Origin of the sequence: Caloramator sp. E03, from assembly GCF_006016075.1 — a bacterium.
Lineage (GTDB): Bacteria > Bacillota > Clostridia > Clostridiales > Caloramatoraceae > Caloramator_B.
Genome location: NZ_CP040093.1, coordinates 980,414 through 1,441,786 on the forward strand (window position 1 = coordinate 980,414; position 461,373 = coordinate 1,441,786).

Annotated in this window: 410 protein-coding genes, 5 tRNA genes, 1 other RNA gene, 7 pseudogenes, 8 riboswitches and 2 other annotated features (2 of these 433 only partly in view); of the genes and pseudogenes, 88 read left to right on the top strand and 335 right to left on the bottom strand. The window is 31.5% G+C overall.

The window, feature by feature from the left end:
• The 6 genes from FDN13_RS05050 to FDN13_RS14580 all read right to left on the bottom strand — a co-directional run.
• Positions 1 to 899, bottom strand: partial view of a S66 family peptidase gene (locus FDN13_RS05050; protein ID WP_138979198.1) — the 5' portion only. Its footprint begins 175 nt before the window's first position; only the first 899 of its 1,074 coding nucleotides appear in the window; the start codon lies at positions 897 to 899; the stop codon falls past the left edge of the window.
• Between the two features lie 519 nt (positions 900 to 1,418).
• Positions 1,419 to 2,066: a MutH/Sau3AI family endonuclease gene (locus FDN13_RS05055; RefSeq protein ID WP_138979199.1), complete on the bottom strand. Its 648-nt coding sequence runs from the start codon at positions 2,064 to 2,066 to the stop codon at positions 1,419 to 1,421.
• 61 nt (positions 2,067 to 2,127) lie between these two features.
• Positions 2,128 to 3,039 carry a DNA adenine methylase gene (locus FDN13_RS05060; protein ID WP_138981025.1) on the bottom strand — a complete coding sequence of 304 codons (912 nt, stop codon included), beginning with the start codon at positions 3,037 to 3,039 and terminating at the stop codon, positions 2,128 to 2,130.
• Positions 3,040 to 3,050: 11 nt separating this feature from the next.
• Positions 3,051 to 3,812 carry a DNA-methyltransferase gene (locus tag FDN13_RS05065; protein ID WP_138979200.1) on the bottom strand — a complete coding sequence of 254 codons (762 nt, stop codon included), beginning with the start codon at positions 3,810 to 3,812 and terminating at the stop codon, positions 3,051 to 3,053.
• A 63-nt stretch (positions 3,813 to 3,875) separates the two neighbouring features.
• Positions 3,876 to 4,592, bottom strand: coding sequence for a TRM11 family SAM-dependent methyltransferase (locus FDN13_RS05070; protein ID WP_138979201.1), 717 nt, complete (start codon positions 4,590 to 4,592; stop codon positions 3,876 to 3,878).
• Positions 4,593 to 4,731: 139 nt separating this feature from the next.
• Positions 4,732 to 4,878 (bottom strand): Ig-like domain-containing protein, encoded by a 147-nt coding sequence (locus FDN13_RS14580; RefSeq protein WP_138981026.1) that lies wholly within the window; start codon positions 4,876 to 4,878, stop codon positions 4,732 to 4,734.
• Positions 4,879 to 4,898: 20 nt separating this feature from the next.
• Between FDN13_RS14580 and FDN13_RS14360 the strand changes: the two are divergent.
• A pseudogene (locus tag FDN13_RS14360) lies at positions 4,899 to 5,624 on the top strand (IS6 family transposase); the annotation flags it as partial.
• Positions 5,625 to 6,055: 431 nt separating this feature from the next.
• Here FDN13_RS14360 and FDN13_RS05090 read toward each other — a convergent pair.
• From FDN13_RS05090 to FDN13_RS05100, 3 genes are all read right to left on the bottom strand, one after another.
• The gene (locus FDN13_RS05090; RefSeq protein WP_138979204.1) at positions 6,056 to 6,262 is read right to left on the bottom strand and encodes a hypothetical protein; all 207 of its coding nucleotides are present in this window, start codon (positions 6,260 to 6,262) and stop codon (positions 6,056 to 6,058) included.
• A complete protein-coding gene (locus FDN13_RS05095; RefSeq protein ID WP_138979205.1) occupies positions 6,255 to 7,430 on the bottom strand; it encodes an ArsA family ATPase in 1,176 nt (391 codons plus the stop codon). Before FDN13_RS05095 ends, FDN13_RS05090 begins: the two co-directional genes overlap by 8 nt.
• 99 nt (positions 7,431 to 7,529) lie before the next feature.
• Complete coding sequence (locus FDN13_RS05100; RefSeq protein ID WP_138979206.1) at positions 7,530 to 8,015, bottom strand: MarR family winged helix-turn-helix transcriptional regulator; 486 nt, start codon at positions 8,013 to 8,015, stop codon at positions 7,530 to 7,532.
• 257 nt (positions 8,016 to 8,272) lie between these two features.
• Here FDN13_RS05100 and FDN13_RS05105 point away from each other — a divergent pair, with 257 nt between their 5' ends.
• Positions 8,273 to 8,488 (top strand): hypothetical protein, encoded by a 216-nt coding sequence (locus tag FDN13_RS05105; protein WP_138979207.1) that lies wholly within the window; start codon positions 8,273 to 8,275, stop codon positions 8,486 to 8,488.
• Between the two features lie 96 nt (positions 8,489 to 8,584).
• On the opposite strand, the gene FDN13_RS05110 is transcribed toward FDN13_RS05105, so the two are convergent.
• Together FDN13_RS05110 and FDN13_RS05115 are read right to left on the bottom strand one after the other, a co-directional pair.
• A complete protein-coding gene (locus FDN13_RS05110; protein WP_168190077.1) occupies positions 8,585 to 10,168 on the bottom strand; it encodes a S41 family peptidase in 1,584 nt (527 codons plus the stop codon).
• A 218-nt stretch (positions 10,169 to 10,386) separates the two neighbouring features.
• A complete protein-coding gene (locus tag FDN13_RS05115; RefSeq protein ID WP_138979209.1) occupies positions 10,387 to 12,444 on the bottom strand; it encodes a methyl-accepting chemotaxis protein in 2,058 nt (685 codons plus the stop codon).
• 363 nt (positions 12,445 to 12,807) lie between these two features.
• On the opposite strand from FDN13_RS05115, the pseudogene FDN13_RS05120 reads away from it, so the two are divergent.
• The 4 genes and pseudogenes from FDN13_RS05120 to FDN13_RS05135 all read left to right on the top strand — a co-directional run bounded on the left by FDN13_RS05120 (position 12,808) and on the right by FDN13_RS05135 (position 16,496).
• A pseudogene (locus tag FDN13_RS05120) lies at positions 12,808 to 13,640 on the top strand (threonine aldolase family protein).
• A gap of 158 nt (positions 13,641 to 13,798) precedes the next feature.
• Positions 13,799 to 14,416 carry a ferritin family protein gene (locus FDN13_RS05125; protein WP_138979210.1) on the top strand — a complete coding sequence of 206 codons (618 nt, stop codon included), beginning with the start codon at positions 13,799 to 13,801 and terminating at the stop codon, positions 14,414 to 14,416.
• Between the two features lie 62 nt (positions 14,417 to 14,478).
• Entirely contained in the window at positions 14,479 to 14,661 is a 183-nt protein-coding gene (locus tag FDN13_RS05130; protein WP_138979211.1) for a small, acid-soluble spore protein, H family, read from the top strand.
• Between the two features lie 219 nt (positions 14,662 to 14,880).
• Positions 14,881 to 14,982: riboswitch (purine riboswitch) on the top strand.
• Between the two features lie 98 nt (positions 14,983 to 15,080).
• Positions 15,081 to 16,496, top strand: a complete 1,416-nt coding sequence (locus FDN13_RS05135; RefSeq protein WP_138979212.1) for an NCS2 family permease — start codon at positions 15,081 to 15,083, stop codon at positions 16,494 to 16,496.
• A gap of 45 nt (positions 16,497 to 16,541) precedes the next feature.
• Here the strand turns inward: FDN13_RS05135 and FDN13_RS05140 are convergent, their stop codons facing one another.
• The 9 genes from FDN13_RS05140 to FDN13_RS05180 all read right to left on the bottom strand — a co-directional run bounded on the left by FDN13_RS05140 (position 16,542) and on the right by FDN13_RS05180 (position 26,768).
• Positions 16,542 to 17,615, bottom strand: coding sequence for a PTS fructose transporter subunit EIIC (locus FDN13_RS05140; RefSeq protein ID WP_138979213.1), 1,074 nt, complete (start codon positions 17,613 to 17,615; stop codon positions 16,542 to 16,544).
• 232 nt (positions 17,616 to 17,847) lie between these two features.
• Positions 17,848 to 18,159: a PTS fructose-like transporter subunit IIB gene (locus FDN13_RS05145; protein ID WP_138979214.1), complete on the bottom strand. Its 312-nt coding sequence runs from the start codon at positions 18,157 to 18,159 to the stop codon at positions 17,848 to 17,850.
• A gap of 149 nt (positions 18,160 to 18,308) precedes the next feature.
• Positions 18,309 to 18,980 (bottom strand): fructose-6-phosphate aldolase, encoded by a 672-nt coding sequence (locus FDN13_RS05150; RefSeq protein WP_138979215.1) that lies wholly within the window; start codon positions 18,978 to 18,980, stop codon positions 18,309 to 18,311.
• A 15-nt stretch (positions 18,981 to 18,995) separates the two neighbouring features.
• Positions 18,996 to 19,448, bottom strand: coding sequence for a PTS sugar transporter subunit IIA (locus tag FDN13_RS05155; protein WP_138979216.1), 453 nt, complete (start codon positions 19,446 to 19,448; stop codon positions 18,996 to 18,998).
• Positions 19,449 to 19,468: 20 nt separating this feature from the next.
• Entirely contained in the window at positions 19,469 to 21,502 is a 2,034-nt protein-coding gene (locus FDN13_RS05160) for a BglG family transcription antiterminator (RefSeq protein ID WP_138979217.1), read from the bottom strand.
• A gap of 175 nt (positions 21,503 to 21,677) precedes the next feature.
• Entirely contained in the window at positions 21,678 to 22,520 is an 843-nt protein-coding gene (locus FDN13_RS05165; protein WP_138979218.1) for a [formate-C-acetyltransferase]-activating enzyme, read from the bottom strand.
• 11 nt (positions 22,521 to 22,531) lie between these two features.
• Complete coding sequence (locus tag FDN13_RS05170) at positions 22,532 to 24,823, bottom strand: formate C-acetyltransferase (RefSeq protein WP_138979219.1); 2,292 nt, start codon at positions 24,821 to 24,823, stop codon at positions 22,532 to 22,534.
• 14 nt (positions 24,824 to 24,837) lie between these two features.
• Positions 24,838 to 25,884, bottom strand: a complete 1,047-nt coding sequence (locus tag FDN13_RS05175) for a Gfo/Idh/MocA family protein (protein WP_138979220.1) — start codon at positions 25,882 to 25,884, stop codon at positions 24,838 to 24,840.
• A gap of 14 nt (positions 25,885 to 25,898) precedes the next feature.
• Positions 25,899 to 26,768 (bottom strand): SDR family oxidoreductase, encoded by an 870-nt coding sequence (locus FDN13_RS05180; protein ID WP_138979221.1) that lies wholly within the window; start codon positions 26,766 to 26,768, stop codon positions 25,899 to 25,901.
• 114 nt (positions 26,769 to 26,882) lie between these two features.
• Between FDN13_RS05180 and FDN13_RS05185 the strand changes: the two genes are divergently transcribed.
• Positions 26,883 to 27,371, top strand: a complete 489-nt coding sequence (locus tag FDN13_RS05185) for a heme-degrading domain-containing protein (RefSeq protein WP_138979222.1) — start codon at positions 26,883 to 26,885, stop codon at positions 27,369 to 27,371.
• A gap of 57 nt (positions 27,372 to 27,428) precedes the next feature.
• Positions 27,429 to 28,208 carry a DeoR/GlpR family DNA-binding transcription regulator gene (locus FDN13_RS05190; RefSeq protein WP_435369331.1) on the top strand — a complete coding sequence of 260 codons (780 nt, stop codon included), beginning with the start codon at positions 27,429 to 27,431 and terminating at the stop codon, positions 28,206 to 28,208.
• 419 nt (positions 28,209 to 28,627) lie between these two features.
• Here the strand turns inward: FDN13_RS05190 and FDN13_RS05195 are convergent, their stop codons facing one another.
• From FDN13_RS05195 to FDN13_RS05205, 3 genes are read right to left on the bottom strand one after another with little or no spacing between them, the layout of a single operon-like run.
• Positions 28,628 to 29,392, bottom strand: coding sequence for a hypothetical protein (locus FDN13_RS05195; RefSeq protein WP_138979223.1), 765 nt, complete (start codon positions 29,390 to 29,392; stop codon positions 28,628 to 28,630).
• 59 nt (positions 29,393 to 29,451) lie between these two features.
• Entirely contained in the window at positions 29,452 to 30,495 is a 1,044-nt protein-coding gene (locus FDN13_RS05200; protein WP_138979224.1) for a Gfo/Idh/MocA family protein, read from the bottom strand.
• Positions 30,496 to 30,524: 29 nt separating this feature from the next.
• Positions 30,525 to 31,394 (bottom strand): SDR family oxidoreductase, encoded by an 870-nt coding sequence (locus tag FDN13_RS05205; protein ID WP_138979225.1) that lies wholly within the window; start codon positions 31,392 to 31,394, stop codon positions 30,525 to 30,527.
• Between the two features lie 308 nt (positions 31,395 to 31,702).
• Between FDN13_RS05205 and FDN13_RS05210 the strand changes: the two genes are divergently transcribed.
• The 4 genes from FDN13_RS05210 to FDN13_RS05225 all read left to right on the top strand — a co-directional run bounded on the left by FDN13_RS05210 (position 31,703) and on the right by FDN13_RS05225 (position 35,998).
• Entirely contained in the window at positions 31,703 to 32,257 is a 555-nt protein-coding gene (locus tag FDN13_RS05210; RefSeq protein WP_138979226.1) for a hypothetical protein, read from the top strand.
• A gap of 103 nt (positions 32,258 to 32,360) precedes the next feature.
• Entirely contained in the window at positions 32,361 to 33,437 is a 1,077-nt protein-coding gene (locus FDN13_RS05215; protein ID WP_138979227.1) for a GerAB/ArcD/ProY family transporter, read from the top strand.
• Positions 33,434 to 34,525 carry a Ger(x)C family spore germination protein gene (locus FDN13_RS05220; protein WP_168190078.1) on the top strand — a complete coding sequence of 364 codons (1,092 nt, stop codon included), beginning with the start codon at positions 33,434 to 33,436 and terminating at the stop codon, positions 34,523 to 34,525. The genes FDN13_RS05215 and FDN13_RS05220 overlap by 4 nt, the downstream gene beginning before the upstream one ends.
• 9 nt (positions 34,526 to 34,534) lie before the next feature.
• A complete protein-coding gene (locus tag FDN13_RS05225; RefSeq protein WP_138979229.1) occupies positions 34,535 to 35,998 on the top strand; it encodes a spore germination protein in 1,464 nt (487 codons plus the stop codon).
• A gap of 981 nt (positions 35,999 to 36,979) precedes the next feature.
• On the opposite strand, the gene FDN13_RS05230 is transcribed toward FDN13_RS05225, so the two are convergent.
• Complete coding sequence (locus FDN13_RS05230) at positions 36,980 to 37,888, bottom strand: transposase (protein WP_138979230.1); 909 nt, start codon at positions 37,886 to 37,888, stop codon at positions 36,980 to 36,982.
• Positions 37,889 to 38,204: 316 nt separating this feature from the next.
• On the opposite strand from FDN13_RS05230, the gene FDN13_RS05235 reads away from it, so the two are divergent.
• On the top strand, positions 38,205 to 38,459 hold the full coding sequence (locus tag FDN13_RS05235) for an SHOCT domain-containing protein (RefSeq protein WP_207670909.1): 255 nt from the start codon (positions 38,205 to 38,207) through the stop codon (positions 38,457 to 38,459).
• A 104-nt stretch (positions 38,460 to 38,563) separates the two neighbouring features.
• On the opposite strand, the gene FDN13_RS05240 is transcribed toward FDN13_RS05235, so the two are convergent.
• Both FDN13_RS05240 and FDN13_RS05245 read right to left on the bottom strand, forming a co-directional pair.
• On the bottom strand, positions 38,564 to 39,334 hold the full coding sequence (locus FDN13_RS05240; protein WP_138979231.1) for an alpha/beta hydrolase: 771 nt from the start codon (positions 39,332 to 39,334) through the stop codon (positions 38,564 to 38,566).
• A gap of 87 nt (positions 39,335 to 39,421) precedes the next feature.
• Positions 39,422 to 41,092 (bottom strand): glycosyl hydrolase family 18 protein, encoded by a 1,671-nt coding sequence (locus FDN13_RS05245; RefSeq protein ID WP_168190079.1) that lies wholly within the window; start codon positions 41,090 to 41,092, stop codon positions 39,422 to 39,424.
• A gap of 307 nt (positions 41,093 to 41,399) precedes the next feature.
• On the opposite strand from FDN13_RS05245, the gene FDN13_RS05250 reads away from it, so the two are divergent.
• Together FDN13_RS05250 and FDN13_RS05255 are read left to right on the top strand one after the other, a co-directional pair.
• Positions 41,400 to 41,726: a hypothetical protein gene (locus FDN13_RS05250; RefSeq protein ID WP_138979233.1), complete on the top strand. Its 327-nt coding sequence runs from the start codon at positions 41,400 to 41,402 to the stop codon at positions 41,724 to 41,726.
• Positions 41,727 to 41,947: 221 nt separating this feature from the next.
• Entirely contained in the window at positions 41,948 to 42,748 is an 801-nt protein-coding gene (locus FDN13_RS05255; protein ID WP_138979234.1) for a ZIP family metal transporter, read from the top strand.
• A 188-nt stretch (positions 42,749 to 42,936) separates the two neighbouring features.
• Here the strand turns inward: FDN13_RS05255 and ribH are convergent, their stop codons facing one another.
• The 5 genes from ribH to FDN13_RS05280 form a co-directional block, all read right to left on the bottom strand.
• Positions 42,937 to 43,398: a 6,7-dimethyl-8-ribityllumazine synthase gene (gene ribH, locus FDN13_RS05260; protein ID WP_138979235.1), complete on the bottom strand. Its 462-nt coding sequence runs from the start codon at positions 43,396 to 43,398 to the stop codon at positions 42,937 to 42,939.
• Positions 43,385 to 44,602, bottom strand: coding sequence for a bifunctional 3,4-dihydroxy-2-butanone-4-phosphate synthase/GTP cyclohydrolase II (locus FDN13_RS05265; protein ID WP_138979236.1), 1,218 nt, complete (start codon positions 44,600 to 44,602; stop codon positions 43,385 to 43,387). Before FDN13_RS05265 ends, ribH begins: the two co-directional genes overlap by 14 nt.
• 12 nt (positions 44,603 to 44,614) lie before the next feature.
• Positions 44,615 to 45,256, bottom strand: coding sequence for a riboflavin synthase (locus FDN13_RS05270; protein ID WP_138979237.1), 642 nt, complete (start codon positions 45,254 to 45,256; stop codon positions 44,615 to 44,617).
• Between the two features lie 4 nt (positions 45,257 to 45,260).
• The gene (ribD, locus tag FDN13_RS05275; protein WP_138979238.1) at positions 45,261 to 46,352 is read right to left on the bottom strand and encodes a bifunctional diaminohydroxyphosphoribosylaminopyrimidine deaminase/5-amino-6-(5-phosphoribosylamino)uracil reductase RibD; all 1,092 of its coding nucleotides are present in this window, start codon (positions 46,350 to 46,352) and stop codon (positions 45,261 to 45,263) included.
• Positions 46,353 to 46,422: 70 nt separating this feature from the next.
• Positions 46,423 to 46,542: riboswitch (FMN riboswitch) on the bottom strand.
• Positions 46,543 to 46,584: 42 nt separating this feature from the next.
• Positions 46,585 to 46,914 (bottom strand): methyl-accepting chemotaxis protein, encoded by a 330-nt coding sequence (locus tag FDN13_RS05280; RefSeq protein ID WP_168190080.1) that lies wholly within the window; start codon positions 46,912 to 46,914, stop codon positions 46,585 to 46,587.
• Positions 46,915 to 47,079: 165 nt separating this feature from the next.
• Here FDN13_RS05280 and FDN13_RS05285 point away from each other — a divergent pair, with 165 nt between their 5' ends.
• On the top strand, positions 47,080 to 48,792 hold the full coding sequence (locus FDN13_RS05285; protein WP_138979184.1) for an IS1634 family transposase: 1,713 nt from the start codon (positions 47,080 to 47,082) through the stop codon (positions 48,790 to 48,792).
• A gap of 124 nt (positions 48,793 to 48,916) precedes the next feature.
• On the opposite strand, the gene FDN13_RS05290 is transcribed toward FDN13_RS05285, so the two are convergent.
• The 12 genes and pseudogenes from FDN13_RS05290 to thiD form a co-directional block, all read right to left on the bottom strand.
• On the bottom strand, positions 48,917 to 50,632 hold the full coding sequence (locus FDN13_RS05290; protein ID WP_138979240.1) for a methyl-accepting chemotaxis protein: 1,716 nt from the start codon (positions 50,630 to 50,632) through the stop codon (positions 48,917 to 48,919).
• A 95-nt stretch (positions 50,633 to 50,727) separates the two neighbouring features.
• Positions 50,728 to 51,003, bottom strand: a pseudogene (tnpA, locus tag FDN13_RS05295) (IS200/IS605 family transposase); the annotation flags it as partial.
• A gap of 100 nt (positions 51,004 to 51,103) precedes the next feature.
• Positions 51,104 to 52,267 (bottom strand): MFS transporter, encoded by a 1,164-nt coding sequence (locus tag FDN13_RS05300; RefSeq protein WP_138979241.1) that lies wholly within the window; start codon positions 52,265 to 52,267, stop codon positions 51,104 to 51,106.
• Positions 52,268 to 52,755: 488 nt separating this feature from the next.
• On the bottom strand, positions 52,756 to 53,382 hold the full coding sequence (locus tag FDN13_RS05305) for a response regulator transcription factor (RefSeq protein ID WP_138979242.1): 627 nt from the start codon (positions 53,380 to 53,382) through the stop codon (positions 52,756 to 52,758).
• Entirely contained in the window at positions 53,363 to 54,457 is a 1,095-nt protein-coding gene (locus FDN13_RS05310) for a sensor histidine kinase (RefSeq protein ID WP_138979243.1), read from the bottom strand. Before FDN13_RS05310 ends, FDN13_RS05305 begins: the two co-directional genes overlap by 20 nt.
• A 671-nt stretch (positions 54,458 to 55,128) precedes the next feature.
• Positions 55,129 to 56,226: an ABC transporter permease gene (locus FDN13_RS05315; protein WP_138979244.1), complete on the bottom strand. Its 1,098-nt coding sequence runs from the start codon at positions 56,224 to 56,226 to the stop codon at positions 55,129 to 55,131.
• Positions 56,223 to 57,359: an ABC transporter permease gene (locus tag FDN13_RS05320; RefSeq protein ID WP_138979245.1), complete on the bottom strand. Its 1,137-nt coding sequence runs from the start codon at positions 57,357 to 57,359 to the stop codon at positions 56,223 to 56,225. Before FDN13_RS05320 ends, FDN13_RS05315 begins: the two co-directional genes overlap by 4 nt.
• 9 nt (positions 57,360 to 57,368) lie before the next feature.
• The gene (locus tag FDN13_RS05325) at positions 57,369 to 58,301 is read right to left on the bottom strand and encodes an ABC transporter ATP-binding protein (protein WP_138979246.1); all 933 of its coding nucleotides are present in this window, start codon (positions 58,299 to 58,301) and stop codon (positions 57,369 to 57,371) included.
• 396 nt (positions 58,302 to 58,697) lie between these two features.
• On the bottom strand, positions 58,698 to 59,333 hold the full coding sequence (thiE, locus tag FDN13_RS05330; RefSeq protein WP_138979247.1) for a thiamine phosphate synthase: 636 nt from the start codon (positions 59,331 to 59,333) through the stop codon (positions 58,698 to 58,700).
• On the bottom strand, positions 59,323 to 60,159 hold the full coding sequence (gene thiM, locus FDN13_RS05335) for a hydroxyethylthiazole kinase (protein ID WP_138979248.1): 837 nt from the start codon (positions 60,157 to 60,159) through the stop codon (positions 59,323 to 59,325). The genes thiE and thiM overlap by 11 nt, the downstream gene beginning before the upstream one ends.
• Entirely contained in the window at positions 60,117 to 61,352 is a 1,236-nt protein-coding gene (gene cytX / locus FDN13_RS05340; RefSeq protein ID WP_138979249.1) for a putative hydroxymethylpyrimidine transporter CytX, read from the bottom strand. The genes thiM and cytX overlap by 43 nt, the downstream gene beginning before the upstream one ends.
• A pseudogene (thiD, locus tag FDN13_RS05345) lies at positions 61,345 to 62,169 on the bottom strand (bifunctional hydroxymethylpyrimidine kinase/phosphomethylpyrimidine kinase). The gene cytX and the pseudogene thiD overlap by 8 nt, the downstream one beginning before the upstream one ends.
• A gap of 56 nt (positions 62,170 to 62,225) precedes the next feature.
• Positions 62,226 to 62,337, bottom strand: a riboswitch (TPP riboswitch).
• 193 nt (positions 62,338 to 62,530) lie between these two features.
• Here thiD and FDN13_RS05350 point away from each other — a divergent pair.
• From FDN13_RS05350 to FDN13_RS05360, 3 genes are read left to right on the top strand one after another with little or no spacing between them, the layout of a single operon-like run.
• Complete coding sequence (locus FDN13_RS05350; RefSeq protein WP_138979250.1) at positions 62,531 to 62,755, top strand: FeoA family protein; 225 nt, start codon at positions 62,531 to 62,533, stop codon at positions 62,753 to 62,755.
• 1 nt (position 62,756) lies between these two features.
• Positions 62,757 to 64,520, top strand: coding sequence for a ferrous iron transport protein B (gene feoB, locus FDN13_RS05355; protein ID WP_138979251.1), 1,764 nt, complete (start codon positions 62,757 to 62,759; stop codon positions 64,518 to 64,520).
• Positions 64,521 to 64,533: 13 nt separating this feature from the next.
• Positions 64,534 to 64,680 (top strand): FeoB-associated Cys-rich membrane protein, encoded by a 147-nt coding sequence (locus FDN13_RS05360; RefSeq protein ID WP_138979252.1) that lies wholly within the window; start codon positions 64,534 to 64,536, stop codon positions 64,678 to 64,680.
• Between the two features lie 165 nt (positions 64,681 to 64,845).
• Here the strand turns inward: FDN13_RS05360 and FDN13_RS05365 are convergent, their stop codons facing one another.
• Entirely contained in the window at positions 64,846 to 66,558 is a 1,713-nt protein-coding gene (locus tag FDN13_RS05365; RefSeq protein ID WP_138978594.1) for an IS1634 family transposase, read from the bottom strand.
• Between the two features lie 331 nt (positions 66,559 to 66,889).
• On the opposite strand from FDN13_RS05365, the gene FDN13_RS05370 reads away from it, so the two are divergent.
• Entirely contained in the window at positions 66,890 to 67,261 is a 372-nt protein-coding gene (locus FDN13_RS05370) for a hypothetical protein (protein ID WP_138979253.1), read from the top strand.
• 101 nt (positions 67,262 to 67,362) lie between these two features.
• Here the strand turns inward: FDN13_RS05370 and FDN13_RS05375 are convergent, their stop codons facing one another.
• From FDN13_RS05375 to FDN13_RS05385, 3 genes are read right to left on the bottom strand one after another with little or no spacing between them, the layout of a single operon-like run.
• Positions 67,363 to 67,926: a UbiX family flavin prenyltransferase gene (locus tag FDN13_RS05375; protein WP_138979254.1), complete on the bottom strand. Its 564-nt coding sequence runs from the start codon at positions 67,924 to 67,926 to the stop codon at positions 67,363 to 67,365.
• Positions 67,923 to 68,276 carry a hypothetical protein gene (locus FDN13_RS05380; protein WP_138979255.1) on the bottom strand — a complete coding sequence of 118 codons (354 nt, stop codon included), beginning with the start codon at positions 68,274 to 68,276 and terminating at the stop codon, positions 67,923 to 67,925. The genes FDN13_RS05375 and FDN13_RS05380 overlap by 4 nt, the downstream gene beginning before the upstream one ends.
• Positions 68,277 to 68,295: 19 nt before the next feature.
• Positions 68,296 to 69,195: an alpha/beta hydrolase gene (locus FDN13_RS05385; RefSeq protein ID WP_207670910.1), complete on the bottom strand. Its 900-nt coding sequence runs from the start codon at positions 69,193 to 69,195 to the stop codon at positions 68,296 to 68,298.
• A gap of 178 nt (positions 69,196 to 69,373) precedes the next feature.
• Here FDN13_RS05385 and FDN13_RS05390 point away from each other — a divergent pair, with 178 nt between their 5' ends.
• Complete coding sequence (locus FDN13_RS05390; protein ID WP_168190081.1) at positions 69,374 to 70,267, top strand: LysR family transcriptional regulator; 894 nt, start codon at positions 69,374 to 69,376, stop codon at positions 70,265 to 70,267.
• A 29-nt stretch (positions 70,268 to 70,296) separates the two neighbouring features.
• Here FDN13_RS05390 and FDN13_RS05395 read toward each other — a convergent pair whose 3' ends face one another.
• The 13 genes from FDN13_RS05395 to FDN13_RS05455 all read right to left on the bottom strand — a co-directional run bounded on the left by FDN13_RS05395 (position 70,297) and on the right by FDN13_RS05455 (position 86,059).
• Positions 70,297 to 71,280 (bottom strand): ABC transporter permease, encoded by a 984-nt coding sequence (locus FDN13_RS05395; RefSeq protein WP_207670911.1) that lies wholly within the window; start codon positions 71,278 to 71,280, stop codon positions 70,297 to 70,299.
• Positions 71,281 to 71,294: 14 nt separating this feature from the next.
• On the bottom strand, positions 71,295 to 72,776 hold the full coding sequence (locus tag FDN13_RS05400; protein WP_138979258.1) for a sugar ABC transporter ATP-binding protein: 1,482 nt from the start codon (positions 72,774 to 72,776) through the stop codon (positions 71,295 to 71,297).
• Between the two features lie 68 nt (positions 72,777 to 72,844).
• Positions 72,845 to 73,849 carry a sugar ABC transporter substrate-binding protein gene (locus FDN13_RS05405; protein WP_138979259.1) on the bottom strand — a complete coding sequence of 335 codons (1,005 nt, stop codon included), beginning with the start codon at positions 73,847 to 73,849 and terminating at the stop codon, positions 72,845 to 72,847.
• Between the two features lie 91 nt (positions 73,850 to 73,940).
• Positions 73,941 to 75,413, bottom strand: a complete 1,473-nt coding sequence (locus FDN13_RS05410) for an ATP-binding cassette domain-containing protein (protein ID WP_138979260.1) — start codon at positions 75,411 to 75,413, stop codon at positions 73,941 to 73,943.
• 11 nt (positions 75,414 to 75,424) lie between these two features.
• The gene (locus FDN13_RS05415) at positions 75,425 to 76,405 is read right to left on the bottom strand and encodes a sensor histidine kinase (protein ID WP_138979261.1); all 981 of its coding nucleotides are present in this window, start codon (positions 76,403 to 76,405) and stop codon (positions 75,425 to 75,427) included.
• Between the two features lie 28 nt (positions 76,406 to 76,433).
• Entirely contained in the window at positions 76,434 to 76,781 is a 348-nt protein-coding gene (locus FDN13_RS05420) for a helix-turn-helix domain-containing protein (RefSeq protein ID WP_138979262.1), read from the bottom strand.
• Between the two features lie 65 nt (positions 76,782 to 76,846).
• On the bottom strand, positions 76,847 to 78,043 hold the full coding sequence (locus tag FDN13_RS05425; RefSeq protein ID WP_168190082.1) for a response regulator: 1,197 nt from the start codon (positions 78,041 to 78,043) through the stop codon (positions 76,847 to 76,849).
• 29 nt (positions 78,044 to 78,072) lie between these two features.
• The gene (locus tag FDN13_RS05430) at positions 78,073 to 79,557 is read right to left on the bottom strand and encodes a UbiD family decarboxylase (RefSeq protein ID WP_138979264.1); all 1,485 of its coding nucleotides are present in this window, start codon (positions 79,555 to 79,557) and stop codon (positions 78,073 to 78,075) included.
• 144 nt (positions 79,558 to 79,701) lie between these two features.
• Positions 79,702 to 82,887 (bottom strand): carbamoyl-phosphate synthase (glutamine-hydrolyzing) large subunit, encoded by a 3,186-nt coding sequence (carB, locus tag FDN13_RS05435; RefSeq protein WP_138979265.1) that lies wholly within the window; start codon positions 82,885 to 82,887, stop codon positions 79,702 to 79,704.
• Positions 82,871 to 83,983, bottom strand: a complete 1,113-nt coding sequence (gene carA, locus FDN13_RS05440) for a glutamine-hydrolyzing carbamoyl-phosphate synthase small subunit (RefSeq protein WP_138979266.1) — start codon at positions 83,981 to 83,983, stop codon at positions 82,871 to 82,873. The genes carB and carA overlap by 17 nt, the downstream gene beginning before the upstream one ends.
• Positions 83,984 to 84,366: 383 nt before the next feature.
• Positions 84,367 to 84,654 carry a putative quinol monooxygenase gene (locus tag FDN13_RS05445; protein WP_138979267.1) on the bottom strand — a complete coding sequence of 96 codons (288 nt, stop codon included), beginning with the start codon at positions 84,652 to 84,654 and terminating at the stop codon, positions 84,367 to 84,369.
• A gap of 24 nt (positions 84,655 to 84,678) precedes the next feature.
• Positions 84,679 to 85,299, bottom strand: coding sequence for a flavodoxin family protein (locus FDN13_RS05450; protein WP_138979268.1), 621 nt, complete (start codon positions 85,297 to 85,299; stop codon positions 84,679 to 84,681).
• Positions 85,300 to 85,558: 259 nt separating this feature from the next.
• On the bottom strand, positions 85,559 to 86,059 hold the full coding sequence (locus FDN13_RS05455) for a nitroreductase family protein (protein WP_138979269.1): 501 nt from the start codon (positions 86,057 to 86,059) through the stop codon (positions 85,559 to 85,561).
• A gap of 244 nt (positions 86,060 to 86,303) precedes the next feature.
• Between FDN13_RS05455 and FDN13_RS05460 the strand changes: the two genes are divergently transcribed.
• On the top strand, positions 86,304 to 86,654 hold the full coding sequence (locus tag FDN13_RS05460; protein WP_138979270.1) for a winged helix-turn-helix transcriptional regulator: 351 nt from the start codon (positions 86,304 to 86,306) through the stop codon (positions 86,652 to 86,654).
• Between the two features lie 99 nt (positions 86,655 to 86,753).
• Here FDN13_RS05460 and FDN13_RS05465 read toward each other — a convergent pair whose 3' ends face one another.
• The 17 genes from FDN13_RS05465 to FDN13_RS05545 all read right to left on the bottom strand — a co-directional run bounded on the left by FDN13_RS05465 (position 86,754) and on the right by FDN13_RS05545 (position 107,146).
• On the bottom strand, positions 86,754 to 87,752 hold the full coding sequence (locus FDN13_RS05465; protein ID WP_138979271.1) for a LacI family DNA-binding transcriptional regulator: 999 nt from the start codon (positions 87,750 to 87,752) through the stop codon (positions 86,754 to 86,756).
• 54 nt (positions 87,753 to 87,806) lie between these two features.
• Positions 87,807 to 88,724 (bottom strand): ribose ABC transporter substrate-binding protein RbsB, encoded by a 918-nt coding sequence (gene rbsB, locus FDN13_RS05470; RefSeq protein ID WP_138979272.1) that lies wholly within the window; start codon positions 88,722 to 88,724, stop codon positions 87,807 to 87,809.
• 22 nt (positions 88,725 to 88,746) lie between these two features.
• A complete protein-coding gene (gene rbsC / locus FDN13_RS05475) occupies positions 88,747 to 89,676 on the bottom strand; it encodes a ribose ABC transporter permease (RefSeq protein WP_138979273.1) in 930 nt (309 codons plus the stop codon).
• Between the two features lie 12 nt (positions 89,677 to 89,688).
• A complete protein-coding gene (locus FDN13_RS05480; protein ID WP_138979274.1) occupies positions 89,689 to 91,188 on the bottom strand; it encodes a sugar ABC transporter ATP-binding protein in 1,500 nt (499 codons plus the stop codon).
• 11 nt (positions 91,189 to 91,199) lie between these two features.
• On the bottom strand, positions 91,200 to 91,595 hold the full coding sequence (gene rbsD / locus FDN13_RS05485) for a D-ribose pyranase (RefSeq protein WP_138979275.1): 396 nt from the start codon (positions 91,593 to 91,595) through the stop codon (positions 91,200 to 91,202).
• Positions 91,595 to 92,527, bottom strand: a complete 933-nt coding sequence (gene rbsK / locus FDN13_RS05490) for a ribokinase (RefSeq protein WP_138979276.1) — start codon at positions 92,525 to 92,527, stop codon at positions 91,595 to 91,597. Before rbsK ends, rbsD begins: the two co-directional genes overlap by 1 nt.
• A 309-nt stretch (positions 92,528 to 92,836) precedes the next feature.
• Positions 92,837 to 93,298 carry a chemotaxis protein CheX gene (locus FDN13_RS05495; RefSeq protein WP_138979277.1) on the bottom strand — a complete coding sequence of 154 codons (462 nt, stop codon included), beginning with the start codon at positions 93,296 to 93,298 and terminating at the stop codon, positions 92,837 to 92,839.
• Positions 93,299 to 93,316: 18 nt separating this feature from the next.
• Positions 93,317 to 94,375 carry a protein-glutamate methylesterase/protein-glutamine glutaminase gene (locus FDN13_RS05500; protein ID WP_138979278.1) on the bottom strand — a complete coding sequence of 353 codons (1,059 nt, stop codon included), beginning with the start codon at positions 94,373 to 94,375 and terminating at the stop codon, positions 93,317 to 93,319.
• A gap of 4 nt (positions 94,376 to 94,379) precedes the next feature.
• Positions 94,380 to 95,186, bottom strand: a complete 807-nt coding sequence (locus tag FDN13_RS05505; protein WP_138981030.1) for a CheR family methyltransferase — start codon at positions 95,184 to 95,186, stop codon at positions 94,380 to 94,382.
• A 68-nt stretch (positions 95,187 to 95,254) separates the two neighbouring features.
• The gene (locus FDN13_RS05510) at positions 95,255 to 98,347 is read right to left on the bottom strand and encodes a methyl-accepting chemotaxis protein (protein ID WP_138979279.1); all 3,093 of its coding nucleotides are present in this window, start codon (positions 98,345 to 98,347) and stop codon (positions 95,255 to 95,257) included.
• Between the two features lie 32 nt (positions 98,348 to 98,379).
• Positions 98,380 to 100,455: a chemotaxis protein CheA gene (locus FDN13_RS05515; protein WP_138979280.1), complete on the bottom strand. Its 2,076-nt coding sequence runs from the start codon at positions 100,453 to 100,455 to the stop codon at positions 98,380 to 98,382.
• 14 nt (positions 100,456 to 100,469) lie between these two features.
• Entirely contained in the window at positions 100,470 to 100,895 is a 426-nt protein-coding gene (locus FDN13_RS05520) for a chemotaxis protein CheW (protein ID WP_138979281.1), read from the bottom strand.
• A 31-nt stretch (positions 100,896 to 100,926) separates the two neighbouring features.
• Positions 100,927 to 101,280: a response regulator gene (locus FDN13_RS05525; protein ID WP_138979282.1), complete on the bottom strand. Its 354-nt coding sequence runs from the start codon at positions 101,278 to 101,280 to the stop codon at positions 100,927 to 100,929.
• Positions 101,281 to 101,369: 89 nt separating this feature from the next.
• Positions 101,370 to 101,452, bottom strand: a riboswitch (cyclic di-GMP riboswitch).
• A 41-nt stretch (positions 101,453 to 101,493) separates the two neighbouring features.
• Positions 101,494 to 102,780: a putative bifunctional diguanylate cyclase/phosphodiesterase gene (locus tag FDN13_RS05530; RefSeq protein ID WP_168190083.1), complete on the bottom strand. Its 1,287-nt coding sequence runs from the start codon at positions 102,778 to 102,780 to the stop codon at positions 101,494 to 101,496.
• A 23-nt stretch (positions 102,781 to 102,803) separates the two neighbouring features.
• Positions 102,804 to 104,531, bottom strand: a complete 1,728-nt coding sequence (locus FDN13_RS05535) for a methyl-accepting chemotaxis protein (protein WP_138979284.1) — start codon at positions 104,529 to 104,531, stop codon at positions 102,804 to 102,806.
• Between the two features lie 399 nt (positions 104,532 to 104,930).
• Positions 104,931 to 106,043: a THUMP domain-containing class I SAM-dependent RNA methyltransferase gene (locus FDN13_RS05540; RefSeq protein WP_138979285.1), complete on the bottom strand. Its 1,113-nt coding sequence runs from the start codon at positions 106,041 to 106,043 to the stop codon at positions 104,931 to 104,933.
• Positions 106,044 to 106,141: 98 nt separating this feature from the next.
• Positions 106,142 to 107,146, bottom strand: coding sequence for a CapA family protein (locus FDN13_RS05545; protein WP_138979286.1), 1,005 nt, complete (start codon positions 107,144 to 107,146; stop codon positions 106,142 to 106,144).
• Between the two features lie 522 nt (positions 107,147 to 107,668).
• Here FDN13_RS05545 and FDN13_RS05550 point away from each other — a divergent pair.
• The 4 genes from FDN13_RS05550 to FDN13_RS05565 are packed head-to-tail and all read left to right on the top strand — an operon-like array spanning position 107,669 to position 113,171.
• A complete protein-coding gene (locus tag FDN13_RS05550) occupies positions 107,669 to 109,150 on the top strand; it encodes a methyl-accepting chemotaxis protein (protein WP_138979287.1) in 1,482 nt (493 codons plus the stop codon).
• Between the two features lie 54 nt (positions 109,151 to 109,204).
• On the top strand, positions 109,205 to 110,479 hold the full coding sequence (locus tag FDN13_RS05555; protein ID WP_243120270.1) for an aconitase X: 1,275 nt from the start codon (positions 109,205 to 109,207) through the stop codon (positions 110,477 to 110,479).
• Positions 110,480 to 110,515: 36 nt separating this feature from the next.
• A complete protein-coding gene (locus FDN13_RS05560) occupies positions 110,516 to 110,992 on the top strand; it encodes an aconitase X swivel domain-containing protein (RefSeq protein WP_371414837.1) in 477 nt (158 codons plus the stop codon).
• Between the two features lie 10 nt (positions 110,993 to 111,002).
• A complete protein-coding gene (locus tag FDN13_RS05565) occupies positions 111,003 to 113,171 on the top strand; it encodes an FAD-dependent oxidoreductase (protein ID WP_138979288.1) in 2,169 nt (722 codons plus the stop codon).
• A gap of 676 nt (positions 113,172 to 113,847) precedes the next feature.
• Here FDN13_RS05565 and FDN13_RS05570 read toward each other — a convergent pair.
• A complete protein-coding gene (locus FDN13_RS05570) occupies positions 113,848 to 114,816 on the bottom strand; it encodes a DUF5667 domain-containing protein (RefSeq protein ID WP_138979289.1) in 969 nt (322 codons plus the stop codon).
• 119 nt (positions 114,817 to 114,935) lie between these two features.
• Here FDN13_RS05570 and sigI point away from each other — a divergent pair, with 119 nt between their 5' ends.
• The 3 genes from sigI to FDN13_RS05585 all read left to right on the top strand — a co-directional run bounded on the left by sigI (position 114,936) and on the right by FDN13_RS05585 (position 117,501).
• Positions 114,936 to 115,592: an RNA polymerase sigma-I factor gene (sigI, locus tag FDN13_RS05575; RefSeq protein WP_138979290.1), complete on the top strand. Its 657-nt coding sequence runs from the start codon at positions 114,936 to 114,938 to the stop codon at positions 115,590 to 115,592.
• A 1-nt stretch (position 115,593) separates the two neighbouring features.
• Positions 115,594 to 116,316 (top strand): anti-sigma factor domain-containing protein, encoded by a 723-nt coding sequence (locus FDN13_RS05580; RefSeq protein WP_138979291.1) that lies wholly within the window; start codon positions 115,594 to 115,596, stop codon positions 116,314 to 116,316.
• 324 nt (positions 116,317 to 116,640) lie between these two features.
• Positions 116,641 to 117,501 carry a D-alanyl-D-alanine carboxypeptidase family protein gene (locus tag FDN13_RS05585; protein WP_138979292.1) on the top strand — a complete coding sequence of 287 codons (861 nt, stop codon included), beginning with the start codon at positions 116,641 to 116,643 and terminating at the stop codon, positions 117,499 to 117,501.
• Positions 117,502 to 117,601: 100 nt separating this feature from the next.
• Here FDN13_RS05585 and FDN13_RS05590 read toward each other — a convergent pair whose 3' ends face one another.
• Both FDN13_RS05590 and nagE read right to left on the bottom strand, forming a co-directional pair.
• A complete protein-coding gene (locus tag FDN13_RS05590; protein ID WP_138979293.1) occupies positions 117,602 to 118,504 on the bottom strand; it encodes a haloacid dehalogenase-like hydrolase in 903 nt (300 codons plus the stop codon).
• Between the two features lie 48 nt (positions 118,505 to 118,552).
• Complete coding sequence (nagE, locus tag FDN13_RS05595; protein ID WP_138979294.1) at positions 118,553 to 119,953, bottom strand: N-acetylglucosamine-specific PTS transporter subunit IIBC; 1,401 nt, start codon at positions 119,951 to 119,953, stop codon at positions 118,553 to 118,555.
• Positions 119,954 to 120,291: 338 nt separating this feature from the next.
• Here nagE and nadA point away from each other — a divergent pair, with 338 nt between their 5' ends.
• The 4 genes from nadA to FDN13_RS05615 all read left to right on the top strand — a co-directional run bounded on the left by nadA (position 120,292) and on the right by FDN13_RS05615 (position 125,247).
• On the top strand, positions 120,292 to 121,191 hold the full coding sequence (gene nadA / locus FDN13_RS05600; RefSeq protein WP_138979295.1) for a quinolinate synthase NadA: 900 nt from the start codon (positions 120,292 to 120,294) through the stop codon (positions 121,189 to 121,191).
• 4 nt (positions 121,192 to 121,195) lie between these two features.
• Complete coding sequence (locus FDN13_RS05605; RefSeq protein ID WP_138979296.1) at positions 121,196 to 122,491, top strand: L-aspartate oxidase; 1,296 nt, start codon at positions 121,196 to 121,198, stop codon at positions 122,489 to 122,491.
• On the top strand, positions 122,472 to 123,299 hold the full coding sequence (gene nadC, locus FDN13_RS05610; protein ID WP_138979297.1) for a carboxylating nicotinate-nucleotide diphosphorylase: 828 nt from the start codon (positions 122,472 to 122,474) through the stop codon (positions 123,297 to 123,299). Before FDN13_RS05605 ends, nadC begins: the two co-directional genes overlap by 20 nt.
• Positions 123,300 to 123,576: 277 nt before the next feature.
• Positions 123,577 to 125,247 carry a CgeB family protein gene (locus tag FDN13_RS05615; protein WP_168190084.1) on the top strand — a complete coding sequence of 557 codons (1,671 nt, stop codon included), beginning with the start codon at positions 123,577 to 123,579 and terminating at the stop codon, positions 125,245 to 125,247.
• A 201-nt stretch (positions 125,248 to 125,448) separates the two neighbouring features.
• On the opposite strand, the gene FDN13_RS05620 is transcribed toward FDN13_RS05615, so the two are convergent.
• The 23 genes from FDN13_RS05620 to FDN13_RS05730 all read right to left on the bottom strand — a co-directional run bounded on the left by FDN13_RS05620 (position 125,449) and on the right by FDN13_RS05730 (position 153,226).
• The gene (locus FDN13_RS05620) at positions 125,449 to 127,560 is read right to left on the bottom strand and encodes a heparinase II/III domain-containing protein (RefSeq protein ID WP_138979299.1); all 2,112 of its coding nucleotides are present in this window, start codon (positions 127,558 to 127,560) and stop codon (positions 125,449 to 125,451) included.
• A 5-nt stretch (positions 127,561 to 127,565) separates the two neighbouring features.
• Complete coding sequence (locus FDN13_RS05625; protein WP_168190085.1) at positions 127,566 to 129,158, bottom strand: glycosyltransferase family 4 protein; 1,593 nt, start codon at positions 129,156 to 129,158, stop codon at positions 127,566 to 127,568.
• Between the two features lie 775 nt (positions 129,159 to 129,933).
• Positions 129,934 to 130,314: an aspartate 1-decarboxylase gene (gene panD / locus FDN13_RS05630; RefSeq protein WP_138979301.1), complete on the bottom strand. Its 381-nt coding sequence runs from the start codon at positions 130,312 to 130,314 to the stop codon at positions 129,934 to 129,936.
• A gap of 17 nt (positions 130,315 to 130,331) precedes the next feature.
• A complete protein-coding gene (panC, locus tag FDN13_RS05635) occupies positions 130,332 to 131,183 on the bottom strand; it encodes a pantoate--beta-alanine ligase (RefSeq protein WP_138979302.1) in 852 nt (283 codons plus the stop codon).
• A 137-nt stretch (positions 131,184 to 131,320) separates the two neighbouring features.
• The gene (panB, locus tag FDN13_RS05640; protein ID WP_138979303.1) at positions 131,321 to 132,157 is read right to left on the bottom strand and encodes a 3-methyl-2-oxobutanoate hydroxymethyltransferase; all 837 of its coding nucleotides are present in this window, start codon (positions 132,155 to 132,157) and stop codon (positions 131,321 to 131,323) included.
• The gene (locus FDN13_RS05645; RefSeq protein ID WP_256372272.1) at positions 132,157 to 133,029 is read right to left on the bottom strand and encodes a Rossmann-like and DUF2520 domain-containing protein; all 873 of its coding nucleotides are present in this window, start codon (positions 133,027 to 133,029) and stop codon (positions 132,157 to 132,159) included. The genes panB and FDN13_RS05645 overlap by 1 nt, the downstream gene beginning before the upstream one ends.
• A 440-nt stretch (positions 133,030 to 133,469) precedes the next feature.
• Positions 133,470 to 134,504 carry a Gfo/Idh/MocA family protein gene (locus FDN13_RS05650; protein WP_138979305.1) on the bottom strand — a complete coding sequence of 345 codons (1,035 nt, stop codon included), beginning with the start codon at positions 134,502 to 134,504 and terminating at the stop codon, positions 133,470 to 133,472.
• A gap of 49 nt (positions 134,505 to 134,553) precedes the next feature.
• Positions 134,554 to 135,480, bottom strand: coding sequence for a sugar phosphate isomerase/epimerase family protein (locus FDN13_RS05655; protein ID WP_138979306.1), 927 nt, complete (start codon positions 135,478 to 135,480; stop codon positions 134,554 to 134,556).
• 29 nt (positions 135,481 to 135,509) lie between these two features.
• The gene (locus FDN13_RS05660; protein WP_138979307.1) at positions 135,510 to 136,481 is read right to left on the bottom strand and encodes an ABC transporter permease; all 972 of its coding nucleotides are present in this window, start codon (positions 136,479 to 136,481) and stop codon (positions 135,510 to 135,512) included.
• The gene (locus FDN13_RS05665; protein ID WP_243120271.1) at positions 136,478 to 137,980 is read right to left on the bottom strand and encodes a sugar ABC transporter ATP-binding protein; all 1,503 of its coding nucleotides are present in this window, start codon (positions 137,978 to 137,980) and stop codon (positions 136,478 to 136,480) included. The genes FDN13_RS05660 and FDN13_RS05665 overlap by 4 nt, the downstream gene beginning before the upstream one ends.
• Before the next feature lie 69 nt (positions 137,981 to 138,049).
• Entirely contained in the window at positions 138,050 to 139,042 is a 993-nt protein-coding gene (locus tag FDN13_RS05670; RefSeq protein WP_138979308.1) for an ABC transporter substrate-binding protein, read from the bottom strand.
• A gap of 58 nt (positions 139,043 to 139,100) precedes the next feature.
• Entirely contained in the window at positions 139,101 to 140,093 is a 993-nt protein-coding gene (locus tag FDN13_RS05675; RefSeq protein WP_138979309.1) for a LacI family DNA-binding transcriptional regulator, read from the bottom strand.
• Positions 140,094 to 140,503: 410 nt separating this feature from the next.
• Positions 140,504 to 141,844, bottom strand: a complete 1,341-nt coding sequence (locus tag FDN13_RS05680) for a hypothetical protein (protein ID WP_168190086.1) — start codon at positions 141,842 to 141,844, stop codon at positions 140,504 to 140,506.
• Positions 141,845 to 141,884: 40 nt separating this feature from the next.
• Positions 141,885 to 142,118, bottom strand: a complete 234-nt coding sequence (locus tag FDN13_RS05685) for a hypothetical protein (protein ID WP_138979311.1) — start codon at positions 142,116 to 142,118, stop codon at positions 141,885 to 141,887.
• 586 nt (positions 142,119 to 142,704) lie between these two features.
• Positions 142,705 to 143,163 (bottom strand): hypothetical protein, encoded by a 459-nt coding sequence (locus tag FDN13_RS05690; protein WP_138979312.1) that lies wholly within the window; start codon positions 143,161 to 143,163, stop codon positions 142,705 to 142,707.
• Positions 143,164 to 143,326: 163 nt separating this feature from the next.
• Entirely contained in the window at positions 143,327 to 144,094 is a 768-nt protein-coding gene (locus FDN13_RS05695) for a putative ABC transporter permease (protein ID WP_168190087.1), read from the bottom strand.
• A gap of 53 nt (positions 144,095 to 144,147) precedes the next feature.
• Positions 144,148 to 145,338: a trans-sulfuration enzyme family protein gene (locus FDN13_RS05700; RefSeq protein WP_138979314.1), complete on the bottom strand. Its 1,191-nt coding sequence runs from the start codon at positions 145,336 to 145,338 to the stop codon at positions 144,148 to 144,150.
• A 13-nt stretch (positions 145,339 to 145,351) separates the two neighbouring features.
• Positions 145,352 to 146,116: an S-methyl-5'-thioinosine phosphorylase gene (locus FDN13_RS05705; protein WP_138979315.1), complete on the bottom strand. Its 765-nt coding sequence runs from the start codon at positions 146,114 to 146,116 to the stop codon at positions 145,352 to 145,354.
• 820 nt (positions 146,117 to 146,936) lie between these two features.
• Positions 146,937 to 147,968: an S-methyl-5-thioribose-1-phosphate isomerase gene (gene mtnA / locus FDN13_RS05710; protein WP_207670942.1), complete on the bottom strand. Its 1,032-nt coding sequence runs from the start codon at positions 147,966 to 147,968 to the stop codon at positions 146,937 to 146,939.
• Between the two features lie 32 nt (positions 147,969 to 148,000).
• Positions 148,001 to 149,287, bottom strand: coding sequence for an amidohydrolase (locus tag FDN13_RS05715; protein ID WP_138979317.1), 1,287 nt, complete (start codon positions 149,285 to 149,287; stop codon positions 148,001 to 148,003).
• Between the two features lie 93 nt (positions 149,288 to 149,380).
• A complete protein-coding gene (locus FDN13_RS05720) occupies positions 149,381 to 150,424 on the bottom strand; it encodes a nitrilase-related carbon-nitrogen hydrolase (protein WP_207670912.1) in 1,044 nt (347 codons plus the stop codon).
• 8 nt (positions 150,425 to 150,432) lie between these two features.
• On the bottom strand, positions 150,433 to 151,224 hold the full coding sequence (locus FDN13_RS05725) for a carbon-nitrogen hydrolase family protein (protein WP_138979318.1): 792 nt from the start codon (positions 151,222 to 151,224) through the stop codon (positions 150,433 to 150,435).
• A 961-nt stretch (positions 151,225 to 152,185) separates the two neighbouring features.
• Positions 152,186 to 153,226 (bottom strand): IS6 family transposase, encoded by a 1,041-nt coding sequence (locus FDN13_RS05730; RefSeq protein WP_138979319.1) that lies wholly within the window; start codon positions 153,224 to 153,226, stop codon positions 152,186 to 152,188.
• 122 nt (positions 153,227 to 153,348) lie between these two features.
• Here FDN13_RS05730 and FDN13_RS05735 point away from each other — a divergent pair, with 122 nt between their 5' ends.
• Positions 153,349 to 153,714 (top strand): GNAT family N-acetyltransferase, encoded by a 366-nt coding sequence (locus FDN13_RS05735; protein WP_243120272.1) that lies wholly within the window; start codon positions 153,349 to 153,351, stop codon positions 153,712 to 153,714.
• Between the two features lie 343 nt (positions 153,715 to 154,057).
• Positions 154,058 to 155,092, top strand: a complete 1,035-nt coding sequence (locus FDN13_RS05740) for an IS30 family transposase (RefSeq protein WP_138979320.1) — start codon at positions 154,058 to 154,060, stop codon at positions 155,090 to 155,092.
• A gap of 318 nt (positions 155,093 to 155,410) precedes the next feature.
• On the opposite strand, the gene FDN13_RS05745 is transcribed toward FDN13_RS05740, so the two are convergent.
• The gene (locus tag FDN13_RS05745) at positions 155,411 to 156,319 is read right to left on the bottom strand and encodes a transposase (RefSeq protein WP_138979321.1); all 909 of its coding nucleotides are present in this window, start codon (positions 156,317 to 156,319) and stop codon (positions 155,411 to 155,413) included.
• 548 nt (positions 156,320 to 156,867) lie between these two features.
• Here FDN13_RS05745 and FDN13_RS05750 point away from each other — a divergent pair.
• Positions 156,868 to 158,355, top strand: a complete 1,488-nt coding sequence (locus tag FDN13_RS05750) for an MBOAT family O-acyltransferase (protein WP_138979322.1) — start codon at positions 156,868 to 156,870, stop codon at positions 158,353 to 158,355.
• An 11-nt stretch (positions 158,356 to 158,366) separates the two neighbouring features.
• Positions 158,367 to 159,800: a hypothetical protein gene (locus tag FDN13_RS05755; RefSeq protein ID WP_138979323.1), complete on the top strand. Its 1,434-nt coding sequence runs from the start codon at positions 158,367 to 158,369 to the stop codon at positions 159,798 to 159,800.
• Positions 159,801 to 160,139: 339 nt separating this feature from the next.
• Here the strand turns inward: FDN13_RS05755 and FDN13_RS05760 are convergent.
• Positions 160,140 to 161,082: pseudogene (locus tag FDN13_RS05760) on the bottom strand (flavodoxin family protein).
• A 238-nt stretch (positions 161,083 to 161,320) separates the two neighbouring features.
• Here FDN13_RS05760 and FDN13_RS05765 point away from each other — a divergent pair.
• A complete protein-coding gene (locus FDN13_RS05765) occupies positions 161,321 to 161,794 on the top strand; it encodes a hypothetical protein (RefSeq protein ID WP_168190088.1) in 474 nt (157 codons plus the stop codon).
• A 369-nt stretch (positions 161,795 to 162,163) separates the two neighbouring features.
• Here FDN13_RS05765 and FDN13_RS05770 read toward each other — a convergent pair whose 3' ends face one another.
• Complete coding sequence (locus FDN13_RS05770; RefSeq protein ID WP_138979325.1) at positions 162,164 to 162,802, bottom strand: PHP domain-containing protein; 639 nt, start codon at positions 162,800 to 162,802, stop codon at positions 162,164 to 162,166.
• 177 nt (positions 162,803 to 162,979) lie between these two features.
• Here FDN13_RS05770 and FDN13_RS05775 point away from each other — a divergent pair, with 177 nt between their 5' ends.
• The 3 genes from FDN13_RS05775 to FDN13_RS05785 are packed head-to-tail and all read left to right on the top strand — an operon-like array spanning position 162,980 to position 166,628.
• Complete coding sequence (locus FDN13_RS05775; RefSeq protein WP_168190089.1) at positions 162,980 to 164,011, top strand: ABC transporter substrate-binding protein; 1,032 nt, start codon at positions 162,980 to 162,982, stop codon at positions 164,009 to 164,011.
• 18 nt (positions 164,012 to 164,029) lie between these two features.
• Positions 164,030 to 165,697, top strand: coding sequence for an ABC transporter permease (locus FDN13_RS05780; protein WP_168190090.1), 1,668 nt, complete (start codon positions 164,030 to 164,032; stop codon positions 165,695 to 165,697).
• A gap of 4 nt (positions 165,698 to 165,701) precedes the next feature.
• A complete protein-coding gene (locus FDN13_RS05785) occupies positions 165,702 to 166,628 on the top strand; it encodes an ABC transporter ATP-binding protein (protein ID WP_138979328.1) in 927 nt (308 codons plus the stop codon).
• A 101-nt stretch (positions 166,629 to 166,729) separates the two neighbouring features.
• On the opposite strand, the gene FDN13_RS05790 is transcribed toward FDN13_RS05785, so the two are convergent.
• The 10 genes from FDN13_RS05790 to FDN13_RS05835 all read right to left on the bottom strand — a co-directional run bounded on the left by FDN13_RS05790 (position 166,730) and on the right by FDN13_RS05835 (position 176,072).
• Entirely contained in the window at positions 166,730 to 166,924 is a 195-nt protein-coding gene (locus FDN13_RS05790; RefSeq protein WP_138979329.1) for a 4Fe-4S binding protein, read from the bottom strand.
• Positions 166,925 to 167,042: 118 nt separating this feature from the next.
• Positions 167,043 to 167,294, bottom strand: coding sequence for an MFS transporter (locus tag FDN13_RS05795; protein WP_138979330.1), 252 nt, complete (start codon positions 167,292 to 167,294; stop codon positions 167,043 to 167,045).
• A 15-nt stretch (positions 167,295 to 167,309) separates the two neighbouring features.
• Positions 167,310 to 167,558 carry a hypothetical protein gene (locus FDN13_RS05800; RefSeq protein ID WP_138979331.1) on the bottom strand — a complete coding sequence of 83 codons (249 nt, stop codon included), beginning with the start codon at positions 167,556 to 167,558 and terminating at the stop codon, positions 167,310 to 167,312.
• A gap of 8 nt (positions 167,559 to 167,566) precedes the next feature.
• A complete protein-coding gene (locus FDN13_RS05805; protein ID WP_138979332.1) occupies positions 167,567 to 167,935 on the bottom strand; it encodes an SHOCT-like domain-containing protein in 369 nt (122 codons plus the stop codon).
• Between the two features lie 13 nt (positions 167,936 to 167,948).
• Entirely contained in the window at positions 167,949 to 168,311 is a 363-nt protein-coding gene (locus tag FDN13_RS05810) for a DUF2089 domain-containing protein (RefSeq protein WP_138979333.1), read from the bottom strand.
• A 346-nt stretch (positions 168,312 to 168,657) separates the two neighbouring features.
• Positions 168,658 to 171,372 carry a calcium-translocating P-type ATPase, SERCA-type gene (locus tag FDN13_RS05815; protein WP_138979334.1) on the bottom strand — a complete coding sequence of 905 codons (2,715 nt, stop codon included), beginning with the start codon at positions 171,370 to 171,372 and terminating at the stop codon, positions 168,658 to 168,660.
• Between the two features lie 897 nt (positions 171,373 to 172,269).
• The gene (locus FDN13_RS05820; RefSeq protein ID WP_138979335.1) at positions 172,270 to 172,449 is read right to left on the bottom strand and encodes an FmdB family zinc ribbon protein; all 180 of its coding nucleotides are present in this window, start codon (positions 172,447 to 172,449) and stop codon (positions 172,270 to 172,272) included.
• Positions 172,450 to 173,043: 594 nt separating this feature from the next.
• The gene (locus FDN13_RS05825) at positions 173,044 to 174,174 is read right to left on the bottom strand and encodes an ABC transporter permease (RefSeq protein WP_138979336.1); all 1,131 of its coding nucleotides are present in this window, start codon (positions 174,172 to 174,174) and stop codon (positions 173,044 to 173,046) included.
• Between the two features lies 1 nt (position 174,175).
• On the bottom strand, positions 174,176 to 174,961 hold the full coding sequence (locus FDN13_RS05830) for an ABC transporter ATP-binding protein (protein WP_138979337.1): 786 nt from the start codon (positions 174,959 to 174,961) through the stop codon (positions 174,176 to 174,178).
• Positions 174,962 to 174,971: 10 nt separating this feature from the next.
• Positions 174,972 to 176,072 carry an HlyD family secretion protein gene (locus FDN13_RS05835; protein ID WP_138979338.1) on the bottom strand — a complete coding sequence of 367 codons (1,101 nt, stop codon included), beginning with the start codon at positions 176,070 to 176,072 and terminating at the stop codon, positions 174,972 to 174,974.
• Between the two features lie 300 nt (positions 176,073 to 176,372).
• Here FDN13_RS05835 and FDN13_RS05840 point away from each other — a divergent pair, with 300 nt between their 5' ends.
• Together FDN13_RS05840 and FDN13_RS05845 are read left to right on the top strand one after the other, a co-directional pair.
• Complete coding sequence (locus FDN13_RS05840; RefSeq protein WP_138979339.1) at positions 176,373 to 177,197, top strand: 5'-methylthioadenosine/S-adenosylhomocysteine nucleosidase; 825 nt, start codon at positions 176,373 to 176,375, stop codon at positions 177,195 to 177,197.
• Positions 177,169 to 178,182, top strand: coding sequence for an SPL family radical SAM protein (locus FDN13_RS05845; protein ID WP_138979340.1), 1,014 nt, complete (start codon positions 177,169 to 177,171; stop codon positions 178,180 to 178,182). The genes FDN13_RS05840 and FDN13_RS05845 overlap by 29 nt, the downstream gene beginning before the upstream one ends.
• A 15-nt stretch (positions 178,183 to 178,197) precedes the next feature.
• Here FDN13_RS05845 and FDN13_RS05850 read toward each other — a convergent pair whose 3' ends face one another.
• On the bottom strand, positions 178,198 to 178,875 hold the full coding sequence (locus FDN13_RS05850) for a TVP38/TMEM64 family protein (RefSeq protein WP_138979341.1): 678 nt from the start codon (positions 178,873 to 178,875) through the stop codon (positions 178,198 to 178,200).
• Between the two features lie 16 nt (positions 178,876 to 178,891).
• On the bottom strand, positions 178,892 to 179,770 hold the full coding sequence (locus FDN13_RS05855; RefSeq protein WP_138979342.1) for a nucleoside hydrolase: 879 nt from the start codon (positions 179,768 to 179,770) through the stop codon (positions 178,892 to 178,894).
• Between the two features lie 183 nt (positions 179,771 to 179,953).
• Between FDN13_RS05855 and FDN13_RS05860 the strand changes: the two genes are divergently transcribed.
• From FDN13_RS05860 to FDN13_RS05870, 3 genes are read left to right on the top strand one after another with little or no spacing between them, the layout of a single operon-like run.
• Positions 179,954 to 180,628: a TIGR04283 family arsenosugar biosynthesis glycosyltransferase gene (locus tag FDN13_RS05860; protein WP_138979343.1), complete on the top strand. Its 675-nt coding sequence runs from the start codon at positions 179,954 to 179,956 to the stop codon at positions 180,626 to 180,628.
• Between the two features lie 10 nt (positions 180,629 to 180,638).
• On the top strand, positions 180,639 to 181,781 hold the full coding sequence (locus FDN13_RS05865; protein WP_138979344.1) for a (Fe-S)-binding protein: 1,143 nt from the start codon (positions 180,639 to 180,641) through the stop codon (positions 181,779 to 181,781).
• Between the two features lie 3 nt (positions 181,782 to 181,784).
• The gene (locus FDN13_RS05870) at positions 181,785 to 182,456 is read left to right on the top strand and encodes a TVP38/TMEM64 family protein (protein WP_138979345.1); all 672 of its coding nucleotides are present in this window, start codon (positions 181,785 to 181,787) and stop codon (positions 182,454 to 182,456) included.
• Here the strand turns inward: FDN13_RS05870 and FDN13_RS05875 are convergent.
• The 17 genes from FDN13_RS05875 to FDN13_RS05955 all read right to left on the bottom strand — a co-directional run bounded on the left by FDN13_RS05875 (position 182,453) and on the right by FDN13_RS05955 (position 204,699).
• Positions 182,453 to 182,908, bottom strand: a complete 456-nt coding sequence (locus tag FDN13_RS05875) for a hypothetical protein (protein WP_138979346.1) — start codon at positions 182,906 to 182,908, stop codon at positions 182,453 to 182,455. The two genes, FDN13_RS05870 and FDN13_RS05875, sit on opposite strands and share 4 nt — an antisense overlap.
• On the bottom strand, positions 182,877 to 184,274 hold the full coding sequence (locus tag FDN13_RS05880) for a rhodanese-like domain-containing protein (RefSeq protein ID WP_168190091.1): 1,398 nt from the start codon (positions 184,272 to 184,274) through the stop codon (positions 182,877 to 182,879). The genes FDN13_RS05875 and FDN13_RS05880 overlap by 32 nt, the downstream gene beginning before the upstream one ends.
• Before the next feature lie 108 nt (positions 184,275 to 184,382).
• A complete protein-coding gene (locus FDN13_RS05885; RefSeq protein ID WP_138979347.1) occupies positions 184,383 to 185,396 on the bottom strand; it encodes a phosphotransferase in 1,014 nt (337 codons plus the stop codon).
• The gene (locus tag FDN13_RS05890; RefSeq protein WP_168190092.1) at positions 185,397 to 186,074 is read right to left on the bottom strand and encodes a TIGR04282 family arsenosugar biosynthesis glycosyltransferase; all 678 of its coding nucleotides are present in this window, start codon (positions 186,072 to 186,074) and stop codon (positions 185,397 to 185,399) included.
• 304 nt (positions 186,075 to 186,378) lie between these two features.
• Positions 186,379 to 188,070: a flavin monoamine oxidase family protein gene (locus FDN13_RS05895; RefSeq protein WP_138979349.1), complete on the bottom strand. Its 1,692-nt coding sequence runs from the start codon at positions 188,068 to 188,070 to the stop codon at positions 186,379 to 186,381.
• Positions 188,071 to 188,616: 546 nt separating this feature from the next.
• Positions 188,617 to 189,612 (bottom strand): hypothetical protein, encoded by a 996-nt coding sequence (locus tag FDN13_RS05900; RefSeq protein WP_138979350.1) that lies wholly within the window; start codon positions 189,610 to 189,612, stop codon positions 188,617 to 188,619.
• 27 nt (positions 189,613 to 189,639) lie between these two features.
• Entirely contained in the window at positions 189,640 to 189,861 is a 222-nt protein-coding gene (locus FDN13_RS05905; protein ID WP_138979351.1) for a YdbC family protein, read from the bottom strand.
• Positions 189,862 to 190,388: 527 nt separating this feature from the next.
• Positions 190,389 to 193,106 carry a phospholipase D-like domain-containing anti-phage protein gene (locus FDN13_RS05910; protein WP_138979352.1) on the bottom strand — a complete coding sequence of 906 codons (2,718 nt, stop codon included), beginning with the start codon at positions 193,104 to 193,106 and terminating at the stop codon, positions 190,389 to 190,391.
• A gap of 12 nt (positions 193,107 to 193,118) precedes the next feature.
• Complete coding sequence (locus tag FDN13_RS05915) at positions 193,119 to 195,998, bottom strand: anti-phage-associated DUF1156 domain-containing protein (protein ID WP_138979353.1); 2,880 nt, start codon at positions 195,996 to 195,998, stop codon at positions 193,119 to 193,121.
• A gap of 10 nt (positions 195,999 to 196,008) precedes the next feature.
• Positions 196,009 to 196,572: a DUF3780 domain-containing protein gene (locus tag FDN13_RS05920; RefSeq protein WP_138979354.1), complete on the bottom strand. Its 564-nt coding sequence runs from the start codon at positions 196,570 to 196,572 to the stop codon at positions 196,009 to 196,011.
• On the bottom strand, positions 196,572 to 199,679 hold the full coding sequence (locus tag FDN13_RS05925; protein WP_138979355.1) for a DUF499 domain-containing protein: 3,108 nt from the start codon (positions 199,677 to 199,679) through the stop codon (positions 196,572 to 196,574). Before FDN13_RS05925 ends, FDN13_RS05920 begins: the two co-directional genes overlap by 1 nt.
• 128 nt (positions 199,680 to 199,807) lie before the next feature.
• Positions 199,808 to 200,323 carry a hypothetical protein gene (locus FDN13_RS05930; protein ID WP_138979356.1) on the bottom strand — a complete coding sequence of 172 codons (516 nt, stop codon included), beginning with the start codon at positions 200,321 to 200,323 and terminating at the stop codon, positions 199,808 to 199,810.
• A 260-nt stretch (positions 200,324 to 200,583) separates the two neighbouring features.
• Entirely contained in the window at positions 200,584 to 201,918 is a 1,335-nt protein-coding gene (locus FDN13_RS05935) for a DUF4179 domain-containing protein (RefSeq protein ID WP_138979357.1), read from the bottom strand.
• 3 nt (positions 201,919 to 201,921) lie between these two features.
• Positions 201,922 to 202,389 carry a sigma-70 family RNA polymerase sigma factor gene (locus FDN13_RS05940; protein WP_138979358.1) on the bottom strand — a complete coding sequence of 156 codons (468 nt, stop codon included), beginning with the start codon at positions 202,387 to 202,389 and terminating at the stop codon, positions 201,922 to 201,924.
• Between the two features lie 206 nt (positions 202,390 to 202,595).
• Positions 202,596 to 202,937, bottom strand: coding sequence for a hypothetical protein (locus tag FDN13_RS05945; RefSeq protein ID WP_138979359.1), 342 nt, complete (start codon positions 202,935 to 202,937; stop codon positions 202,596 to 202,598).
• Positions 202,915 to 203,565 carry a vWA domain-containing protein gene (locus tag FDN13_RS05950; RefSeq protein WP_138979360.1) on the bottom strand — a complete coding sequence of 217 codons (651 nt, stop codon included), beginning with the start codon at positions 203,563 to 203,565 and terminating at the stop codon, positions 202,915 to 202,917. Before FDN13_RS05950 ends, FDN13_RS05945 begins: the two co-directional genes overlap by 23 nt.
• 129 nt (positions 203,566 to 203,694) lie before the next feature.
• Positions 203,695 to 204,699 carry an O-acetyl-ADP-ribose deacetylase gene (locus FDN13_RS05955; RefSeq protein WP_138979361.1) on the bottom strand — a complete coding sequence of 335 codons (1,005 nt, stop codon included), beginning with the start codon at positions 204,697 to 204,699 and terminating at the stop codon, positions 203,695 to 203,697.
• 225 nt (positions 204,700 to 204,924) lie between these two features.
• Here FDN13_RS05955 and FDN13_RS05960 point away from each other — a divergent pair, with 225 nt between their 5' ends.
• Positions 204,925 to 205,506, top strand: a complete 582-nt coding sequence (locus FDN13_RS05960) for a YdcF family protein (RefSeq protein ID WP_138979362.1) — start codon at positions 204,925 to 204,927, stop codon at positions 205,504 to 205,506.
• A gap of 160 nt (positions 205,507 to 205,666) precedes the next feature.
• Here FDN13_RS05960 and FDN13_RS05965 read toward each other — a convergent pair whose 3' ends face one another.
• Positions 205,667 to 206,452 carry a hypothetical protein gene (locus FDN13_RS05965; protein ID WP_138979363.1) on the bottom strand — a complete coding sequence of 262 codons (786 nt, stop codon included), beginning with the start codon at positions 206,450 to 206,452 and terminating at the stop codon, positions 205,667 to 205,669.
• A 1,411-nt stretch (positions 206,453 to 207,863) separates the two neighbouring features.
• Between FDN13_RS05965 and FDN13_RS05970 the strand changes: the two genes are divergently transcribed.
• A complete protein-coding gene (locus tag FDN13_RS05970) occupies positions 207,864 to 209,000 on the top strand; it encodes an SLC13 family permease (protein ID WP_243120273.1) in 1,137 nt (378 codons plus the stop codon).
• Between the two features lie 446 nt (positions 209,001 to 209,446).
• Here the strand turns inward: FDN13_RS05970 and FDN13_RS05975 are convergent, their stop codons facing one another.
• Both FDN13_RS05975 and FDN13_RS05980 read right to left on the bottom strand, forming a co-directional pair.
• Complete coding sequence (locus FDN13_RS05975) at positions 209,447 to 210,802, bottom strand: sensor histidine kinase (RefSeq protein WP_138979364.1); 1,356 nt, start codon at positions 210,800 to 210,802, stop codon at positions 209,447 to 209,449.
• Complete coding sequence (locus FDN13_RS05980; protein WP_138979365.1) at positions 210,799 to 211,455, bottom strand: response regulator transcription factor; 657 nt, start codon at positions 211,453 to 211,455, stop codon at positions 210,799 to 210,801. The genes FDN13_RS05975 and FDN13_RS05980 overlap by 4 nt, the downstream gene beginning before the upstream one ends.
• A gap of 153 nt (positions 211,456 to 211,608) precedes the next feature.
• On the opposite strand from FDN13_RS05980, the gene FDN13_RS05985 reads away from it, so the two are divergent.
• Positions 211,609 to 212,046 (top strand): DUF2680 domain-containing protein, encoded by a 438-nt coding sequence (locus FDN13_RS05985; RefSeq protein WP_138979366.1) that lies wholly within the window; start codon positions 211,609 to 211,611, stop codon positions 212,044 to 212,046.
• Positions 212,047 to 212,545: 499 nt separating this feature from the next.
• Here the strand turns inward: FDN13_RS05985 and FDN13_RS05990 are convergent, their stop codons facing one another.
• From FDN13_RS05990 to FDN13_RS06110, 26 genes are all read right to left on the bottom strand, one after another.
• Positions 212,546 to 213,499 carry a hypothetical protein gene (locus FDN13_RS05990; protein ID WP_138979367.1) on the bottom strand — a complete coding sequence of 318 codons (954 nt, stop codon included), beginning with the start codon at positions 213,497 to 213,499 and terminating at the stop codon, positions 212,546 to 212,548.
• A gap of 59 nt (positions 213,500 to 213,558) precedes the next feature.
• Positions 213,559 to 213,714, bottom strand: coding sequence for a hypothetical protein (locus FDN13_RS14185; RefSeq protein ID WP_168190093.1), 156 nt, complete (start codon positions 213,712 to 213,714; stop codon positions 213,559 to 213,561).
• Positions 213,715 to 214,282: 568 nt separating this feature from the next.
• Complete coding sequence (locus tag FDN13_RS05995; RefSeq protein ID WP_138979368.1) at positions 214,283 to 215,200, bottom strand: transposase; 918 nt, start codon at positions 215,198 to 215,200, stop codon at positions 214,283 to 214,285.
• A 533-nt stretch (positions 215,201 to 215,733) separates the two neighbouring features.
• Positions 215,734 to 216,675, bottom strand: a complete 942-nt coding sequence (locus FDN13_RS06000; RefSeq protein WP_138979369.1) for an AEC family transporter — start codon at positions 216,673 to 216,675, stop codon at positions 215,734 to 215,736.
• 387 nt (positions 216,676 to 217,062) lie between these two features.
• Entirely contained in the window at positions 217,063 to 217,983 is a 921-nt protein-coding gene (locus FDN13_RS06005; RefSeq protein ID WP_138979370.1) for an ABC transporter permease, read from the bottom strand.
• Between the two features lie 65 nt (positions 217,984 to 218,048).
• On the bottom strand, positions 218,049 to 219,092 hold the full coding sequence (locus tag FDN13_RS06010; protein WP_371414838.1) for an ABC transporter permease: 1,044 nt from the start codon (positions 219,090 to 219,092) through the stop codon (positions 218,049 to 218,051).
• On the bottom strand, positions 219,079 to 220,608 hold the full coding sequence (locus tag FDN13_RS06015) for an ABC transporter ATP-binding protein (protein ID WP_138979371.1): 1,530 nt from the start codon (positions 220,606 to 220,608) through the stop codon (positions 219,079 to 219,081). The genes FDN13_RS06010 and FDN13_RS06015 overlap by 14 nt, the downstream gene beginning before the upstream one ends.
• Before the next feature lie 43 nt (positions 220,609 to 220,651).
• Positions 220,652 to 221,746: a BMP family ABC transporter substrate-binding protein gene (locus FDN13_RS06020; protein ID WP_138979372.1), complete on the bottom strand. Its 1,095-nt coding sequence runs from the start codon at positions 221,744 to 221,746 to the stop codon at positions 220,652 to 220,654.
• A gap of 15 nt (positions 221,747 to 221,761) precedes the next feature.
• Entirely contained in the window at positions 221,762 to 222,334 is a 573-nt protein-coding gene (locus tag FDN13_RS06025) for a xanthine phosphoribosyltransferase (RefSeq protein ID WP_138979373.1), read from the bottom strand.
• A 60-nt stretch (positions 222,335 to 222,394) separates the two neighbouring features.
• A riboswitch (purine riboswitch) is annotated at positions 222,395 to 222,496 on the bottom strand.
• 147 nt (positions 222,497 to 222,643) lie between these two features.
• Complete coding sequence (locus tag FDN13_RS06030) at positions 222,644 to 223,975, bottom strand: MFS transporter (protein WP_138979374.1); 1,332 nt, start codon at positions 223,973 to 223,975, stop codon at positions 222,644 to 222,646.
• Between the two features lie 414 nt (positions 223,976 to 224,389).
• Positions 224,390 to 225,319 (bottom strand): 3-hydroxyacyl-CoA dehydrogenase family protein, encoded by a 930-nt coding sequence (locus FDN13_RS06035; protein WP_138979375.1) that lies wholly within the window; start codon positions 225,317 to 225,319, stop codon positions 224,390 to 224,392.
• Positions 225,320 to 225,372: 53 nt separating this feature from the next.
• On the bottom strand, positions 225,373 to 226,935 hold the full coding sequence (locus tag FDN13_RS06040) for a sigma-54 interaction domain-containing protein (protein ID WP_138979376.1): 1,563 nt from the start codon (positions 226,933 to 226,935) through the stop codon (positions 225,373 to 225,375).
• 394 nt (positions 226,936 to 227,329) lie between these two features.
• Positions 227,330 to 229,330, bottom strand: a complete 2,001-nt coding sequence (locus FDN13_RS06045; RefSeq protein WP_138979377.1) for an FAD-dependent oxidoreductase — start codon at positions 229,328 to 229,330, stop codon at positions 227,330 to 227,332.
• A gap of 213 nt (positions 229,331 to 229,543) precedes the next feature.
• Positions 229,544 to 229,771 (bottom strand): hypothetical protein, encoded by a 228-nt coding sequence (locus tag FDN13_RS06050; protein WP_138979378.1) that lies wholly within the window; start codon positions 229,769 to 229,771, stop codon positions 229,544 to 229,546.
• A 27-nt stretch (positions 229,772 to 229,798) separates the two neighbouring features.
• Complete coding sequence (locus FDN13_RS06055) at positions 229,799 to 230,620, bottom strand: DAPG hydrolase family protein (protein ID WP_138979379.1); 822 nt, start codon at positions 230,618 to 230,620, stop codon at positions 229,799 to 229,801.
• Between the two features lie 26 nt (positions 230,621 to 230,646).
• Positions 230,647 to 231,546, bottom strand: coding sequence for a LysR substrate-binding domain-containing protein (locus FDN13_RS06060; RefSeq protein ID WP_138979380.1), 900 nt, complete (start codon positions 231,544 to 231,546; stop codon positions 230,647 to 230,649).
• A 170-nt stretch (positions 231,547 to 231,716) separates the two neighbouring features.
• Entirely contained in the window at positions 231,717 to 232,544 is an 828-nt protein-coding gene (locus FDN13_RS06065) for a 3-keto-5-aminohexanoate cleavage protein (protein WP_138979381.1), read from the bottom strand.
• Between the two features lie 23 nt (positions 232,545 to 232,567).
• Positions 232,568 to 233,749 carry an acetyl-CoA C-acetyltransferase gene (locus tag FDN13_RS06070; protein ID WP_138979382.1) on the bottom strand — a complete coding sequence of 394 codons (1,182 nt, stop codon included), beginning with the start codon at positions 233,747 to 233,749 and terminating at the stop codon, positions 232,568 to 232,570.
• 85 nt (positions 233,750 to 233,834) lie between these two features.
• Positions 233,835 to 234,773, bottom strand: a complete 939-nt coding sequence (locus tag FDN13_RS06075) for a cyclase family protein (protein ID WP_138979383.1) — start codon at positions 234,771 to 234,773, stop codon at positions 233,835 to 233,837.
• 47 nt (positions 234,774 to 234,820) lie between these two features.
• Positions 234,821 to 235,609 carry an SDR family NAD(P)-dependent oxidoreductase gene (locus FDN13_RS06080; RefSeq protein ID WP_138979384.1) on the bottom strand — a complete coding sequence of 263 codons (789 nt, stop codon included), beginning with the start codon at positions 235,607 to 235,609 and terminating at the stop codon, positions 234,821 to 234,823.
• 65 nt (positions 235,610 to 235,674) lie between these two features.
• Positions 235,675 to 236,013, bottom strand: coding sequence for a cupin domain-containing protein (locus FDN13_RS06085; RefSeq protein ID WP_138979385.1), 339 nt, complete (start codon positions 236,011 to 236,013; stop codon positions 235,675 to 235,677).
• Between the two features lie 53 nt (positions 236,014 to 236,066).
• Complete coding sequence (locus FDN13_RS06090; protein ID WP_138979386.1) at positions 236,067 to 236,717, bottom strand: 3-oxoacid CoA-transferase subunit B; 651 nt, start codon at positions 236,715 to 236,717, stop codon at positions 236,067 to 236,069.
• Positions 236,717 to 237,370 carry an acetate CoA-transferase subunit alpha gene (gene atoD / locus FDN13_RS06095; RefSeq protein WP_138979387.1) on the bottom strand — a complete coding sequence of 218 codons (654 nt, stop codon included), beginning with the start codon at positions 237,368 to 237,370 and terminating at the stop codon, positions 236,717 to 236,719. Before atoD ends, FDN13_RS06090 begins: the two co-directional genes overlap by 1 nt.
• Before the next feature lie 379 nt (positions 237,371 to 237,749).
• On the bottom strand, positions 237,750 to 239,699 hold the full coding sequence (locus FDN13_RS06100) for a hypothetical protein (protein ID WP_138979388.1): 1,950 nt from the start codon (positions 239,697 to 239,699) through the stop codon (positions 237,750 to 237,752).
• 239 nt (positions 239,700 to 239,938) lie between these two features.
• On the bottom strand, positions 239,939 to 241,891 hold the full coding sequence (locus tag FDN13_RS06105; protein ID WP_138979389.1) for an FAD-dependent oxidoreductase: 1,953 nt from the start codon (positions 241,889 to 241,891) through the stop codon (positions 239,939 to 239,941).
• Positions 241,892 to 241,911: 20 nt separating this feature from the next.
• Positions 241,912 to 243,165, bottom strand: coding sequence for an L-lactate MFS transporter (locus tag FDN13_RS06110; RefSeq protein ID WP_138979390.1), 1,254 nt, complete (start codon positions 243,163 to 243,165; stop codon positions 241,912 to 241,914).
• 168 nt (positions 243,166 to 243,333) lie between these two features.
• On the opposite strand from FDN13_RS06110, the gene FDN13_RS06115 reads away from it, so the two are divergent.
• From FDN13_RS06115 to FDN13_RS06130, 4 genes are all read left to right on the top strand, one after another.
• Positions 243,334 to 243,885, top strand: a complete 552-nt coding sequence (locus FDN13_RS06115; RefSeq protein ID WP_138979391.1) for a PadR family transcriptional regulator — start codon at positions 243,334 to 243,336, stop codon at positions 243,883 to 243,885.
• Positions 243,886 to 244,326: 441 nt separating this feature from the next.
• Positions 244,327 to 245,403: an ABC transporter ATP-binding protein gene (locus FDN13_RS06120; protein ID WP_138979392.1), complete on the top strand. Its 1,077-nt coding sequence runs from the start codon at positions 244,327 to 244,329 to the stop codon at positions 245,401 to 245,403.
• Entirely contained in the window at positions 245,400 to 246,248 is an 849-nt protein-coding gene (locus FDN13_RS06125; RefSeq protein WP_138979393.1) for an ABC transporter permease, read from the top strand. The genes FDN13_RS06120 and FDN13_RS06125 overlap by 4 nt, the downstream gene beginning before the upstream one ends.
• 1 nt (position 246,249) lies before the next feature.
• Entirely contained in the window at positions 246,250 to 248,079 is a 1,830-nt protein-coding gene (locus FDN13_RS06130) for an extracellular solute-binding protein (protein WP_138979394.1), read from the top strand.
• A gap of 594 nt (positions 248,080 to 248,673) precedes the next feature.
• Here FDN13_RS06130 and FDN13_RS06135 read toward each other — a convergent pair.
• The 3 genes from FDN13_RS06135 to FDN13_RS06145 form a co-directional block, all read right to left on the bottom strand.
• Positions 248,674 to 249,582 carry a transposase gene (locus tag FDN13_RS06135; protein WP_138979395.1) on the bottom strand — a complete coding sequence of 303 codons (909 nt, stop codon included), beginning with the start codon at positions 249,580 to 249,582 and terminating at the stop codon, positions 248,674 to 248,676.
• A 454-nt stretch (positions 249,583 to 250,036) separates the two neighbouring features.
• Positions 250,037 to 250,474: a threonine/serine exporter family protein gene (locus tag FDN13_RS06140; protein ID WP_138979396.1), complete on the bottom strand. Its 438-nt coding sequence runs from the start codon at positions 250,472 to 250,474 to the stop codon at positions 250,037 to 250,039.
• A 4-nt stretch (positions 250,475 to 250,478) separates the two neighbouring features.
• A complete protein-coding gene (locus FDN13_RS06145) occupies positions 250,479 to 251,234 on the bottom strand; it encodes a threonine/serine ThrE exporter family protein (protein ID WP_138979397.1) in 756 nt (251 codons plus the stop codon).
• A gap of 486 nt (positions 251,235 to 251,720) precedes the next feature.
• Here FDN13_RS06145 and FDN13_RS06150 point away from each other — a divergent pair, with 486 nt between their 5' ends.
• Entirely contained in the window at positions 251,721 to 253,256 is a 1,536-nt protein-coding gene (locus tag FDN13_RS06150; protein WP_138979398.1) for an FAD-dependent oxidoreductase, read from the top strand.
• A 781-nt stretch (positions 253,257 to 254,037) separates the two neighbouring features.
• Here the strand turns inward: FDN13_RS06150 and FDN13_RS06155 are convergent.
• The 7 genes from FDN13_RS06155 to FDN13_RS06185 all read right to left on the bottom strand — a co-directional run bounded on the left by FDN13_RS06155 (position 254,038) and on the right by FDN13_RS06185 (position 261,303).
• Positions 254,038 to 254,739, bottom strand: a complete 702-nt coding sequence (locus tag FDN13_RS06155; RefSeq protein ID WP_138979399.1) for an ABC transporter ATP-binding protein — start codon at positions 254,737 to 254,739, stop codon at positions 254,038 to 254,040.
• Positions 254,739 to 255,509 (bottom strand): ABC transporter ATP-binding protein, encoded by a 771-nt coding sequence (locus FDN13_RS06160; protein WP_138979400.1) that lies wholly within the window; start codon positions 255,507 to 255,509, stop codon positions 254,739 to 254,741. Before FDN13_RS06160 ends, FDN13_RS06155 begins: the two co-directional genes overlap by 1 nt.
• On the bottom strand, positions 255,490 to 256,467 hold the full coding sequence (locus tag FDN13_RS06165; RefSeq protein WP_138979401.1) for a branched-chain amino acid ABC transporter permease: 978 nt from the start codon (positions 256,465 to 256,467) through the stop codon (positions 255,490 to 255,492). The genes FDN13_RS06160 and FDN13_RS06165 overlap by 20 nt, the downstream gene beginning before the upstream one ends.
• 9 nt (positions 256,468 to 256,476) lie before the next feature.
• A complete protein-coding gene (locus FDN13_RS06170) occupies positions 256,477 to 257,352 on the bottom strand; it encodes a branched-chain amino acid ABC transporter permease (protein ID WP_138979402.1) in 876 nt (291 codons plus the stop codon).
• Positions 257,353 to 257,423: 71 nt separating this feature from the next.
• A complete protein-coding gene (locus tag FDN13_RS06175) occupies positions 257,424 to 258,605 on the bottom strand; it encodes an ABC transporter substrate-binding protein (RefSeq protein ID WP_138979403.1) in 1,182 nt (393 codons plus the stop codon).
• A 577-nt stretch (positions 258,606 to 259,182) separates the two neighbouring features.
• On the bottom strand, positions 259,183 to 260,520 hold the full coding sequence (locus FDN13_RS06180) for a Na+/H+ antiporter NhaC family protein (protein ID WP_138979404.1): 1,338 nt from the start codon (positions 260,518 to 260,520) through the stop codon (positions 259,183 to 259,185).
• 78 nt (positions 260,521 to 260,598) lie between these two features.
• Complete coding sequence (locus FDN13_RS06185) at positions 260,599 to 261,303, bottom strand: DUF975 family protein (protein ID WP_138979405.1); 705 nt, start codon at positions 261,301 to 261,303, stop codon at positions 260,599 to 260,601.
• Positions 261,304 to 261,552: 249 nt separating this feature from the next.
• On the opposite strand from FDN13_RS06185, the gene FDN13_RS06190 reads away from it, so the two are divergent.
• Positions 261,553 to 261,819 (top strand): metal-sensing transcriptional repressor, encoded by a 267-nt coding sequence (locus FDN13_RS06190; protein WP_138979406.1) that lies wholly within the window; start codon positions 261,553 to 261,555, stop codon positions 261,817 to 261,819.
• A 9-nt stretch (positions 261,820 to 261,828) separates the two neighbouring features.
• Positions 261,829 to 264,057: a heavy metal translocating P-type ATPase gene (locus FDN13_RS06195; RefSeq protein WP_138979407.1), complete on the top strand. Its 2,229-nt coding sequence runs from the start codon at positions 261,829 to 261,831 to the stop codon at positions 264,055 to 264,057.
• A gap of 198 nt (positions 264,058 to 264,255) precedes the next feature.
• Here FDN13_RS06195 and FDN13_RS06200 read toward each other — a convergent pair whose 3' ends face one another.
• A complete protein-coding gene (locus FDN13_RS06200) occupies positions 264,256 to 265,296 on the bottom strand; it encodes an IS6 family transposase (protein WP_138979408.1) in 1,041 nt (346 codons plus the stop codon).
• A gap of 121 nt (positions 265,297 to 265,417) precedes the next feature.
• On the opposite strand from FDN13_RS06200, the gene FDN13_RS06205 reads away from it, so the two are divergent.
• On the top strand, positions 265,418 to 265,627 hold the full coding sequence (locus tag FDN13_RS06205) for a heavy-metal-associated domain-containing protein (protein ID WP_207670914.1): 210 nt from the start codon (positions 265,418 to 265,420) through the stop codon (positions 265,625 to 265,627).
• 31 nt (positions 265,628 to 265,658) lie between these two features.
• Here the strand turns inward: FDN13_RS06205 and FDN13_RS06210 are convergent, their stop codons facing one another.
• From FDN13_RS06210 to helD, 10 genes are all read right to left on the bottom strand, one after another.
• Positions 265,659 to 266,939, bottom strand: coding sequence for a glycosyl hydrolase family 18 protein (locus tag FDN13_RS06210; RefSeq protein WP_138979410.1), 1,281 nt, complete (start codon positions 266,937 to 266,939; stop codon positions 265,659 to 265,661).
• A 114-nt stretch (positions 266,940 to 267,053) separates the two neighbouring features.
• Positions 267,054 to 267,434: a dihydroxyacetone kinase phosphoryl donor subunit DhaM gene (gene dhaM / locus FDN13_RS06215; protein ID WP_138979411.1), complete on the bottom strand. Its 381-nt coding sequence runs from the start codon at positions 267,432 to 267,434 to the stop codon at positions 267,054 to 267,056.
• A 4-nt stretch (positions 267,435 to 267,438) separates the two neighbouring features.
• Positions 267,439 to 268,080, bottom strand: a complete 642-nt coding sequence (dhaL, locus tag FDN13_RS06220) for a dihydroxyacetone kinase subunit DhaL (RefSeq protein WP_138979412.1) — start codon at positions 268,078 to 268,080, stop codon at positions 267,439 to 267,441.
• 12 nt (positions 268,081 to 268,092) lie between these two features.
• Positions 268,093 to 269,088: a dihydroxyacetone kinase subunit DhaK gene (dhaK, locus tag FDN13_RS06225; protein ID WP_138979413.1), complete on the bottom strand. Its 996-nt coding sequence runs from the start codon at positions 269,086 to 269,088 to the stop codon at positions 268,093 to 268,095.
• Positions 269,089 to 269,108: 20 nt separating this feature from the next.
• Positions 269,109 to 269,468 carry a DUF1667 domain-containing protein gene (locus FDN13_RS06230; RefSeq protein ID WP_138979414.1) on the bottom strand — a complete coding sequence of 120 codons (360 nt, stop codon included), beginning with the start codon at positions 269,466 to 269,468 and terminating at the stop codon, positions 269,109 to 269,111.
• The gene (locus tag FDN13_RS06235; protein ID WP_138979415.1) at positions 269,461 to 270,726 is read right to left on the bottom strand and encodes an NAD(P)/FAD-dependent oxidoreductase; all 1,266 of its coding nucleotides are present in this window, start codon (positions 270,724 to 270,726) and stop codon (positions 269,461 to 269,463) included. The genes FDN13_RS06230 and FDN13_RS06235 overlap by 8 nt, the downstream gene beginning before the upstream one ends.
• Before the next feature lie 10 nt (positions 270,727 to 270,736).
• Positions 270,737 to 272,161 (bottom strand): NAD(P)/FAD-dependent oxidoreductase, encoded by a 1,425-nt coding sequence (locus tag FDN13_RS06240; RefSeq protein WP_138979416.1) that lies wholly within the window; start codon positions 272,159 to 272,161, stop codon positions 270,737 to 270,739.
• Positions 272,162 to 272,245: 84 nt separating this feature from the next.
• Positions 272,246 to 273,742, bottom strand: a complete 1,497-nt coding sequence (gene glpK, locus FDN13_RS06245; RefSeq protein WP_138979417.1) for a glycerol kinase GlpK — start codon at positions 273,740 to 273,742, stop codon at positions 272,246 to 272,248.
• A 58-nt stretch (positions 273,743 to 273,800) separates the two neighbouring features.
• Positions 273,801 to 274,508 (bottom strand): MIP/aquaporin family protein, encoded by a 708-nt coding sequence (locus tag FDN13_RS06250; protein WP_138979418.1) that lies wholly within the window; start codon positions 274,506 to 274,508, stop codon positions 273,801 to 273,803.
• Positions 274,509 to 274,689: 181 nt separating this feature from the next.
• On the bottom strand, positions 274,690 to 276,981 hold the full coding sequence (helD, locus tag FDN13_RS06255; RefSeq protein ID WP_138979419.1) for an RNA polymerase recycling motor HelD: 2,292 nt from the start codon (positions 276,979 to 276,981) through the stop codon (positions 274,690 to 274,692).
• 404 nt (positions 276,982 to 277,385) lie between these two features.
• Positions 277,386 to 277,499, top strand: a riboswitch (TPP riboswitch).
• Between the two features lie 198 nt (positions 277,500 to 277,697).
• Here helD and thiC point away from each other — a divergent pair.
• Positions 277,698 to 278,948: a phosphomethylpyrimidine synthase ThiC gene (thiC, locus tag FDN13_RS06260; RefSeq protein ID WP_138979420.1), complete on the top strand. Its 1,251-nt coding sequence runs from the start codon at positions 277,698 to 277,700 to the stop codon at positions 278,946 to 278,948.
• Between the two features lie 53 nt (positions 278,949 to 279,001).
• Here thiC and FDN13_RS06265 read toward each other — a convergent pair whose 3' ends face one another.
• A complete protein-coding gene (locus FDN13_RS06265) occupies positions 279,002 to 279,868 on the bottom strand; it encodes a transposase (protein WP_168190094.1) in 867 nt (288 codons plus the stop codon).
• A 160-nt stretch (positions 279,869 to 280,028) separates the two neighbouring features.
• On the opposite strand from FDN13_RS06265, the gene FDN13_RS06270 reads away from it, so the two are divergent.
• The 5 genes from FDN13_RS06270 (at position 280,029) to FDN13_RS06290 (ending at position 285,646) form a co-directional block, all read left to right on the top strand.
• Entirely contained in the window at positions 280,029 to 281,411 is a 1,383-nt protein-coding gene (locus tag FDN13_RS06270) for a polysaccharide biosynthesis tyrosine autokinase (protein WP_138979422.1), read from the top strand.
• Positions 281,390 to 282,856 (top strand): hypothetical protein, encoded by a 1,467-nt coding sequence (locus FDN13_RS06275; RefSeq protein WP_138979423.1) that lies wholly within the window; start codon positions 281,390 to 281,392, stop codon positions 282,854 to 282,856. The genes FDN13_RS06270 and FDN13_RS06275 overlap by 22 nt, the downstream gene beginning before the upstream one ends.
• Positions 282,857 to 282,889: 33 nt before the next feature.
• Entirely contained in the window at positions 282,890 to 283,498 is a 609-nt protein-coding gene (locus FDN13_RS06280) for a hypothetical protein (RefSeq protein ID WP_138979424.1), read from the top strand.
• A 180-nt stretch (positions 283,499 to 283,678) separates the two neighbouring features.
• Positions 283,679 to 285,286 carry a sensor domain-containing diguanylate cyclase gene (locus FDN13_RS06285; protein WP_138979425.1) on the top strand — a complete coding sequence of 536 codons (1,608 nt, stop codon included), beginning with the start codon at positions 283,679 to 283,681 and terminating at the stop codon, positions 285,284 to 285,286.
• 126 nt (positions 285,287 to 285,412) lie between these two features.
• On the top strand, positions 285,413 to 285,646 hold the full coding sequence (locus FDN13_RS06290) for a GGDEF domain-containing protein (RefSeq protein ID WP_138979426.1): 234 nt from the start codon (positions 285,413 to 285,415) through the stop codon (positions 285,644 to 285,646).
• A gap of 140 nt (positions 285,647 to 285,786) precedes the next feature.
• On the opposite strand, the gene FDN13_RS06295 is transcribed toward FDN13_RS06290, so the two are convergent.
• The 3 genes from FDN13_RS06295 to FDN13_RS06305 are packed head-to-tail and all read right to left on the bottom strand — an operon-like array spanning position 285,787 to position 289,511.
• Positions 285,787 to 287,049: a PTS ascorbate transporter subunit IIC gene (locus tag FDN13_RS06295; RefSeq protein ID WP_138979427.1), complete on the bottom strand. Its 1,263-nt coding sequence runs from the start codon at positions 287,047 to 287,049 to the stop codon at positions 285,787 to 285,789.
• A gap of 24 nt (positions 287,050 to 287,073) precedes the next feature.
• Entirely contained in the window at positions 287,074 to 287,355 is a 282-nt protein-coding gene (locus FDN13_RS06300; RefSeq protein ID WP_138979428.1) for a PTS sugar transporter subunit IIB, read from the bottom strand.
• A gap of 17 nt (positions 287,356 to 287,372) precedes the next feature.
• Positions 287,373 to 289,511 carry a BglG family transcription antiterminator gene (locus FDN13_RS06305; RefSeq protein WP_138979429.1) on the bottom strand — a complete coding sequence of 713 codons (2,139 nt, stop codon included), beginning with the start codon at positions 289,509 to 289,511 and terminating at the stop codon, positions 287,373 to 287,375.
• Between the two features lie 246 nt (positions 289,512 to 289,757).
• Here FDN13_RS06305 and FDN13_RS06310 point away from each other — a divergent pair, with 246 nt between their 5' ends.
• From FDN13_RS06310 to hydE, 3 genes are all read left to right on the top strand, one after another.
• The gene (locus FDN13_RS06310) at positions 289,758 to 290,129 is read left to right on the top strand and encodes an NfeD family protein (protein ID WP_138979430.1); all 372 of its coding nucleotides are present in this window, start codon (positions 289,758 to 289,760) and stop codon (positions 290,127 to 290,129) included.
• Positions 290,130 to 290,184: 55 nt separating this feature from the next.
• Complete coding sequence (locus FDN13_RS06315) at positions 290,185 to 291,126, top strand: SPFH domain-containing protein (RefSeq protein WP_138979431.1); 942 nt, start codon at positions 290,185 to 290,187, stop codon at positions 291,124 to 291,126.
• A 189-nt stretch (positions 291,127 to 291,315) separates the two neighbouring features.
• Positions 291,316 to 292,365: a [FeFe] hydrogenase H-cluster radical SAM maturase HydE gene (gene hydE / locus FDN13_RS06320; protein ID WP_138979432.1), complete on the top strand. Its 1,050-nt coding sequence runs from the start codon at positions 291,316 to 291,318 to the stop codon at positions 292,363 to 292,365.
• Between the two features lies 1 nt (position 292,366).
• Here hydE and FDN13_RS06325 read toward each other — a convergent pair whose 3' ends face one another.
• The 12 genes from FDN13_RS06325 to FDN13_RS06380 all read right to left on the bottom strand — a co-directional run bounded on the left by FDN13_RS06325 (position 292,367) and on the right by FDN13_RS06380 (position 305,432).
• Positions 292,367 to 294,316, bottom strand: a complete 1,950-nt coding sequence (locus FDN13_RS06325; RefSeq protein ID WP_138979433.1) for a glycoside hydrolase family 13 protein — start codon at positions 294,314 to 294,316, stop codon at positions 292,367 to 292,369.
• A gap of 32 nt (positions 294,317 to 294,348) precedes the next feature.
• Positions 294,349 to 295,734, bottom strand: a complete 1,386-nt coding sequence (locus FDN13_RS06330) for a glycogen synthase (protein WP_138979434.1) — start codon at positions 295,732 to 295,734, stop codon at positions 294,349 to 294,351.
• A 34-nt stretch (positions 295,735 to 295,768) separates the two neighbouring features.
• Positions 295,769 to 297,190, bottom strand: coding sequence for a glycogen synthase GlgA (gene glgA, locus FDN13_RS06335; RefSeq protein ID WP_138979435.1), 1,422 nt, complete (start codon positions 297,188 to 297,190; stop codon positions 295,769 to 295,771).
• Between the two features lie 12 nt (positions 297,191 to 297,202).
• Positions 297,203 to 298,321, bottom strand: a complete 1,119-nt coding sequence (gene glgD / locus FDN13_RS06340) for a glucose-1-phosphate adenylyltransferase subunit GlgD (RefSeq protein ID WP_138979436.1) — start codon at positions 298,319 to 298,321, stop codon at positions 297,203 to 297,205.
• A 1-nt stretch (position 298,322) separates the two neighbouring features.
• Positions 298,323 to 299,585: a glucose-1-phosphate adenylyltransferase gene (locus FDN13_RS06345; RefSeq protein ID WP_138979437.1), complete on the bottom strand. Its 1,263-nt coding sequence runs from the start codon at positions 299,583 to 299,585 to the stop codon at positions 298,323 to 298,325.
• A complete protein-coding gene (glgB, locus tag FDN13_RS06350; protein WP_138979438.1) occupies positions 299,515 to 301,473 on the bottom strand; it encodes a 1,4-alpha-glucan branching protein GlgB in 1,959 nt (652 codons plus the stop codon). The genes FDN13_RS06345 and glgB overlap by 71 nt, the downstream gene beginning before the upstream one ends.
• Positions 301,474 to 301,681: 208 nt before the next feature.
• The gene (gene hydF / locus FDN13_RS06355) at positions 301,682 to 302,866 is read right to left on the bottom strand and encodes a [FeFe] hydrogenase H-cluster maturation GTPase HydF (protein WP_138979439.1); all 1,185 of its coding nucleotides are present in this window, start codon (positions 302,864 to 302,866) and stop codon (positions 301,682 to 301,684) included.
• A gap of 16 nt (positions 302,867 to 302,882) precedes the next feature.
• A complete protein-coding gene (gene hydG, locus FDN13_RS06360; protein WP_138979440.1) occupies positions 302,883 to 304,298 on the bottom strand; it encodes a [FeFe] hydrogenase H-cluster radical SAM maturase HydG in 1,416 nt (471 codons plus the stop codon).
• Positions 304,299 to 304,309: 11 nt separating this feature from the next.
• Complete coding sequence (locus FDN13_RS06365) at positions 304,310 to 304,555, bottom strand: TM1266 family iron-only hydrogenase system putative regulator (protein WP_138979441.1); 246 nt, start codon at positions 304,553 to 304,555, stop codon at positions 304,310 to 304,312.
• A 199-nt stretch (positions 304,556 to 304,754) separates the two neighbouring features.
• Positions 304,755 to 304,901 carry a YvrJ family protein gene (locus tag FDN13_RS06370; RefSeq protein ID WP_138979442.1) on the bottom strand — a complete coding sequence of 49 codons (147 nt, stop codon included), beginning with the start codon at positions 304,899 to 304,901 and terminating at the stop codon, positions 304,755 to 304,757.
• A gap of 50 nt (positions 304,902 to 304,951) precedes the next feature.
• A complete protein-coding gene (locus tag FDN13_RS06375) occupies positions 304,952 to 305,170 on the bottom strand; it encodes a DUF2922 domain-containing protein (protein WP_243120274.1) in 219 nt (72 codons plus the stop codon).
• Between the two features lie 37 nt (positions 305,171 to 305,207).
• Positions 305,208 to 305,432 carry a DUF1659 domain-containing protein gene (locus tag FDN13_RS06380; protein WP_138979443.1) on the bottom strand — a complete coding sequence of 75 codons (225 nt, stop codon included), beginning with the start codon at positions 305,430 to 305,432 and terminating at the stop codon, positions 305,208 to 305,210.
• A 95-nt stretch (positions 305,433 to 305,527) separates the two neighbouring features.
• On the opposite strand from FDN13_RS06380, the gene nagA reads away from it, so the two are divergent.
• The gene (nagA, locus tag FDN13_RS06385; protein WP_138979444.1) at positions 305,528 to 306,658 is read left to right on the top strand and encodes an N-acetylglucosamine-6-phosphate deacetylase; all 1,131 of its coding nucleotides are present in this window, start codon (positions 305,528 to 305,530) and stop codon (positions 306,656 to 306,658) included.
• A gap of 31 nt (positions 306,659 to 306,689) precedes the next feature.
• On the opposite strand, the gene metK is transcribed toward nagA, so the two are convergent.
• The 4 genes from metK to FDN13_RS06405 form a co-directional block, all read right to left on the bottom strand.
• Positions 306,690 to 307,880, bottom strand: a complete 1,191-nt coding sequence (gene metK, locus FDN13_RS06390; protein ID WP_138979445.1) for a methionine adenosyltransferase — start codon at positions 307,878 to 307,880, stop codon at positions 306,690 to 306,692.
• 64 nt (positions 307,881 to 307,944) lie between these two features.
• Positions 307,945 to 308,046: riboswitch (SAM riboswitch) on the bottom strand.
• Positions 308,047 to 308,534: 488 nt separating this feature from the next.
• Positions 308,535 to 308,619: transfer RNA gene (locus FDN13_RS06395), tRNA-Tyr, on the bottom strand.
• Positions 308,620 to 308,624: 5 nt separating this feature from the next.
• A tRNA-Thr gene (locus tag FDN13_RS06400) sits at positions 308,625 to 308,700 on the bottom strand.
• A 5-nt stretch (positions 308,701 to 308,705) separates the two neighbouring features.
• Positions 308,706 to 308,781, bottom strand: a tRNA-Val gene (locus FDN13_RS06405).
• A 310-nt stretch (positions 308,782 to 309,091) separates the two neighbouring features.
• On the opposite strand from FDN13_RS06405, the gene FDN13_RS06410 reads away from it, so the two are divergent.
• Positions 309,092 to 309,844, top strand: coding sequence for an ATP-binding protein (locus tag FDN13_RS06410; protein ID WP_138979446.1), 753 nt, complete (start codon positions 309,092 to 309,094; stop codon positions 309,842 to 309,844).
• On the opposite strand, the gene FDN13_RS06415 is transcribed toward FDN13_RS06410, so the two are convergent.
• Entirely contained in the window at positions 309,834 to 310,031 is a 198-nt protein-coding gene (locus tag FDN13_RS06415; RefSeq protein ID WP_138979447.1) for a hypothetical protein, read from the bottom strand. The two genes, FDN13_RS06410 and FDN13_RS06415, sit on opposite strands and share 11 nt — an antisense overlap.
• A 110-nt stretch (positions 310,032 to 310,141) precedes the next feature.
• Here FDN13_RS06415 and yyaC point away from each other — a divergent pair, with 110 nt between their 5' ends.
• Positions 310,142 to 310,687, top strand: coding sequence for a spore protease YyaC (yyaC, locus tag FDN13_RS06420; protein ID WP_243120275.1), 546 nt, complete (start codon positions 310,142 to 310,144; stop codon positions 310,685 to 310,687).
• Between the two features lie 5 nt (positions 310,688 to 310,692).
• Here the strand turns inward: yyaC and fabZ are convergent, their stop codons facing one another.
• The 31 genes and pseudogenes from fabZ to rpmE all read right to left on the bottom strand — a co-directional run bounded on the left by fabZ (position 310,693) and on the right by rpmE (position 336,600).
• Positions 310,693 to 311,118 carry a 3-hydroxyacyl-ACP dehydratase FabZ gene (fabZ, locus tag FDN13_RS06425; protein ID WP_138979449.1) on the bottom strand — a complete coding sequence of 142 codons (426 nt, stop codon included), beginning with the start codon at positions 311,116 to 311,118 and terminating at the stop codon, positions 310,693 to 310,695.
• A gap of 3 nt (positions 311,119 to 311,121) precedes the next feature.
• Positions 311,122 to 311,661, bottom strand: coding sequence for an ECF transporter S component (locus FDN13_RS06430; protein ID WP_138979450.1), 540 nt, complete (start codon positions 311,659 to 311,661; stop codon positions 311,122 to 311,124).
• 60 nt (positions 311,662 to 311,721) lie between these two features.
• Positions 311,722 to 312,741, bottom strand: a complete 1,020-nt coding sequence (locus FDN13_RS06435) for a rod shape-determining protein (RefSeq protein WP_138979451.1) — start codon at positions 312,739 to 312,741, stop codon at positions 311,722 to 311,724.
• A gap of 99 nt (positions 312,742 to 312,840) precedes the next feature.
• On the bottom strand, positions 312,841 to 313,095 hold the full coding sequence (gene spoIIID, locus FDN13_RS06440; protein WP_138979452.1) for a sporulation transcriptional regulator SpoIIID: 255 nt from the start codon (positions 313,093 to 313,095) through the stop codon (positions 312,841 to 312,843).
• A 149-nt stretch (positions 313,096 to 313,244) separates the two neighbouring features.
• Complete coding sequence (locus FDN13_RS06445; RefSeq protein ID WP_168190095.1) at positions 313,245 to 314,048, bottom strand: M23 family metallopeptidase; 804 nt, start codon at positions 314,046 to 314,048, stop codon at positions 313,245 to 313,247.
• Between the two features lie 126 nt (positions 314,049 to 314,174).
• Entirely contained in the window at positions 314,175 to 315,230 is a 1,056-nt protein-coding gene (spoIID, locus tag FDN13_RS06450; protein ID WP_138979454.1) for a stage II sporulation protein D, read from the bottom strand.
• Positions 315,231 to 315,370: 140 nt separating this feature from the next.
• Positions 315,371 to 316,633: a UDP-N-acetylglucosamine 1-carboxyvinyltransferase gene (gene murA / locus FDN13_RS06455; protein WP_138979455.1), complete on the bottom strand. Its 1,263-nt coding sequence runs from the start codon at positions 316,631 to 316,633 to the stop codon at positions 315,371 to 315,373.
• Between the two features lie 18 nt (positions 316,634 to 316,651).
• A complete protein-coding gene (locus tag FDN13_RS06460) occupies positions 316,652 to 317,347 on the bottom strand; it encodes a YwmB family TATA-box binding protein (RefSeq protein WP_138979456.1) in 696 nt (231 codons plus the stop codon).
• Positions 317,348 to 317,445: 98 nt separating this feature from the next.
• A complete protein-coding gene (gene wecB, locus FDN13_RS06465) occupies positions 317,446 to 318,606 on the bottom strand; it encodes a non-hydrolyzing UDP-N-acetylglucosamine 2-epimerase (protein WP_138979457.1) in 1,161 nt (386 codons plus the stop codon).
• A gap of 14 nt (positions 318,607 to 318,620) precedes the next feature.
• Positions 318,621 to 319,652 (bottom strand): glycosyltransferase family 4 protein, encoded by a 1,032-nt coding sequence (locus FDN13_RS06470; protein WP_138979458.1) that lies wholly within the window; start codon positions 319,650 to 319,652, stop codon positions 318,621 to 318,623.
• A gap of 90 nt (positions 319,653 to 319,742) precedes the next feature.
• The gene (locus FDN13_RS06475; RefSeq protein WP_138979459.1) at positions 319,743 to 320,180 is read right to left on the bottom strand and encodes a deoxycytidylate deaminase; all 438 of its coding nucleotides are present in this window, start codon (positions 320,178 to 320,180) and stop codon (positions 319,743 to 319,745) included.
• An 8-nt stretch (positions 320,181 to 320,188) separates the two neighbouring features.
• A complete protein-coding gene (upp, locus tag FDN13_RS06480; protein ID WP_243120294.1) occupies positions 320,189 to 320,821 on the bottom strand; it encodes a uracil phosphoribosyltransferase in 633 nt (210 codons plus the stop codon).
• A gap of 36 nt (positions 320,822 to 320,857) precedes the next feature.
• Positions 320,858 to 321,283, bottom strand: a pseudogene (gene rpiB, locus FDN13_RS14365) (ribose 5-phosphate isomerase B); the annotation flags it as partial.
• A gap of 99 nt (positions 321,284 to 321,382) precedes the next feature.
• Positions 321,383 to 321,838: a low molecular weight protein arginine phosphatase gene (locus FDN13_RS06485; protein ID WP_138979461.1), complete on the bottom strand. Its 456-nt coding sequence runs from the start codon at positions 321,836 to 321,838 to the stop codon at positions 321,383 to 321,385.
• Positions 321,839 to 321,847: 9 nt separating this feature from the next.
• A complete protein-coding gene (locus FDN13_RS06490) occupies positions 321,848 to 322,891 on the bottom strand; it encodes an L-threonylcarbamoyladenylate synthase (RefSeq protein ID WP_138979462.1) in 1,044 nt (347 codons plus the stop codon).
• A gap of 24 nt (positions 322,892 to 322,915) precedes the next feature.
• Positions 322,916 to 323,647, bottom strand: coding sequence for a ZIP family metal transporter (locus FDN13_RS06495; RefSeq protein ID WP_138979463.1), 732 nt, complete (start codon positions 323,645 to 323,647; stop codon positions 322,916 to 322,918).
• A 59-nt stretch (positions 323,648 to 323,706) separates the two neighbouring features.
• On the bottom strand, positions 323,707 to 324,321 hold the full coding sequence (locus FDN13_RS06500; RefSeq protein ID WP_138979464.1) for a hypothetical protein: 615 nt from the start codon (positions 324,319 to 324,321) through the stop codon (positions 323,707 to 323,709).
• 9 nt (positions 324,322 to 324,330) lie between these two features.
• Complete coding sequence (locus tag FDN13_RS06505) at positions 324,331 to 324,705, bottom strand: hypothetical protein (protein ID WP_138979465.1); 375 nt, start codon at positions 324,703 to 324,705, stop codon at positions 324,331 to 324,333.
• 34 nt (positions 324,706 to 324,739) lie between these two features.
• A complete protein-coding gene (prfA, locus tag FDN13_RS06510) occupies positions 324,740 to 325,801 on the bottom strand; it encodes a peptide chain release factor 1 (protein WP_138979466.1) in 1,062 nt (353 codons plus the stop codon).
• A gap of 84 nt (positions 325,802 to 325,885) precedes the next feature.
• Positions 325,886 to 326,404, bottom strand: coding sequence for a chromate transporter (locus tag FDN13_RS06515; protein WP_138979467.1), 519 nt, complete (start codon positions 326,402 to 326,404; stop codon positions 325,886 to 325,888).
• Positions 326,391 to 326,936, bottom strand: coding sequence for a chromate transporter (locus FDN13_RS06520; protein WP_138979468.1), 546 nt, complete (start codon positions 326,934 to 326,936; stop codon positions 326,391 to 326,393). The genes FDN13_RS06515 and FDN13_RS06520 overlap by 14 nt, the downstream gene beginning before the upstream one ends.
• A gap of 1 nt (position 326,937) precedes the next feature.
• Positions 326,938 to 327,786, bottom strand: coding sequence for a peptide chain release factor N(5)-glutamine methyltransferase (prmC, locus tag FDN13_RS06525; RefSeq protein WP_138979469.1), 849 nt, complete (start codon positions 327,784 to 327,786; stop codon positions 326,938 to 326,940).
• Positions 327,773 to 328,708 carry a DUF1385 domain-containing protein gene (locus FDN13_RS06530; protein ID WP_138979470.1) on the bottom strand — a complete coding sequence of 312 codons (936 nt, stop codon included), beginning with the start codon at positions 328,706 to 328,708 and terminating at the stop codon, positions 327,773 to 327,775. The genes prmC and FDN13_RS06530 overlap by 14 nt, the downstream gene beginning before the upstream one ends.
• Positions 328,709 to 328,740: 32 nt before the next feature.
• The gene (locus tag FDN13_RS06535; protein WP_138979471.1) at positions 328,741 to 328,950 is read right to left on the bottom strand and encodes a DUF3006 domain-containing protein; all 210 of its coding nucleotides are present in this window, start codon (positions 328,948 to 328,950) and stop codon (positions 328,741 to 328,743) included.
• A 4-nt stretch (positions 328,951 to 328,954) separates the two neighbouring features.
• The gene (locus tag FDN13_RS06540; protein ID WP_138979472.1) at positions 328,955 to 329,566 is read right to left on the bottom strand and encodes a thymidine kinase; all 612 of its coding nucleotides are present in this window, start codon (positions 329,564 to 329,566) and stop codon (positions 328,955 to 328,957) included.
• Between the two features lie 553 nt (positions 329,567 to 330,119).
• Positions 330,120 to 332,126, bottom strand: coding sequence for a methyl-accepting chemotaxis protein (locus FDN13_RS06545; protein ID WP_138979473.1), 2,007 nt, complete (start codon positions 332,124 to 332,126; stop codon positions 330,120 to 330,122).
• Positions 332,127 to 332,398: 272 nt separating this feature from the next.
• Complete coding sequence (locus tag FDN13_RS06550) at positions 332,399 to 333,307, bottom strand: transposase (RefSeq protein WP_138979474.1); 909 nt, start codon at positions 333,305 to 333,307, stop codon at positions 332,399 to 332,401.
• Positions 333,308 to 333,533: 226 nt separating this feature from the next.
• On the bottom strand, positions 333,534 to 334,280 hold the full coding sequence (gene nagB, locus FDN13_RS06555; RefSeq protein WP_138979475.1) for a glucosamine-6-phosphate deaminase: 747 nt from the start codon (positions 334,278 to 334,280) through the stop codon (positions 333,534 to 333,536).
• Positions 334,281 to 334,304: 24 nt separating this feature from the next.
• Positions 334,305 to 335,012: a GntR family transcriptional regulator gene (locus FDN13_RS06560; RefSeq protein WP_138979476.1), complete on the bottom strand. Its 708-nt coding sequence runs from the start codon at positions 335,010 to 335,012 to the stop codon at positions 334,305 to 334,307.
• 133 nt (positions 335,013 to 335,145) lie between these two features.
• Positions 335,146 to 336,309 (bottom strand): amidase domain-containing protein, encoded by a 1,164-nt coding sequence (locus FDN13_RS06565; protein WP_243120276.1) that lies wholly within the window; start codon positions 336,307 to 336,309, stop codon positions 335,146 to 335,148.
• A 78-nt stretch (positions 336,310 to 336,387) separates the two neighbouring features.
• Complete coding sequence (gene rpmE / locus FDN13_RS06570; RefSeq protein WP_138981040.1) at positions 336,388 to 336,600, bottom strand: 50S ribosomal protein L31; 213 nt, start codon at positions 336,598 to 336,600, stop codon at positions 336,388 to 336,390.
• 272 nt (positions 336,601 to 336,872) lie between these two features.
• Here rpmE and FDN13_RS06575 point away from each other — a divergent pair, with 272 nt between their 5' ends.
• Entirely contained in the window at positions 336,873 to 337,919 is a 1,047-nt protein-coding gene (locus tag FDN13_RS06575) for an IS30 family transposase (protein WP_138978399.1), read from the top strand.
• Positions 337,920 to 338,108: 189 nt separating this feature from the next.
• Here FDN13_RS06575 and rho read toward each other — a convergent pair whose 3' ends face one another.
• Positions 338,109 to 339,482 (bottom strand): transcription termination factor Rho, encoded by a 1,374-nt coding sequence (gene rho, locus FDN13_RS06580; RefSeq protein ID WP_138979477.1) that lies wholly within the window; start codon positions 339,480 to 339,482, stop codon positions 338,109 to 338,111.
• A gap of 121 nt (positions 339,483 to 339,603) precedes the next feature.
• Here rho and FDN13_RS06585 point away from each other — a divergent pair, with 121 nt between their 5' ends.
• Positions 339,604 to 340,644: an IS6 family transposase gene (locus FDN13_RS06585; protein ID WP_138979478.1), complete on the top strand. Its 1,041-nt coding sequence runs from the start codon at positions 339,604 to 339,606 to the stop codon at positions 340,642 to 340,644.
• Between the two features lie 547 nt (positions 340,645 to 341,191).
• Positions 341,192 to 342,904, top strand: a complete 1,713-nt coding sequence (locus tag FDN13_RS06590; protein ID WP_138978594.1) for an IS1634 family transposase — start codon at positions 341,192 to 341,194, stop codon at positions 342,902 to 342,904.
• A gap of 144 nt (positions 342,905 to 343,048) precedes the next feature.
• On the opposite strand, the gene glpX is transcribed toward FDN13_RS06590, so the two are convergent.
• From glpX to ypeB, 8 genes are all read right to left on the bottom strand, one after another.
• The gene (gene glpX, locus FDN13_RS06595) at positions 343,049 to 344,017 is read right to left on the bottom strand and encodes a class II fructose-bisphosphatase (RefSeq protein ID WP_138979479.1); all 969 of its coding nucleotides are present in this window, start codon (positions 344,015 to 344,017) and stop codon (positions 343,049 to 343,051) included.
• A 168-nt stretch (positions 344,018 to 344,185) separates the two neighbouring features.
• Positions 344,186 to 344,554, bottom strand: coding sequence for a hypothetical protein (locus FDN13_RS06600; protein WP_138979480.1), 369 nt, complete (start codon positions 344,552 to 344,554; stop codon positions 344,186 to 344,188).
• 95 nt (positions 344,555 to 344,649) lie between these two features.
• Complete coding sequence (locus FDN13_RS06605) at positions 344,650 to 346,260, bottom strand: CTP synthase (RefSeq protein ID WP_138979481.1); 1,611 nt, start codon at positions 346,258 to 346,260, stop codon at positions 344,650 to 344,652.
• Between the two features lie 151 nt (positions 346,261 to 346,411).
• The gene (locus tag FDN13_RS06610) at positions 346,412 to 347,053 is read right to left on the bottom strand and encodes an MBL fold metallo-hydrolase (protein WP_138979482.1); all 642 of its coding nucleotides are present in this window, start codon (positions 347,051 to 347,053) and stop codon (positions 346,412 to 346,414) included.
• 111 nt (positions 347,054 to 347,164) lie between these two features.
• Positions 347,165 to 347,587 carry a DUF1934 domain-containing protein gene (locus tag FDN13_RS06615; protein ID WP_138979483.1) on the bottom strand — a complete coding sequence of 141 codons (423 nt, stop codon included), beginning with the start codon at positions 347,585 to 347,587 and terminating at the stop codon, positions 347,165 to 347,167.
• Between the two features lie 20 nt (positions 347,588 to 347,607).
• A complete protein-coding gene (gene murI / locus FDN13_RS06620; protein ID WP_138979484.1) occupies positions 347,608 to 348,414 on the bottom strand; it encodes a glutamate racemase in 807 nt (268 codons plus the stop codon).
• Between the two features lie 552 nt (positions 348,415 to 348,966).
• Positions 348,967 to 349,146 (bottom strand): small, acid-soluble spore protein, alpha/beta type, encoded by a 180-nt coding sequence (locus tag FDN13_RS06625; RefSeq protein WP_138979485.1) that lies wholly within the window; start codon positions 349,144 to 349,146, stop codon positions 348,967 to 348,969.
• Positions 349,147 to 349,213: 67 nt separating this feature from the next.
• Positions 349,214 to 350,569: a germination protein YpeB gene (gene ypeB, locus FDN13_RS06630; RefSeq protein ID WP_138979486.1), complete on the bottom strand. Its 1,356-nt coding sequence runs from the start codon at positions 350,567 to 350,569 to the stop codon at positions 349,214 to 349,216.
• 194 nt (positions 350,570 to 350,763) lie between these two features.
• Here ypeB and FDN13_RS06635 point away from each other — a divergent pair, with 194 nt between their 5' ends.
• Entirely contained in the window at positions 350,764 to 351,879 is a 1,116-nt protein-coding gene (locus tag FDN13_RS06635; protein WP_138979487.1) for an MGDG synthase family glycosyltransferase, read from the top strand.
• 6 nt (positions 351,880 to 351,885) lie between these two features.
• On the opposite strand, the gene spoIIR is transcribed toward FDN13_RS06635, so the two are convergent.
• The 14 genes from spoIIR to FDN13_RS06705 all read right to left on the bottom strand — a co-directional run bounded on the left by spoIIR (position 351,886) and on the right by FDN13_RS06705 (position 367,636).
• A complete protein-coding gene (spoIIR, locus tag FDN13_RS06640; RefSeq protein WP_138979488.1) occupies positions 351,886 to 352,593 on the bottom strand; it encodes a stage II sporulation protein R in 708 nt (235 codons plus the stop codon).
• Positions 352,594 to 352,662: 69 nt separating this feature from the next.
• Positions 352,663 to 353,850: a Ger(x)C family spore germination protein gene (locus FDN13_RS06645; protein WP_138979489.1), complete on the bottom strand. Its 1,188-nt coding sequence runs from the start codon at positions 353,848 to 353,850 to the stop codon at positions 352,663 to 352,665.
• On the bottom strand, positions 353,840 to 354,943 hold the full coding sequence (locus FDN13_RS06650; protein ID WP_138979490.1) for a GerAB/ArcD/ProY family transporter: 1,104 nt from the start codon (positions 354,941 to 354,943) through the stop codon (positions 353,840 to 353,842). Before FDN13_RS06650 ends, FDN13_RS06645 begins: the two co-directional genes overlap by 11 nt.
• Positions 354,930 to 356,501, bottom strand: a complete 1,572-nt coding sequence (locus FDN13_RS06655; protein WP_138979491.1) for a spore germination protein — start codon at positions 356,499 to 356,501, stop codon at positions 354,930 to 354,932. Before FDN13_RS06655 ends, FDN13_RS06650 begins: the two co-directional genes overlap by 14 nt.
• 11 nt (positions 356,502 to 356,512) lie before the next feature.
• The gene (locus tag FDN13_RS06660; protein WP_138979492.1) at positions 356,513 to 356,725 is read right to left on the bottom strand and encodes a CLC_0170 family protein; all 213 of its coding nucleotides are present in this window, start codon (positions 356,723 to 356,725) and stop codon (positions 356,513 to 356,515) included.
• 91 nt (positions 356,726 to 356,816) lie between these two features.
• Positions 356,817 to 357,545 carry an NTP transferase domain-containing protein gene (locus FDN13_RS06665; RefSeq protein WP_138979493.1) on the bottom strand — a complete coding sequence of 243 codons (729 nt, stop codon included), beginning with the start codon at positions 357,543 to 357,545 and terminating at the stop codon, positions 356,817 to 356,819.
• Positions 357,546 to 357,556: 11 nt separating this feature from the next.
• On the bottom strand, positions 357,557 to 358,411 hold the full coding sequence (gene ispE, locus FDN13_RS06670; protein WP_138979494.1) for a 4-(cytidine 5'-diphospho)-2-C-methyl-D-erythritol kinase: 855 nt from the start codon (positions 358,409 to 358,411) through the stop codon (positions 357,557 to 357,559).
• Between the two features lie 96 nt (positions 358,412 to 358,507).
• Positions 358,508 to 361,147 carry a cyanophycin synthetase gene (gene cphA, locus FDN13_RS06675; protein ID WP_138979495.1) on the bottom strand — a complete coding sequence of 880 codons (2,640 nt, stop codon included), beginning with the start codon at positions 361,145 to 361,147 and terminating at the stop codon, positions 358,508 to 358,510.
• Positions 361,131 to 361,970: a cyanophycinase gene (locus FDN13_RS06680; protein WP_138979496.1), complete on the bottom strand. Its 840-nt coding sequence runs from the start codon at positions 361,968 to 361,970 to the stop codon at positions 361,131 to 361,133. The genes cphA and FDN13_RS06680 overlap by 17 nt, the downstream gene beginning before the upstream one ends.
• Positions 361,971 to 362,092: 122 nt before the next feature.
• Positions 362,093 to 363,658 (bottom strand): DUF3794 and LysM peptidoglycan-binding domain-containing protein, encoded by a 1,566-nt coding sequence (locus FDN13_RS06685; RefSeq protein ID WP_138979497.1) that lies wholly within the window; start codon positions 363,656 to 363,658, stop codon positions 362,093 to 362,095.
• 122 nt (positions 363,659 to 363,780) lie between these two features.
• Positions 363,781 to 364,041, bottom strand: coding sequence for a Veg family protein (locus FDN13_RS06690; RefSeq protein ID WP_138979498.1), 261 nt, complete (start codon positions 364,039 to 364,041; stop codon positions 363,781 to 363,783).
• 257 nt (positions 364,042 to 364,298) lie between these two features.
• Positions 364,299 to 365,639 (bottom strand): N-acetylmuramoyl-L-alanine amidase, encoded by a 1,341-nt coding sequence (locus FDN13_RS06695; protein WP_138979499.1) that lies wholly within the window; start codon positions 365,637 to 365,639, stop codon positions 364,299 to 364,301.
• 11 nt (positions 365,640 to 365,650) lie between these two features.
• Positions 365,651 to 366,523: a sporulation peptidase YabG gene (gene yabG, locus FDN13_RS06700; protein WP_138979500.1), complete on the bottom strand. Its 873-nt coding sequence runs from the start codon at positions 366,521 to 366,523 to the stop codon at positions 365,651 to 365,653.
• Positions 366,524 to 366,643: 120 nt separating this feature from the next.
• Positions 366,644 to 367,636 (bottom strand): CotS family spore coat protein, encoded by a 993-nt coding sequence (locus FDN13_RS06705; protein WP_138979501.1) that lies wholly within the window; start codon positions 367,634 to 367,636, stop codon positions 366,644 to 366,646.
• A 231-nt stretch (positions 367,637 to 367,867) separates the two neighbouring features.
• On the opposite strand from FDN13_RS06705, the gene FDN13_RS06710 reads away from it, so the two are divergent.
• Positions 367,868 to 369,634: a M3 family oligoendopeptidase gene (locus FDN13_RS06710; protein WP_138979502.1), complete on the top strand. Its 1,767-nt coding sequence runs from the start codon at positions 367,868 to 367,870 to the stop codon at positions 369,632 to 369,634.
• Between the two features lie 244 nt (positions 369,635 to 369,878).
• Here the strand turns inward: FDN13_RS06710 and FDN13_RS06715 are convergent, their stop codons facing one another.
• Complete coding sequence (locus tag FDN13_RS06715; RefSeq protein WP_138979503.1) at positions 369,879 to 371,198, bottom strand: dicarboxylate/amino acid:cation symporter; 1,320 nt, start codon at positions 371,196 to 371,198, stop codon at positions 369,879 to 369,881.
• An 86-nt stretch (positions 371,199 to 371,284) separates the two neighbouring features.
• Positions 371,285 to 371,521: a binding site (T-box leader), on the bottom strand.
• 203 nt (positions 371,522 to 371,724) lie between these two features.
• Between FDN13_RS06715 and FDN13_RS06720 the strand changes: the two genes are divergently transcribed.
• Positions 371,725 to 372,849, top strand: coding sequence for a glycosyltransferase family 4 protein (locus FDN13_RS06720; RefSeq protein ID WP_138979504.1), 1,125 nt, complete (start codon positions 371,725 to 371,727; stop codon positions 372,847 to 372,849).
• A gap of 155 nt (positions 372,850 to 373,004) precedes the next feature.
• On the opposite strand, the gene FDN13_RS06725 is transcribed toward FDN13_RS06720, so the two are convergent.
• The 6 genes from FDN13_RS06725 to FDN13_RS06750 form a co-directional block, all read right to left on the bottom strand.
• Entirely contained in the window at positions 373,005 to 373,730 is a 726-nt protein-coding gene (locus tag FDN13_RS06725) for an energy-coupling factor ABC transporter ATP-binding protein (RefSeq protein ID WP_138979505.1), read from the bottom strand.
• A 24-nt stretch (positions 373,731 to 373,754) separates the two neighbouring features.
• Positions 373,755 to 374,540, bottom strand: a complete 786-nt coding sequence (locus FDN13_RS06730; protein WP_138979506.1) for an energy-coupling factor transporter transmembrane component T family protein — start codon at positions 374,538 to 374,540, stop codon at positions 373,755 to 373,757.
• 8 nt (positions 374,541 to 374,548) lie between these two features.
• Entirely contained in the window at positions 374,549 to 375,517 is a 969-nt protein-coding gene (gene cbiM / locus FDN13_RS06735; RefSeq protein ID WP_138979507.1) for a cobalt transporter CbiM, read from the bottom strand.
• Between the two features lie 239 nt (positions 375,518 to 375,756).
• Positions 375,757 to 376,776 carry a CotS family spore coat protein gene (locus tag FDN13_RS06740; protein WP_138979508.1) on the bottom strand — a complete coding sequence of 340 codons (1,020 nt, stop codon included), beginning with the start codon at positions 376,774 to 376,776 and terminating at the stop codon, positions 375,757 to 375,759.
• Between the two features lie 2 nt (positions 376,777 to 376,778).
• Positions 376,779 to 377,639 (bottom strand): hypothetical protein, encoded by an 861-nt coding sequence (locus FDN13_RS06745; protein WP_138979509.1) that lies wholly within the window; start codon positions 377,637 to 377,639, stop codon positions 376,779 to 376,781.
• A complete protein-coding gene (locus FDN13_RS06750; protein WP_138979510.1) occupies positions 377,623 to 378,645 on the bottom strand; it encodes a CotS family spore coat protein in 1,023 nt (340 codons plus the stop codon). Before FDN13_RS06750 ends, FDN13_RS06745 begins: the two co-directional genes overlap by 17 nt.
• 141 nt (positions 378,646 to 378,786) lie before the next feature.
• Between FDN13_RS06750 and FDN13_RS06755 the strand changes: the two genes are divergently transcribed.
• On the top strand, positions 378,787 to 379,914 hold the full coding sequence (locus FDN13_RS06755; protein WP_138979511.1) for a glycosyltransferase family 4 protein: 1,128 nt from the start codon (positions 378,787 to 378,789) through the stop codon (positions 379,912 to 379,914).
• Positions 379,915 to 380,181: 267 nt separating this feature from the next.
• On the opposite strand, the gene FDN13_RS06760 is transcribed toward FDN13_RS06755, so the two are convergent.
• Together FDN13_RS06760 and safA are read right to left on the bottom strand one after the other, a co-directional pair.
• Complete coding sequence (locus FDN13_RS06760; protein ID WP_138979512.1) at positions 380,182 to 381,246, bottom strand: mannose-1-phosphate guanylyltransferase; 1,065 nt, start codon at positions 381,244 to 381,246, stop codon at positions 380,182 to 380,184.
• A gap of 776 nt (positions 381,247 to 382,022) precedes the next feature.
• Positions 382,023 to 382,640: a SafA/ExsA family spore coat assembly protein gene (gene safA / locus FDN13_RS06765; RefSeq protein ID WP_138979513.1), complete on the bottom strand. Its 618-nt coding sequence runs from the start codon at positions 382,638 to 382,640 to the stop codon at positions 382,023 to 382,025.
• 386 nt (positions 382,641 to 383,026) lie between these two features.
• Between safA and FDN13_RS06770 the strand changes: the two genes are divergently transcribed.
• Positions 383,027 to 384,019 (top strand): hypothetical protein, encoded by a 993-nt coding sequence (locus tag FDN13_RS06770; protein ID WP_138979514.1) that lies wholly within the window; start codon positions 383,027 to 383,029, stop codon positions 384,017 to 384,019.
• A 20-nt stretch (positions 384,020 to 384,039) separates the two neighbouring features.
• On the opposite strand, the gene FDN13_RS06775 is transcribed toward FDN13_RS06770, so the two are convergent.
• Positions 384,040 to 384,822: an undecaprenyl-diphosphate phosphatase gene (locus FDN13_RS06775; protein WP_138979515.1), complete on the bottom strand. Its 783-nt coding sequence runs from the start codon at positions 384,820 to 384,822 to the stop codon at positions 384,040 to 384,042.
• Positions 384,823 to 385,041: 219 nt separating this feature from the next.
• Between FDN13_RS06775 and FDN13_RS06780 the strand changes: the two genes are divergently transcribed.
• A complete protein-coding gene (locus FDN13_RS06780; protein WP_138979516.1) occupies positions 385,042 to 385,494 on the top strand; it encodes a hypothetical protein in 453 nt (150 codons plus the stop codon).
• A 114-nt stretch (positions 385,495 to 385,608) separates the two neighbouring features.
• Here FDN13_RS06780 and FDN13_RS06785 read toward each other — a convergent pair whose 3' ends face one another.
• Positions 385,609 to 387,231: a S41 family peptidase gene (locus FDN13_RS06785; RefSeq protein WP_138979517.1), complete on the bottom strand. Its 1,623-nt coding sequence runs from the start codon at positions 387,229 to 387,231 to the stop codon at positions 385,609 to 385,611.
• Positions 387,232 to 387,478: 247 nt separating this feature from the next.
• Here FDN13_RS06785 and FDN13_RS06790 point away from each other — a divergent pair, with 247 nt between their 5' ends.
• From FDN13_RS06790 to FDN13_RS06815, 6 genes are all read left to right on the top strand, one after another.
• A complete protein-coding gene (locus tag FDN13_RS06790; RefSeq protein WP_138979518.1) occupies positions 387,479 to 388,678 on the top strand; it encodes an efflux RND transporter periplasmic adaptor subunit in 1,200 nt (399 codons plus the stop codon).
• A 2-nt stretch (positions 388,679 to 388,680) separates the two neighbouring features.
• Complete coding sequence (locus FDN13_RS06795; protein WP_138979519.1) at positions 388,681 to 389,391, top strand: ABC transporter ATP-binding protein; 711 nt, start codon at positions 388,681 to 388,683, stop codon at positions 389,389 to 389,391.
• Positions 389,388 to 390,596, top strand: a complete 1,209-nt coding sequence (locus FDN13_RS06800) for an ABC transporter permease (RefSeq protein ID WP_138979520.1) — start codon at positions 389,388 to 389,390, stop codon at positions 390,594 to 390,596. The genes FDN13_RS06795 and FDN13_RS06800 overlap by 4 nt, the downstream gene beginning before the upstream one ends.
• 274 nt (positions 390,597 to 390,870) lie before the next feature.
• Positions 390,871 to 392,103 (top strand): TolC family protein, encoded by a 1,233-nt coding sequence (locus FDN13_RS06805; RefSeq protein WP_138979521.1) that lies wholly within the window; start codon positions 390,871 to 390,873, stop codon positions 392,101 to 392,103.
• 20 nt (positions 392,104 to 392,123) lie between these two features.
• Complete coding sequence (locus FDN13_RS06810) at positions 392,124 to 393,140, top strand: TolC family protein (RefSeq protein WP_138979522.1); 1,017 nt, start codon at positions 392,124 to 392,126, stop codon at positions 393,138 to 393,140.
• 258 nt (positions 393,141 to 393,398) lie between these two features.
• On the top strand, positions 393,399 to 394,604 hold the full coding sequence (locus FDN13_RS06815) for an IS256 family transposase (protein WP_138979523.1): 1,206 nt from the start codon (positions 393,399 to 393,401) through the stop codon (positions 394,602 to 394,604).
• A gap of 328 nt (positions 394,605 to 394,932) precedes the next feature.
• Here FDN13_RS06815 and FDN13_RS06820 read toward each other — a convergent pair.
• The 23 genes and pseudogenes from FDN13_RS06820 to FDN13_RS06930 all read right to left on the bottom strand — a co-directional run bounded on the left by FDN13_RS06820 (position 394,933) and on the right by FDN13_RS06930 (position 429,404).
• Positions 394,933 to 396,079: pseudogene (locus FDN13_RS06820) on the bottom strand (IS256 family transposase).
• A gap of 132 nt (positions 396,080 to 396,211) precedes the next feature.
• Positions 396,212 to 397,903 carry an Ig-like domain-containing protein gene (locus FDN13_RS06825; RefSeq protein ID WP_138979524.1) on the bottom strand — a complete coding sequence of 564 codons (1,692 nt, stop codon included), beginning with the start codon at positions 397,901 to 397,903 and terminating at the stop codon, positions 396,212 to 396,214.
• Between the two features lie 200 nt (positions 397,904 to 398,103).
• Complete coding sequence (locus FDN13_RS06830) at positions 398,104 to 401,064, bottom strand: Ig-like domain-containing protein (RefSeq protein ID WP_138979525.1); 2,961 nt, start codon at positions 401,062 to 401,064, stop codon at positions 398,104 to 398,106.
• A 272-nt stretch (positions 401,065 to 401,336) separates the two neighbouring features.
• Positions 401,337 to 406,319, bottom strand: coding sequence for a S8 family serine peptidase (locus tag FDN13_RS06835; protein WP_168190096.1), 4,983 nt, complete (start codon positions 406,317 to 406,319; stop codon positions 401,337 to 401,339).
• A 137-nt stretch (positions 406,320 to 406,456) separates the two neighbouring features.
• Positions 406,457 to 409,351 carry a fibronectin type III domain-containing protein gene (locus FDN13_RS06840; protein ID WP_138979527.1) on the bottom strand — a complete coding sequence of 965 codons (2,895 nt, stop codon included), beginning with the start codon at positions 409,349 to 409,351 and terminating at the stop codon, positions 406,457 to 406,459.
• A gap of 324 nt (positions 409,352 to 409,675) precedes the next feature.
• Complete coding sequence (locus tag FDN13_RS06845; protein WP_138979528.1) at positions 409,676 to 412,270, bottom strand: Ig-like domain-containing protein; 2,595 nt, start codon at positions 412,268 to 412,270, stop codon at positions 409,676 to 409,678.
• A 604-nt stretch (positions 412,271 to 412,874) separates the two neighbouring features.
• Positions 412,875 to 413,063, bottom strand: a complete 189-nt coding sequence (locus tag FDN13_RS06850; protein WP_138981041.1) for a ferredoxin — start codon at positions 413,061 to 413,063, stop codon at positions 412,875 to 412,877.
• A 73-nt stretch (positions 413,064 to 413,136) separates the two neighbouring features.
• The gene (locus FDN13_RS06855) at positions 413,137 to 413,751 is read right to left on the bottom strand and encodes a hypothetical protein (protein WP_138979529.1); all 615 of its coding nucleotides are present in this window, start codon (positions 413,749 to 413,751) and stop codon (positions 413,137 to 413,139) included.
• Complete coding sequence (locus tag FDN13_RS06860) at positions 413,748 to 414,518, bottom strand: hypothetical protein (RefSeq protein ID WP_168190097.1); 771 nt, start codon at positions 414,516 to 414,518, stop codon at positions 413,748 to 413,750. Before FDN13_RS06860 ends, FDN13_RS06855 begins: the two co-directional genes overlap by 4 nt.
• A gap of 4 nt (positions 414,519 to 414,522) precedes the next feature.
• Positions 414,523 to 415,059, bottom strand: coding sequence for a GNAT family N-acetyltransferase (locus tag FDN13_RS06865; RefSeq protein WP_138979531.1), 537 nt, complete (start codon positions 415,057 to 415,059; stop codon positions 414,523 to 414,525).
• Positions 415,060 to 415,118: 59 nt separating this feature from the next.
• On the bottom strand, positions 415,119 to 415,889 hold the full coding sequence (locus tag FDN13_RS06870) for a prolipoprotein diacylglyceryl transferase (protein ID WP_138979532.1): 771 nt from the start codon (positions 415,887 to 415,889) through the stop codon (positions 415,119 to 415,121).
• A 4-nt stretch (positions 415,890 to 415,893) separates the two neighbouring features.
• Positions 415,894 to 416,322 (bottom strand): hypothetical protein, encoded by a 429-nt coding sequence (locus FDN13_RS06875; protein WP_138979533.1) that lies wholly within the window; start codon positions 416,320 to 416,322, stop codon positions 415,894 to 415,896.
• Between the two features lie 198 nt (positions 416,323 to 416,520).
• Positions 416,521 to 417,531: a hypothetical protein gene (locus FDN13_RS06880; RefSeq protein WP_138979534.1), complete on the bottom strand. Its 1,011-nt coding sequence runs from the start codon at positions 417,529 to 417,531 to the stop codon at positions 416,521 to 416,523.
• Positions 417,532 to 417,599: 68 nt separating this feature from the next.
• Positions 417,600 to 418,445: a 16S rRNA (adenine(1518)-N(6)/adenine(1519)-N(6))-dimethyltransferase RsmA gene (gene rsmA, locus FDN13_RS06885; RefSeq protein WP_138979535.1), complete on the bottom strand. Its 846-nt coding sequence runs from the start codon at positions 418,443 to 418,445 to the stop codon at positions 417,600 to 417,602.
• A gap of 1 nt (position 418,446) precedes the next feature.
• Positions 418,447 to 418,983 (bottom strand): ribonuclease M5, encoded by a 537-nt coding sequence (gene rnmV / locus FDN13_RS06890; RefSeq protein WP_138979536.1) that lies wholly within the window; start codon positions 418,981 to 418,983, stop codon positions 418,447 to 418,449.
• Positions 418,984 to 419,047: 64 nt separating this feature from the next.
• Positions 419,048 to 420,100, bottom strand: coding sequence for a ubiquitin-like domain-containing protein (locus FDN13_RS06895; protein ID WP_138979537.1), 1,053 nt, complete (start codon positions 420,098 to 420,100; stop codon positions 419,048 to 419,050).
• 282 nt (positions 420,101 to 420,382) lie between these two features.
• Positions 420,383 to 421,150 carry a TatD family hydrolase gene (locus tag FDN13_RS06900; RefSeq protein ID WP_168190098.1) on the bottom strand — a complete coding sequence of 256 codons (768 nt, stop codon included), beginning with the start codon at positions 421,148 to 421,150 and terminating at the stop codon, positions 420,383 to 420,385.
• Entirely contained in the window at positions 421,151 to 423,091 is a 1,941-nt protein-coding gene (gene metG, locus FDN13_RS06905) for a methionine--tRNA ligase (RefSeq protein WP_243120277.1), read from the bottom strand. It abuts the gene before it with no gap.
• A 43-nt stretch (positions 423,092 to 423,134) separates the two neighbouring features.
• Positions 423,135 to 423,366: a binding site (T-box leader), on the bottom strand.
• Between the two features lie 147 nt (positions 423,367 to 423,513).
• Positions 423,514 to 424,983 (bottom strand): RDD family protein, encoded by a 1,470-nt coding sequence (locus FDN13_RS06910; RefSeq protein ID WP_138979539.1) that lies wholly within the window; start codon positions 424,981 to 424,983, stop codon positions 423,514 to 423,516.
• A gap of 44 nt (positions 424,984 to 425,027) precedes the next feature.
• Positions 425,028 to 425,546, bottom strand: a complete 519-nt coding sequence (locus tag FDN13_RS06915; RefSeq protein ID WP_138979540.1) for a spore maturation protein — start codon at positions 425,544 to 425,546, stop codon at positions 425,028 to 425,030.
• 17 nt (positions 425,547 to 425,563) lie between these two features.
• Entirely contained in the window at positions 425,564 to 426,145 is a 582-nt protein-coding gene (locus tag FDN13_RS06920) for a nucleoside recognition domain-containing protein (protein WP_138979542.1), read from the bottom strand.
• Positions 426,146 to 426,603: 458 nt separating this feature from the next.
• On the bottom strand, positions 426,604 to 428,442 hold the full coding sequence (locus FDN13_RS06925; RefSeq protein ID WP_138979543.1) for an ATP-binding protein: 1,839 nt from the start codon (positions 428,440 to 428,442) through the stop codon (positions 426,604 to 426,606).
• A gap of 11 nt (positions 428,443 to 428,453) precedes the next feature.
• Positions 428,454 to 429,404, bottom strand: a complete 951-nt coding sequence (locus tag FDN13_RS06930; protein ID WP_138979544.1) for a DNA double-strand break repair nuclease NurA — start codon at positions 429,402 to 429,404, stop codon at positions 428,454 to 428,456.
• 313 nt (positions 429,405 to 429,717) lie between these two features.
• Here FDN13_RS06930 and FDN13_RS06935 point away from each other — a divergent pair, with 313 nt between their 5' ends.
• Positions 429,718 to 429,960 carry an AbrB/MazE/SpoVT family DNA-binding domain-containing protein gene (locus FDN13_RS06935; protein WP_138979545.1) on the top strand — a complete coding sequence of 81 codons (243 nt, stop codon included), beginning with the start codon at positions 429,718 to 429,720 and terminating at the stop codon, positions 429,958 to 429,960.
• 30 nt (positions 429,961 to 429,990) lie between these two features.
• Here the strand turns inward: FDN13_RS06935 and rsmI are convergent, their stop codons facing one another.
• From rsmI to FDN13_RS06975, 8 genes are all read right to left on the bottom strand, one after another.
• The gene (rsmI, locus tag FDN13_RS06940; RefSeq protein ID WP_138979546.1) at positions 429,991 to 430,836 is read right to left on the bottom strand and encodes a 16S rRNA (cytidine(1402)-2'-O)-methyltransferase; all 846 of its coding nucleotides are present in this window, start codon (positions 430,834 to 430,836) and stop codon (positions 429,991 to 429,993) included.
• Between the two features lies 1 nt (position 430,837).
• Positions 430,838 to 431,575 (bottom strand): tRNA1(Val) (adenine(37)-N6)-methyltransferase, encoded by a 738-nt coding sequence (locus FDN13_RS06945; protein ID WP_138979547.1) that lies wholly within the window; start codon positions 431,573 to 431,575, stop codon positions 430,838 to 430,840.
• A gap of 111 nt (positions 431,576 to 431,686) precedes the next feature.
• Positions 431,687 to 431,857, bottom strand: coding sequence for a DUF362 domain-containing protein (locus FDN13_RS06950; RefSeq protein WP_078695293.1), 171 nt, complete (start codon positions 431,855 to 431,857; stop codon positions 431,687 to 431,689).
• 81 nt (positions 431,858 to 431,938) lie between these two features.
• Complete coding sequence (locus tag FDN13_RS06955; protein ID WP_138979548.1) at positions 431,939 to 432,868, bottom strand: PSP1 domain-containing protein; 930 nt, start codon at positions 432,866 to 432,868, stop codon at positions 431,939 to 431,941.
• Between the two features lies 1 nt (position 432,869).
• On the bottom strand, positions 432,870 to 433,832 hold the full coding sequence (locus tag FDN13_RS06960) for an ATP-binding protein (RefSeq protein ID WP_138979549.1): 963 nt from the start codon (positions 433,830 to 433,832) through the stop codon (positions 432,870 to 432,872).
• A gap of 17 nt (positions 433,833 to 433,849) precedes the next feature.
• On the bottom strand, positions 433,850 to 434,179 hold the full coding sequence (locus tag FDN13_RS06965) for a cyclic-di-AMP receptor (protein WP_138979550.1): 330 nt from the start codon (positions 434,177 to 434,179) through the stop codon (positions 433,850 to 433,852).
• On the bottom strand, positions 434,151 to 434,804 hold the full coding sequence (gene tmk / locus FDN13_RS06970) for a dTMP kinase (RefSeq protein ID WP_138979551.1): 654 nt from the start codon (positions 434,802 to 434,804) through the stop codon (positions 434,151 to 434,153). The genes FDN13_RS06965 and tmk overlap by 29 nt, the downstream gene beginning before the upstream one ends.
• Before the next feature lie 38 nt (positions 434,805 to 434,842).
• Positions 434,843 to 436,261 carry an aminotransferase class I/II-fold pyridoxal phosphate-dependent enzyme gene (locus tag FDN13_RS06975; protein ID WP_168190099.1) on the bottom strand — a complete coding sequence of 473 codons (1,419 nt, stop codon included), beginning with the start codon at positions 436,259 to 436,261 and terminating at the stop codon, positions 434,843 to 434,845.
• A 131-nt stretch (positions 436,262 to 436,392) separates the two neighbouring features.
• Here FDN13_RS06975 and FDN13_RS06980 point away from each other — a divergent pair, with 131 nt between their 5' ends.
• Complete coding sequence (locus tag FDN13_RS06980; protein ID WP_138979553.1) at positions 436,393 to 437,529, top strand: peptidase dimerization domain-containing protein; 1,137 nt, start codon at positions 436,393 to 436,395, stop codon at positions 437,527 to 437,529.
• A 40-nt stretch (positions 437,530 to 437,569) separates the two neighbouring features.
• Here the strand turns inward: FDN13_RS06980 and FDN13_RS06985 are convergent, their stop codons facing one another.
• The 6 genes from FDN13_RS06985 to FDN13_RS07010 all read right to left on the bottom strand — a co-directional run bounded on the left by FDN13_RS06985 (position 437,570) and on the right by FDN13_RS07010 (position 442,340).
• Positions 437,570 to 438,073: a hypothetical protein gene (locus FDN13_RS06985; protein WP_138979554.1), complete on the bottom strand. Its 504-nt coding sequence runs from the start codon at positions 438,071 to 438,073 to the stop codon at positions 437,570 to 437,572.
• Positions 438,074 to 438,245: 172 nt separating this feature from the next.
• Positions 438,246 to 438,683, bottom strand: coding sequence for an ACT domain-containing protein (locus FDN13_RS06990; protein ID WP_138979555.1), 438 nt, complete (start codon positions 438,681 to 438,683; stop codon positions 438,246 to 438,248).
• 13 nt (positions 438,684 to 438,696) lie between these two features.
• Positions 438,697 to 439,806, bottom strand: a complete 1,110-nt coding sequence (locus FDN13_RS06995) for a DUF5305 family protein (protein ID WP_138979556.1) — start codon at positions 439,804 to 439,806, stop codon at positions 438,697 to 438,699.
• A gap of 30 nt (positions 439,807 to 439,836) precedes the next feature.
• Positions 439,837 to 440,538 (bottom strand): DUF1573 domain-containing protein, encoded by a 702-nt coding sequence (locus tag FDN13_RS07000; RefSeq protein ID WP_138979557.1) that lies wholly within the window; start codon positions 440,536 to 440,538, stop codon positions 439,837 to 439,839.
• A 51-nt stretch (positions 440,539 to 440,589) separates the two neighbouring features.
• The gene (locus FDN13_RS07005) at positions 440,590 to 441,084 is read right to left on the bottom strand and encodes a SipW-dependent-type signal peptide-containing protein (RefSeq protein WP_138979558.1); all 495 of its coding nucleotides are present in this window, start codon (positions 441,082 to 441,084) and stop codon (positions 440,590 to 440,592) included.
• Positions 441,085 to 441,140: 56 nt separating this feature from the next.
• Positions 441,141 to 442,340, bottom strand: a complete 1,200-nt coding sequence (locus tag FDN13_RS07010; RefSeq protein ID WP_138979559.1) for a signal peptidase I — start codon at positions 442,338 to 442,340, stop codon at positions 441,141 to 441,143.
• A 180-nt stretch (positions 442,341 to 442,520) separates the two neighbouring features.
• Between FDN13_RS07010 and pepV the strand changes: the two genes are divergently transcribed.
• Entirely contained in the window at positions 442,521 to 443,915 is a 1,395-nt protein-coding gene (gene pepV, locus FDN13_RS07015; RefSeq protein WP_138979560.1) for a dipeptidase PepV, read from the top strand.
• Between the two features lie 55 nt (positions 443,916 to 443,970).
• Here the strand turns inward: pepV and FDN13_RS07020 are convergent, their stop codons facing one another.
• The 18 genes from FDN13_RS07020 to FDN13_RS07105 all read right to left on the bottom strand — a co-directional run bounded on the left by FDN13_RS07020 (position 443,971) and on the right by FDN13_RS07105 (position 453,638).
• Positions 443,971 to 444,243 carry a pro-sigmaK processing inhibitor BofA family protein gene (locus FDN13_RS07020; RefSeq protein ID WP_138979561.1) on the bottom strand — a complete coding sequence of 91 codons (273 nt, stop codon included), beginning with the start codon at positions 444,241 to 444,243 and terminating at the stop codon, positions 443,971 to 443,973.
• A gap of 53 nt (positions 444,244 to 444,296) precedes the next feature.
• Positions 444,297 to 444,599 carry a DUF2508 family protein gene (locus tag FDN13_RS07025; protein WP_243120279.1) on the bottom strand — a complete coding sequence of 101 codons (303 nt, stop codon included), beginning with the start codon at positions 444,597 to 444,599 and terminating at the stop codon, positions 444,297 to 444,299.
• 261 nt (positions 444,600 to 444,860) lie between these two features.
• Complete coding sequence (locus tag FDN13_RS07030; protein ID WP_138979562.1) at positions 444,861 to 445,193, bottom strand: DUF190 domain-containing protein; 333 nt, start codon at positions 445,191 to 445,193, stop codon at positions 444,861 to 444,863.
• 13 nt (positions 445,194 to 445,206) lie between these two features.
• Positions 445,207 to 445,563: a fluoride efflux transporter CrcB gene (gene crcB / locus FDN13_RS07035; RefSeq protein WP_138979563.1), complete on the bottom strand. Its 357-nt coding sequence runs from the start codon at positions 445,561 to 445,563 to the stop codon at positions 445,207 to 445,209.
• Positions 445,563 to 445,997, bottom strand: a complete 435-nt coding sequence (gene crcB, locus FDN13_RS07040) for a fluoride efflux transporter CrcB (protein WP_138979564.1) — start codon at positions 445,995 to 445,997, stop codon at positions 445,563 to 445,565. The genes crcB (FDN13_RS07035) and crcB (FDN13_RS07040) overlap by 1 nt, the downstream gene beginning before the upstream one ends.
• A gap of 100 nt (positions 445,998 to 446,097) precedes the next feature.
• Positions 446,098 to 446,155: riboswitch (Fluoride riboswitch) on the bottom strand.
• A gap of 69 nt (positions 446,156 to 446,224) precedes the next feature.
• Positions 446,225 to 447,496 carry a nuclease-related domain-containing protein gene (locus FDN13_RS07045; RefSeq protein ID WP_168190100.1) on the bottom strand — a complete coding sequence of 424 codons (1,272 nt, stop codon included), beginning with the start codon at positions 447,494 to 447,496 and terminating at the stop codon, positions 446,225 to 446,227.
• Between the two features lie 115 nt (positions 447,497 to 447,611).
• Complete coding sequence (locus FDN13_RS07050) at positions 447,612 to 447,827, bottom strand: hypothetical protein (protein ID WP_138979566.1); 216 nt, start codon at positions 447,825 to 447,827, stop codon at positions 447,612 to 447,614.
• 50 nt (positions 447,828 to 447,877) lie between these two features.
• Positions 447,878 to 448,474, bottom strand: coding sequence for a recombination mediator RecR (recR, locus tag FDN13_RS07055; protein ID WP_138979567.1), 597 nt, complete (start codon positions 448,472 to 448,474; stop codon positions 447,878 to 447,880).
• A gap of 12 nt (positions 448,475 to 448,486) precedes the next feature.
• Positions 448,487 to 448,825, bottom strand: a complete 339-nt coding sequence (locus FDN13_RS07060) for a YbaB/EbfC family nucleoid-associated protein (RefSeq protein WP_138979568.1) — start codon at positions 448,823 to 448,825, stop codon at positions 448,487 to 448,489.
• Positions 448,826 to 448,892: 67 nt separating this feature from the next.
• Positions 448,893 to 450,506 (bottom strand): DNA polymerase III subunit gamma/tau, encoded by a 1,614-nt coding sequence (dnaX, locus tag FDN13_RS07065; protein WP_138979569.1) that lies wholly within the window; start codon positions 450,504 to 450,506, stop codon positions 448,893 to 448,895.
• Between the two features lie 121 nt (positions 450,507 to 450,627).
• An RNA gene (ffs, locus tag FDN13_RS07070) (signal recognition particle sRNA large type) lies at positions 450,628 to 450,893 on the bottom strand.
• A gap of 31 nt (positions 450,894 to 450,924) precedes the next feature.
• Positions 450,925 to 451,018: transfer RNA gene (locus FDN13_RS07075), tRNA-Ser, on the bottom strand.
• Positions 451,019 to 451,181: 163 nt separating this feature from the next.
• Complete coding sequence (locus FDN13_RS07080; RefSeq protein ID WP_138979570.1) at positions 451,182 to 451,781, bottom strand: manganese catalase family protein; 600 nt, start codon at positions 451,779 to 451,781, stop codon at positions 451,182 to 451,184.
• Between the two features lie 11 nt (positions 451,782 to 451,792).
• Positions 451,793 to 452,068 carry a spore coat protein CotJB gene (locus FDN13_RS07085; protein WP_243120280.1) on the bottom strand — a complete coding sequence of 92 codons (276 nt, stop codon included), beginning with the start codon at positions 452,066 to 452,068 and terminating at the stop codon, positions 451,793 to 451,795.
• Positions 452,069 to 452,079: 11 nt separating this feature from the next.
• Positions 452,080 to 452,283, bottom strand: a complete 204-nt coding sequence (locus FDN13_RS07090; RefSeq protein WP_207670915.1) for a spore coat associated protein CotJA — start codon at positions 452,281 to 452,283, stop codon at positions 452,080 to 452,082.
• 221 nt (positions 452,284 to 452,504) lie between these two features.
• Positions 452,505 to 452,595: transfer RNA gene (locus FDN13_RS07095), tRNA-Ser, on the bottom strand.
• Positions 452,596 to 452,688: 93 nt separating this feature from the next.
• Complete coding sequence (tadA, locus tag FDN13_RS07100) at positions 452,689 to 453,138, bottom strand: tRNA adenosine(34) deaminase TadA (protein ID WP_138979571.1); 450 nt, start codon at positions 453,136 to 453,138, stop codon at positions 452,689 to 452,691.
• A gap of 92 nt (positions 453,139 to 453,230) precedes the next feature.
• Entirely contained in the window at positions 453,231 to 453,638 is a 408-nt protein-coding gene (locus tag FDN13_RS07105; RefSeq protein ID WP_138979572.1) for a hypothetical protein, read from the bottom strand.
• A 1,721-nt stretch (positions 453,639 to 455,359) separates the two neighbouring features.
• On the opposite strand from FDN13_RS07105, the gene FDN13_RS14190 reads away from it, so the two are divergent.
• Positions 455,360 to 455,536 (top strand): hypothetical protein, encoded by a 177-nt coding sequence (locus FDN13_RS14190; RefSeq protein ID WP_168190101.1) that lies wholly within the window; start codon positions 455,360 to 455,362, stop codon positions 455,534 to 455,536.
• A gap of 609 nt (positions 455,537 to 456,145) precedes the next feature.
• Here FDN13_RS14190 and FDN13_RS07110 read toward each other — a convergent pair.
• From FDN13_RS07110 to FDN13_RS07145, 9 genes are all read right to left on the bottom strand, one after another.
• Positions 456,146 to 456,994: a sigma-70 family RNA polymerase sigma factor gene (locus FDN13_RS07110; protein ID WP_138979573.1), complete on the bottom strand. Its 849-nt coding sequence runs from the start codon at positions 456,992 to 456,994 to the stop codon at positions 456,146 to 456,148.
• 346 nt (positions 456,995 to 457,340) lie between these two features.
• Entirely contained in the window at positions 457,341 to 457,604 is a 264-nt protein-coding gene (locus tag FDN13_RS07115) for a hypothetical protein (RefSeq protein WP_138979574.1), read from the bottom strand.
• Positions 457,605 to 457,652: 48 nt separating this feature from the next.
• Positions 457,653 to 458,927: a replicative DNA helicase gene (locus FDN13_RS07120; RefSeq protein WP_138979575.1), complete on the bottom strand. Its 1,275-nt coding sequence runs from the start codon at positions 458,925 to 458,927 to the stop codon at positions 457,653 to 457,655.
• A gap of 16 nt (positions 458,928 to 458,943) precedes the next feature.
• Positions 458,944 to 459,204, bottom strand: coding sequence for a hypothetical protein (locus FDN13_RS07125; RefSeq protein WP_138979576.1), 261 nt, complete (start codon positions 459,202 to 459,204; stop codon positions 458,944 to 458,946).
• Positions 459,191 to 460,069, bottom strand: coding sequence for a helix-turn-helix domain-containing protein (locus tag FDN13_RS07130; RefSeq protein WP_138979577.1), 879 nt, complete (start codon positions 460,067 to 460,069; stop codon positions 459,191 to 459,193). The genes FDN13_RS07125 and FDN13_RS07130 overlap by 14 nt, the downstream gene beginning before the upstream one ends.
• 330 nt (positions 460,070 to 460,399) lie before the next feature.
• Positions 460,400 to 460,633 carry a hypothetical protein gene (locus FDN13_RS07135; protein WP_138979578.1) on the bottom strand — a complete coding sequence of 78 codons (234 nt, stop codon included), beginning with the start codon at positions 460,631 to 460,633 and terminating at the stop codon, positions 460,400 to 460,402.
• 52 nt (positions 460,634 to 460,685) lie between these two features.
• The gene (locus tag FDN13_RS14195) at positions 460,686 to 460,856 is read right to left on the bottom strand and encodes a hypothetical protein (protein WP_168190102.1); all 171 of its coding nucleotides are present in this window, start codon (positions 460,854 to 460,856) and stop codon (positions 460,686 to 460,688) included.
• Positions 460,857 to 460,910: 54 nt separating this feature from the next.
• Positions 460,911 to 461,156, bottom strand: a complete 246-nt coding sequence (locus FDN13_RS07140) for a helix-turn-helix domain-containing protein (RefSeq protein ID WP_243120281.1) — start codon at positions 461,154 to 461,156, stop codon at positions 460,911 to 460,913.
• 139 nt (positions 461,157 to 461,295) lie between these two features.
• Positions 461,296 to 461,373 carry the 3' end of a hypothetical protein gene (locus tag FDN13_RS07145; protein ID WP_138979579.1) on the bottom strand. It continues 192 nt past the right edge of the window, so 78 of the gene's 270 nt are visible here — the last part of the coding sequence; its start codon lies off the right edge, out of view; its stop codon occupies positions 461,296 to 461,298.

The window sequence follows — 461,373 nt, forward strand, 5'->3', positions numbered from 1 at the left end:
TATTTTTCATCTTGTGGCTTTCCAACAATAATTCCACTAATAACATCAAATATGCCTTTATTTTTTAAAGCCATAAGCTCCTTTTCAAAGTTTTCAGGCACTACCTTTTCTTCACAGGTTTCAATAAATAATATTTTATTTTTCCACTCATCAATTGCTGGGAACAATCCATACTTCTCACATATAGCTTTTTCATCCTCATATCTGCTTTGAGTTAATATATTATACAAACTTTCAAGACAGCCCCCTAAAAGTCTTCCTTTGAACCTCCCTTTTCCCTGCAATACTTCATATCCCTTTTCCTCTAAATGCTTTACTCTGCTTGTCCCTAATGCATTTATAGAAAAATCCTTTCTTTCCTCATACCATACATCGCTTGATTCAATATAATCTTCATTATTATTTTCGAAATACTTTAAAAATGATTTTTTTGTATAGGGAAGCATTTCTTTATCCAACTCAGCTAAATCACAAAGAAAATTAGGGCCATAAAAAGTTACCATACCAAGTTTATAAAACATCAAATGATTAACTGTAGTATCTGAAAAGCCAGTAAATAATTTAGGATTATTTTTAGCAGTATTAATAAAATCCTCATCTTCTAATAAATATGGAAGTGTTCTATAGGTATCATCGCCTCCAATTGCACAAATAATACCTTTTATTGACTTATCATAAAAAGCATCCTTTAAATCCTGTGCCCTATCCTCTGGATGATTTTTTATATATTCAATTCCTTTTAATGCATTTGGCATTACAACTGGTATTAACCCAAACTCTCTTATCCTTTTTAGTCCTAAGTCTAATTGATGTTTTACAAAATCCTCCCCCAAAATACCGCTGGATAAACTTACAACTGCTATTTTATCTCCTTTTTTTAATGATTTTGGTTTTATCAAAAGCATCACTCCAAACATTTTAATAAACAGTCTTTTTAACTATAATTTACCAACCATCTATGGCTATTATTTGTTTTCTCCGGTGACTGGGAAAGCTTCTAAAAATAGCACATTAAAATTTGCTGTAACAATATATAGTGATATATATTAGCATGGGAATAGTGTATATTGTATGTTTTTTTAATAAAACTTTATTTTTTCGGAACTCACGCTGGCACTAAATTTTCAAAACTCCCATCCAAGCAAAATAATTGGTTACTACAATAATAGTAACTTGTGGTGTTACCAACTAATTTTTAAAATATAATATCTTTTAATATGCTTATATAATAACAGAGCAATCTGCAATTTAAAGTTCCATTTTAGATTACAAGTAGTTTTCATTATTTAAAATTAAAGATCTTCCATTAATACTTTGTTCCAAGTAATTTTTTCATTTTGTTTGACTATAGATGTTAAATATTCTAAATAATAAAAGTTTGTATATTATTTTCCAATTAAATAATTTATGTAAATTACTTAATTTATACTTACAATACATTTCATAAATTCCCTTTTAAAATAGAATGCATGATTTTTATTTGATACCTTCCCATATTTTTGTGAATAAATAGGATGGTAAGGTTTTGAGTCTTTGCTTCTTATTTGAATAAGTTCACCACTTGATGTGTGAATAAAACCATCACTACTAGTTTCAATATGTATTTTTAGTTGCTTACAAATTGTATAATAATCCTTTTCAAGTTGCAGCCTTACTTCTTTATATTTATCTAAGCTTAAATCCACATGGACACAAGATAAAAACATCCATTTTTCCGGAGCACCAACTTTACAAATAGGAACATACAACAAGTTTGCTATTTTTTTATAAACATGCGTTTCATAAAAACTTTTTTGTTCTAATAACTCATCTATGATTGAATGTATCTGAGTAATAAACATGGTTTCTTTTGGATTTCCATCTCTATCACACTTATTTGTTTTTAACTCACCATCTTCAAAATCTAATGGTTTACTTGAATTTTCTAACCCTAATGCTAATTCTAATATCTGTCCGCTCTTCCCTTTATTCCTTATTATATCCTGCAGTTGCTCCTTTGAAAAAACTTGTCCAAATTCTTTCCCAACCAATAAATGCAATCTCTCTTTAGCATCAATAAGTTTCAACCGAAATCCCCCCATTAAATATAAGTCATAGGCTCGTCTTATAAATGATTATTATAAATGACTAACACTCATTAAAAATAAGAAGTTCCGAAATTGCCCCTCTTCCATTTCCTTTACTATTAATATTTCTAACAGCTTTAACTCTTACTATATTAAACTCTTTGTATAATTCATCAAAAAAATCATCTTTTTCATTTGCATTTTTAGGATCAGAATTACTGAGCATGAAGCTAGCACCTTTTCTGCTAATTACTTCTTTCGTCCACTTTGCAAGTCTTTTTTGACTTTCATCATTAAAAGGTATTTTAGAATAATCAGTAAAACTTGCAGTTTCACTTAAAGGTCTATATGGTGGATCAATATATAAAAAAGTATTTTCATCAATGTAAGCAGATATATGTTCAAAATCTCCAACAAGTAATATAACATCTTTTAATGCATAATTTACAGCTATTAAATTGTTTTTATCACATATTGTAACTTCTTTTCTTTTTCCAAACGGAACATTGTATTCTCCTTTTCTATTTTGTCTATATAATCCATTATAGCAAGTTTTATTTAAGAAAATCATCCTGGCTGCATGGGTGATCCATTCACTTGAATACTTTTTATAATCTAAAGTAGTTTTTTCATTGTTGAACTGTTCTCTTTGTTCATAAAATATTTCTTCCTTTTTATTCATTTCAGCTTCTAAATATTGTTTTTCCATGCTGCTTAATACATTAATTAGTTCTTCAACATTGTTTTGAATAACTCTATATGTTAAAATCAACTCATCATTTATATCGTTAAGTATTACTTCGTCAAAATTATATTTTGAAATTAAATGAAAAAATACTGCTCCTCCACCTAAAAAAGGTTCAATATATCTTTTAATTTTTCCTTCCTTTAATCTTTTGGGGAAGTAATCTTCAAACTGCTCGAGTAATTGAGTTTTACCACCTGCCCATTTTAAAAAAGGTTTTGCTTCCATTTGTATCAAATCTATTCCTCCCAATCTATCTGCAATATACGTTTTTTTGTTAATTCAAGATAAGTTTCATCAATATCTATTCCTATAAACTTTCTTTTATTTTCAATTGATATAACACCAGTAGTTCCAGAACCGCAAAATGGATCCAGAACTAAATCACCCTCATTTGTACTTGATAAAATACATCTATAAAGTAATTCTTTCGGTTTTTGAGTTGGATGCGATCCAAGTGTTTTTTCTTTTTTGGGAGTAGTAGGTATTTCCCATACACTTCGCATTTGCTTTCCGTTGTTTAATTCCTTAATATAATCATAATTAAAGGTATGTCTTGCATTTTTATATTTTTTTGCCCATATTAATGTTTCATGACTTGCTGTAAAACATCTACAACCCATATTAGGTGCTGCATTTGGTTTGAACCATATTATTTCATTAATTATATAATATCCTAATTCCATTAACGCAAATGCTATAGAATGAATTATATGATAAGTCCCTGAAATCCATATAGTTCCATCGTCCTTTAATACTCTATCACAGGCTTTAATCCATTTCCTATTAAATTTATGATCTTCTTTCAACCCATAAGATTTGTCCCAATCGCCTTTGTTAACGCAAGCCATTTTACCTGATTTGCACGTTATCCCATCATTACTTAATCTATACGGTGGATCAGCAAATATCATACTAACCGATTTTTCTTCTAATTTTTTCAACTCTTTAATACAGTCACCTAATAAAAGTAGCGATTTATCATCCTTATAATACTGCATAACCTATTTCCTCTTACAATGTTTTATTTTTTATTCTAACATAAAAGCATTTTCTAAAAAATATTATTTTTTAAATATAAATAAGTATTCATGTGCAATTAAATAAAAATTCTTTTTCAAGCTTAAATTTTCCCAATACTTTGTGGATCTGCAATTATGTTGCTCTTTTATTATTATTTCCTTTAGCTTAAAACCAACGTTTATAAAAGTATTCATGACATTAAATCCTAAAGGAATGATATATCCATTTTTTCTTGTATCTCCAATTAATATAGCACAATACTTTTCCTTTTTTAAAACTCTTAAGCATTCTTTTGCAACATCCTGCATAGCATCAATAAATTTTTCAACTGAAAGAAGGGATAAGTCTTCTTTAATACCTTCGCTATATTTAATAATGTTTGCATAAGGTGGATGGGTACATATAAAATCTATTGTTTCATCATTTATTCCAGTTAGATTCCTAGCATCAGCTTTAAATAAATTTACTTCACCTTTTCCCACTATATCTTTAATTCTTTCCTTTGAAAGTTCTATTGCCTTATCATTCACATCACAACCTATTGCCCTTCTATTTAAGCCTTTGCATTCAATTAGAGTTGTCCCACTTCCTACAAATTGATCTAAAACCAGATCATTCTCATTAGTATATCTTAAAATTAAATTTCTAGGAACATATGGACTCCAATTCCCTGGATAATCTCCTTTATGAGTAAGCCATTTACCCCTTTCTGGGAAACTCCATATTGTTGTAGTTTGCATTTCAAAATTTGTGAACATAAAAATCACCAACCTTTTCAGATTATATTGTGATTTTATCCAAAAAGGTTGGCTTCAATACCTCATATATCCCCTCTATACTGCATACTCTTTTCCATATACCTATATGCCTTTTCATATGAAATTTTTTCCTGGAATTCTATCTCACATTGACTATGCATTTTGCTGTATATTTCCCATCACTCGTCTTTACAGCAATTGTTGCAGTTCCCTTCTTTAATGCAACAACTTTTCCATCTTGATTTACTGAAACAACACTTTTATTGCTTGAGTGCCATATCTGTATATTCCTTTATTATTTGAAGGAAAGGAAAGACAAATTTTAAAAGAATGAGATTCCCCTTGTTTTTCATTATTACTGCACTTAACCTTTATTATCTAAATGGTTCTTCAACAAGAAGAATATCTCAATTTTTTAAACTAACCTACAATGTCAAAGTTTCTCATGTAACTATTGCATATTGGTGAAAAAAATTTGCTCCAATTTTTCTAAGTATAGCTAATAGACTTACTGAAAATCTTGATTTAAGTGCATCTGATGAATGGCATGCCGACGAAACTGTTGTTTTTATTAATGGTAAAAAGCATTATCTTTGGTTAATTATAGATTCAGAAACCAGAATGGTTCTTGGTTTTAATTTATCTCCTTCAAGAGATGCTTCTCAAGCTTTTTCCTTGTTTAAATCTGCAAGTAAGTTTGGATGTCCATCGGCTATTGTGACCGATAGATTAGGCTCATATAATCTTGTTACTAAAACTATTTTTAACACTTCAAAACACATAAAAGTTCAATCATTTAAAGATGATATATCCAACAACTTGCTAGAAGCTTTTAATGATACATTTAAAGACTGGTATAAACGTAAAAGAGGTTTTAAATCATTTTAAAGTGCAAACACTCTAATAGCAATGTTTATTTTCCATTATAATTTTTTAAGACCTCACTATTCTTTAAACAATCTAACTCCTGCACAAGCTGCTGGTATTTTTGTTGATGAAAAGAATATTAATAACTGGCTTCTGTCTGCTTAATTCTAAAATAAAGTATATATTCTTAACACACCTACATTTTTTAAGTTTTAAGTAGGTATCTTCGACATGCCTTTTTTTCATAAATCCAATATTATTAAACTTTATTAATTTAGATTACATAAAAACTGTGTAATTTTGTGTAATTATACGTGTAGCTACGCTATTTTTTCATATTTACTTAACACAATCCTTCTAATTATTGAATAAATTTTGAATATTTATATATTTTGTATCTATGCATATAGTATAACCTAAAAAACTATTCCTTCAGTATTAATTTTCCTATATTATTATTTTTTTCTTATAAAAAATCTATGAAGCCAAAATTTCTTAAATAAAGATAAAACAAAAACAGCCATACATCACATTACTTAGCAAGCTAATGCTAAATATCTTAGTGATATGGCTGCTCTCTTATTCTCTACCTTACCCTATTCTATTGTAATATTATTTAATTTATCTTTTGATTTTCCCGCTGGCTTCTCTTTTATTTTCTGTGCATTTTCGTTAAGGCTTTCAAGAATTATTCTTCCTAAATCCCGAAGTTCCTTTGAAACCCCTGAAGGCAGATTATTAATTATTGTATCTGCAGCGCTAAGCTTATAATCAATAATTTTTTTTATTAATTTTTCATTCATTTTTATCACTTCCAAACCATATTTTTAATACTTCCTCTTCAAACTTTGCTTTTTTTATCGTGAAGTCTAAAAGGGTTCTTGGAAGAGTTATATTCCTTTTAATATTTCCAGCTTTTATTATTAGTTCATCTCCTTTTTGGCTGAGGGAAAGATCCTTTTTATCAACAAAAGGCATATCTATAGAAAGAATATAATCCTCTCCCTCCTTATTAACCTTCTGAGCCCTACCGTTATATTTAATTTCAGTTGGATCCTCATCCTTAAAAATCGCCTCCCCCATCCTTTCAAGCATTTCCATTCCCACTATTTCATTTTCAAATAAAGGTGCATAATATATGGGTATAGGGGAGAAGCTTTCAATTATTTCAGTTTTATATTTCTTTTGTATATCCTTCCATACCTTAAAATAGTCATCTGTTACATTCTCTGGAATAACCCTGTTTACAACCACAGCATCTACATTAAAATCATAAATGTTGAGATAGGTAAAGCTTCTCTGTGCTTCCTTTATAACCATTTTTTCAGGATTTACAACAATTCTTATGCTTGTTGTATTTCTATCTGAAAAAACTCTTTTCATCTCATCGAGCTGATAATACATATTGTCAATTTCATCAAGTACCTGACCAGAAGGCATAGGTATTTTAAGCAAAGATTCTGCAATGGGCCCTGCAACTTTGATAGCCTTTTTCTTCATCGGAAAAAGCTTTTCCATCCACCATCTTAACATTTCAGGAAAGCTTAAAAGAGCAAGAGTTTCACCCGTTGGAGCACAATCTATTATAATCGTATCAAACCTTCCTTCCTTATAATATTTTAGTATTCTAATAAGACTTAGCAGATCTTCCATTCCCGGGAAAACTGTAAGTTCCTGTGTTGTAATATCCTTAACAGCTTTTGATGTAAAAAGCTCAGTTAAATATTTTTGTACCTTCCCCCAGCCCTCTTCAATTTCATGTATTGTATCTATCTCCTGAGCCCAAAGATTCTCCTTGATTTCAACAGGCTCATTAGAAAGCTTCATATCAAGAGAATCTCCAAGACTGTGAGCAGGGTCAGTGCTTACAACAAGAGTTTTCATACCCTTATTTGCACTTTTTAATGCAGAAGATGCTGCAATGCTCGTTTTTCCAACTCCGCCTTTACCGGTATATAATATTATTCTCATAACATTTCCCCCTTTTATATTAATACTTATTATACTTCATTTTTCGAATATTACGCATTGCGAAATATTTATTCTATAAAATGCCCATTTTAATGGGCGCTATTCAATATCTATTTTCTTTATTACCCTTTTGTGTTCATCAGTATTTTCCATAATATTTATATCAGCCTGCAGCTTATTCATTATTTTAAAAGCTATTCCAATCAGGAACTGTTTTTCTTCTCCTGTTAAATCCTCAAGAATTATTTTAAGATATTTTGAAACAGTATCCCTTAGGTCCTTAATGAACTTACAACCTGCATCGGTTAGTTTTAGTACAACTATTCTTCTGTCCGTATCGCTTCTGCTCCTGCTTACATATCCATTTCTTACAAGCCTATCGACTATACCAGTAGCAGTACTCATCGGACAATTTATATATCCTACAAGCTCCGTCATTGTAACTTCGCTTTTTCTATCGATAAAAAGCATCGTAAAAATCTCATACTTAGAAAACTTTAAATCTATCTTAATCCATTCCTCAGGAAAAAAGAGTTTTTTAATATTATCAATAAATAAATCTAAAATATTATCTACATCAATCATTATTCCGACCTCCAAATATTTCACAATTCGAAATATCTAATTATATCTTATTCCTATCTTTATAATTTGTCAACTATTCTTTTCTAATATCCCAATGTTGCTAAATCATTTAAAAATTACTTTAAATAGTTCGCAAATATACCATTTACTAACATAATTATTTATTTTTATAAAATGAATTGTATTTATCCAAAGATTACCTTAAAATAGAAATATATAATTAGATGCTTGAATAGTAAACGATGAGGAAGTTCAAAATGAAAAAATTAAATAATTACATCAATTTAGGACTTCTCTTCAATGCAATTTCAATTGTCTCATATAGGTTCAATCTTCTGCCAAGTTTTATTGAGGGATTATGTACAGGATTGGCGATTGCATTGATATTCTTAGGACTATATGCAGAAAATCATAGTATTGAAAAATTTAAAATCTGCAAAAAATATTTATTAAACAAAGCATTAGGAAAATAAAACCATGCTCCCTTTGGTAAAAATTTTAAGTTACCATAAGGGAGCATGTTCGCTTAAATCTCAACCACTTTGTCACTTGTCAATTGGATATCACTTTTATTTACACAAATCAATAGTATAATTTAAAATCGTATCGTAAGGATTTATTATACTATCTTTATTATTTTCACCATATTCCACAGCTTTTATAAAATCCTTATATTTCCACTCAACATATATATCCGGCTGGGTATGGTATTCTTCGTTTGAGGTGCCATCAGGATTAAGTCCCATATCTAAAGGAAATCTCACTAAAAGTCCGCTGTTAGGAAGAACGGCTACAGCTGGGTCTATTCCTATTCCATCTCCTCCAGTTACAGTTCCAACAAGGGTTGCAAAACCTGTTGCCTTTGAAAGAGCTGCAAAGGTTTCCGCTGAAGAATAAACATAATCATCAACAAGGAGAAATATCTTACCCTTAAAACCAACACTATTCTTTGGGGCAATTTTTTTATTGCTTTCAATATATCCCCAAAATAAATCCTTTACCTCCTCTGGATAATTTAATTCCTTTGGGAGCTTATCTATTGATTTTGTTAAAATACCCCTCGATGCCAAAAAGGGTTTTATCTCACTTCCTCCTCTAAAAAGAATATAAAACCTTGCACTTATATTTTTATTTATAAGAGGAGAAATTATGTTTTTATAATAGTTTTCGCTTCCCCCTCCGTTGCCCCTAATATCTATAATAAGATATGGATAATCCTTAACGCTCTTTAAAAAAGAATATATTCCTTCCTTGTCCTTATCTACATATTCATAGGAAAGGGACCATACCTTCAAATAGGCAATTTTATCCTTATCAATTATTTGAGTATCGTATACCTTATCTGGCTTTTCATTTTTATTCTTTTTCCACTTTACGTTTTCCCCTTTTAAAGTCCTATCTATAATTTTTCCATCCAAAGTCTTAAGCTTTACACTTATAATTTCATCCTGCCTGCAGGGTAAAACTAAAACATTAACTTTAAGTTTATTCCTTTTAAAATCAAAGCTCAAATAAAAGCTATCGGTATTTGAAATCAAAAATTTATCTATATCTTTCCCGTTTACTTCAAGGAGAGTTGAAAACTTAGGTATGTCATATTCTTTAAGCTTATCATCCTCAGTTATGCTTTTATATGCTATATATTTCCCCTCAACATATTTAAAAGCAATTGGAACAATAAAACTCTCACTTTTTATAATTTCACTCCACTTACTGTACTTTATCTCAACACTCTTATTCGCTATAACTTTTTTCCATGCATAATTGCCTAACCCTTTATATGTACCTTTGTACATATCATAATCTGAGGGCTCTATTATGTTGGTATGACCGTTTTGAAGAAGATAGAGCATTTTATCTATGTTTTCATAAAATTCCACGTTATCTTTAGAAGAGATAACCATATTTTTAAGCTCCTCTTTCTTAGATAGAAAATCATACCCGGTTTTTCTCTTTAAAACCTCAATATAGGGATAATTATTCTTTATAATATCATAAAGATAATTGAAATCCTCAAGCTTCTGCTCAGCTGTAAGCTCCCCCAATTCTCCCTTTTTAACATTTACTCTAACATTTATAGACTTAAAATATGCAGTTCCAAAAATTATTAATACAACAAAGATAATTATCAAAAATATTCTGCTTTTTTTCATCTTGCTCATCCTTCCAAAATAAACTATTGCATCTATTTCATTTTACTATAATAACAGCTTATATTGAAAGAAGCACAGAAAAGTTTTCTCCATTCTCCGGTGCCTGGCACCATTTAGGATGTAGGGACGGTTACTTATTACATATAAAATATAAAAAGTGCCTATAGATTAAAAGCCTTAAATTTATTACTTACCTTTAACCTATGGCACATTATGTTTTATAATTTAAAGAAATTTATACTTTCCTGAAGTTTTACTGCTATGTCAGTAAGGGATTGTGCCGCATCGGATACTTCCTTCATTATAGCTGATTGTTCCTGGGATGAAGCTGCCACATTTTCTATATTCTGAGAGGATTGCTCTATTATGTTATTTATATTTTCTATCGCTTTTACCATCTCCTGTGACGCTGCATAAATTTGCTGTGAAACACTTGATGCATCCTGCATCTTTTTAGAAACATCATCAACAGAATTTAAAATTTCATTGAAAGCATCCCCTGCATTGTAAACCATATCAATTCCTTCTTTTACAGCGCTTGTCCCTTCAGCCATCGTTCCAATTGAGGTTTCTATATTCTCTCTTATTTCACTTATAATAGTACTAATTCGTTTTGCTGCATTTGCCGATTGCTCAGCTAATTTTCTAACTTCATCTGCAACAACAGCAAACCCCCTTCCGTGTTCCCCTGCTCTTGCAGCTTCTATTGCTGCATTTAAAGCAAGAAGATTGGTCTGCTCAGCAATTCCGGTTATTGCAGATATTATCTGACCTATTTCAGCTGATTTTTTTCCAAGTTCGTTTATTGTTTCGCTTGCAGCCATAACCTTCTCATTTATATTATCCATTCTATCTATTGTATTTTTTATCACAATATTTCCTTTTTCAGCTTTGTTATAAGCATTCAAAGAATTTTCAGCAATAGTTGAAAGGTTATTTGCAACTTGTTCAATCCCTTTTGAAATATCTGTTACTATTTTTACTGCATTTGATGATATACTTAGCTGTTTTTCAGAACCTTCAGCAAGGGACTGCATTGAATTTGCTATTTGTTCTGCAGCTGCTTGAGTTTGTTCTGCACTTGCAGTCAATTCCTCAGAAGTTGAAACTACTAATTCTGATCCCTCAGATATTGTTTTAATTATATTCTTAAGAGTTTCAGTCATACTATTTAAATGTCGTCCCATCTGTCCAATTTCATCATGAGTATTAACATCTATATTATTAGAAAGATTCCCATTAGAAATCGAAAATGCAAGTTCATTTACCTTTTTAATATTTTTTGTAAGATAATTGCTAAATAAAAATAATATCATTGTTACAAAAGATAACGCTACAGCTATTACTATTATTAAGTTTCTTAGAAGCTGTCTAACCGGTGAAAAAAGTTCCCTCTCTGATATTGTAAGAGCAATAATCCAATTAGTCTCTGGTATGCTCTTAAAATAAACTCTATAATTTCCATTATCTGATTTATAATTAAATTCACCCTCTTTATTTTTCAGCATAGTTAATGCTTTAGATGAAAAGTCCAGATTAATGTCATCTGTAATTTTTTTCTTCATTATTTTGCTTGAATCTTTGTCTGCAATATAAAAACCATTTTTATCAATTAAAAAAGCACTTCCTGTATTTCCTATCTTTATACTGCCTACAGAATTTTGAATCATCTTAAGGCTTATATCTGCAGTTGCAACTCCAATAAAATTTTTATTGCTATCAAAAAAAGGAGCTGTTGCTGTTATCATTGATGTTTTTGAAACTTCATCAAAATATGGATCTGACCACGCCACCCCTGAAGGGATGTTTTTACCTATTTTATACCAATCATATTTAAAATAATCATACTTTTCGCTGCTATATTCATCAGTATAAACAATTTTCCCCTCTTCTCTATAAACGTATGGTCCAAAGTATTTTATTCCTTCTTTATATTTATTGGGTTCAAACCAAATACCTGCTCCAAAGCTTTCAGGATTAGTAGATAAAACTCCTTTTAATAATTTTTCATAATGCTCTTTACTCATTACAGCACCTGAAGATTCAGCTGATTTTGCAAGAGCTTCAACAAGTTTTGAATGCTTTGAAAGGCTTTTATCTATATCTTTTACGATTGAATCAAGCTGTGCATTCATCTTATAATCTATTTCCTTATCAATAATGGATTTTCCTGAACTATAGCTTATAGTAGTAAGCAGTATCATTGCTATAATTGAAATTGGAAGTATAGCAATGATTACAAGTAGCCTTACACTTTTTAATTTTGGTAATTTCATCTTAATCCCTCCACTGTCATAATAAAATAAGTTTGGTCTTTAATATCCTTTTCGACTTAATTTGCTATTTTTTTATATTTTATATCTTAAGTTTTTTTAACCTTTAAAATCATCCTTAAAGTTTTCTCCATTCTCCGGTGCCTGGCACCGTTTAGGTATGGAGGGACGGTTACTTATTATATTTACTTTATATAATATAAGAAATATTATAGATTTAAAGGAGGGATAAAAATGAGATACATTGATTTAAGAAGCGATACAGTCACTATGCCAACCCAAGAGAATGAGAAAGAAAATGTATGGCAAAGAGTTGGAGATGAATGTTTAATAGAGATGATCCAACAGTAATAGAGCTTGAAGATTATGCAGACAAAACTTGTTGATAAAGAGGCTGCCCTTTTTGTACCAAGTGAACCTTCGGAAATCAGCTTTCTCTCTTTACTCACTGCAACAGAGGCGATGAAGTTATTCTTGGTGATGACTGCCATATTGTTGTACATGGAAGTTGGAGCAGCATCGGTTATTGCTGGAGTACAACTTAGAACACTTAAAAGCAATAGAGGTATACTTGATCCTGATGAAATAAAATCAAAAATAAGAGGAATAGACATACACTATCCAAAGACAGGACTTATATGCCTTGAAAATGCTCATTCAAATGGAAGAGTAATTCCTCTTGAGAATATGCAAAAAATATATAATATTGCAAAGGAATACAATATACCTGTACATCTGATGGTGCAAGGCTTTTTAATGCTGCATCATATCTTAATGTTGAGCCAAATGAAATTACAAAATACTGTGATTCTGTTATGTTCTGCCTTTCCAAAGGGCTTTGTGCACCTGTTGGTTCAATTCTTGCTGGGAATAAAGATTTTATAGAAAAGGCAAGAAAGAAAAGAAAACTTATGGGTGGAGGATTAAGACAGGCTGGAATACTAGCTGCTGCAGGAATTATAGCCCTTAAAAATATGCGTGAAAGATTAAAGGATGATCATGAAAACGCCCTATATCTTGGAAGGGAACTATCAAAAATTCCTAACGTTAAAGTTTTTCTTGATGATATACATATAAATATGGTTTTCTTTGATATGAGTGCTACAGGTTATAGCACTTCAAAACTTGTTGAAGAGTTTTATAAAAAGGGAATAAAAATAAACGGTGATGAAGGCGGCATAATGAGAGTTTGTAACTAACTATTGGGTAAGTAAAGAAGACATTGATTTTGTAGTAAGTACAATGAAGGAGCTTATTTTTAGATAATCATTAATATCAATTATAGGATTATATATCAGTACTTATTATTTTAAAAACCGAATATACATATATTGTAATAATATTAAAAGGAGTATTTATGGATAGTTGTAATGATTTAGAAGTCTTAAGAGAAATTGAAGAAAACGTTGATAAATTTATAAACTCCTTGCCTTGTCAATCTAAAATGCCAATGCCTGAAATAAAGGTAGAAGCAAAAAACCCTCAGTATGCAAAACTATTACAAAATGCCTTCTCTGGAAGCGAGGATAGCGAGCTTGCAGCAATACTTCAATACCTTTATCATCATGAAACAATAGAAAACAAAACTATAGCTAATGCACTTTTATGCATATCTATGATTGAAATGCATCATTACGATATTTTGTCTGAGCTTATAAGTCTTCTTGGTGAAAATCCTTTTTTATATAATTCAAATAAATATTTTTACAGTACAGGAACAATTGGGTATATAGATGATCCTTTTGCATATTTAAAAGAAGCATCTAATGATAAAAATGATGATAAAACATCTAATGAAAAAACAAGGATAAAACTTGAAAAGGATATACTATCCGAAGTAAATGCTATTAATGCATATAACTTTATTCAAAAAAACATAAAAGATAAATATATAAACAAAATAATAGAAAAAATTATTGAAGATGAAAAATCTCATATAAGGATTTTTAATGCACTTATTCAAAAATACTGTTAAATATTTATTTACTATGTATATTACATCTTTATAAAGCAGATAATACTTCAAGAGGTGATTGGATGTTAACTCGGAGGGCTTTAGAAATAATGCAATCTCCAAATAATATTGAAGTATTATATAAAAGCAAGCCTGTATGGCTTGAAAATGTTGAAGGAAGCAACGTTAAAGTAAAGGATCTTACTAATAATTCTATATTAGAAGTCCCTGTATCAGAACTTCAAGAAACAGGTATAATAAAATAAATATCTCAAAAAATAGGAGCAATATATTGGAACTTTGCCAATATATTGTCCTATTTTTATATATAATCCATTTAAAAACATTTTTTCAATATTAAAACTCGATTACTATAAACAATATTCTACTATTTATTTATTTTAGTTTAATAAATTCGAACATTTATATTATTTTTTTCATTAATGTTCACCTTTTTGTTGACAACCTTCATTATTTTTGATAATATAACAATTGTTTTTATTGCTCATATAAATCTGATAATAGGGATCAGATGTTTCTACCAGGCAACCGTAAATTGCCTGACTATGGGCGAATTTATTCATAGACTGCTATTATACACTTTGCAGCTATGCATGAACTCGCTCATAAAGGTTCATGCTTTTTTATTTTTTCAAAGGATAAAATACTTATAAGGGGTGTTAAAATGGAGAACTTTTTTAAACTTAAAGAAAACAAAACAACCGTTAAAACAGAAATAATAGCAGGTATTACTACTTTTATAACCATGGCCTATATTCTATTTGTAAATCCATCAATTTTGAGCCAGGCTGGTATGAACGAAAAATCTCTCTTTGGCTCAGATGTTGTAAAAGCCGGACTTTCAATAGGAAACGATAAAGTAATAGGTGCTGTTTTCGTTGCAACTATAATCTCTGCAGTTATTGCAACATTAATAATGGGACTCTTTGCAAATGTTCCCTTTGCCCAGGCTGCTGGTATGGGAATGAACGCATTTTTTACATTCTACGTTGTATTAACAGCTAAAATATCCTGGCAGGGAGCACTTGCTATTGTTTTTATATGCGGTATTATAAATATTCTAATTACTCTTACCAAGGTTAGAATTATGATAGTTGATGCGATTCCTGAGAGCCTTAAAAAGGCAACAGGCGCTGGAATCGGTCTTTTTATAGCTTTAATCGGTCTTAAAGAGGCAGGTTTTGTAGTATCCTCACCTGAAACCTTAGTACAGTTTGGAAATTTAAAAAATCCTCAAACTCTTCTTGCACTGTTTGGTCTTATGCTTACAGTAGTTTTAATGATTAAAAGAGTTAAAGGCTCAATACTTATTGGAATTATAGCAACAACAGTTCTTGGTGTGATTGCACAGGTAAGTTTAGGAGTAAAAGGACTTAATATTTTCATCCCAGACAAATTAGTATCCGCTCCTCCAAGCCTGTCACCAACCTTTTTAAAGCTCAGCTTTAATGATTTATTCAGTGCAAAGATTGGACTTTTATCAATAATTACAATAATTATTTCCTTCAGCCTTGTTGATACCTTCGATACTATTGGAACATTCATTGGAACTACTTCAAAAACTCATATATTCGATGATCCAAACGAAGTTCCAAAAAAGGGAAGATTCCCAAGAAAAATAGACAGAGCACTATTTGCTGATGCCATTGCAACATCAATAGGCTCATTATTAGGTACAAGCAATGTTACAACCTATGTAGAAAGCCTTGCTGGAATCAGTGAAGGAGGAAGAACAGGCTTAACATCAGTTGTTACTGCAATCTGTTTCCTTCTTTGCCTGTTCATTTCACCGATTGCTGGTATCGTTCCAGCCTTTGCAACTGCACCAGCCCTTATAATAGTTGGAATTCTTATGATAAGCTCAATAATGGAAGTTAACTTTGAAGACTTTGAAGAAGCAGTTCCTGCATTCTTTACCCTCGTTATGATGCCCTTTACCTACAGCATAGCAAATGGAATCGCAGTAGGATTTATATTCTACACATTAATTAAAATCGTAACTGGTAAGGCAAGTAAAGTTCACCCTATAATGTATATTTTCACTGCACTTTTCATATTGAAATTTGCAATGGCACTATAAATTCAAGGCTATGACAAAATGTCATAGCCTTTTTTATTTTACAATTTAAATATCAAGTGTAATTTCTATATCTGCATCATTTGCATCATCGTTTGCCTTTTCAGAAACTGGTTTTTTAAGAAAAGCTATAAGTGCTGCTGCCACAGCAGTTCCTGCTGCTAAAGCTATTAAAAGTCCAATAACATTTGTTACAGCTGGTATAACTATTATTCCTCCCCACGCTACCTTGTTAGTTACATGAAGCAGCGCTGCTACTGAACATCCAACTGCTGAACCTATCATATTTGCTGGTATAACCTTTAGAGGATCTGCTGCTGCAAAGGGTATTGCACCTTCTGTTATACCTATAAGTCCCATTAAAAATCCTGCTTTTCCTGCTTCTTTTTCCTCAGCTGTAAATTTCTTTGGAGCTAAAAATGTTGCTACTCCAACTGCTAGTGAAGGTACTGCAACTCCTACTGCATTTATACCTGCTATTTGATAGTTTCCATTTGAAACAGCCATTATTGTAAATGCAAAAGCAACTTTGTTTACAGGACCTCCCATATCAAAAGCATCCATTGCTCCCATTATAATTGCGATTATAACAATACTTCCTGCACTTAAAGAATTAAGCCAGTTTGTAAGTCCCTGAGTAATAGATGTTATTGGTGCTCCAACAACCCACTGCATAAGTCCTGCGGTTATAAAAGTTCCTATAATTGGTATTATGAATATTGTTTTTAATGATGATAATGCCTTTGGTAGTTTTATTTTTTTAAGGTAGTGTACTGTAACACCTCCAATTAAACCTGCTGCAAGTGCACCTAAAAATCCTGCTCCCATTGCATTTCCTACTGCTGCTCCTATTGCTGCTGGAGCGATTCCAGGCCTGTCCGCTATTGAATAAGCTATAAATCCTGCAAGGATTGGTATCATAAGCTCAAAGCCTCTAACCCCTATAAAGAAAAGGTCATTGAGAAATTTATGTGTTTCCTTATCTGGCACTGCGCCTTTACCATAAAGTACAACTGACAATGCAAGAAGAATTCCTCCAGCTACAACAAAGGGAATCATATAAGAAACACCCGTCATCAAGTGTTTTCTGGTATCTTTAAAAATTCCTTTTAATTCATTCATAATAGACCTCCTAAGTTACAAATATTATTTTAAATAATTTTTTTAATATCATAATGATTGGAAAAATTTCGAAAATAACTTTCATTAAATAAATTCTTAAAGGGCCCATTAAGAATACTAATTAATTTTCATCCTATTTAAATTATAATTCATCACACTCCAGACTTCAAAACCTTAATAGTATATTTTACTACCACATTAATGTGGTAGTATTTCACTTATTTAGGCAAAATTATTGACCTAATTTTTCTATTATTTTTTTCATTATTGCATCTGCTTTTTTAATACAGTCACTTGAGCCTACCCTTACTATAGGCTTTCCCTTAAATCTATCTTCCTTTTTAATTCCAATATCGTTTGTAAGTATTACTACGTTTGCCTCCTGTATATCCTTTACAGTTAGTTCATTCTCAATGCCTATTGATCCTTGAGTTTCAACCTTAATTTCTAATCCATTCTTTTTTGCAGCAATTGCAAGAGCCTCCGCTGCTAAATAAGTATGTGCTACTCCTGATGGACATGCTGTTACTGCTACTATTTTCATAATTTTCCCCTCCTAATTTCTTATCAAAAGTTATAAATTTAATCTTATATATTTCATCCTTATAACTTATACCTATTTCTTATACAGTGCTAATGTTTCTAATTAGAAAACATTAGCACCTCGTCAATTACTCTTCGATGTATTTATAATTACCCATTTGTTTTTATGCCTTTTCCAAAAGCGTTTTCCCAATCTTCAATGAATTTATCTACGCTCCAGTCAGTTAATGGATGGCTCATCATAGCTCTTATTATATCTGCAGGAACTGTAACACTATGAACCCCAAATTTCATAAGTTCAAGAACTTGCTGCGCATTTTTAAAGCTTGCAGCTAAAACCTTTGAATTTAAATTATTTACATTAATAATATTTACTAAGTCTTTAACAGTATTCACTCCATCTGCTGATATGTTGTCAAGTCTATTAACATAGGGAGCAACATAATCAGCTCCTGCCTTTGCTGCTAAAAAGCCCTGATGTGCTGTAAATATTGCTGTTGCAGTTATTTTAATGCCTTTCTTTTTAAGTTCTTTAATAGCCTTTAAGCCATCATTAGTTACCGGAATTTTAACGTACATGTTTTTTCGAAGTCCGCTTATAAACAGAGCCTCTTTTAGTATCTCTTCATATCTAATACTTAAAACCTGTCCATGAATAGGTGTATTTTCTCCTACAATTGAATCTATTTCATTTATTAAATCAACAAATTTTTTCTTTTCTTTTGATACTATTGTCGGATTTGTCGTAACCCCGTCAATAGGTAAAATGTCATATAATTCTTTTATCTCTTTTACATTCCCTGTATCCAATAGCAGTTCCATTTAAATCCACTCCTTTTATATAACTGATTGTAATAATTCTACAATTTCTTTCTCTGATTCAATCGTATTCAGTTTTTCAATAAAATCTTCATAAAGGAGCCTTCTTGAAATTGCAGCAAGTATTCTTAAATGTTCATTGCAGGATTCTCCATCAGATGGAACTGCTAATAAGAATACTATTTTTACAGGTTCTCCATCCATAGAATCCCATTTTATTCCTTCTTTTTTTCTTCCAAAAGCAACCGCAGGAGTTTTTACAGCACTGCATTTTCCATGTGGTATAGCTATACCAAGACCAATGCCTGTACTTGTTTTTTTCTCTCTGTCAAACACTTCGTTTATATAGTCTTGATAAGAAACGAGCCTTCCTTCAGAATGAATCAATTTTGCAAGTTCACAAATAACCTCTTCTCGAGTATCTGCTTCAAGATTTAATTTAATTAAATTCTCATTAATAATTTTAGACATGATAAACCTCCAGTCATAATTTAGTTGTTTTCATCAAGCAATATTAAAATTTCCTTTGCATTATCACTTTGCCTGATTCTATTTAGTTTATTAAAGTCATCCAATATAGAGTAAAAATACTTAAAAAAGTTTTTTACATGATGTTTATCTTCAAATTTTAATGCCAATAGAAAAATAATATCTGCTTTTTCCTTTCCCCACTCTATTTGCTCCTTTAAAGTAATTACAGCAATACAAGACTTTATAACCAAATCACTTTCTCCATGGGGAATTGCAACATTGTTTCCAACAGATGTTGATGTAATCTTTTCACGGTTTAAAACAGAACTTGTAAAGCCTTCAAAAACATAACCCTTTTTTATGAGAACATCACAAATCTTTATTATCAATTCCTTTTTGGATTTTATATTTTCATTTACAAAAATCAAATCCTCATAGAAAAGCTGAGGTTTATTATTAGCCATCTTTTCGCTGTCATCTTTAGCATAACTATCTTTTTTATCTATTTTTCTCATAATACACTTAATGCTGTTTATATCTTCATTAACTACAAAGGGGGAAATTTTTACTATTGGCTTACTTTTAAACTTTATGCTGTCAAGAGGTATCGTAGTAATAATAAAATCAAAATCCTCTTCATTTAAATGTTTAAGTTCAAACATAGAATAAGTCCCTAATATATTTATTTCTGTTATTTGCTTTTTCAGCCTTGCTGCAACAAGCTCACAGGTACCTATGCCGCTGCTGCATATAACAATTGCCCGTAGACTATTGTTAATCCTCTCAAGGGCTGCTCCTATATGCATTGCAATATAACCTATTTCCTCTTCTGAAACCTTTATTTTATAGTATTTTTCAAATAGGCTGCTCGCTGCCCAGCAAGCTCCAAATATAGCAGGATACTTGCTTTTTATTTCAGTCAAAAGAGGATTTCTTAAGTTAAGACCATAGGTCATGCGGTTTATAGCAGGTCTTAAATGCAGCAGCAGGCTTTTTATAAGCCTCTCATCATTATTCAGATTACATGATAATATATTGCTTATTAAGGCAATCAATTCTTTAGTAAATTCTAACAGCTGAACATCTGCATCTTCTATTATCTTATTTTCATCGCTAAGCTGTATATTTTCATGCAATTTTGAGCCTAATATATGAAGCGCTAAATATGCAATCTCACTTTTAGAAAATGAAATATTGAATTCAAATGCCAATCTCATAGTAATCCATTTTGCTGTTTCATATTCCTTTGTGTTTATAAGCGCCATCAATTGTTCTTTTGTAACTTCAATATCATTTTCATCCTTTAATCTTTTTAAGCTTATAGCTATGTGAATTATAAGACCTTCATGAGCTTCATCTGTAAGAGAAAGCATATATCTTTCTTCAGCTTCATTAAGTATAGTTTCAATCTTTCTTAAATCAAATTCTGGAATAAGCTCCTTTATCTGATTAAAACTCTTATAATCTAATCTGCTATCATAGTGAAGCTCACTAGATTCTTCAAGCATCATTTTTAATTCTTCATTGCTTTTTAAAATTGACAACAATTCAGAAGCTGCCTTTCTCCAATTCTTTTCATCACCTGAAATCTGAAGGCCATAATTTTGCTTTTTAATAAGCTTCAAATCGAATTTTTCAAGCCAATTCTCCACAGCTTCCAAATCATTATGAATTGTAGCTCTGCTTACATATAATTCATTAGCTAAATTCTGCATTTTAATGATATCCTTTGCCTGAAGAAGTTGCTTAATTATATAGTATTTTCTTTCATCTGTAGATAAAGGTTTTATATAAGTTTTGTTCAAGCTAATTAAATTTAAAAGGCTGCTTCGTCTGTTTTCCGGATACTCAAGCCATATCCCTATCCTTGCTTTTTTATAAATTTTAATATCATCGAAATGCTTTAAAAAATTTTCAAGCTCCTCAAGATCATACCTTATCGTTCTGTTTGAGACATTTAATCTTTCTGCAATTTCATCAATTGTTATTGGATTGTTTTGCTCCATTAAAATATTTAATATTTTATTACATCTTTCGCTTAAGCATTCTTTCATAGGTGCACCTTCTCTACATAATGAATAAATGATGTAAAATTTATTTATTATCTCTTACATATTTATAATAACATCTTAATATGCTGAAACCAACAAAACAAAGGTAATTGTTACTTCCACATTAATGCGGCAATATTTACAAATATAAAAAGCAGCATAATATAGCTGCTACTTTTTATCCACCAACAACAACTCTAAATCCTTTATTTTCAATGAACTCTTTTATATTTTCTATCTCCTCTTTTTCGAGAATCTTTATATCCTTTAATTCATATTCTTTACCAATTGCCCTATATTTAGAACTGCCATATTGATGAAAAGGTAAAATATGCACAAGCTTTAAACCGAATTTTGAAATATAATCCAATATTTTTTCAATGTTTTCTATGTTTGCTGTATAGTGTGGTATTAATGGTATTCTTGGGATTATTTCAACTTTATCACTATTTTTAATCAATATTTCAAAATTATTTTTCATAATATCAATATCCTGATTAACTACTTCTTTTGCAAGTTTTTTGTCCATTATCTTAAAGTCCCACAGGACAGTATCAATATACTTTGCCATTTCTATTATTATATCCTGCCTTCCCATTCCCGTTGTTTCAATAGCAGTATTTATGCCTTTCTTTTTTAATTCTTTTAAAAGCTCAACTATAAACTCTCCCTGAAGCAGCGGTTCTCCACCGGATAATGTTACTCCCCCTCCTGTTGAGTCAAAAAATACTGCATCTTTATTAACCTCATCAAGCACTTCACTTATAGTCATTTCTTTTCCTATGGTTTCTAAAGCCCCTGTGGGACAATCTTCAGGGGATTTACTGCACTTATAACAGCTTGTACTACTGCACCCTATGCAAAGGCTCTGCTTTCTCATTATCTCTTTTTCAAACTTTTGAGATTCAGGGTTAGAACACCAGGGGCAAGTTAAAGGACAGCCTTTAAAGAATATAACTGTCCTTATACCATCACCATCATGCAGACTATATCTTTGTATATTAAAAATCATAGCCTTCATTCAATCACTTCCTAAAATGAATGTTCTGTTCTTCTTATAATATCGTTTTGAATCGCTTCATCAAGCTCAACAAATATTGCACTGTATCCTGCTACCCTAACAACTAAGTTTTGATATTTTTCAGGATGTCTTTGTGCTTCTCTTAGTGTTTCTGCTGAAATTACATTAAATTGTACATGCTGTATTTTTAGTCTGCTGAATGCTCTAATAAATCCTGCAAGCTTTTTTATTCCTTCAAATCCTTCTAATGCTTGAGGTGAAAATTTAACATTAAGAAGGCTCCCATTAGAAGTTAGATAATTGTCGAGTTTGCTTACACTTTTTAAAACAGCAGTAGGCCCATTTTTATCCCTTCCAACCATAGGAGAGAGCCCTCCATCTGCAAGCTGTTCGCCCTTCATTCTTCCATCCGGAGTTGCTCCAACAGCTGCGCCTAAAGGTATATGAGCTGAAACTGTATATGAGCCTGGCTGGAATGTTCCACCCCTTATATTTTTATATTTTTCAACTTCCCTGCAATAATGGGAAAGCACCTCTGAACCTAAATAATCAACCTCATCAACGTCATTTCCATATTTAGGATATTTATTTATAAATCTCTGCCTTAAATCCTCTTTTCCTTCATAGTTGCTCTCTAAAACGTCTGTTAATTCTTTTATTGTAATCAGCTTTTCCTCAAAAACAGCCTTCTTTATAACATATAAAGAATCGCTTAGATTAGGCGCCCCTATACCCTGTACTCCTGAAAAATTATATATTGCACCGCCTTCTGTTACATCCATGCCCTTTTCTATGCATCCATTAATAAAGTTTGATAAAAATGGTGTTGGCGCACATTCCCTGTGAGCCATGTCTACTATATTTGAACCTTCTATCATATCCTTTACATATTTAGATATATTTCCTTTTAATTTATCTAAAAGCTCTTCAAAGCTGTCTATTTCTGATTTTTTCTCCCTTAGTGTAATCTCAAATACTTTTAATAAATTAAATAATGCTATGTCATGAAGCCCATAAGTTTTCCCAGGTATGGATAATTCTACACATCCAACCACAGCATAATCCCTTGCATCATATATTGAAACCCCTCTATTTAAAAATGCCGGTATGTTAACCTCATCATTGAAAACCTGAGGCATCCCTGTACCAAGTCTTATTATCTCGGATGCTTTTATTAAAAAATCCATTGGAGTATTTTCATTTACTCTTATACTTAAATTTGGCTGTGGAAGTCTTATATCTCCTAAAATTTCAAGCATGATGTATGATAGCTCATTTATTGATGCTCTTCCATTTTCATCAACCCCGCCTAAAACTATAGTATAGCCTGTTGGAAAGCCTGCAAAATATTTAGCACTTTCTGTACTTCTAAGGGCTACAATCGTATTGAATTTAATATACAAGCATCTTAAAAGTTCCTTAATAAATTCAATATCAATACCATCTTCTAAAGATTTTTTAAAATAAGGATACATGTATTGGTCAAAACGTCCAATAGATATTGAACTTGCATTGGATTCATGCTGAAAAATAACGCTTATATACCAGAAAAGCTGCAGTGCTTCATAAAAAGTCTCAGGTTTATCCTCTGAAATCTTATATGAAATTCTTGATATCTCCTCAAGTTCTTTTTTTCTATCTAAATCTCTCTCCTTTGCTGCCATATCCTCTGATAGTTTTGCATATCTTAAAATATAATCTCTTGCAGCCTCAAGTGTTATAAGTGAAGCTCTGTAAAAATAATTATCCTCATTTTCATTTATTTTTTCTTTTACTTCATTTATCATTACTTTTAGACCTTTTTTAAGCAATATTGAATAATCAGGTATAATATGACCTTGTCCTTTATCCGTCTGGTTTAAAGCGATTATTTTCATATTTACAGTATCTTTTATGTTCTGAGGAATATGTTCATTGCAGTAATCCTTCAAAGACTTACCTGCCCAATATGGGTAAAGCTCGTTTTTAAAATACTCTTTATCCTCCTGTGAAATTTCGAATCTATCCTGTGGTCTTGTTGAAAATTCATCTAACTCCTCTAAAATCCAATAGGGTGACATTTCAGGTGAGGCAACTCCTGCACGGGGTTTAACAGTTCTATCACCAACAATAAGTTCTCCATCTTTTATAGCTATTTCTACTTTACTTAATATATTAGAAAGTGCCTTTGCTCTTCTTATAACTGAAGGTTCACCTTCAGTGTTTTTATAACTTTCAGTATAAAGCCTTGCTCTTTCAAGGGATATTTGTCTTTTTTCCTTAAAAAGTTCGTTTTTTAAAGTTTCTATTCTTTTACTCAGCATAAATTCACCTCATATCACCTTAATCCGCTCTTATATGCTTCATCTATTAATCTTTGACATTTTAATGCATCATTAAAGGATGCTGCATTCCCTGTATCTTTATTTTCATATATTGAATTTGCAAAATTTATAATAGATGCTGTATGTGCACTTTGAAAATATCCGAGAATATTTCTTTCATCAGGGAAAAACTTCATATCATTAGAATTGCTAGCAGGTTTTATTAAATTCACTGTATTTGTATCATTTAAATAAACTTCTAAAACGTATGGATTTTTAAAATTTATTTTCATGCTTCCCTTTGTTCCGAAAACTTCAAAGCTATCCCTTTGTTCACCCTCTGCAAATATTCTCGACACTTCAATGCTTCCCTCTGTGCCATCAATTAGCTCTATTTCGCATCTTGAAACTTCGTCTACATAGCTTCTTTCTTTGAAATATATTTTATTTTTTGCATTAATATTTTTAATCTCTCCAAGGGTGAACTGTACTAAATCGATAAGATGAACTCCCAAATCTAAAAGCGCACCTCCGCCCGATGACTCTAATGTTCTCCAGCTTCCCCTTTTGCTGCTGCTCAAATAGCTTTTATGATAGGTTTTTAATTTAAAATCAATAATATCTCCTATTGTTCTTTTTACAACTTCTTTTCTTAAAAGCCCTACAGCAGGTATAAATCTATACATTAATGCAACTGCATTTTTAATTCCATTATCATTTACAAGTTCAGTCATTTTAAGAGCATCTTCATAGTTTGATGACAGAGGCTTTTCACAATATACTGCCTTTTTGTATTTTACAGCTTTTAAAACATATTCTAAATGAGAATCGTTTGGAGTACATATGCTTATAAAATCTATACTCTCGTCCTTTAGTGTCTCTTCAACATCAATAGTGTTTTTAACGCCGTAAAGCTTTATATCCTTTGGATTTCTCGTTACAACATACTTAAGATTCAAAGAAAAGGGCAGATTAAATCTTATATTTGCATCATATGCTGCCAATGCATGGGTTTTTGCAATAGAACCGTATCCTATTATGGCAAAATTAATAGAATTCATAATCTCACCTGTCCCTATTTAAAATTTAGTTTATATTCTTTAATACATTTTGATATTGCTTCCTTCGTTGTTGGAAATACTATTCCGTATTTTTTTATTTTTTCTGTATTAAGTCTTACATCCCTTGGTGCATCTTTATACTTTCCCTCATCTTTAACTAATATTTCATCTATTCTATCTTCAAGTCCCATTTCAGTTAGTATGTGTTTTACAACATCATATCTGCTCATATCATTTGTACTTCCTATATGATATGTTCCATAGGGTATATCAAACACTTTTACAATGTTTTCTATCATATCATAAACATATGTCATTCCCCTAAATTCATGGGGAGATGCATATATCTTTTCTCCTTTTATTAGGGAAGTTATTGTTTCCCATAATATGTTTGAAGCGATGCCCTTATTTCTGTCAGATAATCCAAAAAGCCATGTAAACCTTACTACCCATAGTTCATCTAATATATCTTTTAACAGCTTTTCAGCTTCAAGTTTATTTTGACCATATACTGTGTTTGGAACTGGAATATCTTCTTCAGTATATGGACCTGACTGTATATTCCCGTTAAAAACCTGTTCAGTGCTTATAAAAAGAAGCTTTGAATTATATTTTTTACAAGCCTTTGCAACATTTACTGCCCCATCTACATTGATTTTTCTTGCGATTTCTGGATTTTTGTTGCAAAAATCAGTAACAGCAATTGCTGCTGCGTGAATAACATAATCAGGTCTAAATTTTTCAAAGGCTTCATATACTTTTTTTTCATCAGTTATGTTTAAATCATCCTTATCTGTTGATAAAATTTCATATTCATTTTTATATCTGTCAAAAAATCTTGTGCAAAAGAATCCCAATCCACCTGTTAATAAAATTTTCTTCATCCTGCTCACTCCTAATTAATATTGTTTTTTATTATTGATTATTGTTTATTCTTATTATATATTATTATCAGACAATTATCAATATAAATAATAAAATTAAACATGGAGGTTTATATGGAAAAACTTGAAATTAAACTTAATGAAATTGAAAAGCAAGAAAAAGAACTTCAATTTGATTATTTCAGCAGCGATTCTGCTTTAAAAATAGGTTTGATAATAATTGAAAAGGCTAAAATATTATCTAAACCTATAGCTATTGATATTACAAAAAATTCTAATAAACTTTTTTATTATTCCTTTGATGGAGCATCTCCCGATAATTATGAATGGATAAAAAGAAAAAACAATGTGGTAAACAGGTTTTTTAGAAGCTCACTTTATATTGGAACAAAACTTAAATTAATTAATAAGACTATAGAAGAAAAGTATTTAATATCTTCAAAAGAATATGCTCCTTTTGGAGGCGCATTCCCAATTATAATTAAAAATACCGGCGTTGTTGGAACCATTACAGTATCAGGCCTTTCTCAAGAAGAAGATCATAATTTAGTTGTTGAATCTATAAAAGAATATTTAAAGTTGCTTCAAAACAATAAAGAATAATAAATTTTATCTTGTAAAAAACATTTTAATGCTGAATAATTATATTAAGCAATTAATATGGAAAGGAGCAGTATAGTGTTTCCAGAAGAGAGATTAGAAGAGATTCTTAAAATATTAAAATCAGAGGGAAAGTTAAAGGTAAAAGATTTAAGCATAAAATTTAATGTCACTGAGGACTGCATCAGAAAAGATTTAAAAGTTCTCGAAAACAAAGGATATCTAAAAAGAACCTATGGCGGAGCTGTGCTTTTTAGAGAATCCGCTCATGAGCAGGATATAGTTTCAAGAAAGGATATAGATATATCCTCAAAGACAATAATAGCTCAAAAAGCCTTCGATATTATTGAGGATAGAGAAACAATATTTCTCGACATATCAACTACCAATATTATACTTGCAAAGCTTTTATCAGAAAGCAGTAAAAATATTACTGTTGTTTCAAATATGCTTGAAGTGATTAATGTTCTCTCAAACAAGAACAATATAACTGCAATATGCATAGGAGGAATATTAAATAAAAATCTTAATGGTTTTGTCGGTGCAGCATCAATTGAATTAATTTCGAAATATAAATTCGATAAAACCTTTATAGGAAGCTGCGGAATTGATGTTTTTGATAAAAGCATTACAACCTTTCAAATAGAAGACGGTATAACCAAATCATCTATAATAAAAGCCGGAAAAAAGAATTATATCGTTATGGAAAAAAAGAAGTTTTATTATGATGGCAATTATAAATTCGCTTCCTTAGATGATATAGACAGCATTATTACAGATGAATTAATAGATGATGATATTAAAAATATACTAATTGAAAACGGCATTGAGATAATTTAGCATATTTTATTGATTTTTATCAAAAATTTAATCTCACAATAAAAACCGGTTAAATATCCGGTTTTCTTTTTTGCCATATTTTTTATATTTAAACTTAATGTTTTATATAATTAAAACTTTTAAGCAGCATAATTAACTTAAATAACTATTTTTATTTTTGTACGATTAAAAAGATAAATTTGCCCTTTTGTCTTATCAATTGGGCTCTAATTGCTGCAATATTGATCATTTCAGCTGTTTCAAATTTTATAATTATAATTTATTCTATTAGAATAGTAAAAATGAAAAAAAGCTCAAAAAAGCAAGAAAGAGCTTACTGCATTATATCAGCAGATAGCCCCCTCGGATGCTAAGCTTAAAAAACAGCATGAAGAGCTAAGTGCTTTAGAGCACCATCTCCAAAAAAGCTTAGTTTCATATTATAAAATATCCATTGCTGCAAACATTCCATCTCTTACTGCCTCAAGGACCTTTGCAGGTTTTACGCAATCTCCAATAGCTCTAAACATTGCAACAGAACCGCGTAGGCTTTCAACAACATCTTTTTTGGGTTTCATGCCAACAGCATAAACTACTGTATCTGCCTCATAAAAGATTTCTTTGCCATCTTTATCTTTTACTGTAATACCATTTGGGTAAATGCGAATTTCATCTAAAACCATTAGTGGAAAACGTGCACGATTTTCAAGGCTTCCACCATACTTATCTTTACGTTTGTTGGTAAGCGGTGATAAAAACTGTGCCAGAAGCCAGCCATGGCCGCCATGGATCATAACCATGTCAAATCCAAAATCTTTTGCAGCAGCTACTGCATTTGCATAATTATTTGCTACTTCCATCATCATCTCTTCATCCATTTCTTCAACTACAATGCCATCTTTACGAACAAAACCTGAAGGTCCAATTGGATTTTTGCCATCTTTTATTGTGGAAGGATGATTGGCATTGCCAACGTGATTGAGCTGTATTGAAGCAACAGCTCCATGGACTTTAATTGCCTCAGTAAGAACTACAAGAGATTCTATATGATGTACTGTAAGATGTGGACTTACGATATCCAGGCTGTGATCATGACGGGCAGCCCTGTCAAAATCTACAAATGTCTCTGTAACTGTAACTGCAGCAAATCCACCTCGTGCTAGGAAAAGATGAATTAAAATAGTTCTAAAATAAATGTTGGGCATAATCCCAACATATTTTTTATCTTTTCATTTATTTAACAATGAATCACATTTAACTTACTTCACTTTAATGGGTTTTCATAAGCTTCTTTAATTATTTTCTGGCATTTTAGACCATCTTCAAATGAAGCGGCAATACCTATATCCTTGTTTTCATAAATTGAATTTGCAAAATTTATTATTGATGCAGTATGTGCACTTTGAAAATATCCAAGCACATTTCTCTCATCAGGATAAAATTGCATATCCTCTGCGATGTCTGGTTTAACTAGTTTTACCATATTTTCTTCATTTAAAAAGATTTCAAGAACATAAGGATTTTTAAAATTTAATTTCATACTTCCTTTGGTACCGTAAATTTCAAAACTATCCCTTTGATCAGCTTCAGCAAAAATCCTTGACACCTCTATACTTCCTTGAACTCCATTAAAAAGTTTAATATCGCAATATGCAATTTCATCAACAAAGCTTCTTTCTTTAAAGTAAATTCTTGTTTTTGAATCAATTTTTTCAATTTCACCTAAAGTAAAAAAAATCAAATCAATTAGATGGGCACCTAAATCTAAAAGTGCTCCTCCTCCTGAAGATTTAAGTGTTCTCCAAGTTCCTTTTTTGTTGCTGTTTAAATAACTTTTATGATATATTTTTATTTTAAAATCAATAATATCACCAATTGTTTTATTTGCTATCTCTCTTTTTAAAAGCCTAACAGCAGGAAGAAATCTGTACATAAACGCTACTGCATTTTTAACATTGTTTTTATTAACAGCCTCTGTCATTTTTAAAGCATCTTCATAAGTAGATGCCAAAGGTTTTTCACAATATATAGCTTTATAATATTGTACTGCCTTTTCAACATATTCTAAATGTGAATCATTTGGGGTACTTATGCTTATAAAATCAATACTTTCATCTTCCAAAACTTCTTGAACATTAATACAATTTTTTACACCAGGAAGTTTTATTTCACAGGGTTTTCTCGTAACAACATACTTAAGATTTAATGTAAAAGGTAAATTATATCTTAAATTAGCATCGTAAGCTGCTAAAGCATGGGCTTTTGCAATTGAACCAAATCCAATTATAGCAAAATTTATACTTTTCATTTTCACTTCACACCCTTTATTTATATATTTTATTTGAGATTTAACTTATATTCTTTAATACATCTTGTTATTGCATCTTTTGTTGACGGAAAAACTATACCATACTTGTTTATTTTTGATGTATCAAGTCTTACATCCCTGGGGAAGTTTTTATACTTTTCTTCATCTTTTATAAGTACTTCATCAATCCTGCTCGATAACCCCATTTCAGTTAATATATGCTTTACTACATCATATCTGCTCATATCATTAGAGCTGCCAATATGATATGTGTCATAGGGAATATCAAAAACCTTAATAATATTTTCAACCATATCATAAATATATGTCATTCCTCTAAATTCATTAGGAGATGCATAGATCCTTTCCCCTTTTATAAGCGTAGATACTGTTTCCCATAATATATTTGATGCCATCCCCATATTTCTTTCGGGCATTCCAAAAAGCCATGTAAATCTTAGTATCCAATACTCACAAATAGTTTCTTTTATTATCTTTTCTGCCTCAAGTTTATTCTGACCATATACAGTATTAGGTACAGGAATATCTTCTTCACTATATGGCCCCATCTTTATATTCCCGTTAAAAACCTGCTCACTGCTTATAAATACAAGTTTTGAACCAAACTCTCTACATGCTCTGGCTACAAAAGCAGTACCATCAACATTGACTTTCCTTGCAATTTCAGGGTTTTTATTACAAAATTCAGTAACTGCAATTGCTGCTGCATGTATTACATAATCAGGTTTAAATCTTGAAAATACTTCAAATACCTTTTCTTCATCACATACATTAAATTCCTCTTTCCCTAAAGATAAAATTTCATATTCATTTTTATATCTCTCATAAAACCTTGTAGAAAAGAATCCCTTACCGCCTGTTAATAAAATTTTTTTCATTTTCCCACTCCTGTTCTTTATTTGTTTTTATTTATTATTATTGTGTATTATAATTATACAATTTTCAATATTGCTATAAAACTTATATAACTAAGTAGCCGCATGTAAAAAAATAGAAAGGAATAAAATATGTTTCCTAATTTATAATAACATTGAATTAATTTAACTTTCTCTTGCAATTTGAATATTTGTAAAACTTATTTTTTAAATGAATTACATCATATAAACGCTATGTAGACATATTATGACATATTATGATATAATTATATAAGAAAAATTTGCTAAATATCGACAATCTGGAGGGGTTTATGTCTATAATATTAGGCATACTTTTAGCTTTAGCTATAATATATAGAATTTATATTTCATTAAAAAATCTCATTCGCATTCTTTTAAATCCTAAATTTTATATTGCATCTTTAATTCTTTACCTGTACGTCAAAATAGGGTTAAAAATATTATCATTTACCGATAAAATTTTTAATACTATTTTTCCATATTCTTCAGATGAAAACTTTTTTGTTGAACTTATCAATATAATTTTTTATTTATCTGTTATGGGTATAATAATATACATATTAGGAAAAATTTATTATAAAGCCTCACAAAGAAATAGCAGCCTAATGTTACCAATTTATTTTATGCTAATACTTTTAAGCTTAGGTGCTATTGCTTTTAAAGTATACAATATGACTTCAAATTCAAGTAATAACAATAGGGAATTCGTTGACCCACATTGGGTTAACGGATATAAAAGAAAGGATGGCACATTTGTTAATGGATACTGGAGAGATGGAGACGGGAATACAAATATAAATCTTGACAAGGAACACGGTGGAGGATATTATCGCTGGAAATCATAAAAAATTATAATTATATTTTAAGCAAATCAGAGTTAAAGCTGATTTGCTTTTTTTATGTATATGAAAATATTAATCTGAAAAACTAATAAAAGAAGGTGATTCTATGAAAAGGTATAACAATGAAATTACTTGTTTTCAATATATGTATATAATTCAAGGTGCTATGATTGGTGTTGGAATACTTTCTCTATCTTCATCTGTATGCAAAAGTGCCCAGCAGTCAGGATGGATTAGTGTGCTTTTAGGTGGAATCTATCCAGTGTATATTGTTATTGTTTCATCTTTAATTTATAAAAATATGAGGTACATAAATTTTTATGACCTAAATAAAAAAATATACGGAAAATATATATCTTATATATCTTACTTTATATTTATCTTGTATTTTATATTCTTTAGTGCTCTTATTCTTTCTGGTTTTACTAACGTACTTACTTTTTCAACAGTTAAATTTTTACCTTCATATATGATTACTGCTATTACTTCTTTTGCTATTTATATTTCTATAAACTATGGCCTTACATATATAGGTAGGTTATCAGAAATTATTTTTCCTCTTACAATATTACTTCTTTTAATTCCACTATACTTTATTAATATGGGGGATATTACTAATCTGCTTCCTTTAATAAGCAGCTACGAAGGAATAATAAAAGCAATGCCTGATACGCTTTTTTCTTATTCAGGAATTGAAATATGTTTTTTAATAATACCTTTTATATCAAAAAAGAAAAATATAATTAAATATGGAATTATCGGTAGTATAATTACTATCATAATGTATACAGTAACGGTTTTACTTATAATAAACTATTGTGGTTGGAAGTTAACTTCAAAACTTCAATATCCTTTTCTATATCTTGTTGCTGGTGCTGATATCCCGGTATTATCAAATTTTGAACCAATATTTATATTCTTTTGGGGTAATAAAGTGTTTCAAACTATTTCAGCATGTAGCTTTACAAGTTCTTATTTGATATCACAATCGTTTAATATAGATTATAATTATTGTTCGTTAATAGTATGTGTATTAATATTTTTAACATCTTTCTTTTTAATACCTGAATCAAACCGATCTAAAATAATAAATATTTCTCTTCCCTATATGATAATAACTATTTTTCTATGGTCTTTGCTTACATTACTTTTAAGCTATATAAAAAGAGGTGCATCAAAGTGAAGCACATCAAAATTATAATATTTATATTTCCTATTATTCTTTTATCAGGATGCTACGATAGAGTTCCAATTGAAAGGACTTCAGTTGTATCCGGTTCAGCACAAGACATTATTGATGATAATCTTCTTTCAGCTTCATTAGAATATCTTATTTTTACTGGTAAAGAAAAAATATCCAAAACAGTATCAACTCAAACAGGTCAATCAATATATGACATATTTAATAAAAGATTGCTTGAGGCTAAAAAAACTTATTTAACAGGAACCATAAGATCTTTAATCATAAGTGAAGATAGAGCAAGATATGGAATTGATGATATAATTGATTCTTTTATGCGGGATCAAGAAAGAAACATAAATACAACTGTTGTTGTTTGTAAAGATAAAGCTGTAGACATAATTAAAATAGAACCTAAGGAGTCAAATACAATGTCTAGTGAGATAGAAGATCTTATAAAATCATCCTACCAAACAAATTTCAACCAAAGAGATACTAATATAAAGGATTTATATAACATGAGGTTTCAAGAAGGTAGAAGAATTATGCTACCTTATATAGAAAAGTATAAAGATACAGTAAAAATAAGTAGTGTAGCTGTATTTGAAAAGGATAAAATGATATTTAAAATTCCAAGCGAGGATGTAAAATATGTAAATTTAATAAGAAATCATGATACGCTTGGATATCTCAATTTTAGCGGTGAAAAGCCTTTAGAATCATTTGATATATATTGCAAAGTAAATAGAAAAGTAAAAGCTGATATTAAAAACGATAACATAAACTATAACATAAAAATAACTCTTAATTCCTTAATTAAAGAAAACAGTATAAATAAATTTAAAGAGATGGATAAAAAAACTATAGATACAATTCAAGATACCTATTCAAAGGAACTAAAGTCAAAACTTGAAAGTATTATTGAAAAGTACAAAAGTAATTATGGTGTTGATGTTTTTGATATTCAAAAATATGCTGTTGCAAAATTAGGAAAAGATAAAGCTGACTATGTTTCAAGTAAATTTAAGGATTCTAATATCAATATAGAAGTAAAAATAAAAATTAACTCTATTGGAAGAGTTATAAGGTAGGTGTATTGAATGAATGAACAACTTAAAAACGATATAAAAGATAATTACAATCAAATTTCATCTAATATATCATCAAATTTCAATTTTATAAAAAGAGAAATAACTATATTCAAAAATATAATTTGCTATATATTATACATCTCTGGGCTTTCAGATAAAAATGATATACAGGATAATATTATAAAACCTTTACTACAAACTGATAATACTGAATTAATTAATTCACAGAATATAATGCAGGAATTAATTAATAAATATATATATTCTTCTGAAATCGAAAAATCTTCTTCCTTGCCAAAAATATGCTCTGAATTAATAAACGGCAAATGTGTAATTCTTATACAAAATCAAACTGAAGCTATTATATGTAATACTGTAAGCTCAAAATATAGACAAATTCAAGAATCAACAACTGAAAAGTCAATACAAGGTTCAAAAGAAAGTTTTGTTGAAAACATAGATGTTAACATAGCATTACTTCAAAGAAAGTTAAAAAACTCTGATTTTAGAATAGAAAGATTTGTAATGGGTAGCAAGACTAATACAGAAATTGTATTAACTTATATTGATAAAATAATTGACCCCACAGTACTTGATAAAATAAAGTCCAAAATTTTAACTATTTCAACTCCTGCTCTTTTATCTCCAGGATTTCTTGAACAATTTTTTGATGAAAGGACATACAATATTTTTCCAATGAGTAAAATTACAGAAAAACCTGATAAAGCTGCCTTTGACCTGCTTGAAGGGAAAGCAGTGATATTCATTTCAGAATGTCCAAGTGCTTTAATAGTTCCAGCAACATTTATTGAGTTCTTTCAAGGTTTTGAAGATTATTCTGACAAAACAATAATTGCTTGCTTTTCAAGGATTCTAAGATTTATTGCAATAATTACAATTATAATACTTGAACCAATATACCTCATTCTTTTATATTATAATCCTGAGCTTTTTCCTTATGGTCTTATAACTATAGTAATTTCATCAAGACAAAATATCCCCCTACCTCCTTTGCTTGAAATACTTGCAATGGATCTTGCAGTAGAAATCCTCCGTGAAGGTGGTATAAGGCTTCCTAATCCAATTGGAACAACCCTTGCAATTGTAGGTGGTATTGTAATCGGAGATTCAGCTACAAAAGCAGGTTTAGTTAGTTATACAACTCTGTTTATAGTTGCGATTACAGTTATTTCTACATTTATAATCCCAAATTATCAAATGGCATTAACTATAAGATTTTTACGCTTCCCTCTTTTAATATTAAGTCAGTTTTTGGGATTTTTTGGATTACTTATTGGATTATATTTAGTAGTAATAATATTAATCAAACTTGAAATTTTTGGAGTCGCATATCTTGCTCCTGTTGCACCATTAAGATTTGTTGACATGTATGATTTAATAATTAGAGCTCCGCTTAGAAAAGTACTATTGCAACCACGAAGCTTAAAGCCAAGCAAGAAAACAAAAAAGTAAGGTTATATAGGGGCTCTACGCCAATAGTTAGGGTGGCAATTTATTCAAATGTTCACCCAACCTCTGAGTATTTTGGGACGATTAGTGTGAAAATGTCCATTTACAAAAAAGGAAAAAAGTTCAAGACAGGGGACGGTTACTTATTTCATACACAATATCTGCAAAATCAGGGGTACATGTATAAAATATTATATCTATTATTTAATATAATAAGTAACCGTCCCTTCTGTTACCTTTGAAAAAACACAAACTTTTTCATTCCGTCGTTGTGGCTACTTTTAGTCATGACCTGTTAGTGTGAAAATGTCCATTTACAAAAAAGGAAAAAAGTTCAAGACAGGGGACGGTTACTTATTTCATACACAATATCTGCAAAATCAGGGGTACATGTATAAAATATTATATCTATTATTTAATATAATAAGTAACCGTCCCTTCTGTTACCTTTGAAAAAACACAAACTTTTTCATTCCGTCGTTGTGGCTACTTTTAGTCATGACCTGTTAGTGTGAAAATGTCCATTTACAAAAAAGGAAAAAAGTACAAGCCAAGGGACGGTTACTTATTTTATACAAATATCTGCAAAATTAGGGGTACATGCATAAAATATTTTATCTATTATTTAATATAATAAGTAACCGTCCTTTCTGTTACCTTTGAAAAACCACAAACTTTTTCATGCCGTCGTTGTGGCTACTTTTAGTCATGACCTGTTACTTATTAGTTAAAATATAAATAATATTATTTTAAAAATTTATTTACTCCATCTTTAATAATCCCAATTCACTTTATTATATATTAATTATCTTGTTCTTCATGTAGTCATTAATGTCTGTTCTAGATTTTATGAAATATATTTTTAATTCATTTAAGAATAGCTTGTCCAATATCTTAAGTTTATATCTTTTTAATTTCTTTTCATTAAATTATATTGTGATATTTTGGAAAACAATTTATATAATAGCCTTTTTTATTAAAAATTTATATGTATTGCACTAATATATCATTTACTATATTTTTATATTTCTCTTCCTTTACAAGCTCCCTCCCAAGGGAACATAGCTTTGAAACGTTAGATTGCCCCATATTCCCAAGTATCCTGCATATATCGGCACATCTTAAATCACAAAACTTTCTTAACACAAAGCATAGTATTGCCTTCGCTTCCTTTGCCTCCTTTGCCCGCTTTATCCTTAGCATTAGCTTATCTACGTTGAATTTTTGTGATATTAATTCTATTATTTTATCAGGGGATAGATCCCTTACAAGGATTGTTCTCATGCTCCTATACTCTGTTCCTTCTTTCTTAAACTCTTCCCTTTGCGCATCAACAATACTTTTTACTTTAAATACAAAGTCTTTGTATATAGCCCTTGCTGTAGCTTCCTTTAGGCTAAACATGGATAATATAAATTTGTCATCTATAAGCTCAAATTCATCTGTCTTTTGCCCTAAGAATATGCCTAAAGATGAAAAGCGGTAATCCTGTGGATTTTTATCGTAGCCTTTTAGGTCTGTTGCGTTAAAGTGAACGTAGGCTGTTAAGGCAAAGAGGTATCTATCATCCTTTACGATTAAGCTTTTGAACCTGTCTTGAAAGAGATGGCCACTTCTTTCATACCTTTTATTAAAATACATGGCATATTTATAGTTTATAAAGTGCATTATTTTTGAGATATCTGCACCGTTTGCATCTATAATAAAATGAGCATGATTATCCATAAGGCAGTAGGAATAAACTCTAAATTCGAACTGTTCTTGGGCTTTTTTCATGTAGTCAAGGTATTTTATTTTATCCTTATCGTCTTTGTAGAGGAGAACTTCGGATATGCTTTTTACCATAACATGATAAATAGAATCATAGCTTTTTTGCCTTGCCATTCTTGGCATAAAAAAACACCTCCAACTTGGAATATATTTTTAGTATTATTTTTCCAAGTTGGAGGTTTGTTTATTCATAGAATTGATGTGAATTTAGCTAAAATGAGTAACCGTCCCGGAAATTCATTCAATAAGTCTAAAGCCAAGTAAAAAGAAAAAGAATTGATTTAATGTATAATTTATAAATATATTCATTCTATTATTTAAATAAAAAAATATTATCTAGTTTAATATTAAAATTTATAATCTGTTCATAATTTTTTACACAATTTCTTCACATCTTTGAATTATTATTAAAGTATAAAATATTCGGAGGTGTTAAAAAATGTTCAGATGTGCTTCAATTAGTGGTTTTGGATTTAGAGGTGTTAATTTTATGATGATGATACCTATGATTTTATTTTTTATGCTATTTGTATATTTATTTTTAAAACTACTTAATTCCAAAAATCTTATCTTAAGTGACTCAATAGCTTCACATTCAAAGGCACTTGATATCTTAAATGAAAGATTTGCAAGTGGTGAAATAAGCGAGGAGGAATATAAATCTAAAAAGAAAATAATTTTAGATAAGATCTGATCTAATATTCAAACTTAATATATTAAAGTTTTGAGAAACAGTTTGTTTCCATGAGCAATACTAAAATACAAGTATTGCTCATGGATTTTTATATATAAAAAATCTTATTTAAATTCCCCTTTGAAGAACTCCACAGTATATTCTAACACTTCATCTTCCCAATCTTTTCTGTTAAAGGTATGATCTGCACCTTCAACTATGTGAAGTACCGATTTTACCCCATAGATGTCAAGATATCTTTCTGATGCACTAAGGGGTACTGTCATATCCTTATCCCCATGAAGTAATAAAACGTTTTTATCAAAGGGTGAAGCCTTGCCATATATATCAAGATTTAACACATCATCTATAAAATCTTTTCCAACAAGCAGTCCTCCTGCATCGTAAAATCCAATTTCTCTTACTTTATCAATTTCTTCCTTAGTCCTTTGAGCTGTAATAATTTCCCCCATATTTCCTGCAGGTGCCCAAAGGCATAGAGATTTAATATCATCTTTGCATTCTCCTGCAAGCATGCTTGCAACAGCACCTCCCATGCTAAGCCCTAAAACTCCAATTCTTTGTAAATCTGCAAATTCCAATGATTTTGCATAGGATAGAATATCCTTTGCTTCTTCAAGCTCCCCTGACAGTGTCATGTCAATAAAATCTCCATCGCTCTCTCCGCTTCCTCCAAAATCAAATCTAAGGCTTGCTATTCCCTTTTTTTCAAGGAGCCTTGAAAGCTTTACAAATATAAAATGGGGCTCCATTTTATTTCCTGTAAAACCATGAAAAATGCAAACAACAGGGATTTTCCCCTTAGTATTTTCAGGATAATGAAGCATTCCCCTTAAAGTAAGATTTCTGCTTTTAAGTTCAACTGCCCTTTGCATATTATAACCTCCCCTTTATTTATTATTAAGCTAATTTTACAGATAAAAGCTATGCACAGGATTTTTATTTTTATGCACAACTTTAAACTATTTACTTAATCTATCCTTTATTGTTTTAAGCATATCCTCCGTTTCATAGTAAAGCTGCCATGCTGCTAATCCCTTTAAATTATATTTATTTAACAAATCAATTCTCCATGATAGAGTATCCTTATCCTCAACCCATGCAGCATGTTTCAAATTATCCTTATAATATTCAGCAATATATTGCTTTACTAGTTCATCATAATAAGCTGTTCCATTATTTTCACTTATTCTATCCTTTAAAGTCTGAAGTTTTAATGATTCGTAGCCTACAACAAATCTTTTGTTAGTATTTGCTTTAACTAAAGCTCCTGATTCAAAGGGTATATAATATATATTCTCTTCTTTTTCATCAGTAACCTTGTAAAATTTTTCTGAGGAAGAAATATATTTAAAAGTTCCATATTTAATATATTTGTTTTTTACTTCGTCATCAAAAACTTCTGATGTATAAGCATCTCCCTTTTTGAGGAGTACTACTGAATCATAGGGTAAATTTACATCTATCACTGCATAATCGTAGGTATAAAATGGAACTCCAAGCATAAGCTTATCCTTAGGCACTCCAAGATTTAAAGTTTCAGAAATAGCTTTTTCAGTCCAATTATATGAAGCTACAGAGCCTGCCTCCTTAAAGGAACCTCCATGTTCTCCATAGGCCATAAGTATCATGTAGTTACAATATTTTGAAAGCTCTGCCCTATCATAAAAATTACAGGAAGATACTTCAGGCCTTGTAATGTCTATTGATATTAATAAATTGCTGTATTTTGCCCTATTATAAAATTTTGAAACAAAATTAGTAAATCCATCTTTATTAGATAGTCCAAGCCCCTCAAAGTCTATATTTATTCCATCTATATTATAATCTGCAGCATATTTTATAATCTTATCTATTATAATACTGCTTAAAGTATCATCTGAAAAAATCTCACTTGCCCTTTTAGGGCTGCTCTCAAAAAAGCTTGCCCAAACCTGATACCCGTTTTTATGAGCTGTCTTTACAAAATCACTATCCCCCTTATCAACTACATCAATAGTATCTTCTTTAAAAGACAGCTCAAACCATGTGGGACAAAGAACATCAAGCCCTGTATCTGTGCTTTTTCTATTAACATAGTCCTTTTCATCATCCATAAATCTTTGATTATACTGCTTTCCATTTACATATATAAATCCAAGAGTTATATTATCTTTAAAGCTCATTCCTGTAAGTATCTGTGCACTTTGCTTTGGGATATATCTTAATTTTCCATAAAAATCTATTTTATAATAATCTCCTATCTCACCAATTGTTTTATAGCTTTTGCCTTTTATTGCATATCTTTCATCTAAATCTCCATTAGTGGATAGTAAAAGCGGTATATCCTCTTTCACAGATACATATACACCTAATTTGGGAGGAATATATTTTTTTACATAGCTTGAATAAATATATCCCTTTGGTGTTTTTAAGTATTTACCTGAGGTTCCTATTATGTCAACTATCTGACCTTTATTAAGGCTTCCTGTAATTTTCCCTTTTGAAGAGGGGGTTTTTCTTATGTACAATTTTTGTGCAACGACTATAGCCTTATAGCTTTGAAATTTAGCTGCGGCAAAGGCCTGAAAATTGATTTGAAATAGAAAAATCAAAGTTAAAGCTATAATTAATGATGATTTTAATCTTTTCAATTTTTTATCCTCCCATGAATTGAGATACAATTATATTTTACACTAATTAGTATAATGTTTCCAACTTATATTTAAACTCATATTTGGCTCAATCTTTTTTGAATTTAAGATATTTAATTTTTTTGCAATTAATATTCGTAAACAACCACCAGATAAAGGTAAAAACGCATAAAGACATAAAGTTTATTTTATTTTTAGGAATTCAGGGAAATATGAGTCTTAAACTAAAATATAATATTTTATGATATTTATCAAACTCCAGTAATATAGTATAATATCAATATAAACTTCTGAAAGGGCGGTACATATGGAGGAATTATTAAAGCAGTTAATCGTAGAAGTAAAAGGAATGAATACAAGGCTTGATAAGATTGAGTCAAGACTTGACAGGATGGAAACAGACATTAAAGTATTAAAAGAAGATCAACAGTTGATGAAATCTCAGCTTAATGAAAACACAAGTATACTTAAGGCATTAGAGCATAAAGCCGATATAAATAAAGCTGAACACGACAACTTTACTATTCAACTTGCAAGAATCGAAGGCTCTGTTAATGAAATTAAAAGTGAAGTTGTTAAGGGGCAGGAAGCCTATAATTTTGTGCAGGGAATTAAAAATATTTTAGTTAAGTAAGGCTTTAAGGCCTTTTTATTTTGAAAATAAATCTTTTTAAAAGCAAATCAAATTTAATTTTGTTTCTCTCAAAAAATCATTAATACTAAATTATTTTCACATCATTTTAATATATTCCCATGTAAATATTTTAAAATATATTTTCTTAAAACACTATGCACAAAAACTTGTAACACATTTTCCCTTTCGTAAATATTCTAAATTATTAGGGGGTGGTGTTTTTGAACATACTAAGCAAATTTTCACCAGTAATTTTAGCGCTGTTTGCAACTTTATTTACTTACTCTGTAACAGCTCTTGGGGCATCATTAGTATTCTTTTTTAAAGATGTAAATAAAAAAATTTTAAATTCAATGCTTGGCTTTTCAGCAGGTGTTATGATAGCTGCAAGTTTTTGGTCCCTATTATCCCCTGCTATTGAAATGTGCAAAGGCAGCAATCAAAGCCCAGTAATTCCAACAGCCTTAGGCTTTTTGCTTGGGGGGCTCTTTATATACTTTACAGATATATCAGTTAATAAAATAGATGTTTTCAGGGAAAAGGAAGAAAATAATAAATCATGGAAGAGGATGTTTCTTTTAATACTTGCAATAACCCTTCATAATATCCCTGAAGGCCTTGCGGTTGGAGTTGCCTTTGGTGCTTTAAAATTTCAAAGCACTCAATCTGTGCTGATTGCTGCAATATCCCTTGCAGTAGGAATTGGTATACAAAACTTCCCTGAAGGGGCTGCTGTATCCCTTCCCTTAAGGCGTGAAGGAAGTTCAACCTTTAAAAGCTTTATGTACGGTCAGGCTTCAGCAATAGTTGAGCCTATCGCCGGAGTTATAGGAGCTTACCTTGTAACTTTTATAAAAGCAATCCTTCCCTATGCCCTATCTTTTGCAGCTGGTGCAATGATATATGTAAGTGCAAAGGAGCTTATACCGGAATCCCAGTCGGAAGGCAATGAGGGAATTATAAGCATTGTAACTTTAATAGGATTTGCAATAATGATGGTTTTAGATGTGGCCTTAGGATAATTGTATTATTTTTGAGCGAAATAAGTAACCGTCCCCAGGCCTGTCCTTAAATTCCCAAATGGGACGGTTACTTATTTTATGTATTTTAATTCACTTTCTATATCCACATTCTCCGGTGCCTGGCACCGGAGAATGTGGACCAGATAATAACAAAAAAAGGCTGTGAACTACACAGCCTCTCTTTATTTTTATAACTGTTTTAAAAGGTTTGCCATCTCTATCCCAGCGATTGCAGCGTCATAGCCCTTGTTTCCTGCCTTTGTTCCTGCTCTTTCTATGGCCTGCTCTATTGTATCCGTCGTTAAAACCCCAAATATTATAGGCACTCCAAGCTCTAAGGATGCATTTGCAATTCCCTTTGAAACTTCGCTTGAAACATAGTCAAAATGAGGAGTTGCTCCCCTTATTACTGCCCCAAGGCATATTACGCTGTCGTACTTTTTAGATTGTGCCATCTTCTTTGCAGTAAGGGGTATTTCAAAGGCCCCTGGAACATAGGCAATATCTATGTTTTTTTCTTCTGCTCCGTGGCGCAAAAGTCCATCCATTGCCCCTGATAAAAGTTTTGAACCTATAAACTCGTTAAACCTTCCCACTACTATTCCAAATTTAAGTCCTGTAGCTATAAGTTTTCCTTCATATGTTGCCATCCTGCTCATCCTCCATTTTTAAAATATGTCCCATTTTTTCCTTTTTAGTTTTTAAATAAAACTCATTTTTTTCATTCCTGCCTGTTTCTATAGGAACTCTTTCTACTATTTCAAGCTCATAGCCTGAAAGCCCTGAAATCTTTTTAGGGTTGTTAGTCATAAGCCTTATTTTTTTAACTCCAAGGTCTGATAATATCTGGGCACCAATTCCATAATCCCTTAAATCCGCTGGAAAGCCAAGGGCGATGTTTGCCTCAACAGTATCCATTCCCTTATCCTGAAGCTCGTAGGCCTTAATCTTATTTATAAGCCCAATGCCTCTTCCCTCCTGCCTCATATATAGTATTACTCCTCTTCCCTCTTCATTTATTTTCTTTGCAGAAAATGCAAACTGCTCCCCGCAGTCGCACCTTAAAGAGCCAAAGACATCTCCAGTTAAGCATTCAGAGTGAACCCTTACTAAAACCGGCTCCCCATCGTCAACTTTACCTTTAATAAGGGCAACATGGTGCTCTCCGTTTAATTTATTTACATAACCTATTATTGTAAAATCGCCGTATTTAGTAGGAAGATTAGCCTTAGCCTCTCTTACTACGAATTTCTCTGTTTTTCTTCTGTAGGCTATAAGGTCAGCTATAGTTATAATCTTTAAACCATGCTTTTTAGAAAACTCAATAAGCTGGGGAACCCTTGCCATTGTTCCGTCATCATTCATTATCTCGCATATAACCCCTGCAGGATAAAGCCCTGCAATTTTGGCTAAGTCAACAGCAGCCTCTGTATGTCCTGCCCTTACTAATACTCCTCCTTCCCTTGCTTCAAGGGGAAATACATGCCCAGGCCTTTTAAAATCCGAAGGCTTTGAATTCTCATCAAGAACCTTCTTTATAGTGGCGGCCCTTTCAATGGCAGATATACCCGTTGTAGTATCGCATGAGTCGATTGATACTGTAAAGGCTGTTTTATGAATATCAGTGTTGTCACTAACCATTGGAAAAATCTCAAGCTCCCTTAGCCTCTCTCTTATAATTGGCATACATATAAGCCCTCTCCCATACTTTGCCATAAAGTTTATGCTCTCAGCAGTAACCTTTTGTGCCGCCATCAAAAGGTCTCCCTCGTTTTCCCTGTTCTCGTCATCTACAACTATTACCATTTTGCCATTTTTTATATCTAAAATTGCTTCTTCTATGGTATTGAACATATCATCACCTCTTTAAATCAGGAATCCATTGTCCCTTAAAAATTCCATGTCTAATCCTTTTTTAGAATTAAACTTCATCATCTTCTCAACATATTTTGAAAGAATGTCACACTCAATGTTAACTTCATCCCCAGTCTTTTTATAAAAAAGAACTGTACTTTGGAGGGTATGGGGTATTATTGAGACTTTAAAAGTAAAATCATCAACAAATGCAACTGTAAGGCTTATTCCGTCAATTGCTACTGAGCCTTTATAAACTATATATTTTAATATTTCAAAGGGCGCTTTAATTTCAAACCATACTGCAATCTCATCCCTTTGAATGCTCTTAATAGTCCCGACTCCATCAACATGGCCGGATACTATATGCCCCCCAAAGCGGTCTGATAGCTTTAATGCCCTTTCAAGATTTACACAGTCGTTTGGTTTTAAGTTTTTAAGGTTTGTTTTAATAAATGTCTCTGTCATTATATATGCAGTAAAATTATTTGAGCTGTAATCCGTTACCGTAAGGCATACTCCGTTTACTGCTATGCTGTCACCAAATTTCACATCTTCTAAAACCTTATCCGCGTTTATTATTAATTTTGCTGATTTTTCGCCCTTTATTATTTTATTTATCTTTCCAATCTCCTCTACAATTCCAGTAAACAAACTATCACCTCTTTATATAGCCCTCGTAAAGTATGTCTTCATCAAAGCTTTTAATGTTTATGTCTTCTATTTTTACAGCATCTTTTATAAACTCAAATCCCTCTCCTTCAACAGGGGTTTTAGAGCTTTCTCCTCCTATTATTTTAGGAGCGATAAATATCATAACCTTATCGACTACTCCTTCCTTTAGAGCGGAAAAGTTCAAAGTTCCTCCTCCCTCTAAAAGGACGCTGTCTATATTAAGCTCCCCGAGGGATTTTATAAGATACTTAATGTCTACTTTGTTATCCTTAAGGGGGGTTTTAATTATATAAGCTCCGAGATTCTTTAGTTTTTCTATTTTATTATTATCTGCATATTCGCTGCAGGCTATTATTGTTTTGGAAACTTTAGTATCAAGAACATTGGAATTTAAAGGTATTTTAAGGTTTGTATCTACTATTATCCTCGTTAAATCCTTTATAACATTTCCTTCTTTTCTTGCTGTAAGGTGGGGATTATCATTGATTACAGTGCCTATGCCAACCATTATTGCGCTTACCCTTTGTCTTACCTTATGTACATATTCCCTCGATTTTTCATTTGTAATCCATTTAGAGTCTCCGCTAAAGGATGCTATCTTTCCATCGAGAGTCATTGCACTTTTTAATATTACAAAGGGAGTCTTTGTTGTAATATATTTTATAAATATTTCATTAAGCTTTCTTGCCTCATCTTCCATAACTCCAAGTCTTACATCTATTCCGCTTTTTATAAGCTTTTCAATTCCCTTCCCTGAAACAATAGGGTTAGGATCCCTCATAGCAGCAACAACCCTTTTAATTTTCTTCTCAATTATTGCATCTGCGCAGGGAGGAGTTTTTCCATAGTGGCTGCAGGGCTCTAAAGTAACATAAAGGGTTGAACCTTCAACATCATCCTTTGCATTTTTAAAGGCGTTTATCTCTGCGTGGGGCCCTCCATAGCGCTCATGATAACCTTCACCAATAATCTTTCCCTCTTTAACAATAACAGCACCTACAAGAGGATTAGGGTTTGTATAGCCCTCACCTAATTTTGCAAGTTCTAAGGCTCTTTTCATATATAACTCGTCCATTAAATCACCTCAAATAAAAAAGCTCTGAAGATATTATCCTCAGAGCACAAAAAATCTATACATAAACATGCACCTCCTTCTTCCATCCAGACTTTACTGTCGGCTCTGGAATTTCACCAGAATCTGCAGCATAATGCTGCTCGCGGGCTGTACCGCCGGTCGGGAATTGCACCCTGCCCTGAAGGATAAATATATAATTTTATAGATATTATACCACTAACATATCAACAAATCAAATTTTAAATCTTTGTATCATCTCATTTAGTTTTTCAGCAGCCTCATTCTGGCTGTGGATAGATATAGCAACTTTCTCTATTGCCTTTGTAGTTTCATTAACGTTTTCCATAATCATCTGAGCCTGTTCGCCTGTCTTTTGAGAATTTGCCGCCATATTAGCAGCTGCATCGGAAACCTGCCCAACTGTAGCTGTAAGCTCTTCTGACATAGCAGCTATTTCCTGTGACATTCTGCTTACAAAATCAGCATCCTTATAATACTGCTTTCCTGTTTCACCATATACTTTAAATTGCTGCCTTACATTGCTGTTTATAAAGTTTAGCATGTCACTGTTAGCCTCAATGCGGGTCTTTGACAGTTGCAAGACAAAAAAAGTGCCTTAAAGCCTTGATATAGGCTTATTTTTTTGTCAAATTTTAAATTTTTATAGTGCACAATGTGTAACAATGTGTTATAATATAGATATAAATATATGAAGAGATGTGAAAAAATGAGATTACAAATTGTTAAATCAAAAAATGCAGCATCCTTATATGTAGTTAAATCTGTTTATGAAAAAGGCAAGCGTACATCAAAAGTAGTTGAGAAGCTTGGCACTTATGATGAACTTTTAAAAAAACTAAACGGACAAGACCCTATAGAATGGGGGAAGAGGTACGTTGAAGAGTTAAATAGAAAAGAAAAAGAAGAGAAAAGAGAAATATTAGTAAAATACTCGCCTGTTAAACAAATTAACAAGGACGAACAGCATACTTTTAATGGTAGTTACTTGTTTTTACAAAAAATATATAACGAGCTTGGGCTGCAAAATATCTGTAAAAATATTTCGGATAAACATAAATTTAATTTTAATCTAAATTCAATACTATCAAGATTAATTTATGCAAGAATTATTTATCCATCATCTAAGCTTGCTACATACGAACTATCAAAAAAATTTATTGAGCAGCCTGATTTTGAGCTTCAGCATATTTATAGAGCTTTAGAAGTGATTTCACAAGAAACAGATTTTATTCAGTCAGAATTATACAAGAACAGTCTTAAAGTTTGCAATCGTAATAAAGGAGTTCTCTATTATGACTGCACCAACTATTTCTTTGAAATTGAACAGGAAGAAGGATTAAAACAGTATGGAGTATCGAAGGAACATAGACCCAATCCAATTGTTCAAATGGGACTTTTCATGGATGGAGACGGCATCCCCCTTGCATTTTGTATAAACAAAGGTAATACTAATGAACAAGTAACTTTAAAACCTTTAGAGCAAAAAATTATATCCGAATTTGGGCTTTCAAAATTTATCATTTGTACAGATGCAGGGCTTGCATCTACAGCAAACAGAAAATTTAATAATATACAAAATCGAGCTTTTATTACTACACAATCTATTAAAAAATTAAAATCACATTTAAAAGAATGGGCGTTAGACCCCAAAGGATGGCATCTTAGCGATTCAGACAAAGTATATAATTTAAACGAAATTGACGAAGAAACAGATATTAATAAAATTTTTTATAAGGAACGCTGGATAAAAGAAGACGGGCTTGAACAAAAACTTATTGTAACATTTTCCTTGAAATATAGAAACTATCAAAGAACTATAAGAGGTAACCAAATAGAGAGAGCTCAAGAGGTTATTGATACCAATCCTACAAAATTGAAGAAATGTAATGCTAATGATTACAAACGCTTTATTTCAAAGACTCACTGCACACCTGACGGTGAAGTAGCTGAAAAAGAATTATACAGCATTAATGCTGATTTAATAGCACAAGAGGCAATGTATGATGGTTTTTACGCAGTATGTACAAATATAAGTGATGATGCTGCCGCAATTATAAAAATTAATAGAAGGCGTTGGGAAATAGAAGAGTCCTTCCGTATTATGAAATCAGAGTTTAAGGCAAGACCAGTATATTTAAGAAGAGATGATAGAATAAAAGCGCATTTTACAACTTGTTTCATTTCCCTGATGATATATAGGCTATTAGAAAAAAAGCTTTCAGAAAAATATACGTGTAGCGATATTATATCAGGACTTAGAGAAATGAATTTTTATGAGATTAAGAATGAGGGCTATATTCCAATATATACAAGGACCGATTTTACAGATGATTTACATGACAAATTTGGCTTTAGAACGGATTATCAAATAATTAATATGAAACAAATGAAAAAAATTTTTAAAGACACGAAAAAATAAAAAACATTGTTCACTTTTTTGAAAAGTATAAAAGCCTGAGAGCCCTTGATATTCAATGGTTCTACAGGCTTTTTGCTTCGCGCAACTGTCAAAGATGAGATTATACCACTAACATATCAACAAATCAAATTTTAAATCTTTGTATCATCTCATTTAGTTTTTCAGCAGCCTCATTCTGGCTGTGGATAGATATAGCAACTTTCTCTATTGCCTTTGTAGTTTCATTAACGTTTTCCATAATCATCTGAGCCTGTTCGCCTGTCTTTTGAGAATTTGCCGCCATATTAGCAGCTGCATCGGAAACCTGCCCAACTGTAGCTGTAAGCTCTTCTGACATAGCAGCTATTTCCTGTGACATTCTGCTTACAAAATCAGCATCCTTATAATACTGCTTTCCTGTTTCACCATATACTTTAAATTGCTGCCTTACATTGCTGTTTATAAAGTTTAGCATGTCACTGTTAGCCTCAATGCTTTCCTTAAATGCTCTTTGAACATTTACAATCGTCTCCTGAATATTTTTAACAGCCTCCGATGACTGCTCTGCAAGTTTTCTAACCTCATCAGCAACAACTGCAAATCCTCTTCCCATCTCTCCAGCCCTTGCGGCTTCAATTGCCGCATTAAGAGCAAGAAGGTTTGTCTGCTCTGCTATGCTTCCTATTGTATCTGCCATAACCTTTATATTGTCTACTATTTTGCCTTTCTCAATCACATTTTCCATAAGCTTTTTCTTTTCTTCAAATATTTTTTCGTTATCTTCAATTGCTCTTTCGCTGTTTTTTTGAACTTCAAAGGCCCTTTCTTTAAATTCATTTGCGTTATTGCTTCCTTCTAAAGCTTTTTTTGAAAGTTCATTTATGCTCGCATCTACCTCTTCAATAGAAGCGTTTATCTCCTGTGTTGCTGCTGTTGACTCCTGCATAGTTCCTGCTATGCTGTTTATCGCCTCATCTATTTCAATGGATTTTATGGTTAAATCTTCAATGGCTGTGGATAAATCCTTGGAGGAAATTTGTATCTGATTTGAGCTGTCCATTATCATTTTTATAAAGCCTTTAATGTTTTCCTGAGCAGTATTTAAAGACTCTGCAGTCTGCCCAAACTCATCCTTCCTTTTTATAATAACAGGCTGAGAAAAATCGTAATTTGATATCCTTTGTGCAAAGCTTTTAATTCCCTCAAGAGGAGAAACGATGTTTTTACTTACTATGTATGCTAAAAGAAGTATTATAATAAAGGCTATAAATGAAGTTATGGCAATTATATATGTAATGGTTTTGAATAATTCTATATTGCTAGAATTATCATTTTTAGCAACTTCATCGTTTATTTCAATACACCTTTGTATCTTTTTGAAAATTGAATCGGTTACTGGTTTAAGCTCAGTATTATAGGCTAATTCTGCATTATTAAAATCATTGTTTTTAACAAAGGTTCTAACCTTGTTAACCTTATCTGTGTATTTTGTCAAATCGTTTTTAAATTCCTCATAAAGCCTGTCCTCTTCTTCAGTTCCAGGCATAGTATCATAGTGCTGAATAGATTTATATATTTTTGAAATAGAATCATCTATATTTTTAGAAATCTCATCTGTTTTGCTGCTATCCTTTTCATATATAAGCTTTAAAACATCCGCTCTTACTTGCTCCATATTCCCTTTAATTTCATACAAATCCTTAATAGATAACAAATTCGTGCTGTACATATAATTAGCTGAGGTGCTTATCTTTTTTGTGCTTATTATTCCAATAACTCCAATAGATAATTGAAAAATGAATACCAAAACAAATATGGATGTAAGCTTTTTTCTAACACTTAAATTTGTAAAAAATTTCATGTTTCTACCCCCTTTTCTCATATTTAGTTGCATATAACATAATATCCTCTTCACCCAAACTACCTATTTCTGTATTTGCTGTTTATATTTCCTCATTTTTCATATATCATTATGCTACTCTTACTTTTTAAAAATCCCATAAAACTTGATACTCTCATTTTGGGTGGTATTTCTACTAGCATTTGTATATAGTCTGGGCATACCTCAGCTTCTATTATATTTACTCCTTTCCAATTACATAATTATCTTAAAATTGCTCCTATTTTCAATCTTTTGTCTCCATAAAATGCTTTTCTTCTATATTTCGAAGCAAAATATGTAATATTTATAATTCATTTAGTACATGATAAACTATGAATATCATTATTCATAATAACAATAAGCTCCAAGTGATTTTAAATTTGTTATTGACAGACAACAAATTTATTTTATCACTTGGAGGTTATTTTTTGAAGCCTTATCCTTAAAGCTTTATTTTTTTGATGCATTATTTACTGTATAAGTTGCAATAAAGGAAACGATAAGCATTGCAATAGATGCACCTATAAATACATAACTAAAGTTATTATAATAATTTATGATTTTTCCATTAATACTTGTACCTATTGCACCACCTATAAACATGTTAAAGGATGCAAGGGACATTGCAGTACCTCTTAGGTTTGGCATAGTTTCTTGTGATGTTGATACTAAAGTAGATTGAAGAGATACAAAAGCAAGCCCAAAACCAAATAAAGCTATGACTATAAACAAAGTTGAGTTGGTTTGGGACAATAGATAAAGAGATGCAGATCCAATTAATCCCATAACCAATAAAAATTTATTTTTAAGGTTATTCTTTAGTTTTGGAGCTATTCTACCGCCTACTACCGTAGCAATACCAAATGAAGTTAATATTATTCCAACAATTAATATGTTATATCCTGTTTTTGACTGAATAAATTTACCTGTATAGGTAAAACTACCAAATACACTAAAACCAACAAGCATAATTGTTGATACCACAGAAATAAGTTTTACATTTGATAATGCTTTTTTATAAACTCCGGTCAATTCAAGATGATTTATTATTCCAGGAAGCTTAGGTAGCTTTTTAAACATAACAATTGCAAGTATTAATTCACCTAAACCATATAAGAAATAAACTGCTCTCCACGAACCAAAATAAGCAATTATGCCTCCGATAAATGTAGCAGAAGCTCCCCCTAAGAACATCATGCCCATAACTTTACCTATAGATTTTTGCCTTTCACTTTGTTCAAAAATTTCACCAATAAGTGCCATAGTTACTGGAAATATTCCTGCACCAAATGCTCCATTAACTGCTCTAAAAAATACAAGAGAAGATAGATTAAAAGCAAAAGCTCCAAGCATACTAAATATAGCGGTACCAAAAGCTGCTATATTTATAATTTTTGTCTTTCCAAATCTATCACCTAATGGTCCAAATAAAATTGTAAAAAGACCAAAGGATAGCATATATGCGGTAACTGATGTCGCAGCAGTAGTTAGACTTAAATTTAAGTCCTTAGCAATGTTTATAATTAAAGGTGCTGCAGCATAATTGTCACCATTTGCTAAGAAAGCCATTAGACCTAAAACAAGTAAAATAATTTTTTTGTCATTAGCTGTCATTTAAAAACCTCCTAACTATATAATTATATAATTATATAGTTATTATAGTGATATAATTGATTTTTGTCAATATAAAATATAAATTGTCGATTAACATTAAGAATAGATAAAAATATAGTGTATTTCACCATAAAGAACGTATACTTAATGTTTTATTATTTTAATTTAACTTAAATAATCATCATTTTTACTAAAAAAAATAATTTTTATCCAATTAGAGCTTTATTTAAAAATAATAATTAACAGGTCATGACTAAGCAATAGCCACAACGAATGCATGAAAAAGTTTGGGGGTTGTCAAAGATGACAGTAACATGAGGGACGATTACTTATTATATTAAATAAACATAATATTTTATGGATATCCCCCTAATTTTACAGATACCGTGTATGAAATAAGTAACCGTCCCTCGGCTTGTACTTTTTTCCTTTTTTGTAAAGGGACATTTTCACACTAACCGTCCTCCAAAAGCCCCTGAAAGAAAGTCTTATGATAAATTTTTGAAATAAAAAATCGCAAGCTGGGTTCTGTCCCTTAAATTAAGCTTTGACAAAAGATTTGTAATATAGTTTCTGACTGTCCCTTCGCTAAGATATAGCTTCTCTGCTATTTCCTTATTTGACAAGCCCTCGGAGATGAGCTTTATAATCTCATAATCTCTATCGCTAATGTCAAAATCTTTAGGTCTTTTTTTGTTTTCCTCTTTTATCATACCATAAATAGTTTTTGCAACGCTTTTATCAAAAACCGCATTCCCTCTGTAAACAGCCCTAAGACTTTCTGCCAAACTATCAAAGGGTTGGTTTTTAAGCACATACCCCTCTGCTCCGTTTTTTATAGCTTCTTTTATATATTCATCATCCTTAAAGGTTGTAAGTATTATAACCTTTATATCTTTAAAGTTTTCCTTTATAAGTTTTGTTCCTAATACTCCATCTAAAACAGGCATTCTAATGTCCATCAAAACTATGTCAGGATGAAGCTGCCTGCACATCTCAAAGGCTTCCTGCCCGTTTGAAGCGCAGCCTGCAACCTCAATATCCTCCTCAAGCTCGCACATTATCCTAAGGCTGTCCCTTATTAAAGCATCATCATCAACTATCAAAAGTTTCATTAATATCACCCTCCAATTTCATAGGAAGAATACAAACAATCATAAAACCCTCTTCACCGCTTACAGAAATGCTCCCTCCTATATTTCTTATTCTCTCCCTCATTCCGCTTATTCCAAGGCCCTCATGTATTTCTTTGCAGCCTGTACCATTGTCCTTAATGTAGAGCCTTACATATTTTTCATTTATATCTATAGATATTTCAATTTTTGTTGCATTAGAATACTTTGACGCATTAGTAAGTGCTTCCTTAATGTTTGCATAAAGTATTTCAATATGGGAGGCTGAAAGGCTGTTAAAATCTCCATAAACTTTAAATTCTACATCGCAATATTTATACTTATCTATTATATCTTTTATGTATTCTATTCCATAATCTTCCTTAGGTTTTATGTTATGAACTGTATCACGAAGAAGGTTAAGTGCCTTTGAAAGTTCATCTATTGATTTTTCAAGAAGAATTAAAGCCTTATCCCTGTCCTTATCAAAAAGCTTTGAACATGCCTGAAGTTGAAACAAAACTCCCGATATGCTGTGCCCTACATTATCATGTATCTGCCTTGCAATCCTGTTTCTTTCCTTTATCTTGGCAATGTGCACAGCTTCAATGGAGGATTTTATAAGCTTTTCTTTTGCGCTTTCAAGCTCATATCTATATCTTCTTTCCTTATCATAGGCATATTTTAAATCATTATTTTTCTCTTCTAAGCTCTTGTTTATATATGCTAAATATGCACAAAGACTAAGAAACATAATATATTCTAATATCCATTCATTTTTTAAAAAATACACTCCAAAAATAATAGGCGGAATTATTCCTATGTAAGCTTTTTTATAGAAAAAATCATAAAGAATTATTCCATTAAGTATTATAAAGTGCCAATCCATTTTTACTGCAAAAAAGATTAGAATTATTTCTACTATTACAATATAAACGCTGTCATAATATTTTTCTTTGATAATGTTTATGCATATAAAGATTAGAGTTAGAGCAACTATTCTATAAGATACGTTAGTGCTCATAGAAAATTTTATAATCAAATATAGAAAAAATGTTGATTTAAATATGTATTTCATAGGCGCTCCTTAATTATCTATCTTTTTATTTAAGTATATACTTTGCCAATTTTTTTCTCAATAAAAAAGAGGGACGGTTATTTATTTATTGATTTATTGCTACAATTTGGACATGCATTTAACAAAAATGAATCAGGGGAAATATGCACCTAAAATTTATAAAATAAGTAACAGGTCATGACTAAAAGTAGCCACAACGACGGAATGAAAAAGTTTGTGGTTTGTCAAAGATGACAGTAACAGGAGGGACGGTTACTTATTATATTAAATAAACATAATATTTATGGATGACCCCTAATTTTGCAGATATTGTGCATGAAATAAGTAACCGTCCCTCGTCTTGTACTTTTTTCCTTTTTTGTAAAGGGACATTTTCACACTAACCGTCCCTCGATTTGTCCAATAAGAAAGTATCTCTAAGTTTGTCCATACTTGTGGCATCGGGGCTGTCCCTGTCCCTCGGTATATCCATTGCTCTAATTCTTGAATATCACAAAAAGTATCTATAATAAGTAACCGTCCCCTATAGCACCACCCTATAGCACCAATAAGTAACCGTCCCCCATAGCACCATAGCACCCCATAGCATTGTAAAAAATGCCGCCCAATTGACTTAACAAAAATCTAAGTTTGTCATTTGTCAATTGGGCGGCACTTTTCCCCCAGCACTCCTATACTGTTATATCGGTCTTTTTCCAAGAACTTAAAAGAAAGAATACTACTGAGAAAAGAATGAGTATTGGTATTTCAATATACAGCTCCCTTAATTTTGCCCCATAGGCTATCTTTTCACAGGCCCTCATGCACCATGTAGTTGGAAGGAATTTAGATAGCTGCTGAAGGAATTTTGGCATTATTTCAATAGGCCAGTAGCATCCTCCAAGCATTAAAATAGGAGTTATTACAAGAGAAGCCATTGACTGTGCCTGTCTTAAATCCTTTGATATTGTTGTAATATAAGTTCCAAAGGATATTGCAAACAGAGAAAAGAATAAAAGTATCACAAAATAGTCAAAAAAGGACTTGCCCAAATTGCCTCCCAAAACATTTATAAAATAAAGCAAGAGCAGAATCTGCATAACCGCCAAGGTAAAAAAGCTCAGTATATTTTCAAGCATATATCTTTTCGTTGTAACCGGTGCTGTAAAAATTCTGTAATAGGTTTTATTTCTCTTATCCCTCATTATTATTGTAGCTGCAAAGCTTAAAAAGTACAGTATTCCCATTAAGGCAAAGCCCATTGATTGTATTACTTTTCTTGCGTTTTCTCCTTTGGCTTTTAAAGATATATATTCTGCCATGGACTTACTATTTCTATATTCATCAAAACATCTATAAAATTTTTCGCTGTCATTGTTGCAGGCTAAGGCAATATTTTTAGCCGAATTAAGATAGCTGTTTAAAAATATCTTCATATTCTCTGATGTATTTGATTCTTTAATGCTGTATATTTTAATTTTGGGACTCTTTCCAGATATTATATCCTCAGAAAATCCCTCATCTATTTTAATAATGCAGTCGTATACGCCTTCAATTATATTAGGTTTAATATCTTCGCTTTTTAAATATACTACATTTGCTCTTTTTTCAATGTCATCTATAAGTATATGAAAAAACTTACCCTTATCTTTAGATGAAATTCCTACCATAAGTGCGCTGTCATTAAACATCATAATTGTTATTATTAAAACCGCAGGCATTACAAATATTAAAAGTAAATTCATTTTTCTCCTTAAAATTCTTTTAATTGTATTTAGATATATGGTCATACTTTAACCCTCCTTCCTTTTAGCGATGAAAATATAAACATTAAAATACTCATAGCCCAAAGAGATAATACTGCCTTTGAAGCTATCTGTGATGAACCGTTGTATATAGTATTAAAGAATGCTTCATGTCCAAGCTTATTTGGAATAAAAAATATTATTTTTTCTAATGAACCAAAAGTTGAAAATTTAGTATATCCTCCCGATAAAAAAGTAAACAGCGGAACTATTCCATTTAAAAAATTAACAGCACGTTTTTCATCTTTTGCAAAGAAAGCTGTCATAATACCAAAGGAAGTTGAAAAAACTGAAAAGGAAAAGGTTATAAACAATATCACAGGCATATTTTCTCCAAAGTTAACCCCATAAACATATTTAGAAAAGCATATAATCATTACAGCTTTAAGAAAAAAAGTAGCAATCAGCCCCAAAAGCTTTCCTAAAAACAGTTCATAGAATTTTACAGGGGTGCATTTTACCCTGTTTCCTATCGCTTCATATATATCCTCGCCAGCAAGTACTGCACTTGAGATGGTATCATACATCAGCGTCATAACAAGCATAGTTACAGCATAATAATCTATTGCCCTTGGTATGTTTCCCTTTGCAGATATTGGCACATTTTCTATATTTTTATATGTTTTATATTCGCTGAATTTTCCTGTAAGGCTGTTTATAGTCTTTACAGTATTAAAACCGTCGCCAAAGCTATCAACTATATTTTTAACAACCATAGAATAAAAGCTTCCTGTCTTTTTTGAATAAACTTTTATCTTTGATTCTTCACCTTTTATAATTTTTTCAGTAAAATCCTTATCAATCATTATAAAGGAATTCGCTTTATTCTCTTCAACAAGCTTTTTACCTTCCTCACTGCTTTTAACAATACTTACCTCAATAAACTCTTTTATTTTTTCATTATTTAAAAGCTCATCAAATCTTTTTGATATATCCCCTTTATCCTCATTAAAATAGGCAACCTTTATCTTTCCCATATTGCTTGGGGAATATTGGCTTGTAAGTGCAGTTCCTAATATTAATATTAAAACTATGGGAAAAAGCAAAGTAAGTGACAGTGTTTTATAATCCCTGAAGTTTCTTTTTATAGTGTTATAGGCTATAATTAATATTTTCATAGTATCACCTCAATCCCTTAGTTTTTTACCAGTTAGAGTTAAAAATACGGTTTCGAGGGTTGGCCTATCAATATTAAGGGATATTATATCAGAATCATATTTAATTATTTTTTCCATAATCGAAGCTATATTTTTGCTGTTTTTGCTTGAAATAACGGTCATGTTGTTGTCCTCTATGATGCAGTCCTTAACCCCATCTATTTTTTTAATCTCATCAACTATTGAAAAATTAATATTTGATAGGGTAATATCTATTTTTTCTTCTTGTGATACAAAGTCCTTAAGTTCCTCCTTTGTACCCTTTGCAATAACTCTTCCATGATCCACTATAACAACATAGGAACATATCTGCTCTATCTCTTCCATATAGTGGGATGTGTAGATTATTGTAGAGCCCATATCGTTAAGAACTTTTATTGAATCCAATATATGGTTTCTCGACTGAGGATCGATGCCAACGGTTGGCTCATCCATTATAATAAGCTTTGGTCTGTGGGTTATTGCACAGGCAATGTTTAGCCTTCTTTTCATACCTCCTGAAAACTTTACAGGATATTCCTTTCTCTTATCCCAAAGGCCTACGAAGTTAAGTGCCTCTTCAACTCTTTCTTTTAAAAGCGTCCCAGACAGGCCATAGAGCCTTGCAAAATATTTTACATTTTCATAGGCGGTTAAATCCTCAAACACAGCTATATCCTGAGGAACTATACCCATATTCTTTTTAATTTCAATTTCATCCTCTTTAAGGCTTTTCCCAAATACCCTTATCTCCCCTTTGTCAATTTTGCAAAGTCCAACGATTGTGTTTATTATCGTTGTCTTTCCTGCGCCGTTAGGTCCTAAAAGCCCGAATATCTCCCCTTCTTTAATGCTCATACTAACATTATCAACAGCAAGTACATTCCCATATCTTTTTATAAGGTTTTTAATTTCAACAACCATATTAACCCTCCCATAATTTTCTTAATTATATAATATAAACTTTAAAGGGTTGTAAATAGTGATTTTAAGAACAAACTAATATGACAATTGTCATAAAAAGTGAACCGGTCAGCAGCTTATAAAGGCTTGGACAAGCATAGGGACAGTTACTTATTTTATTTATTTAATATAATATTTTGAGAACACAAAAAGGGCAGCCATTATAAAATCAGCTACCCTGTATAGTAAAATGTATTTATTTTATCAATTGTCAATCTAATGGAAATTTTATCCTCCAATCTCCATCTCCAGCGCCTGGCACCAAGGATGTGGCACTTTTTCTGCTGAGCTATCCTATTGTCTATGCCGAGTACACCCCTAAAAAATACCTTTTAATTTTTCAAGGGTTATTTTCAGTTAATATATAACATTATCTGCGCACTCTGACATAATCTTAGCTGCCTGTTTTATGTTATCTTTACCTAAGATACATGAAACTACCGCAATGCCGTCTATTTTTGCAGGTTTTAAAAGCACTGCATTGTTTTCATTTATTCCTCCAATTGCAACAACAGGAATAGATACGCTTTCTTTAATTTCTTTTAAACGCTCAATTGAAACTGCGTCTGCATCTTTTTTGGTGCTTGTTGGGAAAATAGCCCCAACGCCTATATAATCTGCTCCATCTTTCTCAGCTTTTCTTGCTTCATCAACACTGCAAACAGAAACTCCAAGTATTTTATCTTTTCCAATAAGTTTTCTTGCTATGTCTGCAGGCATGTCTTTTTGCCCAACGTGAAGCCCTGCAGCATCTATTGAAAGTGCAATATCAAGCCTGTCATTTATAATTAAAGGTATGTCATATATATCAGTAATTCTTTTAATATTTAAAGCTATATTATAAAATTCTCGGGTTGATATATCCTTTTCCCGAAGCTGGACTAAAGTTACTCCTCCTAATATAGCCTGCTCTACAGCCTTTGATAAATCATTATTTTTTAATATATCTCTATCAGTAACAAGATAAAGCTTATAATTAACATTATTCTTCATAAACTTTCCCTCTTTGTATTATTTCTTCCTTTGATAATTTATAAATTGAATCTATTAAATATGTTTTAAAGCTGCCTGTTCCTTCATCGTTTTTATCCATTTTTTCAAAGGCCTTTTCACCAGCGATGCCCATAGATACAATACCCGATAAAGCAGCTAAAAGATAATTATCTGATGCTCCAAGGTATGAACCAATAAGAGAAGTGCACATACAGCCTGTTCCTGTTATTTTAGACATTATTTTATGACCGTTTGTAACGCTATATAGAGCTTTTCCGTCTGTTACTATATCTGTTGCCCCAGTTATTGCACATACAGTTTTAAATTTTTTAGCAAAATTTCTTGCAATTTCTTTTATTTCAGTAAGTTCATCCTCACTTGCTGAAATCGGCTCTGCGGCATCAACGCCTTTTGTCTGTGTCTCTAATCCGTATAGGGTTTTAATCTCTGAAATATTTCCCCTTACAACAGATAGTTTAATTTCATCCATTATTCTTTTGGCTGTTTCCGTTCTGTATTTTGTAGCTCCTGCACCAACAGGATCAAGTATAATTGGGATATTAAGTTCATTTGCCCTCTTACCAGCTTCAATCATAGATTCAACAGTTCTTTTGTTTAATGTTCCAATATTTAATACAAGAGAGGATGCAATGGATACCATCTCTTTAACTTCATTTATATCATCTGCCATAACCGGCGATGCTCCAATTGCAAGGATAATATTAGCGCAGTCATTTACAGTTACATAATTTGTTATATTATGTATTAGAGGATTTTTTTCTCTTAAGCTGCATAATAATTCTCCAATTTTTTTACAAGTTTCCATTTGTTAATCCACCTCCAGGTTATTGTATAAATAATGCTTGTAGTTATCATTGCAGGAACTGTTGCTCCAAATAATAAATCCTGTTTAATGAAACTGTAATATGAAGCAACACCTATTGCCCATACTATAAATGCTCCTAAGTTAATAAGAACATCGTTCTTAATTTTGTTGTTTTTCTTTATAATAAAATAGTCAGTTATAAGAATTGCAAACAAAGGTGCAAACACTGAACCTATTGCATATAAAAAGCTTTCATAGTTTTCAATTGGAAAAACTGCAGCGATTACAGTTCCAATTACCGTCATTAGTATTCCTATATTTTTTTCACTTTGTTTTGGCATTATATTTAAAAAGGAAACCCCAGCTGAGTAAACATCAAGAAAAGTAGTTGTAACTGTTGAAAGCACAACTATGCCAAGTGCAGTTATTCCAAGATTTGCAGCAAGCATCATAGCTGAAGGGTCTGGGTTGTTTGAAACTATAGCTGCACCAAGTCCAATAATATACATCCATGAACTTCCTAAAAAGTATCCTAAAAAGCTTCCTAAAGCTCCTTCTTTTTCACTCTTTGCAAATCTTGTATAGTCTGCAATAAGAGGAAGCCAAGACAGAGGCATAATTACATTAAGTTCAAGAGCCCCGCCAACAGATATGCTGCCGCTTCCTGCTCTATCAAACAAAGTTTTATCTTTAAATATTACAGTACCTAAAACAATCGTCAGTACAAAGAGCAAAAATACAGCAATACTGTTCAGCTTTTTCATACCATCCTTCCCATACCAAATCCAAAGTGCAACAAGTACTCCAACTAAAACAATGCTTAACAAAACATTGTCAAAACTCCATAAACTCTTTGCTATAAGGTTTATTGAATCTGCTGCAGATTTTATCATAACCGCTGTCCAGCCTATAAGCTGAAGAACGTTTAAAATTGAGAATAAATATACTCCGTATTTCCCAAAGGATATATTTGTTGAAGTTATTGCTGGAACCTTTTCTCTTGTTCCAATTACTCCTCCCAAAACAAGCACAAAGGTTCCAATCAAATGCCCAGCTAAAATTACAATAACACCGGTTTTAAAGCCAAGAGGTGCAATCAAACCTCCAGTTAATATTTCAGCAATTGAAACTGCCGCTCCAAACCATAAAAGTAAAAATGTCCAAAAGCCAAGCTTTTCGTTATCTTTAGTCATTTAAAATTCCTCCTGCTTTATATAATGAATAAAAATGATTAGTGGGTCCAACTCCATGCCCTATATCAAGGGAATGTTTTATAGCTGTTGTTATGTATTCCTTTGCTCTTTTTACAGCATCTTTAATTTCAAATCCAAGGGCTAAATTAGCCGTTATTGCAGATGATAATGTACAACCTGTTCCATGTGTATTTTTTGTATTAATTCTCTCTGTGCTGTAATGAACAATATTTTCACCATCAAATAAAACATCAACCGCTTCTCCTTTAATATGCCCTCCCTTTAAAAGAACACTTTTGCATCCAAGTTTATATATTTCTTTTGCAGCTTCTTCCATTTCACTTACTGTCTCGATTTTTATATTTTCATTCTTTACTTCATTAAGTATTTCTTCAGCTTCAGGAATATTTGGAGTAATAATTGATGATAGGGGAATAAGCCTATTTATAAGTGCAGTTTTTGACTCAGGTTTTAAAAGAGAGTACCCGCTTTTTGAAATCATAACCGGATCTAAAACAACATTCTCAGGATTATACTGACTTATCTTTTCACTTATTGCTTCAATCGTTGAAATCTTTGAAACCATGCCTATTTTAACCACATCAACCTTAATATCAGTAAAAATTGCATCAATCTGGGCTTTAATAATTTCCTCATCAATATCCTGCACTGCAAAAACGCCCTGTGTATTTTGTGCTGTTACTGCTGTAATCACGCTCATTCCTTATACTCCATTTGCACTGAATGTTTTTAAATCTGCCTGTATTCCTGCACCACCACAGCTGTCTGATCCTGCAATTGTTAATGCCTTTTTCATATTTTTCCTCCTTCTTAATACAAAAAAACACAAACCCATAGGATTTGTGTTTAAATCAAAAATTTACAAACATCTTCCTACGCTGGAATTATCCAGTTCAGGTTCATAGGGTCAAAGAATTATGGTTCTTACTCTCAGCCGGCCTATCCAGCTCCCCCGTGTTTTGCTTATTAATTTTTATAAATTAATCATAACACAACCAATTATATTTTGCAAAAAAATTTATAATTATACTTTTTTAAAATTATAGAATATAATATTGTAATTTGCATCAATATTTAATTAAAAAACTTCCGTTGAAAATAAGAATGATTTATGTTATTATGTAATTGAGAATGAATTTCATTACGAGGTGATGTGTATGTGTATATGTGATTTAGAACCTTTGAAGAAGGTATATATATGTGATATAAAAGGAAATGAATTGCTTGTAAAAAGACTTCTTGCTCTTGGTGCAACTTATGGTACCGAAGTTTATGTTAAAAATTATGCTCCTCTTGGTGATCCGATAATAATTAATCTAAGAGGCTTTGATCTTGCAATAAGAAAGAAGGATGCAAAGAATATATACGTAAAGGAGGCGTAATATGATAACGGCTGCACTTATTGGTAACCCAAATGTGGGAAAAACAACTCTTTTTAACCTTCTAACGGGTTCAAATCAATATGTTGGTAACTGGCCAGGAGTTACCGTTGAAAAAAAAGAAGGTTACATGGAAAACTCAATAAAAATAGTGGATTTGCCTGGAATCTATGCAATGGATACCTTCTCTAATGAAGAGAAAATATCTAAGGAGTTTCTTTTAAAAGAAAAGGTTGATGTGATTATAAACATAGTTGATGCATCAAATTTAAGTAGAAACCTATATCTTACAATGCAGCTTAAACAATTTAAAAAACCAATAATACTTGTATTAAATATGTTAGATGCCGCAGAAAATAAAGGCATTAAAATAAACTTTGATTTATTAGCAAAAGAAATCAATTGTACTATAGTTCCAATTATAGCATCAAAGAAAATAGGAATTGATAATCTTAAGGTACTGCTTATGAGCGGTAATTTTTTAAAAAGCATAGATGATAATGATTATCATTTTTCATCAGAAAAGGAGATTTATGACTATATAGATTCAATACTTAAAAAATCAATATCTTTTAATAGGAACAATACAAAAACAATCTCAGAAAAAATTGATAAAATAATACTTAATAAATTTTTAGCTTACCCAATATTTTTAGGATTTCTGTACTTAATATTTAAATTAACTTTCAGCTGGGTAGGCCAACCTCTTGCAGATCTTTTAGATTTATTTCTAAACGATTATCTTGTCCCATTCATTGAAAACCTATTAAAAAGCAGTAGCCCTTATTTTAAATCTCTAATAATAGATGGAATAGTTGGAGGAGTCGGTTCTGTTGTAGTATTCCTTCCTGTTATACTTTCACTATTTCTTGGTATATCTTTTTTAGAGGACTGTGGATATATGGCAAGAGCGGCATTAATAATGGATAAACTTATGAGGAAAATGGGTCTTTCTGGTAAAGCATTTATACCTTTGATAGTTGGATTTGGTTGCAGCGTACCTGGAATAATGTCCTCAAGAACCTTAGAAAGTGAAAAGGACAGAAAACTCACTGCATTATTAGTACCTCTTATGTCTTGTAACGCAAGGCTTCCTGTTTACGCACTATTTGCTTCAGTATTTTTCCCAAACAATCAAACTGCAGTAGTATTTTCGCTATATATCATAGGAATAGTTCTTGCATTTGTTATTGGAATTATTTTCAAGAATACAATATTTAAAAAAGACGAAGAGCCTTTTATAATAGAGCTTCCTGAATATAAAATGCCTGATATAAGAAACCTTTTAATTCATACCTGGGACAAAGGTAAAGGATTTTTAAAAAAGGCAGGAACAATAATATTTTCAATTTCAATATTAGTATGGTTCCTATCAAACTTTAATTTCAATGGAATGACTGAAATGAATTCAAGCTTTTTAGCATCAATTGGAAAATTTATAAACCCAATATTTATACCTCTTGGATTTGGTAAATGGCAAAATTCTGTATCCCTTTTAACAGGCCTTATGGCAAAAGAAGTTGTAATTGGTACAATGGGAGTAATATATGGAGGAGATTTATCTAATGTATTAAAAGGATCCTTTACTCCACTTTCAGCCTATAGCTTTTTAATATTTGTTCTTTTATACACACCATGCGTGTCAGTCATAGCAACCATGAAAAAGGAATACGGAAGCAAGATGGCAGTTTTTTCAGTATTTTATCAGTTAATTTTAGCATGGATAGCCTCATTTATAGTATATAACTTTGGAAAAATATTATTTTAAAGAAGGTGTTTTTATGATTGAAAGAATAATAACAATAATCATAATAATTACAGCAATATATATTCTATATAAAAATATTAAGAAAAAATCTTCCGGCAGTTGCGATTGTTCATCCTGTACCTCCCACTGTCAAAAATATAATAATAAGTCAGGTGTATAACACTTGGCTTATTTTTTTATATTTTCACAAAAATATATTGCATATTTATTTAGTTTTATGTATAATCTCATCTTTGACAGTTGCGAGAAGCAAAAAGCCTGTAGAACCATTGAATATCAAGGGCTCTCAGGCTTTTATACTTTTCAAAAAAGTGAACAATGTTTTTTATTTTTTCGTGTCTTTAAAAATTTTCTTCATTTGTTTCATATTAATTATTTGATAATCCGTTCTAAAGCCAAATTTGTCATGTAAATCATCTGTAAAATCAGTCCTTGTATATATTGGAATATAGCCCTCATTCTTAATCTCATAAAAATTCATTTCTCTAAGTCCTGATATAATATCGCTACACGTATATTTTTCTGAAAGCTTTTTTTCTAATAGCCTATATATCATCAGGGAAATGAAACAAGTTGTAAAATGCGCTTTTATTCTATCATCTCTTCTTAAATATACTGGTCTTGCCTTAAACTCTGATTTCATAATACGGAAGGACTCTTCTATTTCCCAACGCCTTCTATTAATTTTTATAATTGCGGCAGCATCATCACTTATATTTGTACATACTGCGTAAAAACCATCATACATTGCCTCTTGTGCTATTAAATCAGCATTAATGCTGTATAATTCTTTTTCAGCTACTTCACCGTCAGGTGTGTAGTGAGTCTTTGAAATAAAGCGTTTGTAATCATTAGCATTACATTTCTTCAATTTTGTAGGATTGGTATCAATAACCTCTTGAGCTCTCTCTATTTGGTTACCTCTTATAGTTCTTTGATAGTTTCTATATTTCAAGGAAAATGTTACAATAAGTTTTTGTTCAAGCCCGTCTTCTTTTATCCAGCGTTCCTTATAAAAAATTTTATTAATATCTGCTTCTTCGTTAATTTCGTTTAAATTATATACTTTGTCTGAATCGCTAAGATGCCATCCTTTGGGGTCTAACGCCCATTCTTTTAAATGTGATTTTAATTTTTTAATAGATTGTGTAGTAATAAAAGCTCGATTTTGTATATTATTAAATTTTCTGTTTGCTGTAGATGCAAGCCCTGCATCTGTACAAATGATAAATTTTGAAAGCCCAAATTCGGATATAATTTTTTGCTCTAAAGGTTTTAAAGTTACTTGTTCATTAGTATTACCTTTGTTTATACAAAATGCAAGGGGGATGCCGTCTCCATCCATGAAAAGTCCCATTTGAACAATTGGATTGGGTCTATGTTCCTTCGATACTCCATACTGTTTTAATCCTTCTTCCTGTTCAATTTCAAAGAAATAGTTGGTGCAGTCATAATAGAGAACTCCTTTATTACGATTGCAAACTTTAAGACTGTTCTTATATAATTCTGACTGAATAAAATCTGTTTCTTCTGAAATTACTTCTAAAGCTCTATAAATATGCTGAAGCTCAAAATCAGGCTGCTCAATAAATTTTTTTGATAGTTCGTATGTAGCAAGCTTAGATGATGGATAAATAATTCTTGCATAAATTAATCTTGATAGTATTGAATTTAGATTAAAATTAAATTTATGTTTATCCGAAATATTTTTACAGATATTTTGCAGCCCAAGCTCGTTATATATTTTTTGTAAAAACAAGTAACTACCATTAAAAGTATGCTGTTCGTCTTTGTTAATTTGTTTAACAGGCGAGTATTTTACTAATATTTCTCTTTTCTCTTCTTTTTCTTTTCTATTTAACTCTTCAACGTACCTCTTCCCCCATTCTATAGGGTCTTGTCCGTTTAGTTTTTTTAAAAGTTCATCATAAGTGCCAAGCTTCTCAACTACTTTTGAAGTACGATTGCCTTTTTCATAAACAGATTTAACTACGTATAAGGATGCTGCATTTTTTGATTTAACAATTTGTAATCTCATTTTTTCACATCTCTTCATATATTTATATCTATATTATAACACATTGTTACACATTGTGCACTATAAAAATTTAAAATTTGACAAAAAAATAAGCCTATATCAAGGCTTTAAGGCACTTTTTTTGTCTTGCAACTGTCAAAGACCCGAATAATAAGTCAGGTGTATAACACTTGGCTTATTTTTTTATATTTTCACAAAAATATATTGCATATTTATTTAGTTTTATGTATAATTATTTTAAAGAAAGCAAATAAATAATAAATAGAAGTTATTAAATTAGTATTTGAACTGTTTCCCATATTTAAAATAAATATTCATTGGAGGTGCTATAATGACAGCATATAAGTTAGCTTTAGAAGTTGAAAAAGTAAAGGGAAAGGTAGCAATAGTTGCAAATGAAACTGATATAATCTTTGCATTATATATAATAAAAGGCATAAAAGATTCTGAGATAGATTTGTATATAAATACATCAAAAGGCTCTATAGTTATAAGTGACATAAAAGACAAGATTGATAACATAACAAATACAACAAATACCATTTTTGAATACAGTGTTGACCAAATATTAAATCCTTTTGACTATAATGTAGTAATATGTTTAGGCAACATAAGTAATATAGATAAAATAATTGATATATGCAGTAAATACGCAACCCCTATTATATCTAACATTGACACACCCCTACTAAAAATTGCTTAACCCCCTATTAAAAAAGGTGAGTTTCCTCACCTCATTTTTTTAACTATTATTTATAATCAAAGCTTATCTACAACATAAAAGCACGGATAAACTTTATATATTTAACTCATTCCTTCCCAACGTTTAGATTTTCTATTTTCTATACCTATTTTATCAAGAAGCTTCATTATGTGATGATCAATAATATCATCTATTGTTTTTGGTTTATTATAGAATGCAGGCATCGGAGGAATTATATATGCCCCCATATTTGATAGTTTAAGCATAAGCTCAATATGTATTGAATTTAAAGGACTCTCTCTTGGGCATATAATTAATTTTCTTCTCTCCTTTAAAGCAACATCTGAAACTCTTGAAATTAAGTTTTCACTATAACCATTAGCTACTGACGACAATGTTTTCATACTGCATGGTATTATAACAACTGCATCGTATTCAAAGGATCCACTTGATACACATGCAGCAAGATTTGAGTTTTCGTGAGCATAATTTACTAATGAATAGACATATTCCAAAGAATAACTTGTTTCAATTTTTATATTTTCCTTACCATGTTCACTTATTATAAGATGTGTAGTAACGTTATCATACTGTTTCAATGCTTCAAGAAATTTTATACCATAAATAGCTCCTGTTGCTCCAGTTATACAAACTACTATTCTCATTTCTCTATCTCCATTCTTAACTCTTCTATCGCTTCTTCAACAAGATTACAAAATATATTAATATCTTCAAATGAAGCATTATCCTTATGTATTCCACATAAGATGCAAACCCTGCATCCTAAAGCTTTGGAAAGTTTAACAGAATATTCCCTTGCAATTACATCTTCCCTATGTCCTGGAATAGCTATTACTGACGCACTTACCCCATGTCTTTCATCTGGAACTGCAAGAGCAACCGCTCCTATATGAGGGTTATCTCCACCATAGATGCAAACATTAATATCCTCTCCCAGTTTTATAGCTATTAATGAAATATGTAAGTCATTATGCTCTTTGATTATTTTAATCATACTTACCCCTTTGACTAAATCATTTTAAATACTTGTCTAAAAAATTTAATACCTTTTCAATATTCTCAGGGTTCTCAAATGCAGGATCTGCATGATCTGCTCCATTTAAAGTTTCAAAATAAAATCTTTCACTGCCAACTACTTCTTTTAGTTTCTCTACTAAAAGTATTGATTGCCCAAATGGTACTATATGATCTTTATCACCATGTTGAATAAATATAGGAGGCATGTTTTTAGTAATATAATTTATAGGATTTGCATATTCTACCCTTTCAGGAATTTCTGTTATTTTACCTCCAAGCAATCTTGATTCTGGAGAATCCTCATCATTATGATCAGTTGGCCCAAGACCTGCCTGTGCAAGCTGTTCATCCATCTTTAAGAAATTTGTTGGTCCAAACCAATCAACAACAGCTTGTATTTCACATGAATATTCAGAGTTACCCATAGTTAAATCTTCAAATTCTTTTATCATCGGTGTTGCCCCAAGCATTACAGAATAATATCCTCCTGCTGATCCTCCCCACGCAGCTATTTTATTAGGGTTAAAGCCATATTTATCTGCATTTGCCTTTATCCACCTTATAGCAGCTTTTAAATCCATAATCCCTGCTGGGAAAAGTGCCTCCCCACTTAAACGGTAGTTAACAGATACCACTGCATATCCTCTTTTTAATGCATTTAGTTGTGGATTTAACTGTATATCCTTTTTATCCCCAATTGCAAAGGCTCCTCCATGGATTGCAACAATAACTGGGAATTGTCCTTCCCCTTCATCTGGAAGATAAATATCAAGTTTTTGAGCATTTGAATTATTTGCATAAGGTATGTCTAAATATTTTCTTTTAATATAGCTTGTATCAGCTAAAGGTATTTTTATTATTTTTTCCCTTTCAACCTGACTCATCTTCTTTTCCATTTTATATCCTCCCTATAACTAAATTTATTTATATTATATTTTTAAGCTTTCTAAAAACACATATCAATTAAAATTGAATAATATTTTATTGCTAAGCTTAATATACAGTTTATTATCTTTACTATCAATTCAATTTATGTTATTATTTATTCCAAAAAGGAATATGTTGGTGATATTTATGGACATACTTCAAATCAAATATTTTTATTATATAGTCAAATTAGGAAGTTTTTCAGAGGCTGCTGCTGAACTTAATATTTCTCAATCTTCTCTTTCAAAAAGAATATCATCTCTTGAAAATGAGCTAAATGTAATGCTATTTGACAGGACAACCAGAAGAGTAAATTTAACTGATGCAGGTAAGATTTTTCTTTCCTTTAGCGAAAAAATTCTTTTTGAATATGAAGATATTCAAAATAAATTAAAAGATTTTTCTATTCCTGCAAAGGGAAAGCTTAAAATTTCCACAATTCCTGTAATGTCACAGTATAATATAACTTCATTGATATCAGGATTTAAAGAAATATATCCAGGTATTAATATTTTTATAAATGAAACTGAATATAAATCCATATTATATTCGCTTTATGATTCTGAGTATTCTCTTGCTTTTTTAAGAACCAACTATATTGATATGGATAAATTTGATATAATCCCAATTTCAACTGACAAACTGTCAGTATGCATTCCTAAGAATCATCCTTTTGCATCCAAAAAATCAATTGATATAAATGAAATAAAAAATGAAAAACTTATTCTTCTTGATCAAAATTCAGGTATATATGATATAGTTGTATCTGCATGTAAAAGTGCCTGTTTTGAACCTAACATATTATATACCAATACGCGTATTGAAACCATTATAGGTCTTATTGCTGCTGGAGAAGGTATTTCTCTTCTTATGGACAAAGTTGTACGTTTTTTTAATAATCCCGATATATATATACTACCTCTTTCAAAACCTATAAATAGTACGATAGCTTTAGTAAAGCTAAAAAAACAAAAGCTTTCTTCAAATGAAAAGTTATTTTGGAATTATGTATCAGAAGTTTTTAGCAAAAAAAATGTTTGAAAAGCTAAATATAGCTTTTCAAACATTTTTTACTGTGCTAATACTTTTTCAGTATTATTTTTCCTTATCATCTTACTCTTCTTGCCACTTTTTTGATATGTGTCAAATCCAACAGCTAAAAGTAACACAAGTCCTTTTGCAATATATTGAGGATAAGTTCCAAGCCCTATTATTTGCATTCCATTGGATAATATTCCAAGTATGAGAACACCAGTCATTACACCCCATATCTTACCACTTCCACCTTTAAAACTTATACCTCCAAGTACTGCTGCTGTCATGCAAGTAAATTCTGTTCCTACACCGGTTGCTGAAGTTGCAGATCCTGCTCTTGCTACTAATACTATTGCTGCTATAGATACAAAAAATCCACATATTGAAAAAATAATAAGTTTCATTTTATCTATATTAACTCCTGCAAGTCGTGCTGCCTCTTCATTCCCTCCCAAAGCATAAACATATCTTCCAAAATATGTTTTGTTAAGTATAAAACTTGCAACCACTGCACACACCAACATGATTATTATACAAAATGGTATATTGAATAAATATCCTTGTCCAATAAATTTAAACTCTGGTTTAAGGCCAAAAATAGGATTAGATTTTGATATTATATAAGATATTCCTTGAAAGATTGTCATCGTTCCTAATGTAATAATTAAAGAATGGACCTTTAAAAATACTGTAGCAATTCCATTAAAAAGTCCCAATATAATACCTGTTGTTATACCAATTATTATTGCAATTGGGATAGAAATGTTATACCAAACCATACATATTGACGTTATAACACTTACAAGAGATAGCTGATATCCAACAGATAAGTCCATGCCTCCACTAATCATTACAAAAGATAAACCTATAGCAGCAATAATAACATAAGATTGTTGAACAAGTATATTGATTAAATTTTCAAAAGAAAAGAAAACAGGTGATATAATGGAAAATGTAATTATTAGACCTATTAATACAAGTAGGATTGCATATTTTTTAATTAACAGCTTTATCTTCATCATATTACCTCCCATTAACTGCCTGAAGCTAAATTTAGTATATAATCCTGACTAAAATCTTGTTTTTCAACAATTCCTGTCTGGACTCCTTCGCATAATACAAGAATCCTATCAGACATACCTAGCAATTCTTCCATATCTGAGGAAATCATTATAATAGCTATACCATTTTCAGCAAGTTGATTCATAAGGTTGTATATTTCCTGCTTTGCACCAACATCTATTCCTCTAGTTGGCTCATCGAATATTATAATCTTAGGATTCGAGGCTAAAGTCTTTGCAAGAACAACCTTCTGCTGATTTCCTCCGCTTAAATTCTTCACATCTTGTAATATAGATGGTGTTTTTATTCTTAAAATATCTTTATATCTATTTGCAGTTTCTTCTTCTACTTTTTTATCAACTATTAAATATTTTGAAATATTTTTTATATTATTAAATGAAATATTCCATTTTATATTCATATCCAAAAAACATCCCTGTATTTTTCTGTCTTCAGGAATAAGGCCTATTCCTTTTTTTATAGCATCTGAAGGAGATTTTATAGTCACTTTTTTCCCTTCAATATATATCTCACCTTTTTCAATTTTTTCAACTCCAAATATTAATCTGGCAAGCTCAGTTCTTCCTGCTCCAACAAGCCCTCCAATACCTAATATTTCACCTTTTTTAACGTTAAAGGTGATGTCTTCTACACCATTACCTGTTAAATGTTTTACTTCTAATGCTATATCACTTGGAGTTTTTGTTCTCTTAGGATATGATTCTTTTAGTTCTCTTCCTACCATAAGGTTAATAAGCTCATTTCTATTTGTTTCATTTGTATTTTTAGTTGAAATAAAGCATCCATCTCTCATAACTGTTACTCTATCTGATATTCTAAAAATCTCATCTAACCTATGAGATATATATATTATTGTAACACCACATTCCTTTAGCCTTCGTATTATCGAAAACATACATTCAACTTCATTAACAGTTAATGGTGCACTCGGTTCGTCCATAATTAATATTTTTGCATTCTTTGATATTGCCTTAGCAATCTCTACTATTTGCCTTTGAGCTGTTGTTAAATCTCCAACAAGAGTTGAGGGATTTATTTCGATATTAAATTGTTTAAATAATTCTCTTGCCTCTAATTCCATTAAATCATAATTTACTAATTTCCCAGTCCTCTTACCTAAATAAATATTTTCAGCTGCAGATAATGAATCGACAAGAATAAATTCTTGATATATTACTTCTATACCATTCTCCCTTGAAATTTTAGGTGTCATCTTTTTAAATGTCTTATTTTTTACCGTTATATATCCTGCATCGGGAGTAATTGCTCCTGAAATAATCTTTATCAACGTTGATTTTCCTGCCCCATTTTCTCCTAATAAGGCATGAATTTCTCCTTCGTAAAAATCTATTGAAAAGTCGTTTAATGCTATAACTCCAGGATAAGTTTTAGTAATGTTTTTTAAGGATAAAACAACATTTTTACTACTCAATTGCCTCTACCCCTCATTCTTAAAGATTAGGGAGGGAATAATCCCTCCTTTAATAAACCTATTAAAAATTAAAATTCATTTGCATTTTCAGGAGTAATTGGTGTAAGTGGATCCGGATTCTTTTTGTTAAATTGCTCTCCATTAATCATCTTTTTAGCAAGTGTATAAGTATCAGCTGCTAAATCTTTTCCTCCAAATTTAACAACGCCACGTAAAACGCTTTTGTTTGAAGCAGAATCTATAACTGCCTGCTTGCTTTGTGGATCTAAATCTGAGCAAAATACTGCAAAATCTGATTTATCAGTTATCTTTGAGCCCGGTCTCATTGCATAAGCATTTACACCTATTCCAGCACCTGAATTGTAGCAAAGAACAACTTTTACATTTGGATTTGTCTGAAATAAATTTTCGGCAGCAGCCTGGGCAGCATCAGTATTTTTAATTCCTCCAATTACCTTTACAACTTTTGCAGCCGGGCATAGTTTAGTTATTTCAGCCATACCATCACATCTTTGGCTTGCTTCTGGTGTATCCCTGGATTCAAGTATTGCAACTTCAATACTATTTGGTGCAGCATTAGGATATTTTGCTGAAATATAGTCTGCAGCCATCTTAGCTATCATTTTTCCATCCTCAAACTGGTCAATATACATAATCGCATCATATACTCCTGTGTCACTTCCTGCAACTAATACTTTACAACCAGAAGCTTGAGCTTTCTTTATTGCATCAGCAACACTTGTTGGATCTACCGCCATTACTATTATCAAGTCAGCTTTCATTGTAGCAAAGTTTTCTATCTGGCTTACCTGCGTATTTGCATCACCAGCAGCATTTGCTATCTGAACTTCAACCCCATCTTTTTCAAACATCTGCTTTACACTATTTGATAGATTAGCTAAAAAAGGTTCTGAAGTATCAGGTATACAATATCCTATTAATTTTCTTTTATTTGTTGTTTCTTGATTTGTTGTTTTAGTGGTTGTCGAATTCCCACACCCACTTGTTATTAAAACTGCAATCATAAAAAATACACATAAAAAAAGTGTTGAAATTTTGTTGAATTTTTTCATAATTCATCCCCCTTCTTCAATCTATTGAAAGTATATTTATTTTTCATTTATATAGTATCGTATGAATTTTTCGAAAACAATGAGAGTAAATTTAGATTTGGTGGACTTTATTAATATCTTTTTCTTCATCATTTAAAATATATTGAACCATACTTTTATTAATTATTGCTATTCTATCACATACATTTAGAATTTCTGATTGATCTGATGAAATAATTATAAAAGAAATACCTTCCTTTCTCATAAATTCAATTAATAAATGAATTTCTTTTCTTGACATAAGATCCATCCCTCTAAATGGATTGAACATTATAATAATATCCGGTTTATATAAAAGCCATCTATACATAAGAATTTTCTGCTTATTAAGCCTATTTAGTTCTTTTATTTCTATATCTTTATCATAGCAATCTATATTCAATGTCTTTGAATATTCCTTTAACACAAAATCTAAAATTTTATTTTTAATGAATAAAAATTTGCTTATATTTTTAAGTTTCATAAAAATTATATTTTCAGCTAAGCTCATATTATAAAAAATACTTTTTTGAAGGCCATCTTCAGGTATTATTCCAATTTTATATTTTAATGCCTCTCTATAGTTTTTAAATTTAACTTCTTTTCCTTTTAAAATAACACAACTATTTTCTTTTCCTTCAGGAGAGAAAAAAACTTCTTTTAACAATTCCTCATAATTCCTTTCCACGTCCATTATTCCCAGTATTTCTCCCCTATACAGGTTTAAACTTATATCATTTACTGAACCTTTTACACGCAAATCCTTAATCTTTAAAATTTCCTCTTCAAAGCTCTTCTTAGGCTGTATTATTTTTTCATTAAAATGTATTCCTTTAAGTAATATGCTGATTTTTTCCCCACAGAATTCATCTTTGTATAAATTTTTTATTGTAGTACCTTCTCTTAATATCGTCATTCTATCACATATACCCATTATATCTTCAAACTGATTATTAGTTATTATAAATGATATACCGGTATTTTTTAAAGCAAATATAACCTGCTTTAAATTTTCAATATCCTTTTTTGAATATCCTCCAAATATATCATCTATTACTATTATCTTAGAATTAAGTGAAACAGCCTTAACTAATAAAATTAAATACTGTTCAGGTATTGATAGATCCTCAATTAGCATTTTAGGATTAACATTCATATTAATCATTTTTAACAATTTATTTGTTTCGTTATTTATAGCATTTTCATTTAAAGTTATTTTTTTTAAACTATTTTCTCTGATAACAAATATATTATCTGATATCGTTAAGTTAGGTATTAATTGTAAATTATTATATATGCAAAAAATACCCATTTTACCTGGTTTTTTTATTCTGTCAGATATTATTTTTTTACCATATAAATATATATTGCCTTCATCTATAGCTTGTGTGCCATTTAATATTTTTGTAATAGTTGTTTTACCAGAATCATTTAAACCTATTAATCCCAATACTTCACCATAAAACAAGTTAATATTAATATTGTGAAGCTGTATTTCATTATTATTTATTCTAATTCGTTCCATTCTTAATATTTCTTGTTTCATTTTTTTACCCTTTAAATTATAGTTTTATTCTCTTCTTTTCTTATTAATGGTAATACAATTTCTACATCAGTTCCTATTTCAGGTGTACTGTAAATTTTAATCCCATATTCTTCACCAAACAAAAGTTTTATTCTCCTATCAACATTAATAAGTGCAATCCCTGATTTTTTCTGTTCTTTATTTTCAGATATAAATTTAAATGCATTATTTAATTTTTCATTTAGAACTTCAACCTTTTCTTTCTCCATACCTATTCCATTGTCACTAATAATAATTACTATCCTATCCTGCGTGTTATATATCCTTATAACAACTGTACCTTTACCTATTTTAGGTTCTAGGCCATGATAAATAGCATTTTCCACAATTGGCTGAAGAGTTAGTTTTGGTATACTACATTCTAAGATTCCTTCATCGCAATCATCAAATTTTTTTACTATATTAAACTTATTATTAAACCTATATTGTTGAATAAGAAAATAGTTATCAATATTTTTTAGCTCATCCTCTAAAGTTACAATAGAGCCTTTTAGGCTTATACTATATCTAAAAAAGTTTGCAAGTGCTTCTGTCATATCTGCTATTCCACTAGCCCCCTCTATGAGAGCTTGTCCTCTAATTGATTCAAGAGTGTTATACAAAAAATGAGGCTTTATTTGACTTTGAAGTGCATCAATTTCAGTTTTTTTTGATAGATTATTCAATAAAAATTCTTTATCAGTTTTACATAAATCACACTTTAAATTGCTATTATTTTTAATTTCTTCTTCAAACCTTAATATAAATAACACAAAAGAAACTATTAATAAAGCTAAAATAATAAGATTCAATACTATTAATATCTTTAAATCAATCTGGTATTTAATGCTATAATATATAAGGATAATCGTTTCAAATAGCAATATAAAAATTGCATTAAAATAAAATATTTTTAGATAATGTTCTTTATGTTTCAAAATTTTCTCAAGTATTTTCTTCAAATACTCAATCATCTTATCCTCCAAATTTAACTTCTAAAAATTATGAATATAGCTTTCTATACTCTAAAGGTTTAATCCCCACAACTTTCGTAAATAATTTGCTAAAATATTTTGAATCTTTGTATCCTACCATATCTGCAATTTGACATATATTATAGTTTTTATTTTTTAATAATTCCTTTGCTATATCAATTCTATAATTAATTAAATATTCACTAAAATTCATGCCTACTTCCTTTTTGAACATTACACTAAAATAAACAGGATTTAAGTGAACTTCATTGGCTATATCCTCTAATGTAATATCCTTTTTATAGTTCTTACTAATATATTGTTTAGCAACTCTTATTGGCTTGTTTTCCTGGGCTTTTTTATATTGAAGATGCATCTCCAGACATTCATTTAATGATTCAACAATATTCTTAACAATCTCATTTAAACTTTTACAACTATCTATTTTTTGTATATTTTTTCTTTGATATAATCTTCATATTGAAAATCAGTTTTTTTCATTGTATCAAAAAATATTTCAATTATTTTATTGTACCCTTTAAATATTATTAGAGGATCTTCTTCTATTTTAAATCTAACTGAATTAAAGAAATCATTAATCCAAGTTTCTATTCCTTTTTTATCAAAGGACTCTATATAATTTGTAAAACTTATTTCTTTTTCCACAGTTAATAACTCACTAATATTTACACACCCTAAATTAAAGTTTGATGCATCTAATGTTTTATCTATTCCTAAAACTACCCTGCAATTTATTAAATCCAAAGCTGACTTTAATGAATCGGGAATAAATTTTATATTATCAGCAACTAATCCAAAAGCCATAGTTAAATAAAAATATTCCTGTATCTCAAGATAATTTTTAACATCTTCAAATATTTTTTTATAAATTTTTTTCATTAAATTACTTTTTTCTTCACAGTAATTTAAGATACATACTACTCTTTTATTAAAATTTATCGTTTCTATATCTTGACATATTTCTTTTAAGTTTTTTTTAACTATTTCACATAGCTTATTAAGAATTATATTCTCATAGTTTTCATTTATATCTTCATTGTTTTTTTTATCAACTTTTAAAATAATCCCTTGAAACTTTCCAGATTTAAAATTGAAATTATATTCATTATTTATTTTATTGATATCAGTATCTTCAACGTTGTTGATATTTAATAATATATTATATAAAAATTGTTTTCTTATTCTCCCTATATTGTATGTGAGCTGTTTTCTTATCATCATTTCTTCTTCAAGTTTTTTATTATTTATAAAGTATCTATCCCTTAGCTTTATTAAAATATTAAGTAATTCTTCTTTATTTATTGGTTTTAGAAGGTAATCCTCTACACCGTATCTAACCGCATTTTGTGCATACTCAAACTGTTTATGCCCACTTATTATTATAAAATTTGTTTCTATGCCTGACTCTCTAACTTTTTTTATCAATTCCAATCCATCTATCCCAGGCATTCTTATATCAGTTATAACAATATAAGGCTTTTCATTTAAAATTGCATTATATGCGTCAATTCCATTATCAACTTCTGCAACAATTTTTATCCCAAGCTTATCCCAATCTATTAACTTTTCAATAAGTTTGCAAACCCATATCTCATCATCTGCAATTATAGCTTTCATACACATCACACCTTTTATAAATAAAATATTTATTTAAATAAATCTGGTACAAATTTTTTAACATCTACATCTTTAAATTTTGCTCTTTTAAAAGATTCTTTTAGGTGAAATGGTACTGTACAATCAAAAATTACTTTGCATGATATTCCTTTTTGAGTTATAAATGGATTATATTCTGAAGTTTGTGAAGGATCTAAAGGATGACACCTAACCCCTGGAATAAATATAGTATCAATATCCCCTTGGTAACGTGTATTTAGAGCCCATAGCACATCATTGCTATCAAAAATATCCACATCTTCATCAACTAAAATTACATGTTTTAATTCTGAAAAAGCAGAAAATGCTATTAAAGCAGCTTGTCTTTGTCTACCTTCATCACTTGGTATACTCTTTTTAAATTGAATTATAGCCATATATTTTCCACCACCTGATGAGTGACAATAAACATTAACTAACTTACCTGGCATAGCTCTTTCTATCATATTAATAATGCTTGCTTCCGTCGGTATCCCAGCCATACTTACATGTTCTTCACTTGGCCCTATACATGTTTGCATAATAGGATTAAACCTGTGTGTAACCGCCTTTACTTTTATTACAGGAACTGCTGAGTCTGCGACTCCAATATATCCTGGAAATTCAGGCATTGCTTTACCTGTATTTGTATTAATATCTTCTCTTATTCTCTTATTTGGGATTATTTCTCCTTCAATAACATATTCAGCTTTAGCAATTGCTTTTTCATTAATTGTTAGGCATTGAACCAGCTCTACAGGTTCTTTTCTTATTGCCCCGGCAATACTTAATTCATTAAATCCAAGTGGTGTTGTTGGAGGCTCAAAACATGCCCCAATTTCTATTGCAGGATCTACTCCTATACTAATGGAAATAGGAAGAGGCTCACCTTTCTCTTCCGCTTTCTTTCTATAAGCATCTAAATGCCTACATCCAGGTGTGAAAAAAATAGAAATTTCATCTTTATTTTGAATACATAATCTGTGTATTGTAATATCTGATTCGCCAGTTTCAGGATCTGATGCATAGCACATCCCCATTGTTATATAAGGGCCTGCATCTTCTTCTGTGTTTGTTGCTGCAGGAATAATTTTTCTAATATCAAAACCTTCCTTATTTGCATAGTGTACTACCTGCTGGCACGGTGCTTTTTCCTTAGGCACTATAATTGGCTCAATAGGATTTTTTACAGATTCATTTAGAAAAAATCCAAGTTTATCAGGCTCTGTACCTAAAAGCAGTGCAACTCTTTTGCGGCTAGCTAAAAGACCTATAATAACCCTTGCATCTTTATAACCATTTATATTATTAAATATCATTGCAGGCCCTACTTTTGTAGGACGCTGCACAGTTCCTCCTGCTCCTATATATCTATACACCCCTGCCAATTCTGCATGGAGATCAACTTCCTCATTTGTCTCAATTAATTGATCAGGCACAGTTTTAAGCAATTCTATTGCCGAGCGTAAATCATTAACCTTTATATTTTCATTCATTGTTTGTTTCTCCTCACTCAAAATATAATATTACTAATACATATAATATATTTTCATCTACAATTGAACAATTCATTATTGAATATAATAATATTCCTAATTGGAATAAATACTTCAAAAAATAAAAAAGGACGGGATTCCGTCCTATTTGTTTAAATAATCCGAGAGGGGTCTAAAAATTACTGGCACATCATTCCTCTTTACATCTACTGCTTTTAAATATATTTTCAAGGTATCTAAGCAGGTAAAAAGAGGAACTTTAAGCTCAGCACATCTTTTTCGTATTTTAAATCCTGTTGTAGTATTAATATTCCCTACTGTTGGCGTATTTATTACAAAATCTATTTTCCCTTTTGATAGCATATTTAAAACATCATCCACATCTACTATTTCACACTCTATGCCATCTTTTATTAAAACCTTTGCCGTCCCTTCTGAGGATAATATTTTAAATCCTCTCTTTTCATATTCCTTAATTATATGTGCTGCTTCAAACTTATCGTAATCATTAAGTGAAACATATATATTTCCTTCTTTTAATATAGGTATGCCTGCCGCAGTAAAAGCTTTATATGCAGCCACATCAACACTCTGCCCTATTCCTAATACTTCTCCTGTTGATTTCATCTCAGGGCCTAAGAATATATCTGCATCTGCTATTTTTTCGTTTGAAAAAACCGGAACCTTAACAACGTAGTAGTCTTTGCTTTTTAAAAGCCCTATACCATATTCGCTATCCTTTAGTTTTTTTCCAAAAGCTGCTTCAACTGCAAGCTTTACCATAGGAACTCCCGTTACCTTGCTTAATATAGGAACAGTCCTTGAGGCCCTTGGATTAACTTCAATTACATAAAGATCTTTGCCATCATAAACATACTGTATATTTATAAGCCCTATAGTTTTTAAACCTATAGCAATTTTTTTAGTATAATCTACAAGCTTTTTAATAACATCATCAGATAAACTAATAGTAGGATATATTGTAACACTATCCCCAGAGTGAACCCCTGTTCTTTCAACATGCTCCATAATACCCGGAATTAAAATATCTTCTCCATCGCATACCGCATCAACCTCTATTTCTGTTCCTCTAATATATTTATCTACAATCACCTGATATTCTTCAAATATACTACTTGCCATATTCATATAATCAATTAAGCTTTTTTCATCGTAAATTATTCTCATAGCTCTACCGCCTATTACATAAGAAGGTCTTACAACAACAGGATAACCTATTTCTTGTGCTGTTTTTAAAACTTCATTTATTTTTGTAACTGCACATCCCTTTGGTGTTGGTATATTCAGTTTTTCAAGGAACAGTCTAAATTTATCCCTGTCCTCTGCAATATCTATTGATTCAACACTTGTCCCAAGTATTTTAACTCCCCTATCTTGAAGCTTTTTAGCAAGGTTTATTGCCGTTTGTCCACCAAGCTGCACAAAAACTCCAACAGGTTTTTCCTTTCTTATAACATTTAAAACATCATCAATGTACAGGGATTCAAAATAAAGTTTATCTGCAGTATCAAAATCTGTACTTACCGTTTCAGGATTGTTATTAATAATAATTGCCTCATATCCTAAAGCTTTAGCAGCCCATACCCCATGTACACAGCAGTAGTCAAATTCGATTCCCTGGCCTATTCTAATAGGCCCTGAACCTATAACAACAACTTTTTCTTTACTGGAAACAATGCTTTCATCTTCACTTTCATAGCAGGAATAATAATAGGGAGTCTGTGCCTCAAATTCACTGCTACATGTATCAACCATCTTATACACAGGATATATTTTGTATTCTTTTCTTATATTATCAAGCTCATCTTTTGTAGCTCCCGTTAAGCTACATATCTCATCATCGGTGAACCCCATAAGCTCAGCCTTTTTTATGGTATCCTTATCAAGCTTTTTCTCTTTAAGTTCATTTTCAATGTCAACTATATTTTTAATAGAATTTAAAAACCATTTGTCTATCTTAGTTAACTCATATAATCTGTCTATATCAACTCCAAGCCTTAAGGCTCTTGATATTGCAAATATCCTCTCATCATCACACTGTTTTATCTTATCGATTACCTCATCTATACCCAACTTTTCAATCGAAGGTATTCTAAGCCCTGTTAAGTTCCCTTCAAGACAAGATATAGCCTTTAAAAGAGCACTTTCAAAGGTTCTGTCTATTGCCATAACTTCTCCTGTTGCCTTCATCTGCGTTCCAAGACTTCTCTTTGCATAGCTAAATTTATCAAAGGGCCATTTTGGTATTTTAAGCACAACATAATCTATTGCTGGTTCGAAAAAAGCACTAGAGCACTTTGTAACATAGTTTTTAAGCTCATCAAGGCTATAACCTATTGCAATTTTTGCTGCAATCTTAGCTATCGGATATCCTGCTGCCTTTGATGCAAGGGCACTTGAACGGCTCACCCTAGGGTTTACTTCTATTACAATATATCTATCACTGTTTGGATCAAGGGCAAGCTGCACATTGCATCCGCCCTCAATATTAAGGCTTCTTACTATTTTAATAGCAGCATTTCTAAGCATTTGATACTGCTTTTCGTTTAAAGTTTGAGAAGGTGCTACAACTATGCTGTCCCCTGTATGAACTCCTACAGGATCAACATTTTCCATATTGCATACTATTATGCAGTTATCCTTTCCATCTCTTATTACCTCATACTCAATCTCCTTCCACCCTGCGACACTCTGTTCTATTAAAACCTGATTTATTGGACTTAGTTTTAACCCCCTTTCGCAAACAGTTTTAAGCTCATCCATATTGTTTGCAAATCCGCCGCCAGTTCCTCCTAAAGTATAAGCCGGTCTTATTATAAGCGGAAATCCTATCCTTTCTGCAACTTCTATACACTGTTCCATGCTATTTGCAATAGCACTCTCAGGTATGGGCTCATTTATTTCAATCATAAGCTTTTTAAATTCTTCCCTGTCCTCTGCCTTTTTTATTGCATCCTCCTTAACTCCTAAAAGCTCTACATTAAATTTTTCAAGTATTCCTTTTTGCTTTAATTGCATTGCAAGGTTTAAAGCCGTCTGACCTCCAAATCCTGCAAGTAACCCCTGAGGTCTTTCCTTTTCTATTATTTTTTCCAAGCTTTCTTCATTTAAAGGCTCAATATATACTTTATCTGCAATGTTAGTATCTGTCATTATAGTTGCAGGGTTGCTATTTACAAGAACAATCTCAATCCCTTCTTCTTTTAATGCTTTACAGGCCTGAGTTCCTGAATAATCAAATTCCGCCGCTTGCCCTATTATTATAGGCCCTGAACCTATTATCATAAGTTTATTATATTTTACTTTCATGATGCCACTCCTTATCCATAAGATTTATAAACTCATCAAATAAATATTCACTATCATTAGGACCAGGCGCACCCTCTGGATGAAATTGTACTGAAAATACTGGAAGGCTTACATGCCTCAATCCTTCAACAGTTTCATCGTTTAAATTTATATGAGTTACTATAAGACCTGTATTTTCAAGACTTTTAACATTTACTGCATATCCGTGATTTTGAGAAGTAATATAGCATCTATCCTTTTTCAAATCTTTAACCCCATGGTTTCCACCTCTATGCCCATACTTCATCTTATAAGTATCTGCTCCAAAGGCAAGGCTTAAAACTTGGTGTCCCATGCATATTCCAAATATAGGAACCTTGCCAATAAGTTTCTTAACTGTTTCAATGGCCTCAACAGCACATTTTGGATCTCCAGGACCATTACTCAATAGTATCCCTTGGGGATTTATGCTTATTATTTCATCATATTTTGCATAGTACGGAAAAACAGTAATATCACAATTTCTTTTGACGAGATTTCTGATGATGTTCTGCTTTACTCCAAAATCTAAAAGCGCAACTCGAAAGCCTTTTCCTTCAATTCTATATTTATTTTTAGTCCCAACCTTTTTCATATAATCGTCTTTTTCATTCTTAATTATTTTAAATAATGCATCCTTAAAGAAATTTTTTTCATCATCTACTTCATCTAATGTAAACTCATTTGTAATTATACATTTTAAACTTCCACCGTTTCTTATCTTTCTTGTTATACTTCTTGTATCAACATCGTATATACCAACAACACCCATATTTTTAAGCATCTGATCTATACTTTCCATGCTCATATAATTAGAGGGCGTATTGGAAATAGATTTTACAACAAGCCCTCTCGCAAAACTTTTAAATGATTCGTTGAATTTTTCATTAACTCCATAATTACCAATTAAAGGATAAGTCAAAGTAATAATTTGTCCTGCATAGGATGGATCAGTAAGTATTTCTTGATAACCAGTCATAGAAGTGTTAAAAACAATCTCTCCAAAGGCAGTTCCTTTATATCCAAAACCTTTTCCTTTATAAACCGTTCCGTCCTCAAGATAGAGAAATGCCTCCATTTATTACCCTCCGTTTCTGCATATATATACATACGTTTTAATTATTATACCAATTGTATGTTCATAAATCAACATTAAAAAATTAAATTTCTTGCAAATAGTAAACTTTATTTTTATTTACCCGTTTATTATTCGTTAATTCAGATTCTTTCATGTTATATTTATAATTTTTTATTTTTATAAAAAATAGTATTGACTTGGCACTAGTTGGCAGGACGGTTACTTATTCATGTTTTTCTCCATTCTCCGGTGCCTGGCACCTTTTTTGGGGACGGTTACTTATTTAATGTGCTTTGAAGCAAAACATAAAAGGTATAAAAAACGCTGTATAGGTTAGAACTTCCATAATTTTTTATCTAACCTATACAGCACAAATGTAAAAACTAAATCAATTTATTATAAACATTCAATTCCGTTTCTTTTATCATATATTTTTTTATATTTGGAACTATTCTCTTAAAATGCTGTGAATTAAGATGCTTATCTAAAGCCTCCCTGCTCTCCCACTCTTCAATCATGCATAAAATAGAGCTGTCCTTCTCATCCTGAAAAAGTTCATAGGTTATGCATCCTTCTTCCTTTCTTGTAAGTTCCACAAGCTCCTCATAAAGTTTAATTATTTCATCAAGCTTGTCCTCTTGAGCAAAATTTTTAGCAACAACCTTTACCATTAAATTCACCCCTCATTAAAATATTTATCGTATAAAATTAGTATATATTTTATTTTCCATCTCAGGTTCTTTAACAACATTCTTTCCGTTTTCACGAAGCTTTAAAAGATATGCCATGTTTTTCCCAAGAACTCTCATAATTTGGTTTCCTTCTTCATCCTGTGAGGCTTCTCCTATTGCTCTTCCATGTATAACATTCCAGTAATTAGAACTTGGCATGAGCATCTGAGCATAGTTGATATAATTATTAAGCTGGTTAAAAGCAGAAACTCCTCCTGAACGCCTTACAGCAACAACACTGGCACCTACTTTATACCTTAGCTTTCTACCTGCCATATAAAAGGCCCTGTCTAAGAAGGATTTCATAGTTCCGTTTATTCCAGAAAAATACACAGGAGAGCCCAATATTATGCCGTCCGCATTAATCATCTTATCTACCCATCCATTTACCTCATCATCTATTATGCACTTCCCATTATTTTTTGAACAGGCACCACAAGCAATACATCCTCTTATTGCCTTGTTCCCGACATGAATTATTTCAACTTCTATGCCTTCTTTGTAAAGCTCATCAGCAACAGTTTTTATAGCATAATATGTATTACCATTTTCTTTAGGACTTCCATTAAATGCAACTACTTTCAAAGCAATTCCTCCCTATATAATCTTTAATTTTTAATATACTATTTTTTCTTTGATTTTCATCTTTGATAAAGCAAATCCAATACAAAAATTCATAATAAGTAGCTTTTCTTATAATTTCAGCTATACCTTTTATAGCATACATTTATAATTAATTATAAAGACGACTCTGTACATTGAGCTGTTTTTTTCTTCTTTTGCCGCTTGTCAGCTCAGCATTACCTTTACAACCTATTTTCTCCTTCACCATTGCCAAATACCTTTACCACCTGTCGTAATGTATTCTCTCCTTTTTAAACCTATCTGCTGCCTCCTTTTGCTCATCAGGATAGCCCACAGGTATTATAGATAGAGGAATTACACTATCTGGCAAATTCAAAATTCCTTTTATAGCTTCTGTTCTGTCCATATGTGGATAAACTCCAAGCCATACAGCACCTAATCCCTTGTCCTCTGCAGCAATCAATATGTTTTCTGTTGCAGCAGAGCAGTCCTGTACCCAAAAGCCTTTAAATACCTCTTTTGACTCATCTCCGCAGACAACGATTGCAACATCAGCCTCAAGTAGCATTTTTGAATAGGGATGAACCTCAGTTATTTTTTTCATAACATCCTTATCCCTTAAAACTATAAACTCCCATGGCTGCTCATTCCCTGCAGAGGGTGCTTGCATTGCTGCCTTTAAAAGATAATTTACTATTTCATCACTAACCTTAATGTCCTTGTATTTTCTAATGCTTTTTCTGTTGAATATAGCATCCATTGTATATTCCTCCTTTATTATATTTTATATTAGGTTAAATAATCTATTCAAAATATCAACAACTTAAATTATAAACAAAACAGTTTTGGGGATTTACAATAACTTTTTATAAAATGCAGTTTTGAAAATATCTAAAAACTTTTTTAAAATTATGCTATTATTATAAGTAATAAGTTTTTATATAACAAGTACGTACTATTTTGTAGTATAGTACCTGAAAAGATACTTAGAAAGGATGAAAAAAATGAGCACTAACTGCCCAGTATTAGAATTTAAAAATAAACATTATACCTGTACCTTTGAAATTACAATAGATTTAATCGGAGGGAAGTGGAAGCCCCTTATAATATGGCACCTTGGAACCAAGGGAACATTAAGATTTAACGAACTTAAAAAACTTCTTCCTAGTGCAACACAAAAAATGCTGACACAGCAGCTTCGTGAACTTGAGGCAGACAAGCTTATAAATAGAAAGGTTTATCCTCAGGTTCCCCCAAAGGTGGAATATTCCTTAACTGATATAGGCAAAAGCCTCATGCCAATTCTTAACATGATGCGCGATTGGGGAAAAGAGTATCACAGTTTAAATCTTTAAATTATATTTAAGATAAAAAGGAGCGGCACCTTAAGTTATGCCGTCCTTCTTATATTTTCTCCATTCTCCGGTGCCTGGCACCTTAATCAGGCACCTAAATTATGCCGTCCCTCTTATAATAAGCTTTGGGGTGTAGTAGTGAATCTTTTCTACATCTTCCTCTTCGTTTATCACTCTTAAAAGTATCTTAAATGAGTCCTTTCCCATTTCATATATAGGCTGGGCTATTGTTGTAAGCTCTGGTTCTATAAACTCTGAAATCTTTATATTATCAAAACCAATGATGCTGACATCCTTTGGTATATTGTATCCACTGCGAAGCAAGACTTTAATCCCACCTATTGCCATAAGGTCATTGCTGTAAAATATAGCATCTAATTTATCGATATCTTTTATAAATTCCTCCGTTACTTTTTTACCTCCATCGATTGTAAAATCCGATTCAAAAACATAATCTTCATTATAAAGTCCATATTTATTCATAGTATCCCTATATCCTTCAAATCTCTGCTTCGAAATCTCAAGTTCATGGGGGCCTTTAACGAATACTATTTTTCTTTTTCCACTATTTAAAAGATATTCAACGCCCTCTGAAACACCTTCATAATTTCTGCAAAATACTCCATAAAAATTCTTAAAGCCGTCAATGTATCTATCAACTAAAACAAAGGGAATATTGTTATCCTTTATAAGCTTAAGGCTCTTTTTACTCTCACCACCTGCAATAAATATTATCCCATCAACAAGTTTACTTATTAAAAGCCTTATATATTCTTCTTCCTTTTTTACACTGTTATCTGTATTACAGAGTATAACGTTATATCCTGAAAAGTTTGCCTCATCTTCAATTGCCCGTGCAATTTCAGAGAAAAAAGGGTTTGTTATATCTGGAAGAATAATTCCTATAGAGAAGCTCTTGTTTGTGGCAAGGCTTTTTGCAACAAAATTAGGTATATAGTTAAGCTCCTTTGCAACTTTATATATCTTCTCCCTTGTTTCTTCGCTTATATTTCCATCCTTTTTATTAAAAACCATTGAAACCGTTGTTTTGGATACCCCTGCAATTCTTGCTATATCGCTTATTGTAACCTTCTTCATGCCATCACCCTTAAAACTATGCGCCGCTTTTAGCGGCGCAATTTTAATTATATATTACTTCTTTATAACCTTTAGTGCAACAGGAATTTGCTTTTCAACGCTTTCACCCTTTATAAGTTTAACAGCGTTTTCAACAGCATAGCTTCCCATTAAATCTGGCTGCTGTGCAATTGTTGCAGCCATTTCACCATTTTGAACAGCAGTAACTGCATCAGCTGTTCCGTCAAATCCTACAACTACAGCCTTCTTATTTGCTGCAGTTAAAGCCTTTACAGCACCAAGCGCCATTTCGTCGTTGTGTGCAAATACTGCATCAAAGTCTGGAGTTGCCTGGATTATGTTTTCCATAACGTTTAATCCCTTTTGTCTGTCAAAATCTGCTGCCTGACTTGCAACTACCTTTACTCCTTCTTTTCCGTCAACTGCTTCGTGGAATCCTTTACCTCTGTCCCTTGTAGCAGAAGCACCAGGTATACCCTGAAGTTCAACTATTTTAGCCTTTCCGCCTAAAGTTTCAAGTATAAACTCTCCTGCAAGCTTTCCTCCTGCAACGTTGTCTGATGCTATATGGCAGGCAACATCAACGCCGTTTGCAGCTCTGTCAACTGTAATAACTGGTATGTTCTTATCCTTTGCAACTGAAATTGAATTAGCAACAGCATCGCTGTCAGTAGGATTAATTACTAAAACTGCAATACCCTGCTGAACTAAATCTTCAACGTTTGATCTTTCCTTAGATGCATCGTTTTGTGAATCGAGTACGATAACTTCATAGCCAAGTTCCTTTGCCTTCTTTTCAGCGCCTTCCTTCATTGTAACAAAGAATGGGTTGTTTAAAGTTGAAATAACCATACCTATTTTTTTACTTCCCTGTGTCGCACCCTGTTGCTGCTTATTTGTACATGCAGAAAAACTGCCAAGTATAAAAGTGAGCATTAAAAGGATTGATAAAGATTTTAATAGTTTTTTCATCTTATTTCCCCCTCACAGAAATTTATTTTTTATTCCTCTTGTCAATTAATACTGCAAGAAGAATTACAAGGCCTTTTACAATTGACTGATAAAAAGGAGATACATTCATAAGGTTAAGTCCATTGTTTAAAACTCCTATTATCATAGCACCTATTATAGTTCCTGTTATGCTTCCTTCTCCGCCGGAGAGGCTTGTTCCTCCTAAAACAACTGCAGCAATTGCATCTAGCTCATAGCCCGAGCCCGCATTCGGAGATGCTGAGCCTATTCTGCTTGTAACTATAATACCGCTTATTGCAGATGCAATCCCTGAAACTATATAAACTATCATCTTTATCCTATCGGTATTTATACCTGAAAGTCTTGTTGAATCTTCATTCCCTCCAAGGGCATAAACATATCTTCCAAAACGTGTTTCGTTAATAATATAGTAAGCTATTAAAAATACTATAAGAGTTATAATAACTGGGAATGGAATACCAAGAACCTTTGCATTGCCGATAAAAGTAAAGTCCCTTCCAAGGCCTGAAATAGGCGTTCCGTTAGTATAAACATAAGTTACCCCTCTGAAAATCGTCATCGCTGCAAGAGTTACTATAAAAGGCTGAATCTTTCCCTTTGAAACTATAATTCCGTTAAAGCTTCCTATAAGTGCTCCTATTATAATTGCTGCTATTATTGCTAAAAATACGCTGTTTGATTTTACAATTATTGAAGCCGATATAGCCCCAGTTATAGCAAGTATTGAACCTACTGAAAGATCAATTCCCCCTGTTAGTATTACAAAGGACATACCTATTGCAATTACTGCATTAACTGAAACCTGCGTTAAAACGTTTAAAAGGTTGTTAACATTTAAAAATCTTGGAGTTATTATAGAAATAATAACACAAAGAGCCAAAAGTCCAATTAAAGATTTAAATTTTATTATTACCGATTTTAGTTTATCCATTTTCCCACTCCTTTAATCAGTAATTCCTACTGCATATTTCATAATTATCTCTTGATTTGCTTTATCTCTTTCAATCTGTCCTGTTATCCTGCCTTCGTGCATAACAAGTATCCTGTCACTAACTCCAAGAATCTCCTCCATATCCGATGAAATCATTATTATTCCCTTTCCCTGTGCCTTAAGCTCATTTAATATCTGATAGATTTCCTTTTTAGCTCCAACGTCTATTCCTCTTGTGGGTTCATCTATTATAAAAACCTTAGGTGAAGTTAAAAGCCATTTTGCAATTATAACCTTTTGCTGATTTCCACCACTAAGATTTTTAATAAGCTGATTTGGGGATGATGTTTTTATTAAAAGCTTTTTTGTATATGCTTTGCAGTCTTCAAGTTCCTTCGCCCTGTTTATTCTTTTAACTTTGCTTTCATATTTTTTTAAATTCGATAAAGTCATGTTTTCAAGAACAGAAAGCTTTAATATTAGTCCTTCCTTTTTCCTGTCCTCAGAAAGATATGCAATTCCTTCCCTTATACCATCCTTTGGAGAATTGATTTCGGCTTTTTTGCCCTCGATGTAAATATTTCCGCTGCTTTTTTTGTATTCACCGAATATAAGCTTTGCAACTTCGGTTCTCCCAGAGCCCATAAGCCCTGCAATACCTAATATTTCTCCCTCGAAAAGCTCAAAGGATACATCCTTTATCTTATCCTTCATAGAAAGGTTCTCAACCTTTAAAATTGAATTTCCAATCTTTGTATCAATTCGCGGGAACTGCTCCTCAAGCTTTCTTCCAACCATCATAGATATTAGTTTGTCCTTCGTTATTCCCTTTACATCCTCTTCTCCAATAAAGGTTCCATCCCTTAAAACCGTTATTTTATCGCATATTTTAAATATCTCTTCCATCCTGTGGGAGATATAAATTATAGCTACATTATTATTTTTGAGCCTTTCAATTATCTTAAAGAGCTTCTCCGTTTCAACTTCAGTTAGTGCAGTTGTTGGCTCGTCCATAATTATTATCTTTGCATCCTTTGAAACTGCCTTAATTATCTCAACCATCTGCATCTCGCCAACGGTCAATTCCTTTGTTAATGTCTTTGGAGACACTGTAAAGTCAAAACTTTTTAAAAGCTCCTCACTTTTTTTAATCATTTCTCTTTTATTGAGCTTAAAGCCACTTGAAATTTCATTTCCTAAAAACAAATTCTCATAGATTGTAAGGTTAGGAAGAAGGCTAAGTTCCTGATGAATTATTGAAATTCCAAGATTTTGAGCATCTTTAATTCCGTTTATTTCAACTTCTCTTCCATCAATCTTTATAGTTCCCTCATCCCTTTTATAAACTCCGCTGAGTATCTTCATTAGAGTTGACTTTCCAGCTCCATTCTCTCCTAAAAGGGCCATAACTTCGCCAGAAAATGCTCTTAGATTAACGCCGCTTAAAGCTTTAACACCGGGAAATGACTTTGATATATTTTTCATTTCCAAAATAGGCATTTTTTCCTGCATCTTTATCCCCCTTAAAATACAACTCCCGATTTTAATATTACATTGGCATAGGGAGTCTGTTCTCCTGTTCTTATTACCGCTTTACAGTTTTTAAGCTCTTTTTTAAGCTCCTCATGGCTAATTACAGTTATCTTTACATCTCCAACTGCACTTTTAATATCTTCAAAAACTTTAGGGCTGACATCAATTGTTTCCTGTGCTAAAACAATCTCTTCAACTTTGAGTTCTAAAAGTACTGCCTTTAGAGTATCTATAAAGGTTGGTATATTTTTAATAAGTGCAAGATCAATTCTTTTAGTATTATCAGGTATTGGAAGACCACAGTCCCCTATTGCTATGCTGTCTGTATGTCCCATTGATGATATAACTTCTGAAATATCATGATTTAGTATTCCGATTTTTTTCATTATATTTCCTCCCCGTACTTTTCATATACTTCCTTAAGATATGGCAGTGAGGACTGTGCCCCCTGTCTTGTTACTGCAATTGCTGAAACCTTATTTGCAAATTTTACTGCACTGCAAAGAGTATCAAAGCTGAGACCTTTTTTAGATAAAAAGCTTGCAACTCCTCCAATAAAGGAATCCCCTGCGGCTGTTGTGTCAACTGCATCAACCTTATATGCTGCAATTTCTGCATAATTATCCTTTGAAACAATTGCAGCCCCTCTACTTCCAAGGGTTATTATCACAAATTCTGCTCCCTTATCTATAATTGATTTTGCTGCTGTTTTTATTTTTTCATCATCAGCAGGATTTATTCCTGTAATAATTTCAGTTTCAGTTTCATTTGGAACTATAATATCAGAAAGTTTTATAAGCTCATCTGGTATTTTCCTTGCAGGGGCAGGATTTAAGATGGTAATCTTTCCATGCTCCTTTGCTATTTTAAAGGCCTTTATAGTAGTATCAACTGGTGTTTCAAACTGAGCTATTATTATATTTGAATTTATAATTACATCCTTTAAACTATCAATATCTTCTTCTTTTATATTCATGTTTGCACCGGCATAAACGGAAATAGTGTTGTTTCCAATACTGTCAACGGTTATAAGTGCAATGCCTGTTGGAGTATTTTGTGCAGTCTTTATATACTTAGTTTCAATTTCATCCTTTTTGAGATTCTCAACTAAGATGTTCCCGTTATCGTCATTGCCAACGCATCCAAGCATTACAACTCTTCTTTTAAGCCTTGCAGCTGCAACAGCCTGATTTGCACCTTTTCCCCCAGGTACTTTCTTAAAGTCCTGCGCAAGAATTGTTTCACCTATTGCAGGAATTTTTTCAACATTTATAACAAGATCCATATTAAGGCTTCCTAAAACGCAAATATCAAACACTGTTTTCACCTTCCTATTTTACTTAACCGATTTACTAAACCGGTTAATCATATTATATAATATTCATAATTGTTTTGTCAATTCAAAATAATTTTATTTTTATTGTCATATTTTTAACGTTTTGAAAGAATTTATTCATATTTTGATAAATTTTTTAACACCTACATTTTACGAAGTAATCTTCTCCATTCTCCGGTGCCTGGCACCGGAGAAGACCAGATGGACGCACGTAAAAAAGGGCGGCACACTACCATGCCGTCCCTTTTATGTTTTATTCACTCTCTGCTACCTTTATGAATTTTTAAAATTTTATTTAATTGAAATATTCATTTCTAAAGAAAAATCCTCATCAAAAATAAATGGTATGCAATTAATACAAGTACTCTTTAAGCTTAATTTAAGATTTTCACCTGTTAAAATTGTGGGAGGAGTTATATCAATATTAATTTTGTTTTTTGAAAAGGCAGTTGATACATGCCCTAATATCATATTACTTAGTTCAGCAATAGCACTCTTAGCCATTTCATCTAATGTAGAAATTGGAAATCCTCCCATCATTAAAGAAGCTATTTTTTTTGCTGAGTCATCATTTAACGATAAAATTGTGCTCCCATGAAAATCTCCAGCTATTCCTATTAATATAACTAAATTATTTCCTTCAAAAGGAGTCGTTTTTATATATAAATCACCTGTTTTAGGCTGCAATCCTGTAATCTGTCCTATTACTTCTTTACAAGAATCAATAAAAATATTTAAGTGCTCTAAAGTCATTATATTGTCTCCTCTCCTTTAAGTTGCATAATTTATTATTTGTTGATAAATATTGGATAATGGTACCTGAATATTAGCAAGTCCAGCTTCAAATACTGCTTTAGGCATTCCATATACAACGCAAGATTCTTCAGCTTCAACAATAATATTTGCATCAAACTTTTTAGCTAATTTACACCCTTCTAATCCATCATTTCCCATTCCAGTAAGAATAACTATAAGCATTCTCTCCTTATATATATAAGCAGCAGAATTAAGTGTTACATTAATAGAAGGTTTATATAATATTTCATCATCAATACTATTTTCAATTTTAAAAGCTATTTCCCCAACATTATTCTTCTTTAATAAAGTTTGAAAACCTGAAGGTGCAATATATATACAGCCTGATTTTAAAATCTCTTCATCTTCCGCTTCTTTTACACATAAATTGCACATTTTATCAAAACGTTCGGATAGCGATTTTGTAAAACCTGGCGGCATATGCTGTAAAACTAAAATAGGAACATTAATATCCTTTTGAAATTGTGGAAGTATATTTTGTAATGCTGCAGGTCCTCCTGTAGAACATCCTATTATAATAATATCAATTTTCTTATTCGCAGCTGATTGTTTAAGCGTATTTACTTCTTCGTGAATATAATGTTTATTATCCACTAAAGGAACTTTAGCTTTTTGTGCTAATATCTTTATTCTATTTAAAAAATCACTAATCAATTCTTCACTAACATCTTCCTTGACTAATTCGCTCTTTAAAAAGAAATCAACTGCTCCTAATTCTAATGCTCTTAAAGTAACCTTTGCACCTTCCTCTGTATGATTGCTTAACATAATAATCGGCAATGGATGTTCTTTCATTATTTGTTCAACAGCCATTATTCCATCCATTTCTGGCATTTCAACATCCATAGTAACAATATCAGGCTTTAATCTTTTTATTTTTTCAATTGCTTCTATACCATTTCTTGCTATATCCACAACATAAAGCTGAGGATCCTTTTGAATAATTAAGCTAATGCACTTTCTCATAAAGGAAGAATCATCAACAACTAATACACTATATTTCTTATCATCCACAACTTCATGCCCCCTTCTTATAGTAAAAAACTGATGGCGTATAAATAGTTTTAAAATCACTATTTATGCCATTTATTGTCTCAGCATGACCTAAAAGCAAGTATCCATCTTTATTAAGTATATTAAAAAAAGATTCTATTATCTTTTTAATAGTATTTGAATCAAAATATATTAATACATTTCTACAAAAAATAATATCAATTTTTCCTAAAATAGTCTGATTTTTCTCATCTAATAAATTAAGATTTAAAAACTTAACCATTTCCATTATAGAATCTTTAACTTTATATTCCTCACCTAAATCATCAAAAAATTTTTCTAATGAACCCTCAGGCATCCTTCTAAATGAAAACGATTTTTTATTGTATATACCCTTTTCAGCTCTTTTTAAAACTTTTTTATTTATATCTGATGCAATAATTTGTACTGCACCCTTCTCAAATAAGCCGCTTTCTTGAATTAACATTCCCAATGTATAGGGTTCTTCTCCTGTGGAACATGCAGCACTCCAAATTCGCAGTGGATTTTGTGGAGTTCTATCAGAATATTGAGGAAGAATAACCTTTTGGAACTCTTCAAGTAGACTTTCTTCTCTAAAAAAATATGTTTCATTTACTGTAATTAATTCTATTAAAATATCCCATTCATCTGGTTCCATATTAAGATAGCCGCAATATTCCCAATATGATAATCCCAATTCTTTAAGTCTATCATTAATTTTGGATTCCAAATTTGTAAGAGATTTTTTATAATCTATGCCGCATTTATTATATATAATTTCCGCTAAATCTTTCAGACCAAATGCATTTATTGGCATTATCATAACCCCCCACATTTTAATATGGCAATGAGGGAAGAAAAATCTTCCCTCTATAATATTTACATTTCTAATCCTTTAATTTCTTCAAGAACTAATTTCATTTCTTTTGTTAATGCTGAAATTTCCTTAGTAGTTTCCGCAGTTTTTTCTACATCTTTTATATTTTCATTAACAACTTTATTTATTTCTGCGGTATATTGAGTTAATTTTTTAACTTCATCAAGTTGAACTTTAGTTGCATTTGCTACTTCATTTGCTTGTCCTGCTACATTATTAACATTTTTAACAATACTTTCAGCAGTAATTGTTTGTTCCTTCATTGCCGCTGTTATTTGTCTAACCTGCTCTCTTGCATTCTCTACTCCCTTTACTATCTCTTCTACTCCCTTTGCTTGTTCTACTACTGCCACTGCTACCTGTTCTGCCTGATTTGTTACATTCTCTACTGATACTACTATGTTTTGTCCCTGCTTTGCCTGTTCCTTTGTTGCTACGGTTATTTGTCTAACCTGCTCTCTTGCATTCTCTACTCCCTTTATTATCTCTTCTACTCCCTTTGCTTGTTCTACTACTGCTACTGCTACCTGTTCTGCCTGATTTGTTACATTCTCTACTGATACTACTATGTTTTGTCCCTGCTTTGCCTGCTCCTTTGTTGCTACGGTTATTTGTCTAACCTGCTCTCTTGCATTTTCTACTCCCTTTATTATTTCTTCTACTCCCTTTGCTTGTTCTACCACTGCCACTGCTACCTGTTCTGATTGCTTTGTTACGTTCTCTACTGATACTACTATGTTTTGTCCTTGCTTTGCCTGTTCCTTTGTCGCTGCTGTTATTTGTCTAACCTGCTCTCTTGCATTCTCTACTCCCTTTATTATTTCTTCTACTCCCTTTGCTTGTTCTACTACTGCCACTGCTACCTGTTCTGCCTGATTTGTTACATTCTCTACTGATACTACTATGTTTTGTCCCTGCTTTGCCTGCTCCTTTGTTGCTACGGTTATTTGTCTAACCTGCTCTCTTGCATTTTCTACTCCCTTTATTATTTCTTCTACTCCCTTTGCTTGTTCTACTACTGCCACTGCTACCTCACCTGATTGTTTTGTAACATTTTCTATAATTTTAAGCATGTTTTGACCTTGTTTTGCCTGCTCCTTTGTTGCTACAGTTATTTGTTTAACCTGTTCTCTTGCATTTGCTACCCCCTTTATTATCTCTTCTGCTGCAAGAGCTTGTTCCTTTGTAGCAGTATTTATCTGATTTACCTGCTCTAAAACATTCTTCATTGCATCTAAAACTTTAACTGTTCCTTTGCTCTGTTCTTCAGTTGCAACATTAATTTGACGGATTTCAGTGTTTACATTATTTATTCCATCTACTATAGTTTCAATAACCTTACCCATTTCATTGCTTAATTTTGTTCCATGTTCTACTTTTTCTGTTCCAACTTCAATAGCCTTTATAGCTTGCGATGTTTCACCTTGAATTCCTTTTATAAGAACAGCTATTTCTTTTGTAGCTGTAGCCGTTCTTTCTGCAAGCTTTCTTACTTCATCTGCAACAACAGCAAAACCCTTTCCATGTTCTCCAGCTCTTGCTGCTTCTATAGCAGCATTTAAAGCCAATAAATTTGTTTGTTCTGCAATATCATCAATTACTTCTATTATACTTCCAATTTTTTCAGAACTCTTTCCAAGATTATTTATAACCTCTCCTGCTTTAGATATAACCACCGATATCTCTTGTATAGCTTGCATAGTATCTTCTACTGCTTTATGCCCTGTTTTTGCTTCATTATGTAAATTATCACTTAATTTACCAACATTCTGAGCATTATTTGCAACCTGATTTATTGATGCTGCCATATTTTCTACTATTCCATAAGTTTCAGTTGATGCTTTTTCTAATTTTTCAGCATTGCCTGCTACTCCCTTTATTGATTTACCCATCTGTTCTATTGACGCTGATATCTGCTCTACTGCACTTGCTGTAGTTTCACTGTTCCCTGCTACCTGCTGTATACTTGCTACCATCTCCTGAGTAGCTGCAGCTGCTTCTTGGGCTGAGCCCTTTAAGCTCTCTGCATTTCCTGCTACTCCCTTTATGGATTTGCCCATCTCTTCTATTGATGCTGATATCTGCTCTACAGCACTTGCAGTGCTCTCGCTGTTCCCTGCTACCTGCTGTATACTTGCTACCATCTCCTGTATTGCCGCTGCTGCCTCTTGGGCTGAGCCCTTTAAACTTTCTGCATTGCCTGCTACTCCCTTTATGGATTTGCCCATCTGCTCTATTGATGCTGATATCTGCTCTACAGCACTTGCTGTGCTCTCACTGTTCCCTGCTACCTGCTGTATACTTGCTACTATCTCCTGTATTGCCGCTGCTGCCTCTTGGGCTGAGCCCTTTAAACTTTCTGCATTGCCTGCTACTCCCTTTATTGACTTGCCCATCTGCTCTATTGATGCTGATATTTCTTCTACTGAACTTGCTGTACTCTCACTGTTTCCTGCTACCTGCTGTATACTTGCTACTATCTCTTGTATTGCCGCTGCTGCCTCTTGGGCTGAGCCCTTTAAACTTTCTGCATTTCCTGCCACTCCCTTTATGGATTTGCCCATCTGCTCTATTGATGCTGATATTTCTTCTACTGAACTTGCAGTGCTCTCGCTATTCCCTGCTACCTGCTGTATACTTGCTACTATCTCTTGTATTGCCGCTGCTGCCTCTTGAGCTGAGCCCTTTAAGCTTTCTGCATTGCCTGCTACTCCCTTTATTGATTTACCCATCTGCTCTATTGATGCTGATATCTGTTCTACAGCACTTGCAGTGCTCTCACTGTTTCCTGCTACCTGCTGTATACTAACTGCCATCTCCTCTAATGAACTTTTTGACATATCTACAAGTTTTCTTAACTGTTCAGAATTTTTTACGACTCCATTAATAGAATCAAAAATTCTTTCTGTCATGCTGTTTGTTTCTTCAACAGAAGTTGATTGTTCAACTGTTCCTTTTGTAATCTGTTCAGTAATTACTGATAATTCTTTAACTTTTCCTTCAAGCTTACTATTAAAATTTATTGCCCTATTAACATTATTTGAAAAACCTTTATTTTCCAAATATTTAACGGCTATATTTTTTTTAAAACTCATATTATTTACCTCCGAAACCTTTATATTTTAATTCAATTTTCTTTTTCTATTAGAGATACTTTCTTACTTCCAATCATCTTTAAAATACCAGCAACATCTAATATACATGCAACGCTTCCATCACCTAATATTGTTGCTCCAGAATATCCTTCTATTTTACCAACATATGTACCAAGAGGCTTAACAACGATTTCCTGATTTCCAATAAGCTCATCCACAACAAGTCCAAATCTTTTCTCTGCAACGCCTAAAAGAAGAACGAAAATTTTCTTTTTCTTTTTCTGCCTTGGAATATTAAAATAATCCTGTAGCCAAATAAGGGGTATTAACTTTTCTCTTATTGTAACAACTGCTTGTCCTTTAACATACTCTATTTCTTTCTCAGTCTTTCTAACGATTTCCAATACATTGCTCATAGGCAGGGCATATGCTTCCTCATTAATTTTAACTAAAAGTCCTGTCAAAATTGCTAAAGTAAGAGGTAATTTGATTGTAACCTTTGTACCCTTTGAAACTTTAGTCTCTATATCAATTATACCGTTCAGTTTGTCAATGCAATTTCTAACTACATCCATTCCAACTCCACGGCCTGAAACATCACTTATTTTTTCAGCCGTAGAAAGTCCTGAACAAAAGATAAGATTAATAATTTCCTCTTCAGACATAGAATCCGCATCCTGTTGTGAAATTATTTTTTTCTTTACTGCTGACTCCTTTACTTTGTTTAAATCTATTCCCCTGCCGTCATCTTCAACCGTTAATACAACATTATTTTCTTGATGAAAAGCACAAATGCGCAGCATTCCCTTTGGAGATTTACCTAATTTAACACGTTCCTCAGGAGTTTCAATTCCATGATCTATGGAATTTCTTATAATATGAATAAGAGGCTCGGTCATTTCTTCAATTATTGATTTATCCATTTCCGTTTCTCCGCCCTCAAGAATTAACTCTATATCCTTGTTTAGCGATTCAGATAAATCCCTGACCATTCTTGGAAAACGGTTAAACAGCTGCTGTATGGGAAGCATACGAGTTTTCATAACTACTTCCTGTAATTCACTTATAATCCTTGATACGTGCGTTGAAACTCCTAAAAGATCATCTGTTAAATTATCAGATGTATATTTATTATGAAGCACATTCCCAATTTGATTTATTCTTGTATGTTCAATCAGCAATTCACCAACTAAATTCATCATTTTTTCAAGCTTATCTACATTAACCCTTACTGTTTGTCCTATCTTTTTCTCACTATTTTCAAAGTTGTTATTTATTTTGCTGCTTGAATTGCTGACTTCAGCATTTTTTGATTTACTAAAAGAGACTGCCGTATCATATTCGCTTACAATAATTCTTTCAACATCCATAAGTTCATTTTTTGCTTTTCCCTCTAATGTTTTTGCATCTAATTTTGTTAATAATAAATACAAAATATTATCAATTTCTCCATCTATTTGAGATTCCATCAAATTTGGTATAGTTTTAATAACTGAGCCTAATTCATTAAAGTAATTTAATATAAGATGTGCTCGAACTGATTTCATAGGACTTTCTTTTGCAAGACTTACATCGCAAATAAAGCAATTCTGCCCTCCAATTACCGCCTGTTCTATTTGAGCTATATGTTCAAAATCAAGTTCAAAATCTATAGACTTTTTATTATCAATGCTAATTTCTTTAAGATTATTTTCCTTATTTTCTGCATAATCATTTCCTTCAAATATTTTTTTAAGTTCATTTAATATTGGTGAAATATCTGTTTTAATATTATTCTTATCAAGAATAAATTCTTCTTTTAAAATTTTTAACAAATCTAAACAATGAAACAAAATATTTATTACATCTTTTGTTGCTTTTATTTGATTATTTCTAATTTTATCTAAAACATTTTCCATCTCATGGGTTAGTATTTTCATCTTTTCAAATCCAATTGCAGCAGATGAACCCTTTAGCGTATGGGCAACCCTGAATATATTTTGGATTGTCTCAGATGTACCTCCATTATGTTCTAAGTCTAATATCCCCTGTTCAAGCTGCTGCAGCTGTTCTTCAGTTTCTTCATAAAAAGCAGCTAACATCTCAGGGCTATCAAAAATCCCTCCCATGCTGCACCTCCTTCCTAATCGCTTAGAATATGGTTAATTTCTAATATACTTGCCATTCCTTCTTCCGATATCCCTATTCCAGTAAAATTATTGCCATCTATTCCCGCTACCATATCAGGTGGAGGCTGAATATCCGAAAACTTTATTACATGATTTACTCTATCAACAACTATTCCTATCATCTCATCATTACTTTTTACAAATATAATTCTGGTAGACTTTGAAACTTCATAATTAGTAAGACCAAATTTTTTATGCAAACTTACAACAGGGACAATCTTTCCTCTAAGATTTATAACCCCCTCTAAAAAGGGTTTACTATTGTGAATTACGGTTATCTTCTGCATTTTAATTATCTCATAAACATCACTTATTTTAAGTGCATACCTCTCATCTGATAGTTCAAATACTACATATTGCATTTCAAGCATATCATCCATAGCCTCACCTCCCCTCTGTTTTATAATAAAATTATAGCTTGCTTAAAGTTTGAACTACATAATCTTCCTTAAAAGGTTTAACTATAAATCCCTTTGCTCCTGAAAGCACTGCTTCCTTTACAAAGCTTTCTTGCCCTAATGCTGATATCATTACAACTTTTGAACTCGGATCTAACTGCCTTATCGCCTTAAGTGCTTGTACACCATCCATCTCAGGCATTGTTATATCCATTGTAACTATATCAGGTTTTAATTCATTATACTTTCTTACTGCTACTGCTCCATTTTCTGCTTCACCAATAACTTCAAATCCGTTCCTTTCAAGCATAGTTTTAAGTGTCATTCTCATAAAAGCTGCATCATCAACAACTAATACTCTCTTCAAATTTTCACCCCCATATTTTATTTTCACCCATTATTAACATAAAAAGGTAACACAAATGGTTGTGTTACCTTTTTATCGTTATACAATAAATTGGTAGCCCAGCCATCATAGCATACGCTTTAGACCCGAGGCTTTGCGTCCCTGTCTTTCGACAAGTTTGCCTTTTTCAATTATGCTTAATTATTTATTTTTAAATGCACTTTTTAAAGATTTTCAATTATGCTTTACTAATTTTACAATTTCTTCCTTATCAACAGGCCTGCTAATATAATAGCCTTGTATTTTATGACATCCTATTTCTTTAAGGTATTCAAATTGATGCATACTCTCTATACCTTCAGCCACAATTAAATATCCTAAACTGTTGAATAAATCAATAAAGCATTTAATCATTAATTTTACCCTATAGTCTTCACTTATTAAATCAACTATTTCCTTTGATATTTTTATATACTTTGCAGGTATTTTAATTACATTATTTATCTGAGAATAGTCGCTCCCATAATCATCTAAAGCCAAAGATATCCCTAATTCTTGAAGCTTTTTTATAATTTGTCTTTTTTTTGAATCTGCCTTTATTAGCTGTGTTTCTGTAATTTCAAATACTATTCTATTAGTATCTATATTATACTTTTCCTTTAAACTTTTTACTTTTTCTATAAAATTCATATCGCTTATCTGAACAGGAGATATATTTATATTTACAGTTAAATTAATGTTCATATTCTCCCATTCTTTAATTTGTCTAAATACCTTTTCTAAAACCGCATACCCAAAATCAATAATTAATCCTGTCTCTTCTAAAATGGGAATAAATTCTACCGGGGGAACTTCTCCAAATTCTTTATTTTTCCACCTTGCCAATGCTTCAACTTCATATATCCTCTCTAAATTAATATCATATATAGGCTGATATACTAAATAAAATTCATCGTCTTCTAAGGCCTTTTTTAAACAAGCCATAAGCTTTGTCTTTCTTACAATTTTTTCTTCTAAAATCCCTTCAAATACGGTCATCTTATTTACCTTAGTTCTTTTTGAATAATTTAATGCCACATCAGCCCTTCTAATTATTTCATACAAATCCTCATTAGGTTTTCCTAAATAAATACCTGCACTTACTGTCATTAAAAATTTTTTGCCTTCAAATTCAAAAACATCTTCAAATTCATCTATTATTTTAGTAATACTTTCATTAATCTCTTCTAAAGGCCTATCAACATATAAAACTATGAATTTATCACCACTGAATCTTACTATAAACCCTTTATCTTCATTTAATTTTTTAAGCTTTTGTGCTAATAATATTAAAACTTTATCACCAAAAATATGGCCATATGTATCATTTATATATTTAAAGTTATCAAAATCCAATATAGCAAGACCTATTATTTTATCTTTATAATCTTTGTAAAATTTTTCTAAATAATATTTGTTATAAACATTGGTAATAGGATCAATATATTCAAAATTGTCTACGGCCAAATTGCTTTCTCCCATTTTATCCCCCCATTTTGTATACATTAATTAACCTTAAATTTATTTACAATATTAGCAAGGTCTATTGCCATAGCACTTAGTGTCTGGGAAGTTGATGCTATTTCTTCTGATGATGCTGATATCTCCTGTGATGATGCCGAAACTTCTTCTGTTGCTGCAGTATTCTCTTCAACTACTGCACTTACTCCTTCTACCTTCTCTAATACTATATCCTTAGATTTTACTATTTCATCCATTCCCTCATAGGTTCTATTCATTAAAGGTGCAATGTTTTCAACTGATTCTAATATTAATCCAAAGGACTCAACAGTTTTACCTACCGCATTTGTCTGGGATTTTATAAAGTTTTCAACCTCATTTGAAGTTTTTATAACCTCATCTGTATCAGATTGAATTGAATTTACAAGCTCAATTATATCTGCAGTGGATTTTTTAGACTCCTCAGCAAGCTTTCTAACTTCCTCTGCAACTACTGCAAAGCCTCGGCCTGCCTCTCCGGCCCTTGCAGCTTCAATTGCTGCATTAAGTGCCAAAAGATTTGTCTGCTCTGATATTGAATTTATAACATTTGTTATATTATTTATTTCTTTAACAGAGCTTGTAAGATTTCCAACTTTATTTATAACAACTTCAAAGGCATTTTTAATTTCTTCAATAGATTTAACAAGCTTGTCCATTTCCTGTTTTCCAATATTAGCTTTATCCGTTGCATTATCGGTTTCAGTTTTTACATTTCTAAGTTCACCATATACATTTTCAATGCTTTTTGTTAAATCAGCAATTAATTGAACGATTGACTGTAAATCGTTAGCTTGGGAAGATGCTCCATCTGCAACCTGCTGCATAGTATTTGCAAGCTCTTGAGAGGATGATGCCATCTCCTCTGATGTAGCCGATAGCTCCTGGGAACTTGCACTTAAAGTTTCAGTATTAGTTATAATTTCTAACAATGCCTTTTTAATATTTTCTACCACCATGCTCAAGGATTTATTCATTTGAACAAATTCGTTTTTGCCATTAGTTTCCATATCGACTGTAAAATCATACTGACTGAGCTTTTCAGCCACATTGTTAATCTGTGCCATTGAATTTTTTAATAGCTTTATTACTAAATATGCTAATACTGCCGATAAAATAGTTAGTGAAATAGAAATCCAGATCATTATAGTTCTTGATTTAGAATAAAGTAAATTAGCCCTATCTACAGCAGCTTTAGATTCAGATGCATTCTTTTCAACTAAACTGTTTATAGCATTTTGAATGTTTACAGTTAAATTTCTTTGATTTTGAATTTCTTCTTGAGATATAACCTGATTGGATTTTAATTTATTAACTAATAATTTTTCGTTATCCATAAAAATATTATATGTATTTTCAATTTCTCCAAGCATTCTCTTTTGTTCTTCATTCATTTTTGTATTTCTATAGTTTAAAAGTATTTTGTCAATGCTTTCTTTTTTATTATTTATTTTTTGTTCTTGTTCTGCATCATATTTACCTGAAAAAATCATTTGCGTTAATGATACTCTGATTTGATAAAATTCGGTTTCAAAAAGTTTTAATTGAAGGGAGGGAAGCATTCTTTCATTATATAGATTGTTCATATCATTGCTTAATGTTTTCATGTCGTTAATACCAAGTAATGAAATAGAAATAAGTGAGGCTGCCATAATTAGTACCAAGATAATCAGTAGCGAAGTAATTTTAATGTTCTTTAAAATATTAGTGCCTTTGTTATCTTTTTTTACCATTACACAACTCCCCTTTCTAAATTAATATTTTAAAAAATCATAAAAAACAATTTAATAATAAAATTGAAAATTTAATCTATATTACATATTTCGCATATTTTGCTATTTTATTATAACATACGACATATTTTATGCAATATATGTATATTTTTTTTTTTTTTACATAATACGACAAATATTAATTTTTTTAATATTTACCTCTTTAACAGACTAAAATATCCTCCTATATTAGAAATCTTCTTAATACAGGAGGATATTTTATAATTTCAAATAAGCAGTATTCTTTAATTTTAATCATTGTATTTTTTATTATACTTTCTCCACAATAAAACTGACTGAATATAACCACCTATAGAAAAAGTAATTATACACCTTTCTCCATTCTCCGGTGCCTGGCACCTATTGTGAAAAATACTGATAAAGGTAACAAAGTATTTTGCCGTTATAGAGCTTTCTGTTTTTATCCGCCTTTCTTCCAAAGAGCCTTTCAAATTCTAAGTGGCTTGTGAGTATAAAATAGGACCAGCCTTCAAGGTTTTGAAACACTTCTCCCATCCTTTTATAGAGCTTTTCAACTTCCCTAATCTGTCCTATCCTCTCTCCATAAGGAGGGTTGCATATTATAACTCCATTTTTCTTCTTTGTAGAAAGCTTTTCCATAGGAAGCTTTTGAACAAATACAAAATCTTCAACACCTGCCCTTTTTATGTTTTCCCTCGCCGTCTTTAAAACCCTTCCGTCTATATCCTGCCCTAAAATTTTAAACTGCTCATTATTAATCTCACTTCTTGCCCTCTCACGCATTAAATCCCAAACCTTTTTATCAATATGGCACCAATTTTCAGCATCAAAGCTTCTGTTCATCCCTGGGGCAATGTTTTTCCCAATAAGTGCCGCTTCAATTAATATAGTCCCAGAGCCGCAAAATGGATCTATTAAAAGTCTGTCACTTTTCCACCTGCTTAAAAGTACCATTGCAGCAGCAAGGGTTTCCTTTAAGGGTGCCTCCCCTGCCTCAATCCTATACCCTCTTTTATGAAGGCCAATCCCCGATGTGTCAAGGCTTATAGTTGCAACATCCTTTAATAGTGCCACCTCTATTTTATATGTAGGGCCATCCTCTGAAAACCAGGTCTTTTTATACTTTTTTTTCATAGATTCCACAACAGCTTTTTTAACAATCGCCTGACAGTCCGAAACGCTGAAAAGCTTTGACTTTATTGATTTGCCTATAACATGCATCTTTGCATTCTCAGGAAGAAAATCCCCAAAGTTTATAGATAAAGTTCCCTGAAACAAATCCTCAAAGCTTAATGCAGTAAATTCCTTTAATTTTATATAAACCCTGTCCCCAGTTCTAAGGAATATATTAAGTCTTGCAATATCCTCATCATTTCCTTTTAAAGTTATCTTACCGTTTTCAACTTTTAAATCCTCAAATCCAAGATTTTTAAGCTCCCTGCTTGTTACCGATTCTATTCCAAAGGCCGTTGTTACTACAATATCATACATACAAATTCTCCTTTATAATTTTAATAAAAGCGATAGTATAATATTATCACATTAAATACGTTTTATACATATTAACATAAAATAAAAAGCAGCGCTTCCTATTTAATATTGCTGTAATATTTTATCCTGCTTAATACCCTTTGTGCATCACTGCCCTTAAGGGGTGTTGGCTGGTAGTTGTTTCTATAACTAACAGATGAAACAGATACAGGTATTATACTGTATTCCTTACTATCAACTAACTTTCCCTTTGAAAATTTGAATCTTTGCTGATATATAAAGGAATCCTTATCTGATGGGTTTTTATTTCCTCCAAAACAGAAATTACCAAGGCTGTATATTATTTTTTTACCCTTATAATTTTCTATACCCTGAACTACATGGGGATGATGGCCAAGTATCAAATCAGCCCCAGAATCTATTGTATATTTTCCTAAACTCTTTTGAATATTATTTGGATAATATTTACCTTCATCTCCCCAGTGAAAACTAACTATTATAAGCTGTGCATCCTTTGATTTTAAATATTTTATATCATTTTTTATTGTTTTTTTCACGAAATTGTTATACGTCCATCCTTTATATCCTAAAAGCCCAATATTAATTCCTTTAACTTTTATTAAGTCTCTTCTATTCATTCCAAAATAAAGTATTTTACCATTTTTAAGGCTCTCTACTGTATCCTTAAATCCTTTTTCTAAATAATCATAGGTATGATTATTTGAAAGATTAACAGCTTCTATACTTCCTTCTTTTAATATGTTTACATATAAAGGAGAGCCTTTAAAAGCAAACTGCTTTTCTGACCTTTTAGTTTCATTAGTTAGTGTACCCTCCAAATTTACTATCGTCAAATCATCCTTTTCAAAAATTTCCCTTACGTTTTTAAAAAAATATTTATAGTCTTTCTTCTGCTTTATAAATTCATCATCAAAGGAACCAGAAAAACTGCTTTTTTCATCCCTTCCTAAAGCACAGTCCCCAGCAGCACTTATAATAATCTCAACTTCATCCTTATTCTTATCCTCTACAACCTGTGTAACCGTGGTATCAGTCTTTTGTGCATTTTCCTCTATTGAATCATTATCTTCACCTTTTACAATAAAAAAGCCAAAAAAAAAATAAAAATTGTTAAAATAATTATCCTTCTTTTAATCACACAACCACTCCTCATTGATATAAAATTACATATATATTTTTATAATACAATATTTGAGATTTTAAAGTTTTATGCATAATTTTAGCCAAGTCTATGACAACCCAGCAACCCAGGGGACGGTTAGTGTGAAAATGTCCATTTACAAAAAAGGAAAAAAGTTCAAGCCAAGGGACGGTTACTTATTTCATACACAATATCTGCAAAATCTGGGGGATATGTATAAAATATTATGTCTATTATTTAATATAATAAGTAACCGTCCCTTCTGTTACCTTTGAAAAACCACAAACTTTTTCATGCCGTCGTTGTGGCTACTTTTAGTCATGACCTGTTACTTATTATATCGCAATTTTCTCCACTCTCCGGTGCCAGGCACCTTCCCCAAATGTTAAAGTTTATTAAAATATTAACGATAACTATTACATAATGGCATTATTGGATAAATTATCAATTGGAGGTATTCATTATGAAAGACATGGAATTTATGCACAGCAGAAACAAACTCTTAATCAAACTTCTTTGGGCTTCATTAGGTCTTGGAGTCCTTGTTGACATCGCCAACAAGCTTCCACTTACCGTAATCTTGACTGTACTTATTGGAGGCTCCCTTATCTGTCTTGGTATAACGCTTCTTGTCGTTAAAAAGAAACTTACAAATCTTATTATGTATTTTATATCAATCGCCCTTATAGTATTTTCATTTATGATACTTAACGCATCAACTGGTTCCACATCCTTTGTAAATATAATTATAATTTACTATGCCATAGCTATTATTTCTCTTTATCATGATTACAGACCAATAATACTTACATCTATCCTTGGACTGCTTCTTACAAACTATTCCTTCTTTGCATACAAAACAACTTTATTCAATGGAGTACCATCAAAAACCTTAATTTCACTTAATCTATACCTAATACTGTTTAGTACAGTTATAATCGCCCAAAGCAAACTTGGGGAAAAGATGAGGAAGGAAATAGAAAATGACAAATTGCAAACTTCAATATCAAAGAAGAAAATAGAAAATATCTTAAATGAAGTTAAAAAAAGCATAGATATACTCATTCACTTTAGCACAAAACTTAAAGAAAACGTAAATGCAGCAGGACAAATATCACAGGATATTTCACAGGCTTACTCACAGATAATTAAAGCCGTTGATTCACAAGCGTCAAGCGTTAATGAAATAAGCGAATCTACTGTCAAAGTTGATGGAAATGTTGATTCACTCCTTAATGAATCATCAGAATTAAAAAATGCATCAAAGGAAATAATGTTAACCGCTGATGAAGGAAAAACAGAGGTTAAAAAGCTCTCTGAAGATATGATAAAACTTCAGAGCATAATATCAAACACAGTAAAATTAATGGGAGAGCTTAGCAGCACAAAGGACGAAATATCTTCCATACTTAAGGTTATAAGCTCAATATCCGACCAAACAAACCTTCTTGCACTTAATGCATCTATTGAAGCTGCAAGGGCGGGAGAAGCTGGACGCGGCTTTGCAGTTGTTGCAACCGAAGTATTAAAACTCGCCGAAAGTTCTAAAAAATCAACCGATGAAATTGGAGAAATATTACTAAATCTCGAGCATAAAGCTGAAGATTTATCAAAGGAAATATCCCTCGGAAGCGAGGCTATGAATCTTAGCATAAAATCGAGGGAAAAGGTTGATGAATTATTTAAAAACATACTAAATGAAAGCGAAAAAGTTCTTGGATATTCAAACACAATAGATGAAAGTCTAAGGAAAATAAAGGATTCTTCCTCTAATGTTGCAAGCGAAATCCAGTCAATTGCATCTATAACCGAAGAAAACTCCGCCGCTATGGAAGAAATTATGGCAAGCATAGATTCTCAGGAGGAGAGAATGAGAAATATTATGGACAGCTTTAATGAACTTGAGGATATGACAAATAAATTAAGTTTAATTATTAAGGAATAAATTAAGACATACTCTCTATACTTTATTAAGAAATAAACTTTAAGGAGGGGGAAAATGGATTACAAAATGCATCTTACTCCAAAAGAAATTGAAATTCTTGAGGGTAAGCATGGAGAAACTCTTAAAAAGGCTCTAAAATCAGTTGTTCTCTATGGTGAAACCTTTGGAGCAGAGGAATTAGTTGATATCACAGGTCCTGTACATCTTGTTACATCCTTTGGTATACCTATATTAGAGCCGGTTTTTGATATGATGGAGGAGCTTATTAGTGAAGGTTTTTTTACAAAGGAAAAGTTTACCGTTGATCCAAGGCCAATAGACTATGAAAACGTTAAAGCCAATTTGCTTGAAAAAATAGTATTTAAAATAATGTACGGAAAACAGAAGGAATATGAAAACCAGCTAAACAGGGTTGGACTTAAAGATAACAATGCCTTCACCTGCACCTGCTATCTTCCTGAAGTAGGCAATATTCCAAAGCGCGGGGATATATTATCTTGGGCTGAATCCTCCGCCGTTGTATATGCAAATTCTGTTATAGGTGCAAGGACAAATAGAAACTCAGGCATTATAGAGCTTTTATCTGGAATTGTGGGGAAAACTCCAAAATTCGGTTTTTTAACCGATGAAGGAAGGCGTGCTAAATGGCTGATTGAACTTAAGACAAGCTATCTTCCAAATCCTCAGGTTTTAGGAAGCGCAATAGGAATGAAGGTTATGGAGGATGTTCCCTATATAGCAGGACTTGACAGGTTTCTTGGAAATAATCTTTCGGATGATGTTAAGGACTACCTTAAGGATATGGGAGCTGCCAGCGCATCAAACGGGGCAGTAGGGCTTTACCATGTAGAAAACTTAACCCCTGAGGCGGTTGACTATAAAAGAGAACTTCTTGTAAAGGACTACAATACCTATATAATCGATGACTCTGAAATAGAAAGAATAATAAAATCCTACCCTGTTATGTGGAAAAATGAAGATGATAAGCCGAGCTTATGCTTTATAGGATGTCCTCATTTATCCCTAAATCAACTGAAATACTGGACGGAAAAAATATCAAAGGAACTTGAAAAAAGGGAAAACAAAAAATTAAAAGTAAACACAATACTTTGCGCTGCCCCGGATGTTATTGAAGAATTTAAGAAGGATTCTAAAAATTATGAGAAGCTTATATCATCAGGAGCAAAGCTTACATATATTTGTCCCCTTATGTATATGAACAACCCATTATGCTCAAAAAAAGCTGTAATAACAAATTCCAATAAGCTAAGAACCTATTCAACAGCAAGATTTTATACCGATGATGAGATACTTAACTATATTTTTTGACCTAATATAATCAAAATTGATTTTGTCACTTGTCACATGGGTGGCACTTTTATAAAAAGGGGTGATAGCATGGCAAAGATATTTAAAGGAAGAGTAGTACTTGCTGGAAACATAAAAGGTGAGGCTGTTGTAAGCCACAGCGGAGTTAACATCCTCGCCTCCTTCCAAAAAAGCGCACTTAAAAAGGCGAAGAAGGTTATATGCGCCGACCAGAATAATAGCGAGCTTTACGGTAAAGTTCTTACGGATAAAATAATGTGTCTTCCAAAGACAATTGGCTCTACAACCGGCGGTATGGTTTTGGAATCCGTTGCAAAACTCAATATAGCTCCATCTGCAATGCTTTTTTCAGAGCATATAGATTCCCTCGCTGCTGCAGGAGTAATATTAACCGATGTTTGGGTAAACAAAAGAATAATAACGATAGACCAGCTTGGGGATGAATTTTTAGAGTATGTTAAAACAGGACAAACCATTGAAATTAAAGAAGACGGCACTGTAATAGTAGAATAGGGGGATAATTATGGAATATAAAAAGCTTTTCGAACCCGAGAACATAGGAAAGTGCAAAATCAAAAACAGAATTATAATGGCACCTATGGGCAACATAAACATGGCAGACCCTATAGGAAGGCCTTCACTAAAGATGATTGAATACTTTGGAGAAAGGGCAAAGGGAGGAACAGGGCTTTTGATTACAGGTCTTATTCCTGTATCCTATGGTATCGACCCTACAGTTTCCGAGGATAACGATACTACTTATTTTCCAAGAATAGACGGCTCATCAAGGACAAGGCTCTCTGGATGGAGGGATTTAACAGCTAAAGTTCACTCCTTTGATTCAAAGATTTTTATACAGCTTACAGCAGGACTTGGAAGAGTAGGCTCTCCTGAACCTGCACTTAAAGGCAAAATACTAAAATCTGCATCTATAAATAAAAACTTTTATGTCCCACAGCTGCCCCACTTCCCCTTTACCGACAGACAGATTAAAAAAATAGTTAAAAGTTTTGGTCAGTCGGCAGTAAATGCAAAGGTATGCGGCTTTGACGGGGTGCAGCTTCACGGCCACGAAGGATATCTTATGGACCAGCTTACCTCAAACCCTTGGAACAGAAGAAGATTTGGAAGGTACAGCAACAAGTTTCAATTTGCAATTGATGTAGTAAGGGAAATTAAAAAAAGATGCGGAGAGGATTTCCCAATAATATACAGAGTAGACTTAACCCAGGCTCTAAAAGAATCCTACGGTGATGAAATATTTAAGAAAAACTTTAAAGGAATGGAGAGAACAATAGAAGAAGGATTAGAGTTCTGTAAGGCTCTTTATAAAGCAGGGGTTGATGCCTTTGACGTTGATAAGGGATGCTATGATAACTGGTTCTTTCCTCACCCTCCAGCTTATTTTGACGACATACCCTATGTAAAGGAAATAGCAGGAACACTAAAGGAATACTTTAAAAAAGAAGGAATAAGTGCAAAGGTTATTGCTGTTGGAAAGCTTGGAAAGCCAGAAATTGCTGAGGATGTTTTAGATAAAGGCTATGCAGACTTTGTAATGCTCGGCCGTCCACTTCTCTCTGACCCCTACTGGCCTCAAAAGGTTTCTGAGGGAAGAGAAAAGGAAATAAACCACTGCATAGGAGATCAGGAGGGCTGTATACAGTCCTTTATATTAGGAGGACACCCATGCTGTAGTGTTAACCCCTACACTGGATTTGAAGATTGCAAAAAAATTGAAAAGGCATCTGTAAAAAAGAAGGTTGCAATAGTTGGTGGAGGGCCTGGAGGATGCGAGGCTGCTAAGACTGCCTTTTTAAGGGGACACGAGGTTACTTTGTTCGAAAAGGATAATATGCTCGGCGGACAGCTTATAGCAGGCTCAAAAATGAAGATTAAACATGATGTTGAAAGATATATCAATAACCTTAATTATCAGATGAACCTCCTTAAAGAAAAGGGACTTGATATAAGACTTGGCTGTGAGGTTAAAAAAGAGGATTTAATTGGAAAATACGATGTTATAATATGTGCCAATGGGCTTTCACCCTTTATGCCACAAATTGATGGAATGGATAAAATAAGGTATATTGAGGCAAGGGAGTTTCTTAAAAATGATATGAATATCCCAAAGGATGTTAAAAAAGTTACCGTAATAGGAGGAGGGGTTGTAGGATGCGAGCTTGCCTATTCCCTATCCTATGAAAAAAATGTTGATGTAACTGTTGTTGAAATGCTCCCAAACCTTATGACAGGAGTTGTACACTCTAACCGTTCAATGCTTCTTTGGCTTATGATGGGGCTTGGCTCCCCTACAGGAAAAAAAGAAGATATTCTTAAAAATCCAATAAAAGCTTACACATCATCAAAGGTTGTAAAATTTGAAGAAAACAAAGTATATATAAACGCAAACAGAAAAAGAAAGGATCCATATACTCCTTGGCATACATTAGTTCCTGAAAACATACACAATCCCTTTGACAAAAAGCTTGATCCTAACGATGTTGAAGAAATAATAATAGATACAGATTATGTTATCTTCTCAACAGGAGGAAGGGCAAAGGACACACTATACTACGAGCTTTTAAAAGAAAAAGGTGCAAAGGAGATTTACGCCATTGGAGATGCTAAAACCCCCGGCAGGGCATGGGAAGCAATAACCTCCGCCAACGAGGTCGCACGATTTATATAGTGGACATCCCCCGGGGACGGTTAATTATTATATCACAATTCCATTCTTTTTCCGGTATCAGGCATCTTTCGGTAGGACAACCTCAGGGACGGTTTGTACAAGCCAAGGGACGGTTACTTAATTTATCACAATTTTCATCAACTAATCAGTGCCTGTTACTTTTTTAATATCATTATTTTCCTGATTTGTGACTCTTTTGGATAAAGCCTCAAGGACGGTTAGTGTGAAAATGTCCCTTTACAAAAAAGGAAAAAAGTACAAGCCGAGGGACGGTTACTTATTTCATACACAATATTTGCAAAATCAGGGGGACATGTATAAAATATTATGTTTATTTAATATAATAAGTAACCGTCCCTTCTGTTACTTTTGATAAACCACAAACTTTTTCATGCCGTCGTTGTGGCTACTTTTAGTCATGACCTGTTACTTATTTCATATATTATATACTTTAAACTGACTACATGCTGGACATCCCTATGGTTGTTACTTATTTTATATACTAAAAATTAAAAAGTCCTTCTATATTAGAATTAATTCTAATATAGAAGGACTTTTTTGTGTTAAAGTGTAAAAATTACCATAATCGCCGCTAATACCGCAAGTATCACCATTTAAGATGTAAACAAAATTTGTCACTTGCTAACTCAGTGACACCTTTTTCCTTCACTTTGTTTTATTCTGTTTTGACATCTGTTATCTGGGTTAAAGTCCCTCGAGTCTCATTTTTTACTTTGTTTTGTCTTTTCTCTTCAATTTTATTTTTTATCTCTTTTTTTATTTCCTTTTCCTTAATTTTCTTAGATAGCCCAAAATTATTTTTCAGCTGTTTTTCAACCTCTTTTGCCTCTTTAATTGTAATATTTCCGCTCTTTACTTCTTGATTTAATACATCCTTTACTTCTTTTTTTAGTCCTGCATTTTTAACAGCTTCCCTTTTTAATTCTACTGCTTTTTTAAGTTCCTGCTTCTTTGCTTCAAAAGTTGTTTTTGCTGCATTTAAAGTGTCCTGAGCTTTTTTAATCTCCTCTTCATTTCCTGAAGCCTCTGCTTCTTTTAGCTGCTTTTCTGCTGTTTTTACCTGCTTTTTTGCATCTATCAATTCGTGCCTTTTATCTACCATATTAATTACAGCTTCTTTTTTAGCTGTCTGCATTTCTATTACCTTTTGAATAGTTGGCTTTGCATTATCTGAAACCTTGTCCTGTATCTTTTTCAATACTTCTATTGACCATTTATATCTTTCTTCAATCCTATTTTTTAGCTGCTCAGCATTGTTGTCTATTTTCTGCTGAACATTTTGATTATCATTTGTTACAACCTTTTCTATGTTTTCCTGAGCTGTATTCATTTTTTCTTGAAATGCCTCAACGGTTTGTTTTGCTAAATCTTCCTTATTCTCCTCTGCCATAACCTGTGCTTCTGCAAGCCTCTCCTGAGCAACCTGTTCAATCGTCTCTATTTTCTTTTCATCATCTGTTGTTAATGCAACTTTCACCTCATCAATAAGCTTATCTACTGGATATAATATACTGTCCGGTGTAATCCCTGCATTAACATTTACATCACTCTCCTCCCCCTGTGCCTTTGCAATAGGGTTAAATGTAATAAAGAGCATTAATGTAAAAGCTATAAGTTTTTTCATATATGTAGCCTCCTTTATTTGTAATTTCACTTTTTAATACGAAAGTTTATAATAATTTAAAGGGGTACCCTTTTAAAAAATATATTTTTTTCGTATAAATTATTGAAAGGGGGAAGTAGATGGACATTATTAGTAATAAAGATGAATTTATAATAGAAAACAAACCCTTTATATATAAAACTGCATCTAATATATGCAAAAGAAATCTCCAGTGGGAAAACGATGATGAGCTGAGTATAGCACTAATTGCATTTAATAAAGCTATAGATACTTATGATAATGAAAAAGGAAATTTCTATTCCTATGCAAAAATGCTTATCAAAAACTCCCTTATAGATTATTTCCGCAATAACAGCTCAAAATATACTCTTTATTTTATAGATGAACAGATAATAGATATTCAAAACAAAAACTCTTTAAACCAATTTGAAATTGAAATAGAAAATAAAATAAGGGCACAGGAAATATATGAGTTTTCAAGAAAGCTTAAAGAATTTGGAATTGAATTTAAAGATCTTATAAAATCTTCCCCAAGCCACAAAGATACAAGAAATGAATTATTAAACACTGCTATCAAAATATCAATGAATGAGGATATAGTTAATCTAATGTATAAATCTAAGCAGCTTCCTATAAAAAAAATATGTTTACTAACTTCAAAAAAAGAAAAATTCATAGAAAGCTGGAGGCGTTATCTGATTTCCCTTATAATTATTCTCTCAGATGACAGCTTTAAATATATAAAATCTTACCTTAATATAAAGGCAGGTGATTAAATTGATAAAAAAGGGAATTGTTATGGACTATGATGGAAAAAATGCAGTTTTGTTTACTGAATCAGGAGAGTTTATTAGCATTAAGACAAAAGAAAAGTTGTCAATAGGACAGGAATATGTATATAAAACAAAAGGAAAAATAATCCCTAAACAATTTTTAATTGCCGCCTCTATAATTTTAGTTCTTTTCTTAAGCTTTTTTTATAACCTTTATTACACCGTATATGCCTCCGTTACTGTGAGCATAAATCCTGAAATAAGGCTGGATATCAATAGATTTGACAGAATAATAAATGCTGTTCCTCTTAATGAAGATGCAAAAAAGCTCCTTTCCGAAGCCAAAGTAAAATACAAAAAATTAGACAATGGTCTTATAATAATCGTTAACAAAGCAAAGGAGAAAAAATATATAAATAGTGAATACTACGAAGGTAACCCAAAATCAATAAAACTTTTAGTAGATGGGAAAAACATAAATCTTACAAAGTTTTATAAAGAAATTAAAAAGCAAAAATTAAATTTAAACACTTTAGATATAAAAACTATAAAAAATAATGATAATAAAACTAAATTAGAGAAAAAGGAAAAAGTTAAGGAAAACAAAATAAATCCCCCTTCTATCAAAAAATCAAATGATGTTTCTATCCCTTCTGAAAAGAAAATAGCAAAACCTAAATGTAAAGCTAAAAAAGAAAAGGTAGTACCTAAAGGAAAAAATAAATAGCTTACTTTATGAGCCATGATAAAAAATTAATTTTATCATGGCTCTTATTGCCTATCAGCTATATCTGCCCCATTGCCCAGGGACGGTTACTTATTATATCACAATTTTCTCCACTCTCCGGTGCCAGGCACCTTTTTCGTCTTATCATAAATTATCATTTATACAAAATTAGCAAGCATTTATCAATAATATTATTCGCTTTTACAAAAGTTTTAATATTTTGTAACGATATAATATAACATATAATGTAAAGTTTAATTTAAAAATCATTAATTATTTAATCTTTCCATATAACAATATATAATTCATAAAAGGAGAATAAAAATGCACAAAAGAATTTGGAGTTTTATATTAATCAGTGTATTAGTCTTTACAATATTATTTGATAATTATGCATTAGCTGCAAATAAAAATATAAATCTCAATGCCAAAGCTGTATATGCTGCAACTATAGATGGGAAAGTTATTTATTCATATAATGCCGATAAACAGCTTGGAATTGCATCAACAAGCAAAATAATGACTTATCTTCTCTCCCGAGAACTTATGAAAAAACACAATATAAAATCTACAACTCAAATAATACCTAAGATTACAAAAATGCCCAATGATGCTGTTACAATTCCATTAAGTTCAAAAAAGAAGGTATCATTAAGCAGCTTGCTGTCAACTATGATGGCAATATCTGCAAATAACAGCGCCGAAGCACTAAGATATTATTTTTCAAGTATAGAAAAAAAAGATTTCATAACGTTAATGAATAACAAAGCAAAAAGCTTAAACATGAAAAATACAAATTTTATAAATGCATCAGGAATTACAGAAAACGGGAAATACAACAAGTCCACTGCAAGGAGTATGTATTTATTAGCAAGGGAGACAATATTAAAATATCCTGAAGTTTTGCAATATACTAATAAACAATATATAGTTTTTGAAAACAAAAAACTCCCAACTACTTTTAGCAGCTTATTATCAACAGGAATTGATGGTTTAAAAACAGGATATACAGCTGCAGCTGGCAATTGTATTGTTGCAACAGCTACCATAAAAATAAATAACAAAAGTAAAAGAGTAATTATAGTTATATTAGGTGCTCAAAGTAGCAACCAAAGAAAATCGGATCTAATAAAATTATTAGCCTTAGCAAAGGAATTTGTTAAAAAGAATTATAGTAAAACTTAGAGCTTCTTTTGTTCTAAGTTTTAATTTTATTTTATATATTAAAAATTATAAAACCCCTTTTGTTAAAAAACAAAGGAGGTTTTTATTATTATTTTATTATTTATCTGTTTATTGACGCTGCCATTCTAAAATATGTGTGTCTTTTCCCCCTTATTGCAACTGAATAAGTTAATATGTTTTCAGGTATTGCAACTCCAGCAAGGCCACTATCACCTATATGATGTAGATCTGCCCCTGCCATTTTACATGCTAAGGCTATATTTCTTATTGTACCTTCATCTGAACCCTCCTGTGATGTACCTATTGATGTTATTGAAAGAATTCCCCTTAAATGTATATATTCTATAAGCTCCTTTACATATTCAACTGTAATTCCCGGAACTGTCATAGGAGCAGGAATTAAAATCCCATCGGCACCTGCATCTATAAAGTATTTTATATCATCTAATGTTATTACTCTATTTCCCTGCTCATTTAAAATCCCTGAAGAATGCATTTTTCCTGCAAATATTATAACATCCTCCCCTACTGCCTCTTTTATATTGTATATTGAATTTATTATTTCTTTATTTGTAACTCCTACATTAGGATTACCTGTTAAAAGTATTAAATTTACTCCCATATCCCTTGCCTTTATCGCATTTTCCTTTGAAGCAACTCTGCCTTTTGATATAAAGATACCTTTATCGCTACTTACAGGCTCCAAATTAATACCGACAATTCTTCCCGTAAGCCTTTTTATTTCGCGGATATATTCATTTTTATCATTAACGCTAATACCATTTATTAAGGGGTTATTAACATCAAACATATTAAGAAGTAAAATATCTGCACCAAATGCACAGGCAAGCTCTGCATTGCTTATGTTAACCATTAGAGGCTGAAGGGTTCCAATTACCTCAGATATTATTACCCTTCCTTCACTTAATTTTATTGAGTTTATAATTTCTTTTTTATTCATTTTAAGCAGTTCATGGGAGAAACTATCAATAAATCTTTTCATAAAACCACCTCAAAAAACCCCGGGATAACCCGGGGTAATTTAAAACTTTTAATTGCTTCCTTTCATTATTGCCTTAATATTTGTAACTAATATGTCTGCCATAGTCCCAACAATTATCTGGAAGTTATTTTTACCCATCTTTATAACTCCGGTAGCACCTAATGCTTTAAAATCCTCTTCTTTTATTATATCTGGATTGTTTACGCTAACCCTTATCCTTGTTATACATGCATCTATACTTATAATATTATCCTTTCCTCCTAAAAATTTCAATATCTCTTTGGCTTTTTCATTTAATTCAGAAGCTGAAAGCTTTGACATTGCTGTAGATTCTTCTTCTATTCTTCCAGGGGTTGGTATATTGTATTTAACTATTATATAATAGAATACAAAATAATAGATTACACCAAAGATAAGTCCAACAAGCAGCAGTCCAACGGGTTTACTTGATATTCCAAAGTTTAATACATAATCAATAAGCCCAGCTGAAAATCCAAATCCACATTTCATTCCAAGTGCTGCAGTTATTGCAAGTGACAATCCACTTAAAAGTGCATGAACAATATAAAGAACTGGTGATAGAAACATGAATAAAAATTCGATAGGTTCAGTTATTCCTGTTAAAAATGATGTGAAAGCAGCTCCAAGTAGCATACCTGCAACTTCTTTTCTATGCGCCTTTTTAGCAGCCATAATCATAGCAAAACAAACTGCTGGAAGAGCAAACATCATTATTGGGAAAAATCCTGTCATAAAGGTACCTGCAGTAGGATCTCCTGCAAAGAACCTTGATAAATCTCCTGTAATTATCTTACCTGCTGCATCTTTAAATTCACCAAACTGGAACCATACAAAGGAATTAAGAACATGGTGAAGTCCAAAAGGAATGAGAAGTCTGTTTAAAAGTCCAAAGAAAAATCCGCCAACTGCCCCTGATGATGCTATTGCATTACCAAAGGAGCTTATGAAATTTTGAATAAGAGGCCATACATATCCTGCTATAACTCCAATAATTAATGAATAAAATGATGTGATAATAGGAATAAATCTTTTTCCTCCAAAGAATCCTAAAAAATCTGGAAGTTTTATAGCTTTGTATTTATTATACAGGGTTCCAGCTAAAATACCTGTTATTATACCTGCCAAAACTCCCATGTTTATTTTGTCGTTAAAAGTTGTTGCAACCTTTGTAAGAACAAAGTATCCTACAGCTGCAGCAAGGCCGGCAACCCCATTATTTTCTTCTGCAAATCCTATTGAAATACCAACTGCAAATAAAAGTGCAAGGTTGCTAAAAATAGCATCACCAGCTGCATACATCCATTTTAGATTTAACACATCTGGTGCACCAAGCCTTAAAAGCAGTGCAGCTGCTGGAAGTACAGCAACTGGTGTCATCAATGCCTTACCAAGTTTTTGTAAACTGGTAAGTATTTTGTTATTACCCATTAAATTCCCCCCAAAACATTAATTACAAATTTCCTATTATTATTTTATTTTTCTATTTATAAGTTTATGTTAAAAAAGTAATATTAACATATTAATCCAAGATAAGCAGGTGAGCAGGGACGGTTACTTATTATAGATAAAAGTGACACCCAATTTACTTTGTCACTTGTCAACTGGGCGGCACTTATTTCCTCTTTTCTCCTCTCTCCGGTGCCAGGCACCTTTTCGCTTAATAATTAACGTTAAAATTACTAATAATAAATTAAGAAAATATAGTTGTAATTGCGATTGCCTTTATTTACAATAGTGTATATACAACTGTAAAGCGAGGTGTAAAGATGATAGATGAAATAAATAGGTTAAAGAAAGAGAAAAATGCCTTAATCCTTGCCCATAACTATCAGCTTTTAGAAGTTATAGATGTTGCTGATTATGTTGGGGATTCCTTTTATTTGAGCGATATTGCAAAAAAATCCGATAAAGAAGTAATAGTCCTTTGCGGGGTTCATTTTATGGCAGAAAGTGCAAAAATTTTATCCCCACAAAAAACAGTTCTCCTTCCTGTTATTGACGCAGGCTGCCCCCTTGCTGACATGGTTGATACCGATAAACTTTCAGAATATAAATCAAAGCATCCTGACGCCGCCTTTGTTTGCTACATAAACACAACTGCAGAGGTTAAAGCCCTTTGCGATGTTGTTGTAACTTCCTCAAACGCACTTAAAATCATTAAAAAGCTTGATAACAGAAAAATAGTTTTTCTTCCTGACAAAAACCTTGGGGAATACATAAAAGAGCAGGTTCCTGAAAAAGAGATAATTCTTTGGGAAGGATTTTGCCCAACCCACAAAAAGATTTCAAAGGAAAGCATACTTATGCTTAAGGATGAAATAAAGGATTTAGTGGTTTTAAGCCACCCTGAATGCGAAAAGGAAGTCAGGGACATATCCGATTTTGTGGGAAGCACAAAGGAAATTATAGAATATGCCACAAATACAAACTATAAAAACTATGTTATAGCAACAGAAGAAGGAGTAATTCATACGCTAAAAAGGGATAACCCCCATAAAAATTTCTACGCCCCAGGGGAAACTGCAACCTGCCCTAATATGAAGAAAACAAGAATTAAAGATGTATATGAGAGCCTATTATATATGAAACACGAAATTAATGTTGATGAGGAAGTTGCAGACAAGGCAAGACGTGCCCTTGAAAACATGCTTCTTTTAGCAAGGTGATAAAATGGATATTGAGTGTGATGTTTTAATAGTGGGGACTGGAATTGCAGGGCTTTATTCTGCACTTAATTTAAGAGATAATCTAAAGATTGCCCTTGTATCTAAAGGAGATATTACACAGACTAATACATATCTTGCACAGGGGGGAATTGCAACTGCAAAGGATGCTTCTGATAAGCCATCCTTTATTGAAGATACATTACGGGCTGGAAACTACAAAAACGATTTGACTGCTGTTAGGATTCTTGCAGATGAGTCTATTGAAAATATAAAAAAGCTTATTGAGCTTGGGGTTGATTTTGACAAATCAGATGATGATCTTTTATACACGCGGGAAGGTGCCCACAGCACAAACCGAATAGTCCACCACAAAGATTATACTGGAAAAGAAGTTGCAGACGCTTTAATTGAAAGAGTTTTAAAACGAAAGAATATAAAGATATATAAAAACTTCTATCTTTGTGATTTAATAACCCAAAATAACAGATGTCTTGGAGGAATATTTATTAAGGAAAACAAACAAATAAACATATTTTCAAAGTTTACTATACTCGCAACGGGAGGAATTGGAGGTCTATTTAAAAACTCAACAAATCAAAGGATTTTAACAGGAGATGGGCTGTCTATTGCAGTTAAAAACAGCATAAAGCTAAAGGACATACAATATATACAGTTTCACCCAACGGCTTTTTATGAAAATACAAATGAAAGAAGGTTTTTAATATCAGAAAGCGTAAGAGGTGAAGGTGCTTATCTTTTAAATTCTAAGGGTGAAAGATTTGTAGATGAGCTTTTGCCAAGGGATGAGGTATCATCAAAGATTTACAGTGAAATGAAAAAAACAAATTCCCCTTGTGTTTATCTTAGCCTTTCCCATTTGAATTCTTCTTATGTAAAGCATAGATTCCCTAAAATCTACAGCGAGTGTTTAAAAAGAGGAATAGATATTACAAAGGATTCTATACCTGTTGCCCCTGCACAGCACTATTTTATGGGGGGCATTGAGGTTGATTTATATTCTAAAACTTCTATGGAAAACCTGTTTGCAACAGGGGAGGTATCCTGCACCGGGGTTCACGGTGAAAACCGCCTTGCAAGCAACTCCCTCCTTGAAGGCTTAGTATTTTCAAAAAGGGCTGCGAATTATATTAATAACCTTTCAGATAAAACCCTTCTTAAGAAAGTAAGCCCTAAAATTATAACTGACTTTGAAATGGTAAAAAGAGAAAACTTAAAAATAGCAATAGATTTAATAAAAGAGAAAAGGTGGGATCTTAAGGATGAACTTATCAGTCATTGATAAACTTATAATAGATGCTCTAAACGAAGATGTAACCTATGAGGATATAACAACTGAGTCTATAATCCCTGACAGCCTGCAAAACAGTGCAAATCTTTATGCAAAGCAGGATGGAATTTTAGCTGGAATTTTCGTATTTAAAAGGGTTTTTGAGATTTTAGGAGATGTTGATGTTAAGGTTTTAAAAGAGGATGGAAATGAAATTAAAAAAGGAGATGTAGTATGCACATTAAGGGGCAAAACCAAAAATATACTTATTGGTGAGAGAACTGCCCTTAATTTTATACAAAGGATGAGCGGTATTGCAACGCTTACAAGGGAATTTGTTAAAAGGATAGAAGGGACAAAGGCACAGCTTCTTGATACACGAAAGACAACTCCAAATCTTAGAATCCTTGAAAAATATTCAACAATGGTTGGAGGTGCTGTAAATCACAGGTTCAACCTGTCCGACGGCATATTAATTAAAGACAACCACATAAAGGCAGCTGGGGGAATTTATAATGCAGTAGAGCTTGTTAAAAAAAGATACTCCAATCTTAAAAAGATTGAGGTTGAAACGGAAAATTTAGACATGGTAAGGGAGGCTTTAAAGTGCAGTGTTGATATAATAATGCTTGATAATATGAGCCTTCAGCTTATTAAGGAAGCTGTTTTGTTAATAGACGGCAGGGCTTTAACTGAAGTTTCAGGAAATGTAAACTTAGATACTATAAGCGACATTGCAAAAACAGGGGTTGATTTTATATCAACCGGTGCCATAACCCACTCCTACAAATCCTTAGATTTGAGCCTTAGGATAGTATAGTGCCACCTAATTCAAAAATTACAAACCTATAAAGCAGTTGGTTATCAAATAACTTACTGCTTAATTCATAATATTATTATCAAAAATCAGGTTCTTTCAAAGTTAGTTGATGAGTAATATTTTGCTTTAATTTTAAATTGTAATTCTACATGAATATTCAGGCAAAATTTTACTTTTTCAACTAAGAGTAGAAAGAACCTTTTTTTATTTTATCAGTAACATGATTCGACAAATAATCATATTAGTATATAAGCAAACATTAGAAGGGTGTGAGAATATGGTTAAAATAGCTGCTATTTTGGATGAGTTCAGTTATATTTGTTTTAAAGAAGAATGTGACCTTATATATTTGTCTCCATCAAACTGGAAATCTCTTATACAATCGCAAAATCCCCAGATATTTTTTATGGAATCAATCTGGTATGGAATAAATGGAGACTGGAGGCAATTAATAAGCGGCACTTTAGGGTTTAAAGTTAGTGTTATTGAGCCAATAATAGATTATTGTAAAAGACATAATATAAAAACAGTATTCTGGAACAAAGAAGATCCAATACATTTTTCCTATTTTATTGATTTAGCAAGACTTTTTGACTATGTATTTACTACTGACGCTGACTGCATTCCAAAATATGTAGAAAGTCTAAATCATACCAGAGTTTATGTACTCCCCTTTGCTGCACAGCCAAAAATTCACAATCCAATAAACCGCCTTGCTGAAAAACTCGGTCAAATAGCTTTTGCAGGAAGCTATCACAGCAAGGGGCATGATTTAAGAAACAGGGACATGGAGATAATATTAAAGCCAGCACTTAAATATGATTTGTCCATATATGATAGAAATTTTAATAATCCAAATCCATATTTCCATTTTCCCAAAGATTATGAGCCGTATATAAAAGGAAGTCTGCCTTATATTCAGATGGTTCAGGAATATAAAAAATACTATATTTTTTTAAATGTGAATTCAATCCAAAATAGTCCCACTATGTTTTCAAGAAGAGTTTTTGAACTTTTAGCCTGTGGAACAAATGTAGTAAGCGGTTATTCAAAAGGAATTGAGAATATGTTTTTAGGCTTGGTTCTTATGAGTAAAAATAAAAAAGAAACTGAGGAGAACTTAAATAAACTTTTAAATAATGAAAAATTAAGAGATAGGCTCTCTCTTCTTGGACAAAGGGAGATATTCAGCAAACATACTTACAGGCACAGATTAAATTATATATTGGATAAAATAGGAGTTAATTATCTGAAAGAAAATAGTATAGGGGTAACAGTTATATCCTGTGCAAGCAGCTTAGAAGAGATATATCAAATATTAGAAAACTATAAAAGGCAGCTTTATAAGAGAAAAGAACTTATTCTATTAATTAAGGATTACTTATTAGATATAGAAGAAATTAAAAATATTATTAGAAATGAAGAAAATATTAAAATTAAAGTCTTAAATACTAATGAGAGTATATATAAAAATATTGATAATCAAATACCTTCTGTTAGCTGCAGATATATATCTATCTTTCATCCACTAAGCTATTATGGCGAATATTTTCTATGGGATTTAATGAATGTATTTCAGCATGCAAAAGCTCAGGTAGCAGGAAAAGGTACTTATTTTGCATATTTAGAGAAGTATTCTAAACTAATATTATCAAATCCAAATAATGAATACAGGTATACTGATTTTGTAAATCCCTTTGCAGCAGTAATAGATAAAGATATATTTAAAAAAGTGAAATTTGACTACGGCTTAAATACAAAAGCTCCTTTATATATTCAAATTTGGGCTAAAGAGGGAATAAAAATGTATTCCTCTGACAAATTCAACTATGCCTATATAGTTAAATCACAAATTGAAGAAGAACGTCAAAAAATGCATAGTATTATTCTACATGAAATAGAGGATTTTGAGGTAACTTCAGATTATAGGCCGATTGTAACAGTTTAAACTAAAATGATTAACCTGCCTCATGAAATACTTTCAGAAGGCAACTATATGATAGTAGTTCACTCTGCAAACACTCTTACTAACTTTGATAGGAGATTCAGAATAGGCATTATAGAAGATGAAGCTGAAAAAAAGAGATATTAAAAAGATTCTTAGGATAACAATAAATGATAGGTATTTTAAAATACCTATCATTTCACTTTATATTATTATAAAAGAACTATATATTATTGTCCTTTTGTTTCCTGATAAGTCCTTTATAAATACTTTAATTTTATAGTTGCCAACATCATAAGGTTCCCAAAGGAAATAATTTTTACTTGAATAAGAAGTAGCAAATATTTTTTCATTATCTTTATATACATACCATGCATAATTTAGATCATCACCTAATGCAGAGCAGCTAAAGGTAATCTTTTCCCCTAACTTTTGAGGACTTGGTTTATCAACTGAAATAGATTCAATATATATCCTTTTTTTTATTTCCTCATAAAGCTTTTGATTGTATATCTTAATCATTTTCTCTGTTCTGCTGTTAAAGATAATAAGTTTTTCATCATCACTTAAATTTAATTCCAGATTCCTTCCAACCAAAGAAATTTTTACAAAGTTACCTTCCCATAAAAAACATTCTACCTCATATAAAGATGGTTTTAGATTTATATGAGTAGCAAAACGGACTTTTTTTCCACGCTGAATGAAACTTCCTGAAAAGCTTGGAGTCAGCTTGGCATATTCTATAGAACACCAGCCCCTGAGAGGTTTTTTTTGACCTTTAACCAAGCTAAATTCCAATTCATTTTGAGCAAGCAAAGGTGTAAGCTGTATTCTGCAATTGTCATTTATATATCCTGATATTTTGTTGTTATCAACTTTACAGTCAATATTAGGATAGAAATTAAAAATTTGCTCAAATTTATGTGTTTTATAGCCTGAAAGCTCATCTAAAATGATTATATTATAGGGTTTTAAGAAAATTACTGTTCTTTGATGCACAACTCCATGATATAAGCAGTGAGTACCAATTCCAATGCACAGCTCTTCACTCATATAGTAATCAGTTATTCCTGACTTTCCTATATTGTTTTTAGATATATCTGTATTCATATCATCTACTACTACAGTATTATGAGCCCTATTAGATTCTACATACTGTCTTTCAGGATCATTATAATTATAGTTATATTTTCCAGAGTCTATTAGAATAGGCTGATTATGTGCAAACAAAGTTATTGACAAATCATCATGATGTTTATGCACATTTGAGTGGAAACTGCTTAAAAAAATAAGATGAACTGTATCTGAATCTAAATCCCATCTGTTGCGGGCTGATAAATATCCTCCAACAGGGTATATCATATCAGTTGTTGATGGAAATTCACCTATTATGCCTTTGTTTAAAATATAATCAAAATTGTCCAATGCTTTTTTAGGAGGATTTTTGAATTTTTTTATTTTTAAAAGTGTCCTTTGAGTATCACCTATAGGAGTTATTATACCGTCCGGTTGAAGCATGAAAGTAATGAATTGAAGCTGAGAAGCTATTATATTTTCAAGTTTTTCACTTATACAATCTCCATTTGACTTCATAAAGTTAAGAAAATTGAAAAGCCTCTGGCATACAAGATAGCTGTAACCTGGTGAGTGTTCAAGATAGCTTCCATCAAAGCCGAATATCTGATTCAATTGATTATAAAACCTTTCTAAAGCCAATTGACGCCACTGAGGTGCTTTTTCAAGATTAGAAAATACTGTAGATGCTACATAAAGAGCAATATCCTGATCTAAGCCATGATTATGCTTTTCTTTGTAAAAATTGGGATCTGATAATTTGATGCAATGGGCTTCTATGAGCTGTGCAATTTTAACTGCTGTATTATTATCCCAGTCACATTCCTTCCAGCTTTCAAAAAACTTGCATATAGCTATAACCCTTAGTGCTGTTGAATGGTCATGCCATGCCATTTCTGATTTTGAATTTGGGTAATTATGCTCCATCCAGTCTAATAGAATATTTTTTGCTTTAATAATTGAGGTAATATTTTTGGAAGATTCATAGACGTTTGTAAGATGTTGAATCATAATCAAAGTGTGAAGCCTAAACTGCCAGCTCCTGTCTTTTATTAGGTTCGAGTTCCAAATATCCTTTTCCCATTTTACAGGTTTAAACTGTTTGTTAATATAGCAATATCCGCTTAAAAGATAATTATTTGCTATACTCAATTCTTTCTCAGTCCAGTTTCCGCCCAGATCAAAAACTTCTATTTTTTTTCTCCTTTTAAGATTTTCAATTGGAAAGGAAAACTTTATCATAATATTCACCCTTTTGATTTCTCATAAATATTTCTATAAATCTCTTCATATATTTTTACAATATTGTCCCAATCTCTATTGCTTTCAACCCATTTTCTTGATTTATTTCCCAAACTTATTTTAAAGTCTTTGTTTAAATATAAAAGCTGAATTTTCCTGCATAAATCTTCAATTGTATTATTAAAGATTAGCCCGTTTACTTCAGGGATTATAATTTCCTTCATAGCATCTACATCAGAACATACAACTGCTTTGCCACAAGCCATAGCCTCAAGAGGCTTCAATGGAGTTACCATATCAGTAACCTTCTTTTTCAACCTTGGGTATACACATATATCAAAAGCAGAGTAAAATTGTACAACCTGGTTATGAGGTATTTTCCCTATGAAAATAATTGAATCCTGAAGAGAAAGTTCTCTTGAAAGTTCTTCTAAGTTTTTTCTACTTTCGCCTTCTCCCACAATAACAAGTCTAATATCTGAATATCCCTTCTTTTTAAGACATCTTAAAGCTTCAATAAGGTTCTGCAGCCCTTCATAATTTACTATACTTCCTATATAGCCTATAACAAAGCAGTTATACAAATTATATTTCTCTTTAATTAATTTATCAGGTTCTAAAGGTACAAAACGGTTGCAATCTACACCGTTAGGGACTATATAAATTTTATTTTCGTCAACTCCTCGGCTTATAAGCTCTTCTTTTAAATGTTCGCATATAACCACTACAATATCGGCTTCATAAGATAGATATGTTTCAATAAGCTGAGACAGGCTAAATTCTTCAGAAAAAGCAAAAAGAGGTTCCTTTGATGCTTTAGATAATTCCCAAAATCCTCTTATTTCATATACAAAAGGCCTATTGTTCCCTCTGGCAGCGTTGAGGGCAGATAAGCCTATAACATAGTTCGAAGCAGCATGTATTATATGTGGAGATTCCTTTGCTACTACATAACTTATAGCACCTGAAAAGTGTGATATATATTGTTTTATTGGGGTACAGCGCATAAATTCATTTAAATAAGGTCTATAGTAGTGTATATCATCAAAGGTTTCCAACAGGATTTTCTGGGAATTTAATATAGCGTTTGGGAAAAAATCATTAGGGAAACCCGGTCTTGTAACAGCAACAGGCTTAAATCCATATTCCTTTTGTTTTTTTATTATATAATCAGAGCGAATACTATAACCGTTATTCACATAAGGCATAGACGTATTTAAAACATGGAGAATTTTATTATATCCATCCATGTTGTAGATAGTATATTTATTTTTTATATATGGTGATGGGGATTTATGAGAAGTATCATTCAATAGTGCAAGTTTTTCTTTGCTAATATTGAGTTCCATATATAGAGAGTTTTTCTTAGGCTGAAGTTCTATCAATTTTTTTAAGATATCAATACTATAGGATATGCAGCCTATATCTTTAAGCCTTTGATATAATTTTTTTCCTACGTCACTCTTTATATTTCCATTGCTTTTATTAAAACGAAGTATTAAATCCTGTATTTCCTTTAAATTGTCTATAAGCTCTGTTTCATATTCTTTTGAGGATTTTTGAAGCATTTTATTAAAATAGTTAAACATATAATCCATTTCATTCACCTGCATCTTATAATGTTTTATAAATTTTCTATCTGCCTTAAAATTCCCCTTTAATTATGAAAAATTTTATAGAAGCTTTCTATATTTATATCTTTTATATCTGATATTATCTTCTCATGAGCATAAGCCAACGCATTATGATTTAAAGTTTAGCAAGCTGATACATTATCCTCACTCTATAGAATTTATTCCCCCACCCTAATAAATAATATGAAGATTCACTTATTTTGGTGTGTCAAAAAATGTAATAACATGGCAGATAAATGCATAATACGTGTACAAGCTTAGGGACAGTTAGTGTGAAAATGTCCATTTACAAAAAAGGAAAAAAGTACAAGCCAAGGGACGGTTACTTATTTCATACACAATATCTGCAAAATTAGGGGGACATGTATAAAATATTATGTCTATTATTTAATATAATAAGTAACCGTCCCTTCTGTTACCTTTGAAAAAACACAAACTTTTTCATTCCGTCGTTGTGGCTACTTTTAGTCATGACCTGTTACTTATTTATTGATTTATAAAAAAACACCCAGCTAACAAATAGCAAACTTAACTATGTAAGTTTGTCACTTGCCAACTGGGTAGCACTTTTTTCCTCTTTTCTCCTTTCTCCGGTGCCTGGGAAGGCTCCGAAAAATAGCAGATTAAAATTTGCTGTAACAATATATAGTAGCGCATAATAGTATTGAAATACTATATATCGTATGTTTTTCAATAAAACTTTATTTTTTCGGAGGTCTCCCTGGCACCTTTTTGAGCTTTATACTACCATTCCCTCTCTTTCCTGTATAATCCTCTCTACCCTATTATTATCATCTACAAGCACAACTTTAGGCTTTATATCCTTTGCCTCACTATAGTCAACAAAGCAGTAGGACATTATTATTACCTTATCCCCAGGATGAACAAGCCTTGCTGCTGCACCGTTAAGACAAATCTGCCCTTTTCCTCTTTCTCCCTTTATAACATAGGTATCAAACCTTTTACCGTTGTTTATGTTTACAATCTGAACCCTTTCGTTTTCCAAAAGGTCTGCCGCATCCATTAAATCCTCATCTATTGTAATGCTTCCAACATAGTTAAGGTTTGCCTCTGTAACCGTTGCCCTGTGTATCTTTGACTTTAGCATATTTAAAAGCATAATATCCTCCTTTACATCTAATCATTACATTTTATTTTAATATTATCTATAAGCCTTGTTTTGCCTATTTTAACTGCAAGGGCGATTAAAACCTCGCCTTTAATTATATTTATAGGCTTTAAATTTTCAGTATCAACAAATTCAACATAATCAATCTTTGCATCCTTTGCAGTATTTATAAGTTTTATCATCTCGTCCCTAATTATTTTTACATCCCTCTCTCCCTTATCTATCATATTCTTTGCAAGGTTTAAGGATTTATAAAGGTTTAGGGCCTGTACTCTTTCATCCTCATTAAGATATGTATTTCTCGAGCTTAGTGCAAGTCCGTCCCTTTCCCTCACTATTGGGCATCCTACAACTTCAACATCCATATTCAAATCCTCAACCATTCTTTTTATTACAATAAGCTGCTGAGCGTCCTTTTCCCCAAAGTATGCCCTGTCAGGCTTTACTATATTAAAAAGCTTTGTAACAACCGTTGCAACGCCTCTAAAATGCCCTGGCCTTGAAGCACCGCAAAGCCCCTCTGTTAAATTTAAAACCTCAACATAGGTTGAATAATTATCCTTATACATATCTTGGCTCTCTGGCATAAATATAATATCACACCCTGCATCAAGGCATACTTTTTTATCCCTCTCCTCATCCCTTGGATATCTTTCAAAATCCTCCCCCGGTCCAAACTGAGTAGGATTTACAAATATGCTGACTACAACAGTATCGTTTTCTAATCTTGCCCTTTCAATAAGGCTTTTATGCCCATCGTGAAGATATCCCATAGTAGGCACAAAGCCTATGCTCTTTTTAGTATTTTTAATATCCCAAATAACGCTTTTCATCTCCGTTACGCTTCTTATTATTTCCATAATATCCTCCATCCTGCCGCTTTTAAGTGGCACAATATTTATTTTGCTAATGTAATTATTAATATAATTAAGCAAGCCATTTTGGTATAGATATAAGTTTGTGCTTATAAAACAAAAATTTTAATTGTCTTATTTTACTAATACAGCTTTTTTATCTCATCGGAAATTTCTTTATTAAGCTTAAAAGAATGTGCATCCTCAGGGAATTTTCCCTCTCTTACATCTTCAATATATTCTAAAATTCCAGACTTTATCTCCTCCCCAAGATTTCTATACCTTTTTACAAACTTTGGAGTAAAATCGCTAAAAAGTCCAAGCATATCGTTTATAACAAGTATTTGTCCATCGCAGTATTTTCCTGCACCGATGCCTATGGTTGGGATTGATATGGATTCAGTAATAATTTTAGCAACCTCATCAGGTACAGCCTCTAAAACTATAGAAAATACCCCGGCCTCCTCAAGATACTTTGCATCATCTATAAGCTTTTTTATCTGCTCCTTTGATTTACCTTGCACCTTAAAGCCCCCAAGCATATTTACCGACTGGGGAGTTAAGCCTATATGCCCCATAACAGGAATTTGTGCCTTTATTATGGCCTTTACCTTATCTAAAACCTCAATTCCACCCTCAAGCTTTACAGCGTGGCATCCTCCCTCCTGAATGAGCCTTCCTGCGTTTTTTACAGAATCTTCAACTGATATATGATATGAAAGAAAAGGCATATCTCCAACTATAAGTGCATTTTTAGCCCCTCGTCTTACTGCCTTTATATGATGAATCATATCATCAATTGTAACGGATAATGTGTTTTCATAGCCTAATGCAACCATGCCAAGGGAATCACCTACTAATATTCCATCAATTCCTGCCTCATCAACAAGCTTTGCAAAGGAATAATCATAGGCTGTAAGCATAGTAAGCTTTATACCCTTTTCCTTTGCCTCTTTAAAAGTTGCAACTGTATTTTTCATTACTTATCTCCCCTTAACATTTTTTCTATTTTATTTAGCTTTTCCATTTTCTCCATGCAATCTTCATCTTTGCATCTTTTTAGTTTTTCCATTTCAATATTTAGTGCTGTAAGTCCTAAACTTTTATATATTTCCTTATATTTTTCAATACTGTCAAGATGAAGCTTTATAGTGTTGTAATCTCCCCTGACTATTGGCCCTGTTAAAGAATCTTCAACACCCTTTTCTTTTATGTTTAAAATAGCTCCCTGCATAAGTGGATATATTGCATCAACTATAAACTTTTCATCCATATTGCACTCTAACAGTATTTCCTTGGAAATCTTGGCTAAAGACACGATATAATTTGAAGCAAATACTGCCGCTGCATGATATTTTGCCTTATCATTTTTATCTATTAAAAAATATTTAAGCCCTGCCAAATCTAAAAAAGATTTTATGTTATTTATATTTTCTCCTTCTACAGAAAAAATAACATCCTTTAAGTATTTATAACATTCTCTATCGGTAAAGGGATAAAGGGGATGAAGGGAATAGGAAAAAACCCCAATCTTTTTTGCATCACAAAAAACATCGGTGGTTAAACACCCGCTCATATGAAATATGCTTTTTCCTTTTAAATCAAAATTTTTAATGCTCTCCCAAAGGGATGATATAACATTATCAGGAGTTGTAATGAATATGTAGTCACAGGATAGGATTAGCTCCTCTAAGGATAAAACCTTTGTTTTTGTAAAGTCTGCAGCACTTTGACATGATAAAATAGACCTGCTGTAATAACCTTCAACATCAAGTCCTCTTTCAGTAAGATAGCGTCCAAAGGCACAACCTACCTTTCCAGCGCCAATAAAACCTATTTTCATTTTTTCCACCTCTTTAAATTAGTCCCACTCCAAAGGATATGGGCTAATTCTATTTTAGCACGAAACTTTTTATATATTTTAGTTTGTAATAAAAATTTAATAATATTTATATGAACTTGTCACTTTTTTGGGGGGACGGTTAGTGTGAAAATGTCCATTTACAAAAAAGGAAAAAAGTATAAGCCAAGGGACGGTTACTTATTTCATACACAATATCTGCAAAATCAGGGGGACATGTATAAAATATTATATCTATTATTTAATATAATAATTAACCGTCCCTGCTGTTGCCTTTGATAAGCCTAAAACTTTTTCATGCCGTCGTTGTGGCTACTTTTAGTCATGACCTGTTACTTATTTTATTTAATTCTTAGCAATAACAAGCATAAAAAAGCACCCAGATTGAAATGACAATTTGTCATTTCAATCTGGGTGACAAACCTTTCTATCTACAATCTAATTTTAATACCTTTTTTTGATGATTCTATTGCAGCAAAAACAACCTTTAATACCTTTAATCCATCTTCACCAGTTATAAGTGGTCTTCTTTTTTCAAGTATTGAAGATATAAATTCATCAATTATTCCTGTACTTGTTTGATTGTCATTAGTCTGAATAGCTCCTGTCCTATATAATATTTCATCTCCATTAAATTTTGTTATTATAATTTGATATGAAGGATCACCATAAATTTTCATTATACCCTTTTCACAGTATAATGTTGTGCTATTATCTTCGTTACCATAATAAGTCCAGCTAAAAGCTGCAGTACCAAGTGAGCCTTTTTCCGTTCTTAAAATACATACCATATTGTCACTAACTTCTATTTTATTACCTTTATCATCCTTTTTATCAAGTGTGCTCTCAAAAGAACTAACCTCAACTATGTCATCTTCAAGAAGATATCTTATAAGATCAATCTTATGAATACCTAAATCCCCTGCAACTCCAAGAACTGAGCGATTTTTATTAAAAAACCATGTTGAATTGCTTTTATTTACACTCCAGTATTCAGGTCCCTTGTGGCCAAAAACAGTATGAAAAGTTAATACTCTTCCAAGCTCTCCACTTTTTAAAATCTCCTTTGCTTTTATATGCCCTGCCGCAAGTCTTTGATTATGATCAATCATAAGTATTTTACCAGTTTCATTGCTTGCTTTAACCATTTCCTCAGCTAATTCAACTGATATTGCCATAGGTTTTTCACATAATACATGCTTATTATTTCTAAGAGCTTTACAAGTTACAATATGGTGCATCTCATTTGTAGAACAATCACTTATAGCATCAATATTAGGATCCTCTATTATTTCTTCATAGCTTTTGGCAACATACCCTCCATATTTTTCAACCATTTTTTCTGCTCTTTCTTCATTAGGATCATAAAATGCTACAATTTGGACATTGGGATTATTAGCATACTCAGGTGCATGCCTATACTGACATATAGATCCACAACCTACTATTCCAACTTTAATTTTCATAAATAGCCCCCTCTTTTTTAATTAATACCTGCCTCCCCGTAATATCAAATTATATATACTTTCTTAAAAAATTTTTCCCTAATTCAAGTCCTTCTTTGATTTTTTCTATTGAGCCCTCATATTCCTTATCCTCATGTTCTATACTAATTACTCCATCATAATTTATTTCTCTTAACGTTCTAAAAAACTCATCCCAATTAATTTGTCCCCTTCCTGGTATCCTTCCAAAGTTCCATCCATTATCCCATTCATTCATCTTATTTATCTGTTTACCAAATATGCTGTAATATGAAAGCATTTCTTCTTTAATTTCTGTATCTTTGGCATGAATATGAAATATTTTATTTTTATAATCCTTTAGTGCTCTAATATAATCTACTTTAAGCCAAACAAGATGAGAAGGATCAAAATTGAGCCCAAAATTATCATAAGGGAGTCTTCTAAACATTTCATCCCAAAGTTCTGGTGAATAAGAAATAGTACCTGAAAACCCATCCTTATTCCATCCAATCATCGGGCAATTCTCTATAATTATCTTTACATTTCTTTCCTTTGCATAATCAAGTATTTCACTAAAAACTGTTTCAAATAGCTTAAAATTATCATTTATAGTAAGCTTCATATTCCTTCCAATAAATGTTCCAACCATTTCTACATCTAAAAGCTGTGCAGCATCAATTACCTTTTTTAAATGATTATGATAGGATTTTCTTATCTTTAAATCTTCATGAAGGTTATTATCATAATAAGCCAGTGATGAAATAAAAATATTCTCTCTTTTAAGAATCATCTTTAATTTTTCAGCAATCTTTTCATCAAAATTTTCAACATCAATATCTGTACCTGAATAATCTCTTGTATTTACTTTAGGCCAGCATGATACTTCAATGCAGTCAAACCCTTGTTTTTTTGCCCATATTATCTTTTCTTCAATTGGTATATCCCCAAGGCAACCTGTTAAAAATCCTAATTTCATAGATATATCCTCCTAATTTAATATATAAATTACTCTTTTTTCTGTAATAAGACTGCAGTTATTATTATTAATCCTTTAACTAATCCCTGAAGATAAGGTGATACGTTCATAAGATTTAATGTATTATTTAAAACACCAAGAATTAATATTCCAAAAAAAGTACCTATAACCTTACCCTTACCTCCAGACATCCTTGTCCCACCAATTATAACACCAGCTATTGCATCAAGCTCATAGGATATTCCTGAACTTGCAGAAGAAATTGAATTTAGTCTTGAAGATTCAATTACTGCTGAAAGTGCTGTTAATGTAGAACAAATCATATAAACTATGATTTTTATTTTATCTATATTTATAGCAGAAAGAAGTGCCGCCTTTTCATTGCTTCCAATTGCATAAACATACCGTCCAAATTTAGTTTTTTGTGAAAGGATAATCATAAGTATTGTAAGAAAAAGAAATATAAAAATAGGATAAGCTATACCTACAATCTCACCGTTTGCAATTTGTATATACTTTGGAACTTTTCCAGATATACTTCCACCTTTTGATATATATAATATTAAAGATCTTGCCGATGCCATAATACCCAGCGTTACAATAAAAGGAGTAATTTTACCTTTAGTTATTAAAAGCCCATTTATTAGTCCTATAGTAGCTCCTGATAACAATGCACAAAGTACCGATATTAATACACTTCCAGTCTTATTTAAAGTAATTAATGAAATACCTCCAACAAGAGCCAATACCGATCCTACTGAAAGATCAATCCCTCCTGTTAGAATTACAAGAGACATTCCAAGTGAAATTATTCCTATAATAGATGCCTGTCTGATAATATTAATTATGTTTGCTTTAGTTAAAAAATCTTTATTAATTACTGCAACAATTGTTACAATGATAAAAAAAGCAACAACAACACTATAATTTGTCCAAAACCATAAAAATTTAGAGATTAAATATTTACTTTTTTTATTTTTAACTACTTCACTTTCAATCATGAAACTTCACTCCTTTTAACTCCAGCTGCATAAAGCATTATATTCTCTTCATTAGCTTCTTCTCTATTAAGTATCCCAGTTATCTCCCCATGATACATAACATATATCCTATCACAAAGCTTAAGGATTTCAGGCACTTCAGAAGATAAAACTATTATTCCTTTCCCTTTTTCTGCAAGCTTCATAATAAGCTCATACATATCACTTTTGGCCCCAATATCCACACCTTGCGTTGGATTGTCAAGTATTATTATATCCGCATCTGCCTCAATCCATTTTGATAATACAACCTTTTGCTGGTTGCCTCCACTTAGATTAGTAATTGGCATATTAATATCCATTACTTTGATTTTTGTTTCTTCAATTCTTTCTTTACAGCTCTCAATTTCTTTTTTTGAATCAATAATAAATCCTTTTACAAACTTTTCAAGAGAACTTATTGTGATATTTTCTACTACATTCATATCTTTGATAATAGCATTTTCTTTTCGATTTTTAGGGAGCAATGCTATTCCTGATTTAAGTGCTTTATTGGGATGATTTATTTTACAAACATTATTTTTTATTAAAATTTCTCCCGTATTTAATTTTAAATATCCAAATATACTCTGAAAAAGTTCAGATCTTCCATCTCCCGATAGCCCTGTAAATCCTAATATTTCCCCTTTATGCAATTTAAAATTTATATTTTTGAAATATTTACTATTAAGACTTTTTACCTCAAGAACTACATCCCCTATTTCTCTTTTTCTATAGTATTCCAAAGTAGCTATGCTTTTGCCAACCATTAATCTAGTTAATTGTTGCTCATCTGTATCCTGTATATTTCCTGTACCAGTAACCACTCCATCTCTTAATACTGTATAACTATCACAAATTCTCATAACTTCCTTTAACTTGTGAGAAATAAATATAATACTTACACCAGATTGCTTTAATCCTTTCATAAGTTTAAAGAGATTTTCTATTTCGTGGTCAGAAAGTGAAGTAGTTGGTTCGTCCATTATTATTATTTTTGAATCCTGAAGCAATGCCCTTGCTATTTCAACTATTTGCTTAAAAGACACATCAAGCTCTCCAACATTTGTTTTAGGATCGATATTAATGTCCATACTATTTAATATCTCTTGACTTTTTTTGCACATTTTTTCAACATCAATAAATCCAAACTTATTGACTATTTCTGATCCAAGAAACATATTTTCATAAACGGTCAAATCATTTACAAGGTTTAATTCTTGATGAATGAAACTAATTCCATTTTTTTTTGCATCTAATGTATTTAAAAGATTAACTTCTCTTCCCATAAGTTTTATAATACCACTATCCTTTTGGGTTACTCCTCCAAGTATATTCATTAGTGTGGACTTTCCTGCTCCGTTTTCTCCTATTAAAGCATGAATTTCTCCATATTTTACATTGAAATTTACTTCCTTTAGAACTTCAACCTTATTATAGGCCTTGCATATATTTGTCATCTGCAAAATATAATCCTCCACAGTTTCACCTCTATTCACTTTGCTATTTTAAAGCAGTGGAGATACAAATATCTTCCACTGCTTAATATGTTAATAATTAGCATTTGGATCATAGTATTTATCCACATTATCCTTTGTAACTTGAGTAGCCTCTAAAACTGTTACTTTATTCTTAGGAATATTTCCTTTAACTATATCAACAGCCATTTTAACTCCATCTTTAACCATTAATGGAGAATAGATAAATGTAGCTTGGAATAATGGATCACCATCTTTAATTAATTTATATGCATCTTTGTGTCCGCCACAGCCAGTAACAACCTTTATATCTGTTCTTTTAGCCTCCTTTATTGCTTGAAGAACACCAAAGGCCATTTCATCATCCTCAGTATAAACAGCATCTATTTGTTTTTGAGATTGAAGTATATTTTGCATAACAGTTAAAGACTTTTCTTTTTGGAAGTCTCCAGCTTGGGTAGCTACTATTTTTATATCTGGATAATTCTTTATAACTTCCTTAAATCCTTCAGTTCTTAATGTAGTAACTGAACAAGGTACTCCTTCAATTATAACAACATTACCTTTACCATTAAGTTTTTGCGCAATATACTTTGCTGCATTAATTCCAACGCCTTTGTTATCACCTTTAACAAGGGCTGTAAAGTTATCACTTTCAATTTCTCTGTCAACAATTACAAGAGGTATTTTAGCATCCATAACCTTTTGTGCTACTGGAGTTAATGCAGCTGATTCAATAGGAAGCATTACAATAGCATCAACTTTCTTTGTAATTAAATCTTCTACATCACTTGTTTGCTTGTTTGGATTATCTGCCGTTGTTGTTATATACTTTACTCCCTGTGCTTTTGCCTCATCTTGAGCATTGGTAATTATAGCTCCAAGCCATCCGTGATCTGCAGCTGGGAAAGACAATCCTATAGTTATCTCCTTTTTAGTATTTTCAGATAAACTATTGCTTGTATTTGTTTGTTGGGATTGTTTACTTTGTCCACAGCCAGTAAAAGAAATGATGAATATCATCGCGGCAATCATTGTAACAAAAGTCTTAATGCTCTTTTTCATAAATTTTTATCCCCCTTTTTTATATTATTCAGCAAATTTTCTTGCTGAATTATAAACATCATTTCATAGTCGACTCCCTTATTATCAATTCAAATCCAAGGATTGAGTTTTCAATTGTTTCATCTTTATTGTTTATTTTTTTAATAAGCATCTTGCAAGCTGTACAACCTATCTGATACATAGGTTGTGCTATTGTTGTTAAAGCAGGATCTATCATATTTGCCATAGGTATGTTATCAAATCCAACAACTGCAATATCATCAGGTACCCTATAATTAGCTTCTTTTATAGCTTTTATTGCTCCTATTGCCAATATATCTGCAACAGCAAAAACTGCAGTTAGACTTTCATTAGATTTTAAAAGTTGTTTCATCGCTTTTTTTCCACTTTCAAAATCCAAATCACAATTAATCATCAATTTTTCATCTACTTCTATATTGTTTTCTTGTAATGCCTCAATATATCCTTCCTTTCTAAGCCTTGCATATAGAAATTTTTCATCAGAGTTTATTAGTGCTATATTTTTATGTCCAATCGATATTAAATGTTTAACTGCTTTATATGCTGCCAATTTATTATCTATAGCTACATAAGGAATATTTAGATCCTCATCATATTCACAGCATTGAATAAAAGGATATCTTATTCCAATTTCCTTTAAATTATTTTTATCAATAGTTGGATCAAGAGAAATTACACCATCGGCAAGTTTTTGTTTTAATAAATTAAAATACAACATTTCTCTCTCGCTCTTTGATGATGTCTCACATAAAAGTACACCATAATTATTTTCAACAGCTATATCTTCAATACCTTGAATTATACTTGCATAAAATGGATTAGATATACTCGGAAGTAGTGCTAATATCATTCTACTTTCAGATCTTCTTAAATTCCTTCCAAGCATATTAGGTTCATATTTAAGCTTTTTTATTGCATTTTCAACTTTAATCCTCGCATTAATAGAAACAGGACTCTTATTATTTAATACCCTTGAAACAGTTGCAACAGACACACCTGCTTCTTTTGCTACTTCTTCTATTGTTGCCATAAATATCAGCCTTTCTATTATATTATGTAATGGATTACATCATATTTTTATAATATCATGGTAAAATATGTTAGTCAATATATTTTTATTAATATTCTGAAATTTTGTTGTATTTATTAAATTTAATAGATTTTTCAATGTGTTCAAAATTTAAAACACATTTCATTTTATTATTTATATCATTATTCATAATAATATATATGATAATAAGATATTAATCATTATAAAATTTATGTAATCCTTTACAGAATAACCTAACCTTTATAACTGCCCTCCTATATGAAATATATTGTAGATTTTTACATAAAATAAGTAACCGTCCCTCCAAGTTTCCAAAAATAATAAGCTTTCGCATATAAAAAACGGTGCGAAAGCTTATTAAGTATATGACAAAACCTAAATATTAAAAGCTAATTTGAGTCGTATACAATTTTAAAATTGGAGCAGTGAACCATTGTACCAAGGGAATTATCTGAAGCACTTGATTCTATATAGATATCGTATTGTCCTTTTTTGGGTAAAGTTATGGTTGCTTCATTCTTACTGTTTATTGGAATACAATTATAGTAATCATCTGAGTATACTGATACTTTTATGTTTTTACCTTTAATTGGGAGAATATCAAGTTTTATATTAACTTTAGAGCTTTTTGTATAAAAATTACAGTCCATGTTAAAGGGTAATGTTATTTCTGATGAATTATCTGGTGATGTTATTTTTGCACTTTTAATCAAAGGGAAATTATTTATATATTTATTTGCAATTTTTCTTTGAATAAAATACTCTACTTCTTTTTTATGGTCTCCCTGCCATAAAGTATCTTTGGGTGATAAATCATAGAGGCTTGCAAAATCTTCAGCAAAATTTTCGTTTAATGAATTTCCCCACTTTTCAAGAGAATAATCATCATAATTAGTATAATATGAAGTTTTATTATATATCTTTGCATATTCAAGCATAGCCTGCTTGTTTTCCTCATTTATGAGAAAACCATCTTTATTTTTTTTAAATTCATAAAGAATTTTATTTTCTACTAAATGGCCAAATTCATGAATTGTAGTGTGAATCATTTCCTCAGTAGGCTGATTATATACAACAATAAAGTTGTTTTCTCCCATAGAATTTCTATTAAAAAAACCCAATTCAGTTTTTGTATGGGCATTAACAAAAAATATTTTAAGTCCATAATAGAAGTGGTCTGGAAGATGAAGATTGCTTAATGTATCTATTATCTTTTGCTGATTATAAGATTCAAAATTTTTATCTATATCTATTAACTTATCCTGACTTGTTGATTTATTATTTATTATATAATATAAATTCTCAGAATAATAGCTGTTTAAATCCTTAACTTTACCACAGGTAATGTCATAAAGGAGCATTTCTCTTGCTTTAGCAGCTGAAATTAAAGCACAGTAGGCTTCAGTAAGTTCGGGGGAATAAAGAGTATACCCCTTTGAATCATAATAGGCTAATTTATCAATTTCATATAATTTTTTATTTAAACTTATGTATTCTTTATATATAGTATCCTTCATTGAAGAGTGGCTGCCAAGAAGTTCTTTAAAATGATTTCTGTCATTTTCATACCAATCCCTTATAATTTCATACTTTTTAGTCTGTGCTGTTTCAATATTGTTCCATTTTGGCTTAAGCACGGAGACATCTTTATTAAATTTATAAAATTCATAGCCCGATTTAAAAATTGCTCCAAAAGTTATAACTGATAATAAAAATAAAAGTATATTCAAAACTAATAAAATTGATAGAGAGATTTTTTTTGCGTAATACTTAATTTGCATTTTTAACCTCATTTCCATTAAATAGTTTTTCAATATCTTTTTCTGATATATGCGATATGTTTGAATTGCTGTTTTCAATTTTCTTTGATAAAGTTTCGTACTCTTGCTTTAATGATTCAACTTTAATAATTAATGAATCTAATAAAAAAAGATTTAAAAAAAGTATAATGCCTAACAATGAAAAAGTTAGCATTCTTTTTTTCATTTTTGCTAAAGAATCCATAAAATTTTCCTCCGAATTAAATTAATACAAATGAAAGGTTGCTTTTATTGAAAAAATAAACTTATAATTAATAGCTTTTGCAGCTTTAACTATCTGAAAAGTTCTACTTTTTTATTATACATAGGGTAATATATAATTTCAATGTTTTTCATGCAAGCTGAATTTTTCAGAATACAAGCTAGGGGACGGTTACTTATTTTATATAAAAAATTAATTTTACTGTAATAGATAGGGTTAATAATTTTCAAAATTATAGATAATAAATAACTGCTCAATATAAAATGTACAAGCTTTGGGACAGCTACCAATCCCACAAGTATCACTATTAAGGATGAAAACAAAATATATTGTCGGTCGATCAAATCAGTTTCTAAAATATCCAAATATAACATTATATTGTAAATACAACAAATGTTTTCATAATAGTTACTTATTACTCATATTTAATCTTATTACCCTTTAAAAAAGATTAAGTTTATATATTTTATGATAGTTTGTGCAGTAGCAGCTGTCCCCTAAAATGTTACGTACATTAAAGTACATATAATAAGTAACCGTCCCTCTGCATTCCTCTGCATTGTAAAATTTAATTAGTGCATCCATAATCAATCAAAACCATTCTATTATTTAAAATTCCCCAGGAACTAGTTGACACTATGTCTTCAAATAAAAGGTCAAACTTTTTTGCAAGAGTAACAAGGTCTTTATAGGAATTTCTATCATACCTTACTTTAGAAATATCAATATAAGGCTGTTTTATAAAATATGAAAGAGGAATTGCCCTTGGCATTACAATCATTCCTCTTTTATACCAAATAATAGGGCAAAGATAGCTTTTTAAGTTTTTATTTGTATGGGAATAAACATAATATTCTACGCTACACTGATAATCCCCGTCTAAATCTTTTGCAATTTTAAATACATAATCATTGTTTATAGCAAAAACCACCCTGCTTATTCCTTCCCCCAAATAGAAAAAATTATTTTGTATTTCATACAGTTCCATATCATAAATTCTATTAAAAAGCTTGCTCATTGAGGTCATATATACCACCCCTTACTTTTTTGTATGCAGAATTTATTTAGGATGTGAAATATATTTAAATTTTTTTAATATAAAATTAAGCCCATAAATCTTTAAATCCAATAGTAGGCATCTTGAACGCCGAGCTTATTGGTTCTACAGATTTATGGACTTAATCACTTAGTTAAATATTAAAATATTTTTCGAATCTCTTTTTAATATCATCTATTGCTAAATCAAATTTTTTAGACTTCATGTGGGGATATGCCTTCATAAGATATATATGCCTTTTATTTATTCTCCCAATTAACCTTTCTTTTAAACCATTAAGATTATCTATCCTTTCTTCAATCTTCTCTTTAACATCAAAAGCTAAATTCTCCTTAAGATTATCTACATTTGACTTTATTTCAAGTAATATATCCTGGAGTTCTTTGAAAAAAGACCTAAATGCAATAAGGCTGTTTAATGTAAGGACTATATCAACTATAAATCCTCCAAATATAAAGCTATATAATGACTCACCAAAGTTTTCTATAAAATAATATACTATTTTAGAAATCAAGGGATTTAGAAATTTTATAAAAAATACTGCTAATGCTCCCCAAATAAATGAAAATTTTAAGCATACATATCCCTTTATATTAAACTTTTCGTTGCTATAGTCCCACCACTTTGCATTAAACATTACTTCCATAAGGTAACCTGTTACTATTTCAATAGCAGAAGCTAAAACTGCACCACCTAAGAATATAAATATAATATTATTAAATCGACTTAAAAAAACTATAAAAAACACCGCTGAAACCCCATATATAGGGCATACAGGTCCAAATAGAAATCCTCTGTTTATAAATTTTTTATCTTTATACAGGTGAAATATAACCTCAATAATCCATCCAAAAAAGGAATATACAATAAAGCTATAAAAAATATAATAATAAGCTTTCAACCTAGCCACCCCCAAAATTTTCTTATAAAAAGAGCCTTGATATAATCAAAGCTCTATATTTTATCCAATGCATTCTTTAAATCATAAATTATATCAGCCTCATCTTCAAGTCCTACTGATATTCTGATCAAATCTTTAGAGAATCCATAATCTAATAGCTTATCTCCTGGATATCCTCTATGGGTTATCATTGATGGTATTTCAATCAAAGTTTCACAATCCCCAAGGCTTACAGATATTTTAATAAGCTTTAAAGAGTTTACAATTTTTTTCGCAACTTCAAGGCCTCCTTGAACTTCAAAGGATACCATCCCTCCGAATCCATACATCTGATCCTTTGCAATCTTATAACCTTCATTATCCTCAAATCCAGGATAATAAACACTTTTAACCTTTTTATGATTTTTCAAAAACTTTGCAACTGAAATTGCGTTTTTCTCATGCTGTCTCATCCTAACTCCAAGAGTTTTAAGACCTCTTAATAAAAGCCAAGCGTTAAATGGGCTTAAAACTCCTCCAAACTCACACATATATTCAAACTTAAGATAGTTTATGTAATCCAAATCCTTTGATATAGCAACTCCACCTACAACATCTCCATGCCCGCATATATACTTTGTAGCACTGTGAACTACAACATCAGCCCCTAAAGTCAAAGGTCGTTGAAAATAAGGGGAAGCAAAAGTATTATCAACAACAACTTTTATATTTTTATTTTTTGCAATACTACAAACACCTTTTATATCAATTATTTCAAGATTTGGGTTACATGGAGTTTCAAAATAAATAACCTTAGTATTATCATCTATTGATTCTTTAAGCAAATCTAAATTCCTAAGGTCTATTATCTTTGATTGAATGCCGTATTTAGGTAAAAGATTCTTTGCAACACTAAAAGTAGAACCATAAAGAGTTCTATGAAGTATTATATTATCATTAGGCTTTAAAAGAGAAAACAAAACGCTACTTATTGCCGCCATACCTGAAGAAAAAGCAACAGCACCTGCTCCTTCCTCAAGACATGACATTCTGTTTTCAAAAAGCCTTAATGTAGGATTATTCCCTCTCGTATAAACATAGTCACTGCTTTTAAAATTCATTACATCATCAGCATGTTCTATGCTTTCAAAGGTAAAAGTTGATGTTTGAAATATTGGAGGGTTTAAAGCATTATCTGGGTTCCTACCATTATAGCCACCATGAATTGCCTTCGTATCAAAAGCAAAATATTTATCCTTTTCCATATTAGTACTCCTTTTATAATATTATTCTGCTATTTTTGCATCTGCAGCTTTCTTGATTTAAATTACCTTTAAAAACATTTATAAAAGCTTTAGTTACTATCTCTTTATTCCTATTCATGGCACCTTCGATATCATGAAGTTCAATGCTTGATGAAATACCAGTACAAAAATTAGTTATAATTCCAACAGCACTGTAGCACATACCAAGTTCCTTAGCAAGAACAACCTCTGGAACATTGGTCATACCAACAACATCAGCTCCTAATCTTTTATACATCCTAATTTCAGATGCAGTTTCAAATCTTGGACCTTCTGTGCAACAGTAAACAGCTTCACCTTTAATATTTATGGAAAGATTTTTTGCCTCATCATAAAATCTTGAAATAAGATTTCTACAATAAGGCTCACTCATATCGGTATGAACAACTGAAGAATCTCCACCTTCATAAAATGTTAGAGGTCTTGATTTTGTAAAATCTATAAAATCTTTTATAACAACAACATCTCCAACAGAGTAATTTTCATTGCAAGAACCAACAGCAGCAGTCGCATATATATATTTTACCCCAATTTGCTCCAGTGCCTTCATATTAGCTCTGTAATTTATAAGATGTGGTGGAGTTGAATGTCCCTTACCGTGCCTTGCAAGAAACACTATTTCCTCACCATTAATATTAACTATATCAACATAAGCTTTGCCATATATTGTTTCAATTTCTTTTGAAATGCTATTACCTATACTATATACACCTGTACCACCAATTATCGCCTTATCCATAAATTACCTCCTTATAGTAATGGAATATTAATTTAAATATTTAATATTTTACCTAAAGAATTTTGCCTTTATTCCATTAGGACCTTAAGATCTTAAGGGACGGTTAGTGTGAAAATGTTCATTTACAAAAAAGGAAAAAAGTACAAGCCGAGGGACGGTTACTTATTTCATACACAATATCTGCAAAATCAGGGGGACATGTATAAAATATTTTATCTATTATTTAATATAATAAGTAACCGTCCCTTCTGTTACCTTTGAAAAACCACAAACTTTTTCATTCCGTCGTTGTGGCTATTTTTAGTCATGACCTGTTACTTATTTTATTATATTAATTTACAATTAATAATTAATTATCTTATTACATTAATAACAAATATAAAGGCAGCAACATACTATTTTTCAAATAGAACTCAGAAGCCCAGGCATAGGGACAGTTACTTATTATTCAAAACAAGTTGCTAACTCCCTCTTCCCCCAACTTGAATTAATATTTATTTTTTTAAGAATCATTAAATCTCTAATGCAAAAAAGAAATAACTACTCTGAAAACACTTATTTTATTTACAGTATAATGTTATATTTAGATATTTTAGAAACTAATTTGAGACAATCGACTGTATATTTTGTTTTCATCCTTAATGGTAACACTTGTGTCATTGATGGCTGTCCCTCTAAACTTGTCCATAAGCTTGCTAAAAATTCAGCATCTCTCTTTTGCTAATTTGTTATCTAATTATCCATATTTTCCAAGAAGTAAGTAACCGTCCCTTGGCTTGTCCATGAAGTGATAAAAATTATAGGGCAGATTAGACTGCCTCTATAATTTTAGCTTTAATATATTTTCCCTAAAAGGTTTTGTTATTATACCCTTCTCAGTTATTATTCCTTTTATATTTTCGCCTGGAGTTACATCGAAGGCAGGATTATACACTTCAATCCCTTCTGGGGCAATCCTTACACCTTCAATATGTGTAACTTCCCTACTGTCCCTCTCTTCAATTACTATTTCCTTCCCCGATTCTATATTAAAATCTATTGTTGATGTTGGCGCTGCTATATAAAAAGGCACATTATAAACCTTTGCAATAACTGAAAGCATAAATGTTCCTATTTTGTTTGCTGTATCACCATTTAATGCAATCCTATCAGCACCAACTATAATAACATCAACCTTACCGTCCCTTATAAGCGTTGCTGCAGCATTGTCAGGTATAAGCTTTGCAGGTATTTTCTCCTGTACAAGTTCAAAGGCTGTAAGTCTTGCTCCTTGAAGGCGAGGTCTTGTTTCATCTGCATAAACAAATATATTTTTACCACTATAGTGGGCTTCTCTTATAACTCCAAGAGCAGTTCCATAGGCTGATGTTGCGAGTGCTCCTGTGTTGCAGTGGGTAAGTATCCTTGCATTTTGTGGTACTATTTCATTTCCATACTTTGCAATTTTTTTATTTATCTCCTCATCTTCTTTTGCAATTTTATCCGCTTCACACTTTATAATATCACATATTTCATCTATTGATTTTTCACTATTAGAATTTATCAAATCTCTCATTCTGTTTATTGCCCACATAAGATTGACTGCAGTTGGTCTTGATACATAAAGCATATCACATGCTCTTCTAACCTGACTTAAAAATTCTTCTTTTGTAAGATTTTTATATTCTAATGCTGCAAGATAAACCCCGTATCCAGCACTAACCCCAATTGCCGGGGCACCTCTTACTACCATATCCTTTATTGCAAAGTCAACATCCCTATAGTTTTTACATTCAAAAATTTCAAAACTTAAAGGTAGTTTCCTTTGATCTATTAATTTTAAAACTCCATCTTTAAATTCTATAGTTTTAATCTGTGCCATTTTAACCTCCTGTACAATATACTTTATCCAATAAGCCTATTTATACATTTTTCAACATTATAATAAATTTTTTCAACATCTATTGTCTTTATTTCATAGTTTTCCATTACGATATTCCCATTTATAATAACTGTTTCAACATCACTTGCCTGTGCCGTATATACCATAGAAGATACTATATCATGTATTGGATAAAAATGAGGCTTATTTATATCAACTATTATAATATCAGCCTTTTTATTCTCTTCAATGGAACCTACTTCACTATCCATGCAAAGTGCTTTTGCACCATTTATTGTTGCCATTTTTAATGCCTCAATTGCTGAAACAACAGTTGGATCCCCTGAAACTCCCTTATTCACTATTGCCGATAAATTTATTTCTTCAAACATATTTACATTGTTGTTACTTGAAGAACCATCAGTACCAAGGGCAACATTAACCCCTTTTTCAATAAGCTTTACAACTGGTGCAAATCCGTTTCCAAGCTTTAAGTTGCTTCCTGGGTTATATACAACGCTTACATTTTTCTCTTTTAATATGTCTATATCTTCATCCGATAAATGCACACAATGGGCTGCAGTAACCGGAACATCTAAAATTCCAAGATCATATACGTGCTTTATTGGCGATTTACTAAATTTTTCATAGTTTTCTTCAACTTCTCTTTTACTTTCAGAAAGATGAATATGTATTCCAAGGTTCATTTCCTTAGCAAACTCAGCTACCCTTTTTAAATATTCGGGACTGCATGTATAAGGAGCATGAGGTCCTGCCATTATTGTTATTCTTCCATCGCCCTTACCCTGCCAATCATTATAAAATCTTCTTGTTATATCAAATCTCGTATTATCATTTGCTCTATCACCTATCATACCCCAAGCAAGCCTTGCTCTAATACCTGATTCTAAAGCAGCCTTTGCTGTATCGTCCATAAAAAAATACATATCAGAAAAACAGGTAACCCCTGATTTTATAGATTCAATAATACTGAGCATGGTGCCGTAATATACATCTTCCCCTGTAAGTTTATCTTCAATTGGCCATATCTTTTGCGTAAGCCATTCATAAAGAGGAAGGTCATCAGCATAATTTCTAAAAAGTGACATTGCCATGTGGGTGTGACAATTTATAAGCCCAGGCATAACAACTTTTTTAGTTCCATCAATTATCTTATCTGCTTTAAAATTATCTATATCCTTCCCTATATATTTTATCCTATCATTTTCAATCGCTAAATCCGCTTTTTCAAGTACTTCTCCTTTTTGATTCATAGTTATTATATAAGCATTCTTTATTAAAATATTCACTTTATACACCCCTTAAACTAACTATACTATAAATAATATTATAGTCTTAAACCCTTTGAAATATCAATTATTTCAATTAAATAAGAAAAATACTTATATCCTATTATAGGTTTTCGAATAATAGTCCTTTTCAAATATTTCATTAGTATCTCCAAAATACTGAGCCCTTTCTCTTTCAAACTCTAATCTTTTAATATCAATATCTGCAACTACAAGGCTGTTTCCATAATAGTTCTTAGATATTGAAACAATACCATCCTTTCTTTCAGTTAATGAAATGGGAGCAAAAATACCCGATTTGCCTGTAAATTTAATACCTAACACTTCTCCATTTAATGAAGATTTAAATCCATAAACAAAGGACTCCTGAACCCTTGACCAAATACCCCTAAGTGCCCTGTAAGTGTTATATTTTTCATTATTTGCAATAGGCAATATAATGATATTACACCCAAGATTTCTTGCAATTTTAAACGTTTCAAAATATGTTGCATCCATGCAGATAGGACAGGCAACCCTTCCTATATCAAGGTCAAAAGCTAAAAGTTCGTCACCCTTTTTTAACCCAATTTTTTCTTCGTAATCTGTTAAATGGAGTTTTTTCTGTCTTCCTAAAATCTCTCCATTTCGTGATATTAGAGTACCACAGTTATAAAGATAATCACCTTCCCTTAAAAGATAGCTTCCTGAATAAATATATACACTATACATTTTTGCATAAAAAGAAAGAATATATTCGATTGCTCTTTGTATAGGCTCTGATGCTGAAAGCAAGATGCTGTAAATAAGCTCATTATCTTTATTGTTTATAGCAGTATTTTCGTTCTCATTAGAATCCTTTTTATTAAAAGATTTATTTATCTTATCAAAAAACGGAAATATACCTACAAGGTCAAGAAAATTATATTCAGGGAAAACTATAATATCACAGCCTTTTTCACTTCCCTCTTTAATAAATCTATGAAGCATATCTGCATACTCTTCAATGGATTTTACTATTTTAATTTCTCTTTGCACACATCCCGCTCTGATTCCATCAAACTTATTAGCCTTTTCCCTTATATGGCTTTTATTAAGATGCTTATTTATTCTTTTGATATTTAGTTTATGATTAAAATAAACCTCAAATATATCCATAATATCACTCACCTAAAAATATCCTCATACAATTTTGTATTAAGATGGGATAACACATTAAATTTTTTTATTGCTTCTTTTCTTTTTTCATTATCAAGTTGTGCCATAATAATGCTGCTATAATTATTTCTTTCAATCTCTAAAATTCCATTTTCCCTTTCTGTCATTTCAAGAGGGGCATGTATTATTGAAAGGCTGTAAAAATCTTTACCATCGAAATTTCCTTTTAAACCACTTTCAACACCAAAAAATAAATTCTGCTGTACATTCTGCCATAGAGCTGACATCTGATAGGAGAAAGTTTTTCCATATATTGAAACAGGAGATAAAACTAAATCTGCCCCTGACATTGCGATATATCTTGAAACCTGAGGATAGAAAGTATCCGTTGAAATCAAAAGGGCAATTTTAAATCCCTTTAAATTAACAAAGCTAATATTCTCTCCTCTTGAAAGACCCAAATCCTTTTCCCATTTTGCAAGATAAAGCTGCCTTTGTCGCAGCAGTATCCTTCCATTTTGTATAATACATGAGGAGTGATATGTTTTGTTCTCAGCATTTTCAAAATAACTTCCAGGACATATCGCTATATTTTTAAAGTTAATTGACATTCTAAGTATTTTCTCAATATAATCCCTATCATTTTCAAACAAACATCCAAAAAGACCTGGAAAAACTATAACATCAAGCCCTTCCTTATATGATTTTATTAGAATAAGTAGTATTTTATTTAATAATTCATCCTTTGATATGCTAAAATTAAAACCATCCTTTTTAACTATAACTGCTCCAACCTTCAAAAACTCACCTCCTTAATAATCATTTCATATAATGCCATAGTTTAACCCCCTATTTTGCTTTCCATTACATTTATAAATCTTTCTTTCAAAATTTCATATCTATTTCCTTTGAAATTTCTAACGCCTAAGTAAAAATCTTATATATAAAATAAGCAAAGATTCTATTCTTTTATATCACCCTAAAATTTAATATTAAAACTGGATACATAATAACTTACCTCAAAAGTTTTAAATTACTTATATAACAGACATACTCTTAGGATAAAATCCTTGCCTAAATAATTCTTAATCTAAAACAAATCGTTGTTAATACCCTATTCATCTAATCCATTATGTTACTATTATTTTCTATATAAATAATTAATTTCCTGCTAAAGGAATTATTAAAATATGGGACGGTTACTTATTATGCCTTAAATTTTTTTAATAAATTTGTTTAAGAAAAAATAGTGTATTAATGAAAAAGAAAACCTTTTATTCCATGATTTTTATAGATAGTCTTAATAATAAAAATCAAGAATCATAAAATTTGAAGATTAGAAGATTGACTTGCTTTTGTTACATAAATACTACATAGGACTTTTTCAAATTTCTAATAACAATAATATAACTGTATTAAAGATAAATCAAAGTTAAAATATTTAAACATAATATTTCATTTATTTAAGTTTATTATTTCAAAAGCAATAATACTTAGTTAAAATAGTATCTCTTTATGCTATACTAAATTAGCACAGTAAAATATTTATAATTTATTTGCATTAAAATTAGTTGATTGTGTTAAGTAAATATGAAAAAATAGCGTAGTTATACATATAATTACACAAAATTACACAGCTTTTTATGTAATCTAAATTAATAAAGTTTAATAATACTGGATTTATCAAAAAAAGGCATGCCGAAGGCACCTACTTAAAACTTAAAATGTAGGTGTGTTAAGAATATATGGTTTATTTGAGAATTAAGCAGACAGAAGCCAGTTATTAATATTTTTTTCATCAATTAAAATACCAGCAACTTGTGCAGGAGTTAGATTGTTTAAAGAATAGTGAGGTCTTAAAAAATTATAATGGAAAATAAACATTGCTATTAGAGTGTTTGCACTTTCAAATGATTTAAAGCCTCTTTTACGTTTATACCAGTCTTTAAATGTATCATTAAAAGCTTCTAGCAAGTTGTTGGATATATCATCTTTAAATGATTGAACTTTTATGTGTTTTGAAGAATTAAAAATAGTTTTAGTAGCAAGATTATATGAGCCTAATCTATCGGTCACAATAGCTGATGGACATCCAAACTTACTTGCAGATTTAAACAAGGAAAAAGCTTGAGAAGCATCTCTTGAAGGAGATAAATTAAAACCAAGAACCATTCTGGTTTCTGAATCTATAATTAACCAAAGATAATGTTTTTTACCATTAATAAAAACAACAGTTTCGTCGGCATGCCATTCATCAGATGCACTTAAATCAAGATTTTCAGTAAGTCTATTAGCTATACTTAGAAAAATTGGAGCAAATTTTTTGCACCAAGATGCAATAGTTACATGAGAAACTTTGACATTGTAGGTTAGTTTAAAAAATTGAGATATTCTTCTTGTTGAAGAACCATTTAGATAATAGAGGTTAAGTGCAGTAAGAATTAAAAATAATGGAAATCTCATTCTTTTAAAATCTGTTTTTCCTTTAATTAATTCACAAGATGCAGAGGGTATATTAATAGGTTTTGCAACATAAATAGAATGACCACATTTTTTAGAATTGCAAGTATAATGGGAATAGTACTCATAATCATGGTGCAAATAAGTACCACTACCACAAACAGGACAACGAGGATACCCTCTCAATACACGATTTTTCTTGCCCCTATAATCTTCAAGAGTAAACTGACGTCTACAGTCTTTACATTGATATTTTTGATTACCTGCTTTGTCTTTCCCAAAGCGATAAAGATTAGAACTATGGCATCTTGGATATGAAATTTTATTCAATGATTTGCACATAATTTCATCTCTCCTTGGGAGGTATTTTGTTTTTCGCTATATATAAGATAACTCAAAGGGGAGATGAAATTCAAATATCATATAACTTAACAAAACTAATTAGTTAAATAGGAGAATATATTATGAAAACTATTAATATTAATCTAATAAATGGATATAAGATTAAGTCACTTTGTATTGATGAATATAAGATTGTTGAAGAATTATGTAAGAAATGTTCCGATTATTATCTTTTAGTTGAAGGAGTATTACCAGATAAAAAAGATATAGATGAAATATTTATGGTTTTACCACCAAGCAAAAATTATGAAGATAAATATGTTTTAGGAATATTCGGACATGATAACAAACTTGCGGGTATAGTTGACATTGTGAAAGATTTCCCAACTATAAGTGAATGGATGCTTGGTTTACTATTAATTGAACCAGATGAAAGAGGTAAAGAACTGGGAAAAATTGTACATAAAGCTTTAAGTAATCCAAGATAACTATAGAGCTATAAAGTTTTGGTCTAGCTTAGGATATAAAAAGATTAAAGAAGTTGATATGACATTTGCAGCAAAAACACATATAGTAAATGTTATGAGATTACAGTTTGATAACTAAATTTAGATCTTTGGAATGGTATTATTTATTATTTATATATTCATAAGCAACTCACTCTTTAGATAAATTTATATTTTTATTATAAAAATTAGTTCTTATAAGATAGCTTGTCCAATTTTATTGATTCATTGTATAATTAAATGCAACAGGTAAAAAATATTTAAACCATAGTGAAAATCATGTATGATATAGGTGACAAATCCAAACATACAGGAGGTTTTCACTATGGTTCATAAAAATAATTATAACACACCTATACGTTCTTTTAAACATCTGAAATCTTATGAACGTGGAGAAATTTTTGCCTTGCTTAAAGAAGGTAAAAGTATTCGTTATATTGCTAAAAAATTAGGACGAAGTCCAAGTACTATAAGCCGTGAAATTAAACGTGGTACTGTATCACAATTAAAAAGTGATTTATCTTATTATTCAAGTTATTTCCCTGAAACTGGGCAAGCTGTCTATAAAAATCACCGCTCAAATTGCGGAGCAAAAATTAAATTGGCTAAAGTAGAAACCTTTATAAAATTTGCAGAAGAAAAAATCCGTAAAAATAATTGGTCTGTTGATACTGTCGTTGGTTATTGCAAAACTGATCCTTCTTGGAAAGATGAGTTCATTGTTTCAACTAAGACCTTATATAACTATATTGATAGAGGATTTTTATCTATACGTAATATAGATTTACCTTTAAAAACACATTTAAAACCTAAAAAGAAAAGAATTAGGGAGAACAAACGCCTTTTAGGTAAAAGTATTGATTTAAGGCCTGAACAAATTAATTCTCGTCAAGAATTTGGACATTGGGAAATAGATACTGTTATAGGTAAAAAATCAGGCGATAAAGCTCTTTTAACTTTAACAGAACGTAAATCCCGTTATGAAATAATAATGCTTTTAGATAATAAAGATGCTAAGTCTGTTGATGATTCTATAAAGAGACTTATGGAAGTATATAAGGATAATTTTAAAAAGATTTTCAAGAGTATTACGGCAGATAATGGAGTTGAATTTAGTAATTTACAATTCATTCTTAAAAAATATGATGTTGAGGTATATTATACCCATCCCTTTTCTTCTTTTGAAAGAGGAACTAACGAACGACATAATGGTCTTATACGTCGTTTTATCCCTAAGGGAAAGAGTATAAAGGATATATCTATTGATACCATTAAAAGAATTCAAAATTGGATGAATACACTCCCACGAAAATTACTAAATTACAAAACTCCTGAAAATTTTTTTACGAGGAATTATTAAAAATAGCCTAAATCATATTATGAATATTGTAGATGCCACTTGTGGTATGTCAAGGGTAAAGCTACGCCTGCTACGCAGCCCTTGACATACCCCTGCGTGACATATAGATTGATAATTAAGATGGATTTAAGGCTATTTTGACTATTTTTAGTCCTTATACTACATGATTTTTCACAGAGTGTTGCATTTATTATTGCAATTTAAGTGTCCAATTTTATTCTTTATTTTTATTGTATTTTCAAATTTAAAATGATATCATTAAGAGCTTACACGTTTTTTAAACCAAATAGTTATTTTTGATTTATAATATTACAATACTCATGAACCTACAGTCAGTACCTCCTCCGCTATTGCTCTATACCTCTCCTCCTTTATAAGCTCAGCCCCTAAAGAGCATAGCCTCGATACGTTCGCTTGCCCTATACTGCCAAGTATCTTGCATATATCAGAGCATTTTAAATCACAAAACTTCCTTAATACAAAACAAAGTATCGCCTTTGCCTCCTTCGCTCCCTTTGCCCTTTTTATCTTAAGCATTAATTTGTCTATATTAAACCTTTCTGATATTATCTCTATTATCTTCTCAGGGGATAAGTCCCTTACAAGTACCCTTCTCATACTCCTGTATTCCGTAGGCTCATTTTTAAACTCCTCCTTCTTTGCATCAATTACACTTTTTACTTTAAATATAAAATCACGATACATTGCTCGTGCAGCTGCTTCCTTAAGACTAAACATTGAAAGTATAAAGCTGTCATCTATAAGTTCAAACTCATCTTTCTTTTCTGCTAAAAATATCCCCAAAGATGAAAAGCGATAATCCTGTGGAGTTGTTTCATAGCCCTTTATATCCGTTGCGTTAAAGTGAACGTAGGCTGTTAAGGCAAAAAGATATCTGTCATTATCAACTATAAGGCTTTTAAATCTATCGTGGAAAAGGTGCCCTATTCTTTGGTGCCTTTTGTTGTAATAGATTGCATATTTGTAGTTGATAAAGTGCATTATCTTCGATATGTCCGCACCATTTGCGTCTATTATGAAGTGGGCGTGGTTATCCATAAGACAGTAGGAATAAACTTTAAACTCGAACTGTTCCTGAGATTTTTTAACAAATTCCATAAACTTTATTTTATCATCATCGTCTTTAAAAAGAGGGGCCTCAACAATGCTTTTAACCATAACATGATAGATGCAATCAAATGACTTCATTCTTGCCATTCTTGGCATAACAAAACACCTCCGACTTAGATTATATTTTTAGTATTATTTTTCCAAGTAGGAGGTGGTTCTATTCGTATTATTCATCAAACTGTAAATATTGGAAGGGAAATAAGTAACAGGTCATGACTAAAAGTAGCCACAACGACGGAATGAAAAAGTTTGTGGTTTTTCAAAGGTAACAGAAGGGACGGTTACTTATTATATTAAATAATAGACATAATATTTTACACATGTCCCCCTGATTTTGCAGATATTGTGTATAAAATAAGTAACCGTCCCTTAACTTGAACTTTTTTTCTTTTTTGTAAATGGACATTTTCACACTAACCGTCCCAAAACTACAAAAACTACAAAACTAAAAACACTATTCTTAAAAAACAAAAGAAAAAATGGTATGAAAAATAATTAACCGTCCCTTGATTTCTTCATTAGCTCTCTCATTGATTTTAATAAATAATAAGTATATAATTTCATTAGCATTATTTATAAATGCGTTTTAAAATTTGCTTATGGTATACATAAACAAATTAAATTATTTAGGGAGGTATTTTTGTTTGCTTTTTAATTCGGTTGATTTTGCAGTTTTTTTCCCTTTTGTTGTTTTCATATATTTTATCATACCTAAAAGGTTTAGATGGATTTGGTTACTTATTTCAAGCTATATTTTTTATATGAGCTACAGCATAAAATATACGATATTTTTAGTTATATCCACATTAGTTACATATTTAAGTGGTATTTTAATTGAAAGAACAGACAATATTAAAGATGAAAGAAAACGTCATTGGCTAAAAAAGACATGGGTATTTTTAAGTTTTGCAATCAACTTAGGAATATTGTTTGTATTTAAATACAGTAATTTTTTTAATAGTCTTATGCAAAAATTTCTTTCTAATTTTAATATCTCATATAATACAACTAAATTTAACTATCTTCTTCCCCTTGGTATTTCCTTTTATACATTTCAAGCCTTAAGCTATACCATTGATGTATACCGAAAGGATGTTAAGGTTCAAAGGAATTTGGGAAAATACGCTCTATTTGTATCCTTTTTCCCACAAGTTATAGCAGGTCCCATAGGAAAATCAAAGCACTTGCTGCACCAATTCGATGAAACTTACTCCTTTAATTATGATAGAATTAAGAATGGCTTACTTCTTATGCTTTGGGGATTTTTTCAAAAGCTTTTTGTTGCAGACAGATTAGCCATTTTAGTGAACACTGTATATAATGATCCTTCTAAATTTAAAGGCTTTGAGATAATTACTGCGAATATATTTTTCGCCTTTCAAATATACTGTGACTTTTGCGGATATTCAGACATTGCAAGAGGAATAGCAGAGATTTTAGGAATTAGACTATATAAAAACTTTGAAAGGTCGTACTTTTCAAAATCCATAAAGGAATTTTGGAGAAGATGGCACATTTCTCTTAGCACTTGGTTTAGAGACTACCTATATATCCCATTAGGAGGAAGCAGATGTAGCAAATTAAGAAATTATATTAATATTATGATTGTCTTTTTAGTTAGTGGGCTTTGGCACGGCGCTGCTGTTAACTTTATAATCTGGGGTGCTCTTCACGGGATTTATTTAATACTTTCAGATCTTTTAAAACCTGTTAAAAAAAGTATTATTAAAAAACTTGATATAAAAACTAATACTTTTAGCTACAAACTCTTTCAAATAATTATTACCTTTATTTTAGTTGATTTTGCATGGATATTTTTTAAAGCCGATTCCTTTTCAAAGGCAAAAATGATTATAAAAAATATGAATTATTTTAATCCCTTTGTATTTATAAATGGGGATATATATAAATTAGGATTGGATTCTAAAGACTTTTTTATAGCTCTACTTGGAATAGCCGTAATTTTAATTATCAACATACTACAAAGAAATAAAAGTCTCCGTCATGAACTATCAAAACAAAACAGTGCATTCAGATGGGCTTTATATTTTGCAGCAATCTTAGTTTTATTAATCTTTGGAATATATGGACCTGCCTATAGTGCTAAGCAGTTTATTTATTCTCAGTTTTAGGAGGAAAATAAGTGATTAAAAAAGCCTTTTATAAAGCAACTATTTTTTCTATAATTTTATTAATTTTAATATATCTTTTGGGTTCCATATTTACGATAAAGACGGATCATGGAGCTAAACTCTACCAAGGGCTTTATGCTACAAATGAGCAATATGATGTAGTTTTAATGGGCTCAAGCCACATGCATAGTACTATTAACCCAAATGTTTTATGGAATGAATATGGAATAACAAGTTTTAACTATGCTACAGGTGGACAGCCTATTGATGTTACTTATTATCTTTTAAAAGAGGTACTTAAAAAGCAAAAAAATCCAATAGTAGTTGTTGATTTATATTACTTAGGGCTTATACGTAATTTTGGCGAAGAAGGATATATTAGATATGTTCTTGATAACATGAGACCTTCTATAAATAAATATGAAGCTATTTTAAATTGTACACCAAGGCCCCATTGGATAAGCTATGTATTTAGGATTATTAAATATCACAGTAGATGGAAGGAGCTTGCGGAGCAGGATTTTTACCCTGATTTAAATAATACATACTATTCAAAGGGCTTTGATGCAGATCATACAAAATATGGAAAGGAAAATACATGGAATGCTCAAACTACAGAAGTTTCAAACCTTCCCCCAAAGTCCTATAAATATTTATATAAAATTATAGAGCTATCTAAGGAAAAAGGCTTTAAATTAGTTTTTAATAATGCCCCTTATGATTATAACATCACAAAAGAGACACTTATTTGGCATGAAAAACCTGCAGAAATGTTTAATATGGTAGATAAAATAGCAAAGGAAAACGGTATTCCATTTATTAATTATAATAATATATTAAATAAAATAGACTTTGATTTTAAGACTGACATGGCTAATGGTGGACATCTTAATATATATGGTGCTGATAAAGTTTCCCTTCATTTAGGAAAGTTTTTAAAAGAAAACTATGACTTAAGCGATCACAGAAACGACAAGAACTATGAGCAGTGGAACAAAGACTATGAAATATATAATCAGGTAAGAACTGCTATTGAATTAAGAAATGAAACAGATATAAAAAGATATATAGATCTTCTAAAGAATAAAAACTATACTATAATTGTAAGTTGCAATGAATATAAATATTTAAATTTTGATGATTCCTTAAAAAACATTGGGCTTAATTTAAAAGAAAATTATAATTATATCGCTATTTTAAATAACAACAGCATAATTGAAGAAATAAGCAGCAAGGACAAAATAGTAAAGGATATAGGCCTTAATAATACTCAAATAAAAATAAAAACCTGCAGTGATGATAAGAATATTCCAAGCATATTAATTGATAAAGAATATGCAAACTTTTCTAAAGGAATAAATATTGTAGTTTATGATAATCTTCTTAATAAGGTAGTTGACAGTATATTTTTTGATAATGATATTATGAAAAAGAATAGAATATAGCTATATAATGATTTTACTAATAAAATTTTCACAAATGCTTTAAAATACTCCTGCAAATAGCAATTAAGTTATTTGCAGGAGTTTTATTCTAAACTAAATTTATTTTGTAAAATCTATAACACACTACATAAGTTACATTTAATTTTACTATAACCCAACTTAAGTTTATATATTTTTTAAGATTGCTCTTATAGTATAATACCTTTTAATACTGTTATCCACTTACGTTTAGTCAAACCTCTTATTGTTACTGGAATAACTCAATGGATTTTTGCAACTAATGAAATATTTCTTATTCTTTAAATCAGCTTTAAATGAGCTTTCCTTCTATTCTTATTTTTAAATTTCTTTGAATTTTATATTTTTATATTTACCAATCTTTTCTTTAACTATCTCCAAATTTTTGGGATCCATATAGAATCCACCCTGTGTATGTGCAATTTCATCAAGATGTTTTCCGCGACCTTCTACAGTAGTTCTATCACGGCATAAGCCATTTTCCATTATTACAAACTTCCACTTATTATCTTCCGTTTTTTCAAGTGTTCCCCCTGCTCCACATACCTGACACTCTATAGGGAAATGTAACCCATCCCATTGTGGTTGTCCAAGAATTAATGCATTTGAATGACAGTTTGGACACCATCCCATATCCTCATCTCCAAGCCATTTACGTTCTTTAGGAGGAGTTGAAATTGCTTTCATGATGTTTTCTCCCACCTTCTTTGCTCGTGCCATCATAGCGTCATTGAGCAGACACTGTCCTGGAGCAGGCACTCTTTCAGCTAGAAACATATCAATCACTTTCAAATCGATTGTAAACATAGTTGCCTGCAAACTTTCCAAAGCCATAGATTGCCACGAACGTGTAGAACCACCTACTGAAATCAAAGCACTTACCCTGTCCTTATGTTCGATTGCATGGATTTTTTCAAGAAATGCCGTTTCATAACTAAGACTTCTTTGTGCAAATCTTAAATACAAAGAGTTAGCCATCAAATCATAGGTTGGTATTGAGAATATAACACCATCTTGATCCAGTAAAACCTCCATTATTTTTTTCTTATCATCCTTGTCGTCTAATATGCACCCAGTATTTTTCCTTGAGCCATGCCACGTGTACAACTTGTACAACCTATGCAATCAAGAATATTATAATCTCTAAGGTTGATCATAGTTACTTCTGCTCCTGCTTCCTGACAGTACAAAAGAGCTTCTTTTAATAAAATTTCACTATTTCCATCTTTTCTCCAGATGTAATACCCATAACCTTAAATGTCATATTTTTTTCTCCTTTCCCCATTTTACTTTATTATTTTTAAAAATTTATCTAAAAAACTCCACCCTCCTTTGTTGAAAATTTCTGAATTTTGTATTGTACAAAATTATAAATGATGCTATACTTTTGTTAAAATAATAACACTCAAAATCTGATTAAACATCAGATTTGAGTATGAAATTTAGATGAGTTTTATACTAAATTTTCAGATAAATGTCTAATGATATTGAAAGGAGTCATCATGGCTTGGTTAGCAAAAATAATAGAACAAATAGAAAAAAATTTTAAAGTACATGTTCATGGCTCTATAGACAAAAATTATCGAATCGAAAGTGTTCAATTTCTAATTCCGCCCAATAATGATAATTTTATTCCAACGCCTAACACCCTATATATTGGGAATTACCAGGATTTCTGTAACATGAATCTAAAAGTTCCTATACTACTTTTAAACTGTCAATCCATAAGCGCCAATGAAAATGGATTGCATATCTACCAGAAACTTGATCCAATGCAAGTTTGCAATTGTATACAACAAGAAATACTTCGTAGTCGACAAAATGATTTTAAAAAGGAAGAAATACTAAATATACTTGAGGCTGGCTATGGTATCCAGGCAATCATTGATACTGCCAGGAAATTTATACAGAATTCCTTATCACCATTTGCAGCCCACCAGTTTCTCAATTATTGCAGTCAGCTCCAATTGCCTTAATAACTATATACTTTGCCCTCACTCCCGTCCCTTTGCACTACAAGGGACGGTTACTTATTTTATATATTTTGATATAATTTATTATTTTAACAATTACAAATTCAAAACCCCCTAAAAAATTAGCATCCCCCTGCCCCATAACCTAGTTAGTATGATATTTCAAATAGTAAGTAACTGTTCCTAGTCTTGTCTATATTTGATATTTTAGAAACTGATTTAAGACAACCGACCATATATTTTGTTTTCATCCTTAATGGTGACACTTATGTGATTTGTGGCTGTCCCTCACTTGTTAGCAAATTAGTTTAGTATCATACATAATAAGTAACTGTCCCTCGGCTTGTCTATAAAAAAAGTAAGGCTTTTGCCTTACTCAAACATATCGATTATTTCATATTTATTATTTTTAAGCATTGCAGGGTAAAATCTTTTAGATTTTAAAGCTTCAATAAAATCCACCTCATCCCTTATATTATCCTCAAAATAAGTAGCAAAAACCCCAACCTTATCAATTACATGGGCATCGCTTCCTCCAGTGCAGGGAATACCAAATTCCTTTGCCATTGCAAGCCCATAAAGATTGTGATGAAGGAAAGTACTCCCATTAAAAGCCTCAACCCCTGATAATCTATTGTAAACATTTCTTATATTATCTCCAAGTCCCCTGTTGTTGTTTCTAAAGGGATGGGCACTTATTCCAACACCCTTTTTCTCATCTATAAAATCCATAAGTTCATTGACTCCAATTGTATTATCGGGAATATGCACCCTTTCCCTTACAAAAGTTAAAACATCTCCTTCTTTAGTTAAAATTTCTGCCCCTGCTATTATTAAAAAATCGTTTCTTCGTGAATATTCTTCTATTTCATCCCTTATAAAATTGTTATCATGATTTGTAATACATATACCATCCAATCCCAACATCTTTGCCCTGTCTATAATCTCTTGTAAAGTTATTTTGCTGTCGCTTGAATATTTCATTTCATGAAGATGCAGATCAATAAGCATTATTAATCCTCCAATACATATAAACTCAACAAAATATATCATAAAATATAATGTTATATTAGATTTATTATTTATTTAAATATTTTTACATTGTATTAGAAATTTCTATTACTGTTCTTTAAAATAATTAATCATGATAAAATAACTATGGCAAATAACTTTAAAGGGGGAAACACGATGAAAATGAAGAAACTATTATCTCTAATTTTAGCAGCAATAATTGCATTTAGTATTGCTGGATGTCAAAGCAAAACTTCAGCAACACAAACAGAGCAAAAACCAAAGGAAAGCAAAACGCTTAAAGTTGTTGCTGCAATGGGCAGCAAGGAAAAGATTTTTGCAGAATTTGAAAAGGACACAGGAATCAAAGTTGAATTTCTTGATATATCCTCTGGAGAAGTATTATCAAGAGCCAAAGCACAAAAGGGAACTCCAATCGCTGATGTATGGTTTGGAGGCGGTGCAGACGGATTTATGGCAGCTGCAAAGGAAGGTCTTTTAGAAAGTTATGTATCAAAGGAAGCGTCAAACATATCAGATGCATACAAGGATAAAGACGGATATTGGACTGGTATGACAATAGTTACAGCAGGACTTGTTGTTAACGAAGATGTTTTAAAAGAAAAGAAACTTCCAGTTCCAAAGAAGTGGGCTGATTTAACAAATCCTGTATATAAAGATGAAATACTTATGCCAAACCCAAATATTTCGGGTACAAGCTTTTGTATAATATCATCCCTTATTCAAGTTTGGGGAGAGGACAAAACTTGGAACTACTTAAGCGATTTAAACAAAAACATACCATATTACCCACAAAGAGGTGGAGAACCTCCACAAAAGGCAGTTGCAGGAGAAGTTGCAATAGGTATATCACCTCTTGATGGAGAGCAGATAGCAAAGGGACAGGGCCATAACGTATTAAATATATTCCCTGAAGATGGTATTCCATGGACAGTTGCACCTGTTGCTATCTTCAAAGGTGCAGAAAATATGGATGGTGCAAAGGCATTCGTTGATTGGGTATTATCAAAGAAGGGCCAGGAAACTATAGTAAATCTCTGCCCAAGACTTCCTGTTAGAAGCGACATTGCAACCCCAGAAGTTATGAAGGATGCAAAGGTTGAAAATCTTATGAAGGCTGACATATTTAAAGCTGGAAGCGACAGAGAACAAATACTAAAAACTTGGAATGAAAAAATTAAAAAATAGCTATAAATGAGGGATTGTATGATTAGCTATAGTAATGAAAGGGTATCTTACAAAGATACCCTTATTTCGAAATTAAAAGAAAATATAATATTTATTCTTTTATATGCAATAATAATAACCTTTATATTATGGCCAATAATATCAGTAATTTTAAACAGCATATTTATAGATGGGCGTTTTTCTCTTGAGGCCTATAAACAGCTGACATTAAAGAGCACAAAACTTTTGTACAATAGCTTTTTAGTAGCAGCTTTATCTACTTTTTTTGCAATAATCATATCTATAATTATTGCAATTTATATGACACAAATAAAAGGCATTTTAAAAAAATTTATATATATACTTTTACTTATAAGCATGATATCCCCACCCTATGTAGACTCTCTTTCCTTTATAATACTTTTTGGTAAAAGAGGGCTTATAACCTATAGAGTTCTTCATCTTCACTTAAATCCTTATGGTTTTATTGGTATTGTTATTATGGAAACTTTAGCCCATATTCCAAGGGCAGCACTTTTAATAATTATAGCAATGAAGTCAATAGAAAAGAATTTAATTAACGCATCAAAAGATTTAGGAGGAGACGACCTTAGCACATTATTCTCAATAGTTATTCCTATGGCAAAGTCTAGTATTATAGCAGCCTCACTTATATGCTTCGTTACAAGCCTCTCTGACTTTGGTACACCTATTGTAATAGGAGGAGGATTTAATGTTTTAGCAACGGAAGCATATCTTAATATAACAGGGGTTAGCAATATACCCTTAGCCTCAGCTATGAGCATTTTTTTACTAATCCCTTCTCTTATTTTGTTTATAATTTATAGGAAACAGATGATGCAAAATAAAGTATATTCCTATCAGATAGTTGATTCTTCAAACAGCTCTGAAGCAAATAATCTTAATTTGCCAATATATATTAAATCTATTATCATATTTATTACTTTCTTTTTTGTATCAATAGTAATTTTAAAATATGCTACTATTTTAGCTGGAAGTTTTGCAACTTTTAATAGTGGAAAGGTTGGCTTTACACTCGATTATTTTAAAGAAATAGACAGGGCAAAACTATTAAGTTTTAAGAGAAGTCTTTACTATTCCTTCACGGCTGCAATAGCAGGAAGTATAATAGGAATACTACTATCTTATGTAGTTGAAAGAAATAAATTAAAAGGGGCTGCATTTTTAGATTTTACAGCAACTCTTCCCTATATGATGCCGGGAACCTTGTTTGGAATAGCGTATATTTTAGCTTTTAAAAATCCTCCTTTAGTACTTATTGGTACAAGCTCAATAGTTATTTTAAATTGCATTTTTAAGCAGCTTCCAATGAGCTCAAAGGCAGGTTCTGCAGTTTTAAGCCAGCAAAGCCCTGAAATTGAAAACGCTGCTAAAGACTTAGGTGCAAATAACTTTTACATGCTAAAGGATATAATATTCCCTATACTAAAGCCTGCATTTGTAACAAGCTTTGTTAATATTTTTTCTTCAACTATGGTAACTATAGGTGCTTTAATATTCCTCGTTTCACCTGGCAAAGAGGTTGCAACGGTTCAGCTCTTTAGTGCAATAAAAGAAGGAAATCTTGGAGTTGGATGTGTTTTAGCAAATATGATTATATTTGCTACTATAATAATAAACCTTTCAGTTTCATCGCTTTTAAAGCTACAATTCTCCAAGGAGTGATATAATGTTTGTAAACATTAATAATATAAGTAAAAGATACGGAAATAAAACAGTAGTTGATAACTTTAACCTTAAAATAAACAAGGGAGAATTAATATCAATTCTTGGGCCAAGCGGCTGCGGGAAAACAACTACTCTAAAAATGTTAGGCGGTTTTTGTGATGTAGACAGTGGGGAAATTTTTATAGACGGCGTAAATATTACAAATCTTCCTCCTAACCTAAGACCAACAGCAACGGTTTTTCAAAACTATGCTCTTTTCCCTAATATGAACGTTATTAAAAACGTAATTTATGGGCTGAAATTTAAAAAGATTAGCAGGCAGGAGGCTTTAAAATTAGGAGAAGAAATTCTAAAAGTAGTAGGGCTTTCTGAATATAAGAATTTTGAAATAAATAAACTGAGCGGAGGACAAATGCAAAGGGTTGCCCTTGCAAGAGCACTTATTCTAAATCCTAAAGTGCTGCTTTTAGACGAGCCTTTAAGCAATCTTGATGCAAAGCTTAGAGTAAAAATGAGGGAAGAAATAAAGGATATTCAAAATAAGTTTGGTGTAACTATGATTTTTGTAACCCACGATCAGGAAGAGGCATTGAGTATATCAGATAGAATTGTTGTAATGAATGAAGGAAAAATTGAGCAGGTAGGAACGCCACAGGAGATTTACAAAAATCCATCGAGCATATACGTTGCAGATTTTATAGGCAGAATTAATTTAATAGAATTAGATGGTAAAAAGGAAATCCTTCGCCCAGAGCAATTCATAATAAATAGAGAAAAAGGGCAATTTGAAGGTAAGATTCACAGCAAACAATTCAAGGGAGCCTATACTACCTACTTTATAAATTCAAACTTAGGCAAAATACAGGTAGATAGTTTAAATGACGAAAACTTCTCCGTTGGAGATAAGGTTTATTTATCAGTAAAATAAAATATTTAAAGGGCAGATTTCATCTGCCCTTTATTGCTGATTGAGTTTTTTAAGTTTTTTGTTTGCAATTATTGCCTTAACATCAGCAGCTTATTTTATTTTCATATTTTTAGGGCGCCATGAGGACAAACATTGACGCACTTTCCACAGCCCACACATTTTTCTTCATTTATTACTACATTCCCTGAAAAGAGACCTGTCTTTTTAAATTCTATGGCAGCAACTGGACATACTCTTTTTGCTGCACAAAATGGTGAACTGTCGCATCTATCCTTTAAAAGCTTTACCTTTTTCATATTATCCCTCCTTCTATATACCCCCATAGGGTATATAGAAATTATATACGCTTTTAAATCTAATGTCAAGATGAAAAATGCTAAGCCCAATACTATTAAGAGTTTTTAAAATTCTTATTCATAGAACCATATATGCAAAAGCACCTGCAAAGGGGCTTAATACTATGTTAGGAACTGCGTTTACAGCAAATAAAGTCTCCATCAAAAGTTTTGAGCCTGTTAATTCATATACCATCCAGGCATAGGCAATTGCATCAATTGAATCTCCAAATCTTGATATTGAGTAGGCTATCAGCTTAATCATAAAGCTTTTATATTGAAGCAAATCCTTTATCCCTACATTATTTCTTTCAATTGCGGCATTTTCCATAAATTTCACCCCAAATCATAACCATACTTCAACTTCTGTCCCATCGGCAGAGTGAACATCTACTATTTTAAGTCCTTTATACTCTTTTAAAATATTAAAGGATTGGTTTAGTAAATCGAAATCGATAGCTTCAATATATTTTGTAATTTCCTTATTAAAAGTTTCCTTCTTTATATATACTTTAAGTGCTAACTTGGCAAATGCCATTGGAATATAAATTGGGACTTTACATTTTAACCCCTGGGTTTTTATCATAATCTTCATATAGCCACCTACTCTATGCTAATCTCAACAATATCTCCCTTATCTGATTTGATATCAACAATTTTACCCTCTAATCCTGAATCAATAGCTCCAATAATTTCGTCAAAATCAACATCCTTTAAGCTCTCATTTTCAACTTCAATTGGAAGTTTTTTAGTAAGTTTCAATACAGATTTTACAAACTTCACTGGAATAGTTATATTTACATTGTCACCTTTCTCAGATAAAACTTTTACTCTTAACATTTTTTGATTATTATTTTTTACTTCAGGTAGTGCTTCATTATTTTTTAAAGCATTAATTATCTCTGCAGCTTTTTCTGAGCTAATCTTTCCTTCCTCAACCATCTTTAAAACTCTTATAATCTCATCACTCATTTTAAAAACCCCCTTATTCATTTAACATTTTTATAGCATCATCAGGTGATATCTCACCATTTTCAAGCATATTAATAATATCGCTTTTGTTTGAGCTTTTTTGTTTTGGAATTGAATATCCAAGGGCCTCAATCACATCGTCAAGCTTTGCCCTGACCGTTGGATAGGAAATTCCAAGCTCCTTTTCAACATCTTTAATATTTCCTCTGTTTTTTATAAACACTTCAGCAAAATATAGCTGCTCACTATTTAAATTCAAAAAACTTGTAAGTTCAAAATCGTTTTCAATAATAGTGTTGCATTTTGAGCATTGAAGCCTTTTAACTCTAAGGCTTGAGCTGCAAACTGGGCATTTTGTGATTAGTTTATATGCCATATTTTTCTACCTCCTTATTTACAGTATAATATATATGTTTAATTATTTCAATATCTATATTAATTTTTTTAATAATTATCTAGATATATTTTAATTATTTTAATTTAAATTTTAATATTTGATTTTTGTGGGCAATTCTCAATGCCTCAGGTGCCACCTAATGGTAAAAACAAAATATGTCTTTTTGGGGGACGGTTACTTATTATCTATACTCAGTTATTATTAATCCTCCCCCCTATATCAAAAATATTATATCTTGTGTTAAATAAGTAACCGTCCCTATATGTTGACAAGCTATCGTCATATTAGGGCAACTAAAAAAAGGCTGCGATTTGCAGCCTTTTTCTTATCTATATATCTTTCTTTTTATAACCTTGTAAATTTCACCGGATACAAAGGGTATTGCACAGAACATTAAAATTACCGTCCAATCCCAAAGGGTAAGATATACTGTCTGGAATATAGGTCTTAAGAATGGAATATAAATTACAGCAAACAAAAGAAGTAATGAGAAGATAGATGCATATACAAGTATCTTATTTGTAAATACGCCTATCTTAAATATAGTGAACCTTTCTGAACGGCTAGAGTAAGACCTTATAAGTTCTGCCGTAATCAATGTTGCAAAGGCATAGGTTCTTGCAAAGCTTAAATGTTCTGGATTCGTTAAATAATCTGGATATCTATTAAGTCCTATAAAATAAGCACCAAGAACAGCAACAACAAGTGCTATACTTTGAACCGCAATTCCTATTATCATTGATCTATCAAGTATTGGCTCCTTTGCACTTCTTGGCTTTAAGTCCATAATATCAGGCTCTCCCTTTTCTGTACCAAGGGCTAATGCTGGGAAGCTGTCAGTTACAAGGTTTAGCCACAAAAGCTGTATTGGAACAAGTGGAGTTGGATATCCAAAGAGCATGCTTAAAAATACAATCAGTATCTCACCAACGTTGCAGGATAACAAGAAAAATACAAACTTTCTTATATTGCTATATATTATTCTTCCTTCCTCAACAGCAGAAACTATGCTGGCAAAGTTATCATCAGTTAAAACTATATCTGCTGTTCCCTTTGCAACATCCGTTCCAGTAATCCCCATAGCAACCCCTATATCTGAACGCTTAAGGGCCATAGCATCGTTTACTCCATCGCCGGTCATAGCAGCTATGTGGCCATTCTTCTTTAGAGCATCAACAATTCTTACCTTATGTTCAGGAGAAACCCTTGCATATACGCTTGTTGTTTCAACTCTTTTTATAAGCTCTTCATCGGACATATTATCAAGTTCATGACCAGTTAAAACACCGTCACCTTCATTCATAAGCTTTAAATCCTTTGCAATTGCAACTGCTGTATCCTTATAGTCCCCAGTTATCATAACCGGTTTTATTCCTGCACGTCTACAAAGGCTTATTGAATCCTTAACTTCAGTCCTTGGTGGATCAATCATGCCCATAAGCCCTACGAATATCATATCCTTTTCTATAGTATCAGAGGATATTATTTTAGGCATTTCACCATACTCTCTATATGCAAAGGCAAGTACACGAAGGGCACTTTTTGCAAAGCTACTGTTTGCCCTTTTTATTTCATTTCTCATATCATCATTTAATTCTACAACTTTACCATTTAAATGAATCTTAGAGCATCTATCAAGTACAATATCAGGTGCACCCTTTGTAAAAGATACTATACCTTCTATGAATTCCTCATGAAATGTCGTCATCATCTTTCTATCTGAATCAAAGGGAATCTCCCGAATTCTTGGATATAAATTATTAAGTTCACTTTTTAAAAGTCCTGCCTTCTCCCCAACTACTATTAAGGCTCCTTCAGTAGGATCTCCTACAATTCCAAACTTACCATCATCTTTTTTGCTTAAAGATGCATCACTGCACAAAGTTCCAATTGAAAATAAAAGCTTAAAATCAGGAATTTCTAAAACGTTTATCTTTTCTCCATCTTTTATAAAATCCCCTGCAGGATTATAACCCTTTCCTGTTACATCTATGAATTTTCCACCTGAATAGGCCTTTACAACTGTCATTTCATTCTGGGTTAGTGTTCCAGTTTTATCAGAGCATATTACATCAACACATCCTAAGGTTTCAACAGCAAGAAGCTTTCTAACGATTGCATTTCTCTCTACCATCCTCTTCATTCCAAGAGCAAGAACAATTGTAACAACTGCAGGAAGCCCTTCCGGTATTGCCGCAACTGCAAGACTTACGGCTACCATAAACATCTCAATTAAAGAACCTCCCCTTATTATCCCTTCAGCAAAAACAACAGCACATATACCAAGGCAGGCAATTCCAAGCCATTTTCCAAGCTGGTCAAGCTTTTGCTGAAGAGGAGTCTTTTCATCCTCTATATTTTGAATTTTATCTGCTATCTTTCCAATTTCTGTTTTATGGCCTGTACCTACTACTATACCTTTTCCTCTTCCATAAGAAACTGTAGTACTCATATATGCCATGTTAGCTCTGTCTCCAAGGCTAACATCTTTATCTAAAACTTTTTTTGCATCCTTCTCAACAGGTACTGATTCACCAGTTAAAGAAGATTCTTCTATTTTAAGATTATGGCTCTCAACAATTCTAATGTCAGCAGGTATTATATCTCCTGCTTCAATTATTATAACATCCCCTGGAACAAGCATTTTTGCAGGAAGCACTTGAACTTTACCATCCCTAAAAACTTTAGCATTAGGCGATGACATTTTTTTTAGAGCCTGAAGTGCTTTTTCTGCCTTTCCCTCCTGCATTACTCCTAGTATTGCATTTATAATAACTATCGCAATAATTACTATTGAATCTGTTATCTCTCCCATAGCAGCTGATACAATACTTGCAGCAATTAAAATAATAACAAGAAAATCTTTAAACTGATCTAAAATTTTTTGAAAAAGCGATTGCTCTTCCTTTTCTTTCAGTTCGTTATAACCATATTTTTCAATAAGATCCCTTGCCTTATCTGATGTCAAACCAACTGAAAGACTTACAGATAGTTCCTTTGATATCTCGTCTACAGTTTTGCTGTGCCAATTATTTTGCATTTTTATCCTCCTCTATTAAATTTATGTATTGCCTTTATATAATATCATAATATATAATTATTTTCAACATGTTATGCGTTATTTTATACCACATATAAAAATTTTAAATTTTATTTAGTTTATTATGCATTTTAATAAGTTCAATATGTAAAGATGTAATTTGTATGTTTAAATAGAAAGAATATAAAAATCTTAAAGGTTCTAACTTATTAAAATTGATGAAGATATTATAACCCTTCTAAGGGATAGCATTACTAAAAACAAAAAAATTATACCAACTTTATTAGCATTAGCGTTTAGTGGGGACAGTTATTTATTTATTAACTTATAAGAAATAATATTTAACCAATCCTCAAGCTATATATATTTTAAATATCCAAAAAATTCTAAAGCCTGTAACCTTCTTCGATTACAGGCTAATAATAAACATATTTCATTATAAATTTTAAATTAGCGCTTGAAAATTTGAAAGTTTCAATTCCAACATGGTCCGATTAAAACTCAAAAGAAATATGTTGGGAAGGGGAGATATTACCTGTTTCAATTCCAACATGGCTCGATTAAAACCCGTTGCGGTAGCCTTGATTTTCAAGGCCTGCTAGGGTTAAAATATAAAAATTTCGCTGTAAACCTCCAGTCGTTAAAAGTGGACGGGAGGTTTACAAACTTTTTTACTCATTATTGATATTATACAATCATCTGTTTAATTTAATAAACTTTTTTAAAGAATTTTATTTAAAGAATAATCCAACCACGGTTATTTTCCTCAGCAATGTCATCCGGAGGAAAAATCCCAGAGAATTATACTCTTAAGCTACTTGGAAAAGATACTTTACAGTCCTCAATTTATAAATTTCTCAATAATAATTTAAAGGCACCGCCTTTTTAGTGAGAACCTCATCCACAGCTGCTTTTATGCGATACTGGTACAGATGAGGATGAATTTAATCTGTGTGGTAGCTTCTTTTCTACCTTATTGCTTTTGCATTTTGGACAAGCAACCTTTTCATCCGCAGTTCTTACAAGCTCCTCAAAAATGTTACCGCATTCAAGACATTTATAATTAAAAAGTGGCATTCTCTCACCTCCGTATACCCTATATGGGTATATTATATAACGAGGAAAATTTAAAATCAATATGAGCATAAATGCCAATTCAATTAAACATAATAAATAAAATGCTTTATGCTCAGCTATACAAAATTATCAACTGAATTTTTCTCCCTACCTATTATGCTTTTAGATAGCCACTTCTTTTCCCAGGAAGAAAAGATTATAACGGAGTCCTCGTCTGACTTTATAAGCTACAGACAATCCGAGGGACGGTTACTTATTTCATACACGATATCTGCAAAATTAAGGGGACCATCCATAAAATATTATGTTTATTTAATATAATAAGTAACCGTCCCTCCTGTTCCTCCTGTTACTGTCATCTTTGACAACCCACAAACTTTTTCATCCATTCGTTGTGACTATTGCTTAGTCATGGGGTGTTACTTATTATATTAAATAACTATGTTATTTATTATTTCTATGCACTCCCCATATTTCATATAGAGTGTATCTAAAATAAGTAACCGTCCCGGGAGTTGTCCTATAAAAAAACTGCCTGTAAAGGCAGCAATAAAAGTTTTCTCCAATCTCCGGTGCCTGGCACCATATTGATATTTAATCTATGGTCTTTTTGAATTTTTTTATCGTTATTAACACTATAAGAACTGTCAGCACAAATAAAGAAATCATATTTTTATATAAAAGGTCTATGCCTATACCTTTAACTATTATTCCTCTTAAAATCTCAAGAAAATATGTTATAGGAAATACGTTTCCAATATAATATATTATTTTAGGCATTGATTCTCTGGGAAATATAAATCCTGAAAGAAGTATACTTGGAAGAAGTATTGCAAAAGCTGCCTGCATTGCCTGAAGCTGCGTTTTTGCAAAGGTTGATACTAACATTCCCATTGCTAATGCAGATGTTAAAAATACTATTCCGAAAAATATTAGCAACAAAATGCTTCCCTTTACTGCCACAGAAAATATTAAATATCCAAGAAGAACAACAAGTAAAAAATCAATAAATCCTATAATAATATATGGAATTAACTTTCCAACAATAAGCTCAATAGAAGTAACAGGAGTCATAATAAGCTGTTCTATCGTTCCTCTTTCCCTCTCCCTTACCATTGAAAAAGCTGTCAATATAACAGTTATATTTTGAAGAATCAGCCCTATTATCCCAGGTACATTAAATAATGCACTTTTAAGCATAGGGTTATATAAAACCCTCGGCCTTGCATCAACTGCTGAGGCTGCAAATTCTTTCCCCATTCTATTTAAACCTACTTCATTAACTTTAACAGAATAGTCATTTGCAATCATAACAGAATATGCCGCAGCTGTCCTTGCTACTGAGGGATCAGAACCATCAACAAGTATTTGGATCTGTGAGGTTCCACCTCTTCTTATATCTCTTGCAAAGTTATCTGGAATAACAAGCCCAACTTTAGCTTCACCTGCTCCTATTATTTTTTCAACTTCATTATAGGGCTCAACCATTTTATATATTTTAAAATAATTAGAATTTGCATATTTAGTAATAAGATTTCTGCTTTCTACCGTTTTGTCTCCATCATATATCACAAGCTTTACATTTTTAACATCGCTTGTAACTGCAAATCCAAATAGAATAAGCATCATTACAGGCATTATAATAGCTATAGCAAGGCTTGCCTTATCTCTTTTTATATGAATAAATTCCTTTTTAGTTACAGCAATCATTCTCTTTAGATTCAAATTACTCAACCTCATTTCCCAGTGACTTTATCTCTCTAAAGGAAGAAACAACATCCTTGTTTGAAAGCTCTTTAACATATTTAATAAATATATCCTCAAGATTGTCTATTCCATGTTCTTTATACAACCCTTCTGGAGTATTTATTGTTATAAGTCTACTGTTATAAATAAAACCTATTATATCACATGTTGAAGCCTCGTCCATGTAATGAGTTGTAACAAGAGCTGTAATGCCCTCATTAACAAGCTGATGAACAAGCTTCCAGAATTCCCTTCTTGATACTGGATCAACACCTGCAGTTGGCTCATCTAAAACAAGAAGTTTAGGTCTGTGGATAAGGGAGCAACCTAAAGCAAGCCTCTGCTTCCATCCACCTGATAATGTCCCTGCTAATACCTTTTCTTTACCTTTTAACCCTGCCATTTCAATTAATTCTTTTTTTCTATGTTGAAGCTCATCTTTATTTAAGAGATATATACTACCATAAAAATCAAGATTTTCTTCTACAGTTAGATCCTCATATAGGCTAAATTTTTGGGACATATATCCAATATTTTTCTTTATTTTTTCAGATTCTTTTCTTATATCATATCCTAAAACTGTACCTGTACCTGTCGTTGGAGTTAAAACTCCACATATCATCCTAATTGTCGTAGATTTTCCTGAGCCATTGGGACCTAAAAAACCAAAGATCTTGCCCTTTGGTATATCAAAGGATATATTATCTACTGCGATTAGGTTCCCAAACTTTTTTGTCAGGTTTTTTATTGAAATTGCATAATCCATTTTATCACCTTCAATTTAAATAAACATCCATCAGCATGCCTGCCCTTACTAAATCAATACTATCTATAATCTTAACCTTTACTTTAAAAACAAGCTTTGTCCTATCTTCCTTAGTTACAATATTCATTGGTGTAAACTCTGCTTTATTTGAAATATAAATTATTTTTCCATTTATCTCTTTATCCTTAATAAAATCACTTTTTAATTTTACTGTCTTACCTAATTTAATCTTTGTTAAATCTTTTTCTGAAACATAAATGTTTACATACAGATTATTCATATCTAAAATAGTAGCGATAGGACTTCCAACATTAACAAATTCGCCTTTTTTAAAATTTACTGTTTCAACAACTCCATTTATAGGAGATTTTATTACAGTTTTATTATAATTTATATTTGATAATTCCTGTGACTTTTCTGCCTGATTTAAATTAAGCTGTGCAGAAAGTTTTTCGTTATCTGTGGCACCGTTTTTCAGCAGATTCAACTTTTCCTTTGCAGCTATAAGCTGGGATTTAAATGAATCAAGCTGTGCTTTTGCATATTCAACTTGCTGTTTAGCATTTTCATATCCAATGTAGGCTGAATCATATTGAAATTTTATTGAATCCAATTGACTCTTTGAAATCGCATCATTATCATATAAACTTTTATTATCTTCATATACTTTTTTATAATAATCCAAATTCTTTTTTGCAAGATTTAAGTTGTTTTCTGCTTGTTTTAAAAGAACCTCACCTTGGTTAATTTGTGCTTCAAATTGTTTTACTACAGCCTCCTGTACATTTATTTCTTCTTGTCTTGTACCATTTTTAAGATTTTGAAGCTCATTTTTTGCACTTTCCTTTGATATATTTGAAATATCTAATTTTATTTTACTTTCACTATCATCCATACTTGCTATTATGTCACCTGCTTTTATTGTTTGTCCTTCCTCAACATTTATATTTTCTATATTGCCTTGTATCTGTGATGAAACATTAACTGTCTCTGCTTCAACAGTTCCATAGTATGTATTCTCACTTACCTTATTTGCATAAATCTGCTTATATCCAAAGTAAGTTAAAATAGATATCATTAAAATTACTATAATAACTTTTTTCCTATTCATTTTATCACTCCTGTCTTTGCATACTTCTCCACTCTCCGGTGCCTGGCACCGTATTCAGGCACCGTATTCATAAATATTATACTCCAAATTATATCCACCTTTAAAGGCTCTGAAGGACGGTTACTTATTATTCATATAAATATATTTTCTCTACTCTCCGGTGCCTGGCACCATATTAATTTGATATGTTATAATATTTTAGAGCATAATAGGAAAGGGACGGTTACTTATTATGCATACAAGTATGTTTTCTCCATTCTCCGGTGCCTGGCACCATATTGATAGGAGGAATGCCATATTATGGTGTTTATAGTAACAGCATTGATGTTAGAAGCTTCTCCATTAATTGAATATTTCTCTTTAAAGAAAGACATGAAAATAAATAATTATCAGGTATATAAAAACTCAGATATTGCCCTTGTTATAAGTGGTGTTGGGAAAATAAAGAGTGCAATGGCAGCTATATATCTTCTATCTACCTTTAAATCTAAAAAAGAAGATATACTAATAAACATAGGATTTTGTGGCACAAACAGCTTAAAATATGCTCTTGGTGAGCTAATTGCAATAAACAAAGTTAAGGATATGGACACAGGAAAGGACTATTATCCTGACGTTTATTTTGGTAAAAATATTCCTAAGGAAACACTATGCTGCTCATCAAAACCTATATTTAAAGAAGATTATAAAGAAGATAAAGATATGCTCTTTGATATGGAATCAGTAGGCATAATGGAGGCCGGACAAAAGTTTTTATATACACACAATACTGTAATATTAAAAATAATATCTGATTTTTTAACCCCAAAGGATTTAGATAAGGAAATGCTTAAAGATTATATTAAAAATAATATACCCTACATTGTTGAAATAATAGATGAACTTAAAAATCTCAATGATTCATCAAAAATATCTTTTGAAGAGGAAGAAAGAGCAGTAAATTTGCTCTGTGAAAGCCTTAACTTTACAGAGGCAATGAAAAAAATGCTCTTTAAGGAAGTAAAAAAATCAAAACTTAAAGGTTTAGAACCTCTTAATATCTTAAATGATTTTTCATGCAGGGAAGTTAAAATTAAAAAAGAAGGGAAGAGAGTTTTTGAACAGATTATTGAAAAACTCAAATAAATATTTTTTTCATTCTATTTATATAGAAGAGGGTGCTTTAAATTATCCTATTACTAAGAATATTATAGAAAAATACTGTAATTCTAATTTAATAATCATAAAGCACTACAAGGATGTTTTCAACCGAACAAATCAAAATTTTTCTGTTCAAAAGCAAAATCAGTCCCTTATATTAGCTGTAAAAAGTAAGCCCTTTGTGTACAATGGGCCTGATGTATGCCAAAACTTCGGTTATTCTAATTTTTACTACACATCCTTTTTGCTAAACTGCATATTCGACTGCGAATACTGCTATCTTCAGGGAATGTATCCCTCTTCTAATATTGTAGCCTTTGTAAACATTGAAGATTTTAAATCAGAAATTAAATATATAACTTCAAAAGAATCTGTTTTTCTTGCAGCCTCTTATGATACGGATTTAATAGCTTTTCACAACATAGTACCTTATTTAGACTACTTCTATGATTTTTTTAAATCTTTACCAAACCTTTTAGTTGAAGTAAGAACTAAAAGTGCTAACGAGAGTTTTTATAAAACCCATAAAGCAATAGACAACCTTATTGTAGCCTTTACCCTCTCTCCTGATGAGATAATAAAAAAGTATGAGAGAAGCACTCCATCATTAGATGCAAGGATAAAGGCTGCAAAAACTGCAATATCAATGGGCTTTAAAGTCAGAATATGTCTTGACCCAATATTTGTAGGTCCTGATGTTGACTCTTTTTATGAACCTTTTTACAATTATCTGTTTTCTCAAATAAACCCAAATGATATTTTAGATATAGGCTATGGATTTTTTAGAATGTCTAAGGATTTTTTCAAAAGAATAGAAAAAATAAGGCCTAATTCACTGCTTTTTTGTGATGATTACAGCCTTAAGGACGGAGTTTTATCATATCCTTCTAATCTTCAAGAAAAAATCATGAAAAAGCACTATGAAATTCTGACAAAATATATAAACGAAGATAAAATATTTTCTTTATAAAGTTATACAGTCAATTTATTTATTATTTTTCTCATTCCAGATTTTTTTAGCAACGAATATAATAATGCTAAATGCAAACAATATCATAAGCCCAAAAACAAAGGTTTTAACACTTCCTGTAAGCATTCCTCCCACATAGGAATAAACTATTGTAGCTGGAAGCTGTCCTATTCCTGTTGCAATAAAAAAGGACAAAAAATCCATAGTTGTAAGGCCTGCTGCATAGCTTACTATATCAAAGCTTACAAAGGGGAGAAGCCTTGCAACAAGAACCGCATATTTACCGTATTTTTCAAAAAAAACATCTACGCTTTCAAGGGCAAATCTGCTCGTTAACTTTTCAACTGCATCCCTTCCGTAAAACCTTGCAATATAAAAACAAAGAGCTGCTCCTGCCATTGCACTTGACCAAGATAATATTGCACCTTTAACCCATCCAAATAAAGCTGCATTGGCAAAGGTTATAACAAAGGCTGGCAGGGGGGCTGCTATAGATTGAAAAACCATAAGCAAAAATGAAACTATAGGTGCCCATATTCCAAAGGATAAAATATATTCCTTTACAGCATTTACATTAAATGTGCTCAAAATTAAAATAGCATGCTTAACTGCTCCTTGAAATGAGGGGACAAGCAAAAAAATTGATACAGCAATAATTAAAATCAATATTTTAATAATACTATTCTTCTTCATTCATTCAACCCCATATTTATAAGTTTTTAATATTACACCAGCTCTTAATTAATATATCATTAAACTTTTTTAAATCCTTAATTTTTAATGGAATTCTTACAAAATATCCATTATCTCCATCACTTTTTATATTTATAAATCCATTTTTTAATTCCTCTAATTGAGGATATATATTAAAAGTTTTAGTTTCATAAAGTTCTGGATTGGTTATATAAAGTGCTGCTGCACAATCCCAGTTGCAAAATCCCTTAAATCCAAAGCTTTTATAGATTAATTCATACCATCCCTTAATATTTTCATTAATAAAATCTATTACTTTATCTCCCTTTATATCTATTAACCTTTCTATCTCTTCTTCACCAAACAAAGCCTGAAGGCATGTATTTCCTGTTAAAATAGTAATATCCGCATTGGAAGTTAAAACGCTTAAAGAGGCTTTATAATCGCAGGAAAGATTTAACTCATCGATTTTAACACCGGAAATTATTAAAGGCTCAATAACCCCTCCCATTATAACTATATTTTTAAGATTTTTATAAAACTCATTATCATAAAGATATGCTTCATATAGATTTGTCATTGAACCTGTTGCAAGAAGTGTTATTTCACCTTTATATTTTCTTGCCATATCTGCAAGATATATTGCAGCATCAGATACTTTATCACAAATTGTATCATTCCCTTTATAAATTGGTATATTTTTTATGCCTAAAGCATTAAACATTCTGACTGTATTATCATAAACTTCCTTTGTTGAGCTATTTCCATGGGTTAAGGTAACTCCCTCCAATATTACATCTTCACATCCTAAAAGATATAATAAAGTAAGCCCGTCATCAACATCTTTACCTAAAAGCCCCATGGTATTGTCGCAATCATAAATTATTCTATGCATTTTACAACCTCCCATAACACCTGTTAACATAATTATTATCTATAAACAGTATATATGCAGCAATAACTATTTGTATTGCAAATGATTACTGCTTATACTATTTAATAATCAAATAATGATATATCAAATAACTAAATTTATATTATAATCTTAATACTAAAAATAAAAAGCATGGTGTCAAATATGGTATCTATAATAATCCCAGTATTAAACGAAGAAAAAAATATTGAAAAAATATTAATACAGCTAAATAATTTAGAAATTTCAAAGGAAATAATTGTTGTAGACGGGGGAAGTACAGATAACACTGTCTTAATAGCTTCAAAGTATGCAAAGGTTATATCCTCCCCAAAGGGAAGAGCTAAGCAGATGAACAATGGAGCCTTAATTTCAAAGGGGGAAATACTTTGGTTTTTACACTGTGATTCCAAAATATCAGAAGGCTCAATTGAAAGCATCGAAAAAGCAATAAGTAAAGGTTATGACGCGGGATGCTTTTCTTTATATTTTTATGATTACAGCTCCCCTTTTTTAAAATATATATCCTACACATCAAACTTAAGGGCAAAGTATTTAAAACTTTATTTTGGAGATCAAGGGATATTTATTAAAAGAAGTGTATTTGAAGATATTGGAGGCTATAAAGATATACCATTAATGGAAGACTTTGAGCTGTCAATGAGGCTTAAAAAGAGAGCAAATACAGTTGTTTTAAAGGATAAGATAGGAACATCAGCAAGAAGGTTTATTGAAGGTGGACCTTTTAAAACCTTTTTATTAATGCAGTATATAAAGCTTTTATATATTTTAAATGTACCAATAGAAAAAATAGCATCTATATACAAAGATATAAGATAAGGAGTATAAAATGGGAAAAAAATATAATATGCTTTGTGATAAAACAGCTAAGGATATTAAAAACAAATGCTTAGACTGCAGATTATGCATGAAGGGATGCCCCATGCTGAATGAATACTGTACATCACCCTTAAATTTATTTAAGGACATTTCTGAAGATAAACCCTTAAAAGCAGAAATTCCCTTTTCATGTACGCAATGTGGCTATTGTTTTAATGTTTGTCCTTCTAAAATACCTCTTGATAAAATATTTTTATCCCTAAGAAGTGCACTTTGTGAGGATAATAAAGGCATTCCCCCTGTTAAAGGATACAGCACAATAAAGTATCATCAGAAAAATAGTTTTTCAAAAATATTTACTGCATCATCAAATTCACTAAATAAAAAATTTAATAATGTATTTCTTCCAGGGTGCAGCCTATCATCATATAACCCTAATCTTATAATTAAAACCTACAACTATTTAAAAAAAGTTTATAATAACGATATAGGGATATTATTAAAGTGCTGTGGGAATCCTACCCATTCTATGGGACAAAAGGAGCTTTTCAATAAATATTATTCCCTTTTGATTAAAGATATAGAAATTATGGGGGCTAAAAATATAATAACTGCCTGTCCCTCATGCTATAATACAATATTAGAAAACAGCAAAGATTTAAAAGTAATATCAATTTGGGAAGTCATAGCCAAAAATGGAATTAAAGATTTTAAAAGGGCAGAGGATATTGAAAATTTTGCCCTTCATGATCCTTGCCCTACAAGAGGCTACCCTCAAATACACAAAGCAATAAGAGATATACTATTAAATTTAGGATATGAATATGAAGAGTTTTCCTATTCTAAAGATAAAACACTTTGCTGTGGAAACGGAGGAATGATAGGGGTAACTAATAAAGATTTGTTTAAAAAGCAGGTTTTTAAAAGGGCCTCAATGGCAAGCTCTGAAGTAATACTTTCCTACTGTGCAACCTGTGTTAATTCTTTTGCTTTACCTTACAAAAAATCAATTCATATTCTCGATTTGATTTTTTATGATGGAAAAGGAAAATTAAAATATAATTTAAAGCCCTTAAGCCCACTTAAGGGCTGGAAAAACAGGTTTATATGCAAAAATCTTATTTTAAATTCGATAAAAGGGAAGGAAGATTAAAATATGAATGAAAAAAAGAAGAAGTTAGTATATGCAGCAGCTTTTATATTATTAATATCTTCAATATTTATACTAAATAAATTAGATGTATTTGCTATAAAATCACCCCAGCAGTTTAAAGAGTATATAAGCTCCTTTGGTATTCTATCTCCAGTTATTTATATTATACTATTTACATTAGTTCCTCTAACCCTTTTCCCCGATTCTATTCTTGCTATTGCCTCAGGGCTTGTTTTTGGGCTTTACAAGGGCTTTATTTTAACAATGATAGGGGCTCTTTGCGGTGCAACACTTTCCTTTTATATTTCAAGGCTTCTTGGAAAAGAGGCAATTAAAAAAATTATCAAAAAGGAAATTAATTATTTTGAAGAGGGCCTTAGTAAAAACGGTTTTTTAATAATATTAGTATTAAGGCTTATTCCTCTTTTGCCCTTTGATGTAATAAGTTATGGAGCCGGACTTTCAAAGATAAAATATAAGGATTTTATTATAGCAACTTTAATTGGAATAATACCTGGTGTTTATGTGTATGTTAATCTTGGTGAAAAATCCTCATCTCCTATGTCAATTGAATTTTATATTTCTATAGCACTACTTTTAATTCTATTCATTTCATCATATTTCATAAAAAAGAAAATAGATGTTGAAAAGCTTAAGGTAAAAATAAAATGCTAGGAATTTCCTAGCATTTTATTTATTAAGATTATTAATATCTGTAAAGCAAATACTATTTCAAATACCATTACAAAATATACATAAGCTATCATGCTTTTAAAGAAACTAAAATTTATTATAAGTAGCAGAAATACCCCTATTATTATAGCCATCATATTATTAAATGAAAAAGCTTCTTTTATAAGCCTTCTTCTGCTCTTTAATAAACTTTGCAGTAAAAGTATTACAATCAAAACAATTATTATGCTTTGTATTTTAAGACTTAAGGGGGAATATATACCCTCTTTATATTTATAGCTCATATAAATCATATGATGATTGACTCCTGCTTTTTTATCTGACAGATAGCTTAATATAGATAATGCAAAAATCAAAAGTATTTGTATTGAATGTATTAAAAGGAAAAATATTTTATTTAAATTATTTCTTTGGTTCTCCTGTTTCAAAGGCATTGTTCTTATTACTCCATTCTATCCATCCATTGCTGTAAATTGCTACGTTATCAAGTCCTAATACATTTACATAGGTCATAATCTCTGAAACTCTCCATCCGCTTCCACAGTAAAGGGAAAGGTGTTTGCTTGTATCTATTCCTGCACTCTTCCAGAGATTCAATATCTCATTTCCATTTCTCATAGTCCCATCTATGTTTCTATAGTATTGAAGGGAATTTGAATCTCCAATACCTGCATAGCCGTACACAGCACCTGGTATACGTCCTTTTTTATGGTGATAGCTGTATCCTGAGCTCTTTCCTATATATTCATCCCAAGTTCTGTTGTCAACAAGCATAAACTCATTTGGTTTTTTCATTCCTGCTTTAACTTCATCTATTGTATCTATAAGCTCTGGTCTTCCTGGGATAGGAGCACCAAAATCGCTTACAGGAACTATCTTGTTGCTCTTTGTTTCAACTTCATAGCCTGCAAGTTTCCAAGATAGAAGACCACCATTTAATACTCTAACGTCTTTTACGCCTATGTATCTTAAAACTACTGCAACACGATAAGCTGCCATTGGATTTTCACCAGTTACTATAACTGTATCATCCTTTGTAAAGCCATAGTCAACAGCAAATTTAGCAAGCTGTTTATCACTTGCAAGCATCCATGCTGGAGGTGGCTCAACATTGTCTGTATTTATATGGAAGCTTGTTGGAACATGGCCCTTAGCATAAGAGTCCTTCTCCTCTCCCCAGCTTGCCTCAACTATTTTAATAGTTCCTGCATCTTCAAAGGTTTCAGGTTTTTTACCGTCTATAATATCCTTTACAATAGCAGCAGGAACAATTAAATGATAATTTTTAAACTTTTCAAGTGGAAGGGAATCATCCGCTGCCCACTGCTTTATATCATAGTAATATAGATTCTTATATCCCTTAGCACTTAAATATTTTGCAACTTCCTCTGCATCCTTGCCGTTAGCATCATATAAAATTATGTTTTTGTCAGCTAAGATATTTTTTGTTTTTAATGCTTCATCTAATGTCTTATCCTTATCCTTTGCATCAACCTTAAGCCAATTCGCTGAAAAATCTACTGCATTAGGAATGTGCCCTCCTCTTTTAACTCCATCAAGCTTCCAGCCATTAAACGCATCATTAATTCTTGTATCAACTAATACATAGCTGCTATCGTTTAATTTGCTTTTAACATCTTCTGTTTTTAAAATTTTCATAAGTCCGCTCTGTGTAGTCTGAGCTTGGTTTTGATTTTGAGCCTGGTTCTGACTTTCCTTTTTAGTACATGAAACTGCTGAAAATAAAGCAATTAAAAGTACCATGAATAAAGCTAAAGGTTTTTTAATGTTTTTTGCCATTTTATCACCTCGATATTTATTTTGTCCAACGGCAAAATTATAATGTATAACCGAGGGTGAATGCTAATAGATAAACTTTATACTTCATCTATTAACTATTCATAATATCTATATGAATTTAAAATCTACATGTTCTTTTAAAATTTCCTTCATAAAGCTGATATCAAGATAGCTTTTAATCTTTTTAAAAGTATCCTCGTTTTTTATTTCTTTATCGGGTTTTAAATACTCTAAATAGGCATAAGCACACCAGGAAAGAGCTCTCAAATAAAGATAGGGCTGATATAAATATACCCTCTCTTTAATATCCTTATAACCCGTTCTTTCAATATAAAAATTAAAAAAATTATTTTTCTCTTCCACGCTTAATATGTAATCAGCCTTCCAAAGGGTTGTAGTTATAGCAATAAATTGTGTTAAATCTTGGCACGGATCGCTTATTACAGGCTTTTCCCAATCTATAAGGTAGCTCTTATCCTTTCCTATTATAAAATTGTTGGAGTTAACCTCAGTATTATTAATAACATGAAGTTTATTATCTATATAATATTTTTCCTTATGTCTATTTTTTTCTGCCCAGTCTAAAAACTTATTAAAAAATACCTTTAATTTGTCATCAACAAGTGAAGATATAAAGAATTCCTTTAAAAGCCTTTGAGCTTCCTTTATTCTTTCAGTAAACAAGTTTTCCTCAATTATAAAAATTTTTTTACTTACCTCATCGCTTTTTAAAGTATGAATTTTAGAAAATATATATACTGCTTTTTCTAAATCATTGCTATATTGTAAAGGCCTTCCTTCTAAAAATTCCATTATAAGTATTCCATAATTTAATTTCAACTTACTATCATCAACAAAATAAACCTTAGGCGTAACACTGGTTTTCTCTAAAGCTTTTAGGGCATTATATTCATATCTTATCTGATTTTCTATTTCAAGCTGGCTTTTAGTGTTTATTCTAAAAACATACTTATTGACTTTATCCTTAATTATAAAATTTATATTGTATTCTCCCTGAGCAAGAAATTCAAGCTGAAAATCTTCACTTAAATCTATTTTAAAATCTTTTCTATTTTCTTTTATATATCTATAAACATCATCATAAATCTTATCTTTAAGCATTTATATTACCCCAATCTTTTCTAAAAATTTACCTGTGTTATAAGGATAAGGCTGCCCTGCTTTTTTACAATTACTAATATTTTCAGCAAGATAGATTAAATCTTCATAGGTGTCTATATCTCTGTTTTTTTGGGCTATTGATACATTTAAATTGTTTTCCCTTGCAATATTTACAGTTCTTTCAAATACGCTTTCTCCTCCCCATTTTACGCTATCATCAAAAAGACTTTTATATAGCCTTTTCATACCTAAAAGATAATACCCCCCGTCAAAGGTAGGACCTATTACAACATCATTATTATAAAGAGCTTTGAAAGCATCAATTATATGATTATATTTTACCATAGGTATATCTGAGCCCATAAGAACCACTCTGTCATAATGTTTACTTAAAACATATTCAAAGGCATATTTCATCCTCTCCCCAAGGCTTATTCCTTTTTGCGGAAAAGGAATAACATAGTAAGGAATTATATCCCTAATTATTTTAAATTTATCCTCAGGAGTGTAGGTAATAAATATATCTGCATAATTTTTTACATAATCAAAAAGGCTTATAATATCCTTTAAAAAATTAAGCTGAAGGTTTGCACATTCCTTTTTAGATAAATTCCCTATAAGCCTTGTTTTAGCTTCACCCTCAATAGGTACTCTTGTCATAAGTATAAAAGCATCCATACTGTCCTCCATAAAATCTTCAGTAGTATTATTTATTATTGTCAATAAAAATTCTCACTTTCAGGAAGATTTTTTCTTAACTGCTCCCTGTCAAGCAGACAGTGGTTTTTCTTGCATTAGTCATGATTAGCATTCCTTCTGTTCTAGAAGCTTTTAGCTCCTCATGACTATTATACCTGAAAATCCATCTCTGTAATTGAGCAGTTGCTCTAATACCATATTTTTACAGATATATACTTGATATCCTATACCATTAAGATAGTCTCTTACAGCTATTTCCTTTAATTCTGCAAATAAAAAAGTTTTACTTATTATGCCTTATGTTATTTTTACTAATGAATTTTGCTGCTTCATTTGCTGCTATCATGCCACTTTGAAGTGCCCCCTGCATCCAAAGGTGTTTTTGCGAAATATGCTCCCCTGCAAAAAATACCCTGTTATCCATCTCTGGTCTTGTTATTTCATAGGAGAATAAAATTTTCTGGCCAGGGAAGGGAAGGCACCCTCCACCCCATATATAATCAATATTTACCCATGAAATGCTCTGCCATGATAAAAGATTTCTATAAATATATCCCCTATAAAGTTTATGAACCCTTTCAACGCTTTCAACAACATCATCTAATCTAAGACAATAATTTTCATTTCCAAGCCTTAATGCATTATTTCCCCAATTGTATGATGCAAGCAGAACGCCTGGCTTTTTTGAAGGGAAACCACCTTTAAACGTCCATCCATTATACACTCCTTCAATAGGTACTGAATTATCTGAAGGATAGAATATAGAAATTGGAATTAAATCTGTAAGGGAACTTCCTCCAACTATTCTTTTATCCTCCCCTCCATATTCCCAAAACCTTTCTTTTAGAAACAGCAGAGTCTTTTGGGCATATCCATAGTTTAATTCCGCTATTGCCTGAGATTTTAAAACGCTAAAGGGCGGAGCAACATTAACTCTTCTAAGGCTTGAAAAAGGTATTGCACAAATTACCACATCAAAGTCATTAAAATATTTATTTTTACAGCCTTCTCTAATTTCAAGTATTATTTTGCCTCTGTCATCTTTATAAATTCCATCAACAGGACTATTAAATCTAAAGTCTACCCTTCCACAATTTTGATTATTCAATTCCATATAGAATTTTTCTGCAAGCTTTATCATGCCTTCATCAATATAGTAAGTAAATCCAAAATCCGCAGTATATGCTTCCTGAAGTATTTCAGTAAGACCTATATTTAAAAAACTCTCTTCAAAGGCTGAAAGAAAGCCTATCATAGCAATTGCATCCTGACTCAATCTAAGATTTTCATAGGCCCTTCTTAAGGTCATACTATCTATATTTTTAATAGGCTCTGAATAATTTTTTTTAATCTCAATAAGCTCTCTTCTAATGTTTGGCGAAAGACTATTCAAATACTTATTTACAATTTTTTCTGATAATTTTTGCCACGGAGTTTCTCTCTCCTCTTCAGTTAAATTATATTTTGGATATATATTTTCTTCAACGCTTTTTCCCTGTGGATCATTCCTTGCATAACTTCCTCTTATATAAAATAGACCATTTATATTTTTTGAAGCAAAGGGTCTTGTTTTAAGCTTAAAATGATTTATATAATGCCATGTTGTCTCATGGGATACCCCTATTCTCATTGCTCCAAGCTCACCAAAATACTGCTTTTCTCTATCGAAATATACTGTATTTACCCTGCCTCCTATTCTATTTGAAGCCTCAAATATAGTAATATCACATCCTATTTTTCTAAGTTCATAGGCAGCACATAATCCCGAAAGCCCAGCTCCAATTACAGCAACAGAAACGCCCTTCCCGCATCCTTTAGGTACAATAGTTTCAATATCCTTTGGGGGACTTAACAATTCTATTATATTGCAAAAATCTTCCTCTCTTCCCGACTGATTCAAAAGATACTTTAACTGCAAAAATCTTTCTTCATCTGTAGGATTATCCCTCTGATAAGGTACAATATTTTTATTCATACACTATCTCCCAAAATAGCTTTAATAAAAAATATGATGCATAGGGACGGTTAATGACTATTTGTCAAACAAAAACATTTATAAGATTTTGGGACGGTTAGTGTAAAAAAGTTTTCTCCATCCTTGGTGCCTGGCACCGGAAATGGAGAAGAGTAAAATCTAGGGACGGTTACTTATTATCTCTAAAAATGTGTATATTGTTCTTTTATCTTAAAATTTATATTTTATCATTCTCACATATTGCTACTAAAAGATACCCCGTAAATAATTAGTAAGGATATTTTAAATAATAAGTAACTGTCCCTGGGGTTGTCTCATTGAGTTGGGACTTTACCTTTGGCTTCCTTCAGTTCCCTATCACGATGAACGCCCTTGTTATGATTAGTAGTTTCCACTACCAAGCTGTCGGCCATGTTGAGTGCACGCAAAAAGCCTCTTTCCCTATTTTTATAGGAAGAGGCTTTAAGTATATTTTATAAAATATTTATCTCATCAAGGCTTTAATGTATACCTTATGTATTTGATATTATATATTAATAACTAATGTTACCTCAAAATATTATTATCAATCCACATCTTTAACGATTCATCATCTACAACTTTATATTTTCCTTTTTTAGTCCCATTATAATTATCAAGCAAATGAAAATCTTTTAAGTAATTTATAATATTAATTATTACATGATAGGAAGTTGTATAATTGGTTCTGCTTATAATTACATTGTCAAATTTACTTTCAATTTTTCTTGGTTCAATATACTCTGTTCCATACTCTTCTTTTCTTTTTAATATGCTATAAACAATATTTTTAAAGATTTCTTTATCTATTGAAATACTGCCATATTTTTTAGGTAATTTAATTATTCCTAATCCTGATTCATTATCCACTTTAATTTCTTCTATCATGCTATTTTTATTTTCTTGATTAACTTTTATTTTCAAATCTTTATCAGTAAAGCCTGCAGTTCTTAATAATTTTCTGCATAAAGAAACTATAGAATTTGCACTAGCATTTACCATAACATATAAACCATTAGGTAATTTTTTATAAAATCTTTTTTCTATTTGTGATTCATCATAGGAAAAATATATTCTCGTACGTCCTTTAAACTCCTCTTTCTCATCAATATTATTAATAAATTGTTTATTCTTTTTCCCTATTTCTTCTACTACCAAAAGAAGTACTTCTCTCCAGGAATTTATTTTATATTTATCTCCAAATAATAAAACTTCTTCAGGATTAGTATCCGTCCAATCCATTAAATCATCATAATTGTCTTCTGTGATTTTGTTGTTATTTTTTTCATCATCAATACATAATGAGATAAATTCACTTTTTAAATTCATAACTTTTTCTATAAGCTTTTTCATATCTTTATATTTTTCTTTATAATCATCAGCATCATCAAAACAATCTTGATTAATATATTGATGAATTTTCTCCTTCACTATATTATTATATTGCGTCATATCCTCAATCATCCAATCGAAGTCATCATTTATGACTTTAAAAACATCGTCAATATTATTTCTATCTACCATAAACCCATCCCCTTCAAGAATTTTTATTTATATATCCATACCATTTAAAATTTCCTTCAGCTTTTTAATCTCTTCAAGTGTTAAAGTAACTCCCTTGCTCATATTTTTATGCTCCATGTCCCATTCCCTTAAATCATACTTAGGCTCTTTATCATTCCAGGAAACCAAATTCAATTCCTTCTTCCAGCCCTTTGAAGATTCCGATAAAACTCCAATATTCTTTTTTATATCAAACTTTATATCAGGCATAAAATGTCCTCCTTTTAATATTTTTAACTATAAAAAATTTTATCCTTATTTGGTTAGTTTAAACAATTAATATTTTACCTATTTTTTCCTATTATAATACTTAAAAATCAGAGGGACGGTTAGTGTGAAAAAGTTTTCTCCATCCTTGGTGCCTGGCACCGGAGATGGAGAATAGAGGAAAAAAGCGCCATCCAGTTGACAAGTGACAAATTTTTTCATGCCGTCGTTATGGCTATTGATTAGTCATGACTTGTTACTTATTATGTATACATTTATATAACATCTTCATATCTTAATAAAATTTATTATTTACTTTTCATATATTCCAATTAAAAGATTCTCATAACAACATTTGGTATAAACATAAAATATTAAGTAACTGCCTTCCTATGACCTCTTATATGGGTTCTGGGTACGGCAACTGATTGTTAAAGGGGGTTTTAGGAATGCTGCTTTTGTCCTTCAAGATGCCTTATAACTAATTATAAGAATAGGTAAAATAGTAAGTAACCGTCCCTTAGGTTGTCCTATTTCCAGCCTTGCATGAGGCACTTTTTCTTTTCGCTGCTGTCTAAAACGTTAGCACAGCTCTCCCAATTTATCTTTTTAACTTGGTTGTACCGCAGTTCAAAGGGATGCTGCTTTGGCACCGCATCTATTATATGCTTTGCCTCCTCAATTTCGTTTAATGCCACCTTAACCCAAACATCCTCCAAAACATCGGGAATTTGTCCAAACAGATTTCGTATATTTTCAAGCCTTGATGACAAAAGTTCGTGCACTCTGTCCTCAACAGAATCCTTATACCTCATGTTGTAAATATATACCTCATCATATATCTGCCCTATTCTTTGTATCCTTCCTTTTCTTTGCTCAAGCCTTGTAGGATTCCAAGGAAGGTCAAGGTTAATAAGGCTGCCGAGTGTTTGAAGGTTTAATCCTTCACTTGCTGCATCTGTTCCAACAAGTATTCTTAACTCATGATGCCTTACCATACTTTTTAATTCTTCCTTAGCCTTTTTTTCAAAAATACCTCCAAAAAATAAACCTGATTTATCTCCCCCTGCATAAAGGCCTATCTTTTCACTTTTTAAATCCTTTGACAGATTTTCTGCCACAAAATATGCAGAATCATAATACTGGGAAAATATAATACACCCTCTATCTATCCACTTTTCATCAATAAGTAGCTTTAAAGTCAGCTCATATTTTGGATCCTTTGATTGATTGCTGTTTAAACATTCAATAAAATTTCTTAAGCAATCCTCTTCTTCCATGCTTAAATTATTAATTCCCTCTTTTTCTTCATCTATTTTTTCAACATCTTCTTCATAGTCCTCCTGATCTTTTAACATATTCCAATTATTAAGCATTTTCTCTGCTGTGTTTTTGCCTGCAACTATTGTACTTCCAACTCTTTTTAAAAGGAGAGTTTTTAAAAATCCTCCTCCTTTTATCCTCTTTTGAAGCAATAAACTAAATTGCTCAGCATATCCATAGGCTTTTTTAAGATAAGGCGGCAAAACTATTGCCTCATTTTCACTTTCCCCAAATAACTTTACCTCTACTTTCTTTAAATAAGGCTCATTTGTTTCAGGGTTTATAGTGTTTTCCAAAAAATCTCTTGTTCTTCTTACTATATGCCTTATAAAAGGATTATAAAATTGAATAAAATTATTGTTTGCAATTCTTCCAAGCCTTCTATAATCAGGCACAGGAAGAGAATTTATTGCATCTGTTGAAAGTACAAAATCCTCATCCCTCATCCAAGCACGTTTTCTTATAATGCCAAAGTTTATCTCTTCTTCATTCTCTGGAGGGAATGGATCCCTTATCCAATCTATTATGCTCAAATCAAATTCATCAAATTTTTCTTTCCCAAGCAGCAAATTTAGAGCCTTCCCTGTCTGGGTTCTCCACCTGCTAAAGCTGCTTCCTAAAACGCTGTCGTTTTTCTGTGATAATATTTCAAGTAAATCCCAAGCTTCAATGGGGTATAGCTGCACAGGTGTTGCAGTTGCCAAAAGCATGCTCTTTGTTTTTTTAGATATATCCATTAAAAATTTCATAAGATTGTTTTGATTATATAAAGGAGCTCTTCCTTCATCATTCCCCTGATTATACTTTTTTCTTCTTGCCCTGTGTGCTTCATCAACTATTACACATTCATAGTCCATTGATAACAAATAATCTGAAACAGGTGAATTAGCTGTAATAAGCCCTTGGGATATAATTCCTATTCTTCTTGGACACTTTTTTATGCTTATATCTCCATTTGAAGGATATTTAAGCCCATTTTCATCAATCCACTCTTTCCCATTCCAAACAGCCGATGGCATATCAAGAAGGCTGCTTATCTCATCCTGCCACTGCCATAGCAAAGTTTTTGGCACTATAATAAGTATAGGTTTGTCCCCATATAAGGCCATAAGCTGTGCAGCCATTGCAAGCTGAATAGTTTTACCAAGCCCAACCATATCCGCAAGTACATATCTTGCCCCGTATAATTTTTTATGGTCTTCAAAGGCAAGGCTTATAAAATACTTTTGATGTTCCCAAAGTCCAAGCTCCCTTCTATAAACAGGAGATTCTATAACAGTTGACGCTATGTCTGCATCCTTTCTCCACTCATCAATTGAATATATAACTTTTCTTTGAGACAACCTTTTTATATCTTCAATTATAAAATCCGACAATGGTACTGCATATTTACTATTAAAGAAAAAATCAAATTCCTCCTGAACCCAATCAACTGCTTCCTTTGAATCGTCTTCCCATAATAGCTCATAGTTTAATTTCCATGCATTGCTTGTTTCATTTACACTCCCTATAAACGATGTTTTCCTTCCATCCTTTAAAGTTATTACCCCAGCCTTTCCATGTATAAGCCCAAAAACATCATTGGGTATAACTTTAATCTCCATCTTCCCTGATTTTAATAGATTATAAAGCTTGTTAAGCCTTTCATGAGCATTTACAAACTTTTTTTCAGGCTCACTCTCACACCATTCTCTTCTTTGTGCTTCCTTTGCTGCCTTTGCCGTTTTTACATCCTCTATTGAAAGCTCTGAATTACAAACAACACGGATTTTCCCTTCTACTGACTCTAAAGCCTCACCTGCTATTTCAAAAATAGAGGAGCTGAAATAGCCCGCTATTCTATCATAAGCCAATGCTCCTCTTAACTTTTCATCTAAAAATGCCTTATCTAATTTTTGTCTTCTTGATGAATATCTGTAAATCAAAATACCACCCCATTATACCCCGTCATGTCTTATTAATTCTATTAAAAGCTTTGAATATTTTGCTTCCTCCTGCCAATGCTTCATATTTTCTATATGTTCAAATGTAGCAATAAATTCAAGTATATTTATTATTGTACTTCTTTGGCTCCAGTAATAATTTGAAAGTTCATTTTTAAGCCAGTTTCTACCCTGCATTGTATTTTCTTCTTTTATTGACTGATGCAGGGCAGCAAAAACATTTCTTAAAAGGGAATTGCTGAAATTATCGCTTGTACCTATATTTTTCATTCCAAATTCAAGGGCAGTTTTAAGCCTTGCATTATTTGCCTTTGTACTTTGCAAAAGATTTTTATATTCCTTTACACCAAATCCCTTGGCTATTTCCTGATAAACTGAAAGCTGATTTACACCGCTTTTTTCTAAATCTAAGCCCTTTATATAAAACCTCTCTTGTGGGGTTAATGTTTTCCATGTAAATATATCAAATCCTGATGGGGTTAAATAGTCATAAGCTATTTTTACAGCCTCACCTATTATATTTTCAACTGGTGATACATATCCTCTTTGACTTTTTTTAGAAAGCTCATATTCTACATTAATATCTTCTATTTTTTTATAGGAAGTTAAAACTCTAAGTGCCGCAGAGTATGCTGCTAAAATGTAATCTGCATCGTTAAAGTTAGGATCATCCTTATCATCAAGTTCCCTCATGCTGTCTATTTGCCTTTTTACTTCAATTTCAATCTCAGGGTAAAGTTCATCAATAAAGGCTGTTGTATCAGACAGCTGCTTTCTTAATACAAGAAGAACAGTCCCCTTTACATAATTCCCATCCTTTAGTCCACCTGATTCTGTTTCTGTTGCAATTGTCCATGCTGCAGTAACTTTAAGCCCTGCAGCCCAAAGTATTAATGTTAAATCAGCCCATACACTTACTGCCTGATGGGTAAACATTACGACTTGCATTCCATTATCCGGCATATTATTTGCTAAGTTTTTGTAAATTTCAACCATGCTCTGATTAAAATCTTCTCCTGTTCCCTTAACAGCAAGGGCTCTTTTGGAATCTGCATACCAGTCTGGGAATACATCAAGGAGCATTTTCTTATCCCATGCAAGGAAAAATTCAGACAGCTCATGGTAGTTTACAGCATCAGCATAAGGGGGATCAGTAAGCCAAAAAGTAGCGGTAGATTTAATTGTTCGTGCATCTGAAAGATACAAACAAGAATTTAAGTTAATATCAAAACAATTTAATGTGAAAATCCAGGCATTAATGACATCTATCATTCCTCTATTTCCATAATTATATAAAGTATTTAAAGCTTGATTAGAAAACACATCAACAACTTTTTCAACACCTATTCCTGAATTCCATCTGGAAATTTTTGAGTTAAAATTAGCTAACCTATTCACCCCCAACAGCCCAACAACCTTCTCCTTCTTTGTCTTTGCCTCCTTATCAATAAGCTCCATCAAAAGCCCGTGAACAAGGAGCTGCCTTGGGTTAAACAGCTGATGCCAATATGCCCATCCTCTTGTCCTTATTGGTTCGTCCGTTTTATCCCCTTCCTCAATCATACTGCTTGGAATATAGCCCTTTTCCTGCCATGCATTAAATCTTTCCTTTAAAAGCTCAATTACCTTCTCTTCTCTTTTTAAATCCTCTACTGTTGGCTCTGTATAATATCTATTGCCATTTTCCTCTTCATACCTTATACAATACAGCCTCTCTTTAAAAACATCCTCTTTACTTGACAAGAATTCATTCTTTTCCCATCTTCTTAAACCGTAAATTATTGTTCCGTCCTCAAGCCTTCTGTCCTTTCTTATTGCTGTAATAGGAGTTTCCATATTACAATGGGGGCAAACAAGCTTACTATCTACAACCGTTCCTATTTCAGCTCTTTTCATCTCTTCATTTGTTGCATTCATCTTTATTTTAATATCAAATCCACCATAAGCATTATCCTTAAGTATTGCAACTGTTTTTGTCCCTTTACCTATAACAAAGGATGGTGACAGAGGCACTTTGTATCCACATTCTGGACATACAGTCTCATTGCAATATAGATATGCATTTGCCCTATGCCCTTTTTCATTATGCTCTATACCCCACTTTGTTATTATTTCATCAGCCATTTTATAAACTCTTTCTTGAAATTCCTTTAACTTTTCTATTTCATCCTGTGAACTTCCTAATATATTAAGGGATGACCATGTTAAAAGCATTGCAATTGGGTTTAAATCTGAGGCATATACATCAAATCCCATTCTTGCTGCTTCAAAGGGAATGCTTCCTCCCCCTGCAAAGCAGTCTCCAACAGTTGGAACCTTTCCAAATCTTTTCTCCCCAAGCTGTTTTACAAGCTCCTGAAGAGTGTATGCCTTTGTCCCAAGGTGCTCATTTATAACATCCCATTCCTTTTTGTCTTTAAGTTCAACCTCCTCAGGCCTTTTACAGTATTTTAATTTTTCATCGTAGCTCATCCTTTTAAAGGCAAGGCTTTGAGCAATATATTTTTCATCATTTGATAAGCCTTTTATGTACTGTATTTTCCCTGCTTCTTCAGTAAAATACCTGTTTCTCTCATTTAAAGTTAAGTATCTGTATACTTCAGAGGCTGGAATTGATTTATCCTTTCTTAATTCTAATCCCTTATCATCCATTGTAAGTATTTTCAAAAATATTTCCCTATCCTTTTTAGGGTTATCTGTTGAAGGCATTAAAAGCCCAAGAAGCGTTGCTCTTACAAGTATAAGGGGCTTTCTTCCCCACCATTTGCCAAGGCCAGTTAGTGTTTGCCCTAAATTTGCCTTTCTTTCCTTATAGCTTTCCTTTGAAAGTTTTGATATTGGAAATTGTTTTTCTATAAATGTTAAATCATCCATTATAACACCCCTATTTATCTATCTCCCTTTGTATAGCATAATCAAAGAAATTCATTTGCTTTTTAGATTCCTCAATGGGATTTTCTGTTAGTGCATATCTTATTGCCTTTCTCCAGCCCCTTTTGTCGTATATATTTCCTGTTGCGGCATTTGTCATGGTAAAGAGCCACCATCTTTCCTCTTTAGACAGCCCAAGCCAGTTCTTTATGGCAGCAGGTATTACACTTGGATCGCAATCCTCTATTGCCCAGGCAAGCAAAACAAGCTCCTTGCCAAACAGCCTGTGAACTGGTATTTGCCCAATCTGCCATTTTCCCACAGGGAGTTTATCTTTTTTAAGCCTTTCATTAAATTCAGTTTTAAGGCTCTCCTCTATCATCTTCCATTTATGCTTTGTAAGCTCCACCTTTGGCATATCCCTTTTTATATCTAAAACCTGAATTTCTTTATCGTATTGCCATGTAAACCTTTCATAAACTATAATCTTTTTATCGTTTCCCCTTGGAATTATAACAAGAAAATGATGCTCCGATTCTTTAGGGTTAAAGCCAAATCCTACTACGTCCTTTGCCATTACTGAATTATCTCCCTTTCTTCAAATTCGTTTAGTGTTTTCTTTTTATCTGCAATGTAATCTAAAAATCTCTGCCCTGTTTCAAATATAGCTTTATTATATTCAAATGTTATATTTACGCTGCCTTCTTTTATTAAAGAATTTCTTAAACCCTCTAATACTCCTTCAACTGACTCTGCACTGCATATTATACCTTTGCCCATTGATAAATCAATCCATCCATCCTTTGAGGATGTATCATTTTTAAATATTGCAAGCCTTACATCACAAAGTTGAACTCCATGTTTTTTTAACATTCCTATCTCTTCATAGGTTGATTTAGTATCTTGAAACATGTAAGTTTTTATGAGGGTTAATTTTTTTGTTTTATCTATTTCCCTTGAATTTACTGCACCTTTTTCTATTTTTATCTGAATTGGTTCAGAGTAAATACCTTTTCCCTCTGCAATAGCTATAACATAGACAGCATTATCTGGAATTTCAACCTCTCCTTCGTATATTCCTCCGTTTTCTTTAGGATTTGAACCATCGGTTGTAAATTTTATATCTACATTGGGTGAGCCTTTAAGCTCTAATACTTTCTTTCCGTTTTTGTCGTATATCCTGCCCTTTACTGTTATCTTATTATTCCAGAAAACTGCATCTCCAGTTTCATGTTCTCCAGTTGAATCTATACAAACAAAGGACAGCTTTAATTCCTTTGTTTTAAATTCGTTTGGATTATCAACTAAATTTGAAGCACTTGTGGCAGTGCCATCTATTTCATAGTAAATCTTATCCCCATACTGTGGGGTTAGCCTTAATACAGCCTCTCCTGTATCTTCATCATACCTTATCTGCTGTATCAATACATTCGTCTTTTCCTTAGGGAAAGGGCCTTTATCTATGTATCCGCCGCTTTGCCTCCATATATCCTTTCTTAACATATTTTGAAGAAGATTATCTAATGCACTGGGCTCATACCACTGCCATTCTGCGTTTGTGGCTGCCCTCTCTTTTATATCCTGCCATCTCATTTCTTTTTGCGTAAAAAGCCTTGCTTCACATTTTATTCTTAGTTTTTCATCATCTAAATCCGTTGTAAACTTTTGCCTCTGCATTAAAATTTCTTTTATCTGCTTTTCACCGCTGTATTCATTTCCTACAAACTGCATTAAAAAGTCTACCTTAAGCAACCCCATTTTTGAAGGATAATAAAGGCATTGGAAAGTTTCCCTTGCTGATTGCAAAAGCTCTAACTTGATTTTATCAAGTTTATCTAAAGCTTTTTGATATTGAGGATCGCTGTCTTTTACATTCTCATCCTTCATCCTTTTAATTATTGCATTTATTGCCTTATGCTCCTTTGCCTTTGTATATAGATTTTCCATAGTTCTTCTTTGCCCTGTTAAAAACATTATCCTGTTTTTAAATCTTTGATAATTATAAAAATCTTTAACTTCAGGGTTTAAATCATTAGCAAACTCATAAGGCTCAACTATTACAAGGGATACTTTGTCCTGCTCAAGCTCAATTTCATCTAATGCAGGAAATACATATAGCTTTTGGTAACAGTCTTGTAAACTTGGTTTAAATTTATCTTCAAGGAATAATCTAAGCTCCTTTTTTGCATTTTCATTGTCATAAGAATCTATAAGGGAATTCATTTCTGCTATTATATTTTTAGTGTTTTGGAAATATATTCTGCCGTCCCTGTCTGTATTAAGATACCATGCTTTCATTGCAAGTTCTTGAAGTGCTCTTTTTACCCTTGTTATATCTTTATCAGGCTCACAAAGATAACCTATTATTTCATGTTCTGAAAGTCCAAGGAGTGCATGGGGTACATCTGCAAGGGATGCTATTAATATTATTTTGCTTATATCCTGCATAGATGTTTCGTTAAAACTGCTGTCATAAATTTGTGCTACTGCTTTTCCGTTTGATGCTATATCATGGGATATTGCATTGGATAGGGAAGGCTTTATCTGTGTTATTGCTGTAAACATTTCATGGTCGTTAAGATTAAAATCATAAACATTAACTAAATATTTCTTTGAGGCTAATGGCTCATCTCCTTTATAAAGCTGATTTATTATTATTCTCATAAGCCTTATAAGACCTCTTGTCTGCTGGAAACCTGGGTTTTCTTTAAATCTTGCATATAAATCTTTTATTACTGGATGAAAAGGATATGAATCTTTAATTCCAATAAATATCTGGTCTGCTGATATGCTTGTATATCCCATCTGCCTTGCTTCATTTACTGCAGATTTATATGCATTTGCAATTTCATTTATTTCATCATTATTGGGAAGTTCTTTAAAAAGCCTTTTTCTTAAAATATGATATACTTCGTCTGATGACTGCTGAACTGGCTCTATGTTTAGTGCAAAACGGTTTATTTCTCCTTCAAGTTCTTTAAAGGATGACTGTAAAAGCTCACTTCCGCTTTCATAGCTTGCCCTAAGATCAGATATAACAAGGCACACATTTGAGAGCTCTTCCTTTGCTATGGCATTGAAGAGATTGGCAAGTGCTGTTGTTGTAATTACTGCAAGATTAGTATCCCCTACGACTCTTGATTTTGCATTTTCAAGATATGGAGGAAGTTCATCAAGAAGTATAAGCAGAGGCTCACCCTTTAAAAGGTTAACCCATGCTGATTGACCTGGTGCCTGAAGAGGAGAATAGTAGTCTTTGAAATATTCTTTTTTGCCAAGCTGCTCTGCAATTGAACCCCATATTCCAAAGGGGGCATCCGATTCTCGCCCTGTAAAGGCAACGACTTTTATCTCCCCAAGGGGACTATAATTGAATTTTTCACCAAGTATTTTATTCCTAAGCTTTGGATATTTAGCGAGAAGACCTAAAGCTATCATGTTGTGAGTTTTACCGCCGCCCATAGACTGGGTAAGTTTTATTATCCCTGTTTGTCCTTGTCTGTGAAATCTTTTAAAAGCTGTATCAAATAATATGCTCATGCCTTGAGTTATAAAGTTTTCCTCAAAAAATTCCTCAGGATTTATCCTGTTTTTTATTAAATTTGTTAAATCTATTACATCATCTCTTTTAGTTTCATCAAAAACGCTGTCCCGCGGCCTGCAAAGTTCAAATAAAGTTTTCATCTCCCCACACCCTTTCCTTTATTATCATAATTTATTATATACCAATGCGACATTATATACAATTATTATCAATAAAATGAAAAATATAGAAAAAATGTAGGGAAAGTTGTTTTTTAATAAGAATCACTTTATAAGTATTCTGATATCATATCATAAAAATAATCAAATATATCATAAAATTTGTTAAAGGTACTTTGTAAATTATCATAATCTACATAATTATTTTTAGAAAAATATAATTTACCCTTGTTATTCATAAGATATCTGAATACATCACCATTTGCATCTATGCTATCAATTTCATTTATAAATTCATCTATTTCATTTATATCAATATCTTCTGTTGAAAACTTTATTATTTTTGTCTTATAGCCTTGAATTTGTTTTATAAAATCTTCACTTTTTGTAATATTAAGAATTTCTTTTACTTTCTCCCATAAACTATTTAATTCATGCCCACTTTTGCTTTTTATTTTTTCAGGTAGCTGCCCATAGAATCTTAAATATATGCTTTTTAGGCTAATTTCAATACTATGCCTATATAAAAATAGTATTGGGAAAATATATGTGTCTAATATTTTTAAATCTGCATTGGAATTTTTAACAATATCAAGAATTGGGGGACGGTTACTTATTTTGCACAATTCTCATCTTAAAAATTTATATTTGAAATTCGGATTAACTATGCTACATGCTACCCCTTAAAATATTTTAATTTAATATAAAATAATAAGTAACAATTCATCATCCTTGGTGCCTGGCTCCGGAGATGAAGAAGAGGGCAAAAAAGTACGGCCAAGAACTATTTTATGAATAATTCTTAACCGTACTTTTTCCAATAAAAATTTTTAATAAGCCTTATAAAAATTTAATTAAGATTCATATCCCACAAATTAACTAATAATTATTTTATATCAATGCTCACTTCCTGCATTATTCCCTTACATGCTCTTTCTATTTTAATCTTTAATAGTTTCGTTTTAGGATAAAGATTTGTTATAACAATGTTTTGACTCCCTTTATCATTATCTCTTTCAAATCCATAAGAAGCCACATTACATTTTCTCCCTTGCTCATCATAAACATCACCAAAATCAATTCCTCCAACATAATTATATTTTATCGCATTTTTATTAATTTCTTCATCAGTAATTTCAAATCCTAAGTTGAGCTCATTATTTCCCTTATTTATATATTTTAGTCCTATTCCATAGCCAGCACTATCTATAAGTTTATTATTTTCAATATCAACAGTAATATAATCATCCCTGTTAGGGATAAAATATATCCCATCAAAGCATAGCCTTAGGTGATTTGAATTTGAAAAAAACGGGCTCTCAAATATATATTTGTTTTCACATTCGTTTTTTTCAGATATAGTTGAAAGATAGTTTTTATAAACAGTACCTTTTTCATCTATAATATGAGCATTTACCAATCTAAAAGACTTATATTTATCACTGTTAAAGGAAACATTAATCTCGCATGTTGCAGGGGAAATCTTAACTTCTCCAATTTTTACTTTAATATCACCAATTAATAATTCCTTATTAATTGAGTAGTTATCTGTTTGCCTTCCTGAATAATCGGGGATTTTAATCTCAACCTTCCAGCTCCCTTCAATACTTGTATAATTATCCTCATCATTATGTTTTATGTCTATCATATCAGAACTTAAATATATAATTGGAGGGATTTGTTTATTTTCTATAAAATGAACATCGATGCTGCCTTTAAATAAATTATGATTATCATTTGGAGTTAACATGCCATAACTCAATGTACATCCTTCTATTCCTTTTCCCTTTTCATCTGCTAATTCTATTCTTCTCATATATATATCATTATATGGTTCTTGTGTTTCAATGGAATAAAGTATAACAAGCCTCTTATCATCAAATATAATATTGTCTACGGTAACTTTTATCCCCTTATCCTCTGCTGATTTATCAATGGTATTTATATAACCTTCTTTTACTGCATTTTCAAGGCCTTTATCAAAGCTTACAAGCTGTACAATATTTTTTATTATAGGTATTCTCATCATAGACTGGGCAAAAACTGAAGAAGTGTTTACCGCCAAAGTGAACACTGCCAAAACTACTGCTATGGATGTGCTTAAATTCCTTATAAAATTTATTCTTCTTCTTTTTTTTGCTCTTTTTAAGGATTTCTCAATAGTATCATCTAATTTATCAGGAATTTTAATATTTTCAATTTCCATTTTAAAATTATCCACAACCTATTCCTCCCTCAATTGAATTCTTAAAAACTCTAAGGCTTTATGAAGGTTATTTTTAACCGTGCTGTCTGATATGTTTAATATTTCTGATATCTCTTTTATTGTAAAATCATAAAAATATTTCAATATAATTATGCTCTTTTGAATACCACTTAATAAATTTATTCCATTGTATAAGTCCACATATTCTTTTTCTTCTATATTAACGTCAACTTCATCTATATTGCCGCATATTTTCTTTTTATCTCTTAAATAATCTATGGCACAGTTAATCAGTATTTTTGTTATCCATGTTTTAAAGTGCTCACTTTTCCTCAACTTTTTATAGGATAAATAAGCTTTAAAGACTGTTTCATCTATTATTTCAAGTGCACTATTCTCATCTTTTACATATAAAAATGCCATTTTATAAAGATACTGCTTATAATCAGTTATTTTTTCTATAAACTCCCTTTCACTTATAGACAAATCCTGCACCTCCAAGCTAACTTTTCCATTTCATATATTAGACGCTATAATTTCAATTTTGTTTTTTGAAATGTAAAATTTAGGTGAAATTTGAGGGACAAGTTTGAGGGACGGTTACTTATTATATTAACTATCTACAAAATTTTGGGGAAAAATCCGGGGCTATAGGATTGGGGGACAGTTACTTATTTTGCCTAATTCTCATCTTAAAAATTTATGTTTGAAATTTCAATTAATTCTGCTATATGATACCCCTTAAAATATTTTAGTTTAATATAAGATAATAAGTAACCGTCCCTAGGTTTGTCCATGATTAAGTTTTCTCTATTCTTTGATTCTTTGTATATGATACACTTTTTTGAGCATGCAAGTATCCTACAAATATCCAATAGTATATCTATAATAAGTAACCGTCCCTGGGTTGTCCAATAATGTATTTTTAATAAGTAACTGTCCCCAGGATTGTCCACGATTTTATTTATAAAAAGCCTCCTTCCTTTTTCATAGGAAAGAGGCTTTAACATATTATGTCCTTTTTCGTTTTTCATAGTCCTCATCAATGCGTTTCTTCCAGTCTTTAGATATTTTGTGGTTTGTACGAAGACAGCTTATTGTCTCGCTTATTACTTCATAATTAAGAAGAGTCCCTTTACTGTCGGCATTATAATTTGCTGCTTTATCCCTGCTTATTCCAAAACGCTCTGCCACCGAAATTGCATCTATGTTAGCACCAAGAAATATAAATTCCCATCCATACTTGCTTTTTTCATGTTCTATCATCTTCCTCACTTTTTCATAGCTAAATTCAATGCTTGCATTTTCCATACCATCTGTAATTATAACAAACATTACATGCTCTGCTCTCTCTTCTTCTTTTAAATTTTTCTGCTCACTAACTATTTTATTTATAGTTTTTCCTATTGCATCTAAAAGTGCAGTAGTACCTCGAACATAATACTCTTTTTCTGTAAGGGGCATAATATTTTTAATATCAATACGTTCATGCAAAAGTTCATATTTATCATCAAAAAGTACAGTTGTGACTAAAGCCTGCCCCTCCTCTTTTTTTTGTTTTTCAAGCATTGAATTAAATCCTCCGATAGTATCGCTTTCAAGCCCGCTCATGGATCCGCTTCTATCAAGAATAAATATAAGCTCAGTTAAACCCTTTTTCATAGTGCTCTCCTCCAATACTTTATTTTAATTAAAGGATAGCACTATATATTGTTCGATATGTCGTCTTATAAGCGACATTTTTAATAAAATAGTCCCCCAAAAGCTTATTCTAAAAGTAAAGTTTTTATTTTATACTCCAAGGAGATTTTGCTCAAAGGCAAACAGTGCTTCATTTATCTCAAAAATATTATAATTTCCTTCTTTTATAAAATACTCAATAATTATATCGAATTTGTTGCTGTGAGATAGTGCATAACCTGCCTTAGATAGTAAATCCTTTGTCTCGTCAAGGTTTAACTTAAGTGCTATTGCAAGGGCTATAGCAGTTGACTTGCTTGGTTTATAATTTATATCGCTTCGGATTTTTGAAAAAAGTCTTCTATCAATGTTTGCTCTTTTGTAAACCTGTGAATCTGTAAGTCCCTTTTCATCAATAAGTCTTAAAAGCATCTGTGTAAAAGTCTCATCAAGCTCATTTACTACATCCTCAAGGCACCTTTTCTTTACAACCTGTTCAGCTTCTTCCATAAAGAAATTCATAGATTCTTTGTAAATTTCTCTTATCTGCCTTTCTTCAATATTTCTATATCTTTTCTCTGTATGCTCTTTTACATATCTATCGTCTATGTATTGCTTTATCGATGAAAATAGCTTTTCTGAAATTTTAAATGCTTCCTTATTATAAACCACTAAATAAACTTTCATGTCATTGTTTAAAAGAAAATCCCCTATTACAGATATTGCAACTTTTAATCCTTTATCTACTGGATAACCATAGGCACCTGTTGAAATAAGAGGAAAGGCTATGCTTTCAAGATTATACTCTTTAGCTATCCTAAGTGAATTTTTGTAGCAGTCTGATAAAAGCTTTTCCTCATTATTATTTCCTCCTCTCCATATCGGCCCTACAGTGTGAATTACATATTTTGCAGGGAGATTGTACCCTTTTGTAATTTTAGCCTGTCCTACTTCACACCCATTTAAAGTACGGCACTCTTCAAGAAGCTGTGGCCCTGCAGCTTTGTGTATTGCCCCATCCACTCCTCCTCCACCAAGCAGGGATGGATTTGCTGCATTTACAATTGCATCAGCATGAACCTTTGTTATATCATCTCGTATAATTTCAAGGGGCATAATATCAACCTCCGTAAAATATACTAAATAAAATGTAATTTATATTAATTATAAACTGTAGCATTAATTTTTGCATAATTTTTAATCAATTCTTTTTATTGTAATTTTATTATATTTAATAATTCGATACAATATTAAGGTAAAACATATTTATATCTGCCATTGAATTTCAAATATTTTTTATTTATTATGAATTAAAGATTAAATAGTCATGAGGTGATCGTAATGAATATTTTTAAAAAAATATTCAATTGGGGTATAATTTTAATTTTATCCATTTATTTTGTACTTTTATCCATGGTAGCATCCTTTGGATATTTCATAAAACCAGCAAAATCAGATTGTATAATAGTTTTAGGATGTATGGTTTATGGGCAAGAGCCAAGCCCCTTTTTAAAAGAAAGGCTTAACGAAGCTATAAGATTATATAATTTAGGATACGCTGATTATATTATTGTTTCAGGCGGTAAAGGAAAAGGAGAGGATATTTCAGAAGCTTTAGCAATGGAAAAATATCTAATTAAAAAAGGAGTAAAAAAAGAAAAGATAATTAAAGAAGAGCTATCAAAAAATACATACGAAAACCTTAATAATTCAAAAAAAATTATGGATAAAATGAATTTAAAAACTGCTGTTGTTGTTTCAAATAAATTTCATCTGCTTAGAGCAAAAATTGTAACTAAAAAATTAAATATTAATTCAACCTATTCAGGTATTTTTGTTAAAAGATATATATATCACGAAGTGTATGGATTTTTAAGAGAACCCTTTGGATTGGTAAAATATTATTTTCATTATGCATTTTAGGTTTAGTGGGTTCTAGGGATGGTTAGTGTGAAAAAGTTTTCTCCATTCTCCGGTGCCAGGCACCATATTTATGCACCTGATTTTACGGCATGAATTATCAAAAGCACAACAGCTTTAAAATACTTTATTATATAATAAATAAAACACTATATAAATAATTTTAAGATATTAAAATCCCAATTAAAAAAGTAACTAAATTAGACAAAACAGTATATAAAGCCAAAACTTTCTTGTTTAAATGCTTAGTATATACTCTATAAAGAAAATATTCAATAAATACAATCATAATCTCCTCTATATAAAATACAATATAGGATGCCTTAAAGGAATAAAGTTTAAATGTTGCAAGAATAGATGTTTGAAGAAGCAGCTGAGTAAAAATATTGACATAAACAATGACTTTTTTAGGCTTTAATTTAAAAGGAATAGATATTAAAAGTTCTACAATTATAGTAAAGATTATAAGCAAAATGAAAAATTTAATATCATAAACCTTAAAGGGAGATGATATTTTTATAACCTTTCCTGTACTCATATCAAATATTACTTCTGCCTTAAACTGATGAGGGGCAATTTCATTGCTTACAATAATATCCCCCTTTTCATTTTCAGCAATTATTTTAAAGGTTTCGGGCACACCATGATACGTAAAATAATGAACCATCATGTTCTTTTTCTTATCATACTTACCATGCAAATCACCAAATAAAAGCCAATTTCTTATATGAGCCGCAATCCACCCATCTTTATTATATTTATAAAGATTAAGATTTTTTAATTCAGCACTGTATTTTCTGTCATTAAAATCATCAAATTTAATAAAGTAGGTTTTTTCATTTACTAAAAGGTCAAGATAATATGATTGTGAGTTGAAATTTTTTACATATACAGTTATAGAAGGTTTAGGTCCTATATCCGCCTTTGCACCCTTTGAGAAAATAATCATAAACAAAAACACTATAAAAAATATCTTTTTAAAATTAAATCTTACCCCATCTATTCTCCTCCCAAATTTTGATTTAAAATCGTTCTATATAATAACATATAAACTTATACCATTTTAAATCATAAAAAAAGAGCTGTCCCTTATTGTTTTTTCAAGAAACTCTTGTCCTGCGTCTATGTGGATTGCCTGTCCACTCTTCCACCATCAAAAATGAGGTGTTTGCTGCATTTACAATTGCATCAGTATGAGGCTTTAGTTATATCATCACGTGTAATTTCAAGTGGCATATATCACCTTCACAAAATATACAGAGTTAAAATTATCTGTATAATCTTTCTAATTGTAATTTTATTACAACAAATTATTTTATACAATATATGATTAATTTAGGACTCTAACTTATAATTTGAAGTAGGTAATTTTTAAATAATTTAAAAGTATAAAAAATACTGCCCTTTGGTAGTTCAGATTGTCTACAAATCTTTTTTGTGATAGGAACTTTGCATAAACCCCGTGAATGGATTTTAAAAAGGCATATCTCATGAGGTTTTTAACTCTTACTTTTTAACTTTTCAAAATTCTATAATTCTCCACAGGAACGTACAAAGCCTAGTTACCGTCACGAATATCGGCTCACAAGAGTAGGTCTCTTTAAAAAAATAAAAGCTTATAATTGCTTGGGAAAATGAGCTGATAGCAGGGAAACCCTTTACGGGGCTTAACAAAAATAAACTTTTACATCAGCCTTAAACGTCACATTTATAACGTTTTTTATCTTTTTACCATATCGTTAGCCATTCAAAAATAAGTACATACAATAAGACTACAGCTAATGGATATACATTATTTATTTGATAGTATTTAACATATATTTTTCACTATTTTCAAATATTGCTTATATAAGTAACGCAAAAATGTTTTTAATAAAGTCTTTTATTAACTTAAACAAAAATAAACTTAAGCTTAAATTAAAGCAGTTTTTAAATTTCTTTTCTTAATGTAAAAATCAAAAATAATTCAAATTGATAAGTTTCAATTCTTTAAAAATATGGATAATTGTTGGACGTTTCAAATTTATATATAAGAATATCTATAATAAGTAACATGTCATGACTAAAAGTAGCCACAACGACGGAATGAAAAAGTTTTAGGCTTGTCAAAGGCAACAGCAGGGACGGTTAATTATTATATTAAATAATAGATAAAATATTTTATGCATGTCCCCCTAATTTTGCAGATATTGTGTATAAAATAAGTAACCGTCCCTTGGCTTGAACTTTTTTCCTTTTTTGTAAATGGACATTTTCACACTAACCGTCCCCCTTTGCCCCTTTGCATTAAACGATACTACTTTTCGGTATAATTTTATGTTATAATTACTGATGCATTTTTGTTTATAAGGAGGAAAACAGTGTACCAAACAGAATATGTAATAAGATTTAATAAAATTAATTTTATAATCGACTTTATAAAAAAAGATATTGTATTCACTATATCTTTAACTCTTGCATTATTAAGCTGCTTTATATCCTTCCCTAAGGTAGAATACATTGATTTTAAGGTTTTATCCTCTCTTTTTAGCCTTATGGTGGTTGTGAAAGCCTTTGAAAATTTAAACTTACTGGACTATATTGCAGCTTATATTTTAAATAAATGCACAAGTGTGCGAAGAGTTTCTTTAGTACTAATAATGCTTAGCTTTTTTATGTCCATGTTTGTTACAAATGATATTGCACTTATTACTTTAGGTCCACTATCACTAATAATAAACGAAAAATCAAATATAGACTTAATGCTTACAATAATTCTTCAAACGATAGCAGCAAACATAGGAAGCAGCCTAACTCCAATAGGAAACCCTCAAAATCTTTATATATTTTCATACTATAATATAACAGCAAAGGAATTTTTCATAACAATACTACTTATTGCTTTATCAGGGCTTTCATTGCTTTTTATCTTAAATATTAAAAATACTAATAAAAAAATAGACATTTCTCTTAAAGATACAAAAATTAATAATAATATTTTAGCAGTATTGTGGATATTTTTATTCATAATTGTAGTACTGTCTGTTTTTGGAATTATAGATTATAAGATAACATTTTTGTTAATATTTTTTACAGCTTTAATTTTAAATTCTAAACTTCTTTTATTAGTAGACTATCCCCTGCTAATAACATTTGTATGCTTTTTTATATTTATAGGTAATGTTTCTAATATATCATTAATAAGCAATTACATGAAAAATCATTTAAACAGCAGTACATCTACCTACTTTACTTCAATAGTTTTAAGCCAGTTTATAAGCAATGTTCCAGCTTGCATTTTCTTATCTAAATTTACAGATTACTATAAGCAGCTACTCCTTGGTGTCAACATAGGCGGATTAGGAACTATAATAGCATCATTAGCAAGCATTATATCTTATAAATTTTATTTAGGAGAGTATCCTCAAAAAAGCAGGAATTATATCATAAAATTTACATTATATAATTTTTTATCCTTAATACTTTTGACAATAATAGGAGCTATTTTTCTTATATAAAAAAATCAAACTGTTATAAGGGACGGTTAGTGTGAAAATGTCCATTTACAAAAAAGGAAAAAAGTTCAAGCCAGGGGACGGTTACTTATTTCATACGCAATATCTGCAAAATCAGGGGGACATGTATAAAATATTATGTCTATTATTTAATATAATAAGTAACCGTCCCTTCTGTTACCTTCTGTTACCTTTGGAAAACCACAAACTTTTTAATGCCATCGTTGTGGCTATTCATTAGTCATGACCTGTTACTTATTATGTATAGTTTAACATCAAATCCAAGATAGAGTGATGTGGTTACTTAATGCAAAAACCGGTTTTTCATTTTTATAGCTAAGATATTAAATAAGACATTATAAAGCCTCAGGATAATCCCTGAGGCTTTATTTGATGTTTTACTACTATAAAAACTTCTCCATTCTCCGGTGCCTGGCACCAAACTGCTGTTAACTGCGTGGCAATTTTATCTCAAAAGTACTCCCTTCTCCTACTTTGCTTATAACTTTTATCTCTCCACCATGGAGTTTTATTATTTCTTTAGCAATAGAAAGCCCAAGCCCACCTGTCCCTTTTTCCTTTGCTCTGTAAAATCTTTCAAATATATAAGGTAGATGTTTTTCTTCTATTCCTTCTCCATCATCTTTTATAGTTATATAAGCTCCATTTTGGCTTTTTAAACTTATCTCTATTAAGCCGTCATCCTTTGTATGCTTTATAGAGTTTGATATGATGTTTAATATAGCTCTTTCAAGGTATTCCATATCCCCTTTTATAAAAACATCTTCTCCTGATAGATTTATTACCCTATTTCCCTTTATTATCTTAACTTTATCAACAATATCTTTTAACAAATCATAAAGATTAAAAGTTTTAAAGTTTAATTTTATGTTTTTAGATTCAATTTTAGAAAGCTCTAAATTTTCGTTAACGAGCCTGTTTAGTTTTTCAACCTCTTCTATTATATCCTCTATATACTGCCTTTTTTCATCTATAGGCACAATATCATCATATAATGCCTCTGCATACCCCTTTATAATTCCAAGAGGGGTTCTAAATTCATGGGTTACATTTGCAATAAAATCCCGCCTTAATTTTTCTGTTTTTGATAAATTCTCTGCCATAACATTTATTGTATTTGAAAGTTCCTCTATCTCATCGTCAGTATCTATATTTAACCTTATATCATATTCCCCCTCTGATATTTTTTTAGCTGCGTTTTTTATATCTAAAATAGGTTTAGAAAATTTATTGCTTAAAATATAAGCCCCTAAAAAAGAGATAAGTATTGCAATAAATAAAAGATAAGTAAATTGTCTAGATATATTTTCAACGGTACTTTTTATTTCAACCGTTGGAATATGAATAAATATAGCTGCTACAGTGCTATTTACCTTAGCAGGATAGCCAAGAGATATTATTTTGCTTTGCTTTAGCATTGCCTCATCGGTTCTATAAATTATCTGTCCTTTTAATACTAAATGCAAATTGCTTTTCTCTATATTCATTATCTTCCCGGTCATGCCCATTATATGAGAATAATCCTTATAAATTATATTTCCTCTATCGTCATAAATAGATATTCTTGCGTTTAATGTGTTTGAAATACGATTTAGTTCTATACTAAGCTGATTAGGATTTACAATGTTTTTTTCAATTATTTGTGCATAAGAAATAAGCTTATCCTTTTCTGTATTAGAATAATATCTGTTTAATATGCTGCTTTGAAGAAGAATATTAAATAGAAGAAGCAGTATCATAAGAAGACTAATATATATAAATAATTTAAGTCTTATTCCCTTCATTTTTTCACCTCAAATTTGTATCCAAAACCTCTTACAGTTTGAATATAATCTCTATAAACCCCAAGTTTTTCCCTTATATTTTTTATATGGGTATCAACCGTTCTAAGATCTCCAAAATATTCATATCCCCAAACAGCATCAAGTATCTGTTCCCTTGAAATAGCCGCATTTTTATGCTCATAAAGATATAAAAGAAGATCATACTCTTTTAAAGTTAAATCAATAGCCTTCCCATTAATCTTAATTTCCCTTGCTGCTTTATCTATAAAAAATCCATCCTCCTCATTGCTTTTTTTAACCCTTTTTAAAATAGCACGGGTTCTTGCAACTATTTCCCTCGGACTTGCAGGCTTTACAACATAGTCATCAACTCCAAGTTCAAATCCAAATATTTTATCTTCCTCTTCTCCCCTTGCGGTAAGCATTATAACAGGAACATCGCTTTTTTTTCTTATATTCCTTAAAACGCTCCATCCATCATATTTGGGAAGCATAACATCAAGTATTATTAGTGAATGTATTAGGGATGAAAACACATTTAAAGCTTCTTCACCATCCCTTGCTTCATCAACAATATATCCCTCATTTTCAAGGTATAATTTTAAAACACGTCTTAATTTATCTTCATCTTCAACAATAAGAATTTTGCTCATAAAACCACCGCCTTGTATTTTTATCTATATATTAAAATAAAATTTTTAAAAAATAAATGAGCTTCACGAAATCTACACAAAAATCCCATAAAATAATCACATAATGAAATTATAATCAAAATATAAAATAAAAATATTCAGGAGGTTGATTTTATGAATATGAAAAAAATTGCATTAGGTCTTTTGGTGGTAGGTATAATTTCTACTACAACTGCTTTTGCTTATGCTGCAACAAGCCCAGCTGATATTGTATCAAAACTTACTGGAAAGACAACACAAGAGTTATATGAAGAAAGATCACAGGGCAAAACTTATGGAACCATTGCAAAGGAATCAGGAAAGCTTGAGGAGTTTAAAGCAGAAATGCTCAAAAGCAAAAAAGAAATATTAGATGAAAGGGTAAAAGAAGGTAGCTTAACTCAAGAGAAGGCCGATGAAATATTAAACGCAATAAAAAATAATATGGCAAATTGTGATGGAACAGGTTCACAAAGAATAGGACAAAAATACGGTGTTGGATTCGGAGGTGGACAAGGTAAAGGGCTTGGCAGAGGGACTTGTAATGGATTAGGAAGAGGATACAATAGGTAAAAGTATTTAGGCATGGAATAGAGTGACGGTTAGTGTGAAACAAATATCCGTAAAAATTTAACATTGATATTTTCAAGCCAGGGGACGGTTACTTATTTCATACACAATATCTGCAAAATTAAGGGACATCCATAAAATATTATGTTTATTTAATATAATAAGTAACCGTCCATCCTGTTACTGTCATCTTTGACAAACCACAAACTTTTTCATGCCGTCGTTGTGGCTATTGATTAGTCATGACCTGTTACTTATTATATATAGTTTAATATTAATTTCAATACGGAGAATGGTGGTTACTAAAAGTAAGAACGATTACTTATTTTTTATAGTTGAGAAATGAACAAATAACGCATTATAAAACCTCAGGATAATCCCCAAGGTTAATATTTTTCTTATTGCTTTACTATCATAAACACTTTTCCATTCTCCGGTGCCTGGCACCTTATTTATAAAAACTTCCTTTTTAAAATATATTAATTCATTAATATATTTCAATTTACATTTCTACATCATATCTAAAACCCAAGTAATCCAGTATTGAAAATAAAAGTATCAATTCAGTTTCAGCTCCTAATTGAGATAGAAAAAATGGATTACTGCAACTTAAAGACTTTGCAACAAATTTATTCATTTCTGCATGTTTTGAATTTATAGTCCCACTATGGCAGTTTAAAAAATTAGACGTAATTCCATATATTGCAGCTAATTTACTGCTTTCAAGCCCTCTGATATTAAAAGGCAACTCCTTTACTAATCCTTTGTTTTTGTATGAAAAGCAAAAATTAATCCAAATAGCTACAACAATATATATAAACTCAAACATATAGTTTTCCTTTGTAAAATCTAAATACCCATCAAACCAGTTAACTTCATTTGCAGCATTAATTATTTGCTCAAGCTTTTTAGATGTCATTGTTTTTATATCAAATATTTTAATAAAATCTTGTACTATTATACGGCAAATATTCTTGCTAAAGGGAGCTATCTCTTTATAATGATACATAATATGTAATATTTCTATTTCTGTTTGGGAATATTCCTTTTTTGTATTATCAATAATACGTTGTAGAAGTTTTTGTTCCTTATCTGTTAAACTATAACGTTTTATTATTTTACATGGTTTGTTTTGAATAATATAATTATCCCATATTCCAAAATCATCCCATATCTTATATGATTTAAATAACGGTTTTAAACCAATAAACATATCAAGTATTCTATAGTATTCTTCATCATCTCCATTCCATTTAAAAAAGTCTTCTATTTTGTCATTTTCAAGAGATAGAATAAGAGGCTCACTCTTTCCATTTAAAAAATTAATTTCTATCTTATTATCCTTAATATTTACTATGCACTTAAAAGATTTAGCATGATTTTTAACAATTGAAACTATATCTTCAAAAGTACATTTACTTTTTAATTTTATATAATAAAACAGAGTACATCCCAATATTAGTTCCTCCTATTTTAATCCTTAATTTAATAACGAAAAATAATTAAAACTTATATTTATTCAAAATCAGTATCATCTACAGAAAAACTGTGGAGTTTTTCTGTAGAAATTTTTATAGCATTTTCTTCTGTATCTGTTATAGAAGCTTCTCTTGATACCTGTAACCATGTTTTCCACTCTTCATCCCACTTATATACTTCTATGTAAAACAAACCATTTTCACGCTTAATAACTTCAGCTTTATATGCTTTATTAGGACAAAGTATCTCCTTTACTATTTTTCTTGTGACTTTACTATTAACCTTTTTATTTTTTCTAAATATAATATGATGCCTCCTTGTAAATATATTTTATTGCACCTATTTTTAGCTTTTTATATTTGTTTAATTCAAATTTAAACAAGCTAACACAAGTTAAGTGTTTTTAATGATACGGTGGGACGGTTACTTATTATTTTAAACTTCAAACTATTAACCAAAGTAAAATTTCTTACATAGAATAAAATGAACAAGAGCCTGAAAATACCTTACCCTTTAAATTTTTAAAATCTGATATGCTTATATATAAAAATAGATAAGTAAAGCTATGAATTCCATATATAATTTTTTCATCAAATCTTTATAGTATTTTTTATACGATTTATTTTAAAAGCTTGTCCTATTATAAAAGATTATATTTTTATTTATTACCAATACTTCTATATATTATACTAATTATTAATTTACAAGTAATATAGATTATACAAGCACTGAAGAAATTCTAATAAATAAAAATTAACTTTTAAATAGCAATTGCTCTTTGTTCTAATATATCCTCTACTATTTTCTTATATTTCTCATGTTTTATAAGCTCTCTCCCATAACTACACAATCTTGAAATGTTGGATTGCCCCATCCCCCCAAGTATCTTACATATATCACTACACCTTAAATCACAAAACTTCCTTAAAACAAAGCAAAGCACTGCCTTTGCCTCTTTAGCTTCATTTGCCCTTTTTATCTTTAACATTAGCTTATCTATGCTAAACTTTTTTGATATTATATCTATTATCTTTTCAGGAGAAAGATCCCTCACAAGAATAGTTCTCATACTTCTGTACTCTGTTCCCTCTTTTTTAAACTCTTCCCTTTGAACATCAACTATACTTTTTACTTTAAATATAAAGTCTTTATACATAGCCCTTGCATGAGCTTCCTTTAAGCTAAACATTGATAATATAAATTTATCATCTATAAGCTCAAACTCATCTGCCTTTTTTCCTAAGAATATACCTAAAGATGAAAAACGATAATCCTCTGGATTTTTGTCATAACCCTTTAAATCTGTCGCATTAAAGTGAACATAAGCTGTTAGTGCAAAGAGATATCTATCATCTTTTACGATTAAGCTTTTGAACCTGTCTTGAAAGAGATGGCCACATCTGCCGTACAACTTATTATAATACATAGCATACTTATAATTGATAAAGTGCATAACTTTTGATATGTCAGAGCCATTTGCATCGATTATAAAATGAGCATGATTATCCATAAGGCAATAAGAATATGTTCTAAACTCAAACTGGTCCTGTGCATCCTTTACTATCTTTAAAAATTTTATTTTATCCTCATCGTCTTTAAATAGCAAAACCTCTGATATGCTTTTTACCATAACATGATAAATTGAATCATAACTTTTTTGGCGTGCAGTACGTGGCATAAAAATACACCTCCAACATATATTGTATTTTTTCTTTAGTTTTCCATGTTAGAGGTGGTTTTATTCATCAAATTATTATGTTCTTAAGATAAATAAGTAACCGTCCTAGTTTATAGTTTTGCCAATACCCGTGTTACATGTAATTGTTATGAGTTAAAAATAAATAAGTAACCGTTCCAGTGTTTTCGACGCCCTAATGTCCCAATACCCACAATTGCTTGGTTGTGAAGATAAATAAGTAACAGGTCATGACTAAAAGTAGCCCCAATGACGGCATGAAAAAGTTTGTGGTTTTTCAAAGGTAACAGAAGGGACGGTTACTTATTATATTAAATAATAGACATAATATTTTATACATGTCCCCCTGATTTTGCAGATATTGTGTATGAAATAAGTAACCGTCCCTTGGCTTGTACTTTTTTCCTTTATTGTAAATGGACATTTTCACACTAACCGTCCCGATACACCGGTACACAACCGTCCTGATACACAATGCCCTGGTGGCTGAACCAATGGACGGTGTCTGTGGTGTCTCATTTCATCGTAAGAATCGATGAGTATAATGGTACTATAAAAAGGGATGCAATTGTAGATATTGCTATCATGACAGAAGCAAATTTATAATCTGAATTATATTTTTTGGAAATGATAGCAGAGTTAGTCATAACAGGCATAGCTGCTTGTATTACAAATACGTTTCTCATAAGCTCATTTATATCACGCCCTAATGTAAGCAATATTAAAATAATTGGTGATATGAAAAATCTTCCAATTAGAACGCCTATTATTTCTTTATTTATATAAAAATCTTTGATTTCTGTTGAATATATTGTTGCTCCTACAAAAATCATAGATAATGGGGTTGTTAAACTGCCTAAATATTTGCATGTATCCATTATCCATTTAGGAAGGCTTATATTTAGTATTAAAATAATTATAGCAGTTACAAATCCCATAAAGGGAGGAGAAATTACGTTTTTTAAGGGCTTTAAGGATAATATATTTTCATGGTTGCTTGTCCCATCTTTGCTTATCTCATATACCCCAAAGGTCCAGAAAAAAATTGTATTTGCAATATAATAAAGCAATACATAAGGAATACTTTTATCACCAAATATAGCTTCATTTATCGGCATTCCCATGAATATGGTATTAGAATTAAAAAACAAGGAAACAAAAAGCCCTCGTTTTTTTATATCTATATTCAAAAACTTTGAAATTAATATAGCCACTAAATAGCAAAGCAATATTGACAAGATTGGTATTATAAGGCCATTAATTGAAGCCAAAAACTGCTTGTTTGTAAAGTTTGTCAGTATAGTATTTATCATCAAAGCAGGAAGCGAAACTTGCATTATAAGTTTTACAATTAAATTTAAAGATTTCTCATCAAACCATCTTCTTTGTGCCAATATAAACCCTATTGTTATTAATGATGCAATGCTTAATATACTTTCTAATGCCGTATACAACAAACCAACCCACCCTTTTCAATTATTTGCTATAAATAGTATAGCATATATTTATTATAAATTGTTACTTATTTTTAAAATTTATCTCAAAATAAACTTTATCATGCTGTTGAAAAAGTTTTTTGTTAAGCCCCAAGAAGCATTTCCCTGGAAATGCTCATAAGCTCTAGCAATTCTAAGCTTTTCTTTATTTTCAAAAATCCTACCCTCATGAGCCTACATCTATATCGGCCACTGAGCTCTGCACGTCCTACGCAGAATTACGAACTTTTGAAAATTCAAAAAGCAATAGCTGCTAAGGCTCATTAGAAATTTCTTTTTTAAATCCATTTAAGGGCTATTGCTAAGTTCCTCGCAAAAAGTGCTTTCCTAAATCTGAGTAAATAGTAATTACCTTTCTTCTCTGAAATAGGAAACTCCTAAAGATTTTGGTGGAGAGTTCTTTTTTGACCTTTTGAATGAGAAAAATGTCAGTACAATTATTGTAACTATATAAGGAAGCATATCTAAAAAGTATTTTGATACAAATCCATCCTGTATTCTAAAGCCAATTATATCTAATCCGCCGAAAAGGTATGCTCCAAGAAGGGCCTTGTATGGATTCCAGGCTGCAAATATTACAAGGGCAACTGCTATCCATCCCCTTCCTGCTGTTATATTGTTTTGCCATGCAGGAACATATACAAGGGACAAATACCCTCCAGAAAGGCCACAAAGAGCTCCTCCTGCAATAATATTTATATATTTATATAAAGCAACGTTTATACTAGCAGCGTCTGCAGCATAAGGGTTATCCCCAACCGCCTTAAGGTTTAATCCTGCCCTTGTTTTATAAAAATACACTGCTATTACAAAAACCAAAATATAAGAAATATACACTAGAATATCCTGGTTAAAAAATATATTGCCTAAAAATGGGATTTTGCCTAATAGAGGAAGTCTTATAGGGGTTAAAAAATATTTAACCCTATCTGGTACAACTTGCCCTGACAGGTTTTGCCCTACAAAGCTTGATACTCCGCTTCCAAATATAGTTAATGTCAGTCCTGTTACCGTTTGGTTTGTTCTCAAAGTTACAGTTAAAAAAGCATATATAAATGCACCAATACACCCAAAGAGCAATCCACAAAGCACAGCTAAAAATGCATTATTTGTACCTTTTGCTGCTAAAAATCCTGCAACAGCCCCCATTAACATCATTCCCTCAACTCCAAGGTTTAAGTTCCCCGCCTTTTCATTTAATATCTCCCCAAGAGTTGATAAAAGAAGTGGAGTACCTGCTATAACTGTAGCATGTAAAAAACTTGTCATATTATAACCTCCATTTCACATCATAAAAAACAGAACAAATAATATTAAATAAGCCTAAATTACTATCATCTTTTAATCTTCAACCTGTAGCTTGTAAATATTTCCGATGCAAGAATACAAAACAATATAAGTGATTGAAGGATAAGAGCTGCAGAATTTGGTATTTTAAGGGATGTTTCAATATATGAACTTCCCTGTAAAAGTGCTGCAAATAGTATCGAAACTATAAGTATAAATGGCTCCTTTAAACTAGAAAGATACGCGATTATTATTGATGTAAATCCAACTCCTCCTGATATTTCAACTGATAATGTTCCGTTTACACCACTTGACTGAATAAACCCCGTAAGGCCACAAAGTGCCCCGCTTAAAAAAACACAAAGGAGTGTTACTGCTTTTATATTTATCCCTGCATACCTTGCTGTATTTATACTTTCTCCTATTATTGAAATTTCATATCCCTTTTTTGTATGGTTCATAAATATATAAACTAAAATTAAACATATAACTGCTATAACCCAGCCAATGTTTACACCAAAGAAACTTGGAAGCAGTGCATTATCTGGAAAGTTTGCTATTTTAGGAAAGCCAAGAGCTTTTTTATCCTTCCAGGGGCCATACTGAAGATATGTTATAAATTTTAGTGCAATATAATTGAGCATAAGGGTTACTATAGTCTCATTAGTTCTAAAATACAGTTTTAAAAATGCAGCAATAAGTGCATAAAGCCCTCCAAATACAAGGGAGGATAATGCCATTAAAGCTAGAAGAACAGGTCTATTAAAATTATTATAAAAAAGTGCAAATATAGAAGCTCCAAAGGCACCTATAAGTATCTGTCCTTCTCCACCAATATTCCAAAACTTCATTTTAAAGGCAATAAGAATCCCAAGGGATGTTATTATAAGAGGCACTGTTTTTATTGTAGTCTGCCTTATCCTAAGGGGAGATCCAAAAGCCCCCTTTACCATCCCAAAGAATGCATCTAAAGGATTTATATTAAGAGCAAAAAGGAAAATACTCATAATTAAAAATGCTAAAACTATAGATATTATTTTTACTTTAATTCTAAAAAAATTATCTACATTATCCCTTTTAACAAATCTCACTATCTTCACCTTCCTTTATGCCAAGCATCATAAGCCCAAGCTTTTCTTTAGTTGCATCCTTTGAATTTATAATTCCAACAATCTCCCCGCGGTTTATTACCATTATCCTATCGCAAAGCTCAATTAAAATATCAAGATCCTCACCTACAAATATTACAGAATTTCCCTTTAATCTTTCCTCACACATTATGTTATACACAGTATAGCATGTGTTTATATCAAGACCTCTTACAGGATAAACAAGAATCAAAAGTTTGGGTTTTATATATATCTCACGCCCTAAAAGTATCTTTTGAATATTACCTCCTGAAAGATATTTAATCGGATAGTTTACATTAGGAGTTTTTATATTTAATTTCTTAACAAGATCTAAAGCCTTTTCTTTAAATGGTTTTCTATTTAAGAAAGGTGATTTTTGCAGCTGATAGGATTTTAGCATCAAATTATCAACCATATCCATAGAGGCAACAAGGCCCATTCCAAGCCTATCTTCAGGTACAAATCCAAGGTTTATTCCTTTTTTCATAAACTCCCTTACGTTTTTACCCTCAATATTTTCCCCTTCAAATATTATATGTCCCTTTTTAACTTTTCTAACTCCAGCCAAGGCCTCACAAAGTTCTCTCTGTCCTGAACCTGCAATTCCTGCAATCCCAAGTATCTCTCCTTTTTTAACATCAAAGGATATGTTTTTAAATAGTACTTTCCCATCTTCGCTTAAGGATATCCCGTCTATTTTAACAAGTACATCTTTTGGGGACAGTTCATTATTTTTTTCACTTTCAGTTTCTTTTTTTCGTATATTAAGTTCAACATCTTCCCCTACCATAAGCCTTGTAAGCTCCCCAATGTTTGTACTTATTTTATCTAAAGTTGCAATATGTTTTCCCTTTCTAAGTATAGAAATTTTATCGCTAATGTTAATAACTTCATCCATCTTATGGGATATAAAAATAACAGCACATCCTTCATCCTTCATTTTTTTCATTATTCGAAACAGCTTTTCAGCCTCCTGAGGGGTAAATACTGTAGTAGGCTCATCAAGTATTAAAACCCTTGACCCTCTGTATAAAACCTTTAATATTTCAACAAGCTGTCTTTCCCCAACTGACATATCCTCAATATATTTATCAAGTTTTACCTTTATATCATACTTACTAAATATATCTTCAATCTTTTTATTAAAATCAACATTATTATCCCTTTGGCCTATAAGTATGTTTTCTTTTACAGTCATGGATTCAACAAGTTTAAAATGCTGATAAACTGTACCTATTCCATAATTTATTGCATCCTTTGGTGAAGAGAGGCTTACCTTTTTATCATTTATCAGTATCTCTCCATTATCAGGAGCATATATTCCTGATAAAACGTTAATTAAAGTACTTTTCCCTGCTCCGTTTTCCCCAAGAATTGTATGAACTTCTCCTTCATATATATCAAGGCTTACACCACAAAGAGCCTTAACACTTCCAAAGCTTTTATCTATATTTCTTAAAGCAATTATTGGCTTCATTTTAATCCTCCTTAAAATTTAAAGGGCCAAAAAGCCCTTTAAATTATTTTTGTGGTATTGTTCCTTCAACGCCTTCTATAAAGTAATCCATGTTCCAAACTTCATCATCACTCATTACTTTTCCTGCCTCAACCCTTACCTTTCCGCTCTGATCCTTTATAGGTCCTGTAAATATATTTAATTTACCTGATTTTATTTCTTCTTTTGCCTTTTCAACAAGCTCCTTTGCATTCTCTGGAGCTACATCTGTTAGTGGTGCAATATCAACTACTCCGTCTTCTATTCCACCCCAGTATTTTCCTGACTTCCAAGTTCCGTCCATTATCGCCTTAACTGTCTTAACATAGTATGGTCCCCAGTTCCAAACGGCTGATGTCATGTTAGCCTTAGGTGCAGTTTTGCTCATATCAGAGTTGTATCCTATTGAATAAACCCCTCTTGATTCTGCTGCCTGCTGTGGGCCTGCTGTATCCTGATGCTGAGTTATAACATCACACTTATCATCAATAAGGGCAATTGCTGCATCCTTTTCTTTTGCAGGATCGTACCAGGTATTTGTCCAAACAACCTTTACAGTTGCATTTTTATTTACTGACTTTACCCCAAGGGTAAATGCATTTATTCCTCTTATAACCTCTGGTATTGGGAAAGCTGCAACATAGCCTATCTTATTTGTTTTTGTTTTTAATCCTGCAACAATACCAGTTAGATATCTTATCTGCTCTATCTTTCCAAAGTACTGCCCCATATTCTCTGCTGTTTCATAGCCTGAGCAGTGAAGGAATTTTATTTCTGGATGTTTCTTTGCTGATGCTAAAAGCCCTTCCTGAAATCCAAAACTTGTACCAAAAATTATTGTTGCACCCTGGTCAATCATATCTTCAACAACTTTTTCAACTTCTGCCTTATCTTCCTTTACAGATTCTTTATAAATAGTTTGAACTCCAAGTTCTTTTTCAAGATATAATCTTCCCTGATCGTGAGCATAAGTATATCCTCCATCCCCTATAGGACCTACATATATAAATCCTACCTTTACCTTTTTGTCCTTGCTCTCTGTGTTCTTTGATGAAGTTGAACACCCTGTAATAGATAATAAAAGCACTGCAATAATCAGAATAGATAATATTTTTTTCATAATTTGCTCCTCCTTTTATTTAAAAATTATTCTATTTCCTTCAAAGGCTTCAATTGAAGCAAGGGACTCAACCCTTAAGCCTCTTTTTTCTATTTTTTCTCTTCCCTTTTGAAATGCCTTTTCAATAACAGTTGCAACACCTACGGTTATTGCACCTGACTGCTCTATTATGTCAATAAGACCTAATGCCGCACAACCCTTTGCAAGAAAGTCATCTATTATAAGAACTCTTTCACCATTATTTAAGTATTTTTTACTAACCCTTATTATATAATCTGTATTCTTTGTGAAAGAATGAACTGTTGATGTGTATACATTTTCATCAATTATTGAGGAGCTTGTCTTTTTTGCAAATACCACAGGAATAAACCCAAAATGAATTGCTGCAAAAGATGCAACTGCAATACCAGAGGATTCAATCGTAAGTATTTTATCTACCTTTACATCACTAAATATTCTTTTAAATTCCTTCCCTATTTCATTAAAAAGGCTTGTATCTATTTGGTGGTTTAAAAAATTATCAACCTTTAATATGGAATTATTTATAACTATTCCGTCCTTTATTATTCTTTCTTTTAAAAGCTCCATGATGCACCTCCAAAAGAAAAACTCCCGGCGATGCCGAGAGTATATAATCCGATAGCAAAAAATATCGAACTACATACTCGTAGTCAGGTTGTTTACGGCATCCTGGTAGAGACACCCGAACCGTATTATCGGGCATATACGAGCAGTAAATATTCGTATTATTTCGATAGTTTAATTTTATAATAAACATAATACACTATAAAATATTAAAAATCAATTGTTTTTTTGTAAAACAAAATAATTAGAATATTAAAACACCTCAAGCTTAAAGCCCAAGGTGTTTTAATATTTTATTTTATATTCATACTGCTACATCTCTGCTTCAGTAGATAATGTCTTATACACTACATTTCCATTATTAGCTTCTTTTATAAAATCTTTATTAAATTTATGTTCATTAACAAAGGAAATTATTAAAATATTTAAAGCCAATATACCAATGAAAACAATGTATGCCCCTCTAAGGCTTCCTGTCAGTGCAATAGATATTCCACTTAACAGGAAATTTATTGAGGTTACTATTCCTTGAATAGGGAATATAACACTGTTTACTTTTTCAAACCCATGTCTTCCAAACACTGCTGTTGGCAATGAAGTTGTAAAGTTTGCAGATCCTCCAATAGCCATTCCTATCATGAATATTGAAATATATATGGTTAATCTATATTCAAGAACGTTAAGGAATAATGCGATCATATACCATATTCCAAACATCACCATGGTCTTCTTTGTACCAAATTTATCATCAAGTATCCCAAAAATCCATGATCCAACTACGCCTATCAATGCCAGGAATGTCATCATTCCAATTGCTTGAGTTTGCGTAAATCCAAGCTGCATGTTCCTTACAACAAGCTGTGTCATAACACCAACAGTAACCAGCTGATATATTCCTGTTGTAATTGCTGCCAGCCATGTCTCTCTTTCTGAAAGAAGCTTTTTAGTAGTCCACCCTCCATTTGGATCCTCATCTTGCTCAACAAAGTATTCTGCTTCATATACTTCTTTAGTAACGTTATCTGGATACATATTTCTTTCCTGAGGAGTATCCTTTATGAACAATAAACCTATAATGCCTAAAATAATAGCTAAAATACCGGGTATTATAACACCCTTTTGAAGTCCAAGGTTATTTACAAAAAATGCTATCATCGGAACATAAAATGCTGATGCCAAATTATGTCCCATGGTAGTATATCCCATAACAACACCTTTTCTCTTAGGAAACCATTTTGCTACAAGAACTCCTCCAGAAATGTATCCAGCAGACATTATCGCTCCAGTTATTATACATAAACATATTGCATACATTGTAATTGTTTTTGACAATCCTAAACCAATATAGAAAATACCTGATAAAAACAAACAAATAGCAGAGGTTTTCTTAGCACCTAATTTAATATTAATTTGGCCAAATAATATAAAAAATAAAAATCCTACAATTCCAGCTATTGTACCCATACTAAGTACAAGAGAATACTCTATTCCGTTCTTTGCAGCAAATGCTGGAGCAGTAATATTAGATCCGTCGTTAACCATTCCTACATACAACCAGAACATTGCAGCACAATAGATTATTGTTCCCCAGCCAGCACGGCCAAAACCACCAATTAAATTTTTACCTGTTTTTGTTTTTCCCATAAAAATCCCCCCACCATATATAATTTAATAATTACTTTTAAATTTCTAATTAGTTAAGTCTTTTATTTGCCAATTTATAATTTTTAAATATTAGACACCTCCTCTTGAAACCGCATTTTATTCTCATTAAGTAAATTTAGCAATATTTATGCCAATATTTTAACAATCTTATTTATTTCTTAAAAAATATTGAAATATATTAATTTTAATAATTTTTTGTTTTTTCAAAATAAAATCTATATAATTCACAATGTTATTAAATTTCCTAAATATATAGATATTTCCATTAGAAATGCAATACAGTTTTGAATATACTGTAATACATTCTTGTATTCCTATAAATACAACAAAAAATTTCCGGATATTAGTCAATAGTCTAATATCCGGAAAATTAGTTTTTCACAGTCTAAACTTCTATTTATTATATATTACTTTAATTAAATATTCCCTTAGCTCCCTGTTTGATTTTTCAATTTGTTCAGGAGTCCACTCCTGAAATCCCTTTCCTGTCTTAAACCCAAGCTCCCCTTTTTCAACTTTTTCCTTTAAAAGTGGCGATGGCTCAGTAGAGTTTTCAAGATGCTTTAAAATATAGCTGTGAATAGAAAGTGTTAAATCTGTACCCACCATATCAGCATTTTCCATTGGTGCAAGTTTTGGCAATCTTAGTCCAAAACTGTATTTTACCGCTTCATCTACTGTTGCTGCATCTGCAATACCTTTTTCAACAATAGATATTGCTTCCCTCCACAACGCATGCTGTAATCTGTTTGCAACAAACCCTGGAACGTCTTTATTAACCCTTATAGGGTGCTTTCTTGCATGCTTTAATAATTCAATAGCCTTGTCCATGACTTCTTCAGAAGTATCATTTCCTTTTACAACTTCAACAAGTGGGATTAAATATGCTGGATTCCAAAAATGAGTTCCAACTACCCTCCATTTATTTTTGCATTTAGATGCAATTTCCGTAATACTCATTACAGAAGTGTTTGTAGCAAATATTGTATCAGGCCTACAATAATTTTCAAGGTTCATAAACAAATTCTGTTTAAGCTCCATATTTTCAGGGATACATTCAATTACAAAATCCGCATCTTTTGTTGCTTCTTCCATGCTTTCCGTTAACTTTATCCTGCTAAAAATGTCTTTAATTGTATCTTCATCTATTACTCCTTTTTCTTTGAGCTGATTAAGATTGGATTTAATTTTTTCAACACATTCATATTCAAAGTTTTCTCTTATAAAAATCGTTACCTTTAAATCTTCACATCCTGCAAATACCTGGGCAATTCCACTTCCCATAAGCCCCGGTCCAAATATAGTAATATTTTTAATATCCATAAAAGCCCTCCTCTTTATAAAATTATCTTTAACCCCACCTTATATAATGCAAATTACGTGCCAACGTTTTCCATTTCATTATTTAACTTTATACCGAAATACTTCGCTTTCCTGAAAACTGTCGGCTGAGTAACACCAAGCACTTTTGCTGCCTTATAAGTACTGCCGTACTTTCTTAAAGCACGCTCTATTATTTCCCTTTCAACTTTAGCTAAGGATTCCTTTAATGATAAATTATCACTTCCACTATTTAAAGATATTTTATCGCTTCCTATTATATTAGATATATGACTATAGGAAATACACTTTTCATCATCAATAATAGTAAGCCTTTCTATTATATTCTGAAGTTCTCTTACATTTCCTGGCCAGTCATAATACTGCAAAGCCTTTATAGCCATATCATCAAAGTACTTTTCTTTTCCATACTTTCCATTGAATTTATCTAAGAAAGTTTGTGCTAAAACGGGTATATCCTCTTTTCTCTCTCGTAGTGATGGGACTCTAATTGGGACAACATTTAACCTGTAATATAAATCTTCCCTAAACTTACCTTGTTTTATTAATTCTTTAAGATCTCGGTTTGTTGAAGCTATTACCCTAACGTCCAGCTTAATACTTTTAGTACCACCAAGCCTCATAAGTTCCTTTTCCTGAAGAACTCTTAGCAGTTTTGTCTGCAGGTTCAATGGCATTTCTCCTATTTCATCAAGAAGGATTGTCCCTCCATTAGCCAGCTCAAACATTCCTAATTTTTCTTTATTTAAAGCTCCTGTAAAAGCACCTTTTTCATACCCAAACAGTTCTGACTCAATAAGGTTTTCTGGTATAGCAGCACAATTTACTTTTATATATGGGCCTTCTTTCCTTTCACTCTTATCATGTATCTCCTTAGCAATAACCTCTTTACCGCTTCCCGTCTCACCGGTTATTAAAATTGTAGCCTCTGTCTTTGCAACATAATTTATAAGCTCTCTTATCTCTTTCATATTCGGGCTTTCACATACAAAATTCCCAACCTTTTCATCCTTGCTTCTATAATAATTTAATTCATTTAAATACTTTTCATTCTTTTTTTGTGTCTTTTCAAGTTTTTCTTTTAGCTTTATAAGCTCTGTTAAATCCCTTATAACGGTTAAAACCTGTTCAACCTCTCCTTTTTTATTAAAGATAGGATTACCAGTTATTAGGACTGTTTTGTTATTACTTGGTATAGTAAAAAGAGATATTATCTTTTTCTTTTCCCTAATTACACGCATAGATACATCACAATTTGGCAGAATGTCTTCAACAGCTTCTTCTATATATTTCCCCACTATATCCTGCTCTTTAATCTCAGTTATTTCAGTATATCCTTTATTTATCGCTATTACCATTCCATCTTTATCAACCAAACATATTCCATCAGAAACAGCATCACCAATTGCAAAAGCACTTAACTCCCTTTCTTTGTATTTACCAAGTTGCTCTAATTCATTATTTTGATTGGCTATAACTTTTTTATAAAAATTTAAAATATCAAATACTACATCATCTACCTCAATAAAATCTACACCCTTTAAATTTTCCATACCTTCCTTTAAAAAAACATCAATTTCAAACATCTTTTTTCCCATAATACTTACCTCAAATCATTAGATTTTTTATATTCCATAATGTATTAAATAATACATTTATGTATTGAGCAATTTACATACCAATCATTAAATAAATTTTAAAATAATTTAAAAATTTTACAGTGCTTGATTTTTCTTAATTTTTTATATATTATCTTTATGAATATTATATCAGGAAACCTTTTAAAATAAAAAGAATTTTCATACAGAACATTATTTTAATTCAATTTTGTATTAAAATAATGTTTTATTAAAACAATTTTAATGCTTTTTTGTAATACATAATTGTATTATTGTTAATTCTTTATTGTATTATTTTCCTGCCTTATATACATCAAGATAAAACAAAATATAAATAATAGGCTAACCAGCTTTAAACTGGTTAGCCTATTATTTATATTTCAGCTGCAGTATCAAAACCTGCATGAACTGCAGAATATACATTCCCAATATAGTTACAGTCTCCGATTATATAGACTTCAGTTTCAGGAATTATATGTCTTAGCTCTTCAACTTTATCTTTTCGTGGTCTCATGCCTAATGCTAATACAACTGTATCTGCTTCATATTCCTTCCACTGGAATTTTGAATTAATAGTTTTGATACCCTTATCGGTAACCTCCTCTAATTTTGTATTCGTAACAATTTTTACTCCATATTTAGCAAGCAAAGTTTGAAGTGAAAATCTGTTTATTAAGGAAGACCCGTTTAATAGTGCCTCTGGGCCCATCATTTCTATTAAAGTAACATCCTTACCCTTCATAGCAAGGGCCAAAGCTGACTCTGCACCAGTTAATCCTCCACCTACAACTACAACCTTTTGCCCTACTTCTACCTTTCCACTGTCTACATCTCCAGCCCAATGAACATGGCTTTTATCTATTCCTGGAACATTGGGTATAAATGGAACAGACCCTACTGCTATGATTAATGCATCAAAATTTTCTTTCTTAATAGTTTCAGCTGTAACTTCTGTATTAAGCATTATTTTTGCCCCACATTTTAAAGTCTGATTAACAATCCAATCTAAATAATTCTTTAAATCTTTCTTAAATTCAAGTCCAACGGCATGATTAAGTGTTCCTCCAAGCCTATCTTCTTTTTCATAGAGTATTACTTCATGACCTCTCTGAGCAGCCGTTAGTGCTGCCTGCATTCCTGCAGGTCCCCCTCCTACTATTGCAACTTTCTTTTTAACATCAGCCTTTGGTATTTTACCTCCTGGGTATTGTGTTTCGCGTCCATTTACAGGGTTAACTGCACATCGTGTTTTTTTAAAGAAAGCTGACCTTCCGCAGCATGTATTGCAGCGTACGCAGGGGCGTATATCCTCTTTCCTTCCCTGTATGGATTTTCTCATAAACTCAGGATCAGCTACAAAGGGCCTTGCCATAGCAACAAAATCAACTATTCCTCTTGATAATATCTCCTCTGCATTATCTAATGTCATAACAGAACCAACTGCTGCCACACACAAATCATCACCAACAGCTTTTTTAATTTCTTCAGCAAAATGTATGTTAGGCATATATGGTAAGTATAATGGCTGAATCATATACTGAATTGTAAATGGGTTTGGAAGCATTCCTACTGATACGTGAAGAATATCAATTTTATCCTTTATAAGCTTTACAAACTCTATAACTTCATCAGGCTTCATACCGCCTTCAACAATTTCATCTGCACTTATTCTATATTCAATAATAAAGTCCTCCCCGACTCTTCTTCTAACAGCATCTAATAATTCAATGCAAAAACGGGCCCTGTTTTCAAAGCTTCCACCATATCTATCAAGTCGTCTGTTAACATAAGGGGATAAGAACTGTGCAGGAAGCATCCCATGAGCTCCATGAATCATTACCATCTTAAAACCACTATCTTTACACCTGCCGGCAGCATCAGCATAGTCCTGAATAGTTTTATTTATAAGAGGAATACTCATTTCTTCAACTTCTGCTGGTGTCTTTCCCTGAAGTTTTGAGAAAAACTCATCAATTTCTGCAGGCTTTGGTGTTGAACTTACTGGTTTTAGTCCTTTGCTTGCAAGGTTCATTGAATTTGAAAAACGTCCACCATGGTTTAATTCAATTGATATAACCGAACCATATCTTTGTATTTCATCTGCTAAATGATCTAAACCTATTTTTACATTATCATCACCAAGATTAAGCTGCCCTTCATGATCCATCGCATGCTGCCAGTTGATTGCTGAATCTCCAACTGTAACTATAGCTGCTCCACCTTTTGCAAAGGGCCTGTAGAACTCAATCAATTCCTTTGTAACCCATCCCTCTGGAGTAGCCATACAAGGAACCATAGGAGCAACTTCAATTCTGTTTTTAAATTCCACCCCTTTTATAGTAATTGGCGTAAAAACATGTTTGTACTTGCTCATTGTCTAAACCTCTCTTCCTTCTAAATATTCATAATATTTATTCTTATTCTTGTTTTTATTTTAACAAGCCTGTCCAAAAAAAGTAAAATATATATTAGGAATAGAAATCATTCTTAAAAATTATAAATTAATTTTTAATTACTTTACTTTAAAAAATACATTACAAAAAGACAAAATAAAAGGAGCTACTATTCATAGCTCCTTTTATTTACTTTACTGCATTAACTTTTCAAAATTATCTTTATTTTTGGGGGAAGTTATGATCATTACTGTAATAAAAGCTGATATAAAACCACTTATTAAGCCACTTATTCCATTTCCTATACCGTTTGCCATAACATCCTTTGGAAATGGTATTATATAATAGTTTACTGCAAAACTTATAATAAAGCAGATAATACCACTAATCAAACCATTTTTAAAAGCTTCTTTTACTCTCATATTATCACCTCATATTAATATTTTTATTTAGGATATTTTTCCTTCCATCTCTTTATAGAGCCTTGGCAAAATTACAGCCAAATTGCTATATTCTTCAACATTATGAAAAGCAAGCCCCATAGGTGCCTGAATTGGAATGCTTATTCCATCTGGTATGAGTTTAACAGGTCTTTTATCTATTATATGGTAACCCATCCAAAACCTTGAGCGGAATTCTACCCCTCCAGGTATTTCTCTTACAAAATGAAGCATAATAGCCGGTGCCTTTGGTCCACCTGCTCGTGGCTGAGAAACCCCATTTGCTGCAATTACTGTTCCTACAGCTGGAGGCTTAAATCTATCCATGTCAAAACCTAATTCTTCAGGAGATAAAAAGGATATTTGTATGTCTTCTACCCCTCCGCCTGTATCCTCAACTACATAATGGGTTCTTCCCTGGAACTTTTTAACCATTGGTGTGTTTGGATCAAGTATTATCCTTCTATCTTCCTCACTTATTTCAATACCAAAATGACCCTTTCTAAACCACAGCATGTACCTCATGTCTTCAAGAGCATGCCATGCAAACCACCAGTTTATCATATCAACAGTAACTCCAGGAAACTTATTGTTAACAGCAACATAGCCAGCTCCATTTGGAAGTATGCAATAGCCAGTTTCGACTTCATGATATCCAGGATCAAGAAGCTTATTTATATCCTCTGGCATTAGAGCTTTAGCTGGATCCATTGGTCCTTTTTTTAAAATTTCAATTAGATTAGGATTTGGTTCTGCAATTGGCTCATAAAAATATTTAGCATAACTTTTTTGTTTTTCCTGGGGTGTTAAATCTGTCCTTATCTCCTTCATAAAATCTCCTCATTTCTATATTTTTATTAAAATGTTTTATTTAGTACACTATTTACAAACAAAGGCACAGCCGGATTTAAATTCTCTTTTCTCCATGCCATTACTATGCTTATTATGTCATCTTCTATTTTAAAAAATTTAAGCTCATTTTTGTTATGAACCCTTATACTTGAATCAAAAAGTGTAATTCCAATGCCAAGCTCCACAGAAAGAAGGAGTGATTCCACATTTGGAAGCTGTTTTACAATATGTGGGGTAAAGCCGTGCTTTCTGCATACATTTATAACAGAATCAAATCCCCTTGGCGATTCATCCCTTGTAATAAGCACAAAGTTTTCCCCTCTAACATCCTCAAGGGTTAGATATTCACGATTAGCTAATGGATGCTGTGAGCTCATAACTATGCTGCTGTTTACCTTACAAATTTCTTCATACAAAATTCCTAACGCATCATCAATTTCAAATGAAAGAGTAAATACAACATCAATTGAACCGTTTATAAGCTTTTCTCTCAATGTTTTAAATGTATGCCTCTCAAAAAAAAGAGTAATATTAGGATATTGTTTTCTAAATCTTTTAATAATTTCTGGTAAAAACATTGCTGTATCCATAGCATCCAAACATGCTATAGTCATAGTACAGTTTTCACCTAATCCAGCCTGCCTACACTTATCTATTGCATTCTCTATACCTTCTTTAATACCTCTAAGTTCTTTAAAAAGAACTTCCCCTGCAGGAGTTAAATGAACATTTCTTTTTCCTCTCAAAAAAAGAGGGGTACCTATTTCCTGCTCAAGTAGAGCTATTTGTTTGCTAAGCGATGGTTGAGAAATATATAGGCTTTTAGCAGCTTCTGTAAAATTTAAATATTTAGCTACCGCTAAAAAATATTCAATTTGAAGTAAAGTTATTTTTGCAAAATTCAAAATAATCTACCCCCTATGCAATTATATGGTATAAATTAATTGCATAGTTTGAGTATATCATCTTTAATGATCATTAAAAATATTCTAATATAAAAAAGTACATGAAGGAGCAGCAAGAAATAACTTTATTTATGACTATTTATGATTGCTACTCCAATTTTTTAATATACTTAACAGTTTTTAAGCCCTAAAATAGCCCTTGCCTCATCTGGTGTTGCAAGTTCCTTACCCATCTCTTTTACTATTCTTTTCGTTCTTTCTACAAATTCAACATTAGATTTTGCAAGCTGCTTAGGAGCATAATAAATATTGTCTTCCATACCTACCCTTACATTTCCCCCAAGAGCAAGTGTTGCATATAAAATTGGAAGATGATTTTTTCCTATCCCTAAAGCACTCCAGGTAGAACCTTCTGGAATTAAATTTTTAAGAAATACCAGATTTTCTACTGTTGCAGCCATACCTCCAGGAGCACCTAATACAAACTGGAAATGAAGTGGTGCTTTTAAAACTCCTTTTTTCAAATAATACAATGCATTATAAACCATGCCTGCATCAAAAATTTCGATTTCAGGCTTTACATTATTCTCCTGCATTGCAAGGCCTAATTTTTCCAAAAACTTAGGGCTGTTTTCAAATACAGTTGTATGCATCCAGTTCATACTTCCACAGTCATAAGAAGCAAGTTCTGGTTTTAACTCTATAAAAGGTTTCATTCTTATTTCATCTGTAAGGCCTATACCTCCAGAGGTTGTTAGATTCAATACTATATCGCATCTTTCTCTTATGAGCTTTACTGTCTTTTCAAACTTCTCAAAGCTCATAGAAGCCTTTCCTTCATCATCTCTAACATGTATATGCGCAATAGAAGCACCTGCTTTATAGCAAGCATACACTTCATCAGCTATTTCCTCAGGGGTTAAAGGTATATAAGGTGTATCCTGCTTTGAAGGCCATGCACCTGTTGTTGCAACTGTTAATATTACTTTATTTTCCATTAAATCGCCTCTTTCTATTAAAATTATTCCCTTTCAACTATAACAGCAGTTCCCATACCGCCACCTATACATAAAGTTGCCAAACCTTTTTTAGAGTCTCTTCTTTTCATCTCATATAGTAGGCTTGTTAAAATTCTGGCTCCTGATGCTCCAATAGGATGCCCTAATGCAATAGCACCACCATTAACATTAACCTTTAATGGATCAAGCTCTAAACCTCTTATCACCGATATAGCCTGGGCTGCAAAAGCTTCATTTGCTTCTACCAAATCAATATCCGAAACCTTAAGCCCAGCCTTTTCTAAAGCCTTTTTAGTAGCTGGTACCGGGCCGTATCCCATCAACGCAGGATCTACTCCCATTGATGCAAAGGATTTAATAGTTGCTAAAGGCTTTATACCAAGCTCCTTTGCTTTTTCCTTTGACATAACAATTAGCATCGCAGCTCCATCGTTAATACCTGAAGCATTTCCTGCAGTTACCGTCCCATCTTTTTTAAAAGCAGGTTTTAGCTTTTGAAGCTTATCATAAGTAGTACCAAACCTTGGATATTCATCTGTATCTACAACTAATACATCACCTTTTTTCTGTGGTATCTCAACTGGCACAATCTCCTCTTTAAAGCGACCTGCTTTTATTGCTTCTTCTGCCCTTCTTTGACTCTCAACAGCAAAATTATCCTGTTCTTCTCTTGTAATACCGTACTTTTCTGCAATATTTTCTGCAGTTACTCCCATGTGATAATTATTAAAAATATCCCATAACCCGTCGTTAATCATAGAATCTATTAGCTCACCATTACCCATACGATATCCCCATCTTGCCTTTGGCAAAAGATAAGGTGCATTGCTCATACTTTCTGTACCACCAGCAAGTATTATATCTGCCTCTTCTGACATTATCATCTGTGCTGCCAGGCTAACAGCCCTAAGTCCCGAACCACAAACCATATTTATACTTAAAGCAGGAATTTCTTCTTTTAAACCTGCTGTTATAGCAACTTGTCTTGCTACATTCTGACCAAGCCCTGCTGATAATACATTTCCAATAACAACTTCCTCTATATCATCTTTATTAATTCCTGCCCTCTTTATTGCTTCTTCTGCTGCAATCCTTCCAAGCTCAACAGCTGAAAGTGATGATAAACTTCCACCAAAGCTGCCTATAGCAGTTCTTACAGCAGAGGCTATAACTACTTCCTTCATTAAGGATTCCCCCTTCAATTAAATTTTGAGGATACTCTATTTAAGAATATCCTCATTAATTTAAAGCTGCTGCATCAAATAACGATTAAAATGCACCAAATCTATAAACTCTATCTGGTACTGGATTTAAATCATCTTCATCAATTTCAGCAACGCAGCGTACCATAGATCCATCTCCAAGCCACCAACGAATTGGGAATGCCATAAATTTAAAACGCTTTCCTACAACTTTATCAAGATCTCCGCCTAAATTTTCAATACCTACTATACCATTACCTAGCATTAGCTTATGGCATGGCTCCCAAGTTCCTTCAAGACCATGCCTTTCAAGTTTACCATAGGCTTCCATGTACTTTTCAAGCCCAAAAGTTTTAATATATGCTTCCTTTTCAAATTCAGCATAAGCCTCCATACCAAACTGCTCAATATATTCTTCAGTAATTGGTTTTCCTGAATAGCCAATGAGATTCATTGCAAGGTTTCCACCATTTTTACCCATTGTTGTATGAAGTGGATGGTCAAGGGCCTGCATATCCATAGCTACACATTTTGGTTTATACTTTGCAAACCATTCTCCTGCTTCCCTTCCAGTACCACATGAATAATGATAATATTCCTTTGTATCATCAAATTTTAAGTGCATACCTGTTCTCAAGCAAACAACCATACCTTTTAGTTCTTCAGGTTTAATGTTTGCACGCTTGCAGGCATCTTCAAGGTGAGAAGCTTTAATAAGCCCCCATCGCTCTACTTTAATATCTAAGCATACTGCATCTCCATAGTATGCATCTACAGGCATTTCATGGGTATAGCGTGCACGCCTTCCATCAAACTCATATTCCATAACATGGCGTGGTGCATCTGCATGAGTACCACAATGCATAACAACATCTATTTTTTGAGTTAATACACCGCTTTTTGCAAGGTTGTGCATAGTATCAATTTTTGGTTTTGCAAAATACGGCCATACAGGTATGTCCGCATGAAATGGATGTGTTAAATCTACTAATACCTTTTTCCCCATTTATTTTTCCTCCTATAATCTATTTAAAAATAATATATTTTCAAAAATTAATTAGCCCAATATCCGCCATCAACGGCAATGTTAGCGCCTGTCATAAAGTCGCTTGCACTTGAAGCAAGGAATATACATGGCCCTACAAAATCTTCAGGTTCGCCAAGGCGGCCAATTGGTAGACGCTTTAAGAAGTTTTTATAAACTGCACTTTCTGGATCAAACATCCATTCAGTTAAATCTGAACGGAATACTGTTGGATTAATTGTATTAACATTGATTTTATATTTAGCTGACCACTCACATGCAAGGCATTGAGCCATAAGATCAATACCAGCCTTTGCTGTGCAGTATCCTGTATAGCCAGCCATGCCCATCTTTGAACGGGCAGAAGATACTAATATAACTTTTCCACCTTTTCCTTGATTAATCATCTGTTGCCCTACATATTTGCAGTAAAGCCAAGTGCCTTGTACATCTGATGACATTATTTTTTGCCATTCAGACAATTCTTGTTCTACAATTGGCTGTGGGTGATTATACCCTGCTGCTGTTACCAAAACATTTATTTCTCCAAATTTTGCAACTGCATCTTTAACTACCTTTATAACATCTTCTTCTACTGCTGGATCTCCTACTGAATAACCACATTCAATGCCTTTTTCTTCTAATTCAGCACAAAGAGCCTTACATTTTTCATCACTACGTCCTGTAACAAAAACTTTCATGCCTGCATACCCATATCCAAAAGATATGGCCCTTCCCAAAGCCCCTGTAGCACCAGTAATAAGTGCAACTTTTCCTTTAACATCAAACAAATTATTTACAAATTCTTTTTCAAACATGATATTCTCTCCCTATATTATCTAATTTAAAATAGGTTCTTACCTTATAATTAAAAATTGTTAATTTAATAATTAACCACAACTAACATTGTAGCTGGCATATTAGTTTCATTAATTATTTCTCTTCCTTCAAAGGGAGGTATGAATAAAGAATCATATTTTCTTAATACAATAGTTTCAGTTTTAGATTTAACTGTAACTTCTCCCTCCAAAACAACATAAACTTTTTCAGTTGGTGAATCTTCATAAGCATATTCAGCACCACCACCTGGCAAGAAGTGAGTTACTCCCATCCAAAACTTTGTTATTCCTGTTTCATCTTTTCCTTGAAGCCTTAATGTTGAGCAGTCAAAATGTTTTGGAGCCTTATAAGGTTTTACATCTTTAAATTCAACTTTTTTCATCTGCTTCACCTCCTTTTAATAGAATTTAATTATTAAAATGTTTAATTATTAATTTACAATTCCATAACTTTTAAATTACTATCAATAATCAAATCTGCATTTGTTGCCTTTACAACATCTTCAACGCAAACATTAGGTGCAATTTCTTTTAGTAGCAGGCCCTCTTTAGTAACTTCAATAACCGCTAAGTCTGTTACTATAAGATTAACCTTTCCTACAGCAGTAAGAGGTAATGAACATCTTTTTAATATCTTTGGTTCTCCTTTAGCAGTATGAGTCATAGCTACTATTACTTTTTTAGCACCACTTACTAAATCCATTGCCCCACCCATTCCTGGAACCATTTTGCCTGGTATCATATAATTAGCCAGATTTCCTTTTTCATCTACTTCTAAAGCACCTAAAACCGTTATATCTACATGTCCACCTCTTATGATGCCAAAAGAGGTTGCACTATCAAAAAAAGCTGCCCCTTTATTTACAGTAACGTACTGGCCTCCAGCATTAACTATATCTTTATTTTCCTTTCCCGGCTCAGGAGCAGGACCTAGTCCTACAAAGCCATTTTCAGATTGAAGTATTATATTAACACCTTCAGGTATATAATTAGCTACTAAAGTAGGAAGACCAATACCTAAATTAACTACATCTCCATCTTTAAGTTCCTTAGCAATCCTTCTTGCTATTAATTCTTTTCCGTCCATTAGTTTTCACCTCCAACGATGTAATCAACAAATATGCCAGGAGTCATCACATGATTAGGATCAAGTTCTCCAATTTCAACGATTTTCTCTGCCCCGGCTATAACTATATCAGCTGCAGTTGCCATAACAGGATTAAAGTTCCTAGTTGAAGCATTATAAAATACATTTCCCTGCTTGTCTGCAATCGAAGCACCTATTAATGCAACATCAGCCCTTAAAGGCAGTTCTAAAAGATATTCCTCACCATTAATTTCTATCTTTCTTTTTCCCTCTTCTACCAAAGTACCAAGTCCAGTTTTAGTCAATACACCCCCTAAACCTGCACCACCACATCTAATCCTCTCAACCAAAGTTCCCTGTGGAACTAACTCTACTATTAATTCCCCACTATTCATTTGGCGCCCTGTTTCAGGGTTTAATCCTATATGGGATGTAATTACCTTTTTAATCTGTTTATTTACAATTAGCTTTCCTACACCTTTATTTGGAAATGCAGTATCATTTGAAATTACAGTCAAGTCTTTTACTCCCTTTTTAACCATAGCATCAATTATTTCTTCCGGTGTTCCAACACCCATAAAACCACCAATCATAATTGTCATTCCGTCTTTAATATAATCCATTATCTCTTCAACAGTTCTTATTTTATTCATAAGTTACCCTCCCCCCATTACACTGTTGCATTATTTCTAATAATATAGTTCGCAATTATTGTGCCAATTTTGTTATTCCTTTTATCATATTCCATTTGTTTTTTATTACATATTGATATTACTTGATTTTTATTGAAAATTCTTTAAATAAGTTGTATGATCAGTTATAACTTTATAAAAGAAAATTTTATTATTTTTTAGCTATTTGGATTATTTTTAATTCATAAATGTATCATTTTTAATTTCAAGAAGAAAAAGATTATAAATATTTGTAAAAAATAATACAAAAAAATTTTGATTAATTCATTTATGTATTAGTCGTAACCACCCGCAAAAAATTCTCCGGTGCCAGGCACCGGAGAATTTTATCTTTAATTATTTAATTATTAGAAGTAACTGTAAGCTCAATTTCCCCTGTATATGTTCCAGCTGTTATATCTGTTTGAACACCATTAACAGTCATAGTTACTTTGTAACCTTCTGGAGCAGTAACTTTAGAACCATTTTCAATAGTTAATGAAGTCAAATAAGATTTACCTTTTACTACCCAAGTTGAACCATTAGTTAAGGATACAATAACTCCATTGTTAACAGCTGCACTTGGTGTATTTGTAATTTCTCCAAGCTCTTTATAATCCCTTGCATCTATAGTATCTTTTGCATGCTTAGCTGTAGATGAAGAAATTACACCTGTTATTTTTGAATTATCAAACTTTAAGTAAAGATTTTTTGATGAACTTTCTTCCATTCCTGTAAATATATTTTTTACAGTACCTCCACGAGTAGAATTATAAAAATCACCATTTAATTCTATGTTTGAAAACTTAGCAATAGTATCCTTTCCTTCTGTTATAACAGTCTTATTATGGGTTGTATCCTCAGTTGCTGGTTCTGTTGGTTCTTTATATACGCCTATATTTAACATCATACCATTAACCATGACAGGGCCTGGATCATCATTATCCATTAGCTGAAGAATAATCCCATTACCTGATTTTAGCTGAGCACCTTTTGAACCATCAACATCTATATTAGCAGAAGCACCTTTAACTAATAATAATGTTTTTCTAGTATCAAAAATTGTACCATCAGTAATCTTTAATGAACCATTTCCATGCCACATTACACCAAAACGTCCTGATTTTACAATTGTCTGTTTTTCTTTTATTGAATTCAATTCCTTTGAAGTAAGTCCAAGATTAAGAGTTTTGTTAAGCATATTTATATTTTCACGTGTACTAGCTGCGAAAACACCATTTCCTCCTGTAATAATCAAAGCATAATCTGGAACTGTAATTTTTGAGCCATAGAAGGAATCAACACCGTCACCAATTGAATAAGCTCCATATCCGCTTTCACCAGTTATTGAAATATCACTATTAATTGCAGTAAGCTTTATATTCCTGCAGTCATCAGTGGAAAGGACTCCCCATCCTTCAGCAGATATAGAAGAGTTGATATAAGTTGAAGTTGTATTTTCACCTAATACATTAGTAGCACGGCAGTTTCCAATAATACCCAGCATCCATGGTGCTGTTTTCATTAATCCAAGCTGCACATTAGGTATGTAGTTTGATGGGAGTATACCATTTTGAGTAGATATTTTTGAATTCTTTACAATCATATTGCTGCCACCTGCTGCAATGATAGCAGGACGAATTGCTCCATGAGTGTAAATCTCAGAATTGTCTACTACAAGTTTAGTACCCTCCCCAGTAGACATAATAGCAGCACCATAACCTGCAAAGTCATTGCCTCCATTACCAGTTAAATCTATCTTAGCACCATTTATGCTATAACTACCTCCAGATACATAAATACCATTGAAATTTTGTTCCTCTGAAGTAATCTTAATATTCTCAGCAGAATTATTTGTAACTTTTCCTTGGGTAATCATTGCTAAAACTGATTTGTCCTTTGCAACTCCATTTGAATCTACATATAATGCCTGTTTAAAATAATGTGTTAAATTGCCATTTTTATATTCAACTACGTTTTGTTTTGTAACATTTAACACAACATTACCAGTATATGTTCCTGGTTTTATCTCTTTACCTATTCCATTAACAGTTAATGTAACACTATAACCATCAGGAGCTGTAATGGAAGCACCCTGTTCAATAATTAATTTTGAAAGTTTTGTAGTAGTAGAAACTGTATAACTAGAATATGCAGGGACTGTTATAGTCTTAGAAGATTTGGCATTTAGTATGTCCTCTGAAATATTTGTTATTGTTTCGGCAAAAACCGTAGAAGAAACTGTTGTCATAATTGAAATAACAACAGCAAGAATTGATGCATAACATTTGAGTCTTTTCTTAAAGTTCATATTTTTTCCCCCTTCTATGTTAATATATGGTAAATATAATTTACCATATATTAACTCAAATATCATCGTGATAAACTCTAAAGAGTTAATGTATTAATTGTTATAATATACAATATTATACAATTACAATTGAAGCTAAAAGCTTTTTAACATAGCATACCTTAAGATAAAGAACTCTAAGAGAAAAATAATACAAAATAAATAAAGGGAAGCAAATGCCTCCCTTCTTTATGTGTTTTTTATCTTATATCAAGTGCTGCATGATATCCTTGGTATATAGCAGTTGTTATAGTAGAAGCCTTTACGCAGTCACCTATTTGTGCTACATAAGGTGCACTATCAAGAAGCTCTTCTACTATTTCTCTTCTTGGTCTTTGTCCTAATGCACAAATTACAGAACTTCCAGGAACAAGATGCTCTTCTCCATTTGCATCAACACATACAACACCTTCTTTTGTTACTCGAATTCCCTTATATCCTGTATGAACATTTATATTGCTCTTTTCTATCTCATTTAATAGAATCGGACGGTGTCTTATGTTTGCATCAATTGCCAATTCTTCTCTCATTTCTACTAAATGAACAGTCTTTCCTTCCCTTGCAAGATGAATTGCAGCTTCACATCCTGCAAGTCCTCCACCAAGAACTACTACATCATCTGTAACCTTATCCTTTTCTAAGTAATAGTTATTAACAACTATTACATTGTCTCCATCCAAACCAGGAATTTGTGGAATAATTGGTTCAGATCCTACTGCTATAATAAGTGCATCAACATTTTCTTTTTCTACATACTCTTTTGTTACAGTTGTATTTAACCTGATTTCAACTCCAGCATCCTTTGCTAGTTTTGCCAGAGTAACTCCTAATTCATACATTTCATATTTAAATGGAATCGCTCTTTCTCCTTTTAATATTCCTCCCAATTCATTAGACTTTTCGCAAAGTATTACCTTATGCCCTCTCTTTGCAGCTGTTATAGCAGCTTCTAATCCTCCTGGTCCTCCACCAGCTACTAAAACCTTACGTGGTTTTGCTACAGGTATAATCTCTGTACCGTCTAATTCACGGCCTATTAACGGATTAACTGTACATCTTCTTGTTGATGTTGTAGCACGCTCTGCCATACAAGTAAAACATCTTAAACATTTTACAATATCCTTATCCCTGTTGCTCATAACCTTATTTGGAAGCTCAGGGTCAGCTAAAAGAGCACGTGCCATTTCAACAACATCAGCTTTACCACTTGCTATAATTTCTTCCATCATTTCAGGATCATTTAATGCACCAATTGTTGCAACTGGTATGCTTACATGCTTTTTAATTTCTGCTGCAAGATAAACATTGCAACCATGAGGTACAAACATTGAAGGATGGGTTATTGCAAATCCTCTTTGGTATGTTCCTGCAGATACATGAAGTAAATCTACCCTTGATTCTAACAACTTAGCTATTTGAATACCTTCCTCAAGATCATAGCCACCTTCAAAAAGCTCTGAACCACTCATTCTAAATTCAATTGGGAATCCAGGTCCTACAGCCTTACGTATGCTATCGAGAACTTCTTGAGCAAAACGTACTCTGTTTTCAAGAGAACCGCCATACTTATCTTTTCTTTTATTAAAATATGGTGATAAGAACTGATTTATTAGCCAGCCATGTCCTCCATGAACCATAACCATTTCAAATCCTGCTCTTTTAGCAAGGGCAGCACATTTTCCGTAAGCCTCTACAATATCAGCTATCATTTCTTCAGTTAATTCCTTAACTTCAAGACCATCAGGACGTACTCCTGCACTTGGACCCCACTGTGCAAGTCCACGTTTTTTATCTTTATCAGTTAAGTAAGTTCCTGCATACTGTCCTGAATGTGAGAGCTCTACGCTGGCAATTGCACCATGGCGGCGTATAGCATCTGCAGTATAAGTAAAACTTGAAAGTGAACCTACTGTTTTTAAATCTAAATGGAATGCATGAGAACCATCAGTTTCAGGATGAACCATACATTCACTTACAGTAACTGCTGCAGCACCTCCTTTTGCTCTTAATTCATAAAAGGCAGTAGATGCTCGTCCAATAGTACAGTCAGCAGTTATATCTGTTCCACCCATAGGAGCTGAAAACATTCTATTTCTAAAATAAACATTTCCTATTTTAATCGGTTTACACAAGTTAGGATATTTTCTTTCCATATTTTAATCCCCCTTAATTTTTATGCTGCTATATTGCAATTCTTCTCTTTTTGATTAACAAAGCGATAAACAAATGTTAATATAAACCCTGCAATTCCAAGGGCTGCTGCTATTAAAAATGCTCTTTGATAGCTGTTATCTGCTGCATATACGTTCTTCATTACAGTTGGTCCAAAATAGCCTGCTAAAGCAAACCCTATAAACATTATTCCATAGTTAACACTGTTGTTTTTAGGACCGAATTGGTCTGCTGTAAATCCTGGAAATACTCCCATTAATGATCCAAAGCATACTCCTAAAATTGAAATTCCTATACAGAACTGAGCAACATCTCCCTGTCCAGATAGATATAATAATATAAGTCCTACAATTGAAAAAACAAAGGCTGCTGCTAATGTATTAACTCTTCCTATCTTATCTGAAATATATCCTGCAACAATACGGCCTGCAGTATTAAACAGAGCTAATACTGATACTACTGTTGTTGCTGCTGCAGTTGACATTCCAATCATTTTCTGTGCTATAGGTGATGCCTGGGAAGTACACATTAAACCAGCAAAGGCTCCACAAATGAGCATAGAAATCATTATATAAAATATTGGACTTGAAAGCATGCCCTTCCAATCCCTATCATTTGAACCTGCCTTGCTTTGACTTTGGACTGGTGGTGTCCAGCCATCTGGAACAAAGTTCACAGGACATTTTTCAATAAAAAATGAAGATACACACACTATAATAAGGAACGCTATTCCTATTATCTTAAATGCTGATGTTACTCCAACATTGTTAATTAAAATATTAGCAATTGGAGGTACTAATACTGAGCTGAATCCATAAGCTGCTGTAGTGATCCCACCGACCAAACCTCTTTTGTCTGGGAAAAATTTTACTGAATTGCTTATTGTACATCCATAAATCATTCCTATTCCAAGGCCAGTTATTATGCCATAGGCAAGTGTTAAAAATCCTAAACTTTTAGCAAATCCTGATAATATCATTCCTCCACCAAAGAGTATACCACCTACAAATATAACTTTCTTTGGTCCAAATAAGTCGTTTATTCTTCCACCTGAAATCATAGTAATAGGTCCTACTGAATTAGCAACTGTAAATACAATGGCTAAAGCACCTGGAGTTAAGTTTTGTCCAGTAACACCGCTCAAATACTTTGCCATAGGAGCTGCAAATACACTCCAGGCATATATTGAGCCAATACATAGATTGATAAAACAGCTTGCGATTAAAATGATCCATCTTTTACTTGTTAGCTTCATAACCATTCCCCCTTATTTTTTATGTGTTAATTTTATCACAATGTATTATACATGTCAATATATACATGTTTAATACATCATGTTTTAAATAAATTCAAATATAGACACGTTGTAAATTAAAAAAACAATGATATAATAAGTTAAGTAGCAAAAAAAGAGGTGATTTTATTGAGAGCTTTAAAATATGCAATTTTAGGATTATTGAATAGAAAGCCTATGTCTGGTTATGATTTGAGCAAGGAATTCAGTAGTCAAATAGGTAATTTCTGGAGTGCAAATCACAGCCAGATATATCCAGAATTAAAGAGATTATTAGATGAAAAACTAGTAGTTTATAATATTGAGATAAGCGGTGATGTGTTAGAAAAAAAGGTTTATACAATTACTGAAAAAGGCAGAAAAGAATTTTTAAGATGGCTTAATAAGGATGAACCTATGGGGCCAACTCCAAAGGACGTTTTTCGCCTTAGAATGTACTTTTGCAATAACTTAGACGTAGAAACAAGGATTCGCCTTTTAAAGCATCAGCTATCTCAACATGAAGAGAGGCTTGCTTTTTTGTCAGATGAGATGAAGCGCTATAATACAGTTCCGCCTATTGATAGTGATGCTTTTGGGGATTATTTAGTTTTAGATAGTGCTATTATGAGAGAAGAAACCACTATACGATGGTTAAAGAAATGTATTTCTCTTTGTCAAAATGGTTCTGATGAAAAATAGTTTTTATAGTTCTCACTAAAATCCTCTTATTTTTAAATAAATACTTTACTCTATTAATATAAAATATAACAAAGCCTACTTACTGATAATTAGTATGCTAATCAGTAAGTAGGCTTTATTTAATTCAAAAGCTTTTTAACTTTGGTTTGATTTTTTAATTTTTTCAAGAATATTTAATAATTATGAAAATATATTAATTTTATCGCAATAAATTTATTGAAATTATATTCAAATAATGAACAAATTTAAGGAAAATTGAGTAATCTAATAATAAATTAGGATTGTAATGATTAATAATTTATAAATCAATTTTTTGATAAAATTTAATAAAAAAATTCAAAAAAACTATTGTATAGTTATAATAATCGTAGTATATTTTATATGATTTTACTATTTTCCAATTAGACTAAAAAATAAAAAATATTCAAGGGAGGAAGTTCAATGAGCAAAATAATGGTTCGTCTTGAAAATGTAGTTAAAGATTATGGAGGGCAGGAAGCTGCTGCTGTAAACGGCTTAACAATGGATATAAATCAGGGAGAATTTTTAACATTACTTGGTCCAAGTGGTTGTGGAAAAACAACAACCCTTAGAATGATTGCAGGTCTTGAGGAACCAACTAACGGTAAAATTATTATTGATGGAGATGATGTCTCTAAAGTACCCCCTTATAGGAGAAATGTTAATACTGTATTCCAAAATTATGCACTGTTTCCACACATGAATGTATTTGAAAATGTTGCCTTCGGGCTTAAGATAAAGAAAGTGCCTAAAAACGAAATAGAAATGAAAGTTAATAATATTCTTCACCTTGTAAAGCTTGATGGATATGAAAACAGAATGCCCTCTGAACTATCTGGTGGCCAAAAGCAAAGAGTTGCATTAGCAAGGGCTATAGTTAATAATCCAAAAGTTTTACTTCTTGATGAACCTCTTTCAGCACTTGATTTAAAGTTGAGAAAGGAAATGCAGATTGAGCTTAAACATCTTCAAAGAGAACTTGGAATAACATTTATTTTTGTAACTCACGATCAAGAAGAAGCTCTTACAATGTCAGATAGAATTGCAATAATGAACAATGGTAATCTTGAACAAATAGGTACTCCTGATGAAATATACGAAAAACCAAAGACAAGGTTTGTTGCTAATTTTATTGGGGAAACAAATCTTTTTAAAGGCGTAATTTTTGATAAAAAAGAATCAGAAACAATAATAGATGTATCAGGAGATAAGATACATGTAAAAGAATGCCCTTTTAGAAATGGTGAAGAAGTTTATATTTCTATTAGGCCCGAAAGATTAAAGTTTAAGAATAAATGTGAAAATGATATGCCACATATTAAAATTAAGCTTAAAGAGAGAATATATATAGGTTCAGTTATTAAAACAATTGTAACCACACCTTATGAAAAAGAAATTATTGTATGCGAACACGTTGAAGATGCTTACGATTTTAACAAATTCGGTAATACTGCCTATATTACTTGGAATTCAGATTGTGTGGTGGTTTTACAATGAAGAAAAAATTTTCTGCATTTTTAATTCTCTCTCCTGTATTAGTATGGATGTTTGCATTTTTCTTAATACCTTTGTTTCTTGTTGTTTCAGTAAGCTTTTTAACACGTGGACAATATGGGGGCATACAATTTAATATTACATTGGATAACTATATAAGATTGATTGATCCAATGTATTTAAAAATATTTTGGAATTCCCTGGTTATATCTTTAATGACTACTATATCATGTTTATTATTAGGTTACCCATTTGCATATATAATTGGAAGATCTCCAAAGAAGTTTAGGGCAATACTTCTTATGTTAATAATTCTTCCATTTTGGACTAACTCCCTTGTTAGAACTTATGCATGGATAATACTTCTTCGTACTGAAGGTGTATTAAATTCATACCTTATGATGATGGGTATAATAAATAAACCTCTTCAGCTGCTTTATAATAATGGTGCTGTATTAGTTGGAATGCTTTATATAATGTTTCCATTTATGGTACTCCCTATATATGCTTCGGTTGAAAAGTTAGATAATACACTGATTGAAGCAGCTAAAGATCTATATGCCTCACCAATTAAAACATTTTTAAAGATAACATTACCTCTAACTAAATCTGGAATATTTGCTGGCTGTCTTCTTGTTTTTGTCCCTACATTAGGGTTATTTTTCATACCTGATTTAATGGGCGGAAGCAAAATCATTCTTTTGAGTAACCTTATTAAAAATCAATTCCTTGCTGCAAGAGATTGGCCATTTGGAATGGCAATATCTGTTCTGCTTATTATGCTAATGCTTATTATAATAGGCATAATGAGACTAAAAGGCGAAAAAATAGATAGTGAGGTATTCTAAGATGAAAAAAATGAATATATGGAGCATCCTATACAGTATATTAATTTATACTTTTTTGTATCTTCCTATATTTATACTCGTTATGTATTCCTTTAATAACTCAAAATTGAATTCAGTATGGACAGGATTTACAACAAAATGGTATGTAAACCTATTCCATGATGCAGCAATTTTAAATGCAATGAAAAATACTCTTTTGATTGCATTTGTTAGTACAATGTTTTCAATTGTAATAGGCACATTAACTGCAGTTGGACTGTATAGATATTCTTTTAAGGGTAAAAAATTTATTGAAAGTTTTCTTTATATACCTGTTGTAATACCTGAAATTGTTTTTGGTATTGCATTATTAGCATTTTTTTCTCAAATAAAGCTTCCTCTTGGGCTTTTAACTTTAATAATTGCTCATATAACTTTTTCAATATCATATGTTGTTATTGTTGTAAAATCAAGACTTGATGGATTTGACAAGTCTCTTGAGGAGGCATCAATGGATCTTGGAGCCACACCAAGAGAAACTTTTTTTAAAGTTACTCTTCCTTTAATTATGCCGGGAATTATTTCAGGGGGACTCCTTGCATTTACACTATCCCTTGACGACGTTATTATAAGCTTTTTTACAGCTGGACCATCATCAACTACTTTGCCCCTTAAAGTATTCTCTATGGTAAAATTTGGAGTAACACCTGAAATAAATGCTCTTTCAACAATAATGATGCTTTTTAGTATTATATTTGTTATTATTGCAGAAACAATTAAAAATAAAAATTTAAAAAGTAAAAAGATAAAAACAATTTTAGTAAGCCTTGTTATAATAGCAATTACTACATCTGCTGGATTAAACATTGCAGCAGATAAAGCAAATTCAGAGCCACTTGTTCTTAATATTTTTAACTGGTCTGAATACCTTCCTCAATCTGTAATAGATAAATTTGAGCAGACCTACAACGTAAAAGTCAATTACTCTACTTTCTCTTCAAATGAAGAAATGCTTGCAAAAATAATGGCAGGTGGTTCAGCTTATGACCTTGTTGTAGCATCGGACTATATGGTTGACATACTTGTTAAACAAGACCTTATTCAACCTATTGATAAGGATAATATACCAAATCTTTCTAATATAGGTTCTTCTTTTTTAAACCTTGAATTCGATAAAGGAAATGTATACAGCGTTCCTTATATGTGGGGAGATGCTTGTATAGTTTATGATACTTCAAAGATTAAGGGAAATATAACTGGATTTAATGATCTTTGGAACCCTGCATTTAAAAATAGTATTGTACTTTTGGATGATGAAAGAGCAATTATAGGCATGGCTCTTCAAAAAAATGGATATTCAATAAATGACACAGATCCAGAGCATCTTGAAAAAGCAAAAAATGACCTAATAAAACTTAAGACTAATATTAAAGCTTATGATTCTGACAGTCCAAAGACTCTATTAATTAATGGAGAGGCAAAGATTGGGTATGTATGGGGCGCAGAGGCTTATCTTGCAAAGAAAGAAAATAAAAACCTTAAGGTTGTAATTCCTAAAGAAGGACTTTTCCTACAACAAGATAACTTTACAATACCTAAAGGTGCAAAGCAGAAAAAGCTTGCAGAAACATTTATAAACTTTATATATAATCCTGAAATAAGTGCTGAAATATCAAAAGCCTTTCCTTATGCCAACCCTAATATAGAAGCACAAAAAATAATAGATCAGGACATTTTAAATGATATTGCAGTATATCCACCTGAAGAAGCCGTTAAAAAAGGAGAACACCTTAAAGATATCGGAAATGATATTAAGTATTTTGACAAAATCTGGTCTCAAATAAAGCAATAAAAATAAAATAAATAGGTCTACAATAAATGTTGGGGTAATCCCAACATTTTTCATTTTGGGACGGTTATTTATTATCTTTAATTTTAAATTTTGGAATTTTCTCGATATGTTGTTATTATTATTTGGTAGAATATTTTGGTACAAGCTAAGGGACGGTTAGTGTGAAAATGTCCATTTACAAAAAAGGAAAAAAGTTCAAGACAAGGGACGGTTACTTATTTCATACACAATATCTGCAAAATCAGGGGGACATGTATAAAATATTATGTCTATTATTTAATATAATAAGTAACCGTCCCTTATGTTACCTTTGAAAAACCACAAACTTTTTCATGCCGTCGTTGTGGCTATTCATTAATCATGACCTGTTACTTATCTATTTGAAGGTCTACTCATCAATCGTATCTAAGGACGGTTACTTATTAATTTTATTTCACTAAAAAAACACAATAATTGCTTTATATATAAGATAAATTTTGTTCAATTTACAAAATTTATTATTATTTTGATAAGCTTGTCCACTTTAAATCATATATTTCATTTTGCATTGGACTACTATCTATTTAAACTTTTTATCTTTTTATTTAAAATTTTCTATGCCTCTATCATTAATATCTCCTTAAGCAATAGTCTATATTTCTCTTCCTTTACAAGCTCCCTCCCAAGGGAACATAGCTTTGAAACGTTAGATTGCCCCATATTCCCAAGTATCCTGCATATATCGGCACATCTTAAATCACAAAACTTTCTTAACACAAAGCATAGTATTGCCTTCGCTTCCTTTGCCTCCTTTGCCCGCTTTATCCTTAGCATTAGCTTATCTACGTTGAATTTTTGTGATATTAATTCTATTATTTTATCAGGGGATAGATCCCTTACAAGGATTGTTCTCATGCTCCTATACTCTGTTCCTTCTTTCTTAAACTCTTCCCTTTGTGCATCAACAATACTTTTTACTTTAAATACAAAGTCTTTGTACATAGCCCTTGCTGTAGCTTCCTTTAGGCTAAACATAGATAATATAAATTTGTCATCTATAAGTTCAAATTCATCTGTCTTTTCCCCTAAGAATATGCCTAAAGATGAAAAGCGGTAATCCTGTGGATTTTTATCGTAGCCTTTTAGGTCTGTTGCGTTAAAGTGAACGTAGGCTGTTAAGGCAAAGAGGTATCTATCATCCTTTACGATTAAGCTTTTGAACCTGTCTTGAAAGAGATGGCCACTTCTTTCATACCTTTTATTAAAATACATGGCATATTTATAGTTTATAAAGTGCATTATTTTTGAGATATCTGCACCGTTTGCATCTATAATAAAATGAGCATGATTATCCATAAGGCAATAGGAATAAACTCTAAATTCGAACTGTTCTTGGGCTTTTTTCATGTAGTCAAGATATTTTATCTTATCTTTATCATCTTTATAGAGGGGAACTTCGGATATACTTTTAACCATAACATGATAAATAGAGTCATAGCTTTTTTGCCTTGCCATTCTTGGCATAAAAAAAACACCTCCAACTTGGAATATATTTTTAGTATTATTTTTCCAAGTTGGAGGTGTGTTTATTCATAGAATTGGTGTGAATGTACCTTAAATGAGTAACAGGTCATGACTAAAAGTAGCCACAACGACGGCATGAAAAAGTTTTAGGCTTGTCAAAGGCAACAGTAGGGACGGTTAATTATTATATTAAATAATAGATAAAATATTTTATGCATGTACCCCTAATTTTGCAGATATTGTGTATGAAATAAGTAACCGTCCCTCGGCTTGTACTTTTTTCCTTTTTTGTAAATGGACATTTTCACACTAACCGTCCCGGAAAGACTGGAAAAGACCGGGAAACCGCAAAATACCTCAAGTAACCCCCAAGAAAGCAAGAGGAGAAACCTAGATTTAATTGATGTAGATATATAGAAAATAAGTAACTGTCACTGTCCCAAGTTTCCAGGTTTTATATATGTTTATATCTTTCTATTATCTTATAAGCAAATTGAAACAAGGTCGTTGTAAATAAGATTCCAAAAGCTATTGCCCCTGCAATGGCCACTGTTTCAACAGCTTTAACGGCTGCACTGCTGTAATTGTTATTTACTAAATATAAAACTGTAAAATAAGCCCCTGCACCTGGGACAAGTGGAAAAATGCCTGGTATTGAAAATACAAAAGCAGGTGTTTTTAATATTCTTGCCATAGTTTCACTATAAAATCCCACAACAATTGCACCTATAAAAGTTGAAAAAACAACTCCATTTGTATACTTATATATAGAAATATACGTGATCCAACTTAATCCTCCACATACTCCTGCCCAAACAAGATTTTTTTTCTGTATATTAAAAATTATCCCTCCACAAAAACTTCCTAAAAAAGCAAATAAAAAATCTCTCACAGTATCACATCCAATACATATTTAATGTTAACATAATACCAACCCCAACTCCAACAGCAATTGAAATGAAAAGCGCTTCTCCAAGCCTTGTAAAGCTTGAAATCAAATCTCCATACAAAGCATCTTTTATACCATTTGTAATACTCACGCCTGGTACAAGAATCATTATAGAACCAATAATTATTTTATCAATATTAAAATCTGGCGAAAATTTACCTGCAATAACACTAATACCACCTGCTATCATTCCCGATATAAAGTATTCAAAAAATTGAAAAAATCCTATAGATTCAATTTCATTTTTTACTTTAAGAATGAGCATACTTATAAAAAATGCTACAATACCATCCTTTTCAGTGCCCTTAAATAGCATTGTAAAAGAAAATGCTATTAACCCTGCTGCAATACATCTTGTTAATTGGGAAAAATATGGCATACCTTCAATATTCTTTAGTTGTTTAATAGCTTCTTCATAATTAAGTTTTTTACTTTCAAGCCTCCTTGAAAACGCATTTATTGAATCTATTCTATGTAAATCTATAGTTCTGTTCTCGATACGTTTTACATAAGTAATCATTTCATTTTCATCTCCCATGCAGGATATTGTAAATCCTGTTGGCATAACAAAGCATTCACATTCAACTCCATAGCTTTTGCATATCTTTTTTGCAGTATACTCTACTCTATAAATTTCAGCTCCACTTGATAGTAATATTTCTGCTGCAAGAGCTGCTATTTCTAATACATGTTTTGTAAGCATACTCCTCACTACCTTTTAACTTTTAATTATTTAACAATCATATTATACAAATATTTATTTAAAAATCCTATAATAACTTATCTATTTAATATAAATTTTATATTTAAATAATTAATCACATTTATTCATTTTAATAGACTTTAATAATACATATAGAAAATTTCATCTATAAGATTTTATAAAAATTATTTGAGAAAAAACTATACAACATCTCTGTTTTTAAAATTAAAAACAAACCATCTTTATGCTATATCATTTTATATCATAAGACAATCAAATATGTTATTATAATTTTGTTAAGTTATTAATTTATTAATATTCATAACCATTTTCAAAGTTGTTTTAAAGGAGGGAAAAATTTAAATTTAAATATTGTTATAATGTTTATATATAAATCAATGTTTTCAACATAATCAACAACAAAAATCATGCCTTTTTAATTAAGAAACAATTTATTAATACCATTTATTAAAACGGGGGAGAATTATGAATCAAATCTTAAAAAACGAATTAAAAGATATAATAATTGACACAAAAGGATCTGATGAAGAATTTATTGTAGATGTTGTAATAGTAGGAGCTGGTGGTTCTGGAACTGCCGCTGCAATTGCTGCAGCAGAAAGAGGATCAAAGGTTATGATTATTGAAAAAACAAATGTATTTGGTGGCAATACTCGTTTATCTTCAGGTTTTTTTGCAATAAACTCATCCTTTCAAAAATCAGAGGGTTTTAATTTTTCTGTAGATGAAGCTATTAACCGTCTTATAGAGTTTAATCAATATCTCTCAAACGGTCCATTAACACGTGCTATAGTTGAAAAATCTGCAGATACAATTGAATGGCTACAAAAGTATGGAATGGAATTTAAACTTCAAGATAAAACAACTCAATTTGCTCATGAAAATGATCCATATAAATATAAAGTATATCATAAATATGTTAATATTAGTGCTGGTTTCAAAAAAATATATGAGCATCTTGATAAAATGGGTGCTATATTACAACTAAATACTAGCCTGAAATCAATCCTTAAAGATGAAACTGGTAATGTAATTGGTATAACAGCAATCAAAAAAGATGGAAGTATTATTACAGTAAAGGCTAAATCAACTATTATTTGTACTGGAGGATTCGGTGCAAATATAGAAAAGGTAAAAAAAACTTTAAATATAGCTTATGTTAATTCCCTTGGAATGCCAAATAGTGGTGAAGGACTGTCTCTTATGGAAGAAGTAGGTGCAATCAATTGGGATGCTACTCCCCTTCTTCATGCCTGTCAGCTTGCTAATTCTAAAGTATCTAAAGAATCAAGCAGCGATAAACTTGCTGGTTTTTCTAATTCAAGTCTTACTCAGCTGCTTATGTCGCCATTACTTTGGGTTGATCCTTATGGCTCACGATTTGTAAATGAGGATGTTGTATATGATTCTGCTTTCTGGGCTAATGCTGCATATTCAGCAGGTGGTAGATATTACATTATTGTTGATAAAGCTACATTGGAAGATTATACAAAGGGAACTTCTATACGCATTTCTAAAGCTGGTCCTGGAGCAAATATGCAAAAGGCTGATTTTATTGAACTTGCAGAGGCTGCTGTTAAGGCAGGAACTGCTTTTAAAGGAAGTACTATTGTTGAATTGGCAAATTCTGTGGGAATGAATGCTGATGAGCTTGAACTTACAGTTACACGCTATAATAAAATGGTGAAAAATAAAATAGATACTGACTACAATAAATCTGCTGCTTCTTTAAAATATACTGTTGAAACTGGTGATTTTTACGCATTCGAATGCCGTGTTGTATATCTTGGTACAATTGGTGGTGTAAAGGTAAATAAAAAACTTGAAGTTGTTAACATTGAATGCAAACCAATTAATGGTTTATATGCTGCAGGTGCTAGTGCAGGCGGTTATTATGCCGGAAAAGGTTATCCACCTTATGAAGGCTTGGCTAGCGGATTTGCATGGACTTCAGGCCGTATAGCAGGTGAAAATGCGGCTGTCTATGCTACTCTAAAATAAATTAATTTAACTTTTTTGTTAAATATTTGGGATAAAAAATTGACATGCTCCCTTTATGGTAAACAATTAAAATAATAAAGCTTTGGCCATAAGGAGGAGTATATTTTTTATTTTCATAAAAAGTAAAACTAAAACATTTCTAATTTTCTTTTAACCATTTGCAATAACTAAAATTTTTTTGATATATGGAACATTAAAAACAAATTTCTAATTTATTTCCATTTCACTTTCTACGTTGAAAGATAGTTTTTCTGTTAAATTGATATCATTATGCATAAAATAAGTAACAGGTCATGATTAAAAGTAGCCACAACGACGGCATGAAAAAGTTTGTGTTTTTTCAAAGGTAACAGAAGGGACGGTTACTTATTATATTAAATAATAGACATAATAACAGGAGGGACGGTTATTTATTATATTAAATAAACATACTATTTTATGGATGTCCCCATGGATGTCCCCCTGATTTTGCAGATATTGTGTATGAAATAAGTAACCGTCCCTCGTCTTGTATTAAATTGATATCATTATGCATAAAATAAGTAACCGTCCTTGAATTTGTTACAAAATTATATAAAATAAGTAACCGTCCCCAAATTTATCTGAATTTACAAAAAAATACTTGACTTGTGTTAGCTAGTCTGCAATTATATAAAAGGGTGCTGCTTATTGGTTAGGTTAAATCAATGTGCCATTTTACTTTTATCCCAAGTTGGAGGAAGGTTTATTGGGATAGTAAAAGTTTTACATAATAAGCAGCACCCGTTTTGGCTATTATTACTTATTCTCCAAGATACGCTTTTTTTACATCTTCATTTTGGAGTATCTCTTTGGCATCTCCTTCCAAGCTTATTGTCCCTGTTTCAAGAACATAAGCCCTATTTGCAATTGACAAGGCTATATGTGCATTTTGTTCAACAAGAAGTATAGTTCTTCCTTCTTTATTTATTTCTTTTATTATTTTAAATATTTCTTTTACAAGGAGTGGCGAAAGCCCCATAGATGGTTCATCTAAAAGTAACAGATCTGGATTTGACATAAGTGCTCTTCCAATTGCAAGCATCTGCTGTTCTCCACCTGATAGCGTACCTGCAATTTGATTTCTTCTTTCCTTTAGTCTTGGAAATAATTCGTAAACAAGTTCATAATCTTTTTTAACATTTTTATCTTTTCTCAAATATGCACCCATTTCAAGATTCTCCATTACTGTCATTGAAGGAAAAACTCTTCTACCTTCAGGGCATTGTATTAACCCCATAGATACTATTTTCGAAGGATTAAGGTTTGTAATAATTGTATCTTTATACATTATAGAACCAGAAGAAACAGGCTCTAAGCCAGAGATTGCTCTTAAAGTTGTTGTCTTACCAGCACCATTTGCACCAATTAAAGTTACAATCTCCTTTTTTTTAACTTCAAAGCTTATTCCTTTTATTGCATGAATAACTCCATAGTGCACATTTAAGTCCTTAACTTTCAGCATTATGATGCAACCTCCTCGCCTATATACGCTTCTATGACGCTTGGATTTTTCTTAATTTCCTCCGGCTTCCCTTCTGCTATAATCTGCCCATGGTCAAGAACAGTTATATTTTCACAAAGATTCATAACAAACTTCATATCATGCTCTATAAGAAGTATTGAAAGATTAAACCTTTCTTTAACAAATTTAACCGTATCAAGCAATTCCATAGTCTCCTGAGGATTCATCCCTGCCGCAGGCTCATCCAAAAGAAGAAGTTTAGGGCTTGTAGCTAAAGCCCTTGCTATTTCAAGCCTTCTTTGTTTGCCGTAGGGCAGATTTTTAGCTAAATTTTCAGCATACTTATCAAGTTTAAATATCTTCAAAAGTTCCATTGCTTTTTCAGTTATTTCATTTTCTTCTCTATTAAATGAAGGTAATCTTAAAACACTTGATATAATACCATTTTTTGCTTTAAAATTATATGCTATTTTAACATTATCAAGAACTGTTAACTCTTTAAAAAGCCTTATATTTTGAAAAGTCCTTGCTAAACCTATTTTAGTGATCTCATTTGGCAGTAGCCCAACTATATCTTTTCCTTGAACTTTTATTTTTCCAGCGGTTGGTCTATATACACCTGTGAGCATGTTAAAAACAGTTGTTTTCCCAGAACCATTTGGCCCAATAAGACCGTGTATTTCTCCTTCTTCAAGGGAAAGTTTAAACTCAGATACAGCTTTTAATCCTCCAAAGTAAATTGTTAAATCTTCAACTGTTAGCAATTTCATCTTTAACTTTCCCTCCCTTCATAAAAATTCTTGTTATCTTGTTATAAAGTCTAGATATAGATAAATCCCTGGAACCTAAAAGACCAGATGGTTTATATAACATTGTCAATATAAGAATTATTGGGAATATAATCATTCTATAGTCTTGCAGTTCCCTTAATAATTCCAATATAGTTGTAATTCCTGTAGCAGCTATTATCGATCCAAATAAATTCCCCATCCCTCCAATAACAACCATCATTACAATATCAATTGACTTTAAAAATCCAAAGGATTGAGGGTTAATATACATTAAAAAGTGTGCATAAAGCCCTCCTGCAATTCCTGCAAAAAAAGAAGCTATTACAAATGCAGTAAGTTTATATTTTGAAATATCAATTCCCATTGATTGAGCAGCAATTTCATCTTCACGAACTGCCTTTAATGCTCTTCCGTGTGTAGAGCGTATAATATTTACAATAACCAAAACAGTTATAATAGTTGCTATATAGGTTGCTGTAAAGGTAGTTTTTTTAGGTATAGCCATCAATCCTCTTGCTCCACCTACATAATCAATATTTACAAAAATAACTCTTATTATTTCACCGAAACCAAGTGTTGTAATACCAAGATAATCCCCTTTTAATCTTAATATTGGAAATCCTATAACAAGTCCTATAATTGCCGCTCCAATTCCACCAATTATTAATGCAATTGGAAATGGTAATCCTAATTTAATTGATATTATAGCAGACAAATATCCTCCAACTGACATAAACCCTGCATGACCAAGTGAAAACTGACCTGTTATTCCAAGAACAAGATTTAAGCTTACAGCAAGTATTATATTTATTCCAATAAAAATGATTATCTGAACATAATAATCATTTAATATTCCAAAATAAATAAGAAGTTGTATAATAGAATAAACAATTACTGATGCAACTAAAATTATTAGATACTTATATTTTTCGCTCAAATATATCACCTACACTTTCTCGCTAGACTTTTTACCAAGAAGTCCGGAAGGTCTAAAAAGAAGTATAATTATTAAAATGCTAAATGCTATGGCATCAGAAAATTTTGTTGATATAAATCCTTTTGTTAAAGATTCTGCAATACCCATTAACACTCCTCCAGCCATTGCACCAGGAATTACTCCTATTCCTCCAAGTACTGCTGCAGTAAAAGCTTTAAGTCCTGGCATGATTCCCATTAAAGGGTCTATCCTTTGATATAATACTCCAACTAATACTCCTCCTACTGCTGCAAGTGCTGATCCAATTCCAAAAGTATATGAAATTATCCTATCTATATCTATTCCCATTAGCCTTGCAGCATCCTTATCCTGGGACACAGCTCTCATTGCTTTCCCAACTTTAGTATTATGAACGATAAATGTAAGTAAGATCATAAGCCCAATAGATACACCAAGTGTCACAAGCTTTAGTGAATCGATTTCCAAATTTCCTATAGTAACCATTTTTGATGTTAAAAGGCCAGGAAAACTTTTTGGATTAGGCCCTATTATTATTCTTACAAGATTTTCAAGTAATAAGGATATACCTATTGCTGTGATTAGAGCAGTTATTTTGGGAGCTTTTCTTATCGGTCTATATGCTAATCTTTCAATTGTCATACCGAGCAAAGCACATACAACCATCGCAGCAAGCAATGTTGGTACAAAAGATAAATTAAACATATTTGCAGCATAATAAGCTGCAAAGGCTCCAATCATGTAGATATCTCCATGGGCAAAATTTATAAGCTGTACAATACCGTAAACCATAGTATAACCTAAAGCTATTAATGCATAGACACTTCCAAGGGCAATTCCATTAATTAATTGCTGCATAAATATCATAGAATATTTCCCCTTTCATTGTTTTTATACCAAAAGAAGGCTTAAGTTGCCTTCTTTTGGCTTAGGAAAACTTATGGATTTACCTTTCCAACAAATACTTGTTTCCCGTTTTCAATCTTTAGCATAACTGCTGGCTTTATTGGATTTCTATTTTCATCAAGTTTAATCTCACCAGTTACAGCTTTAAGATCTATTTTTTTCAATGCTTCAGCAATTTTTTCTCCATCTGTGCTTCCCGCTTTCTTTATTGCTTCAAACATCATATTAGCTGCATCATATCCTAATGCTGCAAGTGCATCTGGAACCTCATTATACTTAGCCTTATAATCATTTATAAATTTTACTACTTCAGGTGAAGTATCATCCTTGGAATAATGGTTACAGAAATATCCTCCTTCTACTGCTGTTCCTCCAATCTTCACTAAATCAGGTGAATCCCAGCCGTCACCTCCAAGGAATACAGACTTAAGTCCAAGCTGTCTTGCCTGTTTTGCAATAAGACCTACGTTCTGATAATAGTCCGTTAAAACAATTACGTCAGGAGGATTTTTCTTTATATTTGTAAGCTGAGCACTAAAATCGGTTTCTCCATTGTTATAACTTTCATAAGCTGTTACTTTACCACCAGATTTTTCAAATGCTGCCTTGAAATATTCTGCAAGACCTACAGTATAGTCATTTCCAACATCATACAATACAGCTGCTGTTTTAGCTTTTAAATTTTCTGTTGCAAATTTTGCTATAACTGTTCCTTGGAATGGATCTATAAAACATGCTCTAAAGGCATATTCATTACCTTTTTCTGATGTAAATTTGGGGTTTGTTGATGCTCCTGAAATCAATGGAATCTTATTTTGGGTTGCTACTGCTGCCATAGGTATTGATACCTTACTGGAAACAGAACCTATAACTCCTACAACCTTATCGTTATTTATCAGCCTTTGAAGAACCGCAACACCTTGCTCTGGTTTGTTCTCATCATCCTGAACAATCAATTTAATCTTCTTTCCGTTTATTCCTCCCGCACTGTTAACCTGTTCAACTGCAAGTTCAATACCATTCTTAGTTGATTTTCCAAAGGTAGATATGTCTCCAGTAATAGGAATTACTGCTCCTATTTTTATTTCATCTCCTTCCTTATCGCTGCTACTGGTTGTACCGCTATTGTTTGATGTCTGTTTAGTACCACAAGATGTTAATACAAAAGCAACAACTATTATAGATGTTAATAAAGATAGTAATTTCTTTTTCATATAAATTCCTCCTTTTTAAACTTATATAAATTTTAATTAAATACAATAAAATAACATATATGTAATAAATTTCTTAATATGATATAATAAAAAACTCAATGGAGGCATAAATTCCCTTATAACATGACCCTCCGTTGAGTCTTTTGTATTTAAGGTGCTAAACACACTATTGAATACATTTACATAGATATTTTTACATTCCAAATAAAAATACCTACGATATTCTATTTAGTTTTATAAAATAGCTAAAATAATTTATTTTACATATAATCTATCATAATTATTTTACATTTGCAAGTATTAAATTTTATAAATTCATTTTAATTATTTTTAATATCTTTTATGCATTAATTTTTCAAACAATATTTTTGCATTGTTTTTTAATATTATTCGTGTAGTAAACATCACATTCCCGTATAAATGATATATTTTAGTATTTTTATACAATATAATGGATATTTAAATTGATATATTTACCAGATTATTAATTTTAATTAATATGAATATTGAATTTTTAAATTTTTTTTATTTCATTTTTCATTAAAAATCAGGTGATAGTAAAACTATCACCTGATTTTTAATTTTCATTTATCGGATTTTTTCTTATTATTCCATCAGCAAAAGGAATAAATATTGATATTATAGTTGAAATAAAGAGTATATGAATATACCATGCTAATGGAATCACTTGAAAGGGAGATACTGCTCCTTTTGCAAAACTAAGGAGTATAAGCATTTGTGCACCATAAGGTATTATTCCCTGCATTATACACGAAAAAATATCCAATAGCGATGCAGTCCTTCTAGGATCTACTTTGAATTTACTGCTGACTTTTTTAGCTATTTCTCCATTTATTATAATTGCAACTGTATTATTTGCAACAGCAGCATCTGTTAAAGATACAAGGGCTGCTATTCCTATCTCAGCAGATTTTCTTCCCTTCATAAATTTTTGTATTTTAGTTAATAAGTACTGTATTCCTCCATCTTTTGAAATCATCTCCGCAAGGCCTCCAGTTAGCATAGATAATAAAAATATATCTATCATTCCCTTAAAACCTTCAAAAATCTGCTGGCATAATGTTAAAATTGTTAAATTTCCATAGTATAATCCTATAACCCCTGATAAAACAATTCCTGCTGTAAGAACAATAAAAACGTTTATTCCAGATATGGACATTACAAGCACGAATATATATGGTAATACTTTTATGATATTAAATTCATAAGTCTGCATATAAGGAAGAGTTTCTGGTCTTCCAAATATAAGAAGAAGGATAAATGTTATTATCGCAGCAGGAAGAGCAATTAAAAGATTTAATCTAAACTTATCCCTCATTTCACATCCTTGGGTTCTGGTAGCAGCTATTGTAGTATCTGATATTACTGATAGATTATCTCCAAACATAGCACCACCAAGCACTGATGCTAAAGTAAGCGGTAATGATAGCCCTGCCTTTTGAGCTAAACCTACTGCAATAGGCCCAACAGCGACTATAGAGCCAACAGAAGTTCCAGTTGATAAAGATATAAAACAAGTAATTATAAATAATCCTGCTACAATATAATTTGCTGGTATATAAGTTAAGCCAAGATTAACAGTTGAATCAACCCCTCCTATTGATTTTGATACAACTGCAAAGGCACCTGCTAATAAATATATTATACACATAATTATAATGTTAGGATTTCCACATCCTTTTATAAAAGTATCAAATTTTTCATCTATAGTTCCATTTAAAATGATAAATGCAAATATTATTCCAACAAAAGCTGCAACTGGTGCAGGAAGTTGATAAAATGCAAGCTCTACTCCTTTTTGCTGAAGGATTATACCACTACCTAAATAAATAAGAATAAAAATTATAAAAGGTATTAACGCCTTACCATTTGCTTTTGTAAAATCTTTTCCCATATTCTCTCCCCTTATGTTTTATCATATTTTACTTCATATATTGTAATATATCTATCAAATTTATTTTTATCATTATTTTCAATTATAAAATGCCGAATGAGTAAGGTTTAATTCTTCATAAGTACAAAGACCATTATCTAAAGCCTTTTGTCTTAAAGTTAAATAAAGCTCTGCATTTGTTGCATCCTCATAAGGCATAACAAATATAATTCCTATGATAAGTGCAAGCGTTCCAAGTAAATACCATCCTATGAATGATAAATCCAATACAAATATATCAAATTTTTCTCCCTTTGTCATATCGTTGCTAAGCTCTATTGCTCTCTTATATCCAATATTAGGATTGTCTGCAAGTATATAAGGTACCATTCTATAAGCATAAGATTTTACTATTCCAGGTATAATTAAAAGTAGCGTCCATAAAAATATTAAAACAGCCTTATATAGCATAGTCCCGACAATATTTAAGTATCCTTCTTTAAAAGCAAACCCTAAATAACTAAAATTAATATCTCCCTGTGCTGACTTTATAAAGTATTTTCTTCCTCCAACTTCAATAAGATATCCAACAAAAATCCTTAGTATAATAAAAATAATACTAATAAGTAAAACAACAGCAAAAATATTTGGATTATCTACTTCTATATTACCAAAAACCCTTCCTCCTCTTCCTCTATTTCCAGCACCAAATATAGCAATAATTACGCTAACCAATAATGCCTGCCAATAATTTAATTTTAATACATTTTTAGCTCTCTGTTTTATCTCTGCTCTTGTCCACATACTATTTCCCCCCTTTTATAAAATATATATGTTAAGAATATATCATAAATGTAAATTTAATTCAAAAAAAATTTTACAAGTTTAGTTATTATTTTTTACTTTGTAGGCAGTTAAAGCGTATTCTAAAATAAAATTTCATCTTATTGGTAAATGTATATTTTAGAAAAAACTATTGAAAATAAATTTAATAATGTTTATAATAATTTTAAACCCCCTCCCCAATAGGGGTAGGATTAAAGGAGGATTGTTATGAACGCTGAAAAAGAAAAAGCAATGCAACACCTTAAAACAGCTCGTGGGCAAATAGACGGGATATTAAAAATGATTGATGATGGTAGATATTGTGTTGATATTTCAAATCAAATAATAGCTGTACAGTCCCTTTTAAAAAAAGCTAACATGCTGATTTTAAAGCAGCATTTAAATCACTGTGTAAAAGCAGCATTCATAAGTAATTCTGGCGAAGAAAAAATTGATGAAGTAATGGACATACTTGAAAAACTAATTGGAAGGTAGGTGATTTTAATGGAAAAAACAATTAAAATAGGCGGGATGACATGTGCTGCCTGTGCAAAAGCAGTTGAACGATCAGTTAAAAAGCTTGACGGAGTTATAAAGGGTGAAGTAAATATGGCAACTGAAAAGCTTTTAGTTGAATATGACCCATCTAAAGTTAGAATCTCTATGATTAAGGATGCTATTAAAAAAGCAGGCTATATACCTCTTGATGATAATTTAACAGCTGAAAGTGATAAACAAAGAAAAGACATTGAAATAAAAAATCTATTTAAAAATCTTTTATTATCTGCTGTATTTACAATACCCCTTCTTTATATAGCAATGGGGCATATGTTTGGAATTATGCTTCCAAAAATTATAGACCATACTCATAATCCTTTAAATTTTGCTCTTATCCAGCTTATCCTTGTAATTCCAACAGTTTTTGCTGGAAAAAGATTTTATAAAGTAGGATTTAAAACTCTATTTAAAGGAAGTCCAAACATGGACTCTCTAATTGCAATTGGAACTTCAGCCTCTATATTATATGGCTTATTTGCAATATATAAAATTTACCATGGAGATATGGAATATACAAAAGATCTTTATTTTGAATCTGCAGCAACTATAATAACTCTCATTCTTCTTGGAAAATACCTTGAAGCAAAGACAAAGGGTAAAACATCTGAAACTATTAAAAAACTTATGATGCTTTCACCAAAAAATGCAAGAGTTATCCATCAGGATAAAGAAATTGAAATACCAATTGATGAAGTTGAAGTTGGAGATATTATAATTGTAAGGCCTGGTGAAAAAATACCTGTTGATGGTATTATTGTTGAAGGTACAACGACAATTGATGAATCTATGCTTACAGGCGAGAGTATACCTGTACTTAAAAAAGCTGGGGATGAGGTTATTGGTGCAAGTATAAATAAAAATGGAAGTATAAAATTTAAAGCAACAAAAGTTGGGGAGAATACTACTTTATCGCAAATTATAAAACTTGTTGAAGGTGCACAAGGTTCAAAGGCCCCAATTGCAAGACTTGCTGATGTAATTTCAGGATACTTTGTCCCAATAGTTATTTTAATTGCATTTATCTCAGGTATTTCCTGGTTTATTTCTGGAAGAGGAACCATATTCTCACTTACAATTTTTGTATCCGTCCTTGTAATTGCCTGTCCATGTGCCCTTGGTCTTGCAACTCCAACTGCAATAATGGTAGGCTCAGGAAAGGGAGCTGAATATGGAGTATTAATAAAATCAGGAAGTGCCCTTGAACTTACACATAAAATAAATACCATCGTATTTGATAAAACAGGAACTATTACTGAAGGAAAGCCAAAGGTTACAGATATATTTAGTTTTGGAATTGATGAAAACAAGCTTTTAATGTATGCCGCATCCTGTGAAAATGCATCAGAGCATCCTTTAGGTGAAGCAATTGTAAAAGAAGGTTCAAATAGAGGATTAGATCTTATTCCTGTTAAAGAATTTTTATCAATACCTGGACATGGAATAAAGGCAAGTGTCGATAGTCACAATATAGTTCTTGGCAATAAAAAACTTATGAAGGATATGGATATAGACATAAATGAAACAGAAAAAAAATTTGATGATTTAGCTACAGAAGGCAAAACCCCAATGTTCATTGCAATAGATGGAAAAATATCCGGAATAATTGCCGTTTCTGATGTTGTAAAGGAAAACAGCAAAAAAGCAATAAAAAAACTTCAGGACATGGGAATCGAAGTTGCAATGATAACTGGAGATAACAAAAAAACAGCAGAAGCTATTGCAAAACAAGTTGGAATTGACAGAGTTTTTGCCGAAGTACTACCTCAGGATAAAGCAATGGAGGTTAAAAAACTTCAGGATGAAGGCAAAAAAGTTGCCATGGTTGGAGATGGAATCAACGATGCCCCAGCCCTAGCACAATCTGATGTTGGAATTGCTATAGGATCTGGTACTGATGTTGCGATAGAATCAGCGGATATAATACTTATGAAAAGCGATATACTCGATGTTGTAACTTCAATACAGCTTAGCAGGGCAACAATTAAAAATATAAAGCAGAACCTTTTCTGGGCCTTTGGATATAACATACTTGGTATACCAATTGCTGCAGGAATTTTAACTCTATTTGGTGGGCCAAGATTAAATCCTATGATTGCAGCTGCAGCAATGAGTTTTAGCTCAGTTTCAGTTCTTTTAAATGCTTTGAGATTAAAGGGCTTTAAGCCTGAAATATAAATTATTTTAGATTGTGTTAAGTAAATATGAAAAAATAGCGTAGCTACACGTATAATTACACAAAATTACACAGTTTTTTTATGTAATCTAAATTAATAAAATTTGATAATACTGGATTTATCAAAAAAAGGCATGCCGAAGGCACCTACTTAAAACTTAAAATGTAGGTGTGTTAAGAATATATGGTTTATTTGAGAATTAAGCAGACAGAAGCCAGTTATTAATATTTTTTTCATCAACTAAAATACCAGCAACTTGTGCAGGAGTTAGATTGTTTAAAGAATAGTGAGGTCTTAAAAAATTATAATGGAAAATAAACATTGCTATTAGAGTGTTTGCACTTTCAAATGATTTAAAACCTCTTTTACGTTTATACCAGTCTTTAAATGTATCATTAAAAGCTTCTAGCAAGTTGTTGGATATATCATCTTTAAATGATTGAACTTTTATGTGTTTTGAAGAATTAAAAATAGTTTTAGTAGCAAGATTATATGAGCCTAATCTATCGGTCACAATAGCCGATGGACATCCAAACTTACTTGCAGATTTAAACAAGGAAAAAGCTTGAGAAGCATCTCTTGAAGGAGATAAATTAAAACCAAGAACCATTCTGGTTTCTGAATCTATAATTAACCAAATATAATGTTTTTTACCATTAATAAAAACGACAGTTTCGTCGGCATGCCATTCATCAGATGCACTTAAATCAAGATTTTCAGTAAGTTTATTAGCTATACTTAGAAAAATTGGAGCAAATTTTTTGCACCAAGATGCAATAGTTACATGAGAAACTTTGACATTGTAGGTTAGTTTAAAAAATTGAGATATTCTTCTTGTTGAAGAACCATTTAGATAATAGAGGTTAAGTGCAGTAAGAATTAAAAATAATGGAAATCTCATTCTTTTAAAATCTGTCTTTCCTTTAATTAATTCACAAGATGCAGAGGGTATATTAATAGGTTTTGCAACATAAATAGAATGACCACATTTTTTAGAGTTGCAAGTATAATGGGAATAGTACTCATAATCATGGTGCAAATAAGTACCACTACCACAAACAGGACAACGAGGATACCCTCTCAATACACGATTTTTCTTACCCTTATAATCTTCAAGAGTAAACTGACGTCTACAGTCTTTACATTGATATTTTTGATTACCTGCTTTGTCTTTCCCAAAGCGATAGAGATTTTGACTATGGCATCTTGGACATGAAATTTTATTCAATGACTTGCACATAATTTCATCTCTCCTTCGGAGGTATTTTGTTTTTCGCTATATATAAGATAACTCAAAGGAGAGATGAAATTCAAATATCATATAACTTAACAAAACTTTATTTTAGATAAGGAGGTTTATAATGAAAAAAATAAATATTAAAGGGATGTCATGTATGCACTGCGTGATGCACGTTAAAAATGCATTAAATGAAGTAAATGGAGTTAAGGCTGTTGATGTAAATCTAAAAGAAAACTATGCAACTGTTGAAGGTGAAAATATCAATGATAGCGATATAAAAAATGCAATTGAAGATGCTGGATATGAAGTTGTATCCATTGAAGAAGTTTAAAAAAGTATCCACCTTTTTGGTGGATACTTTTTTAAAGCACCTTTTTAACATCATACATAGAAGATAATACAAGCCAATTCTGTGGGAAAAATCTTCCTATTGTCCAATAGCTTACTCCTCCAAGCTTATATTCATTAACAAGAAGTAGTTTCGCTTCAATACTTCTTGCATCCTCAAACCAAACAACATGCTGTCTTCTTTGTGAGTCATAATAATTAAAAAATGGTGATTGAGACTTTGTATCATATTCTATCGCAGCCCTATTCCTTCTTGCAAGTTCAACTGCAGCTGTGTTTGAAACTGCTTGTGCTGCAGTATTTGGTCTATAAGGTAAAGTCCAGTCATATCCATAATTAGGAATACCCATCAATATTTTCTCTGAAGGTATCACTTCTACGGCATAATCAAGTACTCTCTTAACTTCATTTATTGGAGCAACTGCAAGAGGAGGCCCATAAGTATATCCCCATTCATAAGTCATAAGTATAACAAAATCAACAATTGACCCATGAGCAGCATAATCATGGGCTTCATATAAAAGCCCCTTTTGTTCCGCTGAGGTTTTTGGAGCAAGAGAAGTTAAAAGTATATATCCCAAAGGCTTTAATCTCTGCTTAATTTTATTTATGAAGCTATTATATTTTTCTCTGTCATCAGGGTAAATATATTCAATATCAAGGTTAAGTCCATAGTAATTCTTTTCCTTCATTGTTGATATTATATTATTAATAGCCCTTTCCTGAATTACATCATTAGTTAAGATACTTCGTGCAATATCACTATTAAATCCTTTTCCTTCCTCAATATTTGTAACAACCATTATTGGTGCCACATTATTAGCCCTTGCAAGCTGTATAATCTGGCTGTCATCTATTGTATTTAAAGAACCATCCATTTTTATTTCGTAACTGAATATGCTAAGGTAAGTAAGGTAAGGAAAAGTCTTTTTTAAAATATCGGTATTAGTAGCTGGAAATGCGTATCCATTTACATATATTGTTCCAAGCTTTTTAGTTCTGTCTGGAATGATAATAAACTGTCCCGGCTGAATTAATGATGGATTGGTGATAATTGGATTTGCAGAAAGTATATCATCTACACTAACCTTATAATCCTTTGCAATAGAGTAAATTGATTCACCAGGCATAACTCTGTGAACCCTCGTACCTTCTTTTATAACAAGAGTCTGACCAACAACAAGCTGATTAGGAAAAGTAAGTTCATTATCTGCAGCTATTTTTTCAGGGGAAACACGATAAAGCCTTCCAATTGTATAAAGACTTTCACCAGGTTTTACAACATGAATTATCAAAAACACCACACCTTAATAATACTCTATTCCAATATATGTATTATAAATAAAATATTTTACAAAAATAAAAAAAATATTCCCCAAATTATTGCAGTAATTAGGGGGAATATTTTTTTAAGCCTTATTTATATCTAATGCCTTTAAATTTTCAACTATTTCGTCTAAGCTATTTCCAATGCTTGCTTCTACAGCTGCAGCTATTGCACCTTCTACAACTGCACATTTTACAATCTTAATTTTATCTTTATCATTTAAATTCTCTATTGCCATCTCCGCATTCATTACGGCACTTCCTAAATCGAATAATATAATAACCCCATCTTTAGAATATACTTTTTCAATTGCATTTACTATTTTATTATAATCTGTTCCAATTTCCCCGTCAAAAGTTCCTCCTGCGCATTCAATTAAAGCATTAGGTGCCATCTGAAGTGCAACCTCTTTTATTCCTTCTGCAATCTTACTGCTATGGGATATAACAACTAAGCCAACCATTATATCATCCTCTTATTGCTTTTACTTCATCACATATTGTCTTTAATATTAAATAGCTTGAAACTGCACCTGGATCAAGATGGCCCTTACTTCTCTCCCCTAAATAACTTGCTCTTCCTTTTTTAGCAATCATATCTTTAGTATTCTCTTTACCTATAAATGCTGCATCCATCATTTTATCTAAACATTCAACACAGTCGAGTTTGTCATTGATAGAAGCTTTTAAAGCATATAATGCTGGCTCTAAAGTATCAACCATAGTCTTTTCCCCAATAGTTGCTTTACCTCTATCCTTAATACCCTTTAAAGCCTCCTCAAGAAGAAGTGTAAAATCATTTATGTCTATTTCATCTTTATTTATAGCTTTCATCCCAGCCTTCATAAAGGCTGTTCCATATAAGGGGCCTGATGCACCACCTACAGTTGATATTAAAGCCATACTTACTTTTTTCAGTATGTCTCCTATATTCTTGCTTTCATCACTTTCAAGCTTTTCTTTTACAACTTTAAATCCCTTACTCATATTAAGTCCATGATCTCCATCACCAATAGCAGCATCAAGATTTGTCAAATACATCTTATTTTCTTCAATAACATCAGCAATTTTGTATATTATATTTTTAACCTGCAAGTAATTAACAGTCATTAAAACTCCCCCTTATATAACCTTAAATGCAGGAGTATCAGCCTTTTCATCTAAAAGCTCTTTAAGTTCACTATCAAGGTTTAATACTGTTATTGAGAAGCCAGCCATTTCAAGTGATGTCATAAATTCCCCAACAAAAGTCTTATATACCTTTACACCCTTTGAAGTTAGCATATCATTTACCTTATTATTTACAATAAACAATTCCATAAGAGGAGTTCCTGACAACCCATTTATCATTACAGCAACTTCATTGCTACTATCTAAAGGCATATCGCTTAATATTTTATTCAGCATATGCTCAACTATTTCATCTGCAGACTTTATTTTTTCTCTATGAGTTCCAGGTTCCCCATGAATGCCCATACCTATTTCCATTTCATCCTCTGAAAGAGTGAAATTAGGCTTCCCAGCTGCTGGAACAATACATGGTGTAAGAGCCATTCCCATACTTCTTACATTGTTTATTGTCTTTTGTGCAACTCTTTTTACTTCTTCAAGAGTTGCCCCTCTTTGTGCCATAGCCCCTGCTATCTTATGTACAAATACAGTACCTGCAATACCTCTTCTTCCTGCAGTATATAGGCTGTTTTCAACGGCAACATCATCATTTACAACTACGCTTTCAACCTTTATTCCTTCCATTTCTGCCATTTCCTTTGCCATCTCAAAATTCATAATATCTCCAGTATAATTTTTTATAATAAGCAATACCCCTTCTCCTCCATCAACAGCCTTTATTGCTTCATAAACCTGATCTGGAGTCGGTGATGTAAATACAGCACCTAATACTGCAGCATCAAGCATACCATAACCAACATATCCTGCATGAGCAGGTTCGTGTCCACTCCCTCCCCCGCTTACTAATGCAACTTTTTTACATGGTGCATTTTTTCTAACCACAACATTACAATTATCAAGTTTTCTTAAATATTGCGGGTATGCCTTTTCTAATCCCTGAATCATATCTTCAACAACAAAATTAGGATTATTAATTATTTTTTTCATATTATTTCCTCCTTTTAAATTTATTTTCTATTTATAAAATCTGTAGCAATTACATTTACCCCAGTATCAAATATATTTTCAATCAATACCTGTCCAACATATAAAGGTGCACTAAATATATGTCTGTTGACTTCAGCAACAACATCAAACATAAAACTCTTTGATATCTCTTTATCAGTTTTTACAGGTACAACTTCCCTGTCGCCTCCTATAACTTTAGCAGTTGTTGTAACAATTCTCTTAGGATCCATTATTTCAGCTATTGCATAATCCTCTCCCTTTTTACATGTATTACCAGAAACCTTTATAATCCCATCATCTTTTAAAACTTCCATCTCACATCCTAAGGGACAATTAATACATATTATTTTTTTAATCATTTTTTATCTCCTCCAACGTAAACTCAATATCACCCTTATTAAGCTTTTCTAAGATGCTTCTTTTTACAACAACGCTTTCCATTTCCCCGGGGGTAACAATGGCTTTCCTTACTTTTGTTATTATCTGCCCGTTATTTTTTACAGTTAAATATACGTTTTTATATACATTATCAACTCTCATGAAAAAGTTTACGCTATCGTCAACATTTAAAGGATCTATTCTATGAGGCACAACATATCTTATCCCGTAAGTCCCCTTTGTCTTAAAGCTTTTATCATTAAAGCTTAGCTGTCCTTTTACAAATTTTGCAGCAGATCGTCCTGCAATTCTGCTTTCAAATGTCACATAATCTACAAGATCATGAACATGTACAACATTCCCACAGGCAAAAATACCTTCAACCATAGTTTGCATTGATTCGTCAACTATTGGTCCTGATGTTATATTATCAATTGGAATATTGGCTTCCCTTGTTAATTCATTTTCAGGGATTAATCCAACCGATAGCAAAAGAGTGTCGCATTCTACAAATCTTTCTGTTTCTTTTATAGGCTTTCTTTCAGAATCAACTTCAGCAATAGTAACACCTTCTAATCTTTTTCTTCCATGTATTCTTACAACAGTATGATTAAAATACAAAGGTATGTCAAAATCATGAAGACATTGGGCTATATTTCTTTTTAGCCCTGTTGAATATGGCATAAGTTCAAGAACCATTTTAACCTCTGCCCCTTCAAGAGTCATCCTCCTTGCCATTATGAGCCCAATATCTCCTGAACCTAAAACAACTACCTTTTTACCTACCATATATCCTTCCATGTTTATAAACCTTTGGGCTGCACCTGCTGTAAATATTCCCGATGGCCTATTACCAGGAATATTTAAAGCCCCTCTTGTTCTTTCCCTGCATCCCATGGTCAAAACTATTGCCTTTGATTTTATATTTATAATCCCATCATTAGGAGTTAGAGCAATTATATTCCTATCTTTATCTATTTTAATAACCATAGTGTCTAACATATAATCTATTTTGTAATTTTTAACTTCATCTATAAATCTATTTGCATATTCAGGACCTGTCAGCTGTTCTTTAAAAATATGAAGCCCAAATCCATTGTGTATACATTGCTGCAAAATTCCTCCAAGCCTTTTGTCTCTTTCAATAATAAGTACATCCTCAGCTCCATTCTTCTTAGCCTCAATAGCTGCTGCAAGCCCAGCAGGACCTCCTCCAATAACAACTACATCCCTTATCATTTTATCCCCCCTATTTAGTTCTTCCCGTTAGTATATAGCTACCTGGCCCATCTTTATTTATATTTTTTCTATCAATATTCAGTTCTCTTTCAAGTATCTCCATTACCCTTGGCATACAAAATCCTCCCTGGCATCTTCCCATTCCTGCTCTTACTCTTTTTTTCACACCATCAACACTTATTGCTCCAAGGGGCCTTCTTATAGCATTAACAATATCTCCTTCTGTTATATGTTCACACCTGCAAATTATTCTTCCATATAATGGGTTTTGCTCTAATGCCTTTTTCTTTTCTTCATCATTCATTTCAATAAACTTTTTAGTATTAGATCTATTTGCTTTAAAATATTTTTTCTTTCTTAATACAAGTCCCTGATCACAAAGCAAGCTCACAACCATCTCAGCAATTGCAGGTGCACTTGTAAGCCCTGGGGATTCAATTCCAGCAGCATTTACAGCTCCCCTTTGAGGAATATCAATTATAAAATCCCCCACATTAGTTTTTGATCTTATACCTGCAAAGCTTGTAATAACATATCTCATATCTATTCCATTAACGTTTTTTTGTGCACCATACAATATTTCATTAATCCCTTCAATATACGTTGATGTATCTTCTCTATCTTCCTGATATATGGCATTAGGACCTATAAATATATTCCCATGAACAGTAGGAGATACTAATATTCCCTTACCCTTCTCTGTAGGAGTTGGAAATATGGTTTTTTCAACAAGGTCTCCGATAATTTTATCAAACAAACAGTATTCTCCTCTTGTAGGTATCATAGAAAATATTCTCCCCGATAACATTTTACTAATCTTATCTGAATTAATACCTGCAGCATTTACAACATAATTAGCTTCAAAGATGCCCCTATTTGTTTCAACCATGAACTTATCTTTATCCTTATATATGTTAGAAACTTCACAATTAAATATAAATTCTACTCCGTTTTCACAGGCATTTTCACCAAGGGCAATTGCCATCTCAAAGGGGGAGACAATACCTGCCGTTGGGGCATAAAGAGCACATATTACATTATCCTTTATGTTAGGCTCCATAGATAAAATCTCATTTTTTTCTATAATCTTAAGGTTTGGGACTCCATTTGTAATACCTCTTTTATAGAGCACCTCAACTTCCTTTTGTTCTTCTTCATTGAATGCAACAACTAAAGATCCGTTATTTTTATAAGGAACATCAAGTTCTTTACAAAGCCCTTCATACATCTCACAGCCTCTAACATTGAGTTTTGCTTTTAATGTACCTTCATGGGCGTCATAGCCCGCATGAACTATACCGCTGTTTGCCTTTGTTGAGCCACAAGAAACGTCATAACCTTTTTCAACAACAGCAATATTAAGCTCATTTTTCGAAAGCTCCCTTGCTATTGCACATCCAACAATACCTGCACCTATTATTAAAACATCGTACATACATAATCCCCCTTAATAAAGAGCCATGCTCAAGGGTCTTAAGACCTATCAACATGGCTCTTTATAGATATAGTATTTAAAATACTATTCTTCTTTTTCCCATTCAAGGGCTCTCTTTACGGCCTTCTTCCATCCTTTAACAAGTTTTTGTCTTCTTGCTTCATCCATTACTGGTTCAAACTTCTTGTCTATTGCCCAGTTGTTTAATATATCTTCTTTGCTGCTCCAGTATCCTACTGCAAGACCAGCAAGATATGCAGCACCAAGAGCTGTTGTTTCAATTACCTTTGGCCTGTAAACGTCAACTCCAAGTATGTCGGATTGGAACTGCATAAGGAAGTTATTTGCAACAGCGCCACCATCAACTTTTAATGCTGTAAGCTGTATCTTTGAATCTTCTTGCATAGCATTTAATACATCCATAGTCTGATATGCTAAAGATTCAAGGGTTGCCCTTATAAGATGTTCTTTCTTTGCTCCTCTTGTAAGTCCTACTATAGTTCCTCTTGCATACATGTCCCAATATGGAGCACCCATTCCAACGAAAGCTGGAACTACATATACCCCGTTTGTATCTTCAACTGCAGTTGCAAATTTTTCACTGTCAGCAGCCTTTTCTATCAGCTTCAATTCATCCCTTAACCACTGAATAGCTGCACCTGCAATAAATATACTTCCTTCAAGTGCATACTCTACCTTACCGTTAACTCCCCATGCAATAGTAGTTAAAAGCCCATTATTAGAAACAACTGGAGTTGTACCTGTGTTCATAAGCATAAAGCAACCTGTACCATAAGTATTTTTTGCATTACCTTCAGCAAAACAGCCTTGTCCAAATAATGCTGCTTGCTGGTCTCCGGCATCTCCAGCTATTGGTATTTCTTCTCCTAATACATTCTTTGATGTGTATCCATATACACAGCTTGAGGGTTTTGCCTCTGGAAGCATTGATTCTGGAATATTTAATTCCTCCAAAATCTCTTTATCCCATTTAAGCTCACGGATATTAAAGAGCATTGTTCTTGAAGCATTTGAATAATCAGTTACATGAACTTTTCCACCAGTAAGATTCCATATAAGCCAAGTATCAATATTACCAAACAAAAGCTCTCCCTTTTCTGCCTTTTCCCTTGCCCCTTCAACATTATCAAGTATCCATTTTACCTTTGTGCCAGAGAAATATGCATCTATTACAAGACCAGTTTTATATCTTATTTTCTCTGCAAGACCCTTCTCTCTTAAGCTATCGCATATAGGAGCAGTTCTTCTGCACTGCCATACTATTGCATTATAAACAGGCTTTCCAGTATTTTTATCCCATACAACAGTAGTTTCTCTCTGATTTGTTATACCAATAGCAGCAATATCTTTCATTTCAAGGCCTGCTTTTTTAACTGCTTCTTTTGCTACTTCAAGTTGAGTATCCCATATTTCTAAAGGATTGTGTTCAACCCATCCTGCCTGTGGATAAATTTGAGTAAATTCCTTTTGGGCAACAGATACTATCTGCCCCTCATGGTTAAAAACTATAGCTCTTGAACTTGTTGTACCTTGATCTAAAGCTAATATAAACTTTGACATTTTACCCCTCCTTCATCAATTTTTATGGGTGCCCAATTAATGGGCACCAGTATATAATTTATAAGAAAAGTCCAGTGTATAAGAGTGCTCCTATTATTCCACCTATAATTGGGCCTACAACTGGTATCCAAGAATATCCCCAATCGGAATCTCTCTTTCCTGGAATAGGAAGAATTGCATGAGCAATACGTGGTCCAAGGTCTCTTGCAGGGTTGATTGCATAACCTGTTGGACCTCCAAGAGACAAACCTATTGACCAAACTAAGAATGCTACTGCTAATGTTCCTACACCATTTGTAAGTTTGTTTGCACCAATGAACATACATCCCATAACAAGCATCATTGTTCCAATAATTTCTGTTAAAAGGTTTGCAAAGGTATTTCTTACTGCTGGAGCTGTACAGAATACTCCAAGCTTGCCATCCTTGTTATCAGTTTCTTTCCAGTGTGGCAGATATGCAAGCCATACTAAAACTGCTCCAACAAAAGCACCAAGCATTTGAGCTATGATATAAGGAAATACATCAGCCCATGGGAAATTGCCAACAACTGCATTTGCTATTGTTACAGCAGGATTAAGATGCCCACCGCTAATGCTCCCAACTGCAAAAACTGCCATTCCAACAGCAAGTCCCCAGCCAGTAGTTATTACTATCCAGCCAGAGTTTTGTCCCTTTGATTTGTTTAAAACAACGTTGGCAACAACTCCATCACCAAGGAGAATAAGAATTGCTGTGCCAATAAACTCAGCTAAAAACTTAGACATTTAAAAACCCCCCTATTAAAATTTTTTATGGAACATGTCCACCATTCCGTTATATCTATATTTTCAATTTTCATAATTTATTCAAAAAAAATTAATTTTTTTATAACTAAATTCGATAAATTGATTTTAAAATAGACAAAAAAACACCTAACCTACTTGGTAGATTAGGTATCTTTAATATTTATTTTATATCTTTTAATAATGGTGTTAACTCTTTTTCATAGTATATATAAAGTCTATGAAGTGGTCTTGTCATTGAAACATATAAAAGTTTTATATCAAGTTCATTTTCTCCATATTTATCTCTATCTGCTGATACAATCATAGCTGCATCAAATTCAAGCCCCTTTGAAAAATACGATGGAACAATTACAATTCCAGCCCTATATTCCTTTTCCTTACCAGTTAAAAGTTGTATATCTTTGTGATATTTCTTTAGAAGAGTATTCATCTTTATACATTCATTAAGTGTTTTACATATAATAGCAATTGATTTAAAGCCTTCTTCCTTTAAATTATTTATTTTTTCTACTATATCCTTTGCTATATCTGCTATATTTTCTTTATTTATAATTTCAACCTTTTCTCCATGCCTTATGACAGGCTCCCCCAAGACTATATTATCATCCTTTATTTTCTTTATTACACTATTTGCAGCATCCATTATCTCAACTGTTGTTCTGTAGCTTTGCTTTAAATTCAGAATTTCACATCTTCCATCTTCAAAAACATATCTTTCGATATCCCTCCAACTTTTTATACCTCTATAGGAATGTATGCCCTGACAGAGGTCTCCAAGAATTGTAAGGGAGGTATCCTTTGCAATCTTTTTCAGAACATAGAACTGAAAAACGCTAAAATCCTGAGCCTCATCTACTACAATATGCTTTATATTTATTTTTTCATCAAGTCCATAAACACAGTACTTTATATACATAATTGGTGCAAGGTCTTCAACTTCAACAAATCCAGATTTTAAAATATTTATTGTATATTCTCTTACAAACTCTGCTGTATCACTATCCAAGCAATTTTCAATAAGACTAAAATAAAGCTCTTGATTCTCGAAAAAATCTTTATAATATTTTAAAGGCTCAATCCTTTGTATTGACTTAACATAATCATTAACAGCTTTTTTGCATATACTCTCAAGCTTTGATATAGCATCATTCTTGGAATCAATTATTTCAGAGAGAATTTTTCTTCTATCCTCACCATCTTCCATTTCAAGCTTAACTGCTGCAACTTTCCTGTCACACTCTAATTGGAAAGATGCCTTTATTGCTTCTTTCTTCTTTTTCAGCCTATTTGATAAGTGTTTTTTTATCTCAAGTATCCTTTTATGCATCGCAATATTTTTATATTCATTTAAGAAAAGGCTTTGTATCTCTTCATATTTATATATAACATAATTCCCAACTTTAAAATCTGCTTTTGGTAAGAATTCCTTTTCAATTTTCATTATTAACCTGTCGATTACATTTTTAAATTCAATTGATGCTTTAAACTCAGATTCTTTTCTAATAAAATTATTTAATTTTATCTCTTCATAAGTATTATTATTGTTAACAAACCTTATAAGCTTTTCATTTTCATCTTGTATTTTTAATTTTGAGCCTATCATCTCAACTGCAAAATCCAAAAATGTAGTCTGTTTTACCTTATCAACTCCAAGCTCTGGAAGAACTTCAGATATATAGTTTAGGAAAAATCTCGTAGGTGCAAGAATCATAAAGTTTTCAGGGTAAAAAGATTTTTCAAATGTATATATAAGATAAGCAATTCTATGAAGTGCTATAGTAGTTTTCCCACTTCCAGCAGCTCCTTGTACTATAATGGGTTTCCACATATCTGCCCTTATAACTTTGTTTTGTTCAACTTGTATTGTAGATACAATGTCCTTTAACCTATTATCTGCATTAGCTCCCAGATATGATTGTAAAAACTCATCGTTTGTAGTAATATCTATATCAAATATATTATTTAGTTTCCCATCTTCAATAGAAAACTGTCTTTTTAAAGATAGCTTTCCTTTTATTCTACCCTCAGGACAACTATAGGATGCATCTCCAATTCTCTCTTCATAATAAAGATTTGAAATAGGAGCACGCCAGTCTACTATAATGAGTTTTTGATCTTCCTCCCTCATTAAAGACATCTTCCCAATATAAATTTTTTCTTTTTCACTAGCTCCCTCTTCTTTAAAATCAATTCTTGCAAAATAAGGCTTTTTTCTTGCCGCTATCAAATTTTTAAGTTTTATCTGTATCCTATCATGAAACATAGTATTTATCATTAAATCTATATATCCTTGGCTGCTATCACCATGTAGCCCTTTTTTGCTTTTTGAAACTTCGACATCAAGTCTGTCTTTCTCTTTTATTGCATTTTCAAGACTTTTTTCAACATACCCTAAAGTAAATTCAAGCCTGTTTAATTCTTCATTATAATCAGGATGATCTTTCGATGACATAATAAAACCTCCCTAAAAAATTTTAGGCGAACTTATTGATTATAGCCTAAAATTTAAGGAGTGTAAATATATAGGTGCCAGGTACCGGAGAATGGAGAAAAGTTATTATTGATATTAAGCATAGGTAAGCACCGCAAAAAACTAATATGGGTTTTGACAAGGCTATAAACGCGGTGCAAAAATATTAGAGCCAGCAGGGATATGTTATGTTGTAAATAAAATTAATATTAAATCAAGGAAAAATAATATATAATATCGGATAATTTGATAAGGTTTTACGATGCTATAAAAAGGCTTCTTTAATAAGTAAGTCTTTAAATAAAAAACGTAAAGTAAAAATCAATTGAAGTAAAATCCGTTTGACAGCAAATTATAAATCTGGTTATAATTAAATTAAAAGTTAATATAATCACTGGGGGAGATGGAAAAGGCCATCTGAGAGTAAGGTCCTATAAAACCTTTGACCCTTTGAACCTGATCTGGTTAATGCCAGCGTAGGAAAGTGTGGGGATTATTTGCACTACTCTATTTTAGCTGGGTAGTGCTTTTTTATTTAACACTATCCTGCAATGGATAGTGTATTATTTTGTGAACTACCCCCAACTCTACGAAGTCACCACTTGTATCGCTGATTATGTTAAATAAAAAGGAGAGGATGCCACAAAACAATTAAAATAACTTTAAAATAGAAATAAAAGATAATGGAGGTTTATAATATGAATAAAACACAGCTTGAATATGCAAAAGAAAAAATATTTACTCAGGAGATGGGAAAGGCATTTTTGCATGAAGAAATAAATAAAGATGAGTTTTTAGATAATATTTCAAATGGAAAAATAGTTATTCCAGCAAACAAAAACAGAAAACGTGAAAAATACTATGCAATAGGTAAAGGATGCCTTGTTAAGATAAATGTAAATATAGGTGTTTCAAGCGAATGTGGAAACTTTGATGAAGAAATAAAAAAGCTTGAGCTCTGCAGGGAATTTAATGTTGAATCGGTTATGGATCTTTCAAGTGGGAAGAATTCAAAAGAGTTTAGAAAAATGCTTTTAAAAAATTATGATTTTATAGTAGGTACAGTTCCTGTGTATGATACTGCAATTTTACATGATGATTTTACAAAGGTTGATGTAAAGCAAATACTTGAGCTTATTGAAATGCAGGCAGAAGAGGGCGTTGACTTTTTTACCCTTCATGCAGGAATAAACAGAAAAGCAATTGAAAGGTTTAAGAATAATAATAGGATTATGAAGATTGTATCCCGCGGCGGAGGGATGATATATAACTGGATGATGAAAAACGATAGGGAGAATCCTTTTTATGAATACTATGATGAAATATTAAAAATATGTAAAAAACATGATGTTACTCTAAGCCTTGGGGACTCCCTAAGACCTGGATGTGTTTTCGATTCTACTGATGCCCTTCAAATCGAAGAGCTAATAAACTTAGGAGAACTCACCAAAAGGGCATGGGATGAGGGAGTACAGGTAATGATAGAAGGCCCTGGGCACATGAGGGCAAATGAAATTGCAGCAAATATGGTTCTTGAAAAGAAACTCTGCAAAGATGCTCCTTTCTATGTTTTAGGACCTTTAACAACTGATATAGGAGCAGGATATGACCACATATCAGGTGCAATGGGAGCATTAATTGCAGCGTTAAACGGAGCTGATTTCCTTTGCTATTTAACTCCTGCAGAGCACCTTCGCCTTCCAAGCATTAATGATGTTAAAGAAGGAATAATAGCATTTAAACTTGCTGCTCATTCTGCAAATATTGCAAAAGGGTTTAAAAAACCTCTTGAAAGAGATTATAAAATGAGTACTGCAAGGAAAAACATGGATTGGGAAGAAATGTTCAAATGGGGCATAGATGAAAAGAAAATGAGAGAATACAAAAAGGATGATAATAAATACTGCACTATGTGCGGAAAACTTTGCCCTGTCAAAAATGTAAAATAAATTGGTGCCTTTTAAATTGGTGCCAGGCACCGGAGAATGGAGAAAACTTTTTATTATTCAACATTGATTTTATGATAGTTGCGAAATTTCCTTAAAGCATCTGCAGAAGTATTTAGAAAATTCCCTATTTCATATAGGGAATATTTATTATAAAGTGCTAGCTTAATAAATTCTATTTTATATGGAATTAGTGATTTTCCCCTGCTTCCCTTTAAAATAAGTTCTCTTATATCTTCAGGAATATTAATTGAATTAAAAATATCATTTAAGGTTAATCTTTGAAAATCATCAACCTTATTAGAATTTGTATTCTTATTGACATCATCTAATCTAAAAGCTGACTTTATAAAATCAAAATCCTTTATTTTATCATTGTCACACCCTGATATATCCATGAGGTTTAAATATTTTTTTATAGCTTCAAACCTATTTGAAGACAAAATATTTAATATAAAGTTTATGTCAACAAAACTATTTATATTGCGCTGATAAAAAATATTGCTACTCCATCTGTAATCTGTTACTTTTTCACAAATTCCTGCCCTTACAGGATTTCTATGCACATATCGCAGAAGCCATATAAGATATGGATCATTATCTACAACTTCACATCCATATCTGCTTTCATAAACATGTCCAGTTCGCTGAAGTTCTCTATTTATGAATTTTGCCACAACACTGTTTATATTAAACATAATCTTATCAATGTAATCATTGTTAGTTCTAATAATTAAATGATAATGATTGTCCATAATAACATATCCTAATACTTTATAGTCAAATCTTTTATTATATTCTTTCAATTGTTTTATTAAAAATGCTTTGTGTTTGTCGTTTTTAAATATAAATTCTTTATTATTCCCTCTTTGATAAACATGATAAATACAGCCATTAATCAATATTCTTGGTAATCTTGGCATAACCATACCTCCTATTTAGAATATTATAGACATATTTTCAGAAAATATTCTCCATTCTCCGGTGCCTGGCACCTAAATTACATATAAAAAATCAGGCATATTCCTCTTATTCAACTAATAAATATATTATTAGTTTACAATAGATAAAGGGGGAAGAAACATGGACGAAGAAAATGTGATCGATTTACGAGATATAATAAACATTTTAAAAAAAAGAAAATGGATAATAGTCTATGCCTCAACTCTTACAGTAACTGCAACTTTAATAATCAGTCTTTTTTTTATTAATCCAAAGTATGAAAGCAAAGCAAGTATAGTAATCGTAAAGGAAGATGCAAGAATATTTTATGAGGACAGATATACTCAAAGCGACATTTTAATGTATCAAAAACTTCTAAAAACCTACTGTGAAATTGCAAAATCCAATTTAGTAATTGATAAGACTGCAGAGGAATTTCCACAATACAAAAGCGAAGAGATAAAAAAAATGGTAAGTGCTGTACCCATGGTAGATACTCAAATAATAGAACTTAAGGCAAAATGCAATAGCCCCTCCCTTGCCCAAAACATAGTAAACACTTATGCAAAAAATTTTATCGAAGAATCCATGAAAGTTCTTCCTGCAGGGGATCTTAAGCTGCTTGATAGTGGTAAATATATGGACAAGATAGTATCCCCAAACTATAAGCTGAACCTATCTATAGCCTTTGTTATAGGGATCATGATGTCGGTAGGAATAATATTTCTTCTCGAATATATTGATACAAAAATAAAAAGCAAGGAGCAGATTGAAAGAGAAATAAAACTTCCTGTATTAGTAGAAATATCAAATTCAAAAAGTATGTCGATTTTAAATTTTTGTGAAAATCTCTTTTTTAGCGAAAGGTTCTTCGAATTAGAAAGCTTTAAACTATTAAAAAATACTCTGCAATATTCAAAAGACTTAAAAGAAAAAAAGAGCTTTTTAATAAGCAGTATAAAGGAGGGAGAAGGGAAAACAACAATAGCTTTAAATCTTGCTGTAAATCTTTCCCTTGAGGGCAAAAAAACTCTTTTGATGGATTTTAATATGCTTCATCCATCAATAAGCAGTTTATTTAACATTGCTGAAGACGAAAAGCAACTTTTCGAAAAAACTCAACTTGATAACCTTTATGTTTTTTCAATCTCTACAATAAAATCAGCTAATAGAAAAGAAATTCTATATAGTAGATTAGAAGAAATTTTTGATTTAGCCTATAAAAACTTTGATTATATAATAGTTGACACACCTTCAGCTGCACATCTTAGCTACATACAAGACATCTCTCGCTTCACAGATGGTTGTATATTCGTTATTAAAGAAGGATTGGTAGACATGAAGGAATTTTTAAATACAAAAGAAATATTAGAAAGAACCAGTGTAAATATAGTAGGAACTGTTTTAAACAAAGAGATAAATCTAAAATATACAAGGGAAAATGCATTCAAAAGAAAAAATTTCAATCTATACACAAAACAATTTAGAAAGGGAGAATATATATGTCAAGGAAAAGCACGTTAACCCTTATCTTTATTATATTTATATTATCAATCAACTTACAAATAGTAAGCTCAAAGGTAAAACTAAAAAACGATGTTAAAAATGAAATAGCATCAAATGATAACAGCTTCTTAACTGAAAATCAGGTACAGATAATAACAGATATGGATAAAACATTATCTGAAAACCTTCCATATTCAAGCATTTTAAAATTCCCTATAACAATACTTAATCCAGATCCGAAAACAGCTAACATTTATGTTACACCAATGAATAAAAACTATACTGTTAAAATAATAGGAGATAACGGATATGAAAGAACTGCCTTTAAAGTTTTAGATAAAAATGGAGAACACTATGTGTGGTATCCTGATAAAATCGGCATTTTTAAAATAGTTGTAATGAATGGAAAGGATGTATTATCTCAAAGAAAGGTATATGTGAATAATAAAAACAATAAATACCTTCAGCTTGATTATATTAAAATCGATACAAATAATCCAAACAATATAACAATAAAAACTAAAGTAAGTGATCTTCCAAATACTGAGGATTATTCCAGTAGTAATAAAATATTTAAGTTCGTTGTTGGGGAAAAGGATATGTGGTATAAAACTATAAAAAACTATGGAGATATTGTGCAAAAGGAATCTTCAAAAAGCAGTATATACAAAGTTGATGAAAATGATGGCAATTTCAAATTCAACAGCGGCATATACCACGTGGGAGTCTTTGCAAAATCCCCAAACTCAATAGAATATGAAGATACAAAGTTTACATTTTTTAAAAAGCAAGGACTTGATAATATCTCTATTAAAATAGAAGCAACCCCAATTGCAGAAGAATTAAACACTTATAAATTTAAAATAATAGTTACATCCCCTAAAAACTTTGATATATCAAACCTACAATACGCATTTTTGCTGTGGGATAAACATGGAATAACAAAGCTTAGAGATTATGCAGACAGCAATATATTAGAAGCTCCCTTTAAGGCATATAGTCCCGGAAGATATATAATATATGGAAGAGTAAGGCAAAAACCTTCATCGTCAGATCAATACCTCCCTAACTCCTATGAAGCTGAAGCTTCTTACGTTTTAGACATTAAATCACAAAATAATGTTGTAATAGATGATGTAAAAATAACAGTATGTGAAGCAAAAAACGGTATAGGAAATAATGGATATAAATATTATGAACTCCCCTACGGGAAAGTAAAAGCCCATGAAATGAACTATATAATTATAAATGCACATTCGAAGGAAAATACAACCCTTTACTACAAGGCTTATATAACCCACGACAACTACTTTTATTCCCTTGGAGATTACAGCACAAACAACATAATACCCTTCTATCCTAAGAATGACTCTGGAGAGTATAAAATAACAGTATTAGTAAAGGATGCTTTGTCAAACTCAGATAATGACAGAAAAGTATTAACTGTAAGCGTTAAAAATTGATACCACATTAAAATTTCAAAAGAGGGTCAAAAGATGAAAAATAATGGTTTTAAAATAACTTTTCTTCTTTTAATAATCTCCCTAATGTTTAACATTGGACTTGCCAATACAATAAATATATATTCAAAAGCAATAAAACAAAATAAAAATTTCAACTCTACTATAAAGGAAAGTAATAATTTAAACCAGAGCTTTGAAAAATATTACGCTGACAAGCTTAACAAGCTTTTTACACAGGATGAACTAATTATTCTTTCCCAAAGGCAATGGGAATATAAACTTACTGCAAACGGTTCTGATGTTAACAGCGAAACAGTTTATCTAAAGGATAGAAATTTAAAAATTGTACTTGCCGAATATTTAAAAGCAAAGGAAAAACTTCTTCCCGATGAAATTTTAAAAACTGGAACCATTACAGGAGGGGATAAAAATGACAGCCTCAGTTCCCATTTAGAAGTAATATCCCCTATCCCTTTCAATACATACACTGAAAAAAAAGACATGGACAGTCGCCTTTGTATAGAAGTTAAGGATATACCAAGAGGAACATTAATAACCCTAAAGCTCAGCGAAATACTAAAATATAGGATAGGTCTTAAAGAAAAGCTTAAGGAAAATATTATTAAAATAGTAATAAATTAGGTTAAAATTTGAGACGATTAATTGTTTTTGTTAATTATTCTCCATTCTCCGGTGCCTGGCACCGGAGAATGGAGAATTTATTTTGACAAGAAAAATCAAAAATATACTAAAAGATACTTGTCTGCTATAACAAGTTTAATTTAAAATAAAGTTAAAAAATTACTTTAAAGAGGTTCAATTATGAGCAAAACAAAGCAGACATTAATCATTTTAATAATTGTTTTTTCATCATACTTTTATTTTAACTTAAAAAAAGTATCAACTATAAATAATCTCATCAGTTCTGCTTTATCAACAAGGAACCGAATAAATCAGTATATAAAATTGAGCTGTGATTCTATTAATACACTGTCTATATATGGAAATGAATATATTAATGGAAAAAAATACAATATCAGCCCCTATTTTAAAGATTTAAAATATGATAAGGATTCAAATTCCTATAACCTCGACAATGCATTTAAAAATGGATATTCAAAATATGTTGGAAATCTAACCGGTAAAGGTAATATACCAAAGGATCCTTTATTATTAAAAGAATTAAATCTCGCATTAAGTTATAACAAATATTTCCGTTCAATTTATAATTCATTACCCGGTATAGCCTGGATATACTATACAAGCAAAAACGGTTTTATAAATATTTACCCTTGGGTTTCATCTAAAGAATTTTCATATAGCGACATACTTCTTAAAAAAGAATTTTTCACCGGGGCTTTACCTAATGCAAACAAAGACAAAGCCAGTTTTTGGACTCCTGTATACTATGATGCTGCTGGGAAAGGTAATATGATAACTATTTCATCACCAATTTATTATAATAATGATTTTTTAGGCGTCGTTTCAATAGATATAACAATAAATAAAATCAATGACATATTGAAATCGAGTTATAATTCATTTTTAATAAACAAATATGATCAAATAATCGGAGCTAATTTTAATAAAAATTTAATAGAGAACAAAATTACGCATCTAAATGAATTTTTCAAAGGTTATAATGAAAACCAGATAAGTGCACTCAAAACCTTGCCAGAAAATAAAATTATCAAATGGGAGAATTACTATGTATATAAGCAAACTTTCTCTGATGCAAATTGTTTATTATATTGTATGATTCCAAAGAAAAAGGTTTTGTTTGATGCGTTTGTTTCAATCATTCCAATATTAATAATAGGTACTTTGCTATTAATATTAAGTTATGTAATCAACATCCAAAAAAAGACACAAAGGGAGTTAAAAACTTTAGTAGATGAATTAGCAGCAACTCAAAGTTTACTGCATCAGTCAGCTTCCCATGATTTTTTAACTTCAGTTCTTAATCGTAGGGGATTTTATGAAAAATTCAAAGAGTTGCTATCGAAGATAGATGAAAATGATCCAATATCTATTATAGCTGCAGACGTAGACTTTTTTAAAAAAGTAAATGATCTATATGGTCATGATGCTGGAGATTATGTTCTTAAAAAAATTGCAAATACGATTATAAATCTTATAGATAAAAATGATATTTTTTCAAGATGGGGAGGAGAGGAGTTTTTAATTGTACTTCCTAACACCTCATACGAAGAAGCCCTTAAAAAGGCTGAAACTTTAAGAAATGAAATAGAAAATAATGTTATTAAACATAAAAACAAAAAAATTAAAATTACTATGACTTTTGGAGTAAGCAGATTTAATTCTATTTACGGTATAGATAAATGTATTTCAAATGCAGATAAGGCACTTTACCATGGTAAAAATAAAGGAAGAAACTGTGTAGTGGGATTTGAAAGCATACTTGATTAAAATAGTTTTGCAATATCTACAACCATATCTGACCTGGGCAAGTTTAGAGGGTTAGGGGGACGGTTACTTATTTATGTCAAGAAATTAAATTTAACTTCTCCATTCTCCGGTGCCTGGCACCGGAGAATGGTCTCATACGAAGAAGCCCTTAAAAAGGCTGAAACTTTAAGAAATGAAATAGAAAATAATGTTATTAAACATAAAAACAAAAAAATTAAAATTACTATGACTTTTGGAGTAAGCAGATTTAATTCTATTTACGGTATAGATAAATGTATTTCAAATGCAGATAAGGCACTTTACTATGGTAAAAATAAAGGAAGAAACTGTGTAGTGGGATTTGAAAGCATACTTGATTAAAATAATTTTACAATATCTACAACCATATCTGCTCTGGACAAGTTTAGCAGTTTGGGGGACGGTTACTTATTTATGTCAAAAAATTAAATTTAACTTCTCCATTCTCCGGTGCCTGGCACCGGAGAATGGTCTTTTTATTATTATTTCACAAACAATTTCAATACGTTACCAAGAACGATACCAACTACTCCAAAGTCTGCATCACTAAATGTAGTATTTGCATATCCGAGATCCCCAAGTACAGGAAGTAAAAGTACAGGAAGAAATGTTATTAAAAGGCCATGAACAAAAGCACCTAAGAATGCACCCCTTCTTCCTCCTGTTGCATTACCATATACACCTGCAGTTGCTCCACAGAAGAAGTGTGGAACTACGCCTGGAAGAATTACAGGAGCCTTTAGAGCAATCAAGATAAACATACCAACTATTCCGCCTAAAAAGCTTGAAAGGAAACCAATCAAAACTGCATTTGGAGCATATGGATAAACAACTGGACAGTCAAGGGCAGGTTTTGCATCGGGAACTATTTTAAGTGCAATACCTGTAAATGCAGGAACGATTTCAGCAAGTATAAGTCTAACACCAGCTAATATTACATAAACTCCACCTGCAAAGGTTATTGCCTGAATAAGTGAGAATAGAATAAAGTTTTGTCCATCACTTAATTTGCTTTCAACAAATTCTCTGCCGCATACAAGAGCAACAATTAAATATAGTATTGCCATAACAAGGGCTATTGCAACTGAAGTATCTCTAAGGAAAGTAAGCCCCTGTGGGAATTCCATCTCCTCAGTTGATTTCGAATTTTTACCTACAAGTTTCCCAACCCAAGCTGATAAAACGTAACCAACAGTACCAAAGTGAGCAAAGGCTACATTATCTTCACCAGTAATTTTTCTCATAGTAGGCTGGGCTATTGCTGGGAAAAACGCCATTACAAAACCTAAAAGAATTGAACCTAAAACAACGAGAGAAGTTCCCTTCATTCCTCCTGCAACAAGAATTGCAGCTATCATACATGCCATATAAAGAGTATGATGACCTGTTAAGAATATATACTTTAGCCTTGTAAATCTTGCAATTAAAATATTAACAAGCATACCTAAAGTCATAATAAGTGCGGTTTGAGTGCCATAGGTTTTAAGTGCAAGGGCAACTATAGCCTCATTGTTTGGAACTATACCCTGAACACCAAAACCCTGCTGAAACATAGTTCCAAAATGATTAAGGGAGCCTACGACTATTCCAGCACCACCACTAAGCACTAAAAATCCCATTATGGTTTTTATAGTACCCTTTACAGTATCTGCTGCTGACTTTTTTTGTGCAATAAGGCCAACAAGCGCTACAAGCCCTACAAGTATTGCAGGAACACTTAAAATGTCAAGAATAACCTTTAACATTAAAATTCCCCCTTAATATTAAATTTAAATAATTCCCATTTCCTTAAAAGTTTCACTCAACTTTTCCTTAAGCTCCTTAAGATCAATCATGCTGTTTAGCGATACCACATGTCCTCCTAAACCCTTTAATTGTCCTGCTATATCCCTTGTGCCAACAAATATATCTGCTTTAATACCCTTGGCTGAGGATAAATCTGAATGATCAACCTCCGCCTTTACATTAAGCTCCTTTAAAACCTTTTTTATGTTCATTTCAATCATAAAGCTGCTTCCAAGACCACTTCCACAGCAAACCAAAATCTTCATTTTTTCACCTCCTTTTCCTATTTTGAATATTTAGCTATTATATTAATAATTTCTTCCTTGGTCTTAGCCCTGTATATTCCATTCATGTCGCTGCTGTTCATAAAAAGTTCCATAAGCTGAGATAATGCTTTTAAGTGAGATTCATTATCTATTGCTGCAAGAGTTATAATAAGTTTTACAGGATCATTAAGTTCGCTTCCAAAGTTTACTGGATTCTTAAGAGTTACAAGGCTCATCGAAAGCTTTTTAACCCCATCCTCAGGCCTTGCATGGGACAAAACTATTCCAGGTGCAACAACCATATAGGGGCCTATATTTTTGAAATTTTCAATAATAGCGTCATAGTATGTATCTTCTATATAATTATTTTCAATTAAAATATCGGTTCCAAGCTTTAAAGCCTCCTGCCATGTGCTGCATTCTGCATTTAATAATATTGTTTTCCATGTTATAAGATCCTTAAGCATATAAACGTACCCCCATGTTTTTGAACATTCTTTATAGTTTTTTAGCTCATGTAAAAATTCATACTGCAAAAGTTCTTTATTCGGTATATCTGCATATTTTTCAACAATATATATAAGCCTGTTTACAAGCTTTAAATCTTCGTTGTTTTCGAATCTTTTTAATTTATAATTAAAATATTTCTCAAGCTTTTCATAATCCTTTGATGTTAAAAGTGGGCTTACTTTTATAATTTTTTTGTTATTTACCTTGCCAATATCTATAGTACTTACAATATAGTCATAATTATCTTCAATATTTCGAACTTCTCTGCTTGATACAGTATCAACTATTTCAACATTAAACTCGCTTTCTATTTTTGAAGCTATCATTTTAGCTGTTCCAAGGCCACTTCCGCAAACAATAATAACCCTTGGTCTATGATTCAAATTCATATTTAACCTTTCAAGAGCTGCCCCAAAATGAAGGGTTATATATGAAATTTCGTGTTCATCAATTGGACTATTTATAAATTCTTCAAGGTATCTTGATGCTTTTTTTACATTTAAAAACAATTCATTATAATTACTTCTTACATCTTCATAAACTGGATTTAAAAGCTTAAAATTATACTTAATCCTATAAAGGCTTGGTCTTAAATGAAGCACAAGTCCTTCAATGATACTCCCCTTTAAATCTTTAAAGTCAATCCCATATATTTTTTCAATTTCTTCTGTCATTTTAAGTGCAACATCATATAGTCCCTTACTATTTAAATCTTCGCTATCTACTGCCTTATTTTTAATAATTTTAGCCCCAAGAAGGTGAAGGGTTATATATTCGATTTCTTCCTGCGGAACAGAAATATTATACTTTTCTTCAATCCTTTTTATCATCTTTTTTGAAACTTCATATTCCTTTGTATCTTTTAAATCCTCATTTACAAAGCCTAAGGCATAAACATCCTTTTTAAGCTGCATTCTTTTAATCATAATAGCAAGGTGGGTTAAAAGTCCTCCATAAGCCTCATCACTAAACTTTCTTGAAAGCTCTGATTCAGCCATTTTTATAAGGCTGTCAATAAAATCAATGTCTATATCAGAAAATAAAATATCAAACTGAAAGTTGCTGTATCTATTAGAGTCCATTTTTGTACTGGTATAATTTAATATATCCTCATAAGATAATGTATCAAACACTAATTCCTTTGCAAGCTTTCTCCTCTGGCTTTCACTGCCTTCAATATAGATTCCATACTTTTGTTTTCTAACAAGTTTTAAGCCGCTTTTTTTAAGATATTCTTCAAGCTCATCAAGTTCCTTTAGCATAGTGTTTTTAGATATAAAAAACATCTCTTGAAAATAGGAAACCTTAAGGGGCTGACTGCTCTGTAAAAGTTTTATCGCAGTATATTTAATCCTCTCATCTTTAGAAAAAGTATACTGGAATCTTGACTTAATGTTCTTATCACAAAGCAGATTCATTATAAATTCCTCAAGGCCATTATCCTTTTTAATCCTTATACCTCTGTTATATTCCCTTTCAAAATATGAGAACCCATTTTTAACCAAGAATTTCTCTATTTTATCGATATTATATCTAACAGCTCTGTCTGTTAACTTATATTGTTTTGCAATATCTTCAATCTTTACAAAACCATCTGCTTTATACAAATAGTTTAAAATTTCAACAGATCTTTTATTAAGCTGCATAAAATCATCCTCTATTTAAAAAATAATGTTGAAAAAATGAACTTTTAAACTATTAATATTTTAATCTATATCTAAATTATATTTTTAATATTAATAATTACAACCATTTTGAAGGTACTTTTCTTTTCCAATCAAATAGGAAAAATTAAACTTTTATAAAATCCTAAAGTTAAAATCTCAAATATCTTTAATCTTATTTGATATTTTTACAAAAGAAGATGTATAATTGAAATAGGAGGTGGTAAAATGTTGTATTTATGGATATTGATTTCGCTCGTTGCAATATTAATAGATATTTTAACAAGCAGTTTTCTCTTCTTTAGCTTTGCAATCGGTGGTATAGCTGCACTTTTATCATATACCCTTAATGCTTCAGTTATGGTACAAATAGGGCTCTTTCTTATCCTTAGCATAATATCAATACTCTGGGCAGCTCCTTTTGTTAAAAGAGTATTAACTAAAACGCCTCCGGCATTTAAAACTATGGAGCAAAACTACATCGGAAAAATAGTAACAGCACAGGAAGATATAAAAGACAAATCTCAAATAAAATATCAGGGAATCTACTGGTATGCTGTAAATCATGGGGAACCAATAAAAAGGGGGACAAATTTATAATTAAATCAATAGAAGGAAATAAATTAGTAATTGAAAAGTTAAAGGAGGAAATTAAATGATATTAATAAGCAGACTTTTCTTTTTAATCCTGTTGTTTTTTATTCTTATAATATTGTTCTCATCAATTAAAATAGTAAACACTGGATATCTCTATGTAGTTGAAAGGTTCGGTCAATTTCACAGGATATTAGAGCCTGGCTGGCATATTATAATACCATTTATTGACTTTGTAAGGGCAAAGCTTTCAACAAAGCAGCAGATTTTAGACATTGAACCTCAGTCCGTTATTACAAAAGATAATGTTAAAATATCAATAGATAATGTAATTTTCTACAAACTCATGAATGCAAAGGATGCAGTATATAATATTGAAAACTATAAATCTGGTATTATATATTCAACAATTACAAACATGAGAAACATAGTAGGAAACATGACTTTAGATGAGGTTTTATCTGGAAGGGATAAGATAAACGCTGAACTTTTAAGAGTTGTTGATGAAATAACAGATGCTTATGGAATTAAAATACTATCTGTTGAAATTAAAAACATTATTCCTCCTTCAGAAATTCAGCAGGCTATGGAAAAGCAAATGAAGGCAGAAAGAGATAAAAGAGCAGCTATTCTTCAAGCTGAAGGTGAAAAGCAAAGTGCAATTGCAAGGGCAGAAGGTCAAAAGCAGTCTATGATATTACAAGCTGAAGCTGAAAGGGAAGCTAATATAAGACGTGCTGAAGGTATGAGGGAGGCACAGCTTCTTGAGGCAGAAGGTAAAGCTATGGCTATGGAAAGAATAGCCAAAGCCCAGGCTGAAGCAATAATGAAAGTAAATAAAGCTATACACGAATCAAATACCGATGAAGTTGTAATTGCTCTAAAGCAGGTTGAAGCCCTTATTGAAATGGCTAAAAATCCTGCAAATAAACTTGTTCTCCCAAATGAAGTAATATCAACTTTAGGAAGTATTTCAGCAGTTGCAGATATGCTTAAAAAGTAAAGCAATAAGCCGCCAAGCATTTTGGTGGCTTATTTTTTTATAGAATATCATATAGAATTAGTTTATAATATATTATATTAGGCTTTCTAATGCCAAGGATAATCTAAGGCAGAGGAATTTGCCAAAAGTCAGGTTTTATGCCTTTTGAGCTTTCCTCAAAGGGTTTTTTTATTTCAAAGGAGGAATATCATGAATTTAAAACAAACTATAGATAAACTTTATAATACAAACAGTCTTGACGAAGGGGAAATTCTTTTTCTTCTTGATAATATTGACGATAGTTCCCTTGAATATATAAGACAAAAAGCCCTTGAAACAAGAATAAAATATTATGAAGATAAAGTTTTTTTAAGAGGGCTAATAGAATTTACAAATTACTGCAAAAATGACTGTATGTACTGCGGAATACGTGCATCTAACAAAAATGCTCAAAGATATAGATTAAATAAAGATGAAATATTAAAAGCCTGCAGCGTTGGATACAATCTTGGCTTTAGAACCTTTGTACTCCAAGGTGGAGAAGATCCTTACTTTGATGATGAAAAAGTTATAGATATTATAAGCAGCATAAAAGAAAAGTTCCCTTCATGTGCTATAACATTATCAATAGGTGAAAAGTCCTTTGAATCCTACAAAAAATACTTTGATGCAGGAGCAGACAGATACCTTTTAAGGCATGAAACAGCATCTAAAGGATTATATAAAACCCTTCATCCAAATATGAGCTTTGAAAACAGAATAGAATGCCTTTATAATCTTAAAAAAATAGGCTATCAGGTTGGTGCGGGATTTATGATAGGACTTCCAAAACAGACTAATGAAGATTTTGTAAATGACCTAATGTTTCTTAAAAAACTTGAGCCTCACATGGTTGGAATAGGCCCCTTTATTCCACATAAGGATACTCCGCTTCACGGCGAAAAGGGAGGCGATTTAAAAACAACACTAACCCTTTTATCTATAATAAGACTGCTTCTTCCAAAGGTACTTTTACCTTCGACAACAGCCCTTGGAACTATTCACCCTAAAGGGCGCGAAATGGGCCTTTTACATGGTGCTAATGTTGTTATGCCAAACCTATCTCCAGTTGAAGTTAGAGAAAAATATTCTCTTTACGATGGAAAGATATGTACAGGGGAAGAGGCTGCAGAATGCAGAAGCTGTTTAGAAAACAGGATTAGAAGTACAGGTTTTGTTACCGATATGAGCCGTGGGGATCATATAGAATGGGAAAAATAAACTATTCAATGCTATCTAAGGATAATATCATCCCATCTAAGGGATTTAAATTCAGATGTAAATATCCTTCTTCTATATCTATTTTACTTTCTTTTAAAATATCATAAGCTGCCCTCTTTTTTAAATTCTTTAAATCGATACTTATATTTTGAGATTCAACAGGGTTTCTATTAACAATAATTAAAAAATGCCCATTATTTTTACTATTATTAAAAGTATCAAATCCATTTTCAATATATCTAAAAAAAGCAAAAACATCATCATTAATTGCAAAAGGACTAAACACTCCTGTTTTTAGGGCATCATTTTGATGCCTTATTTTTATTATTTTAATATAATAATTTAAAATATCATCGTCTTCAAATTCCCACGGAAATGTTCTTCTGTTGAAAGGATCTTCATATCCTTCAAGTCCTGCCTCGTCCCCATAGTATATACAAGGTACTCCTGGTAAAGTCATCTGTAAAAGTACAGCAACTTTTAACCTCTTTTTTGCAAGTTCTCTTTTTTCGTAAGTTAATTTGAATTTTGCCTTTTCCTCTTTGCTCATAACATTCCCTTCAGGGGCATCCCCTAGAACAGTCAGTATCCTTGCAACATCATGACTCCCAAGGAGATTTAAAAGGCTGTAAAAACACTCTCTGGGATAGTTTTCATAGATATTCATAATTGCTTTATAAAACCTTTCAGCATCCCATCTTCCAAGCAGAAAATTAATAATCATATTTCTAAAGGGATAGTTCATCACGCTGTCAAGTTCTTCTCCTAAAAGATATCTTCTCCTTTTACCATAAGATATCTTATTTGAAGCATCTTCCCAAACCTCACCTATTATCACAGCATCACTATCTATGCTTTTAACTTCCTTTCTAAACTCCTCTAAAAACTCATCGGGTATTTCATCAACAACATCAAGTCTCCAGCCTTTTGCACCATATTTTATCCACATTTTAGCAATACTATCATTATTTCTAATTATAAAGTCCATATAAGAAGGCTCAAGTTCATTAACACTTGGCAGAGTATCAAAACCCCACCAGCTCTCATATTTATCAGGATGCTCAATAAACCTGTACCACTTATAATAGGGGGAATCTTTTGATTGATAGGCTCCAATTGAGTTATATCTTCCATATTTATTAAAATAAACGCTATCACTTCCAGTATGATTAAAAACACCATCTAAAATAATTCTAATTCCAAATTCCTTTGCCTTTTTACAAAGCTCTTTAAATATTTCATTGCTACCAAACATAGAATCAATCTTAGTATAATCCCCTGTATCATACTTATGATTTGAATAGGCTTCAAATATTGGATTTAAGTAAAGCACATCTACCCCTAGCTTCTTTAAATATGGAAGCTTTTTAATAATACCTAAAAGATTCCCTCCAAAAAAATCATTGGCTTCATATCTTCCTGTTAAAGGATTTTCCTTATACTCAGGAGTTTCATACCAGTTTGAGTGAATAACTATATTTTGTTTAGCATCTATATTTCCGTTTTCATTTCCATTATAAAACCTATCTACAAATATCTGATATGCTACAGCCTCTTTAAACCAGTTTGGAGTTTTGAAATCTTTTTTATATACTGTTATTTGATAGGATTTACCTTGAAAATCTAAAAGTATTCCCTCGCCTCCAAGCATCTCATCATTATTACAGTAATAATAGATTTTATCATTTAACTGAATTAAAAACTGGTACCAAATAAGCCCCCTTTTATCAGCTATAAAAGAAGCTTCATAAATATCGAAGCCCTCATTAGAATATACTTTAATCATCTCTATATTTTCCTCTATATCTTTCCATATCATAAGATAAACCTTATTAACCTCTGTCGTGCTGCTAATCTTTATTCTTATTGTTACCCTTTCTTCTTCAGCGACTGCTCCAAAGGGATTCCGATAAAATATTTCATAAGAGTTGTGGTATGCTACCTTAACCATTTGCTGCACTCCTTCACTGAACTAAACAAAAACTATTCTAATACCATTCTATAAAGAGATGCATATTTTTGTGCAGTTTTTTCTATTGAATTATCGCATTTCATTGCATTTTTAACTATTATATCCCACTTTTTAGTATTATATAACTCTAGGGCGGTATTAATTCTATCTAAAAGTCTTTCACTATCATATTCCTCAAAACAAAATCCATTTCCGTTTTTCTCATCGAAGGTAAAATCTATTATCGTATCCTTAAGTCCTCCTGTACTTCTAACTATCGGTATACTTCCATATCTTAAAGCAATTATATTTGATATTCCACAGGGCTCATATAAAGATGGCATTAAGAGTATATCACTTGATGCATAGATCCTTTTTGCAAGAACCTCATTATATTCAAAAATTGCTTTCATCTTACCTTTCATATTGTTTTGCATATTGGTAAAAATTTGTTCATAGTAAATATTTTTAGAGCCTAAAAGAACAAACTGAAAGGGCTTTTTAATATTTAATACAGCATCATGTATTAGTTTAATTCCTTTCTCCTCCTCAAGCCTGCCTACTACTGCAATAAGAGGAACATCCAAAACTTCAAGTCCTAAATCCCTTTGAAGAGCCTCTTTGTTTTTCTTTTTGTTTTCTATGCTTTTTATACTATAAGGAAAAATCAAATCCCCTTCCTTTGAAGGATTATATTTTTCGTTATCTATTCCATTTATTATACCCTTTATTTTAATATTTTTTTCTCTAATTATATCCTCCATTCCAAAGGAGTTTTCCATTATCTCTTTAGAATAAGCATCGCTCACAGTTGTAATAACATCAGAATATGCAAAACCTGACCTCATAAAATTTATAAAATTATTTTCCCCAAGATAGGATGCTTCTTCTTTTGATAATTCATCAACATATTCTGCCCCTATACATCCTTGATATTTTAAATTATGAATTGTAAATATAACCTTCCCTCCAAAGCCTTCTTTTTTAAGATATAAAGGTAAAAGTCCAGTGTGCCAGTCATTGCAGTGTATTATATCAGGTTTATATGGAATAACCTTTAACATGTTTAACACAGCCTTGCAGAAGAATAAAAATCTCTCACCATCATCGTAGTAGCTGTATACCTTGTCCCTATTGAAGTAGTAATCATTTACTATAAAATATGTTGCTATGTCATCATCTTTTTCGGCAGTTTTTATAATACATGTTTCATATTTATTATTAATTTTAACTGGGAAATCTGCCTTATACCTTACTTTACAGTATGAACCCCTATAAAAAGGAGTAACCCTTTTTATATCAATATTCTGATTAAAAAGCCATTTTGGAAGGCTCTCACTTATCTGACCTAATCCTCCAACCTTTGCATAAGGAAAGCACTCTGCAGTTACAAACAACACTTTAATTTTTCTTTTCATATAACAAACCCCCTTGTTCTTTTGTATATATTTTTTATAAAAGTTTATTATAAAGCTCAATATATTTATCTGCGGAAGAACTCCAGCTTAAGTCAGTTTCCATTCCTCTTTTTACAAGCCTTTCCCAAACACCTCTGTTGTAATAAAAATCTACTGCTCTTTTTATTGTATAGAGCATATCGTGAGCATTATAATTTTTAAAGCTAAAACCATTTCCACTTCCGTCAAACTCATTATAGGAAGTTACAGTATCCGAAAGTCCTCCCGTTTCCCTAACTATAGGAATCGTGCCGTATCTTAATGCAATCATTTGAGAAAGACCACAGGGTTCAAATAATGACGGCATTAAAAACATATCACTCCCTGCATATATTCTGTGGGCAAGAGTATCATCAAATTTTATGTTGGCTGATACTTTTTCTGTATAATTCTGTTGTGCCCTTTTAAACATATCTTCATATTTATAATCCCCTGTACCAAGAACTATAAGCTGTAAGTCCATATTTAATATCTCATTAAGTACACACTCTATTAAGTCAAAACCCTTTTGAGGAACAAGCCTTGATATAATTCCAATTATCGGAACATCCCTCTGGGGAAGATTTAGCTGTCTTTGAAGTTCTACCTTGTTTACTTTTTTATCCTTTATACTATTTACATCATAATTTTTAAATATTAGTTTATCCTTCATGGGATTATACTCATCATAATCAATCCCATTTAATATCCCATAGAGCTGCCAATCCCTTGCCTTTAAAAGTCCTTCAAGTTTTTCTCCAAAAAATGGATATTGTATCTCTTTAGCATAAGTATAACTTACAGTGGATATAAGGTTTGAATAAACAAGTCCCCCCTTCATATAATTTGCATCTCCATAAAACTCTAATTTATCAGGAGTAAAATATTCATCCCCTATTCCAAAAAGCTCATTGTAAACATCTTTTGAGAATATTCCCTGATATTTTAAATTATGTATTGTAAATAAAGTTTTTATATTTTTAAATTCCTGTCTCCATCTATACTGTATTTCAAGAAGTGATGAAACCATCCCTGTTTGCCAGTCATTTAAATGCAGTATATCTGGCACCCCAATATGAGGCAGAACCTCTAATATTGCCCTTGAAAAAAAGGCAAACCTTTCCCCATCATCATAATATCCGTAAAAGTTGTCCCTCCCAAAGTAATATTCATTATCAATAAAATAAAAGTTAACCCCTTTATACTGCATTGTATTTATACCACAGTACTGATGTCTCCAACCCACATCAATATATATATACTTTATATGCCTTATTTCATCTTTTAGATGTTTTGGAATAGATTTATATTGAGGGATTATAACGCTAATATCTACCCCTTTGTTTTTCAAGACAGGAGATAGCGAACCCACAACATCTGCTAATCCTCCACTTTTTGCAAAAGGTACTGCCTCCGATGCAGCAATTATGACCTTCATTTATACATCCTCCTATATTACTTCACCCTTATTTATTGCAACTGGATAATTTTCAGTTCCAATTAAAGTTCTTCCTCTTTTTATAGTAACTTTTTTATCAAGTATAACGTGATCTAAAAAGGCATTTTCTTCTATCTCACATTCTTGAAATATTATGCTGTTTTTAATTTTAGCACCTTTATTTACCTTTACCCCCCTAAAGAGTATGCTGTTTTCAACTTCACCATCAACAATACACCCATCAGCTATAAGGCAATTTCTAACGAATGCATCTTCGCTGTATTTTGCAGGAACCTCATCTTTAACTCTTGTATATATTAATCCGTTTTTATAAAAAAGCTCATCCCTTATTTCCTTCTTCAAAAGTTCCATACTGAATCTATAATAAGTTGTTAATGAATCTATCCTTGCAAGGTATCCATTAAATTGATAAGCATACATATTTAACTTATTTATTTTTTTAAGTATTATATCCTTAACAAAATCCTCATATCCCCTAGCAACCGCTTCCTCAATTAAATATTCTAATAATTCCTTTTCTAAAAGGTACATTTTCATAGATACATTATTTGACTTTGGAATAGTAGGATGCACTTCAATATCTATAATTCTTCCTTCATCATCCTTTTGAATAAGAGTATATTTTCTTAATTTATCCTTCCTTATATTTTCCTCTTTATAAACAATAGTAATATCTGCACCTTTATTAATGTGGAACTCCTGCATATCTGAAAAATTTATGTTACATAACATGTGAGTTCCTGAAATCAATACGTATTTTTGATTTGTCTTTCTAATAAATCCCATTGCACTATGAAGTGCATCAATACTGCCCTTATACCATCCTGCAGTATCATGTATAGCAAAAGGAGATAATATAGATATCCCTTCCCTTTTTCTATCAAGCCCCCACTCCTTTCCTGTTCCTATATGATTAACTAAAGATGCATAATTGTTTTGAGTTATAATTCCTACGTTTTTTATTCCTGAATTCACCATATTGGATAGTGTGAAGTCAATAAGCCTGTACCTTGCTCCAAAGGGCAGTGCTGCAATAGAACGTTTTTTTGTGAATTCCCTTATATCAACATCATCTTCAGCAGCATATATAATCCCAAGAGTGTCCTTCATATTAATCCTCCTCACCTGTTATACTCTCACCTGATTCAACATATTTAATGTCCTTAATGGATTCCCCTATAACAACGTTTTTTCCTATTGTAGTTTCATGGTCAATTATAATTTCGTTTATTATCACTGTTATACCTGAAGAATAAATATTAGGTGCGAGCTTATTAGGCTTTATATCCCCCACTCCTATTTGACAGCTATCTCCAATTACAGCTCCTTCACCTATTATTGAATTATAAATCTTTGTATTGTTACCAATTCTTACATTTGGCATTATGATGGAATTTACTACTTCTGAATTTTCACCAATATGGACTCCATAGAATACAACTGAATGATATACTTTTCCGTAAACAGTACAGCCTTCAGTTATAATGCTTTTTTTAATCTGTGAATTCTTTGATGCAAAGTGAGGTGGCTGAATAGGATTTCTCCCATATATACGCCACTTTGGATCATACAAGTCAAATACTGGAGGAGTTTCAAGAAGATCCATGTTGGCTTCAAAATAACTCTGAATTGTTCCAACATCCTTCCAATATCCTTCAAAGGGATAGGCATATAAATTAAGACCATCCAAAAGCATATTAGGAATAACATTTTTACCAAAATCCTTCTCTGAATTAGAATTAAGTTCATCCTTTACCAAATATTCTTTCAAAACTTCCCATGTAAATACATATATTCCCATAGAAGCCTTATTGCTTTTGGGATGTTTGGGTTTTTCTTCAAATTCATATATTTTATTATCATCATTAGTATTCATAATTCCAAACCTTGATGCATCTTTTATAGGTACATTTATTACTGCTATTGTTGCATCAGCATTCTTCTCTTTGTGATACCTTATCATACTGCTGTAATCCATTTTATATATGTGATCCCCTGATAATATGAGCACATACTTTGGATTGTACTGCTCAATAAACTCAATATTTTGATATATTGCATTTGCAGTACCTTTGTACCATTCTCCCCTTTTACTCTTTAAATAAGGTGGTAGAATATAAACCCCTCCATTTACCCTATCAAGGTCCCAGGGCTGACCTGTTCCTATGTAAGCATTTAGTTTAAGTGGTCTATATTGTGTCAGTACTCCAACAGTATCAATTCCAGAGTTAGTACAGTTACTTAGTGTAAAATCTATTATCCTGTACTTACCTCCAAAGGGAATAGCAGGCTTTGCAATATTCTTAGTTAAAATCCCCAGCCTGTTTCCCTGTCCCCCTGCAAGAAGCATTGCAATGCATTCCTTTGATATCATTCTTGTTCCTCCCCTTTAAAGGCACCAATTTAAAAAAGATTGCACTTAGAGGCGGCACCTTTATATTTATTGAAAAACTGCAATTATGCCATTTAACATCCTCTGACATAATTGAGCCTTCATTACATAAGCCTGTTCCACCAAATTCAATTTTATCGCTGTTAAAGACTTCAATATACTCTCCAGGTAAAGGAACCCCAATTCTATAATTCTCTCTTAAAACAGGAGTAAAATTGAAAAGGCATATAATAAAATCATCTTGTTTTTTAGCAATCCTTTGAAATACAATTATGCTCTGAGTATAGTCACAATGGTCAATCCATCTAAATCCATCCCAACTAAAATCAACTTCCCAAAGAGATGGATTTTCTATATAAAATTTATTAAGACTTTTTACATAACTTTGAAGCTTTCTATGGCTCTCATACTCCAAAAGATTCCAATCAAGGCTATCATAATACTTCCATTCTATGAACTGTCCAAATTCTCCACCCATAAATAAAAGCTTTTTACCTGGATGAGCTATCATATATCCAAAAAGGACTCTAAGATTTGCAAACTTTTGATTATAATCTCCAGGCATTTTATCAAGTAGTGATTTTTTACCATGAACAACCTCATCATGGGACAGTGGAAGAATAAAATTCTCTGAGAAAGCGTAAGTTAATGAAAACGTCAGCTTATTATGATGCCATTTCCTATGTATGGGATCCATTGACATATACTCTAATATGTCATGCATCCATCCCATATTCCATTTATAATTAAATCCAAGGCCTCCTATATAAGTTGGTTTTGTTACCATAGGCCATGAGGTTGACTCCTCAGCTATCATTAGTGTATTTGGAAACTCTTTAAAAACAGCCTCATTCAGCTTTTTCATAAAATCAATTGCTTCAAGATTCTCCTTTCCACCATAAACATTTGGTATCCATTTTCCATTTTCTCTTGCATAGTCAAGATAAAGCATCGATGTTACAGCATCAACCCTAAGACCGTCAATATGATAGTAATCAAGCCAAAAAATTGCATTTGATATAAGAAAACTCTTAACTTCATTCCTTCCATGATTGAAAATATATGTACCCCATTGAGGATGTTCACCTTTTAATGGATTCTCATGCTCATAGAGGCATGTCCCATCAAACCTTGCAAGGCTAAAGCTATCCCTTGGGAAGTGGGCAGGAACCCAATCCAGAATAACTCCAATATTATTTTGATGACATATATCTATAAAATACATAAAATCCTTTGGAGTACCATATCTGCTTGTTGGTGAATAATATCCTGTGACCTGATACCCCCATGAGCCATCAAAGGGATGCTCTTTTATTGGCATAAGTTCTATATGTGTATATCCCATTTCCTTTACGTAACAAACAAGTTCCTTTGCAAGCTCCCTATAACTTAAAAACTCACCTTTTTTTCTTCTCCAGGAACCAGGATGCACTTCATATATTAAAACAGGCTTATCATAAAAAGAGTTTTTTTTCTTATAATCCTGCCATTTTTTATCCTCCCATTTATAGCCTTCTAAATTGTATACCTTAGATGCATTATTTGGTCTAAGTTCACTATAAAAAGCATAAGGATCACTTTTTAATAGAATATCTCCTTTTTGAGTCTCAATCATGTATTTATAGTTATCATATTCCTTTACTCCCTCTATATAGCAATACCATAGACCTGAACTACCATACATTTTCATTTCATTAGCAAATCCATCCCAACTGTTAAAATCACCAACAACACTTACCCTTTTTGCATTGGGTGCCCAGACCAGGAAGTAGCATCCCTTTTCATTTATATGTGCCCCCATCATTTTATATGAATGATAATTCGTACCTTCATTGAAAAGATATACTTGATAGTCTGTAATAAATTCCATAGGCCCCTCCTCTTAAAAGCTATATTTTATTAAGCATATTATATATATTCTTATTATTTAAAAATATACATAATTACCATTATATGTAATTTATATTTTATCTTATTATAAAAGTTTTTATATAATTTAACAAATAATTCATCCTTGAATACTAACTAAAATAGCCCAATATAGGCTAATTTTAAGCCTATATTGGGCTATTTCTTCATTATTTAAATATTTCAACTACCCTATCTAATATCCCATTCATGTAAGCAATTGCAATACCATAGTTAGTAATTGGTACATTATTTTCCTTTGCCTTTATAATCCTTGACATCATCTGTTTTCTGTTAAACATACATGCCCCACAGTGTATTATTAGCTTATACTTTGATAAATTTTCTTCAAAATCTGCTCCTGCTTTTACCTTTATATTAATCTTGCCCTTCACCCTCTCCTCAAGCCATTTTGGTAGTTTTTCTCTCCCTATATCCCCTCTTAAAGGATGATGGGTGCAGGATTCTGCAATCAGGACTTCATCTCCTTCTTTAAGGTTATCTATTGCTTTTGCCCCTTCAATAAATGTTTTAAGGTCACCTTTATATCGTGCCATAAGTATAGAAAAGGAAGTTAATGGCATATCCTTTGGTATTGTTTCGTTTACATATTTAAAAACCTGTGAGTCTGTTATTACAAGATCGATTTTAGAAAGGTTATTTAAGGCTTCCTTAAGCTCAGAATCTTTTATTATAGTTACTACGGCATCATTATCTAACAAATCGCGTATTACCTGAACCTGGGGTAAAATCAATCTTCCCTTTGGCGCCTGTATATCCTGAGGTGCTACAAGAAGAATGCAGTCCTTTGGCTTTACAACATCTCCAACAATTGTTGACCTTTCAAAATCCATTGGAGCATTTTCAAATATAGCATTTTTTAATTCATCAATGTTTATTCTATCCTTTGCCGACACTTTAACAAAGGATATTTTAAACCTTTCCTCTAATTTTTTAACATCAGCATCCTTCTCATCTATCTTATTTACAACTCCGACTACTGGGATACTTTTTTGTTTGAGCTCTAAAAGATACTCCTCTTCTAATTTTGTATCCTCATCTCCTGTTAAAACTAAAAGAGCAAGATCTGTTTTCTCCATTACAGCCTTTGTTTTTTTAACTCTTAGCTCTCCAAGCTCACCAACATCATCAAGTCCTGCAGTATCTATAAAAACAACAGGACCTATTGGCAAAAGTTCCATCGCCTTATAAACCGGATCCGTTGTAGTTCCTGCTGTATCTGATACAAGGCTGATTTCCTGATTTGTAAGGGCATTTATAAGGCTTGATTTTCCTGCGTTTCTCTTCCCAAATATAGCTATATGAAGTCTGTTTGCAATTGGTGTATCAAACATTTTATCCTCCTTAATATTAGAATCTAAAATCCCTTTCGCCTAATTCTATTCTTTTTAACTTTTCAACAGTTGCTAATCTGACCTTTTCGTCTGGTATATCAAGTAAAGATTTTTGGATTAGAGCATCTCCTTTTTGTTTTAGTTCATCATCACCATAATCTATAATATATTCTTTAAATGTTAAAATTGCATTAGGAAGACAGAAGTTGTGTATCTGTCCTGACTTTGCAAAGGCCATAAATCTATCACCAGTTCTTCCTACCCTATAACAAGCCGTACAATAACTTGGAATATAACCTGAATCACAAAGGCTTTTTTGTATTTGAAGTGGTGAACGGTGATCCCCAACTTCAAACTGAGGCTTTTCATCGGTTTTTATGTGACGTGTTTCTTCTGAATATCCTCCAACTCCAGTACAGGAGCCTGCACTAATTTGTGATATGCCAAGGGCAATTACCTTATCTCTAAAATCAGGCTCCTCCCTTGTTGAAAGTATCATTCCAGTATAGGGAACTGCCATCCTCAAAACTGCGACTATCTTCATAAAATCATTATCACTAACTAAATAGGGATACTTTTTAATATCAACACCTTCAGCAGCTCTTAGCCTTGGCACAGATATAGTATGAGGTCCTACTCCTGTTTCTCTATCAAGGTGCTCTGCATGCATTATCATAGCAATAGTATCATATTTAAAATCATAGAGTCCGTATAATACCCCTATTCCAACATCATCAATTCCTGCCATACGAGCCCTATCCATAGCTGTAGTATGATAATTGTAATCGTGCTTTGGCCCATTTGGATGAAGCTTTTCATAAGTTTCTTTATGATATGTTTCCTGGAATAATATATAGGTTCCAATTCCGGCTTCTTTTAGCCTTTTATAGTTTTCAACTGTTGTTGCAGCAATATTTACATTAATTCTTCTAATACTTCCATTATCAAACTTTAACGAATATATAGTTTTTATACATTCTAATATATAATCAAGGGGGCAGTTAACATTATCCTCCCCAGCTTCAAGTGCAAGACGCTTATGCCCCATAGACTCTAAAATTTTAACTTCTTCCTTAAGCTCCTCCATTGTAAGCTTTTTTCTTTTAAAGCTTTCATTTGTATGTTTATAGCCACAATACTCACAGTTGTTTACACAGTAGTTACTTACATAAAGCGGTGCAAAAAGTACTATTCTTTTACCATATATATCCTCTTTTATCTTCCTTGCAGCTTTAAACATCTTATTTAACAATTCTTCATCACTAACACTAAGCAGAACTGCTGCCTCATCATAGCTTAATCCTTTAAGAGATAGTGCCTTATCTATTAGTGTCTCAACATAGTCCCTATCCTTTGATAATCTCTCACCTTTTTCAATTGCATCTCTTATTTTAGAGTCAACTATAAACTCTTCAGCTTTAAATTCCTTCATAATTACACCTCCTATTTTTTGGTTAAAGCAGATTTTACATTAACTCCATTTACCTTTCCAAGCTTTCCTGTAAGAGCACTAATATCATCAGTACTTCCATCAACTATGAGTGATATTACTGATACTCCCTTTTCTCTATAGGGAACCCCCATACGCCCTATTATTATTTCAGCATGTTCATGAAGTATTTCATTAACTCTTGATGCACTTTCAAAGTTTTCTACAACTATTCCAACTACTCCAATTCTTTTTTCCATAGCAACCTCCATCAAAAAAGCCTTCGCAAAAAGCGAAGGCTAAATATACTATATAATATATACTACTACCGCCTCCCTTTTGCTCAGAAAATTCCTTGCAATCAGGTTATTTTTATATTATCCAACATGTCAGAAAAATCCAACACATCAGATTAATTTAATTATAAACATTTTAAAACACATTGTCAAATAAATAACATCACTTTCCCATGGAAGCTATTGTTCTTGAAAGCTCATTTATACTTTCCGATAGCCTTTCAAGTTTACTTTCTACTCTAACAAGCAGATATACTGAAAGGACAATTGGAAATCCAAAATTAGCTATTTCTTTGAACATTTCTTCCATTTTTTCACCTCCTAAATTATTAGCCGGAAGAAAACTTCCGGCTAATAAAACTATCTTACATCTATCTGCTGGACATCCCTTGATATTATATTTGCAGACACTAAAGCTACAAGGTCTCCACCTGATGACTCAAATACGTTTTTTGATACAATAAGGTTCATAGCAGCTTTAATATTATCAGAAGTAAGATCATCTTTAATATCAGATAGGCTTATTGTAACATTGTTACCTGCTTGATTTTGAAATATCATCTGAAGTGTCTTTGTCAAAAGCTACACCTCCTTTCATAAATATAAAATATAAAATTTACTGGTTAATAAGCTCAATAACATCCTGCCTTAAAATAGCATCTACAGGATTTTTAAGAAGAGCTCCAATGCCTGATGCTATTTCAAATAAGTCTTGATCTTGTGCCGAAGTTTTTATTCTTCTTAATGTGGTATTGTCAAATACAGCATTTCCATTTGAATCAACCCCGGTTCTTACTCTTAAAATAAGGTTTGAAGAAACTTTAACACCATTTACAGCCATGCTTTTCACCTCCTTTCAATTGAATAAATTGTATTAAAAAGAAAAATTTATATATGGTATAATAAAAAAATATGTTTTTTAAGGTTGGTGATAGTATGATAATAAAAAATGGAAGAATAATAACTGAAAAGGGAATCATTGAAGGTTCTGTTGAAATAGATAAAGGAAAAATTATAAGAATATATAACGATAAGTATCCAAAAGGAGAAGGAATAGATGTATCAGGTTGTTTTATATGCCCTGGATTTATTGACATCCACATACATGGAATTGAAGGGCATGATTGTATGGAAGGAAATATTGAGGCAATAAATGAAATATCAAAAGCTTTAATAAAATATGGTGTAACATCTTTCCTGCCTGCAACTATGACTGAGGATTTAAAAAAAATAAGAAAAGCTGTCGAAATAATATCAAATACAAAGTCTAAAGGAACTGCCGGGGCTAAAATCCTTGGAATAAACCTTGAAGGTCCTTTTATTTCTCCATCTATGGCGGGAGCACAAGATCCAAAATACATAAAGAAACCATCCTTTGATACTTTTAAAGATTTAGCTAATGATTATATTAATGAAATAAAAATTGTAACAATAGCACCAGAGGAGGAAGGAGCAGTTGAGCTGATTGCCAATCTAAATAGCATTGGAATAATAGCATCAGTTGGACATACTAATGGAAATTATGACGACTTTATAAAGGGATATAAAGCTGGAATAAAGCACTGCACTCATCTTTTTAATGCCATGACAGGATTTCACCATAGACAGCCTAATATAGTTGGGGGAGTATTTAATAGTGATGTTACTGCAGAAATGATACTGGATGGAGTACATATTCACTTTGATGCTGTAAAAGTTGCTCTTAAAGTTAAAGGGATAGATAAAATAATACTTGTATCAGATGCTATGATGGCATGCGGGCTTTGTGATGGATTGTATAGTCTTGGAGGGCAAGATGTATATGTAAAAGATGGTCAAGCAAGACTAAAAGATGGTACACTTGCAGGTTCAACTTTAACTTTAAGTAAAGCACTTTATAATGCTGTAAATAACCTTAACATCACTTTAATCGATGCTATAAAGATGGTTACTTCAAACCCTGCTAAGCTTCTTAAACTTGATAATGAAATTGGATACATAAAAGAAGGCTTTTACGCTGATATAGTAATATTTGATGATGATATTAACATAAAACATGTTTTTGTAAATGGGGAAATGAAATTTTAATGTAAAATAAAAATAGCCCATTGGGCTATTTTTATTTTAACTCCTCAACTGCTTTCTTTATAGCTTCAACCTTGTCAAGCTTTTCCCATGGAAGGTCTAAATCTGTTCTCCCAAAGTGACCATAAGCTGCAACCTGTCTGTATATTGGCCTTCTAAGGTTTAAATTTTTAATTATTGAAGCTGGTCTTAAGTCAAATACTTTGTTTATAACTTCTACTATCTTATCATCTGGGAGTTTTCCTGTGCCAAAGGTGTCTACTTCAATTGAAACAGGCCTTGCAACGCCTATAGCATAAGCAACTTCAATTTCAAGTTTATCGGCAATACCTGCTGCAACAAGATTTTTAGCAACCCATCTTGCTGCATAAGCTGCTGAACGGTCAACCTTTGTTGGATCCTTTCCTGAGAAAGCTCCTCCGCCATGTCTTCCATAGCCTCCATAAGTATCAACAATTATCTTTCTTCCAGTAAGACCTGAGTCTCCTTGAGGTCCTCCAACAACAAATCTTCCTGTTGGGTTTATATAGTATTTTGTATTCTCATCAAGTAAATTATTTGGCACAACTTTTCTTATAACATGTTCTATGATATCTCTTTCTATTTGTTCTCTTGTAACTTCAGGGCTGTGCTGTGTTGATACAACTATTGCGTCAATTCTAACAGGTTTATCATCATGATATTCAACAGTAACCTGAGTTTTTCCATCTGGTCTTAAATAATCTAATGTTCCATTTTTCCTAACTTCAGCAAGCCTTCTTGAAAGTCTATGAGCCATTGCAATTGGAAGAGGCATCATTTCAGGAGTCTCGTTGCAGGCAAATCCGAACATCATTCCCTGATCTCCTGCACCTATTGCTTCAGCAACATCCATTTCTCCTTTTTTAGCTTCAAGGGCTTTATCAACTCCAAGAGCAATATCTGCAGACTGTTCGTCTATTGATGTTATAACTGCACAGGTATCACAGTCGAATCCATACTTTGCTCTTGTATAACCTATCTCTTCAATCGTCTTTCTAACAATCCTTGGAATGTCAACATAGCATTTTGTTGATATCTCTCCCATAACAAGAACCATTCCAGTTGTTACAGCTGTCTCGCAAGCAACTCTTGCCTCTGGATCCTGCTCTAATATGGCATCAAGTACCGCATCAGAAATTTGGTCGCATATTTTATCTGGATGACCTTCAGTTACCGATTCTGAGGTAAACAATCTTTTAACCATTTTTCTTCCTCCTTTATGTATAATAAAAAACCCCTTCTGTTAGAAGAGGTCTATTTTTCAAGAACCCTCATCTTCCAGAATACATAGATCCTGCTGGAATTGGCACCTTTCTTTTGCAGGTTGCCGGGTTTCATCGGGCCAGTCCCTCCACCTCTCTTGATAAGAGTTTAATACATATTAATTTTTACTAAGCAATAGTATCATAATAAATTAAATATGTCAACGGTATTGTTAGAAACTTATTTTTCTCCATTTTTGATTTTTGAGGACGGTTAGTGTGAAAATGTCCATTTACAAAAAAGGAAAAAAGTACAAGCCAAGGGACGGTTACTTATTTTATACACAATATCTGCAAAATTAGGGGTACATGCATAAAATATTTTATCTATTATTTAATATAATAAGTAACCGTCCCTGCTGTTGCCTTTGACAAGCCTAAAACTTTTTCATGTCGTCGTTGTGGCTACTTTTAGTCATGACCTGTTACTTATTATTTATAAATAAATAATAAATTAACCTCATCCCCTAAAGGTTATTATCTTTTAAGACCATTAATAATTTTTTATCTTGCATTAAATTGTCTATGAAGTATAAAAAGTAAGTAACTGTCCCTCTATTTTTTAAACATAAAAAAAGACGCTATATAGCGTCTTTTGGTGGAGGGAGATGGATTCGAACCATCGAAGTCACTGACAACAGATTTACAGTCTGCCCCCTTTGGCCACTCGGGAATCCCTCCTCGTATGGAGCCGGCTATCGGAATCGAACCAATAACCTACTGATTACAAGTCAGTTGCTCTGCCTATTGAGCTAAGCCGGCATATATGGTGGGAACAATAGGGCTCGAACCTATGACCCTCTGCTTGTAAGGCAGATGCTCTCCCAGCTGAGCTATGCTCCCTTTTTGTTTGCCGCACCGTTTAGCGACAATAATTAGTATACATAATATCAAAGCACAAATCAATCCTCAAATATAATTATTATTTTAATTTATATACACCATTCTTAATAATTCTTTTATTATCTCTTATAATCTATGTTATGCTTACATCAACATTTTTTAACTCCTTTATATATTATACTCTCTTCAAAATAAACCAAAGTATATTTTCATGGTAAAACTTTTAATATATAATGCTTATGTAAATCTTTTATAAATAAAATTATATATGTTCCATAAACTATTATAAACTAAATAAGGCGGTGTTAATTTGAAACAAATACTTGGAAGGTTAAGACGTGCAGTTGAAGATTTTAATATGATACAGGATAACGATAAAATAGCTGTTGGTCTATCTGGTGGTAAAGACAGTATGCTACTTTTATATGCTTTAAAGCTATATCAAAGGTTTTCACCACAAAAGTTTGATCTTTGTGCTATTACTGTAAATCTTGGATTCGATGGCTATAACCCATCCCCCCTCATTGACTTTTGTAAAGGCATCAATGTACCTTTAAATATAATAGATACTCAAATTGGAAAGATAATTTTTGAAGTTAGGCAGGAAAAAAACCCTTGCTCTATTTGTGCAAATATGCGAAAAGGTGCACTTAATAATGCCGCAAAGGCAATGGGTTACAACAAAGTTGCATATGCTCATCACTCTGACGATGTTGTTGAAACCTTTTTAATGTCATTATTTTTTGAAGGAAGAATAAATACATTCTCCCCAGTTGTCCATTTAGATAAAAAGGACATTTATGTTATACGCCCCTTTGTGTATGTTGAAGAAATAGATATATACGGTGCAATTAAAAAGCTAAACCTTCAAATTGTAAAAAATCCTTGTCCTGCAAATGGGAATACTAAACGTCAATATTTTAAAGATTTTATAAAAGACATGAGACATGAAATACCTAATATTAAAGAAAACATAATGGGTGCTATTAGTAATACCAAGCAAATAAACCTTTGGGATAAAGAAAAAATAAGAGAGATTTGCAAAAAAAATACTACTCAATAGGAATGTTTATTTCCTTCCCAAAATCATCAAATATGTATCCTGGACCCTCTGATAAATCATAGTTTACTACCTGCTCATATTCATTATTTAAAGTCTCAGGAACGTAAGAATTTTTAAATGTCGTCATAGCAATAACTGTAATGAGAGTAATTATTACAACAAGACCACTTAAAAGTATTCGACGCATTATATCCCTCCTATAGCTGATATTATGCTATTTTTTGTAGATTTTATTCATTAATTTTTGTAATAAAATTAATATCCCCCATTGTATATATAAACATGGGGGTGAATTATTTGGGCAATCAAAACTTAGATAGCCTCGGGCTCCGTGTAAATTATCTTGACAAAGATGCTTCTTTAACTCTTTCTAACTATTTATCTCAGTTTTTAAAAGAAGAAACTCTTATAGTCTGCATAGGTACAGATAAATGCATTGGAGATTGCCTTGGACCTTTAGTTGGAACTACTCTTAAAAAAAGCAATTTCCCTTATCCAGTAATAGGAACACTTGATAATCCCGCTCATGCAATTAACCTTGAATCGATACTTATTAATATAAAGAAAAAATATCCAAATCATTTTGTAATTGCAATTGATGCATGCCTTGGTTTTGAAGAATGTATTGGTGATATTCAAGTTAAATTAGGGCCTGTTCATCCTGGTAAAGGGGTAGGTAAGTCCCTTCCCAATGTAGGCAATTTATCTATTGTTGGAGTAGTAGACAGTATAGATAATAGCGATCTGTTTCCAATTAGGAATACAAGGCTTAGTTTTATAATGAACATGGCTGAAGTAATAGCTACCAGCCTTCTAATGGCATGTAAAAAGCAAAACGGATAGCAATGCTATCCGTTTATGATTGCAAACATTACCTCTCCTTCAGCCGCAACCTTATCTTCAACTTTTGCTAAAACCCTTGCCTTGCCTATTCCTCTTTTCATAGCAATAAGCTCAGCTTCCATATAAAGAACATCCCCAGGTACAACCTGCTTTCTAAACCTTACGTTCTCAATACCTGCAAGTACAGCAAGTTTTCCCTCATTTTCCTTTGCAGATAAAATTGCTACGCCTCCAACCTGAGCCATAGCTTCAACTATAAGCACTCCCGGCATTATTGGATGCCCTGGGAAGTGCCCCTGAAAAAAAGGCTCGTTAATTGTAACGTTTTTTACTCCAACAGCTCTTTTCCCTTCCTCTATTTCAAGTATCCTATCAACTAATAAAAATGGATACCTGTGAGGAAGTATCTTTTGTATGTCCACATTTTCCATATACTAATCCTCCAGTTTTATATTCCTTTTTAAAAGCATTTTAATTATTATGATAGCTATTCCACCACCAATTAGTGCAGTTATTAATTGTGGAATTCCCATCATTACAACAAGCTTACTTGCTACTTTTTCGGGTATGCTTATTTTAAATAAATATATAAGCTTTAGTGCTGAGAAGTATAAAAATAAATATTTTAAAACTGAACCTAATAAATATCCAAAAATCTGTCCCCATTTTTTATAATAACTTAAAACTCCAAAGGTTACAACATAAATTGCATTTCCTAAAGCAATAAATGGAATAAATGGAGCCATAGGCTGTGGTAACTGTCCTAACACCCATGCAGTTATGGGCGTTAAAACTCCAATTGCAACTCCCCACCATATACCACATGTAAAAGTTCCTATAAGAAGAATTGTATTTATTGCTGGTCCTACAATAAATTGATTTATCTGGGGTATATTTCTGCCAATAGTTTGAAACACTATAGCAATTGCAAGTAAAAGACCGCTTCTGACGATACATTTTACATCTTCCTTCATTTAAATCCCCCCAAAAAATAATTATTATTAAAAGCTGCCCCTATTAATTAGGGGAAGCTTTTAATAACCTGCAGCAGTAAGATCTTCAAGCTTATCAAGATTTTCTAAGGATTTGCCCGTACCAAGTGCTACACAAGATACCGCATCATCAGCCACCCTTACCGGAACGTAAGTTCTTGATTCTATAAACTTATCAAGCCCCCATAGTAATGATCCTCCTCCTGTCATAACAATCCCTTTTTCGCTAACATCAGCTGCAAGCTCTGGAGGAGTTTTCTCAAGTACAGAATGGATGCAGTCTGCAATAGCATTAATAGGTTCTTCAAGGGCATGCCTTATTTCTTCCGATGTAACTATAATGTTTTTAGGAAGACCGCTTACAAGGTCCCTCCCTTTTATCTCCATTGAAAGATCTTCATCACGTTTAAAGGCACATCCTATACCTATTTTGATATCCTCAGCTGTTCTCTCACCTATCATCATTTTATGCTCTTTTCTTATGTATCTTATAATAGCCTCATCAAACTTATCTCCTGCAATCTTTAAAGAGGATCTTACTACCATTCCACCAAGAGAAATTACAGCAACATCTGTTGTCCCGCCGCCAATATCTACTATCATACATCCACTTGGTTTTGATATATCAAGCCCTGCTCCTATCGCTGCTGCAACAGGCTCTTCTATAAGATATACCTTTCTTGCTCCAGCATTTAAAGCTGCATCCCTAACAGCTCTTCTTTCAACTTCAGTTGCCTCGCAAGGAATACAAACTACAACTCTGGGCTTTCCCCATCCTCTGGAGCCATAAGCTTTTTTTATAAAATATTTTAACATCTTTTCAGTAGAATCATAATCTGATATAACTCCATCCCTTAAAGGTCTTTTAGCAATGATATTTCCTGGAGTTCTTCCTATCATCTGCCTTGCTTCCTCACCTACAGCAAGCACCCTATTTGTACTGTTATCTAAAGCTACAACCGAGGGTTCCTTTAAAACAACACCCTTACCCTTTATAAATACAAGGATGGTTGCAGTCCCTAAATCTATACCCATGTCACTATTAATGCTAAACAATCCCATATTTTCACTCCCTACCTATTGCATTATACTTTATATTTCTATAAAATTTGTCAAATTCCTTCTTTTTTTCAAGATAATTTAGCAGGGAGCAATTATTTTTCACTCATTGACTGATTTATATTTCATTTTTGTTGCTCTTCCACCCCTAATATGCCTTTCAGCTTTGTTTATATCAAGAATTTTCTTTGCTTCCTTTGCAATTTGAGGGTTTATTTTAGGTAATCTTTCCGTAATATCCTTGTGTATAGTACTCTTACTAACACCGAACATTTTTGCTGTTTTCCTAATAGTTGATTTTGAGTCAATTATATAGTTTGCTACTTCAAGTACCCTTTCCTCAATATAGTCCTTCAATTGTTGTACCTCCTTCAAATGCTTCTTTTTAAATAATATGTTGATTTAAAGCCTTTTATAATAAAAAATATAAAACAATTCAAAAAAAGAGTGCTTGACAAACTTCCCCTAAGGCAAGCCTGCAAGCCCCTGTATTTTCTAACAATAACTCACTGCAAAAAATCCTGTGGATTTACTGTTATATAATCTTTTCCAGATTTTTTAAGTACAATGAAATGCAGGTGGCTTCCCTCTACAGCAACAGATTCTCTTACAGCTGTATCACCAACAACTCCTATTACCTGCCCTTTTTTAACGCTATCACCTTTCTTTACTTTTACCTCAGGGTCAAGGTTACAATATACTGTTCTAAGTCCGTTTCCATGATCAATTATTACTTTGAATCCATATCCGGGTTTTATGCCTTGTATTAATGTATCATCATTCAAAACATCTACAACCTTACCACTATCTGCTGCTTTTACCTCAGTACCAAGATCACATGCAATATCTATACCTTCATGGGTTTCCCATTGCTGCATAGTATTTGAGAACTGAAGATTTTCTTTATCAAACTTTTTAACTATCTCACCTTGAACAGGCATCTCTAATTTTAGTGCTATTGAAGAGGTAACAGATTTACTGGGTTCACTCTTTTTATTAGTACTATTAGTAGTTTTATCGGTTGTAGTAGTTTTTTGTGATGTAACAGAGTTTTTATCTTGCTGTTGCATAACAGGAGTTTCATTAGTTGGCTCTTCTTCTACATATTTAGGCTCTGAAGTATCCGGCTGTTGTAATTGTTGCTGAGTTTTTTCTTGAACCTGCGCATTTTTTCTCGCCGTAGATCCATTATTTTTTGATATGTATACAGCGGTTACGGCAACAATACAAAGACATATAAATAAGATGACGTAAAATCCTTCCCGGTCGAAAAGTTTTGATGATTTTTTAAATAGGTTTTTAATTCCCATATCACGCACCTCCATTTTATAGTTTGTCCAGAATATGGAATATAATACATGGATGTTTAAAAATATTATTAATTTTTTTGAAAAAATTAAAAAATAAAGCATCCTACATTTGTAAGATGCTCAATTTTATTCTTTTTTATTCTTCAAAATGTCATTTATTTTAACGATTTCTATTCCAGAATAGTAATGTTTTAATATTTCATCATATTTTTTCCCCCTTTTTCCCATTTCATTTGCTCCCCATTGACTCATCCCAACTCCATGACCATTGCCTTTAACTGTAAATGTTACATTTTTTGAATCTATAGAAATTGAAAAGTTTGTTGAATTAAGCCCCATAGCCCATCTTATATCAACCCCACTAAAAGTTTTATCCCCAACCTTTAAAGTCTTTACTCTCCCCCCTTGTGTGTAATCAAGTACCTTTACCTGGGTTGCAAGGCTGCTACTTGATATATTTGTTTTAGGGTTTAGCTGCTTTATTCTTTTTATAAACTCATCCCTTTTCATAACAACTTTTGATTGAAAGCTTGGAGATTCTTCTTCATTAGGGCTTTCTACACTAACTAAATATGGAACATCATATCCAAAAACCTCTTTACAATTTTCAGTTCTCCCTCCACTTGTTGAGTGAAACAATATATTCTTAGCCAGTTCACCTTTATATGACAAAACCATATCTTTCGTATCTTCAACTGCCTTGCTTATCTTGTTCCAATTAGCTTGTGCTTCCTTAGGATCCCAGTTCTTAAACCTTTCTTCCTTAGACATCCATGCCTGACAATGAACTTCACTACATACATCAGCATTAGGATGTTTGGAACATCCCCCTCCACCATATTTAGTCAAATGGGAGTATGCAAAGGTTCTTGCTGCAATCGCCTGAGCCTTTAGAGCCTCTTCATTAAAAGATGCAGGCATTTCAGCAGCAATTACACCCCTTAAGTAATCTTCAATATACATTTCAACGATTTTATTTTCATCTTCAACAAATACTTTAATTTTTACTCCCCCATTGTTATCACTATATTTAGTATCCTGAGGAACATTATCAATATAGCTTGAAAGCCTATTAATTACTCCAGGTATTTTTATTCCTGAGCCGATACCACCAAGTATAACTATGGGAAGCATTATCATTAAAAAGATAGTAATCAATACATAGTAACCAATTTTTTTCATTTGCTCCCCCCTTCCAAATAGAGGACAGTTCTCAATAAAATTTTATTATAAACTGTACAAAATTATGAAAAAATTTATTTGCAAGAATTATTTTATGTAAAAAGGCTGTATTAAAACACTAATACAGCCTTTTTACATATTTATTCTTTTTGTATTCTTTGAATGTTAGCTCCAAGGGATTGCATCTTCTCAACTATATTTACATAACCTCTATCAAGATGGTGAACCTCACATATTTCTGTTTTACCCTCTGCAACAAGTCCCGCAAGGACAAGAGCTGCCCCAGCCCTTAAATCTGTTGCCTTAACCTGTGCGCCAGTTAGTTTTGCTGTGCCCTCAACAACAGCACTTCTTCCATCTATTTTAATATTTGCTCCCATCCTTTTAAGCTCTGTAACATGCATAAATCTGTTTTCAAATACAGTTTCTGTTATTATTGATGTACCTTTAGCAATACTCATAAGGGCCATAAACTGTGCCTGCATATCTGTTGGAAATCCAGGATAAGGCATTGTCTTTATATCTACTGCCTTTGGAACACCATTTGCTACAACCTTAACCTTGTTTTGCTCCTCAATTACAGTAACTCCCGCTTCTTGAAGTTTTGCTATTACAGGCCTTATATGTTCCAAAATAACATTTTCAACTACAACACTTCCTTGAGTTATTGCAGCTGCAACCATATAGGTTCCTGCTTCTATTCTATCAGGAATCACCTGATGGGTTGTTCCCTTCAGTTCCTTAACTCCTATAATTCTTATTGTATCAGTCCCAGCACCTATTATATTAGCACCCATACTATTTAAAAAATTAGATAAATCCACTACTTCAGGCTCCTCGGCAGCATTTTCTATTATTGTTTCCCCTTGGGCAAGTACTGCTGCCATCATTATATTTTCTGTTGCACCAACTGATGGAAAGTCAAGATAAATTTTAGCACCTTTTAATTTATTACAATAGGCTTCAACATATCCATGCCCTAATCGTACATCAGCTCCTAATGCACAAAAGCCTTTTAGATGTAAATCGATTGGGCGTGTACCAATATTACATCCTCCCGGCAAAGATATCCTGCACCTTCCAAATCTTGAAAGTAAAGGTCCAATAACAAGAAAAGATGCTCTCATCTTTCTAACAAGCTCATAAGGTGGCTCTATTGATGTTATATTATCTGCTTTTATAGATATCCTATTTGATTTTTTATTTAAACTTATATTTGCACCTACAGAATTTAAAACATCACATATTACATAAACATCATCAAGGAAAGGAATATCTTCTAATTTACATTCAAAAGGACATAATAGGGATGCTGCAATGATTGGTAAAACTGAATTTTTGGCTGCACTAATCTTAACTTTTCCAGTTAATTTGCTACCACCTGAAATTATTATACTGTCCATATTAATCCTCCATTCATTCTAATACTCTGCATTTATAACTGGGGTTCCTATAAATATGTATGTGCAGCCCTCCGTTTTACTAAATCTTAAGGCAACATTAATATTAAAATCCTGCCCATTCACTTCTACTTTATCTTTAATATATGGAGAATATCCATAAAAACTAACAAGAGTTCTATCCTCCATTTTATCTATTAACTTAGCTTTGCTGCTTATAATCGTTTTTTGTGCTATTTCCTTCATTTCTTCATTTCCCATACTTTTTTTAAATTTTCCTTCTATTAAAGAACAAAAGGAGGGCTCTATACCGTATATAGAAAAGCAGTTATTAATAGTCCTCCTAATAATATTAATATTCATAATGCCGTCATATTGTGATTGGGTTAAACATACATATATTTCATCATTTTTATACTTATATGCTCTTATATTAATTGAAGATTTGTTATCGGTAAAAGACAGTTCAGAAAAGTTTCCATCTGTTTTAAGAGTATATTTACTATCTTGTTTTATTGAATTATACATTTTATTAATAACATCTATAGGTTCATCACTTGTTTTTATTATTCCTTTTCCTTCTACAGTTAAAGCAATAAAATCTGCATCTGTAGATTCGAAACATTTTTTCAATGCTGAATATCCATAGACCTGACTATTATAGCCTATATTTAATAACAAGAAGGATATTAAACAAATAATTGCCCATTTTTTCATACCATAACCTCCCTTCTATTCTAATTGTTAACATATTCCTTTTAAATTATTCTTATGTATTATTATTTTTCCCACAAAAAAAAGAAGTAAACTTACGCTTACTTCTTTAAAGGATAAAAATCCTGTGGCTTTTGATTTATTATTCCATAATGATAAAGTATTGCCTCTACAATTCTTTCAGAGGCTTTTCCATCTCCATAAGGATTTATAGAATATGCCATTTTATTATAAGCATTTTCATCTGATAAAAGAATAGAAATTTCTCTTATAATGTCATCCTTTTGTGTACCTATAACTTTTACTGTTCCAGCTTCAACAGCTTCAGGGCGCTCCGTTACATCTCTTAGCACTAAAACAGGTTTGCCAAGATGGGGTGCTTCCTCTTGGAGTCCTCCTGAATCAGTTAATACAAAATGGCATTTATTCATAAGATTATGGGTTTCTTTTGTATCAAGAGGAGGTAAAAGATGTACATTATTTACATTTCCAAGTATACCATAAACAGTATCTTTAACAACAGGATTTAGATGGACAAGATATATGAATTCTACATCCTTAAACCTTTCTGCTATTTCTTTAACTGCGCTACAAATATTTTCAAGTGGCTTACCCCAGTTTTCCCTTCTGTGAGCAGTCATCATTATAACTTTTTTATTATTATAATCTATTTTATTAAGTTTTTTAGTTTCAAATACATAATCTTTCTTTACAGTTGATTCCATTGCATCTATAACAGTATTCCCAGTTATAAAAATATCTTCTTCATTAATTCCTTCCCTCAAAAGGTTTTGTTTTGCCTTTAGAGTTGGTGCAAAATGCAAATCTGCCAAGGCTCCTGTAAGTTTTCTATTCATCTCTTCAGGATAAGGAAAATATTTATTAAAAGTTCTAAGCCCAGCTTCAACATGGCCAACTTTAACCTTGTTATAAAACGCTGCAAGGCTTCCTGCAAAGGTTGTGGTTGTATCACCATGAACAAGCATTATATCAGGCTTTACTTTTATTATTATATCTTCGAGCCTTTCAAGAACCTTATTTGTTATTCCAGAAAGTGTTTGCTTCTCTTGCATTATATTAAGATCAAAATCAGGCTTTATTTTAAAATATTCAAGAACCTGATCAAGCATCTGCCTGTGCTGTGCCGTAACACATACTATGGAATCAATATATTCATTTTCTTCAAGCTTTTTAATAAGTGGAGCCATCTTTATAGCTTCAGGCCTTGTTCCAAAAACAGTCATAACCTTTATTTTATCCACATTATCACCTCACATCAATTCTTACTTTTTCTGCTAAAAAGTCCTATTTCAATTCCAAAAGCAAGGGTTATTGAACATACTACAATCAAAAGAGCAAAGGATTTTTTTGCAGTAAGCATCATAGCAAGTAGAGCAGTAGTACCAAGTATAACACTTATCGAATACATTATAAATACAACTTGTCTTTGACTAAAGCCCATATCAAGAAGTCTATGATGTAAATGCCCTCTATCTGCCTCCATAATAGGCTTATTATTTATTTTTCTTCTTATCATAGCAAACAATGTATCATATATAGGAATACCAAGAGCTAAAATTGGAACTGCAACAACAACTGCTGCTGCAGATTTAATAGCCCCTTGTATAGATATTGCAGCAAGGGCAAATCCTAAAAACTGAGAACCTGTGTCTCCCATGAATATTTTTGCAGGATTAAAGTTATATGGCAAAAAACCAATGCAACTTCCAGCAAGAGCTGCTGTAAGTAAAACCGCAATATATCTACCACTTATTAATGAAACCCCAAACAAAGTAAGAGAAGATATAAAGCATATACCACAAGCTAATCCGTCAAGCCCATCAATAAGATTAATTGCATTAGTGATTCCAACAACCCATAATATAGTTATAGGTATTCCAAAATATCCTATATAGATATATCCATCTCCAGGTAAAAAGGGAACCGTAATACAGCTTACGTTAATTCCAAAGGCTATAAGTAAAAAAGCTGCTAAAACTTGAAAGGCTAACTTTTGCAATGGCTTTACAGGTCTTATATCATCAATCATTCCTCCGATTACTAAAAGTAAACTTCCTAAAACAATACCTATAACACTTTTATTAAACCTTGAAAAACAAAGGGCTGAAATCACAAAGGATAAAAATATTGCAAGTCCTCCCATCCTTGGTATAGGAGTCTTGTGAATCCTTCTATCATCCTTTGGAACATCAATAGCATTTATATTTATCGCAAACTTTTTAACTAATGGAGTAATTAAAAAGGAGAGGAGAGCTGACAAAATAAATATTCCCCCGTACCTTATCATCTTTTCACATCCTTGGTAAAAACTATACAAACTAATTTTATCATATAAAAACTACATTTACATCTTCATTTTATAAAAAAAGCTGTGATATCACAGCTTTTCAATCTTAATTCCTGACTCATTAAGCATACTTTGAGAGAGCTCATCAGGATAATCACCTTTAAATACTATTCTTTTTATTCCCGATGCTATAAGTATTTTGGCACATATAACACAGGGCTGGGCTGTAACATAAATAGTAGAATCTTCAACGGATATTCCATATTTTGCTGCCTGAATGATTGCATTTTGTTCTGCATGAAGTGCTCTACAAAGCTCATGCCTTTCTCCTGAAGGAACATTAAGCTTTTGCCTTAAACAGCCTATCTCCTCACAATGTTTCATTTTGGGAGGAACACCATTATATCCTGTTGTTAAAATTCTATTATCCTTTACTATTACAGCTCCAACTTGCCTTCTTAAGCATGTTGACCTTTTTTTTACAAGTTCTGCAATTTCCATAAAATATTCATCCCAAGATGGTCTCATTATACCACCTACTTTGTACCAAATATTCTATCTCCTGCATCACCAAGACCGGGAACTATATATCCATGATCATTAAGCTTTTCATCTATATGAGCAACGAATATTTCAACGTCAGGATGCATTTCCCTAACAGCCTTTATTCCCTCTGGTGCAGAAATTAAGCACATAAGCTTTATATTTTTAGCTCCCTTTTCCTTTAATAATGTTATTGCATCAACAGCAGAACCTCCTGTTGCAAGCATTGGATCAGTTATAATAACTTCTCTTTCTTCAATATCCAAAGGAAGTTTACAGTAATATTCAACAGGTTTTAATGTTTCAGGATCCCTGTATAATCCTATATGACCAACTTTTGCTGCAGGTATAAGCTTTAACATACCATCAACCATTCCAAGTCCCGCTCTTAGTATCGGAACTATTGCAACCTTCTTACCTGTCAACATCTTTGCAGTCATTTTACATATAGGAGTTTCAATTTCAACATCCTCAAGCTGAAAATTTCTTGTAACCTCATAGCACATGAGCATAGCAACTTCAGATAGGAGTTCCCTAAAATCCTTTGAACCTGTATTTTTATCCCTTATTATCGCAAGCTTATGCTGAATAAGTGGATGGCTGATAACAGTTACTTTCTCGTCCACTTCTATATTCCTCCTTAATAAGTATTTCTTTTCAATATCATCTATTTTCCCAACCCTTCTTGCATGCCTTCCACCTTCAAATTCAGTGTCAATAAAAGCATCAACCATTTCAATGGCAATAGCCTCACCAGTGATTTTTCCTCCTATCGCCAATACGTTTGCATTGTTGTGTTTTCTTGTCATTTTTGCACTATAAGCATCTGTGCAGTGAGCAGCTTTAATTCCTGGGACTTTATTTGCTGCAATTGAAATTCCTATGCCTGTACTGCATATTAATATTCCTCTTTGACATTCTCCAGATACTATTGATTGTGCTACTGCTAATGCAAAATCAGGATAGTCGCAGGAATCTAATGAAAAGCATCCAAAATCCTTATATTCAATGCCCCTACCTGATAGATGTCTTAAAATAGCTTGTTTTAATTCATATCCTCCATGGTCACACCCTATAGCAAGTTTCATAATTATATCCCTCCTTATGCACTCAAAAAAATATTTTACATTAAGCTTTTAATATTAACAATATCCTTTTTTAACAACAAAAAAGGAAAGTTAAGACACTTAAAGTGCCCTATCTTTCCTTATTTTATCCAATATTCTATCAATTAAATACTTAAGCTGCTTGGCACAGTTTCTATAAATTTCAACATCTCCTCCAAAGGGATCAACTACATCTCCATCCAATCCTGCGTATTCCATAATTGTAAATACTTTCCCTTCAGATGAAGGGAAGATCGATAAAAGCATATCCTTATGGGAATTTGTCATTGTAAGAATTAAATCGCTATCTTCTATAATCTGCTTTGTAACAGGTCTTGCAATATGACAGGATAAATCAATCCCCATCTCTTGCATAACAATAACAGCATTTTTTGATGCACCATCCCCTTTAAAGGCATGAACCCCAGCTGAAGATATTTCAATATCTATATTTAACTTTTCAGCCTCACTTTTAGCTATTGCCTCAGCCATACAGCTTCTACATGTGTTTCCTGTGCATACAAAAAGCAGCTTCATAATTTCCTCCTAAACTTTAACTATATTATATCCAGCAGCTTTTTTTAGCCTATTCATTATAGCAAGATTAATCCCTTCTTCGCCAAAACCTTCTGCATATATAATATCTACATCTATTTTATCAAATTCTCTTAAACAATCAAATAAATTTGCAGCAATAATGCCAGGTTTTTTCCTGCTTCCAAGTGAAATTTTTAAACTACCTTTATATTCATTCACAGTTTCATCTGTTGCTAAAATTCCTGTCTTAATACCTTTCATGTTATTTTCAAGAGTTTTACTGTTTATATATTCTATTACTCTATTTATATCCCCACAAACAATAGTAAGTGGAGCCGATGGTGCATAATGCCTATATTTCATGCCTGGTGCTCTTGGCTTTTCATCATCCTTTAGCTTATCAAGTACTGCAGGATCTATAAAAACATTTCCAATAACCTCTTCCATCATCTCCTTTGTTATGGCTCCAGGCCTTAGTATTATAACTTCTCCATCGCTTACATCTACTACCGTAGATTCAAGACCTACTTCACACTTTTCTCCCCCTATTATCATATCGACCTTTCCATTTAAATCCTCTATGCAATGTTCGATAGTTGTGGGGCTTGGCCTTCCTGATATGTTTGCACTTGGTGCTGCAATAGGAACGCCACTATAGGATATAAGCTTTCTTGCAATTTTATTTAAAGGCATTCTTATGGCCACATTTTCAAGCCCTGCTGTTACCATATAAGGAATTGTATCAGATTTTGGCATTATAATTGTAAGAGGTCCTGGCCAAAAGTTTTCCATAAGAATTTTAGCTTTTTCAGGTATATACTTTACATACTTTGAAATATCAAAATCGGCAACATGAACAATAAGAGGATTATCTTGGGGCCTTCCCTTTGCTAAAAATATTTTTTTACATGCATCTTCATCAAGAGCGTTTGCCCCAAGTCCATAAACAGTTTCTGTTGGAAATACTACCGTTCCACCAGCTTTTATTATTCTTGAAGCTTCTTTTATTTTTTTATCATCCTTCTCATCTATATAATAAACCTTTGTTTCCATTTTTTCCTCCAATGTTAAAAATAATTACATCGTCATTGTAATTAGTATGCCAATTACAACTCCTACTATAATTGATAATGTAGAAAACACTCCTTTAAACAAATCCTTACTCTCTGGTATAAGTTCTCCACAAACTATATAAAGCATTGTACCTCCTGCAAATCCAAGGCAAATAGTTATAAACGTTTTTGATATTTCTCCTAAAAAAGCACCTACATAAGCACCAATTGATGTTGGAAGAGCTGTTAAAGCCGTTAAGAGTATAATCTTAATCCTTGACAGCCTGCTCTTTAAAAGAGGTGATGCAACTGCAGCACCTTCTGGTATATCATGAAGGCCTATAACAATTGCAAGCTTAATACCAAGGGTTTTTCCTCCCATAAACCCAGAACCTATTGCAAGGCCCTCTGGAAAGTTATGGGCTGCAAGTCCAAGTCCTAAAAGTAGAGCAGTTTTAACTGTGCTGCCGTACTTTTTCATAATATGACTATTAGGAAGAGTTAAATCAAGTATAACAACAAATGTCACTCCTATAAATATTCCAACAAGAGTTGTATTCATTCCTCCCATAAGTATAGCCTCTGGAATAAGATCAAAGGTTACAACAGAAAGCATAATGCCCCCTGCAATACCCATTATCATAGACATTAACAGAGTACTTGATTTTTTAAAAAGAGTAACCAAAACAGCCCCAAGCCCTGTTCCAACGCCACAAATAAACGTTGCAATAAATGTTACATATAAAATATTATTCAATTTTCCATCTCCCCAAAATTTATATCTCTTTTAAATTTATTTTGGGAAGCATATATATATTACCCTAAATTATATTCTTCGATAAAAGTTTTTATATACTCAATAGCATCAGGAGAAAAAACGGCGTTATAGCAATTTTTATATAACATATAAAGCATTTGGTATTTTTTGCATCCGCCCTTTTTAACCATTAGGCAGTAAAATTTTTTATTTGGATAAGTTTCATGAAGATATTTATAGGCTTTCTTGTAAACACTCTTCATCTTTATAAAGCTGCTATCAAATTCAAAGAAACCCCTGCTTTTTTTGCCTTTATCCATTATAATTAAAATCTCAAAATCCCCTTGAGGCCTACTTGATACATCAACATACACTATCTTATTTGTATTTATTCCAATAGGAGATGCAAAAAGAGAATCTTTTATTTTAATTTTTTGGTTATTTATTGCAAATTCGAACTTATTATCGGATAGGCTTCTTATAATGTTAATTATAACTAATAAATCAACAAAGGCTGCGTAAATGTAAGCAAAATAAACCTCCCAACCTATAAATATTCCTTCCCCATTTAACACATAAACCATATATGGCATTAAAACTCCAATAGATGCTGATATTGCTATATCCCTTTTCCTTTTGGTTTCTTCCTTTTTAAGCTGCTTTTTTATCTTCATCCTTTCACCTCATTTTATACTTCCATCTCCTAATATCTCCTTTATAATATATCGGTCCTTTTTAACGTTTAATATATAAAAGCTTTTAGTCATTGTGTTAATTTTTATTATTATTGAGGTGTAAATAGCGCCTTCGTATTCTTTTACTGGTATTTTATAATTCTTTAAAAACGTATAAAAATAAATATTTTCCTTATCTCTTGATATTTTATAGCAAAATTTGAAAAGATAGTATAGAAGTATTATAACATCAAATCCAATATTTACAATATTAACCCATAAAAAGCTTTTTTTATACATAAAAATCATATAAAAAATAATAACAGTAGAAACCATGGCTGGGAAGATAAGATAAATAGAGTTTTTTAACCTATAACTTTTCATAATTACCTCCAAAAAAACACCACTAAACGTGGTGTTATTCTCCTAATTCTTTTAATTTTTCTGCCTGATCTGCTGTAATTAGTGCATCTATTACCTCGTCCATATCCCCGTCAAGGAAAGCTTCAAGCCTGTATAGGGTAAGGCCTATTCTATGGTCTGTTACCCTTCCCTGTGGAAAATTGTATGTTCTAATTCTCTCACTTCTGTCACCACTACCAACCTGGCTTTTTCTCTCCTGTGCTATTTCAGCCCTTTGTTTTTCCATTTCCATCTCATAAAGTCTTGCCTTTAAAACCTTCATAGCCTTTTCCTTATTCTTAAGCTGGGATTTTTCATCCTGGCATGTAACAACAAGTCCTGTTGGAATATGGGTAATTCTAACAGCCGAGTCAGTAGTGTTAACACACTGACCTCCATGACCAGATGCTCTGTAAACGTCTATTCTTAAATCATTTGGATTTATTTCAATCTCAACGTCCTCAGCTTCTGGAAGAACAGCAACAGTTGAAGCTGAAGTATGAATTCTTCCTCCTGCTTCAGTTTCTGGAACCCTTTGAACTCTGTGAACTCCACTTTCATACTTTAGTCTGCTATAGGCTCCTTTACCCTTTACCATAAATATTACTTCCTTAAAGCCACCAAGATCCGTTGGATTTGAAGACATTATTTCAACCTTCCAGTTGTGTCGTTCTGCATACCTTGTATACATTCTAAATAAATCCCCTGCAAAGAGAGCTGCCTCTTCTCCTCCTGTGCCTCCTCTAATTTCAATAAATACGTTCTTTTCATCGTTAGGATCCTTAGGCAGCAGTAGAACTTTAAGTTCACCTTCAAGTTTAACTTTAGCTTCTTCAAGCTCCTTAAGTTCCTCTTCAACAAGCTCCTTCATTTCTTTATCGTTTAAAAGCTCCTTATCCTCTTCTATTCTTTTTATAACATTCTTATACTCCCTATAGGCCATAACTATCTCTTCAAGGGAGTTATGTTCCTTACAATATTTTTGAAATAGCTGAGGATCTGAAATAACTTCAGGATCACTTATTTTCTTTGAAAGCTCATCATATTTTCCTTCTATAAAATCTAATTTATCAAGCATATTAATTCCCCACTTTACCTCTATAGTTTCACAATTTTATATTATAGCATAATACTTAATCAATGAACAAGAAATGTTTTGGTATCAATAAAAAATTATTCCAAGAACTGCTGAAATTATAAGAACTAATATAGGATCCATCTTCTTTATAAACAATATTCCAAAGGAAAATATAAAGATAAAAAGACTTTTTAAATCTAGTACATTACTTTTAGTAACCGAATAGGCTGCTGCCAATAGCAATCCTAAAACCGCAGGCCTAATACCTAAAAAAGCAGCTTTAACTTCTTTTTTGTCATAAAACTTTACAAAAAAAGTTGCAATTAAAATTATCATCAAAAAAGAAGGCAATACTATTCCTAAGGTTGCAGCTACACTCCCTATAAATCCTGAAATTTTATAGCCTACAAAAGTTGCAGAGTTTATTGCAATAGGCCCTGGAGTCATTTGGGATATTGCAAGTATATCTGAAAACTCTTTTAGATTTAAGTAATGGTTTTTATCAATTATCTCCCTTTGAATAAAGGGAAGCATTGCATAGCCTCCTCCTATAGAAAAAGCTCCTATCTTTGCAAATATAATAAAAAGCTTAATTATTAGCATCCTTATTCCCCCTTACCCTTGAAACTATAATCCCTGTCACTGCTGAAAATAATATTATAAGTATAGGATCAATTTTTATAAAGAAAGTAAGGACAAAAGCAGCTAATGTAATAACATACCAGTATGATTTTATATTACTACTCTTTCCGATTTTATATACAGAAAAAGAAATAAGGGCTGCAACAGCTGGACGTATGCCACAAAATGCTCTTTCTACTATTTTGAGGCCCATAAATCTTGTAAAGAAAATAGCTATAATGAGTATTGAAAAAAAGGAGGGTGCAACACATCCTAATGTTGCAAAGACTGAACCTAAGACCCCCTTTTTTCTATATCCTATAAAAGTTGCCATGTTAATAGCTAAAGCTCCTGGAGTTGATTGTGAAACTGCAAGTATGTCAATAAACTCATCTTTTTCTATCCACCTTTTCTTATCAACGACCTCAGACTGAATCAGGGGGACCATAGCATATCCTCCCCCTAATGTAAAAGCACCTATCTTTGCAAATACATAAAATAAATCTAAAAGCATATCACATCCTCCATCCTAAAACAGCTCTATCATGCCCTGCTAAATCCTTAAAACATAAAGTTTTATAAAATCCACTGTTCTTTAGAATGTTTTGAACATCATATCCTTGGTCATGACCTATCTCGTAAGCTATAAAGCCATTATCTTTTAAAAAGGGCATAGACTCCTTTGTAATATTTTTATAAAAATAAAGTCCATCCTCTCCTCCATAAAGAGCCTCATAAGGCTCGTAATTTTTAACATCTTCCATAAGATTAGGTATTACTTCGCCTCTAATATATGGAGGATTTGAAACTATAACATCAACCTTACCATATAGTTCTTTGCTAAGACCTTTTAATATATCTGACTTTAAAACAATAACTTTCTCTTCAACTCCATTTAATTTTGAATTTTCTTTTGTTACTTCAAGGGGTATATCCATTATATCAAGGGCATAAACTATAGCATCCTTTTTGTATCTTGCAATGCTAACTGAAATTGCCCCACTTCCACACCCTACATCAACTATTATTGGAGATTTTATATCTTTTACATTCTCTAAAACTTTTTCTACCAGTATTTCAGTATCAGGCCTTGGGATTAATACTCCTTCTTTAACCTTAAAATTTAGGGACATAAACTCCTTATACCCTGTTATATAGCTTACTGGTTCACCTTTTTTTCTTCTTTCAATCTTTGATAGGAATTTGTTTAATACATCCTCTGAAAGTTCCTTATCCCTATTTATATATAAATATACTCTGTCTTTTTCTAATAGATTGCTTAATAGAACCTCAGCATCAAGCTGAGGCGTACTTGAATTATCAAGCATTCTTTTTGCAAGGTTTAAAGCTTCATATACCTTCACTTATTTCATCATTCCCCTTTTGTAAATTATCATCATAAATTACTGCCTTAAGAGCCTTAATTGCAACCTCAAGCTGAGATCTGTCAGGTTCTCTTGTTGTCATCTTCTGGAGCAAAAGCCCAGGTTTTATAAATATTTTTATAAGTTTGCTGTCGGATCTTCCAAAATACTTTAATATCTCATAAGATATTCCTGCAACAAGCGGAAGAAGTATAATTCTTGATAATATCCTGTAATATAAATTAGGCCAGCCCAGAAAGCTAAATATAAATATGCTTACAACCATAACTATAAGCAAAAAGTTGGTTCCGCATCTTGGGTGAAGAGTCGAAAATTTTTCAGCATTTTCAGGTGTTAATTCAAGCTCATTTTCATAACAATATATACTTTTATGTTCTGCTCCATGATATTGAAATACCCTTTGTATATCTTCCATATTACTAATAAAATAAAGATATGCAAAGAATAATACAAGCCTTATTATCCCTTCTAAAAAGTTTATTATAATTGAATTGCCATTAATTTTTTTTACTAAACTTGCAGTATATGTTGGAAGTATGAAAAAAAGCCCTATAGCTATTGCAAAGGATATTAACATAGTAATACCCATCAAAATGCTATCTGCTCTATCGCCAAAGATTTTTTTCATAAATCTATCGAAGGAACTTTCCTCTTCTTCATAAAACGATGCAGAATAGCTTAATGTTTTCAGCCCTGCTGCAAGAGAGTCAAAAAGAGATACAGCCCCTCTTATTATTGGGAGAGAAAATATCTTATTTTTCTTTGCAATAGGTATGCTATCTTCAACTTTAACCTCAATTTCCCCATCTGGCCTTCTTATTGCAACTGCTATTTTATCCTTTCCTCTCATCATAACTCCCTCAATAACAGCTTGACCCCCAATATCTGTCTTTTTAGGCATTATATCACCCTACCTTCTTAACATTTAAAAAGTTAGTCCTCCCATAATTCTAAATACTTCTGACTCCTTTTTCTTAATCTTTCGGTTTCTTCTTTATCTATAGCTATTTTACCATTTATTATTATAACATCTCCCTCTTTTGCATCTTTTGGAAGCTTTTCAATATTAATATTAAATACTTCTCCATTCAAATTTACTGCAACAGCAAATTCCCCCTCAAACCTGTCTATAACAGCCTTCATACTTTCACCTCTTTTGAGATTTTTTAGCTTCGTATTCTTCTTTATGATTAAAATAGCACTTTGGACATAAAGACTCATACTCTATATTGTCTTCTTTATCTATTGCTATTTGTTTTCCTTCAAATACAAATTGACCATTTATCTTTCTTCCATTTAAAAGTGCTTTTTTGCCACATTTACATATAGTTTTAAGCTCCTCAATGCTATGCGCAAGCAAGAGAAGCCTTTCACTTCCCTCAAATCCTTTCATCTGAAAATCAGTCCTAAGCCCATAGCATATAACTGGTATATCCATCTTAACAGCTATTGAAAAAAGCTGATCTATTTGATCTCTTTTAAAAAACTGTACCTCATCAACTAATATGCAATCAACCTTTCCTTTATCCTTAATCCATTTATCAACTATTTCATATATATCTTCATAATAATCAAGATACAAATCAACTTCCCTCGTAACCCCAAGCCTTGAAACAACCTTATTTCCACCCTTAGTATCAGTCTTTGGCTTTATAATTATAACCCTCATTCCTCTTTCTTCATAGTTGTAAGCAACCTGAAGAAGGTTTGTTGATTTTCCACAGTTCATTGCACCATATCTAAAATAGAGCTTGCTCATATAAATCCCCCTTAGAATTTGTATTAAACTTAATATTATTCTATACCTTTAAAGCCCAACAGTCCAATAAAAATTTTTTGTTTAAAATTCGGATAAAATCTAGGGACGGTTAGTGTGAAAAAGTTTTCTCCATCCTTGGTGCCTGGGAGAGTTCCGAAAAATAGCACATTAAAATTTGCTGTACAAGCCAAGGGACGGTTACAAGCCAAGGGACAGTTACTTATTTTATATACAATATCTGCAAAATTAGGGGTACATGCATAAAATATTTTATCTATTATTTAATATAATAATTAACCGTCCCTGCTGTTGCCTTTGACAAGCCTAAAACTTTTTCATGCCGTCGTTGTGGCTACTTTTAGTCATGACCTGTTACTTATTATCTATAATTAATCAACTAAAATTCTGGAATATTTGGGGACAGTTACTTATTAATTATAATTAAATAAATATTTTCTATATTAAAATCAGATTTAAACTATCAACTATACAATTAAAAAAGGCTTTTAAAAATGATGGGCTTCATCACTTCTAAAAGCCTTGTTTAATTCAGCTATAATTTAATTACATTCAGGGCCTCTTTAAGTTTATTTGCACCTTCAAGGTTTTCATGGGATATCTTACTAACTTTTTCTATCTCGTTTACAACATTTTGCGTTTTATTTGCAATATTTTCTGTTCCAATAGCTCCTTCGTTTACAATCCTTGCTACATCCCCAATAGCCTTAACTATATCTGATACTGATTTTGTTGCTTCTACAATCTGAACTCTAATTTCTTCCATATAGTTTGCAATAGTATCAGAATCAGTATTATATTGACCTGCAAGTTCTATAAAAGCATTATAATCATATATTACATTGTTTTCAATAAAATCAAGTATCTCACTTCCACCGTCTGCAAGATTTTTAACCGAATTGTTAACAACTTCAACTACTTTTTGTATATCTTCTGCTATTTTAGAAGATTCCTCGGCAAGTTTCCTAACTTCATCTGCAACAACTGCAAAGCCTCGCCCTGCTTCTCCTGCCCTTGCTGCCTCAATTGCCGCATTAAGTGCAAGAAGGTTTGTTTGATTCGTAATACCAATTATAGCATCTGCTAATTCATTTATTTTCTTTACCTGTTTTGAATCTTCAATAGCTTTTTCTAAGTCATCTTTTACTTTTTGATATACTTTAAGTGCATTATCTTTGGAATCTTTTGTTCCATTTTCTATTAATTCTGCACCTTCTTTTATTTCATTTACATGTTGTGCTACCTTCTCAATTTTCTGCTTTATTTGCTCAACATTTGAAAGTATCGCATCAGAAGTTGCAGTAACTTCCTCTGTTGAAGCTGATGTTTCTTCCATTCCAGCTGCTATCTGTTGAGTTGTAGCCATAGTTTCATCTGCTTCAAATTTTAAAGAATCAACAGTGCTATTCACATTATTAGCATTCATTTCTATTGTATCTGAAATTTCAAGTATTTTTTCTACTATATCCCTTATCTGCTTTCTAAGATTTGCTACTGAATTTGCAATATGCCCAACTTCTCCTTTGTATTTTAAAAGCTCATCATATTCTTCTTTATTATTTAGTTCAAAATTTGAAGTTTCATCTATTAATTTTACTATTCTTTTAAGTGGCTTTGTAAACTTATCAACAAAGAAATATGCTAATAAACCAGCTATAATACCAATAAATCCAAAAATAGAAAGCAATAAATATATTATTTTATTAATTGGTGCCACTATCTCACTTTTATCTGCAGCAGTAACAACAATCCATCCTGTTGTCTTTGTAAAACTATAGGCAGCTATTTTATCTACACCTTTGTAATTATAACTAACTACATCCATTGATACTTTTTGACCTGATTTTGTTTTTTCTACTATTCCTTTTATAACATCATTTTCAACTGGTTTTCCTATTTTTTCTTTATCCTTATGATAAACTATATTTCCTTTTTCATCCACAATGTATGTATAGCCTGATTTTAAACCTGCAACACCTTCATCTTTAACAAATTTTGAAAGACTGCTACATTTTACTGCACATGAAACAAATCCTTTTACGTCTCCATCTATTATTACTGGATAAGTAATCATAACAATAGGCTCTCCTGTTACTTTTGAGGCTAAAACTTCACTAACAATTGGTTTTTTATTATTAAATGTATCAGAAGTATATTGTCTATCCTTAAAACTTTTTCCTATAAGCGTTCTATCATTACCCGCAACATCAGTTCCATTTTTATCTACTAAGAAAATTCCTGCTATATTATCAACACTTTTTGCGTGTCTATCAAATATTTTATTAATTGATTCGGCATCCCCTTGCCCCAAAAGAAAATTTATAACATCGTTTGATTCTGCTAATCCATGAAGCTCAGATATCTCCTTTTCAATAAGAACATCTATCTTTTCAGCTTCTGAATTAGAAATATTTAACATCTCATCCTTTATTCTACCATTAATGTTTTCTTTAACCTTATAATTTGTAGTTACACCCATTAAAATCATAGCTGAAACAAAAATCGTTAGTATCAATATTGTTATTTTTCTCCTCATAGTCATCTTTTATCCCCACCTCCAGTTTTACTATATTTATCGTTCTTCGACAAAAAAACTTAACCCTTTGGTACCCTTTGGGACGGTTACTTAATTTTTCTATAATTAATTAAAATTAAAAATCTAACCTTTAAATAAATTTTTTTACTATTTTTTTATAAGATTTAAGAATAATTAATAACTTTATCATAGCTTGTCCACTTATATAACATATTCTTACTTCAATACCATTTATTTTTCTTTTCATTCAATTGACTTCTAATAAAAATAATATTATTCTACATTAGCGACACTAATATATCATTTACTATATTTTTATATTTCTCTTCCTTTACAAGCTCCCTCCCAAGGGAACATAGCTTTGAAACGTTAGATTGCCCCATATTCCCAAGTATCCTGCATATATCGGCACATCTTAAATCACAAAACTTTCTTAACACAAAGCATAGTATTGCCTTCGCTTCCTTTGCCTCCTTTGCCCGCTTTATCCTTAGCATTAGCTTATCTACGTTGAATTTTTGTGATATTAATTCTATTATTTTATCAGGGGATAGATCCCTTACAAGGATTGTTCTCATGCTCCTATACTCTGTTCCTTCTTTCTTAAACTCTTCCCTTTGCGCATCAACAATACTTTTTACTTTAAATACAAAGTCTTTGTATATAGCCCTTGCTGTAGCTTCCTTTAGGCTAAACATGGATAATATAAATTTGTCATCTATAAGCTCAAATTCATCTGTCTTTTGCCCTAAGAATATGCCTAAAGATGAAAAGCGATAATCCTGTGGATTTTTATCGTAGCCTTTTAGGTCTGTTGCGTTAAAGTGAACGTAGGCTGTTAAGGCAAAGAGGTATCTATCATCCTTTACGATTAAGCTTTTGAACCTGTCTTGAAAGAGATGGCCACTTCTTTCATACCTTTTATTAAAATACATGGCATATTTATAGTTTATAAAGTGCATTATTTTTGAGATATCTGCACCGTTTGCATCTATAATAAAATGAGCATGATTATCCATAAGGCAATAGGAATAAACTCTAAATTCGAACTGTTCTTGGGCTTTTTTCATGTAGTCAAGGTATTTTATCTTATCTTTATCATCTTTATAGAGGGGAACTTCGGATATACTTTTAACCATAACATGATAAATAGAGTCATAGCTTTTTTGCCTTGCCATTCTTGGCATAAAAAAACACCTCCAACTTGGAATATATTTTTAGTATTATTTTTCCAAGTTGGAGGTTTGTTTATTCATAGAATTGGTGTGAATGTAGCTAAAATGAGTAACCGTCCCAGAAAACCAGAAAACAAAAAACCGGAAAATATCTCGAGAGGCCACCAATAAACCTAGAAAAGAAATCTTCATTGAATTGGCATAGATATATAGAAAATAAGTAACCGTCCCTCAAGCCTCAAGCTATACAATTCCTCTTTTCAACAAAAGATGCTGCATCTTTATCTGCTATTATCTCAACATTCTTGTGGAGCTTTAGTATGGAAGCTGGTATATATGTGCTGATTCCTGTTTCAAGCATACGCTTTACTATTGGTGCTTTGCTTTTGCCACTTGCAAGAAGTATTATCTTCTCTGCTCTCATTATATCCGAAATTCCCATAGTTATGGCTCTTGTTGGAACTTTACTAATATCATCAAAGAACCTTGCATTTGCCTTTCTAGTTTCTTCAGACAAATAAGCAACATGAGTTCTTAATACAAGATCTTTAGATGGTTCATTAAATCCTATGTGACCATTCACACCTATACCCAATATTTGTATATCAATAGGCCCAAATCTTTCTAATAATACATCATATCTTTTACATTCCTGTTCTAAGTCTTCAGCCGTGCCATTTGGTATATATATACTTTCCTTATTTATGTTTATATGGCTAAAAAGATTATCATACATAAAATATATATAACTTTGTGGATCTTGTTTTGAAAGCCCTACATATTCATCAAGATTAAAGGTAATTACATTTGAAAAATCAACCTCACCATTTTTATAATAATCTATAAGTTTTTTATACATTCCTATAGGAGTTGATCCTGTTGCAAGCCCAAGAACAGAATCTGGTTTTTCATTTATTTGGCTTACAATCATTCTTGCTGCAACTTCACTCATTTTATGATAATCATCAACAACTGTTATCTTCATATTAACCTCTCCCCCTTTAAATATCTAAAAATCATTGTTAATATTAATGTTTAGCTTATACACCTGGCAGTTATAAATTGAGTTTTCTATAAATATAAGCTCATTTTTTTCATTAAAATACTTACTTTCAACCATAAGTAGTGGAAGAACTCTATCCGTTTCAAAAAGCTTATGGTGTAACGTTGTCATAAGTATTGACTGTATACTTGCAGATGAAAATTTAATATTTTGTCCCTGTTCTTTAAGATAATTAAAAAGAGAGTTTTCCAAATCTTGTATTTTTATATTTTCTATATACTTAAAGGGTATATACACGCTTTCAATACCTACAACCTCATTTTCAATTTTTCTTCTTCTTTGAATTTCATATAAGCAGTCATTCTTAAATTCTGGTATAGACATCTCCTCTTTATCACACTTTCTAAAATTCAAAACTTCTGTTTTAGATTTTAGTCCTGATTTTATAACTATTTCCGTAAAACTCATTATATTATTTTGAGTAATTTTCGGAGAGCATACATAAGTTCCAATTCCCTTCCTTCTTTCTAAAACTCCTTGATTTACAAGGCTTCCTATTGCCTGCCTTACAGTCATTCTGCTAAGGTTATATTTAACAGCCATATCCCTTTCGCTTTCAAGCCTTTCTCCTATCTTAAGCTCTCCTTTTTTAATTCTCTCCATTATATCATTTTGGATTTTAACATAAGCTGGCTCTTCTTTATTTATTGACATGATCAACCCTCTACCTTCATCAATTAGTAAGTTTTTCTATATTTATTATATCACAATATTTAAAATATGTATATACCATTTTGAAATATTGGTATATACCACACCAAAAAAAATTTTTAAGGGCTTTTAAGCCCTATCCATTTATATGAATTAAAATAAACTTTACATCCTTATCTCCCCACCCAAGATCCCAAGGTACATGATACCTATCTGTTGTATGGGAATTTACAAGGGGATATCCATGGCTATCAAAGGATGTAATCACTGCAAAATGATCTGCCTTTCCCTTTTTTTCATAACATATAAGATCTCCTGCCTCAAGTTTATAAATAGCTCCTTTATATCCTTCTATTGGCTTTGTTAAATCCTTATAAGTACCTTTTTTAATAATTCTACCTTTCCCACTATATATAATATAATCTTTAAAAGCTCCTGCATTTACCCAAGCCTTGCTTCCAAAGCATCTTCCACCTTTAGAGCTACTACAAAACCAAATTTTATCCTTTAAAAGTCCTCCCCCCTCTTCATCTCCAATGACTTGTGATACAAAGTTTGTACAATCTCCTCCAAGGCCATTATAGTCACTATATTTTTTATTATATTTAAACTCGTTATCACTTCCCCAGGCAGCACCACAATATTTATCTGCATACTCTACTGCTTTTTTTCTATTATAAGAAACTTTATATTCTATAGCTTCTGTTAAAGTTTCAGTTTGTGTACTTGACTGTATATCCTCATAATCGTTAATCTCTCCAGAATATCTTTGCATTGCATCTTGAAAACAATCAGTATACCAGTCATTATATATAACATATTTACCTTTGTCCTTAATAAGTGTTAAATAATGTTTAAGCCCTATTCCAAAGGAATTAATATGTGAATTTTCATCATCACTATAAATATAATCAAACCTGCTGAGCTCATCAATTGAAAGTTTTATTTTATCTTTAACCTCATAAATTCTTTTTATTCGTATCTTTGATTCTATATTAATGAATTTTATCCCCCTCTCCTTAGCCCAATCCTTCAAATATTTTACCCTCTTTACCTCATGTTCCATTGCCCATTGTCCATATTTTTGATTAGTATCAAACAACCCTATAAGAGCTTTTATGTCCCCATTTAAAAGTGCATAATTTCTTGTATTATACATTTTAGTAACTTCTGATTCTATCTCTTTAGGATAATTCATTGAGAGTACAAAAGTATCTGGAAAATAATGATATATATTAAACAGTGCTGTTATAAGTAAAAACATTAAAAAATAAATAGTTTTACTTTTTAATACCGGCACAACCTAACCTCCACAACAAAATCACTAATACAATTTATATTCAACAAAAAAGAAAAAAAGACCGGATTCCCGGTCTTATTATTCTTCTGACTTTAAGTTGTACTTCTTCATGAATTTTTCTACTCTACCACCAGTATCAACCATCTTGTGTTTTCCAGTGAAGAATGGGTGGCACTTTGAGCAGATTTCAACTTTTAATTCCTTCTTTACAGAACCAGTTGTAAAAGTGTTGCCACAAGCGCACTTAACTACTGCTTCATGTGTATAGTTTGGATGTAAATTCTCCTTCATCCATATCACCTCTTTCTCTGCTTGTATTATTTCTAAAAAATCCATTTTCATGGTTATTATTTCTGCTTACAATGCACATACCAAGCCAGCATTTTGACTCTTAAAATTATATCACATAAAATTTATATTATCAACTGTTTTTGCTATAAGTCTAATCTTTTATTATTTTGATTCATTGTATAATTAAATGCAACAGGTAAAAAATATTTAAACCATAGTGAAAATCATGTATGATATAGGTGACAAATCCAAACATACAGGAGGTTTTCACTATGGTTCATAAAAATAATTATAACACACCTATACGTTCTTTTAAACATCTGAAATCTTATGAACGTGGAGAAATTTTTGCCTTGCTTAAAGAAGGTAAAAGTATTCGTTATATTGCTAAAAAATTAGGACGAAGTCCAAGTACTATAAGCCGTGAAATTAAACGTGGTACTGTATCACAATTAAAAAGTGATTTATCTTATTATTCAAGTTATTTCCCTGAAACTGGGCAAGCTGTCTATAAAAATCACCGCTCAAATTGCGGAGCAAAAATTAAATTGGCTAAAGTAGAAACCTTTATAAAATTTGCAGAAGAAAAAATCCGTAAAAATAATTGGTCTGTTGATACTGTCGTTGGTTATTGCAAAACTGATCCTTCTTGGAAAGATGAGTTCATTGTTTCAACTAAGACCTTATATAACTATATTGATAGAGGATTTTTATCTATACGTAATATAGATTTACCTTTAAAAACACATTTAAAACCTAAAAAGAAAAGAATTAGGGAGAACAAACGCCTTTTAGGTAAAAGTATTGATTTAAGGCCTGAACAAATTAATTCTCGTCAAGAATTTGGACATTGGGAAATAGATACTGTTATAGGTAAAAAATCAGGCGATAAAGCTCTTTTAACTTTAACAGAACGTAAATCCCGTTATGAAATAATAATGCTTTTAGATAATAAAGATGCTAAGTCTGTTGATGATTCTATAAAGAGACTTATGGAAGTATATAAGGATAATTTTAAAAAGATTTTCAAGAGTATTACGGCAGATAATGGAGTTGAATTTAGTAATTTACAATTCATTCTTAAAAAATATGATGTTGAGGTATATTATACCCATCCCTTTTCTTCTTTTGAAAGAGGAACTAACGAACGACATAATGGTCTTATACGTCGTTTTATCCCTAAGGGAAAGAGTATAAAGGATATATCTATTGATACCATTAAAAGAATTCAAAATTGGATGAATACACTCCCACGAAAATTACTAAATTACAAAACTCCTGAAAAATTTTTTTACGAGGAATTATTAAAAATAGCCTAAATCATATTATGAATATTGTAGATGCCACTTGTGGTATGTCAAGGGTAAAGCTACGCCTGCTACGCAGCCCTTGACATACCCCTGCGTGACATATAGATTGATAATTAAGATGGATTTAAGGCTATTTTGACTATTTTTAGTCCTTATACTACATGATTTTTCACAGAGTGTTGCATTTATTATTGCAATTTAAGCTTTTATTATTTTAGGAAATATCTGTACAAACTCCTTGTTATTTTTAGTTCTAAGAAGAGCTGTTAAAAGCTTTTCTGTTGCCTCTTGTGTAGTTTCATTAGCAAGAAGCCTTCTTATTGCCATAACTGCATTATACTCATCGTTTGATAATAAAAGTTCTTCTTTTCTTGTTCCAGATTTGTTTATATCTATTGCTGGGAAAATTCTTCTTTCCTGAAGTTTTCTATCAAGATGAACTTCCATATTACCTGTTCCTTTAAACTCTTCAAATATAACATCATCCATACGGCTCCCAGTTTCAACAAGGGCTGTTGAAATAATAGTAAGACTGCCTCCTTCTTCTATATTTCTTGCAGCTCCAAAGAATTTTTTAGGCTGAATTAGTGCTCCTGGATCAAGCCCTCCTGATAATGTTCTTCCTGTAGGAGAAATGGTAAGGTTATATGCCCTTGCAAGCCTTGTAATACTATCAAGAAGTATTACAACGTCCCTTTTCATTTCAACAAGCCTCTTAGCTCTCTCTAAAACAAGCTCCGCAACCCTAATATGATTTTCTGGTTCTTCATCAAAGGTTGAATATACAATCTCGCCCTTTATAGATCTTTGTATATCAGTAACTTCTTCCGGCCTTTCATCAATTAAAAGAACAATAAGATCAATATCAGAATAATTTTGAGTTATTGCGTTTGCAATTTTCTTTAAAAGTATTGTCTTTCCCGCTTTAGGAGGTGCAACAATAAGTCCCCTTTGTCCTCTTCCAATTGGTGCCAATATATCTATAAGCCTTGTGGCAATATCATTCCCTGTTGTTTCAAGGTTTAACCTCCTATTTGGATATATAGGAGTTAATGCTTCAAAAGGCTTTCTATTAATTACTTTTTCCGGAGCTACACCATTTATTTCTTGAAGGTATATAAGTGCTTTATATTTTTCAGTTTCCTTTGGATATCTTGCTTTACCTTTTATTTTATCTCCTGTTTTTATATTAAACTTCCTTATCTGAGATGGAGAAACATATATATCCCTTGGGCCTTGTTGATAATTATCAAGCCTTAAAAAGCCGTATGACTGATTTTCAACAAGCTCAAATATCCCTTCAACTGTTTCAGAATCAGCAATAAGCTCTTGCATTTTTCCTCTTTTATCTTCATCTATATCATTAAGTTTTATTTCTTCAACAAACTTATCAACTTCAGGAATAACAGGTTCACTTTTTACTTCTGTTTCTTTTTTCTTTTCCTCATCAACCTTTAAAATCTCTTCTATAAGTTCACTTTTTCTATATTTAGTCACAGATTTTATATCATACTGTTTTGCAATTTCTCTAAGTTCTTCAAGTGTTTTATGCTTTAAATCTTCAAAATCCATACCACACCTCCAAAGTAAATAAAAAGTTTTGTTAAGTTATATGATATTTGAATTTCATCTCTCCTTTGAGTTATCTTATATATAGCGAAAAACAAAATACCTCCGAAGGAGAGATGAAATTATGTGCAAGTCATTGAATAAAATTTCATGTCCAAGATGCCATAGTCAAAATCTCTATCGCTTTGGGAAAGACAAAGCAGGTAATCAAAAATATCAATGTAAAGACTGTAGACGTCAGTTTACTCTTGAAGATTATAAGGGTAAGAAAAATCGTGTATTGAGAGGGTATCCTCGTTGTCCTGTTTGTGGTAGTGGTACTTATTTGCACCATGATTATGAGTACTATTCCCATTATACTTGCAACTCTAAAAAATGTGGTCATTCTATTTATGTTGCAAAACCTATTAATATACCCTCTGCATCTTGTGAATTAATTAAAGGAAAGACAGATTTTAAAAGAATGAGATTTCCATTATTTTTAATTCTTACTGCACTTAACCTCTATTATCTAAATGGTTCTTCAACAAGAAGAATATCTCAATTTTTTAAACTAACCTACAATGTCAAAGTTTCTCATGTAACTATTGCATCTTGGTGCAAAAAATTTGCTCCAATTTTTCTAAGTATAGCTAATAAACTTACTGAAAATCTTGATTTAAGTGCATCTGATGAATGGCATGCCGACGAAACTGTCGTTTTTATTAATGGTAAAAAACATTATCTTTGGTTAATTATAGATTCAGAAACCAGAATGGTTCTTGGTTTTAATTTATCTCCTTCAAGAGATGCTTCTCAAGCTTTTTCCTTGTTTAAATCTGCAAGTAAGTTTGGATGTCCATCGGCTATTGTGACCGATAGATTAGGCTCATATAATCTTGCTACTAAAACTATTTTTAATTCTTCAAAACACATAAAAGTTCAATCATTTAAAGATGATATATCCAACAACTTGCTAGAAGCTTTTAATGATACATTTAAAGACTGGTATAAACGTAAAAGAGGTTTTAAATCATTTGAAAGTGCAAACACTCTAATAGCAATGTTTATTTTCCATTATAATTTTTTAAGACCTCACTATTCTTTAAACAATCTAACTCCTGCACAAGTTGCTGGTATTTTAGTTGATGAAAAAAATATTAATAACTGGCTTCTGTCTGCTTAATTCTCAAATAAACCATATATTCTTAACACACCTACATTTTAAGTTTTAAGTAGGTGCCTTCGGCATGCCTTTTTTTGATAAATCCAGTATTATCAAATTTTATTAATTTAGATTACATAAAAAAACTGTGTAATTTTGTGTAATTATACGTGTAGCTACGCTATTTTTTCATATTTACTTAACACAATCAAATAAAATATGTAATTGTTAAGTCTGTAAAAACTATAGGGGAAAATATCTGTATTAGATGATATAGGAAGGTATAATCGAAAGTTAAAAAGATAATAGAATTGGCTATAAAACAAAAACTATTAAATAGCTATATTCTAACTCATTAATTATATAGCTTCTGGATAAAAAAGTAAAGAGGTAATATTATTTTTACAATAAAAAACCGGACGCGGGTCTTTGACAGTTGCAAGACAAAAAAAGTGCCTTAAAGCCTTGATATAGGCTTATTTTTTTGTCAAATTTTAAATTTTTATAGTGCACAATGTGTAACAATGTGTTATAATATAGATATAAATATATGAAGAGATGTGAAAAAATGAGATTACAAATTGTTAAATCAAAAAATGCAGCATCCTTATACGTAGTTAAATCTGTTTATGAAAAAGGCAATCGTACTTCAAAAGTAGTTGAGAAGCTTGGCACTTATGATGAACTTTTAAAAAAACTAAACGGACAAGACCCTATAGAATGGGGGAAGAGGTACGTTGAAGAGTTAAATAGAAAAGAAAAAGAAGAGAAAAGAGAAATATTAGTAAAATACTCGCCTGTTAAACAAATTAACAAAGACGAACAGCATACTTTTAATGGTAGTTACTTGTTTTTACAAAAAATATATAACGAGCTTGGGCTGCAAAATATCTGTAAAAATATTTCGGATAAACATAAATTTAATTTTAATCTAAATTCAATACTATCAAGATTAATTTATGCAAGAATTATTTATCCATCATCTAAGCTTGCTACATACGAACTATCAAAAAAATTTATTGAGCAGCCTGATTTTGAGCTTCAGCATATTTATAGAGCTTTAGAAGTAATTTCAGAAGAAACAGATTTTATTCAGTCAGAATTATATAAGAACAGTCTTAAAGTTTGCAATCGTAATAAAGGAGTTCTCTATTATGACTGCACCAACTATTTCTTTGAAATTGAACAGGAAGAAGGATTAAAACAGTATGGAGTATCGAAGGAACATAGACCCAATCCAATTGTTCAAATGGGACTTTTCATGGATGGAGACGGCATCCCCCTTGCATTTTGTATAAACAAAGGTAATACTAATGAACAAGTAACTTTAAAACCTTTAGAGCAAAAAATTATATCCGAATTTGGGCTTTCAAAATTTATCATTTGTACAGATGCAGGGCTTGCATCTACAGCTAATAGAAAATTTAATAATATACAAAATCGAGCTTTTATTACTACACAATCTATTAAAAAATTAAAATCACATTTAAAAGAATGGGCGTTAGACCCCAAAGGATGGCATCTTAGCGATTCAGACAAAGTATATAATTTAAACGAAATTAACGAAGAAGCAGATATTAATAAAATTTTTTATAAGGAACGCTGGATAAAAGAAGACGGGCTTGAACAAAAACTTATTGTAACATTTTCCTTGAAATATAGAAACTATCAAAGAACTATAAGAGGTAACCAAATAGAGAGAGCTCAAGAGGTTATTGATACCAATCCTACAAAATTGAAGAAATGTAATGCTAATGATTACAAACGCTTTATTTCAAAGACTCACTACACACCTGACGGTGAAGTAGCTGAAAAAGAATTATACAGCATTAATGCTGATTTAATAGCACAAGAGGCAATGTATGATGGTTTTTACGCAGTATGTACAAATATAAGTGATGATGCTGCCGCAATTATAAAAATTAATAGAAGGCGTTGGGAAATAGAAGAGTCCTTCCGTATTATGAAATCAGAGTTTAAGGCAAGACCAGTATATTTAAGAAGAGATGATAGAATAAAAGCGCATTTTACAACTTGTTTCATTTCCCTGATGATATATAGGCTATTAGAAAAAAAGCTTTCAGAAAAATATACGTGTAGCGATATTATATCAGGACTTAGAGAAATGAATTTTTATGAGATTAAGAATGAGGGCTATATTCCAATATATACAAGGACTGATTTTACAGATGATTTACATGACAAATTTGGCTTTAGAACGGATTATCAAATAATTAATATGAAACAAATGAAGAAAATTTTTAAAGACACGAAAAAATAAAAAACATTGTTCACTTTTTTGAAAAGTATAAAAGCCTGAGAGCCCTTGATATTCAATGGTTCTACAGGCTTTTTGCTTCTCGCAACTGTCAAAGATGAGAAAAAGTAAAGAGGTAATATTATTTTTACAATAAAAAACCGGACGTTATCGTCCGGTTGACATCATTTTTAGATTATGAATTGTATTAACAAATCTTACAGTTCCAGTTTGAGCTCTCATTACAACTGATTGAGTCCTTGCTCTTTCATTTTGATAATAAACTACACCTTTCAAAAGATCTCCATCGGATACCCCAGTTGCAGCAAAATATACATCATCACCCTTTACTATATCATCAAGCATCATTATTTTTTTTAAATCTTCTATTCCCATTTCTTTGCATCTTTGTCTTTCTTCTTCAGTTTCTGGATAAAGTCTTGCCTGCATATCTCCACCAAGGCATTTTAAAGCTGCTGCAGCAATAACTCCTTCTGGTGCTCCTCCTATACCTACCATAATATCAACGCCAGTATCTTCAAACCCCGTTGCAATAGCTGCAGCAATATCTCCATCACCAATAAGCTTCATTCTTGCTCCAACCTTTCTTACTTCATCCATAAGATAATTATGTCTTTCTCTATCAAGCATTATAACCGTTACATCTTCAACAGATTTTGAAAGAGCTTTTGCTACATTTTTAATGTTTTCACTAAGAGGAGCATCAAGACTAACGCATCCTTTTGCCTTAGGCCCTACTGCTATCTTTTCCATATACATATCAGGTGCATGAAGCAATCCTCCTTTTGTTGCCAAAGCAACAACAGCAAGAGCATTAGGAAGTCCTCTTGCAACGCATTTTGTTCCATCAAGGGGGTCAACTGCAATGTCAACTTCTAAAGAATTCTCGTCCCCACATCCTACTTTTTCACCGATGTATAGCATAGGAGCTTCATCCATTTCTCCTTCTCCTATAACAACAGTACCTCTAATATCAAGAGAATCAAACATTTTTCTCATTCCGTCAACAGCTGCCTGATCAGCAGCATTCTTGTCTCCTCTGCCCATAAACTTTGCCCCTCCAAGGGCCGCAGCCTCAGTAACCCTAATCAGTCCTAATGCTAGATCAATATTCATAAATAATCCCCCAAATTTCACTAAATAATATATAAAATATTATATTTTATAAAAATTTAAACGTCAATATAGCATATATTTAAATTTAATGTGCTATACTATTTCGTGTAAAAAAATAGCACTAAGCTATTTTTTACATATTTTAGAATTAAAATATGTTTTTTCATCTTACTTAATGCCTAGTGCTTTTAAAAGTTCAATCATATCATTTCTATATTTTTCTACAATGCCTTCTACATAGCTTTCATTTCCTATAAAAGCTATTTCTATCCCTGAATTAGGGCAACTAATTATATTTATTTGGTTTGACATTAAATCCCTAATTTTAAACTTATAACTATGAATATTTTCACAACCAATACAACTGATATCAAATATTAACGTTTTATTTATTTTCTTAACCTTATAAGGTACTTGACCGCACTCACATTTTATACCTGTTGGCTCCTTTAGTTTAAATATATCTACATCAGCTATATTATATTCCCCGCAATTACTACATCTCACTGCAATCTTACAGGAAGTATTTATAATCATATATTCACCTCCATATAATATTTATTCTCCATTTATTTTATAAATCCTCCTAATGTCGAAAAATATCACAAAACAAAAAAAGGGCTTATGCCCTTTTATTTACATTTTCTATTTTTTAAAGCTGCAGCTATAAAATCCCTAAAAAGAGGATGTGACCTGTTTGGTCTTGATTTAAATTCAGGATGGAACTGAACTCCTACAAACCATTTATGATTTTGAATCTCAACTATTTCAACAAGCCTGTCGTCAGGAGATGTTCCAGCAAATATCATTCCTTCTGCAGCAAACTGGGATCTAAATTCATTATTGAATTCATATCTATGTCTGTGCCTTTCATATATAACTTTATCATTATATGCCTCATAAGAGAATGTTCCTTCTTTTAACTTGCATGGGTAAAGCCCAAGCCTCATTGTTCCTCCCTTTTCATCAATATCTTTTTGCTCCGGCATAAGATCAATAACAGGATATTTTGTTTCTGGATCTATCTCTGAGCTGTTTGCACCACTTAACCCTAAAACATTTCTAGCAAACTCAATAACAGCACACTGCATGCCAAGGCATATTCCAAGGAAAGGAACATTATTTTCCCTTGCATATCTTATAGCAAGTATTTTACCTTCTATTCCCCTATCTCCAAAGCCTCCTGGAACTAAAATTCCATCGCAGCCTTTTAATATATCTTTATAGTTATTTTCATCAACTTCACAGGAGTTTATCCACTCTATTTCAACTTCAGCATCATTTGAAATTCCAGCATGTTTTAAAGCTTCAACAACTGAAAGATAAGCATCATGAAGTTCAACATATTTACCAACAAGAGCAATTTTAACATTCTCCTTTAGGTTTTTAAGCCTGTTAACCATATCCTTCCATTCGTCAAGCTGTGCCTCGCCACAGTTTAAATGCAGCTTTTTAACAACAAGATCATCAAGACCTTCTTCTTTTAAAAGAAGTGGAACTTCATATAAAGTTTCAGCATCAAGATTTTGTATTACAGATTCTCCATCTATATTGCAAAATAGCCCAATCTTATCTTTTAACTCTGCTGATAGAGGTTTTTCAGATCTACATACTATAATATCAGGTTGTATACCTATGCCTCTTAAATCTTTTACTGAATGCTGGGTTGGCTTTGTTTTAAGCTCTCCTGCCTTTGAAAGATAGGGTACAAGGGTTACATGTATAAAACAAACGTTTTCTCTTCCTACTTCATATTTTATTTGTCTTATCGCTTCAAGAAAAGGAAGACTTTCAATATCTCCAACTGTTCCACCTATTTCCGTAATTACAACATCAACATCTCTTTCCTTTGCAACTCTGTAAACTCTTTGTTTTATCTCATTTGTAATATGAGGGATTACTTGAACCGTACCACCAAGATATTCGCCTTTTCTTTCCTTTTGAATAACCGACCAGTAAATCTTTCCTGTTGTGACATTGCTATTTTTTGAAAGGTTTTCATCAATGAATCTTTCATAGTGACCAAGATCCAAATCAGTTTCAGCACCATCATCAGTTACAAATACCTCTCCGTGCTGGTATGGACTCATCGTGCCAGGATCAACGTTTATATATGGATCGAACTTCTGTATAGATACTTTAAGCCCCCTTGATTTTAAAAGCCTTCCAAGGGATGAGGAAGTAATACCTTTTCCAAGGGATGATGTAACTCCACCCGTAACAAATATATATTTGGTTGCCATAGTTCCCCTCCTAATCCAAAACATTAACTTTATTATTTTACTTCAAATATCTACTTAAATCAACCAAAAATAATCTTGAAATTTATACATAAATTAGTATACCATATATAAAATTTTTAAAACAAAAAAATATAAATAGACGGGTATCCGTCTATTCATAATTTAACACATAAACTAAAGTTTCAGTATTATTAAGGTTTTCATTATTTATCTCAACAACTTGGGATTTCAATTTTTCAACTCTATTAAAGTATTTAAGGAATTTATCCACTTCATCTAAATTCATTTTAAGTGCAGGTGTTTTATAATGCATAGGTATTACTATACCTGGTTTAATTTTATTTACTATTTCAAATGCTTCATCAGAATTTACGGTATATGTTCCTCCAACAGGTATTAAAAGCACATCAACTTTACCAAGCATTTTAATTTGCTCATCAGATAAAACATGCCCCAAATCACCAAGATGGCAAACCCTTATTCCTTCTTTTTCAAATACATAAACTGTATTATCTCCTCTTTTGGCTCCATTAACTTCATCATGATATGTATGTATACCTGTTATAGCAACATCCTTTATATAAAAATTTCCAACCTTATTTACAAGCTCAAATTTCCCTTTAATACAATCAGTAAAATTATGATCATAATGATTGTGGCTTACGGTAACAATATCCGCTTCGACAGATGGAATTTTATAGCCAACATTATCATCAAACGGATCTGTAAGAACCCTTACACCATCACTATAAGTAATTTTAAAACATGCATGTCCAAGCCATTTAATTCTCATAAAACCCCTCCATTTAATTATATAATCTTGAGATAGTTTTACCATTATTATAAATAATATTCAATAGATTTTAAAAAAATTTATTGAATATTAAGCCATTACAGTAAAAAATTACTGTAATGGCTTAATATTCAGCTCAAGAGAATTATCTATAGGCTCAAACCCTGCAGCTTCCATCCTATATTCAAGTTCAACCTTTCCACCTTTTTCATTAATATCAATATCTACCTTAGTTGGTTTTATCAAAACCTCCAGTGAACCAAATGGAGTACTATAAATACTTCTGTCACTAACTCCTTTTTTAAATACAAGATTTGAATTAGTAGTTCCTCTTCTAATTATAGTTAAGGAATTATCTTCAATTTTTAAAGTTGTCTTTGTACCTTCCATACCAGATATTTCTGATTCTTCATATTCTGCCATATATCTATTATCTTCCTTAAAAAATTTTCCTTCAGTAATGAGTTCAATGGTTTCATACTCTCCATCTATTGCCTGTTTAGTCTTAACTGAAATTAAAGCCTTGTATTCCATTTTTTACCCTCCTTTTTCTTTTAGTACTTTTCGATATCAATCTTTATGATTTCTGTAATATCACTATTTAGAAACCTTCCTCCAACTGTTGAAAATCTTCCCGGATTATCGCTTACATAATACTTATAATTCCCTTCTTTGTTTATATTATTTTGAAGATTATTTGCATATAATATTTCCTTTAGTTTAGCAGCAGTAGCTTCGGCTGGGTTTATTAATTTTACACTTTTTCCCATAACCTCACTGACAACATTTGTTAAAAGAGGATAGTGGGTACATCCCATAACAAGGGTATCAATATTAAGTTGTCTTAATGGCTTTAAATACTCTTTTGCAACAAGTAGTGATACTTCAGTCTGTGCCCATCCCTCTTCAACTATTGGTACAAACAACGGGCATGGATATGCAAAAAGCTCCGCCTCCGGCTTTAACTTTTTTATAGCTTTTTCATAAGCTCTACTACCAATAGTCCCTTCTGTCCCAATAATGCCTATTCTATTAGTTAAAGTAGCCTTAACTGCCATATTGGCTCCAGGCTCAATAACTCCTATTATCGGTATTTTAAACTCATCTTGAAGTTTTTCAAGGCTTAACGCAGAAGCAGTATTACATGCAACAACAATCGCCTTTACATTCATACTCATTAGAAATCTGGTATTTTGAAAGGAAAATTTTGTAATAGTTTCAGTAGATTTACTACCATAAGGAACTCTTGCAGTATCTCCAAAATATATAATATCTTCATTTGGAAGTATTTTCATAATCTCTTTCACTACAGTAAGTCCACCTATTCCTGAATCGAACACTCCAACAGCTCTATTGTCCATAATATCCCTGCCTTATATACTATAATAATATTATATTACTGCAATATTGTATTTTTAACTATTTAATCAACATTTTATCCATATAATAATAAAACAACTTTAATAATTTGTAAATATCACAAGCAAGATAAGCGGTTAAGCAGGGACGGTTAGTGTGAAAATGTCCATTTACAAAAAAGGAAAAAAGTACAAGCCAAGGGACGGTTACTTATTTCATACACAATATCTGCAAAATCAGGGGGACATGTATAAAATATTTTATCTATTATTTAATATAATAATTAACCGTCCCTGCTGTTGCCTTTGACAAGCCTAAAACTTTTTCATTCCGTCGTTGTGGCTACTTTTAGTCATGACCTGTTACTTATTTGTTTGAATTTTTTATCAAATAGATAGTGTTCTCCCTTCTGACAAATCGATATGAAATTAACTAAAATAAGTAACCGTCCCTTGAAGTTTTGAAATTTTTATTAAATTAGTTAAAATAAGTAACTGTCCCTGAAATCTAATCTTGAAGTTTTTAACATAAAAAAGAGCCGGAAGACCGGCTCTTTATTTTGAGTTATTGTGAACTGTTCTTTCAGCTAAGCGAATAGCAGCAGTAACAAGATTGCCACAGTCCCTTGATGGTACTGATCCCCATCCTTCTCGCTGGACTATGTCATAAACCCCAAGTTCCTTTGCAAGCTCCATCTTAAGCTCATCAGACATTAAGCTGTGATGCCTGCTCATAATATCCCCCCTAATCTTGTTACTATTATTATTTTCCCCCGTTATATTTAAAGTATCCATGCAATATTTACATAGTAAGTTCGCCATTTTCTGTATCAATAATCTTTAATATTTTTTCCTCTGTTCCGTCTAAAGCGTTTATATAAACAAGGTACTTCTCTCCTTTATAATCACCGAAAAACTCATAACATAATATCTCTCTTTGGGATTCCATAGGTATTATAGTAAGCCTTATGTTTTTAACGTTAAGGTTTTGGCTTACGTTTACTCTGGCTTCTTTTGCAGTAATTCTCGGCTTTTTAATTTCTCTCTCGTAATGAGCAACAAGGTAGTGGGCTGCTTCTATACCAATAATTTCCCCATTATCAAGTGCGACCTTAAGCTTTATCTGATCTGGATATACCACAACTTTATCCTTTACATAAACATAATTTATAACAGCAACGTTGTCATATTTTAATGAATATGTAGGAATCATATCTTTATATCCATTATTTTCCAAGAATTCCATGCCTTTTTTTATTGCTGATTTTATATCTATAGATGATTTTGGAACTTCCCTTGTATATAACATATAAACTACTTTACCACCATTTTTGCTTATATCTATATTGACTTGCTCATCCTTTTTGTCTTTTATTTTTACTGTAAAAGAATAAGCTGGAATCTTCTCACCCTTTTTATCGCTATATAAATTAATGCTTTCTATGTTTTTATTTTTTAATATATTTGAAACTATATCCTTAGCTTCCTTTTGACTAATCTCTTTTTCAGATAAAACCCTTGGTTTTATATTAAGTACATTTTCAGCAAAGGGGCCGTCATAAATAAGTGTTGGATATTGTTGCATCTCATCAGAAAGGGTTTTAAACTGGGCATCTATAGTTTTGCTTGCAGCTTTATTAAAAGATGTACTGCCTCCTTCTTTTATTTCACCCCATTTTATATCACCTTCTGTTAATGATGCTTCAAAATTTCTAAGCTGAATACTAAGATAACCTGCAAAGTCCCTTAACTTTTCTACGTTATTTAGTTCTGTTTGTGAAAGCTTTTGCCCACTATTACTTGCCTTTAAAAGAGAATAGCTAAAATCAGCAACTTGGGCTAAAAATTTACTCGTCTGACTTATTGAAGTATGTGATACTGGAAGAGAATTTAGCTTCTGTTGAGCATCACTTGCATTTTTCCAAATCTCACTAAAAACAAGTATCTTTTGTTTTGTAGAGGAAGCAACCGGAACTTTTGAAAGTGAAACAGATAATCCCTCAACATCATTTACTATATCATATAAATCCTTCTCATACTGATTTTGAAGATAATTTCTATAATCCCTTCTGTCAAGATACATAAGAATTCCAAAAGTTGTCGAACCTACAACTATAAAACAAATTATCAAAGCAAATATAGCTCTTTTTTTAAACATTTATACCGCCCCTTGATAGAATAAACTTTCATACATTCTAAAAGGTATTTTTTGCATTTATATGATTTTTATACTTATAATTGTTTCATAATAATTAATAATTAATTTTCACAAACATAACAATTATAAATTAATATATTTTTTGATATAATAAAATATGCTTACATAAGCTAAGCAAGGTCAGGAGTGGTTATATGAAAGTTTTAGCTCTTTCAGTATCAGCAGGAACAGGCCATTTTAAAGCGGCAAAAGCAATTAAAAATTATTTTGAATCAAACTACAAAAATGTAGAAATGAACATAATTGATACTTTAAAATACATTAATCCCTTGATTAACAAAATCGTTATTGGAAGCTATCTTAAATCCATAAAAGTTACTCCTAAAATATATGCAAAACTATATGAGCATGCAGATGAAGATGAAACTATTTCAAGTTTTTCAGAAATAGCAAACCACATATTATCAATTAAAATTAAAAACCTTATTTTAGATACTAATCCAGACATAATACTTTGTACCCATCCTTTTCCTCTTGAGATGGTTTCAATTTTGAAACGAAAAGGTAAAATATCTATCCCTGCTGTGGGAGTTTTAACTGACTATGCCATACATTCATTTTGGTTTTATGAATGTATAGATGGCTATATCATTCCTAATGAAGACTTCATTGATGAAGCAGTTGAAAAAGGTGCAGAAATAGATACTTTATATCCTCTTGGAATTCCTGTTGAACAAAAATTTCTAATATCAATTGATAAAAATAAAGCAAAACAACAGTTAGGCTTTGATATAAACAAACCATCAATTCTTTTAATGGGTGGAAGCCTTGGTATTGGAAATATAAAAAAAATATATGAAACCTTATCTTCAAGCCCTCTTGATATACAGATAATAGTATGTACAGGAAGGAATTATAGGCTTAAGGAAAAAATTGAAGATATACATAGATTCACCCAGAAAAAATCTTTAATTTTAAGCTATACAGAAAATATAAATACAATCATGTGTGCTACTGACATACTAATAACAAAACCAGGAGGTCTTACAATAGCAGAATCTTTAGTAAAGGGACTTCCTATAATAATAAACTCAACAATCCCTGGGCATGAAGAAAAAAATGCAAACTATCTTATAAACAGCGGAATAGCCGCAACAATTAAAGATAGTAAAGATATAACTTGCGTTGTAAGGCAGCTTATAAAAAACAAATCACGTCTTGAGCAAATGAGTAAAATGGCTTTTGAAAAGGCAAAACCAACTGCAGCAAAAGATATATGTGAGCTTTTAATAGAAAAGGCAAAAAAATAACCTGAATTACAGGTTATTTTTTATCATTTCTTTTAATTTGTCAAATATCTCAACACTTTTAAGTCTAATTTCAATACCTTTATTATTTTTATAATTATTATTCTTACTAATACCTTCATTTTTTACCTTTGATACTACTTCTACCTTTTCATCAATCTGCTTAAAGGCAGTTATGCTTTCTATCTCATCTTCATCTAAAACTTTTCTAAGCTCTTCATCAGTTTCCTTTGATGTAACACCTTTTGTAATATCAATAAAGCACAGAGGAGGAAACATAACGCACCACCAATTTTTACCATCACCGTTTCCTAAAACAACTCTAACAGCCTTATAATTACCTGCTGGAAGAGTTATAAAACCATAAGTTTTTACAGGAAAACTAAACTCCCCAAGCATTACCTTTGCAGTATAGTTTTTACCTTCTTCTTTCAAAACATCGTTTGATATCTTTTCTATTTTATCCTTATTTGCCTCTATCACTTTTATAGATTCATTTACATTAGAGCATTTTGCCATTTCAGGACCAATGCTCTTTAAGATTGCATCCCTAACCTTTAGTTTTACATTTTGATCATCAATTGAATCGCTGTTGGCAATTACATGGAATCTTAGAAGTTTTTGATTAATTCCCTTTGTATTTTCAGCTTTATTTGATATAAAAAACAAAGAAATTATTATAATTGGCAACACAATATAACAAATAAGTTTTTTCATAATTAATCACCCTGAATTTATATGTTATCTTTAAGTATTTCCAAAATTTCAGATTTTAAACATTAAAATTTACTCTTTTGCTATACCTATCCTTCTTATAAAAGCTTTAACTTCATATTTTATTTCAGAATTTCTAAAAACTTCATCCCAATTATCTTTATACTTTTGATAAATTTTATTATTATATTTATGTGTATAGTCTCCAAACCCTAAATAATCACTTCCTATAACCTTTTGAAAATATTCTGTAGTTTCTTCAAACTCCTTTTTAGCATATTCTTCTATTGCTTTGCTCATTTTTTCTATTATCTCTTCATTAAATACCTCTTTGCCAAATTTGTATTCTTCTGCATCACCCTCAAATTCAATCTTAACATTGAATTTAAGCTTATTTTCATTTTCTTCAATCCAAATCCTTTTATTTAAAGTGTATATATAATAAGGGATTATTGTATCTTCATAATTTACAAGAATCCTTCCTTTTTTAAAGTTATTATTCATAATTCTAAATACTTTAACATATTTAGTATCAAGATATGATAAAAATTTATAATCTTTAATTAATGCAAGTTTATTTATAATTAGATCATAATCGTCTCCTTTTTCTTTTACTTCCAGTACAGGTATTGCACAAGAGCCATTATTATTTCTTAAATTTGAAATTAACTTATAAAGAGGCAAAGCCGAAGTATTTGATGTTATTTTTGAGTTTTCTGTAATCCCTAATATATATGCTGCTAATGTGCTTTCAATCTTAGGCTCAACTTTAGCTAATATGTCAATATCCCCTTTTACAACTACTACATAAGCTGTTTCATTTATTTTTGGGCTTTTGTCCAAACGATCTAAAGCTTCTATAAAAACCTTTTGATTTTTAATAAACTTTTCCGAAAAATACATCATTCTCATTTGTGCAAAATAAGGAGTTCTCGACATTTTTTGACCAAGTTTTTCTAAAGAATCAGGCATATTTGCAGCTTTAACTTCAATTGTTTCGTAAGCCTTTTCACCTACCTGAATTTTTGAAGGAATTATGACGCCAAAAACAGATTTTAATGGCCCTTCCAAATTCTCGTTTATTTTGCTATTAGCACTCATTTGTTTTGTTATATTTAATGTTTCTTCTGCATCATCAGTAACATCTAAAGAAGCTGCACCTACAATCCCTCTTTGCTCAATTTCAACCCTGTCCCAGCATCCTGTAGTAAATATTAGTTCAATTATCAATAAGAATAAAATCCCTTTTTTAATTTTCACCCTTTTTCACATCCTTTTTAAAAAGAGAAAATATAAACATAAGTAAAGGCAACAGTGCAATTACATAAAACCCAAATGTATTTGTAATTCTATCGCTTATATTAAAAATCTCAACAATACTGTCACCAATAAGGGCAATTATATATATAATTGGTATAGACATTGTCACTATATGCTTTTGTTTTTTATGATTTAAAAAATCTGCTGCAACAATTGAAAACGAAAATGTTAATCCTACCAGGGTAGTAAATACTGAGATTACCCAAAGTGCAACAAGAAGTCCTTCAAGCCTTTCAACAAACCCTCCTGGAACCTGTGATGCCCTAACCAGTGAAACAGTTGGGTAAATTAAAGCTTGAGTTTCTTTCACCCCAAATTTTGCAATACATTGGATTTCAACTAATGCATAACATACTATTATAACAATCAAAGCCATACTCGAAGATTTAAAGGCCTTTTTTGGGCTTCTCAAGTAAGGAAATAGAACAAGCAGAACTTCAAACCCAGCGTATGAAAAAGCAGCCACACCAACTCCTTTTATGATTTTAATCAAAGGCGTACCAAGAAAAGGCCTTATATTTGAATAATCACTATTGGGAATAGTCACTAAAAGCAAGATAAATATTAAAAAAATAATGACAGGCATTATAGTTTCATAAAACCTTGCTATAGCTTCAACTCCAGCTCTTACAAGGATAACCATTAGAAAAATAAGAGGTAATATGATAAATTCAAGTGGAGTATTGGGCAAAAGATAAAGCTTCGCAGTTTCAGCAAAGAGCCTTATCTCTACTCCAGCAAAAAATATTAAATATACTATTACTGGCAGAGCCATTATACTCCCTATAAATCTTCCAAATAGTTTTTTTAAAGTACCAACAAGGCCGTATTGGGAGTATTTTTGCCCAACATAACACATTAAATAGATAAATAATATACACAATAAACCAGATAGTATACAAAGTATCCATCCATCATTTTCTGCTACCTTTGTAAGGCTTGATGGTAGAGACAGTATTCCTATGCCAAAAACTGTATTAAATATAAAAACTCCAAGCTGGAAAGTTGATATCTTATCATCATTTGGTGTCATTTTCTCCACTCCCCTGCCTTATTTCATCCTGAGGATCATAATGCTTTGGCCTTTTTTTCATGTATTTCCATGAAAGCCTTAAAAACACGCTATCTTTAATATCTTCACTTTCAAAAGGTGCAAGAGGAGCCATAAAGGGCGTTCCAAAGCTTTTAATATTAACAAGGTGTATTAAAGTTGCTATCATCCCAAGCATGACACCATAAAGGCCATATATTGATGCCAGTATCATAAGCAAGAATCTTATTAGCCTAAATCCAGCAGCAAGTTCATAGTTAGGAATTGAAAAGGAGGCTATTGCAGTAACTGCAACTACAATAACCATTATCGGGCTTACTATTCCTGCTTGAACTGCAGCCTGCCCTATTACAAGACCTCCAACTATTCCAATAGTTGAACCAATAGGCCTTGGAAGTCTAACTCCTGCTTCCCTTAAAAACTCAATAGTAAATTCCATAACAAAGGCCTCTATATAAGCCGGGAAAGGAACGCCCTCTCTGGATGCTGCAATTGAAAAAAGCAGCTTTGTAGGAATTACACCAGGATTAAAAGAAATAAGCCCTATATAAGTTCCAGGTGCAATAATGGATATTGCCCCTGATAAAAGCCTTAAAAACCTTACAAAAGTTGTAATACTTGAGCGAGAATAATAATCCTCTGAAGATTGCAAAAAGGCATTTAATGTAACAGGAACAATTAATGCAAAGGGTGAATTATCAACGATTATAGCAATTCTTCCCTCGTAAATAGCTCCTGCAACAACATCAGGTCTCTCTGTTGTCTGAATCTGAGGAAAAGGGGTGAACTGTCTATCTTCTATAAACTGTTGTATATAACCGCTATCAATAATTGCATCTATGCTAATTTTATTTATTCTCCTTTCAACTTCCTCAAGTACTCTTTTGTCTGCTATATCATCTATATATATTATTGCAATATCGGTTTTTGATCTTTCTCCAACTTGTAATTGCTTAACTTTAAGCCTTGTATCTCTTATTCTTCTCCTAATAAGTGCTGTATTAAAACGTATTGTTTCAACAAATCCATCCCTTGGCCCTCTAATTACAGTTTCTGCTGTAGGTTCACTTGTATTTCTTGCAGGCCAAAGCCTTGTTGCAATAATAATAGCCTTATTATACCCATCTATAAAAAGAGCTGTTTCACCAGATAAAATAGCAACATAAGCATCCTCAATTTTTTTAACTTCCCTAAAATCAGTAACAGCCATAGAAGATTTTTTTATAGATTCAGCAATATTATCTTTTATATCTTCAAGCTCAGGCTTTACTGCTCTACTTATAAGCATAAGAGGCATCAGCACAAAATCATTCAAAAGATCCTTATCACTCATTCCATCTATGTAGGTCAAAAACATTTTCCTTCCATTGCTGCTGCCTACATAAAACTCCCTAAAGACAACATCATCACATCCTTTAAATGTTTCCTTAATTTTAGATATATTATCATCTATCTTTTCACTTATATCCGTACTGCTTTGTGGCTTATATTCAATTATAGGCTTTGGAGATTTAAACCTGCCTTTATTCCAAAATGTCATTTAAACCACCTCTATATCCTTATATATCTTGCTGCAATAAATAACACCGTTCCAAAAATTATGTATAGAATACCAGTAACCCTTGTAAATTTATATTCTTTTGTCAAATTATTTTTCTTATAATCCTTTGAATCTATAAATATCAAAATAGCCCCTGAAATTAAAAAAAGAATATATACTGTTAAATCAAAGGTATTTACTATAAAACTTAATATATTATACATTTCTCTCACCTTCTTATATAATTTGTGCTAATATATTCTAATTTATTCTAAACAAAACAAAAAAGGCAGCAATGCTGCCCTAAATCCCTATTTAAGATATGTACTTATTTACAAAATCAATATCTGCCTCTTTATCAACATCATTTCCAATTTCAGGGTAAGGCGTTGCAATAGCAGCTCCTTTTACCTGAAACATGCTACATATTTTTTTTTCTACATCCTTAACCGGAAGTATGCCAAATGCAAGCCTTAAGAGGAAGGAAAACCCAAGAACCTGTCCCATTTTCAAAGGCTTTTTTCTATACTCAATAAGTTGCTCTGCCTTTTTAGTACAGTTTTCTGCAACTTTAGGATTTATATATACAATATTTCCTCCTGTATATACTCCTTCCTTCATTTTAACATAAGTTCTTTTAACTTCAGGATATTTATCATCATTTAGCCTCTTATCAATAATAGGGTATCCAACATCAAGCCCCATTTCTTCACATCTTTTTACAAAATCCCTTATGGCCTCCCCCTTTACCATAGGTATATCTGAAGTGCAAATCAAAATAGGATTATTATAATCTCCTATTTGTTTTATACTATTTCTAATATTATTCATAATACTGCCATTACTTTTAATAAATCCATCTACTATATCGCTAATCTTTTCATTTAAAGCTTCATTTCCTGTTACATATATTTTTGAGATTACCCCTGATTCTCTTAAAGCTTTAATCACGTATTCAATCATATACATGGATTTTATCTTTAAAAGAGCCTTAGGCTGTCCATTAGAGTCCTCATCTCCTGCTAAAATCAGAGCATTTACCATGTATATCCCTCCTAATTGCAAGTTTTAACAAGGAAAACTTCTTTAAGGTAATCCCTTAATCTATTATAGCATTTCTCCGCAGCATTTTTACTTTCAAACATCCCAAAAACCGTTGGCCCACTTCCACTCATAAGACTCCCTAAAGCATTAAATTCCATCATTATATTTTTTATTTCAAATATAATAGGATATTCCTTTATAGTAACATTTTCTAAAACATTTACCATGTTTTCTGCAAGGTTTACGTAATCGCCTTTTTCAATATAGCCTATCAATCTTTCAATATCAGGATGCTTTGGTATTTCATCTATTTTAAGTTTGCTATAAACCTCCCTTGTCGATACTGAAAATTGAGGTTTTGCAAGTACACACCAAAGTCCACCTAAAGGCTTTATGGGGGTTAATATTTCTCCTATTCCTTCTGCAAGTGCTGTCCCGCCTAAAATGCAAAATGGAACATCAGCTCCTATATTAACTCCTATTTTCATCATCTCATCAAGTGACAATTTCAAGTCATAAAGTTCATTTACTGCCTTTATAACACCTGCTGCATCAGTACTTCCCCCTGCAAGCCCTGCTGCAACAGGTATTTTTTTATCAATGAGGATTTCAACCCCTCCAGAAATATTAAATTTTTCAAACATAAGTTTTGCTGCTTTATATGCAGAATTAGTTTCATTACAAGGAACATCTTTAGTATCACAATAAATTTTAATCTCATTATTACTTTTTCTTACGGTAATTAAATCCTCAAGGCTTATACTTTGCATTAGCATTTTAACAAAATGATATCCATCTTCTCTCTTTCCTAAAACATCAAGGGAAAGATTTATCTTAGCGGGACATACAATTTTAATTTCGTCCATATTTATCCCACCTCTCAATATTATCTGTGTGTAATAATATATTATATATTAATTGGTAAATTCCTGCAAACAATTGAAGTTAATTTTAAAAATCTTTTAAACGACCTTTATGTTTTTTAAATCAAAGTCTCCTTTAGCCTTATTTTTATATTTTTCAATTGCCCCAATAACAGCTCCATAATCCTCGTAAAAAACTGCAATAATATCTCCTTCCTTTGCATTTACCATTGCTTCGTAGAGGGCCTCACCTTCATCTAATATTATTTTATAATCATCAGGCTTTTTTCCCGATTGAATAACCCCATGCTCTAAAAGTTTTGCAACTTCATACTCATTTCTCCCTCTTTTATCAACATCTTCTTTAATATAAATAAAGTCAAAACCACACCCGCAAATATATCCGCATCGTATTATGCTCTCATCCATTCTATCACCTGGAACCCCTATAATTCCAATAAGCCTTTTAGCCTCCATCTTTTTCATTGAGTTTAATACTGCTTTAAAAGCTTCAGCATTATGCCCATAGTCCACAATTATCTTGAAATTATTAACATTATACACATTAAAACGCCCTGGGTTTTGTGTAGCATCAAGAAAAAAGGTCTTTAACCCCTTTGATATAAGCTCAATATCTATATTAAGCGCAGCACAAGCACCACAAGCTGCCATAGCGTTTTCTATATTATATTCAAGTTTTCCATCTAAAGTTGAAGGTATCTCTCTAACATCTACAACTGGTTGAATTCTTTCCCCATCTGCGAAATATATAAAATTATCTTTTAAAAATACAGCAAGACCTCCATTTAATATATGCTTTTTTATTATTATATTCTCAGCATTCTTAGAAAAATAAACTATGTTGCTTTTAACCCTTTGTTTTAATATGTTTACACTGTTATCATCTGCATTTAAAACCACATAGCCATAATCCTTTACAGCTTCTGCGACAAGAGATTTTACATCTATCAAATCCTCTATTGTTTCAATTCCATCAATTCCTAAATGGTCATCTGAAATATTAGTAATAACCCCAACATCAGCAAGATCGTATCCAAGACCTCTTTTTACTATTCCTCCTCTTGCTGTTTCAAGCACTGCCACTTCAACTCTTTTATCCATTAAAACTGTATAGGCACTTTCAGGTCCTGTTGTATCACCCTTTAATACGCATTTATTATTTAGATAAATACCACCTGTTGTAGTCATACCAACATACATACCCTTCATAGAGAAAATATGGCCTATCATTCTTGTTGTAGTTGTCTTACCATTAGTTCCTGTTACTGAAATAACAGGTATTGATGTCTTCTCTAAATTAGGAAAAAGGTAGTCTATTATATCTGCTGCAACATTTCTTCCTTTACCATGAGTAGGGTTAATATGCATTCTAAGCCCAGGTGATGCATTCACTTCAATTACAGCCCCTTTATTTAAAGAAATAGACTTTGATATATCATTAGTACATATATCAACCCCTGCAATATCAAGGCCTATAGCCTCTGCAGCCCTTATAGCATAATTTATATTATCAGGATGAATTATATCAGTACAATCCTTTGAAGTTCCACCAGTTGAAAGGTTAGCATTTTGCCTTAAATAAACAGTTTCATCCTTTATAGGTATATAATCAAGGTTTAATCCCATAGATTTTAGATTATTAATCACAACATCATCAACAACAATCTTAGTTAATGGTTTTTCATGGCCATATCCTCTTTGAGGATTTAAATTTTCAATATCAATTAGCTCTTTTATGCTGTGGACTCCATCACCTACAACAAATGGAGGTATCCTTAAAGATACAGCACAAACTTTACCATTTACCACAAGAACTCTATAATCTTTACCTTCTATATATTTTTCAACAATAACCTTTTTGTTTATTTTTGAAGCTATATCATAAGCTTTGGCTGCATCTTCATCATTTGCTATTTTAACAGTAACTCCCCTGCCTTGATTCCCATCAACAGGCTTTATTACAACTGGATAACCTATATCTTTGCAGATTTTAATTACATCTTCTATATTATTTGCAACATCCCCCTCTGCAACAGGAATACATGCACTCTTTAAAAGATTTTTTGTCATTAATTTATCACAGGCAATGTCAACAGATACAGTAGATGTAGCATCACTAATTGCAGCTTCAATCCTCCTTTGATATTTCCCATATCCAAGCTGTAATATACTGTTTTTACCTATTCTAATTACCGGTATCCCTCTTTTCAATGCCTCATTATAAATTGCAAGGGTACTTTGACCAAGCCTTACTTTCTCAATACTTTTTTCTATTTCTTCAATAGCTCTTTTAATATCATAATCCTTATTATTTATAAAAGCATTAAGGCATTCCATTCCATATTTAACACAAAGTGCTCCAGCCTCTTCAAGTTCATACTGAAATATTATGTTATAAATACTATTTTCAACAAGTCGTGCCTTCCCAAACTTAACCTTGTCAAATCCGAGCATATTTTGCATCTCAATTAAAACATGCTCAAATACATGCGGAAGATAGGTCCCTTCCTTAAGCCGTTGCAAAAATCCCCCAACATACCCAAGAGAACATTTATGGTTTTTAAGTCCAGGGAAGGCCTCTTTAAGCCTGTTATTAAAATTTTCAATATCCTTTGTAGGTATATCAGCCATATCTTCAACATCAATTGTAATCCTTATACAGGGCTTATGGCTGTAGATATTTCGGCCTGTATAAACTCTTTCATCGATAAGTTTCATTTTTTTCCTCCTTAGATACATTCTTAAGTATGGGTTTTCTCTGCTTTATATCATATTTATATCCCCTTGGAAGTACATGAAGTTTCATATCAGTAATAGCAAGAGTTTCATCAGAAGAAAGTTCAGATACATTTGTATATTTAATTGTATAACCATCGACAATAGTAACTGCTCCTGATCCTATAACCCTAAATACACTGCTCCCCTCAATAACCAGGGCTGTATTCTCATCTATACCTATTCCTATTATCTGAGGGTTTTGAGCAACTGCATTAAAGAGCCTTCCATAACGCCCTCTTTGGGCAAAGTGCTGGTCTATTAAAACTCCTTTTATAATATCAAGCCCTGGAGCCATTTTTATAGTACATTTCCTTGGGGAGTCTTCAGCTTTTCCTGAAACTATCATAGTTGAGCAAAGACAAGACGCCCCTGCACTTGTTCCAACAATCAAAGTACCTTCTTTAAAAGCTTTTTTAAGGCTATCAAACAAAAAGGTACCTCCTATTAAACTGGTTATTTTAAGCTGATCTCCTCCTGTAAAAAATATACAGCTGCTTCTTTCTATTTCCATCCTGTATACAGCATCAAAAGCATTTTTCCTATCTTCTATATCAATAACTTTAATATCACCACACCCAAGCTTTTTGAAAACTCTTGTATACTCTTTTCCTACCCTCTCAGGATAATCGGTAGCAGCTGTAAGTATAATTAAAGGACCTTCTTTTTTTCTTGATTTTTTTATTACTTCCCTTAGTATTTCACACTTCCCCTCTTTATCCTCATTTCCTCCAATTATTATAAGATTCCCATAATACATTCCCATATCATCACCAGTATAAACTTTCTAATATATTAAATAGTTTTTCCATTATAGATATCTTTATGCAAAAATTTACTTCAAACACACAAAAATAGGGAGCCTGTAATAAGCTCCCTTAATATTTTTTACTTCATAAACGTCTTTTTAGGAACTAAAAGTTTCATTCCCGGCATTATATTATCAGCATCCTGAAGATCATTTATCTTTACAATATCCTCTATAGTGGTTCCATATTTTTTAGCTATTTTCCAAAGAGTATCATTCTTTTGAACAACATATATAACAATACTTGGCATATTTAAAATACTTTCTGGTATTTCAGATTCAACTACTGCTTTTACAAATTCTACGCTGATTTTATAAAAGACCTTTGCACTAGATTCAAGTATTATTTTAACATCAATTTCCCTTGGAGATATCCTTTCACAGGATATATGATCAACATCAACGTATACTTCTGGAATCATATCTATTTTTATGTTAGGAATATCTATAACAGATTTAAAAGGTATTTCTTCTTCGTAACTTGACATTCCTCCTTCTTCACTTGCCATCATATACATTATGCAGCAGCTTACAATTCCTTCTATAGCTACCTTATCTTCAAAAACCTTTACATCAGTTATAATAGGCTTTGCCGATATATGCTTTATCTGGGCAATTGCTTCAGCATCAGATGGAAGTACTATTCTTTCCTTTATAGTCTGGCTATCACTTCCTTCGCCAAAGAAGCTATTTGCTTTAAGGCTCTGTTTTTCAAGCTCATATCTCTCCTCTGATGAGTAAGCGTCATCAATAATCTGAAGCTCTCTTTTTAAGTATCCTTTCATGGATATTCCAAGGACTACCTCAGATTCAATTATCCTTTTTTCACCATTTTCATTTTCTTTAATCTGAGTATTTACATCCTCAACCTTAAAGTATACATCACACCTCATATTAGGCTTAATCTCTGCCATTGCTATTTCATGAGTAAATACTAAATCCTGCTCGTTTAAATATATGTCGTTTCCACTGTTAGAATCATATAATACCCTAACATGAGCACAGCCATTAATTATTGCTTTTCCATCCTGAAGGAATATATCTTTTTTATGAATATTCACATCAGTTTTAAGTATAGAATCAGCCTGTGGTCTATCTTCAGCTATATCCATGCTTCCTTTTATTACAATTTGAGCATTATCTCCAATTAAGCATTCATCAACTTCAACAGCATTTTTGAGCAATTGAACATCTTGACCTTTTATGTCCACTATTGCTTCTGTTGTTTTTCTATCATAGACTATCCCTTTTAAATTAATTACTGCATTAACCTTTACCTTCTTGTTTGTTAAAACTTCATATTCTGTGTGTTCAATACTTGGTATAATTTTGCAGTACATGTTAGGCATTGCCCCTGCAACCTGTATGTTATGGGTAAAAGTTGTTGATGCCCCTGTTTTGTATATTCCTCTATTTTCATCATAAGAAGCATAGAGAATATCAAAGTTCATCTTGCCTTCAATTATTATCTTGTCCTCAACAACCTCACTGCTTAATATCAAAACCTTCCCATCCATATTAAGTACTCTTGATATTTCCGGACTTCTGTCATTTATTAATATGTCACCATTAACCATAGTTTGACTTGAGCCTTCTCCAATAAGTTCTTCGTAATTTATTATATCCCTTATAAGCTCTACGGACATTATATCCCTCCCACCCAAAATTTACTATTATAGTATATATTTATCTAATTTAAAATATGCCTCCTATATACTACTTATTACAAATTTTAAGCAAAAAATAAAATAAACCGATTTTAATCGGTTTATCCAATGGCAGCATTATTGCTTTTAAATATCAACTGTACTGTTTGTGTCAATATATCTGAATAGCTATATGATATCATTCTTGAAGAATTGTCATCTCCATCTACTCTTATCACAAATATGTTTGGGTATGTTTTTTCGAGGATTCCTTCTTTCACAATTATTTTTCTTCTCCCACTATTTGCCTTCAAAAGAACCTTTTCGCCAATGTGCTCATCCATATTCTTTTTAATGGCACTTAATACTTCTTTACCCTTCATAAAAACACCCTCTTTCACCATATATTTTACAACGCAAAAAAAATTCCGTCAATATAAATTATAATATTTTATCAGCAATTTTTGAAGGTGTCAATATTAAAAAAATGTTTATTTATTGTTAACAAATTATATATCACATAAAAATTTAAATATATCACTATTTTTCTGTTCTTTATGCATACTATTAGAGCTTGACATAAAAAATATAAATTTATTAATCTCTATATTCTAATAAAAACCTTAATTTATTCAGCTTTTTAGGGTATCACATTATAAAAATTACATAAACTTTCATATACACATTTTGCAATTATTAAATAATTTTCATTATTGTATTTCATACTATCCCTATCCCCAGACATATATAGGCACTCTACTATAACCCCATTTACTTTAGCTTCTCTTAAAATATAATAATTTCCAAACCTTACTCCCCTTTTTACAGTACCTACTTCTTTACTTATGCTGCCACATATCAAATCCCCAAGATATTTAGAATCATAGTCATTTTCACTAAAGCAATATGCCTCAACTCCATTTACACCTTTTAAGAAAAAACTATTTTGATGTATACTTATATAAAAATCTGGCCTCACGTTATTTATAATCCTTACCCTTTCGGATAAAGGTACGTCCTTGTCTGTATCCCTTGTTAAAATAACATTGGCGTCCCTTTTTTCAAGCATCTCCTTTATATATTTTGATATAATAAGGTTCACATCTTTCTCTAATATTCCATTTACCTCATTGCCTTTGTCTTCTCCTCCATGGCCTGGATCTATAACTATCTTCCTACCTTTTAAAGAGTTTAATATTTCATCATCACAGAGTTTCTCATATTCAATTCCTGTATAATAATAATTAATTATATCTTTATAGCCATATCCTTTTTTAGCCATATTATTAGCACCTTCAAGGCATATTCCAAGACCAAGTCCTTTTCCTACTACCTTTATAGCAATATTTTGTTCAAGAAAATAAGCCCTGCTTCCTTCAACTTCAAATAGCTTTATAAACTCCTCTGCATCCATATCCTTTCCCATTACATTTAACCTTATTATCCTTCCTGTATCATCCCTTAATACTTTTTTTATTATATTTCCTAATTCTTCTTTATAATTTAGATTCTTATCTAGCTTTTTAGCTATACTCTCTGCATCAACTATTCTTTTAGAATAATTATCATTGCAAAAATGGCAAAGTACTTTTCTTAAATAATTGATTTGATATCCTAATACATCCTCTGAATTTGAAGTTCCTCCTCCGCAACACTCAGTATAATAAAGATCCACAGTAGAGTCCTTATACAAAGCTATAATCCCCTCTGTTTCATTTATTGCTTTTTTAAGCAATCCATCTTCTACTTCAAAGTTTAAATCGTCAATCACAATGGGTTTTTTATTTTTAAAGCAATATCTTGAATTTTTTATATAACCAGATAGATAACTTCTTTTTAATACTGCAAAAGCCTTTAAGACTTCAATTTCATAATCATTTGTATCCAAGCTAAGTTTTAAAAGTTCATATAATAAAACCCTCTCTATATCCATCTTTATTGTATTATTTTTAAAGCACACATCAATTAATATATTGCTCATAAAAAACCCTCCTACTCATAAGGAGATTTTGGAGAAAGCTCACGGTATTTTCCTCTTGTCTGAAGTCCTCCTATACCCTTTTCCCCTGTTATAGTATTTTCTAAAACTTCTATAGGAGACACAAACTTAGATATACTCGCATAAGCTATTTTTTCACATATAAACACCGGATCAAGAGCATGTATCAATACCCTGTGAGGTGAACTGGCAAAATTTGCTCCTGCATCCATAAGAGCCTCATAGCATGACTGGCAGGCTCCTGCAAATATAACAAGATCATCATAGGAAGGTTCGTATTCCCTTGCATTTTTTACAGCTTCTACAAAATACCTTGAATTACGGTAACTATCAAGATTTTTATAATCCAAAGCTCCTTTAATCATAGCATCATGACCTGTCAGAACTAAAAGATCTGGCCTATACTGTTTTAAAAGAGGTATGACAACCTCAGGCTGTGATGCTTCAGGAACCAATTTCCCGATAGCAGTTATTTCAAGTTGTCTGTATCCCCGAAGACATATATTAAGATATTCTTCATCTCCATCTATATGAAGTACTTTCCCTGATTTACCTAATACAGATTCAGAGGATCTTGGAGAAAGCTTCCCTCTTGAATTTGATATATTTGCCTTCCTTTGAAGTATTATTTTTTTCATTGAAGTTGTTATTTTTTTCTTATAGCCTTCACTATAATCGTTTATCCTATCAAAACTTGGTTTTTCAAGATCCCCTTCAAAGGCATCTGCTAATATCCTAAGTTCAGTACCTTTTAATAAATAAACTTTTTGTCCATCCTGCTTTTTTATTATCTGAATTATTTTAAAATATACATCCCCTCCATAGGATTTCCGTACAACTATATCTCCAACTTTAAATTCATCCATATAAACACCCCATATATTGCATATATTACATAATATGGGATGTTTCATCATTTTGTTAACATTAAAATTAAAGCCTATAAATCTCTAATTATCTCTTGAGATTTATAGGCTTTTTACAATTTACATTATTTCATGCATCTTCTCAAGGAAATTCATATAGTTTTCTCTCTCATCAATAATTTCTTTAAGTTTCCTAATAAAGGACTGCTCATTCCAGCCTGCTTCTTTATAGTAATACCTATTAGCAAGCCTCCAGAACCTTTGAGGGAATATTAAAAGAGTTTTTAATATATTATACTCTTCTTTAGTTATTTGCCTTACACTATTATAGGAATCAAGTATTATTTTAGCATAGTCCGAATTCCAATTTAGCCTTTTTAAAGCTTTTATCATAAGAGTTGCAACATCATAAATTTGTACCTCAGCTTTACAGTAATCAAAGTCAACAATATAAGTATTACCATCATTATCAAATATTATGTTATGGTATGTGTAATCATGATGACAAAGAACACTTTCTTTTATAGAATCATTACATACTTTAAAGTACATATTCATGTCTAAAAAATTCATTGCATCCTTTGCAAGGTTTATATAAAAATTTACATTAGACATATATATTTCATCAAACTCACTTTTTTTCTTATTCTTCCTTGCAATGTCGTACATCTTGTTTAAAGTTGCAACCCGTTTTTCAAGGGTTGTTGGCAGTTTTCCAATATCATTTCTTACCTTAAGATTTTCATCTGGTATAAATCCTCTCGCTGATAAATGAAAATTTGCAAGGTTTAAAGCAGCCTTTTTCAGCTCTTCAATCTTCTTAAAATCACACTCTCTGCCCTCAATCCATTCAGTAACAACATATATGTCATCATTAACCAGCGCATAGGGGCATCCATCCGGCGTTAATACGTATCTATCTACTCTTTCATAACCATTTTGTATGATATGTTCTTTTGCTTTATAAAGATACATAATCTTTTGAATACCATAATTGACCTTCTTTAAGCACTTATTACCTTTGTCTGTTTTTATCAAATATACTCCCTTCATTGGCACTAATTCATATATTCGAAATCCGAATTGATTTGATATTTCGGTTTCACGTACCATACAATCGCCCCCTTATCTATTTTATATGTTAGTGATTTATTATATATGATAAAAATTATGGCAAGACTTAAAATACAACAAAACTTTTATTTTTTAGTATCAATAACTTAACATTTTCATAAATAAATTTAATTTGTTAAATAGATAATTTATATAATTCTTATATCTTGAATATACTATCAATTATAATTAAAGTAGATATATAGTATTTTTTATAAAGGGGGTTATATAATGGATATGCGCTGGAGCCTTAATGAGCTCTATACATCTTATGATTCTGATGAATTTCAAAAGGATTTAAAACGCTGTGATGAAGAAATCGAAAAAATTATAAAATGGGCACAAGTGAAATTAACTGATAAAAATCCTGCTCAAACTATAGAAGAGTACATAAAAATGTCACAGGAATTTGGTCATATATTTTCAAGGCTTTATAATTACCTTTCACTTATTCTAAGCGTTGACGTTAACGATAATAAAGCATTAAACTATCTTGAAAAGCTTGAAGATAAATCAACTAAACTTACAAAGCCTCAAGTTGAGTTTCAAAGATGGCTTAAGGGTATAGATAATATAGCAGATATAATTTCATCGTCACCTATTCTTAAAGAACATGAATTTTTTATTAGAGAAAACCAGGAAAAATCACAGTATCTTTTAAGTACACAAGAAGAAATAATAATATCAAAGATGAAAACAACAGGCTCTATGGCATGGGCTAAACTTCAGGAAAATTTAATTTCAAATCATACTGTTGAAATTACAATAGATGGCACTGAAAAGTCTCTGCCCCTTCCTGTTGTAAGAAACATGGCAAATGAAAAGGATGCCTCTTTAAGAAAAAATGCATATCAAGCAGAATTAAAATCCTACGAAAAAATAGCAAAATCCTCAGCAGCCTGCCTTAACGGAATAAAAGGGGAAGTTATAACACTTTGCAAATTAAGAGGCTATAAATCACCTCTTGATAAGACTTTAGAGGATTCAAGACTTGATAGACAAACTCTTGAGGCTATGCTTGAGGCTATGAAGGAGAGCCTTCCTTATTTTAGAAAATACTTAAGGAAAAAAGCCGAAATATTAGGTCATAAAAACGGTCTTCCTTTCTATGATTTGTTTGCACCTGTTGGAAATGCCGATATGAAATTTACCTATGATAAGGCAAGGGAATTTATAGTAAAAAATTTCAAAAGTTTTAGCCCAAAGCTTTCAAATTTTGTAGATAACGCCTTTGAAAAAAGATGGATAGATGCAGAGCCACGAAAAGGGAAACAAAGTGGCGCCTTTTGTGCAAATCTTCACTGTATAGGGCAGTCGAGGATTATGACAAACTTTACAGGAAGCTTTAGTGATGTTACAACCCTTGCCCATGAACTTGGCCATGCATATCACGGGCATTGCCTTATAAGCGAAAGCTATCTAAACAGTGATTACCCAATGCCCCTTGCAGAAACAGCTTCAATATTTAATGAAACTATTATAACAAATGCAGCACTTAAAGAGGCTTCTAAAGAAGAGGCAATTTCAATACTCGAAAACAGCCTTCAGGGCTCAACACAGGTTATTGTAGATATTTTAAGCAGATACATATTTGAAACAGAGCTTTTTAAAAGAAGAGAAGAGAGCTCCCTTTCAGTTGAGGAATTAAAGGAAATAATGCTCGATGCACAAAGACAGACATACAGCGATGGACTTGATGAAAATTATCTTCACCCATATATGTGGGTTTGCAAACCCCATTATTACTACGCAGACTGCAACTTCTACAACTTCCCCTACGCCTTTGGAGAACTCTTTGCAAAGGGACTTTATGCTGAATATGTAAAGAGAGGTAAAAGCTTTGTAGAAGAATATGATAATCTTCTTAAAGTTACAGGCAAAATGAAGGTTAGAGATGTTGCTCTGATTATGGGAATAGACATTCACTCAATAGATTTTTGGAGAAGCTCCCTTAACGTTATAAAAGAGGATATAGAAAAGTTTATAAGTCTTGTATAATTTGAGAATAGTGAAAAATAAAAAATACAGTTCTTTTCTTTTAAAGCTGTATTTGTCTACAAACTTGAATATTCTTAAATATCTATGTTTAAAAATATTTTCATACTTGAAAAAGATTTTATATCGTAAGATTTCTCAGGATAATAAAAAACTTATTTTTAATTTGAACCTATAGGGCACTCATTAAAAAATTAAGAAAACTCAGAATGCAAAATTTTAAGCAGACTGAGTTTTCTTAATCTGTTTAAACTGTATTCAATTCGAGTTCGTCAATATCCTTGTTAAAGGCTTCTCTGTCAAATTGATTTTCAGAATTAGCTACAATAAGTGCTGTAACTGATGCTCCAGTTACATTGGTTGCTGTTCTTATCATATCGATTATTACATCTATACCAAGAAGCATCGCTAGACCTTCAATTGGAAGTCCAAGTACCGAAAGCACAACTGTTGTTGCAATTGATGCTGTTCCTGGAACACCTGCAATTCCAATTGATGCAAAAGTAGTTGTTGCAATCAATAACAAATAATCATTTATATTAAGAGGAATATTAAATACATTTGCAACAAATATGGCTGCAATTGCAGGATACAGACCTCCGCAGGCATTCATGCCAATAGTTGCTCCAATTGGGGCAGCAAAACTTGCTATTTGTTCAGAGATTTTTGTTCTCCCAGTTAATGATTTTATAGTTATAGGAAGAGTTCCATAGCTGCTTTGAGTTGTAAATGCCACAAGCTGTGCTGGATATATACTTTTAAAAAAACGTAAAGGATTAATTTTAACAACAAATGCAACAAGTCCTCCGTGAACTATAACTATTTGTAATAAACATGCCAAATATACTGCAATTATAAACTTCCCAAGCGGAATCAATGTTGATAGTCCATAGGCTGCTGAAATAGAAGCCATAAGGCTGAATACTCCATATGGGGCAAGCTTAATAATAATTTTTGTAATTCTAAACATTATTTTAGCAAAGGCATTAATAAAATCTTTTACTGGCTTTACATAAATTGGGTTTTTGTCTTCTTCAATAATTATTGCAATTGAAATAATTATTGAGAAAATAATCACAGGTATTGTCTTACCATCAGCCATTGCAGCTATAGGATTTGATGGAATCATGTCAGTTAATACCTTTGAAAATGTTGGTATTTCTCTTGCTTTAAACGATGAATCTTGTACAAACTTTAATCCTGTACCTAAATTAAAGGGCAGAGCAACTAAAATTCCAATTGCTGTAGCTATCGCTGTGGTAAACAAAAGAAGCATAATTGTCTTTAATCCTATTTTTTTTATTTGATTTGTAGAGTTTAATGATGTAATGCTTGAAATTATAGATGTAATTATTAAAGGTATTACAATCATTTTAATCAAACCTACAAATATTTTTCCAACAGGCTCAATGATCAAAGCATTTTTTTTAAAAAATGCCCCAATGACTATACCTAAAAACATTGCTATTAAAACTCTTATGCCAAAGCTGATTTTCTTAGTCTTTAGAAAATAAAGAAAGAATAATATTATTATCGAAAATACTAAACTAATATATGATGAACTCATTTTAAACCTCCTTAAATTAATTCACTTTTCTACATAAGACATAGCGCGCATTTGTCTATGCAAAACAAAAACCTTCTACCCCTTTGTACAGAGGCAGAAGGTTACTTCCGCGGTTCCACTCTGATTAGGCATAAAATGCCCATCTCATATCAGGTACAATCATACCTTACCTCTGTAACGTGAGGATACGTAACAGCCTACTTAAATTCGGCCTAACACTCAAAGGGGCACTTGGGCCATAATCCTTCATAAAGCTCTCTCAGCCAATGGAGCTTCTCTCTGTCTGATTCATATAGCCTACTTTTCCTTATCATTGTGTTTAATTCTTTTTATTTGACAGGGTTAATATAGCACATATTTATGAAGATCTTATGAAGAAATAAATATAATTTATTAAAAAGAATTTTATTTCCTATAAATATAAGAATTCAAATAACCTCAATGGAAGGATTTTATCCTTCCTTTTTCACATTATTCTTTGATAATCCATATTATGTAGTGTAATTAATTTTAGGAAAGGTTTTTTATGAATATAGGGATAGACGCAAGAGCTGCAAGGTGGTACAGGGGAACAGGAATAGGAACCTATACCTATCAGCTTATATACAACATAAACCTTATGGATAAGATAAACCGCTATCTTCTTTTTTTACCCGATGAGAACGTTTCTGATTTAAACCCTGGGGATAACATAGACATAAAGCTTATATCAGAGGATAGAAAAGAAAACTTTTGGGAAGAAATAGACATCCCAAACATTTTAACAGACACAGGAATAGATGTTTACCATGTGCCTCAAAATGGAATAGGACTTCCAATTATAAAAAGCTGTCCCTTCGTAATTACCCTTCACGATGTTATACCTTATAGGATGCCTGAAACCGTTGGCCCTCAATATTATGAGATTTATATGAGAGAAATACCAAAAATCATTCCTCTTTGCGATGCTATAATAACCGTATCAGAATATTCGAGGGAGGATATTGCAAAAGCTTTATCCTATCCCAAAGAAAAGATATTTGTAACCCATCTTGCTGCAGAGGATATATACTATCCAAGAAACAAAAAACTTTGCAAAGATTATATAAAAGAAAAATATGGAATTGAGGATAAGTTTATACTTTATGTTGGAGGATTCAGTCCAAGGAAAAACATTAAAGGTCTGATACAAGCTTTTAGCATAATAAAGCCTAAATTAGATGAAAAAATTAAGCTTGTAATACTTGGCAAAAAGGGCCGTTCCTACTACGACTATAGAGATTTAGCCTACTCTTTAGGCCTTAAGGAAGATGTTATTTTTACAGGATATGTACCTGTAGAGGATCTACCTTATTTTTATAATGCCGCCTATATTTTCTGCTACCCTTCCTTCTATGAAGGTTTTGGCCTTCCTCCCCTTGAAGCTATGGCCTGCGGCATACCAACTATTGCATCAAATGTTACATCAATACCTGAAGTGTTACAGGAGGACGCCCTATATATAAACCCAAAGGATGCTAAGGATATAGCTGAAAAAATTTTAATGCTTATTAACGATAACACCCTTTATACCCAGCTTACCCTTAAAGCTCTTAAAAGGAGCTCTATGTTTTCATGGAAGAAAACTGCAGTTGAAACAATTGAAGTACTTTATAAGACTGCAAAAATTTAGATCAAATATAATATAATAAGTAACCGTCCTTTTTCGTCTTTTCATTTTAGGGGACGGTTACTTATTATGTGTAATATGTATTATCTTAAATATAATAGGCTTGTCCTAATTTAGCCTAAAAAATTATTCATGGTATATAAAGGATATATGTTTTATTAGATTATATTATTCCTCTCCAAAAGTTCTTTATTGTTTACAACGCTCTCAAAGGGAGCGTCCTCTATAATAGTGTGCTCCTTTGAAAAAACTATTGCTCTTTTAAAAAGTCCCTTTACATAGTCAAAATCATGGGTTGCACATATTATAGTTTTTCCGCTTTCACTAAGTCTTAATAAAAGCTCCCCTAAAAATTTCTTATTCTTTGGGTCAAGCCCGTTCATAGGCTCATCGAGGAGTATTACCTGAGGGTTTACAGATAAAACTGCAGCTAAAGCAGTTTTTTTCATCTCCCCTCCGCTAAGGTTATAGGGAGCTCTGTCCCTTAAATCCCATATACCAAGAAGATTTAAGCAGTCAAAAACCCTTTTTTGCACCTCATCCTTTGAAAATCCCATCTGATACGGCCCAAAGGAGACCTCATCGTAAACCGTAGGGCAAAAAAGCTGAAGCTGAGGGTTTTGAAATAAAAATCCTATATTCTTATGAAAGGTTTTTGAAAATACTCCATCCTGCATTCTCTTTTCATCGATTAAAGTGCCATTAAAAAAGAACTGTCCCTCACTTTTAAATATTATTCCGCTAAGGAGCTTTAAGAGGGTAGACTTGCCGCAGCCATTAGGCCCAATTAATGCAACAGATTCTCCCTTTTCTATTTTTAAATTTATATTTTTTAGTGCAGTTACATCTTTATAGCTAAAACATATATTTTTAAGCTCTATCATTTAGACCTCCAAAGAAAACTATTTTTAAAAGAAAAAATAAGCGGATATCAAAAATATTATAACTAATATAAAAATAAAATCATATATATTAAGTTTAAGATTTATTTCCCTTTTGTATTCCCCTGTAAATCCTCTTAACTCCATAGCACTGTACATTTCATCAGACATAAGCTTTGATTGTATAAAAACATTTCCAATTATATTAGATAGTGAAGAATATTTTTTATCTAACTTTCCAACAGTCCTGATTTTTAGTGCATAAAGCATATTTAGTGCCAAATCGCCAAGTATATATATATAAATTATTGCAATATCCAATATGAAAATAAAAATATCAGGAACATAGATAAGCTTCAGGGAATTAGTTATATCCTTCCACTTTGTAGTAATGCTAAAAATATTTACTATAACAATATCTCCAAAAACCTTTACAGGAATAATTAAGCTGTTAAAACTTTTATAGATAAATATCGATGGAAAAATCATTAAAAAAGAAAAGGCAAAAGCGGCAAAGCTAAAGTAAAGAACTTTGCCGCTGCTATTTTTAAGAAGCAGTGTACAAAATATTAAAAGCAAATCTAAAGATAATAGGAAAAATATATTTTTTGATAATGAAATAAAAATTATCAATACAAAAACCGAAAGGAGCTTTAAAGCAGGATTAATACTATATAAAAATCCATGTCTTTCTATAAAATCCTGCCTTCTTATATTAGACGCTACACTCAAAAGTGCTTTAACAGTCTTATCTGTAAATGTATCTTTATCTTCCTTTGGGGTAAAATCATCCTCTTTAAAAAGCCAATCCATAAATCCTCCTATTTTTCATGTTTTAAATATTTCATATTTATAAGCTTAAATATTAAAAATATAATTGCTATACCTGCTGCTGCTGATATTATATACCCTAAAGTCTCTGAAAGTCCAGAAACAGTGTAATCTGGCATTAAAGAGTTAAAGCTTATCCCTTTTTCCATTCCCTTTGGAACATATCCTAAAAGGCTTACAACTTCTTCAGTTCCCCATTCTCCCCAAGCTGTACCCTGGGCTAAAAGCCCAAGGGGGCAAAGTATAACCATAGCTATAAGGAGTATATATAAAGGCTTATAGGATACACTTCCATCATATACTGTATCTGGAGATACCTTTTTAACATAAGCATAAGCAAGTGATGTTACAAGGCCTTCAACAACTCCTGCAACCAAAAGGTGAGGTATCATCATAGCAGGTATTGAAACTGAAAGAGGATATGGGCAGTATAGAGGAAGTCCTGCTGCATCCTTAAATAAAGCAGGCTGAATGCCAAATTCAACTGCTGCAAAGAATGCTGCTAAGTTAAGACCAATATATGCTGCAATAAAGGATGCTATATACTCTCCTTTTTCCTTTTTAAAATATTTCTTTAAAATAGAAAATGTATAATATCCACTAAAGGGCATTATAAAGGCCATATTAAAGCAGTTTGCTCCAAAGGCAAGTACTCCTCCGTCTCCAAAGAACAGCGCCTGAACTAAAAGTGATGCAGTAACTGCAATACATGCACTATAGGGCCCTAAAAGTATTGCAACTAAAACTGCACCTACCGCATGACCTGTTGTCCCTCCAGGAAGGGGAAGATTAAACATCATAATCAAAAATGAAAAGGCAGCTCCTATGCCAAGCATTGGTATCTTTTTTCTTGGGATTTCGTCTTTAATCTTTTTTACAGCTCTTCTCCATGCTGGAATCATAGCCGCCCCAAAGACAGCACAGGTTGACGGGCTAAGGTAATTATCAGGTATATGCATAAAAACACCTCCAAAAAATAAAAAGGCAGCAAAAGCTACCTTCGTGGTATAATTCAAATTATTAAGCCTTCGTGGCTTTATTCGTATATAATTATATAATAAATTGGTATTATTTTCAACCATTTAAAAAGCCATAATTATAAGCCCCTATATTATAAATCACCAAATAATGAACTTTGAAGCTTATACAATCAAGTATTGCTATCTATTGATTTAAGTATATATTTAAAAACTACAATTTAATTACATAAATATGCTCTACTATTTTTTAAAAAATATTCCCTCTCTTCCTTGTATCCAGCTCTTCTAATTAGCTTATCTACAAACTCACTTTCTTCCCAATTTTTAGTTCTCATATAATAGCTTGATGAAATATCATAAAAATCCTGCGGGAAAAGTAAATATCCATAAAGTACATTAAGTTCTTCACTGCTTATTTTTCTTTCTGATGTGTATGCATCAATTATATTATAAGCCATTTCAATATTCCATCCATTATGTTTTATAGCTCTTGTAATCATATTACAAATATCATGGCAAGGAATATCGATTATGCAGTAATCAAAATCAATAAAATATACATTGTTATCGTTTCCTATAATTATATTGTGATGAGCAAGATCATGATGGCAAAGAGTATAAATACTTTGGCATAAATTATTATAACATGAGGATTCAAGATGAACTAATGCATCGTTAGCACAGCTTATATAATAATCTGTATACTGAAGATATAATATGTCAAATTCGCTTTTATTAACATGCATTAAAGCTATATCCTTATATTTTTTCATATCTTCTATCCTGCTTTTAAATTTATCAATTATTCTTCCAAGCTGGTTTCTTACATTATTTTTAAATTCAATTTCAAGTCCTGCATTATGAAACCTTGCAAGTCCTTTAGCTGACATTGAAAGATCTATTGGATTTTCAAAAACACATTCCCTTCCTTCTATTAAATCCAAAACCACATAGATTCCGCCTTCATATTCTACATAAGGCTTTCCATCAGTACTCAACCTGAAATTTATTATATAAGGGTATTTCTTCCTTACAGCATTTAAGGAATTATATATAAAATTTAGCGTATCTGTATTATACTCAACTTTTTTTAATATCTTAAAACCTTCATTTGTATTTAAAATATATATTGATCGTACAGGGGATGCATCTTCAACCAAAAAATCAAACTTATCAAAAAGTTTTGTATCAAGCATGTAATTTGACAGATATGCTTTGTCCCTATACCTGTACTCCATTCCTACACCTCCATTAAATTTGATATCTTCTCAATTTGATATACTCTTTTAAACTTATCTATATATTCTTCATCATCTTTACTATTTTCCATATATTTCTTTATTGTTTTTAAAGTATAATATGGAAAAGAAACATAGGATTTTATTATTTTATCTGTGCCATTATCAATTTTCCTAATGCTGCTGTATTTTTTAATAATATCTTTATAAACCCTTTTATCCATTGAATCTTCAATCGAATGTTTTATAAGCAGTGCTACATCTTCTATACACAGGTTATATCCCATATCAAATACCTTTACTATTAAAGGCCTTCCATTTTTCACAACAGCAGTGCAGCTTGATGCAGAATTTATACATACTTCCTTTTTCTTCATGCTATCTTCCAAGGCCTTTAAATATTCTTTTGATTTAAATATCTTCTGACAAGCCTTTGCCCTTATTATAAGCTCATCAAGATACGGCATTACATACTCTTCAAATTGTGATAGATTTTCTTTATTTGAAACTTCATTTTTAAATCTTTCAAGTTTTGAGATGAGTGCTCTGTATTTTTCTGCTCTTTTTCCCCAGTAAACCTTTGCTTTTATCCCCTGAGGCTGAACAAACCCTTCAGCACAGTTATGAAAATGAGCAAGCATTGCTGCCATAATCATTATATTTTTCTTATTATCAAGTCTAAAATTTTCGCTTCCATACTCATTTATATTTATAAATAATCCATTAGTATTTTTTGTGTATATCTTCCCATTTTCTACAATATTAATTCTAATTAAACTTTTAAACCCATTTGATACAGCATAATTTATAATTGCATTGGCCGATAGAATTTCCCATTCCTTTGCATCAACTAAAATCTCCATATTGCCCCTCCTTTAGTCTTTGTTCAAATTCCCTTAAAAAGCTCATCCTTTCTTTACTATCTTCTACAATTCTTTTCAGCTTTCTTAAAAAAAACTCCTCTTCCCAAGGCTGTTTCTCAACATAATACTGAAGCCCTACCTGCCAAAAATCCTGTGGGAATTGCATAAAGCAAAAGATTAAATATATCTCATCATTACTTATAGGTATCTTTTCATAATACACTGAAAGTATAAAATCCAAAATTTCAAAATCCCAATTACCATATTTTAAGTTTCTTATAATAATGCTTGATAGATCGTGAAGGTTAGTATCTAATATACAGTAATCAAAATCTATCATGTACATATCAAGATTTGATGTAATAAGAAAATTATGATTTGCAGTATCGTGATGGCAAAGATAAGATAACTCCTTATGCCTTTCCATAATTTCAAAGTATTTTGATTCTTCAAGATCCTTAATAGCCTTAAGCCCTTGTCTATAATGAGAATCAAAATATTTTAAATATATGTTATCAAAATCAGAAAGCTTATCCTTGGATTTAATAAGTGCTTTAAAATATAAAAGCTCATCACATCTTTTCTTAAACCTTTTAATCCATTTCCCATAATAATTTCTGTTCTTTATATAAAAATCTATCTTAAATCCCATCGATGCTATATGAAGATTGCTTAAAGTATTAACACACATTTTAAGCTCAACAGGATTTTTAAAATCAGCTTCCCTGGAATCAATCCACTTACACAAATATCCATAGCCTTCATTTACTTTTATAAAATTTTCTCCATTTTTTGTTTTAATGGGTGGAAGTACCCCTTCAAACCCTCTTTTATATAAATAATCTATTGCACTTACTATAAACCTGAACTGATCTATATCATAATTTGAGGATTTAAAGCACATATATTCATTGTCAGTTTTAATCCTAAAAGCATTTTTAATTTTTTCAATCTCATAAACTTCAATTTTATAATTATTTTGAATAAGCTCCTTTATTCCATCCATCCTATCATCTCCAGGGTAAAACAAATTCTATTTTATAATATGAAAGCAGTAACTAAATGTGATAAGAAATGAGATTTTATGCACAATATAATAAAAATTATAATATTAATAATATATAGGCTAAATTGGAGAGTGAATCAGGTGAAAATTGCTATAGATGCAAGGGGTGCCAACTGGTATGCAGGTACAGGAATAGGGACATATACCCAGCAAGTTTTAAAATATATTCTTAAACTTGATACTGAAAATGAGTATATTCTTTATTGGTGTGGAACTAATTATAAAGATATGTATTTGAATCCAAATATTACTATAAGCATAGCATCTAAAAAGCACCACAGGTTTTTTGAGGAATACTTTATACCGGAAAATATAAAAAATAAATCTATAGATATATATCATGTACCTCAAAACGGTATCGGTCTTCCCCATAAAAAAAACTGCCTGTATATATCAACAATTCATGATCTTATACCATATATAATGCCGGAAACCGTTGGAAGAGGATACCTTAAAAGATTCATTGCCCAAATGCCTGAAATAATTCAAAACTCAGATATGATAATAACTGTATCAGAGTTTTCAAAGAAAGATATAATGAGAATATTTGACGTTGATGAATATAGAATAAAAGTAACTCCCCTTGCAGCAGACAGCTGCTTTATGCCAATAGATAAAAATACTGCTAAAGAATTTATTAAAAACAACTATTCTATAGAATATAATTATATACTTTATCTTGGAGGCTTTAGCCCAAGAAAAAATGTAAAATCCCTTATTGTTGCCTATTCAAGAATTTTTAAAGACATTCAAAGGGATATAAAATTAGTTATACTTGGTCCATCAAAGGACGACCATTCCTATTTAATAGAGCTTTGCACAAGCCTTGGAATAAAAGACAATGTAATATTTACAGGCTTTGTACCTTATGAGCACCTTCCCTATTTTTACAACGCCTCTACTATTTTTGTATATCCATCCTTATATGAGGGATTTGGCCTTCCTCCCCTTGAGGCTATGTCCTGTAAAGTTCCTGTTATAACATCAAACATATCTTCAATTCCTGAAGTTACAGGGGATGGTGCTATTTTAATTAATCCCTTTGATACAGAGGATCTAAAATGTGCAATAGAAAGATTACTTGAAAATGAAAACTTAAGATATGAAATTGCCCAAAAAGGATTCTTGCGTTCAAAGGAGTTTTCATGGATTAAAACCGCCAAAAACACCCTTAACATATATAAAGAAACCTACGAAAGATTTAAATAGGTGAGGTAGGGGGACGGTTACTTATTTATGCCATTTTCTCCATCATTGGTGCCTGGCACCGGAGATGGAGAAAATGGAGAAAAACTGCCGCCAGTTGAAGTGACAAACTTTTTCATGCCGTCGTTGTGGCTATTGATTAGCCATAACCTGTTACTTATCTTAGATATATTGACATCAAGTAAAAAAAACTCCAACTTGGTAAATAATACTAAAAAATGTATTCCAAGTTGGAGTGCTTTTTTATCCTGCTATTTTAGCAAGCACTATTTACATAAACCTCTCCAATTCATCTTTGCTGCACATATTCTTTACAAGCTCCTTTATCTGCTGACACCTATCCTTTGGGCATATTAAAAGAGCATCCTCAGTATCTACTATAAGCATATCCTTTAATCCAATTGCAGAGATTAGCCTTTTTTCTCCAAGTATCATTGTATTGGAAACATCCAAAAGCCCCACATGACACCCTGATATTATATTGTTGTTTTCATCATGGTTTAAAAATCTTTCAAGGGATACAAAACTTCCAATATCATCCCAATCAAATGATGTTTCAAGCACAACAGCCCTATGAGTTCTTTGCATAACTCCAAAGTCAATTGAAATCCCATCAATCTTTGAATATTCCTCATCTATTATTTCTTCTTCTTTTTCTGTTCCTATATATTCATACATCTTCATAAGGTTTTTATAAAGGTCAGGAAGATACTTTTTTATCTCCCTAAGGAGTCTATCTGCTCTCCATACGAACATACCGCTGTTCCAAAGATAATTTCCCTTTTCAAGAAAGCTCTTTGCAACATCAACATTAGGTTTTTCTACAAATCTTTTTACTTTAAAAATTCCATTTTCAATTTGTTCACCTTTTTCTATATATCCATATCCCGACTCAGGCCTTGTTGGGTTTATTCCCATAGTTACAAGATAATCTCCATCATACGCTATATCTATTGCCTTTTTTAGCGTTTTCTCAAACTCCTCCTGCCCTATGATAATATGATCCGAAGGAAGCACAACCATAATAGCCTCAAAGTCCCTCTTTAAAAGTTTTATTGCAGCAAGCCCTATACAAGAAGCAGTTTCTTTATTAAGGGGCTCTTTAAATATGTTTTCTTCATTTATATCAAGAAGGTTTTGAATAATTGGAACATAGACTTTATTAGTCACAACACATATTTTTGAAGGTTCAATAACATTTCTTATTCTGTCAACAGTACACTCAATCATGCTTTTTTCTCCAACAGTTTTTAAAAACTGCTTAGGAAGACTTTTTCGTGATTTTGGCCAAAACCTTGATCCTAATCCTCCTGACATTATAACAGCATAAACCATAAAAATCCCTCCGTATAATCATAGTATGCAAAGGGATTATTTTGGTTACATTTAATACATGGCAAACTGCTGGGACGGTTAGTGTGAAAATGTTCATTTACAAAAAAGGAAAAAGTACAAGCCAAGGGACGGTTACTTATTTTATACACAATATCTGCAAAATCAGGGGGACATGCATAAAATATTATGTCTATTATCTAATATAATAAGTAACCGTCCCTTCTGTTACCTTTGAAAAACCACAAACTTTTTCATGCCGTCGTTGTGGCTACTTTTAGTCATGACCTGTTAGTGTGAAAAAGTTTTCTCCATCCTTGGTGCCTGGCACCGGAAATGGAGAAAAGATGAAAAAAGTGCCACCAGTTAATAAGTGACAAACTTTTTCATGCCGTCGTTGTGGCTATTTATTAGTCATGCCCTGTTACTTATTGAAACTACGGGCACGGTTACTTATTTATATCAAAATCTACATAAACTATATATATGTTAATACTAAAAAGTAAATCAGCCGTTTATAAGATAGACATCTTATAAACGGCAATTAAGTCATCTCCTTCTTATTCTAAAAAAATCCTTAAATATCAAAACTATTCCCCTAAAAATAAACTCAAACAAAGTTTCTAAAAGGATTATTATTCCTGAGATAATAATTCCAACAACAAGCAATGTAAAATTAAACATAATTGTCACCAAAAAAAATGCTTTATATTATAATATTAATAAAAAAAAGATAGGGATACAAAATTTAAGGTGACAGAATATCTGTCACCTTAAATTTAATACGGCTTTATGAACATCTGTGTCCAATAGCATACTCCATTTGCATCTTTTGCAAGACCTACTCCTATTTGAGTATAAGATGGGCTTAGTATATTAGCCCTGTGCCCTGAAGAATTCATCCAAGCGTTCATAACCTCTTGGGGGGTTCTCTGCCCATAAGCTATGTTTTCTCCAGCAGATGAAAATCTTATCCCAAAGTTTTGCATCATAGTAAAAGGAGAGCCGTAAGTTGGAGATGTATGAGAGAAATATTTCTTATCAATCATATCCTGTGACTTATACCTTGCAACTCTGCAAAGCTGCCAATTTTTACTTAATGCCTGAAGCCCAGCTTTTGCCCTTTCAACATTTACAAGTCTTATAACTTCATCCTCCATACCTACTATAGTCTGATCTATAGATGGTATGTTTATCTTTTGTCCAGGGTATATAAGGTTTGGATTTGGTATTTGTTTATTAGCATCAATTATCTCTTTTACGCCTACCTGATACTTTACAGCTATTTTCCATAAGCTGTCTCCAGGCTGTACTACATAAACATTGCTTTGCTTAGCATTAGCTGGAAAACAAACTAATGTAAAAAGAAATAAAAATATAAAAATCTTTTTCTTCATAAATATCACCTCTATTTTATTTTCTATAGAGGTTTAATATTTTATAACAAGAATATTATTCCAATTAGTGTTTTAAAGCAAAAAAGTTCATTAAAGCCATAATACTTATTTCTATTCTTTTGCTTAAAAAAATTTACGAAAGTATCTATAATAAGTAACCGTCCCCGATAACGATAACTTGGTGCCTGGCACCGGAGATGGAGAAAATAGGGAAAAAGTGCCACCCAGTTGACAAGTGACAAACTTTTTCATGCATTCGTTGTGGCTATTACTTAATCATGACCTGTTACTTATTTATTAATATTACTAAACAATTGAACATAATAAAAAATTGGTTATTTTTAAATTTAAATTATGTGATATAATACTATGCAGGAGGGCTGAAAATGAAAAGATTTTTATTAATAATTCTGCCTGTTATACTTCTATCATCCTTTGCCCTTATAAAGAGTTCTTCAAAGAAAGATTCTAAAATAATTTCAGATATAAAAAATACTAAAAAAATAATAGATGCTGAAGTTTTAGAAGCAAAAGTTGATAACAAAATTAAAGCTGTTAGTGTAGATGGATCATTCCCATTTGATGTATCAAAGGTTAAAGATTTGGAATTTAATCTTATAATACTAAAAAATGCAGGAGTTAGAATACCTTCGTCTCCTTATAAAACAGATTATAAAGCTTTAAAATCCCTTGAAAAAAACATTAAAGAAATTGAAAAGGTTAATATGAATTATATAATCGATGTTACTTCTGGGCCTGGGTTTTCTTCTGATGGAAATATTTCAAGTATCTTTACAAACGATACCGAAGCTTTATATTTTTCAAAGATGCTTTGTGAAATAATAAAAAGGCATAGCAATAGCAAGTATTTTAAAGGAATAATGTTAGACTTGGAAAATACAAATGTACTTGAAGAAAACTACTATAATACTACAAAATATATAATTGAAAAAGTTCAAAAAAACTATCCCGATGTAAAAATACTGCTCAGCCTTTATCCGCTTTCCTTTGAAAACAACTTTCAAAATATTTTAGTACCTAAGCTTAGCAACGTTACTTTAAATGGAGTAGTTTACTTTAAAGGCATGTCATACCCGGGGTATGCAGCAGGATACAAAACATCACTAAAACTTAATAAAAACATACTGCTATCAAACCTACAAACCTTTAAGGAATTTAGTGACAGGAACAATTATGATATGATAATTACAGTAAAAATACCATGGACTGAAAAATCCGATATATTACTGCAAGATATATTTGAAATTTCAAAGATGCTTCATCTAAATATTAATATATATAACATAAACAGCTTAGACGATTATGATTTTTCACAAAACAAAGATGTGTTAAAGATAATAGAAAGAAATAACAAATAGGGTGCTCATGCACCCTATTTTTATATGAACAATAAAACTATAATTCCAAGTATTATCCTATAGTATGCAAAAGGAGCAAGCTTTCTCTTCTTTATATAGCTCATAAAGAAAGCAATTACAATATAAGCAACTATAAATGAAACTACTGTTCCAACAAGCATTACAATCCACTGATATAGGCTAAAAGCAAGTCCTCCTTTAACCACCATCAATACTGCAGCTCCAATTAAAGTTGGAATAGCTAAAAAGAATGAAAACTCTGCTGCAACCTCACGTGAAAGCCCAATTAAAAGACCTCCTATAATAGTTGAGGCAGAACGGGACATCCCTGGCCACATCGCAAGGCATTGAATTAGCCCAATTACAAAAGCATCTTTATAGGATATCTCATCTGTATTATAAACCCTTACCCTCTTTAGCCTACTCTCTGCATATAAAAGAAGCAGCGCACCAACTATAAGAGCCAAAGCAACAGGCTTTGGATAGAAAAGATGTTCCTCAAGGAAATCTTTAAATAAAAGCCCTAAAACCATTGCCGGCAAAAAACCAACCACTACCTTTGCCCATAGCCTATATACCTTTTTTGACTGCTTACTGTGCCCCAGCTTTGGAAATAGCTTATCCTTAAAATAAATTATTACAGCAAGTATTGCCCCAACCTGAATAACAACATCAAAAGCATTTGCAAAACTACCTGTGAACTTTATAAATTTGTTTGCAATAATAAGATGCCCTGTTGATGATATTGGCAAAAATTCTGTAAGACCTTCAATAATTCCAAGTATTATTGCCTTTATTATCATTTTAACCCTCCTATCTTTTTCTCCAGTGTTTTCTCCGGTGCCAGGCACCGGAGAAAAGTAGCTGTCTTTTTTAACCTACCTTTTAGGATACAACAAATAAAAGCTTCATTCAACTTTATATATACATAATTATCATATTATTAATAAATAAAAAATATATTTTAATAATAAATGGTTGGGGGGATTTTTATAAATTATTTTGATTGTATAAATGAAATCATGATAAAAAATAAAAATACTCTCTCTATTCGCTTTCTTGGAGTTTTTAGCACTATAAAAAAGCTTGTTGAAAAACGTCTTTTAAGCCCTTATAAGGATATTAGCTTTCTTGGAGAAATTGAGATAAAGGGAAGAAAAAAAATACAAATAAGGTGCTGCAACAAAGACAATAAAATATCAAAATCTAAAGGATTACTTTGCTTTTTTGATAAGATAACACCATCGAAATTCGATTATCTTGTATGCGTATATCTTGATAAATACAAAAACATACAGGGGCACTATATATTCACTAAAAATGAGGTTGTAAAATATTTCCCACAGATGATAGATGTAAACGGGAATATAATAAAAGAGTATAAAGGTCTTTACATACCTTTAGATGAAAATATTGATGAACCTTTGAAATCTTTAATAGACAGCTCATTTGAAAACTGGGAAAAAATCAAGTAGGGAGGCAACTTTATTTACGCCTCCCTTTAAAATCCTGTATAAATAAAGGGCAGGCATTTTGAATAAATACCAGCCCAACTATTGACAAAGAGCCCCATTAAGAAAGAGCCTATTTTAATTCCCTATAACTTTAACATAGCTTACAGTTCCTTCTTTTAAATATGCTCCGTTCTCTCCTTTTACCGTTGGGTTAACTACAAAGTAGTACTCCCCTGAATTTTTTAAATTATTTTTTGGTATTGCTTTAACAGTTTTACTATCAACAAATTCAAAGCTTAAAGGTATTCTCTCTCCAGTCTTTGAATCCCAAAGCTCTATGCTTTTTTCTACCGTGCTCTTATCTACATTAGAACTGAAAGTTACAGTAAATTTCTTATCAACGGGAACATTTAAAAGCTCCTGAAGCTCTTTATATTCTGGATAATACATAAAGTATGCCTTATTCTTATATTCAGAAGGAATATCTGTCCATCCAAGGCTTGTACCTATCTTTATTTCGTTTCCACTTTCCCTTGCCTTTTCAAGTATAAGATTATATGCTTTATAGTATTTTTCCTGCCTTGCTAATTTTAAATCTATTTCAAAATATCTTCCATCTATTTTAACCTTTAAAAATCCTGTCTTATTACAAGCATCTTTAGAGTCTCCAGATAAAAGCTCTGCAACAAGCATTGAATTATTATACTCAGCATTAAAATCCGGAGTAATTCCAACCTTATTTATCTCATTTCCCTTTGGTGAAAAGAACTTTAAAACCGTAAGTTTTATATAACTTCCATCTGATAAGCTGAACATAGTTTGAACAAGCCCCTTGCCAAAGGTTCTGTTTCCAATTATATAGGCTGCACCATAATCTTTTATTGCTCCTGTTAAAACTTCAGAAGCACTGGCACTATTTTCATTGGTTAAAAATATTACTGGCTTATCTATTTTTGTTCTATGAGTATACCCTTTATATTCTGCTTCATCTCCATCTCTATCCCTTACTTTAACAACAGTATTATTCCCAATAAAATACCCTGCTATGTTAAGAGCTGCATCCAAAAATCCTCCAGGATTATCCCTTAAATCTATTATGTAATTGCTTGGACTTTTTTTATTCAAATCATCTAAAATGCTTCCAAACTTATCTGCCGTATCTTCTCCAAAGGAAGATATTTTTATGTATGCTGTATGGTTATTTATAATTTCTCCTTCCACTGTTGGAGTTTGGATTAGCTTTCTTGTTATTGTAAAATCAAGAGTAGCACTTCCTCTTTTAACTTTAACCTTTACAGTTGTTCCTTCATCTCCCCTTAAATAAAGTGGAATCTTATCTTCACTTAATCCTACAAGGCTTTTCCCGTCTGCTTCAATTATGATATCTCCTTCTTTTAACCCTGCATCCTCTGCTCCTGACCCCTTTAAAACAGATACAACTCTAACTCCTTCAGATATTACTTCAAACCTAACACCTATTCCTGAAAATTTCATATCCACGCTATTAACAAAATTTTTGTATTCATTATTTGAAAAATATACTGAATAAGGATCATTAAGAGATTCAACCATTTCTTTAACTGTTGTTTTGTTTAGAGTCTCATTGCTAACATTTTCAATATAAAAATTTTTTATTAAGTATCTTGCCTCTTCAAGCACATCATAAGCATAGACAGTTGAAGAAAAAAGACCGATTATTAATATAAGGGAAAATATACTTTTTATAACCTTAGCCCTTGTAATTTTGTTTTTCTCCATAATAACACCCCTTTATAATCACCAAAGCTATTAAAGATATTATATATCATTATTATTAAATTAACAAAACTTTTATATTTTTATAGATTAATTAACAATTATTTTATTTTTTATTTCCTTTACCCATATATTGACATTATATATTTTAATTACTAATATAAGGTATGAAAAAATAAAATAATTTATGGGTTTTATTAATATGTTTCGTCTAAATTAGTGGCAAGTTTAATTTGAAAGGAGAATAACTATGAAATCAAAAAAAATAGTAATATCGGTATTGGTGCTTATTTTATTTGCTGCATCAGTACTATTTGCAGTAAAGTCATCAAACAAAACAAAAACAACTTCAGTTACACTAAGCAGCATATCTAAAAAAGATTTGATTCAGTCAATATCACTAACAGGAAACATAGAACCAAAGGATAAGCAGGAAATAACCCTAAGTAACGCCCAAAAAGTATCAGAAATATATGTAACTGAAGGAAAAGAAGTAAAAAAAGGTGATGCATTAATAAAATACGACACCTCTGATCTTAATTATCAGCTAAAAAAAGCAGAACTCAATTATAATTTGAATCTACTATCAAGCAAAAATTCAATAGAACAGGCAAAAATAAATTATGACAACGCTAAAAGGGCTTATGAAGAAGTAAACAGAAAATTTACTTCAAGTAAGGAGCTATATGACAATGGGTTTATATCAAAGGATGAGTATGAGACATCAAAAAAGGCATTAGATGATGCTCTAAATCAGTTAAACCTTGCACAAATACAACTTGATAATGCAAATTCATCATCATCAAAACAACTGGAATCAATAAAAGCAGATATTGAAAATTATAAAAAGAAGATATCAGACTGCATTATTAAATCTAACATAGATGGGAAAATTATAAAGATTGATGCTAAACTCAATCAATACCCTTCAATTAATGATAAGATAGTTATTTACAACACATCATCATATAAAGTTAAGATTGAAGTTTCACAATATGATGCTGTTAACATATCTTTAGGGCAAAAAGCTAACGTAAAAATAAAAGGATTAAATAAAACATATAATGGAACTGTAACAAAGATAGAACAATTTGCCAACATCGTAAACACTGGAACAAGCAATGAATCTAAAGTATCAATTGAAATAACCATAACTAACCCTGACAGCAATATAAAAGTTGGCTACGAAGCCGATGCAGAAATAATAGTTAATGAAAAGAAGGATGTTTTAGCTGTTAACTTTGATGCAATAAAGGAAGATTCTAATGGCAAGAAATATGTATTTACAGTTGAAAATGGAAAAGTAGTTAAAAAATATGTTGAAACAGGAGTTGAAACTGATTTTGACGTAGAGATTATAAACGGACTTAAAGAAGGAGACAAATATATACCAAATCCTCCTGAAACATTAAAAGAAAACGATATAGTTAAAGTATTAGGGGGCAAATAATAATGATAATAGATATTCAAAATTTGAAAAAAGTTTATGATACCGGTAAAATTCAAGTTGAAGCACTAAAAGGCATTAACCTTAGTATTAATGAAAAAGAATATGTTGCAATAATGGGGCCATCTGGTTCAGGCAAGTCAACATTTATGAATATTTTAGGATGCCTTGATAGATTAACAGAAGGAAAATATTATCTTGATGGTGAAGATGTATCTTCCCTTGATAATAATAAACTTGCAGAAATACGAAATAAAAAAATAGGTTTTGTTTTTCAGGCTTTTAATCTTCTACCAAGGCTTACTGCTCTTGAAAACGTAGAGCTTCCTATGGTATATGCCGGTATCCCCTCCCACGTGAGAGTAAAAAGAGCAAAATCAGCTTTAATGAAAGTAGGTCTTGAAGACAGAATGCATCATAGGCCAAATGAGCTCTCCGGTGGTCAAAAACAAAGGGTTGCTATTGCAAGGGCTCTTGTTAATGACCCTGCAATAATACTTGCCGATGAGCCAACCGGAAACCTTGATACAAAATCCAGCGAAGAAATAATGGGGATATTTGAAACTTTAAATAATGAAGGAGTTACAATCGTTATGGTAACCCACGAACCAGACATAGCAGCCCATACTAAGCGTATTGTTTTGTTTAGGGATGGAAGTGTTATTTCTGATAAAGAGGTTTTAAATAGAACTATAATAGGAGGGCATCAAAAATGAACTTAATGGAAAGTACAATATCTGCACTAAGAAATATCAAAACAAACAAGATGCGCTCTCTTTTAACTATGCTTGGGATAATAATTGGTATTTCATCAGTTATAACAATAGTTTCATTAGGGCAAGGAGCAAAAAAGTATATTACAGGCCAGTTTGAAAGTATTGGTACAAACGTTATAAATGTTCAAGTAAAGTCAATGGATAAAGATGTTGAATCAAGCGACTATTTCACCCTTGATGATGCAAAAATATTAAAAGAAAAAATTTCAAATATTGATTTTGTTGTACCCTTTACCGAAGGTTTTGGAAGGCTAAAGTCTGAAAGTAAATCAAAACAGGCCCAAATAATTGGAACCAATGAATATTACCCAAAAATTTCAAATCTTGAAATACTTTACGGAAGATTTTTAAACGACCACGACATACAGACTCAGAAAAATGTTGCAGTTATTGACGATTTATCTGTAAAAAAACTATTTAAAACCCAAAACCCTGTTGGAAAGCAGATTAAAATAAATATACAAAATAACAGTCTCAATGTAACAATAATAGGCGTTGTAAAAAATCCAAGCGGTAACATGGCAGCAGCCTTTGGAGATAACTTCCCAGGGTTTGTGTTTTTACCAATAACAATATCTGACAGGATAATGGTTAATACGGATATTAGTCAAATGTCTGTAATGCTTAAGGATATGACAAATTCAACTGAAACTGCATCCCAAATAACAAGGCTTCTTGAAATAAGACACAGAAGCACTGGGAAATATGCAGCATCAGAAGGGTTTAAAGAGCTTGATATGATTAATAACATATTAAATACCTTGACACTTGTAATAGGTGCAATAGCTGCTATATCGTTAATTGTCGGCGGTATTGGCGTTATGAACATAATGCTTGTATCTGTTACGGAAAGGACAAGGGAGATTGGCATAAGGAAAGCAATAGGTGCAAAGCAAAAGGATATAAGGATACAGTTTTTAACAGAATCTCTCATCCTATGCCTTATGGGAGGAATTATAGGAATGATACTTGGGGTTTTATTTGGAAGGATTGCAGGAAGCCTTATACATGTAACGGCAGTAATATCAGTTCAAGTGGTTTTAATAGCATTCCTTTTCTCCTCAGCCGTTGGAATATTCTTTGGACTATACCCTGCTGATAAAGCAGCAAAGCTTGACCCGATTGAAGCACTAAGATATGAATAAAGCTTAAACCCTTTTTCATATTTTATTTATAAATTGAAACATACAATTGTTTTAAAAAACAAATTTTATAATTTATAAAAATCTGTATTCTTTCTTATAAATTTGAGTTTTGCCACAGTTTAGCGGAGATTTTTAATGTATAATAATATAGAATAATAAATGGAGGAAATAAGATATTTGAAATAATATTTATATCTTTAAATCTTGAATATAAAGGTATTGAAAAATTTTTTTATGTTTTATCAGAAGAATTATCCAATAGAGGTGTTAAATTATGAATAATAAATACAAATATCACAAAAAAATATTGACAATAATTATAATAACAATTATAGTTCTTGGAAATTTTAATATAATAAATGCCAAAGAACAAGTATTAAATATTAATGAGGCATGTGATTTAGCTTTGCAAAATTCTTCAGCATTAAAAATTCTCCAATTAAATATTGAACATTTACAACTAATCGTTGATCAAGCTAATGAAGCTTCTAAATTAGCAGATCAGAGATTAAAAATCAATGATAGATTTTTAGAATTATATTACAAAAAGCAAAAAAATGAACTTACTGATCCGAGTGATATTCAAGAATATAACAGCTATGTTTCAATGTATGGGAAGCCCTTAATTGGTGAAGATCAGAAGTTTCAATTTATTCAAATGAAAACAATAACTCCTTTAGAAGCAAAATATTCTGTTTATTCGGCTCAAAATAATATTAAAATTAATGAAAATACAATAAAATATTCAATTATGCAGAGTTATTGCAATTTATTAAATTTAAAAGATTCAATAGAAATTAATAATATGAATTATAAGATAAAAGAAGAAAATTATAAAATAGCTCAGCTAAAATATAAATATAATCTTATTTCAAGTACTGAATTTAAAAAAATTGAAGGTGAATATACAAAGGCAAAATTAACATTAGATATATTAAATAATAATTATAATTTACAATTAAAATCATTTAATAGGCAATTAGGTATACCTATTAATAATATTACATCTATTGTAGATATAGAATTTGATTCTAAAATAGATTCTATAGATAAATACATAGAAGAAACTCTTATAAATAACATGGATATAAAAAATGCTTTAGAAAAATTAAAAAACAAAAACTATATTTATGATATAGTTTATGATTCTTTTTCTGATGAAAATAATTACAATATTCAAAATGCATTATACGAAAAAAATCAGGCAGAACATGATTTATATAACCAAAAAATAAGCAAACAAATTAATATTAAAATGGCTTATCAGGATATACAGAAAAAATTTCTCGACTATAAAACAGCACAAGATTCTTATAATAATTCACTAAAAAAGTATAATGAAGGATTAATGCAATATAAATTAAATAAAATTTCTAATACAGATTTAAAATCTCTAGAATTATTATTAAAGCAAGCAGAAATACAAATAAATAATGTTAAGAGAGATATATGGTTAAAAATTAAAAAATTAGAATTCCTATCACATGAAGGTTTAAATATAAATTAAATAAGTATAGGAGGTCCAAAATGAAAAAATATAAATATTTGATTATTATTCTGACAACAATGATAATTTATTTCTTTCCTCAATCTGTAGCCTATTCGATAACGCAAAATAATGATATAAATTTAGAGACACTTATTTCAAATATTAAAAATAAAAATATGGATATTAAATTACTAGATGAACAATCTTCTATATACCTTAAAAAAAGTTCTGATGCTATTGATGATACTACAGAATTAGATTATCAATATAAAGCTGCAGATTTACAGCATCAGAAAAAAGCTAAAATGCAATCATTAGAACTCGAAGTTAAAAAATCATATTATGAATGTAATGCATTAAAAGATGAAATTGCATTAACAAATGATAGTTTAAATAATTTGAATAAAAAAATAGACATGCTCAAAAAGAAAATTGACCTTGGCCTTGCAAAAGATAATGATTTGTCTACATATATATTGCAAAAATCACAAATTGAAGCAACTTTATATGATTTGAATAATCAACTTCAACAAAATTTACTTAATATTAAAAAGATATGTTATATAGATATCAATCAAGATATTGATATTTCACAAATACAAATTACTTTTGAACCCTTTGATGATAATGATATAGAAAATAAAATCAAAAATTCAGTTGAAAAAAGTTATGATTTATCATATAAACAAAATTTATATAACCTTGAATTAAAAAAATATAATGAATCAGACATAAATTCTGATTTAATTGCAGTTAAACAAGCAGAAGTTAATTTATCAGATGCTAAACCATCAAGAGAAATTGAGTTATGGACATTATATTATAATTTAAAGAATTTAGAAAATAACGTTTATATAGAAAAAATTAATTATGAAAACTACATAAATAATTATAATATTTCTAAAATCCAATATTTAAACGGACAAATTAATGCATTAGATTTAGAAGATATTCGTATTGCTATGGAAAAACAAAAAATTTCTTATCAAAGATCAATTAATTCTTATATGATTAGCAAAGAGGAATTTGAAAATGAGTTAAATGATATCGTATAAGATAAAATAAAACAAATTAAACCCCTCATCAATAATTGATAAGGAGTTAATATACAATGAAAAATATTTATGCATGCATCTGTATGAAATTGGTTAAAAGATCTAACTAGGAGTAGTATGAAATTAATTTAGAACCTTTAAAGACCTTGATCTTTAAAGGTTCTAAATTAAAGAGTATGTAAAAAATTTTGTGTAAAGTGATTTAAGTATCTCCTTCTTGGCAAGAATTAAGAGAAAAGGACAAGGAGGAGATTTTTAATGTCACTTTTATCAAAAGCACAACTAAAAGAATTTATTAAAGAAAATAACATCACAAGTGTAGCTGGAATCCAATCTACCCTTAAAGAATTATTTAAAGATGTCTTAGAAGAAATGCTTCAAGCGGAGCTTGATACAACTTTAGGCTATGAAAAATATGATGTAAAAAATAAGCAAACCGATAACAGCAGAAATGGATTTTCTAAAAAAACAATTAAAACTGAATTTGGTGAAATGGAAATCGATGTCCCAAGAGACAGAAATGGCGAATTTGAGCCTAAAATTGTTCCTAAAAATAAAACAGATATCTCTGGAATTGAAGATAAGATAATATCCCTTTATGCTAGAGGAATGAGCACAAGAGATATACAGGATCAAATTAAAGATCTCTATGGCATAGATATATCACCAGAGCTTGTTAGTAAAATTACAGATCGTATTATTCCAGAAGTTAAGGAATGGCAAAGTAGACCTTTAGAAAAAATTTATTCCTTTATATTTATGGATGCTATACACTATAAAGTAAGAGAAGAAGGACGTATTCTTAATCGTGCAGCTTATGTTGTTCTTGGGGTTAACATTGAGGGATATAAAGAAGTTCTTGGTATATGGATAGGAGAAAATGAATCATCAAGATTCTGGCTTGGAGTCCTTAACGACCTTAAGGGCAGGGGTGTAGAAGATGTTCTGGTTTTCTGTGTTGATGGTCTCACTGGAATGAAAGAAGCTATACAAGCAGCTTATCCAAAGTCAGAAATACAAAGGTGCATAATACATCAATTGAGAAATTCATTTAAATATGTTTCATACAAACATCTTAAAGAGTTTACAAAAGACTTTAAAAATGTATATAACGCATTGAATGAGGAGGTAGCTAAAGAAAAACTTAAGGAAGTAGAACAGAAATGGGGCTCTCAATATCCATATGCAATTAAGAGTTGGGAAAACAACTGGGATGTAATATCACCTTTCTTTAAATTCCCTGATGAAATAAGAAAAATCATGTATACTACAAACATAATAGAAAGTCTACACAGGCAGTTTAGAAAAGTAACTAAGACAAAAACTATATTCCCCACAGATTTGTCATTAGAAAAAATGCTTTATCTATCGGTTAAAAATATAGATAAGAAGTGGACTCAAAGGTATAGAAACTGGGATATGGTAATCAATCAGCTTATGATAATATATCCGGGAAGAATATAGCTAATACTAAATATAATTTACAAAAAACAAAAAATTTTTGAAGCTTCAGTCGACCTAGGTCTCCTTTCGCTTCAAAAATTATAACAATGCTCTAATCGCGAGTTTGTTATGCATAGACATAGACCCACTCATTATAAAAATTTTAACCAAAATTAATCAACATTATGCATAAAAACCTAATTTATGGTAACAATTAGTAGTGAAAGTAAATAAAATATCTTTTTGGATTTAGTCTAAAACTTGTCTTGAAGGAGTTGCTCCTCAACTAAATACACAGATTTATTTACACTCCCAAATTAAAATTTTTTTGATCTTTTTGATAATCTAATTATTTAACATATTTTTCCAATATTCCTGCATATAATATATTTAGTTGATTTAATATCATATCCCAGTTTTTGTATGTTAATCTTCATTTCTTTATTACATTTATATTAATAAATAAAGTATTTTTTCTAAAGCTTCGTCAGAAGTAAATACAGTCTTTGATTTTGTTACTTTTCTTAATTGCCTATGAAATCCTTCGATGATATTTAAGTATACATAATTTTTTAAACAAAGTTAGGGAAGTTGTAAAATGAACTTAATACATCCTAATTGTTTCCCCAATTCTTTATAACATAGTGATATGTATTTTGCTATTTCTTTATTTGCAGCTTGATATATAGGTTTAAAATCTTTTCTAAATTCTTTTTAATGTTTATATGATACATATTTAAAGCAGTTTCTAAGCTGATTATTACTCACATTTGTATTTTTGAATTAGGAAAGGCATCTTTAATAGCTTCTTTCATTCATGTAAGACCATCTACAGAAAATATTAATACATCTTCTACTATTCTATTTTTTAATTCATTTAATACTCCAAGCCAAAACCTTACACTTTTATTCTCTCCTATCAAAATCCCTAATACATCTTTAATACCGTCTAAGCTCATACCGAGAACTACAGCCATATTAATAATATGCCCTTCGGTTTTAACATTATAATGTATAATATCCATGAAAATAAAGGGATAAACCTTTTTAAGGAGGCTTGATTACCATTCTTTAATTTCAGGAACTATCTTTTCAATAATTTTACTTACCATTTCAGCAAATAATTCAATGACATATAAATCCTTTATTTGATCATGAATCTCTCTTGTTGACATACCTCTTGTATAAAGAATAATAACTTTTTCTTCGATACTAGATATGTCTCTTTTATATTTTGGAAAAATCTTTAGCTGAAATTCAACTTCTCTATCTCTCGGAACATCAATATCCATTTCTTCGAATTGAGTCTTAACAGTTTTTTGTGAGTAATCATTTCTTTAATTAGTAGTTTCAGAATTCTTTTTGTCATTCTTATCATAACCAAGTTCTGCTGAAAGCTCCACTTCAGGTAGTTCTTGAAGAGCATCTTGAAATAAATTTATAAAAAAGCTATAAAGTACAGAAACATACTGAATATTATTTTCTTTAATAAACAATCATAATTGTTCTTTTATCATTAAAAATATTTTAAAAGCCTCCTTCTTGATTGTATTTCTAATTATTACCAAGGAGTAGGTTTATAATTAATTTATACAAAATTATTTACAGTCTAGTTTATAATTTTATTATTAATTTATAAAAAACATAGCATTAAAATCTTTTTCAATCTCATTACCTACTGAATCCTTTACTGAACTTGAAGGAATAAATACAGAAATATTATCCTGACTTATATTCTTTTCAATAAACTTCAAATTAAGTATATCCCCACTTATTTTATATTCAAATTTAATAATATTACCTGTACTATCTTTTAATAATAACTTATTAAAATTTGTACTCTTAACTATATTTTCATTAAATACAATACTTAATATATTGTTATATTTATCTATTGTAACAGACTTAACAAAAGGTTTTTCCGTATCTTTTTCAGTAGTAAAACTATATTTATAACTTGTTATTACTTGATTATTTGCTGCATCCTTTAAAGCTTTAGAGGGGATTATAATAAAGTATGTTGTATTATAATCAAGTTTATTTACAGGTACAATAACAAGAGAATTATTTATTATCTGTATCTTTGTAGATACAACTTTATTATTTGAAGTTTTTAATACAATATCGCTAAATCTGCTGCTTTTATAAATATTTTCATTATACGATATTGTAATATTTGAAGTCACAGATACATTCTTCGCTGCATTTACTGGAAGAATTGATTTTAAAACGGGAGAAATATTATCCTTAGTAGTCGTAAACTTATAGTTTCTTGTTCCTTCATAGGTATTACCATTTAAATCTTCTACAGCTCCAGCAGGTATTGTATAATAATATTTGCTGTATTGGCTCAAATCGTTTAAAGGTTTAATTATTAATGTATTCCCTGATATTGTTTTATCTATGGGAACATTAATATCAATATATTTACCTCCCGACACCTTCGTTGTTTTTAGCGTTATAGCATCATATCTACTACTTTTTCTTATGTTTTCATCAAAAATCACTTTAATTACAGCATTTGTCTGTATACCTTTTTCTCCATCCTTAGGGGTTGTATTTACTATTTTAGGCGGAGTATGTTCTGTTGTTGTAAATTTTGATGTTATGGATGTTTTTAAAACATTCCCATTCTTATCCTTAATGGCCCCTGATTTAATAAAAATGGTATAACTTGTATTATATTTCAAAGGATTAGTAGGTTTTATTACAATCGTATCATTATTTACATCAATATTAATAGCAACATCGTCCCCACTGCTATTTTTTAGAATAATATCATCGAACTTACTTGAATCTGTAATTAAAATTGGTTCACTAAATGTCATTATAATGTTAGTATATACATTTACATTAGTACTATTATTAGCAGGGCTTATTCCTTTAATAACAGGAGATATATTATCCTTTTGTGTTGCAAAATTTAATACCACATCATCGCTAAATATATTTCCATCCTTATCCTTTATAGAACCCGATGGTAATATTAAAGAATATTGTTTTTCATATTCAAGTTTATTAATAGGCTGTACGATTAAAATTTTCCCTGATATTTTTTTGGAAATTTCTATCTTTGTTTTTGAATCTGCTAAATTTAAATCCAGTTCAATATCGTTATATTTTTCTCCTTCTTGTATATCCTTATTAAAATATATCTGGATAGCTCCATCAACCGAAAAGTTACTGCTTAAATTTGAACTTGATACTTTCAAATTAGCACTTTGATTTGTAGTATTTGCATAAACCAAAAATGTAAATGAAAATATCAATAATATAACAAAATAAGATATATTTAATAGCTTGTTATTTTTTTTATTCATTTGTTATATCCCCCACTTCAGTTTATTATTTGTATCTGAGTAACTTATCAATAACTTTCACCACTCTTTCTATAATAAATTATACATTCTAAATCTGAAAAATTGAATATAAATATGGAATATTTTATTAATTAACCAGATTTAACCCATAAAAAATCTCCACCAATAGAGTGGAGATTTTTTATATTTAACTTCTTATGTTACTGAGTTACAACTATACTGCTGTTTACTGTTTTAGATGATCCGTCTTTTGTAGTAACTTTAAGATTAATATTAGCTATACCTTTTGCAACACCAGTTATATCTGCTTTTACTACATATCTTCCAAGTTCTTCATCATAATAAACATCATTATATCCATTAAAAGTAATAAATTTTCCATTTTTATCGCTACAATTCCATTCAACCTTTATACCATCTATTGTAACATTATCTGGCAATAACGTTGCAATTATTTCTTTTTCTTCTCCTGCAGAAATTGTTATCTTCTTTTCTATTGTTAAATTTGTTATCGGCTGAACTACCTCTATTGTTATAGTTTTACTAGTTCCACTTCCATCAACAGCTTTTGCAATTATTTCAGCAGTTCCAGGGCTTTTTGCAGTAACTTTTCCGTTGTCATCTACAGTAATAACATTTGTATCACTGGATTCCCAGATAATATTCTTATTTGTAGGTGTCTTTTTATTCTCACCAATAACCATTGCCTTTATATTTCCACTTTTTCCAACCTGAAGTAAGCCTTCTATTTTCCCTGTTTTTACATTAGTAAGTATTATATCTGCTACCTTTACATCCTCCTTTGCTAGTTTAACAGTTACTGTACAGGTTGCAAAAACTTCAGGATTATCTTTTGAAGTTACAGTAATTGTAACTGGAGAATCTGTTGCTGCTACTGCAATTAACTTTCCAAAGGGCGTTACTATAACTTTTTCTTCATCACTTGATTCAAAAACAACATCTTTAACAGGAGCGTTTACTGGATTTGTTTTAACATTTAAGCTAAATGCCTGTCCAACATTCATATCAATTTGAGTTTTATTTAGTTTTATTTCTTTTACAGTTGCAACAGTAACAATGCATTGTGCAGCTTTTGCTCCACTTTCTGTAGTAGCCTTAATTACTGCCGTTCCTTCTTTTAATGCTGTAACATTTCCACTTTCATCAACTGTTGCAACATTTTCATCGCTTGATGCCCATGTAATGTTCTTGTTTGTTGCATTATCTGGCATAAAGTTTGCCACAAGTTTAAAAGTATTATAGCCTTCACTTGTAGAAAGATTTATCTTAGATGCATTTAATTTTATACTGCTTACTGGTATTTCTACAGTTACATTGCATTCAGCAAATATACTTTCGTTTTCTTCTGATCTTGCTTTAATAGTAGCCTTCCCTTCTTTTAATGCTGTTATGTTTCCTTTATCGTCAACAGTTACAATGCTTTCATCACTGCTGCTCCATATAACATTTTTATTTACTGCTTCATTTGGAGATATAACTGCCTTTAATGAAGCTTTAGCACCTGGCTTTATGCTTATATCTGACTTATCAAGTTTAATTTGGTTTACTGGAACAACTTTAACAGTGCAGCTTGCAGTTTTATTTCCATCTTCTGTTGTAACTAAAATCGTTGCTGTTCCTTCACTTAAACCTGTAACATTTCCATTTTCATCAACAGTTACAATTGATTCATCTGATGAACTCCATGTTACATTTTTATTTGTAGCATTTGTAGGATTAATCTTATATTCAAGCTTAATTGGTTTGTTCAATCCAATGTTTATAGATGTTTTATTTAAAGTTATGCTGCTTACTGGTATAGTAATTGAACTTCCTTCTCCAATATTTATTTTTGTTGAAAGGCTTTTTATTTCAATTGGTCCACCTTCAACCTTAAAAGCTACATCATAAGTACCTGAAAAAGTATCTGGTATTTCTATTCTTGGATAGTTCAAACTTATGTCTTCAAATATTGTAGATTGTCCTTTATTATCAACAAATTCAATAGTTCCGTTTATATAATTATCTTCCGGACTTAATATATATCGAACTTTATTCTGATAATCATCATAAACCCCAAAAGTATCCCCACTTAAATATTCTCCTAAAAAATAAGATTGTTTTTTAAGTGTTACTTTAGAGGTTAAATTAGTACTAATATTAAACGTTTTTGAAGTTATATTTGTTGCATTAAATTTTGGTGTTCCATAATCATATTCCCAATCATCTTCAGTTTCAACTGTAAAGATAATGGTATCATAGTTTAATTTTGTAATATAAAAATTTTTATATACAATACTTTTATCATAATGTGATAAATGAGTTAATGATGAAAATTCACCATGAAAATATAATGGACACATAGCAGAAACTCTTAAATTTTTGTCAGTAACCAAATTAGTTTTTACTTCAGCTATTTCATTCTTATTGAATACAATATTTGGGTTATCCTTTGATAAGTTATTATACATTTTCAATAAATTATATCCTGAATTATTTTTGTCTATTCCAAGAAACTGTGCATGATATTGTGCCTTTGGAATCATTATTTGACTTTCGTTATAAATATTACATTCACCTATACCTTTTCCTTTTTCATCGGCAATGGTTAAAATTAGCCACTTCTCTTTAAAATCAGCATTAGTAAATGGAAGTGATACATTAGGAGTAAAATAATTGCTATCAATAGAAAGTGGTATTGTTGAGCCATTTTGTGATTTTAATATCTTTTTATAATAAAAATATTTGTTTGTTGATAAAAGTATGTAGTATTCAGATATATTTGAATCCCAATTTAATCCGCTTATAGTTATTTTCCATCCATCTTGTGTTTGTTCAATATTTTTTTGTACATCCCAATATTTATTATAAATATAATCATTATTATAAAGAGGATACTTATAATGAACAGAAATTGAATATTTATCAAAAAATTGTACATGATTTACATCGTCAATTGTTAAATATACTACTCCTTGATTTTCAGAATTTGTAACTCTATTATTAAGATTATTTTTATTAATAGGCAAACTAGTTGATTTGTTATATATATCAAAATAATTTGTTCTTACAGCTGCAAAAGCTGAATTATTAAATAGAAAAACTGCAAATAAGGATATGAGCATTGTTGAAATGCAAAGCATTATTTTTTTAATTTTCACATAAATACCCCCGTTCCTTTAAATTATTTACTCATCTTTTGCATTTTAACAAAATTGTTATTTTCAATTCATAGTTATAATACCAAATAAAGTACATTATAACTATAATGCAAAAGTTTTGTTTTTATAATTTTAACAACGTTTTAAATATAATTAAATATATTATCAACCCCTTTTGCAACTTGTCATTTTAGTATATTTTACAACAAAATGCGAATTATTTCTACATTGCAGTAAAAAAACCAGCCAAAACGGCTGGTTTTTTTATAATTTTATTTCCTTGTTATCTTTATTTCTTTTATTGTTTTATTTCCAACATTGTCCTCTGCAATTATCGTTATAACATTAAGTCCAATAGAAAGTTTAATATCTCTTGCAACTTCAATTGTTTTCTGACTGTTCAATTGAATGTCATTAATCATTTCCTCAGAGTTATCACTATATTTAACTTTTATGGATACAGATCCTAACATCCAATCATCAGCTGCTTTAAATTTAAGAGTTAATGTATCGCTTGTAGTAGTACTGCTTGTTTGTTTTGGATTTATCATTGTTATAACTGGTCCTTTTTTATCTATTACTTTATTAATAGTAACAGTAGCACTTCCTGTATTATCATATACATCAGTTGCACTTATTAAAACTTTATACTGTTTTATATTCTCTGATATTGGAATCTGCAATACATAGCCATCACTTACAGTTTCATAATCTAACTTAGTTTGTTCTTTACCAATTATTAATGTTGCATTTATATTTTTAATTTCAGATTCATCTTCAACATTAAATTTAATACTATAGTTTCTTGAATCATAAGCCTGGGTTATATTGGTGCTATTTGCTGATGGCTCAATTAATTTAATCTTTGGAGGAGTTTTTTCAATAAGTTTTACAGGAATCTTTGTAGATGTCTGGCTGCCGTAGCTGTCAACAGCTATTACATCAATAGTTTTATCTCCAAGAGAATCAAATGTTATCGTCTTTGTAAAGCTGCATGATGTTGAATTTGCTTTAACCTCCATTACCTCTCCATTTATAAATATCTTTACAGATCCTTTTACAACATTTTCAACTTTTCCACTTACAGTAACTTTCTTTCCAACTATAGTAGCTAAAGTTTCTCCTTTTTTGGCAAGAGGCTGATTGATAGTTATTTTTGGTGACCTGTCATTTTCCTTTGTTATAATTATTTTCTTTACTGTATGATTACCAACAACATCAGAAGCAACAATTTCAACCATTGTAACTTCATCTTTAAGTTCTATATCTGTACTAAAGGCCCTCTCTGTTTTGTTACCATCTGGAACTGGCAAAAATACATTCTCAATTTCACTTTCATTTACATATAGCCTATATCCAAATAAATTATCCTTTACAGTTCCTTCAATTTTATAAGATTTTGCATCTTCGCTTACAAATACTGAAGTATTGTCTTTTGTTGATTTTGGAACTAACAGTGTTATTTCTGGTGCAGTTGTATCACAATAGATATTATATGAATAATCAAAATATTCACCATTATAATCTTCAGCGAAAATAGAAACCTTATTTAACCCTTCCTTTAATGATAACTTAACACTAAATGTTAAATCTGAATTTATAGTTACAGGATTACCCATTATCTTAAATGTTTTAGGTTTTGTTGTTACTCTTCCAGTAACAGTTAAATCCTTATAACTATATATATTCCCTGTATCAAAGTTATCAAATGAAAAATTAAATTCTGAGGGCTTTACATTAAACTCAACATAATTAAAATCAATCAAATTATAATCGTTATCATAAGCATCTACTTCAATCCAATGCAAACCTGGTTGAAGTCCTTTAACCTCATATAATAAATTCTTGCCATTATTGTAAGGATCACATCCATCTACAACAATCTCAAACTTTGATACATCATTTAATAATTCTTCAGGATAAGTATATGTTAAAGTAAAATCTCCAGATTCAAGCTCGCTTCCACTGGCTGGATTAGTTATATTTAATTGTGATGCATTGATTTGTTTAGTTACATAGCTATAGTTTCCTGCATAATCTATTGTAAAAACTTCAACATAGTCTATACCGCCTGGCAGATTCAAAGTATAGCAGTAATCTCCATTTTCATCCATACCTACTTTTTTAAATACTGGATTTTCATATTCATCAACTGTTACAAATTTACCATTTACAGCAATTGCAAATCCCTGAACTCCAGATAGTCCATCATAAGCTTTAATCTTTAAATCATAACTTCCTGGACTTGCAGTATCATCCGATATAATTTCTGCTACAGGTTCAGTAGAATCTACCTTAACAGGCATATTAATAATCTGATAATTTGCATCTGGATAATCAATTTTACTCTTTATCTGTATATAATACTGTCCATCTTTTACAGGCATAAACCTTCTTAAAGAAGCATTATACACATACCCATCCCATAAGGAATATACATTAAACCATTGTCCTTCTGCAAATATAGATTTTGTTACCTCATTATCAGTATTGAGAGTAGTAATTGTTTTCCCATCATCATCGATTACATTTACATAATTCACTTTCGCATTCCTTAAATAAGTTGCAACTGGAATAACATAGTATAAGCCAAGGGAATAATAAGCAGTAGATATTGCAATATTATTTTCATCAAAGGATCCATCCCAGTCATATCCTGCATAGTAAGGTTCCCCATTTTCAAAAAATCCTAATGCAAGTCCAGTGTAACCTATCTGCGTATTTCTATCCCAAAATGGCCTGTCAACTATATAAGGTTCATCCCACTTGCCGTAAAATCCCATAAACGGTACTCCTATTGTTGAAACGTTATCTTCTTTTGGAATAAACCTTATAAACCCTTCAGCAAATATATTTCTTTCTGTGTTTTCTGGTATATTTATTGTAACGTTAACTGTTGCCTGTTTTCCTTTTGGAACTGTAACTGATGTTTTGTCAAATGTAACTTGTGCACCACTTATTACAGTTTCATAGGACATTGTTTCAAGAAAGCCTGGTTGTTCTGTTAAAACTTCATTCTCTTCAGGATAGCATGAAACATCATAAGTTACATCATTATCACCATAGTTCTTTAAAGTTATTGTAAAGGTTTTTGTACCTGAAATTTCTTTTAATGCAGCTGTAGGTTTTCCATACACTGTTGCAGTTACTTTATTTTTCACAGCAGCATAAGCATTAACAAGTCCTGCACCCTGCCTTCTTGGGGAGAAAGGAAGATTGCTTAATGGATCCTTTTGTGGTATAGCTGTATTAATAATCAAAGTCTTTGCAAACTCAACTCTTTCTCTATCTGATGCAAATTTTAAGTTTCCTTTATTTTCAAGATTTTTTACATGTTGAAGCACTAATGCCATAATTCCAGCTGCATGAGGTGATGCCATTGACGTACCTGACATATTCTCATATTTATTATTATTAACAGTTGACCATATATTCCCACCTGGTGCTGTTACCTCAGGTTTAAATTCAAGGTTTGGAGCTGGCCCCCAGGATGTAAAATCAGACATATCGTAAGCTATTGCATTTGGCTCACTTACAATATTATCTTTTACAAATTTTACTTTAAGCCCATCATTTATTAAGCTCTTTAATAATACACCATTTGAATTTTTAATAAATACTGCAGGTATTTTAACCCCAGGCCACGGAGCCATATTAATATAGCTATCATCCCCGTCATATCCATACATAATAGCACCTATTGCACCTGCTGACTGTGCATTAAGCTTTTTCTGATAAAAATAGAGCCCGCCTCCCCTTTGAATGAGAGCTATTTTGCCATTTAAGTCTTTACCCTGAAAATCTTCCTCAGACCCTACTCCACAGTCTACTATTTCATAGCCTAATGAATTGGTTAGCTTTGTTACAGGATCAATTTCTGAAGTTGTATAAATAATATCCCCCATTTTTTTATCCTTAACTTCATATTCTAAAGCATACCCTGTAACGTCTGTATTTTCATAGGATGCAACCTGAAGAGCATCCTTGGCTATTCCTGGCGTTCCTATAACACTTGTATCATTTACCCCTGGAATCTTATAAGGAGCTGTTGAATATTGTTCATTTCCAGCTGATGCAACTACAACGGTGCCAAGATCAGTAGCCTCTTTTATTGCAACTTGCATTGCATCATCAGCATTTTGAAATCCTGCTGGTGAGCCAAGGCTCATATTAATAACATCTGCATCAAGAAGTACAGCATCATCAATTGCCTTTACTATATCATCATCAAAGGCAGATCCAAAATTTGGATTATTAGAAAATACTTTCATCATAAAAAGCTGTGCTTCAGGAGCAACACCCTTTATAGCCTTTTTCTCTTCTACTTCGGAATCCAAACCATTTGCTGCAATAATTCCTGATACATGCATACCATGCATTCCTGTTAATGAATTTTTATCAATAACATCGTTATTATCATCAGCATAGTTATAGGCATAAGGCACTTTAATATTATAATATTTTCCTTTTAAATTGTTATTTCCAATAAGTCTTTCTATTGTATCCTTGTTATATTTTACCTTTGAAGTATCTGTTATTATTTTCATATCCTTATGATTCACATCTATACCAGAGTCAATAACAGCAACAACAAGCCCTTCTCCTTTGTAGCCATAATCAGAATTTTGCCAAACATCAGGTACATTAGTAATATAATTAGCATAATTCATATCTACATAATACTCTTTTGCTATTTCAATATGTTTTACACCTGGTATCTGCCTTATCTTATCAACATCACTTCTTTTTGCAATCATACTGAATCCATTTATTAGACCATAGTATGTCTGCCTGAATTTAACGTTCTTATTAATTTTTAAAATCTCTTTTTTATACTGTGCCTGTGAATTAAGAACCTTGCTTTTTAGTACTGAATTTGAAGCTAAAACTTTTAATGGCTTACCTTCTGCATAATCTTTTAGAGATTTTTCCTCAAGCTGTACAATCACTCTTACTGTATCATCTGCACTTTCCTTTTTAATACTTTGTTTATATGCTGAATATGTAATATTGTCATTGAACTTATCCTTTGTATTCTTTTCTTGATTACCAGAATTATTTTGAAGAAGTTTTTTATAAGAAACCTTAAGCTGTTCTATTGCTTTTGTATAGTTTAACTTTTTGCTTGTGTTATACTTTGTACTTTGTTCTGCTGATTTTCCCAATGATGCACCATTTGCTGAAGAGCTTACCAATGAGAAAATTAGCATTACCACTACCAAAATGCTAATAATTTTAAATTTTGGTTTTGGCATAAACATATCCCTCCTTTCCATATATTTACATATTAACACATTGTGAATTTTCTGTAAATGAAATATTTCTATTAAAAGTTATAAATTTAAAAAATATACAGGTATTGTCATATATGACTTTACCTATATATTTTTTACTATTTAACAAATATATCAATATAGCTATATTCTGACCAATTATTTGAAGTATCCTTTGCTTTTATACGGAAATTATACTCTGTACCATTTATTAAATTTAAAACTGTATAGGTTGTTACATTTCTTGTAAGTGATACCTTAGCCCATATATTTGAACTTGATTTTTTATATTCAATCTGATACCCAGCTAAATCTTCCTCTGTATTCTTATCCCATGTTAGCGTTACCCTTTTATCCCCTACAATTCCTATAAACTCTGTTGGACTAGCTGGAGCTATTCCATCCTTTGAATATGCTTTAACTATAGAAGAATAATTAGACCAATTGCCTTTTAAATCTCTTGAACGTATTTTAAAAAGATACTGAACATTTCCTGTAAGACCACTTATTTTCTGACTTGTTGAGGATGCATCAACAAAGATAGTCTTCCATAAACTTGTTCCATTTCTTGCATAAGCTATCTCATATCCTCCAATATCACTTTCTGTATTAGCAGTCCATAATAAATCTACGCTGCAATCATAATTTATTGAATCGATTTTTAAGCCTTTAGGTACCGCAGGAGGTGTTTTATCGGTAGGTATCCCAGTGATTACAGTACTACTATCTGATTTATTCCCACTAATATCCCTTGACCTTATACGGAAATCATATTCCTTATCATTTACAAGTCCACTTACTGTATATTTTATAACTTTGCCTAATTGTATATTTGTCCATGTATCTTCATCCGATTGCTTATACTCAAGTTCATATCCTGACAGATCTTGAGCGTAAGCAGCTAACCAGCTTAAGGCTACCTGTCCATCATTTACTGAAATTATTTTAAAACCTTTTGGTACAGGAGGAGGCACATTGTCAAAAGGAGTTTGTGTCAACAAATCCGAATATAATGACCAATTTCCAAGTGAATCCTTTGCCTTAATCCTAAAGTCATATTGAATATCATTTTTCAGATTATTAATCGTGTATGAAGTTTCTGTTTTAGGAACAGCTATACTTGTCCATGTATTTGATGTGGATTTTTTATATTCCAGCTGATAAGAAGCTAAATCATTTTCTTCATTTCCTTCCCAGGTTAATATAATCTTTTTATCACTTGGATATGCTATTAAGCCTTTTGGCTTTGATGGAGCACCGGCAATTACAGCATTTAACAATCCATTCCCATAAATATAGTCATATCCCTTTGAGCCTAAATCGACACACCCACTTCTTATCATGTTTCTAATTTCTGATGCTTTTTTTGAAGGATTTTGTGACCAGATAAGTGCTGCAATTGCTGCAACATGAGGTGCAGCTGCACTGGTTCCATAAAAAGGAGAATAAAAACCTCCTGCACCAGTAACCATTACTCCATCAATTCCGCATACATCAGGTTTTTTTCTTAATTGCTTTGACGGATAAATTATCGTAACAGGTCCCTGTGAAGAATAATCTGCTATTTTATCAGGCGAAGATGCATTAATTGCTCCAACGGCTATAACATCTGGAACAGCAGGATGACCAAATATTGAATCTGCTGCTGTACCATTGTCAAGTACATATCCTCCATATATATATAGCTCTAAAGTTTTGGATACTCCGGAGTATTTATAAACATCAATATAAGCAATAATATCATTACTGCTTGTATTGCTATATATAACATACTCTAAAGGATAATCATTCCCATTCTGTAGGTTTATACTATAATCTAAAAGATTATAGTCCATATCTTCAAGAAAAAGATCATAGTTATTCTTTGATAATCCAAACTGATCATCCCATTGAAGTGTAACTATAATGGTTGAATATGCTGGAATCAGTACTGGCAGCGGAGTTATGCCTGTATTTGAGTCAAAATCATGAAATCCATATCCATCATTTTTAAAAAGACCTTGATAGTGGTCTTGTGCTGAATTGCCTGCAGATGAAATATATACAATATTATTGTTTGCTAAAACTGACTTTATATGATTTGCAACAATTCCATCTTCAAAATTTGGCTCTGAAAGCCACCCTATATCATCACAAATAACATTACAACCAGCATCCACCAAAGAATCAACTGCATCATTAAACTCCAAAACATTTGTACCGCAATCATGGAAATAAAGTTCTGCACCGGGAGCAAGATCATGGACTATCTCAAGCATTGCCGTCCCTTCATCGCCACCTACAGAATTACTTAGTATATTTACATTTTCCGGTAGATCTCCTCTATCCCTCGCAATTGTCCAGCTATCAACTCCATCAGATATTATTCCTATTTTTATCCCTGAACCATTTATATCTGTTAAGTTACGGAATGTATCTGCTTTATGTATTGAATCACCTTCACTAATTAAAGATCCTGAATAGACCTTTGGAGGCAGCACTGTTTTAATAGAACTTACTTCTTCTTTTAAGGAAAGCTCCTTTAATTTTTTAATCTCAACCCATGCTGCAATAACTCCATTGTTTTCATCGAAAGTTTTTATTGTATTTATATATGATTTTAATGAATTTATTTTTGCTTCTTTGTTTAAATTAATATATACATATACTAAATCATCAGAAGAACTTTTTAAGCCCTTAGAACCTGCACTATCCTTATTTACATAAGCATTGAGTTTTTTTAGCTTATTTTTTACTTCTGATTTTTTTGTATCTGATATTCCTGTATCTGTTAATTGAAGTAAATCAGAGCTTAATTTTTTATATTTTTCTCTTATAGCTTTTATTTTTTGAGTATTTATAATTCCAATTCCTCTTTTATTATTAATTATCTCATCTGTAATATTTAATGTACTATTTATTAACTTCGTGTTTTTGCTTAAAATTTTATTAGTATTATCTACAGATTCAGCTCTAACTAATAAAAAAGGCAAAAACATTGTTAAAATTAAAAGCGAAATAAATGCTCTTTTCATTCAACGTCCTCCTTTAAAGATAAATTTGATTTCTACACTGTATAGACATCAAATATTTTATTCTATAAAACTAAATAATTTCCTTCCTTCGACATAATCTTATTTTAAATATTTTTAATCCTTATAATGTAAAGACAAACATTACTTCAATATAATAGAAAAAGGCAAGTATTATCTGTAATACCTGCCTTTTATATTGACATAGAGCTAATAAATACCAAATGAATTAGGAATAAAAAATCCAAAATAATGGCTGACCTTCCAATGAATTAAATATCACTGGAAAGTCAGCCAATTAATTATTATTTCCTAATTATTTGCTTATTATTTAACGTCAACTTTAACACTTGTTGATGAAATTACTTCACCATCATTATTGAGAATACTAAATATAATAGTTCCTTTCTCTCCTTTTATTACAGATATACCTGCTAATGGATCTGTTGAGTCGCTTGCTATTGTTGAATCTTTTGATTTCTTAATAATTAATGTACCAAGCAATGTATCAGCATCACTTGCATACGAACCATCGTCATTTTTGTCAATATAAATTTTTGCATCACTAGTTATACGAATCTTGTGAACTGTTGATTCTGATAATGTTATACCTTTTACAACATCATCTGTTGCATAATCAACAATATCAAGTACTTTAGTTGCTTTAACTGTTGTTGCATAGTTGATTAATCCTGGATTCTTCCATTGTACTCCAGTTATCTTAACTGATCCATTTACTACTTTAACAGTAACTTTTCCAACATAATCTCCTTCAGCATTATATATTGCTACATCTGTTGTTCCTTCATCTACTGCTGTTACAGTTATTAAATCATCACTTGGGTCATCAAATGTTACGTTAACAACATCTGAATTATATTTTGCAGTAAAACCTGTTAAATCAAGATTTCCATTATAAACACCATTACTATTGTACTGAGCTATTCTGTAAGTTACTGTATCATCATCAGCATCATTTTTGTCAAGATTATTATCATCTGACTCAGAATCACTGTAGATTTCAATAACTTTCTTAGCTACATTATCAATTTCTGTTACACTTACAACAAGGCTTCCAATAATCTTACCATCAGCATCTTTGAAATAAATAGTTCCTGAACCATGATCAGCAGTTGCACCACTTGCATCAAAAGTTAAAGTTTCAGAACCATCACTATCTGATGCAAGATATGGATTTGCAATTATATCATGACTGTTTGTTCCAGATACAGATGGAACATAGTCAGTAAACTTAGATGGGAATACAACTTTCACATCATCTGTGCCATCTGCTGCGAATGGATCTCCGTACTGGTCTGTAACAGTTAAATCCATAGTAGCAGACTTACCTGTTACCATCTTTAATGTTGATTTATCTGGAGCAACCTTTGCAACTTTACGAGCCTTAGCTGATACTGTCATTGTGAAAGTTTTTGTTAAATCTCCATAAGTAATAGTTATTGTTGCAGTCCCTGGAGCTTCTGCAGTCATTTCATAAGTTGTAGAATCAACTGATACTACTCCTGGATTTGATGATTTAACTTCAATACCACTTGTTACACTTGTTTTTGATGAACCAGATGTTACTTTAATTTTTGAAATAGTAGCTGTTTCATCTACAACTAATGTTGTGCTGTTTTGATCAGCTCCTAAAGTATTATTATGAATTGTATATTCTGATATTGATGATGCTGTATTATCCAAGTTTCTAATTTTAATTGTTGCATAATCAGAAACTAATACAGTTGAACCTTTAGTTATTGTTACCTGAACTTTAAAATCTTTACCAGTTACAGCTGATAAATCGTCAAGGAGTGTTCCATTTGTTGTATCATCAAATAAACTATCATTTGCATTAATACCATCGCTGTCAAATGCATTAAACTCTACTGTGTATCCAGCAGCCGCCAGATAATCATAGTCAACATCGGCTCCATTAACTTTTAAGCCAACTTTCTGACCTGCAGTATCATCATCAAATGTTGCACTTACAACTGATACTGTGCTAACTACAAAACCATAAGTTACTTTAAATTCCTTATCTCCAATTTTTATAACAGTTTCTGAATTTGGAGCTAATTTGTTTTCTAAAGTAACCTCAGCTGATTTAAGATCTGCAGCTGGCTTTACAGCTGTTACAGCATTATCAGCTATTGTTATGTTTTCAGTCTTAAGCTGGTCTAATGCATCTCCAACAACCTTGAGTGTTGATGCATCAACAACACTAACTGATTCAACATTTAAAGCCTTCGCAACTACAAGAACATTAACTACTGGCTTTAATGTTGTTCCTGCTATAGTTCCCTCTACTTTTACAAAACCTGTCTTAGTTGTATCAACTGCTGGCCAAGTAACTGCAACTTCTTTTGTTGTTCCATCGCTGTAAGTGGCCTTTACAGTAGCTGGAAGAAGTGCTGTATTTCCTTGCTCAACTCTAACATCCGATAATGGAGCAATTTCCTTTATTGTAGCTTCTTCTTTAGCTTTTACAGTAAATCTGCTTGTTGTAACATAGCTTGCTGTTGAAGCCTTAGCTCCCTTAGCTTTAACACCTACAACTATTTCATATACACCTGGTTCTGTTGCATAGAATACATCGATTGTAAATGTTGATGTTCCTACGCATACTGGTTTATAGAAATAGCTGTCCTTTGCATAATCTGGGTAAAGTTCTTTAACCTTACCATAACCTACTTTCCAAAGGAATGCTCTGTACTGAACTATTCCCTTGTAAGAACCTGAATTGAATTTAACAAGTACTCTGTCGCCAACCTTGTATTCAGCGTTTGGCTGGGCAACCATGTTGATTTTTGGTCCTGCTGTTGCAGCTTTAGCTGACTGTGCAGGTACATAGCTTAGCACTGTGAATACTGTAAATAAAGCAACTAATACAGTGCTGAGCACTTTCTTGGCTTTTGCCATAATTTTTCTCCTCCTCTCGAATTTTAAAAATTTTGTTTTAATTTATATAGATGAATAAATCATCTGCAAAGTTAGTTAATTATGGGCTTAATGTAAATACCTAGTATACATAATACAATAACAATTATGCTTTTTCAAGAAGCATATATGTAAATTAGAAAATATTAGAATGCTATTTGTAATTATTTCCATATAGTTTATTGTTATGCATTAAATCATAATCTTACCTATTTTAATTATTTTAGATAATTAATATATATTCTTCATCGTAATTCATATTTTAGCATATAGTCTTAACCTTTGTAAATATATTAATTGATGTCAATTACCTAAAGCTTTTTGTAAATGTAGATAAAATTTCCAAAGAATGCTCTAAATTATATTATACTTCAAATTTATCTAAATTCCTTCTTTTAACTTTTATTTTTTTATTAAAATTTTCATTTATTTATTCACATTATCCACAAATTCCAATGTACAGACTCTATAAAGAATATATGGAATTCAGTCATTATTTATGACGATGGATTTTATAAAAAAGTTTCATCAAAAACAAAAAAAATAAAAAAAATTTTTTTGAAAAATTAAAAGGCGGTTTCCCGCCTTATAAAATGCTTATTGCATTAACCGGACAGCTTCCTTCTGCCTCCTTTGCGCTATCCTCTGAATCCTTTGGGATAGTGTCTGAAATAACATGAGCTTTACCGTCATCCTTCATTTCAAAAACATCAGGAGCAATTGAGGGGCAAAGCCCGCATCCTATACAGGTATCCTGATCAACATGGGCCTTCACATTATCAACTCCTTTTAATTTTAATTTCATGTAGTTATATTTTTTCCTTATAAGGTAAAATTAATGTATTAAATTATTCTATTAAAGAATAGAGTGCCTTTAATAAAATATCCTCTGTTTCGCCTAAATTATTGTTTTTTGATATCTCTAATTTTATAACACTATAAGCCTTTTTATTCACCATATTATTAAGGATATTTACCTTTTTATCTAAAAGATTTTTTTTGAGCTTTTGAGCTCTTTGAAGTTCTTTAACATTTTCTTTATCAACACTGATTAAAATAGTATCCTTATCAAGTATACTGCTTTCATTAAATTCTAATACTATATAGTTATCATAATATCTTATTTTACTTAATATTTCACTTTCAATTTCCTCATCTTTATCTGAATTTAAAACTGTTAATAGGCAATAGCTCTTATCCATTTTATCCTTTGCATATTTTAGTGCAGAATTTATTTTATATGATTTTGTTTTTGAATATAAAATAAAATTAATGTTATATACGCTATTTGAAAAAGAATATCTTTGTATTCTAAGGGCAATAAAGGAAAGATAAAGAAGGGATAGAAAAGAAAATAAAAATACAATAAAGATTAAAAAGGCTTTAAAGTTTTTCAAATTATCACCTAAATTAAAAAAGCTCCATATAAAATATATGAAGCCATAAACAATAAAATGAATCATTTGAATTTTATATAATAACTCCAGCCTGAATTGGTATAGTTCCCTTCTATTACATAAGTTACTTTAGCTTTAAATTTATCCGTTACAGTAATGTATGTTTTACAGGAGGTATCATTATACTTTCTTGTATCTATTTTTATAAAGTAATCATATTCTTCATTTTCCTTGGGAGTTTTTATATTTATTCCTTCTTTATCTATACTTTCTATTATCTTTTTTTGCTCAATAGATGTTATGGATCTTGTAACTATATAATCCTTTGTAATATCAACAATAACAACGTCTCCTTTTTTAGCATTAATCTTTTCAAATATCCTTGAAAGCAAAGATTCATAATATTCCCTAACGTGCTTATAGCTGTTTTTTTTCATAAGACGGTTTATAAATTCATCTTCAATGGAAGTATCGATATGATAAAGCCTTCCTTTGCTATCAATAAGGTTTGCAGTATCCTTTTCATCAATTCCTGCAATATATTTAAAGCTTGCTATGTTCTTTGTCTCATCATAAAAGTCAAAGGTAAAATCGCTATCAATGTTTAGGGATTTTTTTACATCAGTTGCCTCAAGTATTATGTTAGTAAACCTTTCTATTGTTTTTTTATCTATTATTGTATACTTTCCAGCATATTTATTGTTTGTAACCGTTACTCTTTCTATGTTTTTATTAACTAATCCCATTTCAATTATATTCTGATTCTTTTTCTTCCCCATACAGGAAGTTAATAAAAATGGAATTATAATTAGTAAAACAGCAAATCTTTTCAAAATATCACCTGCCTATTTTCTTTGCCATAAAATAAGTATCATATAGTGTTCCGTTAATACATAGTGCATCTTTTATTGTACCTTCAATCTCAAAGCCAAATTTTTTATATAGATTAATTGCCCTTTGATTATCAGCCCTAACCTCCAAGGATACTTTTTTAATCGTTTTAGCCTCCTTTGCCCAATTTAAAAAGTAATCCATCATATATGAACCTATTCCAAGACCCCAATAATCCTTTAATATATATATACTAACATCTCCCCTGTGCATCAGCCTTTTCCTTTGGGAGGCTATAAAGGTTAATATTCCAACTATCCTTTCATCAACAATTCCTACAATAAAAAGACAGTTATTTCTTTTTTTAATATTTCTTATAATTATTCTTTCCTCTTCCTCATCAAAATAATAGTCATCTACCCCAAAGGTCAGGTTATCACTTTCCCCGCCTATTTTATCTGAAATCTTTACAATCTCCCTTGCGTCATCTTCCTGTGCTTTTCTTATGAGTAATGTCTTTCCGTTTTTTAAAATATACTGCATAATATCCCCCCATAAATATTTTATAATAAAAAACAAAAAAGTACAGGCTATGCTGTACTTTAGTCATGAGAGGCAGGAGACTTTTTTATTCTATCAAAATTATATATTATTATACCCCCAATTAATACAAAAATGCAAATAAATTGGGAGGTTGACAGAATACCAACATTTCCTCTTGGATCATCTCTAAAAAATTCTATTATAAATCTTCCAATACTGTATAATATCATATAAAGCCCGGCAACCTTTCCATCCTTCCGCTCCTTTGAAGCAAAGATTAATAAAGCTGCAGCAATTAAAAAGTTACCAAAGCTTGACATAAGCTGTGTTGGATAAAGGGGAATGTTGTTTGGTGCATACTCTGAAATTTTAAACGTAACTGCTAATGGGAAATTGTGAACCTCTTTACCATAGCAGCAACCTGCACTAAAACAACCTATCCTTCCTATCCCCTGGGCAAAGGCTATTGATGGGGCAACAAGGTCAAAATATTTTAGAAAGTTTATATTTTTTATTTTGCAGTATATATACCCTGCAAGTACTCCCCCAATTATTGCACCATAAACCACAAAGCCTTCTTTAATCATTTCAAGTATTGATGATGGATTTTTAAGTATGGTTGGTGCTTCTGCAATAAAAAATAAAAGCTTTGCACCTATAAGCCCACCTATTATACCATATAATGCAATGTCTATTATATTATCGGTATTAAATCCTCTTTTTTTACCCCTGTACAGTGCAAGAAGCAACCCGCAAAGTATTGCAGTAGCCATTAAAGCACCATAAGTATATATAGTTAAATTGCCTATTTTAAATAACACTGGATACATTATACTACCTCCCTATAAAAAGTATAAAATAAAGGTTTTCAAGGAGGAAAGCATAAAAGAATAGAAATAAAGATATAAATACAATAAAAATTCCAAGCCAAAAGCCATCTGATTTAAACTCATTATAGCTTTCAGCCATTGCTTCCTCAATGTATGGGTTGTCAAACATGTCGTAAAACCCATATAGTGGGTTTAAACGCTTTATCTTTCTAAACTTTGGATCCTCATTCCTTTTTAAAAGTAAAGGAAGGGAAAAAATCAATATAAACCCTCCACCATAATAAAAGGACATATATATATATCTTAAATAGTTACCACCTTTTAGAAAACATAACAATACACCTATTAAGGCAAGTATAATTGCTCCTATAAGCGAATAAATAAAGGAGGATTTTATTCCATTTAAAATATATTTTATTTTATTTTTTCTCATAGTTCCTCCAAAGCATAAGAGTAAAAATCTACTTCTATTTTATTATATTATATTTAAATAAATACTTCAAATAAAAAATAAAAGGCGGAATCCCGCCTTAACGCTTTGGTATCATAATACACCCTGTATAAGGATTATAGAACATAACCCACATCCCCGAATCCTTATCCGTTATCTTAAACCACTTTGCAAATCCTGTCATACCCATATAGGGCTGATCTTGAGAGTTAAAGCCCCTTCAATTCCATATATTATAGCCTTAACTTCACCTTTGTCATCATATTTTAGCCCAAAATAGTAGTACCCTTTCTTTTTGATGTATTTTATATAGTTTATATAAGGATAAGCCATTAAAGGATGATATATAGTACAATAGTAAGGATAATTATCATCCTGAGGAATATTATAATTCTCTTTAAAAGGAATCTTCCACCATCTACAGCCTTTAATCTCTTGACAAAGATCCTCTTTTTCTTCAAATTCATCTAAAATTCTATTAAATACTTTAGCATGGGTTTTCTTATTCCTTACAAAATCTCCCTTTGCATAATCATATATATCATAATCGCTTTCTACGTTCTTTATATCATTTTCTTCATCCCTATCCTCTTCTTTTGTATCATTTTTTTCCTCTTTATTTTTATCTTCATAATCTTTATTGGAATCTTGTATTTCTATATCAAGCCTTATTTTTTCCTCATATTCTTTAAACTTTCTTGCCTCATCGCTTATCTCTTCTCTTACTTCTTCCTTTATTTCTTCTTTTTCTTCAGTTTCTTTTTTATCCTCTTTAACAATTAGCTTATCTCTCCATTCTATCTTTTCCTTACTTGCATATCCTGCAAGGGGGGATAATATCTTCTCTCCTTCTACTATAACCGCTGCAACAATAAATTTTTCTATGCTGCTTTTTGTTCCTGCAATGTCCTCTTCATCATATTCCCACCACGTCTCTCCTCTTCCAGTTTCATCAACGCTTATCTCTCCAAGCCTTGCAACAACTGCTGGGTTTTTGCTACTGTCTATCATACAGCAGATATATGGACCTTTACCTTTTATAAGGTTCTGAACATATACCGTTATTTTACATTTGCCATTTCTTGTTTCTATTTTTGTGTATCCTGTAGGCTGCTTGTCAATTGCAATCCCAAACCCCTTATCTTCTTCCTGAAATATTATAAAATAGCGGTTGTATTTTTTGCTTGCCACTATTTCCCCTCCTATTCTACCTTATCATTATAATATATGTAGAATAGGCAGGAATGTGAACTACTTTTTTAAATTAAACCTTTAATCTCGTCGCTAAGCCTTCCAAACTCCTCAAGGCTTAATGTTTCACCTCTTCTTACAGGGTCAATTCCTGATTTTTCAAAGGCACATTTTAATTTGTCTTCTCCAAGTCCTAAAGGTTTTAGTGCATTCCAAAGAGTTTTCCTTCTCATATTAAATGCAAACCTTATTACTCTAAATAGTAAATCTTCATCTATAACTTTAATTGAAGGTTCTTTCTTTACATCCATCCTTATTACTGCTGACTCAACTTTAGGCTTTGGTATAAAGCAGTTTTTTGAAACTCTTGCTATTTTATGTATATCGCAAAAGTAGGTGCAAAGAAGGGAAAGCGAACTATAATCGCTGCTTCCACATTTTGCAGTTATTCTGTCTGCAACCTCTTTTTGTATCATTAATGTAAGGCTTTTTATATTAGTTTTTTGGCTTAAAATATTTGTTATAAAAGGAGTTGTAAGATAATATGGAAGATTGGCTACTATTTTAACGTTATCTAATCCTTCATCTTCTATTAACTTTTTAAAATCCATTTTAAGGGCATCACCATGGATTATCTTTATGTTTTCATAATTTCCTAATGTTTCATTTAAAATATCAATTAAAGAATCATCTATTTCAATAGCTATAACCCTCTTGCAGCGCTTTGCCATAGCCTGCGTCAAAGTTCCAATTCCTGGGCCTATCTCTAAAGCACAGTCATCATGATCAAGCTCTGCCCCGTCTATAATCTTATTTAATATGTTTTCATCTATTAAAAAGTTTTGTCCAAGATTTTTGTTGAATTTAAATTCAAAGTGCTTTATTATATCTAAAGTTTTGGATGTAAGGCTCATTTTAATTCTCCTTTGATTTTTTTATTGCACTTTCATATTCTTCCCTTGTTATTCCATATCTATTTAACCTGTTTAAAAACTGCTTGCCATTACCATATCCTATTCCAAGGATTGCTCCAACCTTATCCCTTAAAATCGATGAATTTTCTTCCCCTAAAAGGCCGTATTTATAAAGGTCATCCATAGTAAACTCATTTCTTCCAAAAACTTCTGTCTTAACCTTTGATAATGCATCCCTTATTGCCTCAACCGAAGCATTCTCAATTCCAATATCTTTATCCTTCATTGCAAGTTCCCTTGGAAGGAATGCATGCTTACATCCTGGAACCTTTTGGCTTATAATCTTTCTTATTTTTTCTCCAGCATAGTCTGGATCAGTAAAGACTATTACTCCTCTATTTTTTGCTGCTGTCTTTATTTTCTCTATAGTCTTATCTGTAATTCCAAGGCCAGATGTTGTAATAAGCTCTGCATCAACAGCACGCTTTACAGCTGCAACATCGTCCTTTCCTTCAACAACTATTATCTCCTTTATCATATTATCCTCCAATTATAATTTAATATAAATACATTATACGAAAAAAGATAAGGTGGAATCCACCTTATCTTATAACGTATACATTTACATACCGGGTACTCCATCTTCTGTATTCTGCAGTTCCTGGATTAAAATAAAGATCTATTATTTTTCCTTTTACTGCTCCTCCAGTATCCTCTGCAATTGCAAATCCATAACCTTCAACATAAAGCCTTGTACCAAGAGGAATTACATTAGGATCTACTGCAACGGTGCTATAACCGTCAGGGTTCCTTCTGACCACCGTTCCAGTCCTTGTTATGCCATATCCAGGATCTCCAGGGTTCTTCCCTGTTGAAGCATAGTCAGCAGTATAGGATGTTGCCTTCATTACAAGCTTTCTTGTATAGTAAACCCTATCTGCACCACGGTAAGGAATAAACCAAGACAGCGTTCCAACAGCCACCAATTTATTTACCGGAGACTTTTTAATCTTCTCACCAACTTTAGTCCTTGAAACTTCCTTACCATCTTCATAGACAACCTTTGTTATAACGTCTTTTTCTCCTTCTGCACCTTCCTGCAGCACCTTAACTGTACCCTTTGCAAGGTTGTCATCGTTTCTTTTAACTGTCTTAAATGGAATTTGCTCTGTAGTTACTATTGTTTCTTCTTTTACTCTTGTTATTTTAATATCCAATCCTTCAATGATGTTAGAAGCTAATGTTGGAACAACTTTGTCCTTTTCATTTAGCGAAATTCCTTTGCTCTTTAAAATCTCAGATACTGTATCCTCTGCAGAATATACATTCTCAATCTTTCCATCATATCTTAATGTTATAGGCACTGCACGTTTTATAGTAATTGTCATGTCTTTCTTAACTGAACTGTCAAGCCCTGGCACTACTTTGTCCCATTGACCAACTTTAATATTAGCTGATTCTAAAACATCCTTTACCTTTGAACTTGAAGTTGTAATTTTTGTTATATTACCATCTGCTTCAATATAAACATCTTTTTTTATTCTCTCTGCACAAACAAAAAGAATAGCAAAGGATAAAAGGACAGAGGCAATTAGCGCAGGGTCTGCCAAGAACTTTCTTATCTTTAGCTGAGCAAACTTCCTACTTAATTCCAAAATTTTACCTCCTTCCCAGATTGGAATACCAATCTGTGCTGGTTTAAATATATAAAAATGCCCAAATTGGCATATATACCTATAATAAATTATAACCAAAAATGAGTCCTTTATTCTTGCCAGCCAAGGAGTGTAAAATCATAACTATTATATAACAAATATCATTTTTTTATTAGTCTCATAAATAATGATAATAACTCAAATTTGTTCATATTTCCTCATTTTAGTAAATTATCTTTTTTATACTTACCATAGCTTTCTAATACAAAAAATTAAGGTGCATTACTGCACCTTATTAATTCTAAAAAGATTTTCTGCGTTTTTATAGGTTAAATTACAAGCCTTATCAAAACTTATTTCCCTAACCTGTGCAACCTTATCTAATATATAGGTAAGATATGAAGAATCGTTCCTCTCACCTCTAAATGGGGTTGGTGCCATATAGGGGCAGTCAGTTTCAACAAGTATTCTATCCTCTGGAATACCTTTTAAAACTTCAATTGATTTTTTAGCATTTTTAAAGGTTATAACCCCTGTAAAGCCTATATAATATCCAAGCTTTATAGCCATTTTAGCACTTTCTAAACTTCCTGAAAAGCAGTGAAGAACGCCCGTTACTGTTTTAAATTCTGAAAGTACCTTTAAAGTATCCTCCATTGCATCCCTGCTGTGTACTACAACAGGAAGATTAAGGCATCTTGCAAGATCCATCTGCTCTTTAAATATTCTTATCTGCTCATCCCTATCATAGCCTTCATAGTGATAATCAAGACCAATCTCGCCTATTGCAACTATTTTTTTATTTTGTGATAAATCCCCTATTTTGTTAATGTTCCCCTTTAAGTCCTTAGGAAACTCAGGGTGAATTCCAAGGGCACCATATATAAAATCGTATTTTAAAGAAAGCTCATAGACCTTTTCAACAGATTCAATGCTTGATGAGCAGTTTATAACAGCTTTAACTCCTGAATTCTTTATTTTTTCTATTACCTCATCCCTATCTTCATCAAAAGCTTCATCATCATAGTGAGCATGGGAATCAAATATCAACTATCTCACCCTGCTTCCTGTTTCTATATCGCCATCAACTGTTGCAACATAAAGCTTTGAATCATCAGGAGTTGAAGCTGCAAGTATCATTCCAAAGGAATCAACTCCCTTTAATTTTACAGGCTTTAAGTTTGCAACAAGTATTACTTTTTTGCCTATTAAACTTTCTGGTTCATAGAATTTGGAAATTCCTGATACTACCTGGCGTATTTCTCCGTTCATCTCAACCTTTAATTTTAAAAGCTTATTTGAGCCTTTAATCTTTTCACATTCAACTACCTTAACAACCCTAAGGTCAATTTTATCAAAATCATCTATTGTGATTTCACTTTTTATGCTCTCCATCTCAAATTTTTTCTCTTCCTTTGGTTTATCTTTTAAACTTTCAAGCTCTAAAAGCTTCTTTTCAACATCAATCCTTGGGAAGAGTATTTCACCTCTTTTAACTTTTACCCCTTCTTTTGCTTTTCCAAACTCTAAAGCTGACTGCCAAGTTAATATGTCATCAGTAAAGTTAAATTGGCTGTTTATTTTTAAGCTTGTTTCTGGAAGGAAGGATGATATAAGTACTGATGTTATTCTAATGCTCTCTACAAGATTGTATAAAACCCCTGCAAGCCTATCCTTCTTTGTTTCATCCTTTGAAAGCACCCAGGGCATTGTCTCATCAATATATTTATTTGCCCTTCCTATAAGATGCCATATCTCATCCATTGCATCGCTAATTCTAAGGCTGTTCATTAAATCTTCAACTTTAACTACAACATTAAGGGCAGTTTTCTTTAAGTCTTCATCAAAGGATCCTTCAAATGTTCCTTTAACTAAAACTCCATCAAAGTACTTTTCAACCATTGTTAAAGTTCTTGAAACAAGGTTTCCAAGGTCATTTGCAAGATCTGAGTTAATCTTCTTTATGAACATCTCGTTATTAAAAAGACCATCGGCTCCAAAGGGTATTTCTCTTAAAAGATAATACCTTACTGCATCAACCCCAAAATGCTCTGAAAGCACTACAGGATCAACAACATTTCCTTTTGACTTTGACATTTTTCCTCCATCAACAAGAAGCCATCCGTGGCCAAAAACCTGTTTTGGAAGAGGTTCCCCAAGAGCCATTAGCATTATTGGCCATATTATAGTATGGAATCTTACTATGTCTTTTCCAACAAGGTGTACATCAGCTGGCCAGTATTTTTTATAATCAGATTCGTTATCACTTCCATAACCCATTGCAGTTATGTAGTTTGAGAGGGCATCAACCCAAACGTATACAACATGCTTTGGATCAAACTCAACAGGAATTCCCCAAGTAAATGAAGTTCTTGAAACACAAAGATCATCAAGCCCCGGCTTTAAAAAGTTATTTATCATCTCATTTTTTCTTGATTCAGGTTGAATAAACTCAGGATGCTCCTCTATATATTTAAGGAGTTTGTCCTGATACTTTGAAAGTTTGAAAAAGTATGCTTCTTCCTTTGTCCATTCAACGCTTCTTCCACAGTCAGGGCATTTTCCGTCAATTAGCTGGGTTTCTGTAAAGAAGGATTCACAGGGAGTACAGTACCAGCCTTCATAATACCCCTTATATATATCACCTTGGTCATAGAGCTTTTTAAATATCTTCTGAACTGCTTTTTCATGGTAGTTATCTGTCGTCCTTATGAACCTGTCGTAGGATATGTTCATTAATTTCCATAAATCCTTTATTCCTGCAACTATTTTGTCAACATATTCCTTTGGAGTAGTGCCTTTTCCTTCTGCTATTCTTTGTATTTTCTGTCCGTGCTCATCGGTTCCAGTTAAAAACATTACGTCATAGCCTGTTAGCCTTTTAAATCTTGCCATAGCATCAGCAGCAACAGTTGTATAGGTATTCCCTATATGTAGTTTATCGCTTGGATAGTATATTGGGGTTGTAATATAGTAGGTTTTCTTTTCCATAAAAGCACTCCTTTCTTTGATATAAAAAACCCCGCTCCTACAATGTAGGGGCGGGGCACCGCTGTACCACCCTAATTCACTCATACCTTGCAGCATGAGCCTTAATAGGTGACTATCATCACCCTACGATATAACGGTCGCACCCGTTGCAGCCTACTTTGCTTCAGCTGCACTGCTCCAGAGCCATCTTCACATACAGCTTCATTACCGGCTCTCACCTTACCCGGCTCTCTTTTAATGTCACTGCATGTTACTCTTTCCTTCACAGCATCTTATTAAAGATAATATATAAAATATAAAATGCTGTCAAGAGGGAAAGCGGCAGATTTGATTTAGAAAGCTCTAACTTTGTAGTGTAGAGTGAACTACCCACTTATAGAAGTGGGCAACTTCTATCTCTGATTATGTTAAATCCGCCGCTTTTAATATAGTATATCCTCAAAAAAGGATAATATTCTATTTATATATAATAGCTCCTTTAAAGGCTTATAAATCTCAATTTTATACATTTGGCCCATAACATCATCCTTTTTTACGGATTTTAATATCATTTCATCCTCCTCATCACCATCTATATCGTATACATCTTCAAGGCACCTTACACTATAATCATATCTTCTTCCTGGCCTTTTACCAAAATTATAAAGCCTTGTAATTTTATCATTAAGGTTATAGACCTCTAAGTTTTGTATCGTTCCTCTTTTAAATATCATATTGTTTCTTATTATATGTGAAAGAATTATATAATGATTATATTTTTGTATATTCCCTACATCTTTAGTTTTAATATATTTTTTACTTTCGAATACAAATTTTTTATTGACATATTTGTAATGATATAGTATACTTTTGCCATCCCCCTTCACCAATACCCTTACACCATCATCAATATAAAATGCTATAGGAATTATATCTTCCCCGAATTTGCCAGAATATATCCTTTCTAAAACATTCCCCTTCATTTTATATATTTCAACCTTTCCATCCATCCCAAGTACAATTGATTCATCATAATCATCGTTATCTATATCTCCACACTTTAAAGATATTATGCTCGATATTTTTACCTCATTTTTCCCATATACTTTACCTCTATCATCTACAATAACTATATAATTATTTGGGCTTATACCGCATAAATCTCTGTTTCTTATAAACTTCCCGCTACATATAAACTGAAGAGGAAGATTTACTGTATAAACATATTCTCCTGTAATGCTACTGCCTTGTATATTAAGACTATAAACTTCAGTATATTTTAATTTATTTGATATTCTTATAATACAAGGTTTTTTATTAATCTCAATCAATGTAGTATATTTTCTCCCTAATGTTTTTAAATAAAGCTCATCCTGTGAGAGGCTAAGAAGCTTATCTCCCTCAAAGCTTTGATAATATGTATCTGAAGTACATATCTTTTTTAACCCTAAAAGTCCTATATCGTTTAATATAAAAAAAGATATCCACCTTATTGAGGATATTACAAGAAGAATGATTGACAATATTTTAACATATCCTTTTGACTCTGGCATTGATTTTTTTGAGCCGTTATATACAACAATTGTATCTGAAGCTATATCATGAATAGTTCTTCCATGCCTATCAATTAGTGCATACATATAGCCAATATAAAATAAAGCGGAAGCAAATCTATATACCTCCCTTTTGATACAGGTTTTTAAATCATGCTTCAATAGTTTTAATTTTAAAAGCATCATTCCTATGGTAGAGCCAAAATATGTGGATAAAAGGACTCTATAGAGGAAAAAAGCTATAATAAGAAAAATGTACCCAACAATTCCAAAGGGAGCAATGAAATAGTATAAAATATAAAATATTATATAGTCAACTATAAAGGCGGCAAACCTCGAAACTATAAAAATATAGCGCACCCTATCACCTCGCTTTTATAGTTTTCCCAGTTTGCCTTTTGTTATTATCTAAAAAAATAGTTACATACGTAAACTGCTGCAAGACTGCCTATTACATGGGCTATTAATGATACTTTCAGGCTATATCTTATATCTTTTATATTTAAGGCACCAAAGTATATTGAAATAGTATAAAATATTGTTTCTGTCGAGCCCATCATAACTGCAGCAATTCTACCTTCTATTGAATCAACTCCATATTGCTTTATTATATCCGTCATAACTCCAAGGGCTCCACTCCCTGAAAGGGGCTTTATAAGTATCATAGGCATTACTCCCTCTGGAATATTTAAAAACGCTGATAAAGGTTTTAATATATATATAAAATAATCCATTGCACCAGATTTTTTAAAGACATCTATTGCAAAAAGCATTGTTAAAAGATAGGGGGCAATGCTATATACAGTTGAAAATCCTTCCTTAACGCCATCAATAAAAGTTTCATATACTCTTACCTTCTTTAGGAATGAAAAAACTAATATAAAAAACATAAACGCAGGAATTATATAAATACTATAATCCATATAATCCTCCTATATTTTCATTCATCAAAGGATTGAAATAATGCGTTAAGTATAAGTCCGCTTATTAATGCTATTAAAGTTGTAAGTATTGTTGGTACTATTATATCTGATGGATTCTTTGCATTAAGCCCCGCTCTTATTGATATAACTGTAGTTGGGATTATTTGTATACATGCTCCATTTATTATAATAAAAGTTATCATATAGTTAGATGCCCTTTTTTTATCTGTATTTATATTTTGAAGTTCTTTCATAGCCTTAATTCCAAAGGGCGTTGCAGCATTATTCAGTCCCATCATATTAGTTGCTATATTCATTATTATATTGCCAACAGCTTTTTTATTTTTCTTTTCAAGACCTGGGAATATAATCCTCATTAAAGGAGATAAAATCTTTGCAATTATATCTATTATCCCAGATTTTTCACATAGTTTCATTATCCCAGACCATACAGCCATAATACCGCAAAGAGCTATTAAAAGCTCAATCGAGCTTTGGGCTGAATCTGTCATTGCCTTTAAAAGCCCTCCTGCATCCTTCTTTATCATAAAAGTAATAATCCCTGATGCAAGTATTATAAACCATATCCAATTAATCATTAAACCACCCCTAATTATGTCTATGTATAAAGCAGTTATAATATTATTTCATTTTGTTCTTGGTTTTTGGAACGGTTAGTGTGAAAAAGTTTTCTCCATCCTTGGTGCCAGGCACCAAGGATGGAGAAAATAGTTTGGAAGTAGTAATGAGGGACGGTTACTTATTTTACCTAATTAAAATATAATTAGTCCATGTTTACCCCTTGTAACATTTCAGTAGTGTCAAATTCATTTCTATTATGAATTTAATACCTTATCCTTCTGATGAAATATTTTTCATATTTATTAATAAATAAGTAACTGTCCTCCTTTATACTCTTTATCATCTGTGGCTGTCTACCGTTATCCCGTAATACTTGCTGATATTAATGAGGGAATTTGTACCTTTGTCGCATAAATAAGTAACCGTCCCTCATTACCTCATTACTACTAAAAAAGCAGTATAAAGGCAAAAGCCTTTATACTGCTTTTTCATAACATTCTCCAAAAATTGTATCGCTTTTTTTAATGTATCCCTTCTGGGCTAATATTTCAAGGCAGTTTTTTAAGGAATCAACGTCCTTTATGTCCGTTTCTATGTTTTTTAATACATTTAATAATTCATTAGGATATATAGGAAGATAATCTTGTATTTTTTCGTATATATCCTCATATTTCTTATTGTTCATATTTTGAAGCTCATCAAAGGGGTTCTCTGTGTGAACGCTTGTTGTTTTAGCCATTCTTATCCTAACTGCAATAGTTCGTCCGAATATTGCCGAGGAAATAAAAGTATCTCCCGATTGAAGATACGGAAGCCTCTTTGCTTCCTCTATAGTTATGTCAGTTTCTTCTTTTATTGTATCTATGTCTGATGCCCTTACAGTCCTGAAAACAAGCTTTGTATTAAGCTGAGCAGTTACAGTTTCATCTAAAAGAGCAGGCCTTTGAGTAGCAAGTATCAAAAACACACCGTATTTTCTTCCTTCCTGTGCAATTTCCTTTATAATGGATTTTGCTGAAGTATCATAGCCCTTTGGTACGAAGTTGTGGCATTCATCAAAGGCTATTATAAAGGGTGGAAAATAATCCATTGCCTCTCCAAGCTGAAGTCCGTCCCTGTAATCCCTTCTTTTATGATAAAGTGAAGTTATTACATAAGAAGCAAATACGTTCATTATTTTTAAAGGGCCTTGCACAACCGCAGTTTTTCCAAGCATTAAGCAATTTTCTATCTCTTTTATATCATTGGTAAAAAGTCCTTCTCTGTTGAGCCTTTGTAGCCTCCATAGCACTCCATTTACAGACTGTGCTGGCAAAGTTCCATATTTTTTATAAACATCAAGCATTCTTTTATACTTATCCTGTTCCACGCTATCCTGGGCGCTATTAAAAAGCTCTGATATTTTTCTTTCATTTCCTATTTCAAGGGCTTCCTTTAATAGCATCACTCTTTCTTCAAAACTATGATAAATGTCTCTTTTTTTATGAAGCTGCTCTACAACAGACATCATAGGCTCTGTAAAGCTTCCAGGGGAGGCAGCTGCAATAATTGCTGTTAAATCCCTTGTATTAAGGTCTGAAAACTTAATCCCGACATGTCTACCTATTTGAAGGCATTTAAACTTATCCTTAAAATCACTTCTATACTTTGCATCTAAAATATCAAATGATGTTGAAAAATCCATTTCATAATGAGGATCAAGAACAATAGTGGGAATTGACAGCTTCATAATCTCTTCAAGTATAACCCTCATACCAAAGGATTTACCAGATCCTGAACCTCCAAATATGCCTATATGCGGATACTGCTGCATTGATTTTATATCAAATATGAAAGGAACTCCCTTTTGTTTAGTTACTTTACCGTTTTGCAAAAGGCAAAGCAAATCCTTATATTCATTATCTAATGTGTCATCCATTTCTTCGGTACTTTTTACAACTCCAAGAACAAGCCCCTCTTCAGGAGCAGATTTAACTAAAAGTCCCTTTACCTCGTCAAAGGAAGGATACCTTATGCTTGAGCCTGTTGTAACCGGATACTGGGCTTCTACTATAAGCCTTATTTTTGCAATATATATAGTATTTTCATCAATATTATATCCAAGAGCTTTTAATGACTCTATAACCTTACTATCTCCCATCTCACCATTTATATTAAAAGGTATATATTTGTTATATGACGAAGTTTCAACAACTTCGCCTAAAAGATCCCCCAAATGTTCATCTTCTATTATTAATATCTGATTTATTTTAAAAGGCTCTTTATCTGATACAGCATAAACCTCCTGCTGGTTTGTAATTCCTGCAACTTTCATAACAAAACCTCCTATCTTTTGCTCCTTTTAGGGTTTAATATTCTCTCCCTTATATCTTTGCTTATAGTGCTTTCAATTAATGCTTTTACCATATCGTCACTTATTTTTACTTCTTTGTCTACTATATCAAGCCATAACGGAATTCCTCTGCCCTTTAAAGGTGTTAATGTGTATATCAAGCTACAGTATGATAGTGCAGCTTGAAACTGCTCTTCAATAAAATCAAGGCCTGCAACCTGAGGATCTTCAGAAAATCTTATATAACAAGATTTTATTCCTCTTTCGGTCTTTGTAGTCTTTATATTATCTTTAAGAAGCAGCATCTCCCCAGTTTCAAGTATTCCAAAAAGTATATCCCTATCATAAAAGTTTTCATTTTTAATATCCATCTTATATCCTATTATATCAATTATATCCCTTGTTTTAACTTCCTCAGTAACCCCAATTATAATTTTATTTTTTAATATTGCTTTCCTTTTAAATCTTTCCCATTCATCACCGCAGTCAATCATATAATGCATAAGCGAGCCATCCATAAGTATAATATCTGATTTAAAATTGTCCATAGCCTGTGATGCTGCCTCAAGTTCAAGCTTTGACATTAACGCCCTTCTTTTTACCTCATCTTTATTTTGTCCCTCATCTTCCTCAAATAAAGGAACATAGACATCCTGCAGCAGTATATCCTCACTTTGAATAGTTGACTTTGCAAGGGCTTGTATTAAAGATATGTAATGAGGATATATGCCTCCATAGCTGTTTATAGAGCCATCAACCCCAACTATACCATTCCCTGTAGTTACCTTTTCAATATCTTTTTCATCAAGTTTTGAAAGTTTAATTGGAGTTCCTACTATATCAAATAATAGAGATTTAACCTTTTGATGTTCTATTATCTTATATTTATCTTTAAATTTGCAATCAATTAAATGAAGTTTTTGCTTTAGTAAAGTATAATCCATATTTTCACCTCATTAAATATTCTAAAACAAAATTAAATTTTTGTAATATATTTATTCAAATCAGGAATAACATTCCATTTATTGTCTTAATTTTTAAATAATTGAATCTTGAAGGTGTAAATTGCTAATTATATTAATATATACATATCGTTAATAAAGATTATTGCAATAAATATCCCCATTTTCTGAATTTTAATATATTTGTTTGCAAATATTAATTTTTATAAAAATTGTTTTTACATATTGACTTTAATTGGTAGTTTTGTTATTATCTTAGTAGTACTTGTCGAATATTGTTGTAGGAGGTAGTAAAATGAAATCAACAGGTATTGTAAGAAGAGTAGACGAATTAGGAAGAGTAGTTATTCCAATTGAACTTAGAAGAACGCTTGAAATTGGCGAAAAAGATGCCCTTGAAATCTACGTTGATGGCGAACAAATAATATTAAAGAAATATCAGCCAGCATGTATATTCTATGGAGATGCAAGGGATGTTGTAAACTTCAAGGGTAAGAATATTTGTAAAGCATGTCTTGCTGAATTAAAGCAAGAATAAGTTACATAAAACCTGTGGCAACACAGGTTTTTATTTTATATCAAGGCTGTATTTATAAACCTCAGACTTAGGAAGGTTCCTCTCCTTTGCAACCTTTTTTATTGCATCTTTTTTTGGAATTCCCTCTTTAATATACATCATTATATGCTCGTCAATAGGTATGTCTTTAAGCTCATTTATTCTTTCTATCTCTTTTTCCTCTCTGCTTTTCCCTTCAAGAACTATTACATATTCTCCAAGGGGTTTTTTATCTTCATAAAGTTTAATAGCCTCTGAGAGTGTACATCTTATTATCTCTTCATATTTTTTGGTAAGCTCCCTGCAAAGAGCGATTTTTCTATCACCAAAATGGGAATATAAATCTTCAAGAGTTCTTATAAGTTTATGCGGTGCTTCATAGAATATTATCGTCCTTTCTTCATCTAAAAGCTTATCCATCCTTTCCTTTCTACCTTTTTTATCCGTCGGTAAAAACCCTTCAAAAACAAATCTTGAAGTGGAAATTCCTGACACAACAAGCCCATATATCAAAGCTGCTGGTCCTGGTATAAGATATAAAGGTATGTTATTTTCAATAGCAAGTTTTACAAGTCCCTCGCCTGGATCAGATATTCCAGGGGTTCCTGCATCAGTAACAAGAGCTACGTTTTTACCTTCAATTACCTGTTTTATAATCTTTTCTCCACTTTCTATCTTGTTATGTTCATGATAGCTTATAAGAGGCTTTTTTATATCAAAATGATTTAAAAGTTTTAAGGTTTGTCTTGTATCCTCAGCAGCTATAAAATCAACGCTTTTTAATATATTAAGGGCCCTTAAGGTTATATCCTCAAGGTTACCAATAGGAGTCGCAACAAGATATATAGTTCCAGCCATCTTAACACCTTCCGTAGATTTTTAATATTTCATCTGTATAGCTTCCATCATCATTATATACATAAAGAGGATCTTCAATCTTCAAAAAATCCCCTCCTGACTTTGAAGCCTCAATAAGAACCATCCTGGGACTTTTAGATACATAAGGATGTATAAATCTTAACCTCTTGGGAACAAGCTTATTTTTATTAAGACAAAGTATTATTTCATTTAACCTCTCTGGCCTATGTATCATATAAAACCTTCCTTTAACCTTTAAAAGCCTTGAAGCTGAGTATATTAACTCATCAAGGCTTATTAAAATCTCATGCCTTGATATAGCTTTCTTATCCTTGGGATTTATAAGCCCTGTACTTATTTTCTTATATGGAGGGTTTGATATAACAACATCATAGCAGTTTATGCCTATATATTCAAAGCAGTTTTTTATATCCATAGTATAGATTTTTATTTTATCCTCAAGGCTATTTAAAGCTACGCTACGCCTTGCCATATCGGCAACTTCTTCCTGAATTTCTACTCCTGCTACTTCAATAGGGTTATATTTTGCATAGGTTAAAAGGGGAATAATCCCTGTACCTGTTCCAAGATCAACTGCTTTTTCTTTTCTTCTTATATAAGCAAAATCTGAAAGAAGAACAGCATCAATGCCAAAGCAAAACCAACTTGGGTTTTGTATTATTTTAAGGTTTTTAATTTGAAGATCATCTATTCTTTCTCCATTCTTTAGCAAATTTATCTCCCCTAAATGTTATTCATATTATATTATAGTGTATAACAAAAACTTTAACAAATATAATAAAAGGTAAATTAAAAAAGGCCTTAAGGCCTTTTTTAAAACTAATACCTATTATTCTTGTACTGGAGCTCCAACTGGGCAAACATTCGCACAGTTTCCGCAGTCAATGCAAGTTGCTGCATCGATAACATACTGAGTATCTCCCTGGCTGATTGCATTTACAGGGCATTCTGGAGCGCATGCACCACAGCTTACACAAGCATCTGTGATTTTATATGCCACACTGTCCACCCCCCTTAAAGATTATAAAATACATCCCATTCCATTTTATCACTATATGTCATTTATGAAAAGTATTTCTTTTTATTTATCCTTTTGCATATTTTCATCATCAAGTATCATTTCTATATCCTCTTCTTCTCCTACCTGCTGTATCTCTTTCTCTATTTCTTCCTCTGTTATTGTATTATGTTCATAATCTCCTGATACAAGTTCTACATCATATATAGAGTAGCTTCTTATTTCAGTTTCGTCATCAGGAGTCTTTATTTTAACCTTTACAGACTCTTTTAATATATTATTTTCCACAACTTCTCCTTCCCCATCACAGGTTCTTACTATTGAACCTACGGTTGGAGTTTTCATCCTTATATTTTCATAGGTACACTGCTCAAAGTTAAGGCAGCACATGAGCCTGCCGCAAACTCCTGAAATCTTTGTAGGATTTAATGAAAGGTTCTGCTCCTTTGCCATCTTTATTGAAACTGGCTCAAAATCTCCAAGGAAAGTTGAACAGCACATAGGCCTTCCGCAAGGTCCAAGTCCTCCAACCATCTTTGACTCATCTCTAACGCCTATCTGCCTAAGTTCAATCCTTGTCCTGAAGATAGCAGCAAGATCCTTAACAAGTTCCCTAAAATCAATCCTTCCATCAGCGACAAAATAAAATATTATTTTATTATTATCAAAGGTATATTCAACATCAATAAGCTTCATTGGGAGGTTGTGTTCGCCAATTTTTTTAAGGCATATTTCAAAGGCCTCTTTTTCTTTTGCTTTGTTCTCTAAATTCTTTAGTTTATCTTCATCATTTGCAACCCTGATTACTTTTTTCAAAGGAGCAACTATGGAGGACTCATCAACTTCCCGTGGCCCTATTACAACTTCACCAAACTCAAGACCTCTTGCAGTTTCTACAATAACAAAATCTCCTTTTTTTAATGAGTATACATCAGGGTCAAAGTAATATATTTTCCCTGCTTTTTTAAATCTTACGCCAACAACAGTTATCATATTAAACCTCCTGAATATTTAAAAGCATATCCTCAATTGTCAATTGATAGTTCAAATAGTCATCAAGTTTCTTTTTCGTATCTGCTAATATATTGATTATTTTACTCGCTTTGTCAAATGATAAAATTTTACACTCTTCTATTAATGTTTCATAAATATCCTTATTTATTATACAATCTTTGTCTTTAGTTAATTTTAGTATAACAATATCTCTAAGAACAGATATCATTATATCAAATATCTCATTTATATTTTCTTTTTCTGATAAGAAAAAATCCAATCTATCCATTATGGTTATTTTATCTGACCTAATAATATCCTTTAAAGCCTTAGTAGCTTCCTCTCTTAACAATACGTATTTACTGTCAAGATATTTTAATGCATTACCAACTATACCATCACTAAGGGAAGATAACGTTTTTGCTTTTTCTTTTTCTATGCCTTGATTTATTAAATATTCTTCTATCTTATAAGGTGCAACCTTTCCAAGATGAAATACCTGACACCTTGAAGTTATAGTGTCAAGAATTAAATCAAATTTTTCTGCAAGTAATATTATAGTCGTATCCTCTATTGGCTCTTCAAGAGTTTTTAATAATGCATTCTGACCTTCCAATGTTATTTTATCCGCACCTTTGACTATAACAACCTTTTTATCTCCTTCATAAGGCTTTATATTCACATCATTTATTATCTCTCTTATAATGTCAATACCTATGCTCTTTGAAGATGATATAACCTTAACATCAGGATGATTCCCGTGTTGTACTTTTATGCAGGATATGCATTTACCACAAGGTTTTTGTTCCCCCTTGCATAATAGTAAAGAAGCAATATATTTTGCAAAGATACTTTTCCCTATGCCCTCTGGTCCTACTATCATAAAAGCATGGGACAGCCTCCTATTGTTATACATATTCATTAATGCATTCTTTACAAACTCCTGTCCTACAACTTCGAACAATATATCACCTCAAAGCTTTAAATTTTTTCAAATCTATCAACATCAAGAACAAATACCGTTGCACCACCAATTGTAACTTCGATTGGATTTGGGATATAAACCCCAGTTGCACCCAAAACAGGTGACGGTGGAGAGATTACGCCTTTTCTTGTTTTGCATACATCCTGAATTATGTTCATAACATCATCAAGCTTCTCCTTCTCAACCCCTATAAGCAGTGTAGTGTTGCCGGATTTTAAAAAACCTCCTGTAGTTGCAAGCTTTGTAACTCCAAAGCCCTCGTCAGTTAAGGTATTTATAAGCTCAGCAGCATCATCGTCATGAACTATGGCAATAATTAGTTTCATAAGAAACCTCCTTTTCATATTTTTCTATTTTTTCAACTATCATTGAATGTATAACATTAATATCTCTATTTGCGTCTATTTCAACTATTCTTTTGTACTTATTTTTTAATTTATTATAGCCTTCATATACTTTTTGATGGAATAAAATATCTTCCTGCTCAAGCCTGTCAAGCTCCCCGCCTTTACTTTTTCTTTTTATTCCAACTTCAGCAGGTAAGCTAAGCAAAAAAGTAATATCCGGATTTAATCCTTGTGTTGCATAGAAGTTTATATTTTCAATCATCTCCTCTCCAAGTCCTCTTGCATAGCCTTGATAGACAATTGAAGAGTCAACAAATCTATCGCATATTACTATTTTACCTGATTTTAGTGCAGGAATTATGACTTCATAAACATGCTGTGCCCTTGAGGCTGCATATAACAATGCTTCACATACAAAGGACATACCCTTGTTTTCAGGATCTAATATTACATTTCTTATCTTTTCACTTATTTGAGTTCCTCCTGGCTCCCTTGTTAATAAAACTTCCCTTCCTCTTTTTTTAAAGTAATCATTTAGTAGATTTATCTGTGTAGTTTTCCCTGAACCGTCTGGTCCTTCGAATGTAATAAATATTCCTTTCATAAGTGCCCCCATATCTACATACTTTTTTTAAAGTAACCTTAAAATTCAACAGTGTCAATATATTCTCCCTTATAATCAGACATACCATTTAATGCTATGCCTTTGCTTTTAATGTATTCAATATACTCTATTATATCATAAGTTATTACTTCTCCTGGAATAAGAATCGGAATCCCTGGAGGATAAGGTGCAACCATCTCCCTGCTAATAAGCCCTAAAGATTCCTTAAGCTTAACTTTCCTTCCTTTTTTGTAATATGCCTCTTTAATATTTAAAGCAGTTTTATATTCTAAAAATTTTATATCTATACTGCAATCCATTTTAGGATTTTCATTAATTGATATATCCTTTAAAGCATCATATAACTTTTCAAAGCTTTCCTTTGTATCACCTACACTACAAACAAGTACTACATTATTAATATCCGACATTTCAACCTGAATATGATATTTATATCTTAATATATGTTCAAGCCTTTTACCACCTATTTGGGATGATATAACAATTCTTGCAGGATCTATATCATATATTTTTGCCCTTCCTTTATAGGATATATCAATGATTTTAAACATATCTATGTCTTTAACTTTATTTTTAAAGTCAGCAATATAATCAATAAGCTTATCTAATAACTTTTCTCCTCTCTTTTCCATTATATATCTTGCACTATCGATTGATGCCATAAATATATAAGAAGGGCTTGTTGTCTGATGTGCCCTTAACATGAATCTAATGCCTTCACTATCAATATTTTCACCGATGTTTAAGATTGCTGTTTGAGTTAAAGAAGGGGTAGTTTTATGCATGCTTACAGTACAAGCATCTGCTCCAGATACCATAGCACCTTTTGGAAATTTATCATTAAAATAAAAATGTGCCCCGTGTGCCTCATCAACAAGTACAAGTATATTCCTCTTATGAGCCTCACTTATTATTTTTTCAAGGTTACAACAAGTACCGTAATATGTTGGATAGGTCAACACTATTGCCTTTGCATCAGCATTTTTATCCATTACCTTTACAACTTCTTCTTCATCTATTGATGCTGCTATATTAAATTCATTAAGAATTGTTGGATTTATATAAACAGGGTTTAAATCCCCAAGAAAGCATGCCATATAAACTGATCTATGACAGTTCCTTTGAATTATTATCTTATCCTTAGGTTTTGTAACACCCATAATCATACTATATATTCCACAGGTACTGCCATTTACTAAAAAGAAGCTCTCCTTTGCCTTAAATGCTCTTGCAGCTTCCTCTTGTGCTTTTAAAATCATTCCTTCTGGTATATGAAGATTATCAAGTCCTAAAACCTCTGTACTATCTATTCTATAAAGATTTTGCTTTATTATTTCAAGCTCTTTAAAAGCCCTTTTATTGTTTTTATGCCCCGGTATATGAAAAGGAATGTTGTTTTCATCAGCATATTTTAAAAGTCCATCTAGTATAGGCATATCCTCCAAAGCTACCATCTCCCATGTTTATTAATTTAATTATATTATATAGTTTCAAAAGTTACTACAAATATGTTATATAAAAATCCACATAGTAAATAATAATATTAGTAACGCTAAGGAGTGATTATATGGAAAACAGTATAAGATATTCTATTAAAAGAATAATAGATTGCAAAAAAGAAAAGCTTGAACATATAGTTGACTTTATGTATAAAAATCCTGAATTGCCAAGCAGAGAAGAAAAATCCTTCTCCTTACTTACAAGCATTTTAAAAGAAGAAGGGTTTAATATTGAAACAGATATCGCCGGGATAAAACATTCATTTAAAGCCCAATATGGTAAAAATAAAATATCAGTTGCTTATATCTGTGAATATGATGCTGCTAAGAATTTAGGTCATGTATTTGGTCATAACATAACTTGTGCTATAAACATAGGGGCTGCAATAGCACTAAAGGAAGTTTTAGATAAAGTAGGAGGAAGTGTAATCGTAATAGGTTCTCCTTCTGAAATGAACATGTCTGGTAAAATTGAAATGATGAAAAAAGGAATATTTAATGGAATAGATGCAGTAATATGCGGTCATGCAATGGATAAGACCTGTGAAAGCGGTTCATCCCTTGCTATGGCTTTAATGGATATTGAGTTTAAAGGCAAAAGTGCCCATACCTCTATAAACTTTAATGAAGGTATAAATGCCCTTACCCCAGGCATAACATTCTTATCCCTAATTGAAAGGTTAAAAGTTAAATATTCTAATTCTATATTTATAAATACAGTAATTAGAAAGGCTGGAGATGATATAAACGTTATACCCGATGAGTGCCTTTTAACCATTATGGTAAAGGCTGTAGATATGAATATACTTGATATAGTATGTAAAAGCATTGAAGAATGTGCTAATTTTTCATCAAGCCTTCATAGCTGTAAATCTTCAATTAACTATGTTGGAGAGAAATATATGCCACTAAAAACCAATGAAAAGCTTTCTATGCTTGTCTGCCATAATTTAAAAGAATGTGGAATACTTGAAATCCACGGGCCATTAAATCTTATGGCAAGCCTTGATTTAGGCAATATAAGCTACAATATACCAACTGTTCATCCGTACATAGGGATATCAAACACCCCTGTAAAGTATTATACTAAAGAATTTTGTGAAGCTACTATAACCCCTTATGCAAAGGAACAAATGCTAAAAGCTGCTGCTGCTCTTGCAATAACTGGTGCTGATATAATTCAAAAACCAGATATATTAAGCTGATTTGTTCTGCTGTATAAAAAGCGCCAAAATTTGGCGCTTTTTATACAGCTATATTGTTCTTATTTTTAATAGTTTCAATCTTACTTAAAAAATCACTGCTTGGCTGAAAATAAAAGCTATATATTTTACCTTCCTTTTTAAAAAGACATCTATAAACATCTTTTCTTTTGCATCCACATGTAAAATTATATATCTTTTCTGCATCGCTTCTTTTTTCATTGCTTCTATCAATAGAAAGAACTTGTTTTATATTAAGATTAAGCTCAACTTTTCTCTTATTGCCAATAATTTTTTCAATTATAAGCTCATTATCAATTATACAATACTTATATCTTGTCCTGCATCTTTGCCATATTCTATAAGATACAATAATTGCAATAGGCATTAAAATATATCCTACATAAGTGAGCTCATCAAAGAACTTGTTAGGGTTTAAAAAAAACATAAATAAATCAAAAAATGCTATTATAATAGTTGCTGCAAAAGTTAGTTTTACTAAATATCTTCGTTTGTAATCTACTATTTCCCTATACAATATCCCCATAACTATCTCCTCTTGCTATATTTATTTGAAACATAGTAAATTATATAATGGAGATAGCAAAATTACTAATTCAAAATAACCCTTTTATAACCCTTAAAATCCTATTATAGCTGTTTATATATATTTATCATCATACTCCTTGATTAATATAAATATGTCTTTGCTTTTTATATTATTCCATTGCAATTATATTAGCATCAATAACATCATTTATATTTTTTATCTGTTTAATCAGTTCATCAACTGCTATTTCCATATTTGACATATCTACTGTAATTGTAACATTGGCAGCTTTATTAATAGGTATATCTTGATTTATAGTAAGTATATTTCCTTTATTCTCTGCTATTTTACTTAATATAGCCGACAGAGCTCCCGGTTTATGGTTTATAAGGAAAGAGAAAGTTGCCTTATGACCAATCATCCCTTCAGATAATAAAAATATGTAATCCTTATATTTATAATAAGTACTTCTACTTATACCTATTTTAGATACTGCATCAGATATATCCTTTGCTCTGCCAGTGCTCAAAAGCTCCTTTACCTGTACTACTTTTATAAATATTTCTGGAACAGCTTTCTCATTTACAAGATAGTATTTTTGAATCATATAAATCCCTGCTTTAATATGTTTTTGTAATATTAGCATTAAAACTTGTTCTGCTATAAATATTATCAAATTTGTATTTATATATGGTTAAACCATCCTTAACATAAAAAGTATAACACTTTTTGTTTTTAAAATCATCCCTGTAAAGTATAGTTTTACACAAATCATCTGATAGCTTTACAATATCATCAAAGGAAGCTACCTCTATTGCATCCTTATCATTAAATTCTGCATCTTCTTTTAACTGTGCAATCCTATAGCCGTTTTGTTTTATAATCTTTTTTATATATTTTTCAGTTAAATCTAAAGAATCCAACGGAGTAGTAAATATAATAAGAATTATAAAGGATGTAATGCTTACTAAAAGAATCAAAGAATAATATATTAACTTTTCAATATATAAAGGAGAAATTTCTTTATATGTTTTAGTTATAGAACCTGTTTTATGCTCCTTTAACTTCCCTTTTATTTCAAAGTATTTTACATTAAGAGGCATATCAATAGTTGGCGATAAGCTTTCCTTAATCATTTCATCATTTAAGTTTCCTTCTATATCTATATTCCATGTAACTGTCATTTTTACATTACAGTATATACCTGTAGATTTTATTATCTCAGAAACATAATCGTTAAAATAATTATATTTTATAGGAACCTCTCTATTAAAATTTAGTTCTTTACTTTCACATTCAAAGGTTGTTTCTGGCAAAAGAGTGAACTCTTTTTGCCAGATAGGTTTTATTCCTTTTTCATTTTCATTATCTTGAATATATCCTTCAATATGTGCTGTTACTTTATACCTTCCTCTTAAATTAAAGGGCCTTTCAGAATTGAAACTATATTTTAAATTAGTCTTTATATAATCAATATAATTAGTTATGTAAATATCTCCCGGTTCCAGGATATTTTGTGTATATATCATGTTTGGAAGCAACAGTACATTATAATCAATTGTAGCATCGTTTGAGTATGAAGTGACATTATATTTCTTTTCAATATATTTTTTGTACTTTATAGTATAATATATTAAAAATACCATACATAAAAAAGCTATAATAGATAAGAAAATGCAAATTAATCTAATATATTTATTTATTTTATATCTATATAAACTTAACTTCATAAACCTCAATCCTACACCCAAAAGTAAAATTCATATCTTACTGGACTGCTTTACATTTATCTTTATTGTAAATTTTACATAGGAGTTCATTGCATTATTTTCTTTTGACGGGATGAAAAGCTTTATACCGTTTTTATAGCCTGAAAGATTATCCTGATTATTTGGCGGCAAACCAAATATTATACATTCCCTGGGTTTTAGCTGCTCCCATTTAAGTAACTGATTTAAATTATTTTGTAAATAGCGAAGTGAAAAGGAGTTTTCTATAGATTTTTTAAAATATATCCTGCCATTTTCATCACTTTTATTATATTCTAAATTTACTTTAATAGCATCTAATAAATAGCTTGGAGTTAAAGGATCTATATTTACACTTACATTATCAATAGTTACAGGAATTGTACCTGTATTTTTAATTTTAAATATGCAATTTGCTTTGCCACCAGGGAATAGATTATATAAACTTACTTCCAAAACTTCACCTTTATTTATAATACTCCCATTTATAAGGTTTGTGCTTCTTTCTTCAAAAAGCTCTCCTCCACCACTTTGAGGATAATCTGCTATTTTCATAATCATAGGATAATTTCCATCTTCCACAAATTCAGTACTTAATAATCCTACAGATATTTGGTTTGAAATATCAATGGTTTTGTAAAATAAGCTATACCCAACACCTAATAAAAGAAATATTATAGATAAAAAAATATAGATAGCTTTAACTCTTTTCATAATATGTTTCTCCAGATATTTCTAAACATCATAATATCTTGTTCATTTTTTCTATTGAGCATTAAATTGCTTATAGACAGCCTTTGCATTAAATTTTACGGTTGTGTCTTGTGGTGCACTATCAAGTACATTTACTGTGAAAACAAAATTTTCTTGCTGGCCTACATCTAATACAGGCACTTGATTTACTAAATTAACAAGTAGCCAATCTGGTACATCTAAGAAGTTAAAAGTTCCATCTTTAACAGGAATTGTTCCTTCATTTTTAATTGGAATAGTAATTGTTGCAATAGCATTAGGATATAAATTGTTTAAAGTAACTGTTGCAGTGTTTTTAGTTTCATCTACAGCTACAAATCCATTTGCTACATTGTTATTATCAGAATTCCATATAATCGATGAACCACTTTGCTGGAAATTAACGTCCAGTTTCCCTGTTTGAACTGTGCTATTAATGGTTAAAGAATCTGTCCAGGCTGCATATCCAACACCTGCCAAAATCATTGATAACGACAATATAATAAGCATTATTCTTGTTTTTTTCATAATATCAAACCTCCTTAATAATTTTATAAATATAAAGAAGTATTAAATTATGAAATTCAATTAAATGCATATTTTAGTTCATTATCTTTAGCTTTGAGCATTAAAACTGGCAAGCCTATTTTAGGTATTACAGCAATTACTATACCTTTTATTTCTTTTGAGCTTATAAGCTTATCATCAGCATCTTTGTTATTATCGCCTTTCGTAACATATTTAATTTCATTACCATCCACTTTTAATTCTATTATTCTATGAAATATGCTTATATTATCTTTTCTATATTCTAATATCTGTCCGATCTTTAAATCCTTTGCATTAACCTTTTTTACAATTATAACATCTCCAGGATTTATAGAAGGCTTCATACTTCCTGTTGCAATAACTACAGGTCTTACAGGGAATACCCCTAATACAAACCATACTGATAATATAGAAGTTATACTCATTATAATCCAAGCCTTTAGGTTTTCTTTTTTATAATTTCTTCTCATTTCTTTCTTATCTTCAAATAAATATATATACTGTATAATCATAAGACTAATAATTGGGTATAATGTATCGATAAAAGATTTAGTAATCAATCTTAAATCCGGCAGTATGGGGCTTAACCATTCAAAGGCCCTTATTACAGAAAAATATATTATTGAAAAACTTGCTCCACCTAAATATACAATATATGTTGCAAAGATGTTCTCTGACAAGGATGCAAGCACATATTTTAATATATACTGCATTATTGCATACATGCTATGTATACCCTTTATCATATTTAAAGGTAAATCCATTAACGTCATAACTATGGTAGTAATAAAAATAATTATGATTTGTCTATTACCTTTTAATCCATTTACAATATAAGCTCTTAAACTTTCCTTACCTATCAAACAAGAAAAGACCATGATAATATTAATTATTATCCCTTTTACTGTTAAGTTGTATGGACTTTTGCCAAATCCATCTATTAAACCTGCAAATATAAAAAGAGCTATCTTCATAAAAGCAAGATAACATATCCACCAGATTAAATTGTTTCTCAGTCTAATTTTGCAAAGAACCTTTTTTCTTGGAACAATATATACAATAAGCCCTATAAATGCCCAAAGAACTGGCTTTATAATATATACATATATGGTTGTATTAACAGCTTTATTGAAAGGATTTTTTTCAACAAAAAGCATTATAAATAAAATAAGTATCATTAATAAGTATATTTTTTTATTATTTTCTCTTATCTTACATATAAATTTCTCACCCATTCTTACCTCCTTACCTATAAATTTTATAGATAACCATTTAATAATTATTTCCTTAAATTACCGTTTTATTCATTATCTTGTAAACATAAGATGAGTATTAAATTAACAGTTTGATTTGGAAATTTTATTAATAAGATTTATAATAAAATATAGATTATCTTAATTAGGAGGTGTATAAAGGTGGATTTTAATAAAATAATAGATAGGTATAAAGATGAGCTTATAAAATCTACCCAGGAACTTTTAAGAATAAAAAGTGTAGCTAAGGGTGATGCTGGAGAAGGGAAACCCTTTGGTGAAGATGTAGCTAAGTGTCTTGATGTAGCACTTAAAATATCAGAGCAGCTTGGATTTAAAACTTGTAATATAGATGGCTATGCTGGATATGCTGAATATGGAGAAGGTGAAGATTATATAGGGGTTTTAGGTCATATAGATGTTGTTCCCGAAGGAGATGGCTGGCTCTATCCTCCTTATGGTGCTGAAATCCATGATAATAGGATTTATGCAAGGGGAGCTATTGATGATAAAGGCCCTACAATAGCAGCACTTTATGGCCTTAAAGCTATTAAAGAATCAGGCGTTAAATTATCTAAAAAGGTCAGAATAATATTTGGAACAAACGAAGAAAACGGAAGTACTGAAATAGAATATTATCTTTCAAAGGAAAAGCCTCCAGTTGCAGGTTTTACCCCTGACGCTGACTTCCCAATAATACACGCTGAAAAAGGAATTACTATGTTCAATGTCGTAAAAAATTTAAACATAAAACCAAAAGAAGATATAACAATAAAGTACATAAAAGGCGGTCATAGGCCAAATATGGTCCCTGATTACTGCGAAACAATGGTAATATCAAAAAATCCTTATGATATTGAGCATTCAGCAATGGAGTTTGCTAAAGAAAAAGGTTATGAATTTAAAACAGAAGTGAAGGATAATTCTGTTGTTATAAAGTCCTATGGAGTTTCAGCCCATGGAAGCACCCCAGAACTTGGTAAAAACGCTGTAATGCAGCTTCTATCCTTCCTTGGCACCTTAAACCTTGGTGAATGCGATATTGCTAATTTTATTAACTTTTTTAATAAGTATGTTGGATTTGAAATTGATGGAAAATCCTTTGGAGTTTATCTTGAAGATAAGGCTTCTGGTAAGCTATCCTTCAATGTTGGAGTTATTGAAATGGATGAAGATAAAGTATCTATGGCTCTTAATTTAAGATATCCTGTAACATATAAATATGAAGATATGATGAACCCATTTAATGAAAGGATTTCAGAAATTGGACTTAAGATTGAAAATATGATACATCAAAAACCTCTTTATTATCCTGAAGATCATTCATTAATAAAGACTCTTCAAAAGGTTTATACAGAACAGACAGGGCAAAGAGCTACTTTACTTGCAATAGGTGGTGGAACTTACGCAAAGGAAATGCCAAACATAGTAGCTTTCGGACCAATATTTCCTGGCAAACCAAATCTTTGTCATCAAGTAAATGAGTATATTGAAATAGATGATTTAATTCTTAGTGCAAAAATTTATGCCCATGCAATATATGAACTTGCAAAGTAAGTGAAAATAAAAAATCTCCAGCAATTCATATTAAAATTGTTGGAGATTTTTTATTTTAAGGAAAAATAATATACATCATAATAAATAAAAGAGCTATCCCTGGAACCCCTAAAAGTCCTGTAATTGATGCAGTAATTATGTTTAAAGGTATTATAAAATTCACAGTTTTTCCTATGAAAAAATTAAATAAAAAAATACATACCCCTGCAAAAACAATTTTAAAAGCTCCTTTTATTAATGACATACTTTTAAACTTAAGAGCTAAGACGATTATTCCTAATAATATTATAATAAATATATATAGTACAACATTAAAATCAAACACCATATTATACCTCCATATAATTATTTTCAATTTATTATATGGAGGTATAAACAAAATTAGGACATGTTTTTATTTTTGATTTCATTAATTCTTTCAAATTCTCTTGATTCTTTAGCTACTCTTAAAAGATATGAAAGTCTGGTTATAGCAGCCTTCTCCCTATATATAGCATAATCTATAAGCTCAGGCTCATTTACAGAATCGAAATACTGCCTTATATTTTCAAGTTCATTAATTGCTGATTTTATTTCCTCAATAATTTTGTTGTTAGTATTGTTTTTATAGTTTTTTAATATATTTAAATTAGCTATGGTCTTATTTATGAAACCTATATTTTTTATCAATTCTTTATTATCCACATAATTACCCCCTCTCTAATTTATTAATATTGTTTCCATATAGAGGGTATAATATACATGTTTTCCATAGTAGTTTGAAAAATAAATTTGTATATAAATATGTGGATGATTCTCTGTGGATAATGTGAATAAATCTGGTGATAACTTTGATAATTCATATCTTAACTGTATGCAATCTGTTGATAACTATGTGAATTTTACTCAACAGGCAAAATAAAAAAATAAAAGTACCTTTTGAATAACAAAAGATACTTTTAAATCTCAAGCTTTGCCATATTTTATAACTTCAACATCCGTTATCATCATAAGGCCTTCATTTACCATCTCTTTTACAATCGGAAGCACCTTTTCTATACGTTCTGCAGTATCAACTACTTCAACTATAATAGGAAGGCTTAAGGATAAATCCATAACCCTTGCAGTATGAAGACGCTTTTCCTGACCATATCCTTCTATTCCCCTTACAACAGTAACACCTGCTATACCATATTCTTTTAATTTTAATACAAGTGCATGATAAAGATTGTGCCCTTTATATTTTGAATCTTCACTTAAGTATATTTTTAAAAGTTTACACTTCCCACTAATATCCATAATCCTCTACCTCTTAAATAAATTTTCCTATCTTATATCCTATTATATAACCAATAATTCCTAAAAACAACGTAGATAATATATATATAAAGGCATTTATTTTTTCATTTTCTCCAAAGAGATTAAATCCTTCATACATAAAGGTTGAAAAGGTAGTATAAGCTCCTAAAAAACCATCCCCAAATAATAAATAAATATTTTTATTTACATCAGCACCACTTACAATTCCTAAAAGTATGGCACCAGTAATATTTATTATAAAAGTACCAACTGGAAAGGTAGTATTAGCTTTTTCAGCGATAATTTTTCCTATTTTAAATCTTGCAACGCTTCCTAATGCTCCGCCTATTCCAAGCAGTATAAAGTCCATTATTTCATCTCTCCTTCAATATTTTTCATGTCATCATATTCTTTTTTCACTATCTTTGATATTATCTCACGTGCCAAAACAATGCCAAAATAAGCAGAGGCAAGGCCCAGCATAACTGACGTCATTACATAATTTAATGCTGAAAAATAAAATCCTTTTTGAATAAGAATTACAGTTTCTTTGCAAAGAGTTGAAAAAGTTGTAAAGGCTCCTAAAAATCCTGTTCCAATTCCAAGCCTAATATCTATATCAAATTCCCAAATCTCTAATGCAATAGTTAATATAACTGCCAATAAAAAACTGCCTAAAACATTTATAATAAGAGTATTTAATGGTATATTTTCTTTATAATTATATATCTGTATGCCTTTTATAATAAACCTTGAAATAGCTCCAAAAGCTCCTCCAATAGCAATTAATATATATTTCCTCATTCTTACCCCTCCATCTTGCTGTTATTAATATTTTAATTACTTATAACATTTTCAATACAAATAAATGAAATATAAAAAAACCTACAAATAACTTTTATTGTTATTTGTAGGAGTCATTAGCCGAGGCATTTATGGTGAACTCCATCACCAAAAACATGGCATTAATATATCATATTTTATTATAATTTACAAGCAAATAAAATAAAAATGCAACCTTCATTAAAATCTCATATTAAATTATTTAAACTTTGCAGCTGAGTATATAATTGATTATAATTTATCATTTTTTCATTTAGTGTATATGCTAAATTCTTTAGATATTCACTTATTTCATCAATTTCATATTTCTTTAACTCAAGTCTCTCTTCTTCAATTATTTCTAATATAAGTTTTATTATGTTTTCATCTAATTTTTGCTTAGAATTGTTCACAATGCTATGATAAATATTAGAAACTCTAAGAACAGGTATATCACTATCATTAATAATATTCACATTTTCATTTGCAAATACAATAAGAGTTTGAACTTGTATGTATTCCCCACTATAGCCTTTCTCTTTAAGCTTATTATTTATCATTTTTTGAACTAATCCTACATGCCTGTATGTCTGCTCAGTAATATTTTTCATTATTTCTTCGCGTCCATTATTATATATCCTTTTCCATCTTCCATCTTTTTCTATTTTAATAGAGAAGTTAGAAGTTATTCCCAAATTCTTAACTTCAAGAGAAAATACTCCAAAGGGTGATACAATCAAATTATCATTTTCTATTGAAATTCCATCAACTTCAAATCTAACATTAGAATAATTATGTAAAATATCATTATAAATAGCCAATTGTCTATTTACTGCTTCTTCTCCTTCTATACCAACTTTTATAGAAAAATAATCATTTTTAAATACTTCAGACATATTTCTTAAATAGTTATTATAATTATGTAATATATTATTTATATTCATAATTTTGCTATGTATATTTAAATCTTCCAATACATCAATATTGATTTTATGTTTAATTTCATTATTAATCCTAAAAATATTGTTAATAAGTTCTAAATGAGGTTGCAGAATAATATTCATATTTTTAAATTCAGCATCTTCATTTATTTGTTTAATAGATAATATAAGGTTATTTAAATATTCCATCCTTTCGTCATTATTTAAATATACTTTTTTATCGTTTTCTATAAAATTTATATCGGGTAAAATAGTATTAATGTTGCCTTTAAACTGATAATATCTTTTCTGCTTGTCCAAAATCAAATTTCTTTTTATTTTTTCCTGCTTTTTTTTCTCTTCTATTTTTAAGTAATTAAGTAGTTTTTCTTTTTGATAAGCAGAATATGTTAGACCATAAACTAAAGTAATTATACCTAATATTGTTTTAAATATTAAAAACATTTTAGAAGTAAAAGCTAAATCTAAAAATGCAATAAGTATAAAATAGCATAGTATTATGTTAATCCACGTTATAACTCTGTTAATTAATACTTGCATATTTTTCCCCTCTTTTATATGTTCTAAGAACTTTTCATTGTTAAATATATTGCTATTTTTAAATATAAAAGACAGGGTCATTGCTGACCCATCTAAAAAATTATATTCTTATCTTTTAAAAAACATATTTTTCATCAAGCTTTGTTATAACTTTAAAAATATTCTTTTTCTTTTCAACTAAATAATATTTTTTTCTGCCCTCTTCATTTACGCATATAAAAAGCTCATCATTTTCATTTAAATTTTCTTTATTATCCTCTATTGTTGAAATAATAATTTTCCTTACTTCATTGTCAATTTCAATTTTATCTTCAACTTGTAAATCTATCATTATTATCCTCCAGCTTTACTTAGCTATACAATTAATTTTATAAAAGCTTTTTATATCTCCCTTCTTCCCTCAAGTGCCTTACTCAAAGTTACTTCATCAGCATACTCAAGGTCTGCTCCAACAGGAATCCCGTGAGCAATTCGGGTAACTTTTACTCCAAGGGGTTTTAGGAGCCTTGCAATATACATTGCTGTAGCCTCCCCTTCAACATTGGGATTAGTTGCTATTATAACTTCCTTTATATCCGGGTTAATCCTGCTTAAAAGTTCCTTTATTCTTATGTCATCAGGTCCTACCCCTCCAAGGGGTGATATAACACCATGAAGGACATGATAAAGCCCCTTATATTCCTTAGTTTTTTCCATTACAACTACATCCTTAGGCTCTTCAACAACACATATTGTGTTGCAATCCCTCGATGTATTTCTACAAATAATACAAGGGTCATCATCTGTTAAGTTACCACAAACAGAGCAATATTTTATATTTTTTTTAGCATCTAAAATTGCATTTGAAAGTTTTTCAGCCTCAGAAATATCCATATTAAGTATATAAAAAGTAAGCCTTTGTGCTGTTTTAGGGCCTACTCCTGGAAGCTTTGAAAGCTCTTCTATAAGGCGGCTTATAGCTTGTGGATAAAAATTCAAATATATCACTCCTTAAAAGAGGCCCGGTATATTCAACCCTCCAGTAATTTTGCCCATTTCTGTTGCCATCATCTCTTCAGCTTTGTTTAAAGCTTCATTAACTGCTGCAAGCACAAGATCCTGTAACATTTCAACATCATCTGGATCAACAACTTCTTGTTTAATCTTTATATCAACTATCTGCTTCTTTCCATTAGCAACTGCAACAACTGCACCGCCTCCTGATGATGCCTCAACTGTCTTTTGCTCAAGCTCAACTCTCATATCTTCAAGCTGTTTTTGAAGCTTTTGAGCTTGTTTAATAAGATTATTCATATTTCCTCCCATTTGAGGTATTCCACCTCTCATAATATGACCTCCTTAATCTTTATACCTTATTATATGCACTTTCTTTCTTATTGTAACATTACAAGCTACACTATTCAATTACTTCAATAATATCATCTCCAAGTATATTCTTTGCAAGTTCTATACTTTTATCTATATCGCTTTTATCTTGTTCTAAAACTTTTAAAGCAATTTTAACAGGTTTATTCAACACCTTTGAATAGTACTCTTCAAGTACCTTTTTATGTTCTGCAGAACTTTCAATATTTTTCTTACTAAAAGCAAATTTCTCTTCAAACCCTATTACTATTATATTATCATTGACATCTATTACATCCCCTGGTGCAAGATAGGCATATAAAACCATCTTCCTGTTTCCTTTTAAAAGATTTAAAACATCTTGAAATGCTGCTCTTGCCTCATCTAAATTGAGCGTACCTTCACTTTTTACTTTTGGCTTTGCCTTCTCTTCAATATCAGACTTTTTCTCTTTATCCTTTTTAATTTTTTTATTATCCTCTTGCCTTTCTTCTTCAGTTTTTATTATTACAGATTTTGATTTTAATTTTTCCTCAAGAGAATTTAGCCTGCTAAGCATTACTTCAATAGAAGTATCAAATTCAACTTTGCAATATTTAATTACTGCCATCTCCAAAAAAATCCTCGGCTGGGAAGTATATTTAGCGTTATTTTCTGCATCAGACATTATATTTATTGCCCTTAATATATCCTCACTTTTAAATTTTCTTGCCTGTTCCTTAATCAAATCTATTGTATCTTCGCCAGCATCTATAAGTTCCTCTGGCCTTTTGCTTACCTTAACCATAAGAAGGTTCCTAAAATGATGTGTTAAATCTCTAATAAATAGAGTTACATCTTTTCCACTTAAAAGCACGTTATCGATTATCTTTATAGACTCTTCAACATTCCTATCCTGCATAGCATCTACAAGAGAAAATATAAATTCATTAGATGTTAATCCAAGCATTGATATGATATCATCATATTCTATCTTACCCTTTGACATTGCCATTGCCTGGTCAAGAATTGAAAGGGCATCCCTCATAGCCCCATCTGATACCCTTGCTATAGTTTTAAGAGTTCTATCTTCAGCAAAAACCCCATTTTCATCGACTATTTTTCTTAGCCTTTTTAGCATGTCCTCAGTCTTAATTCTTTTAAAATCAAATCTTTGGCATCTTGAAAGAATAGTCGTTGGAACCTTTTGTGGATCAGTTGTTGCAAGGATAAATATAACATAAGAAGGGGGTTCCTCAAGGGTTTTAAGCAGTGTATTAAATGCCTCCATTGTAAGCATGTGGACTTCATCGATTATATATACCTTATATTTTGCCCTATGAGGGGGATACTGAACAGTATCAATCAAATCCCTTGCATTTTCAACCTTTCTATTTGAAGCAGCATCTATTTCAACTACATCAATTAAAGTGCCTCCATTAATCTCTCTGCATATTTCACATTCATTACATGGGTTCCCATTTTTAGGATTTAAACAATTAACAGCCTTAGACAGTATTTTAGCAGTAGATGTTTTACCAGTACCGTGAGTGCCACAAAAAAGATAGGCATGGGGAATTTTCCCTGATATAACCTGGTTTTTTATTGTTTTTATTATATTTTCCTGTCCTATAACGTCCTCAAAAACTTTAGGCCTTAGCTCTCTATAAAGTGCCATATAGGGCATATTATCACCTCTTTTTTAGTAAGGCAATTATTTCTTTATATACATTATAATTATTATATCATTTTAACTCAAGGACAATAAAAAAAGGCCTGTTACCAGACCATATCTTTATATTTTAAGACCGTGCACCCTGCTTTGATATTGCTCATCCGAGCGTTACCCGGGCAGTTAACTCCGACCAGGCACACCCGCGGCACACGAAAGGGTTCACTTACCGCTGCTTCCTCCCGGACCTGACGGGGTTCATGAATTTCCGTTGCGCGGGACCCAATCCTCAACGCCACTTTTCCGGGGCAGACCCCACATAAGCAAACCTGGGCAGGGAATTCAATCCTGCTATAGCGGGTTGCAGGCTACAGGGCACCGCTACCTCCCCATCTAGCACGGCCAAATCTTAACTATATAATAATAATAAAAATGGCGGAGAGAGAGGGATTCGAACCCTCGGTACCCTTTTTATGAGTACACACGATTTCCAGTCGTGCGCCTTAGACCAGCTCAGCCATCTCTCCACACTGCTCTATTAGATCAAATTATGTGTCTTGACTTATATTATTATAAAGAAATTATAAGGGTATGTCAACAATATATTTTATGCTGTGTATGCTGTAATCTACCAGTAAAGCTAATACTGTTTAAGGCTTCAGATTCTCCTGAAGCCTTAAATTATCAATTTTAACTATTTTCTTTTTTTATTGACATATCAAATACATTTTTACTATCAATATATTCATACAAATTAACCAATGCTTCCCCAAAGCGCTGGTAATGAACAACTTCTCTTTGCCAAAGGAACTTTAAAACTTTTTTTATATCCTCCTCATCAGTTAAAGCTATAAGGTGTTCATAGGTTGCCCTTGCTTTTTGCTCTGCAGCCATATCTTCATGAATATCAGTAATGGGATCTCCAAGGGTTGCAATATATGCAGCAGTCCATGGAATGCCATTTACATCTGTTGGGAAAGGAGCATTATCATGTTGAACATATTGAGCTCCAAGACCTGCTTCTTTTAACTCTTCAGGAGTAGCGTTATGCATTATCTGATAAACCATAGTTGCTATTATTTCAAGATGTGCAAGCTCTTCTGTCCCAATATCATTTAAAAGTGCCTTTGTCATTCCTGTTGGCATTGTATAACGTTGATTTAAATACCTTATTGCAGCACCAAGTTCCCCATCAGGTCCTCCATATTGGGTAATTAAAAACTTTGCCATTTTAAGATCTTTGCTTTTTATATGAACTGGATATTCCAGCTTCTTTTCATAAATCCACATATATATACCCCCTATTCCCCTATTTCCCATGGCCACGGCTCATTAACCCATTCCCATGGATACTGGCTCTGGCTAAACCCAAAATTAGTAAGCATACCGTACTGTTTTTCATACCTTTCTTTTAATTCCATAAGTTCCTTAGTAAATTTGTTATAATCCATTATAGCCTGTTGATTCATAGGATGATTGTCAAGATAAAGATTTAATTCAACAACTGCAAATTCAAGTTCTTTGATTTTTTTCATCATCTCTGCACGGGACATGTTTCCATAATACATATTTTCCATACAATTCCCTCCTATTCCAAAGATTTTATAGGATAAGGAATATAAAGATTTGGAAACAGTGTTCCCTTTAAAAGGGCCTCATCAAGAGGGAACATTTTTATATAAGGTTGATCAGGAATAAATGCTCTTGATATTGTAATTTTTATACCACCTGGTATTGGGATTTGCTTTTGCATATACATTGGATTCATGCATGGGAAATAGAATTGATTCACACCTTTCACTCCTAAAATTATAATACACTAATATAATATTCATGCATAAAAATAAAGGTTACATAATATAATAACCTTTTAAATTCTTCTTATGGTTAATTACTTTTTTTAAATATTATGTTCAAAAAAGAAAAATGCTCTTATGATTTAATTTAACTTAGTTTTTAAATCATAAGAGCATTTTCTTATAACGCCTTTAGCTAAATCAAAGCTTTACTCGTTGGCGGAGAGAGTGGGATTTGAACCCACGGTGCGCTTTTAACGCACACACGATTTCGAGTCGTGCACGATAGACCACTCCGACATCTCTCCATATAAATGCACTTTAATATTATACTAAAATACCCTTTATAAATCAATAAACATAATCTACTATATCTAAAGAATAATCTAAATTTTACATAATCATCTTTTCTTCTTAAAAAATTCCTGCAAAAGAGTCCTGCATTCTTCTTCAAGTATTCCTGATGTAATTTGCGCTCTATGGTTCAGGCTATTATTGAAAGCAACATTTAATACACTGCCGCAGGCACCTGCTTTATAATCAAAGGCACCAAAAACTACTCTTTCAATCCTGGAATTTACAATAGCCCCTGCACACATAGGGCAAGGTTCTAATGTTACATATAAACTGCATCCTATAAGACGCCACCCTAAAAGTTTTGTGCAGGCATCTTTAATTGCAATAATTTCAGCATGGGCTGTTGCATCCTTTAATGTTTCTCTTAAATTATGAGCCCTTGATATGACGATATCATCCTTAACTATAACAGCACCTATAGGCACTTCATCTAAAACAAGAGCTTTTTGGGCCTCTTTTATTGCAAGGGACATAAAGTATTCATCCTTTGTCATAAATACCACCTTTAATATCTTTTATATAAAAAAAGTACATAGCATCTGCTACATACCATAGTCATGGATGATAGTTCCATACTTATAATTATCTATTTTGCTAATTTTAAATACTCAACATCATAGGTGTTTTTCATAGTTACCTTTTCAACTTTATCCATCTTTTCATTTAAATTTTTTATATCCTCTGATAAGCTCTTTATAGATAAAGTCAATATTTCCTTTGTTTCTCTCTGCTCTTTAATAACTTCCTCTAATTTTCTTTCTGTTTCCTCTTTATTGCTACTATAACCTTCAAATAGTACAGAAATTTTAGGCTTAATATCGTTTTCAATTGTAAAATTAACCTTTTTTACTTCTTTTTCCAACCCGTCAAATCTTTTTTCTAAGCCGTCAATTCTTTTTTCTAAGCCGTCAATTCTTCCATTTACATCTTTAAAACCTTGCTGCATTTCAACATACATTTTCTCCATCAATTCAAATAACTTTCCATTGTCCATATTTTCACCTCCACTAATATTAATTATAATACCTAAAACTTTTTTTGACTATAACAATTTAATAGAACTATTTTATATTTCCTGATAGAATTTTTGTTTGTATTTTATTTAAACAGCTTTTCATGATTTAATTTTGTTTTTTATTTTAAGAAAAATTAAAAGCCCTTGAAATTTAGTACCTTCAAGGACTTTCGTGGTGCACCTGAGAGGATTCGAACCTCCGGCACACGGTTTAGGAAACCGTTTAATGCTATTTTTAGGACAAGCTCTATACTTTAAAAGCCTTGATATATCTACATTTGTTTGTTTTGATAATTTATGCCATTACCTCAAAAATCGTTTATTTTTTTGTGGGTTGCAGTACGGTTGCAGTACAAAAACATCCTCCGTATACATTGATTTTACTAAGTTTTAAGGCATAATAAAATTTTAATTGCAGTACAAAATAAAGGATGTAAATTAAGCTTACAGCCTTTTTAATATTAGGCTGGCAGGTAACTCTTCAATTAACTTTTGGTCGCCCAAATTTTGGAGGAGTAAATTGTATCTTTGAATAAGGTTATACTACAAAATTTATAGTCCAACTTAATTTTAAGGTGGTTATTAATTTTAAATGCTGTTAAGTAAAATCTTACAAAGGGTATTTCCAAAATGGAATATCCTTGCGAAACCATCACTAAACAAATTTATTATTTAGTAAAACTAACGCCCCAATTTTTCGGGTGGTTGTTACTCTTTTTTAAGTAATAGCTATCTATGAAATTTTTTACTTACAACTCCTTATTTTAAATTCCTGAGAACGCAATTTTGCGTTTTCTAAATTTTACCTTTACGATGTCGGTTAAAGATACATCCTTTTTATTTTGATGTCTATAATACTGGAAATAGTGATATTATAGACGGCAAAAACACTGGAGAAAGTGCACAAAGAAAAGAAAAGAAAAGTAAAGAAAATAATAATAATAAAATATTATTATCCGTAATAACTCATTAAAGGCAAAAATAATCTCCCCAAATTTGGGGAAATATAAATGTTCGCAGCTATCTATTTGTAAACTTGTAAACCATTTTAAAAATTTTATGCTAAGGGGATTTTCGGGATTCGCAAGACCCGCATCTCCCCCACCCCTCAGGAAGTACCTTTAAAATAGATTTTACCTTGGCAAGTACGGACAATCTGTCCGTGGTTGAAAATTCCTCAGGAAGTACCTTTAAAATAGATTTTACCTTGGTGCAATGCTGCACTAAGGTTTTGCTGTTTTCGCAGCAATGCGATTTAACCTCTTCGCAGCAATGCGAATAAGTTATACCCCCCACCTTCTAATTTACAAAGTCCATAACATGCCCTCGAACCTGTCAACAATTTTTTATATATATTTTTAACCTTTCCTATTATCCTGTTATAGTCAAATAAAGAGAGAATATAATAGTTTCTGCATACATAAATCATTTTGCTCTCTTTACTTTTCTTTACTTTACTTTCCTTTACTTTACTTTGTGAATTAATGTTAACATTAACTATCTTATTGGCGGTATTAATGTTAACAATAACAAGGTTTTTGTATGCATTAATTTTTTAACCTCCCGTCAGTAGTGTCGATAGGTTATCTAAACTAAAAATTATAATATCTAAAATAATTAGTGACAGTGATGTCTATTATTTGATTTTTTACTTAAATTAATTTTACATATTTTACCTGTTTGACGTTAATTCCGAGTTAATGGAAGTTATTTCGGAGTTTACTGGGGTTTCCTCTGGAGAAAACTCAATAAACTCTGGAGAAAGTACACAAATAAAAGAAAAGAAAATAAAAGAAAATAAAAATAAAATAAATAATATAAAATTAGCTACTGACGAGACTAATTTTATTAAAAATATGGTTTCACAAAATTGTTAAACCATAACAACTTATTTCTACCTGCTATATTTCTTAAATAGTCTAACCTTTTTATGTTGAAAAGTATGCCCTAACTAAAATAATTAAAGGACTCCGTAATTTATGGAGTCCCTTTTGGAAGGAAGTCGTTATTTTTATTTTTATATCTAACGGCTTAATGTGGTCATGCTGCTACCGTATAATTTTCTTTTCTGGAAGAACCTATAAAATATAAATAGATTCGTTTACAGGTGCATATATAATTTACCCCTTGAACGTTTCTTTTTTTAGGAACACGGATATAATATTATTTTTATAGGTCAAGGTTGACACGGCACAACAAGAAAATATTTTTTTATTTTTATGTGAATTTTATATAAAGGCAATAATTAGCTTATGCCAGTATGCTCATTTTAGAAACAATCAACTGTCCAATTGTATATACCCTTAACCCGTATATAGTATATTGATGCAGAGATATTTTACCTATGCAGTGAGGCTTGTGGTATCCACAATTTAATATTTTACATGTTCACTACCCATTAGGGGTATATTCCCCTTGCATGCGTAATAACTCCTCTTTGTCGTCCCTGCCGCCCGTTCTCCCAATATTGAGATGTTTTTGATTTTTTAAATCATGGGGGTATTCCTCATTATCTCTCCTAACTTTTCAGGAGGTGTATTTTTTATTATTTCTCTTAACTTTTCCCTTAGCAGCTCTCTTTTCATTACGGTTAATTCAACGGTACTTGTTGTAAAGCTTGTCTGTACTTTCGGTTTAGAATAATCAACTGCCTTTACATAAAAAGTATTTTCATCTATCCAATGCCTGTAAATCACTTTTAATTTTCTTACCTTAGTCCGCAAATTATTTTTTAACCGGCTTTTAAAATTTCTAAACTCTTTGTTAGTCATTCCCATTCTTTCAGCAATTGAGTTTTCCGTTAGTCCATAAACAAATTTTAATTTTATAAACTCTAATTCCTGCTCTGTTAGTTTCTCCTTTAATGCTGCCCATACTTCACTTTTAAATTCCTTCTTCTCTAATTCCTCATCTATAATAAAACTTTTATCTTTCAACATATCAATAAAGGTTAAATTATCTTCTTCCCCTTCATTGTTAATCTTTTCATCAAGGCTTAGAGTTTCCTCATGCCCTTCTAATGCTCGTCTTATTGTTTGTTTTATCCATATAACCGCATAGGTTGAAAATTTGTTACCCATTGAAGGATCGTATTTTTCTATTGCTTTAATAAGTCCTATCGTCCCTATCTGTATTAAATCCTCTAAGTCAAAGTCCTTGTAATTATCCACTTCAAACAGGACATAATATTTATTAGCTATATGCCTAACAAGGTTAATGTTTTTTAATATCAGCTGCTCCCTTGCTTTTTTATCACCTTTCATATACATTTCAAACATCTGTTCATTAGTCAAGGTACCACTTCCTTTTTTTACCTTATGACAACTCTGTGACAACTTTAAAATTTGAAAAGCCTTGAAAAATCTACGTTGTGACAAGTGTGACAACTTTGACCCCTTATTGTTTTATATATATTTTTATATTCTTTTATCCATATAAGACTTATACAACAAAATTTGTCATAGTTGTCATAAAAATAATATAAATATAGTAATATCAAGGGTTTAAAGGTATTCTAAAACTTGTCACAAACCTGTCACAACCTGTCACAACCTGTCACCGGGTATTTATTACCACTTACCAGTTGATTTTGCAAGTTTTTATTTGTTTCTTGCATTTTGTAAAGAATATTATAGCATTTTTTATTAATGTTAAGGTAATATTGCAATTTTATTTATTATTTTACTCATTTCTTATGTTATATTTTCCCTTTATTTCCTTTGTATGACCTGCCTCTAACCAGTCTGAAATGTCCCCTTTTGGTGGTAAATTCAAGTCTAAAACAGATAAAATTTTAATTGATCCAAGGTTTTTTTGTTGGTATACCAACTTTTTTTGATTGGATCCAACGTTTTTTTCATTGGATCCAAAGTCAAAATCATTGTTTTTTTGTATATTAAGTTTGTTTTTTTGATATTTTAATAATGACTCTGCAATATATTCCATGTGTGCTATGCCTGCATTTTAAAAAATAATATCATAACGAAATTTACGTTATGATACTTTATGTATTCCTGTTATAATCTGAAATTCTCCCATCCAATTAAGCTTAATTGTTCCTGTCCTGCCTCCTCTGTTTTTTGATATATTTATTTCAATTATCCCTTTGTCTTTACTATTAGCATTATAGTATTCATCCCTGTAAAGTAATAAAACAACATCTGCATTTTCTTCAATCCCCGAACTTTCTTTAAGGTCTGATAATGCAGGTCGTTTGTCCCCCCTTGATTCTACCCCTCTGTTAAGCTGGCTTAATGCTATTACAGGAACATCAAGGTCTTTTGCTAAATTCTTTAGCATAATACATATATTTGTTACCCTCTGTCTTTCTGTTTCCGCATCTGCATTAACTAAGCCTATATGGTCTACTATTACCATGTCTAACATATTTTTTATTTTAAACTTCTTAGCTTGTCTTATTATGTCATTGATGTTAAGCCCTGCTTTATCTATTACAATTAATTTCTGCTTTGAAAATCTATCTTGTGCATTATTAAGTTTTTTTATTTCCTCTGGTGTTATTCTCCCTATATCAATTTTAGCCATATCAACTAAGCTTTGCGACGCTAATATCCTAAGTCCTATCTCAATAGCCGTCATTTCAAGGGAAAAATATAAAACATTTTTTGTTTTGGAAACATAATCAGCAATATTTATTGCTAATGCCGATTTACCCATTCCCGGACGTCCTGCTATTACATACATTTTCTTATTCTGAAATCCATTAAGTATTAGGTCAAGCTGTGAAATATTGCAGGTAATGCCTTTAATTTTCCCTCCTTGTTTCATGTTCTCATCTATAACATCAAACAATTCCTTGTTTATTTTCTCCGCTGTCCATATATCCATTTTATCATCATCAAAGGTGATTATATCCTGCATAAGCTCATTTATAAGGATGTTATAATCTTTATTTTCTATATCCTTATAAACATTCGTAAAGGTATTTATTAGCTGTCTTTTATAATAATTATTTTTTATAATCTCTATTTTATTTTTATCTAAGAAAATATCACCATGCATTGCTAAGTCTGATATATAACTATGTCCGCCTATTTCTTGAACATTTATCTCATTAGCGATATTTATAATATCAATTGATTTACCTTCTTGAAAAAGCTTAAACATTACAGCATATAATTTTTGATGTTTAGGTATATAAAAATGCTCTGGTTTAAGATCTATTTCAACAATAACCTCATTCTTTGTTAATATAAGCCCTAATATAGCCTGTTCTGCTTGAAGGTTAAATAATACTTTCTGTTCCACCTACGGCATACCTCCATTACATTAAATCGCTTAAGTCTGCTTCTTTAATCCATGTGTTATTAGTATTAATTTCTGCCTTAAAAACATCTGCCATACTTGGAGAAAAGGAAACATTTTTTAATACCCAATCGATTCTTTGCTTAAATTCTTCATCTGTCATGTCCTTCATGTATTCGTACCATTGTTTAGCTCTTTGTGTAGTCATTAAAAAGCCTTTCTCTTTATACTCAATATCTAACTTATTAACAAACTCTTTAAATACATTAACATCCAACATCGAAATCACTCCAATTATTGTTAATATCCTTATTATCATAATTACCTTCAATTATTTTTTGAAGGTTAGAAGGCTTAATTATCCAATCAAAACAAGCCTTCCATTTTCCACTTCTACCCGATAGGAAATCGCTATTATTAACTTTCTCAAATAAATCTTTAAAGAAATTAATATCTGGATTCTCTTTCCATCTCTGCCTTACCGTTTTTTGTCTGCTCCCTTTTATATCCCTAATTTTTGGAAGTGTAACACAAATATTATTAAAAAGATTCTTAATCTCTTCATAGGGCGTTTGAGTAAACGACTTGTCGTTTACACTATCTTCGTAAGAAGATAGTAATATATTATTATTGTTAATTGTAATACTGTTATTTGTATATTCTGCATTTTCCATAACTGGATTTTGCAGAAGTGGTTTTTTCTCCATTCCGTCATTTTGCATGAACGGTTTTAAGCTTAAGCTTTGATTTTCCTTAATTTTTGCCACTTCTTCATTTTGCATAAGTGGCTTTATATCCACTTCTTTATTTTGCATAAGTGGTTTTTCTACTATTTCGGTATTTTTATATAGTGGATTTAATTTATAAAAAACTCTTCTATACTGACCTTTACTATTTTTTTCTTTGCTTTTTGAAATAAAACCTGTTTTAATTAAAATATCTAAGTGTTTATAAAATCTATTCTTGTCTATTTTTAACTCACTTGTTATAAGTTCAAGTGAAGGAAAGGCGTAACCGTCATTACCTGCGTATGAACATAAATAGCAATATATAGCCTTAGCCTCAATAGTTAACCTTGTATCCTTCATTACTTGTTTTGGTATTATCCCGTAACCTGAGAAATTACTTGTTTTATCATCGCTCATATAATCACCCCTTAGTATAGGTGGACGGAAAATTCCGCTCACCTAAGCCTTTCCCTTTCCTCGGTGGTTTGCAGCATGTTTATTAACTTGTCCATCTTTTCATCTCCTTTCTGATTATGCTTCATTAGCTCAATCCAAAATTGGATTCAGCTAACCACCAAATGGTGGTCAGCTTTTTATGTTTTTAACCAGCGACAAATTCCGCTCGTTAAAAATCAGCTTTTTAGTGTTTTATGTCATATTTTGGTAAAAACAAAGTCTTTATTTTATAACTGAAAGGTATTATAATTAATCATAGGGTTGACTTTTAGGTTTTCTGTTACGGAAAGCCTATTTTTTTAATATCTTTGTCATTGCTTCAAGTAATTCATGGGCTTGTTTCGCTTTAGGGTTAATTATTAAAACTGTTTCTTTTTTATACGGTAATATTGCGAATGTAAACTTAGGGTCTGTTTCTGTCTTATGCAACATTAGCGGCAATTCGGATTTATAAATTTCCTTATCATCAATTGTTATTTTTAAAATATGCTTTTCATTTTCCATATTGTTTTTAGCTGTTTTCATGAAATTTTACCCCTTTCCTTTTCATCATGTATTTTTATAATTTTTCTAACTACTAACGGTTATGCTTTAAGCATAATAACTCAATTTCTCTTAATAAGTCCTCTTGCTTTTCTAAAATCTCATATACTTTGTTTTTTCTCTCTGGCTCATCTGCTTCATAGCAGGTCTTTTTTATAACAAGTCCGCCTTTATATTTTTTAATTATCACCCTTGTTTTGCTCATACTTATAGCTCCTTTCTGTAATAACTGGAACAAATTCCGCCTTAAAGGCGAAATTCATTCCATCCATGACGTTTCATTAACCCATTTTATAAAAGCTTCCCTTGGAATTAATATTCTTCTTTTTGCTGCCTGTATCTTAGGAAAATCCTTTCTATGTACTAAGTTAAGCATGGTATTATATCCTACCCCTAACATTTTAGCTGCTTCATCAATGTTAATTGTTAGTCTTTCAATCTTCTTCTTTAATGGCTCATCGTTATAAACTTCATAACCCATGTCATTTTTAATCGTATTTTCCATAATCTAATTACCCCTTTCTATATTGTTTTTACTGTTACTTTTTAAGGTGAATTTTTTTAAAAGGTATAAATGTATTACCTTGGTGTTTGGTGTGCTAAAATATGCTCTCCTCTGGGAACTTTTTAAAATAATTTTGATTTTAAAATTGACCTTTTAACCTATTAACTAAAATCTCTTTTTGTTTTGTTGATAGTTTTCTCGGAGGTCTAACTGATAA

What these genes read in the sequence shown, in the direction of transcription:
- FDN13_RS06325 (WP_138979433.1), bottom strand. Translation starts at nt 294,316, where the DNA reads ATGGTTAAGGTAGCATACCACAACTCTTATGAAATATTTTATCGGAAT.
- FDN13_RS05350 (WP_138979250.1), top strand. Translation starts at nt 62,531, where the DNA reads ATGTGTATATGTGATTTAGAACCTTTGAAGAAGGTATATATATGTGAT.
- FDN13_RS06655 (WP_138979491.1), bottom strand. Translation starts at nt 356,501, where the DNA reads ATGACATTTTGGAATAAAGGCAGGTTTAAATCTCCAAAGCCTATAATT.
- FDN13_RS06475 (WP_138979459.1), bottom strand. Translation starts at nt 320,180, where the DNA reads ATGAGACCATCTTGGGATGAATATTTTATGGAAATTGCAGAACTTGTA.
- FDN13_RS14190 (WP_168190101.1), top strand. Translation starts at nt 455,360, where the DNA reads ATGGAAGTTATTTCGGAGTTTACTGGGGTTTCCTCTGGAGAAAACTCA.
- FDN13_RS05985 (WP_138979366.1), top strand. Translation starts at nt 211,609, where the DNA reads ATGAATATGAAAAAAATTGCATTAGGTCTTTTGGTGGTAGGTATAATT.
- FDN13_RS06795 (WP_138979519.1), top strand. Translation starts at nt 388,681, where the DNA reads ATGATAATAGATATTCAAAATTTGAAAAAAGTTTATGATACCGGTAAA.
- FDN13_RS05830 (WP_138979337.1), bottom strand. Translation starts at nt 174,961, where the DNA reads ATGGATTATGCAATTTCAATAAAAAACCTGACAAAAAAGTTTGGGAAC.
- FDN13_RS06505 (WP_138979465.1), bottom strand. Translation starts at nt 324,705, where the DNA reads ATGAAAAGTTATAGGTTAAAAAACTCTATTTATCTTATCTTCCCAGCC.
- FDN13_RS06030 (WP_138979374.1), bottom strand. Translation starts at nt 223,975, where the DNA reads ATGGGAAAAACAAAAACAGGTAAAAATTTAATTGGTGGTTTTGGCCGT.
- FDN13_RS05540 (WP_138979285.1), bottom strand. Translation starts at nt 106,043, where the DNA reads ATGTATGATATTGTAGTAACAACGGCCTTTGGAATAGAATCGGTAACA.
- FDN13_RS06315 (WP_138979431.1), top strand. Translation starts at nt 290,185, where the DNA reads ATGATATTAATAAGCAGACTTTTCTTTTTAATCCTGTTGTTTTTTATT.
- FDN13_RS05980 (WP_138979365.1), bottom strand. Translation starts at nt 211,455, where the DNA reads ATGAGCAAAATTCTTATTGTTGAAGATGAAGATAAATTAAGACGTGTT.
- FDN13_RS05945 (WP_138979359.1), bottom strand. Translation starts at nt 202,937, where the DNA reads ATGAAAAACGAAAAAGGACATAATATGTTAAAGCCTCTTTCCTATGAA.
- FDN13_RS05585 (WP_138979292.1), top strand. Translation starts at nt 116,641, where the DNA reads ATGCACAAAAGAATTTGGAGTTTTATATTAATCAGTGTATTAGTCTTT.
- FDN13_RS06810 (WP_138979522.1), top strand. Translation starts at nt 392,124, where the DNA reads ATGAAAAAATATAAATATTTGATTATTATTCTGACAACAATGATAATT.
- FDN13_RS05405 (WP_138979259.1), bottom strand. Translation starts at nt 73,849, where the DNA reads ATGAAAAAATTCAACAAAATTTCAACACTTTTTTTATGTGTATTTTTT.
- FDN13_RS06035 (WP_138979375.1), bottom strand. Translation starts at nt 225,319, where the DNA reads ATGGATATTAAAAATATTACTATATTTGGACCGGGGCTTATGGGAAGT.
- FDN13_RS05920 (WP_138979354.1), bottom strand. Translation starts at nt 196,572, where the DNA reads ATGGCAAAGGACGTAGTAGGATTTGGCTTTAACCCTAAAGAATCGGAG.
- FDN13_RS05395 (WP_207670911.1), bottom strand. Translation starts at nt 71,280, where the DNA reads ATGAAGATAAAGCTGTTAATTAAAAAATATGCAATCCTACTTGTATTA.
- spoIID (WP_138979454.1), bottom strand. Translation starts at nt 315,230, where the DNA reads ATGAAAAAAATTGGTTACTATGTATTGATTACTATCTTTTTAATGATA.
- FDN13_RS05140 (WP_138979213.1), bottom strand. Translation starts at nt 17,615, where the DNA reads ATGAATGAATTAAAAGGAATTTTTAAAGATACCAGAAAACACTTGATG.
- FDN13_RS05070 (WP_138979201.1), bottom strand. Translation starts at nt 4,592, where the DNA reads ATGTTCACAAATTTTGAAATGCAAACTACAACAATATGGAGTTTCCCA.
- rsmA (WP_138979535.1), bottom strand. Translation starts at nt 418,445, where the DNA reads ATGAGCCTTACATCCAAAACTTTAGATATAATAAAGCACTTTGAATTT.
- FDN13_RS06180 (WP_138979404.1), bottom strand. Translation starts at nt 260,520, where the DNA reads ATGGGAAAAGATTTTACAAAAGCAAATGGTAAGGCGTTAATACCTTTT.
- FDN13_RS06720 (WP_138979504.1), top strand. Translation starts at nt 371,725, where the DNA reads ATGAATATAGGGATAGACGCAAGAGCTGCAAGGTGGTACAGGGGAACA.
- FDN13_RS06470 (WP_138979458.1), bottom strand. Translation starts at nt 319,652, where the DNA reads ATGATAAGGTACGGGGGAATATTTATTTTGTCAGCTCTCCTCTCCTTT.
- FDN13_RS06160 (WP_138979400.1), bottom strand. Translation starts at nt 255,509, where the DNA reads ATGAAATTGCTAACAGTTGAAGATTTAACAATTTACTTTGGAGGATTA.
- FDN13_RS06875 (WP_138979533.1), bottom strand. Translation starts at nt 416,322, where the DNA reads ATGAGAAAAAATAAAATAAAATATATTTTAAATGGAATAAAATCCTCC.
- FDN13_RS06175 (WP_138979403.1), bottom strand. Translation starts at nt 258,605, where the DNA reads ATGAAAAAGAAATTACTATCTTTATTAACATCTATAATAGTTGTTGCT.
- glpX (WP_138979479.1), bottom strand. Translation starts at nt 344,017, where the DNA reads ATGAATATTGATCTAGCATTAGGACTGATTAGGGTTACTGAGGCTGCG.
- FDN13_RS07050 (WP_138979566.1), bottom strand. Translation starts at nt 447,827, where the DNA reads ATGATAGATTTACAAGTTGAAGATAAAATTGAAATTGACAATGAAGTA.
- FDN13_RS06870 (WP_138979532.1), bottom strand. Translation starts at nt 415,889, where the DNA reads ATGTATCCAGTGTTATTTAAAATAGGCAATTTAACTATATATACTTAT.
- hydE (WP_138979432.1), top strand. Translation starts at nt 291,316, where the DNA reads ATGAATTTAAAACAAACTATAGATAAACTTTATAATACAAACAGTCTT.
- rnmV (WP_138979536.1), bottom strand. Translation starts at nt 418,983, where the DNA reads ATGATAAAGGAGATAATAGTTGTTGAAGGAAAGGACGATGTTGCAGCT.
- FDN13_RS05995 (WP_138979368.1), bottom strand. Translation starts at nt 215,200, where the DNA reads ATGCCACGTACTGCACGCCAAAAAAGTTATGATTCAATTTATCATGTT.
- FDN13_RS05415 (WP_138979261.1), bottom strand. Translation starts at nt 76,405, where the DNA reads ATGATTGAGTATTTGAAGAAAATACTTGAGAAAATTTTGAAACATAAA.
- FDN13_RS06605 (WP_138979481.1), bottom strand. Translation starts at nt 346,260, where the DNA reads ATGGCAACCAAATATATATTTGTTACGGGTGGAGTTACATCATCCCTT.
- safA (WP_138979513.1), bottom strand. Translation starts at nt 382,640, where the DNA reads ATGAAGAAAAAGATTTTTATATTTTTATTTCTTTTTACATTAGTTTGT.
- FDN13_RS05720 (WP_207670912.1), bottom strand. Translation starts at nt 150,424, where the DNA reads ATGGATATATTTGAGGTTTATTTTAATCATAAACTAAATATCAAAAGA.
- FDN13_RS06240 (WP_138979416.1), bottom strand. Translation starts at nt 272,161, where the DNA reads ATGTACGATGTTTTAATAATAGGTGCAGGTATTGTTGGATGTGCAATA.
- FDN13_RS06125 (WP_138979393.1), top strand. Translation starts at nt 245,400, where the DNA reads ATGAAGAAAAAATTTTCTGCATTTTTAATTCTCTCTCCTGTATTAGTA.
- FDN13_RS05625 (WP_168190085.1), bottom strand. Translation starts at nt 129,158, where the DNA reads ATGGATTATATGTTTAACTATTTTAATAAAATGCTTCAAAAATCCTCA.
- FDN13_RS05460 (WP_138979270.1), top strand. Translation starts at nt 86,304, where the DNA reads ATGAGCACTAACTGCCCAGTATTAGAATTTAAAAATAAACATTATACC.
- FDN13_RS05155 (WP_138979216.1), bottom strand. Translation starts at nt 19,448, where the DNA reads ATGTCTAAAATTATTAATGAGAATTTAATTAAATTAAATCTTGAAGCA.
- FDN13_RS06430 (WP_138979450.1), bottom strand. Translation starts at nt 311,661, where the DNA reads ATGAAGGAAGATGTAAAATGTATCGTCAGAAGCGGTCTTTTACTTGCA.
- FDN13_RS06575 (WP_138978399.1), top strand. Translation starts at nt 336,873, where the DNA reads ATGGTTCATAAAAATAATTATAACACACCTATACGTTCTTTTAAACAT.
- FDN13_RS06745 (WP_138979509.1), bottom strand. Translation starts at nt 377,639, where the DNA reads ATGGAGATTTTAGTTGATGCAAAGGAATGGGAAATTCTATCGGCCAAT.
- FDN13_RS06515 (WP_138979467.1), bottom strand. Translation starts at nt 326,404, where the DNA reads ATGCTAATAATTAAGCTTTTTATTATATTTGCAAAGATAGGAGCTTTT.
- FDN13_RS06545 (WP_138979473.1), bottom strand. Translation starts at nt 332,126, where the DNA reads ATGACTATGAGGAGAAAAATAACAATATTGATACTAACGATTTTTGTT.
- FDN13_RS05135 (WP_138979212.1), top strand. Translation starts at nt 15,081, where the DNA reads ATGGAGAACTTTTTTAAACTTAAAGAAAACAAAACAACCGTTAAAACA.
- FDN13_RS06805 (WP_138979521.1), top strand. Translation starts at nt 390,871, where the DNA reads ATGAATAATAAATACAAATATCACAAAAAAATATTGACAATAATTATA.
- FDN13_RS05550 (WP_138979287.1), top strand. Translation starts at nt 107,669, where the DNA reads ATGAAAGACATGGAATTTATGCACAGCAGAAACAAACTCTTAATCAAA.
- FDN13_RS05380 (WP_138979255.1), bottom strand. Translation starts at nt 68,276, where the DNA reads ATGATTAAAATAATCAAAGAGCATAATGACTTACATATTTCATTAATA.
- FDN13_RS06980 (WP_138979553.1), top strand. Translation starts at nt 436,393, where the DNA reads ATGGAAAACAGTATAAGATATTCTATTAAAAGAATAATAGATTGCAAA.
- FDN13_RS05675 (WP_138979309.1), bottom strand. Translation starts at nt 140,093, where the DNA reads ATGGCAACAATAGAAGAAGTAGCAAAAGAAGCAGGTGTGTCTGTTGCA.
- nagA (WP_138979444.1), top strand. Translation starts at nt 305,528, where the DNA reads ATGATAATAAAAAATGGAAGAATAATAACTGAAAAGGGAATCATTGAA.
- FDN13_RS06285 (WP_138979425.1), top strand. Translation starts at nt 283,679, where the DNA reads ATGAGCAAAACAAAGCAGACATTAATCATTTTAATAATTGTTTTTTCA.
- FDN13_RS05955 (WP_138979361.1), bottom strand. Translation starts at nt 204,699, where the DNA reads ATGCCCCTTGAAATTATACGAGATGATATAACAAAGGTTCATGCTGAT.
- FDN13_RS06695 (WP_138979499.1), bottom strand. Translation starts at nt 365,639, where the DNA reads ATGAGCAATATATTAATTGATGTGTGCTTTAAAAATAATACAATAAAG.
- FDN13_RS14195 (WP_168190102.1), bottom strand. Translation starts at nt 460,856, where the DNA reads ATGAGCAAAACAAGGGTGATAATTAAAAAATATAAAGGCGGACTTGTT.
- FDN13_RS05100 (WP_138979206.1), bottom strand. Translation starts at nt 8,015, where the DNA reads ATGATTGATGTAGATAATATTTTAGATTTATTTATTGATAATATTAAA.
- FDN13_RS06090 (WP_138979386.1), bottom strand. Translation starts at nt 236,717, where the DNA reads ATGGACGGAAAAGAATTAATAGCAAGAAGGATTGCTAAGGAACTTAAA.
- FDN13_RS05205 (WP_138979225.1), bottom strand. Translation starts at nt 31,394, where the DNA reads ATGAAAAAAATTTTATTAACAGGCGGTAAGGGATTCTTTTCTACAAGG.
- FDN13_RS06055 (WP_138979379.1), bottom strand. Translation starts at nt 230,620, where the DNA reads ATGAAGGAGATAAGGACAGATTTAACACCCCAGGAAAAACAAAAAAGT.
- FDN13_RS05510 (WP_138979279.1), bottom strand. Translation starts at nt 98,347, where the DNA reads ATGAGTTTTAAAAAAAATATAGCCGTTAAATATTTGGAAAATAAAGGT.
- FDN13_RS06065 (WP_138979381.1), bottom strand. Translation starts at nt 232,544, where the DNA reads ATGGAAAATAAAGTAATATTAACAGTTGCAACAACAGGTGCATGGCCT.
- FDN13_RS05890 (WP_168190092.1), bottom strand. Translation starts at nt 186,074, where the DNA reads ATGGATGCTTTTATACTTATGACAAGAGTACCTATTGAGGGTGAAGCT.
- FDN13_RS06615 (WP_138979483.1), bottom strand. Translation starts at nt 347,587, where the DNA reads ATGGAATACAAGGCTTTAATTTCAGTTAAGACTAAACAGGCAATAGAT.
- FDN13_RS05180 (WP_138979221.1), bottom strand. Translation starts at nt 26,768, where the DNA reads ATGAAGAAAATTTTATTAACAGGTGGATTGGGATTCTTTTGCACAAGA.
- FDN13_RS06775 (WP_138979515.1), bottom strand. Translation starts at nt 384,822, where the DNA reads ATGATAATAAAGGCAATAATACTTGGAATTATTGAAGGTCTTACAGAA.
- FDN13_RS06665 (WP_138979493.1), bottom strand. Translation starts at nt 357,545, where the DNA reads ATGGTAAATGCTCTGATTTTAGCAGGAGATGAGGACTCTAATGGACAG.
- prfA (WP_138979466.1), bottom strand. Translation starts at nt 325,801, where the DNA reads ATGCTTGATAAATTAGATTTTATAGAAGGAAAATATGATGAGCTTTCA.
- FDN13_RS06965 (WP_138979550.1), bottom strand. Translation starts at nt 434,179, where the DNA reads ATGAAACTAATTATTGCCATAGTTCATGACGATGATGCTGCTGAGCTT.
- FDN13_RS06330 (WP_138979434.1), bottom strand. Translation starts at nt 295,734, where the DNA reads ATGAAAAGAAAAATTAAAGTGTTGTTTGTAACTGCAGAGTGCTTTCCT.
- FDN13_RS06790 (WP_138979518.1), top strand. Translation starts at nt 387,479, where the DNA reads ATGAAATCAAAAAAAATAGTAATATCGGTATTGGTGCTTATTTTATTT.
- FDN13_RS05840 (WP_138979339.1), top strand. Translation starts at nt 176,373, where the DNA reads ATGGTGTTTATAGTAACAGCATTGATGTTAGAAGCTTCTCCATTAATT.
- cphA (WP_138979495.1), bottom strand. Translation starts at nt 361,147, where the DNA reads ATGAAACTTATCGATGAAAGAGTTTATACAGGCCGAAATATCTACAGC.
- FDN13_RS05160 (WP_138979217.1), bottom strand. Translation starts at nt 21,502, where the DNA reads ATGAAAGAATGCTTAAGCGAAAGATGTAATAAAATATTAAATATTTTA.
- glpK (WP_138979417.1), bottom strand. Translation starts at nt 273,742, where the DNA reads ATGTCAAAGTTTATATTAGCTTTAGATCAAGGTACAACAAGTTCAAGA.
- thiC (WP_138979420.1), top strand. Translation starts at nt 277,698, where the DNA reads ATGAATAAAACACAGCTTGAATATGCAAAAGAAAAAATATTTACTCAG.
- FDN13_RS06690 (WP_138979498.1), bottom strand. Translation starts at nt 364,041, where the DNA reads ATGAAGGGTAAAGAAGTATTAAGTGCCATTAAAAAGAATATGGATGAG.
- FDN13_RS05125 (WP_138979210.1), top strand. Translation starts at nt 13,799, where the DNA reads ATGGATAGTTGTAATGATTTAGAAGTCTTAAGAGAAATTGAAGAAAAC.
- FDN13_RS05670 (WP_138979308.1), bottom strand. Translation starts at nt 139,042, where the DNA reads ATGAAAAAGAGCATTAAGACTTTTGTTACAATGATTGCCGCGATGATA.
- ispE (WP_138979494.1), bottom strand. Translation starts at nt 358,411, where the DNA reads ATGGACGAAATTAAAATTGTATGTCCCGCTAAGATAAATCTTTCCCTT.
- tmk (WP_138979551.1), bottom strand. Translation starts at nt 434,804, where the DNA reads ATGAAAGGAATATTTATTACATTCGAAGGACCAGACGGTTCAGGGAAA.
- FDN13_RS05320 (WP_138979245.1), bottom strand. Translation starts at nt 57,359, where the DNA reads ATGAAAATATTAATTATAGCCTATAACACTATAAAAAGAAACTTCAGG.
- FDN13_RS07125 (WP_138979576.1), bottom strand. Translation starts at nt 459,204, where the DNA reads ATGTTGGATGTTAATGTATTTAAAGAGTTTGTTAATAAGTTAGATATT.
- FDN13_RS05385 (WP_207670910.1), bottom strand. Translation starts at nt 69,195, where the DNA reads ATGGAAAAGAAGATGAGTCAGGTTGAAAGGGAAAAAATAATAAAAATA.
- FDN13_RS05130 (WP_138979211.1), top strand. Translation starts at nt 14,479, where the DNA reads ATGTTAACTCGGAGGGCTTTAGAAATAATGCAATCTCCAAATAATATT.
- FDN13_RS06270 (WP_138979422.1), top strand. Translation starts at nt 280,029, where the DNA reads ATGGACGAAGAAAATGTGATCGATTTACGAGATATAATAAACATTTTA.
- FDN13_RS06195 (WP_138979407.1), top strand. Translation starts at nt 261,829, where the DNA reads ATGGAAAAAACAATTAAAATAGGCGGGATGACATGTGCTGCCTGTGCA.
- FDN13_RS06600 (WP_138979480.1), bottom strand. Translation starts at nt 344,554, where the DNA reads ATGATTATAAATACTTCCTGTAAGATTGCAGTGAGATGTAGTAATTGC.
- hydG (WP_138979440.1), bottom strand. Translation starts at nt 304,298, where the DNA reads ATGAAGGAATTTAAAGCTGAAGAGTTTATAGTTGACTCTAAAATAAGA.
- FDN13_RS06815 (WP_138979523.1), top strand. Translation starts at nt 393,399, where the DNA reads ATGTCACTTTTATCAAAAGCACAACTAAAAGAATTTATTAAAGAAAAT.
- dhaL (WP_138979412.1), bottom strand. Translation starts at nt 268,080, where the DNA reads ATGACTGTTAATTACTTGCAGGTTAAAAATATAATATACAAAATTGCT.
- FDN13_RS06110 (WP_138979390.1), bottom strand. Translation starts at nt 243,165, where the DNA reads ATGAAGCTAACAAGTAAAAGATGGATCATTTTAATCGCAAGCTGTTTT.
- FDN13_RS06530 (WP_138979470.1), bottom strand. Translation starts at nt 328,708, where the DNA reads ATGCCTAAAAAGACAGATATTGGGGGTCAAGCTGTTATTGAGGGAGTT.
- FDN13_RS06610 (WP_138979482.1), bottom strand. Translation starts at nt 347,053, where the DNA reads ATGAGAATTAAATGGCTTGGACATGCATGTTTTAAAATTACTTATAGT.
- FDN13_RS06020 (WP_138979372.1), bottom strand. Translation starts at nt 221,746, where the DNA reads ATGAAAAAAATATTATCTATTCTGATTATTGCAGTGCTTTTATTATCT.
- FDN13_RS05370 (WP_138979253.1), top strand. Translation starts at nt 66,890, where the DNA reads ATGACAGCATATAAGTTAGCTTTAGAAGTTGAAAAAGTAAAGGGAAAG.
- rsmI (WP_138979546.1), bottom strand. Translation starts at nt 430,836, where the DNA reads ATGGCTGGAACTATATATCTTGTTGCGACTCCTATTGGTAACCTTGAG.
- FDN13_RS06365 (WP_138979441.1), bottom strand. Translation starts at nt 304,555, where the DNA reads ATGGAAAAAAGAATTGGAGTAGTTGGAATAGTTGTAGAAAACTTTGAA.
- FDN13_RS05685 (WP_138979311.1), bottom strand. Translation starts at nt 142,118, where the DNA reads ATGGATTCTTTAGCAAAAATGAAAAAAAGAATGCTAACTTTTTCATTG.
- atoD (WP_138979387.1), bottom strand. Translation starts at nt 237,370, where the DNA reads ATGAATAAAATAAGAACTGTTGAAGAGATAATGGATTATATTAAAGAC.
- FDN13_RS05215 (WP_138979227.1), top strand. Translation starts at nt 32,361, where the DNA reads ATGAAAAGGTATAACAATGAAATTACTTGTTTTCAATATATGTATATA.
- FDN13_RS07005 (WP_138979558.1), bottom strand. Translation starts at nt 441,084, where the DNA reads ATGAAAAAAACAAGAATAATGCTTATTATATTGTCGTTATCAATGATT.
- FDN13_RS06380 (WP_138979443.1), bottom strand. Translation starts at nt 305,432, where the DNA reads ATGGCTGTAAATGGTGTTAAAGTTTCTTCAAACCTTATTTTAAGAGTA.
- FDN13_RS06300 (WP_138979428.1), bottom strand. Translation starts at nt 287,355, where the DNA reads ATGAAGATTTTGGTTTGCTGTGGAAGTGGTCTTGGAAGCAGCTTTATG.
- FDN13_RS05390 (WP_168190081.1), top strand. Translation starts at nt 69,374, where the DNA reads ATGGACATACTTCAAATCAAATATTTTTATTATATAGTCAAATTAGGA.
- FDN13_RS06190 (WP_138979406.1), top strand. Translation starts at nt 261,553, where the DNA reads ATGAACGCTGAAAAAGAAAAAGCAATGCAACACCTTAAAACAGCTCGT.
- FDN13_RS05315 (WP_138979244.1), bottom strand. Translation starts at nt 56,226, where the DNA reads ATGACCATATATCTAAATACAATTAAAAGAATTTTAAGGAGAAAAATG.
- rbsD (WP_138979275.1), bottom strand. Translation starts at nt 91,595, where the DNA reads ATGAAAAAAATCGGAATACTAAATCATGATATTTCAGAAGTTATATCA.
- FDN13_RS05305 (WP_138979242.1), bottom strand. Translation starts at nt 53,382, where the DNA reads ATGAAACTTTTGATAGTTGATGATGATGCTTTAATAAGGGACAGCCTT.
- FDN13_RS05210 (WP_138979226.1), top strand. Translation starts at nt 31,703, where the DNA reads ATGTCTATAATATTAGGCATACTTTTAGCTTTAGCTATAATATATAGA.
- FDN13_RS06235 (WP_138979415.1), bottom strand. Translation starts at nt 270,726, where the DNA reads ATGATAAGGGATGTAGTTGTTATTGGAGGAGGTCCTGCTGGGCTTGCA.
- FDN13_RS05850 (WP_138979341.1), bottom strand. Translation starts at nt 178,875, where the DNA reads ATGAAGAAGAATAGTATTATTAAAATATTGATTTTAATTATTGCTGTA.
- FDN13_RS07085 (WP_243120280.1), bottom strand. Translation starts at nt 452,068, where the DNA reads ATGGAAAATATGTATTATGGAAACATGTCCCGTGCAGAGATGATGAAA.
- panC (WP_138979302.1), bottom strand. Translation starts at nt 131,183, where the DNA reads ATGGAAATAATAAGAAGCGTAACGGAGATGAAAAGCGTTATTTGGGAT.
- FDN13_RS06725 (WP_138979505.1), bottom strand. Translation starts at nt 373,730, where the DNA reads ATGATAGAGCTTAAAAATATATGTTTTAGCTATAAAGATGTAACTGCA.
- FDN13_RS05615 (WP_168190084.1), top strand. Translation starts at nt 123,577, where the DNA reads ATGGTTAAAATAGCTGCTATTTTGGATGAGTTCAGTTATATTTGTTTT.
- FDN13_RS06015 (WP_138979371.1), bottom strand. Translation starts at nt 220,608, where the DNA reads ATGAAGCCAATAATTGCTTTAAGAAATATAGATAAAAGCTTTGGAAGT.
- FDN13_RS06120 (WP_138979392.1), top strand. Translation starts at nt 244,327, where the DNA reads ATGAGCAAAATAATGGTTCGTCTTGAAAATGTAGTTAAAGATTATGGA.
- sigI (WP_138979290.1), top strand. Translation starts at nt 114,936, where the DNA reads ATGGACATTATTAGTAATAAAGATGAATTTATAATAGAAAACAAACCC.
- FDN13_RS05185 (WP_138979222.1), top strand. Translation starts at nt 26,883, where the DNA reads ATGGAAAAACTTGAAATTAAACTTAATGAAATTGAAAAGCAAGAAAAA.
- FDN13_RS05700 (WP_138979314.1), bottom strand. Translation starts at nt 145,338, where the DNA reads ATGGAAAAGGATAAATATTTTGCTTTTGATACGAAGGCAATTCATGGT.
- FDN13_RS06585 (WP_138979478.1), top strand. Translation starts at nt 339,604, where the DNA reads ATGTGCAAGTCATTGAATAAAATTTCATGTCCAAGATGCCATAGTCAA.
- FDN13_RS06370 (WP_138979442.1), bottom strand. Translation starts at nt 304,901, where the DNA reads ATGGAAGAAATGTTCAAAGAAATAGCTAATTTTGGATTTCCAATTGTC.
- cbiM (WP_138979507.1), bottom strand. Translation starts at nt 375,517, where the DNA reads ATGCATATACCTGATAATTACCTTAGCCCGTCAACCTGTGCTGTCTTT.
- FDN13_RS06825 (WP_138979524.1), bottom strand. Translation starts at nt 397,903, where the DNA reads ATGAATAAAAAAAATAACAAGCTATTAAATATATCTTATTTTGTTATA.
- FDN13_RS06205 (WP_207670914.1), top strand. Translation starts at nt 265,418, where the DNA reads ATGAAAAAAATAAATATTAAAGGGATGTCATGTATGCACTGCGTGATG.
- FDN13_RS06855 (WP_138979529.1), bottom strand. Translation starts at nt 413,751, where the DNA reads ATGATTCATTTTATTGTTTATGGCTTCATATATTTTATATGGAGCTTT.
- FDN13_RS05060 (WP_138981025.1), bottom strand. Translation starts at nt 3,039, where the DNA reads ATGGAAGCAAAACCTTTTTTAAAATGGGCAGGTGGTAAAACTCAATTA.
- carA (WP_138979266.1), bottom strand. Translation starts at nt 83,983, where the DNA reads ATGGAGGCATTTCTCTATCTTGAGGACGGAACGGTTTATAAAGGAAAA.
- FDN13_RS06080 (WP_138979384.1), bottom strand. Translation starts at nt 235,609, where the DNA reads ATGTTTGAAAAAGAATTTGTAAATAATTTGTTTGATGTTAAAGGAAAA.
- metG (WP_243120277.1), bottom strand. Translation starts at nt 423,091, where the DNA reads ATGGAAAAGAAAACCTACTATATTACAACCCCAATATACTATCCAAGC.
- FDN13_RS06650 (WP_138979490.1), bottom strand. Translation starts at nt 354,943, where the DNA reads ATGACACCAAATGATGATAAGATATCAACTTTCCAGCTTGGAGTTTTT.
- FDN13_RS05880 (WP_168190091.1), bottom strand. Translation starts at nt 184,274, where the DNA reads ATGGCAAAAAACATTAAAAAACCTTTAGCTTTATTCATGGTACTTTTA.
- FDN13_RS05875 (WP_138979346.1), bottom strand. Translation starts at nt 182,908, where the DNA reads ATGCCTTTGAAACAGGAGAACCAAAGAAATAATTTAAATAAAATATTT.
- FDN13_RS07140 (WP_243120281.1), bottom strand. Translation starts at nt 461,156, where the DNA reads ATGGAAAATACGATTAAAAATGACATGGGTTATGAAGTTTATAACGAT.
- FDN13_RS07045 (WP_168190100.1), bottom strand. Translation starts at nt 447,496, where the DNA reads ATGCAAGTATTAATTAACAGAGTTATAACGTGGATTAACATAATACTA.
- FDN13_RS06435 (WP_138979451.1), bottom strand. Translation starts at nt 312,741, where the DNA reads ATGGGATTGTTTAGCATTAATAGTGACATGGGTATAGATTTAGGGACT.
- nadA (WP_138979295.1), top strand. Translation starts at nt 120,292, where the DNA reads ATGATAGATGAAATAAATAGGTTAAAGAAAGAGAAAAATGCCTTAATC.
- FDN13_RS05230 (WP_138979230.1), bottom strand. Translation starts at nt 37,888, where the DNA reads ATGCCAAGAATGGCAAGGCAAAAAAGCTATGATTCTATTTATCATGTT.
- FDN13_RS05925 (WP_138979355.1), bottom strand. Translation starts at nt 199,679, where the DNA reads ATGAAAACTTTATTTGAACTTTGCAGGCCGCGGGACAGCGTTTTTGAT.
- FDN13_RS06715 (WP_138979503.1), bottom strand. Translation starts at nt 371,198, where the DNA reads ATGAGTTCATCATATATTAGTTTAGTATTTTCGATAATAATATTATTC.
- FDN13_RS05410 (WP_138979260.1), bottom strand. Translation starts at nt 75,413, where the DNA reads ATGAAACAAGAAATATTAAGAATGGAACGAATTAGAATAAATAATAAT.
- FDN13_RS06935 (WP_138979545.1), top strand. Translation starts at nt 429,718, where the DNA reads ATGAAATCAACAGGTATTGTAAGAAGAGTAGACGAATTAGGAAGAGTA.
- thiM (WP_138979248.1), bottom strand. Translation starts at nt 60,159, where the DNA reads ATGGAAACTTGTAAAAAAATTGGAGAATTATTATGCAGCTTAAGAGAA.
- FDN13_RS06280 (WP_138979424.1), top strand. Translation starts at nt 282,890, where the DNA reads ATGAAAAATAATGGTTTTAAAATAACTTTTCTTCTTTTAATAATCTCC.
- FDN13_RS05650 (WP_138979305.1), bottom strand. Translation starts at nt 134,504, where the DNA reads ATGAAAATTAAAGTTGGAATAGTAGGTTGTGGATCTATATGTCAGTAT.
- FDN13_RS05740 (WP_138979320.1), top strand. Translation starts at nt 154,058, where the DNA reads ATGGTTCATAAAAATAATTATAACACACCTATACGTTCTTTTAAACAT.
- FDN13_RS05860 (WP_138979343.1), top strand. Translation starts at nt 179,954, where the DNA reads ATGGTATCTATAATAATCCCAGTATTAAACGAAGAAAAAAATATTGAA.
- FDN13_RS05535 (WP_138979284.1), bottom strand. Translation starts at nt 104,531, where the DNA reads ATGGTAAAAAAAGATAACAAAGGCACTAATATTTTAAAGAACATTAAA.
- FDN13_RS06145 (WP_138979397.1), bottom strand. Translation starts at nt 251,234, where the DNA reads ATGCTTACAAAACATGTATTAGAAATAGCAGCTCTTGCAGCAGAAATA.
- FDN13_RS05820 (WP_138979335.1), bottom strand. Translation starts at nt 172,449, where the DNA reads ATGCCACTTTTTAATTATAAATGTCTTGAATGCGGTAACATTTTTGAG.
- FDN13_RS05745 (WP_138979321.1), bottom strand. Translation starts at nt 156,319, where the DNA reads ATGCCAAGAATGGCAAGAATGAAGTCATTTGATTGCATCTATCATGTT.
- FDN13_RS06500 (WP_138979464.1), bottom strand. Translation starts at nt 324,321, where the DNA reads ATGAAGATAAAAAAGCAGCTTAAAAAGGAAGAAACCAAAAGGAAAAGG.
- FDN13_RS06230 (WP_138979414.1), bottom strand. Translation starts at nt 269,468, where the DNA reads ATGATTAAAAAAATAATATGTATTAATTGTCCCTTAGGATGTGAGATG.
- FDN13_RS05975 (WP_138979364.1), bottom strand. Translation starts at nt 210,802, where the DNA reads ATGAAGGGAATAAGACTTAAATTATTTATATATATTAGTCTTCTTATG.
- FDN13_RS07000 (WP_138979557.1), bottom strand. Translation starts at nt 440,538, where the DNA reads ATGAAAAGAGTTAAAGCTATCTATATTTTTTTATCTATAATATTTCTT.
- FDN13_RS05795 (WP_138979330.1), bottom strand. Translation starts at nt 167,294, where the DNA reads ATGGAAAATGCCGCAATTGAAAGAAATAATGTAGGGATAAAGGATTTG.
- FDN13_RS06135 (WP_138979395.1), bottom strand. Translation starts at nt 249,582, where the DNA reads ATGCCAAGAATGGCAAGGCAAAAAAGCTATGACTCTATTTATCATGTT.
- glgB (WP_138979438.1), bottom strand. Translation starts at nt 301,473, where the DNA reads ATGGAATTTATTACAGACTATCAAGTATATCTTTTCAATGAAGGTACG.
- FDN13_RS05065 (WP_138979200.1), bottom strand. Translation starts at nt 3,812, where the DNA reads ATGCAGTATTATAAGGATGATAAATCGCTACTTTTATTAGGTGACTGT.
- FDN13_RS06800 (WP_138979520.1), top strand. Translation starts at nt 389,388, where the DNA reads ATGAACTTAATGGAAAGTACAATATCTGCACTAAGAAATATCAAAACA.
- rpmE (WP_138981040.1), bottom strand. Translation starts at nt 336,600, where the DNA reads ATGAAGGAGAATTTACATCCAAACTATACACATGAAGCAGTAGTTAAG.
- FDN13_RS05300 (WP_138979241.1), bottom strand. Translation starts at nt 52,267, where the DNA reads ATGACAGCTAATGACAAAAAAATTATTTTACTTGTTTTAGGTCTAATG.
- FDN13_RS05835 (WP_138979338.1), bottom strand. Translation starts at nt 176,072, where the DNA reads ATGAATAGGAAAAAAGTTATTATAGTAATTTTAATGATATCTATTTTA.
- FDN13_RS06415 (WP_138979447.1), bottom strand. Translation starts at nt 310,031, where the DNA reads ATGCGTCGAATACTTTTAAGTGGTCTTGTTGTAATAATTACTCTCATT.
- FDN13_RS06155 (WP_138979399.1), bottom strand. Translation starts at nt 254,739, where the DNA reads ATGCTGAAAGTTAAGGACTTAAATGTGCACTATGGAGTTATTCATGCA.
- FDN13_RS05200 (WP_138979224.1), bottom strand. Translation starts at nt 30,495, where the DNA reads ATGAAAAGTATAAATTTTGCTATAATTGGATTTGGTTCAATTGCAAAA.
- tadA (WP_138979571.1), bottom strand. Translation starts at nt 453,138, where the DNA reads ATGACAAAGGATGAATACTTTATGTCCCTTGCAATAAAAGAGGCCCAA.
- murA (WP_138979455.1), bottom strand. Translation starts at nt 316,633, where the DNA reads ATGGACAGTATAATAATTTCAGGTGGTAGCAAATTAACTGGAAAAGTT.
- FDN13_RS05690 (WP_138979312.1), bottom strand. Translation starts at nt 143,163, where the DNA reads ATGACCTCAATGAGCAAGCTTTTTAATAGAATTTATGATATGGAACTG.
- carB (WP_138979265.1), bottom strand. Translation starts at nt 82,887, where the DNA reads ATGAAAGTAAAATATAATAAACTTATGATAATAGGTTCAGGGCCTATA.
- FDN13_RS06040 (WP_138979376.1), bottom strand. Translation starts at nt 226,935, where the DNA reads ATGGGAAAAAAGATGTTTGAAATTGATGTTTTTTTAAAGGAAGGTATG.
- FDN13_RS05900 (WP_138979350.1), bottom strand. Translation starts at nt 189,612, where the DNA reads ATGGTAGATAGAAATAATATTGACGATGTTTTTAAAGTCATAAATGAT.
- FDN13_RS05815 (WP_138979334.1), bottom strand. Translation starts at nt 171,372, where the DNA reads ATGCAAAATAATTGGCACAGCAAAACTGTAGACGAGATATCAAAGGAA.
- FDN13_RS06250 (WP_138979418.1), bottom strand. Translation starts at nt 274,508, where the DNA reads ATGTCTAAGTTTTTAGCTGAGTTTATTGGCACAGCAATTCTTATTCTC.
- dnaX (WP_138979569.1), bottom strand. Translation starts at nt 450,506, where the DNA reads ATGCCCTATATGGCACTTTATAGAGAGCTAAGGCCTAAAGTTTTTGAG.
- FDN13_RS06660 (WP_138979492.1), bottom strand. Translation starts at nt 356,725, where the DNA reads ATGTATAATATATTAAGTTTTATAGTAAATACCTTTGATTTAACAGTA.
- FDN13_RS05285 (WP_138979184.1), top strand. Translation starts at nt 47,080, where the DNA reads ATGAGATTACAAATTGTTAAATCAAAAAATGCAGCATCCTTATATGTA.
- FDN13_RS06930 (WP_138979544.1), bottom strand. Translation starts at nt 429,404, where the DNA reads ATGGATTATACTTTACTAAAGCAAAAACTTCATTTAATTGATTGCAAA.
- FDN13_RS06170 (WP_138979402.1), bottom strand. Translation starts at nt 257,352, where the DNA reads ATGATATTTATGCAGCAATTAATTAATGGAATTGCCCTTGGAAGTGTC.
- glgD (WP_138979436.1), bottom strand. Translation starts at nt 298,321, where the DNA reads ATGAAGGACACTCTTGGGATTATATATGCTGCTGAAGATGATGTTGAT.
- FDN13_RS05965 (WP_138979363.1), bottom strand. Translation starts at nt 206,452, where the DNA reads ATGATTATTTTCTCAAAGGGTGCAAAGGCGGATATAGGACCTAAACCT.
- FDN13_RS05865 (WP_138979344.1), top strand. Translation starts at nt 180,639, where the DNA reads ATGGGAAAAAAATATAATATGCTTTGTGATAAAACAGCTAAGGATATT.
- FDN13_RS05895 (WP_138979349.1), bottom strand. Translation starts at nt 188,070, where the DNA reads ATGAATAAAAATATTGTACCTTATCAGAGGGATAATCCTACAGATGAA.
- FDN13_RS06150 (WP_138979398.1), top strand. Translation starts at nt 251,721, where the DNA reads ATGAATCAAATCTTAAAAAACGAATTAAAAGATATAATAATTGACACA.
- FDN13_RS05145 (WP_138979214.1), bottom strand. Translation starts at nt 18,159, where the DNA reads ATGAAAATAGTAGCAGTAACAGCATGTCCATCAGGAGTAGCACATACT.
- FDN13_RS05960 (WP_138979362.1), top strand. Translation starts at nt 204,925, where the DNA reads ATGAATATTTTTAAAAAAATATTCAATTGGGGTATAATTTTAATTTTA.
- FDN13_RS06485 (WP_138979461.1), bottom strand. Translation starts at nt 321,838, where the DNA reads ATGAAGCTGCTTTTTGTATGCACAGGAAACACATGTAGAAGCTGTATG.
- ribD (WP_138979238.1), bottom strand. Translation starts at nt 46,352, where the DNA reads ATGGACGAGTTATATATGAAAAGAGCCTTAGAACTTGCAAAATTAGGT.
- FDN13_RS05115 (WP_138979209.1), bottom strand. Translation starts at nt 12,444, where the DNA reads ATGAAATTACCAAAATTAAAAAGTGTAAGGCTACTTGTAATCATTGCT.
- FDN13_RS06730 (WP_138979506.1), bottom strand. Translation starts at nt 374,540, where the DNA reads ATGGATTGGCTTTTTAAAGAGGATGATTTTACCCCAAAGGAAGATAAA.
- FDN13_RS06635 (WP_138979487.1), top strand. Translation starts at nt 350,764, where the DNA reads ATGAAAGTTTTAGCTCTTTCAGTATCAGCAGGAACAGGCCATTTTAAA.
- crcB (WP_138979563.1), bottom strand. Translation starts at nt 445,563, where the DNA reads ATGGACTTTATACTGCTTGGAATAGGCGGAGCATTAGGAAGCGTTGCA.
- FDN13_RS06680 (WP_138979496.1), bottom strand. Translation starts at nt 361,970, where the DNA reads ATGGGAATGTATTATGGGAATCTTATAATAATTGGAGGAAATGAGGAT.
- rho (WP_138979477.1), bottom strand. Translation starts at nt 339,482, where the DNA reads ATGGATTTTGAAGATTTAAAGCATAAAACACTTGAAGAACTTAGAGAA.
- FDN13_RS05705 (WP_138979315.1), bottom strand. Translation starts at nt 146,116, where the DNA reads ATGGATAAGGCGATAATTGGTGGTACAGGTGTATATAGTATAGGTAAT.
- FDN13_RS05325 (WP_138979246.1), bottom strand. Translation starts at nt 58,301, where the DNA reads ATGGTTGTTGAAATTAAAAACCTTATAAAAAGATATGGGAATGTACTT.
- FDN13_RS05735 (WP_243120272.1), top strand. Translation starts at nt 153,349, where the DNA reads ATGAAAACTATTAATATTAATCTAATAAATGGATATAAGATTAAGTCA.
- FDN13_RS05590 (WP_138979293.1), bottom strand. Translation starts at nt 118,504, where the DNA reads ATGAAAAGATTTATTGATAGTTTCTCCCATGAACTGCTTAAAATGAAT.
- FDN13_RS05430 (WP_138979264.1), bottom strand. Translation starts at nt 79,557, where the DNA reads ATGAATGAAAATATAAAGGTTAATGATTTACGCTCGGCAATAGAATTG.
- FDN13_RS05950 (WP_138979360.1), bottom strand. Translation starts at nt 203,565, where the DNA reads ATGAAAAAGGGTTTAACTGAGCTTATATTTATTCTTGATAGAAGCGGA.
- dhaK (WP_138979413.1), bottom strand. Translation starts at nt 269,088, where the DNA reads ATGAAAAAAATAATTAATAATCCTAATTTTGTTGTTGAAGATATGATT.
- FDN13_RS07020 (WP_138979561.1), bottom strand. Translation starts at nt 444,243, where the DNA reads ATGGTGTTTGATTTTAATGTTGTACTATATATATTTATTATAATATTA.
- rbsB (WP_138979272.1), bottom strand. Translation starts at nt 88,724, where the DNA reads ATGAAAAAACTATTAAAATCTTTATCAATCCTTTTAATGCTCACTTTT.
- ribH (WP_138979235.1), bottom strand. Translation starts at nt 43,398, where the DNA reads ATGGCAACATATGAAGGAAAACTTATAGCTACAGGACTTAAATTTGGA.
- FDN13_RS06310 (WP_138979430.1), top strand. Translation starts at nt 289,758, where the DNA reads ATGTTGTATTTATGGATATTGATTTCGCTCGTTGCAATATTAATAGAT.
- metK (WP_138979445.1), bottom strand. Translation starts at nt 307,880, where the DNA reads ATGGTTAAAAGATTGTTTACCTCAGAATCGGTAACTGAAGGTCATCCA.
- FDN13_RS06540 (WP_138979472.1), bottom strand. Translation starts at nt 329,566, where the DNA reads ATGAGCAAGCTCTATTTTAGATATGGTGCAATGAACTGTGGAAAATCA.
- FDN13_RS07130 (WP_138979577.1), bottom strand. Translation starts at nt 460,069, where the DNA reads ATGAGCGATGATAAAACAAGTAATTTCTCAGGTTACGGGATAATACCA.
- FDN13_RS05790 (WP_138979329.1), bottom strand. Translation starts at nt 166,924, where the DNA reads ATGAAAAAGGTAAAGCTTTTAAAGGATAGATGCGACAGTTCACCATTT.
- FDN13_RS05480 (WP_138979274.1), bottom strand. Translation starts at nt 91,188, where the DNA reads ATGCAGGAAAAAATGCCTATTTTGGAAATGAAAAATATATCAAAGTCA.
- FDN13_RS05495 (WP_138979277.1), bottom strand. Translation starts at nt 93,298, where the DNA reads ATGACTTTAGAGCACTTAAATATTTTTATTGATTCTTGTAAAGAAGTA.
- FDN13_RS05780 (WP_168190090.1), top strand. Translation starts at nt 164,030, where the DNA reads ATGATTAGCTATAGTAATGAAAGGGTATCTTACAAAGATACCCTTATT.
- FDN13_RS06305 (WP_138979429.1), bottom strand. Translation starts at nt 289,511, where the DNA reads ATGCAGCTTAATAAAAGATCTGTTGAAATTTTAAACTATTTGTATAAA.
- FDN13_RS06685 (WP_138979497.1), bottom strand. Translation starts at nt 363,658, where the DNA reads ATGTCCGTAGAGCTTATAAGGGATATAATAAATTACGAAGAACTTATT.
- FDN13_RS05445 (WP_138979267.1), bottom strand. Translation starts at nt 84,654, where the DNA reads ATGGTAAAGGTTGTTGCTAAAAATTTTGCTCAAGAGGACAAGCTTGAT.
- FDN13_RS06105 (WP_138979389.1), bottom strand. Translation starts at nt 241,891, where the DNA reads ATGGAAAGAAAATATCCTAACTTGTGTAAACCGATTAAAATAGGAAAT.
- FDN13_RS05095 (WP_138979205.1), bottom strand. Translation starts at nt 7,430, where the DNA reads ATGAGAATAATATTATATACCGGTAAAGGCGGAGTTGGAAAAACGAGC.
- FDN13_RS06490 (WP_138979462.1), bottom strand. Translation starts at nt 322,891, where the DNA reads ATGGAAACAAAGGTTTATTATATAGATGAGAAGGATGATAAAAAAATA.
- FDN13_RS06740 (WP_138979508.1), bottom strand. Translation starts at nt 376,776, where the DNA reads ATGGAGTACAGGTATAGGGACAAAGCATATCTGTCAAATTACATGCTT.
- ypeB (WP_138979486.1), bottom strand. Translation starts at nt 350,569, where the DNA reads ATGTTTAAAAAAAGAGCTATATTTGCTTTGATAATTTGTTTTATAGTT.
- dhaM (WP_138979411.1), bottom strand. Translation starts at nt 267,434, where the DNA reads ATGGTTGGCTTAGTTGTTATATCCCATAGCAGTAAGATTGCAGAAGGA.
- FDN13_RS07010 (WP_138979559.1), bottom strand. Translation starts at nt 442,340, where the DNA reads ATGGGTGAGAAATTTATATGTAAGATAAGAGAAAATAATAAAAAAATA.
- FDN13_RS06990 (WP_138979555.1), bottom strand. Translation starts at nt 438,683, where the DNA reads ATGATTCAAAAATACTATCTTGTAAATGAGAAAGCTGTTCCAGAAATA.
- FDN13_RS06200 (WP_138979408.1), bottom strand. Translation starts at nt 265,296, where the DNA reads ATGTGCAAGTCATTGAATAAAATTTCATGTCCAAGATGCCATAGTCAA.
- cytX (WP_138979249.1), bottom strand. Translation starts at nt 61,352, where the DNA reads ATGACTAAAGATAACGAAAAGCTTGGCTTTTGGACATTTTTACTTTTA.
- FDN13_RS06770 (WP_138979514.1), top strand. Translation starts at nt 383,027, where the DNA reads ATGAAAAGATTTTTATTAATAATTCTGCCTGTTATACTTCTATCATCC.
- FDN13_RS06460 (WP_138979456.1), bottom strand. Translation starts at nt 317,347, where the DNA reads ATGAAAAAATGGGCAATTATTTGTTTAATATCCTTCTTGTTATTAAAT.
- FDN13_RS06130 (WP_138979394.1), top strand. Translation starts at nt 246,250, where the DNA reads ATGAAAAAAATGAATATATGGAGCATCCTATACAGTATATTAATTTAT.
- FDN13_RS05855 (WP_138979342.1), bottom strand. Translation starts at nt 179,770, where the DNA reads ATGCATAGAATAATTTATGATTGCGACAATACCATGGGGCTTTTAGGT.
- helD (WP_138979419.1), bottom strand. Translation starts at nt 276,981, where the DNA reads ATGTCATCGAAAGATCATCCTGATTATAATGAAGAATTAAACAGGCTT.
- FDN13_RS06535 (WP_138979471.1), bottom strand. Translation starts at nt 328,950, where the DNA reads ATGAAGGCTGTTATAGACAGGTTTGAGGGGGAATTTGCTGTTGCAGTA.
- FDN13_RS06845 (WP_138979528.1), bottom strand. Translation starts at nt 412,270, where the DNA reads ATGGCAAAAGCCAAGAAAGTGCTCAGCACTGTATTAGTTGCTTTATTT.
- FDN13_RS06955 (WP_138979548.1), bottom strand. Translation starts at nt 432,868, where the DNA reads ATGATAACTGTTGTTGGCGTAAGATTTAAAAAAGCAGGGAAAATATAT.
- FDN13_RS06975 (WP_168190099.1), bottom strand. Translation starts at nt 436,261, where the DNA reads ATGCCTATACTAGATGGACTTTTAAAATATGCTGATGAAAACAACATT.
- FDN13_RS05465 (WP_138979271.1), bottom strand. Translation starts at nt 87,752, where the DNA reads ATGAAGAAGGTTACAATAAGCGATATAGCAAGAATTGCAGGGGTATCC.
- FDN13_RS06865 (WP_138979531.1), bottom strand. Translation starts at nt 415,059, where the DNA reads ATGCAGTATATTTTAAAAAACGGAAAGACATTACTCATAAGAAAAGCA.
- FDN13_RS07080 (WP_138979570.1), bottom strand. Translation starts at nt 451,781, where the DNA reads ATGTGGATTTATGAAAAGAAGCTGGAATATCCAGTTCATATAAAAAGC.
- FDN13_RS06275 (WP_138979423.1), top strand. Translation starts at nt 281,390, where the DNA reads ATGTCAAGGAAAAGCACGTTAACCCTTATCTTTATTATATTTATATTA.
- FDN13_RS06915 (WP_138979540.1), bottom strand. Translation starts at nt 425,546, where the DNA reads ATGGATTATAGTATTTATATAATTCCTGCGTTTATGTTTTTTATATTA.
- FDN13_RS05360 (WP_138979252.1), top strand. Translation starts at nt 64,534, where the DNA reads ATGATTGAAAGAATAATAACAATAATCATAATAATTACAGCAATATAT.
- FDN13_RS05375 (WP_138979254.1), bottom strand. Translation starts at nt 67,926, where the DNA reads ATGAGAATAGTAGTTTGTATAACTGGAGCAACAGGAGCTATTTATGGT.
- FDN13_RS06705 (WP_138979501.1), bottom strand. Translation starts at nt 367,636, where the DNA reads ATGGTACGTGAAACCGAAATATCAAATCAATTCGGATTTCGAATATAT.
- FDN13_RS05565 (WP_138979288.1), top strand. Translation starts at nt 111,003, where the DNA reads ATGGAATATAAAAAGCTTTTCGAACCCGAGAACATAGGAAAGTGCAAA.
- FDN13_RS06750 (WP_138979510.1), bottom strand. Translation starts at nt 378,645, where the DNA reads ATGGATGGAATAAAGGAGCTTATTCAAAATAATTATAAAATTGAAGTT.
- FDN13_RS05775 (WP_168190089.1), top strand. Translation starts at nt 162,980, where the DNA reads ATGAAAATGAAGAAACTATTATCTCTAATTTTAGCAGCAATAATTGCA.
- FDN13_RS06550 (WP_138979474.1), bottom strand. Translation starts at nt 333,307, where the DNA reads ATGCCAAGAATGGCAAGGCAAAAAAGCTATGACTCTATTTATCATGTT.
- FDN13_RS06920 (WP_138979542.1), bottom strand. Translation starts at nt 426,145, where the DNA reads ATGATTAATTGGATATGGTTTATAATACTTGCATCAGGGATTATTACT.
- FDN13_RS05170 (WP_138979219.1), bottom strand. Translation starts at nt 24,823, where the DNA reads ATGCTGAGTAAAAGAATAGAAACTTTAAAAAACGAACTTTTTAAGGAA.
- FDN13_RS05150 (WP_138979215.1), bottom strand. Translation starts at nt 18,980, where the DNA reads ATGGAACTGCTATTGGATACAGGGAATGTAAAAGAGATAAAAGAATTA.
- FDN13_RS06075 (WP_138979383.1), bottom strand. Translation starts at nt 234,773, where the DNA reads ATGGGGAAAAAGGTATTAGTAGATTTAACACATCCATTTCATGCGGAC.
- FDN13_RS05620 (WP_138979299.1), bottom strand. Translation starts at nt 127,560, where the DNA reads ATGATAAAGTTTTCCTTTCCAATTGAAAATCTTAAAAGGAGAAAAAAA.
- FDN13_RS05800 (WP_138979331.1), bottom strand. Translation starts at nt 167,558, where the DNA reads ATGAAGATTATGATAAAAACCCAGGGGTTAAAATGTAAAGTCCCAATT.
- FDN13_RS05560 (WP_371414837.1), top strand. Translation starts at nt 110,516, where the DNA reads ATGGGTGGCACTTTTATAAAAAGGGGTGATAGCATGGCAAAGATATTT.
- FDN13_RS06985 (WP_138979554.1), bottom strand. Translation starts at nt 438,073, where the DNA reads ATGGGGATATTGTATAGGGAAATAGTAGATTACAAACGAAGATATTTA.
- rbsC (WP_138979273.1), bottom strand. Translation starts at nt 89,676, where the DNA reads ATGGATAAACTAAAATCGGTAATAATAAAATTTAAATCTTTAATTGGA.
- FDN13_RS05570 (WP_138979289.1), bottom strand. Translation starts at nt 114,816, where the DNA reads ATGAAAAAACTTATAGCTTTTACATTAATGCTCTTTATTACATTTAAC.
- fabZ (WP_138979449.1), bottom strand. Translation starts at nt 311,118, where the DNA reads ATGGAAAATGTGGACATACAAAAGATACTTCCTCACAGGTATCCATTT.
- FDN13_RS06835 (WP_168190096.1), bottom strand. Translation starts at nt 406,319, where the DNA reads ATGCCAAAACCAAAATTTAAAATTATTAGCATTTTGGTAGTGGTAATG.
- FDN13_RS05225 (WP_138979229.1), top strand. Translation starts at nt 34,535, where the DNA reads ATGAATGAACAACTTAAAAACGATATAAAAGATAATTACAATCAAATT.
- FDN13_RS06785 (WP_138979517.1), bottom strand. Translation starts at nt 387,231, where the DNA reads ATGGAGAAAAACAAAATTACAAGGGCTAAGGTTATAAAAAGTATATTT.
- FDN13_RS05810 (WP_138979333.1), bottom strand. Translation starts at nt 168,311, where the DNA reads ATGGCATATAAACTAATCACAAAATGCCCAGTTTGCAGCTCAAGCCTT.
- FDN13_RS07135 (WP_138979578.1), bottom strand. Translation starts at nt 460,633, where the DNA reads ATGAAAACAGCTAAAAACAATATGGAAAATGAAAAGCATATTTTAAAA.
- FDN13_RS05420 (WP_138979262.1), bottom strand. Translation starts at nt 76,781, where the DNA reads ATGCATCTTCAATATAAAAAAGCCCAGGAAAACAAGCCAATAAGAGTT.
- FDN13_RS07030 (WP_138979562.1), bottom strand. Translation starts at nt 445,193, where the DNA reads ATGGATATTAGTGGGAAGTGTAAACTTTTAAAAATATACTTAAGTGAA.
- FDN13_RS06925 (WP_138979543.1), bottom strand. Translation starts at nt 428,442, where the DNA reads ATGAAAGTTGCAGGAATTACAAACCAGCAGGAGGTTTATGCTGTATCA.
- FDN13_RS06070 (WP_138979382.1), bottom strand. Translation starts at nt 233,749, where the DNA reads ATGAAGGAAGTAGTTATAGCCTCTGCTGTAAGAACTGCTATAGGCAGC.
- panD (WP_138979301.1), bottom strand. Translation starts at nt 130,314, where the DNA reads ATGCTTTTAAATATGCTAAAGTCAAAGATACACAGGGCAACGGTTACA.
- feoB (WP_138979251.1), top strand. Translation starts at nt 62,757, where the DNA reads ATGATAACGGCTGCACTTATTGGTAACCCAAATGTGGGAAAAACAACT.
- FDN13_RS05660 (WP_138979307.1), bottom strand. Translation starts at nt 136,481, where the DNA reads ATGATTGAAAGTGAAGTAGTTAAAAATAAAAAAAGTAAATATTTAATC.
- panB (WP_138979303.1), bottom strand. Translation starts at nt 132,157, where the DNA reads ATGAAAAATACAGTTGCAACTTTTAAAGAGGCAAAGGAAAAGGGTATA.
- FDN13_RS06590 (WP_138978594.1), top strand. Translation starts at nt 341,192, where the DNA reads ATGAGATTACAAATTGTTAAATCAAAAAATGCAGCATCCTTATACGTA.
- FDN13_RS05310 (WP_138979243.1), bottom strand. Translation starts at nt 54,457, where the DNA reads ATGAAATACATATTTAAATCAACATTTTTTCTATATTTGATTATAAAA.
- FDN13_RS06185 (WP_138979405.1), bottom strand. Translation starts at nt 261,303, where the DNA reads ATGTGGACAAGAGCAGAGATAAAACAGAGAGCTAAAAATGTATTAAAA.
- nagB (WP_138979475.1), bottom strand. Translation starts at nt 334,280, where the DNA reads ATGAAGATAACAGTTGTTGATGATTATCATAAAATGAGTGAAGTTGCA.
- FDN13_RS05365 (WP_138978594.1), bottom strand. Translation starts at nt 66,558, where the DNA reads ATGAGATTACAAATTGTTAAATCAAAAAATGCAGCATCCTTATACGTA.
- FDN13_RS05175 (WP_138979220.1), bottom strand. Translation starts at nt 25,884, where the DNA reads ATGAATTCTATTAATTTTGCCATAATAGGATACGGTTCTATTGCAAAA.
- FDN13_RS05425 (WP_168190082.1), bottom strand. Translation starts at nt 78,043, where the DNA reads ATGAAAGCTATAATTGCAGATGATGAGATATGGGTTTGCAAACTTATT.
- FDN13_RS07105 (WP_138979572.1), bottom strand. Translation starts at nt 453,638, where the DNA reads ATGGACAATGGAAAGTTATTTGAATTGATGGAGAAAATGTATGTTGAA.
- FDN13_RS05870 (WP_138979345.1), top strand. Translation starts at nt 181,785, where the DNA reads ATGAATGAAAAAAAGAAGAAGTTAGTATATGCAGCAGCTTTTATATTA.
- FDN13_RS05655 (WP_138979306.1), bottom strand. Translation starts at nt 135,480, where the DNA reads ATGAAATTAGGATTTTTAACAGGTTGCCTTGGGGATATACCAATTGAA.
- FDN13_RS05905 (WP_138979351.1), bottom strand. Translation starts at nt 189,861, where the DNA reads ATGCCTGATATAAAGTTTGATATAAAAAAGAATATTGGAGTTTTATCG.
- FDN13_RS05290 (WP_138979240.1), bottom strand. Translation starts at nt 50,632, where the DNA reads ATGAAATTTTTTACAAATTTAAGTGTTAGAAAAAAGCTTACATCCATA.
- FDN13_RS05165 (WP_138979218.1), bottom strand. Translation starts at nt 22,520, where the DNA reads ATGAAGGCTATGATTTTTAATATACAAAGATATAGTCTGCATGATGGT.
- FDN13_RS05555 (WP_243120270.1), top strand. Translation starts at nt 109,205, where the DNA reads ATGGATTACAAAATGCATCTTACTCCAAAAGAAATTGAAATTCTTGAG.
- FDN13_RS05090 (WP_138979204.1), bottom strand. Translation starts at nt 6,262, where the DNA reads ATGAATGAAAAATTAATAAAAAAAATTATTGATTATAAGCTTAGCGCT.
- FDN13_RS06085 (WP_138979385.1), bottom strand. Translation starts at nt 236,013, where the DNA reads ATGAAAAAAGTTGAATTTAAAGATGTAAAACCTTATAAGGCTCCAAAA.
- FDN13_RS05195 (WP_138979223.1), bottom strand. Translation starts at nt 29,392, where the DNA reads ATGCCCAACATTTATTTTAGAACTATTTTAATTCATCTTTTCCTAGCA.
- FDN13_RS06560 (WP_138979476.1), bottom strand. Translation starts at nt 335,012, where the DNA reads ATGTCAATAAATAAAGAAGAGCCAGCTTATGTTAAAATCCAAAATGAT.
- FDN13_RS05515 (WP_138979280.1), bottom strand. Translation starts at nt 100,455, where the DNA reads ATGGGAGGGATTTTTGATAGCCCTGAGATGTTAGCTGCTTTTTATGAA.
- FDN13_RS05250 (WP_138979233.1), top strand. Translation starts at nt 41,400, where the DNA reads ATGGAGGAATTATTAAAGCAGTTAATCGTAGAAGTAAAAGGAATGAAT.
- FDN13_RS06345 (WP_138979437.1), bottom strand. Translation starts at nt 299,585, where the DNA reads ATGATATCAAAGGAATGCATTGCAATGCTTCTTGCAGGGGGACAGGGA.
- FDN13_RS06100 (WP_138979388.1), bottom strand. Translation starts at nt 239,699, where the DNA reads ATGAACTTTAAGAAAAGACTCAAATGTTATGCATCAATTCTTGCTGTT.
- FDN13_RS06005 (WP_138979370.1), bottom strand. Translation starts at nt 217,983, where the DNA reads ATGACAAGTTTTTTACATGCTACAGTTATAGCAGGTACTCCACTTCTT.
- yabG (WP_138979500.1), bottom strand. Translation starts at nt 366,523, where the DNA reads ATGGATGAATTTAAAGTTGGAGATATAGTTGTACGGAAATCCTATGGA.
- FDN13_RS06050 (WP_138979378.1), bottom strand. Translation starts at nt 229,771, where the DNA reads ATGAGAGTAAAAGAAGCTTTTAAAAATGGTTTGATTAGTGGTATTATC.
- FDN13_RS05520 (WP_138979281.1), bottom strand. Translation starts at nt 100,895, where the DNA reads ATGGATGATATGCTTGAAATGCAATATGTAGTATTTGAACTATCAGAT.
- crcB (WP_138979564.1), bottom strand. Translation starts at nt 445,997, where the DNA reads ATGAGGAAATATATATTAATTGCTATTGGAGGAGCTTTTGGAGCTATT.
- FDN13_RS05885 (WP_138979347.1), bottom strand. Translation starts at nt 185,396, where the DNA reads ATGCTTAAAGATAAGATTTATGATGATGTTTATAGATATATAAAAGAA.
- FDN13_RS05240 (WP_138979231.1), bottom strand. Translation starts at nt 39,334, where the DNA reads ATGCAAAGGGCAGTTGAACTTAAAAGCAGAAATCTTACTTTAAGGGGA.
- FDN13_RS06710 (WP_138979502.1), top strand. Translation starts at nt 367,868, where the DNA reads ATGGATATGCGCTGGAGCCTTAATGAGCTCTATACATCTTATGATTCT.
- FDN13_RS05105 (WP_138979207.1), top strand. Translation starts at nt 8,273, where the DNA reads ATGAAAAAATTAAATAATTACATCAATTTAGGACTTCTCTTCAATGCA.
- thiE (WP_138979247.1), bottom strand. Translation starts at nt 59,333, where the DNA reads ATGAAGAATAATGTTAATTATAAGCTTTATCTTGTTACTGATAGAGAT.
- FDN13_RS06290 (WP_138979426.1), top strand. Translation starts at nt 285,413, where the DNA reads ATGGTCTCATACGAAGAAGCCCTTAAAAAGGCTGAAACTTTAAGAAAT.
- FDN13_RS06025 (WP_138979373.1), bottom strand. Translation starts at nt 222,334, where the DNA reads ATGGAGCTTTTAAAAGAAAGAATAATAAAGGACGGAATAGTTATAAAT.
- FDN13_RS06760 (WP_138979512.1), bottom strand. Translation starts at nt 381,246, where the DNA reads ATGGTTTATGCTGTTATAATGTCAGGAGGATTAGGATCAAGGTTTTGG.
- FDN13_RS06265 (WP_168190094.1), bottom strand. Translation starts at nt 279,868, where the DNA reads ATGCCAAGATTACCAAGAATATTGATTAATGGCTGTATTTATCATGTT.
- nagE (WP_138979294.1), bottom strand. Translation starts at nt 119,953, where the DNA reads ATGGGTAATAACAAAATACTTACCAGTTTACAAAAACTTGGTAAGGCA.
- FDN13_RS06045 (WP_138979377.1), bottom strand. Translation starts at nt 229,330, where the DNA reads ATGAGCAAGTACAAACATGTTTTTACGCCAATTACTATAAAAGGGGTG.
- FDN13_RS06445 (WP_168190095.1), bottom strand. Translation starts at nt 314,048, where the DNA reads ATGGGAATTAAAAACCTATTTAAAAAATCATCAAAACTTTTCGACCGG.
- FDN13_RS06520 (WP_138979468.1), bottom strand. Translation starts at nt 326,936, where the DNA reads ATGCTTTTAGATTTATTTTATGTATTTGCAAAGATAGGTGCTTTTACA.
- FDN13_RS05770 (WP_138979325.1), bottom strand. Translation starts at nt 162,802, where the DNA reads ATGCTTATTGATCTGCATCTTCATGAAATGAAATATTCAAGCGACAGC.
- FDN13_RS05280 (WP_168190080.1), bottom strand. Translation starts at nt 46,914, where the DNA reads ATGCTAAACTTTATAAACAGCAATGTAAGGCAGCAATTTAAAGTATAT.
- glgA (WP_138979435.1), bottom strand. Translation starts at nt 297,190, where the DNA reads ATGAAGGTCATAATTGCTGCATCGGAGGCAGTACCTTTTGCAAAAAGT.
- FDN13_RS05605 (WP_138979296.1), top strand. Translation starts at nt 121,196, where the DNA reads ATGGATATTGAGTGTGATGTTTTAATAGTGGGGACTGGAATTGCAGGG.
- FDN13_RS06625 (WP_138979485.1), bottom strand. Translation starts at nt 349,146, where the DNA reads ATGAGCAGGCATCACAGCTTAATGTCTGATGAGCTTAAGATGGAGCTT.
- FDN13_RS05765 (WP_168190088.1), top strand. Translation starts at nt 161,321, where the DNA reads ATGGCTTGGTTAGCAAAAATAATAGAACAAATAGAAAAAAATTTTAAA.
- FDN13_RS06840 (WP_138979527.1), bottom strand. Translation starts at nt 409,351, where the DNA reads ATGAAAAGAGCATTTATTTCGCTTTTAATTTTAACAATGTTTTTGCCT.
- FDN13_RS06780 (WP_138979516.1), top strand. Translation starts at nt 385,042, where the DNA reads ATGATAAAAAATAAAAATACTCTCTCTATTCGCTTTCTTGGAGTTTTT.
- murI (WP_138979484.1), bottom strand. Translation starts at nt 348,414, where the DNA reads ATGGACAATAGAGCTGTTGGAGTGTTCGATTCAGGAATAGGTGGACTT.
- FDN13_RS05190 (WP_435369331.1), top strand. Translation starts at nt 27,429, where the DNA reads ATGGAAAGGAGCAGTATAGTGTTTCCAGAAGAGAGATTAGAAGAGATT.
- FDN13_RS05455 (WP_138979269.1), bottom strand. Translation starts at nt 86,059, where the DNA reads ATGGATGCTATATTCAACAGAAAAAGCATTAGAAAATACAAGGACATT.
- spoIIR (WP_138979488.1), bottom strand. Translation starts at nt 352,593, where the DNA reads ATGAAAAAACTTATTTGTTATATTGTGTTGCCAATTATAATAATTTCT.
- nadC (WP_138979297.1), top strand. Translation starts at nt 122,472, where the DNA reads ATGAACTTATCAGTCATTGATAAACTTATAATAGATGCTCTAAACGAA.
- FDN13_RS05265 (WP_138979236.1), bottom strand. Translation starts at nt 44,602, where the DNA reads ATGTTCAATACCATAGAAGAAGCAATTTTAGATATAAAAAATGGCAAA.
- FDN13_RS05110 (WP_168190077.1), bottom strand. Translation starts at nt 10,168, where the DNA reads ATGAAAAAAAGCAGAATATTTTTGATAATTATCTTTGTTGTATTAATA.
- FDN13_RS05785 (WP_138979328.1), top strand. Translation starts at nt 165,702, where the DNA reads ATGTTTGTAAACATTAATAATATAAGTAAAAGATACGGAAATAAAACA.
- FDN13_RS05915 (WP_138979353.1), bottom strand. Translation starts at nt 195,998, where the DNA reads ATGGATGATTTAACATTTATAGAAAAACAATTTCCAATATCAAAACTT.
- FDN13_RS06995 (WP_138979556.1), bottom strand. Translation starts at nt 439,806, where the DNA reads ATGAAGTTAAGTTTATATAGATATAAAATAAATAAATATATTAGATTA.
- FDN13_RS05530 (WP_168190083.1), bottom strand. Translation starts at nt 102,780, where the DNA reads ATGGGAGAAAGCAATTTGGCCGTAGACAATTTTGAATATATTGATCCT.
- hydF (WP_138979439.1), bottom strand. Translation starts at nt 302,866, where the DNA reads ATGTTTGATACACCAATTGCAAACAGACTTCATATAGCTATATTTGGG.
- FDN13_RS07115 (WP_138979574.1), bottom strand. Translation starts at nt 457,604, where the DNA reads ATGGAATATATTGCAGAGTCATTATTAAAATATCAAAAAAACAAACTT.
- FDN13_RS06295 (WP_138979427.1), bottom strand. Translation starts at nt 287,049, where the DNA reads ATGTTAAAGGTTATTCTTGACATTTTAAGTGTTCCTGCAATACTTGTA.
- FDN13_RS05235 (WP_207670909.1), top strand. Translation starts at nt 38,205, where the DNA reads ATGTTCAGATGTGCTTCAATTAGTGGTTTTGGATTTAGAGGTGTTAAT.
- FDN13_RS05730 (WP_138979319.1), bottom strand. Translation starts at nt 153,226, where the DNA reads ATGTGCAAATCATTGAATAAAATTTCATATCCAAGATGCCATAGTTCT.
- FDN13_RS05805 (WP_138979332.1), bottom strand. Translation starts at nt 167,935, where the DNA reads ATGAGTGATGAGATTATAAGAGTTTTAAAGATGGTTGAGGAAGGAAAG.